Origin of the sequence: Priestia sp. FSL W8-0001 (assembly GCF_038050335.1) — a bacterium.
GTDB lineage: Bacteria > Bacillota > Bacilli > Bacillales > Bacillaceae_H > Priestia > Priestia flexa.
This window is the reverse complement of sequence record NZ_JBBPAL010000001.1, coordinates 1,453,561-1,914,933: the sequence shown is the minus strand read 5'-3', so window position 1 is coordinate 1,914,933 and position 461,373 is coordinate 1,453,561. Positions and strand designations below refer to the sequence as shown.

General features: G+C 37.7%; 459 protein-coding genes, 2 other RNA genes, 27 pseudogenes, 5 riboswitches and 1 other annotated feature (2 of these 494 cut by a window edge). Of the genes and pseudogenes, 131 read left to right on the top strand and 357 right to left on the bottom strand.

The window, feature by feature from the left end; genetic code table 11:
- Positions 1-1,596: pseudogene (locus MKZ18_RS10090) on the top strand (SulP family inorganic anion transporter); it begins 41 nt to the left of the window's first position.
- 332 nt (positions 1,597-1,928) lie between these two features.
- Here MKZ18_RS10090 and MKZ18_RS10085 read toward each other — a convergent pair.
- Genes MKZ18_RS10085 through MKZ18_RS10075 form a run of 3 tightly spaced genes read right to left on the bottom strand, consistent with a single transcriptional unit; the run spans position 1,929 to position 4,489 of the window.
- On the bottom strand, positions 1,929-2,309 hold the full coding sequence (locus MKZ18_RS10085) for a GNAT family N-acetyltransferase (RefSeq protein ID WP_260864981.1): 381 nt from the start codon (positions 2,307-2,309) through the stop codon (positions 1,929-1,931).
- Positions 2,310-2,321: 12 nt separating this feature from the next.
- Positions 2,322-3,008: a response regulator transcription factor gene (locus MKZ18_RS10080; protein ID WP_035321211.1), complete on the bottom strand. Its 687-nt coding sequence runs from the start codon at positions 3,006-3,008 to the stop codon at positions 2,322-2,324.
- A gap of 14 nt (positions 3,009-3,022) precedes the next feature.
- A complete protein-coding gene (locus tag MKZ18_RS10075) occupies positions 3,023-4,489 on the bottom strand; it encodes a sensor histidine kinase (RefSeq protein WP_078989784.1) in 1,467 nt (488 codons plus the stop codon).
- A gap of 175 nt (positions 4,490-4,664) precedes the next feature.
- On the opposite strand from MKZ18_RS10075, the gene MKZ18_RS10070 reads away from it, so the two are divergent.
- The gene (locus MKZ18_RS10070) at positions 4,665-5,174 is read left to right on the top strand and encodes a GNAT family N-acetyltransferase (RefSeq protein WP_224840202.1); all 510 of its coding nucleotides are present in this window, start codon (positions 4,665-4,667) and stop codon (positions 5,172-5,174) included.
- A gap of 12 nt (positions 5,175-5,186) precedes the next feature.
- Here MKZ18_RS10070 and MKZ18_RS10065 read toward each other — a convergent pair whose 3' ends face one another.
- Positions 5,187-5,702: an SMI1/KNR4 family protein gene (locus MKZ18_RS10065; RefSeq protein ID WP_025911166.1), complete on the bottom strand. Its 516-nt coding sequence runs from the start codon at positions 5,700-5,702 to the stop codon at positions 5,187-5,189.
- Positions 5,703-5,917: 215 nt separating this feature from the next.
- On the opposite strand from MKZ18_RS10065, the gene MKZ18_RS10060 reads away from it, so the two are divergent.
- From MKZ18_RS10060 to spoIIP, 3 genes are all read left to right on the top strand, one after another.
- Positions 5,918-6,304, top strand: coding sequence for a hypothetical protein (locus MKZ18_RS10060; RefSeq protein WP_225002472.1), 387 nt, complete (start codon positions 5,918-5,920; stop codon positions 6,302-6,304).
- A 41-nt stretch (positions 6,305-6,345) separates the two neighbouring features.
- A complete protein-coding gene (locus MKZ18_RS10055; RefSeq protein WP_340842537.1) occupies positions 6,346-6,720 on the top strand; it encodes an RQC domain-containing protein in 375 nt (124 codons plus the stop codon).
- Between the two features lie 130 nt (positions 6,721-6,850).
- Positions 6,851-8,038 carry a stage II sporulation protein P gene (gene spoIIP / locus MKZ18_RS10050; RefSeq protein ID WP_025911171.1) on the top strand — a complete coding sequence of 396 codons (1,188 nt, stop codon included), beginning with the start codon at positions 6,851-6,853 and terminating at the stop codon, positions 8,036-8,038.
- Positions 8,039-8,066: 28 nt separating this feature from the next.
- On the opposite strand, the gene MKZ18_RS10045 is transcribed toward spoIIP, so the two are convergent.
- The 6 genes from MKZ18_RS10045 to MKZ18_RS10020 all read right to left on the bottom strand — a co-directional run bounded on the left by MKZ18_RS10045 (position 8,067) and on the right by MKZ18_RS10020 (position 12,798).
- On the bottom strand, positions 8,067-9,194 hold the full coding sequence (locus MKZ18_RS10045) for a GAF domain-containing sensor histidine kinase (RefSeq protein ID WP_025911173.1): 1,128 nt from the start codon (positions 9,192-9,194) through the stop codon (positions 8,067-8,069).
- Positions 9,195-9,331: 137 nt separating this feature from the next.
- Positions 9,332-10,078: a uroporphyrinogen-III C-methyltransferase gene (gene cobA / locus MKZ18_RS10040; protein ID WP_035321217.1), complete on the bottom strand. Its 747-nt coding sequence runs from the start codon at positions 10,076-10,078 to the stop codon at positions 9,332-9,334.
- Positions 10,075-11,457 (bottom strand): cobyrinate a,c-diamide synthase, encoded by a 1,383-nt coding sequence (locus tag MKZ18_RS10035; protein WP_144594091.1) that lies wholly within the window; start codon positions 11,455-11,457, stop codon positions 10,075-10,077. Before MKZ18_RS10035 ends, cobA begins: the two co-directional genes overlap by 4 nt.
- Positions 11,458-11,747: 290 nt before the next feature.
- Positions 11,748-11,945: an IDEAL domain-containing protein gene (locus MKZ18_RS10030; RefSeq protein ID WP_025911177.1), complete on the bottom strand. Its 198-nt coding sequence runs from the start codon at positions 11,943-11,945 to the stop codon at positions 11,748-11,750.
- A 320-nt stretch (positions 11,946-12,265) separates the two neighbouring features.
- Complete coding sequence (locus tag MKZ18_RS10025) at positions 12,266-12,577, bottom strand: ammonium transporter (RefSeq protein WP_100347723.1); 312 nt, start codon at positions 12,575-12,577, stop codon at positions 12,266-12,268.
- A complete protein-coding gene (locus MKZ18_RS10020) occupies positions 12,577-12,798 on the bottom strand; it encodes a hypothetical protein (RefSeq protein ID WP_340842538.1) in 222 nt (73 codons plus the stop codon). The genes MKZ18_RS10025 and MKZ18_RS10020 overlap by 1 nt, the downstream gene beginning before the upstream one ends.
- Positions 12,799-13,081: 283 nt before the next feature.
- Between MKZ18_RS10020 and MKZ18_RS10015 the strand changes: the two genes are divergently transcribed.
- Complete coding sequence (locus MKZ18_RS10015; RefSeq protein WP_025911182.1) at positions 13,082-13,516, top strand: DUF1641 domain-containing protein; 435 nt, start codon at positions 13,082-13,084, stop codon at positions 13,514-13,516.
- Between the two features lie 46 nt (positions 13,517-13,562).
- On the top strand, positions 13,563-14,741 hold the full coding sequence (locus MKZ18_RS10010) for an NAD(P)/FAD-dependent oxidoreductase (RefSeq protein WP_144594090.1): 1,179 nt from the start codon (positions 13,563-13,565) through the stop codon (positions 14,739-14,741).
- 35 nt (positions 14,742-14,776) lie between these two features.
- Here MKZ18_RS10010 and MKZ18_RS10005 read toward each other — a convergent pair whose 3' ends face one another.
- From MKZ18_RS10005 to MKZ18_RS09980, 6 genes are all read right to left on the bottom strand, one after another.
- Positions 14,777-16,021 (bottom strand): amidohydrolase family protein, encoded by a 1,245-nt coding sequence (locus MKZ18_RS10005; protein WP_253347910.1) that lies wholly within the window; start codon positions 16,019-16,021, stop codon positions 14,777-14,779.
- Between the two features lie 73 nt (positions 16,022-16,094).
- Positions 16,095-17,096 carry an ABC transporter substrate-binding protein gene (locus MKZ18_RS10000; protein WP_062686294.1) on the bottom strand — a complete coding sequence of 334 codons (1,002 nt, stop codon included), beginning with the start codon at positions 17,094-17,096 and terminating at the stop codon, positions 16,095-16,097.
- A 17-nt stretch (positions 17,097-17,113) separates the two neighbouring features.
- Entirely contained in the window at positions 17,114-17,962 is an 849-nt protein-coding gene (locus tag MKZ18_RS09995) for an ABC transporter permease (protein ID WP_025908039.1), read from the bottom strand.
- Positions 17,963-17,974: 12 nt separating this feature from the next.
- Positions 17,975-19,321, bottom strand: coding sequence for an FAD-binding oxidoreductase (locus MKZ18_RS09990; RefSeq protein ID WP_061785425.1), 1,347 nt, complete (start codon positions 19,319-19,321; stop codon positions 17,975-17,977).
- A gap of 12 nt (positions 19,322-19,333) precedes the next feature.
- Positions 19,334-20,131, bottom strand: coding sequence for an ABC transporter ATP-binding protein (locus MKZ18_RS09985; protein ID WP_373688711.1), 798 nt, complete (start codon positions 20,129-20,131; stop codon positions 19,334-19,336).
- A gap of 25 nt (positions 20,132-20,156) precedes the next feature.
- Complete coding sequence (locus MKZ18_RS09980) at positions 20,157-20,972, bottom strand: creatininase family protein (RefSeq protein ID WP_025908042.1); 816 nt, start codon at positions 20,970-20,972, stop codon at positions 20,157-20,159.
- 351 nt (positions 20,973-21,323) lie between these two features.
- Here MKZ18_RS09980 and MKZ18_RS09975 point away from each other — a divergent pair, with 351 nt between their 5' ends.
- On the top strand, positions 21,324-22,352 hold the full coding sequence (locus MKZ18_RS09975; protein WP_078989793.1) for an LLM class flavin-dependent oxidoreductase: 1,029 nt from the start codon (positions 21,324-21,326) through the stop codon (positions 22,350-22,352).
- Between the two features lie 17 nt (positions 22,353-22,369).
- Here the strand turns inward: MKZ18_RS09975 and MKZ18_RS09970 are convergent, their stop codons facing one another.
- Positions 22,370-22,690: a GRAM domain-containing protein gene (locus tag MKZ18_RS09970; protein WP_144594088.1), complete on the bottom strand. Its 321-nt coding sequence runs from the start codon at positions 22,688-22,690 to the stop codon at positions 22,370-22,372.
- Positions 22,691-22,856: 166 nt separating this feature from the next.
- On the opposite strand from MKZ18_RS09970, the gene MKZ18_RS09965 reads away from it, so the two are divergent.
- The 9 genes from MKZ18_RS09965 (at position 22,857) to MKZ18_RS09925 (ending at position 31,195) form a co-directional block, all read left to right on the top strand.
- Positions 22,857-23,411 carry a kinase gene (locus MKZ18_RS09965; RefSeq protein ID WP_025908044.1) on the top strand — a complete coding sequence of 185 codons (555 nt, stop codon included), beginning with the start codon at positions 22,857-22,859 and terminating at the stop codon, positions 23,409-23,411.
- A gap of 131 nt (positions 23,412-23,542) precedes the next feature.
- Positions 23,543-24,199 (top strand): PIG-L deacetylase family protein, encoded by a 657-nt coding sequence (locus MKZ18_RS09960; RefSeq protein ID WP_025908045.1) that lies wholly within the window; start codon positions 23,543-23,545, stop codon positions 24,197-24,199.
- On the top strand, positions 24,196-25,521 hold the full coding sequence (locus MKZ18_RS09955; RefSeq protein ID WP_035320038.1) for a glycosyltransferase family 4 protein: 1,326 nt from the start codon (positions 24,196-24,198) through the stop codon (positions 25,519-25,521). The genes MKZ18_RS09960 and MKZ18_RS09955 overlap by 4 nt, the downstream gene beginning before the upstream one ends.
- A complete protein-coding gene (locus MKZ18_RS09950) occupies positions 25,518-26,696 on the top strand; it encodes a carboxylate--amine ligase (RefSeq protein WP_144594087.1) in 1,179 nt (392 codons plus the stop codon). Before MKZ18_RS09955 ends, MKZ18_RS09950 begins: the two co-directional genes overlap by 4 nt.
- A 3-nt stretch (positions 26,697-26,699) precedes the next feature.
- On the top strand, positions 26,700-27,761 hold the full coding sequence (locus tag MKZ18_RS09945) for an ecdysteroid 22-kinase family protein (protein WP_225001595.1): 1,062 nt from the start codon (positions 26,700-26,702) through the stop codon (positions 27,759-27,761).
- Positions 27,762-27,788: 27 nt separating this feature from the next.
- The gene (locus MKZ18_RS09940; RefSeq protein ID WP_144594085.1) at positions 27,789-29,120 is read left to right on the top strand and encodes a glycosyltransferase family 4 protein; all 1,332 of its coding nucleotides are present in this window, start codon (positions 27,789-27,791) and stop codon (positions 29,118-29,120) included.
- Positions 29,121-29,138: 18 nt separating this feature from the next.
- Positions 29,139-30,056, top strand: a complete 918-nt coding sequence (locus MKZ18_RS09935) for an NAD-dependent epimerase/dehydratase family protein (protein WP_144594084.1) — start codon at positions 29,139-29,141, stop codon at positions 30,054-30,056.
- A 117-nt stretch (positions 30,057-30,173) separates the two neighbouring features.
- Positions 30,174-30,455, top strand: a complete 282-nt coding sequence (locus tag MKZ18_RS09930) for a hypothetical protein (RefSeq protein ID WP_025908051.1) — start codon at positions 30,174-30,176, stop codon at positions 30,453-30,455.
- Between the two features lie 128 nt (positions 30,456-30,583).
- Complete coding sequence (locus tag MKZ18_RS09925) at positions 30,584-31,195, top strand: DUF998 domain-containing protein (protein ID WP_175406285.1); 612 nt, start codon at positions 30,584-30,586, stop codon at positions 31,193-31,195.
- A 55-nt stretch (positions 31,196-31,250) separates the two neighbouring features.
- On the opposite strand, the gene MKZ18_RS09920 is transcribed toward MKZ18_RS09925, so the two are convergent.
- Positions 31,251-31,661: an MBL fold metallo-hydrolase gene (locus MKZ18_RS09920; protein WP_260864979.1), complete on the bottom strand. Its 411-nt coding sequence runs from the start codon at positions 31,659-31,661 to the stop codon at positions 31,251-31,253.
- Positions 31,662-31,795: 134 nt separating this feature from the next.
- On the opposite strand from MKZ18_RS09920, the gene MKZ18_RS09915 reads away from it, so the two are divergent.
- A complete protein-coding gene (locus tag MKZ18_RS09915) occupies positions 31,796-32,203 on the top strand; it encodes a VOC family protein (RefSeq protein WP_025908054.1) in 408 nt (135 codons plus the stop codon).
- Between the two features lie 191 nt (positions 32,204-32,394).
- On the opposite strand, the gene MKZ18_RS09910 is transcribed toward MKZ18_RS09915, so the two are convergent.
- Positions 32,395-33,624, bottom strand: coding sequence for a Zn-dependent hydrolase (locus MKZ18_RS09910; protein WP_025908055.1), 1,230 nt, complete (start codon positions 33,622-33,624; stop codon positions 32,395-32,397).
- Between the two features lie 762 nt (positions 33,625-34,386).
- On the opposite strand from MKZ18_RS09910, the gene MKZ18_RS09905 reads away from it, so the two are divergent.
- Positions 34,387-34,917 carry an IseA DL-endopeptidase inhibitor family protein gene (locus MKZ18_RS09905; RefSeq protein ID WP_025908056.1) on the top strand — a complete coding sequence of 177 codons (531 nt, stop codon included), beginning with the start codon at positions 34,387-34,389 and terminating at the stop codon, positions 34,915-34,917.
- A gap of 30 nt (positions 34,918-34,947) precedes the next feature.
- Here MKZ18_RS09905 and MKZ18_RS09900 read toward each other — a convergent pair whose 3' ends face one another.
- The 10 genes and pseudogenes from MKZ18_RS09900 to MKZ18_RS09855 all read right to left on the bottom strand — a co-directional run bounded on the left by MKZ18_RS09900 (position 34,948) and on the right by MKZ18_RS09855 (position 47,708).
- Positions 34,948-35,082, bottom strand: coding sequence for a hypothetical protein (locus tag MKZ18_RS09900; protein WP_277717578.1), 135 nt, complete (start codon positions 35,080-35,082; stop codon positions 34,948-34,950).
- Between the two features lie 20 nt (positions 35,083-35,102).
- Complete coding sequence (locus MKZ18_RS09895) at positions 35,103-35,360, bottom strand: hypothetical protein (RefSeq protein ID WP_277716583.1); 258 nt, start codon at positions 35,358-35,360, stop codon at positions 35,103-35,105.
- 461 nt (positions 35,361-35,821) lie between these two features.
- A complete protein-coding gene (locus tag MKZ18_RS09890) occupies positions 35,822-36,832 on the bottom strand; it encodes an LLM class flavin-dependent oxidoreductase (protein ID WP_100347709.1) in 1,011 nt (336 codons plus the stop codon).
- Positions 36,829-37,116, bottom strand: a complete 288-nt coding sequence (locus MKZ18_RS09885; protein ID WP_025909566.1) for a DUF3219 family protein — start codon at positions 37,114-37,116, stop codon at positions 36,829-36,831. The genes MKZ18_RS09890 and MKZ18_RS09885 overlap by 4 nt, the downstream gene beginning before the upstream one ends.
- A gap of 65 nt (positions 37,117-37,181) precedes the next feature.
- The gene (locus MKZ18_RS09880) at positions 37,182-37,775 is read right to left on the bottom strand and encodes a DedA family protein (RefSeq protein ID WP_025909565.1); all 594 of its coding nucleotides are present in this window, start codon (positions 37,773-37,775) and stop codon (positions 37,182-37,184) included.
- Between the two features lie 408 nt (positions 37,776-38,183).
- On the bottom strand, positions 38,184-39,566 hold the full coding sequence (locus MKZ18_RS09875) for an MATE family efflux transporter (RefSeq protein WP_025909564.1): 1,383 nt from the start codon (positions 39,564-39,566) through the stop codon (positions 38,184-38,186).
- Positions 39,567-40,005: 439 nt separating this feature from the next.
- Positions 40,006-41,790: an oligoendopeptidase F gene (gene pepF / locus MKZ18_RS09870; protein WP_144594278.1), complete on the bottom strand. Its 1,785-nt coding sequence runs from the start codon at positions 41,788-41,790 to the stop codon at positions 40,006-40,008.
- A gap of 12 nt (positions 41,791-41,802) precedes the next feature.
- Positions 41,803-42,552, bottom strand: coding sequence for an exodeoxyribonuclease III (locus MKZ18_RS09865; protein WP_061786689.1), 750 nt, complete (start codon positions 42,550-42,552; stop codon positions 41,803-41,805).
- A gap of 136 nt (positions 42,553-42,688) precedes the next feature.
- Positions 42,689-46,332: pseudogene (locus MKZ18_RS09860) on the bottom strand (bifunctional 2',3'-cyclic-nucleotide 2'-phosphodiesterase/3'-nucleotidase).
- 488 nt (positions 46,333-46,820) lie between these two features.
- Positions 46,821-47,708 carry a helix-turn-helix domain-containing protein gene (locus MKZ18_RS09855; RefSeq protein WP_061786626.1) on the bottom strand — a complete coding sequence of 296 codons (888 nt, stop codon included), beginning with the start codon at positions 47,706-47,708 and terminating at the stop codon, positions 46,821-46,823.
- A gap of 238 nt (positions 47,709-47,946) precedes the next feature.
- Between MKZ18_RS09855 and MKZ18_RS09850 the strand changes: the two genes are divergently transcribed.
- The gene (locus MKZ18_RS09850) at positions 47,947-48,228 is read left to right on the top strand and encodes a hypothetical protein (RefSeq protein WP_062686287.1); all 282 of its coding nucleotides are present in this window, start codon (positions 47,947-47,949) and stop codon (positions 48,226-48,228) included.
- 303 nt (positions 48,229-48,531) lie between these two features.
- Here MKZ18_RS09850 and MKZ18_RS09845 read toward each other — a convergent pair whose 3' ends face one another.
- Positions 48,532-49,383: a YihY/virulence factor BrkB family protein gene (locus MKZ18_RS09845; RefSeq protein ID WP_061786096.1), complete on the bottom strand. Its 852-nt coding sequence runs from the start codon at positions 49,381-49,383 to the stop codon at positions 48,532-48,534.
- A 67-nt stretch (positions 49,384-49,450) separates the two neighbouring features.
- Positions 49,451-50,296, bottom strand: a complete 846-nt coding sequence (locus tag MKZ18_RS09840) for a dimethylarginine dimethylaminohydrolase family protein (protein WP_035320542.1) — start codon at positions 50,294-50,296, stop codon at positions 49,451-49,453.
- A gap of 177 nt (positions 50,297-50,473) precedes the next feature.
- Here MKZ18_RS09840 and MKZ18_RS09835 point away from each other — a divergent pair, with 177 nt between their 5' ends.
- Positions 50,474-52,642: an MMPL family transporter gene (locus MKZ18_RS09835; protein ID WP_061786097.1), complete on the top strand. Its 2,169-nt coding sequence runs from the start codon at positions 50,474-50,476 to the stop codon at positions 52,640-52,642.
- Positions 52,643-52,744: 102 nt separating this feature from the next.
- On the opposite strand, the gene MKZ18_RS09830 is transcribed toward MKZ18_RS09835, so the two are convergent.
- The 8 genes from MKZ18_RS09830 to proC (MKZ18_RS09795) all read right to left on the bottom strand — a co-directional run bounded on the left by MKZ18_RS09830 (position 52,745) and on the right by proC (MKZ18_RS09795) (position 59,624).
- Positions 52,745-54,322, bottom strand: a complete 1,578-nt coding sequence (locus tag MKZ18_RS09830) for an IS1182 family transposase (protein ID WP_138116520.1) — start codon at positions 54,320-54,322, stop codon at positions 52,745-52,747.
- Positions 54,323-54,476: 154 nt separating this feature from the next.
- Entirely contained in the window at positions 54,477-54,692 is a 216-nt protein-coding gene (locus MKZ18_RS09825) for a DUF2164 domain-containing protein (protein ID WP_224840170.1), read from the bottom strand.
- Between the two features lie 8 nt (positions 54,693-54,700).
- Complete coding sequence (locus MKZ18_RS09820) at positions 54,701-55,003, bottom strand: YxcD family protein (protein WP_025908439.1); 303 nt, start codon at positions 55,001-55,003, stop codon at positions 54,701-54,703.
- Positions 54,991-55,458, bottom strand: coding sequence for a hypothetical protein (locus MKZ18_RS09815; RefSeq protein ID WP_061786098.1), 468 nt, complete (start codon positions 55,456-55,458; stop codon positions 54,991-54,993). Before MKZ18_RS09815 ends, MKZ18_RS09820 begins: the two co-directional genes overlap by 13 nt.
- A gap of 216 nt (positions 55,459-55,674) precedes the next feature.
- On the bottom strand, positions 55,675-55,872 hold the full coding sequence (locus MKZ18_RS09810; protein WP_025908441.1) for a cold-shock protein: 198 nt from the start codon (positions 55,870-55,872) through the stop codon (positions 55,675-55,677).
- A 357-nt stretch (positions 55,873-56,229) separates the two neighbouring features.
- The gene (locus MKZ18_RS09805; RefSeq protein WP_144594337.1) at positions 56,230-57,492 is read right to left on the bottom strand and encodes a glutamate-5-semialdehyde dehydrogenase; all 1,263 of its coding nucleotides are present in this window, start codon (positions 57,490-57,492) and stop codon (positions 56,230-56,232) included.
- 99 nt (positions 57,493-57,591) lie between these two features.
- The gene (gene proB, locus MKZ18_RS09800; protein WP_025908443.1) at positions 57,592-58,698 is read right to left on the bottom strand and encodes a glutamate 5-kinase; all 1,107 of its coding nucleotides are present in this window, start codon (positions 58,696-58,698) and stop codon (positions 57,592-57,594) included.
- An 83-nt stretch (positions 58,699-58,781) separates the two neighbouring features.
- Positions 58,782-59,624: a pyrroline-5-carboxylate reductase gene (proC, locus tag MKZ18_RS09795; RefSeq protein WP_035320203.1), complete on the bottom strand. Its 843-nt coding sequence runs from the start codon at positions 59,622-59,624 to the stop codon at positions 58,782-58,784.
- A gap of 534 nt (positions 59,625-60,158) precedes the next feature.
- Between proC (MKZ18_RS09795) and MKZ18_RS09790 the strand changes: the two genes are divergently transcribed.
- Together MKZ18_RS09790 and MKZ18_RS09785 are read left to right on the top strand one after the other, a co-directional pair.
- Positions 60,159-60,773: a chemotaxis protein CheB gene (locus MKZ18_RS09790; RefSeq protein WP_144594339.1), complete on the top strand. Its 615-nt coding sequence runs from the start codon at positions 60,159-60,161 to the stop codon at positions 60,771-60,773.
- On the top strand, positions 60,770-60,907 hold the full coding sequence (locus MKZ18_RS09785; RefSeq protein ID WP_260864996.1) for a hypothetical protein: 138 nt from the start codon (positions 60,770-60,772) through the stop codon (positions 60,905-60,907). The genes MKZ18_RS09790 and MKZ18_RS09785 overlap by 4 nt, the downstream gene beginning before the upstream one ends.
- On the opposite strand, the gene MKZ18_RS09780 is transcribed toward MKZ18_RS09785, so the two are convergent.
- From MKZ18_RS09780 to MKZ18_RS09770, 3 genes are all read right to left on the bottom strand, one after another.
- Entirely contained in the window at positions 60,895-61,188 is a 294-nt protein-coding gene (locus MKZ18_RS09780; RefSeq protein ID WP_340842540.1) for a hypothetical protein, read from the bottom strand. The genes MKZ18_RS09785 and MKZ18_RS09780 overlap by 13 nt on opposite strands.
- The gene (locus tag MKZ18_RS09775; RefSeq protein ID WP_445677366.1) at positions 61,175-61,615 is read right to left on the bottom strand and encodes a cobalamin B12-binding domain-containing protein; all 441 of its coding nucleotides are present in this window, start codon (positions 61,613-61,615) and stop codon (positions 61,175-61,177) included. The genes MKZ18_RS09780 and MKZ18_RS09775 overlap by 14 nt, the downstream gene beginning before the upstream one ends.
- A 127-nt stretch (positions 61,616-61,742) precedes the next feature.
- Complete coding sequence (locus tag MKZ18_RS09770) at positions 61,743-64,271, bottom strand: AAA domain-containing protein (protein WP_078989806.1); 2,529 nt, start codon at positions 64,269-64,271, stop codon at positions 61,743-61,745.
- A 314-nt stretch (positions 64,272-64,585) separates the two neighbouring features.
- Here MKZ18_RS09770 and MKZ18_RS09765 point away from each other — a divergent pair, with 314 nt between their 5' ends.
- Together MKZ18_RS09765 and MKZ18_RS21085 are read left to right on the top strand one after the other, a co-directional pair.
- Positions 64,586-65,566, top strand: a complete 981-nt coding sequence (locus MKZ18_RS09765; protein WP_083686486.1) for a LysM peptidoglycan-binding and 3D domain-containing protein — start codon at positions 64,586-64,588, stop codon at positions 65,564-65,566.
- A 123-nt stretch (positions 65,567-65,689) separates the two neighbouring features.
- Positions 65,690-65,800 carry an LPXTG cell wall anchor domain-containing protein gene (locus MKZ18_RS21085; protein WP_224840172.1) on the top strand — a complete coding sequence of 37 codons (111 nt, stop codon included), beginning with the start codon at positions 65,690-65,692 and terminating at the stop codon, positions 65,798-65,800.
- 39 nt (positions 65,801-65,839) lie between these two features.
- On the opposite strand, the gene MKZ18_RS09760 is transcribed toward MKZ18_RS21085, so the two are convergent.
- Positions 65,840-66,049: a cold-inducible protein YdjO-related protein gene (locus MKZ18_RS09760; protein WP_025908450.1), complete on the bottom strand. Its 210-nt coding sequence runs from the start codon at positions 66,047-66,049 to the stop codon at positions 65,840-65,842.
- 157 nt (positions 66,050-66,206) lie between these two features.
- Here MKZ18_RS09760 and MKZ18_RS09755 point away from each other — a divergent pair, with 157 nt between their 5' ends.
- Positions 66,207-66,662 carry a MarR family winged helix-turn-helix transcriptional regulator gene (locus MKZ18_RS09755; RefSeq protein WP_025908451.1) on the top strand — a complete coding sequence of 152 codons (456 nt, stop codon included), beginning with the start codon at positions 66,207-66,209 and terminating at the stop codon, positions 66,660-66,662.
- 30 nt (positions 66,663-66,692) lie between these two features.
- Here MKZ18_RS09755 and MKZ18_RS09750 read toward each other — a convergent pair whose 3' ends face one another.
- Together MKZ18_RS09750 and MKZ18_RS09745 are read right to left on the bottom strand one after the other, a co-directional pair.
- Positions 66,693-67,112 (bottom strand): organic hydroperoxide resistance protein, encoded by a 420-nt coding sequence (locus MKZ18_RS09750; protein ID WP_025908452.1) that lies wholly within the window; start codon positions 67,110-67,112, stop codon positions 66,693-66,695.
- Between the two features lie 118 nt (positions 67,113-67,230).
- Positions 67,231-68,412, bottom strand: coding sequence for a DNA polymerase IV (locus tag MKZ18_RS09745; RefSeq protein WP_231882774.1), 1,182 nt, complete (start codon positions 68,410-68,412; stop codon positions 67,231-67,233).
- Between the two features lie 204 nt (positions 68,413-68,616).
- Between MKZ18_RS09745 and MKZ18_RS09740 the strand changes: the two genes are divergently transcribed.
- The 3 genes from MKZ18_RS09740 to MKZ18_RS09730 all read left to right on the top strand — a co-directional run bounded on the left by MKZ18_RS09740 (position 68,617) and on the right by MKZ18_RS09730 (position 70,420).
- Positions 68,617-69,192, top strand: coding sequence for a DedA family protein (locus MKZ18_RS09740; protein WP_025908453.1), 576 nt, complete (start codon positions 68,617-68,619; stop codon positions 69,190-69,192).
- Positions 69,193-69,350: 158 nt separating this feature from the next.
- Positions 69,351-69,896, top strand: a complete 546-nt coding sequence (locus tag MKZ18_RS09735; protein ID WP_239422052.1) for a helix-turn-helix domain-containing protein — start codon at positions 69,351-69,353, stop codon at positions 69,894-69,896.
- The gene (locus MKZ18_RS09730) at positions 69,893-70,420 is read left to right on the top strand and encodes an IS630 family transposase (protein ID WP_100346442.1); all 528 of its coding nucleotides are present in this window, start codon (positions 69,893-69,895) and stop codon (positions 70,418-70,420) included. Before MKZ18_RS09735 ends, MKZ18_RS09730 begins: the two co-directional genes overlap by 4 nt.
- On the opposite strand, the gene MKZ18_RS09725 is transcribed toward MKZ18_RS09730, so the two are convergent.
- From MKZ18_RS09725 to MKZ18_RS09710, 4 genes are read right to left on the bottom strand one after another with little or no spacing between them, the layout of a single operon-like run.
- Positions 70,382-70,882: an RNA polymerase sigma factor gene (locus MKZ18_RS09725; RefSeq protein ID WP_340842542.1), complete on the bottom strand. Its 501-nt coding sequence runs from the start codon at positions 70,880-70,882 to the stop codon at positions 70,382-70,384. The genes MKZ18_RS09730 and MKZ18_RS09725 overlap by 39 nt on opposite strands.
- Positions 70,883-70,895: 13 nt before the next feature.
- A complete protein-coding gene (locus tag MKZ18_RS09720; protein WP_340842543.1) occupies positions 70,896-72,902 on the bottom strand; it encodes a DUF6449 domain-containing protein in 2,007 nt (668 codons plus the stop codon).
- Positions 72,877-73,776 (bottom strand): ABC transporter ATP-binding protein, encoded by a 900-nt coding sequence (locus MKZ18_RS09715; RefSeq protein ID WP_025910217.1) that lies wholly within the window; start codon positions 73,774-73,776, stop codon positions 72,877-72,879. The genes MKZ18_RS09720 and MKZ18_RS09715 overlap by 26 nt, the downstream gene beginning before the upstream one ends.
- A complete protein-coding gene (locus tag MKZ18_RS09710; RefSeq protein ID WP_025910218.1) occupies positions 73,769-74,158 on the bottom strand; it encodes a GntR family transcriptional regulator in 390 nt (129 codons plus the stop codon). Before MKZ18_RS09710 ends, MKZ18_RS09715 begins: the two co-directional genes overlap by 8 nt.
- A 312-nt stretch (positions 74,159-74,470) precedes the next feature.
- Here MKZ18_RS09710 and MKZ18_RS09705 point away from each other — a divergent pair, with 312 nt between their 5' ends.
- The gene (locus tag MKZ18_RS09705; RefSeq protein WP_025910220.1) at positions 74,471-75,349 is read left to right on the top strand and encodes a LysR family transcriptional regulator; all 879 of its coding nucleotides are present in this window, start codon (positions 74,471-74,473) and stop codon (positions 75,347-75,349) included.
- Between the two features lie 326 nt (positions 75,350-75,675).
- Here MKZ18_RS09705 and MKZ18_RS09700 read toward each other — a convergent pair.
- Both MKZ18_RS09700 and MKZ18_RS09695 read right to left on the bottom strand, forming a co-directional pair.
- A pseudogene (locus MKZ18_RS09700) lies at positions 75,676-76,176 on the bottom strand (ABC transporter ATP-binding protein); the annotation flags it as partial.
- 14 nt (positions 76,177-76,190) lie between these two features.
- Positions 76,191-76,565 carry a PH domain-containing protein gene (locus MKZ18_RS09695; RefSeq protein ID WP_025910221.1) on the bottom strand — a complete coding sequence of 125 codons (375 nt, stop codon included), beginning with the start codon at positions 76,563-76,565 and terminating at the stop codon, positions 76,191-76,193.
- Positions 76,566-76,716: 151 nt separating this feature from the next.
- On the opposite strand from MKZ18_RS09695, the gene MKZ18_RS09690 reads away from it, so the two are divergent.
- Together MKZ18_RS09690 and MKZ18_RS09685 are read left to right on the top strand one after the other, a co-directional pair.
- On the top strand, positions 76,717-77,577 hold the full coding sequence (locus tag MKZ18_RS09690; protein ID WP_025910223.1) for a manganese catalase family protein: 861 nt from the start codon (positions 76,717-76,719) through the stop codon (positions 77,575-77,577).
- 109 nt (positions 77,578-77,686) lie between these two features.
- Positions 77,687-78,865, top strand: a complete 1,179-nt coding sequence (locus MKZ18_RS09685) for an alanyl-tRNA editing protein (RefSeq protein ID WP_340842544.1) — start codon at positions 77,687-77,689, stop codon at positions 78,863-78,865.
- Between the two features lie 27 nt (positions 78,866-78,892).
- Here the strand turns inward: MKZ18_RS09685 and MKZ18_RS09680 are convergent, their stop codons facing one another.
- Positions 78,893-79,813, bottom strand: a complete 921-nt coding sequence (locus MKZ18_RS09680; RefSeq protein ID WP_035320879.1) for a 1,4-dihydroxy-2-naphthoate polyprenyltransferase — start codon at positions 79,811-79,813, stop codon at positions 78,893-78,895.
- Between the two features lie 461 nt (positions 79,814-80,274).
- The gene (recQ, locus tag MKZ18_RS09675; protein WP_340842545.1) at positions 80,275-82,428 is read right to left on the bottom strand and encodes a DNA helicase RecQ; all 2,154 of its coding nucleotides are present in this window, start codon (positions 82,426-82,428) and stop codon (positions 80,275-80,277) included.
- Between the two features lie 179 nt (positions 82,429-82,607).
- Between recQ and MKZ18_RS09670 the strand changes: the two genes are divergently transcribed.
- From MKZ18_RS09670 to MKZ18_RS09660, 3 genes are read left to right on the top strand one after another with little or no spacing between them, the layout of a single operon-like run.
- Positions 82,608-82,838, top strand: a complete 231-nt coding sequence (locus tag MKZ18_RS09670) for a hypothetical protein (protein WP_340842546.1) — start codon at positions 82,608-82,610, stop codon at positions 82,836-82,838.
- Positions 82,839-82,851: 13 nt separating this feature from the next.
- Positions 82,852-83,253 carry a DUF3231 family protein gene (locus MKZ18_RS09665; protein ID WP_240046374.1) on the top strand — a complete coding sequence of 134 codons (402 nt, stop codon included), beginning with the start codon at positions 82,852-82,854 and terminating at the stop codon, positions 83,251-83,253.
- A 48-nt stretch (positions 83,254-83,301) separates the two neighbouring features.
- Positions 83,302-83,628, top strand: coding sequence for a general stress protein (locus MKZ18_RS09660; RefSeq protein WP_025910230.1), 327 nt, complete (start codon positions 83,302-83,304; stop codon positions 83,626-83,628).
- A 14-nt stretch (positions 83,629-83,642) separates the two neighbouring features.
- On the opposite strand, the gene MKZ18_RS09655 is transcribed toward MKZ18_RS09660, so the two are convergent.
- The 3 genes from MKZ18_RS09655 to MKZ18_RS09645 all read right to left on the bottom strand — a co-directional run bounded on the left by MKZ18_RS09655 (position 83,643) and on the right by MKZ18_RS09645 (position 87,067).
- Positions 83,643-84,335, bottom strand: a complete 693-nt coding sequence (locus MKZ18_RS09655) for a metallophosphoesterase (RefSeq protein WP_025910231.1) — start codon at positions 84,333-84,335, stop codon at positions 83,643-83,645.
- Between the two features lie 107 nt (positions 84,336-84,442).
- On the bottom strand, positions 84,443-84,904 hold the full coding sequence (locus MKZ18_RS09650; protein WP_025910232.1) for a YrvL family regulatory protein: 462 nt from the start codon (positions 84,902-84,904) through the stop codon (positions 84,443-84,445).
- Between the two features lie 87 nt (positions 84,905-84,991).
- A complete protein-coding gene (locus tag MKZ18_RS09645; RefSeq protein WP_025910233.1) occupies positions 84,992-87,067 on the bottom strand; it encodes a DNA topoisomerase III in 2,076 nt (691 codons plus the stop codon).
- Positions 87,068-87,501: 434 nt separating this feature from the next.
- On the opposite strand from MKZ18_RS09645, the gene MKZ18_RS09640 reads away from it, so the two are divergent.
- Positions 87,502-87,720 (top strand): UPF0715 family protein, encoded by a 219-nt coding sequence (locus tag MKZ18_RS09640; RefSeq protein WP_231882772.1) that lies wholly within the window; start codon positions 87,502-87,504, stop codon positions 87,718-87,720.
- Between the two features lie 513 nt (positions 87,721-88,233).
- Here the strand turns inward: MKZ18_RS09640 and MKZ18_RS09635 are convergent.
- The 3 genes from MKZ18_RS09635 to MKZ18_RS09625 are packed head-to-tail and all read right to left on the bottom strand — an operon-like array spanning position 88,234 to position 91,979.
- Positions 88,234-89,580, bottom strand: a complete 1,347-nt coding sequence (locus MKZ18_RS09635; RefSeq protein ID WP_025910235.1) for an MFS transporter — start codon at positions 89,578-89,580, stop codon at positions 88,234-88,236.
- An 18-nt stretch (positions 89,581-89,598) separates the two neighbouring features.
- Positions 89,599-91,161, bottom strand: a complete 1,563-nt coding sequence (locus MKZ18_RS09630; RefSeq protein WP_061786286.1) for an FGGY-family carbohydrate kinase — start codon at positions 91,159-91,161, stop codon at positions 89,599-89,601.
- 41 nt (positions 91,162-91,202) lie between these two features.
- Positions 91,203-91,979 carry an SDR family oxidoreductase gene (locus MKZ18_RS09625; protein WP_025910238.1) on the bottom strand — a complete coding sequence of 259 codons (777 nt, stop codon included), beginning with the start codon at positions 91,977-91,979 and terminating at the stop codon, positions 91,203-91,205.
- Positions 91,980-92,207: 228 nt separating this feature from the next.
- Between MKZ18_RS09625 and MKZ18_RS09620 the strand changes: the two genes are divergently transcribed.
- The 3 genes and pseudogenes from MKZ18_RS09620 to MKZ18_RS21080 all read left to right on the top strand — a co-directional run.
- Positions 92,208-93,332 (top strand): ROK family transcriptional regulator, encoded by a 1,125-nt coding sequence (locus MKZ18_RS09620; RefSeq protein ID WP_025910239.1) that lies wholly within the window; start codon positions 92,208-92,210, stop codon positions 93,330-93,332.
- Between the two features lie 137 nt (positions 93,333-93,469).
- Positions 93,470-94,594: an IS4-like element IS4Bsu1 family transposase gene (locus MKZ18_RS09615; protein WP_340842986.1), complete on the top strand. Its 1,125-nt coding sequence runs from the start codon at positions 93,470-93,472 to the stop codon at positions 94,592-94,594.
- Between the two features lie 236 nt (positions 94,595-94,830).
- Positions 94,831-94,935, top strand: a pseudogene (locus MKZ18_RS21080) (transposase); the annotation flags it as partial.
- A gap of 117 nt (positions 94,936-95,052) precedes the next feature.
- Here MKZ18_RS21080 and MKZ18_RS09605 read toward each other — a convergent pair.
- The 8 genes from MKZ18_RS09605 to MKZ18_RS09570 form a co-directional block, all read right to left on the bottom strand.
- The gene (locus MKZ18_RS09605) at positions 95,053-95,871 is read right to left on the bottom strand and encodes a class I SAM-dependent methyltransferase (protein ID WP_061785963.1); all 819 of its coding nucleotides are present in this window, start codon (positions 95,869-95,871) and stop codon (positions 95,053-95,055) included.
- A gap of 23 nt (positions 95,872-95,894) precedes the next feature.
- Complete coding sequence (locus tag MKZ18_RS09600) at positions 95,895-96,491, bottom strand: CPBP family intramembrane glutamic endopeptidase (protein WP_235859233.1); 597 nt, start codon at positions 96,489-96,491, stop codon at positions 95,895-95,897.
- Between the two features lie 82 nt (positions 96,492-96,573).
- Positions 96,574-97,383, bottom strand: a complete 810-nt coding sequence (locus MKZ18_RS09595) for a SagB/ThcOx family dehydrogenase (RefSeq protein ID WP_341344536.1) — start codon at positions 97,381-97,383, stop codon at positions 96,574-96,576.
- Between the two features lie 28 nt (positions 97,384-97,411).
- Complete coding sequence (locus tag MKZ18_RS09590; protein WP_061785966.1) at positions 97,412-98,758, bottom strand: YcaO-like family protein; 1,347 nt, start codon at positions 98,756-98,758, stop codon at positions 97,412-97,414.
- Between the two features lie 2 nt (positions 98,759-98,760).
- Positions 98,761-99,750, bottom strand: a complete 990-nt coding sequence (locus tag MKZ18_RS09585; RefSeq protein ID WP_061785967.1) for a TOMM precursor leader peptide-binding protein — start codon at positions 99,748-99,750, stop codon at positions 98,761-98,763.
- A 22-nt stretch (positions 99,751-99,772) separates the two neighbouring features.
- The gene (locus MKZ18_RS09580; protein ID WP_061785968.1) at positions 99,773-100,477 is read right to left on the bottom strand and encodes a hypothetical protein; all 705 of its coding nucleotides are present in this window, start codon (positions 100,475-100,477) and stop codon (positions 99,773-99,775) included.
- A 20-nt stretch (positions 100,478-100,497) separates the two neighbouring features.
- On the bottom strand, positions 100,498-101,253 hold the full coding sequence (locus tag MKZ18_RS09575; RefSeq protein ID WP_061785969.1) for an ABC transporter permease: 756 nt from the start codon (positions 101,251-101,253) through the stop codon (positions 100,498-100,500).
- A complete protein-coding gene (locus tag MKZ18_RS09570; protein ID WP_061785970.1) occupies positions 101,250-102,152 on the bottom strand; it encodes an ABC transporter ATP-binding protein in 903 nt (300 codons plus the stop codon). Before MKZ18_RS09570 ends, MKZ18_RS09575 begins: the two co-directional genes overlap by 4 nt.
- Positions 102,153-102,558: 406 nt before the next feature.
- Between MKZ18_RS09570 and MKZ18_RS09565 the strand changes: the two genes are divergently transcribed.
- Together MKZ18_RS09565 and MKZ18_RS09560 are read left to right on the top strand one after the other, a co-directional pair.
- Positions 102,559-102,687, top strand: coding sequence for a plantazolicin family TOMM peptide (locus MKZ18_RS09565; protein ID WP_098374944.1), 129 nt, complete (start codon positions 102,559-102,561; stop codon positions 102,685-102,687).
- Between the two features lie 12 nt (positions 102,688-102,699).
- Positions 102,700-102,825, top strand: a complete 126-nt coding sequence (locus MKZ18_RS09560; RefSeq protein WP_098092590.1) for a plantazolicin family TOMM peptide — start codon at positions 102,700-102,702, stop codon at positions 102,823-102,825.
- Between the two features lie 69 nt (positions 102,826-102,894).
- Here MKZ18_RS09560 and MKZ18_RS09555 read toward each other — a convergent pair whose 3' ends face one another.
- The 9 genes and pseudogenes from MKZ18_RS09555 to MKZ18_RS09515 all read right to left on the bottom strand — a co-directional run.
- On the bottom strand, positions 102,895-103,608 hold the full coding sequence (locus MKZ18_RS09555) for a pentapeptide repeat-containing protein (protein ID WP_061785971.1): 714 nt from the start codon (positions 103,606-103,608) through the stop codon (positions 102,895-102,897).
- Between the two features lie 145 nt (positions 103,609-103,753).
- Complete coding sequence (locus MKZ18_RS09550; RefSeq protein ID WP_061785972.1) at positions 103,754-104,494, bottom strand: ABC transporter permease; 741 nt, start codon at positions 104,492-104,494, stop codon at positions 103,754-103,756.
- 18 nt (positions 104,495-104,512) lie between these two features.
- On the bottom strand, positions 104,513-105,400 hold the full coding sequence (locus MKZ18_RS09545) for an ABC transporter ATP-binding protein (RefSeq protein ID WP_061785973.1): 888 nt from the start codon (positions 105,398-105,400) through the stop codon (positions 104,513-104,515).
- Between the two features lie 23 nt (positions 105,401-105,423).
- The gene (locus MKZ18_RS09540) at positions 105,424-105,714 is read right to left on the bottom strand and encodes a winged helix-turn-helix domain-containing protein (RefSeq protein WP_061785974.1); all 291 of its coding nucleotides are present in this window, start codon (positions 105,712-105,714) and stop codon (positions 105,424-105,426) included.
- Entirely contained in the window at positions 105,707-106,300 is a 594-nt protein-coding gene (locus MKZ18_RS09535; protein ID WP_061785975.1) for a hypothetical protein, read from the bottom strand. Before MKZ18_RS09535 ends, MKZ18_RS09540 begins: the two co-directional genes overlap by 8 nt.
- A gap of 279 nt (positions 106,301-106,579) precedes the next feature.
- Positions 106,580-108,010, bottom strand: coding sequence for an IS4 family transposase (locus tag MKZ18_RS09530; protein WP_047933940.1), 1,431 nt, complete (start codon positions 108,008-108,010; stop codon positions 106,580-106,582).
- 220 nt (positions 108,011-108,230) lie between these two features.
- Positions 108,231-109,661, bottom strand: coding sequence for an IS4 family transposase (locus MKZ18_RS09525; RefSeq protein WP_047933940.1), 1,431 nt, complete (start codon positions 109,659-109,661; stop codon positions 108,231-108,233).
- A gap of 1,074 nt (positions 109,662-110,735) precedes the next feature.
- A pseudogene (locus MKZ18_RS09520) lies at positions 110,736-110,828 on the bottom strand (IS6 family transposase); the annotation flags it as partial.
- Between the two features lie 215 nt (positions 110,829-111,043).
- Positions 111,044-111,145 (bottom strand): annotated as a pseudogene (locus MKZ18_RS09515) (IS6 family transposase); the annotation flags it as partial.
- Between the two features lie 92 nt (positions 111,146-111,237).
- On the opposite strand from MKZ18_RS09515, the gene MKZ18_RS09510 reads away from it, so the two are divergent.
- A complete protein-coding gene (locus MKZ18_RS09510; RefSeq protein ID WP_025911933.1) occupies positions 111,238-111,945 on the top strand; it encodes an IS6 family transposase in 708 nt (235 codons plus the stop codon).
- Between the two features lie 164 nt (positions 111,946-112,109).
- Here the strand turns inward: MKZ18_RS09510 and MKZ18_RS09505 are convergent, their stop codons facing one another.
- From MKZ18_RS09505 to MKZ18_RS09490, 4 genes are all read right to left on the bottom strand, one after another.
- On the bottom strand, positions 112,110-112,379 hold the full coding sequence (locus MKZ18_RS09505; RefSeq protein ID WP_061785976.1) for a DUF3986 family protein: 270 nt from the start codon (positions 112,377-112,379) through the stop codon (positions 112,110-112,112).
- 14 nt (positions 112,380-112,393) lie between these two features.
- The gene (locus MKZ18_RS09500) at positions 112,394-112,981 is read right to left on the bottom strand and encodes a hypothetical protein (RefSeq protein WP_061785977.1); all 588 of its coding nucleotides are present in this window, start codon (positions 112,979-112,981) and stop codon (positions 112,394-112,396) included.
- A 9-nt stretch (positions 112,982-112,990) separates the two neighbouring features.
- Complete coding sequence (locus MKZ18_RS09495; protein WP_061785978.1) at positions 112,991-113,893, bottom strand: S8 family serine peptidase; 903 nt, start codon at positions 113,891-113,893, stop codon at positions 112,991-112,993.
- A gap of 781 nt (positions 113,894-114,674) precedes the next feature.
- Positions 114,675-115,043 (bottom strand): hypothetical protein, encoded by a 369-nt coding sequence (locus MKZ18_RS09490; protein ID WP_061785979.1) that lies wholly within the window; start codon positions 115,041-115,043, stop codon positions 114,675-114,677.
- A 585-nt stretch (positions 115,044-115,628) separates the two neighbouring features.
- On the opposite strand from MKZ18_RS09490, the gene MKZ18_RS09485 reads away from it, so the two are divergent.
- Positions 115,629-116,336, top strand: a complete 708-nt coding sequence (locus tag MKZ18_RS09485; protein WP_144594424.1) for an IS6 family transposase — start codon at positions 115,629-115,631, stop codon at positions 116,334-116,336.
- Between the two features lie 132 nt (positions 116,337-116,468).
- Here MKZ18_RS09485 and hepT read toward each other — a convergent pair whose 3' ends face one another.
- From hepT to MKZ18_RS09450, 7 genes and pseudogenes are all read right to left on the bottom strand, one after another.
- A complete protein-coding gene (gene hepT, locus MKZ18_RS09480) occupies positions 116,469-116,873 on the bottom strand; it encodes a type VII toxin-antitoxin system HepT family RNase toxin (protein WP_061786716.1) in 405 nt (134 codons plus the stop codon).
- Positions 116,863-117,270: a type VII toxin-antitoxin system MntA family adenylyltransferase antitoxin gene (gene mntA, locus MKZ18_RS09475; RefSeq protein ID WP_061786715.1), complete on the bottom strand. Its 408-nt coding sequence runs from the start codon at positions 117,268-117,270 to the stop codon at positions 116,863-116,865. The genes hepT and mntA overlap by 11 nt, the downstream gene beginning before the upstream one ends.
- A 318-nt stretch (positions 117,271-117,588) precedes the next feature.
- Positions 117,589-118,714: pseudogene (locus MKZ18_RS09470) on the bottom strand (IS4-like element IS4Bsu1 family transposase).
- A 150-nt stretch (positions 118,715-118,864) separates the two neighbouring features.
- The gene (locus MKZ18_RS09465; protein WP_061785253.1) at positions 118,865-120,517 is read right to left on the bottom strand and encodes a DUF2339 domain-containing protein; all 1,653 of its coding nucleotides are present in this window, start codon (positions 120,515-120,517) and stop codon (positions 118,865-118,867) included.
- A 117-nt stretch (positions 120,518-120,634) separates the two neighbouring features.
- Positions 120,635-121,417 (bottom strand): annotated as a pseudogene (splB, locus tag MKZ18_RS09460) (spore photoproduct lyase); the annotation flags it as partial.
- Positions 121,418-121,466: 49 nt separating this feature from the next.
- Positions 121,467-121,709 carry a transcriptional regulator SplA domain-containing protein gene (locus MKZ18_RS09455; protein WP_025910468.1) on the bottom strand — a complete coding sequence of 81 codons (243 nt, stop codon included), beginning with the start codon at positions 121,707-121,709 and terminating at the stop codon, positions 121,467-121,469.
- Between the two features lie 70 nt (positions 121,710-121,779).
- A complete protein-coding gene (locus tag MKZ18_RS09450; RefSeq protein ID WP_025910469.1) occupies positions 121,780-122,739 on the bottom strand; it encodes a LacI family DNA-binding transcriptional regulator in 960 nt (319 codons plus the stop codon).
- Positions 122,740-122,817: 78 nt separating this feature from the next.
- On the opposite strand from MKZ18_RS09450, the gene MKZ18_RS09445 reads away from it, so the two are divergent.
- A complete protein-coding gene (locus tag MKZ18_RS09445) occupies positions 122,818-122,961 on the top strand; it encodes a hypothetical protein (protein ID WP_176031374.1) in 144 nt (47 codons plus the stop codon).
- 220 nt (positions 122,962-123,181) lie between these two features.
- Here MKZ18_RS09445 and MKZ18_RS09440 read toward each other — a convergent pair whose 3' ends face one another.
- From MKZ18_RS09440 to MKZ18_RS09425, 4 genes and pseudogenes are all read right to left on the bottom strand, one after another.
- The gene (locus MKZ18_RS09440) at positions 123,182-123,328 is read right to left on the bottom strand and encodes a hypothetical protein (RefSeq protein ID WP_340842548.1); all 147 of its coding nucleotides are present in this window, start codon (positions 123,326-123,328) and stop codon (positions 123,182-123,184) included.
- Positions 123,329-123,417: 89 nt separating this feature from the next.
- Positions 123,418-124,729: pseudogene (locus MKZ18_RS09435) on the bottom strand (Na+/H+ antiporter NhaC family protein).
- Positions 124,730-124,807: 78 nt separating this feature from the next.
- Positions 124,808-124,911: riboswitch (SAM riboswitch) on the bottom strand.
- 113 nt (positions 124,912-125,024) lie between these two features.
- Entirely contained in the window at positions 125,025-125,786 is a 762-nt protein-coding gene (locus MKZ18_RS09430) for an ABC transporter permease (protein WP_061785252.1), read from the bottom strand.
- Positions 125,779-126,690 (bottom strand): ABC transporter ATP-binding protein, encoded by a 912-nt coding sequence (locus MKZ18_RS09425; protein ID WP_061785251.1) that lies wholly within the window; start codon positions 126,688-126,690, stop codon positions 125,779-125,781. Before MKZ18_RS09425 ends, MKZ18_RS09430 begins: the two co-directional genes overlap by 8 nt.
- Before the next feature lie 146 nt (positions 126,691-126,836).
- Here MKZ18_RS09425 and MKZ18_RS09420 point away from each other — a divergent pair, with 146 nt between their 5' ends.
- Together MKZ18_RS09420 and MKZ18_RS09415 are read left to right on the top strand one after the other, a co-directional pair.
- Positions 126,837-127,277 carry a YtoQ family protein gene (locus MKZ18_RS09420; protein WP_025910476.1) on the top strand — a complete coding sequence of 147 codons (441 nt, stop codon included), beginning with the start codon at positions 126,837-126,839 and terminating at the stop codon, positions 127,275-127,277.
- A 279-nt stretch (positions 127,278-127,556) separates the two neighbouring features.
- Complete coding sequence (locus MKZ18_RS09415; RefSeq protein WP_025910477.1) at positions 127,557-129,176, top strand: ABC-F family ATP-binding cassette domain-containing protein; 1,620 nt, start codon at positions 127,557-127,559, stop codon at positions 129,174-129,176.
- 35 nt (positions 129,177-129,211) lie between these two features.
- Here MKZ18_RS09415 and MKZ18_RS09410 read toward each other — a convergent pair.
- The 3 genes and pseudogenes from MKZ18_RS09410 to MKZ18_RS09400 form a co-directional block, all read right to left on the bottom strand.
- Positions 129,212-129,942: pseudogene (locus tag MKZ18_RS09410) on the bottom strand (polyphosphate kinase 2 family protein).
- A gap of 59 nt (positions 129,943-130,001) precedes the next feature.
- Positions 130,002-130,997, bottom strand: a complete 996-nt coding sequence (locus tag MKZ18_RS09405) for an LLM class flavin-dependent oxidoreductase (RefSeq protein WP_340842990.1) — start codon at positions 130,995-130,997, stop codon at positions 130,002-130,004.
- Positions 130,998-131,065: 68 nt separating this feature from the next.
- Positions 131,066-131,998 (bottom strand): helix-turn-helix transcriptional regulator, encoded by a 933-nt coding sequence (locus MKZ18_RS09400; protein WP_340842549.1) that lies wholly within the window; start codon positions 131,996-131,998, stop codon positions 131,066-131,068.
- Positions 131,999-132,098: 100 nt separating this feature from the next.
- Here MKZ18_RS09400 and MKZ18_RS09395 point away from each other — a divergent pair, with 100 nt between their 5' ends.
- Entirely contained in the window at positions 132,099-132,638 is a 540-nt protein-coding gene (locus tag MKZ18_RS09395) for a dihydrofolate reductase family protein (protein ID WP_061785249.1), read from the top strand.
- Between the two features lie 12 nt (positions 132,639-132,650).
- Here MKZ18_RS09395 and MKZ18_RS09390 read toward each other — a convergent pair whose 3' ends face one another.
- Positions 132,651-133,868 (bottom strand): MFS transporter, encoded by a 1,218-nt coding sequence (locus MKZ18_RS09390; protein ID WP_062686459.1) that lies wholly within the window; start codon positions 133,866-133,868, stop codon positions 132,651-132,653.
- Positions 133,869-134,046: 178 nt separating this feature from the next.
- Here MKZ18_RS09390 and MKZ18_RS09385 point away from each other — a divergent pair, with 178 nt between their 5' ends.
- The 4 genes from MKZ18_RS09385 to MKZ18_RS09370 all read left to right on the top strand — a co-directional run bounded on the left by MKZ18_RS09385 (position 134,047) and on the right by MKZ18_RS09370 (position 138,939).
- A complete protein-coding gene (locus MKZ18_RS09385; RefSeq protein ID WP_025910483.1) occupies positions 134,047-134,823 on the top strand; it encodes a 3-hydroxybutyrate dehydrogenase in 777 nt (258 codons plus the stop codon).
- Between the two features lie 182 nt (positions 134,824-135,005).
- Positions 135,006-136,094 (top strand): CdaR family transcriptional regulator, encoded by a 1,089-nt coding sequence (locus MKZ18_RS09380; protein ID WP_025910484.1) that lies wholly within the window; start codon positions 135,006-135,008, stop codon positions 136,092-136,094.
- 113 nt (positions 136,095-136,207) lie between these two features.
- On the top strand, positions 136,208-137,620 hold the full coding sequence (gene glcD / locus MKZ18_RS09375) for a glycolate oxidase subunit GlcD (protein WP_340842550.1): 1,413 nt from the start codon (positions 136,208-136,210) through the stop codon (positions 137,618-137,620).
- The gene (locus tag MKZ18_RS09370; protein WP_340842551.1) at positions 137,617-138,939 is read left to right on the top strand and encodes a (Fe-S)-binding protein; all 1,323 of its coding nucleotides are present in this window, start codon (positions 137,617-137,619) and stop codon (positions 138,937-138,939) included. Before glcD ends, MKZ18_RS09370 begins: the two co-directional genes overlap by 4 nt.
- A 46-nt stretch (positions 138,940-138,985) precedes the next feature.
- On the opposite strand, the gene nadE is transcribed toward MKZ18_RS09370, so the two are convergent.
- The 35 genes from nadE to MKZ18_RS09195 form a co-directional block, all read right to left on the bottom strand.
- Positions 138,986-139,804: an ammonia-dependent NAD(+) synthetase gene (nadE, locus tag MKZ18_RS09365; protein ID WP_025910489.1), complete on the bottom strand. Its 819-nt coding sequence runs from the start codon at positions 139,802-139,804 to the stop codon at positions 138,986-138,988.
- Positions 139,805-139,829: 25 nt separating this feature from the next.
- Positions 139,830-140,516, bottom strand: coding sequence for a nicotinate (nicotinamide) nucleotide adenylyltransferase (nadD, locus tag MKZ18_RS09360; protein ID WP_340842552.1), 687 nt, complete (start codon positions 140,514-140,516; stop codon positions 139,830-139,832).
- A gap of 15 nt (positions 140,517-140,531) precedes the next feature.
- The gene (locus tag MKZ18_RS09355; protein ID WP_062686461.1) at positions 140,532-142,001 is read right to left on the bottom strand and encodes a nicotinate phosphoribosyltransferase; all 1,470 of its coding nucleotides are present in this window, start codon (positions 141,999-142,001) and stop codon (positions 140,532-140,534) included.
- Between the two features lie 31 nt (positions 142,002-142,032).
- On the bottom strand, positions 142,033-142,581 hold the full coding sequence (locus MKZ18_RS09350; RefSeq protein WP_251385678.1) for a cysteine hydrolase family protein: 549 nt from the start codon (positions 142,579-142,581) through the stop codon (positions 142,033-142,035).
- Positions 142,582-142,629: 48 nt separating this feature from the next.
- Positions 142,630-143,400: an NUDIX hydrolase gene (locus tag MKZ18_RS09345; protein ID WP_061785243.1), complete on the bottom strand. Its 771-nt coding sequence runs from the start codon at positions 143,398-143,400 to the stop codon at positions 142,630-142,632.
- A 149-nt stretch (positions 143,401-143,549) separates the two neighbouring features.
- A complete protein-coding gene (locus MKZ18_RS09340) occupies positions 143,550-143,942 on the bottom strand; it encodes a CDI toxin immunity protein (protein ID WP_025910496.1) in 393 nt (130 codons plus the stop codon).
- 201 nt (positions 143,943-144,143) lie between these two features.
- Positions 144,144-145,937 (bottom strand): ABC transporter ATP-binding protein, encoded by a 1,794-nt coding sequence (locus MKZ18_RS09335; RefSeq protein ID WP_076513182.1) that lies wholly within the window; start codon positions 145,935-145,937, stop codon positions 144,144-144,146.
- 16 nt (positions 145,938-145,953) lie between these two features.
- The gene (locus MKZ18_RS09330) at positions 145,954-147,135 is read right to left on the bottom strand and encodes a nucleotidyltransferase domain-containing protein (protein ID WP_340842553.1); all 1,182 of its coding nucleotides are present in this window, start codon (positions 147,133-147,135) and stop codon (positions 145,954-145,956) included.
- On the bottom strand, positions 147,132-147,599 hold the full coding sequence (locus tag MKZ18_RS09325; protein ID WP_062686464.1) for a lasso peptide biosynthesis B2 protein: 468 nt from the start codon (positions 147,597-147,599) through the stop codon (positions 147,132-147,134). Before MKZ18_RS09325 ends, MKZ18_RS09330 begins: the two co-directional genes overlap by 4 nt.
- Before the next feature lie 16 nt (positions 147,600-147,615).
- Positions 147,616-147,921, bottom strand: coding sequence for a lasso peptide biosynthesis PqqD family chaperone (locus tag MKZ18_RS09320; protein ID WP_062686465.1), 306 nt, complete (start codon positions 147,919-147,921; stop codon positions 147,616-147,618).
- Positions 147,911-148,849, bottom strand: coding sequence for an aldolase (locus MKZ18_RS09315; RefSeq protein ID WP_374699984.1), 939 nt, complete (start codon positions 148,847-148,849; stop codon positions 147,911-147,913). The genes MKZ18_RS09320 and MKZ18_RS09315 overlap by 11 nt, the downstream gene beginning before the upstream one ends.
- A gap of 138 nt (positions 148,850-148,987) precedes the next feature.
- Positions 148,988-149,113, bottom strand: a complete 126-nt coding sequence (locus MKZ18_RS09310) for a paeninodin family lasso peptide (RefSeq protein ID WP_062686466.1) — start codon at positions 149,111-149,113, stop codon at positions 148,988-148,990.
- A gap of 14 nt (positions 149,114-149,127) precedes the next feature.
- Positions 149,128-151,062 carry an asparagine synthase-related protein gene (locus tag MKZ18_RS09305; RefSeq protein WP_062686467.1) on the bottom strand — a complete coding sequence of 645 codons (1,935 nt, stop codon included), beginning with the start codon at positions 151,060-151,062 and terminating at the stop codon, positions 149,128-149,130.
- A 135-nt stretch (positions 151,063-151,197) separates the two neighbouring features.
- Positions 151,198-152,754: a lipopolysaccharide biosynthesis protein gene (locus MKZ18_RS09300; RefSeq protein ID WP_225001619.1), complete on the bottom strand. Its 1,557-nt coding sequence runs from the start codon at positions 152,752-152,754 to the stop codon at positions 151,198-151,200.
- Positions 152,755-152,768: 14 nt separating this feature from the next.
- Entirely contained in the window at positions 152,769-153,959 is a 1,191-nt protein-coding gene (locus MKZ18_RS09295) for a glycosyltransferase (protein ID WP_062686469.1), read from the bottom strand.
- 48 nt (positions 153,960-154,007) lie between these two features.
- Positions 154,008-155,189 (bottom strand): glycosyltransferase, encoded by a 1,182-nt coding sequence (locus MKZ18_RS09290; protein ID WP_340842554.1) that lies wholly within the window; start codon positions 155,187-155,189, stop codon positions 154,008-154,010.
- A gap of 4 nt (positions 155,190-155,193) precedes the next feature.
- Positions 155,194-155,940, bottom strand: a complete 747-nt coding sequence (locus MKZ18_RS09285; RefSeq protein WP_340842555.1) for a glycosyltransferase family 32 protein — start codon at positions 155,938-155,940, stop codon at positions 155,194-155,196.
- Between the two features lie 19 nt (positions 155,941-155,959).
- Positions 155,960-156,307: a helix-turn-helix domain-containing protein gene (locus MKZ18_RS09280; RefSeq protein WP_062686472.1), complete on the bottom strand. Its 348-nt coding sequence runs from the start codon at positions 156,305-156,307 to the stop codon at positions 155,960-155,962.
- A gap of 31 nt (positions 156,308-156,338) precedes the next feature.
- The gene (locus MKZ18_RS09275) at positions 156,339-157,496 is read right to left on the bottom strand and encodes an aminotransferase class I/II-fold pyridoxal phosphate-dependent enzyme (protein WP_062686473.1); all 1,158 of its coding nucleotides are present in this window, start codon (positions 157,494-157,496) and stop codon (positions 156,339-156,341) included.
- A gap of 9 nt (positions 157,497-157,505) precedes the next feature.
- Entirely contained in the window at positions 157,506-158,150 is a 645-nt protein-coding gene (locus MKZ18_RS09270; RefSeq protein ID WP_340842556.1) for an acetyltransferase, read from the bottom strand.
- A 1-nt stretch (position 158,151) separates the two neighbouring features.
- On the bottom strand, positions 158,152-158,751 hold the full coding sequence (locus tag MKZ18_RS09265) for a sugar transferase (protein WP_062686475.1): 600 nt from the start codon (positions 158,749-158,751) through the stop codon (positions 158,152-158,154).
- 8 nt (positions 158,752-158,759) lie between these two features.
- Positions 158,760-158,945, bottom strand: coding sequence for a hypothetical protein (locus MKZ18_RS09260; RefSeq protein ID WP_062686476.1), 186 nt, complete (start codon positions 158,943-158,945; stop codon positions 158,760-158,762).
- A 10-nt stretch (positions 158,946-158,955) separates the two neighbouring features.
- The gene (gene galE / locus MKZ18_RS09255) at positions 158,956-159,999 is read right to left on the bottom strand and encodes a UDP-glucose 4-epimerase GalE (protein WP_138117070.1); all 1,044 of its coding nucleotides are present in this window, start codon (positions 159,997-159,999) and stop codon (positions 158,956-158,958) included.
- Between the two features lie 35 nt (positions 160,000-160,034).
- Positions 160,035-161,111 carry an EpsG family protein gene (locus MKZ18_RS09250; protein WP_062686478.1) on the bottom strand — a complete coding sequence of 359 codons (1,077 nt, stop codon included), beginning with the start codon at positions 161,109-161,111 and terminating at the stop codon, positions 160,035-160,037.
- A 30-nt stretch (positions 161,112-161,141) separates the two neighbouring features.
- Entirely contained in the window at positions 161,142-162,032 is an 891-nt protein-coding gene (locus MKZ18_RS09245; RefSeq protein ID WP_062686479.1) for a glycosyltransferase family 2 protein, read from the bottom strand.
- The gene (locus tag MKZ18_RS09240) at positions 161,998-163,146 is read right to left on the bottom strand and encodes a glycosyltransferase family 1 protein (protein ID WP_144593865.1); all 1,149 of its coding nucleotides are present in this window, start codon (positions 163,144-163,146) and stop codon (positions 161,998-162,000) included. The genes MKZ18_RS09245 and MKZ18_RS09240 overlap by 35 nt, the downstream gene beginning before the upstream one ends.
- Positions 163,131-164,261 (bottom strand): glycosyltransferase family 4 protein, encoded by a 1,131-nt coding sequence (locus tag MKZ18_RS09235; RefSeq protein ID WP_340842557.1) that lies wholly within the window; start codon positions 164,259-164,261, stop codon positions 163,131-163,133. The genes MKZ18_RS09240 and MKZ18_RS09235 overlap by 16 nt, the downstream gene beginning before the upstream one ends.
- Before the next feature lie 30 nt (positions 164,262-164,291).
- On the bottom strand, positions 164,292-166,112 hold the full coding sequence (locus MKZ18_RS09230; protein ID WP_340842558.1) for a polysaccharide biosynthesis protein: 1,821 nt from the start codon (positions 166,110-166,112) through the stop codon (positions 164,292-164,294).
- Between the two features lie 232 nt (positions 166,113-166,344).
- The gene (locus MKZ18_RS09225; protein WP_064484033.1) at positions 166,345-166,998 is read right to left on the bottom strand and encodes a CpsD/CapB family tyrosine-protein kinase; all 654 of its coding nucleotides are present in this window, start codon (positions 166,996-166,998) and stop codon (positions 166,345-166,347) included.
- Positions 166,988-167,722 (bottom strand): YveK family protein, encoded by a 735-nt coding sequence (locus MKZ18_RS09220; protein ID WP_340842559.1) that lies wholly within the window; start codon positions 167,720-167,722, stop codon positions 166,988-166,990. The genes MKZ18_RS09225 and MKZ18_RS09220 overlap by 11 nt, the downstream gene beginning before the upstream one ends.
- 92 nt (positions 167,723-167,814) lie before the next feature.
- On the bottom strand, positions 167,815-167,967 hold the full coding sequence (locus MKZ18_RS09215; RefSeq protein ID WP_156413438.1) for a hypothetical protein: 153 nt from the start codon (positions 167,965-167,967) through the stop codon (positions 167,815-167,817).
- A gap of 218 nt (positions 167,968-168,185) precedes the next feature.
- A complete protein-coding gene (locus MKZ18_RS09210) occupies positions 168,186-168,299 on the bottom strand; it encodes a paeninodin family lasso peptide (protein ID WP_119543706.1) in 114 nt (37 codons plus the stop codon).
- Positions 168,300-168,488: 189 nt separating this feature from the next.
- The gene (locus MKZ18_RS09205; RefSeq protein WP_062954471.1) at positions 168,489-168,818 is read right to left on the bottom strand and encodes a helix-turn-helix domain-containing protein; all 330 of its coding nucleotides are present in this window, start codon (positions 168,816-168,818) and stop codon (positions 168,489-168,491) included.
- Positions 168,819-168,935: 117 nt separating this feature from the next.
- Positions 168,936-169,121, bottom strand: a complete 186-nt coding sequence (locus MKZ18_RS09200; protein ID WP_062954473.1) for a hypothetical protein — start codon at positions 169,119-169,121, stop codon at positions 168,936-168,938.
- Between the two features lie 143 nt (positions 169,122-169,264).
- On the bottom strand, positions 169,265-170,098 hold the full coding sequence (locus MKZ18_RS09195) for a hypothetical protein (protein WP_076513168.1): 834 nt from the start codon (positions 170,096-170,098) through the stop codon (positions 169,265-169,267).
- 149 nt (positions 170,099-170,247) lie between these two features.
- On the opposite strand from MKZ18_RS09195, the gene MKZ18_RS09190 reads away from it, so the two are divergent.
- Positions 170,248-171,156 carry a VanW family protein gene (locus tag MKZ18_RS09190; RefSeq protein ID WP_076513166.1) on the top strand — a complete coding sequence of 303 codons (909 nt, stop codon included), beginning with the start codon at positions 170,248-170,250 and terminating at the stop codon, positions 171,154-171,156.
- Positions 171,157-171,344: 188 nt separating this feature from the next.
- Here MKZ18_RS09190 and MKZ18_RS09185 read toward each other — a convergent pair whose 3' ends face one another.
- Both MKZ18_RS09185 and MKZ18_RS09180 read right to left on the bottom strand, forming a co-directional pair.
- A complete protein-coding gene (locus tag MKZ18_RS09185; protein ID WP_025910509.1) occupies positions 171,345-172,478 on the bottom strand; it encodes an NAD(P)/FAD-dependent oxidoreductase in 1,134 nt (377 codons plus the stop codon).
- A 60-nt stretch (positions 172,479-172,538) separates the two neighbouring features.
- Positions 172,539-172,823 (bottom strand): hypothetical protein, encoded by a 285-nt coding sequence (locus MKZ18_RS09180; protein WP_139109149.1) that lies wholly within the window; start codon positions 172,821-172,823, stop codon positions 172,539-172,541.
- A gap of 215 nt (positions 172,824-173,038) precedes the next feature.
- Here MKZ18_RS09180 and MKZ18_RS09175 point away from each other — a divergent pair, with 215 nt between their 5' ends.
- Complete coding sequence (locus MKZ18_RS09175; protein ID WP_163070635.1) at positions 173,039-173,917, top strand: PhzF family phenazine biosynthesis protein; 879 nt, start codon at positions 173,039-173,041, stop codon at positions 173,915-173,917.
- 301 nt (positions 173,918-174,218) lie between these two features.
- Here MKZ18_RS09175 and MKZ18_RS09170 read toward each other — a convergent pair whose 3' ends face one another.
- Together MKZ18_RS09170 and MKZ18_RS09165 are read right to left on the bottom strand one after the other, a co-directional pair.
- Positions 174,219-174,497: a hypothetical protein gene (locus tag MKZ18_RS09170; RefSeq protein ID WP_224840177.1), complete on the bottom strand. Its 279-nt coding sequence runs from the start codon at positions 174,495-174,497 to the stop codon at positions 174,219-174,221.
- Between the two features lie 110 nt (positions 174,498-174,607).
- Positions 174,608-175,660: a C45 family autoproteolytic acyltransferase/hydolase gene (locus MKZ18_RS09165; protein WP_163070636.1), complete on the bottom strand. Its 1,053-nt coding sequence runs from the start codon at positions 175,658-175,660 to the stop codon at positions 174,608-174,610.
- A 147-nt stretch (positions 175,661-175,807) separates the two neighbouring features.
- Here MKZ18_RS09165 and MKZ18_RS09160 point away from each other — a divergent pair, with 147 nt between their 5' ends.
- Positions 175,808-177,664, top strand: a complete 1,857-nt coding sequence (locus MKZ18_RS09160) for a terpene cyclase/mutase family protein (RefSeq protein WP_062686487.1) — start codon at positions 175,808-175,810, stop codon at positions 177,662-177,664.
- 51 nt (positions 177,665-177,715) lie between these two features.
- On the opposite strand, the gene MKZ18_RS09155 is transcribed toward MKZ18_RS09160, so the two are convergent.
- From MKZ18_RS09155 to MKZ18_RS09145, 3 genes are read right to left on the bottom strand one after another with little or no spacing between them, the layout of a single operon-like run.
- Entirely contained in the window at positions 177,716-178,501 is a 786-nt protein-coding gene (locus MKZ18_RS09155; RefSeq protein ID WP_163070652.1) for an ABC transporter ATP-binding protein, read from the bottom strand.
- A 1-nt stretch (position 178,502) separates the two neighbouring features.
- Positions 178,503-179,027, bottom strand: a complete 525-nt coding sequence (locus MKZ18_RS09150) for a GNAT family N-acetyltransferase (RefSeq protein ID WP_025910518.1) — start codon at positions 179,025-179,027, stop codon at positions 178,503-178,505.
- A 20-nt stretch (positions 179,028-179,047) separates the two neighbouring features.
- Positions 179,048-179,878, bottom strand: a complete 831-nt coding sequence (locus tag MKZ18_RS09145; protein ID WP_225001625.1) for an AraC family transcriptional regulator — start codon at positions 179,876-179,878, stop codon at positions 179,048-179,050.
- A gap of 133 nt (positions 179,879-180,011) precedes the next feature.
- On the opposite strand from MKZ18_RS09145, the gene MKZ18_RS09140 reads away from it, so the two are divergent.
- Both MKZ18_RS09140 and MKZ18_RS09135 read left to right on the top strand, forming a co-directional pair.
- Positions 180,012-183,119: a glycoside hydrolase family 2 TIM barrel-domain containing protein gene (locus tag MKZ18_RS09140; RefSeq protein ID WP_340842560.1), complete on the top strand. Its 3,108-nt coding sequence runs from the start codon at positions 180,012-180,014 to the stop codon at positions 183,117-183,119.
- A gap of 346 nt (positions 183,120-183,465) precedes the next feature.
- Positions 183,466-183,849 (top strand): SET domain-containing protein, encoded by a 384-nt coding sequence (locus MKZ18_RS09135; protein WP_025910521.1) that lies wholly within the window; start codon positions 183,466-183,468, stop codon positions 183,847-183,849.
- Positions 183,850-184,062: 213 nt separating this feature from the next.
- On the opposite strand, the gene MKZ18_RS09130 is transcribed toward MKZ18_RS09135, so the two are convergent.
- The 3 genes from MKZ18_RS09130 to MKZ18_RS09120 form a co-directional block, all read right to left on the bottom strand.
- Positions 184,063-185,979: a vWA domain-containing protein gene (locus tag MKZ18_RS09130; RefSeq protein ID WP_076513156.1), complete on the bottom strand. Its 1,917-nt coding sequence runs from the start codon at positions 185,977-185,979 to the stop codon at positions 184,063-184,065.
- 11 nt (positions 185,980-185,990) lie between these two features.
- Complete coding sequence (locus MKZ18_RS09125; protein WP_025910524.1) at positions 185,991-186,878, bottom strand: ATP-binding protein; 888 nt, start codon at positions 186,876-186,878, stop codon at positions 185,991-185,993.
- A gap of 96 nt (positions 186,879-186,974) precedes the next feature.
- Positions 186,975-187,205, bottom strand: a complete 231-nt coding sequence (locus MKZ18_RS09120; RefSeq protein ID WP_025910525.1) for a DUF2187 family protein — start codon at positions 187,203-187,205, stop codon at positions 186,975-186,977.
- Positions 187,206-187,632: 427 nt separating this feature from the next.
- Between MKZ18_RS09120 and MKZ18_RS09115 the strand changes: the two genes are divergently transcribed.
- From MKZ18_RS09115 to MKZ18_RS09095, 5 genes are all read left to right on the top strand, one after another.
- Positions 187,633-188,127, top strand: coding sequence for an RNA polymerase sigma factor (locus tag MKZ18_RS09115; RefSeq protein ID WP_061785801.1), 495 nt, complete (start codon positions 187,633-187,635; stop codon positions 188,125-188,127).
- Complete coding sequence (locus tag MKZ18_RS09110; RefSeq protein ID WP_025910529.1) at positions 188,124-189,284, top strand: anti-sigma factor; 1,161 nt, start codon at positions 188,124-188,126, stop codon at positions 189,282-189,284. Before MKZ18_RS09115 ends, MKZ18_RS09110 begins: the two co-directional genes overlap by 4 nt.
- Positions 189,285-189,431: 147 nt before the next feature.
- A complete protein-coding gene (locus MKZ18_RS09105) occupies positions 189,432-189,836 on the top strand; it encodes a hypothetical protein (RefSeq protein WP_239428717.1) in 405 nt (134 codons plus the stop codon).
- A 240-nt stretch (positions 189,837-190,076) separates the two neighbouring features.
- Positions 190,077-190,254, top strand: a non-coding RNA gene (gene ssrS, locus MKZ18_RS09100) — 6S RNA.
- 123 nt (positions 190,255-190,377) lie between these two features.
- Complete coding sequence (locus MKZ18_RS09095; protein WP_061785803.1) at positions 190,378-190,806, top strand: pyridoxamine 5'-phosphate oxidase family protein; 429 nt, start codon at positions 190,378-190,380, stop codon at positions 190,804-190,806.
- 36 nt (positions 190,807-190,842) lie between these two features.
- Here MKZ18_RS09095 and thiE read toward each other — a convergent pair whose 3' ends face one another.
- Positions 190,843-191,475 (bottom strand): thiamine phosphate synthase, encoded by a 633-nt coding sequence (gene thiE / locus MKZ18_RS09090; RefSeq protein ID WP_061785804.1) that lies wholly within the window; start codon positions 191,473-191,475, stop codon positions 190,843-190,845.
- A 17-nt stretch (positions 191,476-191,492) separates the two neighbouring features.
- Positions 191,493-192,305: a hydroxyethylthiazole kinase gene (gene thiM / locus MKZ18_RS09085; protein WP_025910534.1), complete on the bottom strand. Its 813-nt coding sequence runs from the start codon at positions 192,303-192,305 to the stop codon at positions 191,493-191,495.
- Positions 192,306-192,612: 307 nt separating this feature from the next.
- On the opposite strand from thiM, the gene MKZ18_RS09080 reads away from it, so the two are divergent.
- From MKZ18_RS09080 to MKZ18_RS09070, 3 genes are all read left to right on the top strand, one after another.
- On the top strand, positions 192,613-193,107 hold the full coding sequence (locus MKZ18_RS09080) for a hypothetical protein (protein WP_061785805.1): 495 nt from the start codon (positions 192,613-192,615) through the stop codon (positions 193,105-193,107).
- A gap of 166 nt (positions 193,108-193,273) precedes the next feature.
- Positions 193,274-194,653 (top strand): MFS transporter, encoded by a 1,380-nt coding sequence (locus MKZ18_RS09075; protein ID WP_076513150.1) that lies wholly within the window; start codon positions 193,274-193,276, stop codon positions 194,651-194,653.
- Positions 194,654-194,680: 27 nt separating this feature from the next.
- Positions 194,681-195,277, top strand: coding sequence for a DNA-3-methyladenine glycosylase (locus tag MKZ18_RS09070; RefSeq protein ID WP_025910538.1), 597 nt, complete (start codon positions 194,681-194,683; stop codon positions 195,275-195,277).
- A 319-nt stretch (positions 195,278-195,596) separates the two neighbouring features.
- Here MKZ18_RS09070 and MKZ18_RS09065 read toward each other — a convergent pair whose 3' ends face one another.
- Genes MKZ18_RS09065 through MKZ18_RS09045 form a run of 5 tightly spaced genes read right to left on the bottom strand, consistent with a single transcriptional unit; the run spans position 195,597 to position 200,463 of the window.
- Complete coding sequence (locus tag MKZ18_RS09065) at positions 195,597-196,565, bottom strand: sugar phosphate isomerase/epimerase family protein (RefSeq protein WP_025910540.1); 969 nt, start codon at positions 196,563-196,565, stop codon at positions 195,597-195,599.
- An 18-nt stretch (positions 196,566-196,583) separates the two neighbouring features.
- A complete protein-coding gene (locus tag MKZ18_RS09060) occupies positions 196,584-197,588 on the bottom strand; it encodes a Gfo/Idh/MocA family protein (RefSeq protein ID WP_144594019.1) in 1,005 nt (334 codons plus the stop codon).
- 13 nt (positions 197,589-197,601) lie between these two features.
- Complete coding sequence (locus MKZ18_RS09055) at positions 197,602-198,627, bottom strand: Gfo/Idh/MocA family protein (RefSeq protein ID WP_144594018.1); 1,026 nt, start codon at positions 198,625-198,627, stop codon at positions 197,602-197,604.
- Positions 198,628-198,649: 22 nt separating this feature from the next.
- Entirely contained in the window at positions 198,650-199,375 is a 726-nt protein-coding gene (locus MKZ18_RS09050; protein WP_025910546.1) for a ThuA domain-containing protein, read from the bottom strand.
- 53 nt (positions 199,376-199,428) lie between these two features.
- Complete coding sequence (locus MKZ18_RS09045; protein WP_061786620.1) at positions 199,429-200,463, bottom strand: LacI family DNA-binding transcriptional regulator; 1,035 nt, start codon at positions 200,461-200,463, stop codon at positions 199,429-199,431.
- A gap of 324 nt (positions 200,464-200,787) precedes the next feature.
- On the opposite strand from MKZ18_RS09045, the gene MKZ18_RS09040 reads away from it, so the two are divergent.
- Entirely contained in the window at positions 200,788-201,363 is a 576-nt protein-coding gene (locus MKZ18_RS09040) for a cell wall hydrolase (protein WP_251385377.1), read from the top strand.
- Positions 201,364-201,401: 38 nt separating this feature from the next.
- On the opposite strand, the gene MKZ18_RS09035 is transcribed toward MKZ18_RS09040, so the two are convergent.
- From MKZ18_RS09035 to MKZ18_RS09020, 4 genes are all read right to left on the bottom strand, one after another.
- Positions 201,402-202,736, bottom strand: coding sequence for a sodium-dependent transporter (locus MKZ18_RS09035; RefSeq protein ID WP_025908855.1), 1,335 nt, complete (start codon positions 202,734-202,736; stop codon positions 201,402-201,404).
- A gap of 137 nt (positions 202,737-202,873) precedes the next feature.
- Positions 202,874-203,053, bottom strand: coding sequence for a hypothetical protein (locus MKZ18_RS09030; RefSeq protein WP_025908856.1), 180 nt, complete (start codon positions 203,051-203,053; stop codon positions 202,874-202,876).
- A 261-nt stretch (positions 203,054-203,314) separates the two neighbouring features.
- A complete protein-coding gene (locus MKZ18_RS09025) occupies positions 203,315-204,058 on the bottom strand; it encodes a TspO/MBR family protein (RefSeq protein WP_061785514.1) in 744 nt (247 codons plus the stop codon).
- A 175-nt stretch (positions 204,059-204,233) separates the two neighbouring features.
- Entirely contained in the window at positions 204,234-205,610 is a 1,377-nt protein-coding gene (locus MKZ18_RS09020) for a sodium/glutamate symporter (RefSeq protein WP_025910620.1), read from the bottom strand.
- A 395-nt stretch (positions 205,611-206,005) separates the two neighbouring features.
- Positions 206,006-206,104, top strand: a riboswitch (TPP riboswitch).
- 112 nt (positions 206,105-206,216) lie between these two features.
- On the opposite strand from MKZ18_RS09020, the gene tenA reads away from it, so the two are divergent.
- Positions 206,217-206,906, top strand: coding sequence for a thiaminase II (tenA, locus tag MKZ18_RS09015; RefSeq protein WP_340842561.1), 690 nt, complete (start codon positions 206,217-206,219; stop codon positions 206,904-206,906).
- Positions 206,907-207,238: 332 nt separating this feature from the next.
- Here the strand turns inward: tenA and MKZ18_RS09010 are convergent.
- The 4 genes and pseudogenes from MKZ18_RS09010 to MKZ18_RS08995 all read right to left on the bottom strand — a co-directional run.
- A pseudogene (locus tag MKZ18_RS09010) lies at positions 207,239-207,781 on the bottom strand (aldehyde dehydrogenase family protein); the annotation flags it as partial.
- A 111-nt stretch (positions 207,782-207,892) separates the two neighbouring features.
- Positions 207,893-208,195 (bottom strand): ArsR/SmtB family transcription factor, encoded by a 303-nt coding sequence (locus MKZ18_RS09005; RefSeq protein ID WP_025910749.1) that lies wholly within the window; start codon positions 208,193-208,195, stop codon positions 207,893-207,895.
- Between the two features lie 15 nt (positions 208,196-208,210).
- A complete protein-coding gene (locus tag MKZ18_RS09000; RefSeq protein ID WP_340842562.1) occupies positions 208,211-208,537 on the bottom strand; it encodes an SDR family NAD(P)-dependent oxidoreductase in 327 nt (108 codons plus the stop codon).
- Positions 208,538-208,560: 23 nt separating this feature from the next.
- The gene (locus MKZ18_RS08995) at positions 208,561-208,983 is read right to left on the bottom strand and encodes an SDR family NAD(P)-dependent oxidoreductase (RefSeq protein ID WP_251385380.1); all 423 of its coding nucleotides are present in this window, start codon (positions 208,981-208,983) and stop codon (positions 208,561-208,563) included.
- Between the two features lie 267 nt (positions 208,984-209,250).
- On the opposite strand from MKZ18_RS08995, the gene MKZ18_RS08990 reads away from it, so the two are divergent.
- On the top strand, positions 209,251-210,453 hold the full coding sequence (locus MKZ18_RS08990; protein WP_144594015.1) for a MerR family transcriptional regulator: 1,203 nt from the start codon (positions 209,251-209,253) through the stop codon (positions 210,451-210,453).
- Between the two features lie 33 nt (positions 210,454-210,486).
- Here the strand turns inward: MKZ18_RS08990 and MKZ18_RS08985 are convergent, their stop codons facing one another.
- From MKZ18_RS08985 to MKZ18_RS08935, 11 genes are all read right to left on the bottom strand, one after another.
- Positions 210,487-211,455: a nucleoside hydrolase gene (locus MKZ18_RS08985; RefSeq protein WP_144594014.1), complete on the bottom strand. Its 969-nt coding sequence runs from the start codon at positions 211,453-211,455 to the stop codon at positions 210,487-210,489.
- A gap of 189 nt (positions 211,456-211,644) precedes the next feature.
- Complete coding sequence (locus MKZ18_RS08980) at positions 211,645-211,770, bottom strand: hypothetical protein (protein ID WP_260864975.1); 126 nt, start codon at positions 211,768-211,770, stop codon at positions 211,645-211,647.
- Positions 211,767-212,378, bottom strand: coding sequence for an FAD-dependent oxidoreductase (locus MKZ18_RS08975; protein WP_186317472.1), 612 nt, complete (start codon positions 212,376-212,378; stop codon positions 211,767-211,769). Before MKZ18_RS08975 ends, MKZ18_RS08980 begins: the two co-directional genes overlap by 4 nt.
- Positions 212,311-212,892: a superoxide dismutase family protein gene (locus MKZ18_RS08970; RefSeq protein WP_144594013.1), complete on the bottom strand. Its 582-nt coding sequence runs from the start codon at positions 212,890-212,892 to the stop codon at positions 212,311-212,313. Before MKZ18_RS08970 ends, MKZ18_RS08975 begins: the two co-directional genes overlap by 68 nt.
- A 286-nt stretch (positions 212,893-213,178) precedes the next feature.
- On the bottom strand, positions 213,179-213,655 hold the full coding sequence (locus tag MKZ18_RS08965; protein WP_144594012.1) for a YusW family protein: 477 nt from the start codon (positions 213,653-213,655) through the stop codon (positions 213,179-213,181).
- Positions 213,656-213,730: 75 nt separating this feature from the next.
- A complete protein-coding gene (locus MKZ18_RS08960) occupies positions 213,731-215,113 on the bottom strand; it encodes an aspartate kinase (protein ID WP_078989848.1) in 1,383 nt (460 codons plus the stop codon).
- A 184-nt stretch (positions 215,114-215,297) separates the two neighbouring features.
- The gene (locus MKZ18_RS08955) at positions 215,298-217,169 is read right to left on the bottom strand and encodes a PTS fructose transporter subunit IIABC (RefSeq protein WP_144594011.1); all 1,872 of its coding nucleotides are present in this window, start codon (positions 217,167-217,169) and stop codon (positions 215,298-215,300) included.
- 12 nt (positions 217,170-217,181) lie between these two features.
- The gene (gene pfkB / locus MKZ18_RS08950; RefSeq protein ID WP_025910761.1) at positions 217,182-218,096 is read right to left on the bottom strand and encodes a 1-phosphofructokinase; all 915 of its coding nucleotides are present in this window, start codon (positions 218,094-218,096) and stop codon (positions 217,182-217,184) included.
- A complete protein-coding gene (locus MKZ18_RS08945; protein ID WP_144594010.1) occupies positions 218,093-218,845 on the bottom strand; it encodes a DeoR/GlpR family DNA-binding transcription regulator in 753 nt (250 codons plus the stop codon). Before MKZ18_RS08945 ends, pfkB begins: the two co-directional genes overlap by 4 nt.
- 342 nt (positions 218,846-219,187) lie before the next feature.
- The gene (locus MKZ18_RS08940) at positions 219,188-219,328 is read right to left on the bottom strand and encodes a hypothetical protein (RefSeq protein WP_165932490.1); all 141 of its coding nucleotides are present in this window, start codon (positions 219,326-219,328) and stop codon (positions 219,188-219,190) included.
- Between the two features lie 152 nt (positions 219,329-219,480).
- A complete protein-coding gene (locus MKZ18_RS08935) occupies positions 219,481-219,813 on the bottom strand; it encodes a YolD-like family protein (protein WP_157803591.1) in 333 nt (110 codons plus the stop codon).
- Positions 219,814-220,072: 259 nt separating this feature from the next.
- On the opposite strand from MKZ18_RS08935, the gene MKZ18_RS08930 reads away from it, so the two are divergent.
- Together MKZ18_RS08930 and MKZ18_RS08925 are read left to right on the top strand one after the other, a co-directional pair.
- Positions 220,073-220,912, top strand: a complete 840-nt coding sequence (locus MKZ18_RS08930; RefSeq protein ID WP_061785509.1) for a YitT family protein — start codon at positions 220,073-220,075, stop codon at positions 220,910-220,912.
- Between the two features lie 138 nt (positions 220,913-221,050).
- Entirely contained in the window at positions 221,051-221,242 is a 192-nt protein-coding gene (locus tag MKZ18_RS08925) for a hypothetical protein (RefSeq protein WP_025910766.1), read from the top strand.
- 12 nt (positions 221,243-221,254) lie between these two features.
- Here the strand turns inward: MKZ18_RS08925 and MKZ18_RS08920 are convergent.
- From MKZ18_RS08920 to MKZ18_RS08910, 3 genes and pseudogenes are all read right to left on the bottom strand, one after another.
- Positions 221,255-221,413 (bottom strand): annotated as a pseudogene (locus MKZ18_RS08920) (tyrosine-type recombinase/integrase); the annotation flags it as partial.
- A 265-nt stretch (positions 221,414-221,678) separates the two neighbouring features.
- Positions 221,679-222,362, bottom strand: coding sequence for a DUF421 domain-containing protein (locus MKZ18_RS08915; protein WP_076513128.1), 684 nt, complete (start codon positions 222,360-222,362; stop codon positions 221,679-221,681).
- 365 nt (positions 222,363-222,727) lie between these two features.
- Positions 222,728-224,245: a phospholipase D-like domain-containing protein gene (locus tag MKZ18_RS08910; RefSeq protein ID WP_341344535.1), complete on the bottom strand. Its 1,518-nt coding sequence runs from the start codon at positions 224,243-224,245 to the stop codon at positions 222,728-222,730.
- 339 nt (positions 224,246-224,584) lie between these two features.
- Between MKZ18_RS08910 and MKZ18_RS08905 the strand changes: the two are divergent.
- A pseudogene (locus MKZ18_RS08905) lies at positions 224,585-224,770 on the top strand (transposase); the annotation flags it as partial.
- A 51-nt stretch (positions 224,771-224,821) separates the two neighbouring features.
- Here MKZ18_RS08905 and MKZ18_RS08900 read toward each other — a convergent pair.
- From MKZ18_RS08900 to MKZ18_RS08865, 8 genes are all read right to left on the bottom strand, one after another.
- Positions 224,822-225,682, bottom strand: coding sequence for a DUF421 domain-containing protein (locus MKZ18_RS08900; RefSeq protein ID WP_144594009.1), 861 nt, complete (start codon positions 225,680-225,682; stop codon positions 224,822-224,824).
- Between the two features lie 39 nt (positions 225,683-225,721).
- Positions 225,722-225,928 carry a DUF1657 domain-containing protein gene (locus MKZ18_RS08895; protein WP_144594008.1) on the bottom strand — a complete coding sequence of 69 codons (207 nt, stop codon included), beginning with the start codon at positions 225,926-225,928 and terminating at the stop codon, positions 225,722-225,724.
- Between the two features lie 12 nt (positions 225,929-225,940).
- Positions 225,941-226,291 carry a stage V sporulation protein AE gene (gene spoVAE / locus MKZ18_RS08890; protein ID WP_025910774.1) on the bottom strand — a complete coding sequence of 117 codons (351 nt, stop codon included), beginning with the start codon at positions 226,289-226,291 and terminating at the stop codon, positions 225,941-225,943.
- A 5-nt stretch (positions 226,292-226,296) separates the two neighbouring features.
- Complete coding sequence (gene spoVAD / locus MKZ18_RS08885; RefSeq protein WP_076513125.1) at positions 226,297-227,307, bottom strand: stage V sporulation protein AD; 1,011 nt, start codon at positions 227,305-227,307, stop codon at positions 226,297-226,299.
- Positions 227,307-227,786 (bottom strand): stage V sporulation protein AC, encoded by a 480-nt coding sequence (spoVAC, locus tag MKZ18_RS08880; RefSeq protein ID WP_076513124.1) that lies wholly within the window; start codon positions 227,784-227,786, stop codon positions 227,307-227,309. The genes spoVAD and spoVAC overlap by 1 nt, the downstream gene beginning before the upstream one ends.
- 16 nt (positions 227,787-227,802) lie before the next feature.
- On the bottom strand, positions 227,803-228,276 hold the full coding sequence (locus MKZ18_RS08875; protein ID WP_163070649.1) for a YhcN/YlaJ family sporulation lipoprotein: 474 nt from the start codon (positions 228,274-228,276) through the stop codon (positions 227,803-227,805).
- A 78-nt stretch (positions 228,277-228,354) separates the two neighbouring features.
- On the bottom strand, positions 228,355-228,558 hold the full coding sequence (locus MKZ18_RS08870) for a DUF1657 domain-containing protein (RefSeq protein WP_061785506.1): 204 nt from the start codon (positions 228,556-228,558) through the stop codon (positions 228,355-228,357).
- 181 nt (positions 228,559-228,739) lie between these two features.
- A complete protein-coding gene (locus MKZ18_RS08865) occupies positions 228,740-228,871 on the bottom strand; it encodes a hypothetical protein (protein ID WP_260864974.1) in 132 nt (43 codons plus the stop codon).
- Positions 228,872-229,072: 201 nt separating this feature from the next.
- Between MKZ18_RS08865 and MKZ18_RS08860 the strand changes: the two genes are divergently transcribed.
- From MKZ18_RS08860 to MKZ18_RS08850, 3 genes are all read left to right on the top strand, one after another.
- Positions 229,073-230,197 (top strand): IS4 family transposase, encoded by a 1,125-nt coding sequence (locus MKZ18_RS08860; RefSeq protein ID WP_340842564.1) that lies wholly within the window; start codon positions 229,073-229,075, stop codon positions 230,195-230,197.
- A gap of 241 nt (positions 230,198-230,438) precedes the next feature.
- Positions 230,439-230,987: a YhcN/YlaJ family sporulation lipoprotein gene (locus MKZ18_RS08855; RefSeq protein ID WP_025908868.1), complete on the top strand. Its 549-nt coding sequence runs from the start codon at positions 230,439-230,441 to the stop codon at positions 230,985-230,987.
- A gap of 299 nt (positions 230,988-231,286) precedes the next feature.
- Complete coding sequence (locus MKZ18_RS08850) at positions 231,287-231,691, top strand: GNAT family N-acetyltransferase (protein WP_025908869.1); 405 nt, start codon at positions 231,287-231,289, stop codon at positions 231,689-231,691.
- Positions 231,692-231,717: 26 nt separating this feature from the next.
- Here the strand turns inward: MKZ18_RS08850 and MKZ18_RS08845 are convergent, their stop codons facing one another.
- From MKZ18_RS08845 to MKZ18_RS08810, 8 genes and pseudogenes are all read right to left on the bottom strand, one after another.
- Complete coding sequence (locus MKZ18_RS08845; RefSeq protein ID WP_025908870.1) at positions 231,718-233,082, bottom strand: sensor histidine kinase; 1,365 nt, start codon at positions 233,080-233,082, stop codon at positions 231,718-231,720.
- A 1-nt stretch (position 233,083) separates the two neighbouring features.
- Positions 233,084-233,761 (bottom strand): response regulator transcription factor, encoded by a 678-nt coding sequence (locus MKZ18_RS08840; protein WP_025908871.1) that lies wholly within the window; start codon positions 233,759-233,761, stop codon positions 233,084-233,086.
- An 84-nt stretch (positions 233,762-233,845) separates the two neighbouring features.
- A pseudogene (gene galU, locus MKZ18_RS08835) lies at positions 233,846-234,731 on the bottom strand (UTP--glucose-1-phosphate uridylyltransferase GalU).
- Positions 234,721-235,134, bottom strand: coding sequence for a GtrA family protein (locus MKZ18_RS08830; protein WP_239428712.1), 414 nt, complete (start codon positions 235,132-235,134; stop codon positions 234,721-234,723). The pseudogene galU and the gene MKZ18_RS08830 overlap by 11 nt, the downstream one beginning before the upstream one ends.
- Complete coding sequence (locus MKZ18_RS08825; protein ID WP_025908874.1) at positions 235,127-236,089, bottom strand: glycosyltransferase family 2 protein; 963 nt, start codon at positions 236,087-236,089, stop codon at positions 235,127-235,129. The genes MKZ18_RS08830 and MKZ18_RS08825 overlap by 8 nt, the downstream gene beginning before the upstream one ends.
- Positions 236,090-238,294, bottom strand: a complete 2,205-nt coding sequence (locus MKZ18_RS08820; protein WP_340842565.1) for a glycosyltransferase family 39 protein — start codon at positions 238,292-238,294, stop codon at positions 236,090-236,092. It abuts the gene before it with no gap.
- A gap of 124 nt (positions 238,295-238,418) precedes the next feature.
- Entirely contained in the window at positions 238,419-239,315 is an 897-nt protein-coding gene (locus MKZ18_RS08815) for a manganese catalase family protein (RefSeq protein WP_144594003.1), read from the bottom strand.
- Positions 239,316-239,465: 150 nt separating this feature from the next.
- Entirely contained in the window at positions 239,466-239,702 is a 237-nt protein-coding gene (locus MKZ18_RS08810) for a YuzF family protein (RefSeq protein ID WP_025908877.1), read from the bottom strand.
- Between the two features lie 148 nt (positions 239,703-239,850).
- On the opposite strand from MKZ18_RS08810, the gene MKZ18_RS08805 reads away from it, so the two are divergent.
- Complete coding sequence (locus tag MKZ18_RS08805) at positions 239,851-240,117, top strand: diaminopimelate epimerase (RefSeq protein ID WP_340842566.1); 267 nt, start codon at positions 239,851-239,853, stop codon at positions 240,115-240,117.
- A 2-nt stretch (positions 240,118-240,119) separates the two neighbouring features.
- On the opposite strand, the gene MKZ18_RS08800 is transcribed toward MKZ18_RS08805, so the two are convergent.
- The 5 genes from MKZ18_RS08800 to MKZ18_RS08780 form a co-directional block, all read right to left on the bottom strand.
- A complete protein-coding gene (locus MKZ18_RS08800; protein WP_235932317.1) occupies positions 240,120-240,731 on the bottom strand; it encodes a DUF3298 and DUF4163 domain-containing protein in 612 nt (203 codons plus the stop codon).
- A 398-nt stretch (positions 240,732-241,129) separates the two neighbouring features.
- Positions 241,130-241,984, bottom strand: coding sequence for a bifunctional methylenetetrahydrofolate dehydrogenase/methenyltetrahydrofolate cyclohydrolase FolD (gene folD / locus MKZ18_RS08795; protein WP_025908880.1), 855 nt, complete (start codon positions 241,982-241,984; stop codon positions 241,130-241,132).
- 177 nt (positions 241,985-242,161) lie between these two features.
- Positions 242,162-243,238 (bottom strand): AI-2E family transporter, encoded by a 1,077-nt coding sequence (locus tag MKZ18_RS08790; protein WP_025908881.1) that lies wholly within the window; start codon positions 243,236-243,238, stop codon positions 242,162-242,164.
- 373 nt (positions 243,239-243,611) lie between these two features.
- Complete coding sequence (gene aldA / locus MKZ18_RS08785) at positions 243,612-245,063, bottom strand: aldehyde dehydrogenase (protein ID WP_061786582.1); 1,452 nt, start codon at positions 245,061-245,063, stop codon at positions 243,612-243,614.
- Between the two features lie 105 nt (positions 245,064-245,168).
- Positions 245,169-246,527: an alpha/beta hydrolase gene (locus tag MKZ18_RS08780; RefSeq protein ID WP_082802785.1), complete on the bottom strand. Its 1,359-nt coding sequence runs from the start codon at positions 246,525-246,527 to the stop codon at positions 245,169-245,171.
- Between the two features lie 121 nt (positions 246,528-246,648).
- Here MKZ18_RS08780 and MKZ18_RS08775 point away from each other — a divergent pair, with 121 nt between their 5' ends.
- Positions 246,649-247,026, top strand: a complete 378-nt coding sequence (locus MKZ18_RS08775; RefSeq protein ID WP_341344534.1) for a hypothetical protein — start codon at positions 246,649-246,651, stop codon at positions 247,024-247,026.
- A gap of 48 nt (positions 247,027-247,074) precedes the next feature.
- A complete protein-coding gene (locus MKZ18_RS08770) occupies positions 247,075-247,581 on the top strand; it encodes a hypothetical protein (RefSeq protein ID WP_224840366.1) in 507 nt (168 codons plus the stop codon).
- A 34-nt stretch (positions 247,582-247,615) separates the two neighbouring features.
- Here MKZ18_RS08770 and gltD read toward each other — a convergent pair whose 3' ends face one another.
- Positions 247,616-249,097: a glutamate synthase small subunit gene (gltD, locus tag MKZ18_RS08765; RefSeq protein WP_025908886.1), complete on the bottom strand. Its 1,482-nt coding sequence runs from the start codon at positions 249,095-249,097 to the stop codon at positions 247,616-247,618.
- Positions 249,098-249,113: 16 nt separating this feature from the next.
- The gene (gene gltB / locus MKZ18_RS08760) at positions 249,114-253,667 is read right to left on the bottom strand and encodes a glutamate synthase large subunit (protein WP_061786197.1); all 4,554 of its coding nucleotides are present in this window, start codon (positions 253,665-253,667) and stop codon (positions 249,114-249,116) included.
- A 137-nt stretch (positions 253,668-253,804) separates the two neighbouring features.
- On the opposite strand from gltB, the gene MKZ18_RS08755 reads away from it, so the two are divergent.
- Positions 253,805-254,707 (top strand): LysR family transcriptional regulator, encoded by a 903-nt coding sequence (locus MKZ18_RS08755; protein WP_025908888.1) that lies wholly within the window; start codon positions 253,805-253,807, stop codon positions 254,705-254,707.
- A gap of 38 nt (positions 254,708-254,745) precedes the next feature.
- Here MKZ18_RS08755 and MKZ18_RS08750 read toward each other — a convergent pair whose 3' ends face one another.
- A complete protein-coding gene (locus MKZ18_RS08750) occupies positions 254,746-256,002 on the bottom strand; it encodes an Nramp family divalent metal transporter (RefSeq protein WP_061786198.1) in 1,257 nt (418 codons plus the stop codon).
- Between the two features lie 170 nt (positions 256,003-256,172).
- Between MKZ18_RS08750 and MKZ18_RS08745 the strand changes: the two genes are divergently transcribed.
- The 5 genes and pseudogenes from MKZ18_RS08745 (at position 256,173) to MKZ18_RS08725 (ending at position 260,254) form a co-directional block, all read left to right on the top strand.
- The gene (locus MKZ18_RS08745) at positions 256,173-257,243 is read left to right on the top strand and encodes a DUF3900 domain-containing protein (RefSeq protein ID WP_025908890.1); all 1,071 of its coding nucleotides are present in this window, start codon (positions 256,173-256,175) and stop codon (positions 257,241-257,243) included.
- A gap of 181 nt (positions 257,244-257,424) precedes the next feature.
- Positions 257,425-257,625 carry a cold-shock protein gene (locus MKZ18_RS08740; protein ID WP_025908891.1) on the top strand — a complete coding sequence of 67 codons (201 nt, stop codon included), beginning with the start codon at positions 257,425-257,427 and terminating at the stop codon, positions 257,623-257,625.
- Between the two features lie 358 nt (positions 257,626-257,983).
- Positions 257,984-258,115 (top strand): annotated as a pseudogene (locus tag MKZ18_RS08735) (carboxypeptidase); the annotation flags it as partial.
- Positions 258,116-258,439: 324 nt separating this feature from the next.
- Positions 258,440-258,515: riboswitch (glycine riboswitch) on the top strand.
- A gap of 90 nt (positions 258,516-258,605) precedes the next feature.
- On the top strand, positions 258,606-258,878 hold the full coding sequence (locus MKZ18_RS08730) for an ACT domain-containing protein (RefSeq protein ID WP_025908892.1): 273 nt from the start codon (positions 258,606-258,608) through the stop codon (positions 258,876-258,878).
- Between the two features lie 14 nt (positions 258,879-258,892).
- A complete protein-coding gene (locus MKZ18_RS08725; RefSeq protein WP_025908893.1) occupies positions 258,893-260,254 on the top strand; it encodes a PFL family protein in 1,362 nt (453 codons plus the stop codon).
- A gap of 22 nt (positions 260,255-260,276) precedes the next feature.
- Here MKZ18_RS08725 and MKZ18_RS08720 read toward each other — a convergent pair whose 3' ends face one another.
- The 5 genes from MKZ18_RS08720 to aspA form a co-directional block, all read right to left on the bottom strand.
- Positions 260,277-260,462: a cysteine-rich CWC family protein gene (locus MKZ18_RS08720; RefSeq protein WP_061786199.1), complete on the bottom strand. Its 186-nt coding sequence runs from the start codon at positions 260,460-260,462 to the stop codon at positions 260,277-260,279.
- Between the two features lie 3 nt (positions 260,463-260,465).
- The gene (locus MKZ18_RS08715) at positions 260,466-261,866 is read right to left on the bottom strand and encodes a PH domain-containing protein (RefSeq protein ID WP_025908895.1); all 1,401 of its coding nucleotides are present in this window, start codon (positions 261,864-261,866) and stop codon (positions 260,466-260,468) included.
- A complete protein-coding gene (locus MKZ18_RS08710; RefSeq protein ID WP_076513115.1) occupies positions 261,859-262,341 on the bottom strand; it encodes a PH domain-containing protein in 483 nt (160 codons plus the stop codon). The genes MKZ18_RS08715 and MKZ18_RS08710 overlap by 8 nt, the downstream gene beginning before the upstream one ends.
- 433 nt (positions 262,342-262,774) lie before the next feature.
- Positions 262,775-264,103, bottom strand: a complete 1,329-nt coding sequence (locus MKZ18_RS08705) for an NAD-dependent malic enzyme (protein WP_025908897.1) — start codon at positions 264,101-264,103, stop codon at positions 262,775-262,777.
- Positions 264,104-264,164: 61 nt separating this feature from the next.
- Entirely contained in the window at positions 264,165-265,595 is a 1,431-nt protein-coding gene (gene aspA / locus MKZ18_RS08700) for an aspartate ammonia-lyase (RefSeq protein ID WP_061786483.1), read from the bottom strand.
- 303 nt (positions 265,596-265,898) lie between these two features.
- Between aspA and MKZ18_RS08695 the strand changes: the two genes are divergently transcribed.
- The 5 genes from MKZ18_RS08695 (at position 265,899) to MKZ18_RS08675 (ending at position 270,686) form a co-directional block, all read left to right on the top strand.
- Positions 265,899-266,483, top strand: a complete 585-nt coding sequence (locus MKZ18_RS08695; protein WP_025908899.1) for an LOG family protein — start codon at positions 265,899-265,901, stop codon at positions 266,481-266,483.
- A 121-nt stretch (positions 266,484-266,604) separates the two neighbouring features.
- Positions 266,605-267,963 carry an IS1182 family transposase gene (locus MKZ18_RS08690; protein WP_144594447.1) on the top strand — a complete coding sequence of 453 codons (1,359 nt, stop codon included), beginning with the start codon at positions 266,605-266,607 and terminating at the stop codon, positions 267,961-267,963.
- A gap of 210 nt (positions 267,964-268,173) precedes the next feature.
- The gene (locus MKZ18_RS08685; protein WP_144594131.1) at positions 268,174-268,869 is read left to right on the top strand and encodes a YetF domain-containing protein; all 696 of its coding nucleotides are present in this window, start codon (positions 268,174-268,176) and stop codon (positions 268,867-268,869) included.
- Between the two features lie 270 nt (positions 268,870-269,139).
- On the top strand, positions 269,140-269,700 hold the full coding sequence (locus MKZ18_RS08680; RefSeq protein ID WP_025908902.1) for a DUF4825 domain-containing protein: 561 nt from the start codon (positions 269,140-269,142) through the stop codon (positions 269,698-269,700).
- Positions 269,701-269,864: 164 nt separating this feature from the next.
- Positions 269,865-270,686: a Cof-type HAD-IIB family hydrolase gene (locus MKZ18_RS08675; RefSeq protein ID WP_061786485.1), complete on the top strand. Its 822-nt coding sequence runs from the start codon at positions 269,865-269,867 to the stop codon at positions 270,684-270,686.
- A gap of 33 nt (positions 270,687-270,719) precedes the next feature.
- On the opposite strand, the gene MKZ18_RS08670 is transcribed toward MKZ18_RS08675, so the two are convergent.
- Positions 270,720-272,042: a 2-hydroxycarboxylate transporter family protein gene (locus MKZ18_RS08670; RefSeq protein WP_260864987.1), complete on the bottom strand. Its 1,323-nt coding sequence runs from the start codon at positions 272,040-272,042 to the stop codon at positions 270,720-270,722.
- 237 nt (positions 272,043-272,279) lie between these two features.
- Between MKZ18_RS08670 and MKZ18_RS08665 the strand changes: the two genes are divergently transcribed.
- Positions 272,280-272,687: a hypothetical protein gene (locus MKZ18_RS08665; protein ID WP_076513110.1), complete on the top strand. Its 408-nt coding sequence runs from the start codon at positions 272,280-272,282 to the stop codon at positions 272,685-272,687.
- Positions 272,688-273,009: 322 nt separating this feature from the next.
- On the opposite strand, the gene MKZ18_RS08660 is transcribed toward MKZ18_RS08665, so the two are convergent.
- The 6 genes from MKZ18_RS08660 to MKZ18_RS08635 all read right to left on the bottom strand — a co-directional run bounded on the left by MKZ18_RS08660 (position 273,010) and on the right by MKZ18_RS08635 (position 279,650).
- Positions 273,010-274,500, bottom strand: coding sequence for a peptide MFS transporter (locus tag MKZ18_RS08660; protein WP_061786706.1), 1,491 nt, complete (start codon positions 274,498-274,500; stop codon positions 273,010-273,012).
- Positions 274,501-274,893: 393 nt separating this feature from the next.
- The gene (locus MKZ18_RS08655; protein ID WP_035320329.1) at positions 274,894-276,273 is read right to left on the bottom strand and encodes an allantoinase; all 1,380 of its coding nucleotides are present in this window, start codon (positions 276,271-276,273) and stop codon (positions 274,894-274,896) included.
- A 147-nt stretch (positions 276,274-276,420) separates the two neighbouring features.
- Positions 276,421-277,800 (bottom strand): sensor histidine kinase, encoded by a 1,380-nt coding sequence (locus MKZ18_RS08650; protein WP_138117120.1) that lies wholly within the window; start codon positions 277,798-277,800, stop codon positions 276,421-276,423.
- Positions 277,793-278,464 carry a response regulator transcription factor gene (locus tag MKZ18_RS08645; RefSeq protein ID WP_025908909.1) on the bottom strand — a complete coding sequence of 224 codons (672 nt, stop codon included), beginning with the start codon at positions 278,462-278,464 and terminating at the stop codon, positions 277,793-277,795. The genes MKZ18_RS08650 and MKZ18_RS08645 overlap by 8 nt, the downstream gene beginning before the upstream one ends.
- Positions 278,465-278,575: 111 nt before the next feature.
- Positions 278,576-278,731, bottom strand: coding sequence for a hypothetical protein (locus MKZ18_RS08640; protein WP_153301180.1), 156 nt, complete (start codon positions 278,729-278,731; stop codon positions 278,576-278,578).
- Between the two features lie 31 nt (positions 278,732-278,762).
- Complete coding sequence (locus MKZ18_RS08635; RefSeq protein WP_100347625.1) at positions 278,763-279,650, bottom strand: peptidylprolyl isomerase; 888 nt, start codon at positions 279,648-279,650, stop codon at positions 278,763-278,765.
- 214 nt (positions 279,651-279,864) lie between these two features.
- On the opposite strand from MKZ18_RS08635, the gene MKZ18_RS08630 reads away from it, so the two are divergent.
- Positions 279,865-280,167: an antibiotic biosynthesis monooxygenase family protein gene (locus MKZ18_RS08630; RefSeq protein ID WP_144594412.1), complete on the top strand. Its 303-nt coding sequence runs from the start codon at positions 279,865-279,867 to the stop codon at positions 280,165-280,167.
- Positions 280,168-280,665: 498 nt separating this feature from the next.
- Here the strand turns inward: MKZ18_RS08630 and MKZ18_RS08625 are convergent, their stop codons facing one another.
- The 3 genes and pseudogenes from MKZ18_RS08625 to MKZ18_RS21075 form a co-directional block, all read right to left on the bottom strand.
- Entirely contained in the window at positions 280,666-281,022 is a 357-nt protein-coding gene (locus tag MKZ18_RS08625; RefSeq protein WP_390894710.1) for an amino acid permease, read from the bottom strand.
- Between the two features lie 186 nt (positions 281,023-281,208).
- Positions 281,209-282,606: a Na+/H+ antiporter NhaC gene (nhaC, locus tag MKZ18_RS08620; RefSeq protein WP_144593790.1), complete on the bottom strand. Its 1,398-nt coding sequence runs from the start codon at positions 282,604-282,606 to the stop codon at positions 281,209-281,211.
- Positions 282,607-282,915: 309 nt separating this feature from the next.
- Positions 282,916-283,206 (bottom strand): annotated as a pseudogene (locus MKZ18_RS21075) (DUF2071 domain-containing protein); the annotation flags it as partial.
- Between the two features lie 145 nt (positions 283,207-283,351).
- On the opposite strand from MKZ18_RS21075, the gene MKZ18_RS08615 reads away from it, so the two are divergent.
- Entirely contained in the window at positions 283,352-283,681 is a 330-nt protein-coding gene (locus tag MKZ18_RS08615) for a hypothetical protein (protein WP_025908915.1), read from the top strand.
- Positions 283,682-283,714: 33 nt separating this feature from the next.
- Here the strand turns inward: MKZ18_RS08615 and motB are convergent, their stop codons facing one another.
- The 7 genes from motB to MKZ18_RS08580 all read right to left on the bottom strand — a co-directional run bounded on the left by motB (position 283,715) and on the right by MKZ18_RS08580 (position 291,481).
- Entirely contained in the window at positions 283,715-284,548 is an 834-nt protein-coding gene (motB, locus tag MKZ18_RS08610; RefSeq protein WP_144593789.1) for a flagellar motor protein MotB, read from the bottom strand.
- Complete coding sequence (motA, locus tag MKZ18_RS08605) at positions 284,541-285,335, bottom strand: flagellar motor stator protein MotA (protein WP_025909154.1); 795 nt, start codon at positions 285,333-285,335, stop codon at positions 284,541-284,543. Before motA ends, motB begins: the two co-directional genes overlap by 8 nt.
- Positions 285,336-285,555: 220 nt before the next feature.
- The gene (locus MKZ18_RS08600; protein ID WP_025909155.1) at positions 285,556-286,221 is read right to left on the bottom strand and encodes a serine/threonine protein kinase; all 666 of its coding nucleotides are present in this window, start codon (positions 286,219-286,221) and stop codon (positions 285,556-285,558) included.
- 99 nt (positions 286,222-286,320) lie between these two features.
- Positions 286,321-287,571 carry a cytochrome P450 gene (locus MKZ18_RS08595; protein WP_025909156.1) on the bottom strand — a complete coding sequence of 417 codons (1,251 nt, stop codon included), beginning with the start codon at positions 287,569-287,571 and terminating at the stop codon, positions 286,321-286,323.
- A 147-nt stretch (positions 287,572-287,718) separates the two neighbouring features.
- Entirely contained in the window at positions 287,719-289,215 is a 1,497-nt protein-coding gene (locus MKZ18_RS08590; protein ID WP_025909157.1) for an aldehyde dehydrogenase family protein, read from the bottom strand.
- A 307-nt stretch (positions 289,216-289,522) separates the two neighbouring features.
- The gene (locus tag MKZ18_RS08585) at positions 289,523-290,917 is read right to left on the bottom strand and encodes an L-cystine transporter (RefSeq protein WP_025909158.1); all 1,395 of its coding nucleotides are present in this window, start codon (positions 290,915-290,917) and stop codon (positions 289,523-289,525) included.
- 195 nt (positions 290,918-291,112) lie between these two features.
- Complete coding sequence (locus MKZ18_RS08580) at positions 291,113-291,481, bottom strand: hypothetical protein (protein WP_025909159.1); 369 nt, start codon at positions 291,479-291,481, stop codon at positions 291,113-291,115.
- A 248-nt stretch (positions 291,482-291,729) separates the two neighbouring features.
- Between MKZ18_RS08580 and MKZ18_RS08575 the strand changes: the two genes are divergently transcribed.
- Together MKZ18_RS08575 and MKZ18_RS08570 are read left to right on the top strand one after the other, a co-directional pair.
- Positions 291,730-293,127: a M28 family peptidase gene (locus MKZ18_RS08575; protein ID WP_025909160.1), complete on the top strand. Its 1,398-nt coding sequence runs from the start codon at positions 291,730-291,732 to the stop codon at positions 293,125-293,127.
- Positions 293,128-293,363: 236 nt separating this feature from the next.
- Entirely contained in the window at positions 293,364-294,839 is a 1,476-nt protein-coding gene (locus MKZ18_RS08570) for a potassium/proton antiporter (protein ID WP_144593788.1), read from the top strand.
- A 16-nt stretch (positions 294,840-294,855) separates the two neighbouring features.
- On the opposite strand, the gene MKZ18_RS08565 is transcribed toward MKZ18_RS08570, so the two are convergent.
- Positions 294,856-295,632 carry a polysaccharide deacetylase family protein gene (locus MKZ18_RS08565; protein WP_076513699.1) on the bottom strand — a complete coding sequence of 259 codons (777 nt, stop codon included), beginning with the start codon at positions 295,630-295,632 and terminating at the stop codon, positions 294,856-294,858.
- Between the two features lie 328 nt (positions 295,633-295,960).
- Here MKZ18_RS08565 and MKZ18_RS08560 point away from each other — a divergent pair, with 328 nt between their 5' ends.
- Together MKZ18_RS08560 and MKZ18_RS08555 are read left to right on the top strand one after the other, a co-directional pair.
- Positions 295,961-296,479 carry a hypothetical protein gene (locus tag MKZ18_RS08560; RefSeq protein ID WP_025909163.1) on the top strand — a complete coding sequence of 173 codons (519 nt, stop codon included), beginning with the start codon at positions 295,961-295,963 and terminating at the stop codon, positions 296,477-296,479.
- Between the two features lies 1 nt (position 296,480).
- Positions 296,481-297,119, top strand: coding sequence for a hypothetical protein (locus MKZ18_RS08555; protein WP_119543551.1), 639 nt, complete (start codon positions 296,481-296,483; stop codon positions 297,117-297,119).
- A gap of 142 nt (positions 297,120-297,261) precedes the next feature.
- Here MKZ18_RS08555 and MKZ18_RS08550 read toward each other — a convergent pair whose 3' ends face one another.
- The 4 genes from MKZ18_RS08550 to MKZ18_RS08535 all read right to left on the bottom strand — a co-directional run bounded on the left by MKZ18_RS08550 (position 297,262) and on the right by MKZ18_RS08535 (position 302,660).
- Entirely contained in the window at positions 297,262-298,620 is a 1,359-nt protein-coding gene (locus MKZ18_RS08550) for an IS1182 family transposase (protein WP_144594447.1), read from the bottom strand.
- A 121-nt stretch (positions 298,621-298,741) separates the two neighbouring features.
- Positions 298,742-299,887: a toxic anion resistance protein gene (locus tag MKZ18_RS08545; protein ID WP_025909165.1), complete on the bottom strand. Its 1,146-nt coding sequence runs from the start codon at positions 299,885-299,887 to the stop codon at positions 298,742-298,744.
- 13 nt (positions 299,888-299,900) lie between these two features.
- Entirely contained in the window at positions 299,901-300,539 is a 639-nt protein-coding gene (locus tag MKZ18_RS08540; protein ID WP_144593786.1) for a 5-bromo-4-chloroindolyl phosphate hydrolysis family protein, read from the bottom strand.
- A gap of 189 nt (positions 300,540-300,728) precedes the next feature.
- On the bottom strand, positions 300,729-302,660 hold the full coding sequence (locus tag MKZ18_RS08535; RefSeq protein ID WP_035320382.1) for an LTA synthase family protein: 1,932 nt from the start codon (positions 302,658-302,660) through the stop codon (positions 300,729-300,731).
- Positions 302,661-303,308: 648 nt separating this feature from the next.
- Between MKZ18_RS08535 and MKZ18_RS08530 the strand changes: the two are divergent.
- A pseudogene (locus MKZ18_RS08530) lies at positions 303,309-303,875 on the top strand (phytoene desaturase family protein); the annotation flags it as partial.
- Positions 303,876-303,936: 61 nt separating this feature from the next.
- On the opposite strand, the gene MKZ18_RS08525 reads toward MKZ18_RS08530, so the two are convergent.
- On the bottom strand, positions 303,937-304,695 hold the full coding sequence (locus MKZ18_RS08525; RefSeq protein WP_025909168.1) for an SDR family NAD(P)-dependent oxidoreductase: 759 nt from the start codon (positions 304,693-304,695) through the stop codon (positions 303,937-303,939).
- A gap of 114 nt (positions 304,696-304,809) precedes the next feature.
- On the opposite strand from MKZ18_RS08525, the gene MKZ18_RS08520 reads away from it, so the two are divergent.
- Positions 304,810-306,180: an MATE family efflux transporter gene (locus tag MKZ18_RS08520; protein ID WP_062687177.1), complete on the top strand. Its 1,371-nt coding sequence runs from the start codon at positions 304,810-304,812 to the stop codon at positions 306,178-306,180.
- Positions 306,181-306,209: 29 nt separating this feature from the next.
- Here the strand turns inward: MKZ18_RS08520 and MKZ18_RS08515 are convergent, their stop codons facing one another.
- Both MKZ18_RS08515 and MKZ18_RS08510 read right to left on the bottom strand, forming a co-directional pair.
- Complete coding sequence (locus MKZ18_RS08515; RefSeq protein ID WP_186317458.1) at positions 306,210-306,488, bottom strand: AbrB/MazE/SpoVT family DNA-binding domain-containing protein; 279 nt, start codon at positions 306,486-306,488, stop codon at positions 306,210-306,212.
- 362 nt (positions 306,489-306,850) lie between these two features.
- The gene (locus MKZ18_RS08510; protein ID WP_025912109.1) at positions 306,851-307,249 is read right to left on the bottom strand and encodes a helix-turn-helix transcriptional regulator; all 399 of its coding nucleotides are present in this window, start codon (positions 307,247-307,249) and stop codon (positions 306,851-306,853) included.
- A gap of 334 nt (positions 307,250-307,583) precedes the next feature.
- On the opposite strand from MKZ18_RS08510, the gene MKZ18_RS08505 reads away from it, so the two are divergent.
- Together MKZ18_RS08505 and MKZ18_RS08500 are read left to right on the top strand one after the other, a co-directional pair.
- Positions 307,584-308,018, top strand: coding sequence for an Hsp20/alpha crystallin family protein (locus tag MKZ18_RS08505; protein ID WP_025912110.1), 435 nt, complete (start codon positions 307,584-307,586; stop codon positions 308,016-308,018).
- Positions 308,019-308,272: 254 nt separating this feature from the next.
- The gene (locus tag MKZ18_RS08500) at positions 308,273-309,649 is read left to right on the top strand and encodes a YjiH family protein (RefSeq protein ID WP_374700379.1); all 1,377 of its coding nucleotides are present in this window, start codon (positions 308,273-308,275) and stop codon (positions 309,647-309,649) included.
- Positions 309,650-309,697: 48 nt separating this feature from the next.
- On the opposite strand, the gene MKZ18_RS08495 is transcribed toward MKZ18_RS08500, so the two are convergent.
- Both MKZ18_RS08495 and MKZ18_RS08490 read right to left on the bottom strand, forming a co-directional pair.
- On the bottom strand, positions 309,698-310,405 hold the full coding sequence (locus tag MKZ18_RS08495) for an anti-sigma factor (RefSeq protein WP_340842567.1): 708 nt from the start codon (positions 310,403-310,405) through the stop codon (positions 309,698-309,700).
- Positions 310,320-310,739: an RNA polymerase sigma factor gene (locus MKZ18_RS08490; protein ID WP_340842568.1), complete on the bottom strand. Its 420-nt coding sequence runs from the start codon at positions 310,737-310,739 to the stop codon at positions 310,320-310,322. The genes MKZ18_RS08495 and MKZ18_RS08490 overlap by 86 nt, the downstream gene beginning before the upstream one ends.
- A 156-nt stretch (positions 310,740-310,895) precedes the next feature.
- Between MKZ18_RS08490 and MKZ18_RS08485 the strand changes: the two genes are divergently transcribed.
- On the top strand, positions 310,896-311,291 hold the full coding sequence (locus tag MKZ18_RS08485; protein WP_025907716.1) for a thiol-disulfide oxidoreductase DCC family protein: 396 nt from the start codon (positions 310,896-310,898) through the stop codon (positions 311,289-311,291).
- A 312-nt stretch (positions 311,292-311,603) separates the two neighbouring features.
- Here MKZ18_RS08485 and proC (MKZ18_RS08480) read toward each other — a convergent pair whose 3' ends face one another.
- Genes proC (MKZ18_RS08480) through MKZ18_RS08465 form a run of 4 tightly spaced genes read right to left on the bottom strand, consistent with a single transcriptional unit; the run spans position 311,604 to position 314,404 of the window.
- Positions 311,604-312,440 (bottom strand): pyrroline-5-carboxylate reductase, encoded by an 837-nt coding sequence (gene proC, locus MKZ18_RS08480; protein ID WP_283880779.1) that lies wholly within the window; start codon positions 312,438-312,440, stop codon positions 311,604-311,606.
- A gap of 1 nt (position 312,441) precedes the next feature.
- The gene (gene bshB2, locus MKZ18_RS08475) at positions 312,442-313,107 is read right to left on the bottom strand and encodes a bacillithiol biosynthesis deacetylase BshB2 (protein ID WP_025907714.1); all 666 of its coding nucleotides are present in this window, start codon (positions 313,105-313,107) and stop codon (positions 312,442-312,444) included.
- Between the two features lie 15 nt (positions 313,108-313,122).
- Complete coding sequence (locus MKZ18_RS08470; RefSeq protein ID WP_340842569.1) at positions 313,123-313,470, bottom strand: YojF family protein; 348 nt, start codon at positions 313,468-313,470, stop codon at positions 313,123-313,125.
- A gap of 46 nt (positions 313,471-313,516) precedes the next feature.
- A complete protein-coding gene (locus MKZ18_RS08465) occupies positions 313,517-314,404 on the bottom strand; it encodes a 5'-3' exonuclease (RefSeq protein WP_076513688.1) in 888 nt (295 codons plus the stop codon).
- A 251-nt stretch (positions 314,405-314,655) separates the two neighbouring features.
- Here MKZ18_RS08465 and MKZ18_RS08460 point away from each other — a divergent pair, with 251 nt between their 5' ends.
- Positions 314,656-314,955 carry a hypothetical protein gene (locus MKZ18_RS08460; protein ID WP_090752859.1) on the top strand — a complete coding sequence of 100 codons (300 nt, stop codon included), beginning with the start codon at positions 314,656-314,658 and terminating at the stop codon, positions 314,953-314,955.
- A 44-nt stretch (positions 314,956-314,999) separates the two neighbouring features.
- Here the strand turns inward: MKZ18_RS08460 and MKZ18_RS08455 are convergent, their stop codons facing one another.
- Together MKZ18_RS08455 and panE are read right to left on the bottom strand one after the other, a co-directional pair.
- A complete protein-coding gene (locus MKZ18_RS08455) occupies positions 315,000-315,767 on the bottom strand; it encodes a GIY-YIG nuclease family protein (protein WP_100347606.1) in 768 nt (255 codons plus the stop codon).
- Positions 315,764-316,699: a 2-dehydropantoate 2-reductase gene (gene panE / locus MKZ18_RS08450; protein ID WP_025907709.1), complete on the bottom strand. Its 936-nt coding sequence runs from the start codon at positions 316,697-316,699 to the stop codon at positions 315,764-315,766. Before panE ends, MKZ18_RS08455 begins: the two co-directional genes overlap by 4 nt.
- A gap of 254 nt (positions 316,700-316,953) precedes the next feature.
- Between panE and MKZ18_RS08445 the strand changes: the two genes are divergently transcribed.
- Positions 316,954-317,874, top strand: coding sequence for a CobW family GTP-binding protein (locus MKZ18_RS08445; RefSeq protein ID WP_035319869.1), 921 nt, complete (start codon positions 316,954-316,956; stop codon positions 317,872-317,874).
- Between the two features lie 58 nt (positions 317,875-317,932).
- Here MKZ18_RS08445 and MKZ18_RS08440 read toward each other — a convergent pair whose 3' ends face one another.
- Positions 317,933-318,085 (bottom strand): hypothetical protein, encoded by a 153-nt coding sequence (locus MKZ18_RS08440; RefSeq protein ID WP_167556146.1) that lies wholly within the window; start codon positions 318,083-318,085, stop codon positions 317,933-317,935.
- A 208-nt stretch (positions 318,086-318,293) separates the two neighbouring features.
- On the opposite strand from MKZ18_RS08440, the gene MKZ18_RS08435 reads away from it, so the two are divergent.
- Positions 318,294-318,620 carry a MerR family transcriptional regulator gene (locus MKZ18_RS08435; RefSeq protein ID WP_025907707.1) on the top strand — a complete coding sequence of 109 codons (327 nt, stop codon included), beginning with the start codon at positions 318,294-318,296 and terminating at the stop codon, positions 318,618-318,620.
- Between the two features lie 97 nt (positions 318,621-318,717).
- On the opposite strand, the gene rarD is transcribed toward MKZ18_RS08435, so the two are convergent.
- The 16 genes and pseudogenes from rarD to MKZ18_RS08355 form a co-directional block, all read right to left on the bottom strand.
- Positions 318,718-319,662, bottom strand: a complete 945-nt coding sequence (gene rarD / locus MKZ18_RS08430) for an EamA family transporter RarD (protein WP_025907706.1) — start codon at positions 319,660-319,662, stop codon at positions 318,718-318,720.
- Positions 319,663-319,799: 137 nt separating this feature from the next.
- The gene (locus MKZ18_RS08425) at positions 319,800-320,372 is read right to left on the bottom strand and encodes a cob(I)yrinic acid a,c-diamide adenosyltransferase (RefSeq protein ID WP_025907705.1); all 573 of its coding nucleotides are present in this window, start codon (positions 320,370-320,372) and stop codon (positions 319,800-319,802) included.
- Between the two features lie 4 nt (positions 320,373-320,376).
- Complete coding sequence (locus tag MKZ18_RS08420) at positions 320,377-320,805, bottom strand: bifunctional adenosylcobinamide kinase/adenosylcobinamide-phosphate guanylyltransferase (protein ID WP_025907704.1); 429 nt, start codon at positions 320,803-320,805, stop codon at positions 320,377-320,379.
- Positions 320,757-321,371, bottom strand: a complete 615-nt coding sequence (locus MKZ18_RS08415) for a histidine phosphatase family protein (protein WP_076513708.1) — start codon at positions 321,369-321,371, stop codon at positions 320,757-320,759. The genes MKZ18_RS08420 and MKZ18_RS08415 overlap by 49 nt, the downstream gene beginning before the upstream one ends.
- Positions 321,329-322,108, bottom strand: a complete 780-nt coding sequence (locus tag MKZ18_RS08410; RefSeq protein WP_340842570.1) for an adenosylcobinamide-GDP ribazoletransferase — start codon at positions 322,106-322,108, stop codon at positions 321,329-321,331. Before MKZ18_RS08410 ends, MKZ18_RS08415 begins: the two co-directional genes overlap by 43 nt.
- On the bottom strand, positions 322,099-322,659 hold the full coding sequence (locus MKZ18_RS08405; protein WP_025907702.1) for a bifunctional adenosylcobinamide kinase/adenosylcobinamide-phosphate guanylyltransferase: 561 nt from the start codon (positions 322,657-322,659) through the stop codon (positions 322,099-322,101). The genes MKZ18_RS08410 and MKZ18_RS08405 overlap by 10 nt, the downstream gene beginning before the upstream one ends.
- Complete coding sequence (gene cobD, locus MKZ18_RS08400) at positions 322,653-323,735, bottom strand: threonine-phosphate decarboxylase CobD (protein ID WP_061785035.1); 1,083 nt, start codon at positions 323,733-323,735, stop codon at positions 322,653-322,655. Before cobD ends, MKZ18_RS08405 begins: the two co-directional genes overlap by 7 nt.
- Positions 323,710-324,693, bottom strand: coding sequence for an adenosylcobinamide-phosphate synthase CbiB (cbiB, locus tag MKZ18_RS08395; RefSeq protein WP_100347603.1), 984 nt, complete (start codon positions 324,691-324,693; stop codon positions 323,710-323,712). Before cbiB ends, cobD begins: the two co-directional genes overlap by 26 nt.
- 5 nt (positions 324,694-324,698) lie before the next feature.
- Positions 324,699-325,304, bottom strand: coding sequence for an adenosylcobinamide amidohydrolase (locus MKZ18_RS08390; RefSeq protein ID WP_076513682.1), 606 nt, complete (start codon positions 325,302-325,304; stop codon positions 324,699-324,701).
- Between the two features lie 85 nt (positions 325,305-325,389).
- The gene (locus tag MKZ18_RS08385; RefSeq protein WP_076513680.1) at positions 325,390-326,331 is read right to left on the bottom strand and encodes an ABC transporter substrate-binding protein; all 942 of its coding nucleotides are present in this window, start codon (positions 326,329-326,331) and stop codon (positions 325,390-325,392) included.
- A 162-nt stretch (positions 326,332-326,493) separates the two neighbouring features.
- Positions 326,494-326,675, bottom strand: a riboswitch (cobalamin riboswitch).
- A gap of 202 nt (positions 326,676-326,877) precedes the next feature.
- Positions 326,878-327,381: pseudogene (locus MKZ18_RS08380) on the bottom strand (DinB family protein).
- A gap of 190 nt (positions 327,382-327,571) precedes the next feature.
- Entirely contained in the window at positions 327,572-327,886 is a 315-nt protein-coding gene (locus MKZ18_RS08375) for a thioredoxin family protein (RefSeq protein WP_025907697.1), read from the bottom strand.
- Positions 327,887-328,006: 120 nt separating this feature from the next.
- A complete protein-coding gene (locus tag MKZ18_RS08370; protein WP_025907696.1) occupies positions 328,007-328,723 on the bottom strand; it encodes an anthrax toxin lethal factor-related metalloendopeptidase in 717 nt (238 codons plus the stop codon).
- A gap of 150 nt (positions 328,724-328,873) precedes the next feature.
- Positions 328,874-329,476 carry a YpjP family protein gene (locus tag MKZ18_RS08365; protein WP_025907695.1) on the bottom strand — a complete coding sequence of 201 codons (603 nt, stop codon included), beginning with the start codon at positions 329,474-329,476 and terminating at the stop codon, positions 328,874-328,876.
- A gap of 192 nt (positions 329,477-329,668) precedes the next feature.
- On the bottom strand, positions 329,669-330,454 hold the full coding sequence (locus MKZ18_RS08360; protein ID WP_078989903.1) for a class I SAM-dependent methyltransferase: 786 nt from the start codon (positions 330,452-330,454) through the stop codon (positions 329,669-329,671).
- A gap of 112 nt (positions 330,455-330,566) precedes the next feature.
- The gene (locus MKZ18_RS08355; RefSeq protein WP_061785039.1) at positions 330,567-331,001 is read right to left on the bottom strand and encodes a BrxA/BrxB family bacilliredoxin; all 435 of its coding nucleotides are present in this window, start codon (positions 330,999-331,001) and stop codon (positions 330,567-330,569) included.
- A 210-nt stretch (positions 331,002-331,211) separates the two neighbouring features.
- Between MKZ18_RS08355 and MKZ18_RS08350 the strand changes: the two genes are divergently transcribed.
- Complete coding sequence (locus tag MKZ18_RS08350) at positions 331,212-332,069, top strand: polysaccharide deacetylase family protein (protein WP_341344533.1); 858 nt, start codon at positions 331,212-331,214, stop codon at positions 332,067-332,069.
- A gap of 34 nt (positions 332,070-332,103) precedes the next feature.
- On the opposite strand, the gene MKZ18_RS08345 is transcribed toward MKZ18_RS08350, so the two are convergent.
- The 6 genes from MKZ18_RS08345 to MKZ18_RS08320 all read right to left on the bottom strand — a co-directional run bounded on the left by MKZ18_RS08345 (position 332,104) and on the right by MKZ18_RS08320 (position 338,841).
- On the bottom strand, positions 332,104-333,228 hold the full coding sequence (locus tag MKZ18_RS08345; RefSeq protein ID WP_025907692.1) for a conserved virulence factor C family protein: 1,125 nt from the start codon (positions 333,226-333,228) through the stop codon (positions 332,104-332,106).
- A 74-nt stretch (positions 333,229-333,302) separates the two neighbouring features.
- A complete protein-coding gene (locus MKZ18_RS08340) occupies positions 333,303-335,201 on the bottom strand; it encodes an ABC-F family ATP-binding cassette domain-containing protein (protein ID WP_341344532.1) in 1,899 nt (632 codons plus the stop codon).
- Positions 335,182-335,838 (bottom strand): HD domain-containing protein, encoded by a 657-nt coding sequence (locus tag MKZ18_RS08335; RefSeq protein ID WP_061785040.1) that lies wholly within the window; start codon positions 335,836-335,838, stop codon positions 335,182-335,184. Before MKZ18_RS08335 ends, MKZ18_RS08340 begins: the two co-directional genes overlap by 20 nt.
- A 107-nt stretch (positions 335,839-335,945) precedes the next feature.
- On the bottom strand, positions 335,946-336,422 hold the full coding sequence (locus MKZ18_RS08330) for a glutathione peroxidase (RefSeq protein ID WP_025907689.1): 477 nt from the start codon (positions 336,420-336,422) through the stop codon (positions 335,946-335,948).
- 71 nt (positions 336,423-336,493) lie between these two features.
- Positions 336,494-337,030: a hypothetical protein gene (locus tag MKZ18_RS08325; protein ID WP_341344531.1), complete on the bottom strand. Its 537-nt coding sequence runs from the start codon at positions 337,028-337,030 to the stop codon at positions 336,494-336,496.
- A 122-nt stretch (positions 337,031-337,152) separates the two neighbouring features.
- On the bottom strand, positions 337,153-338,841 hold the full coding sequence (locus tag MKZ18_RS08320) for a formate--tetrahydrofolate ligase (protein WP_062687392.1): 1,689 nt from the start codon (positions 338,839-338,841) through the stop codon (positions 337,153-337,155).
- Between the two features lie 325 nt (positions 338,842-339,166).
- On the opposite strand from MKZ18_RS08320, the gene metA reads away from it, so the two are divergent.
- Positions 339,167-340,075: a homoserine O-acetyltransferase MetA gene (metA, locus tag MKZ18_RS08315; protein WP_061785042.1), complete on the top strand. Its 909-nt coding sequence runs from the start codon at positions 339,167-339,169 to the stop codon at positions 340,073-340,075.
- Between the two features lie 51 nt (positions 340,076-340,126).
- Here the strand turns inward: metA and MKZ18_RS08310 are convergent, their stop codons facing one another.
- Entirely contained in the window at positions 340,127-341,182 is a 1,056-nt protein-coding gene (locus tag MKZ18_RS08310; protein ID WP_163071005.1) for an N-acetylmuramoyl-L-alanine amidase, read from the bottom strand.
- 258 nt (positions 341,183-341,440) lie between these two features.
- Between MKZ18_RS08310 and MKZ18_RS08305 the strand changes: the two genes are divergently transcribed.
- Positions 341,441-341,602, top strand: coding sequence for a hypothetical protein (locus MKZ18_RS08305; protein ID WP_167556147.1), 162 nt, complete (start codon positions 341,441-341,443; stop codon positions 341,600-341,602).
- A gap of 93 nt (positions 341,603-341,695) precedes the next feature.
- Here MKZ18_RS08305 and MKZ18_RS21070 read toward each other — a convergent pair.
- Positions 341,696-341,953 (bottom strand): annotated as a pseudogene (locus MKZ18_RS21070) (DUF4183 domain-containing protein); the annotation flags it as partial.
- A 119-nt stretch (positions 341,954-342,072) separates the two neighbouring features.
- Complete coding sequence (locus tag MKZ18_RS08300) at positions 342,073-342,750, bottom strand: class I SAM-dependent methyltransferase (RefSeq protein ID WP_144593780.1); 678 nt, start codon at positions 342,748-342,750, stop codon at positions 342,073-342,075.
- 142 nt (positions 342,751-342,892) lie between these two features.
- Between MKZ18_RS08300 and MKZ18_RS08295 the strand changes: the two genes are divergently transcribed.
- Together MKZ18_RS08295 and MKZ18_RS08290 are read left to right on the top strand one after the other, a co-directional pair.
- Entirely contained in the window at positions 342,893-343,114 is a 222-nt protein-coding gene (locus MKZ18_RS08295) for a DUF3892 domain-containing protein (RefSeq protein ID WP_061785045.1), read from the top strand.
- Between the two features lie 16 nt (positions 343,115-343,130).
- Positions 343,131-343,277 (top strand): hypothetical protein, encoded by a 147-nt coding sequence (locus tag MKZ18_RS08290; RefSeq protein ID WP_167556148.1) that lies wholly within the window; start codon positions 343,131-343,133, stop codon positions 343,275-343,277.
- A 122-nt stretch (positions 343,278-343,399) separates the two neighbouring features.
- Here MKZ18_RS08290 and MKZ18_RS08285 read toward each other — a convergent pair whose 3' ends face one another.
- The 3 genes from MKZ18_RS08285 to MKZ18_RS08275 all read right to left on the bottom strand — a co-directional run bounded on the left by MKZ18_RS08285 (position 343,400) and on the right by MKZ18_RS08275 (position 345,879).
- Entirely contained in the window at positions 343,400-344,053 is a 654-nt protein-coding gene (locus MKZ18_RS08285) for an alpha/beta hydrolase-fold protein (protein WP_251385314.1), read from the bottom strand.
- A gap of 73 nt (positions 344,054-344,126) precedes the next feature.
- Positions 344,127-345,281: an ROK family transcriptional regulator gene (locus tag MKZ18_RS08280; RefSeq protein ID WP_025907679.1), complete on the bottom strand. Its 1,155-nt coding sequence runs from the start codon at positions 345,279-345,281 to the stop codon at positions 344,127-344,129.
- Between the two features lie 46 nt (positions 345,282-345,327).
- Positions 345,328-345,879 carry an extracellular solute-binding protein gene (locus MKZ18_RS08275; protein ID WP_144593778.1) on the bottom strand — a complete coding sequence of 184 codons (552 nt, stop codon included), beginning with the start codon at positions 345,877-345,879 and terminating at the stop codon, positions 345,328-345,330.
- A 221-nt stretch (positions 345,880-346,100) separates the two neighbouring features.
- Between MKZ18_RS08275 and MKZ18_RS08270 the strand changes: the two genes are divergently transcribed.
- A complete protein-coding gene (locus tag MKZ18_RS08270) occupies positions 346,101-347,831 on the top strand; it encodes a glycoside hydrolase family 13 protein (protein WP_061785048.1) in 1,731 nt (576 codons plus the stop codon).
- Positions 347,832-348,314: 483 nt separating this feature from the next.
- On the opposite strand, the gene MKZ18_RS08265 is transcribed toward MKZ18_RS08270, so the two are convergent.
- From MKZ18_RS08265 to MKZ18_RS08230, 8 genes and pseudogenes are all read right to left on the bottom strand, one after another.
- A complete protein-coding gene (locus tag MKZ18_RS08265) occupies positions 348,315-349,190 on the bottom strand; it encodes a helix-turn-helix domain-containing protein (RefSeq protein WP_025907676.1) in 876 nt (291 codons plus the stop codon).
- A 261-nt stretch (positions 349,191-349,451) separates the two neighbouring features.
- Positions 349,452-350,543, bottom strand: coding sequence for a bifunctional diaminohydroxyphosphoribosylaminopyrimidine deaminase/5-amino-6-(5-phosphoribosylamino)uracil reductase RibD (gene ribD, locus MKZ18_RS08260; protein WP_062686833.1), 1,092 nt, complete (start codon positions 350,541-350,543; stop codon positions 349,452-349,454).
- Positions 350,540-351,283, bottom strand: coding sequence for a GTP cyclohydrolase II (locus MKZ18_RS08255; protein ID WP_025907674.1), 744 nt, complete (start codon positions 351,281-351,283; stop codon positions 350,540-350,542). Before MKZ18_RS08255 ends, ribD begins: the two co-directional genes overlap by 4 nt.
- A 283-nt stretch (positions 351,284-351,566) precedes the next feature.
- Positions 351,567-352,775, bottom strand: coding sequence for an MFS transporter (locus MKZ18_RS08250; protein ID WP_144593777.1), 1,209 nt, complete (start codon positions 352,773-352,775; stop codon positions 351,567-351,569).
- Between the two features lie 200 nt (positions 352,776-352,975).
- On the bottom strand, positions 352,976-353,341 hold the full coding sequence (locus tag MKZ18_RS08245) for a DUF3221 domain-containing protein (RefSeq protein ID WP_025907672.1): 366 nt from the start codon (positions 353,339-353,341) through the stop codon (positions 352,976-352,978).
- A gap of 406 nt (positions 353,342-353,747) precedes the next feature.
- A complete protein-coding gene (locus MKZ18_RS08240) occupies positions 353,748-354,539 on the bottom strand; it encodes a SurA N-terminal domain-containing protein (protein WP_144594311.1) in 792 nt (263 codons plus the stop codon).
- A gap of 226 nt (positions 354,540-354,765) precedes the next feature.
- Positions 354,766-354,969 (bottom strand): annotated as a pseudogene (locus MKZ18_RS08235) (staphylopine family metallophore export MFS transporter CntE); the annotation flags it as partial.
- 415 nt (positions 354,970-355,384) lie between these two features.
- Entirely contained in the window at positions 355,385-356,833 is a 1,449-nt protein-coding gene (locus MKZ18_RS08230; protein WP_341344530.1) for a DHA2 family efflux MFS transporter permease subunit, read from the bottom strand.
- Positions 356,834-357,291: 458 nt separating this feature from the next.
- Between MKZ18_RS08230 and MKZ18_RS08225 the strand changes: the two are divergent.
- Positions 357,292-357,960, top strand: a pseudogene (locus tag MKZ18_RS08225) (nucleotide disphospho-sugar-binding domain-containing protein); the annotation flags it as partial.
- Positions 357,961-358,194: 234 nt separating this feature from the next.
- Positions 358,195-358,578, top strand: a complete 384-nt coding sequence (locus MKZ18_RS08220; protein ID WP_025907667.1) for a hypothetical protein — start codon at positions 358,195-358,197, stop codon at positions 358,576-358,578.
- Positions 358,579-358,754: 176 nt separating this feature from the next.
- Here the strand turns inward: MKZ18_RS08220 and MKZ18_RS08215 are convergent, their stop codons facing one another.
- The 7 genes and pseudogenes from MKZ18_RS08215 to MKZ18_RS08185 form a co-directional block, all read right to left on the bottom strand.
- Positions 358,755-360,929, bottom strand: coding sequence for a DNA topoisomerase III (locus tag MKZ18_RS08215; protein ID WP_144594305.1), 2,175 nt, complete (start codon positions 360,927-360,929; stop codon positions 358,755-358,757).
- Positions 360,930-361,088: 159 nt separating this feature from the next.
- Positions 361,089-362,093 carry an aldo/keto reductase gene (locus MKZ18_RS08210; protein WP_061785756.1) on the bottom strand — a complete coding sequence of 335 codons (1,005 nt, stop codon included), beginning with the start codon at positions 362,091-362,093 and terminating at the stop codon, positions 361,089-361,091.
- Positions 362,094-362,309: 216 nt separating this feature from the next.
- Positions 362,310-362,732, bottom strand: a complete 423-nt coding sequence (locus MKZ18_RS08205; RefSeq protein ID WP_341344529.1) for a cytidine deaminase — start codon at positions 362,730-362,732, stop codon at positions 362,310-362,312.
- Entirely contained in the window at positions 362,729-363,583 is an 855-nt protein-coding gene (locus MKZ18_RS08200; protein ID WP_062686828.1) for an MBL fold metallo-hydrolase, read from the bottom strand. The genes MKZ18_RS08205 and MKZ18_RS08200 overlap by 4 nt, the downstream gene beginning before the upstream one ends.
- Before the next feature lie 111 nt (positions 363,584-363,694).
- Positions 363,695-364,166, bottom strand: a pseudogene (locus MKZ18_RS08195) (nucleoside deaminase).
- Positions 364,167-364,251: 85 nt separating this feature from the next.
- Positions 364,252-365,568 (bottom strand): MATE family efflux transporter, encoded by a 1,317-nt coding sequence (locus MKZ18_RS08190; protein WP_144594300.1) that lies wholly within the window; start codon positions 365,566-365,568, stop codon positions 364,252-364,254.
- A gap of 110 nt (positions 365,569-365,678) precedes the next feature.
- On the bottom strand, positions 365,679-366,173 hold the full coding sequence (locus MKZ18_RS08185; protein ID WP_061785753.1) for a GNAT family N-acetyltransferase: 495 nt from the start codon (positions 366,171-366,173) through the stop codon (positions 365,679-365,681).
- A 196-nt stretch (positions 366,174-366,369) separates the two neighbouring features.
- On the opposite strand from MKZ18_RS08185, the gene MKZ18_RS08180 reads away from it, so the two are divergent.
- The 5 genes from MKZ18_RS08180 to MKZ18_RS08160 all read left to right on the top strand — a co-directional run bounded on the left by MKZ18_RS08180 (position 366,370) and on the right by MKZ18_RS08160 (position 371,468).
- The gene (locus tag MKZ18_RS08180) at positions 366,370-366,873 is read left to right on the top strand and encodes a peroxiredoxin family protein (RefSeq protein WP_061785752.1); all 504 of its coding nucleotides are present in this window, start codon (positions 366,370-366,372) and stop codon (positions 366,871-366,873) included.
- 432 nt (positions 366,874-367,305) lie between these two features.
- Positions 367,306-367,665, top strand: coding sequence for an ArsR/SmtB family transcription factor (locus MKZ18_RS08175; RefSeq protein ID WP_144594313.1), 360 nt, complete (start codon positions 367,306-367,308; stop codon positions 367,663-367,665).
- A gap of 31 nt (positions 367,666-367,696) precedes the next feature.
- Positions 367,697-370,165 (top strand): heavy metal translocating P-type ATPase, encoded by a 2,469-nt coding sequence (locus tag MKZ18_RS08170; RefSeq protein ID WP_340842572.1) that lies wholly within the window; start codon positions 367,697-367,699, stop codon positions 370,163-370,165.
- A gap of 142 nt (positions 370,166-370,307) precedes the next feature.
- Positions 370,308-371,285, top strand: coding sequence for an SDR family oxidoreductase (locus tag MKZ18_RS08165; protein WP_144594318.1), 978 nt, complete (start codon positions 370,308-370,310; stop codon positions 371,283-371,285).
- Positions 371,286-371,303: 18 nt separating this feature from the next.
- A complete protein-coding gene (locus tag MKZ18_RS08160; protein ID WP_175384198.1) occupies positions 371,304-371,468 on the top strand; it encodes a hypothetical protein in 165 nt (54 codons plus the stop codon).
- 39 nt (positions 371,469-371,507) lie between these two features.
- Here MKZ18_RS08160 and MKZ18_RS08155 read toward each other — a convergent pair.
- From MKZ18_RS08155 to MKZ18_RS08130, 6 genes and pseudogenes are all read right to left on the bottom strand, one after another.
- A pseudogene (locus MKZ18_RS08155) lies at positions 371,508-371,702 on the bottom strand (aspartate:proton symporter); the annotation flags it as partial.
- A 78-nt stretch (positions 371,703-371,780) separates the two neighbouring features.
- Positions 371,781-372,662, bottom strand: a complete 882-nt coding sequence (locus tag MKZ18_RS08150; protein ID WP_076513914.1) for a Cof-type HAD-IIB family hydrolase — start codon at positions 372,660-372,662, stop codon at positions 371,781-371,783.
- Between the two features lie 135 nt (positions 372,663-372,797).
- Positions 372,798-373,226, bottom strand: a complete 429-nt coding sequence (locus tag MKZ18_RS08145) for a protein-tyrosine phosphatase family protein (protein ID WP_144594319.1) — start codon at positions 373,224-373,226, stop codon at positions 372,798-372,800.
- A gap of 124 nt (positions 373,227-373,350) precedes the next feature.
- Positions 373,351-373,770 carry an arsenate reductase (thioredoxin) gene (gene arsC, locus MKZ18_RS08140; protein ID WP_100347582.1) on the bottom strand — a complete coding sequence of 140 codons (420 nt, stop codon included), beginning with the start codon at positions 373,768-373,770 and terminating at the stop codon, positions 373,351-373,353.
- A gap of 24 nt (positions 373,771-373,794) precedes the next feature.
- Positions 373,795-375,093, bottom strand: coding sequence for an arsenic transporter (locus MKZ18_RS08135; protein ID WP_076513922.1), 1,299 nt, complete (start codon positions 375,091-375,093; stop codon positions 373,795-373,797).
- A gap of 15 nt (positions 375,094-375,108) precedes the next feature.
- Positions 375,109-375,459, bottom strand: coding sequence for an ArsR/SmtB family transcription factor (locus tag MKZ18_RS08130; RefSeq protein WP_025907647.1), 351 nt, complete (start codon positions 375,457-375,459; stop codon positions 375,109-375,111).
- A 256-nt stretch (positions 375,460-375,715) separates the two neighbouring features.
- On the opposite strand from MKZ18_RS08130, the gene MKZ18_RS08125 reads away from it, so the two are divergent.
- From MKZ18_RS08125 to MKZ18_RS08115, 3 genes are read left to right on the top strand one after another with little or no spacing between them, the layout of a single operon-like run.
- Complete coding sequence (locus tag MKZ18_RS08125) at positions 375,716-375,913, top strand: hypothetical protein (RefSeq protein ID WP_025907646.1); 198 nt, start codon at positions 375,716-375,718, stop codon at positions 375,911-375,913.
- 30 nt (positions 375,914-375,943) lie between these two features.
- A complete protein-coding gene (locus MKZ18_RS08120; RefSeq protein ID WP_076513924.1) occupies positions 375,944-376,246 on the top strand; it encodes an ArsR/SmtB family transcription factor in 303 nt (100 codons plus the stop codon).
- 49 nt (positions 376,247-376,295) lie between these two features.
- Positions 376,296-376,709: an ArsI/CadI family heavy metal resistance metalloenzyme gene (locus MKZ18_RS08115; RefSeq protein WP_138117156.1), complete on the top strand. Its 414-nt coding sequence runs from the start codon at positions 376,296-376,298 to the stop codon at positions 376,707-376,709.
- 37 nt (positions 376,710-376,746) lie between these two features.
- Here MKZ18_RS08115 and MKZ18_RS08110 read toward each other — a convergent pair whose 3' ends face one another.
- The 6 genes from MKZ18_RS08110 to MKZ18_RS08085 all read right to left on the bottom strand — a co-directional run bounded on the left by MKZ18_RS08110 (position 376,747) and on the right by MKZ18_RS08085 (position 380,693).
- Positions 376,747-377,244: a GNAT family N-acetyltransferase gene (locus MKZ18_RS08110; protein WP_340842573.1), complete on the bottom strand. Its 498-nt coding sequence runs from the start codon at positions 377,242-377,244 to the stop codon at positions 376,747-376,749.
- A gap of 140 nt (positions 377,245-377,384) precedes the next feature.
- Positions 377,385-378,650: an FtsW/RodA/SpoVE family cell cycle protein gene (locus MKZ18_RS08105; protein ID WP_061786295.1), complete on the bottom strand. Its 1,266-nt coding sequence runs from the start codon at positions 378,648-378,650 to the stop codon at positions 377,385-377,387.
- 4 nt (positions 378,651-378,654) lie between these two features.
- Positions 378,655-379,062, bottom strand: coding sequence for a PadR family transcriptional regulator (locus MKZ18_RS08100; protein ID WP_061786296.1), 408 nt, complete (start codon positions 379,060-379,062; stop codon positions 378,655-378,657).
- Positions 379,047-379,598, bottom strand: coding sequence for a sigma-70 family RNA polymerase sigma factor (locus MKZ18_RS08095; RefSeq protein WP_061786297.1), 552 nt, complete (start codon positions 379,596-379,598; stop codon positions 379,047-379,049). Before MKZ18_RS08095 ends, MKZ18_RS08100 begins: the two co-directional genes overlap by 16 nt.
- Positions 379,599-379,743: 145 nt before the next feature.
- Complete coding sequence (locus MKZ18_RS08090) at positions 379,744-380,211, bottom strand: hypothetical protein (RefSeq protein ID WP_025910331.1); 468 nt, start codon at positions 380,209-380,211, stop codon at positions 379,744-379,746.
- 68 nt (positions 380,212-380,279) lie between these two features.
- Positions 380,280-380,693 (bottom strand): Lrp/AsnC family transcriptional regulator, encoded by a 414-nt coding sequence (locus tag MKZ18_RS08085; protein WP_061784837.1) that lies wholly within the window; start codon positions 380,691-380,693, stop codon positions 380,280-380,282.
- A 117-nt stretch (positions 380,694-380,810) separates the two neighbouring features.
- On the opposite strand from MKZ18_RS08085, the gene MKZ18_RS08080 reads away from it, so the two are divergent.
- A complete protein-coding gene (locus MKZ18_RS08080; protein ID WP_340842574.1) occupies positions 380,811-381,569 on the top strand; it encodes an MBL fold metallo-hydrolase in 759 nt (252 codons plus the stop codon).
- A gap of 162 nt (positions 381,570-381,731) precedes the next feature.
- Positions 381,732-382,760, top strand: a complete 1,029-nt coding sequence (locus MKZ18_RS08075; RefSeq protein ID WP_239428760.1) for a serine hydrolase domain-containing protein — start codon at positions 381,732-381,734, stop codon at positions 382,758-382,760.
- Between the two features lie 55 nt (positions 382,761-382,815).
- On the opposite strand, the gene wrbA is transcribed toward MKZ18_RS08075, so the two are convergent.
- The 15 genes and pseudogenes from wrbA to MKZ18_RS08000 all read right to left on the bottom strand — a co-directional run bounded on the left by wrbA (position 382,816) and on the right by MKZ18_RS08000 (position 395,524).
- On the bottom strand, positions 382,816-383,427 hold the full coding sequence (gene wrbA, locus MKZ18_RS08070) for an NAD(P)H:quinone oxidoreductase (protein ID WP_025910328.1): 612 nt from the start codon (positions 383,425-383,427) through the stop codon (positions 382,816-382,818).
- A 169-nt stretch (positions 383,428-383,596) separates the two neighbouring features.
- Positions 383,597-384,205: a flavin reductase family protein gene (locus MKZ18_RS08065; protein ID WP_340842575.1), complete on the bottom strand. Its 609-nt coding sequence runs from the start codon at positions 384,203-384,205 to the stop codon at positions 383,597-383,599.
- Between the two features lie 265 nt (positions 384,206-384,470).
- Positions 384,471-384,716: a hypothetical protein gene (locus MKZ18_RS08060; RefSeq protein WP_340842576.1), complete on the bottom strand. Its 246-nt coding sequence runs from the start codon at positions 384,714-384,716 to the stop codon at positions 384,471-384,473.
- 44 nt (positions 384,717-384,760) lie between these two features.
- Positions 384,761-385,207, bottom strand: a pseudogene (locus tag MKZ18_RS08055) (MFS transporter); the annotation flags it as partial.
- 178 nt (positions 385,208-385,385) lie between these two features.
- Positions 385,386-385,958: a YdhK family protein gene (locus MKZ18_RS08050; protein ID WP_025910321.1), complete on the bottom strand. Its 573-nt coding sequence runs from the start codon at positions 385,956-385,958 to the stop codon at positions 385,386-385,388.
- Positions 385,959-386,085: 127 nt separating this feature from the next.
- Positions 386,086-386,763, bottom strand: a complete 678-nt coding sequence (locus tag MKZ18_RS08045; protein ID WP_025910320.1) for a response regulator transcription factor — start codon at positions 386,761-386,763, stop codon at positions 386,086-386,088.
- A 1-nt stretch (position 386,764) separates the two neighbouring features.
- Positions 386,765-388,138, bottom strand: a complete 1,374-nt coding sequence (locus MKZ18_RS08040; protein ID WP_283880761.1) for a sensor histidine kinase — start codon at positions 388,136-388,138, stop codon at positions 386,765-386,767.
- Between the two features lie 154 nt (positions 388,139-388,292).
- Positions 388,293-389,015 carry an alpha/beta fold hydrolase gene (locus MKZ18_RS08035; protein WP_340842577.1) on the bottom strand — a complete coding sequence of 241 codons (723 nt, stop codon included), beginning with the start codon at positions 389,013-389,015 and terminating at the stop codon, positions 388,293-388,295.
- Positions 389,005-389,235 carry a hypothetical protein gene (locus MKZ18_RS08030; RefSeq protein ID WP_240046381.1) on the bottom strand — a complete coding sequence of 77 codons (231 nt, stop codon included), beginning with the start codon at positions 389,233-389,235 and terminating at the stop codon, positions 389,005-389,007. The genes MKZ18_RS08035 and MKZ18_RS08030 overlap by 11 nt, the downstream gene beginning before the upstream one ends.
- Positions 389,236-389,295: 60 nt before the next feature.
- Positions 389,296-390,528: an MFS transporter gene (locus MKZ18_RS08025; RefSeq protein ID WP_340842578.1), complete on the bottom strand. Its 1,233-nt coding sequence runs from the start codon at positions 390,526-390,528 to the stop codon at positions 389,296-389,298.
- A gap of 56 nt (positions 390,529-390,584) precedes the next feature.
- Positions 390,585-390,820: a binding site (T-box leader), on the bottom strand.
- A 72-nt stretch (positions 390,821-390,892) separates the two neighbouring features.
- The gene (locus MKZ18_RS08020) at positions 390,893-392,056 is read right to left on the bottom strand and encodes an MFS transporter (RefSeq protein ID WP_251385301.1); all 1,164 of its coding nucleotides are present in this window, start codon (positions 392,054-392,056) and stop codon (positions 390,893-390,895) included.
- A gap of 244 nt (positions 392,057-392,300) precedes the next feature.
- A complete protein-coding gene (locus MKZ18_RS08015; protein ID WP_257788887.1) occupies positions 392,301-392,432 on the bottom strand; it encodes a hypothetical protein in 132 nt (43 codons plus the stop codon).
- 221 nt (positions 392,433-392,653) lie between these two features.
- The gene (locus MKZ18_RS08010) at positions 392,654-393,253 is read right to left on the bottom strand and encodes a response regulator transcription factor (protein WP_025910316.1); all 600 of its coding nucleotides are present in this window, start codon (positions 393,251-393,253) and stop codon (positions 392,654-392,656) included.
- Complete coding sequence (locus MKZ18_RS08005; RefSeq protein ID WP_025910315.1) at positions 393,250-394,395, bottom strand: sensor histidine kinase; 1,146 nt, start codon at positions 394,393-394,395, stop codon at positions 393,250-393,252. Before MKZ18_RS08005 ends, MKZ18_RS08010 begins: the two co-directional genes overlap by 4 nt.
- Before the next feature lie 76 nt (positions 394,396-394,471).
- On the bottom strand, positions 394,472-395,524 hold the full coding sequence (locus tag MKZ18_RS08000) for a fatty acid desaturase (RefSeq protein WP_025910314.1): 1,053 nt from the start codon (positions 395,522-395,524) through the stop codon (positions 394,472-394,474).
- A gap of 436 nt (positions 395,525-395,960) precedes the next feature.
- Between MKZ18_RS08000 and MKZ18_RS07995 the strand changes: the two are divergent.
- Positions 395,961-396,104, top strand: a pseudogene (locus MKZ18_RS07995) (DUF3231 family protein); the annotation flags it as partial.
- 86 nt (positions 396,105-396,190) lie between these two features.
- Here the strand turns inward: MKZ18_RS07995 and MKZ18_RS07990 are convergent.
- Positions 396,191-396,982, bottom strand: coding sequence for a histidinol-phosphatase HisJ family protein (locus tag MKZ18_RS07990; RefSeq protein ID WP_076513218.1), 792 nt, complete (start codon positions 396,980-396,982; stop codon positions 396,191-396,193).
- Positions 396,983-397,185: 203 nt separating this feature from the next.
- Between MKZ18_RS07990 and MKZ18_RS07985 the strand changes: the two are divergent.
- Positions 397,186-397,844: pseudogene (locus MKZ18_RS07985) on the top strand (permease); the annotation flags it as partial.
- 191 nt (positions 397,845-398,035) lie between these two features.
- Here MKZ18_RS07985 and MKZ18_RS07980 read toward each other — a convergent pair.
- The 11 genes from MKZ18_RS07980 to MKZ18_RS07930 all read right to left on the bottom strand — a co-directional run bounded on the left by MKZ18_RS07980 (position 398,036) and on the right by MKZ18_RS07930 (position 409,202).
- On the bottom strand, positions 398,036-398,584 hold the full coding sequence (locus tag MKZ18_RS07980; protein WP_025910306.1) for a hypothetical protein: 549 nt from the start codon (positions 398,582-398,584) through the stop codon (positions 398,036-398,038).
- Between the two features lie 122 nt (positions 398,585-398,706).
- Positions 398,707-399,426: a serine hydrolase gene (locus MKZ18_RS07975; RefSeq protein ID WP_340842580.1), complete on the bottom strand. Its 720-nt coding sequence runs from the start codon at positions 399,424-399,426 to the stop codon at positions 398,707-398,709.
- A 62-nt stretch (positions 399,427-399,488) separates the two neighbouring features.
- Entirely contained in the window at positions 399,489-400,499 is a 1,011-nt protein-coding gene (locus tag MKZ18_RS07970; RefSeq protein ID WP_025908189.1) for an ABC transporter ATP-binding protein, read from the bottom strand.
- A gap of 12 nt (positions 400,500-400,511) precedes the next feature.
- On the bottom strand, positions 400,512-401,420 hold the full coding sequence (locus MKZ18_RS07965) for a C40 family peptidase (protein WP_061784824.1): 909 nt from the start codon (positions 401,418-401,420) through the stop codon (positions 400,512-400,514).
- Positions 401,421-401,437: 17 nt separating this feature from the next.
- The gene (locus MKZ18_RS07960; RefSeq protein WP_062954732.1) at positions 401,438-402,364 is read right to left on the bottom strand and encodes a S66 peptidase family protein; all 927 of its coding nucleotides are present in this window, start codon (positions 402,362-402,364) and stop codon (positions 401,438-401,440) included.
- A gap of 102 nt (positions 402,365-402,466) precedes the next feature.
- A complete protein-coding gene (locus MKZ18_RS07955) occupies positions 402,467-404,086 on the bottom strand; it encodes a peptide ABC transporter substrate-binding protein (protein ID WP_283880756.1) in 1,620 nt (539 codons plus the stop codon).
- Positions 404,087-404,129: 43 nt separating this feature from the next.
- Positions 404,130-405,128 (bottom strand): ABC transporter ATP-binding protein, encoded by a 999-nt coding sequence (locus MKZ18_RS07950; RefSeq protein ID WP_076513229.1) that lies wholly within the window; start codon positions 405,126-405,128, stop codon positions 404,130-404,132.
- 7 nt (positions 405,129-405,135) lie between these two features.
- Complete coding sequence (locus tag MKZ18_RS07945; RefSeq protein WP_035320101.1) at positions 405,136-406,080, bottom strand: ABC transporter permease; 945 nt, start codon at positions 406,078-406,080, stop codon at positions 405,136-405,138.
- Between the two features lie 2 nt (positions 406,081-406,082).
- Entirely contained in the window at positions 406,083-407,012 is a 930-nt protein-coding gene (locus tag MKZ18_RS07940; RefSeq protein WP_076513231.1) for an ABC transporter permease, read from the bottom strand.
- Between the two features lie 15 nt (positions 407,013-407,027).
- Positions 407,028-407,852 carry a M55 family metallopeptidase gene (locus tag MKZ18_RS07935; RefSeq protein ID WP_340842583.1) on the bottom strand — a complete coding sequence of 275 codons (825 nt, stop codon included), beginning with the start codon at positions 407,850-407,852 and terminating at the stop codon, positions 407,028-407,030.
- A 225-nt stretch (positions 407,853-408,077) separates the two neighbouring features.
- Positions 408,078-409,202, bottom strand: coding sequence for an IS4-like element IS4Bsu1 family transposase (locus MKZ18_RS07930; protein ID WP_100347207.1), 1,125 nt, complete (start codon positions 409,200-409,202; stop codon positions 408,078-408,080).
- 385 nt (positions 409,203-409,587) lie between these two features.
- Here MKZ18_RS07930 and MKZ18_RS07925 point away from each other — a divergent pair, with 385 nt between their 5' ends.
- Positions 409,588-410,883, top strand: a complete 1,296-nt coding sequence (locus MKZ18_RS07925) for a purine/pyrimidine permease (RefSeq protein ID WP_239428839.1) — start codon at positions 409,588-409,590, stop codon at positions 410,881-410,883.
- 41 nt (positions 410,884-410,924) lie between these two features.
- On the opposite strand, the gene MKZ18_RS07920 is transcribed toward MKZ18_RS07925, so the two are convergent.
- The gene (locus MKZ18_RS07920; protein WP_340842585.1) at positions 410,925-415,100 is read right to left on the bottom strand and encodes a C39 family peptidase; all 4,176 of its coding nucleotides are present in this window, start codon (positions 415,098-415,100) and stop codon (positions 410,925-410,927) included.
- A 219-nt stretch (positions 415,101-415,319) separates the two neighbouring features.
- Between MKZ18_RS07920 and MKZ18_RS07915 the strand changes: the two genes are divergently transcribed.
- Positions 415,320-415,694, top strand: a complete 375-nt coding sequence (locus MKZ18_RS07915; RefSeq protein WP_061784820.1) for a DUF4183 domain-containing protein — start codon at positions 415,320-415,322, stop codon at positions 415,692-415,694.
- A 54-nt stretch (positions 415,695-415,748) separates the two neighbouring features.
- Here the strand turns inward: MKZ18_RS07915 and MKZ18_RS07910 are convergent, their stop codons facing one another.
- Together MKZ18_RS07910 and MKZ18_RS07905 are read right to left on the bottom strand one after the other, a co-directional pair.
- Positions 415,749-416,129, bottom strand: a complete 381-nt coding sequence (locus tag MKZ18_RS07910) for a DUF4183 domain-containing protein (protein WP_061784819.1) — start codon at positions 416,127-416,129, stop codon at positions 415,749-415,751.
- Positions 416,130-416,227: 98 nt separating this feature from the next.
- The gene (locus tag MKZ18_RS07905) at positions 416,228-417,439 is read right to left on the bottom strand and encodes an MFS transporter (protein ID WP_341344528.1); all 1,212 of its coding nucleotides are present in this window, start codon (positions 417,437-417,439) and stop codon (positions 416,228-416,230) included.
- A 338-nt stretch (positions 417,440-417,777) separates the two neighbouring features.
- Between MKZ18_RS07905 and MKZ18_RS07900 the strand changes: the two genes are divergently transcribed.
- Positions 417,778-418,995: a NupC/NupG family nucleoside CNT transporter gene (locus MKZ18_RS07900; RefSeq protein WP_025908202.1), complete on the top strand. Its 1,218-nt coding sequence runs from the start codon at positions 417,778-417,780 to the stop codon at positions 418,993-418,995.
- A 141-nt stretch (positions 418,996-419,136) separates the two neighbouring features.
- Here MKZ18_RS07900 and MKZ18_RS07895 read toward each other — a convergent pair whose 3' ends face one another.
- From MKZ18_RS07895 to MKZ18_RS07875, 5 genes are all read right to left on the bottom strand, one after another.
- Complete coding sequence (locus tag MKZ18_RS07895; RefSeq protein ID WP_144594447.1) at positions 419,137-420,495, bottom strand: IS1182 family transposase; 1,359 nt, start codon at positions 420,493-420,495, stop codon at positions 419,137-419,139.
- A gap of 115 nt (positions 420,496-420,610) precedes the next feature.
- Positions 420,611-420,883: a hypothetical protein gene (locus tag MKZ18_RS07890; protein WP_035320105.1), complete on the bottom strand. Its 273-nt coding sequence runs from the start codon at positions 420,881-420,883 to the stop codon at positions 420,611-420,613.
- A 202-nt stretch (positions 420,884-421,085) separates the two neighbouring features.
- The gene (locus MKZ18_RS07885) at positions 421,086-421,358 is read right to left on the bottom strand and encodes a DUF2564 family protein (protein ID WP_025908203.1); all 273 of its coding nucleotides are present in this window, start codon (positions 421,356-421,358) and stop codon (positions 421,086-421,088) included.
- A 55-nt stretch (positions 421,359-421,413) separates the two neighbouring features.
- Positions 421,414-421,596 (bottom strand): zinc-finger domain-containing protein, encoded by a 183-nt coding sequence (locus tag MKZ18_RS07880; RefSeq protein ID WP_025908204.1) that lies wholly within the window; start codon positions 421,594-421,596, stop codon positions 421,414-421,416.
- Between the two features lie 27 nt (positions 421,597-421,623).
- On the bottom strand, positions 421,624-422,277 hold the full coding sequence (locus tag MKZ18_RS07875; RefSeq protein WP_061784817.1) for a ribonuclease H family protein: 654 nt from the start codon (positions 422,275-422,277) through the stop codon (positions 421,624-421,626).
- A gap of 203 nt (positions 422,278-422,480) precedes the next feature.
- Here MKZ18_RS07875 and MKZ18_RS07870 point away from each other — a divergent pair, with 203 nt between their 5' ends.
- A complete protein-coding gene (locus MKZ18_RS07870; RefSeq protein ID WP_025909386.1) occupies positions 422,481-422,879 on the top strand; it encodes an RNase H family protein in 399 nt (132 codons plus the stop codon).
- Positions 422,880-422,888: 9 nt separating this feature from the next.
- Here the strand turns inward: MKZ18_RS07870 and MKZ18_RS07865 are convergent, their stop codons facing one another.
- From MKZ18_RS07865 to MKZ18_RS07730, 28 genes are all read right to left on the bottom strand, one after another.
- A complete protein-coding gene (locus MKZ18_RS07865; RefSeq protein WP_242529579.1) occupies positions 422,889-423,155 on the bottom strand; it encodes a DUF6123 family protein in 267 nt (88 codons plus the stop codon).
- A 73-nt stretch (positions 423,156-423,228) separates the two neighbouring features.
- Entirely contained in the window at positions 423,229-423,687 is a 459-nt protein-coding gene (locus MKZ18_RS07860; protein ID WP_061784838.1) for a divergent PAP2 family protein, read from the bottom strand.
- A gap of 96 nt (positions 423,688-423,783) precedes the next feature.
- The gene (locus tag MKZ18_RS07855; RefSeq protein WP_061784815.1) at positions 423,784-424,113 is read right to left on the bottom strand and encodes a hypothetical protein; all 330 of its coding nucleotides are present in this window, start codon (positions 424,111-424,113) and stop codon (positions 423,784-423,786) included.
- A 172-nt stretch (positions 424,114-424,285) separates the two neighbouring features.
- Complete coding sequence (locus tag MKZ18_RS07850) at positions 424,286-424,549, bottom strand: YpbS family protein (protein ID WP_025909382.1); 264 nt, start codon at positions 424,547-424,549, stop codon at positions 424,286-424,288.
- A 13-nt stretch (positions 424,550-424,562) separates the two neighbouring features.
- Entirely contained in the window at positions 424,563-425,315 is a 753-nt protein-coding gene (locus MKZ18_RS07845; RefSeq protein WP_061784814.1) for a DNA polymerase beta superfamily protein, read from the bottom strand.
- A 1-nt stretch (position 425,316) separates the two neighbouring features.
- Positions 425,317-428,943 carry a dynamin family protein gene (locus MKZ18_RS07840; RefSeq protein WP_061784813.1) on the bottom strand — a complete coding sequence of 1,209 codons (3,627 nt, stop codon included), beginning with the start codon at positions 428,941-428,943 and terminating at the stop codon, positions 425,317-425,319.
- Positions 428,944-429,316: 373 nt separating this feature from the next.
- Positions 429,317-429,883 carry an isoprenylcysteine carboxyl methyltransferase family protein gene (locus MKZ18_RS07835; protein ID WP_061784812.1) on the bottom strand — a complete coding sequence of 189 codons (567 nt, stop codon included), beginning with the start codon at positions 429,881-429,883 and terminating at the stop codon, positions 429,317-429,319.
- 1 nt (position 429,884) lies between these two features.
- Positions 429,885-430,973 (bottom strand): type III polyketide synthase, encoded by a 1,089-nt coding sequence (locus MKZ18_RS07830; protein WP_061784811.1) that lies wholly within the window; start codon positions 430,971-430,973, stop codon positions 429,885-429,887.
- Between the two features lie 488 nt (positions 430,974-431,461).
- On the bottom strand, positions 431,462-432,001 hold the full coding sequence (locus MKZ18_RS07825) for a GNAT family N-acetyltransferase (protein WP_025909377.1): 540 nt from the start codon (positions 431,999-432,001) through the stop codon (positions 431,462-431,464).
- Between the two features lie 293 nt (positions 432,002-432,294).
- Entirely contained in the window at positions 432,295-433,605 is a 1,311-nt protein-coding gene (locus MKZ18_RS07820) for a nucleobase:cation symporter-2 family protein (protein WP_025909376.1), read from the bottom strand.
- A gap of 1 nt (position 433,606) precedes the next feature.
- Positions 433,607-434,200 carry a xanthine phosphoribosyltransferase gene (locus tag MKZ18_RS07815; RefSeq protein WP_061785349.1) on the bottom strand — a complete coding sequence of 198 codons (594 nt, stop codon included), beginning with the start codon at positions 434,198-434,200 and terminating at the stop codon, positions 433,607-433,609.
- A 107-nt stretch (positions 434,201-434,307) separates the two neighbouring features.
- A riboswitch (purine riboswitch) is annotated at positions 434,308-434,409 on the bottom strand.
- Positions 434,410-434,534: 125 nt separating this feature from the next.
- Complete coding sequence (locus MKZ18_RS07810; RefSeq protein ID WP_061785350.1) at positions 434,535-436,052, bottom strand: carboxypeptidase M32; 1,518 nt, start codon at positions 436,050-436,052, stop codon at positions 434,535-434,537.
- 143 nt (positions 436,053-436,195) lie between these two features.
- Complete coding sequence (locus MKZ18_RS07805) at positions 436,196-438,133, bottom strand: ATP-dependent DNA helicase (protein ID WP_061785351.1); 1,938 nt, start codon at positions 438,131-438,133, stop codon at positions 436,196-436,198.
- Positions 438,134-438,340: 207 nt separating this feature from the next.
- On the bottom strand, positions 438,341-438,526 hold the full coding sequence (locus tag MKZ18_RS07800) for a hypothetical protein (protein ID WP_025909372.1): 186 nt from the start codon (positions 438,524-438,526) through the stop codon (positions 438,341-438,343).
- 287 nt (positions 438,527-438,813) lie between these two features.
- Positions 438,814-438,963: a hypothetical protein gene (locus tag MKZ18_RS07795; RefSeq protein ID WP_225001664.1), complete on the bottom strand. Its 150-nt coding sequence runs from the start codon at positions 438,961-438,963 to the stop codon at positions 438,814-438,816.
- A 90-nt stretch (positions 438,964-439,053) separates the two neighbouring features.
- Positions 439,054-440,199, bottom strand: a complete 1,146-nt coding sequence (locus tag MKZ18_RS07790) for a THUMP domain-containing class I SAM-dependent RNA methyltransferase (RefSeq protein ID WP_061785354.1) — start codon at positions 440,197-440,199, stop codon at positions 439,054-439,056.
- A gap of 165 nt (positions 440,200-440,364) precedes the next feature.
- On the bottom strand, positions 440,365-442,029 hold the full coding sequence (locus MKZ18_RS07785; protein WP_025909370.1) for a glycoside hydrolase family 13 protein: 1,665 nt from the start codon (positions 442,027-442,029) through the stop codon (positions 440,365-440,367).
- A gap of 137 nt (positions 442,030-442,166) precedes the next feature.
- Positions 442,167-442,793: a response regulator gene (locus MKZ18_RS07780; protein WP_025909369.1), complete on the bottom strand. Its 627-nt coding sequence runs from the start codon at positions 442,791-442,793 to the stop codon at positions 442,167-442,169.
- A gap of 22 nt (positions 442,794-442,815) precedes the next feature.
- Positions 442,816-443,844: a sensor histidine kinase gene (locus MKZ18_RS07775; protein ID WP_340842591.1), complete on the bottom strand. Its 1,029-nt coding sequence runs from the start codon at positions 443,842-443,844 to the stop codon at positions 442,816-442,818.
- Complete coding sequence (gene liaF, locus MKZ18_RS07770) at positions 443,841-444,557, bottom strand: cell wall-active antibiotics response protein LiaF (protein ID WP_061785356.1); 717 nt, start codon at positions 444,555-444,557, stop codon at positions 443,841-443,843. The genes MKZ18_RS07775 and liaF overlap by 4 nt, the downstream gene beginning before the upstream one ends.
- A 123-nt stretch (positions 444,558-444,680) precedes the next feature.
- Positions 444,681-445,304 (bottom strand): PspA/IM30 family protein, encoded by a 624-nt coding sequence (locus MKZ18_RS07765; RefSeq protein WP_061785357.1) that lies wholly within the window; start codon positions 445,302-445,304, stop codon positions 444,681-444,683.
- 12 nt (positions 445,305-445,316) lie between these two features.
- Positions 445,317-445,670: a lmo0954 family membrane protein gene (locus MKZ18_RS07760; protein WP_224840119.1), complete on the bottom strand. Its 354-nt coding sequence runs from the start codon at positions 445,668-445,670 to the stop codon at positions 445,317-445,319.
- Between the two features lie 191 nt (positions 445,671-445,861).
- Positions 445,862-446,244, bottom strand: an RNA gene (gene rnpB / locus MKZ18_RS07755) — RNase P RNA component class B.
- Between the two features lie 68 nt (positions 446,245-446,312).
- Entirely contained in the window at positions 446,313-446,648 is a 336-nt protein-coding gene (gene gpsB, locus MKZ18_RS07750; protein WP_025909364.1) for a cell division regulator GpsB, read from the bottom strand.
- Positions 446,649-446,751: 103 nt separating this feature from the next.
- On the bottom strand, positions 446,752-447,303 hold the full coding sequence (locus MKZ18_RS07745) for a DUF1273 domain-containing protein (protein WP_025909363.1): 552 nt from the start codon (positions 447,301-447,303) through the stop codon (positions 446,752-446,754).
- Positions 447,304-447,375: 72 nt separating this feature from the next.
- Positions 447,376-447,762 (bottom strand): spore coat protein, encoded by a 387-nt coding sequence (locus MKZ18_RS07740; protein ID WP_061785359.1) that lies wholly within the window; start codon positions 447,760-447,762, stop codon positions 447,376-447,378.
- 351 nt (positions 447,763-448,113) lie between these two features.
- Positions 448,114-449,370 (bottom strand): ribonuclease H-like domain-containing protein, encoded by a 1,257-nt coding sequence (locus tag MKZ18_RS07735; RefSeq protein WP_025909361.1) that lies wholly within the window; start codon positions 449,368-449,370, stop codon positions 448,114-448,116.
- 9 nt (positions 449,371-449,379) lie between these two features.
- A complete protein-coding gene (locus MKZ18_RS07730; RefSeq protein ID WP_025909360.1) occupies positions 449,380-451,650 on the bottom strand; it encodes a DEAD/DEAH box helicase in 2,271 nt (756 codons plus the stop codon).
- Between the two features lie 107 nt (positions 451,651-451,757).
- Between MKZ18_RS07730 and MKZ18_RS07725 the strand changes: the two genes are divergently transcribed.
- Positions 451,758-452,009 carry a hypothetical protein gene (locus MKZ18_RS07725; RefSeq protein WP_025909359.1) on the top strand — a complete coding sequence of 84 codons (252 nt, stop codon included), beginning with the start codon at positions 451,758-451,760 and terminating at the stop codon, positions 452,007-452,009.
- A 39-nt stretch (positions 452,010-452,048) separates the two neighbouring features.
- Here the strand turns inward: MKZ18_RS07725 and MKZ18_RS07720 are convergent, their stop codons facing one another.
- Complete coding sequence (locus tag MKZ18_RS07720; protein ID WP_061785361.1) at positions 452,049-454,085, bottom strand: thioredoxin domain-containing protein; 2,037 nt, start codon at positions 454,083-454,085, stop codon at positions 452,049-452,051.
- Between the two features lie 15 nt (positions 454,086-454,100).
- On the bottom strand, positions 454,101-454,571 hold the full coding sequence (locus tag MKZ18_RS07715; RefSeq protein ID WP_163070724.1) for a GNAT family N-acetyltransferase: 471 nt from the start codon (positions 454,569-454,571) through the stop codon (positions 454,101-454,103).
- 160 nt (positions 454,572-454,731) lie between these two features.
- Between MKZ18_RS07715 and MKZ18_RS07710 the strand changes: the two genes are divergently transcribed.
- Positions 454,732-455,007 (top strand): DUF4282 domain-containing protein, encoded by a 276-nt coding sequence (locus MKZ18_RS07710; RefSeq protein WP_025907150.1) that lies wholly within the window; start codon positions 454,732-454,734, stop codon positions 455,005-455,007.
- A gap of 37 nt (positions 455,008-455,044) precedes the next feature.
- Here MKZ18_RS07710 and MKZ18_RS07705 read toward each other — a convergent pair whose 3' ends face one another.
- The 5 genes and pseudogenes from MKZ18_RS07705 to MKZ18_RS07685 all read right to left on the bottom strand — a co-directional run bounded on the left by MKZ18_RS07705 (position 455,045) and on the right by MKZ18_RS07685 (position 459,485).
- Positions 455,045-455,998 (bottom strand): siderophore ABC transporter substrate-binding protein, encoded by a 954-nt coding sequence (locus MKZ18_RS07705; RefSeq protein ID WP_328101773.1) that lies wholly within the window; start codon positions 455,996-455,998, stop codon positions 455,045-455,047.
- A gap of 134 nt (positions 455,999-456,132) precedes the next feature.
- A complete protein-coding gene (locus tag MKZ18_RS07700) occupies positions 456,133-456,894 on the bottom strand; it encodes an iron ABC transporter ATP-binding protein (RefSeq protein ID WP_061785364.1) in 762 nt (253 codons plus the stop codon).
- Positions 456,891-457,841, bottom strand: coding sequence for an iron chelate uptake ABC transporter family permease subunit (locus MKZ18_RS07695; protein ID WP_061785365.1), 951 nt, complete (start codon positions 457,839-457,841; stop codon positions 456,891-456,893). The genes MKZ18_RS07700 and MKZ18_RS07695 overlap by 4 nt, the downstream gene beginning before the upstream one ends.
- A pseudogene (locus MKZ18_RS07690) lies at positions 457,834-458,785 on the bottom strand (ABC transporter permease). The gene MKZ18_RS07695 and the pseudogene MKZ18_RS07690 overlap by 8 nt, the downstream one beginning before the upstream one ends.
- A gap of 259 nt (positions 458,786-459,044) precedes the next feature.
- On the bottom strand, positions 459,045-459,485 hold the full coding sequence (locus MKZ18_RS07685) for a MarR family winged helix-turn-helix transcriptional regulator (protein WP_061785367.1): 441 nt from the start codon (positions 459,483-459,485) through the stop codon (positions 459,045-459,047).
- A 135-nt stretch (positions 459,486-459,620) separates the two neighbouring features.
- Here MKZ18_RS07685 and MKZ18_RS07680 point away from each other — a divergent pair, with 135 nt between their 5' ends.
- From MKZ18_RS07680 to MKZ18_RS07665, 3 genes are all read left to right on the top strand, one after another.
- Positions 459,621-459,914 carry a putative quinol monooxygenase gene (locus MKZ18_RS07680; protein ID WP_061785368.1) on the top strand — a complete coding sequence of 98 codons (294 nt, stop codon included), beginning with the start codon at positions 459,621-459,623 and terminating at the stop codon, positions 459,912-459,914.
- 125 nt (positions 459,915-460,039) lie between these two features.
- On the top strand, positions 460,040-460,342 hold the full coding sequence (locus MKZ18_RS07675) for a DUF6509 family protein (RefSeq protein ID WP_061785369.1): 303 nt from the start codon (positions 460,040-460,042) through the stop codon (positions 460,340-460,342).
- Positions 460,343-460,858: 516 nt separating this feature from the next.
- Positions 460,859-461,373 carry the 5' portion of an AEC family transporter gene (locus MKZ18_RS07665; RefSeq protein ID WP_144593691.1) on the top strand. Its footprint extends 388 nt past the window's final position, so the window shows 515 of its 903 coding nt (coding positions 1-515); its start codon is at positions 460,859-460,861; its stop codon lies off the right edge, out of view.

Below are 461,373 nucleotides of genomic sequence, written 5' to 3'. Positions count from 1 at the left end.
CTTTCAAAAAGATTTGATTGCTGGACTCGTGGTAGGTATTGTAGCAATTCCTTTAGCTATGGCATTTGCCATTGCTTCTGGCGTTCGACCGGAATATGGTATTTATACAACGATTATTGCCGGGATCTTGGTCTCCTTATTCGGAGGATCCAGATTCCAAATCGCAGGTCCGACAGGTGCTTTTGTTCCTATTTTATTAGGAGTTGTCATGCAATATGGTTATGAGAATTTAATTATAGCTGGCTTTATGGCAGGAATTATCTTAGTTACCGTTGGACTTCTTAGGCTTGGAAAGTTTATCAAGTTCATTCCAAAACCAGTGACAATTGGTTTTACTGCCGGCATTGCAATTATTATCTTCTCAGGACAAATTGCAAACTTTTTAGGATTACACAATATAGAAAAACACGAAGCTTTTCACCTTAACATGTGGGAAATTATCACAAACCTATCTGCTGTCAATATTTATAGCATACTAATAGCTATTATTTGTTTAGTAATTGTCCTTATTGCACCGAAATTTATTCCAAAGGTTCCTGGTGCGTTGTTAGGCATTCTATTTTCCACTTTGATTGCCGTTCTTTTTTTCAAGACAAGGTTGCCACCATTGGATCAACCTATGGTCCAATCCCAAATGAACTCCCTACTTTTCAGTGGCCTGAATTAACAATTGATACCATTGTTATGCTATTACCAGCAGCACTTGTAATCGCTATGCTCGGTGGAATTGAATCGCTTCTATCAGCTATGGTAGCTGACAGTATGACAAAGACAAAACACAACAGCAACAAAGAGCTTGTGGGACAAGGAATTGCCAACATGACCACTTCCTTATTTGGAGGTATTCCTGCAACAGGAGCAATCGCTCGAACAGCAACAAATATTCGTAACGGAGGAACTTCGCCTATTTCAGGAGTTGTACACGGCCTTGTTGTACTCATCGTTTTGTTGGTATTAGCACCTTATGCATCTCATATTCCACTAGCAAGCATGGCACCTGTATTAATGGTCGTTGCTTTTAATATGAGCGAACGAAAAGAATTTGCTCATATTTTCAAAACAAAAACTGCAGACTCTGCAGTTTTAGCAATTACGTTCTTACTAACCGTATTCTTCGATTTAACAACAGGTGTTGGGGTAGGATTGCTCTTTGCCATTATTATGTTTGTTAAGCGTATGAGCCAATCGCTTCACGTTTCAAAAACAAACCATGATGAAAAATCCCAGCTTCAAATGTACACGCTAGAAGGCTCGCTCTTTTTCGGCTCGGCTGAACGATTAGAAGAAGCAACGGATAGTATCATTCAATCGAATGCAGACGTTGTTATTTTAAAAATGGAGCAGGTTTCATTTATTGACACCTCAGGCGAAAATCTACTATCAAACGTTCATCAAAGGCTTAATGAAGATAACCGAGCATTATTAATTACAGGGCTAGATGCTCAGCCAAAAGAGATGCTTCTAAAAACTGGACTGTATGATCGAATTGGACGGCAACACTTTTTCTCTCAGGCAGGTAAAGCACTTGATTACGCACAATCTTTTGTTCATACAAAACGTAAGCGAAAAGCTAATCAACCCGCATTTTCTTCTTAAATACAAAAGAGACTGAGACATAAGTAGTTCAGCCTCTACTATACCTGAACGATTGAGAGTTCATAACTTTTAATCGTTCAGGTTTTTTGGTTGATTGTGAAAACAATGTTGGAAACAGGGTGGAATGGAGCGTAGGACACTCGACTCCTGCGGGAAAGAGAGGGAAAACGGAGATCCCGCAGCGCAGCGAGGAAGCTCAGGTTCCTCCCCGCGGAAAGCGAGTGACCGTAGCGCAATGGAACGAATGTGTTGAGACAAACCAAAGAGATGGGAACAGCTAGTGTTCGTCTTTTAGAAGCAATCATTTTGTTATGTCCCAAACTCTTTTTTACTTATTGATATTCCATTAACCAATAGCGTTCAGATACAGGGCCTTCTTCAACCACTTGCACCCACCCCTTCTTCTTATAAAACAGCAGCGCTTTGTCATTTTTTGATACGCACTTCAGACGCAGTGGCGGATTCATTTTTTGAATGGTTGCATCTACTAACGCTGTTCCAACACCTTTTCTTGAATAATCGGGATGCACAAATAAGCAGTGAATAAAATTATCAGGAAGATACAAAGATACAAACCCCACAACTTTATCATCAAGCTCAGCAACTAGTAGATGTTCACCTACCATATCCCTATCAAAATCCTCAAGCTGAAAGGCTTCAGCTTTCATCCAATGAAAGTGGTGACTGCGAGGTTCCAAATAAATAAATCGCAATTTCCTTCCCCCTTAAATATTAAAGCGATATCCCGCTCCCCAAATTGTCTCTAAGTACTGAGGCTGGGCAGGGTTTTGTTCAATTTTCTCACGCACTTTTCGTACATGCACCGTAACAGTTGAAATATCTCCAGTCGAATCAAACCCCCATAAGTTTTCAAACAGTTGTTCTTTGCTAAGCACTTGGTTTGGATGAGTAATAAGAAATAATAATAAATCGAACTCTTTTGTGGTAAATGTTACTTCCTGATTATAAACGAAGACGCGACGGGCTAGCTTATCCAATTCAATATGATGAACTTTAATTAGTTTTTTTGTGTGATTGCGCTCGCTCAAGCGCTCATAGCGAGATAAATGCGCTTTTACTCTTGCTACAAGCTCTCCAGGGCTAAATGGCTTTGTGATATAATCATCCGCACCCAGCCCAAGACCTCTAATCTTATCGATTTCTTCTTTTTTAGCTGATACAAGTAGAATAGGTATATCTTTTACCGCTCGAACTCGTTTGCACACTTCAAATCCGTTTAGCTTTGGGAGCATAATATCTAAAATGATTAGGTCAAACTCTTCGTTTAAAGCTCTTTCTAAACCTTCTTCTCCGCTATGCTGCACATGTGCTTCAAACTGGTTAATTTCTAAATAATCACGCTGTAACTCTGCAATACTTGGCTCATCCTCAATTAGTAATATACGCTTCACTCTTGCTATCACCTCTATTTAGTTATTTTTCGCAAAGAAAAATAGATGCTTGTTTCTTTATGTAATGTACTTGTTGCCCAAATTGATCCACCGTGCGAGTCAATGATTTGTTTGGCAATTGCTAGCCCTAGACCACTTCCACCCGTCTGCGTATTTCTCGATTCTTCAGCTCGATAAAACTTGTTAAATATGTAAGGAAGCGCTCTCGGCTCGATACCGCACCCATTGTCTACTATTCTTACAATTACTTCACTTTCATTTTCACTGAGCACCAGTTCAATACGCTTATCCTCTTTATCCATAAATTTGATGCTATTTGTAATTAAGTTCATTATTACTCGCCGCAGCTTATCTGTATCTGCTTTTACATAAGCTCTTTTAAAAAGCGTTGTATAAAAGCGTAATAGCACTCCTTTTTCTTCTAACTCAAATTGCAGCTCCTGGTTGAGGTTCTCCATAAAATCATTAATATTCACGGTTTCAAAATGAAACGGTACTTCATGCAAATCTAGTTTAGAAAATAAAAAGAGCTCGTCAATTAAGCTATTCATATCCTTTGCTTTTGTAGAAATTGTTGATAAGTATTTTTCAAGCTTTTCAGGTGTGTTGGCTACGCCATCTTGTATCCCTTCAACATAACCAATGATTGAGGTAATCGGCGTCTTTAGGTCATGTGAGATGCTTGACAGCAGCTGCTTACGATTTTCTTCATAATGAACCTGAAGGTCAATAGATGATTGCAGCTTTTTTCTCATTTCTTCAAAAGAATTGGTTAACTCGTTTATTTCATCTTTGGAATTGTGCTTATACGGTATTGAGAAATGAACGTCTCCTTGACGAATGCGTTCAGCTGCTCGCTTTAATCTATAAATTGGCTTAATAACGCTTCTGGACACAACATAGTTAACAAAACCAATGATCACCACAAATAAAAGCAAGAGAAAAATAAATAAAAACGGAAAAACTTTATGAACAATTCCAACGTAAGGGCTAATGCTTCGTAAAACAAAAACAGTTCCTTCATCCCGATTTGGAAAGAAAAAATCTAATTTGATGTATGAATAAAACTTATTTTTAATTCGAATAATGTCTTGTTCATATGTAGCTGATTTTGTACTTTTTTCATTAAAATGCGGCAGCTCTTTGTCCACTGTTCGCTGATCTATAGAGAACGATGAGTACGTCACTTCTTCATTCTTTCTGACAATTACATCAATGCCTTCTTGCTCATAACTTTTAATTATTTGCTGATTTAAAAGTTGATTTGGGTCCTCTTGACTCAGCAGCTTTACATTTAAAAATGTCGTTTCTTCTTCCGGTGTTAAGAGCTTATATACATATGCATTGGAGTATGTTTTTTGCAGAAAGTTAGCATCCCCTGTAATTGAAAAAAACACTAAGAAGCCAAAAAGCAAAAGCAGAAGCACAAAAACTAAAACCATGCTAAGATAGGTTAATAAAAAGCGAAGTTTTAATGACATGTCCACATCCTTTCTTCTTGCCGAAAAAGAAATTATTATTAAACTATTTTGATAATTAAACCATATCACAAAAAAAATTAAGAATCTCTTAATATGGTCCTACATTACAATTATTTACATTTCATTCATGTTATTCATTCATTTTTGTATACGGAGGGTTCACACATTGCAGTTCATGAAAGCAAATTTCAGCCATATAAGCAGTATTTCAACATTATATATTGATAGTTGGAAAACCACTTATCGCGATCTAGTTCCAGACTCTTATTTAGAAAAGCTCTCCTATCAAGAAAGCGAAGAAAAGTGGAGCAATTTTTTACAGAAGGACGGGGCTTCTATTGTAGCAGCCTTCAGCGATCAGCAAACTATCGTTGCTTTTGGTGCGTATGAACAATACAGCCACTCATCACATAAAGGTGAATTGGTTGCATTATACATTTCAGAAGGCACACAAGGCCAAGGACTTGGAACCTTGTTAATGGACTTTATTAAAAGGGACCTTTATTCCTTAGGCGTCCAGTCAATCGATATTTGGGCCTTAGGAAAGAATAAGCGTGCAGTCAACTTTTACAAACGTCAAGGAGCACGGTTCGTAAAAAACCAGCCCCACGAATTTGACGGGGTATTTTTAGACGACGTTTTATACACCTATGATCTTACAAACAACAAGACGTGCCGCTCATAGCAGCACGTCTTGTTATTGAAATCGTTTAATTCGTACAAGAACTGGCTGAACGGACCACGTCCAAAATAAATTACCTTGGCTCATTATTAGTCGATCAAACCACTGTTCAAAAGTCATATGTAAGTTCACCGCTTGCTCAACCGGCTCATATTTGCTTTTAATTATGACTGAGTGCTCGCTTGCTTCTACTCTTCGGAGTAAAATCTCATTCTGATTGACAGCTCCAATAGTTATATAGTCTTCACTACATTGACTCTCCGTATCTTCCAAACGGTATAAGACAACGCTGTTTTCTACTAGATTTGACTCAAATAAGCGACAGCCGTTCGTTTCCCTTAAAAATTCTCGGTAGTCTTTTGGCATAACGCACCTATGCTTTTGTTCAAATTGATGAATTATTTCTTCTACTAAACCCTCGTAAAATGTGCACGTGGTGAAATTAACTTCTCCATTCCCTTTATACACTTCAATTACATCGTTATTTTCCCATAGCCTTTGTTTTAGTGCGTTTATTGTTTTTTTGACCATAAGATCCTCCTATTTTTGGATTGAACAAAAAAACATACATACACTAATTACACAAATGGGTTCTTAATTCCTTCTTTCACTTATAAATACAGCTACCATTAAATACTTTCTCCCTTATTTTAAAAGTAAAAATTTATTCAGAATTCAACACATCAAAACTTTTTCTTTTATGAAAATGTAGCTACAATACAACCTACAGGAAAGGAGTTACGATAATGGCAGTATCTGAAAACTTATCGATTCAGTTTGAAGATTATCCGCAGCTAACTTTTATACCGCTCGGTCGCAAAAACAAAACGGTGCGCTCATTGAGTACAAAAAAAACAAAAGCATTACTCACTCGTTTGAACGAAGCTGTTTTATTAGCTCTTCAAACATATTCCATAGATGAGCAATTGCTTCTTAATTCGTTTTTATATAATAATGCAGCTGACGGTTTTCCTATTCCAATTGACCGAATGGAAACAATTTATCCACACCTTTGGAAACCACAGTCGCTTCTAATGAAGAAATTGAGCTGTCACTACCCTACTTTTCTAAATGGAACGTTGAATCACATACTGCACTGTTTCAAACAATGGAAGCTTATGTTGCCTTATTAAATGAAAGTGGCATACATCAGCAGCTTGATGGATTTTCATCTATGTACAAACAGGAATTAAATCAGATTCAAAAAGAACCAGTAGAAGTACCGATAATGGTCCAAAAGAAACCACTTTCTTCTCTGTCTTTTTATAAGCTTCTAGAATTGATAGAGCTACTACAGGATTCTCAAACACAAGAAGTTTATTTCCAAGTAGTTGAAGGTCAATCAACAAACAGTATGCGCCAAAAAGGCTTAACAAACTTACACGCACACGGCCTCTTGAACAACGTGAAGCGAAAGCATATTATAACGGTATTTGACCAACTTCAACATTTAAATCTTATGCCAAAGAATAGCCGAGGCTTTACGCTGACTCCTAAAGGTCGTCGAATTTATCAACTGTTAACAGCTAAACATGCTTCTGCTAGCTAACCGATTCGGTTCAGCTAGCATTTTTTCTAGCAATTACTCTATTATGTTCGAAAATGTCCTCATATTTCCTTTCCATTCCTCATAAACTAGTTACTAGATTCAGAAGCGGTCTTGAAGGGAGTAAGCGATATTGAAATCTAGTAACGATAACCGTGCTAACTTTTTTGTTCTCACATATAGAATGATTATGGTCATTATATGCGTTGTTGTCCTCATTTCTTCAGCAGTCTTTGTAGTAAGCTACTCCGCATTCAAAGAGCAGTTTCATTCATCGATTGTGTATCAGACGTTATCAAAACATAAAGCAGAAACTCTATATTATTTAATGAGCCAAGAAAATCAGCATTTTAAGAAAGCGTTTGACGATAATTTTTCTACGCCTTCTTTATCTTCCACTCTACTAGAACTTTCCACTAGCATACGAACACAAGATGCGAGAAGCTTATTTGGATCTGAAATTCCAGGTTTTAGCATTTTCGACTCGAATTTAATTATTGCGGGTGAAGGAACTAATTTTACAAACTTTCCAAAAGAATCAGCTCCTCCAATCGAAGAAGTGTTAAAGGAAAGAGAAGTAGATAAGGAAGAAGTTGAACAACCTTCTACGGAAAAGGAAAAAGAGCAAGAAGAAAAGCCTCCAGCTAACACAACAAATGGACGAAAAGTCGTCTATATCTACCATACGCACAGCTGGGAGTCCTATTTGCCTTTACTAGGTTTAGAAGGCGATGGTAATGCTGATAAAGCAGCTGATAGTAAAACTAATATTAGCATGGTCGGAGAAATGCTCGGGAGAGAATTAGAATCACAAGGTATTGGTGCTGAAGTCGACACAACAAATATTGGCGCAAAGCTAAATGAAAAGGGTTGGAAAACACCGCGCTCTTATGCGATGTCTCGTACTATCGTACAAGAAGCCATGGCACAGAATAAAGATTTAACCTACCTTATTGACCTGCATCGAGATTCCCTTCGTAAAAAAGATACAACGATTCAAATTAATGACAAGTCGTATGCACGCGTCATGTTTGTATTGGGAAAAGAAAATCAAAACTTTGAGCAAAACTTAAAGCTTTCAAAAGCGCTTCATGAAGGGTTAGAAAAGAAGTATCCTGGATTAAGTCGTGGTGTACTCGGTAAAAGCAAAGCGAGCGGAAATGGAGTTTACAACCAAGATTTATCCACTAATGCTATTCTCATTGAAATGGGTGGCGTTGATAACAATATGGAAGAATTAACGAATACCGTAAAAGCGCTAGCAGATGTTCTCAGTGAATTTTACTGGGATGCTGAAAAGGTTAACGGAAATGAATCATAAGAAAAAGCTGCCAAGAGGCAGCTTTTTCTTATGATGTAGCGGGTAGTTGAATACTAACAACGGTCCCTTCATAATCATTTGCAATACTCATAAAGCCTTGATGCTCTTTAATAATGCTTTGACAAATAGAAAGACCTAACCCTACCCCTTCATCTTTCGTTGAAAAAAAGGGATCTCCAATTTTATTAATAATCGACAACGGAATACCAGGACCGCTATCTTTTATAAACAAACAGACCGTATCCTCTTTGTTTTGAACGTAAACTGCTATTTTCCCATTATGACCAATCGCTTCAATAGCATTTTTTATAATATTTAAAAACACCTGCTTTATCTGTGAAGCATCAAGCCATAACTTCGGCACGTAGTCGTCCGTTTCCAAGCAGATAGAAATATTATGTAGGTTCGCTTCGCTTTGCAATACGCCAATTGTTGCTTGCATAACGTCAGTAATGGAAGTTAGTGTTTTTTTAGGCGCAGTGGGCTGCGTGACTAGTAAAAAGTCACTGATAAGCTCATTCATTCTATTTAATTCTGTTAACACAAGATCTTTAATATGACTACTGGTTTGGTTGTGCTCTTCAAACAGAAATTGGATAAAGCCTTTTACTGACTGCATAGGATTTCTAATTTCATGAGCTAAACCAGCGGCAAGTTGACCTACAAGCGCTAACTTATCTAAATGCTGTATTTTCTCTTCAAACTCTGGAATAATTACCTGCTGCTGTTGAGAAATGATGGTACCTAATACGTTTGCTAAGCGCTTAATTGATGAAACTTCTTGTTCTGTAAAAGTCTGTGGATTGGGATCTACTACGCATAGAGTTCCAAAGAGTTTACCATTTTCTAATACAATTGGTGCACCTAAGTAAGAGCCAACATCCGCATCATAAATAGCCTGCAGATGTTTTGTTCGAACATCGCACTTCGTATCAGAAATGACAAGTGACTCTTCACACGTTACCAAATTACAAATCGAAAGCTCAATTGGTAACGTTAATCCCTCATGGAGTAGACTTCCACCTTCGCTATTTACAATTTTCATAATTGAAAACACGTCATCAAGCGTGCCGATAAAAACCGTGCGACTTTTAATGAGGTCAATGGCTATTTGAAGTATATCTGTCAGCGCATCTTTATTGAAAACTTTATTCACTGTAATCACCCGTAGCTTTGGATTCTTTTACATTTATTATAAGGTTTTTACTGCTTCAGGTACACTATCTTTAGTCGCTTTTTTCAGAAAAACCCTTCAAAGTCACATGGGCATAGTAGCCAACTTACTTAATCTTCTTATTCAAACCAGCGGATAGCTTCTCTTACCCCAACCACATCTCCTATAAGGACAATTGCAGGATGCGCTACTTTCGCTGTCTCTGCAATCGTTACGATATCTTCTAACGTTCCTGTTACCGTTCGCTGCTTTTCTGTTGTGCCCCATTCAATAAGCGCTACCTGCGTATGTGGATTACGTCCATGCTTAATGAGCTGCTCACAAATATACGGCAGATTACCAACCCCCATATAAAACGCAATCGTATCAATACCCGTTGCAAGCGCTGGCCAGTTTAGGAAGTCTTGTCCTTTTTCTTCTCGACCGTGTCCTGTTACAATTGCAAACGATGTAGCATGATCGCGATGAGTCACAGGAATTCCAGCATAAGCAGGTGCTGCAATTCCTGATGTAATCCCAGGTACTACTTCAAAAGGAATACCATGCTGAACAAGAAACTGTGCTTCTTCTGCTCCGCGTCCAAATACAAACGGATCTCCTCCTTTTAAACGAGTGACCGTTTTTCCAGCAAGGGCATGTTCTACTAATAAGCTATGAATTTTATCTTGAATAACCCCATGCTTTCCCGGCAGCTTCCCACAAAAAATTAGCTCTGCATCCGCTTTTGCATATTCTAATAATTTTTCGTTAGCCAGTCGATCATATAAAATAACATCTGATTGTTGAATGCATTCAACGCCATAAACCGTAATTAATTTCGGGTCTCCAGGTCCCGCTCCCACAAGAAATACTTTCCCAGCTGTCATAGTGAATCGCTTCTTTCTCTTTTAAATTTTTCACATTTGTTTATCCAGTTTTCAACAAGCTCCGTTGATGATCCGAAATGAAAGTGCGTATAGCCTGCAACAAGATTCTCTTTTAAATAGCCTTCATCTTTTACCCCTACCATACTTGTTGTCTGATAAGCGTGTGGAAGCTTTTGGGCTGAATGAAAAGTTGAGTAATGAAACTCATGCCCTCTTGCTTTTACGCCGCCTTCTAATAAAAAGTTGCCTTTAGCACCTTCAATTTCTCTGTAACCAAGCGCAGCAAGCTGCGTTTGCATATGTGCCTCTCCAGGAATGATGCCAACCATTTCAAACTTTTCTTTATCTGTCGTGACGATTGCTTCGGTTAAATACATAAACCCTCCGCACTCTGCTAACGTCGGTGTTCCACGATGAATTGCTTGCTTAATAGACTCTTTCACTTCGTTTTTATCAGCTAACTCTGCTGCAAACTCTTCAGGAAACCCTCCTCCAATATAAAGACCATCTATATTACTAGGAACCTCTTCACCTTGCAATGGTGAAAAATAAACAAGTTCCGCACCTTTTGCTTTTAATAACTGTAGATTTTCTTCATAATAAAAATTGAAGGCTGCATCTCTTGCAACAGCAATTTTCACTTTAAAAGGTATTTGAGGCGAAAAGATAGCAGTATAACCTTTAAGAGTGGGCGCCTTAGAAAGCTCATAAATTTTTTCTACATCAATCGTTTTTAAAATGGCTTGACTTAACTCATGAAAAAAGGGTTGCAAGTCACCACGTTCTATTGAAGGGATAAGGCCCAAATGTCGTTCCGGCATAGAGAACTGTTTGTATCTTGGCAAGTAGCCTACAACTGGAATTCCGCACTCCTTCTGAACCGCTGCTTGAATTAGTTGAAAATGCCCTTGACTGCCGACTCGATTTGCAATAACGCCTACGATGTTGACTTCTTCTGAAAGAAGCTGAAAGCCTTTCACAATTGCAGCAGCACTTCTTGCCATTCCAGAGCAGTCAACAACTAAAATGACGGGGCTGTTTGTTAAAATACTAAGCTCAGCGGTGCTTCCATGATTGCTGGTGGGTGCTTTTCCATCATAAAAGCCCATCACTCCTTCTATAACTGATATATCAGCTCCATCCCTCGCATGATTCATAATTGCTGCTATCATCTTTTCCTCAAGCATCCAGCTATCAATGTTCCTTGAAACCCTTCCCGTAACAGCTGTATGATACGTTGGATCTATGTAGTCTGGTCCGCACTTGAAGCCCTGTACAACATAGCCTTCTTGACGGAGTGCTCCCATCAATCCAATTGTAAGAGTCGTTTTGCCTACTCCGCTTTCAATTCCTGCAATGACTATTCTTCGATTAGACATGCAATCTCCTTTCTTCTTGCTTATGTAATGTGCAATATCCTACTATACCTATCGTGATAATCCTTCACATAGTAGCTTATATTACTGAATTTTTCAACTCCTTTTAACGGAATATAAAAAGCTGCAGGCGCTTAGAATGTCTAAACGACTGCAGCTTTTTTACCTTTATTATCCTTATACTGCTGACAACCTTAGTCTAGCATCATTAAAATAAACAACTTCCGAGTTTGATGCATTAAAATCGTTCCTGTATAGTAGAGGCTGAACTACTTATGTCTCAGCCTCATCTATTAAGAAATACTCTTTAGCTGATCAGTTAGTTTAAAGAAATCTTCTTTGCTTTTCTTTTCTAATGACTGGTCGATTTCTTTTTTCAATTTCGCTTTTTGAAAGTCTGCAATAACTTTATCTAAGAACATTTCGGCAATTAGGGAATCTAACACTTTCACATTCGATTTCGGCGACGAATTCAGCAAATTTTTCTTCATAAGAAATCAACTCCTTATCTTTTTTATACTATAACATAAATTTTCTGACTTTTCAATCATTTTTCGAGAATTAGAAAAATTCTTCTTTTTTTACACATAAAAAGAAGCTGGGACATACCAAAATAATTTCTTCTCACAGACGAATGATAACTGTTCTACCATCGTTAGGTTGGAAGAATAAGTTTACTCCATTACGCTACAGAAATTCGCTTTTTTTAATTGTCTTTGGAACCAACAAAAAATATCCGAACTATCAAAAGTAGTTAACTCGCAATAGTTCGGATAGATTATTGACTGAAATACTTATGTCTCAGCCTCTTTTATTTTTGTTCTGTTTGTTCGTACTGGTTATAGTATTCAATAAATTCATGAGACTGATTGGCAGCTATAATACCGTGGTAGCTAATATCTAACCCTACTTCTTCCTCTTCCTCTGTGGAGCGAAGCGGTACAAGTAGCGCAATTGCTTTTAAACCAAACCACGTTGCTATAAAGCCCCGCGCGGACAATGCTACTAAGCCAATGAACTGAATCCCTAGTAGCTCAAAGCCGACTTCCATTAATAGAATCATAGCAGCCGTTAGTACCACCCACGTTGTATTGACGCCCAAGCTAAGTTCTTCAATCCCCATTATCTTTCCTCCATTCGCGATAAACCTTCTACAATCGCTGATGTTAAAACGATTGCCTCGATGACAACCTCTTGTGTTAGCAGTTCAAGCACACGTTCAACTTCACGAATTTTCCCTTTAAACTGCTCAATTTTACGAAGCCTGTCCTTTACATGGACCATATACTTTTCACGATTAATTTCAAATATAGCTGTTTGGTATAGTTCATTCATGACCTTCACGTCATATCTTCTCACATCAAATGTTATGTTTTAGATTGTATGTGGGAATCGATAAAATCGTCAATCTAAAAATCGGAATTTATTCTTATTTTCTGAATAAACAGAGTTCATTTCCAATAAATGCATCGTTCGACTCTTTCTTAGGTTTTTCCACCAAACCGGTTGCTTTTATAAGGCAATAAATTTACAATAGATAAATGTGCAGGACTTCACAACAAAACTAGAAGTCTAGCAGCTAAAGTGTCTACATATGCAACAATATACAGCAAAGGAGGACGTTCTTATGTCTCAATCAACTATCCAAAAGCCGGCTGAAGAAGCGGTTCAAGCTAAAGGTGCAACTCAATCAGATGTACTTGATCAATTGCTAAAACCAGAAGTTCAAGAATCATTAACAGTTCTTGTTGACAACTTACCAAAGCTAACTGAAATGGTAACTGTATTAACAAAAACGTACGACTTAACACAGTCTCTATTAACAGATAACGTGTTAAAAGAAGATTTACTTGCTGGTGCTAAAGAATTTATCGAACCAATTGAAGGAAAAGTGAAAGATCTTGCTGCTTCAGCAATCGAAGCAAGTGATCGTGCGGAAGCTAACCAATCAACAACTATCGGTTTGTTTGGTTTATTACGTATGCTCAAAGATCCACAAGTTCAAAAACTATTCCGCTTTGCGCAGGCTTACTTAGAAGTAACAGGCGAAAAACAAAAATAATAACAATCTATCATTTTATAAAGCACGAACGGAGGATCGATCTACTATGTCAAAACATATTTTAATTTTAGGTGGCGGCTATGGTGGTCTACTAACAGCCCTAACAGCTCGTCAACACTTAAGTGCATCTGAAGCAAAAATTACAGTAGTAAACCGTTTTTCTACTCACCAAATCATTACTGAACTGCACCGTTTAGCAGTAGGTGGACTATCTGAACAAGCAGTAGCTCTTCCATTAGAAAAGTTACTAAAAGGTAAAGATGTAGAATTAAAGATTGCTACAGTAAAAGAAATTTCACCAGACCAACGTGAAGTGGCATTAGAAGACGGAACAAAATTAAGCTATGACTACTTAGTAACTGCATTAGGTAGTGAAACTGCTTACTTCGGCATTCCAGGACTAGAAGAAAACAGCTTTGTGTTGAAATCAGTAAATGATGCAAACCGCCTACGTGCACACGTAGAAGAGCGCATTGTTGAATTTAGCAAAACAAAAAATAAAGCTGACGGAACAATCGTTGTCGGTGGTGGTGGTTTAACAGGTATCGAGCTTGTAGGTGAATATGCTGACCTTATGCCAAGCCTTTGCCTAAAACACGGTATTGATCCAAAAGATGTTTCTCTATACTGTGTAGAAGCTGCTCCAACTGTTCTTCCTGGTTTCCCAACTGAACTAGTAGAACGCGCTCAATCAAGCTTGGAAAAACGTGGCGTAACATTTGTAACAGGAACTCCTGTTACAAAAATGGATGCTACAACAGTTGAGCTTAAAGACGGTAGCAAAATCGAAACAAAAACAATGGTATGGACTGGCGGAGTTCAAGGTAACTCAGTAGTTGCTAACTCTGGTATCGAAGTAAACCGCGGTCGTGCTCTTGTGAATGAATTCTTACAATCTACTTCTCACGAAGACATTTTCGTAGCTGGTGATAGCGCGGTTGTTATGGGGCCTGAAGGACGCCCTTACCCACCAACTGCACAGCTAGCTTGGCAAATGGGAGAAGTTATTGGCGTGAACTTAGCAGTAGCTATTAAAGGTGGCGCAATGCACGGGTTCTCTCCAGTATTCTCTGGTACATTAGGAAGCCTTGGACGTAAAGATGCAATTGGTACAATCGGCGGAAATAAAACGCAATTAAAAGGTTTGCCAGCGGCTCTAATGAAAGAAGCAAGTAACGTTCGTTACTTGTCACACATCAAAGGTTTATTTGCTCTAGCATATTAATACAGAAAAGCCAACGCAGACACGCGTTGGCTTTTTTACATAAGTTGCAAAGAACACCCCCACTTCGTATAAGCCGGAATCGTTTCAGCTATAACTTTCCCTCTTCTGATTACATATCTAGGCACCGACTGGTTAAGCATAAGCTCACGAATCGTCCGCTCCTCAAAAAGTAAAAAATTAGCTTCACTTCTTTCTTGAATTCCATACGCTTTGCCTTTTCCAAAAGCAGCGGCTGGTCGTTCTGTAATCATGGATAAAACCCTTTTCACTGGTTCTTCTCCTGTCATATGAGCTAAATGCGCTCCCATAAAAGCGGCTCTTAGCATATTTCCGTCTCCGAAGGGATAAAAAGGAGTCTGAATATCGTCATGAGCAATACAAATATTAATATTTTTAGTATCTAATTCTTTCACCCTGGTAATTCCTGTCGCTTTAGGATATGCATCATTTCTTCCTAGCATCGAACTGTTAATAAGTGGACAACTAACAACGGTTAAACGAGCTTTCTTTATAGCCTCCATTACTGATTCAGCATATTTACTTTCATAATAAGCCAGCGCATTTACGTGGCTGACTACAACCCTACCTTCAAACCCATTTTCAATGGTTAAATTCGCTACTTCTTGTACAAATGTTGAGCTCACTTCGTCTACTTCGTCACAAAAAATATGAATATAGCTTCCATACTCTTTGGCGAGACTAAAACAGTATTCCAAAGAGCGCACCCCTTCTTCTCGACTACTTTCTAAATGTGGCACAGCACTTACTGCGTCAGCTCCCATTTCAAGTGCTTTCCGCATTCTCCCCTGATTTTCAAAGCACTTCCACAACCCATCTTGCGGAAAAGCAATAATTTGTAAATCGATAATTTGTTCATACACTTTTTTTATTTGCAGAATAGCTTTTAAAGCCGTTAAATCATCATCAGATATGTCCACTGCTGCTCGAACACTTAACACCCCATGCTTGATGTACATCTTTAATGCTTGTTCAGCCCTCTCGTTCACGTCCTTGATGGTAAGACTTTTTTTTCGTTTGTTCCATATTGAAATTCCTTCTTGTAACGTACCGGTTCGATTAAAGCTTGGCCAACCTGCAGTCAAAGCGGTATCAAAATGAGTATGCAATTCTACGAAAGGAGGAATAACTATCCCCCCTTTGGCATCTATCACTTTCTTTCCATCTACTAGATCTTTTGTTATATGCATAAACCTTCCATTCGATACTCCAATATTTACAACTTCCACTGCGTGTAACAACCGAGCATTTTTAATGGCCATATCATACAATAGAATCTTCCTTTCTACTAAAAAAGAGAAGATCTACTCTTCTCTTTTTCTCTACATTTACAGTTTATTTCTTTAAAAATTCTGTTGTAAAAATCCCCTTAATATCTTCTTTATTTTTAATAATCCCTAAGTCAAGAAGCTGCATTTGAAGTTTATCCCAGCGCTCCGCTGACATATAACCGAAACCTCTTTCAGCAGCATCTCCTCCGAAGATCAATTCTTCTTGTGCTTTTGCACCATATTCCATCGCTTCCATCTTCAAGTCTGGATTTCTCTCTTGAAGGAACGGATTGATTTCATCTGAACTTTCTCGGTAATACTCCCAGCCTTTTACCGTAGCATTCATAAATGATTGAACCACTTCAGGGTTTTCTTTAATCATCTTTTCAGTTGTAAAAATCACGTTTGCATACGTTTCAAATCCAGCATCATGAATGAATAAATAATCGTTTTCTATTCCTTCTTGTTCAAGAGAAAACGGCTCTGACGTCACGTACCCTTGTGTGACCGCATTTTCATCCTCAATAAAGGTTGCTAATGAGCCCGTATACGCACGATCTTTTACCCTATCTAAGTTATAGGCTTTTTTAATATATTCCCAATAACCACTCCCTGGTGCTGTATACACTGTCTTTTCGTTCAGTTCCTTAAAATCTCCTACCGTTCCTTTATGGGTAATTAATACCTGCGGGCTTTTTTGAAAAATTGCTCCAATCGCAACAAGAGGTATTCCCTTATCTCTTGCAATTAAAATATCTTCCGCTTGCGTATAACCAAATTCAGCCTTTCCAGAAGCAACGACTTGGGTTGATGAAATTTGAGGTCCTCCCGGTTCAATTATCATGTCGAGACCTTGTTCTTTATAAAAACCTTTTTTTAATGCCGCGTAGTTACCGCCATGTTCAGGTTGTGCAAACCAGTTTGTAATAAGGGTTGCCGTTTCTAATTTTTTCTCAGTATTATCACTCCCAGACGTCTCTTCACTTCCACATCCTGCCAGAAATAATGACAGTGATACAGCACCAATTAAACCGATTTTTTTTAAAACCCCTTGTTTCACACTCATTTCCCCCTTTTAGAAAATTAGTTCTCTCTCTTCATTTCCGACTCATGCCATGAACCTAACAAAAGCTTAGAAAATAAATTGACCAGCAAGAAAAAGCCAATACCTAAAACAGATGCGGAAATACCACAAGCGAATAGGTATGCCGTTTCCATCCGAGAGGAAGCTACCGTAATGGCATAGCCTAAACCACCGTCGCCCCCACCAATACCGGCTATGTATTCTCCTACGATTGCTCCTACAACTGCTAAGGTACAGGAAATTTTCAATCCTGCCATGATATAAGGAAGAGCAGCTGGAATTCGCACTTTCCACATAATTTGCCAAGGTGACGCTTGGTACAGCTTTAACAAATTAATCATGCCACGATCCGTTGCGTTTAAGCCAATGAGCGTGTTGGATAGCATAGGGAAAAAGCCAATTGTAAACGCAATGATCACAATAGCATTCATACCTGAACCAAACCAAATCACGATGATAGGTGCAATGGCCACAATCGGAATAGTCTGTAATAAAATGGCGTAGGGGTATAAGCTGCGTTCTAGAAGCTTAGAGCTAGACATCAATAGCGCGCCAACCACTCCACCTATTACACTAAACATAAACCCGAGCATCGACTCTGTGATTGTTCGAATAACAGCACCGCTTAGGTTACTCCAATTCATTACGGCAGCTTCTACAATATCCATTGGTTTTGGCAATAAGTAAGGTGGAATTTGAAGCAGCTGGGTACCAAACTGCCAAAATAGCATAAAAAGCATAAATACGATAACTGGTGGAAGATACGTATTCAATATTGGCCACGTGTTTTTCTTATAGGTGACGTTTACTTCTTGAACTCGATTTAACTCCTGATGCGAATGTTCCATGTTTTCCCCCTCCTATAACTGAAATTCTTGGACTTCTTTAGCCGTCGGCAACTTACCAGGATTCAATAAGTTATAAGGGTCGTTTAGCTCTTTTCGTTTTAATAACTCTTTCATTCTCATGTTGTATCCACCAAACCCGAGTATATATGTGTGCGGATCATTAATTTCTACTTCAATCGTTTTACAAAACTGGATGATTTCATATAACCTCTCTTTTGACTGATATTTCACCACCGGTAGTGAAGCGGGTACAATTTCTCCTTGAATTTTAATGTATTCAAAGTGAAACTGAATTTCATCACCAAATTTACTTCGAAGATCTGCCATCTGCTCAAATATTCGATCAGTTTGAAAGCGAGCCTGCAAGTAGGTTAAATTGTCTCCATGCTTATGAGCCCATAATGTCGCATGATTCCATGTAAAATCAGAAAGCTTTAGTCCTTTTTGATAGTTTTCAGCAGGAATTGTGTATCCTATGTCTCCATCATATTTATCTGCCAAACAATCTAATAGATGAACTGATTTTTCGTCAATTTCAAGCATGACAATTGACTGACCTTCCCGTAATACTTTCTTCAAGGGGTGAAAGTGAGCTGGAATTGGCCATTCACACACGGAAACCAAACGCTTAAGGATTTCTTCACTATGGGCTAGTTCATCGCTAAACTTAATAGCTTCACGAAAATCATGAAAGAAAACGATATGTTGTGACCATGACACCTTTGGTTCTATCGGCAGCTTCACTTCAACAATAAGACCGGTTGTGCCATAATTGTGAATGTACTGCTGCATGTCATCACCTGAAACAGTTAACAGCTGGGGCATTTCCTCAACGGTCATAACCGTAACGCTACTTACATTATCGTCCCATAAATTTCCCCAACGAATCGATCCGATTCCACCGGAGCCTCCGCATAAGAATCCCCCCACCGTTGCCTTCATATAAGTGCTCGGAAAAATACGAAGTTCCCGATTGTTTTGACGCAGCGTCTTTTCCAATACACCTAAGCGAACGCCAGCCTGCACGGAAACTAAGCGATCTCCTTGCATGTCAATACGATCAAGTTTTGTTAAATCAATAACGATTCCACCTTGTAATGGAATTGCTTGGCCGTAGTTTCCTGTTCCCGCTCCTCTTGGCGTAATAGCTACTTTATTTTTAACGGCAAACGAAACGATACGCTGTAGTTCATCGATTGATGTAGGCGCAATTGCACAATCGGCGATTTTATTTTTAAGCTGCTCATACAGTACTGGAGAATACCAATAGTAGTCTTTTGATAGCTTTTCTCTTAAGACCTCGTTTACAATAACAGCATCAGTTCCAAACTCATTTATGAATTCTTGTAACCACACCATAAATCACCTCATTTAAAATTTTAAATCGTGAGATACGTTAGCAACGATACTACTAAACTGTGGATCTGTCCGAATTTCTGCTTTACGAGGGAAGGGTAGATTCACTTCTACCATGGATTCAATTTTACCCGGACTAGGCGTCATTACCGCAATTTTGGTCGATAGATACACGGCTTCAAATACATTGTGTGTAATAAAAAGCACCGTCATCTTTTCGTTTTCCCAAATTCGCAATAACTCACTTTGTAAATTTTGCCTTGTAATTTCATCAAGAGCACCAAACGGCTCGTCCATCAACAAAAGCTTCGGCTTTGCAATTAATGCTCTGGCAATAGAAACACGCATTTTCATTCCACCTGATAATTCTCGAGGTAGCGCTTTTGTATACTCTTTCAGCCCTACCATTTCTAGTACTTTATAAGCGCGCTCCTTCTTTTCAGAATGGGCTATATTACGAAACTCTAGAGGAAGCATTACATTATCAATAACTGACCTCCATGGTAGTAACGTAGCATCTTGAAACACAAAAGCCACATCCGTACTTTCTTTTTGAGCGTCACGAGGTGTCTTTCCAAGAATGTCAACGTGACCACTTGTTTGATCAATCAGTCCTGAAATCATTTTAAAAATAGTTGATTTTCCACAACCTGAGGGGCCGACAAATGAAACGAATTCTCCTTGTTGAATCGTCAAATTAACATCTTTGACAGCGACTTTACCGTTTGCATACATTTTATTAACTCGGTTCATTTGTACAATTGTGGGGCTACTCTCGTGCTTTACCTCATTTACTTGATTCACCTGCTGAATGCTCACGATATTCGACCACCTCGCTTCATTTATTTACATAGTCTTTCTTTAAATCACCTAATGAAAAATGCTTCATTTCTTTTAATGTTTTAACAAGCTCACTCACGATGAGTTCTTTCATCATTTTCCCTTTTTCTTTCGTTGCCTGTCTGGCATCTCCAGCTATACCCGTGTTTGAAATATCGTTCATTACCCAGGCAAAGTAGCTATTTCCTTTCAAATGTAAATGATGGTTATTGGATAAATTAACAAACTCTGTTGGACTTTTATCAAATTGCACCCAATCCCCCTTCAACTCCATTATTAATGATGTTTCCACTTCACCTCCATGTATCCCAAAGCGCTGTTCTTGTTGTGAAATTAAGCGGTTGACTGCTTCAAATCCAGGATTTAACCGAAATACCATCAAGCCAGTTTCTATGCGTATTTCTCTCGCCATCATATTGAGCAGGTCATGATTTCCGCCGTGTGTGTTGAAAAGCAAAAGCTTTTTAAAGCCACTTTTACAGACGCTGATAGCTAAATCCATTACAACTGCTTGTAATGTAGAAGCTGATAAGCTCATTGTTCCCGATAGACCTAGATGCTCATTGCTTTTACCATAAGGAATGGCTGGAAGAACCCAAATATTTTCGTGCTGAAGCTGAAGCATTGCTTCTTCTAAAAGCCCTTCTGCAATTAAAGTATCGGTATAAACAGGAAGATGCGGACCATGTTGTTCAACTGCACCGATTGGTAAAATGACTAGTGCGTCCTCTTTAGAGAGGTGCTCAATATCTACACTCGATAATCTTGGTAAGAAATTTTCTTCAAATGCGAAACCACTATACCGTTTGTTCATCACACTTTCACCTCTTCGGAAGATTATTTATTTTCTGAAAATTTAACATATAATGTAATAAGATATAACATTTTGTGTAATAAGTTTATTTTATTACATTAATTTTCAAGAATCATTAACATAAATGATAATTTTAAAATTTCTAATTAGCCATAATCACCAAATATTTTATTCTTTTTATTATTTTTTGTAAGAAAACCTAACATAATATAACTAAATTATCGAATTATTTTCTGTTTAAACACAGGCATTTTATTTTTCTCTCTTTCACATTCTTGTTACAATGAAACCTGCAGATAGTTCGATGATTATCGAATAATTAAATTATTATTACGGAAAGAGGATGAGTATATGTCGATGGACCAACATCCAAACAGTCAAAAAAACATTCCAATTTCAGTGCTTGATTTGTCACCTGTTTTGGAAGGCAGCACGGTGGCTGATGCACTTAGAAATACGCTAGACTTAGCACAACACGTCGAAAAATGGGGATACAATCGCTACTGGTTAGCCGAGCATCATAATATGTCAGGAATTGCAAGCTCCGCTACTTCTGTCGTAATTGGCCATGTCGCTGCTGGTACATCTACCATTCGAGTGGGTTCAGGCGGCATTATGTTACCTAATCACTCACCGCTTGTTATTGCAGAACATTTCGGAACATTAGAATCCCTTTTTCCCGGTCGAATTGACTTAGGCTTAGGTCGCGCTCCTGGCACGGATCAATTAACCGCCCAAGCTTTAAGAAGAGGACGCATGAGTGATGGTCAAGATTTTCCAGATTTGTTAGATGAACTGAGAGCATATCTTGCCGTTCCATCTGATGAGCAACCACTACCAGTGAGAGCTGTTCCTGGAGAAGGTCTTGAAGTGCCAATTTGGTTACTTGGCTCAAGTGGATTTAGTGCACAGTTAGCGGCTCAGCTTGGCTTACCATTTTCATTTGCAAGCCACTTTTCACCGAACAATACGCTTGGAGCTCTTCAAATGTACCGCCGCTACTTCCAACCGTCTGAAGTATTGGATAAACCATATGCAATGTTAGGCGTTAACGTAATTGCAGCGGATACAGATAGAGAAGCGGAACGATTAGCAACGTCGCTTCAACAGCAGTTCTTAAACTTAATTCGCAACAAGCCAGGCAAACTTAAAGCACCTGTTGACAATATGGACAAGATTTGGAGTGAATTTGAAAAGGCAACTCTACAGCAACAGTTAGGTTCATCCATCATCGGCGGACCAGAAACTGTAAAGAGAAAGCTTGAAAGCTTTATTGCTGAAACAAATGCTGATGAATTGATGATCAACGCACAAATATACGACCACAAAGCGCGATTACGCTCATATGAAATTGTTTCTGAAGTAATGAATAGTAAATAACGAAAAGCCGAACGTTGTCACAAAACGTTCGGCTTTTCGTTATTTATTGCTTGTTCGATATCTTCCCCCCGCTGGCTTGCTTTGTTCACAACATACCGAAGCTCTTCTCCATCGTTTGTAGTTATTTTTAGACCGTTTTTTAACAAAGGCACTCCTAATAATTTGTTACGGACTCTCTCTACCGTTTCAATATCTGCCAAGTCCAATGTTACAGTACCTCGTTGAACATTAATCGCATGTGATTTATGTATAAGCTCCGTTGAAGTTAGGTATAGTTTACCTCCTACCCCTTTCATTAAATTGGCAAGTCCTGTTCGAATATATGATTCCTCAGACATATTTTTTGTTCTTCTCCTTTCTTTCCTTTTTATAGAAATTTTTATTATCTTCTCATATTTTTAATCAATATGCACAGAAATTAACGGTTCCATTTCCATAACCCGTCTCATAAACTATTAAGAAAAAGTAAATTAAGTAACATTTAAGAAAAGAGGCTTAATCAATATGAAATATCCCCTTATTAGGCAACGAAGAATTTCCTTTAGTAGCCTACGCGACCATAATCTAATCGGTAGCGGAAAAGATGGCCAAGTATATCATCTTAAAAATGGAAAATGTATCAAAATTTACTACAATGAAGCAACACAACAAAAAGAGCTACAAGCATTAAAGCTAGGTCAAAGTTCTTCCGTCATCCCAAGGATTTATGAAGCTGGCTATAATTACATTATTTTAGAATATATTGAATCTATTTCTCTAGCTAGATATATAAAAAGAACGAACAGCCTACCCTTTTCCTTAGTTAAGGAAATTATTTTACTTCTTGATGAACTTCAAAGGGTTGGTTTTACTAGATGGGATGCAGAGGTTCGACATATTTTAATTACAAAAGATGGACATTTGAAGGTTATTGATTTAAAACGAGCATTAACTTCTGATACAAAAGTTCCTACTAAGCTTTTTCAAGGTTTAGAAAAATTAGGGGTTTTAGACTTATTCTTTAAGCATTTACGTGATCTACGTCCAGACCTTCATTTGAAATGGAGCTCTTATCAGTAATTTGCTTTCAAAGTAGAAAAATTCTATTGGTAATTATCAACTTTTTTCCGCTAATGCCGGTTGCTTTTCAACCATACGTTTGCATATATTAACCGTAATAGAGACAGAAGGCTATAAGGAGTGACATCGGAATGAAAGATTATATATTAGTTATCGGAGCTCACCCTGATGACGAACTATTAGGATCTGCAGGAACTCTCAAACGATTGATCGATCAAGGATATACGGTCGTATCTGTTGTTACAGCGTTAGGGCGTAAAGAAGAAGCTCATCATATTCAAGCGTTTGGCCGTCTCGCTAACAAAAAGCTCGGCATTGAAGAAGTTATTTTTCTCGGTCATAAAAATTTAGAGTTAGAAATGATGCCTCGTCACAAGTTGACAAAAGACATTGAAGCATTAATTACAAAATATAATCCAAGTAAAATTTTCACTCACCACTACGGTGATATGAACATCGATCACCGTATTACATTTGAAGCGGTGTTAACCGCGACTCGCCCGCTTCCTAATAAAAAACCAATCGAGCTCATTACATTTGAAACAGTATCTTCTACCGAATGGAATACCTATACACACGATCAAGTATTTAAACCAAATTATTTTGTAAATGTTACCGATACAATGGATTTAAAAGTGGAAGCGCTAAAAGAATATGACGTGGAAATGCGTGATTTCCCACACCCAAGATCATATGAGGGAGTAAAAGCATTAGCAAAGGTTCGGGGAATGACCGTTGGTGTACCGTATGCTGAAGCGTTTGAAATTATAAGGAGGGTTTGGTTGTGAAATACAGTGGCAACATCCCATATCCATATATAATTGATACGTTGGATACATTTTATGGGATTAATAATAAAAGTGATGTGGAAGAATACAGTTCAACTCAACCTAGCAAAAAGTTAAAATCTATGAAAAAACAAAATTCACAAAAGCGCAGGCTTTCGATTTTAATTACAACATTTTGGGATTATCCTCACACAGGTGGTTTATCTAACTATATCTCAGAGCTAAGCGCTACTTTACGGAGCCAAGGTCATTATGTGGATGTCATTTCTCCTCGTAAGTTTCCATCTTTAAAAAAAGAAGAAATGCGCAATGAAATTGTTCCTGAGCTTGAAGACTTTTTTTCAACCCGTTATGGCGAAGTAAACAAACTTATTTTAAAAAACCAACGTTTACTTTATATCTATGAACAAATGTTAAAGACCGTAGATTTAGAAAAATATGATATCCTCCATGCTCAAGATTTATTCACCGCAAATATTTTAGGGAAATTTAACAAGTCTCTTCAGAAACCTCTCTTCTATACTCCTCACGGCATGTATACTTTTAACCGCTTAAAATTCAATATTTTTGATAAAGGATCGGTTGAAGAAGCGTATTACCTACGCATGGAGCAGCAAGCTGTTTCATTTGCCAGCCATATTATCATTTTACATGATGGATTTCGCCCACCACTTGAAAGTATTGGTGCCAAACAAGAACATATGACAACAGTTTACACCGGGATTGAAAATAAGATGTACCCTAAAAAGCATAAAGCAAAAGATGACAAGATTACCATTGCATCAATTGCTAGACTAGGCCCTAGAAAAGGCCATAGAGATTTATTAAGTGCCCTGTCTACTATTAATCATCTAGATAACGTAGAAGTGCTTATTGTAGGTGACGGAGAAATGCGCGAAGAGTTGGAAGAACAAAAGGAAAAATTCCATTTGGACATGGTTCATTTTCTTGGAACTCGAACCGATATTCCAGAAATCTTACACGAAACCGACATTTTTGTTCTCGCAACGCTAAACGATAGCTTGCCTCTATCTATTATTGAAGCAATGCATGCTCAAACGGCAATCATTTCAACAGAATGCGGAGGCATCCCAGAGATTATTAAGCATAATAAAACTGGAATTATTATTGAACCAGGAGACACCGAAACGTTAGCTAGAGCACTTTCCTTTTTCATCGCTAATACAAAGGCGCGTGCTCGAATGGCCGCCAATGCAAAGCGTTTCGCAAACGCCAACCTGACAAACGTGAAAATGGTGTCTTTTATAAGCAACCTTTATTCTCAAGCGCTTGCCGCTTTTAAAGTAGGTGAAAAAATATGAATGACAAGCATGCTGCCGTAGTACTCGACCTTAGCGCAAACGGCTTAGGAATTATTAAAAGGTTAGCAGAACGGAACATTGAAATATATGCTTTTGATACAGAAAAGTCTTACCGAATTGGAAAAACAAAATTAGCTACCTGTAGCCCTTGTCCAAGTCCTCTTACCGAAGAAAAAGAGCTGCTAGATGTGCTCATTACACTTGGAAAGAAACAGAAACATAAACCTGTATTATATACGGGTGCTGATGATTATGTCATATTTATTTCCAAATACCGTGAGGAACTTTCCAATTATTTTTTATTCTTATTTCCTGATCATGATGTAATTGAGCAAGTGCTAGATAAACAGCGAGCTTATAATCTTGCTTTGAAACATAACATCCCCTGCCCTAAAACGTTTATTATTAAAAGTGAAGATGATATGAAGACAGCGATAGAGACGTTAGAGTTTCCATGCATTTTAAAGCCTGTGCTTGGCCATGAATTTCGAAAGATTATTAATAAAAAAGCAATCTTAATCCAAACTGCTGAACAACTCCAAGCAGAATACCCTACCTATCAACAAGCTGGAGATTTAATTGTACAAGAAATTATTCCAGGCGATAACAGCTGTTTTTATAAGGTAGCCACTTTTTTTGATGAAAATATGAATTTACTTGCTCAGTTTTCACTCCAAAAAAATCATCAGTTTCCAGCTCAGTTTGGCACTGGAGCGCATATTGTCAGTAAGACCGTTCCTGAATTATTTGATATTTGCCTCCCATTCTTTAAAGCCATTCACTTAAAGGGCGTTGCGATGGCTGAGTTTAAAAAAGACCCGAGAGATGGTGTTTATAAATTCATTGAAATAAACCCTCGTTTTTGGCTCACCCACAGCTTAACAGGTGCAGCTGGAATCGACTTTGTTTACCTCTACTATTTATCAATGACAGAACAACAACCGATTCCCCATCTCGTTCAAAAAGATGGAGTGAAGTGGATTTATCTCGTGCGCTATTACTTAACTTACCTAACGAAGCGAAAACAAGAAGGCATGACGTTACGAGATTTCCTATCAGGTTTTAAAGGCGAAAAAGAATGGGCATTGTTCAGCTTACGAGATCCAATGCCCTTTGTTCGAAGTGCTTATTCACATTTAGTCAACGCATGGAAAAACAAGCGAAAGGAGAAATAAGAAATGTATCAACCAAAAGAATTATATTCAACGTTTCAGCTCTTAAAAATCGAAGAAAAGCTATCAGCATCTATCGGGGAAAAAATCACGATTGATTCCACCGACTTGAAATGCTTAAAATCTACAACGCGAAGTAGTATTTATAAACTGGTTGTGAGCACAAAACATGATTCTTTTCCACTTATCTTTAAAACGTATAGTAAGAATAATTATAAAAACGACATTGAAATCAATATGTATACAAAAGGTTATTCCAAGTTAAAGTCTTTTTTTCCAACTATTTACTTAGTGGAAGAATATAAAGAAGAAACGTGGATATTCATGGAATTTGTGCAACAAGTTCGAGGTCAACTAGTGTTCACACCAAAGCATTTTCAATCCATTATTCCATCGGTAGCAAAACTGCATGCTAATACGTTTGACAGTCATTTTAATGAACAGGCAATGGAATGGAGCTCTTGGCTACCTATTTATGATTCATTCACTATGCGAAAAGAACGCTCAAAAGCGATTGCTAACACGATGAATTTCCTTCAAGAATCCTCAAAAAACCGAGAACTCAAATCCATTCTTTCACCTCATAAAAGTTCTTTATATAAAATATACGAAAAGGGTCCTGATTTTTTTCCAGAGTTATTAGAAAGTGGTTCTGCCCTAACTCATGGCGATTTGCACATGCAAAACATATGTAGCCATGAAACGGTAAAAAACGGCCCTTGGCCAATTCAATTTATCGATTGGGAGTCTGCTAAATACGCTCCTTCTTGGCTAGATTTAATCGTATTAGTTGAGCTGTTAATTGCTTTTCGAAAAGACTGGCAAAAAGACGGCAATTCTATTCGAACAGAGTGCATTAAAGCCTACCTTCAAGAGATGAAAAAACACGGCATTTCCTTTAAAGAAAATCCGACCCACCTTTATAAAATGGCATATTTGCAGCGAACTCTTGAAAAGGGATTACAAACACAACTGCGAAGAATTTATGAAAATCGTGGTGGTGAGCTATTACCTTATCACCTTCATAAACTTGAAACCTGGGGTAAAGACCTTGGAATTTATAAATAGTAAGCGAACGAATCGAGGTGTTATGTTATGAACGATTCTTTTTCGACAAATCTACCTCCGTTTTTCCCTGATTTACTCCACACCATGGATCAGTTTTATGCTATTTCATCAAATAATCCAGCTTTCATTTCCAAACCAGGATTCCAAGCTGCAAAAGCACTCATCAGAAAGCCAAAGCTTCGTATTTTGTATGTCACCTTTTTACGCTACCCTAATACAGGAGGTTTAGCTCACTATATCAACCATGTTAAAGATGGTTTTTCAGAGCTGGACTATCACGTTGATGTACTCTCACCTCTTAGCATGTCGAAAGAAGAGCTTGAGACCCATATTCCAGTTCAAGCTTCAAAAGCAAAAGAGTTTATGAGTAAACGCTACGGGTTGGTTAGCGAGAAAATTGTTAAAAACACAAGCTTCCTCACTGTTTTTAACGCTTTTTTAGAAAAACAAAATCTTAAAAATTATGATATTATTCATGCTCAAGATCTCTTCGCAGCATACCTTCTCGCTCACCTCAACCAAAAACTTCACAAACCCATTTTCTTTACTCCGCACGGTCATTTTACCAAAAGTCGCATCGATTTTTACAAGATGCAACAAGGATCCCTTGAAGAAGCCTATTTTACAGCGATTGAGAGAGCTGGCATACGAGGGGCTTTCCGAATTATCACAATCAGCGATTCATTTCATCCACGACTAAAGGAGCTTGGAGCATCAAATCAACAATTAAGGACCGTTCATACCGGCGTGAAAGTTCCTTCACTGCGTACTTCTTATAGCAAAGCAACAAATAAACTAGTTATTACATGCATCGCACGATTAGGACCTAGAAAAGGACATGAATTCTTTCTTCAAGCTCTTTCTCATCTAAAACAGTTCGAAGATTATATTGAAGTATGGATTGTGGGTGATGGTGTTATGAGAAAACATCTTGAAAAAATCCGTAGCGATTTAGACTTATCATTCGTTACGTTTTTCGGCAAACGTCATGATGTCTTTGACATTCTGCAACAATCCGATATCTACGTTCTGCCAACACTAAATGATAACCTCCCTTTATCAATCATTGAAGCAATGCATGCAAAACAAGCCATTATAACATGTGATTGTGGAGGTATACCTGAGATTGTTACAAACAGACATTCAGGACTCGTTTGTAAACCCGGAAACGTTGCTGAACTAAAGCAAGCTCTTGAAGAACTCATTTGCAATGCCGAATATCGTAAAACAATAGCGAACCAAGCCTTTGAGTTTGCAACCACTCATTTAACCGCGGATGTAATGATTGCTAAAATACAAGCAGTCTACGAAGAGTGGTGGAAGACCAATACAAAAAAGGAGAATGAATGTGATGAATAAATCAAATTGTGATAAATTATGAAGGTACTAGTGACAGGCGGAACAGGCTTTATTGGCTCTCATGTTGTTGAATGTTTATTAGAAAATGGGTATACTCCTGTTGTCCTTGATAATCTATCAAGCGGGATTAGAAGCAACCTTGCTGATAACGTTTCTTTCTACAACATGTCAATTTTGTCAAAAGAGATTGAGCAGGTATTTAAAATTGAAAAACCAGAAGTTGTTATCCACTTAGCGGCACAAGTCAATGTTTCGACTTCTTTAAAAGCCCCCGTTGAAGATGCAGCAACTAATATCTTGGGAACTATTAACTTGCTAGATATGTGTAAAAAACATGCGGTCAAAAAATTTATTTTTTCTTCTTCTAGCGCTGTATACGGTGATGCCGACACAGTGATTGATGAAGAAACACCCACATCTCCTCTTTCCTTTTACGGAACTTCAAAACTTGTATCGGAGTCTTACATTCAATTATTTCAACGGCTACACGGCCTCTCTTTTACAATTTTCCGCTATGCTAACGTATTTGGGCCACGTCAAAAATCAGACGGAGAAGGTGGCGTTATCAGCATTTTTATTAACCAATTACTAAATGGTAAAACCCCTTCTATTTTTGGGACCGGTAATCAAACTAGAGACTTTGTGTTTGTTGAAGATGTAGCGAAAGCAAATGTTCTTGCTATTAAAAGTGGTGAGAATGAAATTATTAATATTAGCTGCAATCATCAAATTAGCATTAATGAACTGTTTAAACTGTTAGCTGCGGAGATTTCTTCATCTGCTACTCCTAATTATCTACCTGGACAAAGCGGAGAGATTTTACACAGTCAATTAAACAATCAAAAAGCACTTCAAACCCTTGGATGGAAACCTTCTAGCGACATTCATACGCACTTGCTCAAAACAATTGAACACTTTCAATCCTATAGGAGCTAACACAAGAAGCTACCAGAAATTCCTGGTGGCTTTTCTAAATAAAAAGGCACAAATTGGAGACTCTAATTTTATTACTATAGAGTTATTTTTATTCCTTTCATTTGAAGGTGGGATTACATGGTCTTTCCAACAATTCACACAAACTTTTGGGATGCAATAATCGCTGTTCCATGCGTGATGATTATAACCCAACTTTTAAAAATCTTCTTCAAAATCAATAAGAAATATGTACCAACAATCGCTTTATTAATAGGGTTAACAGTTTCTATCTTTATCAGCCACCCAAAGGATTTAATCGCTGGCCTTTTTATGGGATGGTTTTATGGATATGGCGCCATTGGTTCCTATGCTTCCTTACAAACAACCCTACAAGCTTTTCGTACAGAAACAAAACAATAAAAGAGTACGTTTGAAGAACTTTATTTATCAGACCTAAGCCTTACAATAAACTCCCCTTATAGCTCTATTCTAATTAGCATTTTTTGGATATATAATAGCTGTATAACACTTTAAAAAGGGTGATTACACTGTATATACCAAAAAAAATTGGCGTTTTGAGCTGGTTTGCTACTTGCTGCTATTTTTTGATTGAACCATTCTTTATTTATACTTCTCTTGTTCCCTATAGCTTTTTATACCAAGCTATGAGTGATCTTGGTGTTACTTCATGTGGTGAATATACGTATTCACTGGCACCTTACACGATCTGTTCTCCTTTTCATCTTTGGATGAACGTCTTGTTTATTATAAACGGTTTAACTCTCGCTATTGGGATTTTGTATTTAGCACAAAACCTTGCAAAAACAAAAGTGAGACATCTAGCAACGATCTTCCTTTTACTATTGGCATTAGGAAATATCGTTTCTGGATTCATACCAGCTGATATAAATCTATTTTGGCACTCCATTGTTGCTCAGGTGGGGATGATCACTACTTTAGCCGGACTTTGGATATACGCGAAGCTTTTACCTACAGGACGCAAATGGACGCTTATTTGTTTAACCATTCTATTTATGATTCTATTATTTATAATGTTTGTTTTCTTTTTTCCAATGCCTGTCGGTTTATTACAGCGCTTATTTTATTTCGTTATTTTCATATGGGGAACCGTTCTTGCCTTCTGGGACATAAAACAATGATAAAAAGCTCCCCATAAACCAATGGCTTCAGTAGGAAATAGAGGGGATAATTTTGCTACAAGCCCCCCTCTACTGTACTATCCGGTAGTGAATAATTTTTTTGACTTGTCAAATAAGGCATTTCCAACTCATGAGCATAGACAGGAACGTTCCACTTATCAACTAGGTCAATAATAGAACCAATATGATCAAAATGAGCATGGGTCGAAACGATTGCTTTAGGCTGAGCACCCACACCGAATCGGTCTTCAATTTCCTTTAAAATCATTGGAGCCGACTCTGGCATTCCTGCATTCACTAACACAAATTCATTCTCATGTTGGGGATTACCTAAAAAGCAAATGTTTACAATCTGAATGGTATAACTATAAATATCAAGAGCTACCTCTACTCCTTTATCATTAGCTACAGGTGTTACTGGAATAAACCGTTCAGTAGATGAGCTACCTTGCATTTCCATATCCATTTTATACACTCCCTTTTTTTGTACCTTTTCATTGTGCACTAGTTTATACTCAGTATACATTCGTACTTGTGGTCATCTATTTGTTTTTATGATATCGTTTTACATAATAACTCTTGAGAAATGAGGAATTTATCATGATTACATACGAAGCCTTACATCACGTAAGCATAGCCGTAACAAATATTGAAAAAGCCAAACATTTTTATGGAGATGTTTTAGGATTACAAGAAATTAAGCGTCCAGATTTTGATTTCGAAGGAGCTTGGTACGGAGTTGGGAATCAACAAATCCACTTAATCGTTTTTCCTACTGCTCAAACCCTTCGTGGAACAACGGAACTAAGCAGTCGTGAAGGTCACTTTGCTCTTCGTGTAGCTGACTTTGAAGAGACGCTCCGTCATTTAACCTCTAAAGGAATTGAGACCCTTGAAAAACGAAAGAGTAAAAGCGGCTTTGCCCAAATCTTTTGTGCAGACCCTGATGGGAATTTAATTGAGCTAAATGTTGAACAGTCTTCATTAAAAAAAGAGTGTGGGACATAACAAAATGATTGCTTCTAAAAGACGAACACTAGCTGTTCCCATCTTTTTAGTTTGTCTGAACACGTTCGTTCCACCCTGTTTCCAACACTGTTTTCACAATCAACCAAAAAACCTGAACGATTAAAAGTTATGAACTCTCAATCGTTCAGGTATAGTAGAGGCTGAACTACTTATATCTCAGTCTCTTTTTTCTATTCAAGCAGCTGCATCACCGCTTCTAATAATACATTTACGCCTTGTTCACACTGCTTCCACTCAGTAAATTCCTCCTCGCAATGACTTTTACCATTCAAGCTTGGTACAAAAATCATCGCCGTCGGTACATAGCTAGCAATAAACTGCGCATCGTGACCCGCTCCGCTTACCATTCGCTTATAAGAATACGTGAGGTTTTGCGTTGCTTTCTCAATAACTCCACACACTCTTTCATTAAACCATACGGTATCTCGTCCCCATTGTTTCGTTGCTTTCATCGCACAGCCTTCCGCTGCTGCTAAAGAGGATAGGTTTTTAATTATTTCTTCTACTTCTGCAATAACATTCATATCCTTGTGTCTAGCTTCAATGGTAAAAATAACTTGATTTGGGATGACGGTATGAATATTTGGCAAGACGTTCATGCGCCCCATCGTAAAAACTAGTTCTTCATCAATTGCGCTCAGTTTTTCACGCGCTTTTTGGATAATTGTATTAGTAGCGAACAGGGCATCTTTTCTCATCTTCATTGGTGTGGTGCCTGCGTGATCGGATTCACCTGTAATTTCAATTTCATAGCAAACCATCCCAAGCACACACTCCACTACTCCAATTGATAGATTTTCACTTTCCAATACAGGGCCTTGTTCAATATGTAGCTCCAAAAATGCAGCAGCTTCTGTTAAGCGGTTTGTAATATCTCCCTCATAACCACTTGCTGCTAAAGCTTGCTCAAAAGTTGTGCCTTCCACATCTTGTTTCTTTAACATTGTCTGCTTATCAAATTTCCCAGACAACACTCCTGAAGCCATCATTGAAGGTTCAAATCTAGCTCCCTCCTCGTTTGTAAAGTTCACAATCATAATGGGAACTTTCGGCTTAATGTTGTTCTCTACAAGAGTTCTTACAAGCTCTAACCCTGCCACAACTCCTAGTACGCCATCGAAGCGACCACCTTTTTTTACCGTATCGAGATGAGAACCCATGACAATAGGTGGCTTATCTTCAACTCCCGGTAAAGTTGCATAGATACATCCCATATCATCAATTTTAACTGTCATGCCTAGCTGCTCGCAGCATTCGCAGAAATAATCGCGTACCAGTCGATCTTCCTTAGATAGAGATAGCCTTGTAACACCGTTATTAATTGTTTTTCCATAGTCAGCAAATGCTTCAAGCTCTTGTTTTAACCGTTCACCGTTTACTACTAATTTTTGTCTTTGCAAAGCAACCACTCCTTCGTTTCTTCTTAAATGAATGATGTGGAAAATACTTGATGTCGAAAAATGAATATTCATTATTATGACATAAGCAACGATGCAAATCCCCTTTTATGTTAGGACTCCTAGCAAACTCTTACTTTATAACAAATTATACAAAAACACTGCTTTTCCTCTTCTTAATTTATAATTTATGATTTCTAGCCTTACTTATAACAAATGTTCATAAATAAGTGCTTTCCTTTATACTACGGTTCAGTAAACACTTCTCTTTGAAATTCCGATAAAACGACATAAAGGTGACAAAACTAGTTCTTTTTTTACAAAGGGGTGTGAGGCAAGAGAGTCGTATTTATATGTACATAAAAAAAACAAAAGTCACTTCAAAATGACTTTTGCTTTTATTTAGATCCTTCATTTTTATTTCGTCTTGCAATACTCACAACCGTTACTAGAAACCCAACAACAACAGCAATAATTAAAAAGATAGTTGCTGCAAACAAATAACCCATTATGTTCTCTCCTTCAGTGTAATCTAGACATACCTATCTTACCACAGCCATATCATTTAACAAACCACATTCAAAATATGTCGCAGTCATTTCATAACTTCAGGTTTGTTTTAAAATTTAAAGGGAAAAATAAACATAAATTCGGAAAACCCCTTTTCTTTTTCTGAATTATGTTGTAATATAAATGTAACATAAATGTAACAAAAGCAACATGAATGTTACATAAAAGATGATTCATTTAGGAGGGAGAATCACAATGAAAAAATTTAAACTAGTTCTAATGACAATGGCTCTTTTCTTTACAATGACTGCAGGTGCTACGGCCGCAACAACGTCAGCAACCCTATCAAATAACCAAGCTATTAAAATTGCGGCGGACGCAAACACTCGCTATTGGAATACATTACACGGTTACAAACAAAAAGCGTGTACACAAAAAGCATTTACTTATAAAGGCACTTATTATTCTTATGTTTGCAGCGAATTTGATACAAAACAAAAAGTTACTTCTTACTTAAGTGGAGTTTATACAAATAGCGCAATTAATGCAGGACTAACAAAATACGGTTTTATCACACATAACGGCAAGCTAGCTCGTCCAGTTGGAGATGGTGGAAACATGTTAGAGTGGAATAAAGCCAAAGTTAAATTAACATATCAACGTTCTGATGTACGCTCTTACGAATTCACTGTTCCTGACGTAGAAGGTGGCACTGTAAAACGCACGGTCACATTCTATAAATCAGGAGCTACATGGAAAGTAAATAAATTTGATGCTGTACAATAATAAAAAGGTAGGCTTTCGCCTACCTTTTTATTATTGTACTAACGACATGCCAGGTGCTTCTGAATCCCGCTCTTGAAACCCGAGCTTCTTATAAAACTGCTGTTTTCCTTTTACAGCAAAAAGTTGAATGGACTCAATTCCTCGTTCGTTACATTTATTGACGATTCCTTCAATAACTTGCTTTCCTAGCCCTTTTTTTGATAAGTTGGAGCTACCATCACATCACAAATTAAAGCTTGGTAAATACCATCTGAAATCATTCGTCCGAACGCAATTAACTGATGATTATCATAAATAGAAAACGTATAAAAGCTATTGCATACCGCTTCATAAAGCTGCTCTTTCGTATAGCTTGCTTTTTTACTTTTCTTTAAGCCACTCTCTTCATGAAGATATGCAAATTGATGAAACGCAGGTAACTGCTCTGTTGTTATGTAACCCATTATTCTGTCCCTTCCTTTCTTTCCACTAGATTTATCTATTTTACTTTCATTAAGTTTGAATAAATAAACACCGATATAAATATTTATACAATAAAAATTATAAAAATTCAATAGTAATCCATCACTTTAAACAAACGGCTAATTTTTGTCACAAAAAGAGTTTGGGACATAACAAAATGATTGCTTCTAAGAGACGAACAATAGCTGTTCCAATCTTACGCTCCATTCCACCCTGTTTCCAACATTGTTTTCACAATCAACCAAAAAGCGGCCACTCGCTTTCCGCGGGGAGGAACCTGAGCTTCCTCGCTGCGCTGCGGACCAGTTTTTCCTCTTCCCGCAGGAGTCGAGTGTCCTACGCTCCATTCCACCCTGTTTCCAACATTGTTTTCACAATCAACCAAAAATGAACGATTAAAGTGAGAAACTCTCAATCGTTCCAGGTTTTATCATTGGCTGAATTACTTATGTCCCAGCCTCTCTTCAGTAAATATTTCATGTGCTAAAAGTTCGTAGGATTGAAGGCGCTCTTCAAACGATGGAATGAACGAAACGAGCATAAACTCATCCACTTGATAAGCGTCCTGCATAGATTTAAGCTTATGTTTGATTGTCGTTGGTGAACCAATCAGCATTTTCTTTTCAATATCAGCTTTAACCTGATCATCTGGCAATTCGTCAATATATTGCTTTGCTTCATCAACTGGAAGGAGACCTACTTTGCCGTCTCCTCTTTCACTTTGAATACTCCATGCTAACGCACTGTGAGCAAGTTCTTTTGCTTTTTCATCTGTTTCTGCACAAATAACCGATACCGTTAATAAAGCTTCTGGATGTTGCTGTCCTCGATGAGATTGAAAGCTTGTACGATACTCGTGCAAAATCTCTTCTGGGTCTTTGTTACTCATAAATTGTCCAAATGCATACGGCAAGCCGTACTTAGCAGCTAGTAAAGCGCTTTTTTTGCTTGTTCCAAGAATCCACGGTACTGGAGAAACCGCGGGCAATGGAGCAGCCTTCAGGCCAGTAACAGCGCTTTTTTTATAGTTTAGAAAATGAAGCAACTCTTCTACTAAAGCAGGCATCTTAAATGCTTGCTGCAGAAAGTTATCCGAAAGAGTTGTCATGACGTCTGTTCCGCCTCCTGGTGCTCTACCTAGCCCAATATCAACGCGATCAGGAAGCAGCGCTGCAAGTGTATTGTACACTTCCGCTACTTTATAAGGCTTGTAATAAGGTAATAAAACGGCTCCAGGACCAAGCCGAATTTTCTTCGTTTGTGCACCAATATAGCTAAGCATGACTTCTGGTGCGGAGCTTGCTAATCCCTTTAAATCATGGTGCTCAGACATCCAATAGCGCGTGTATCCCAGTTTATCTGCTAGTTTTGCAAGCTCAACAGACTCAACTAATGCTTGTTGAGGTTCTTGACCCATTCTTATTGGTGATTGATCAAGTATGCTAAGTTTCATTTAGGTTGCTCCTCAACAAGAGTTAAGGTAAACGTTCCTATTTGATTTTCCTGATATAAGTTTGTAACGGATGTAAAGTATGTTTGAATGACAGCAAAAAAAGACTCATTCTTTGCCGGAATACGAACATGAAACTTATTTTTATATAACAAGGTGGTAACATCATGATATGCTTCGCTTGTCACGTCAAATTCAAACGTAATGTAGCGCTTTTCTTGTTCTTGCTTTTCTTCAAAATGTCGAACTATAAGCTTTGTGTCGTTTAGCCATACTTCATTTATCATTGTATCACTCCTTACGTATAAGCATCATAGCACTACCTTATACATAAGAACAACTAATTGGATTCTCACTTTTGAGAAGAAGCAGGCTTTTTAAACACAAAATACAAAACGACGCCCACAAATGCAAAGACAATAAAAGGAATGGTATAGCTAGTCGCAATTTCCTCAATATTAATCCAGTTTTCTTTTAGCTGAATCCCTAAATAGACAAATAGTATGGACCAAGGAACCATTGCTAAAATGGTTAAGAACGTGAATTTCCAAAACGACATTTTTGCAATGCCAGCTGGAATAGAAATAGCATGCCTAACCACCGGTACAAATCGAGCGGTAAATACAATTCCTGTTCCATATTCCTTAAACCATTTTTCTGAAACATCTAGGTGTTTTTCACGAATAAATAAATACTTTCCATACTTTTGTAAGAATGGACGTCCACCGTAAGCTCCGATCCAATATAAAAACCATTGAGCAATCGTTCCACCAATTATTCCAGCGATAACTGCTCCCCAAAACGTAATAATTCCTTTCGTTACCATGTAGCCACCGTATGCTAGTACAATCTCACTCGGGATTATTTCAACCATCAACCCCAATGCAATGCCAATGTACCCAAAGCTTGTCAGCAGCTCTAAAAGATCTGTTAAAAACGCTCCCATGCCTCCACCTACTTCCTTATTGTGGTCAAGCTCTATGACACTATCATATTAACGTTTTTACTTATGTATAACTTTTCTCCACACGAAAAAGAGTTTGGGACATAACAAAATGATTGCTTCTAAGAGACGAACAATAGCTGTTCCAATCTTTTTGGTTTGTCTGAACACGTTCGTTCCATTGCGCTACGGCCACTCGCTTTCCGCGGGGAGGAACCTGAGCTTCCTCGCTGCGCTGCGGGATCTCAGTTTTCCCTCTCTTTCCCGCAGGAGTCGAGTGTCCTACGCTCCATTCCACCCTGTTTCCAACATTGTTTTCACAATCAACCAAAAAACCTGAACGATTAAAAGTGAGAAACTCTCAATCGTTCAGGTTTATCATTGGCTGAATTACTTATGTCCCAGCCTCTTCTAAGCTTGCACAGGTTCTGTTTTTTCATGATTAACAAGCGCATGATTTTCCCATGCTCTGCTTTTCCAGCGAAAGAACATAATAACGGCTCGCGTCCACTCATCTGCAGCAATTGCTAACCAAATGCCCGCAAGCCCCATATCTAAATGGAACACAAAGAAATAGCCAAGCGGTAAGCTCATGAGCACCATTGAAAACAAGCCAATAAATAATGGATATTTAGCATCACCAGCTGCGCGCAGAGAATTAATTAGGACAATATTCATTGTTCGCCCTGTTTCTAGCACAATACTTAGCACTAAAACCGTAGCACCTAGCGTAATGATTTGTTCATTATCTGTAAATAAACTCATTAGTTTTGTTCGAAACGAAATAACAAGCACTACCATTCCAAGCGTAACCCCTACAGCCCACTTTACACTGTGCCAAACGCGCGTATAGGCTTCATCTTTTTCGTTCCCACCTACTAATCGGCCTACAATAATGGATGTTCCAATTCCAATAGCGATGGCAAACAAGTAAATAAACATTGAAATATTGGTAGCGTACTGCCTAGCTGCTAACGATTCTGAGCCAAGATACGTTGCATAATATAAAAAGACAATTTGACAACCTTGATACATGACTTGCTCAAATGCTGATGGAAGGCCAATCTTTAAGATTTTCCCCATATATTCTTTTGATAACGATAAATAGTACTGAACCTTAACTTTGTATTCCATCACTTGATATAGCAACCAGAAGAAAACCATCAATGCAAGCAAGCGGCTGACAACTGTTGAGATAGCAGCCCCCTGAACACCCATTTCTGGAAAACCAAACTTCCCAAAGATTAATAGATAGTTTCCAACAATATGGAATAAATTCATACCAAGAGATACAAACATAGCTTGTTTTGTAAAGCCATGAACACGGATGATAGCAGCTAACGAGTTAATAATCGCTTGTAAAAAAATAGCACCACCAACAATCGCTAAATAACTTTGCGCGTAAGCCAAAACTTCGCCTTGCAAGTTCATAGCAGCCATCATGCTGCGTGCAAACAATAAAAAGAACACGCTAATGACTATGCCAACAATTAAATTCATAGTAACTGCCAAAGCTGATATTCTAGCGGCTTCCATGTAGCGCTTTGAACCGATGTACTGAGCAACCACAATCGCCGCACCGTTCCCAATTACTTCTAAGATTAAAATCGCAATATGTAGGTATTGGTTTGCTGCTCCTACTCCTGATACCGCGTCATCGGAAAGCGCGCTTAGCATAAACGTATCGGCAATTCCCATCAGCATAAAAAGAAAAACTTCTAAAAAAATAGGCCATGTTAAAAAGAATAGATTTAGCTTTTCTCCAGAGCCCTTTTTGACCTCAACAGCGGTCATACCCTCACCCTCTTTACCGATATCCTTTTTCAACCAAATCGTATCTTAACACACTTTCTCACTACATGCACTACCCTTTTCACCTATTTTTTTCGACATTCGAAAGTTTTTCAAATAAAGAGAAAGAGGATGGGACATAACAAAACAAATTTTCAAAAATATCAACACTCCCTTTTCTCACCTCTTTAGTTACCTGAACAAGTTCGTTCCACTGCTCTACGGCCACTCGCTTTCCGCGGGGAGGAACCTGAGCTGCGCTGCGGAACTCAGTTTGCCCTCTCTTTCCCGCGGGAGTCGAGTGTCCTACGCTCCATTCCACCCTGTTTCCAACATTGTTTTCACAATCAAGAAAAAACCTGAACGATTAAAAGTGAGGAACTCTCAACCGTTCAGGTTTATCATTGGCTGAATTACTTAGGTCCCAGCCTCTTTTTATCAATTATTTCGTTAACTGCTTAACTAACTCTGCAAAGACGGACATCGCATTAGCAATAGCATCTGGTTTTAAGAGATCAACGTTGGTAGCTTTTAATAGTTCAAGCGGATAATCCGAGCTCCCGCTTCGCAAAAATTGTAAATACGCTTCTTTTGTTCCTTTTTCCTTTTTAATAAGTCGATCAGCAATATCAATGGCTGACACAAAGCCTGTCGCATACTTATAGACATAAAATGGACGGTAAAAGTGAGGGATTCTAGCCCATCCATATTTGGTTTCTTCATCTGCTACAAGACTTGGTCCATAATATTGCTTCATTAAATCGGCATACACTTCATTAAATACCTCAGCATTTAACGCCTCTTGTTTCTGTGCTTTTTCATGCGTAATTTGTTCAAACTCGGCAAACATCACCTGCGTGAAGAAGGTTCCTTTAAACTGATCAATAAAGTGATTTAATAAGTACTTTTTCTCTTCTTCTGTTTTAGCCCGCTCAATTAAATAACGAATTAAAAGAACTTCATTGACCGTCGATGCCACTTCCGCTACAAAGATTGAATACCCAGCTTTAATTTGAGGCTGATACTGGTTTGAATAATAGCTATGCATCGCATGGCCCATTTCATGAGTAAGAGTAAACAAGCTTGATAAATCATCTTGATGATTCAATAAAACGAATGGATGAACGCCGTATAAACCTAAGTTATATGCTCCTGAGCGTTTCCCTGGTGTTTCTCTTACATCAATATATCGCTTTTCTTTAAAGCTCTTTAACGTATTGACATATTCTTCACCGAGTGGATACAAGCTCTCCAACATTGTTTCATATGCTTTATCATAGGGAATCGTTAGCTTATGATTTTTCACTAACGGGACACTTAAATCATATTGACGAAGCTCTGATAACCCAAGCTCTTTTTTTCGAATGTCCATATAATCATACAACGGCTGAATATGTGCTTTTGTTGTTTGGATTAAATTCTCATATACCTCTTTTGGAACATTATCTGAAAATAGCGCTCTTTCTAAAGTAGATGGATACTGCCTAATTTCAGACGTTGTTTTTGTATTTTTAATCGCTGAGCTTAACGTTGAAGCAATTGTATGTTGCAAATGCATGTACGGCTTGTAGTAAGCTTGGAATGCTTCTTTTCGCTTCTCTCGGTTTTTATCCTCAATTAACTTGCTATACATCCCTCTTGTTAATGTCACCTTTTCACCAGAATCAGTCGTTACTTCACCAAAACGAATGTCCGCATTATTAATCATCCCAAATGTCTGACGAGGAGAACCTAGCGCATCCCCCATTTTCGATAAAATTTCTTCTTGTTCCTTGCTTAACACGTGCTTTTTATACCGATACGACTCAAATAACGAATCCTCAAAATAAGCTAATTCTTTTACTTCGTTTATGTATGATTTAAGCGTAGATTCATCTAGTGATAATAAAAATGGCATAAAAAATGAAGTGGCGCTGCTTATTTTTTGACCTAAGTGGCTAGCTTTATCTAAAAGTGCCTGAGAAGCTGAAACTCGTGTATCTAAGTCATGTTGTAAAAACGCATATACATATAGTTTGCTATATTCATAGGTCATTTCTTCCTTTAAGTTTAAAAATTGATACAACTCTTCAGCACTTGAAATGTTTCCGTTAAAGCTATTTAATTCAGCCACCTTTTCTTCAATAAGTGCATACTGTACATGCCATTCCTCTATATTTGGATAAATGTCAGCTAAATTCCAAGTTTCTTGAACTGGTACATTCGTTCGATTTCGATAGGTTTTCATTCTTATTCCTCCCTAAATAAGTTCAATTACAACGGGACAATGATCACTTCCCAAAATGTTTGAGTGAATATCCGCACGCTTTAATCGACTTTTCAGCTGCTCTGAAATTAAAAAATAATCAATGCGCCATCCAATGTTTCGCTCTCTCACCGTACTCATATACGACCACCATGTATACATACCTTCTTGGTTTGGGTGAAGATAACGAAACGCATCAACAAATCCTTCCGCTAACAGTTGCGTCATTTTTTCTCGTTCTTCTGTTGTAAAACCTGAATTTCCTTTGTTGCTCTTGGCATTTCGTAGGTCTAGTGGTGTGTGAGCAACATTTAAGTCACCGCAAAAAACAACCGGCTTCTGCTGGTTTAGCTCTATTAAATAGCTTCTGACTGCGTCTTCCCACTCCAGTCGATAAGCAAGTCGAGTTAAGTCTCTTTTCGCATTTGGCGTGTACATTGTGACTACAAACAGCTCTTCAAATTCAAGCGTAATGACTCTTCCCTCTAAATCTTCAAAATCACGTATGCCATACGTGACGCCTAAAGGCTTTTTCTTTGTAAAAATGGCCGTTCCAGAATACCCTTTTTTTTCAGCATAGTTCCAATATTGATGATATCCTTCTGTTACTAAATCGATTTGGCCTTCTTGAAGCTTTGTTTCTTGAATACAAAATAGATCTGCGTCCACTTCGTGAAAATAGTCCATAAAGCCTTTTTTCACACATGCTCGTAACCCGTTTACATTCCATGATACTAATTTCATTTTATCAGTTGTTCTCCTTTAACTTATTCATCAGTACCTATCATTATGGCATATTCACGAAACGTAGAGAACAGATTTGCCTATATAACAAAAGGAACGTTCACAATTGAACGTTCCTTTTACATAAAACATGTTATTATTGAGCTTTCTTTAATTCCGTTGGCTGACTGTTCGCACCCACAACTGCTTGCTGAATGCGACCTTCTACCTTGTAATCAAATGGTTGCTGAAGCGTCTTTACATAAGCAATCGTAGCTTCTAAATCTTCAGGACCAACTTCCATATCTTTTGATAGTTCGCCGATTCCATATTTTGTATTGCCATACATATAGTTATTGACAACAACCGTATACTCTCTAGATGGATCTAAAGGCGTTCCATCAGGTAAAGTTAAATCAACTACTTTTAGCGTAGCTGGATCCCATGTGTAATGGAAGCCCGCAACATGAAAATCAAGTCCAGAAGCTGCAATTTGATTATTTAATACCGTTTCAAGATCAGCGCCTGAAAGGGTCACTTTGTTTAAGACATTTCCAAACGGTTGAATGGAGAACAAGTCACCAAACGTCACTTCACCGGCATCAAGCTGAGCACGCACACCGCCACCGTTCATTAAAGCAAAGTCAGAATTCATTGCGTACTTCATTCCATCAGCTAGTAAATTGCCTAACGCAACGTCTCCCACTTCACCGTTTGTCGGGTATCCTTTAGGTAATGTTGTTAATGATTCACCAACAACTTCTGCTTTGATTGGAGCCGTTTTTTCTTCATACTTGTTTAAGATAGCGGAAACCGCAGGGTCTGGTGTATAGTCCTTTTGGTATACAGTCACAACTTCTGCTTGTTTCTTACTAATGTCTCCTGTTGCAGGGTCGATTTCAATGTCTACATCCGAAAACGCAGAGCCGTATGAATACGCTTGAACGATTAATTTATTGTCAACGACTTGATTGACTTTTGCATGGTTATGAGCAGCAAAAATTACGTCTACTTCGTCATCTACCTTTTCTGCAATATCAGCAGCATCAAAAGCATCTGTTCTTCCATTTTGTACAGAAGGGTTATGAGCTAGCACAGCGATTGCTTTCACACCTTGGTCTTTGAGCTCTTTTGTATACTTGTTAATCGCCTCTGCTTCATCAGTAATTTTTAACGTTTCGTTTCCTTTTTGAACAATCATTGAAGGAGTTTCTTGCGTCACAACTCCGATAAAGCCAATCTTTTGGCCACCTACTTCTTTAACTGCGTACGGATCGGTAATTAGTTTATTTGTTGACGTATCATATGCGTTAGCTGCCACAACAGGAAAATTCATACCATCGTATCCTGGATTGCCTTTTGGATGATCTCCACCTTTGATCATGCGGTGTAGCTCAGAAATCCCTTCATCAAACTCATGGTTACCAAGCGTACCTACATCAAAGCCCATCGCTTCCATTACTTCAACCGTTGGCTCATCTTGGAATAAAGCTGAAATAAGTGGGCTTCCACCAATCATATCTCCTGAATGAACTAAAAGCGTGTTTTCATTTTCTTTTTCACGCTGTTTCATTGCCGCTGCCGTGTACTCCATGCTACCAGCAAGAACACTTTGTCCATTTAGGGTTAATTTTGTATCCGTATCTAACTGACCGTGAAGATCGTTCATGCCTAATAGCTGAACCTTAACCGGATCTGTTGAAGTTCCACCGCTTAAGTTCAGTTTAAAGATTCCAAACCCTTGGTCATTTGTTTTATTTGTGTAAGAAATGTTGCTACCTTCTTTTACATAGCTTTCTCCTTTTGGAGATGATGTAAAGGTAACATTTGCTTCTCCTTTAATCGGTGCGATAGACCAATTGTTGTCAGCAGTTGGCGTAATTTCTTTTTGTTCTGTAATATAATCCATTAAGATTTGACGATTTTCATCCGCTGAATCTACCACTAGCTCGCTACCTTTAAGACCTGGGAAGTTTCCTCCTCCACTTGCACGGTAGTTGTTCGTTACAACGATAAACTCTTGGTTTAAATCGATTGGCTTGCCATTATAGGTTAAGTTCGTAACACGGCTTGAATTTGCGTTAATAACATTACCATTCCCATCGTATTTAGCTGGCTTTGTTACATCAATTTGATACTGAACCCCATCAATTACGTCGAAGTTGTATACAGGGAAGGAAGGATTTAAAAGTTCTTGCTCTTCCGATTTCCCTGGCGTAATTTGATTAAACTTTCCAGCTGACATTTCAATCCATTCTTTCACAACTGAACCTTTTACTTTGACTGCTTTCAACGTGTTGTCATACAAATACAAATCGCCCGCACTGCGAATAGTTAAGTCGCCTTTTTTAATCTCTGTAAATTCATTTACGCCATTTCGACCCGCTTTAAACGGAGCACCAACTGATAGAATTGGAAGGTCTTTGTATTCCGGCTTATTGTCCGCAATATATTTTTCTGCGTACCACTTTTGAGCATTTGTTACAACTTGAATAGATGGGTCATCTTGAACCAGCGCAAAGTAGCTGTGAATATCATCCGTTGTTTTACCGATTGGCGTATTTACGTAGTTCACTGTGTTCATATGATCTTTTTGAATCGCTTTTAAAATCTTTTTATCAGATTCCACCGTGCTTTGCGTTACTGTTTTTCCTGTTTGTGGATCTTTTACATCTTTATAAATCTCTCTTGTTGAAGACTGTGAGTTTATAACAGACCACTTGCCCTTTTTCTTTTCTAAAGACAGGTCAATTAAGCCGAGAGAACCTCCGCCGTACCCTGCTTGTACAGCTGGCACACCGTTAATTGTTCCTTTTGCATTATCTACGCCTGGAAGCGGCTTTTTATTTACGTCTAAGAATAGACCATCAAGCGCTGCTTCTGTTTTTGCCGGGAACACTTTATGCGTATGAGAGAACGTAATCGCATCGATGCCTTTTACTTCACTTAGGGCATAAATCGTATCTTCGGAGTTATCTTTGTTGCTGCTAAATCCAGAATGAGCAAGGGCAATGACAACATCCGCTCCCTTTTTCTTCATTTCTGGTACAAACTTGTTCGCTGTGTCTACAATATCTTTCGTAATGACTTTACCATCTAGCTTTGCTTTATCCCACTCATTAATTTGTGGAGGGACAAAGCCGATAAAACCTACTTTAATAACGTGCTTCTTTCCGTTCTCATCCACAACTTTTTTATTCACAATTTTGTAAGGAGTAAATTTATTTTTATCATTTTTAGGATTGTTATCGTGATCGTCAATATATACGTTGGCGTTAATATAAGGAAAGTCAGCGTCATTATAAGCTTCTTCCAAATAATCTAAGCCGTAGTTAAATTCATGATTTCCTAGAGTCGCAACATCATAGTCCATTTCGTTCATTGCTTTAAAGACAGGATGAACTTCACCTTTTTTAAGTGGTTTTACCGTCGCTTTATATGTACCTAACGGTGTCCCTTGAATTAAATCACCATTATCAACTAATAAACTGTTTTTCACTTCGCTGCGCGCTTGCTTAACAAGCGAAGCCGTCTTCACTAATCCTACTTTTTCATAAGGAGCATCTTTGTAATAATCATAGTTTAATAGATTCGTATGAATATCAGTTGTTTCCATTAAGCGCATTTTGACAATTGAATCTTTCTTTCCTGGATGCTTCTCTTTTTTTCAGATGAATTCTGGTGGTTCTCATGATTACTAGAAGCAGATACAGTTGTTGTTACAAGAGGCATTGATAATAACGATAACGCCAAAGAGGTTGATAATATTTTTTTCGCTTTGTTGTGTTTACCCTTTTTCATGTATCATTCACCTTTCAAGTAGATTAGTAGACTGTTCAAAAATAGTATAGCAGAAAAGATTTTAAATAAGTTGTAAATTTTTTGACTTGTTCGTAAATAATCTTTTACACGTCGTTAACATACCTACATTTTGGAAATAAAAGGGGAAATGATAGGTATTTTAAATCATTTTATTTTTCGGATTTTTTGTTAGAAAACCTATCCATATACCCTTAACTCTGTCATACTCTCTGACAAACTACAGAAAAATCTAAAATCCTACAAAAATATTAGCTTCTTCGACAAACCAAAAAATTTTATGGTCTATTGGGGTTTTATATTCCAAAAAGAATAACAAAACTCTTAAATAACTATATTAAAAAAGCAACAACTTAAAATCTATCTGGTTAGATTGCCTTCCATCAACTAGTTATTTTTACTTATTTTTCATTATGCAGATAAAAAAGAGAACCTAATGTTTTATTTTAGGTCCTCTTTTTCATTTATAGCTATTTAAAATCTGCTTGTAAAAGCTGTATTTCTTGCTCTACTAACGAAACAAATCGTTCGTTTTCTTCAATTTCAAATATGTGAATCGATTTTTGGAGACAGGATAGCCCTTCTTCACTTTTGCCAATTTTATATAAGGACTCACCTACCTGATAATGTAGCTCTCCCAATAAATATAGAGTTTCATGCTTTACACAGAGCTCTAGACCAAGTCTTCCGTACTTAATTGACTTTTCATAACGCTCCATATCACACAGCGCTTTTGAAAGTCCATAGAGAATGCGAATTTTTACAAGCGGATCTTTTAATTTAGGAAGAAGCGTAATATGTTGTAGAGCTTCCATATACGCACTAAATGCTTTTTTCAAATCTCCTTCTTCCTCATAAATGATGGCAATGCTGTTCAAGATTGCAATTTCTTTTTCAGAATAAAAATGTTCACTTGTGCGAGTAAACGAAATAGCTCGCTCTAATTTTTCTAGAGCTGTTGGAAAAGAGTGATGAATATAATAATCACAAATCGCTTCGTGCCATAAAAAGAACTGAGCATGAAACGGATCTTGAAACATCGGGTTTTTCTTTTCTTTGTTTACTACATGCAACACCATTTCATAATTTCTCTTGCGAATATAATAGCGAATGGTCTCTTTAATTTCTTTGGAATAGTCATTAGGAGTTAACTCTCCTACTTCAAAAAAATAATTCATAGATACGCCTAGACGCTTTGATATTTTATATAAAATGTCACCCTGAATTGCTTTTGCTCCTGTTTCATACAAATCAAGTTCTTCTTTGGAACATATCCCGTCAGAAAGTTCTTCTTGAGATAACTTGGCTATATTTCTTAGATTTTGAATAAGTTTTCCTACATGCTGTCTGTCGTTCAAGAAATCACCTTATTTATTATCAATAAAACCTGTTTAAACAACGTTCTATCATATTTTATAAGTCTATTGTACCATTTTATTCATTTTTGAATCAACAGAAACAAGAAAATAATTCCAAACAAAAAGCAATATTCATAGCTTTACACTGAGATTAAGCATGATATATACTCCTCGTTTAAAAACAAAAAATGAGGGTATTTTATTCATAAAACAACTGTTACTTAAGGAGTTGAAAATTTTGATTATTATTTACTTAAGCCTTGCACTTATAATTGTCTCTGCTTGCTTTTTCATTTATCGCGTAATTTCCTTTAAAAAAGAAATTACGCCAACTATGGATCAAATGACGACAGCAAATGAAACGATTCAACAGGGCATCTCTTCTATACAATACCAATCAAATCAGTTATCAGAAACTCAGGCTGTCATAATAAATGATATTGCTTATAAACAAGCAGCATTCTTATATACAATCGATACGTGTAAAAAAGTAGTTAAAAAGAGACTGAGACATAAGTAGTTCAGCCTCTACTATACCTGAACGATTGAGAGTTCATAACTTTTAATCGTTCAGGTTTTTTGGTTGATTGGGAAAAACTAGTTTGGAAACAGGGCGGAATGGAGCGTAGGACACTCGACTCCTGCGGGAAAGAGAGGGAAAACGGAGATCCCGCAGCGCAGCGAGGAAGCTCAGGTTCCTCCCCGCGGAAAGCGAGTGGCCGTAGCGCAATGGAACGAACGTGTTGAGACAAATCAAAGAGATGGGAACAGCTAGTGTTCGTCTTTTAGAAGCCATCATTTTGTTATGTCCCAAACTCTTTTCCTAATTAACCGTTATTTCGTCATTTTTTGTAACAGGAGAAATCGTTCGATCTTGATGATATATAGCGTTAATCTCACCGCCAATTACCAGAATTAATCCCGTTAAGAATAACCATAGCATTAGCACAATGACGCCTCCTAAGCTTCCATAAGTAGCTGAATAGTTACCAAAATTACTGACATAAAATGAAAAGCCAAGAGACGTGAGCTGCCACAGAAGCGTTGCTGCCACAGCACCAGGCCATACGTGTGCAAAAGGAAACTTTTTATTCGGCGCTAATCGGTATAACATAGATAACACAGCAATCATAATTGTGATCGCTACAATCCATCTTAAAACGCTTAAAAATGTCCCAAAGCTAGTTGGCAGCCCCCAGCTTACTAAAGCTTTTAAAATAACACCGCCAAATACAGGTAAAATAAGTGCAATTACAAGTGTTAAAATCAATCCAATTGTTAGCAGTATCGATAAGCCACGCACTTTTATAAACGAGCGAGTTTCTTTTACATTATACGCTTCATTCATCGCTCGCATAAATGCGTTCATTCCATTTGATGCTGACCAAATTGTTCCTAAAATACCGATTGTTAATAAGCCACCATTTGGGTTATTAATAAACTGAACAACATTTTCTTTAAATATATCTGCTGTTTCAGCTGGCATAGCACTTTCTAACACCTTTATCGCATCGTTTGCATCAAGGGATAAATAAGGTATGATGGATAACAGTAAAATTAGCATCGGAAACAGCGAAAGCATGTAATAATACGCTTGTTCTGCCGCAAGCCCAGTTGCATTATCTTCTTTAATTTCAGTTATTAGTTTTTTTACAAAACCTACGATTCCTTGCATTGAATCCCCCATTCCTTCACTTACTCAACTCTTTAATTCCCGATTTTCCTCTTCTTTAATCCTTTTTCTATTCTTCTCTTTGAAGAGGTAGCGTACAACATCGAAACGATCCTCCTGATTTAATAATCTCAGAAATATCAATTTCAACCACTTCAAACCCTCTCATACGAAGGGTTTCATTTACTTGATTATTTACAGGTAAACTAATAAGCGTTTTATTCCCAATTGAAAATACGTTCGTCCCCAATGTAAACTGCTCTTTTTCGGTTACTTCAATTAAGTCAAATCGTTCTTTTAATAATGCTATTTCCCTTTTATCAAGAGCCTCGGGATAAATTAACGCTTCTGTTTTAGAAATAATATTGAAAACGCAATCCAAGTGCAAATAACCGTCTTTAATAGGAATGGGTATAACATTCATATGCGGAAGTTGTTCTTGGACCTGCTTAATAGCCTCCGTGGTCGTTCTCCCACTCACGCCAATGTAAATGTCTTTTCCATCGATAATTACATCGCCGCCTTCAATTGAGTCACCCTTTACTTGATAATAAGATAGGTTATGATTGTTCAACCATTCTGTCAAATAAGCTTCTTCACCTTCACGAATATCGCTTCCCATTTTGGAAACAAGAACCGCGTGGCCAAGTACATATCCAATGTCTCGTGTAAACACTTGTTCTGGAAACCTTTTGTCTGCTTTTAGCTCAATGACGTTAATTCCTTGTGTACGAAGGTACTCTACAAATGTTTTATGCTGCTTACTAGCTTTGGTTTCATCAATATTTTCTCCAGCATAATGCTTTTGTGTTTCATTAATTATTTCTTTAATTTCCATATATGTAGGAGGACAAACAATTACTTCTTTTAAAATGCCGTATTCCGTTTGACAAACGGAGGATTTTTCTAGATTCATCAAAACACCTACCCAAATAATTGTATAGTGTAGTGTTCCTTTTTTATGAAGAAAATAAACAAGTTTTTATTTCTTACAACCAGCAATTAATTTGCTACTAAAAGTGCCAAATAACTTCTATTTGTATCATTGTTTGTTATAAAATAGGCTAGTAGTTATATAGAAACGGAGGTTATTATGGAAAAGCTATCTACAATTTTATATCGATATCGTAAACTTTTTCTAGCTATGTGGCTTGTTTTGATTGTTACATTTGGTTATTTTGCTCTGAAACTCCCATCTGTTTTGGGAGGTAACGGCTTTGAGATGGAGGGTGAATTTAAACAAACCCAACAGCTTCTTGTTGATGAATTTGACGTCAGCGAATCTCAAGCGATTGTTTTGTTTGAAAAGAAAGATGACGTCTCATATGAAGAGCTTATTAAGAGCGCAAGCAATTACTTAGAGAAAATTAATACAAAGGACTATGTGTTAAAGATTGACGCTCCTTCTCTAGATAGTAGTACAATTGATGGCAACTTTGCGTATGGCATTATTCACTTCAACAAAGCAGCTGTCGATTTAGATAATGAAATTAATGAGCTTCAAGATATTCCAATTGAAAATGATGAAATTAGAGTGAAGCTAACAGGCGAACCTGTTATTGTTCAGGATATGAATACAGCTAGCCAAAAAGATTTAGCAAAAGCTGAAGCAATTGGAATCCCTGTAGCACTCATTGTTTTATTACTTGCTTTTGGTGGCGTTATTGCAGCTGGCATTCCTTTAATTATTGGTATCGTGACGGTTATTACCACAATGGGAATTGTCTATTTCTTTCATCATGTGACACCATTGTCAATCTTTATCTTAAATGTTGTACCGATGATTGGATTAGCTTTAAGTATTGATTTTGCCCTTCTATTTATTAATCGTTTTAAAGAAGAGCTCGTACATAACAGCGTAGAAAACGCTGTGAAAAAGACCATTCAAACTGCTGGGCGCTCGGTCATTTTCTCCGGATTTTGCGTATTTATTGGGCTTGCTGGAATGTTATTCATACAAGTAGACATTTTCCAAAACGTAGCGTTAGGAGGTATGGCGGTTGTATTTGTAGCTGTCTTATCAGCGGTTACATTACTGCCAGCTATTTTAGCAATGCTTGGCGAAAAAGTAAATCGCTTGCGTATCCTGCGCACAAATGATCAATCGGGTCAATCAAAATGGCGTTCTTTTGCTCATTTTGTAATGAAACGACCGGTCATTATGACGCTCGTCTCCCTTGTTATTTTGTTAACAGCACTTCTTCCTATTAAAGATATGCAGCTGGAAATCCCATCTTCTGAAGCCCTGCCAGATAACTATGATTCAAAAAAGGCTTTAGAAGTTTACAATGAGCGTTTTACGGACGAAACAACCACCGATGTCTTCTTTGTGTTAAAAAGCAATGGTGATATGTTAGCACAAGGTTCTCTAAATGATGCCGTACCGTTTATTCATCAAATAGAAGATGATAATTTGGTCAGTAAGGTTGACTCTTTACCTACTGCATTAAAAGTAGATTCAGGGAAAGAACTTAGCCAACTATTGAACAACCAACAGTTAGAGACTCAAACTAAGCCAGCGGTTGAGTCATTTGTAAATAATGATTATATGCTTGTAAAAGTAACATTGGATACAAAACAAAGTTCCAACGAAGCAAAAGAATTTGTAAAGACGTGGGCTGCTAAAACACCAGGTGATCTTGAACTGTATGTAGGAGGATATCCAAAGTTTGAGCAAGAAATTTTTGATGAAATATATGAAAAAGCTCCTTACGGCTTATTGTTAGTTCTGGTATCTACGTATTTAATCCTTATGATTGCCTTTCGTTCTGTCTTAATTCCACTGAAAGCAATTATTATGAACATTTTAAGCTTAACAGCTACTTTCGGATTGCTTGTTTGGCTTTTCCAAGGGGGACATTTCGGCTTAACAGAGTCTAATATTGCCTTAGTCCTTCCCGTATTTGTGTTTGGACTAGTATTTGGATTAAGTATGGATTATGAGGTATTCTTAATTTCACGCATTCATGAAGTGTATGAACAAACAGGCGATAATAACTTAGCAACTGTTGAAGGGTTAGCTTCAACTAGTAAAATTATTACAAGTGCCGCTCTCATTATGATTGTGATTACAGGTGCATTTGCGTTTACTGGCATTACACCTGTCAAACAAATGGGCGTTGGTATCGCGCTTGCTATCTTTATTGATGCTACGGTTGTTCGGATGCTGCTTGTCCCTTCTCTTATGAAGTTATTAGGCAATGCAAACTGGTGGTTTTTTGGTAAAAAAACTACCAAAGCAAACACACAGCTAAATAAATAAAAAAATGAGGCTGGGACATAACTAGCCAAAAATAATGAAAAAGGGTTCTCATCATCGCATTTTGATGATGAGAACCCTTTTTTGTTGATCTGTTTGATTGGTCTATGCACATTTTACGCTGGAGGCGATGTACTTTCGTACATTCACCGCCATGAACGCAAACCCTAATTCGTTTTTCACGTTCTCTTTGCCTCTTACGGACATTCGAGTGAAACGCAAATTAGCCTTCAGATATCCAAAAACTGGTTCTACGTCAATCTTACGTTTTCCGTAGATTTTACCCGTTTTTTCTTCTGAAAGCAGCTGTTGAATGCTTTTCTTTTGTTGTTCCCACTTTTCGTTATAATGGATTCTTCGGTTCTTTCCTTCCTTCGCCTTCGTACATTGTGAACGAAAAGGACAACCTGAACAGTCTTCACATTCGTACACATTGAATAACCTTGTAAATCCGTAACGGTCTGTGCGATGCGATTTGTAACGAAACGTCAACTTATTCCCGTTGGGACAAGTAAAGGAATCATCTTCTTCATGATAATCCCAATTCGCTGTCTGAAATGGGTCATTCTTAACGCGTTTTTTCTTCTCTTTTCGATACATACTATATGTGATAAGAGGCGTACGCTTTCTGTTCTGCACATCGAGGTAATTCTCTTCACTTCCATATCCCGCATCTGCGACAATATAGTCTGGGAGTTCGAAGTAGTGATGTTCAATTGCGTCAAGAAACGGACAAAGTGTTCGTGTGTCCGTTGGATTTGAAAAGACATCGTAAGCAAGTGTATATTGACCTTCTGTCGCAATTTGCACATTATACCCCGCCTTCAGTTGGCCATTCTTCATGTAGTCATCCTTCATACGCATAAACGTGGCATCATGATCTGTTTTTGAATAACTATTCCGTTCGTTAAAAATCTCCATGTCTTTTTCATACTTTAACTTACGTTTCACAAAGTCTTGAAATTGCTTATACGCTTTCTTCGGTTCTTTTCTGCTTGATCGCAGTTGTTTTCGTTCATCGGCATCTTCACTTGCTTCAATTTCTTTTGTCAACTCTTCAACCTTTTCTTCTAATTTTTTAGTGATTAGAGATAATTCTTCAACAGAAAGTTCGTCCGAACTTTCTCGTTCGATCTGTGGAATAATTTCTCTTTCTACTAGTTCGTCATACAGCTGGGTTGATTTCTCCAAGAGGCTCGCACTATACTTTTCGATTGATTTGCGCCAGACAAATGTGAACTTATTGGCATTTGCTTCAATCTTCGTTCCATCAATGAAGATTGCTTCATTATCAATCTCGTTCTCTTGAATAAGCTGACATCGAAACTGGACAAAGCACTCACGAAGAAGCACTTGAACTTCTGGGTGAACACGAAATCGATTGATTGTCCGATAGCTCGGTTCGTAACCTTGAGCTAGCCACATCATACGTATACTATCTTTGAGAAGCGCTTCAATTTTTCTTCCTGAAAAAACTGACTGTGTGTAGGCACATAAAATGATTTTCATCATCATGCGTGGATGGTAAGCAGGACACCCCGTTTTCTGTAAGAAGCCGGCAAAGGCTTCATCTGGAATATGTTCAACGAGATGGTGAACGGCGAAGGCAATATCATTTTCTTGTAATTTTATTTCTAAATCTAAAGGCAAAACCACTTGATTCATGTTATAATCTTTAAACATAAGGACCCTTCTTTCCGATAAGATTTTGTATGGTAACTTTATTTTATCAGAAGTGGTCCTTATTTTAATGTAAAAATAAACAAAGCCGGTGAAATTTTACTCGTCGTAAAATTTCACCGGCTTTTTCGGTTCAGAGGAGGGTTTTGTCCCAGCCTCATTTTTGGATAGCAAACAAATCCTCTAAGCGATCACTCATATAACGATATGAATCTTCAACGCCTAAGTTATAGAACTCGACAGCTATTTTATCAATGAAGAAATCAAGCAGTAAGCCCGCTGCTAACTCTCCAATTTCTTCATCACGTTCATTTAAAAAATACGTTTGAATTTCTTCAATTAATACTTTCTTTTTTTCTTTTGATATTGTCAAAGACTTGCTCATCCTTGTCTTACCGTTGCGTAAGCAATGATGCCTTCTTCGTCATCTAACTCTAATTCTAAACCTGTTGAGAATGGATCAATGTTCATCTGCGTATCTAACCACAAGCGCAGTGCCTCAATGATATTTAACGTAATATGGACCTGCTTTCGATCATTTACGTATGACTCAGCTGAAAAGCCATAGTCGTCATCATACATCAATTCGACCTCAACTTCCTGAGGCTGCACCTGCTTTTTATCAGCAATATACAGACACATTGCATTGATAATGTCCTGTTCCGAGATTTTTAGTTTCTCCAAGAGTTCACTTCCTGTTCTTTACGCTTGTTACGTTTAATGCTTTGAAATAGTCGAATGACGATTAAAATAAGAGCTACAATTGCTAATGCATTAATTAAGAAGCCGATTACTGGACCTAATGCACCTAAATTTCCTAACATACTACCAAATAGTAATCCTGCAAGTCCACCGAATAATAGTCCTTTCATTAAACCACCACGGTTAGTACTTGCTGTGTTCGTTGATTTTGAGTTATTTGTTGTGTTGTTCTTTTGATTTACAGAAGAATTGCTGTTTGTATTATTGTTGTTCTTAAACATGCTTGGTTGATTGCTGTTTCCGCTATCAAAAGAACGCTTTCCTGATTTATAACCTTTTGCACTTACAATGGTTGAGCTATCTTGAACCAATGCTCCACCTATTGGTGAAAACATAATCGTAAGCGTTACACAAGCTGCTAATACTTTTTTTAACATGAATTTTTGCCCCCTACTATTAGTTACATACGTAAAATTTTCTACGTAACTTGTACTACGTTTCATCGTATCAAAAGGTTTCATTTTTTTATATAAAAATGAAGTAATTGCCCAAAAACGTTCACAATCTTATGATTGGTTACCTACTTAATCAAAAAAGCTGCTTATATCCATGTTGCAAAGAATATGAGCAGCTTCTACAAACCTCGTATTTTATTAGTCAATTACTTTTGGATTGTGAATAACCTGTAACTCTTTCGTTGCTTGTTGCATTTCACTTTTACAAAGCGGGCACGTTGGTTGGTCACCGCTCTTAAAGTTATCGCGAACCCAACACTTACAACTATCTGACGTACATTCCCATACTTTAGTTTCTTCAATTACAGCTGGTTCAACATTTTTTCGGTTATACATAGACATAATCTCCTTTTAAAGTAATCTATTATCCGTCTTCATATGGGTATCATCATGAGTTTATTAAAATGGAGCATATCGGTAAATGACCTATCTTGAAGAATTTAATATTATCATGAGAGAAACGAATCAAAGATGGAGTTTTATTATAAGATTATAAGCGTATGTTTAACATAAAGCATATACGCTTAAATGAGGATACAATAGTAAAAAAATTACGTGTTTTTATTATAGCAGAGTTTAGAAAAAAATTCAATAATACTATATTTTTAGGAATTTGACAACTATATTTTATTCATTGCACAAAAGAAACTCAGCATCTCTGCTGAGTTTCTTTACATAATTATTTTTATGATATTAGCGTACTTGACCATTTCCGCTCATTACATATTTAATTGTTGTTAGTGCCGGCAAGCCCATTGGTCCTCTTGCATGAAGTTTTTGAGTTGAAATTCCAATTTCCGCTCCAAAACCAAGCGCTCCACCGTCTGTAAAGCGAGTCGAAGCATTATGATAAAGAGCTGCTGCATCTACTAACGCCATAAACTTTTTCACAACATTTTCATCTTCTGTAATCACAGCCTCTGAATGCTTCGTGCCATATACTTCAATGTGTTCAATTGCTTCATCTACGTTTGAAACAACCTTCATCGCAATTGCAAGGCGTAAATATTCCTCTGCCCAATCTGCTTCTTTTGCTTCTTTGGCACCAGGAATTGTAGCAAGTGTGCGCTCGTCACCAAACACTTCAATATTAAAGTCTTTAAACGCTTGAATTAAACGGTCGCTGTTTTGCTCAAGCCACTTTTCATGAACTAATACCGTTTCAGCTGCGTTACATACTGCTGGGCGATCCGTTTTAGCATTGATTAGAATCGAAATAGCTTTTTCAACATCTGCGTGTTCATCAATATAAAGATGACAATTCCCTACTCCTGTTTCTAATACAGGAACCGTCGCATTATTTACAACAGCCTGAATCAATGATGCACCGCCGCGTGGAATTAATACGTCAATATGCTCTTTCATCGTGAAGAGCTGCTGCGTTGCTTCACGATTTGTACTCGCAATAAATTGGACAGCTTCTTTAGGAATTTCTGTTTTATCTAATGCTTTATGCATGACTTCGACAATCGCTTTGTTGGAATGAATTGCAGAAGAACCACCTTTTAACACAATCGCATTACCTGATTTTAACGCAAGACCTGTAGCATCAACCGTTACGTTTGGTCTCGCTTCGTAAATCATTCCAATTACTCCAAGTGGAACGCGAACTTGTTTAACATTTAAACCATTTTCAAGCGTCCACTCTGTTAAAATATCTCCTGTTGGATCATCAAGCTTCGATACCTGCCTTAGTCCATCTGCAAAATCTTTTACACGTTCAACAGATAATGCTAAACGATCCATTAGCGCATCATCAAAGCCTTTTTCTTTTCCATTTTCTAAATCTTTTTCATTTGCTTTTAAAATGTTATCCGTGTGCTCTTCAAGTACATCTGCAATTGTTAAAAGCGCTTTGTTTTTTTGTTCTGTTGTTAATAGACTAAGCTGCTTTGCACCTTTTTTAGCTAACACCGCTTGTTGCTTAACCGAAATATCTTCCTTTACCTGTACCACAAAATCACTCCTGGATAAGATTTACAATATTTTTTTTAATATTATGATTATTTTTGTTACATCATTATACCATAGATTTGTCGTTCTTCGATTGTTTAATTAAAGGCCTACCGGAATCGGAATTTCGACGTGACAAACCATTCCTTCACTGTCAACAACGGGTTCATTCATTTCTTGGTTTTGAGCTAATTCTTCTGAAGAATAATTCGAAACACCTAATGCAAGCTCTTGCTCATCAACATCTAAGATTCGAACAACGGAGTCTTCTTCAAAGTGACCTTTTATAAACTTAATGTGTTCTCGTAGCAGCGGCTTCTTTTCTTCCACAATCGCCGTTTTTGCTTCGTCTTTAATTACTATTTCCCCTTCAGGCCCTGAGTTAAACGCAATCCACTGTTCTTTTTGACTTAAGTTAACAGCGTCTTCTCCTGCTTCGAAATACGTTCCAAATGCTTCACCCAACACCGCTTCTGTTAAAATGTTTGGAACGCCTGCTTTTCCTAGGAATGAAGGAATTCCTGAAGCCATTGAAATTTTAAACGCATCAATTTTTGAGCGCATACCACCTGTGCCAACTGAGCTTCCAGAGTCTCCAGCACCTTCTTCAATTTCTGGCGTAATTTCAGATACGTGTGATAATAGCTCCGCATCTGGATTTTCACGAGGATCTGCGCTATATAATCCGTCAATATCAGATAGGATGATAAGTAAATCTGAATCAACTAACCCTGCAACTTTAGCAGATAGCGTATCATTATCTCCAAACTTTAGACGATTAATAGTCACCGTATCATTTTCATTGACAATCGGTACAATTCCTCGTTCTAACAGTACGTTAATGGTATTACGTGCATTGTTATATCTGCTTTCGTCAGAGAAATCATCTCGTGTAATTAAAATTTGTGACGCGACGTAGCCATGAGATAAGAACAGCTCGGAGTATGCTTCCATTAAAAGTCCTTGGCCAATGGATGCGGCCGCTTGTTTTTCAGGTAATGAGCTAGGTCTTTCTAAACAACCAAGCTTTCTGTAACCTGCCGCTACTGCACCGGATGAAACAAGCAGTACCTCATGACCTTGATCTTTCAACTCGACTACTTGGTCAACAAGCCTCTCCAATTTCTTTCGGCTAATCTCACCGTGTGAACTTGTTAAAGAACTGCTGCCAATCTTAATTACAACCCGCTTCTTGCCATCGGGACTCATCAAATCACTCCTAGTTAATTCATTTCTTTTGTTTTATTGATTTATAAATATGAGGATAGTAACGAAGAATATGAAGTTATGGTTTATGCTTCGTTGGATACCTTTTCAAGCTGTTCACTCATTTCTTTTGAACGGTCTGATGCTCCTTTTACCGCGCGCATAATTGCCGTTCCGCCACCATGTTCTTCAAGGGCTTTCAAGCCTGCTGCCGTTGTGCCATTTGGAGACGTTACGTTTTCACGAAGCTCTGTTGGCGTTTCGTCACGCTCCATCATCATTCTTGCCGCACCGTATATGGTTTGGGCTCCAATTGCTCTGGCTACTTCTGGATCTAATCCTTCTTCTTTGGCTGCTTTTTCAATATGCTCCATTAAGAAATAAAAGTACGCTGGTCCACTACCGGCAATGCCCGTGAAAATATCCATTTGTTTTTCATCAATAACGTAAACTTGACCAATTGACGATAGCAGCTCTTTTGTTAAAATGACTGAATCCATTGCTGTATATTGTCCTGGAGATATTGCTGTAGCAGATTGTTGAATCATACTTGAGGTATTTGGCATCACTCGAACAACTTGTTGTTCTTCATGCAATAGATCTTCCATAAAGGCTGTTGAAATACCAGCTAGCACTGATAAAACAACTTGATCTTTAGTTATATTGGGTTTTAAAGAGGATAATGCTTGCTCAGCATCTTTTGGTTTCATTGCTAAGATGAACACGTCAATATCTGTTGTGTCTAAATCAACTCTTTTACTAGTTTGAACACCGTATTTGTTTTCCAATTCTAAAAGGCGTTCTTTATTGCTGCGATTTGTTACCACAATATTTTTCGCTGGAACAATATTAGAATGAATCATACCAGAAATCATTGCTTCTGCCATTGATCCTGCACCTAGAAAAGCAATCTTTTTTGTTTTGATCATCAAATCTCCCCTGTCAAATGTTCGTATTTTTGTTCGCGTTCTCTCAACGGTAACTATCGTAACATGCTCAAAATGGCTGTCAACCTGTCGACAAGGTAAAAATAACGCTGTCAGCACATAGTACAAAAGAAATGAAACCGGATACAAAAATATTTTTCAACAAATTTCTCTATTAGAAAATCCCCAAAAAATCGACTCTTTTCGCTGTATTAATGTTTATAGTTTTTATTTTAAGGAAAATGTTTTATTTGGATGTTACATACTATTTATAAAGAATTTTACGAAACGGGATGGGAACAGCTTGTGAGATTTGTTAAAATACGTATATGGATATTTTAGAATTTTTTTCTTTATTTACCGTATTTAAGAATTTTCAAGTGGAATTTCAGTTTGTAAATAATGATTGATTTTCTACTCAGTGACAGATGAAGAAAACTTTCGCTGACCATTAATTAATATATTTAAACTATCATCGGTAAAATTCACTCCTTACATATAGAAAGCAGAATCTCACCGGAACTTGGAGATCACAATATGAAGAACAAAACGCTTTCTACCATCTCATTATCTGAAATACACAACCCAAAAGCCATACATGTCGTAGGGATTGGGGCTTCGGCTGGTGGCCTAGAAGCAATTGAACAGTTCTTTGCGAATATGCCTTCTTCAAACGGCATGGCTTTCATTGTTATTCAACACTTATCGTCAAAATATAAAAGTTTTATGCCCGAGCTTTTAGCAAAAAAAACCAATATGAATATTGTTCAAATCGAAAACGGTATGACATTACAAGAAAATACCGTTTACTTAGCTGCTCCTCACTACTTTGTCACCTTGAAAGGCTCTGTAATAGAGACTCCATGTGAGACGTTGGAAGATTACCGAGATTATTTAAATGATCATCCTGTTGAAATTGTTGATCTTCAGCGTGATTTATTAATTGTCGTAACACAATTCTTGCGAGATAAAGAAGCTTTTTCATTAATTGAAGAACAAATCAATCAGTACTTTGAACCAACAAAGTACAATTCTTACCAAGTGAAAAAAAACATTCGTAAAATGAAGAGCTCGCAATTACTTCATTTGCTGTTGCCCATAGCCCAACAAGTATCTTTATTACGGACCATAAAGGTCAAATTAAATACATGAATCAAAAATTCACAGAATATAAAGTTGATTTTAAAGAAATGTTTGGTATGCACGTATACGATTTTTATACAAAGCAGCTGGGTTTAAATCGAAGTACTCAGCTTTTTCAGCTTCAATTACATCAGGATGAATAATCGTTAGTAAATCCAATACTGTCTTTATCAATTATGTCGGCTATATCGCTAACTGGTAAAAACATTTTGGTCACGCTTGGTGTAAAATCAATGATTTGTCCACTTTTATCCACAATAAATAACGGAACGGGAATAGCTTCAAGCGATAATGACGTCATATTCCCCCCCGATACAAGAGACTGCTTCAGTGCGTTTTCAAACAGCCACTGCTCAAATTGTTCAATCTCGTTAATAAATACGGTTTGTGTTGAACCGTATCCAGTTAAATCATAATGTTGCAATAACCTCCCCCCCTACTAACGCAGTAGGTGAATAGGTTAAACTTTCTATTTCGTTAATGTATTGCTTTAAGCTTGGCAACAAATGTACCTGTGAAATAGATATTCCAACAACTTCTGGCTTCCACTTTTCAATGCTGTTAATAGCGTATGGTAAAGGAAGATTAGCTCCTAAATTTTTCACTTCCCACCTATATTCTTCAAGCAAAGACGCCAACATTTTCAGGCCAATATAGTGTCCTTCTCCTTCGACACAAAAAAGCAAAGCACGCTTGCTTGGCAGCTTTTCTTTATTCACGGTAAACTGTAGTCGAGCAATTATATAATCACATGTTGCCGTAGCCAAATGTTCATCAGCAACTGAAATTTTATTCTCTTGCCACCATTGCCCAATCTGATACATGGTACTGATTAGACGATAAGTATCCACTAGGGACGAACCATTTTCTATATATGAACCCACAATCAACCAACTTTTTTTGTATCTTCCCTTCAACAAGTGATTTTGCTAATACTACGGGGGCGTGGTTGTCCAAAATGAACACATCCTTTCTCTTCTAGATAGAGAGCAAATCTTTTGGTAAAGCCTCTTTTTCACATGACGGACAGTAAGCGTAGACACCTTCTCGAAACGCAACTTCAACCTTTTTCTTACAGGCTTTACATTCAGCATTTACATGTCTTAAATAATCTTGGAAAATTTTTCTCGTTATACCCCCCGTATTCCCGCAGTGATGACAAACAAACCGAATTTTTCCTTTTACTGTCACTTCAGCGTCTCGAACGCTATAACATTCCGAACATCGATCCCATATATTTAAGTAGTCTGCCAATGAATATCCTGCCTTATTTACCTGTAGCCATTCCTGCTTTAAATGACTGGAAACGGGCGTCATATCAACATAACTTAAAAACATTTGGACAAAGTCTGAGTGCTCAATGCGAACGGTTAAAGAAATAGAATTCCCCTCATTAATTTCGTTACTACACCACAAACTTTTCTCATCCATCGCAAAGATAAAAAAAGGAAAGTGAGAAGGTATAATTTCAACTCCTTCTTTGACCTTAAGCCTTCTTGGTTCTTTTGTCAAAATTGTAACCGTTCCCCGAAACTCATTAATCGCTTCCCAAAGCCTATTCGGCCATTCTTTTGTAGTAGGCAACACGATAAATAATTTATTTTTCGCACGTTTAATATCCATTACTATCTTGTGGACATCGATTCCTTTATGCCAAATTAACTGCTTATCTTGAATCATTTCTTTTAAATATTCATTCGGTTGATAGATAGCATTTCGTTCCTTCATATATTGAAGTAGCTTAAAAAGCAATCTCTCGTTAGGCAAACGTTTAGTTAAGTAAGGCAGGTCACCTATCATAATAAATTTTCCTTTTGCTCTTGTAATTGCTACGTTTATGAGACGGTCCGCTAATTCATTTATAAGAAGTATACCTGGCTTTGAAAAAGGATGACTATCAACTGTATCAAAAATCATAAGATCTTTTTCAGAACCTTGAAACTTATGAACTGTTGCAGCAAGAATATGCTCCTCAGGAATCACTCCTTTTACTAGATCTCTTACAAGCTGCGCTTGTGCTCGGTATGGGGTAACATAGCCTAATGATGTAATTCCACTTTTAAATGCGCGAATAAGCAAGCTACTTGAAATAAAAGCAGATACTAAATTATACCGAGATCCCCCATTTTTTTCTTTTTGAGCAAATGTCTTAATACCGCTTGTATTCATCAGCACAAGGGCTTTGTCTACAAACGGTTTTAGTTGAGCAATCGCTTCTCTTTGTACTACAGATGCATGGTCGCTTACTTTACCACCATATACATGAGCGTTTGTAAACGCTGAAATATTTGGGTGCATACGACGCTGTTGCTTTAATATCACTAAATGTGGATGCCAGTTTCCTTCATGGATTTGTGCAGCAATTCCTGATTGCTCAAATACATCACGCCCTAACGCTTCTTGCACATACGCATGCTTTGATTGAGAAACGGCTGGAAGCTGCTTAAAATCTCCACAAACAACAATGTGTTTACCTAACGAAGCAGCTAAAGCCACTTGTGGCGTATAAGCCATGCTCACTTCATCTACAATTACTACATCATATTCTTTTTCATAAACGGATGCATCCGTTGCCACTTTAGTTAATGTTGTGCCAATAATGACTGCTTTTTGCACTAGCTCTTTTTCAAGCTCAGCCATCTCTTGTTTCACGCTATTGAGCTTCTTTTTAACTTGTTGAATCTCACGCTCTTTAGAAGGATATCTCGTTAAACGTACATATTGTTCTTGTAAATCCTTCTCTTTTCTCGCAAGATCTGGATGCTCGTGTTCAACTAATAGAGTCGTAGAAAGTTTTGTTTGAAGCTCCTCATTTGCCATAGTCCCGTAGCGTACAACCTCTCCTTTTTTCCACTTGTGCTTAGCTTCAATACGTACTAACGCCTCGTTCATTAATACGTCAACAGCTGCATTGCTATGCGACACTACCAATACGCGCTTTTTCTTCCGGTACATGCTATTAATAATGCGTGATAGCGTGTATGTTTTTCCTGTTCCCGGAGGTCCCCATAAATACGTTGTTTGATTATGATGAGCTCTCAGTAAGATTTCATGAAGATCGTTTTTCATTTTGTATTCTTCATGATTCACCTTCGCCGTACCCGTCATTAAGCGTTTAACTCTAGCACGCTTTTTCTTATAGTCTTTCAGTTCTTCTAACCGGTCAATCAATGCTTGTAAAAGTTCCCATGGTTCGTTAAATAAGTATAAAATAGGAACATCAGAACCTAAATAAACCCCTACCTTTACATATACCTCGTGTTTTTCATGAGCTAAAATCTCGCCATCAAGCTCTGCATCCTGAACCTTTACGCGCATGCTAGTTCCATCGATTACGTTAAAAAAGCGTACCATCTGAAAACGGTACACAAAAGCTTCTCCATATCGTCCTACGTATTCCCCGTTAACTAGCTGCTCTTTTTTTCCCCCTTCTTTCTTCAAGTGGCTAATTTCAATTGATAAAGCCCGAACCCACTCTTTTAAATACTGTGAAACTGTTTTTTTCAATTGAGTTAAGCACTGTCACAACCTTTTTTCTAACAGTGCCTTTCACCTCCAACTCATTTATTCCGTTCTCTACAACTTTTCTATTCTAGCATGTTCCAACACTTTATGCAGGCATAAAATCCGACACAACTTTCATAGTTTTTTCTACCATTAAGTATGAATAGGACTATTTATCTACAAATAACGACAAAAATCACACAAGTATTCTTCTTTATTTTCCTTTTTGTAACAAACTATCTATACTATTGAAACATTCCTGTTACATAAGGTTGATAGAATGGTAATAAATTCATAGTCACAAAGGAGAAAAAAGAATGAAAAAGCATATTTTTTCACTTGGTGCAACGGCACTTGTTTCAATGGGAATTGCAGGCATGGCATCAGCAGACGCGGAAACTTATAAAGTTCAATCGGGCGACACGCTTTATAGCATTTCAAAAAAATATAATGTATCGGTGAAAGACTTACAAGCATGGAATAACTTATCATCCACTATTATTTATACAAATCAAACCTTACATATTAGTAGTTCAGCTGATACGCATACAGCATCACCAACATCTTCTACATCCCAAAATACATATAAAGTTCAATCAGGTGATACGCTTTATCGCATTGCAAAATCTCATGGTTTATCAGTTGAGCAACTAAAACAGTATAATAACTTATCATCCAATATTATTTACGTTAACCAAGTGCTAACTGTAAATGGGGCCAGCGCTGTAACAGCACCACCCGATGAAAAAATAGAGCAACCCCAACAACAGGCTCCTACTAGTACATATAAAGTGAAGCCAGGAGATACGTTGTGGAGCATTGCCCAAAGGCATGGTATTTCAGTTTCAACATTACAGCAGCTAAACGGCTTATCAGCAAACACAATTTACATTAATCAAACGCTTAAAGTAAATGGATCTGTTGCTCCAGCACCAGCTGCCCCTGAGGTATCGAATCCCGTATCTTCTAAGCCACAAACACCAAACCCTTCTGAAAATCAAGAAGTAAAAAAAGAATTTCAGGTTGTTGCTACGGCTTACACAGCTTTTTGTACTGGCTGTAGTGGTATTACAAAGACAGGAATTGACCTACGTGCAAATCCAAATCAAAAAGTAATTGCTGTTGATCCATCTATTATTCCTCTTGGGTCACGCGTATACGTAGATGGATACGGAGAAGCAATTGCAGGCGATACGGGTGGTGCTATTAAAGGGAATCGTATTGACGTTTTTATTCCATCTCAAAGCGACGCGATGAAGTGGGGCCGTAAAACAGTTACAGTTAAAGTATTAAACTAAAAGAAGCCTACGGGGCTTCTTTTTTATTTTAGTGTTTAATCCTCACCTTAAAGGGAATAGGAATTCTAAGACAACAACGTAGACGTTTCAACCATTTAGATTGCTATACTGGAGGTTATCACTATGAATATTGGCACCTTATATTTTCCAACGAGCGTATTATTATTAGTTGTTTTATTATTAGGAGGCCTTTACTTTTATTTTAAAAGACGCCGCAAACATAATAAAAAGTAAAAAGAAGCTATTGTAGCTTCTTTTTTAAACGCTCTTTGTTTAACGATTATAAAATTGAAAATCCTTCTTGATTTTAGGTAGCTCTCTTACTTCTTGAGACATTTCATTTCCACACATTGGGCAATTATAATCTGACGTCACAAAATCTTCTCTCATCCATCCGTTACACGAGTCAGACTGGCATGCATAAACATTTGTATCCATCATCTGAGTAACCTGTTCTTCCATACCTTTTTTCGCAAAATACATGAGCACAGCTCCCTTTTTTTCTTAGTATATGGAAAAAGCGCTTTTTTATTTAAGGTATTTTGACAAACTATGTCAAAATTTACATTTGTTTGTTTTGAATCTCTTTGATAAATTGTATATAATTACATAGTGAACAATTATATTGAAGGAGTTTAAAATGACCGATTTATTTTCAAGATTAAAGTTAGAAAATCAGCTTTGTTTTTCTATTTATGCTACGTCACGTGAAATTACAAAAGTGTATAAGCCTCTTTTAGATAAAATTGGCGTTACGTACCCACAGTACTTAGCTCTTCTTGTCCTATGGGAGCATGGAAGAGTCAGCGTAAAGAAAATGGGAGAACTCTTATACCTAGATTCTGGTACGCTAACTCCGATGCTGAAACGTATGCAAGAGCAAGGGCTTGTAATCCGTGAACGCTCTCAGGAAGATGAGCGCGTTGTGTTAGTAAGCTTAACAGAAAAAGGCGCTTCACTTCGAGATAAAGCTTGTCAAATTCCAGATGAAGTATTTAATATGACAGATTACTCTCCTGAAGAGCTAGCAAATTTAAAACAAATGCTTCACCAGCTGTTAAACGCTATCCATAGTCACAATGGAAAAAGCCAATAAAAAAGCAGTGCACTTTTGTGCACTGCTTTTTTATTCAGCCGTCGTATTTAACGTTACGTCAATGTTCCCTCTAGTTGCTTTTGAATATGGACAAAATTCATGTGCTGCCTTCACTAGCTTTTCAGCCTCTTCTTGAGATACCCCTTTTAAATGAGCGTTTAACGTTACTGCTAACTTAAACCCATCATCAGCTGGGTCTTTCATTAAGCTAACTTCAGCCGTAATTGATGATTCGATGGAATATTTTTGCTTTTTAGCAATTAGATTTAAAGCCCCGTCAAAGCAAGAAGCATATCCTGCTGCAAAAAGCTGCTCCGGATTCGTTCCTTCTTTTGTATTGTTTGGTGAAGGCATTACTAAATCTAGATTAATTAGGCCATCATCTGATTTGACGTGCCCTTCACGCCCACCTACTGCTGTTGCTTTTGAAGTAAATAAAACTGACATCAAAATCACCTCATATACGTAATTGTAAAGTCCATGCTCATGCAAAAAAGCTCTTGCACGCTCTATGGATATATTACCCTTTTAGAGTGGATTGAAACATGTCGTTCTATACTCTCTTCCATTATTTTTTTAACCCCTTTCGTATAATTTCATCACCATATTTACTTTGAAGCTGCTGAACTGCTTTATAGAGCGGTTCATCTTTTACGTGCCGTTCATATGTAAATAAACTAAGCTGCTCTTGATTTCGATCGTTCATTCGTTCTACTTGTAGAGCTGCTACCCCTAACAAGCGAACTGGTTCACCGTTCCAATGCTTTTGAAGCAACTTGTTTACCCAATGAAGCAACACTTTTGACTGATTGGTCCACTGATCAATGGTTTGGGTTCTTGTAATTGTTTTGAAATTACTATAGCGAATGGTTAACTGAATCGTTTTGCTGACTACTTTTTTGGCATGCATTCGCTTACTAACAGACTCAGCGAGATCATTTAAAATCGGTACCATCTCCCGATCATCCGTCATATTTTTCGCTAATGTTTTTGAATGTCCAATCGACTTAAATTCCGACCTGCGATTTGGATTTACAGGTCGATCGTCAATCCCATTAGCTCTTTGCTTCATTTCTACTCCTCTTACTCCAACTGTGGCCTTTAGCTTATGATCATCTGCGTGCGCTAGCTCTTCAATCGTATGGATATGAACGGCATTCAACTTCTCAGCGGTTTTATTACCTATACCATGCATATAAACCACTGGGTGTGGCCAAAGTTTCTGATGAATATCGCGCTTTCTTAAAATTGTAATTCCAAGCGGTTTTTTCATGTTGCTTGCCGTTTTAGCTAAAAACTTATTTGGTGCAATGCCGATTGAGACCGGTATTTGTAACTCATTCAAAAGATCGTTCTGTATTCGCTGTGCAATCTCGAGTGGCGTACCTTGATGAAAGCAATCCGTTATATCTAGATATCCTTCGTCAATAGAAGCAGGCTCAAGAATAGAAGAGATCGTTGATAAATAAGAAAACATTTGCGCTGATACTTTGCGATAAAGAGTAAAATCTGGTTTTAACACAATTAGCTGAGGAAAAATTTTTTTAGCTTCCCATAATGGCATCGGTGCATATATTCCTTTATTGCGAGCCGCATAGTTGCACGTTACCACAATCCCTCTACGCTCTTTTGGGTTACCCGCAATGGCCATAGGTTTTCCTTTCAGTGCCGGATTACGCGCTTCTTCCACCGATGCATAAAAAGCATTAACATCAATATGCAATATGACTCTTCCCTTTTTTGGATACATGCCTTTCAACACACTCACCTTCTTTCTATCCGAACCAACAGAATATATGTTCTTATTTTAAACCAAAAAACAATTAATGTGAATAATTCTATAGCGGTTTGTAATATGATGGACAAAGAGTAAAAAACGGGCGGATTGTTTGATGAACATCCCTTTGAAGCATTCGTATACTATAATAACTTTGACAAAAATGGGGGAAACGCCGTGGTGGATCAGATTATCACAGTAATTCAACAGTTTGGATATGGATATTTCTTTTTATTAATCATCATTGGTGCTAATTTCACACCTATTCCAGATCCTCTCTTTATTATGCTTGCAGGTAACCATGCCACTCTTTCTACTTTTCACCCTCTTATTGCTTTTCTCTTGACTTACAGTGCCATGATGCTTAGCTTATATGTTAAATTCTTATTTGCTAGATGGTTTCGCAAGCAAACAATAAAGGCGCTCTCTCAATCACGCTTTCAAAAAAAGCGATATGAAATTGAAAACCTCATTACCTCATACGGTTCCTTCGGCATTATGCTCAGCTTCTTCTTGCCGGGAATGCGACACGTTATGCCATTATTTTTAGGAACAACGAAAATGCCTCACCTTAATTATATAACAACAACATTTTCATTTGGATTGGTTTGGACGTTTGCGTTTTTTTTATGGGGGTTTAAAGTTGATGATGCCGCTTCATTTGAAACCATTTCTCAATTCACTATTTTGTTTATTGCCATCAGTGTTGGAAGCTTAGCCTATAAAAAGCGAAAAATGCGTAGTAAAGAATGAAAAAAGCCAATCCTCTAAGTAGAAGATTGGCTTCTTTCACATAAGCTGATATGCATAATGCTTCATGAATATATAAGTTTGATTTTAATTTCCGACGTGCTTATTTTTAAAAAAATGCGTCCATACTGTTCCTAAGATAATCATAAGGGAGTAGATGGATGATGAAAGTTCTACGTATTACAAATGACCATGGATGGACACCTGCTGACTTACGTCAATACGAAAAAACCATTCAAAACGTGAAAATGAGACAACGCGTCATGACGATTCGGCTCATCATGGAACGCTATACAGGAAAAGAAGTATCTCAGCTTTTGAATCTTCACCGTGAAACCGTGTCTATCTATGTCAAAACCTTTAATCAATATGGGATGGATGGTTTAGTCACCCGTCAGTATTCTACCGGTAAACCTGCTTATTTAACCCAAGAAGAAAAAGAAGAACTTCGACGCATGATCTTAGAAAGTACACCGGAAAAAGAAGGATTTGGGATTGACGCTAACTGGGATACACGTGTGATTCAACATGTCATCTACGAAAAATTTTCAGTCACCATGAGTCGAAGTGGCATTTATCGAATGTTGACGGGCATGGGATTGAGTTACACTAGACCTACTTATACCTTAGCAAAGGCGGATCAAAACGAACAAAAGCAATTCCTGCAAGACATGGAGATGGTAAAAAAAACCTCTCGGGCGATATGATTTTACTTTATGAAGATGAAAGTCGAATCCACGCCTATCAAGCTTTACGATCCACATGGTTTCAAAAAGGGAAACAAAAACAAGTCCCTACTTTTGGGCACCATGCAGCTGTTAGTCTATTTGGAGCTGTCAATGTCTTAAATGGCGACTTTCTCTGCCAAGTAGCTGACAATTGTAAAGCCCCAGCTTTTCATTCCTTTATGAAGTATGTGCTCGACTATTACCCAAATAAAGTCATTATTATGGTGTTGGATCGTGCTCGTATTCATGATGCAAAAGAGTTACAGCCCTTTTTTGAACAGCATGAGGATCGACTCATTCGTTTCTTTCTGCCGAAGTACTCGCCCAATTTGAACCCCGTTGAACGGATTTGGAAATGGCTGAAAGAAACCGTCATCCAAAATCGATTCCATCCTAACAAAGCAGCTATTCAAGAGTCTGTTTCTTCTTTTCTAGCTTTTTTGGAGGGGGCATCTGAGCAAATTTTAAAAAGAATAGCCGGTGTTCATATGCCGGATTATTAAGTAAAAATTATATAGCTTTCGTGCTCGATAAAGTGCAGACTTAATAGTCGTGACTTTCATGTTAAATTGTTCAGAAAGCTCTTCATATTTTAAACCATACTCATATTTTAAGATCAATAGGTTTTTATATTGAGGCTTTAATTTATTTAAAGCTTTTACATATTGCTCAAATTGCTCTTTGGATAATACAAAATCCATCGGTGCATTTTTTAGCTCTGTTGGTCCCTGTGTTAGCACATAGCGAGTATGAACGGAATTTTTTCTGATTAAATCACAGCGCTTATTTAAAGCAACTCGAAACAACCAAGCTCTTTCTTTCCCCTGTTCAACTTTATGTTGATTTTCTAAGTATTTCATCGCTACATCTTGCGTGATATCTTCAGCATCTTGCTTGCTGACACCTCGCTTTTGCAAATAAGCTAGCACCTGTCGCAAATATGGTTCAATATTGCTAGCACTCATATTTCTTCTCCCTTTATTTTAGTAATTTTTCTTTAATAAAGTCTGGAACTGTCTCCTCAGTAAATTCCTGGATTTCAGGAGTACTAGGATCTTCTTTATAATAGATACCGACTAAATAAGCTCCGTTGCTTGCCCAAGATACGGTTTCTAAAATTTCTTCTTTTTGATCGTTATTCTTCACTTCAATCGTTTTCTCAGATTCTACTAATGAAGGAAATTCTTCGTCTGCATAAAAGTCTATTTCATGCTGATGTGGATTTTTTAGCACAACTATTTTTTCAATATCTTCTGGTAATACACGCACTTTGTTATATAGGCCTTTTTTCTTTAGCCAATCGCTCACTTCATCATACGATTTTTCCCAGGTTACGTGTTGCTTATTTTTGCCTTGGCCCGTATTGAAATCAATATAAGCCCATGGTCCGCGCTCGCTGTACATTTCTTCAAATGTTTCGTTTTTCATCGACGTTTTTAGTATTTCAGCAAGCGCTTTAATATCTTCTGGGTTGCGAATGCTAGCTTGCTTACTAATTTGTCCATCCGAGGTAATTTGTACATTTGTAACATCACTCATATCTCCACTTCGTAAAAATGGATTAAAGTTTTCTTTAAACTCTTTTGTTTCAGCGATTTTCTTATACAGTGGATGATACGCTTTAAAGTTCAACTCATACTCACGCACAAGCGTCTTGCCGTTTTTAAGCTTATAGGCAATTGCTGCTGTGCGCCCTTCATCTCCTTGAATATCCTTACTTGTCATTGAGACTGGATTCTTTGCTAATTGTTCATGTAGCCGATGAATTGCTTCAACTGCTTCTTGACTCGTATAGTAATAGGGAGGAACATACTCGTTTCCATATTCTGTGTACTGTTCACTGGTTGGATCTTCAGTAATTAAATAGGTTCCTTCTTCGAAATAAACACTTTCTACTTCATTTAGTGCAGGAACCTTTGATTCATAGCCAAACGCATCAATATGAACAAATGCACCAATAGCAAAGAAAATAGCTAATGAAATCACATATCCTTTCCAATACTTAGCGATTCGCCACGTTTTGTGTAAAATGACCTGAGCAACAATATACCCAATAAGAGCACCTAACACATAGCCAAAGACCATCCATCCAAATGTTCCTTGCATGGACCCAAAATAAACACCGCCAACAAGTAGCGCACATGTAGTCACACCGTAAACAAAAATTGGTTTCACCCATTTAAATGAAATGGACTGAGTGGCCGCTTCGATATGACGCTTTTTATACGCGATGTATCCAATCGCATAAAAGATAATGATAAGTATGACGTAAATCCATGGACTAATTGTTAAATTCTTTTTCGTCATTAGCTCCGTCGCATGTAAAAACGGTATTAATTTTTCAGCACTTTTATTTAAATAATAATCAATTGGGAATCCATACCAATAGAATTTTAAATTTGATAAAAGAAGCATAACGAAGCCACCAGGTAAAAGAAACAGAACGTATAGGAAAATAGCTTGTAAGATTGAGATACCTGTGAACATTCCAAATGCTACTGTTCCAAAGAACACAACAAGGTTAAAAATAATTGTGTAACCTGCCCATACCATAATGTCTTTTGCTGTATAGAGATCTGTAACGTTTAACATCCCTTTTACAAGGCCGATTATACCTGCTGTAATTACCACCGGCACGACAAGAATTGCGATACCCACAATGATGTTTTGGTGATATAAAGCTTCTCTTCGAACTGGCAAACTATGAAAATAGTCTGCTGCTGCTTTGGTTTGAATATAACGGAATAAAAAAACCGCGAGTAACACCGGTACTGTAAACATAAAGACAAGCTGTAAGCCATCGAATAGCTCAAATAATGTCTTAATCTTTTCTGGCTTAAATTCTGGATTGCCCGTATACTTCATTAGAAGCTGGAGAGGAAGAGCAAACAAAAGAAGGAATGAGTAAACTAATCCGATCCACCCTACGCTTCTAAATGACTGTGTGAACAGCCCTCGATTAAACGATGATATTTTCGATGGCATAACCAACATCCCCCATTTCGTAAATAAAGATTTCTTCGAGCGTAAGCGGTAAAATATCAAATACAAGCGGCTTGTATGATTGAATGCGAGACGCTAGCTTATTTTCTTTACCACGTACAATACAAAGAAGTACGCTTCCTCGCTTCTCTTCGTATAAGATTTCCAAGTCTTCATGAAACGCAAGCGGTACGTCGCCTTTAAAAGCTACTTGAATCTTGTGAATATCTGATTTCAAATCGTCAAGGTCTTTTTCAATTAACAGCTGTCCTTGATGCAAAATGCCCACATGATCACATAAATCCTCCACTTCACGAAGGTTATGAGAGGAAATTAAAATGGTCATCTCGCGTTCCGCTACGTCTTGCACTAGTAAATTCTTGATTTTTTGACGCATAACAGCATCCAGCCCATCTAGAGGCTCATCTAATATTAAAATATCCGGCATCGTGGATAAAGCGAGCCAAAATGCTACTTGTCGCTGCATCCCTTTCGACATACGGTGTACCTTTTTCTTCAAGTCAATTGGAAATGCCTGCTTTAACTGCTGAAAACGTTCTTCGTTCCACGTTGGGTACATATTCTTGTAAAATTGCGCAAGCTGCTTAATCGTGGATTGTGCAAAAAAGTACGGAATGTCTGGAAGAAAAATGATGCTTTGCTTAAGAGCCACATTTTCAAATACTTCTTCATTGTCAATATGTATGCTCCCTGAATTTTGACGATAAATGCCCGCAATTGTTTTTAATAATGTTGTTTTACCTGCACCGTTGGACCCAAGCAAACCATAAATAGATCCTTTTTTAACAGTTAGAGAAACATTGTTTAATACTTTTATATCTTCAAAGGATTTTTTTACTTCGGTTAATTCAATCATCACTTTCTCCCCCTTTGACGGTTTGTTCAGCTTGTGAAATAAGTGATAAGATTTCTTCTTTTCCCATTCCTAAATACATCGCTTCAGCAATAAGCTTTACTAAATCCTCTTTCATTTTTTTCACCTTTTCATTGTTTAATAGTTCCGATTGCGCCGTCACAAAACTTCCTTTTCCAGGAATTGAATAAATATAATTTTGATGTTCTAGCTCTCGATATGCTTTTTGAATTGTATTAGGGTTAATTGTTAGTTCTTTCGCTAGCAAGCGTACAGACGGCAGTTTCTCGTCTGCTTTAAAAACTTCATGGATAATTAGCTCTTTTAACTTATCAACTAATTGTTCATAAATAGGCTTACGACTACGAATATCTAAATCAAACATACTTTCCCTCCTCTCCATCACATTTATCATTTATCATTCATCATTCATCATTCATCATGATCGTATGTTCAAATGTACTAACCGTACTAACTGTACTACATGTGTTACTACAGTTAGTATTATACAACGTTATCTGGAAAAAACAAGTACTTTTGTGACTTTTATTACAAAAAGGTAACAAACAGATTATCTAACGTAATTCAATTCGATAACTTATAAATCTGATAAGGAAAATAGGTATTAAGCTATCTATTAACAAAAACTTACTATATAATGAACTCATAAGATGTTTTATGTAAGGAGCGATTTACCATGTATTACGACGCATTGCGAACCTTTGTGACGGTTGTAGAAGAAAAAAGCTTTACAAAAGCTGCTGAAAAATTGTTAATTTCGCAACCAAGCGTAAGCGTACATATAAAAAATTTAGAAAAAGAGTTTCAAACCTCATTGTTTTTACGTTCGCCTAAATTATTAAAAATTACGCCAAGCGGCGAGATCCTTTATACTCGTGCGAAGCAAATGATTCAAATATACGAGCACACGAAGCGAGATATTTATGAACATCACCACTTAGTTAAAGGCACTTTAACAATTGGAGCTAGCTTCACAATTGGTGAATACGTTCTTCCTTCGTTTCTCGCTAAGCTTCAAGCACAGTATCCCGATATCAACGTAAACGTAACGATTGGCAACACAAAGGAAATTGCGCAGCTGGTTCGACACTTTAAGTTAGATGTAGGATTAATTGAAGGACAAACCGATGACCATGAGCTCCATATTGAACCGTTTATGGAAGATGAGCTCGTGGTTGTAGCGGGTACGGCTCATCCATTAGCAGCACAGCAGCACGTTGCAATAAGCGAGCTTCAAAACGAAGGTTGGGTTGCGCGCGAAACAGGGTCTGGTACAAGAGCCTATCTTGATCTGATGATGAGTTCAAATGGACTAAAAATGAAGAGCATGTTAACCATCAGCAGCAATCAAGGAGTTAAGGAAGCAGTTATGCAGAACTTAGGATTATCGGTCCTTTCAAAATCCGCTATAAAACAAGATGTGGCACAAGGGAATTTAGCTATCTTAAACCTTGACACTGAACCATTTAAACGGAAATTTTCGTATATTTATCCGACCACGAATGGACAAAATAAAATCGTTGAACTGTTTTTACATCTGTTAACGTCTAACTAACAAAAAGAGTTTGGGACATAACAAAATGATTGCTTCTAAAAGACGAACACTAGCTGTTCCCATCTCTTTAGTTTGTCTCAACACATTCGTTCCATTGCGCTACGGCCACTCGCTTTCCACGGGGAGGAACCTGAGCTTCCTCGCTACGCTGCGGGATCTCACGTTTTCCTCTCTTTCCCGTAGGAGTCGAGTGTCCTACGCTCCATTCCACCCTGTTTCCAACATTGTTTTCACAATCAACCAAAAAACCTGAACGATTAAAAGTTATGAACTCTCAATCGTTCAGGTATAGTAAGGACTGAACTACTTATGTCTCAGTCTCTTTTTCACCTAATCACGCCTGTTGGAATACAAATTGGAGATTGATCCACCGGGTTTTTAATAATCGTTGAAGATAAACGAAAAACGTCTTCAATCATTTTCTCTGTAAAGACCTCTTCAGGTGGACCTTCCTTATAAATAGTTCCTTCAGAGATACTAATTAAGTAATCACCATAGCGAGCAGCTTGATTTAGGTCATGCAGAACCATCAAAATTGTTCGCTTATGTTGTTGATTCAACGAACGCAGTAGTTCTAACACTTCGATTTGGTGAGCCAAATCAAGATACGTCGTTGGCTCATCGAGCAGCAAAAGGTCCGTTCCTTGAGCAAGAGCCATCGTAATCCATGCTCGCTGACGTTATCCACCTGAAAGAGCATCAAGCGTACGTTCACTGAAAGCATCCATGCGCGTTGCACGCAAAGCTTCGTCAACAATTTGGTAGATAGTCTTAGTAAACAAATAGTATTTCGACAAAAACAAACCGCTTCTTTCACGTCGAAAGAAGCGGTTTGTTTTTGTCATAATACATACGTAGCAAGTGCTTTTTGCACCTCATAAATATTTTTGTCTTTACGAAACTCTTTTACGATTGGAGCCGTTGAGCTTGAAACCCAGATAACAAGTTCTGCGTCTAAATCAAATGTTCCAGCCGTTTCGACGCTAAAGTGCGTAATATTTCTATATGGAATGGAATGATAGCTGGTTTTCTTGCCAGTTACACCTTGCTTATCAATTAAAATTAATCGCTTGTTTGAAAAAACAAAGATATCTCGGATCAGTTTAAACGCATGCTCTACCTGTTCTCCCTGTACCAAAATGTCTCGCAAATCTTTTTCTACTGAGGACACGCTTACTTCAGATGCATTGCCCATTAAACCATCTAATAAACCCATATGATTCACTCCTTTACTGTTCCTACTGCTTTTACCCTATATTATAGGTTCATAAACAGCTGGTACTATTACATACGTTTCAAATGTAGTTATGTTTCAGTTTTTTTTTACATAGATTGTAAAGTGAATTCAAAAAGAAAGGATGTTGTCATTGTTTTTTCATAAAAAAGAACTCCAATATCTTTCTAAACCCGACCGTCCTGATCCCGTTTTTGCCAGACAGCTGCAAGAAGTTTTAGGTGGACAGTTTGGCGAGATTTCAGTTGCCATGCAGTATCTGTTTCAAGGTTGGAACGTTCGAGGAAACGGTAAATACAAAGATTTGTTAATGGATACTGGAACAGAGGAGTTAGCTCACATTGAAATGCTCGCCACTATGATTGCTAGGCTGCTAGAAGGCGCACCAGTAGGAGATCTTGAAAAAGCTGCACAAGACCCTGTTATTGGAGCTATCCTTGGAGGTATGAACGTTCAGCATACGATTGTTTCAGGGCTTGGTGCGATGCCAGTTGACAGCATGGGTAACAAATGGAATGCAGGTTATATTGCAGCAAGTGGAAATCTATTAGCAGACTTCAGAGCCAACTTAAACGCTGAGTCTCAAGGACGCTTACAAGTTGTTAGATTGTACGAATCAACAAACGATCGCGGTGTAAAAGATATGCTTTCATGGCTCATCGCCCGTGATACTATGCATCAAAATCAGTGGATTGCCGCCATTAAAGAACTAGAAGCAAAAGAAAACGTTGTTGTGCCTAGTACCTTCCCGAAAGAATTAGAAAAGCAAGAAGTTTCGTATGTGCTGTTTAATTTTTCTGAGGGTGAAAAAAGCGCGACAGGACGGTGGGCTAGCGGTACGAGTATGGATGGCCTTGGAACGTTTCAATACGTGCAGCAGCCTGAAGCATATGGTGGTAAACCTAACTTAAACCCTGCTCCTTTTTATATTCATAATACACTTCCAAAAAACTTACGCCCTTCTTCTCATACACTTCCTCCTTCACATATGTAAACAAATCTTTTCTCCATCACAGGTTGATGGAGATTTTTTTATCATTGCTCTTTACTTTCTGTTAGGATAAGAGTTAGATACTGAATTTTTCTTTACAGGAGATGACAAAATGATTGAAAGAATTTATTATACGTCCCCTTATACAACAAAGTGGACTGCTTCTATTTTATCTGCATTTGAAAGCAACAATCATTATTACGTTGAGCTAAACAAAACTGCTTTTTATCCTGAAGGTGGTGGTCAACCATCTGATACTGGTACTATCGCAGGTCATAAAGTATTAGATGTCGTGGAAAAAGATCATTCCGTCTTCCACGAAATTGACACATTATTAGAAGTAAATACTCAAGTAGAGTGTGAGATTAATTGGAACCGTCGCTTTGATCATATGCAGCAACATACAGGGCAACATTTGCTCTCAGCAATCTTAAGCGATGTGTTTAACATACATACTGTAAGTTTTCATTTAGGCAAAGATATCGCTTCAATTGATGTAAATGTTTCTTCCATTGATGAAGATACGTTAATAGAAATTGAACAAACAGTAAATAAAGCCATTTATGCGAATAAACCGTTAAGCACATATTATGTATCACAAAATCAGTTATCAACTCTTTCTCTTCGTAAAATGCCTGATTTAGAGGATGAGCAAATTCGAATCGTCGAGATTGATACGCTAGATATTTCAGCGTGCTGCGGAACCCACGTAAGAAGCACGGGAGAGCTAGGTATTATTAAGCTATTGAAAACTGAAAAACAGCGAGGACAAATTCGATTATTTTTCAAATGCGGCATGAGAGCGCTAAAAGATTATGAACAAACTCACCGCATTCTTTCTCACGTCAGCCACCATTTTAGTACAAAAAGTGAGCTTATCTTAGAGAGATTACAAAAACTAGAAGCTGATTTCAAAATACTTAGCAAACAAAACGAAATACTAAAATCTGAAAATGCTCATTATTTAGCTCAATCTCTTCTTGATAAAAAGCAAGGTATTGTTTTAGTTCATGAATTTGAAGATAAAACGTTAAAGGATGGACAAGCTATTATTAAGCAGCTGCTTCAAACTGAGAATATGATTGGTATTTTCTCCTCCTCTTTAGAACCAAAAGTTATATTAGCACATAGTACCGATAGAATTCACAGCGGAAAACTCTTTAAAGAGCATCTTAATCGATTTAATGGAAAAGGTGGCGGAGGTATAAACCAAGCGCAGGCGCAGTTTTCAACGATGGAAGATCGTAACCACTTTATCTCCTATCTCCAAGAATACTTACAAAAAGTATAAAAAAACCACGCGTTAAGCGTGGTTTTTTTATAAGTAATAGCTAATAAACAATCCAACTGACAACAATAGTCCGAAGAATGTATTTGTTTGCGCAGTAGATTTCATTGCAACAATCATATTCATCGGTGGCGTACCCGACACAAATCCTTTAATAGCTCTAATTGGTTTTGGGATACTTAAGAAAACTAACAGCGCAAATGCACCAACCACTCCTGTTATGACAAGAACAACAATCCAAATATATGAAATAACAAATAAAAATCCAAGAAAATAAACTGCTTTCTTTTCGCCTAGTAAAATGGCTAGCGTTTTACGTCCGCCTTTTGTGTCTTCTTCGATATCACGAATATTATTTGATAAGTTAATTGCCCCAACTAAAAAAGCAATAGGAATTGAAACAAGAATACTTTCTGTCGTTATGAAGTCCGTTTGAATATAAAAAGAAATTAAAATAAACAGAGCCCCCATACATACACCCGCAAACAGCTCTCCAAAAGGTGTATAAGCAATCGGCAGTGGTCCTCCTGTATATAAATACCCAATTGCCATACCGAATAGTCCGACAAGCGCTAACCACCATGTACTGCTCATACAGATGTAAACACCTAATAATAAAGAAAGTCCATAGCAAGCTAAGGCAAGCTGCAACACGGTTTTCGGCTTCATTCCATCGCGCACAATGGCACCGCCAATCCCTACTGAGTCTTCCGTATCTAGCCCTCTTTTAAAATCATAGTATTCATTAAATAAGTTCGTCGCGATTTGAATAAACAAACACGCAAAAAGCATGGCTAAAAATAACCATACATCAACTTGTCCAACATACATTGCCATCACTGTTCCAATTAACACCGGTACAAACGAAGCTGTTAATGTATGGGGACGAGTTAACTGCCACAGTACTGTTTTTAGCGGTCTTTTAGGTTGAGCGTAACTCGTTTGACTCATCATCCTCTTCCTTTCATTTTAAAAGTGAACATGTCACCTTTCTCTTTCTAGTTGATAATTGTAGAAAGCGACCATACACAGCTTACATATTTCTAAAAAACAAGTAAACGTTTTTATTTTAATACTACTTTTTATTATCTGGTACAGCTTTTCCTATTCAACGCCTATCCATTATAACAAAAAGTTCACACATTCGACATAGAATTATATCAAAAAAATAACGATTGGAAGTTGGTCAACGTCTGTGGCAAAGCACTACATGTAAAAGAGTTTGGGACATAACAAAATGATTGCTTCTAAAAGACGAACACTAGCTGTTCCCATCTCTTTAGTTTGTCTGAACACGTTCGTTCCATTGCGCTACGGCCACTCGCTTTCCAAACGGTTTTTCCCAATCAACAAAAAGCCCGAACGATTAAAAGTTGTGAACTCTCAATCGTTCAGGTATAGTAGGGGCTGAACTACTTATGTCTCAGTCTCTCTTCTTTGTTCATACGACGCAAAAATAAAGCGACCTTGATCATAAAATACGTAACCTCTTCAGGTACGGCTTCTTTAATTGGCTTTAGCTTATCATCTCCGACCAATTCAACCGCTTCGTTGACAAGCTCTTGCTGTTTAGTTGTTAAAATGGTATGCCAATCTATTTCGTAACCTTCTTCGGCACATTTAAATAAATGATTTTCAACTGTTTGCGTACTTAATTCTCGCTTTGCTGCAATCTCTTGAATGGAGGAACCCTCTCTCCACATTTGATAAGACTCTAGATGAGACCCTTGCTTAGATGCACTTTTTGCTTTTTTTTCCCTCTGTACTTCAATGATCTGCCTCTCCCGGTCAGGGTGTTCAGCGCAAAAGCTCACAATCGCTTTAATAAAGCGCTCTCCATACTTATCGAGCTTTTGGGAACCTACTCCTTTTACATTCTCAAACTCAGATACCGTCTCAGGAAGCTTTGCACACATATCCCGAAGCGTATCGTCTGAAAAAATAACAAAAGGAGGAACGTTTTCAAGCTCGGCTATTTCTTTTCGTAAAGCGCGCAGGTGCATAAACAGCTCATCATCCTGCACAAGCTGATTCACTTGAATTTGTTCTTTTCTCATTACTTTTTCTTCACCAAGAAGTACCCCTTTTCCCTTAGCTGCGACAGAAAGAGTTGGAAAAGACCCTTGTCCAACCAAAATATACTGCTCTGAAATAAGAAATTCGATAAACTCACTTACTTCTTTTAACGACTGCTTGCTCATTACTCCATAGGTAGAGAGTTGGTCAAAGCGAAAGTCTAGAATCTTTTTGTTTTTAGAACCCGTTAATACTTGAGCAATCATTGTCTTACCAAAACGCTCTCCCATTCGAATCATACAAGATAAAACCTTTTGTGTATCAACCGTTACATCAACAGCTGTACGAGTATCTGTACAGTTGCTACAGCGACCGCAAGCATGAGCTTCCTCTTCACCAAAGTAGTGTAAAATGTATGCCTGCAAACATTCTTCTGTGTGACAATAATTTACCATTTGCTGTAGCTTCTCCAGATCTTGAACAAGCTTTCCTGAATGGTTAGTTGACTGCTCAATTAAAAAGCGCTGAACGCGAATATCCTGAGCCGAATATAAAACTATACACTCACTCGGCAAACCATCTCGCCCTGCGCGACCCGCTTCTTGATAATAGCTTTCCATGTTTTTTGGAAGCTGATAGTGAATGACGAAACGAATATTGGACTTGTCAATTCCCATTCCGAAAGCAGAGGTAGCAACCATAAGGGTTACGTCATCCTGTAAAAAGCGGTTTTGCTCATGATCTCGACTTGATGCACTCATTCCAGCGTGATATTTCCCCACTTGTATACCTAAGCTTTGCAAATGTTCATGTAAACTGTCCACTTCTTGGCGCGTTGCGGCATAGATAATACCAGCTTCTTGCTCATTTTTCTTTACATACTCATCGATATAAGATAGACGGTCTTGCCCTTTAACAACGGTAAACGACAGATTAGAACGTTCAAACCCTGTCATGACCGTATTTTGTTCCTGAATTTGTAAAGCTGTACAAATATCTTCTCGAACCTGAGGCGTAGCAGTAGCCGTCAGCCCAACCACTATTGGCTTGCTCGGTAGCTCGGAAATTAAGCTGCTAATGCGTAGATAGCTAGGCCTAAAATCATGGCCCCACTGTGAAATACAGTGTGCTTCATCAACCGCGATTAAAGGGATAGGTAACGATTTAAGTTGCTCAAAGAAAAACGGTGACTCTAGGCGTTCCGGTGCTATGTATAAAAGTTTATACACACCAAGAGAAACTTCTTCTAATCTCTCTTCCACTTCTGACGATGTGAGTGAGCTGTTAATATACGTTGCTGATATTCCAGCTTCATTCAGCGCGTCCACCTGATCCTTCATTAGGGAAATCAGTGGCGAAATAACGATTGTTGTTCCTTCTAATAAAAGTGATGGGATTTGATAACAAATGGACTTCCCTCCACCTGTAGGCATGATACAAGCGGTATTATGACCTTCTAAAATATGACGTATCGTCTGCTCTTGCCCTTGGCGGAAGCTGTCGTAGCCAAAATAAGTTTTCAACTGTGATAACGCTTTTTCAAATAACAAAGAAACTCCTCCTTACAAAATACATATCGGGGAATAAGCGAAGAAATTATCTTGTGGGTAATGGATTCATTTTATCAAAAAGTACTAGGAGTTCCTAGAAAATCTTTTGTTTCTTTAGACAAAGTGAGTATTATTTCTTAAAAAGGAAATAATTTAAATATACAAAAAATGCAAAATAATTGATTGCATTGATTCACACTATTGAAGCATTAACAACGTATTTAAAAACAATTAACACCAACAAGCACGAACCATTACATATAGGAGAAGCTATGGGATGCTGGCTTTATTTTACTACGCTTACCGAAGAAATACCGGCCGTTGAAACGTCTTTACATACAACAACAGATAAAACGCTATTAGAACTTGCTCATGAATCAAAACTGTTAGCTTTGACTCAGCGGATATAAGCTCAAGGAATTCATGCTACAAGAAGGGATACCACTTTCTGATATTCCAGCTCCAAAACCAAAATCTGATCCTCACCAAATACCTCTGGTTGTACGCGCAACAGATTCTGAAATTGCTAATTTAATGTCAGAATCTGTTGCTTCGAACATCATTATGTGCAGTACAAACATTAGTCAATCCATCCGTAATGATGTTGGTATGCTCTGGCTAAAGTTTCATAGTGAAAAGGTTGCCTTTGGCTTTAAGGTAAAAGAAACACAGCGGGAAAAAGGCTGGTTAAAAAACCGCCAAGCTACACTCCTCCAGGTTCTTAAATTCACATGTGTAAATTTTTTCGACATTTTTGGTTTAACTTTCTCCAAAACGTCTATATACATAGCAAGGAGATTGATATTCTCCTTAAAGAACGAATGAACTTAACCATTAGCACGTTGCACGTACTAAAACTAGGAGGTTTTACAAATGACAAACGTAAAAGTAGTCGAAAATGGTGTTCAGGCAAAAGAAACGATTGATCAATTCTTACGAAGTGGATATACGAAAGATGAAGTTTATTTGCTCGCACATCACAAAGAACGCTCCAAGCATTTAACAGACGCAACGGATGTAAACAACATTGGATTATCAGAACAAGGACTAACTGATTCAGTCGCAAACATTTTCCGTTCACGAGGAGATGAGCTTCGTTCAAAAATGGAATCGCTTGGGTTATCTCAAGTAGAGGCTGAAAAGTATGAAGAAGAATTGGACAAGGGTCGCGTTTTAGTCGTGGCCAGTAAAAGTGCATAATTAAAAAGACGCGACTAGTAGTCGCGTCTTTTTACCTGTTTTTCCTTAATCGTTTTCAATGTGAAATCATATTCCCAAACGCTTGAAGTTGTTAATTCTACACATGCTAATCTCCCTTTGCTCACAACCTGAGCTCCGAGGTCGATTCCAATTCTCGCCCCGTCAAACGCTACGTTCGGTGCCGGCGTATGTCCGTGGACAACAGGTTTACCGTTTGTTTCTTGCAGGAGGCGATTAATTGGCGTTTGATAAAACTCTTTGCGGGGTAGCCACAAGTTGCTTCTATTAATAAAAGCAGTTTTATAAGGTAGTTGAAAGCCAGCATGCGCATAAACGTATTCATTATCTTCAAAAATAAGAGGTAGGTCTTTTACCCACTGAATGGCTTCATCAATACCCTGTTTCCCAAATGCTTCAATAATGGTGCTCGAAGAACGTTGCCCACCAAACTGCGACCACATCGGATTTTTACCTTCAATATACCAAAGCATCATTTCTTCATGATTTCCGATTGTGACGTGAACGTGTTCATACGCTTCATTTAATCTTTTTATTTCTTTTAAAACTTCACCGCTATAGGGACCACGATTAATCATATCTCCTACGATTACGAGCTGATCTATGTTTGGGTTAAATTTCACCGCCTCTAATAAACGCATCATTTCATAATAACTGCCGTGAATATCACTTATTGCAAATTTTCTCACGCTGCCCTCTCCTTTTTACTTCATGAATCTATTATACGCATAGGCCAGTTGGTTTTGAACTCGCTAAAAAAGCCGCTAATGCTAGCGACTTTTTTAATCACAAGATTTTATGTATTGTTTTCAATCTTTACTTTTACGCTCCCAACCTTGAGGTCGAGCCCATAATCAATGATAAATAAAATGGAAGCTAAGATAAATTCAGCACCAAAGGATAGCGTAATTCCTTTAACGAATGTATCCGCTGTGTAAACAGCAAACCAAGAGAACCAAATGTCGATAGTGGCAATTAAAATGAAGCGGCTTAAAGCTGATGTAGCGAAGGGTTTAAATAGTGAAATCAGTGCTCTAGAAAGTAAATCTACTATGCTTCCAACAATCAGTACAAGCAAAACAAACCATAAAAAAGCACCTGTTGTTGTATACGTAACTCCCACAAATTTAAATATGCCTAAGAGACCAAAAAAGTATACTCCTGCGATAACAACAAGCGCTACGATGATAATTAGCGTAACGAATGAAATCGCAATTACCTTGGACATCATATCTTCTTTTTTCTTTTGTTTTCTCATTCTATCTCCTTTACTGTTAGGGTTAAGTTAAATTATACCAAAAACCAACAAAAAAAGGGCTAGAAAAATCTAGCTCCTTCTTTCTTGTCACTCTTTTTTCTTCAGCGCTTGCTTTAATGCATCCCCTAAGCTTGAGCCAAAGTCACTGTCGTCACTGTATTTATTAAGCAGTTTTCTTTCTTCTCGCTTCGTCATTTTTTTCTTTTTGTCTTCTGCTTTTTCAACAACTTGACACTGACGACATTGGAAATACTTACCTGCTTTTCCGTCGTGAATTTCCATCTTTTTATGGCACTGTGGACAGCGACGATTGGATAACTTTGGATCTTTAGAACGTCGGTAGCTACATTCAAGGCTAGAGCAAACAAGTACTCTCCCTTGCTTTGTCTTTTTCTCTTTTAAGAATGAGCCACATTCTGGACATTTTGATCCTGTTAAGTTATGAGGCTTATACGTTTCTTCACTCGTTTTTACCTGCTGCACAAGCTTTGCTGTTTGCTTACGAATGTTAGCTAAAAATTCTTTTGCGTTTCCTTTTCCTTTTGCAATTGCTTCTAGCTCTCGTTCCCATTTGGCTGTTAAATCAGGTGATTTTAGTTCATCTGCTACAAGCGAAATAAGCTGCTTTCCTTTTGGCGTCGGATGCAGACGGTTATTTTGTCGATCAATGGACTCATTTTGTAATAGCTTCTCAATAATATCAGCACGAGTTGCTGGCGTTCCAAGATTATGCTTTTCCATTTGAGCAAGTAAATCCGCTTCTGAATGACGAAGAGGTGGTTCTGTTAAAGCATGCTTCATTTCAACCGATTTAATGGATAAAGCAGCGCCTTCTTGTAAATGAGGTAACGATGCCTCTTCTAAATCACTATTAGTTACTTGTTTAAATCCAAGGTTTATCACTCGTTTTCCTTGTGCTACAAGTTGCTCTCCGTTCGCTTCAAGCTCTACTTTTACCGTTTCAAATTCGTACGCAGGGTAAAATAGTGCCATGAAGCGCTTAGCAATTAAATCATACAGTTTGCGCTCATCCGAAGATAAATCCTGCAAGAAGACAGGCTGGTCGGTTACGATAATCGCATGGTGATCGCTGACTTTTTCATTGTTCACTACGCGTTTTGGCAGCTGTGCATTTTTAGCAATCAGCGGCCTCACTTCTTCTTTATAGGCACCTGATACGGCTTCTAATCGCTCTTTCATCGTTCCAACCATATCCGTTGTGAGGTAGCGAGAATCTGTTCGTGGGTAGGTTACGAGCTTGTGTTGCTCATATAATTTTTGTAACACGTTTAACGTCTTTTTAGCTGAAAATCCGAAGCGCTTGTTAGCATCTCGCTGCAGTTCATTTAAATCGTATGGAAGAGGCTGTGCTTCTTTCATTACTTTCTTTTTGACATGCTTAATTATGGCTTCACCCGCAAGTTTATCACGAAGTTCTTTTGCTTTTTCTTCATTAAAAATGCGCTTTTCTTGGCCGCCTTGCCACTTTGCTTCAAACCCAGGTAAAACTGCGGTTAACGTCCAGTACGGCTGCGGCTTGAATGCTTGAATTTGCTGTTCCTTTTCGATAATCATGGCTAGAGTTGGAGTTTGTACCCTTCCTGCTGATAAAGGCTCTTCATACTTTGTTGTTAGCGCACGGGTAACGTTGAGGCCAATTAGCCAATCTGCTTCTGAGCGACAAACAGCTGAATCATACAGGCGATTAAACTCTTTTCCAGGCTTTAGTTCTCGAAACCCTTGCTTAATCGCTTTATCTGTTTGAGATGAAATCCACAAGCGTCTAAATGGCTTGTTCCATCTTACTTTTTCCATGATCCATCTCGCAACAAGCTCTCCTTCGCGCCCTGCATCTGTTGCAATAATTAACTCTTTGATGTCGCTACGTTTAGCCAGTTGAGAAACTGTTCGAAACTGTGGGCTTGTTTTTTTAATCACCTTCAGTTTCATTTTCTCTGGCATAATCGGTAAATCTTCCATTCGCCACGTTTTATATTGATTATCATAATCTTCTGGTGTTTGCAATTCAACCAAATGACCTAATGCCCATGTTACGACATATTCAGGTCCTTCAATATAGCCTTTTTTCGTTTGAGTGCAGCCAAGTACACGTGCTAAATCTCGCGCAACGCTTGGCTTTTCTGCTAATACAAGTGATTTCATTTTATGTATACCTCCAATTCACTTGTTCCATTATACATGTATTATGATTGTTTGTGTATGGTTAGATAAGTTTACATAATAATTTTATAGTCTATTATAAATAAAAAAACCATAGTAAAAGCCATCCGTCAAAAGACGAATGGCTAACTGTATATAAAATCTCATTCTATCTCTTTTTTATTTATAGTGTCCATACTATTTCTTCTCTTTACTTCCTACAATCACCTTCTTAACTTGCCTCAAGACTGATCTATGATTTTATGTCGGGTTTAACATTATTTACTGTAAGCAGTGTTTACTTATCGCTCATATATTATAGTAACAGTAAATTCTTTATTGTAGACAAAAAGGAGATGCTCAATCGGTGACATTTAAGGAGACTTTCACTTATCACGCTAATTCCTTATTCTCTAATAGCAGTACCACTACAAGTATTGTTAAATAAATGGCCTAAGAAATTTAATATCCTCTACTTGTTAATTTACTGTTTGATAGCTACTCTATTTCTTTATGTTTCCTATAAGCTTAAAGGAAATTGGTCTACTCCAATTAACAATCATGGTGTCATCTTGGCATTTGCAGTAAGCGCAGCAGTTATATACTGGTTTTGGGATTCTATTATTATGAACAGGGATGAGTATCCTTATTATTAAAATTAAGACTAATTCCTTAACTAATTTATATAGAACTGATTATTGATGGATTTTCATTAAATTCAAGTCACCATAATTCATGTTATCGAAAGTAAAGAAGCTCACTTATAAAAAGTGAGCTCTAAAATGAATACTAAGCCTATTCAATCAATAGCGCAATATTCCTCCCGAATGGTTCTTCTCTTTTTCCTCATAAAAATCCCCTCGGTAGTATACAGAATAGATTGCTTTCTTTTACTTGTCTACCCTAAGAGAAACATACCATATTTCGCAAAGCTTTTTATATAAAAACTCTTTTTAAATCCGGTTCAAGAAAGCTATTAAATAATTTTTAAAACGCTTTCAATTATTTGTTTATATTTCGGAAAATAAGAGACCCTGATTAAGTTCTATATAGCTCTCTATTGAATTAAATCTTATTTTGTTAAATTAATCCCAATTAACGTAGGTTGATCGCTACTTCTATAAAATTTTTTCAGCCCTGTTTATCCTGATTTCAATGAATGTGTTCTATTAAAGATTTATAACTTTTTCGTTAGTTAATGAGCGTCGACGCTCAAGTTCAACATCCATTGCTGCACGCTTAGCATCGAGGTTATAAAACCACATTGTTATTCCGATAAGTAAACAAATAGCCAAGGGTACCCATATAAAAACAAGTTCAATATAGGTTAAAGTGGTTGAACTTTGTATAGCATTTGGCACATAACCACCCATTTTTAGAATAACTCCTACGAACGCACTTCCCAGTCCGAGACTTACTTTTACAAAAAAACCTTGAAAAGCAGCAATCATACCCGCAATACTTCTATGATTTTTGTACTCTGAATAATCGATAATGTCTGGTTGAATCGCAAATGTGATGCCAAAGATACCATAAATTCCGAGTCCGGTTATCGCTAGTCCTGCTATGAGTAAAAAAGGGGAAGATTTTCCGAGATATATTACTAAATCTCCGATAATATAAATGGCAGTACTCATAAGCAATACATTCTTCTTTGTCATCTTTTTTTGAAGCCAAGGTAAAATAATTAACATGGGTAGCCCTGATAGAATTCCGAATAGACCAACGAAAGTTAACCAGCCTTCATGTCCAAGATTATACGTAAAGTAATAGATTACAGTCGTATTTCTTATGACAAAAAGGGCGAAATAGAGAAAATTCACAATAAAAAAAATAAATGCTTGGTCCGTTAACCCTTTAAAATCTTGTTTAAAAGAGGATTTCCCTGGTTGAGTCGACGGTGGAACAACCTCTTTCGTATTCATAAAAGTGAACACAAATATTAACATTGCTGCAATGGCATAAATGCTCATCGTAATTAAAAATCCTTTTTGTGGATCTCCATGTCCGAAAAATTTTACTAGTGGCGTTGTAATGGACATTACTAAAGCAGTTCCAATCAATGCACAAATCATTCTTGTCGACACTAACCAATTTCGTTCATGGTTATCTGAAGTTAACCTTGGTACAATTGTATTCAGTGGTATATTTACCACTGTATAAGCAATGTTCAACAAACAATAAGTGGCATAGGCCCAAATAATTTTCCCCATCATATTGAAATCAGGAACAATAAAAGTCACTATAGTAAATAGAGCAAAAGGAATAGCTCCTATCAGGAAATAGGGTCTTCCTTGACCCCATTTCGTATGCGTTCTATCAACCAACACCCCCATCCCAATATCTGCAAAAGCATCAATTATTTTTGTTACTAACATTAAAGTACCGGCCACTGCGGCTGTTATTCCAAAAACATCGGTATAAAAAAACAAAAGGTAAGATGCCATTGTGCTAAATACCAAATTGCATCCTAAATCGCCAACACCATATCCAATTCTCTTTTTCCATTTATCCATGTGTATTACCCCACAATTTTAAATTGTTTTTTGTAGTATAGGATCTTCATAGTTTTCGAATGAAAGCCTTGTTAGCGTTCTCATATCATTTTTTAAATTATTGTATATAGATTTGTAAACCTTGTAATAGTCATTATACTTCTCATGACTCTTCTTATTTGGCATGATTTTTTCATCTAACACTTGCCATTGTTTCACATCTTCATAAGATAACAGCCCTGTTCCAATTCCAGCTAGCATGACATCTCCCATATTTGCCTCTACATCATGTATTGGACAAACAATCGGATAGCCAGTTACATCAGCAAAGATTTGTCTCCACAATTTTGATTTTGTTACTCCCCCAGCAAGCAGGATAGATTTACCCAAATTTTCTCCAGTCGCTTCCATTGCATCTCGCAAAGAAAATGCGACCGCTTCCAAAAATGCACGGTAAATATGAGCTTTTGTATGGGCTAATGAAAGTCCCACAATCGTCCCCTTTGCATCTGAATCCCAAACAGGACTTCTTTCTCCCATAAAGTAAGGAAGTACAATTAGGCCTTCACTACCAACAGGAATGGTTCCTGCTTGTTCATTTAACGCATCATAGGCATTCTTCCCCCCGGATTTTTCCACTTCAACTTCAAATTGACACATTGTTTGACGAAACCATTTTACAATCGCTCCTGCGGTAGCACCACCAGCAAAATAATAAGAAAGCCTTTTTGCGTCGTATAGATATGGCCAAACAATCAGATCTTTTCCTTTCACTGGTTTGTCTGAAACCAATGCTGCACACATTGAAGTTCCAATTGCTGCTGCATAAACACCTGGTTCAAATACACCAAGCCCAATATTTGCTGCACCACAATCAATACCACTTGCTATCACAGGCATTCCTTTGGAAAGCCCCAATTCAACTGCAGATTCTTTCGTTAATCTACCGACAATGTCTGTTGATTCTACAATTTTCTTTGGCATCATTGACAGAGGAATACCCATCTCTTCCATCAGTTCTTTAGACCAGCTTCTATTGTTCATATCAAAAATACCGCCGATATTTCCTGCAGAAGAATAATCAATCGCAATTTTCCCTGTTAGTTTATAAATAACGTAATCATTTGGGGGCAAAAACAGCTTTGTCTTTTTCCAGTTTTCTGGTTCATGCTTTTTCATCCATAAGATTTTGGTATAACCATAATAGGGATCAGCTCCATTGTGAGTAATTTCTAAAAGTCTTTTTTCTCCAATATTATCTAAAACCCATTTTGTTTCTTCTTCTGCTCTACGATCCATCCAAATCATACAAGGTCTCACCGGTTCCATATTTTCATCCAAAGGAATACCAGAACCACCATACAAACCACTGATAGCAATTCCTTGTATTTTTTCCGCAGCAATCCCTGATTTCTGCACTGTATTTCTAATAGAAGTTTTGGTAGCCTGAAGCCATACTTCAGGCCATTGTTCAGCCCATAATGGCTTTGGGGTTAATACATCATATTCCTGTAAGTCTTGGGCAATTAGATTACCTTCTGTATCCATTAAAATTGTCTTGGTACCGGATGTTCCAATATCTGTACCGAGTAAATAATGCATATATAGCCCTCCAATCTTGAAAATTAGAATCTGTTAGTCTATTAAATACAAGTAAAAGCACCATCTACTACAAAGTCTGCTCCTGTGGTGAAGCTGCTAGTATCTCCAGCAAGATAGACACATATAGATTGAAGTTCTTCTGGTCTTCCCATTCTCTTAAGGGGAGCCATTTGATTCCATTGCTCGATTAATGGCAGCAAACTTGGAGAATTTAATGTAAGTTCTGTACCCATATAGCCTGGGCTAATACAATTTACACGTACATTTCTTGTAGCCCATTCTACTGCCAGAGATTTTGTCAACTGAATTACTCCTGCTTTAGAAGCATTATAAGAACACTGGGGCTGAGGTACGTTCACAATGTGGCCTGACATAGAAGCCGTATTAATAATAGAACCGCCACCTTGCTTTAACATTATTTTTCCAGCTGCTTGAGCTGTTAAAAACACACCAGTTAGATTAATATCAATGACCTTTTTCCACTGATTAAAAGTCATTTCTTCTGCAGGTACATTCATACAGATTCCAGCATTACAGAAGGCAACATCTATACGACCAAAAACGTTAAGTATTTTTTCAATCATGTTATCTACATCTTCTGGTTTTGTGACATCGGCTTCAATTGCAATCGTTTCAACCTCATGATGTTCTTTTAACTCAGCTGCGGTTTTTTGAGCTGCTTCAAAATCCAGATCCACAATTGCTACATCGGCTCCTGCTTCAGCAAAAGCGATTGCAACACTCTTTCCAATACCTCTTGCTCCACCTGTGACAAAAATTTTCTTTTCATCTAATCTCATTTTTTCAATGATCCCCATATTTAATTCCCCCACTTTAAATAAAGTAGTTTTATAAAATAAATTTATAAAACTACTTTATATAATATATCCTTTTTATGTATGAGTCAATATAAAGAAATAGAAAAAGGTAAATATACCCTTCACTTACTTTGCGAAAGTTGTTATTGCATCAGCTTCTGTGATATATTTTAATTGAAGTTAAAAGAAGAAATTTTATAAAATTTTTTTATATAATGAGGTTCTTTCATGGATAATAACATTACATTTAAAGATATAAAGAAAAGTAATTACTCGGCGATCTACCACCTTATTTATCAAAACGAGAGACTCTCCAAACAAGAAATTGCGAACCAACTTCATCTGAGTTTACCAACTGTAACCCAGAATTTAGTTCGTTTGGAAAAGGAAAAATTAATTGAAAAGAGTGGACAGTTTGAATCCTCTGTTGGTAGACGTGCAGTTGCTTATGCAATATGCCCACAGGCTCGTATTAGTATTGGTGTTGAAATTCTCAAAAAGACAGTTTGCATTTTAGCAATTGATTTGCTTGGTATTACATTTAAAAAAACGAAACTATCAATCAAATATTCAAATACAGACCGTTATTTCAAAGAAGTTAGCGATGCTGTAGATGATTTTATCTCGTCTCTTAATGTGGAAAAAGAGCAAGTTCTTGGTATTGGTTTTGCAGTACAAGCTTTAACATCAACTGATGGTAAGAGTATTACATATGGAAAAATATTAAACTGTACAGGTTTAGATATTCAGGTATTTTCACAGCATCTAGATTATCCTTGTGTGTTTTTCCATGATGCAAAGTGTGCAGCTACTACAGAACTGTGGATTAGAAATGATATTGGAGACATTATCTATTTGTCAATAGGTACCCATCTTGGGGGGGCTCTTATTATAAATAATCAAATTTATATGGGAAGAGAAGGGCATAGCGGTACGGTAGAACATATGACGATCGACCCTCATGGAGACCCATGTTACTGTGGAAAAAAAGGGTGTATGGAAACATTTTGTTCTGTTAGTGCCCTGTTAGAAGAAGATGAATCACTAGAATTCTTCTTTAAAGAATTACGATCTGGGAACACTTCCTATCAAGAGAGGTGGACTTCATTTTTAGATGTTTTAGCATTTTCAATCAATAATATTCATCTTGTTATTAACAGAGAGTTTATTCTAGGTGGACATATATCTCCTTACTTAAAAGAAAAAGACATTGAATTTCTTCACAAAAAAATTTATGATAAAACCCCATTTCCAAGTAATGAGGCCTTTATTCATATTAGCCGTTCGCCTGAAAATGGAGTTCCTATAGGTGCTGCTATACCATTCGTTCAATCTTTTTTAAATACAATTTAATTCACTAGTGTCGCATTAAAATAATTCAGCGCTTTATAAAAATCTAAATTTTCAGTAATTTTATCTTTGCATAAAAAAGCCTTTATAATGGTTGGGAGGTACTAAACCATCCAAATCCAAAATAAAGGACAATAAGCATAGATAAGTTTACACGAAAAACATCATTTGAACAATGGTTTTCACCGATTTTCTCCACAAAACTCGAGGAATTGGTTGAAAGCTATCAATTAAATTACTATACAAAGAAGCTACACATTGCGTCATTCTTGAAATTGTTCGTATTCGCTCAGCTCAATGAAACCGAGAGTCTGCGTGCAGTCAGTGAGACATTATTTTCTGACGACCTTCAAAAAGCGACGCATTTAGAAGCGATTAGCTTTTCGCAGCTCGGACGCCGATTAAATCAAGTGCCGACTGAAGTGTTCCAACAGGTATTTTTGGATTTAGTTGCCCAAATTCACGAGAAATCACATTATGAGCAGCGCCGAGAAACGACAACACCACTGAAAATTATCGACTCGAGTACGTTGCCATTGAACTTGAAAAACCATAAGTGGGCTGAATTCCGTAAAACAAAGTCGGGCATCAAGCTTCATTTACGTCTTGTTTACGCAGAAAAAGGCTGTTCCTATCCAGATAAAGCGGTGCTGACAAACGCGAAAGAACATGATCGTGGTCAGCTGGAAGTACTCGTTGACGACAAAGAATGCATGTACGTCTTTGACCGGGGTTACTTGGATTATGAACGATTTGACCGCATGACAGACGATGGGTATTTCTTTGTGTCACGCTTACGAAAAAACGCTGTCATTCGTGTAATCGAGCCATTTAAACTGCCTGAAGACTCGCTTGTGTTTTCAGATGAAATGGTTTTGATTGGTACACCACAAAACCGTGCAGAAAACGCTTTTCGCTTCATCAAAGTGCTCGATTCAAAAGGAAACGAACTGCATCTGATCACGAATCGATTTGATTTAAGCGCTGACGAAATCGCTGAGTTATATAAGTCGCGCTGGGCAATCGAGCTATTTTTTAAATGGCTGAAGCAGCACTTGACTATTAAAAAGTTCTACGCACAAAGCGAACAAGGCGTGCATAATCAGGTGTACATCGCGATGATTGTCTATTGCCTGCATGTACTGGCACAACTGAACACGAATAGTTCGAGAACGTACTTACAAATTAGTCGTTTACTGAAGGCAGCTCCATGGAAATCCGCTCACTTATGGCTACGAAAAATCGCAGGAAAAGCGGTCCCATAAAGGGTTTCCCGCCTCTGTCACACTCGTCAACAGTTATAGTAAAAAAATGGATGTTTACTACCTCTGTTCAAGAGTATTCGTTTTTCTTTATAAAAGGAAAAATAAGAAAACAGAAAATTCGGTTAAAATTTATGCGACGCTAGTGGTATTTTTTACATAATTAAAATCAATCAGGATTCTATTTGTCGGTGTTTGTTCTTACAATTCTTCGCCAAAATTCACTAAATATAAAACATATTCATGACCTGTATTCATTACGCTGGCAAATTGAAATTTTGTTGAAAACATGGAAAACTTTCTTTCAAATTCACAAGTGTAAAAAAATCAAGAAAGAACGCTTACCTGGCTCCTTTAATTGGATTGAATACCGGTGAGGTCTTATAATAATGAAACAAAATAGTGTCGTAATAAAGACTGTTTTAATTCAATTTTAATTACGACACTCTTGATCAATTCCTTTAAACAGAATTTTTATTTTTAATAAGCCATGCATGTAAAAGTTCTGGCATTGAGTGTTTCTGAGCATTTTCTTCTTTAGAAATCATCCTTAAAGCTTTTTGCAAGCTTTGATTTCCAATTAATGATAAAAAATCCGCGCTAAATTGATTAAACCCCCCAATGGCAGAGGTTCCAATTTTAAAAGACAATTCATTTCTTTGTTCAGTAATATACATTAATAAATGTTTGAACTCGGATAATGTAAACGAAGCATTATACTGATCACAAAGATAAAGTTCTTCATCTTTCGACTGCGAAGAACTAATTCCTTCTTCTACACTGTCTCTATTTAAATCTACTATATAAATAAGGGATTCATTTGACATATAAGGAACTAAACACTCTAACACCTCTAAAGGATATTTAAACAATCCAAAACATAAGTGAATAAAAATTACATCATACGTTTTTCCTGAAATATCCAATGGTTGGCTCTCGATTTCTGTGCATATAAAATCAGCATCTATATTAAGTTGATTTGCAGAATTAATCGCATCTTTTGATGAATCGATACCCATCAATACTGCACGAGGTAATTTTTCGGATAAATATTTTAGTACCTGCCCTTGCCCACAACCTATATCTAAGATAGAATCGGGTTTCCTATTAAACGTTGCTTCATAAAAAGCAATAAAAGTTTCTACAGATAGGATTCTGATAGTTGAAGTCTCTCTATTGTCGTAATTTGAACTTATTTTTCTTTTCCCTGGCTCAACAAACCAGGACTGGGCTTGAGCTCTTTTTTCTTCAAGCTCTTTTATTTTTTTTTGTATTTGCATACAGTAGACCACCTTTAAAAACTTTACCACTCAGTTTGAGACAAAGTGGGGGTTTTCGTTTTGAATGTTTTTTTCCTTACTGGACGGAAAAATTGAATTGCTAAATTATGAGTAATGTGAAAAGCTATAGAAGCTAAAATACCGAAAGCTAGAAATGATAGGACGACAAGAATCGTAAAAAGTGACATATAAGCAATTGATTTAAATCCGCCTAACGGTAAATGTAGTATGATAAAACCAATTGAACTAATAAGAATAGCTAATGGAAGAGAATCGAATAAGTACGTTAGTAGCAAAAAAGGGAGGCAAAAACGCCAAATTACTTCCTCAGATAAAGCAGCTAATGGAAGAAACACCAATGAATCAATGTTAATTGAGTGCTTCCCTTTAAATACAACTACCTTTTTTTTTATTTTCCATATTACCAATGGAAAAAGAGCTCCCAATAACCCAAAAAACAAAATACCATAGATATTATTATCATTTGAAATATCTGAAATAAGCTCTCGAAAAATGACACTACAGCAAATCAGAGCTGCAATAATCGTTGTAATATCATAACTTCGTTGGGGTGTAATATATTTAAAGATTTTTCGATGGACAGATGGTTTATCATTCATGATTTTGACTATCATTTTAGAATTAAAGGGACCCAAAAAATGAATTAGGATCCCTAAGGCTGATACAATTAATATCATTCATTTAAATACCAGCAACTAATGTGTAGATTGGAGCATCATCTACGCCATTATAGCCACCGATCATTTTCATTAACTCATCATCGATAAATCCACCGTAAGGTCGACTGTTAATCTTTTGTGCCGTAGATAACAAAATCATGTTTTGCATTACATGTCCTGCCTCCATAAAAACAAACCGATAAGACCGATGCCCGTACTTAAACCGCGAACGCCAAAAATTTGCAGAAACCACTACAGCAAATGCAAAATCTTGAACAGCCTCTTCTTGCAACATGATTTTCATAAATTCTTCTTCCGAATATTCCCCTAACTTTACCAAACCTCTTCGATAAGGGTCAAAATGATAAATACCTTTTTCTAAACTATCCACTTTATTAACTACAACAAACAGATCTAGAGGATAGAGCGCGCCACCAGATGGTATTGGACGTCTAGGACCTTCTGGACGTTCTACCAGTCCATAACTTTTTTGTAAAACAGTTGATAGTTTTTCTAATGAAACACTTCTACCTTTAAAATTTTCCACACTTCTCCACTCATTAATTGCATCATCTAGTGATACGTTGGTGTTTAACGGAGTTGGTAGTGGAATCAATGGTAAGTCATCAAATCTTTTACCTGCATGTCTAGCAATCTTTTGCAAAGTTTCAGATCGACTTAAACCCGCCACTCCGGGTGCATCCCAAGCCATTGAGCTTCGATAAACTTTTGTTGCTTCAAACCAATTTTCAGATGGGTCATCAAATTGCAATCTTTCGTTACCATATACAACATCTACCAAGTTGGTGGCGTGTCTCTCAATATTTTCCATATATATCAATCACCTTTCTACTACTTTTTTATGGGAATGGATGAGGGATCGGGTTAAGGTCTTCTAAATTAAATGGTTTATCAACCAAACCTAGGTTATAAGAATGTTTTAAAATTCGTTCTCCACCTAACATTCTACCTCTGTAAAGAACATCAATTGGCTTATAACCTGGAATAATTGATTTAACTACATATGCTCCAGCATCTTTAATATCAGGGCTAGTTAAATCAAAAGTTGCAACCTTAAATCCCTGTTTTGATAAATGACTCACGAGACTATTCCATAAGACTTCGGGAGAACTATCATCAAATGGCCTATACTCATTAACATCAACTAAATTTTCATTTTCGGTTAGAAAATCTGCTTCTTTAATTAGTTCTGTTCCAGCGTAAAGTTTAATATGATCTTCAAAGCTATTTATGTCTTTATTAAAATCAACATCTACTAAAGCGTTCCCTAATCGTTGCTCCGTTTTCGCCCAAGTTCTCGTATACATCCCCTCTATTGCAGCTTTCTCACAAGCTCTTTCAATTGAATGAGCGGAAGCTGCTCCTATTGCAAACGGTGCTAAATCTGTATATGGATTTCTAATTACTGCTAGAATAGAAGGGATGCCTGAAAATACTGTCATGTCGATTAAATGCAAATCAAGTGACGTTGGCTTAATATATCTTTCATAAAAACGCTTTAATCTAGGAGAAGAATTGATATCAATTTTCGGTAAACTTAATTTATTGTACCAAGTTAACATAAATGCATCTCGTTCAACTGTTTCAAACAGTCCTGAAATCGCTGCTTCTTGATAAGTTATACCACAAGCTAATCCATTACTAGTTGCATGGCCAATATTTGAATCTCCTGGCCATTCAGTATAGTTTGCAATATGAGTTAATTGTGCAGGCGTCCAAACTTCTTCATTATTATCAGCATATTGTCCTTGTCGCCACCATAACTCTGTATCTTCATCCCAAACATTATGAGGAAAAGCAGGATCCTCATATTGTTTCTGAGAGTAAAGTTCCCATTTATCAAAACCAATTACTTTTTTACCTTCATTGATTAGTTGCTTTTGAGAGCCGAAATGTACTACATTAGAGTTTAACGGTAAATAAGCTGCACTATATCTTTCTACGGTTTCCCCTATAGCAGCCAATCTCGCTGCAGCTGGATTATCAGAGCCTCCACCATTATAAGAATTGGATGGTATTCCAAATAAAATTTTACTATCTGTACCATGGGCTCCATATGAGTGCCCCCATACATCATCTACATCTCTGAGCTTTCTATATTCCCTCCGGACAATTCCAACATATGGATCTGCTAAACCATCTAATACTTTCCAAGATTCTTCTAACGTTGTCCATTTGTTTGCCATGATTATTTAATCACCTCTCCGTGATACCAAACTTGAGGAAAACCTGTATCTGCTGCAGGAGAACATTTTTGACATCTAGGTACTCTATAAACACGATGATTATTAAATGAGATACCTCTATCATCTAAATTAATTGTTGTGAATCCACCAGGTATCGCACTTGAAGCGTAATCCCTTAATGCAACCCATTCTGTAATTAAGTTACTAGCAATTCCATTTTGAACTAAATTAATAGGCTGATTGTAAACAGGTTGCTTGTCCGACTTTACAGGCTTGATTTTCATTAGTTCTGAACGGAATACATCATCAGCAAAATTCGCTGATTTTCTTAAGTTATAGCAATGTAAACAAGCCGACTGATGAGGAATAAAGAATGGCCCAACCCATGCCGTCTGACCATCATAAGGTACAACACTTAACCAAGGAATATTATCTTCTAAGGCAATATCATTTACTTCTTCTAAAAGTGGATCTAAATGTGATGTACCGACCGCTATTCTAATGCTTGGCTTCTCATCTGATTCACCTTTAAGTACAACGTTCAATCTAAATTCCCGCAAATTAGCAATTAATTCCTTAGCTACTCCATTATTTTCACGAGCAATGACTTCCACTATACCCGTCTGGATTCTATGTAGAATATCTTCTACTGATACTTGACCGCCAGCTCTTTCATAAGCTAATAAAGCAGTTAAATTAAAGTCAAAGTCAGACTTAACACACATTCCATTGGTAACTAAAAATTCTAAGACATTTTTTAACTGAGCACTCTCAATATCAAAATTCTGCTCTAATTCTTCGATTGAAACCCCATTATCTCTAATAAGATATTCTGAGATTCCCTCGATAAACTCAACTACTCCTTCACCATCAATTTTTGTTATTGATTGTCCTTTAAAGCCAACCAGACTGCCCTGTAAATTACCTAACGTAATATGAGGAGCTAATTTGTACCTTGCAGTTTTTTGAGAAATTTGTTCTTGTATAGGCATACTTGTTTCCTCCTTTTAATAACTAAACTAACTTTTTATTTTTAAATAACTGAGCTGCACTTGGTGGATGCCCAATTATTTGTTCAAGTGTTTTTGTAGTAGACTGTAGTCGATTATCTGAAGATTGATCCTGAAACTCAACTAACCATTCCACTAAATCTAAAGGCATTTTATTTTGCATAAGAATATTAATAACTTCTTTTTTACTTTTGCACTGTAAATCAATTTCCATCTCTAAATCTTCTTCAAAGATATCTCTAAGTCTGCTCATACTAATTAATTCAGGACCCGTTAACTCAAAAGCTTTTCCAGCCCGCGCCCTTACATCTTGTTTAGAAATTAAACATGCATGAGCGATATCTTTTGTATTCACCCAATTGACACCTTTAGGAGAAAATGCGGTTAATAATATCCCTGTCGCACCTGCCCATCCCCTATAAAGCTCAATATTTATATCAAGTGGCGAAGTTCTATAAAGAATACTACTTTTATATACTTGTAATAATTCAGTTTCCAAGGAACCAAGCTCATCATCAACATTATGCCTTCTATTAGATAACAAGATAGTTTCCGTTTCCAAATCGGTAGCATTTGTAAAAAAATCAATGTTATAATTAACTGCACCACCGAGATCAATAATTTGCGTAGGGTGATCTTGATGTCCTATCACAATTTCATCTAAAATTTTTTTTAACGGCTCTCGAATACCAATATAATGAATACTCATATAAAGAAGTGCCTCCTTATTTAATACTCCCGATCTACTTCATTCTTTATTTTTAGAATAATGATAACTAACAGCAAAAAGGTCCAAGTTATCCAGCCAATCAATCCTTTAAGAGGAAAATCATTATTAATCCCAGTTCCCCACGACACAATTTCCAACGAAGAACGTGATGGGAGCATGTAAGATAAATTATTGAAAAGCTCATTAAAAGTGTCAGGTGGTATAAACAACCCTCCACCAAAAGCCAAAATCAGCATCAATACTTGTACGATGGCTACTGCAGCCTTTGGAACAGAAAAGTAACCAATAGCAATTCCAAGTAGCATAAATGGTATACAAGTCATAACGAGTGAAATGACACCAATAATCAGATTTATCACACCCATACTTGCATCTGTTAAGATAATTGCCATTAGTAACAAAGGTATTACTGAAATCAGAGATAAAACACCAGAAGAAAATAAATAAGATAGAAGTATCGCTCCCTGTCCTACGGGTAAAGATCGTGTATAAGATCCCCATGGTCTTTCTCTTGCTTGAGAGATTTCTACAGCAAAGTGAAACAATGAGTTGACCATTACGCCAAAAATCACAAGTGCAATAACCGATTTAGTAATAGCATCTGAAGAGGCCCCTGCAGATTGTTGAGGTAATACGAAAAACAGCAAACCGATAGTAGGGGATATCAGACTCATGACAATACTGATAGGTATGCGAAAAGCTTCTAACAACTGAAACTTGGCATGTAGTGAAGCTAAATATACTATACTTTTCACTGAGTTACCTTCCTTACTTCTTCGGCGCTAGACATAAGATAGTGATCCAAACGATCTTCAAAAACACGTAGATCCTCAAAATGCTCCATCGTCATAACAATCTCCTTAATCAATTCTTCAGAGCTTAAGGTTCTTAAAATGATATATTCACCTTGGATTTTGTAAGACTCGACACTTGGTAAACAAATGAAAGCACTTATTTTATCTGTTTTCAACGCCACATTTTTTCTTTGAATATTACTTTTTATTCGGCTTAACTCATCATCAATATGTATATGACCCTTATCAATCTTCACAATCCTTTGAGTTAAATTTTCTATGTCTTCTAAGTAATGGCTTGTCACGATAATTGTGGTCCCCTTAGAATTTCTGTTTTTGATGACACTCCATAGCAAATCTCGTGTATGTACATCTAACCCTGCTGTAGGTTCATCCAATAAAACGAGTTCTGGATTACCTGAAAAAGCCAAACATGTCGATAACAATCTTTTTTGTCCACCTGATAACCCTCCCACTTTGTAATTCACTATATTTGTCAAGTGGAATTCCTCAATCAAACTTTTAAATTCTGCTTTGTTAGGATAGTGATTCCGGACGAACTCTATTAATTCTCCTGCCTTAAAAGTATCTGGTAAGCTGATCGACTGCGGTGAAATCCCCAACTTTACTCGTTGAATTGGCTTATTTGGGATATCCCCAAAAATCTCCACTACACCAGAATCGGGTTTTTTTATCCCCAGTATAATCGACAAGAGAGTTGTTTTTCCAGCTCCGTTAGGCCCGACTAATCCAATTGACTCCCCCCTTTTAACGGTTAGATTAATACTAGATAAAACTATTTTATCGCCAAAACTCTTACTTAAATTTCTCAATTTTACAATTTTATTATTTTTTTCCATACCTGTATTAAAACATACAAATATTATCTTATCAATGTCTATTTTTTAGAATTTTTATATTTTTTGAATATTATAGATTCAAAAAATATACAGCTACAGGGCAAGGCTTAACTAATCAAGTTATTATAAAAGAATATTCGGATAGTACGTGAAGGATATAGTGAAAAATGTCGTAAAGAATTCAAGCGTAAACCAAACAAAAGGTTCGTTGGTTGTTTAAATTATTAATTATACGTTTCTTAAAACTTTAAAGTTTAGATTCAGAGGATTAAATCTCCTAATCAAACATTTTGATTACACCACGAATTATTTTCCAAAAAAAGGTTGACATTTTTGGATACTTATTTCAGAATATGTGACATATCGACTAAATATTCTGTCGATAAAATCTACATAGGGGGGAAAAATGATGACTAAAATCAAAGTACCAACTGCTTTAACTGTTAGCGTACACGGAGAAGGGCAACATCTATTCGAACCGATGGCTGCTCGTTGTACTTGTACAACAATTATTTCAAGTTCTTCTACATTATAGGGGGGAAAAATGATGACTAAAATCAAAGTGCCAACTGCTTTAACTGTTAGCGTACACGGAGAAGGGCAACATCTATTCGAGCCGATGGCTGCTCGTTGTACTTGTACAACAATTATTTCAAGTTCTTCTACATTCTAATCACTAAGAAGTAGACCAATTAGAATACTTTCTAATTGGTCTACTTCTTTACCAATCAATGAATAATAATTAAATTATCTCCACATCAGTTAAATTGGCCCTTTCTTCTTGTAAAAAGCGATAGGTTATCCGATCCATAGTCGCTCCCGTAAAATCTAACTTTGAAAGAGTACATGATTCAAATTGTACATTAATTAATTTAGAATTCACAAAAGATACTTTTTTTAGATAGCAATTTTTAAATGAAATATTTAATAAAAAGGAACCATCAAAGCTTACCTTTGGAAAATGAGAGTCATAAAAAGAGGAATTGGTGATTTTACAATTTTCAAAAATAGCCTGGTTAAAATCACTCTTCTTAAAATCAGATTCAGATACAGTGGAATCAATGACATTTAATCTTTTGAAATAACAATCTTTAAATTCCGAATAATTAATTTCTCGGTTTTTGGCCATTGAACCTTTAAAATCACATAACCTGTAATTGGCATTAATTAGCGCAAGATTTTCTAGATTTTCATCGGTGAATATTTTTTTAAAATAATTTAATTTGTTATTTTCATCAACAGATAATTCACTTACATCAATTTTCACATCTCCAGATTCAAGCTTTTTAAAAAGAGCATTATAAACCTCCCTATCTTCCAATCCTTCATTATTAAGTTGAAACATTATAATCTCAAGTTTATGCATTAATTCTTTTTTCTTTTCTTGAAATATTTGATCTTTTTTATATGGTCGGAAATACCTTTCGATATGTAGTTCTAACTTTTCACTTGACATTCGCTCACTCCTAACATTTATTTGAATGCGATTTCATAGATAGTTTCCTCATTTCAATTCAAAAAGAAAGATTGCGATTAATGTATTTTAATTGCAATCTTATTTATATTTCAAAATAACTCATAAGGGAGAATTCTTTCTAGTCTTAGCTTCTAGCCATTTTAATGTAATTCCTATAGCCTATCAGTGAAACAATAAAACCTAATGCAGAGTATCCAATAAGTACAAGTGCAACCAAAGTCAAACTTTCTCCCCCTGGTAGTGTAGATACCGAATTCACTAAACCTTGGTGTGCCCAATATTGAGGAAATATCATGCCAATAGTCTTCAAATAACTAGGTAATTGTTCAAAAGGAGTCCATAAACCACAAGCAACCGCTGTTCCTAAAGCAATAATATTAGTCATCACCAACCCTGTATTTTCCGTCTTAGCAAAAACAGCAATAGCCACTCCCCATGAAGTAACTAACATTGACAACAAGAGAATTACAACCAGATAAGATCCATATTGTGTTATTTTAATATCATACAAGTAAACTCCCAAAATCGTTAATAAAAGAACTTGCATTACAATAATAAAAAAGAATGGAATACATTTACCAAGAAAAAAGCTGTAGGACTTTAAAGGCGTACTTGCCAATCTAGCTACCATCCCCTTTTCACGATCCTTTACAAAACTTATAACGATAGAAATAATAACAAATGTAGAAAAGAATACGCTCATTCCTGTGATTGATTGAGAAGCTACTAATGTTTTTTTTGAAATATCTGGGGTAAATAACTCAATCAAAAGGATAATTGATCCAATCGGCAATAAAATTGTCCAAAACAACAAAGACCGATCTTTTATTTGTTTTTTTGTTTCAATTCGGGCTAAAGGCCACATAAAATCACTCTCCTTTTATTATTGATCTCGCAAATCCGTGCCAGTCAATTGAAAAAATACATCTTCTAGCCTTGGTTTGAATAAAGATAATTGATTTGGAACAAAATGATTTTCCTTGCTCAATCTAACTAAACCTCCGAAAGTATCTAACGGATCTTTTGTTTTAATTAATACACCTGATTGATATGGTTTAAAATCAAATCCACGGTCAATCAACGTTTTATTAGGAATAGATGAATCTAAGTAAACAGATGTTTCTGTGTAACGGTTTAGAAGTTCATTAATTTCCCCTTCTTCAACGATTTTCCCTTTATCGATGAAAAAAACATAGTCACACAAACTCTCAATTTCTTCCATATAATGACTAACGTAGATGATGGTCTTTCCTTCTCCTTTCAATTTATTTATGAGCTTAAAGATATAACGTCTTGACTGAGGATCAACCCCTACCGTCGGTTCATCTAAAAAAATTAATTCCGGGTCATGCATAAGAGCACAACCAATATTCAAGCGACGCTTCATTCCTCCTGAAAAGTTCTCGATTACATCATTCGCTCTTTCAAATAATCCTATATCCTTCAATAACCTTTCTACTTTTTGCTTTAACTCTTTACCTTTTATTCCATGTATTTGGCCAAAAAACTCCATATTTGTTTTAGCTGTCAGCTTTTCCTCTAGACTAATATCCTGCGGAACATAACCCAGTGTACCTTTAGATCCTCCTTTGTATTCAACCTTGCCTTCATAAGATCTAATAATATGAGAGATAATTTTCATCAGGGTTGACTTCCCGGATCCGTTTGGACCGATTAACCCGTAGCATACTCCTTTCGAAATTGTTAATGTTACATTATTTAATGCTTGAGATGTCCCATACTTCTTACTTACATTCTCTACCTGTAGCATCCACACTCATCCTTTCTTAACTTTTATTTTTTAAAAATGGCTTCAATGGTACTGATATACTCTTTGTAAGCATCTGCGCCTAAATTGGTTATTTTTACAATTGTTTTTGGTTTTTTAGATATAAACGTCTTTGTAATTACTACATATTCTGCATCTTCTAATTTTTTCAAATGCGAGCCTAAATTCCCATCCGTAACAGACAAAGATTTTTTTAAGTAGGTGAAATCACATTCTTCATAAATCATTAATAAACTCATAATCCCTAAGCGAATTTTTGCATGAATTAAATCATTTAAATTATTAACATTACTCATTTCCTTGCCCTTTTCTTTTCAGAATAAATCCCGTTAATAACAAACTACCTCCGCCGATAAATGCAAAAATAATGTTCAGTAAATCAGGGAAAACAGAAAACGTGATCATTCCAAGAATGCTTAACCAGAACCCCATAAAAAAAATCTCTCTCGTCAAAACAATACCGAGAAGTATATACATAATTGACACCAATAAAACGATATAAAAAGAGAAATTATCAAATGTATATGGTAGTAAACCTGAGTAAATCAAAAAAACAAAAATACTTAAAATCATAATGAGACCTAGCCAGGTATATTTCAATTGATTTCTTAGAAACAAAGGCATTGGATTCATTTTTTTTTGCTTAAAATATATAGCCAAAGTGATAATCCAACCAATAACCCCTAGCAAAAACCATGCAACCCCAATAGTAAATGGATCAAAGTTCAGTAAGGTAATCGTATAAGCAACAATCCAGATAAATCCCCAAATAATGAAGTATGTGCTAGTTTGTTTACAATATTCGGTTTTATAACGTGTAATTGTTTTAATATGCGATAAATTTTCAAGTATTTCTGAAGTGGTATATTTTTGATTTGGCATGAAAAACCCCCTTATATTCTAGTTGCTCTGTTTTACAGAGTATAATGTATTATTCAAGTTACTCTGTAAAACAGAGTATAATGCATTATTCATCGTTCGTAAAGTATTTTTTCAATATTTCTGAATTTAACAACCAATATAAACATATTTGGGGTAGCGCCACATACCCATCAAGCTAACGACAGAAACGATTAAAAATGTAATGATCCTTGTCCTAACATCGGTGAGTATCAGAAAAATCGGCATGACAAAGAAGCCTATGAAACCATCATTTTTTCGTTAGGCAACTTGTTGTTGTTTTACTGCTGTCTCATACACAATACCAAGAATGTCAAAAACGGTTTTTTTCTGATACCGATGACACTTACGCCCATTCTTTTTCAACAGGTGATACAGTCGTTGGAGAATCGTTACGAGTTCAGTCAGATCACCTGCCATTGCTGGAAATAGTAACGGAAAATAGTCCTTAATCATATAAATTGATTTGTATTCACTCAGCTCTTGTTTTCTCTTTTTCAACAGGATCTGCCGCATTTGAAACATGGTGGAAGAACAGAGAAGAATCCCGATGAGTTGCCCATATAAATGGCACTCTAGCCGTTCCTTTTTGATGGTTTTACATTCATCTATTTCGAAGAAGGACTTCCATGTTTTAAATAAAATTTCAATCTGCCAACGTAACGAATACAATGAATGCACATCGTTTGTCGGTACTTCTTTTGGTGGTGTGTTCGTAATATAAACGTTCATTCCCATCAGCTGTTTACTTTTATCCTTCATGACAATGCCTTTCTTTTTCTCACGTACAGCTTGGTTGTTTAAACGGGTTTTAGTTTGTTCGTTCGTTAGTCGGTGAATGATGACACGTGTCGGTAATTTTTGAATTTGACCAACATAAGCTTCTGAAAGTTCAATGGTCTCACCCGGTTCCAGTTCGTTCAAGATGTGTGCCATATTAAGCTGAATATATTCGCTCTGCTTTTTCAGTGTGCCGTTTTTGAAGTATTCTGGTTCAGGGTTTTTTACATAAATACGGGTATTTAGCTTTAATCGAGAGAGATAAAAGGCGCCTAATTCATGAATCGTTTGTAAATCTCGTAAATCAAAATAACCTAAATCACGTAAACAGAAATCGCCTGCTTTCACACTTTCAAGACAAGTTGTGCCATACGTTTTATCATTATCTTTTCCCGGTCCTAGCTGTACGTGTAAAAATTGCCCACTCAATAAGTCATATTCAAGCTGAATCTTTACACCTGCCGTATTACTGCTTCCTCCAGACCCTTGATAATCACTTACGAAGGCATCGGGTAGCTGAAACACTGTGGCATCTAAAATCCGAATACGGTTAAAAATCAAGAAGAGCGTTGACGATAGCGATTGTGTTGCACAAAGTTTCTGTGTGAGAAGTAAAGCAAACACCTCACGAAGAAACTGGACGGCTGCTGGATTAAACCGTTGATTCAATCCTTCCTGACTCATCAGGACACCTGTTGAAGCTTCTAGTCGACTACACAGTTGTGCAAGCGATGTGCGAGCGACTTCCTGGCTAAGCCACACGCAAAGAGCCATCAGTTCATTTGCTTGATACTTACTCGATCGTTTCACAAATCCCACTTTCTTAGCGATTTCTTGTAAGGCAATGGGAGACAAAGAGCGTTGTAATTCTTGTGCAAATAGGTGTAATTCTTCGGAAAACTGAACATCCATAAAAAAACGCCATCCTTTTCGAGTAGTTTACTAAAAAGAATAACGTTTTTTTCGTTTTGGGGAAAATCCATTGCGTTAGCTTGATGGGTATGGGGTAGCGCCACATACCCATCAAGCTAACGACAGAAACGATTAAAAATGTAATGATCCTTGTCCTAACATCGGTGAGTATCAGAAAAATCGGCATGACAAAGAAGCCTATGAAACTATCATTTTTTCGTTAGGCAACTTGTTGTTGTTTTACTGCTGTCTCATACACAATACCAAGAATGTCAAAAACGGTTTTTTTCTGATACCGATGACACTTACGCCCATTCTTTTTCAACAGGTGATACAGTCGTTGGAGAATCGTTACGAGTTCAGTCAGATCACCTGCCATTGCTGGAAATAGTAACGGAAAATAGTCCTTAATCATATAAATTGATTTGTATTCACTCAGCTCTTGTTTTCTCTTTTTCAACAGGATCTGCCGCATTTGAAACATGGTGGAAGAACAGAGAAGAATCCCGATGAGTTGCCCATATAAATGGCACTCTAGCCGTTCCTTTTTGATGGTTTTACATTCATCTATTTCGAAGAAGGACTTCCATGTTTTAAATAAAATTTCAATCTGCCAACGTAACGAATACAATGAATGCACATCGTTTGTCGGTACTTCTTTTGGTGGTGTGTTCGTAATATAAACGTTCATTCCCATCAGCTGTTTACTTTTATCCTTCATGACAATGCCTTTCTTTTTCTCACGTACAGCTTGGTTGTTTAAACGGGTTTTAGTTTGTTCGTTCGTTAGTCGGTGAATGATGACACGTGTCGGTAATTTTTGAATTTGACCAACATAAGCTTCTGAAAGTTCAATGGTCTCACCCGGTTCCAGTTCGTTCAAGATGTGTGCCATATTAAGCTGAATATATTCGCTCTGCTTTTTCAGTGTGCCGTTTTTGAAGTATTCTGGTTCAGGGTTTTTTACATAAATACGGGTATTTAGCTTTAATCGAGAGAGATAAAAGGCGCCTAATTCATGAATCGTTTGTAAATCTCGTAAATCAAAATAACCTAAATCACGTAAACAGAAATCGCCTGCTTTCACACTTTCAAGACAAGTTGTGCCATACGTTTTATCATTATCTTTTCCCGGTCCTAGCTGTACGTGTAAAAATTGCCCACTCAATAAGTCATATTCAAGCTGAATCTTTACACCTGCCGTATTACTGCTTCCTCCAGACCCTTGATAATCACTTACGAAGGCATCGGGTAGCTGAAACACTGTGGCATCTAAAATCCGAATACGGTTAAAAATCAAGAAGAGCGTTGACGATAGCGATTGTGTTGCACAAAGTTTCTGTGTGAGAAGTAAAGCAAACACCTCACGAAGAAACTGGACGGCTGCTGGATTAAACCGTTGATTCAATCCTTCCTGACTCATCAGGACACCTGTTGAAGCTTCTAGTCGACTACACAGTTGTGCAAGCGATGTGCGAGCGACTTCCTGGCTAAGCCACACGCAAAGAGCCATCAGTTCATTTGCTTGATACTTACTCGATCGTTTCACAAATCCCACTTTCTTAGCGATTTCTTGTAAGGCAATGGGAGACAAAGAGCGTTGTAATTCTTGTGCAAATAGGTGTAATTCTTCGGAAAACTGAACATCCATAAAAAAACGCCATCCTTTTCGAGTAGTTTACTAAAAAGAATAACGTTTTTTTCGTTTTGGGGAAAATCCATTGCGTTAGCTTGATGGGTATGGGGTAGCGCCAGTAAAAGCTATTTAATTGTGATGACTCCATTTCAACCATTAAAAAATAAGAGAACTGTATTATAACAAAGGAAAATAATCCGATAATGTTAACGAACTTCTAAGGACGATGAATATGTCAGTAACCATAACCGTGGCTGATAATGAAAAGAGCGACTGTAAGCGCTAGTGAATTATTGATACGACTGCAAAAAGAGACGGAAATCCCCCCCTTATAAGTCTGTATTCCATTCTTTTTGTTATCTACCATTCTCTTTACATGACTATGAAATTGTGGGTGCGTGTAGTGGATACCCTAATCAGAATGCAAAAGTGTTTCAGAATGAACGTTATCTCCTAATCTATCTTTTAATTTGTCTAATGTTTGATAGACGATATCCACTTGTAAAGAAGGAAAAATACTTTTACATATTTGCCCATTTCTGAAATAATAATGTCATACTAGAGGTATCCCCCCTTACTAAAGAAAATAAGAGCGGTGAGGTGAAATGAAATGTATGAAATGATTAGTCCAGTAAGCATAGTTATATTTGTTTGGATAGTGTCTTATACTTTATATGATTTTCTAAAAGCAATTTATCCTCAAAACTAAGTGGGAAACCAAAATAAAAAAATTAAAAAGAAATATGAATTTAGTAAAACAAAGAGGATTTATCATATGACGGATCCCCTTTGCTTTATTGCGAATAAGTGGGGTTATGCCAACAAGAGATTAAGCTTTTAACTGTATATAGACGTTTTTTCAATATTCGTGTGTGTCAGAAAAAAACTCATTAACTTGCTAATTTTTAATCTCTAATACGATTACCATAATATACATGCCAATGCAGGTTCTGGTGCAAAGTTTCTTAACACATAAAAAGGTGAAGGAATTACTGTTGAATTTTACTAACCTATTAATAATTTTTGTAATTCGTTATACGTCGAAAAGACGAATTCTGATTGAAGACTTCGCCTATGTTTATATAGGGCATGAACCGAGATATCACGTTCCTTCAGAATTTCAAATACGTCACGATGACTTAAAGAAAAACGACAATAGTAACCAACAGTTACCAATATAATATCTTTCTCGAATTGTTTTCCTTTATACTATCTCATCTGTTATGCTCCTCCTTTTCTTTTTTTAGATTTTATCCTAGTTTAGAAATTTTTGTAACAGAACCCTTTTTGGAGTAGTTTATATCCTTAAGTTGATGGGCATGGGACGTTCTCCGGTTCTGGTGCAAATACTGAAGAAAGATGTAAAGAGGTGAAAAGCTCCCTAGTAGAATCTAGTCTTAAGTAGCAATTTCAAATAGTTCATGGATGAACTCCACTTGATTTTGGGCAGACTTGTCTCGTGAAATAAGTTGTCCTTTTTTTATCATATGCATCGCTTGGTTCTGGTGCAAAAACTTCAGGGCAATTGCAAGTAATCTCTAAATTTTGGACATACTGATACTATTACTCTAAAAAAAGGGGCATGATCAGTATGGAAAACCAAAATGTATTCAAATGGAAACATTATCAGCCTGACATTATTTTGTTAACAGTGAGATGGTACCTACGGTACAACTTAAGTTTTCGTGATTTGGTGGAAATGATGGAGGAGCGTGGCTTATCCATGGCTCATACAACGATTATGCGTTGGGTTCATCAATATGGACCGGAATTAGATGAAAGAGTACGACGTCATCTTAAGCCAACAAATGATTCCTGGAGAGTCGATGAAACGTATATTAAAGTAAAAGGTCAATGGATGTACTTATATCGTGCAGTTGATTCAGAAGGGAATACCATTGATTTTTATCTAAGTGAATTAAGAGATAAACAAGCAGCCAAGCGCTTTTTCAAGAAAGCCTTGGCTACTTCTCATGTTTGTAAACCTCGCGTCATAACAGTGGATAAAAACCCAGCTTATCCTGTAGCAATTCAAGAGTTAAAAGAAGAGAAACGTATGCCTGAAGGCATCCAAATGAGACAAGTGAAATATCTCAATAATATCGTAGAACAGGATCATCGTTTTATAAAAAAGCGAGTTAGTTCGATGTTAGGATTGAAATCATTTCGTACAGCTACTTACATACTGAGTGGCATAGAAGCCATGCATATGATGAAAAAGAAGCAGGTTCATCAGGGGGTGAAGTCTGCCCAAAATCAAAAAGAATTCATCCATAAGTTGTTTGGATTAGCTTCATAAGTTAGCAATTTAAAGGAAACTCACACTCTATGTTTCTAACGAGTGATTTTTGCACCAGAACCAGAAAAAGACTGTCACCTTTATATAGGTGTCAGTCTTTTCAGTTAGGATCTATTCTACAGTAAATGTACTTAATACTCATTTCCGAGATGCAGTTAAAGATTTTATATGATGTTTTCCTCTATTAAAAAATCCTTAAGTAGTTGTGAACCTTTTTCAAAAGTCAAATCATCATTAATATGATACTCTCTTACGAGTAGACCAAAGCCCTCATAAAACTTATAATCCTTATTATTAAGAATTTTTTTATAATAATCATTATCGAAAAACAGGCACCATTTCTCTCCGTTTTTCTCTTTCATAAAAATACCTTCTATATCATGTCCATCTTCATAATAACCTACATGTAAATGGTATCTGTCATCAAAAATCATATTATCCCTACCCTTTAGAATTTAATTACATGATGATCTTTTAAATTAGGTGGTACATGGTAGTGAAGTACAGGATCTCTGCCATGTTTTATTGGGGCATAATCAAGTCTGAATAAAGTAGTTGAGCCTTTCTTCCTTAGCTGAATAATTCTTCCCCCACTACCAGGACCATCCAAGTCATACTTTGATGGTGCATCTACAAACTTCTTTACATACGGTCTTGCTAATGCCCACCCCTTTTCCATACCTTTTTTACCAACTTTTGATGTAAGAAGTCGAATTGCAGCAGCTGCAACAGGAATCCACTGACCGCTTACACTGTTATCTTCAATAGAAACATCTTGATCAGTAAGGATAAAATGTTCTTCCATCTCCATAAAAATAGGGTCGTTTACTAGAAAGTCAAAATCTTCTTCATATGTAGTTAAATCTTGCCCTGATACATCAATTCCTGTAGTTTCAGTTATTTCTTCTACTACAGTATCTTCTAATACTAATCCCTCATCAACAATAACTTCTGATGTCTCTGCTCCTGAAATAGTAGGGGACAGGATAGATAAAAGCATAACAAATGTCAATACAATGGTAACAAATTTTTTCATTACAATCTCCTATTCTTCTTTTAATAGCATGTCGGGCTTGAGAATTAAGTACTCTTCAACTCTATCATTTTCTTTCATGAATTTCCATATTTTTTCATTCATTTTACTTTCATTTTTAGATTTATTGGCTTGTACATATAAAGAGGCTAACCCAGCCATATAAGCTGAAGCCATTGAAGTACCACTACTAACTAAGTTTTCACCAGTAGTTGAATAACTATTAATAAATTGGCCTGGGAGTAAAACATCTAGACCATCACCTTGAGTGGTTCCTTTCCATATCTCACCTTTTTTATTAATTGCTCCAACACCTATAACGTTTGAGTATTTTGCAGGAAATAAAACATCAACATCTTTTTGAACTCCGAAATTACCTACTGAAGAAATTACCAAGATATCTTTCTCTACAGCTTTATCAATCATTTGTTTTAGATCCTGGTTATCTTTTGGCGTTCCAAATGGCATTAAAATCACATCAACATTCTTATCGATGGACCATTCTATTGCATTTATAATATTGTTAATATCACCTTTTAAGTTTGAATCCAATGCCTTTGCTACGTAAAGGTCAATTTCAGGTGCCACTCCAAACTCTTCAGATGATAGAATCCCAGCTATATGAGTTCCGTGCCCATGATCATCATCATAATCTTTTGAATCATTAATAGTATTGATACCGTCAACTGTACTGGTAATTTCTTTAGAAACACCGGTATCTATTAGAGAAACCTTGACCCCATTACCTTTTAATTCATATTTTTGGTGTAATGAATCTATATCAAGATAATCGTAAGCCCAGTTTCTCTCATAAAATTCGGAATCTTTTTCTTTTGCGCCTGTTAAAATAGAAAATAGATAGATACTTGTTATTGCTATACCTACAATTAAAATGATAAATATTAACCTCTTCATTCTACCACCTAACAATATATTTTAGGACAATTATACCATGTTTACTATATATATATCCATATATTGTTACTTTAATTTTCAAAAACCTGCCTCGTTGGTTTAATAAGATATCAGTGTTTTAGATATATTGAATTTAGAACGTTTGTTTGTACATAATTAAATTAAAAAGGAAGTCACTAAATTAGTAATTGAAACAATTCTCAATATTGAAAGCATTAGAGGTTCAAGCCGGGGAGAATTTTTCTTTCGAGACCGAGATTTTAAGGATGCTCCAAACTTTGCAGTTGCAATTGTTGCTTATGAATGGATCCAGCAGCAATGGACGGAATCTGGCTGCAGGGAAATGGTCATAGAAAAAGTAACCTAGAATGAGAAAAATGATATTACCTAGATAGTCAGGGAGATTGAGAAGGTTATGCCGGAAGATGACTTACCTTCTAAACAGAGAAAAAGCCAATAATTAAATCGACTTTTTCATTCCACAATTGCTACACTATCTAAGAAATTCACCATTGCCAACCTTTGATTTAAAATGTGAGTTTCCACAGTTGTCGCAGCGTCCAGCTTGTTTATCAGGTAAATCATTATATGTGTAGAATTTATCTAGATCAATATTGTCGTAATCGTATTCCATGTAGTCACCTCAGAAGTTCAATATATCAAACATTACGGAATAAATGAAGGCTGTATATTTTTCACAAATTATTCACAAGGACTTCCAGCCTATTTGCTTAATTTTTAGGTGAAATGGTGTGAGGAAATGAAGGTTCGTGACAAATTTTCAGCTGTTTATGTGCCAAGATTGGATTTTGTAAAGGCAGGGATAGGTTGCTTCAGAATTTTTTATATAACTAGAAAAGTTACGTAATGCATCGGCCATTAATGCAAAACAAGCAAAGAGAATATGCCCTATTTCTGAGTTAGATTTATCAATGCCATAATATAACTCTCTCTGAACTTGAAAATAATTATGCAAATGATCTTGGCATTCAAGTATAACCTCTTCGTTGGATTTCTCTTGAATAAGTACATTTAATTCATTATATAAATTTGATGAAGAAGCATTATAATAGGGTTGTTGTACTTGCTCAATAAATGTAGTTAAGTGTGGCTCATTATTTTTAGCTTTTATTATTTGTTTCTCTAACATTTGTTATTACACCCTTTCTCTAAAGCTTGTAAAACTTATCCTTCACTAGCTTATATTCTTTATAACCTTCGAGGTTATTGTCGATATACTTAAGTAGCATGGCTTTTAAAAACCAGAATTTCGGAAGTTCTGCTCTTAAAGATTCAAAATCAAGATTGAGTATGTGATCAGTGAAGTTATGAAGTGCATCAGCTATTAATGCACACATGGCAAAAAGAACGTTGCCTATTGTATTATTAATTTGAAAATATAATTCTCTTTGAAGTTGAAAAAAATTACATAATTATTATTGTGAGATCTAATAGCATACTTTATCATTTAATATCCTCCCTCTAAGTTAAAGGTTCCATATAATACAAAAACATCTTCTTCTAAAGATTTGGGTAACAGTGTCACCTTATTGGTATCAATTTCAGTTTTTATGAAGTAATGATTTTGATTTTCTCTTAAAATTTCATATTGTTTATCACTATAAAACTTTTCCCCATCTATTGGTTCTGGTGCAAAAACTTCAATTCACTTGTAAGCAATCTCTAAAACTTGGACATACTGATACTAGTACTCTAAAAGAAGGACGTGATCAGTATGGAAAAGCAGAATCTATTTAAGTGGAAACATTATCAGCCGGACATTATTTTACTAACCGTTAGATGGTACCTGCGGTACAACCTTAGCTTTCGTGATGTAGTCGAAATGATGGAAGAGCGAGGTCTATCTATTGCCCACACAACCATTATGCGTTGGGTTCATCAATATGGACCAGAATTAGATGAACGCATACGGCGTCATCTTAAACCAACCAATGATTCTTGGCGAGTCGATGAGACGTATGTGAAAGTCAAAGGTCAATGGATGTACCTCTATCGTGCCGTTGATTCAGAAGGAAATACGATTGATTTTTATTTAAGTCAAACAAGAGGTCATAAGGCTGCAAAGCGCTTTTTCAAGAAAGCTTTGCGGTCTTTTCATGTTTCCAAGCCTCGTGTGATCACAGTAGACAAGAACCCAGCCTATCCTATGGCGATTGAAGAGTTAAAGAAAGAGAAAAAGATGCCCGTAGGCATCCAAATACGGCAGGTAAAATATCTGAATAACATTGTGGAACAAGATCATCGATTTATTAAAAAACGAGTGCGCTCTATGTTAGGGTTGAAATCTTTTCGTACAGCTACATCTATTCTTTCGGGAATAAAAGCGATGCATATGATTAAAAAAGGACAACTTGTTTTACGGGACAAGTCTGTCCAAAATCAAGTGAAGTTCATTCATCAACTGTTTGGGTTGATTACTTAAGGCGAACAGTCACTAGGAATCTGTGGCTTTTTTAGATTTTCTTCAAATATTTGCACCAGAACCTAAGCAAAGTATACCAGTGCCACCTAAAATAGCCGTTATCAAATAAACAAAAAGTTTAAGGTTTTTTAATCAATAATTAAGAATTTGCTTTGTATAAGTAGTAAAGTCATCTAAATGTTTATCTAAGATCTTTTGTAAGATGTCTTGATTGATTGCTTGATAATCATGCACTGCAATATTACGAAAACCTACCATTGCTTTCATCCTGTAAGAAATTTCACTTGTTATAATAGATTGTGACTCTAACATATCAAAAGCTTCTCTGCTCGTTTGAGGTAGGCCTAAACGTTCTTCAGCAACAATGTGCATGGCTAGATCAATACAAGCTTCACATGCACGTTGAATATTTAAAATAATGGAGTCTTGTTTTGTATAATCCAGTAAGTTTTTAGGGTCCTGTTGGTATACTTCCAGAATACGCTTGTTACATCTTTCAATTACACTAATTTTGTTTAAAATAACATCATTTCTCATAAATACTCCCACTTTCATCTACTTTCTTTAATATATCTTTTCGTTCCTCATTTAATTTTGCGTACATTTTTAAGGCTTTCATTTGTTCACTCATACGCAACCTATCATCATTTGAATAAATAACTGTTCCAGTCATATAAATTTGAGCTTGAAAAACCGTAGAAGCTTCTGCGATATTCACTAAATCAACTTCTCTTTTTAATATAGTTGCTAACTCTTGAGCTAACATAAAAATTTCGTATTTCTCTAATTTTTTATGCTTTACATAAAAACCAATATCAATATCACTTTCTTGATGGGTTGTTCCTTTTGCAAACGACCCAAATACGATGATAAAGGAAGGGTCTATGTGGGTATGTAAAAAGTCAGTAATAGATTGAACAATCTGGCGATCCATGAAATCACTCCCTTAGTTACCTATATCTATTGTAGCAAATTTTATTTCAATGACTGAGAGTAGATGCTACTTTTTAATTTAATCTGTGGCAACTCATTAAATATGTTGTATGAAAGGTTTTTTATCTTACTTCTCTCTCATTATAATCGACTTGTGAATTTCCTATTCTTTATCACTAGCGTCGCATAAATTTTAACCGAATTTTCTGTTTTCTTATTTTTCCTTTTATAAAGAAAAACGAATACTCTTGAACAGAGGTAGTAAACATCCATTTTTTTACTATAACTGTTGACGAGTGTGACAGAGGCGGGAAACCCTTTATGGGACCGCTTTTCCTGCGATTTTTCGTAGCCATAAGTGAGCGGATTTCCATGGAGCTGCCTTCAGTAAACGACTAATTTGTAAGTACGTTCTCGAACTATTCGTGTTCAGTTGTGCCAGTACATGCAGGCAATAGACAATCATCGCGATGTACACCTGATTATGCACGCCTTGTTCGCTTTGTGCGTAGAACTTTTTAATAGTCAAGTGCTGCTTCAGCCATTTAAAAAATAGCTCGATTGCCCAGCGCGACTTATATAACTCAGCGATTTCGTCAGCGCTTAAATCAAATCGATTCGTGATCAGATGCAGTTCGTTTCCTTTTGAATCGAGCACTTTGATGAGGCGAAAAGCGTTTTCTGCACGGTTTTGTGGTGTACCAATCAAAACCATTTCATCTGAAAACACAAGCGAGTCTTCAGGCAGTTTAAATGGCTCGATTACACGCATGACAGCGTTTTTTTCGTAAGCGTGACACAAAGACATACCCATCGTCTGTCATGCGGTCAAATCGTTCATAATCCAAGTAACCCCGGTCAAAGACGTACATGCATTCTTTGTCGTCAACGAGTACTTCCAGCTGACCACGATCATGTTCTTTCGCGTTTGTCAGCACCGCTTTATCTGGATAGGAACAGCCTTTTTCTGCGTAAACAAGACGTAAATGAAGCTTGATGCCCGACTTTGTTTTACGGAATTCAGCCCACTTATGGTTTTTCAAGTTCAATGGCAACGTACTCGAGTCGATAATTTTCAGTGGTGTTGTCGTTTCTCGGCGCTGCTCATAATGTGATTTCTCGTGAATTTGGGCAACTAAATCCAAAAATACCTGTTGGAACACTTCAGTCGGCACTTGATTTAATCGGCGTCCGAGCTGCGAAAAGCTAATCGCTTCTAAATGCGTCGCTTTTTGAAGGTCGTCAGAAAATAATGTCTCACTGACTGCACGCAGACTCTCGGTTTCATTGAGCTGAGCGAATACGAACAATTTCAAGAATGACGCAATGTGTAGCTTCTTTGTATAGTAATTTAATTGATAGCTTTCAACCAATTCCTCGAGTTTTGTGGAGAAAATCGGTGAAAACCATTGTTCAAATGATGTTTTTCGTGTAAACTTATCCATGCTTATTGTCCTTTATTTTGGATTTGGATGGTTTAGTACCGCCCAACCATTATAAAGGCTTTTTTATGCAAAGATAAAATTACTGAAAATTTAGATTTTTATAAAGCGTTGAATTATTTTAATGCGACACTAGTGATATCAAATATAAAGTTAAGTCTTTTTTTTATGCAAAATTCTGGATACGATAAGACCAATTCCACCTAACGCAATGAATAAAACAGCTCGGATGGCTAAAGGAATGAACGGTAAATCATAAAGAACAAGCTTAATTAAAGTAAGAAACAATAAGCTAATTCCAATATAAGTACCCGCTTTGAATGATTTTACTATACCAATAGATAAACCAATGATAGCTAGTAAAATCCACGAAAATGTCAGAGCTAATGTTTGAGTATTGGTCGATAACGCTTCTGTGAAAAGTTGAACTTCCTGCGTGACAAAACTTAAGGTTAAAATGGTAAATAAAATACTGGTACTTGCTACAAACAAGGTTGATTTTTTCATTGAATTATTTTGAATAAACACTAAAAAAAGCATTGTGCCTAAAAAACCAAGCCAATTTAATGTCGGTTGTGAAAATACCGCCTCAATTGGTATCGCCATAACAGCAACTGCGCTGATTGTGTAAATTGCATATCCCACAAATTTCTGAATTGGATTGTTATATTTATGTGCTAAATAACAAGTAACAGCTCCTTGAATAATATAAAGCAACAGTGCATCTTCTTTATTAAGAAGCTGATTAATCAAAAACGCAATGCCAATGACTAAATAGCTCATAAAAAAGTCAAATTTCACCTTTTCTTTTTTATATACCTTAATACATAGGGCATATACTACAATAAGTACAGCAATTATAATGGTAACAGTTGTTTTTTCCATCGTACTACTTATCCAGCCATAAACGATAAATAAGCTTGCCAAAGTAGTTGAGGCATAAATAAACTCATTCCCCTTGCGAACGGCTGACAGTAAAAGTAAACAGACATGTTGAATAAGAAGAGCTGCTCCTAGAAGGGATGTAAACTCTACAAACCAACCATATACTAACAACACTACATTCAAGAGTATTGCCGCTAACCCATATAACACATGATAATTCAATCTCCACGCAATGAACGCAAAAGCGAGGTATAAGAGCGTTTCGTAGCTAATAAACACAAGTTGATTGGGTGAGTTACTTTCTATTAAGAACGGTACAAGCACCCCGCCAATTATGCTAATGATCCCAAGCGCTTGTGAACGATAATAAACAGTCATGCCAAGCCCTGCTACAACCCACAGCGCGTTTAACATAAATGCAAACGAAGGCCCAATCATTCCATATAAACTATGCGCTGCAAACGTTGTTAGCATTAGGATTGGAACGGACCCACCAAGGAGCACTTGCCCTAATACAGAGCGTTTTTTTACAATTTGCAAATGGCCAACACCTACAAATGCGGCGCTTACAATATATCCTAGCGTAACCTTGACACCTTCACTCATTACCCCGTAGTCAGAAGCAGCTTTAAATCCCCAAAGAACACCAATTATAAAAACAAAAATAAAAATGCGGGGCAACCATATTTGAAAAAGCTGTTCTTCCCAATTCGTTGATTTTTTCACTTGTTGTTCATAAACTTCAGTTGGCTTCATCGGCTGATGAGAAACCGCTTCTTCATGATTTGAAGGTTTCTTTGCCTGCACTGTAAATTCTGTTTTGCTCCCATATTGATTAGTAAGTAGTTGCTTTAACTCCTTTACTTCCTCCTCTAATACCGTAATCTTTTTTTCTAGGTTCTCTATTCTTTTATGATCCATAACATCTCTCCCTATAGCTTTATCAATTACCAAATTATATCATTTTAGTGTTTTTTAGGATATCTCTTTTCAATTTAACAATAAAAAGTGCAGGCTAAAAATGCCTGCACTTTCTGCTCATGTAAAGTATTCAATTTTTGCATTTGGAAAGAATTGACCAATATAGTATTCAAGCGTTTCACGCAGCTCATGCTCTTCGTCCTTTGTATACACATACTTTCCAATCCCATAGCGTCCCCACTTATAGCGACGCTCTTCTTCATTCATTTGTAGCTTAGACTTTGGATAGTTCTTTTCAATGACACGTTTGGCTGGTTTTGTAAATCGATGCTGAATCATTTCAAATGTAATATCATCACGCGATTCCTGTGGAATGGAAGCATCCAGCTTTTCAAATAGCTTGCGATACCCATCTCTCCATCCCTCATGGATATAGATAGGTGCTACGATAAACCCCAGAGGATACCCCGCTTTTGCCACTTTGTTCGCTGCTTCAATTCGGTAATCTAACGGTGACGTTCCAGGTTCAAAATATTTAATAACATAATCAGCATTCACGCTGAAACGAAAGCGCGTTTTACCGTTATGTTTAGCATCAAGAAGGTGATCTACATGATGAAACTTTGTCACAAAGCGAAGTTGTCCTAAATCGCTTTCTCCAAAATATTCAATGGCATGCTTGAGCGTATGAGTTAAGTGATCAATACCTACAATGTCAGACGTACACGCGGCCTCAAAACGCGTAATTTGTGGTGCTCGTTCTTTCATGTATTGCTCAGCTCTATCTAGAATTTCTTCTACATTTACATACGTTCTGATGTACGGCTTACTTCCCATCGTCGTTTGTAAATAACAATAGTGACAGTGTCCCATACACCCTGTTGCAAAAGGAATGGCATATGCTTGTTAAATGTAGGCTAAAAAAGACGCTGTTTAAACAGCGCCTTTTTTAGCCTTCGTACGGTCCGTAATCAAATAGTTCGTTATATGCTCGTTCTGCTTCTTCATAGCTTGTGTATATCGCATCATCATCTGATAATAAGTGATACGACTCATGTAAAAGCAGCGCAACGTCGCTGTTATTTTCAGGATGCTGAACTACTTCTCCCTGCGTAATATTGGCTACGTTTGCCGTATGAGGGTTTCGATAGATCACAAAAACTTGGTCCCCAACATGATATTCTTTTTTCATTATGTCACCTTCTCTATTTCAGCTTTATTTCTATAGTGTCCGCACATAGTGATTTTATAATGGTGCTTTTTTACACTGTCTGACGTTCAATAAGCTGAAAAGGAAGTTCAATGTATTGAAGACTTTTATCAAGCACAAGTTTAAATAAATGCTCCCCCATTTCAAAAAGTGGTAGCTGAATAGTAGTAATGTCTAAATAAGCTGTTAACGGATGATTATCAAACCCAATAATCGCAATGTCTTTGGGCACTGATAAACCTTCTTTCTTACAGCGAGTTATAACTCCTACTGCAAGCTGATCATTGGTAACAAGCAATCCTGTTGGCCGGTCGTCCATTGCAAGCAAACGATCTACAATCATATCTCCATCTGTTATGTATAAGCAATCTGTGAATACCCACTCTTCTCGTATCGGTTCTTGCAACCTCTTCATAAAATCACCGTAAGCATTAGCTCGCTGTTCACTGTTTGTACCACTCATCCTGCCTACGCAGTAACCAATTTTCTGATGTCCGTGCTCATGCAGGTAAGATAGGGCTTTTTCAAAAGCTGCGTAATGATTAACGTACACGGACGACACCTTTTTAGCTGTTCCGTCTTCGCATACAACAACAGGGCCATACGATTGATACTCGCTAAGAACACTCCAATCATTTGCTCTAGAGCAAATGATGACACCATCTACCTGCTTGGTTTTCAACATATGAAGTGCTTCAATTTCCTTCTTTACATCGTAAGCTGTTTGGCACAATACAAGCTGACAGTGAGCGCTAAGTGCTTGCTTTGAAACCCCTTCAAGTATGACGCTAAAGTATGGGTGATTAATAAATGGAAGAACAACTGCAATCCGATTAGTCTTTCCTTTTGATAAAGTAACTGCATTGCTATTTTGCTCATAGTTGAGCTCATCCACGACTGCTTGTACACGCTCTCGCTTCTCTTCGCTTACATAAGGGTGATTGTTCAAAACTCGCGATACGGTAGAAACGGATACCCCAGCTTTCTTTGCAATATCTCGAATATTTACCATTTTTCTCTCCTTTTGCTCTTGTTCTGAAACGCGTTTCATCATTTATGCTGTTTTTATTATAACGAAAGGTGGTCATAAATGATGCTTGGATTGGTTATTTTATTTGTTTTATGCGGAGTTGAAATTTTACTAGCTATGGTAGCTTTAAAGCAAAAACCAGATTTATGGAAGGAGGTTGAATTCGAAGATTTTTATGATTTTTACGATTCAAAAAAGCGATAGAAACCTATCGCTTTTTCTAATTATTTATGTACAACCTCTTCAGTGATTGATCGACCTTTTGTCTGATCTATATCTAACCATTGCCACTCTTCATGTAGGCGAATCCTTCCGTCTGGCAAAACCTCCGGTGTAGAAAAGCATGTGCCTCCGCGAATTTCATAAGCTATGTTAACATGCTGATAGCGGAATGTAAGACAGCTCTTTTCGTCTATAGTCCCAACTAACGTCCCGATAAAACGTCTCCACCTTCATACGTTGCGTGAATAATTCTGCCTTCTTGCTCATAGCGAAAGGTCGTATGAGAAGATACTTCACCGTTATCCGTATTCTGTACAGAGCGAAACACTCGATTCCTAAAACAAATCATCCTTTCACCTCTTTTTCAATATTCTAACATTTTAACTCTAAAAAAAGATGACATCAACCCTTCTTTCCGGTTGATGTCATCTGATGAAATTAAGCTATTTGTTTTTTAGCAGGTTGTTTATGAGTAAGCTTTGGATAATTAAAGACAATCGCTAAAATTCCAAATATCGCTGTTAAGATTGGATAAAATGCGAATGGCATTAGTTCAACTGAGGATACTTTTGCAAATTCTGATGCAATTAGCATTTGCGCTCCATATGGAACAAGTCCCTGCACGCTACATGAAAATAAGTCAAGTATACTTGCTGACTTACGGTTATCGATTTCGTATTCATCTGCAATCTCTTTTGCTAAAGACCCGACCGTAATAATTGAAATTGTGTTATTAGCTGTCGAAAGATTTGTCGCGCTTACTAATCCAGCAATACTAAACTCTGCGCCTTTTCTTGTTTTAATATTACGTGTTAATAGCCCAAGCAAGAAATGGATCCCTCCATTATACTTAATAAGTTCAACGACTCCACCAATTAAGATGCTGAGAATAATGAGTTCAGCCATACCGCCAATTCCTGTTGTAATAGCTTTTGCAAAGGTTGCTAGCGTATAGCTTCCGTCTGCCAATCCAATAATTCCAGCTACAACAATACCCCCCTGTTAAAATTGCTAACACATTTAATCCAAGCAATGCTGCAACCAGCACTCCTATATAAGGAAGCATTTTTACAAAGCTAAAACTTTCAACATCTACATTAGAATTATTTCCAAGCGTCATTACTAATAAAAGAACCATTGTAATAATTGCTGCTGGTAATACAATTAGAAAATTCACTTTAAATTTATCGTTCATTTTTGTTTTTTGCGTACGAACCGCAGCAATTGTTGTATCAGAAATAATGGATAAATTATCTCCAAACATTGCACCGCCGATAACGGCTGCTACGGCTAGTGCTGCAGAAATATCCGTTTCAGCACTTACTCCAACTGCAATTGGTGCTAGAGCCGCAATGGTACCAGTAGAAGTACCCATCGCAAGTGAGATAAAAGCACCGATAAAGAATAATCCAACAACAAGCAAGCTTTGTGGCAAAACAGATAAAGCAAGGTTAACCGTTGAATCAACCGCTCCCATGCCGCTTGCTACTTCTGAAAAAGCGCCCGCCAGAATAAAGATAAAGACCATAATCATCAAGTCCGGATGACCTGCGCCTTTAGCAAAACGCTCAACCTTCGCATTTAGCGTTTCTTTCCGGTTCATCGCTAAGGCAACGATAGCCGCTACGATAATTGCTACAAGTACAGGAAGCTTATAAAAATCACCTGTAATAATCCCCGAGCCTACAAACAAAGCTAGAAATACTCCTAGCGGCAGCAGTGCCCAACCGTTTTCTTTTTGTTTTCCCATGTTTACACCTCTTTGCATAAATAAAAGACCTCTTCATCAAGAAGAGGCCCTCTTATAATTCTTTATAAGAATACGCTCTTCTCATCTTTCAAACAAAATTGTTTGCTGGATTTGGCACCGCACTCTGTGAGTCAGTTGCCGAGACATCATCGGGCCAGTCCCTCCGTCTCTCTTGATAAGAAGTATAATATTTTTTAAATTTATTATTCAAAATTAACTCTTAACTACTTTAATATCTTTTACTTTCCTTGTCAAACACTATTGTAGAAAAACAAAAAGAAAGAAAATTCAAATATCAATTCGCTACGTCTCGCTTTAAGAAAAACAGCCAAGCCGTTCCAACAAAGAAGATTAGATGAGCTATAATAATAAATAGAGAAAACGGTAGGGTCATCCCAGGGAAATACGTTTGATTTCCATCCATATATTGACTAAGGTTGGTGTTAGCAAACAGTAAAATAATTCCCCACTGTACTTGAAACTCAGATAAAATTCCAGCAAGCATTTTTGCTCCTACTCCAACAACAATGCCAAGACCAACTGCTAATGCACTATTTCTGAATACCGACGATAGCATAAACGCAAAAGCAACCATCATAAAGGTTTCAAGATATGAAACACCATATGCAATCCAGATACCTTGTCCTTCTTGACCATTAAAAGCTCCTCCTGAAAAGAAAATAATACCCCAAATGATTGAAAATAAAAAGAAGGCAGCCAAATAGTACAAGCTAATAAAAATGCTAGTCAGGTATTTGGATAAAAGAATAGTTGAGCGACTCTTAGGACGAATTAATAGAAGTTTAATCGTTCCTTTTTCAAATTCAGATGCAACAATCGATCCAGCAGCGGCTACAGCAAAAAATTGGACAATAATTAAAAAGTTTGAAGTGAAAGCAACAAAGCCTGGCAACGTTTCTGCAATTCCAGCATTCGTTGTAATAGTTCTCATTATAAGAGCCATTCCAAGCGTTAAGACAGCAATTGCCAGAAATACGACTTTTGTGCTTTTTTTCATAAACCACTTCATATGTTCATTTTGTATTAAATTAAGCATTGAAATCTCCTCCCGTAACAGACATAAACGATTGTTCTAGCGATTCATAAATTGGAGTAATTTGGTATACTTCAATGCCTTCTTCCACTAGAAGTTTATTAATAGCAGCAGCCTCTTTCGGTTGAGCTTGTACAGAAAGCTGCTTTTCTTTTATTGCACAAGTGTAGCCTTGATTTGATAGCAGATTTTCCGCTTTTTCTACAGCATCAACTGCAAATACAATCGTTAGGTTCTCTTCTATATTACGCTTAGCTAATTCTTGAACAGATAGCAGTCTGCCGTCTTGAATAATCCCTACGCGATCACACAAGGCTTCCACTTCTTTCAACAAATGGCTAGCAATAAGAATTGAAATTCCTTCTTCTTTGCACAACCGCTTTAAATATGTTTTAAATTCAATCATTCCTGCTGGATCCAAGCCGTTAGTAGGCTCATCTAGTAGCAGTAGTGACGGTTTATGTAGAATAGCTTGTGCAACTCCGAGGCGCTGACGCATTCCGAGTGAATAAGTCTTTACCGGTTGGTGAATGCTTTTTTCTAACCTTGTTAGCTCGACCACTTCATCGATTCGATTTGCAGACACACCGTGCATTCGTGCAAAATGCTTTAAATTTTGATAACCTGTCAAATATCCATAAAACTCCGGGTTTTCAATGATTGCACCAATTGATTTGACAGCTTCATTAAATTGTTTGCGCTGGTCATGATTGTTAATGGTAACGTCTCCTGTTGAACTTACTAAACCTACAACTGCTCGAATAAGCGTAGTTTTACCCGAACCGTTTGGACCTAGTAACCCAAAGATTTCTCCTTTTCGCACAGACAATGATACGTTATCCAAAATAATTTTATTGCCAATCTTTTTCGTGACGTTATGAACCTGTAGTACCTCTCTCTCTGACATAATGTTCATCCTCTCTTCTATGTAATCCGTCTTTTATTTTTCCTTGTTTTGAGGTATTTGTCTAGATTAAAACAAACCATTCGTTTATTTTTCATTTTTTTGGTAAGCTATACGTATATATATTTTTTTATAAAGGGGATGCCGTTATGGAATTAGTCGTTTATTTAGCAGGACAAATTCATGATAATTGGAGAGACGATATCAAAAAGCAAGCGGAGGACTTAAAGCTTCCAATTACGTTTGTAGGACCGATGACGGACCATGATCGCTCGGATAATATCGGCGAAGTCATTTTAGGTAAACAAGACTCAGCTATTTTAAAAGATGAAGCCGCTTCAGCTTTTAACAACTTGCGCACAGAAGTACTGCTTAAGAAATCCGACGTAGTCATTGCGCTTTTCGGTGAAAAATACAAACAGTGGAATAGCGCAATGGACGCGGCTACAGCCGTTGCATTTAACAAGCCCCTTATCCTTGTACGTCCAGAAAAACTGCACCATCCTTTAAAAGAGCTTTCAAACAAAGCACAAGTTGTCGTTGAAACACCAGACCAAGCAATTCGTGCACTGGCTTATATCTTTGAATAAGGCTGATTCATAAGTATTTTAGTTAATGAGATATCCGAACGATCGCTAACCTGCAATCGTTCGGATATTTTTTGTTCGTTCCCAAAACAAGTTAAAAAACTTGTGGAATGGAGCGTAAGACATTCGGCTCCTGCCAGAAATAGAGTAAAAGCTGAGCCTCCTTGACGTTATTCCTTGGTTCATGTACACTTTATGTTCAATTTATTGCTATTGATATCGCTCTTGTAAAGAAAGAATGATATAATTTGATAGATATTGAATTTGGAGGATTGCTCATACATGATTACAGTTAGTAATGTAAGCCTACGTTTTGCAGACCGTAAGTTATTTGAAGATGTAAACATTAAGTTTACGCCTGGTAACTGCTACGGATTGATTGGAGCGAACGGTGCTGGAAAGTCAACATTTTTGAAAATCTTATCTGGTGAACTTGAGTCACAAACTGGTGATGTACATATGGGACCTGGCGAACGCCTAGCGTTCTTAAAACAAAACCATTTCGAATACGAAGAATATGAAGTATTAAAAACCGTTATTATGGGTCACGCTCGCTTATATGAAGTGATGCAAGAGAAGGATGCTATTTATATGAAAGCTGACTTCACTGATGAAGATGGAATGAAAGCAGCTGAGCTTGAAGGTGAATTTGCTGAACTTAACGGTTGGGAAGCTGAATCTGAAGCAGCGATTCTTTTAAAAGGTTTAGGCGTTTCTGAAGATCTTCACGATAAAAAAATGGCTGAGCTGACAGGTAGTGAAAAAGTAAAAGTATTACTTGCTCAAGCTTTATTTGGCAAACCTGACGTTTTACTACTAGATGAGCCGACCAATAACTTAGATATTCAGGCAATTCAGTGGTTAGAAGAGTTTTTAATTAACTTTGAAAACACAGTAATCGTTGTATCCCATGACCGTCACTTCTTGAACAAAGTGTGTACGCACATTGCGGATTTAGATTTTGGTAAAATTCAAGTTTACGTTGGTAACTACGACTTCTGGTATGAATCTAGCCAGCTTGCTCAAAAAATGGCATCTGATGCTAATAAGAAAAAAGAAGAAAAAATTAAAGAACTTCAGGCGTTTGTCGCTCGTTTTAGCGCCAATGCATCAAAATCAAAGCAGGCAACATCTCGTAAAAAATTACTTGATAAAATTACGTTAGATGATATCCGTCCATCTTCTCGTCGTTACCCATACGTAAACTTTACGCCAGAGCGTGAAATTGGAAACGACGTACTGCGAGTTGAAGGTTTAACAAAAATCATTGATGGTGTTAAGGTACTAGATAACGTAAGTTTTACAATGAATCGAGAAGATAAAATTGCGTTAGTTGGCCGTAACGAAATTGCAAACTCAACGCTTATGAAGATTCTAATGGGTGAAATGGAAGCAGATAGCGGTACATTTAAATGGGGTGTAACAACATCTCAATCGTTCTTCCCGAAAGATAACTCTGAGTACTTTGAGAATAGCGACTTAAACTTAGTTGAGTGGTTACGCCAATACTCACCACAAGATGAAAGCGAAAGCTTCCTTCGTGGATTCCTAGGAAGAATGTTATTCTCTGGTGAAGAAGTACTAAAGAAAGCCAATGTATTATCTGGAGGCGAAAAGGTTCGCTGTATGCTTTCTAAAATGATGCTAAGTGGTTCAAACGTTCTTCTTTTAGACGATCCTACCAACCACTTAGACTTAGAATCGATTACGGCATTAAATAACGGATTAATGAGCTATAAAGGTGCAATGATTTTCACATCTCATGACCATCAGTTCGTTGAAACAATTGCGAATCGCATTATTGAAATCACGCCAAACGGAGTGGTTGATAAGCAAACAACATATGATGAATACCTAACAAACACAGACTTACAAAAACAAGTTAAAGGTATGTACGCTTAATCATAAAAAGGTGACGAATATTCGTCACCTTTTTACTATACTTGAATTCCACGCTCCATCAATTTTTGTTCAAAGTAAGAAATCATCACGCTTAAGGTTTTGACTCGCGCATATTGCTTATCGTTACCTGCAATAACAAACCACGGAGCTTGATTCGTATTCGTATATTTAAACATATGCTCTACCGCTTCTTCATACTCGTCCCACTTTTTTCGATTACGCCAATCTTCTTCTGTTAACTTCCAGCGTTTAAAAGGATCCGCTTCCCTTTCTTTAAAGCGCTTGAGCTGCTCATCCTTACTAATGTGGAACCAAAACTTTGCTACAATATAGCCGTTATCCGTTAACGTACGCTCAAACTGATTAATCTCTTCGTACGCCCTTCCCCACTCACTTGTTGAAATTAAATTTTCAACGCGCTCGACGAGTACGCGTCCATACCAAGAACGATCAAATAAAGCTATTTGCCCAGCGTGCGGCAATCTTGTCCAAAAGCGATGAAGATAGTGATACCTACGTTCATCATCAGTTGGTGCACTAATCGGATACACGTGAAAGCCTCGGGGGTCCAACTTTTGTGTAATACGCTTAATAGCTCCCCCTTTCCCTGCCGCATCCCACCCTTCAAACGCAAATATAATAGGTACCTTTTCCATATAGATAATGTGTTCTAACCGCAATAAGCGTAGCTGCAAAGATTTTAGCTTTTTTTATATTCTTTTTTAGATGAAATCTTTTTAGACAGATCAATATCTTCTAAATTCATATAATCACTCCTACCTACTAGTCAGTAGTATAGTATGAACGTTCTAGGCTGTAATTATGTTATTGAAACATCTTGCTAATGAGCTCATAAGAATGTAGCTTCGCCTGGAAATCGTGAATGTTAGTAATGATTAAGAATTCATCGTTATTATATTCATTTTGTAAGCGTAACAATTTAGCATGAACAGTTTCTGTAGATCCTACAATCATTCGACTCCTATTTTTCTTTATTTTTTGTTTCTCATATTCAGAATACACGCGCTGGTTGACTTCATTAATAGAAGAAACCTTTGTATCTTTTCCTTTTTCTACTTTGAGCAACCAATCATCAAGCGTTTTGGCATGTTGCTCCGCTTCTTCGTCTGTATCAGCACACACCACAAATACGCAAACGTTCGTGTGAGGCACTTGCTGATAGTCTGATGGAACGTATTCTTGTCGATAGTGTTTCAGGGCTTCTTTTCCTCCAATAGGAGAAATAAAGTGACCAAACGTAAAGGAAACGCCAAGTTCCCCAGCTGCTCGCGCACCTCGTTTGTTAATGCCTAGCTGCCACATCTCAGGCTTAGTATCACTTTTGGGATAAGCTGTTACCCCGTAATAAGGGTGAGTTTCAGGAAGGTTTTGCAGCAAATGTCCCTGTAGCGCTTGAATTTGACGTGGAAATTCATTCAGACTTTTTCGTACTCCGTCTGTTAATGCTAACCTCGTTAGTGCATCGCCTCCTGGAGATCGACCTAATCCCAAATCAATTCGCCCTGGAAACAAATTCTCTAATAACTGTACGTCTTCAGCCACTTTATATGGGCTGTATTGAGGGAGAAGCACGCCTCCAGAGCCAATTCGAATCGAACTTGTTTGAGATGCCAAATGAGTCATTAATAAAAGTGGCGAAGAGCCTGCTAACCCATTTGTATTATGATGTTCAGCTACCCAAAAGCGATGATATCCTAGTCTTTCTGTCCACTTTGCTAGCTGTACCGTCTGAGCAAGCGCATCTTTTGCTGTTTGGCCGCTTGATATTGGAGACTGATCTAATACGCTTAAAATCATAATTGATATCACTTCCTTTGCTTTTATTTTAAAAGAAAGAGGCTTGCTCGTCCGTTATTTTGCTTAGTCATTTATGTATACATATTTACAATTTCAGTTGCTTTCTTTTTTAATGACTCCCGTAATTCTTTTGGTTCAATTACTTCTGCATAACGTCCTAAATTCAGCAATATATTTGCCTTAAAATCAAGGTCATCTCGACCAATTACTGATTTTATTGTTCCCGTTCCATCGTTATTTATGGTTATATGAGGTCCTAAGCTAGGATTTGCACTTGCTAACCGCACGCCTTCTTTTGTTATTTCAATATGCAACAATAGAGCCTTTGTGGGAACATAGTCTTGAGCTAACCATTTCTTTAACGTTAGCGATTCCGTAAAATCTTCACCTAAGTTCTCTATTTTTTTTACCCTATCTGCACGAAAAAGCAGGATTTTTTCTTTTTTATAGCTATATGCCGGAAAGTACCATAGACCTTCATGCGCATAAATACCAATTGGTTTAACAATATGCCCCTTTATCCCTGTTTTACTTTCATACTGAATCACTACTTTTTTATGCTTCATTGCTGATAGCAATAAGTCTTTTAAAAGGGGGGCCTCCTCTGAACGATTTGGCGTTAAAAATACAACAAAATCTTTTATCTGTTCTAGCTGATTTCTTACATCTGCAGGTAAATGAGTATAAAACTTTGTTTTTACCCTCTGAGTATCTACTTGAAACGGGATTGTAGGATAATGAGTGATCATTTCAAGTAAAAAATACATCATTTTTCCTTCTTCCTCAGAAAAGAATAAAGGAGGCAATACGCGATTGTTCAAAACACGATAGCCGCCATATTTTCCTTTTTCAGCATATAAAGGAACCCCTAGCTCCTGTAAATCCAATAAGTAGCGCTGAACAGTACGCACAGACATATCAAACTCTTCTGCAACTTCTCTAGCAGTAAAATAGCGCTTCGCATTAATATAAAACATCAGTTCAAATAACTTTTTTGTTTTCATAATATTCACCTATCTATGACAGTTTTTGACGCATTTAAATGTTATTATCATACACGAAGCGGGTAAAATATAATAGCGATTTGCTAAGGAGGAACATGGCATGACAAGAAAAGTAATTTTATATATTGCAACTACAATTGATGGATTTATTGCGCGTGAAAACGGAAAAATTGATTGGCTAGTGGAGAATGAAACAAACGAAGATTATGGATATAATGAATTTGATGAAAGCATTGATACCGTATTTATGGGTCGCCACACGTACGAACAAGTATTAACGTTCGGCGAGTTTCCTTATAAGGGAAAGGAAGTATTTGTAGTGACAACAAAAAAGGGCGGCAAATCTGAAGATGTAACGTTCATCTCACCTACAGAAGTTCACGACAAAGTCACCGAATTAAAGAAGCTGGAAGGGAAAAACATCTTTCTTGTAGGGGGCGGGTCACTAAATGCACTGTTTTTAAATGAAAACTTAATTGATGAGTATTGGATCTTTCAAAAGCCTATATTGCTAGGAAGTGGCATTCCTCTCTTTCAAGGAAACGTAGCTGACACGCCACTTTCGTTAATTGATTCAAAAATTTATCCTTCTGGATTTGTTTTTCTTAAATTTGTGAATGATAAGAAGCCGACAGCATAATGCTGACGGCTTTTATAATTCGTTATTCATCTCTTTTACTTGCTTGTCACTTGGCAATAACCACGTTAGAATTCCAATTAGAGGAAGGATACTACAAAACAGCATAATAAATTTTAGGCTATATATATCCGCTAACTTTCCAAATATAACGGCTCCCAGCGCTCCCATCCCGAACGCCAAGCCCACGATAAGCCCTGAAACAAGGCCGATTTTTCCAGGTAATAATTCTTGAGCGTAAACTACCGTAACGCTGAAACTAGATTGAAGAATAAAACCAATAAGCACTAACAACAGGGCTGCTGCACCAAGCATTACGTGCGGTAGCATAAGTGCAAATGGTGCTGACCCAAGCATGGATACCAACAAAACGTTTCGTTTTCCGAAACGATCTGCTAAAGGTCCCCCAAAAAAAGTGCCAAAGACTCCTGCAATCATAAATAAAAAGACATAGATTTGTGCATGTTTTATTGTGACTCCGTATGCTTCAATTAAATAAAATTGGAAGTAATTCAAAATCCCAGCTCCATACCACGAACGAGCAAAAACTAAAAAAATTAATAAAGCAACAGCGAATACTAATTTGCTTGTCACTTTCATTTCATTTACTGATCGCTTTTTTTGCAACTGTTTTCGAACAATCAGCTCTTGCTTGTACCACGTTGATACATAGTAAAGAGTTACAATACCAACCGCTGCCAAGAGTGTAAACCACATTGCACCAAACTGACCTAAGCTAATAAAGATAAAAGCAGTGAATAAAGGCGCCATCGACTGCCCCGTATTACCTCCTACTTGATAGATTGACTGAGCTAACCCCCTTTTCTGTCCAGCAGCCATATAGGCAACACGTGACCCTTCCGGATGAAAAATGGCTGATCCTAATCCAATAAACAGCACGGACGCTAGAACAAAATAAAAGTTAGGTGCTAGCGCTAAGCCAATAATGCCGACTAAACTTAAACACATTGCAATTGGTAATAAAAATGGGAGTGGCCGCTTATCTGCGAAGATACCAAATACCGGCTGCATGATAGAGGATGTCATATTCAGCGCAAATGCAATCCAACCAATTTGCGTATAATTTAAATTCATTGATTGCTCTAGAATGGGAAAAAGCGCTGGAACAACTGATTGCATGCAGTCGTTTAAAAAGTGACCTAAGCTGATAGCAAATAAAATACGATAAATAGTTTGTTCTTGTTTCGTTTGTAACTTTACTGCTGCTTGCATATAAAACCTTCTTTCTATTACCTTCTCGTTCCTGTATAAACTTTCTATGAACTTGTATTATATTCTTCAACCAAAGAAAATTTCCTTTTTTGAAAAGCAATTATATTTATATCAACCTACTATTTTGATAAAATGGAAAAGTAAGCGTTTTATATAAAGCGTGTGGGAGGAATGAACAATGGTTAAAAATAAAGTTGTATTAATTACAGGGGCTGCTCAAGGAATTGGCTTTCAAATCGGCGAGCGTTTTGCTGAACATGATGCAAAGGTTGTCTTGACTGATTTAAATGAAGAAGGTGTTAAAAAAGCAGAGCAAGAACTCTCTTCAAAGGGATATGACGTCTACGGTGTAAAAGCAGACGTCACAAATGAAGATGATATTAAATCGATGATTAACGCTGCTTCTGCAAAATACGGAAAAGTTGACGTATTAATTAACAATGCGGGCATGCAGTTTGTCTCCCCACTCGAAGAGTTTCCAACTGAAAAATTTGAACTTTTATTAAAGATTATGCTGACTGCACCTTTTGTTGCTACAAAGCACGTCTTTCCTCTTATGAAGCAGCAAAAATTTGGTCGCATTATCAATATGGCATCCATAAATGGCTTGATTGGCTTTGCAGGAAAAGCAGCTTATAACAGTGCAAAACACGGAGTCATCGGCTTAACAAAAGTAGCGGCGCTAGAAGGTGCTGAACATGGAGTAACCGTTAACGCTATTTGCCCTGGCTACGTAGATACGCCTCTTGTCCGTAACCAATTACAAGACTTAGCTCGTACGAGAAACGTTGAGCTCGAGAAAGTACTTGAAGAAGTAATTTATCCACTCGTCCCTCAGAAACGTTTATTAGATGTAAGTGAAATTGCCGATTACGCCCTCTTTCTAGCAAGTGATGCAGCAAAAGGCGTGACCGGTCAAGCTGTCGTTATTGACGGGGGATATACGGCTCAATGAAAACAAGAGAGGGCTCTTTTAGCCCCCTCTTGTTTTCAAGATTATGAGAAAGGTGAAGTATTCTTGTTAGAATCCAGACGACTTACTTCCTTATCTTTCTATTTAAAGCCTATGCTTTTCACTACTAGCTCTTCACTCCCACTATGCTACACTAGTGATAGAAACAGAACGGGGGAACATGTATGATGATAGCATCTTTAGCAGATAGCATCATTTCAGAAATCAATCATCTAATTCATGAAGATTTAATTGTAGCCGATACGTCTGGCATGATCATCGCCAGCACGGATAAAAACCGAGTAAATACATTTCATGAAGGAGCTCTCATTTGCACGCAAAAAAAGCAAAAGTTCATTATTACTCAAGAAAATCAAGCTCCTTTAAAAGGCGTCAAAGCGGGAATTAATCTTCCAATCCTTTTTCAAAATCAAATTGCTGGTGTAATTGGTATTACCGGTAACCCAGAACGCGTATCCGCTTATGCCGAAATTTTAAAAAGAATGACTGAACTAATGATGAATGAACGCTACTATTCCGAGCAGCTTGAATGGCAAGCGCGAGCACTTGAAGCGTTTGTATTCGATTGGGTCCAAAAATCCGATTGGAGTGAAGAATTTATCCACCAAGCGGAATTGATTGGTATCGATCTTTCAATTGAACGACAAGTTTTAATCGGTCATTGTTCAGACGTAATGAATAACAAAATGTTAAAAGATCTTATGGAGAACTTTAGTCAGGACAACAAAGATGTGTTTGTTCGCTGGGGAAACGACCGCTTTATTATTTTACAAGCTGACCAAAAGACAAAGGAACGTACGCTTCACTTTGCTAAGCAAATTAGCCGCCATTTCAAAACTCGATATCAAGTAAACGCTTCAATTGGAATTGGACAACCTGCTTCTCCTAGAATGGTTCATCAATCTTTTCACGAAGCGGAACGAGCTTTGAGTACTGCAAAAAAATCCGGAGCTATTATATTTGATGATGACCTTCGTCTTGAAATGTTGTTAAAAGATATAAAAAAAGAAACAAAGGTTGAATTTATTCGCAGAACCATTTCCCAGGTTATGAATGATCAAGAATTAATAAAAACTGTTAAAACGTTTTTAAGGCAAAATCAATCCTTCAAAGCTACGGCAGATGCACTGCACATTCATATCAACACGCTACACTATCGAATAAAGCGAGTCGAAGAATTAACTGGACTAAACCTTCGCCATACCGAGGACTTGCTCATTTTTCACCTCGCTTTTTTGTTTTTAGATGAATAACCAACGATACCGCATAAATAACTGCTACACTTTAGAGGATTAACCATAGTTAATCCTTCTTCTATTTCTTATTATAAAAGTAAGAATTCGTTTACTTAAAAGGAGCTATAACCATGATACCTATTGAACTCAAGAAATCCTTTGAAGACATTGTCGGCGCCCATAATTATGATGACTCAAAAGCCGGTCGACTCGTTTACTCCTACGATGCTACACCTCAATTCCAATCACTGCCTGATGCCGTTATTGCGCCCAATAACACTGAAGAAGTAGCAGCTATTGTAAAACTATGTAATGAATATAAAATTCCGATTGTACCTAGAGGGTCGGGCACAAACTTATGCGCAGGAACCTGTCCAACTGAAGGTGGTATCGTTCTTTTGTTTAAACATCTAAATCAAGTGTTAGAAATTGATGAAGAAAACCTAACTGCTACAGTTGAACCAGGCGTCATTACCTTAGATTTCATCCACCAAGTAGAAGAAAGAGGTCTGTTTTATCCTCCAGATCCGAGCTCGATGAAAATTTCTACAATCGGGGGAAATATCAACGAAAACTCAGGGGGGCTTCGCGGTCTTAAATATGGCGTTACGCGCGACTATGTGTTAGGGCTTGAGATTGTACTCGCAAATGGAGACGTTATTAAGACGGGAGGAAAGCTCGCAAAAGACGTAGCTGGCTACGATTTAACACGCTTGTTTGTCGGTTCTGAAGGAACTCTTGGAATCATTACAAAAGCAATCTTAAAACTAATACCAATGCCTGAATCAAAAATGACGATGCTTGCTCTTTATCAAGACCTTGAAGCCGCAGCAAAATCGGTGTCAACGATTATTGCGAATAAAATTATTCCGACTACGCTTGAATTTTTAGATCAACCAACATTAAAAGTCGTAGAGGATTTTGCTAAAATTGGGCTTCCTACAGATGTAAAAGCTGTTTTATTAATTGAACAAGATGGACCAATTGACATTGTGAAGCGAGACATGCTGAAGATGGCTGCCATTTGTGAAAGAGAGCATGCTGTATCGGTAAAGGTAGCTGATTCAGAAAAAGAAGCTGATGATCTTCGCACAGCAAGAAGGTCTGCCCTATCAGCTTTAGCGCGTTTAAAGCCAACGACTATTTTAGAAGACGCAACGGTTCCAAGATCTGAAATTGCAAAGATGGTTGTGGCCACTAATGAAATTGCTAAAAAATATAACTTAACAGTTTGTACATTCGGTCATGCTGGAGACGGTAACCTTCATCCAACATGTTTAACAGATGTACGAAACCATGAAGAAATTGAGCGTGTTGAAAAGGCCTTTGAAGAGATATTTATTAAAGCGATTGAGCTCGGAGGCACAATTACAGGTGAACACGGAGTTGGCGTCATGAAAGCTCCTTATCTTGAGCTTAAAGTGGGCAAAGAAGGAATTGCTGCAATGCAAGCCATTAAGAGTTCCCTAGATCCAAATAACATTCTCAACCCAGGGAAAGTTTTTGCTAAAGATTCCCGAAAACGAGTGGTGATTACAACATGACAACAGTTAAAGAACGTGAGAAAATCCAAAAGCAATTTAAAGAACAAATGAATGAAGATGAACTATTAAACTGCATGCGCTGTGGTTTTTGCTTACCAACCTGCCCTACTTATATTGAATCAGGCTTTCAAGAATCGCATTCTCCAAGAGGAAGAATTGCGCTCATGAAAGCCGTAGTTGACGGTGTTATTGAGCCTGATGAAGAGGTAGAAAAATCGTTAAACATGTGCCTTGGCTGTAGAGCCTGTGAGCCTGTATGTCCTTCTGGAGTCAACTATGGACATTTACTTGAAGAAGCAAGAGATATTATCAATCAAAATAAAAAGCACTCTATTCCTGTAAAAACGATTCGAAAAGTGGTATTTGAAGGCCTGTTTCCTCATCAAAACCGCATGCAAAACGCGACAGGGTTACTTAGCTTTTATCAGCGTTCTGGCCTTCAACGCATTGTTCGCTCTACCGGAATACTAAAGCTTCTTCCAGACAACCTAGCGTTAATGGAAACAGTATTACCAACTGTTCCTCCTTTAAAGGAAATGAAAAATCGACCTACCCATTTGCTTTCAAAAGTTGAAACAAAAAAACGAGTGGCCTTTTTTTCTGGTTGCTTGATGGATACCATGTTTATGAAAACAAATGATGCTACAATGAAGCTACTTCAGCTTGCGGGTTGTGAAATTGTGATTCCTAAAAATCAAGCTTGCTGCGGGGCTTTACATGGTCACAGTGGTGAAAAAGACGGAGCGAAACAGCTTGCGAAGCGCAATATTCAAGCCTTTGAAGATTTAAAAATAGATTATATTATCACAAATGCAGGAGGCTGTGGTGCTTTTTTAATCGATTATGATCACCTGTTAAAAGATGATGTTAACTGGGCTGAGCGCGCTCAAGCGTTCTCTAAAAAGCTGAAGGATATAAGCAGTATTCTTGTCGATCTTGAATTTTTCAACATGAAACTTTCACTGCCTCAACAAGTGATTACGTATCAAGATTCTTGTCACTTGCGCAACGTCATGAAAACATCAAGTGAACCTAGAAAGCTTTTAAAAGCCATTGCTAACGTAGAATATAGGGAAATGAAAAATGCAGATAGCTGCTGCGGATCAGCTGGTATCTATAACATCGTTGAATCTGAAATGTCCATGCAAATCCTCGATACAAAAATGAAAAATGCTGTGGCTATACAAGCTACAACGATTGTGACAGCTAATCCAGGCTGCCTTCTTCAAATGAAGTTAGGAATTGAAAGGGAAGGATTATCCTCGAAAGTAAGAGCTGTTCATCTCGTGGATTTATTACTTGAAGCCGTGCAAGAATAACCCTAAAAAAGGAGCTCTACAACCAGAGCTCCTTTTGCTATTTCTGTTATTTCCACCACGTATCAAACATAGTTGCCGGAAGCTGGCGCTTATGCTCAGTCATTCGATAGCGCTTCTCAATCTTTTCAGCTACTTCTGGCGCCACTTCTTTTCCTTCTAAATAATCATCCAGCTCATCATATTTAATGCCTAATTCCGTTTCGTCTGCTTGGCCTGGCTTGTTATCCAATAAGTCTGCAGTTGGAACTTTTTCATATAAGCGCTTATCTGCACCTAGTTCTTTTAGTAATTCTTTTCCTTGGCGCTTTGTTAATCCAGATAACGGTAGGACGTCTGCTCCACCGTCTCCATACTTCGTGAAAAATCCTGTGACTGCTTCAGCAGCATGATCTGTACCTATTACCAATAGTCCATGTTCCCCGCCAATTGCGTACTGCGCAATCATACGAACACGTGCTTTCACATTTCCTTTATGAAAGTCTCCCAATTCATGACCAGCTGCTTCATTAAAAGTTTGAGAAAAAGACGTAACTGTTTTTTCAATGTTAAATGTAATCGTTTCATCAGGCTTAATAAAATCCAATGACGCTTGCGCATCGTCTTCGTCTTTTTGAACTCCATACGGCAAACGAACCGCGATGAATTTTGCTTCATAACCTTCTTTACGAAGTTCTTCAACTGCAAGCTGAGCAAGCCTTCCTGCTAAGCTTGAGTCTTGACCTCCACTAATCCCTAACACAAGCCCCTTCGCGTGAGCTGTTTTTACATATGTTTTTAAAAAATCAACGCGTTTACGAACCTCTTCTGATGAAGTGATTGTTGGAGAAACGTTTAACTCTTTCATAATTTGCTGTTGAATTGTCATAATAAGCTCCTTTCAATTTCTCACTTTATCTTTTATATAAATGATGATTCTTAATATAGTCATAGCATGCGTCTGGTAGTAAATAGCGAGGTTCTCCACCTCTGGCGAATTCCTCTCTGATATAAGTAGAGCTAATTTCCATAGCTAATCCTTTATCTAAGAGCTGAAAGCGACCATCATCATAATTTCGTAAAAGCGGTGAGCGGCTAATTGCTTGTAACATGTCAATGCCATTTCGAGCCATGACAATAAACTGATTTTCGCTGACAAGTTCTTCTGACATTTTCCATTTACCATCCGCAATATCAACCAGTAAGTCTGCACCCATGATGAAATAGAGATTTGCTTTTGGCAAAAGCTTTTTGAAATAATCCATTGTGTAGTATGTGTAATGATAACCTGGCAATACATTTAATTCATGAGTATCTAATAAAAATTTAGGATTAGTTGAAATAGCTTTTTGAATCATGGCAACGCGATGTTCATCGGTTATTTGCAAGCGTTTATCTGTACGTTTATTAGAAGATGGAAGAAAGATAATATAATCTAGCTTTTTACGATGAGCTACGGTTGATGCGGTCCACAAGTGCACATTAGTAATTGGATCAAAGGATGAACCGTATATTCCAATCTTTACTCCCGGTGAAGTAAGCTGATTGAGTTGCTTCGTATCATTTAACTGTTTCAGTTCGTTCCACTTATTTCCTTCCATCTTCAGTATCCCCTTTTACGCTTGATTTAATTTGGATGAGACTTTTTTACGCACTTCATTTATTTGACGTGCTTTGTTTTCCCAGCATTTCTCACTTAAATCAACTGGGTATTCCTCTGGATTTCGCGTTCGTTTATACTCATCCCAAAGCAACCCTAAGTTATCTTCTGCATACTGTTGGATCGTCTGTAAGTTTGGCGTTTGATACACAAGCTCTCCACTTTTGTATATATCTTGATGAAGTTCTTTTGCTTCAAAGTTTGTCACAAATTTACTAATAAATGTATGCACTGGGTGGAACATTTTTAATCGTTCTTCACTTTGTGGATCTTCACCTTCAAGGGTAATGTAGTCACCTTCTGATTTGCCGTTCAGCTTATTGATGATACGATATACGCGCTTTAAGCCTGGTGTACTTACTTTTTCAGGGTTAGCGCTAATTTTAATTGTATCAACCATCTCACCGTTTTCTCCTTCAATAGATACGAGCTTGTATACAGCACCTAATGCAGGTTGGTCATATGCCGTAATAAGCTTTGTGCCAACACCCCACATATCGATTTGAGCACCTTGAGACTTCAAGTGCATAATAGTGTCTTCATCGAGATCATTTGAAGCCACAATTTTTGTATCAACAAATCCCGCTTCATCTAAAAGCTGACGTGCTTTTTTAGAAAGATATGTTAAATCTCCGCTATCTAATCGAATCGCTCGAAAGTTTATTTTATCTCCTAATTCTTTTGCAACTTTAATAGCATTTGGCACGCCTGATTTTAAGGTATCATACGTATCAACTAAGAATACGCAGTCTTTATGGCGGCGCGCGTATTTGTGAAACGCTACGTACTCATCTTTATAAGCTTGAACCATTGAGTGAGCATGGGTTCCTGCTACTGGGATACCAAATTTTTTCCCAGCTCTCACGTTTGATGTTGCCTGAAACCCACCGATGTATGCCGCTCTTGTTCCCCAGATTGCTGCATCCATTTCCTGAGCGCGGCGAGTACCGAATTCCATTGCTACTTGATCTCCAACTACATGCTTAATGCGAGAAGCTTTTGTAGCAATTAGCGTTTGGTAATTAACAATGTTTAAAATAGCCGTTTCAACAAGCTGGGCTTCAATTAACGGGGCTTCAATTCGTAAAATGGGCTCATTTTGAAACACAAGCTCCCCTTCTACCATTGAACGAATATTTCCTGTAAAGCGTAGCTCTTTTAAAAAGTCTAAGTAGTCTTCTTTAAACCCTACTTCTTCACGTAAATACGTAATGTCTGATTCTGAAAAACGAAAGCTTTCAATATAGTTTATAATGCGTTCTAATCCCGCAAATACTGCATAGCCGTTTCCAAATGGAAGCTTGCGAAAGAACACCTCAAACACTGATTTTTTGTTATGAATACCATCTTCCCAATACGTTTCACCCATATTAATTTGATACAAATCCGTATGCAGCATAACGCTATCATCTTTATACACAGTCATTCTATTTTCCTCCAAATAATCAATCCACAACTTATTTAATAACCGTTGCGTTTAATGAATTCTTAAAATGAGTTAACGCCCATTCATGCCCTACTTGGTTAAAACTTGCAACCGCTTTTTCATACACGGTGATACTAAATCCTTTATTATACGCGTCTACAGCAGTATGCAAAACGCAAATATCGGTGCATACGCCTACTAGATGTACCTCAGTAATTCCTCTTTCCCGAAGCTTCATTTCCAAATTTGTGCCTGCAAAAGCACTGTATCTTGTTTTATCCATCCAGTAAGTGTTTTGGTTTTCTTTGTACGTATCATATACCTCTTGTAACGTACCGTATAAACTTCTTCCCTTTGTACCTTTAATATTATGTGGCGGATATAGTTTGGTTTCAGGATGGTATTGATCCTTTTCTTCGTGCAAATCAATTGCAAATACCACATAGTCACCGTTATCGATAAATTGCTTAGTTAAGTTAACTATTTCTGATTCAATTTGCTGTCCAGGCTCTCCACAAGTTAAAGCTCCTTTATCGTCTACAAAATCATTCGTGTAATCGATGTTTAAAAGTGCTTTCATTACTTTTCCCCCTTATCATTAATTAACAATAAACAAATTGTTTATTAATTAATATCTAGCTGTGTAGATAGATGTAGCAAAATCTGCATCAATAAACCGATATAGCTTTGTTGGCTTTTTAGATGTTCTAGTCGTTGTTTGTCCTTCTACTTCTTCAATAAAAGGCAGCATTCGAATCTTACGCGCAAATGCTTGATCACTCCTAATTGCCGGATTATCCGTAATTGTAAGCAATACAGCCTGAAGCTCGGAATACGTAAACATTTTAGGTAAAAATTTTTGTGCAACCGTCGTCTGAAGGAGATCTTTTTTAATTTCAGCAATTCCATCTTGAATAATTTGAGCATGATCAAATGCCAGTGGTAGTGAAAAAACTTCTTCTAAATCAAAAAGTTCAACGTTTGCTGCATCATCATTTGCTTGTCTTTTAGCTAACATTTCTTCTGGTACAATGGCATAGTGAGCATTTGAAATAACCCATCCCCGTGCGTCTCTCCCAGGTTTATCATAGACTCCATACTGCTTCATATGAATACCAGCTACACCTGTTTCTTCTTCTAGTTCACGCTTAGCTGCTTCATAAGCGGATTCAGCAGGGTGCACAAATCCACCTGGAAGCGCCCATTTGCCTGCTTCTATATTTTGTTCACCTTCAGCATTTAAAATTGCTCGTTGAATCAACATTAGTTTTAGCACCATTTTTGGTGGCTTATATGCTTCTTTTTCAGTAGCTACAATCGTAAACACAGCAATATCTGCCGTATATCCGTATGGCTTTGGATATTCTTTTTTTACATTTTTTTGATCATGATTTAACATTGCTCTATCTCCTGATTAGTTTTATAATTAACAATTTGATTAATGTTAATTATACGTACTTTTTTTATAATGTCAACAAAAAGAAGTGAATTTATGCTTGGATAATAAAAAAAGCACCGTCGTATAGGACGACGATGCTTCTTTATTCGTTATCTTGCAGCTAATCCGACAGTAAAGCATTTGTCTTTCACCCACTCAATGACATACTCAATTGTTGGGCAATAGATAAACAAATGACAATCTTGCAGTTTTGTCACCACTGTTAAAGCTTCTTTCAAATTCACTCGCACAGCCGGAATACGATAATCTTTTGAAAATAAAATAACGTGTTCATCATAAATTTTCATTGTTTGTAGCCATTGAATAACCTGCTGAACCTGCTGACATTTTTCTTTAATTAGCACTCGTTTCCAATCAATGGTATTCGTTTTTGTAAAGGGGAATTGCCCCACTAATTTTTCAAAATAAATGCTCGACTGTTTACTTGTCAAAACATCGACTCTATTTCCTAATTCTTCAATTAATTTTTTAAATGGTTTCATTGTATACCTCCATCCACTCATCTTACTCTGTCTGAAAACCGACATTTTCAGAAAATATCTAAATTTAACTGTACCATAAATTCCACAGATTCACTTTGATGAGATAGAATGATATTTATGGAATTTTTTTATTTAAAGTAGATATATGGACCTAAAACAAAACCATTTAAAAAGAAACCTTCTCTACACCATTAAAGTTCGCTATTCCATTACTTTCATTTGCTTTTCCAACAGTCTGTTAAACAACAACCCTTTGTCAGCCGCTAGACTTTTAAACTCTCCCTGCTGAATAACTTGTCCTTCTTGAAGTACAAGTACTTGATCGGCGTTGCGAATTGTAGATAATCGATGAGCAATTACAACAATAGTCATTCTGCCTTTTAAACTATCTAAAGCCCGCTGAATTTTATACTCATTTTCCGTATCTAACGCACTGGTGGCCTCATCTAACACAAGAATTTTTGGTTTTTTTAAAATAGCTCTTGCTAGCACTAAACGCTGTCGTTCACCACCAGACAGCTTTATTCCTCTGTCTCCTATTAACGTATCTAAACCGCTTGGTAGATTTTCTACGAAATCAGCAGCTAAGGAAAACTGAAGAGCTTCCCACATTCTTTCTTCTGTAGCGTTAGGATCTACTAATAATAAGTTCTCTCTAATGCTCGCATTAAATAAAACTGGATCTTGCGGCACATAGCTAATCAACTGTCGAAATGCCATTATGTTAGTAGCACTTAAAGGAACACCATCTATAAATACGGCTCCTTTTTGAGGTTGATTTAACCCCATTATAATATCAATCAATGTACTTTTCCCAGCACCCGAGCTTCCTACTAGCGCCGTCATTTGATGAACTGGAATGACAAGATTGATATTTTGTAATGCGTAGGCTTCTCCGTCTTCGTTGTAACGAAAATGGATATTTCGACAAGCGATTTCTCGTTTAAATACGAGCTGAGTACTTTGCGACTGTCTATTACCGTACTCTTGCGCTTCTCTACATTCCTCCTGTAAAAGTTTAATCGCTTCAAAAGATGGAAACGACTTCGCAATTTGTTCTAACTCCCCTTGTATACCCGCTACCTTTGGCCAAAGCCTTGAAAAAATTAAAATAATGAGCATTAGCTGGCTTGCTTGGGCCTGGAACAACTTAATCGCAACAAAGATAAAGAGAGCAATAAAAATGGAGGAAGCTACTTTATAGTAAAATTGAGACGTCATCTTCATCTTTGTATATTCCAGCTGCTCACTTTGCATTTGTTTCGTAATAGATGAGTGCCATTCTACCCTCGAAGCTTCTAATGTATTGCTCTTGATATCTTTAATACCATTAATTTGATCAGTCAACCCTGCTACGTAGTCTCTGCCCAATGTGAAATTTCGCTTTCCTAATGACAATGACTTTCTCAAAAAGGTTCGATTAAAAAAGAGCAAAATCGCACCGCATAATAATACAAATAGCGTAATAACAGGTGAGAGCAATAAAGCTAACATAATTTGAATACACGTAAACACTAAAGAAGTCATAAACTGCAAAAGTGCGTGAGTGCCTCCACTGACTCTAGCCACTTCCGTTTGTAATAAATGAATAAGATCTGATTTTCTTTTTCTTAAAAAAAAGCTCCAATTAGCATGTAGAACGCTCTCATATGTTTGCAGGCGCATCTGTCGAAAAAAACCCTGCTGTATCATCGCATTTTTAATAGAGACATGCCTGTACAAAAAGTACTGAACAAAAGCAATCAATACGAATACTACTAAAATAAGCGAAAGACTAAGCTGATTCGGTACATATGTAAACAACTCAAAGAATTTCATCCCCGATTCATTTACCTTACTAAAATCAACGATTCCACTCATAGTAAGCATTGGAACTAACAATAAAATAGCTACTCCTTCAAGTAAACTAATGGCTACCATAGCCAATAAATTTAAATAAAGAGCCTTTCCAGCATATGAGTGAATTTGTTTCAAGAAATAAAAAACATAATTCATAAATCGACTACACCTCCTAGGAAAATACTTGCTTCCTAGTTTTGCGCCATGCCCATAATACAGGTCGCAAAGGAAAATAGAAAAAATGTAAATAGCTTGGTAAAGGGAGCGTTTCAGCATCCTCTGGATAAGGATATAAAAAGCTAAGCAAGAACCATGCTTTTTGTTGAGTTGACATCAGCGAAAACAAATGACGAGAGTGATAAGCGGAAATGTCTTCGGCTAAAGGCTCCGTATGAAGATTAATCATTTGTTCTAAATAATAAAAGGCTCCTTGTGCTAAGCGTTTTGCCTTTTTTGTTATAAAAAACTTGTGTGCTCCTTCGGGGATGGACGACTGAAAACATGCTTTTACTAGCAAAAGCGCCTGCCCACCGACATGGTAATTAGAATGTTTTTTAAACAGATTATATACCAGCTTCCATTCTATATCCTGATTTAAAATTTGATGAATATCTGCTAACCAGCGCAGTCTTGACCAGCCGTGCCGAGCTCCATGAGAGATTAAAAACACAGTTAGATCTTCTTGTCCTAAAAAATACACAGGCGAACTTGTTACGGTGCTTAGCCTTTTGCGACTCCATAATTCTTTAAACTGTGGCTCACTGCTTGGGCCTGGATTTAACCGCCAATGAATCTCAAGCTTAATGCGCTTTATAGGATGAAAGTAGGTTACGTGATGATGTCTCCACTTCCAGTCACCCAAGACCGTTTGGATATAATCATCTTTTTCATATCCAAGACTAACAAGCAGCTCTTCAGCTTTCTGTAGATGCTCTATTGAAATTAAAAAATCTAAGTCACTCGATGTCCGAAGCGATAAATTCTGATAAAGATGTTCTGCGATAACAGGACCTTTTAAGAACAAAGTTGGAATATTCTCACCTAAGAATAAGGTACTGACTGCTTCCATTTCACCACTTAAATAAAGCATTTTAATCGTATTATGCTCATATTGTGCTTTTAGTTTTTCTGAAACTGCTTTTGGGATTTTTAATTTCTTATTTTCATTGAGCTTTACATGCAGCAAAGGGTATACCCGATGATGCATTGCTAACTTAAAAAAATGATCCCAATCGATTGACCGTGTATAATTAACCCAAGATTCTTCACTTTGATCGTCGTGCTGGTTCCTTAACAACTCTAAAATAAGCTTAAGTTCCTGCGGAATATTTGTTAATGGTAACGTCTGGTTCATCCTGTTCTCCTTTTCGTGGGATGCTTTGCAAACTTTGCAATGACGGTATAGCGCTCTTTTCCTTCAACACCTGATACATAAAAGCTCCCACTTCGTAACCACGCGTGAGCTACTAGCTGGTGATCCTCATCTTTAGCCGTTCCTAAATAAAGTGTGCTTTCAATATTTCTTTTTTCCAGCATCTTCATCCCAGCTAGCGCTTTAACCAAGCATTGACTTTCCCAAAAAGTGTAGCCGCTCATTGCGTAAAGCGCGTCTGAAACGTTTTGAAGCGTTTGTTTATGAGCTGCCTCTGTTTCAAAAGAAGTTTCATTCATCTGTAAATGAAGCGATGATGCCACTTTTTCAAATGACTTTTCTTTCATCAAGCGTGCCCATGCTAAATACACAAAAGCTTCAATAAATAAACGCTTTTTTTGACGCTCCAATTCTATAAATCGCCTGCACCTACTCCAAATTTTCATGATGGCCCCCTGCTAGTTATTTATTAGGTGCGTCTTGGATTAAAAGTAAGCCTTCAGCTTTTAGAGAGGTTAAAAAGTGCATGACCTGCTGCTCACAAACGTCTTTTTCGACTTCATACTTTTCTGTTAAGCGTAAGATTAGGTTGCTCACTGTCATCGGTTGCTTTAATTCTTCCCAAATATCACCACCAACTTCACCTAGATTGTAATATTTGCTGTTTTGAATGCTTAGCATAACTTTCTCTCCACCCATATCACTTACAATCTGTCCTTTTGCTTGTGCAACAAGTTGGCTTTTTTCAATCACTTGGCTATTTATCATTTTTCTTCTCTCCTTCATGAATTTTATGTAGAATACTTTCTACTAACTCACTTGCTGTAAAGCGATTAATAGGTCGTTTTAGCTGATACATACCGATTTGGTTAGCGACGGATACTGTGGTTTGAAAATGCCAATCATACAGATTAAACGATTCCATTAAAAAACGACGATACGTATGATTAAACAGCATTTGGAGCTTTTCTATACCCGCTACTTCGTTTATTTCTATTTCCTCTTGATTGCTTTTTACCAACTCTACTACGCCTGCTAGCGGAACTGGACAATTAGCAAACTGAGAAGTAACTGGAATCGAAAACTTTGTTTCACGCTGGACAATCGGGCGATATATGGTAGCGTTCATACCAAAATGACTTAAGCTTTCTTGCCATAGCTTTTGCTGTGGATAAGCAGGAATCACAACTGGCTGGTTATTCTGCAAAGGCAGGGCAATCACATCATCTGTTAGCAGCTCGTATCCTTTTTGTAAAAAAGCTGACGCTAGCGTAGATTTACCCGCGCCTGATTTCCCAACAATTCCGTACGCTTTTCCATTAATAACAACTGCACTTCCGTGTAAAGGCAGGATTTTTCGCTGCAATAATAGTGCACCCATGCAAGAACCAAGCACATACAGCCTGATTTGATCTTCATTTGAGTTTTTCATAGGACATATGCTAATCTCATTGCCATTTTTTACATCAAAAATGGCTACATCAGGGACTTTAAAAAAGAATCGATTTGCTTCAACATGAAAATATTGATCTTCACGGCATGTTTGATTCCATAAAAGCTCCAACTCTTTTATTTGCACGGTTACTTCCTCTTCGCTTTTTCCTAAATCGACCGCTATCAGTTCCGGGATCTTCATTTCACTAGCAATTAATAATCCAAACGCTTGATACCTTACTTTTGTTTGAATATCTAACAATCATCACGCCTCCTCTATTTAAAAACACTTTTGTTCATTATAAAGAACAACCAGTGAAAAAGATACGTTCATTAGTTGAAAGATACCCTTATACTGATAAAGTGCGTACAAGGGCAGTCCATCAATTAAATCATCTATTTAGCTATGGTGAATCACTTCATCAACATCAGGCTGCACTGCATCCGGTGTTTTAATTCCAGGCCCTGCCATCGTCATTTTAACTTCTACTACCTCTAATACTGGTAATTCCCACTGTTTTTTCATTCGTTCACCCCCTTTCAATTCATTTTTTTCATAAACCGATAAAAAATTAGGCTACGCATAAGCAATCGAAAGCGAAGGTCGAAAATCAATTCAGGCTTCGGGATAGTACCAATCGTCTTTTTAGCTTCTTTTAAAGAAGCCATATCAAGATAACAAGCCATTTGTTCATCAGAAATTAAAGCTTCAACTTCCTGTAGAAAACTTGGCCATGCTTGAACCATGCGTAAAGTCCCGTCAGCGCCTTGCACACCTTTCACCTTTTGATTCATACGAATGTTATCCGGAAGCATCCCTTTTGTAGCTCTTCTAATCAGCGATCTGTCAACTCCATCTTGTACGTATTGAGATTCTGGGACGGATAAGCAAAAACGAATCACGCGCAAATCGTTGGTCGGGTCTCGATCCCACACACCATACCGTACAGATAGTTTAGAGCCATATGTACCAGTAATATTCCAATAATAAGGGTGTTCAAATTGTTTCTCTTTCACTTCATATACGCTGGTTATAGCATTTCCTGTTAAATCAATTTGGTGCTTCTTCAGCTTTTTATATACGTCTTGCTTTCGAGCAAAGTTGGGATTAACCATTTGTGGAAATTGACTTTCTTGCTTTCGGTACGACGACAAATGTAGTAGTGGAAAAGCTTTTCTACGGACAAAATGAAAAACCCTTGAGCGAGTAACGCCGATGTTTTGACTATACAGTTTCATCTCGTGAGACAGCTTTTTCAAAGATAACTTCTTCAAAAGAGATGCCTGGTAGTCAAGCGCATGCCCCCAGGAAATTGTCCAGTTTCCTCTTTGACCATTTAACAAAATACCTATATTCTGTCGCGCAGCTTCCTCATAAATTCCTTTAAGCCAAAACGTGTTCTCAAAAAATTTGTAGGGCATTTCTAATAAGTTAATCCAATCATCGATTTCCGTAAATGGATTTCGCTCTTTAAAATCTAGATAAGTATCTTCTATATTCCCTAAATATTGGACAGTTGATTTTATAAATTTTTTCTCATTAGCTATTCTATATTTTGGCGTCCAATCAACGAAATCTTGAATAGGTACATAGCTAAAGGTGCGAAGTTTTTCCTCTCGATTTCGTAAAGCTTTCGCAGCGAAGCTAACAACTGACCCTGAATCCAATCCCCCGCTTAAATGTGCACCAATTGCTTTATGCGTACGAATTCTTGAGCTAATCGCTACTTGAAAAACTTCTTTAAATGCTTCTTCATATTCCTCGTTTGTTTTCAATAGCAAGTCTTGTTGCTGAATAAATGCATAGCGTGTTAGCGTTACGCGTCCGCTTTTGACGATGATTTGATAACCAGGAGACAGCTGCTTGATCTGTTCGTATACCGTTGAAGATGTATCAACTGACTCAAAGTTCCACGGAATTGTTAAGAATTCTGCTATCCACTCTTCATTTCTTTTTGACCTCACGAATGGCAGATGTAACAGCGGGCGAACAAGGGTAGAAAATGCGAATGTTTCGTAACCATGATGATAATAAAGTGTACGAGCTCCTGAGAAGTCTCTTGCCCCAAACAACTGGTTTTCGCTTTCATCCCAAATCATAAAAGCAAAGTCACCAATTAAATAACTTGGACAGCTACTATTCCAGCGCTCATATGCAAGTAAGATTAGCTCCGTATCAGAAATGTCTCCCCAAGCGTTTTTATCAACACCTAGCTTTAAAAAAAGCTCTTCACGATTGTCAATGATAGCATCCGCTGTGATAACAAGCTTTTTCTCTAAATTATAAAATGGGATAGGTTGAGAAATAGATTCAGGCGTAATCCATTGATTATGACAACCCAAAAACAAACCTTTTTGACGCCAAACCTGAATATCATCGGCTGGGTATGATTGAAATGAACGCATTACCCGGTTTATTTCTTCGGTTGATACTTCTCTTGAATTAAAATGGTATATACCAGCAATTGCACTCACTTCTCTACTCCCCACTTTTCTATTCTTAATAAAGAACACATAATTAAAAAATATATCTCATTTTTGTTCTTTATAAAGAACTTTACTATACTTCTTTCTTCATTGCAATACTGTTTCTTCCAGTTTTGTCGTCAATTATTGACCTCTACTAAAACCTTTTTGGAAAGAAAAACGAGAACGACTAGCCGCTAAGCTGTTTACTACTAACTTCTTAAAATAAGAAAACTCCGGTGTACGATGAAAAAGTGCCCAATAGAAACCATTAATAATAACTAAATTAAGCACACAATTGGATAAAAATAACAGAGTACTATCTGAACCTTTAAGACTAGACGTCACCAAATGCGTTACGAACAAAGGAATTAAAGCAAATAGTAAATACTTAAAATAGAGCTGGAAGTATTGGCGTAAAGGCTTATGAAATACATATTTATATACCATTTTTGGTTTAACCCAAAAGATAACCGCTATGTTGCTGATGAGCGTTCCTAAAAAAATACCTGATAAACCCATCACTTTTACCAGCACAAGTGACGCAACGATATTCACAGCACCTTCAATTAAAGGAGCATATCGATCTTGATAAAATATTCCACCCGCTTCTTTAAATCGATCTACCGACCCTCGCATTAAAAAAATATACAAATTTACTAATATGAGGCCAATCGTTAGTGAGTCTAATAGCTGTTCTTCATTAAGCCATATCAAAATAAACGAATTAATCGTATTCCACAGTGAAATAACCATACATGACACCAACCAAAAGCTTATAAAAAATAAACGTTGATGAACGACAAACGCATTTTCTCGATTATTTTCTGTGAGCAGCTGGCCAATGCTTGCTGTTATACCTGATAAGCCGTTTAGTATGGTAGCTTGAAACGCACTAATAATCATATAGTAATTATTAAACACTCCTACTACTCCTAGGTTAATATAGTAAGCCATGATGATATTATCTGTACTAAACACCAAGATACCGCCAATTTTATGAAAGAACATGGCTTTCATATTCTTCGTTAACTCTCTTTTTTCTGAAGGTTCTATTTCTCCCTTTACCTCAAATACCCAAGCAAACTTTTTATGAATTAAGCGATTTAATATATAATAAAAGAGAAGGTTAATAACGAGCTGAATAATCAAGAAAGCATATAAGCTTGGATATAGTTTTAATAACACAAACTGTAAAGCAAAGGTCCCCAGCTTAGCTAAGGTCATGCTCACAGCTATTCGATATTCTTCTTGTGCTACAATGAGCAAACTAAATTTATATGAAAAAAAATAGGTGATAACGCTATTCGCTAAAAATAAAAGAAAGTATATTCTTGCGTCCATTATATTCAAATTTCCTTTTATAAACAGCGGTAAAAACGGCAGCATACATATACCTACGCCCAATATAATTGCACCAATTATTTTATAAAATTTAGCATAATAATTAAGGTATCCTTTAATCTTGATTGTATTTCTTTCAGCAAATGGTTGATATAAAGCATATACAATTGCACTACCAATACCTAATTCTAGAATTGATAGCATCCCAATCATGCTAGTATATAGCGCAGTAAGCCCTAGTAGTTCGTTACCTAAAGCATCAATAAAAGCTTTTCTCACTATAAAGGCGGGAAATAATAGTAGAATAAAAGATAATACGTTCATCACCGCATTTAAGGTTGCTTTTTGTACTCTCATTTCATCTTCCACCTTTATTTTGCGGCCTCAAGTAAGGAATACACCTTGAAGATTTCAGCTTCTGTCCCTACTTGTTCATGGCTCAGCTTTTCACAGACAGACTTTTTTAATTCACTATCACAAATCATTTCTTGAATACCTTTAGCCAAACTGACAGCGTTCATTTTTACAATTAATCCATTCTCTCGATCTCTAAGCTGATTATAGACAATCGGAAAATTAGTAGCGACAATCGGCTTTTTCAATAGCCTCGCTTCCGCCATAGCTAAACCATAGCCTTCTAATTTAGAAGGTTGCACGTAGATATCCGCCTGATGTAAAAAAGGATAGGGATTTTGATATGTGCCTAAAAAAACAAATACACCTTCTAAGTGGTAGGCGGCTACTTTTTGCTTTAGGTTCTGTTCTAGTGAGCCTTCACCAATTGCGTACCACTTTATATTGAAGCCTTGCTTTTTTAATCTATAGCACGCTTCAATGGCAAGATCATAGCCCTTTTGCTCAACAAGTCGCCCTATTGTCAATATTCTTATGCCATCGAACAAATCAGTAAACCCTCCTTTTTTTATTGCCATCTCATAAATGAGCGCAGGAGAGATAATATCATAAATGACTTCCACTTTTTTTGCTATGCTTGGTAGCTCAGTCGTCAACACTTCTTTACATGAATCCGAAACAGCAATAATATGGTGAAATTGATTATAGTAATACACATCAAATTTTTTATGATGACGAATTAATTTGTAGTCAGTATTTACCCAGGCAAGTTTTTTAGCTGCCTGTACTTTCTCTGCTACAAAATAAGTTGGCATTCCTTGACTATATGCAATCGCTACGTCATATCTTTGTTCTAGCGGTTCCATTCCTCTATTCGCCCATGTCCATAAAATTTGAGAGGAGTGCATTGTTTTCTTTTTTAAAGGGTTACGCAAAGCAAGCGATGCGAACGTTCTAAAATAGAGTGATTTAAACTCTTTTTCTTTTACTAAATCTACTCGCTTTTTAGCTTGCTTTTTCATATACGCAGGCTGCGGTAAAATAGTAACTTCCTTTGGAAGCATATTTAAATAGAGCCCCTCAATTGAAAATAATAGTAAATCTACTTTATATTTTTGATAATTAAAACAAGCTAATAGTGAGATTAGGCTTTTTTCGGCCCCTCCACTATTTAAAGAGTCTATTACAATTAGGATCCGTTTTTTCATTTAGTTTGCCTCACTTTTCACACGTCTTCTATTTAAGAATACGGCAACCTAGTTCATTAACTCATAAAGCTTCTCTAATTCTTTCTCATTGTGATAGTTTATACTTTTACACTTAGAAGTTAGCTGACTCCTCAAACCCGAGTTATGTAGCATTTCTTCAATTCCACTTGCTATTCCTTCTATAGAAGCTTCACATATAACGCCGTCTTCATAGCTCTTCACCTGACTCACAGCCGTTGGGTAGTTCGTAATAAGCACCGGCTTTGCAAGGATTTGCGCCTCACATATCGTTACTGCTTTCCCTTCGTACCTGGAAGGCTGCACGTATAGATCGGCTGCTTTTATATACGGATATGGATTCATTTTTTTTCCTACCAGTAGGAAATCATTCTCTAAATTATTTTCTTGGATTAACGATTGAAGCATCTCCTCATCCCCACCATATCCAACCACGTACCAGGCGATATTGCTATGTCCTTTTGCTTTCAAGTATTTGAATGCTTGCACAGCTCGATCAATCCCTTTAGCATGAGAAAGCCTAGCTACCGTGACAATTTTAAATCGATTATCTTTCGCCATTCGAGATTCTAAAGGCTCATTAGCTTGATTTTCAATAAGCTTAGGGGAGCGAATGTTTTCAACCACTGTTGTTTTATCAGCTAAAGAAGGATACTTTCTTAAGAATGCTTGTTTACACTCTTCTGACACCGCTACGATGTGGTTAAACTGTTTCCATACTTTAAGGTCGAGTACCTTATCCGTTTCGATCGTAGAAAAATCAGTATGTATCCACGCAATTTTAATTTTAGCCTGTACTTTTTCTGCTACAAAATCATGTGGCCATAGATAGCTAATTGCTACATCATACTCTTGCTTCAGAGCAGGTAAGAAAGGCAGAGTATACCTCCACATATACTGCATTTGCTTATAGCCACTTTCAGTACTTTTACAGTAAGCTACTCGATACTTAGCTAAAAGTCGAGCTAGCACAATGGGGAACTGCTTATCTTTTATATTTTGAACAATTGATTTACGAAACGTTTTATATGCTTTTAATTCTGGTAACAGTTTAGCTTTTGATGGTAAGTCCGCAAATAAATCTCCTGTATGACTATGAAGATGAAGATCTACTTCATATGCTTCATAATCAAAATGACCGAGCATACTTAATAAGCTACGCTCCACACCTCCTACTTCCATGTCAAACGAAGAGATTAACATTTTCTTCATGGCTTCACGATCCCTTCGTTATAATGCTACGAATATATGCTAAGTTGTTACCACCAATAAGCTTGACAACTGCTTGCTTTGCCATTCCTTTCGCTTTTTGCCGTGGGGAAAGCCAGCTTTTATAAAAATGGTGGACCGCGTACGTTTCTTCCGTTTGAAGTAGACGACAGTTTATATAATCGTACGGTGAAAAATAACTTTGCGGATAAATAACTGCCATTTCTTCAATATACTGTTGCTCTCCTGTTCTTTTCATTCCCATTTTTTCAAACATTTTTGTCATAACAGCGACGTTTGTCAGCTGGTTGTAGGATCCATCTTTTTGAATAAAGCTTTGCCCATCATAATAATCAAGCATGTTCTTTAAAATAGGATGTTCTTTCATAGCACCAAATGTACTTGTCGCGACAAAACTTTTTTCTTCAAAGCCAAAGAAAGACTGATTGATTAACAAATTATCAAAAGATTTAAACACTTCTACATCTGTGTCTAAATAAATTCCGCCCATGTTATACAACGCTTGCATTCGAACATAATCACTGACAAATGCATACTGCTCTTGTTTATACGCTTCTTTCACGTATTGGTTAGACTCTAACGATGTATTTGATTCATTCCACTCAATGATTTCGTAATCTTTCAAACAATCTCGCCAGCTTTGAATACACTTTTGAACTAATGGAGGCTTTTCTTTATTACCAAACCAGCAGTAATGAATAATCTTAGGGATTGTCTCTTTGGATTTAGCCACCTCTCATAACTCCTTCCTACTATTCTACCAACGTATTTTTCGTTTCCTGCTGCCATTTAATAAACGCAAAAACCCTTTTATACTCTTCTAACTGTTCTTTTTTCACACCTATCTTCTTTAGTTCATCAATAAAATCTAGCCATTCTTGTTCCGGGAGAGAGTCATGTTGAGGTTGTAATTCTAATAACCAATTAAATTCGACGCCCAATACTGCTGCAATCTTCTCAACAACTTGTATAGATGGGTTTTGGTTTACATTTCGTTCAATATTGCTTAAATATGACTTTGAGACATTTGATCTTTCTGCAAGCTCTGACAAAGTTAAGCCTCTTGATTTACGAATCCTATATATATTATCTCCTATCATTATATACATACCTCATACTTTCTCTTATTGACTACACGATTGAATGACTGCTGGTCATCATACTAGTTTGCAATAGCTTAATAACAGCTGTTTGTTCGCCTACGGAGAGGTTGGAACCAGATGGTAAACACACTCCTGTATAAAAAAGCGTTTCAGCAATATGCTCGACTTCAGAATGGCTATAGTAAAGGCAGCCTTTAAATAGTGACTGTAAGTGCAAAGGTTTCCATACAGGTCTTGCTTCAATTTTGTTTTTCTTTAAGACATTTATAATTTCTTTAGGCTTTATGTTTAGCTTGTCACAATCAATTGTAAGGGCTGTCAGCCATCGATTGGTGATAGTCTCTCGTAGCTCAGGCATGAACGCAACGCCGTTAATATGAGATAAACGTTTATAATAGCGCTGAAATACTGCTCTCCTAGCTTCAATTCGTTTCTGTAAAACATTTAATTGAGCCAAACCAATTCCAGCCAATATGTTGCTCATCCGGTAATTGTATCCCATCGTGCTATGCTCATAGTGAATCGCTGGATCCCTTGCTTGTGTTGCTAAAAACTTCGCTTTGTTCAATGCTTCTTCATTATTTGAAACAAGCATTCCACCACCTGATGTCGTAATAATTTTGTTGCCGTTAAATGAATAAATACCAAAATCACCGAACGTTCCTGTATACTGGCCTCTATAAGTGGAGCCTAGAGATTCAGCAGCATCTTCAATTACAGGTACCTTATATTTCTGACAAAGTTCCATAATTTCGTTCATCCTTGCACTTTGTCCATACAAATGAACGACAATTACAGCTTTAGGTAACTGATTTATTTGAACAGCTTCTTTCAATGCTCTTTCTAGTGCACGTGGAGACATATTCCATGTATCTGGCTCTGAGTCAATAAAAACCGGTTCTGCTCCTTGATAAAGAATGGGATTAGCACTTGCCACAAATGTTAGAGTTGAGCAAAATACCCGATCTCCTTTTTTAACTTCTAGCAAAGAAAGAGCTAAATGAATGGCAGCAGTACCTGAACTTACTGCTACAGCTCCTTTAGCTCTTACGTATAAGGCTACTTCTTGCTCGAACCGGTCAATATTAGGGCCTACTGGTGCAATCCAATTCGTTTGAAATGCTTGTTGAATATACCTTTGCTCTTCTCCACTCATATGAGGAGGCGATAAATAAATTTGGTACATGGAACTTACTCACCTTCTTTCTGCTTTTATGGAGTTATTATTTTTCACTATTGCTGGCGAGCCCACTGCTATACAATAACTTGGTAAATCTGATGTAACCGTTGAGCCAGCACCAATTATTGACCATGCTCCAATTTTTTTTTGAGGGATAACGGTAGCTCCTGCTCCAATAAATACGCCTTCACCTATTGTTACTTCACCTGTAATCGTAGCTCGAGGAGCAGCATGTACATAATCTTCTAGTAAACTATCGTGTTCAATGATTGCACCTGAGTTGATAATGCAATGTTTTTTTATCACTGCACCAGCATTAACAACCGCATATGGCATAATAACGGTTCCATTACCAATCTCTGCTGTTTGACTGATAACAGCCGTTGGATGAATAACAGATAAATACTGACTGGATGAAAGATTTAACAGCTCCATTAACTGTCTTCTTATTGAATTATCTCCAATAGCAATACTAATTTGAAATACATACGCACTCTCCAATTTTTCTATATACGATATAGGTGCATAAATCACTTCATCCTCAAAGAAATTGGTCTGATATTGATCATCTAACACCGCGATAATGATATGGCCGTTTAAGCGAATTATCTCTTGAATAACTTTACTGTGACCTCCGTTACCTATAACAACAACATTCATCCTATATCACATCTTTCGAACCCGTAAATTTATCCGTCGTGACGTGCCCTTGCTTTGAAACCCCTTCTTTTTTTACAACTTTTAAAGCCGTCAGTAGTAATATTTTCAAATCCAAGCCCATCGTTTGGTTTCGAACATACCAAGTATCTAACGCAAGCTTTTCTTCCCAAGAAAGATTGTTCCGACCGTTCACCTGTGCCCATCCTGTTATTCCCGGTCTAACTGAATGACGAGTTTCTTGTTCTTTTGTATAGAGGGTTAAGTATTCCATTAAAAGTGGTCTAGGTCCCACTAAGCTCATGTCCCCTTTTAAAACATTAACTAATTGGGGAAGTTCATCTAAGCTATATTTCCTTAAAAATAATCCCATTTTGGTTAATCTTATATGGTCAGCTAATAGTTCACCCTCTTCATCTACCGTCGAGTTCATTGTACGAAGTTTGTATACATAAAAAGGTTTCTGCTCTAAGCCAGGACGCTGTTGCTTAAAGAAAATTGGTGAACCTAAGCTAAATTTCACAATCATACAACAAATTAGTAGTATAGGAAATAGCAGAATTAATAAGATAAATGTAACAACAATATCAAGTAAACGCTTCATGTGAACACTTACTCCTTATCTTGTTTACTTTTTGACGTAGCATCTGCTGTCACATTCACGGCTAGTAAACTCTGCTTTAAATCATCGAGTACTTCCGAAAGCGTTAAGTGTGTGGCTACCTGTGCTTTTTTCTCCAATTCAGCTAAAATCCGCCGTAATGTCTGTTCATTTAGTTGCTTAATGTTAGAAGCCATTAAATTCATCCTATTCTGATAAAATTATTTTCTGCACTGATTGAGTGGTGTACCCATTTGGGTTTAATTTCTGCCAATTCCACGTATCTTTACAAATCTCATCAATACCACGAAGCGCAGACCAATTTAATTCTTTTTCCGCTTTTGTTACGTCAGCAAAGCAAATGGCCGTGTCACCACTTCGACGATTCGTTGTACGAAACGGAATATTTTTCTTTGAAGCAAGCTGGAATGCAGCCACTAGTTCCAATACACTATAGCCTTTTCCTGTTCCTAAGTTATACGTATGAATTCCTGTTTGATTCCTCATCTTTTCCATTGCTTTTATATGTCCTATAGCCAAATCTACGACATGAATATAGTCTCGAACTCCCGTACCATCAACCGTCGGATAGTCGTTTCCATAAACATCAAGGTGAGAAAGCTCACCTATTGCTACTTGTGAAAGATATGGCATTAGGTTGCTTGGAATCCCTCGAGGGTCTTCACCGATTAACCCACTCTCATGAGCACCAACAGGGTTAAAATATCTTAGTATTGCAATGCTCCATGAAGCATCTGAGCCATACAAGTCACCTAAAACTTGTTCGATGATCTCCTTCGTTTTTCCATAGGGATTAATCGCTCCTAAGGGGGTTTTTTCTGTAATGGGAACCTGCTTGCTCTTCCCATAAACAGTTGCTGACGAGCTAAATACCATCTTTTTCACCCCGTATTGCTTCATTACATTACATAGTACAAATGTTGAAGTTAAATTGTGCTGATAGTACATCAAAGGTTCCTTTACAGACTCTTCAACAGCTTTGAGACCTGCTAAATGTATAACTGCTTCGATAGGATGTTTTGCAAAGATTTGTTTAAGCTTTTGCTCATCCAGTAGGCTGATACTATATGTAGCGAAAGACTTCTCTGTTAGCTTAGAAACCCTTTTTAATGCTTCAGGATGACTATTTGAAAAATTATCAACTACAATCAGCTCATAGCCTGCATTTAATAGCTCTACGCAGAGGTGACTGCCAATATAACCAGCTCCTCCTGTGACTAAAATAGCCATCTTTTTCCTCCTCCATTCACTTTACTCTTAAACTTTTAAAACCAGTTTAAGAAGTCACTTTTATATATAATATTTAACGTCACCACGTGCTCGTAATAAAAATAAACAAAGTAAAAAGCTAAGATTCCGTAGTAAACGACTTTCTGATCTTTCTCTCGAAATAGCTTGACTAGCCAGGAAATTAAAATTAGCTGATAAAGACCAAAGTAAATGGTAAAGCGAGCAAAGATCCAGTTTTGTGTTGAAACAATCATGAATACAAAGCCAAGAAGCGTCATATTGACGATATAATCACTTTCTGGAAATAATTCTCGCAGCCGCTCTCTCCCTAAATAGGCAATGACTAAAGGTATGGCATTAATCAAAACTCGTAGAAAATTTGCTCCTCCTTCATCAAAGTTTTTGTACTCTGCATACTGGGTATCTTCAATAGCTGAAAACAAGATGTTTATAAATTGGTCAAAGCCAATCACTGCAGTTACAGCTAACAAAACGAGAGCGACTGTAGATTTAGACCATGCTTTTGTCCGAACAACAAAATATAAAGGAAGTAAAATAAATGCGCTTTGATGAAAAAACGAAGCGCATATAACAACTAGAAAATATCCTTTCCATCTACCTTCAATTAGCAGTTTTGTGGCTGTGAAGATAATAGCTGCTGCTAACATTTGCCTAATACCATTCATTGATACTAAAAATAAACCTCCCGTAATGTATACATAAAGGCTTAAATCTAGCATTCTCGAATATTTATAGAGGACGGTTACAACCAAAACATTTGTTATTAAAGCTGTTGAAAAGATGAGAAGCTGTGGATCTTGTGAAAGGTTCTTTAGCTGCATTTGAAACAACCCAAACCCGATGTCTTTTTGACTCATCACATATTGCCACGTAAAATCATTGGATGTGTAAATATCTATATAAGCCAATGTATCGCCGATATTTGATCTCAAACCTGAAATACAAACAAGCGCCATCAGCGCTCCTGTAACAAGAAGCTTATTAGGGCGAATTTCAACAGGTGAACCTGATTCCATTAAAGGTGTAGCTGCATACCGTGAAAAAAAAGACAACAAAAAGACAATAATTAGGTTTAACCATAAAAGAGCCATTTGAAAAGATCCTTTCATTTAAACCAAGTTTTAGGATATAAACATTCTCGTTTTTAACGTAATATAGCCATATAGCGTAATACCAAGTGGGACAGCTAACAGAGTTATTGTTTTAAGAGGTGTCTCCTTTAAAAACTGACCGTTCCGGCTGATGAGGCTGCTTGATACATAATGAACAGCTTGGCGAAATTTAAACAGAGGGCTGGCAAAAGGAAGTTTCATCAACTCTTTTCTGTAAAATGCAAACCCCTGTGGATTCTTTAGATACTGTGATAACATATTTTGAGATGATCCATCGGGAAGATATTCTACACAGCACAAAACTTCGTTCATTAAAAGCAGCTCATAGTCTTTATCAAGCATGTGATACTTATAAGCAAGCCCGACATATTTTTCACCTTCAAACAGTGGATATGGATATCTTTTAGTTAGTTCTGTTCGATATACAAGCTTTTTATCTCCTGTAACGCCGTGCTTATGATAAAGATGAAACAGCGTTGACTGCTTTAATTCTTCAGGAAAAGCCGTTCCGATGATAGTGCCGTTACGGTTTGAATCTAACCCCATAATTCCGCTTACGCTGCTATTTCCGTATCGCTTCCAATGCTGTATAATCTTCTCTACCGCGTCTCTTGGCATGTAATCGTCTGAGTCGATACAGACATTCAGTTCTGTATCTATTAATTCATACGCCTTATTGTGTGCAGCGTGCATGCCTTTATTTTCTTGGAAACAATAGGAGATATCTACATCTCCTTCTTCTTTCCAAACAGCCACTTTTTGACGAGTATCATCCGTGGAGCCATCATCGATAATTAACCAAATAAAGTCTTTGCACGTTTGGACTTTTAAACTTTCATAACAATCGTTCAAACAATATGCCCGATTATATGTTGGCGTAAAAATGGTTATGGTTTTCATCATGGCCCTCCTTCATGCACACCCGATAAAACTGCTCAATTTTTTCAGCTTGATGCTTAATGTTATAGCCTTTTCTATCTAATAAATAAGCCACTTCTTTTCGAGGCAAGGAAGGGTCTATAAAAGATAGAACCCTTTCCCACTCCTTCGCCTTATCTAGTGATAATCGCTGAATAAGACCACATTCCATGTCAACTTCTTCACTGATGTCATCAGAGATGATACAGGGTAGACCACATGCTTGTGCTTCAATCAAGGTTAAGGGTAACCCTTCATGTACTGAAGGAAAAACAAAGCAATCAAACCCTTGCAAGATCTCATGAACATCTGAGCGAACGCCTAATAATCTAACGCTTTGTGCGAGCTCCAGTTCTTTAATTTGCTTTTCAATCTCGCTTTTTAATACTCCCTCTCCAACGAGGACCAGCACGGTATTTTGATTTTTTTGATGAACTTTATGAAATAATTCAAGTAAAAAGCGATGGTTTTTCTGATGGTTAAAGCGACCAACATGTCCCCATACAAGTGTACGTTCATTAACGCCCCACTCTGCACGAGCTTTCTGCCTTGCTTGCTGACAATAGCGGAATCGATCCACGTCAACTCCGTTGTTCAACAGAATGACTTTCCTGTCATGCTTCTGAAATAACCAGCTAGCAGCTGCTTTTGAACAAGCATATAAGTGTGTAGCAGATGGGACAATTCGAGTTCCTGCATACCATTTATAAGTGCGCGCCACTAAACCACCTTCACTTCTCGTGTTATGACTATGGGCAATTCGAATTGGAATTTTAGCTTTTTTAGCTGTTTGCAGTACAAAACCACTCATTTTATCTAAATGAGCGTGTACAATTTGATAAGTGTGATGTTGTTGAAAAAATAAGTAGAGTTGCTTTAAATACAAGCGGTGACCAACTTCAGTTACATATGGAATACGGTAGACCTTTCCACCCAGTTCTTTTATTTCTGAATCAAAAACCCCTTCTTTGCATGTTAAAAAATCAAACTGAACTTTAGAACGGTCGATGTTGCGGTACAAATTCATGAGCAACGTTTCTGCTCCACCTCTGTTCATATTAACGACAACATGAAGTACTCTTAATTTGCAATCCACCGTTTCTCTTCCTTTCTCATACATGCTTCGTAGATTGCTCTTTTTCTATCCATTACTTTCTCTAAACTGTAATGATTCATAATTGCGTTTCTCCCTTTCATGCCCATTCTATATTTTAATTCTTGGTTTGTTGCTAGCTCTTCAATATAAGAAGCAAATTCTTGCAGAGTATGAGCAATGAAGCCGTTTTGTCGCTGCTGAATTAGTTCTCTATGTCCTCTATTATCTGTACCTACGATCGGTAACCCACATGCCATGGCTTCCATTACATTGACGGGTAGACCTTCTCTAAAACTTGAAGCAACAGCAACATCGCAAAGCGGCAGTAATTCATTTAAGTCCTTATGGTACCCTAAAAACTCAACGCTTTCTCTTACACCTAATTGTTCAGCTAATAACCTGCAATTTCCTTGTAAAGGTCCCTCTCCTGCAAGCAACAATTTAGCATGTGGTATTCGTATTTTTAACTCTTTCATTAAATGAATAAGGTACTGTTGATTTTTATTGTGATTAAACTCTCCGGCGTAGATTAGTAAAAAATCCTGAGAATGGTAGCCTAGTATTGTTTTATTAAGATTTTTGGACCTTGGCTTGAATTTATCAGTATTAACCCCTACACCTTTTACATGCACTGTTTTATGCGCTTTTAGTTTTGCTTTAGCCAGATGATAATCTTCACTATTAATTGTAATTAAAACATCAGTGTAAGACGAAATTGCTCGCTCAATTGGATAATATACAAGCCAATTTAATAAAGGTGCCCCTTTATAGAAATGAAAGCCGTGCGCTGTATAAAGGACACACGCTTCATGCTTTCGAATTTGTAAAGCCGCTAAGCGCCCTAATATGCCACCCATTGGCGTGTGGCAGTGAATAACTTCATATTGATGCTTTTTCATTAGTTTCTTTAACTCTTTATATGCAAGCAGATTCTTCATATGAAAAGGTGAACGCTGAATAGATAACGCATGCTGGTGAGTGACATATGGTAAATCCATTGTTTTAGCCGCTGCAACATGGACTTCCCACCCTTGTTCTTTAAACCACTTTAAATATGGAAGGTGAAACGCATTGAAGTGAAAATCAACTGTCGCACAAAACAATATTTTAGGCATAGACGAGCGTTCCTTTCTACTACAGTAATATTAACTTGATACAGATAATGTCTTATCTACCTTCTTATTTGCTAAATAAATTAACTCGCTGCGCAGTTCATGCTTATTTAATTCATGAGATGTTGCAAGTAATCTCTCAATCTCTTGAAAATAAGGCGAAGATGTTTTGCCTACGTAAATTTTTGGATAAACCTGTTCCTCATGAACTTCTTCTTTTGTCAATAATTCTTCAAATAGTTTTTCTCCTGGACGAATTCCCGTGTATGCAATGTCAATATCATCCAAACTATAACCAGATAAGGTAATTAAATTTTTAGCTAAATCAACAATTCTCACAGGCTTTCCCATATCTAAAACAAATACTTCGCCACCTTTTGCTAATGCTCCAGCTTGAATAACAAGTCGAGACGCTTCTGGAATCGTCATAAAATAGCGAACCATTTCTGGATCTGTAACGGTCACAGGTCCTCCTGCTTCAATTTGCTTCTTAAAAAGAGGAATAACACTCCCTCTGCTTCCAAGCACGTTTCCAAAGCGGACGGCTACAAATGTTGTTGCACTCTGTTCATTCATATATTGAACAATGGATTCAGCTAGTTTTTTTGTTGCTCCCATAACGCTTGTCGGATTTACGGCTTTATCTGATGAAATCATGACAAATGTGTTCACGTGATTATCACTGGCAGCTCTTGCTACGTTTATCGTGCCAATAACATTGTTTTTTACAGCTTCCTCTGGATTATGTTCCATAAGTGGAACATGTTTATGAGCGGCGGCATGATACACGACGTCAGGAGCATAGTGTTTCATCACACGCATCATTTTTTCAGCATCTTGAATATCTGCAATTTCTGTTATAAAAAGCGTTTTCGTAGTGGAGAATTGTTCTTTTAGCTCTACGCTAATCGAATAAATACTGTTTTCTCCGTGTCCCAATAAGATTAATTGCTTAGGCGCAAACCCTGTAATTTGTCTAGCGATTTCAGAACCAATGGATCCACCAGCTCCCGTAATGAGAACCGTTTTATTTGTTACGTACTTGGCCACGCTTTGCATGTCCATATCTACAGGCTCTCTTCCCAACAAGCTCTCTATCTTCACATCTTGAAATTGATTGACTGATACTTTCCCAGTTACCAAATCTTCAAGCATTGGAAGTGTCTGAGTTTTCACTCGTGTTTTAACACAAGCTTTTGATATGCGATGTAACTGCTTTTTTGTTAAAGAAGGAATTGCAATTATGATATTGTCAATTTTTAAATCACTAACGACCCAATCAATGCTGTCCAAGCCTCCTACAACTCTTACACCTAAAATATCAAGGTGTTGCTTGCTTACGTTATCATCAATAAACGCAACAGGATAAAGCTCACTTTGTTTGTTTTTTACTAGCTGTCGCACAACCATGGTGCCGGCAGAGCCTGCGCCTACAATTAGTGTTCGTTTTTTCTTTTGCTTTTCTTTATTTAAAGAATCTAAATAAACACGCCACACAAATCGTGACCCCCCAATAAGCAAAAGATGCAAAAGCCACGTTATTAATAAAAGTCGAACATGAACGGTCTGTATAATCACTTGTTGAAACACACCGGCCAGCATAACTGAGTAAGAAACAGCTTTTAAAATGATAACGAGCTCCCCTACGCTTGCATACTCCCATGATTTATAATATAAGCCCAATTTAATAGCGAACAGATGGTGCCCAAGCAGCAATACTAGTGAACTCATCCATATTTCAGCAGTTACTATATGAAAGTCACTATTAACAAGAAATCTACTAATGAAGATTGTCATGAAAACAATACATGAATCGATGACGATAAATAGTGATAATCTCTGTCTGTGCGTCATGAATTGATCCCTTTCTTTCTGGAATTAATATAATAAAGTTCTTATGTATAAAGTTCACACTATACTTCATACATAAAAACTTTATTTAAACTAAATAGGCATCTAACCTATCCTCACACCACACTTTTGACGACTAGCGTCTAAGGTTTTGTAACCCACAGCACGGTCGAGTGTCTCCATTGATACAGGTAAGTAGACATCACCTCGTTCTTTATAAAGAACATTTGTATACTTATTTTTCATTAATAATCGTTCCTACTAGCTTTGCATGCGCTAAATCTAAAATATTTTTCGCTTCAATCAATTGCTGAGGTTTGATCTTTCCCTGCTTAAGTACAAGTACAACCCCATGACACCGGTTAGCCATTAACCTTGTTTCCGTAAAATCTAATACGGACGGTGAGTCAATAATCACTACATCGTAGCGATTAACAATAATTTGCATAAGTCGAATCATTGTGTCGCTTCCCAAAAGCTCTGCTGGATTATAAGATGGTTTACCGCTCGTTAAAATTTCAAGCTGACCGATGGCGGGCTGATATATAGCCTCTACTAAATCAGCGGTTCTTTCTAGTACATCTGTAAGCCCAACTTTATTAGACAGCTTAAAAATTGTATGGATGAACGGAGAGCGGAGATTGGCATCAATTAATAACACTCTTTGCTTTTGAGCAATAGAAGTCGCTAGATTCGCTGCAATCATTGATTTTCCAGTTCCTTGCTCTGCAGATGTAATTAACAGCAAGTAGTTCTTTTTCTCTTTCATTAAAAATTGAATATTGGTTCTAATTGTTCGAAACTGATCTGAAATTAAAGAGTTTGGATTTGAGTAAGCAATTAGACTTTGTTTTTTAAAAGCGGATGATTGACTTTTTTTACTTAGCATCAGCAGCTTCTCTCCTTACTTCCATTTCTTTCGCTCGTTTTTTATTAATAGATAAATTTTTCTTATTCATACTTGAGATTACGCCGAGAACTGGAACACCGAGAATATCTTCAATCTCACTATGCTTTCGTAGCGTTACATCTAAAGAGTCCAATAAGAATGCCAAACCCACACCAACTACTAATCCAAACAAAAAGGTAAAAATAATTGTACGACTTTGGGATTCATTGATGGGATAAGGGTTTTCTTTTGCACCGGATAATAGCTGTACATCTTTAAATTTTAAGATGGAAGCAATTTCATTTTTAAAAACGCGAGCCGTTGTATCCGCAATACTTACTGCCCTTTGTGGAGTCGAGTCAACAACTGAGATGCTCACAACTTGAGATTCGTCAATCCTTGTAACTTGTATTTGATTCGCAATCGACTCTGGAGATTTTTGTAGCCTTAACTCTTCTTTTACTTTTTGCATCATGATAGGATCTTTAATCATGACCATTAACGTTTTCATGTATTCACTATCTGTATTAATAATAATTCGTGTTGATGTTTGATAAAGAGGGGAGCTATTTAAGCCGCTGTAGATAACGCCAATCATTGTAGTAATAGCCGTAATGATTAGAATGACCCAGACTCTTTTCTTTAACACATCATAATATTCCTTTAAATTAATTTCTTTGTCACTTTTACCTCTTTGAAAGGTTTGTATATTCTCACTCTTCATGCTAACCACCCTTATTATGCATGTTCAACAAGAATATTGTTCTTTATAAAGAACATGTCAATATAATGTTTTTTATTTTTTATCATTTATGCTTAGTGGGTGTTCGGTTCTTTCATAATTGACAACAGGATTCCTTCTTGCATCATTTTTTCAATATGAATGATAACTGGAATTAGAGATGTTGTAGGCCCAACCAACTCAGGACCTGTTTGTTCAACCCACGAGTGATATGAAAAGCGAAGCATACGGTACAGCTTCTTTTCAACGAGGGCTATGTAGTACTTAGGCTGATAGATCTTTGCATGATGGTTAAAAATAGAAAAGAAATGACTGAAGTAACCTTGACGCTGATAGTTTAGATGTAAACAAAGTTTATCTATTTCCCAGGATCACTACATGCTGTGGTTTATAAAAAACCAGAAGATGACCTTGCGAACAACGTAACAAGGCCATCTAGCTGTTATTAGCTGTCTAGGTCATTGTTGGAAGAATCTTTTGATGGCTTGTCTTCCCAACCTTTTAATGTCATTTTGACTTCTAACACTTCAACCGTTGGCGTATTCCATTCTTTTTTCATTTTAATCCTCCTTTATATGCTTTTGTTTCATAACTGCTCATGTACCTCATAAACAAGTAAATAAGAGCAAAAAACACATGTGTTCTTTATAAAGAACACATGTGAATCTTATCACTTTAACATTTTATTGTCAATAATCTTTCGTTATTTTCTGAATTTAAACACCATCTCATTTATTTTTTAAGCAGCTTATTGATTAGTGCGCTGCCACTTTTGAAACTCTAAAAACTGCTTAAATTGTTCTTTACTAACTCCGGAATGTGCCGCTTCTTTTGCAAGCTCTACCCATTCTGCGTCTAACTGTGATTCATCTTTATCACTGGTACCATTGATAAGCGTCTCAACATTAACATTTAATACATTCGACACTTTTGTTAAAAACTGAATTGAAGGATTAAGCTGAATGCCACGCTCTACCGATGAAATATAAGATTTAGCTACCCCAGCTCGTGTAGCAAGTTCGGTTAAAGACATTCCTTTTTTTCCTCTTAACTCTCTAATACGCTGACCAATTTCCATTGTCATCACCCTTAACTGTTACTGTTAAGAGCATTATAACATATTTTCTTTTCCATTACTTATTTTCAAAATACCGATTGTGACAACTGCTACAATTCAGTTTATGTTGACGATTTTTTATTTTACAGGCGTTTTCCACCACCGATATAAATCGACGCAGCTACCCACTAACAACCCACTGAATAGACCGAGCGGTAAAACTGCCATTTCTTCGTATACAACCCCTTCAATAAAGAGCCCAGAAATACAGCCAAATAAAACTCCTACAAAGGTATAATGTCCAAATAAACCCGCTTTCACCACGATAAAAACCTCTTTCTAATTTTTAAAAATAAGTCGATAAACTCACTATTAGTATAAATTACTCATTATCGCGTGTATAGCATTTTAAACAGTGATCCTGTTATTTTATAAAAAACTGCCTCATACAAGCAGCTTTTTGTTAGCTAGTTAAAACTTACCTCTTTAATCTTCCAAGTACCACTGGTTGAAGGTTTTTCTAATTTAAAGCTCACTGTTAAGCTTCTTTGACCTTCACCTCTCTCAACTGCAATAGTTGAAACATTTACTGCTCCCTTTACGATTAAGGGCTGTGTTTCTATCACTGATTGAATTTCTTCTTGTTTGTAATGTAATGCTTCAATCTTTTCCACTTTTGAATAGACTTTTTCTAGCTGTTTTTTACCTACCGCTGCTTTCAACAGTATATCATCTCTTTGTTTAACTCCAATTAAGAAAAGCTGAATGAGTTGTTCTGGTGTAGCTGTAGAAACAAATTTCTCAAGATTATCTCCGGCTTTTAACACCATCATTTGATGATCTGGGTCAGCATGATTTCGTTTATGAGTAGTGCTGCCTAAAAAATGAATGCAAAAATGTCCTGGAAATCCGTTATCTAGCGCCCCGGCCCCGTGTGGCATACCATTCATCGATGCAGCTATAAGCTGTCCTTTTACAGGAATCAGAACTGCTTTTCTATTCCAGCTCCAATGATTGTCATAGATGTATTTCATAACGGCTGTATCGGTTCTTGTTAACGGTTGTACATCTGCATGCTTGTTTCCCGCTCGCCGCTGCACGTTAAAGGATAAACCTGTATCCATATCAATTACCGTAAATTTCTTGCCTTTAAGAAGTAAATGTTGGGCTTCTTTCCATGGTATAATTTTACCTTTTTGTACTGCGCCATAATAAGTTAAAGGATGATTTTTTGCTTTTGCACTTGCTTGAGTCGGCGTAATAAGACTTATAAACAATAAAATAATGAAATATTTGTTCATACATAAACCTCTTTCATGTACATTTTAGCTTTATTAATATACGACAGTTTATTTATTTTATAATTGGCACTTAATAACTAAAAGAAACCTTTATTCGGTTACATGAAATTGTTATGCTTCCTTATACTAACATCGGGAGGGAAATGCGTATGAAACTAACTTGGATGTTAGGTCTTATGTTGGTTGCTCATCCAACTGCGGTATCAGACCATTTGTTATTAACCGATGACAATAAACCAATTACAACCATTAATCGTGCAGATATTCAAAGTGATATTCCAGGCGTTCCACTTATTGATGATGATAAATACGACATGCTATTGAAAAAAATTCAGCCTATTGTGTATAAACCACCTGTTAATGCAAAGCTTGATCGTGCGGGCAACATCATTTCTGAGCAGCCTGGCTCACAGCTTAACAGCGTATTATTTAAAGAAGAGTTTTACAGAACCTTTTATAATCATTCACAACCATCCATTAAGATTCCAAAGGTGGCTATTTATCCTAAAGTGGACAGCGAACTGTTAGCATCCGTACGGTCCAAGCAAATTAGTCATTATTATACTTATTTTAATACGCATAATAAAAACCGCTCACACAACATTTCTTTAGCTACAGAAGCCATTAATAATCAAGTTATTTTTCCTGGAGAAACGTTTTCGTTTAATCGTACTGTGGGGCAACGAACAAAAGAAAAAGGCTATCTTCCTGCTAAAATTATCGTGCGTGGTGAATTTTCAGAAGGAATTGGGGGTGGCATTTGTCAAGTTTCCTCAACCTTGTTTAACGCCGTTGATCGTGCGGGATTGGAAGTAACTCAGCGATTTTCACATAGCAAAACGGTTCACTATGTTCCACCGGGAAGAGATGCCACTGTAAGCTGGTACGGTCCTGACTTCAATTTTCGAAACAACTATGACCAACCGCTCCTTATTCGCGCTTATGCAAAGGGAAGTACAGTAAGCATTATGCTATTTTCAACAAATGATCTTCGCTACGAACCAAAAAGTGTACCAAGTATTCAAAAAGAAGATCTCGTCCCATCAGCAGTTGACTAAGTAAAAAGATGTGTTCTGCATGCTATATTGAACACATCTTTTTAGTAAAGAGAGAGCTGTACGCAAACAGCAATCCATTCTTCACCACTCCATTATCTTTTCTTATTTTTTTAGGATAAGAGATAAAAATGGAGAGTTTTTATCACTGTATTACGTCTAATCCGCTGATGTATCATCTTAATGATTATTTAGAACATATATTTATTGGCTTGAATTGCATCTTCTACAGAATAGTCTTCAAGAGGTAGCTCAATTTCTTGTCCGAGCGCAAGCTTAGCAAGCTGTGATCCTAAATAAGGTCCTACTGTTAAACCTGATGCTCCAAGTCCATTTGCTAAAAAGACGTTTGAATGTGACGGAACCGCCCCGATAATTGGTAAGAACCCTGGCGTAAACGGTCTGAATCCTACGCGAATTTCATCTATTGCTCCGTCGGCTAATCCAGGTGCTATCTCTAATGCTTTATTAAGCACTTCATAAACCCCACCAGCTGTTACCCGGTAATCAAAGCCCGTGTCGTTTTCATGTGTTGCCCCAATTACAATCTTACCTTGTTCAAAAGCGAGAATATATTGGTCATTGGGTGGCATCACAACAGGTAAAGAACCGGTGTCTTCTTCGTCAAGCTGCAAATGCATAATTTGGGCTTTTTGATACGTAACTTGTAAATCAATCCCAATCGGTTCAAATAGCTCTCTTGCCCAAGCTCCCGCCGTAACGATAACATAATCTGCTTCAATAGTAGCTGAACTTGTAAGAACTCCTCTTATTTTTTTACCTTTATATAGAAGTTTAGCTTCATCATGAATGAGTTTTGCTCCATGTTTTTTGGCCCCTGCAAGCAGAGCTTCACACAATGCTCTTCCATTAACGCGAGCAGCTCCGCTAATGTGAACAGATTGAAAGCCATTTTGTAAAAAGGGAAACTCCCGTTGAGTTTTATCTTCTAGCAAGCGACTGATATCACCAATTTCAGGCGCATCTTCACGTCGCTTGTAAGCCCGCTCTTGCATTTTATCAAGTTTATTTTCATCTGTATGAATACTGATCGCTCCAACCTTTTTATAGCCTGTATTTGTTTCTCCATCCGCTTCTAAGCTTGCAATTAAGTCTTGATAATATTTTGCACCGTACTTAGCTAAACGGTACCAAGCTTTATTACGACGCTGTGACAGCCATGGGCATACAATTCCTGCAGCTGCATCTGTTGCTTGTCCATCATGCTTTTTGTCTACAACCGTTACATCCGCTCCTGATTTGGCTAAATGATAAGCAGTTGATGCTCCTAATATTCCTGCTCCGATAACGATATATGTACTCATTTATTAACATTCCTTTATTCTCTATTAGTCATTAGTTGATGAAGATGGTGCTTCACCACTTTATTCTTTAATTCGTTTATCGATTGCTTCCTTTGTTTGCTTACGAACCTGATCTTTTCGCTCATACTCGTTTTGGTAATAATCTTTAACCGTTTGATAGCGCTCTTTAATGAGGTCACGATAAACTTCGGCTTCTTTTTTATTTTTAAACTTATTTTCTTGTTCTAAAAAGCGACCAGCCTTTTGCATCCTTAAATCTGTATATAATAACCTTGTTGATACACCATTGACCGCAAACAGGGCTTGACTAAAGATTTTATTGCTTGTAAACATGGCTTGCTGCAAATTTCCCGACTCCCACTGAGCCCATTCCCATGCTAAGCGCAGCTACTACGTTTTTCATGCTTTCGCGTCCCCCTTCATACTATATCATCCATATGGTAACATAAAACAGCTCTCCGAAATCCATTTTTTGTATAATGAAAATTCGAGCTACTGCTTTATCTACTGCCTTCGAAGTCAATTAAACTATGATATGCTAGAGAAAGGAAGGTGACTATATGAAACAAATTAAAGTTAATCAATACGATGCGTTTAGTAGAAAACCACATAAGGGAAACCCTGCAGGAGTTGTTTTTAAAGCTGACTCACTAACAGATCATGAGATGCAGCTCATTGCAACAAAAGCAAAATTTAGTGAAACAGCTTTTATTTTACCATCTTCATCCGCAGAATTACATATCCGCTACTTTACTCCTGGACAGGAAGTTGATTTATGTGGACATGCCACCATTGCGTCGCTTTATGCACTCTATACGAATAACATGCTCTCAAAAAAACTAACGATTGAAACCAAAGCTGGCATTTTACCAATTAAAATAGAAGATAACGACCAGGTACTCATTACAATGAATCAAGCAAAGCCTAGCTTTCACCCTTTTAATGGCTCAAAAGATGAATTAGCAAGTGCTCTTGGAATTACAGTACATGACTTTTCTTCAGATTTACCCATTGTTTACGGAAGCACGGGAAGTTGGACTTTAATTGTGCCATTAAAATCGCTGACTGCTTGTCAAAAAATACAGCCTTTATCGGAAAGATTCCCGCAACTACTAACAGATTTTCCGAGAGCTTCTATTCATCCTTTTTGCTTTGAAACCGTTCATAAAGATGCACATATGCACGGGCGCCACTTCTCTTCTCCTTATTCAGGGATAGTAGAAGACCCGGTAACAGGAACTGCTTCAGGCGTGATGGGCGCTTACTACGCAACCTATGTTCACGACTCAGCCTTCAGCAGCATGAATCTACTTGTTGAACAAGGGTTGGAAATAGAGAAGGATGGATTGGTGTATGTTAAAGTGGAAAACTCTCGTGATTTGTGCATTTCAATTGCTGGTGAAGCTGTCTATGCAGAAACAAAAACTATTTTAATTTAATAAAACAATAAAAAGAGTTTGGGACATAACAAAATGAGTGCTTCTAAAAGACGAACACTAGCTGAGCTGTTCCCATCTCTTTGGTTTGTCTCAACACGTTCGTTCCATTGCGCTGCGGGATCTCAGTTTTCCCTCTCTTTCCCGCAGGAGTCGAGTGTCCTACGCTCCATTCCACCCTGTTTCCAACATTGTTTTCACAATCAGCAAAAAACCTGAACGATTAAAAGTTATGAACTCTCAATCGTTCAGGTATAGTAGAGGCTGAACTACTTATGTCTCAGTCTCTTTCCTATGTAAAAACTTATGAGAAAACAGCTTGAACGCTCATCACCGTTACAGTTAACACAAGCACTAAATTTCCAAGAATTAACCAGGGCTTCACGCTCCCACGCTTTCCTTTAATCGCTGTAATAAGTCCAGCTACTGGGAGTAACGCCATTAGGATGACCCAAATTTTTCGAATAATTCCTGATTCTAAATAAAATCCTACTTGCACCATTGTAAATAAAACAATTGTCAGTACAAACAGTAGGCCCGGAATAAATAAGTGTACGCCTCTTGGCCTTGATGAATAGTACAAAACATCACTTTCTTTCTATATATAATTTTAGCTAACAACAACGTTATCATTTACCAAAGTTTTTGACAACTTGTCAGACAAAGTTGTTAACAAAATTTAATAAAAAATCATTAGTGCTTGGTTTCTTCAAATGGAAATTCCTCTGTTGTATGAATAATCCCTTTCAAATATGATTTATCCAAAGGTTTACCTTCTATCCATTCTTTAAATGAAAAGGTGAAAGGCTCAGCTGACCGACCAATTCCAACTGCTACTTGCAGCGTATGAGGTTCATATGCAACCGTATGCAACGTTCCAGCTGAATTTTTATAGTCTTCTTTAAAGACTCCGTAGGCTGGATCATTAAAAACTTGATACGAATCTCGTATGGATAGCGCTTGGTCAATCTGGTTCCGAATATTCTCTAAACGCTCTGTTGATTCAACGAGGTAATGACGATTCTCTTCGACTAATTCATGAAAATGATTTGTACAAGCCATCGTAGCTCCTCTCAATACGCGCACTCCTCTACCTGATGCCTCCACAACAGCTGCATTCCCACTTCGATCATAAAGTGAATAGTTAAATGCATGCCTGTGGGGTGCTCTCTCTAAAACAGCTATCGCTTCTTCCGTTGTTTCGCATGATTCCAAAATAAAACGAGCTAACGTGCAGCAAATGAAGCCACCTGTCTGCCTGCGACGATTGACAAAATGGTAGCCGACTACAAGGCCTTTTTCGTTCATACCATCCATACGACCAATCATTCTAGTTCCAAATCCTACGCTAGCAAAGCCTTGGTCGGGTTGAAAGAGTAAAAACCTTCCTTCATATGTTTTAGGGTGATAGTCATAGTTACGCACATACACTCCGTTTTGCATAAGAGCAGAACACCCTGTTTTATCCCAGTTTTGTTGATAGCCACTGTATTCATGAACAATATCTTCAAGCGACCATTCTAGCCCTTCACTCAATCCTTCTAACTCACTCCACAAGCCTGGTGCAAACAAATCATAATACGTTTTAGCCTGACGTTGATTAGCCTCATAGCTTCGAATCGATCGCTTTCTTCTTTTCAAATGATTCTCTTCAAGCTTTGTGCCCTTATGCAGTAACCCTTGTAGCATACCAAGGTTATAATAAGATCCTCTTCCCTGGATAATCTCTACCTTTATTTCTTTCATTCCTTTTCACCTCATTTAATCTACTATTATTTTGCAGGAAATGAACATTGCTTTGCAACTTTCAACCCTCATACAAGACGTCCAAATGGAATAAGGTTAAATAGTGAGGGTTTGGAATTAGTAAATATTAATTTGAGGTGATGACTCATGCTACAAGAAAAAACAGCAAAAGAAATCCATTATTATATACAAAAAATTCAAGGCAGACAGTCAGCTGATGGTTCATTTCAGTATTGCTTTGAAGGTGGCGTTATGACTGATTCTTTCCTAATCATGCTATTGCGAAGCATCGAACACCCAAACCAGAAGCTTGTTGAAAAGCTTACAAAACGAATTGTTTCAAAACAAAACAAAGATGGCGTTTGGACTTTACACGATGATGAAAAGCCAAACCCCTCTGCGACTCTTCAAGCCTACGCAGCCCTTTTATATTCTGGCTTCTATACGCGCGAAGATCGCGTTCTTCGAAAAGCAGAAGCTTACCTCATTGAAACCAATGCGCTATCAAAGGCTCATTTTATGACAAAATGGATGCTCGCAGCAAACGGATTGTACGACTGGCCTTCGTTATTTTATTTACCGCTTTCGTTTCTAGTCGTTCCGCCTAACGCTCCACTTAGCTTTTATAATTTAAGCGCTTATGCACGCATTCATTTTATTCCAATGATGATCGTTGCCAATAAAAAATTTTCAGTGACATCTAAGCATACCCCTTCTCTCAGCCATTTACTCACAAGGTCAGAGGAACTGGATATGCAACGAAATGTTCGAGCATCACCATTTCTTAAGCAAGTGAAACATTTGACATCCCTTCCATCTTATATTCATCGACTTGGGTATCAAGCTGCTGAGCGCTACATGCTCGATCGATTAGAAGATGATGGGACGCTATACAGTTACGCTAGTGCTACATTTTTTATGATTTACGCTCTTTTAGCGCTTGGATATAAGCGTAATTCTCCAATTGTTCAACGGGCCGTTGAGGGAATTTGCGGATTAGCTAGTGAATGCTCCACTTATACACATATTGAAAATTCTACGTCAACCGTATGGGATACAGCTCTTTTAACTTATGCACTTCAAGAAGCTGGCCTATCTTGGAAAGACCCCATGATAAGAAAAGCGACTTCCTATTTACAGCAAAAACAACATTCTCGCTTTGGAGATTGGCGTGTTCACAACCCAGGTATTCAACCAGGTGGATGGGGATTTTCACATAACAACACCATCAACCCTGATTTAGATGATACTTCAGCTGCAATTCGTGCACTAACAAGTCGAGCCTCAGACGATCCTTCCTATTTCCATTCGTGGCAAAAAGGAATCAACTGGCTGTTATCGATGCAAAATCGAGACGGTGGGTTCGCTGCCTTTGAAAAAAACACTGATAGCACATTGTTTACGTATCTCCCCCTTGAAAATGCGGAAGATGCGGCTACAGATCCCGCAACTGCGGATTTAACGGGCCGAGTACTAGAATGCCTTGGGTCATTTGGAGGCATGAACAAAAATCACCCAAAAATTCAAGCAGCCGTTGATTGGTTATTTGACAATCAAGAAGAGAATGGCAGCTGGTATGGTCGATGGGGAGTTTGCTATATATACGGTACATGGGCAGCCGTTACGGGCCTTTTAGCAGTAGGTGTTTCAAAACACGATAAGCAGATTGTAAAAGCAATTAACTGGCTTAAGAGCATCCAGCGTTCAGATGGCGGCTGGGGAGAATCATGCTCTAGTGCGAAATACAAGCGCTATATACCATTATCGTTTAGTACACCTTCTCAAACCGCTTGGGCTATAGATGCACTACTAAGCGTCTGTCCAAAAACAAACCAAGAAATAATAGATGGTGTTTCCTTTTTACTTAATCGCTCAGAACAAACTATACAGCAACGGAACTATCCGACCGGTATAGGACTTCCCGGGCAATTTTATATTAACTATCACAGCTATAATGACCTTTTTCCATTATTAGCTCTTTCTCATTATCAAGCAAAGGCTTAAAAAAACTTCTCCAACTAATGGAGAAGTTTTTCATTTGAAAATTCCATATTTTCAATAGGTAACTTTTTCTTTTAGCGATAGCCATGTACGGTCTTTTATTTTTTGAACTAATACTTCCTGTTCAAAGAACGCAGAAAGCCGACCCTCCGTTAACAAATCAGCTGTTTTGCCAGCCGAAAACACTCGTCCTTCTTTCATTAGCATAGTATGGGTAAAGCAGGATAAGATTTCCTCTACATGATGCGTCACATAAATAAGAGTTGGACCATCTGGTTCTATCGCAATCTGCTGGATTAACAATAGTAATTGCTCTTTAGCTAAAAGGTCTAAACCTGTACACGGCTCATCTAGAATAAGAAGCTTTGGAGACGCCATCAATGCGCGTGCAATTAACACTCGTTGACGCTCACCTTGAGATAAGGTGCGATATAGTTGATTTGCAAAGTGCTGGCACTTAAGCTGCTTGAGCAGTTGGTTTGCACGTTTTATCTCTTCTTGAGTTACGCTTTCATACAATCCAATTGAAGCAAACTTACCGCTTAAAACAATCGTGATTGCCGTTTCATCCTCAGGAAATCGCTGTTGTAACGACGAACTGACCCAGCCAATTTCTTTGCGCATTTCTGGCAAATTAGTTGCACCAAACGTATGATTTAAAATCGTTGCTTCTCCTTTAGTTGGCCATATGTATCCATTTATAACGTTTAAGAGCGTTGTTTTGCCACAGCCATTTAAGCCTAGTAAACACCAATGCTCGTTTTGATTGATTTCCCACGATATATCGTTTAGCAGCAATTTGTTTTCGCGTATAAGTGAAATATTTGTTAATTCTACAATATTAGTCAACTGACACCCCTCCAGCTTGAATTGAATAAACATCAATAGGTTTATCCCACTTTATAATCTGCTTTTCTTTTTTCATTCCTATTTTTACCACTACTTTTCGCGATGCGTGATGCTCTGGATCAATTAAAGCTGTAATCCTCGTTAACCCAAGGTTTTGAAACCCGTGGTTAATACAACTTTGAGCCGCTTCGGTTGCATAGCCTTTCCCCCAAAAATCTTGAAGAAATAAATACCCTAACTCTACTTCTATGGTGCCATCAACCTTTTGCAACAACAAGCCACACTGCCCGATAATTTGTTTTCCCCCTTTTTTTTCTACGGTCCACAAACTAAAGCCGTAGGACATATCGTGATTTTGGACAGATTGAATCCACAGCTTGGTTTCATCCATGCTTTTTGTATGAAGATAGAATTTCATCGCTTTTGGATCATTAAATATTTGAAACAGCGCTTGATCATCAGACGCTTTCATCTTTCTTAAAATTAACCGCTCTGTTTCTATTATAGCAAGATTCATCGCTCGACTCCTTTTTAAGTTTATGATGATAAATACAGTTTACGAAATGCCTTAGGGGTTAATTTTTCATATTTCTTAAACTGCTTAATAAAATAGCTGACATTTTCATATCCAACAAATGCTGCAACTTCTGAGACAGACATTTGGCTATGTTTAATTAAGAGCTCCTTCGCTTTTTGAATGCGCACTCGCGTAACGTATTCGATTGGTCTTAAACCAAAAGCTTGCTGAAATAAAAGGCACGTATACTGAGGCGTTACGTTTAAAGAGTGAGCAATAGCATCTAGGGTTACAACACTAGCATACGAACCTTCAATATAATCAATGGCAGGCTGAAGCTGCGCGTGGTGCTCATGTCTCGTTTTTCTTTCAGACAGCAAGCAGTCATTTTGTAAATGAAGTAAAAAGCTATAAATTAACTCAGAAGCCTTTAAGCTACTTGATGATCCTTTGCTTTCGAACGCTGTAATCATATCATTTAGCTTTTGCAAAAGCGTTTCAGCATACGTTACCTTAACCTTTGTTGAGTTTAGCAAGCCAAATGTTCGAAGAGTTTCATTGATTTGTGCTCCATTAAACGAAACCCAACATACTTCCCACTGTTCACTTAAAGGATAATATTCATGCGGAACATGAGGAGTTAGAAAAAAACCTTCATTCTGTTCAATTGTATACGCTTCGTTATTCACACAAAGCTTCCCCTTCCCACTCATACACTGAATCCACTGAAAGTCTGGAAACTCGTGTTCACGTGCGATATGAACTTGATGTTTCCAGTACCCTACGCTTGAGATATAAAAGGGTAGGCTAATATCTAACTCTGTTAGTGTTGGAAAAATTGCTTTATCCATTTAACTTCCTCTCCTGCTCATCATTCTTCATATGAATTTTGTTATATTTTTTTAAAATTGTCTGATTGATTCGCTTTTTAGTAAGCGTTATCATATTCATATACCATTATAAATGAATAAGGGATGGATGAACATGTTAAAAACAATTAAAAAATTCAGCTATACTCCACCAGCAAACGGGTTTCCTGAATGGAATAACAATCCTGAAATTTTCCAATTAAATCGCTTACCAGCTCATGCAAATACGACAATTTATCAAACGCCAGAACAAGCCTTACACTCTAATACCTCATCTTCTTACTATCAGTCTTTGAATGGAGATTGGAAATTTCAGTGGGTACCGCGCCCTGATGAACGCATTATGGATTTCTATCGCAAAGATTTTGATCATAGCGCGTGGGAATCCATTTCGGTCCCTTCCCACTGGCAGCTTCAAGGAGACGATTACCCACAATATACAAACGTGACGTATCCTTGGATACATCATGATGATATTAAAGCACCTTTTGCACCAACTAACTATAATCCTGTAGGACAATACACGCGCACTTTTACAGTAGATAAAAGTTGGAACAATCAGCCTATCTATCTTAGTTTTCAAGGAGTAGAATCCGCTTTTTATGTATGGGTAAACGGTGAACTAGTCGGATACAGTGAAGATAGCTTTACGCCTGCTGAGTTTGATTTAACTCCTTATATTCAAGAAAGTGAAAATAAACTAGCTGTAGAGGTATATCGTTGGAGCGATGCTAGTTGGCTTGAAGATCAAGATTTTTGGCGAATGAGCGGAATTTTTAGAGACGTTTATCTATACTCTACTCCTCCAGTTCATATTTTTGACTTTACCGTCCGCGCACAGCTAGACGACAAATATGTGAACGGAAAGCTAACGATTTCTGCTGATATTACGAATTATATCGAACAAATTGCTGAACACGTAACGCTTGAAGCCATGCTTTATGATGCTGAGCTTAAAGAAGTGCTGAATCAGCCGTTGCAAACATCTCTTTCAATACATGAACAAGAGACTGCTTTGCTTGAAGCAGGCATTGCCTCACCAAACAAATGGAGTGCAGAAAGCCCTTATCTCTATACGCTTGTGCTAACCTTGAAAGGTGGAGACGGAAACGTAATTGAAGCACAAAGCTGCAAGGTTGGATTTCGTACATTTGAATTAAAAGATGGATTAATGAAGATTAACGGCGAAACAATTGTTTTCAGAGGCGTAAACCGCCATGAGTTTTCTGCGACGAAAGGTAGAGCCGGCATTACAAAAGAAGATATGCTCCATGATATTTTATTAATGAAGCAGTTTAATATTAACGCAGTGCGCACCTCTCACTACCCTAATGCTTCAGGCTGGTACGAACTTTGCGATGAGTATGGCCTTTATGTAATTGACGAGACAAATCTGGAGACTCACGGGACATGGAGCTACCTGCAAGAAGGGGAACAAGATGCAATCCCGGGAAGTAAGCCTGAATGGAAAGAAAATGTTTTAGATCGCTGTCGCTCTATGTACGAACGTGACAAAAACCACTCTTCTATTGTCATTTGGTCACTTGGAAACGAATCGTTTGGTGGGGAAAATTTCAAGCATATGTATGATTTCTTCAAGCAAAAAGATGATACGCGCCTCGTACATTATGAAGGAATATTCCATCACCGAGATTACGATGCATCTGATATCGAAAGCACGATGTACATTAAGCCGGCCGACATTGAAAAATATGCGCTGATGAACCCTAAAAAGCCTTATCTTCTCTGTGAATATAGCCATGCAATGGGGAATTCGTGCGGTAACTTAGCCGATTATTGGAATATTATTAATCAATACCCTATCTTACAAGGCGGCTTCATTTGGGATTGGCGAGACCAAGCTCTTGAAACAACAACAAAAGAAGGAATTACTTATTTAGCATACGGTGGTGACTTTGGAGAAAGTCCACATGATGGCAATTTTAGCGGTAACGGACTTTTATTTGCTAATGGTGACGTGACGCCAAAGCTGTATGAAGTTAAAAAATGCTATGAAGCTGTATCATGGAAGGCTACTGATCTTAGACAAAAAACCTTTACTGTCCAAAATGATTACTTGTTTACAAATTTAAAAGATTATGAGTTTACGCTTACAGTGACAAAAAATGGTGAAGACATTTATAACTATTCGTTTATAGTAGATGTAAAACCTCAAACAACAAAAGAGATTCAATTACCGTTGGATGATTATAAAAAATCCCAAAACGATGATGAATTTATTGCTACTCTATCAATGAAATTAAAAAGCCAGACCAAGTGGGCTGACAAAGGTCATGAAGTAGCATTTGAACAGTTTATTCTACCGGCACAAGTTGCTTCACAACCTGCAGCTGAGACAAAAGCGCCACGTGCTATAAAAGATACATGCCAAGAAATTACGATTAAAGCTGACTCTGCTACCCTTACATTTAACAAAGAATCTGGGTTGTTAACTTCTTATTTATGTAAAGATACCGAATTATTGCTAGATGGATTGCAGCCAAACTTTTGGAGAGCAGTAACGGATAACGATCTGGGTAACAAACTTCAAGAGCGCTGCCAAGTTTGGAGAGAAGCAAGCCTTAACAGAGAGTTGGAATCGTTCAGTGTACAAGAACAGCAAAACCATATAGCTATTACCACACGCTTTTGCTTTCATGCGCTTGAAAATACAACCTGTGAAATTGTGTATAAAGTAGATAACAGCGGACAGGTTGCCATTCGTCAAACTCTCGTTCCGAGCAAGACGCTGCCTGAAATTCCTGAATTCGGCTTACGCTTTACTATGCCAAAAGAATTTAACCAGCTCTCTTGGTACGGAAGAGGACCTCATGAAAATCATTGGGATCGCAACACAGGAGCAAAGGTTGGTTATTATACAAGTGATGTAAAGTCACAGGTAACACCTTATTTACGTCCACAGGAATGCGGGAATAAAACGGACGTTCGTTCAGCACGCGTTCTCAATGAAAACAGCGTTGGTTTCTCAATTAAGGGTACACCAACCATTGAATTAAGTGCATTACCGCACACTCCGTTTGAACTTGAAAGCTATGATCATCATTACAAGCTGCCTGTTAGTGATAAAACGTCCATTCGCATTAACTATAAGCAAATGGGTGTAGGCGGTGACGATAGCTGGGGAGCAAAAACGCATCCACAGTATACGCTATACGCTAACCGTTCATATGTGCATGAATTTATGCTGAAACCAATGGTTTAATTACCTAAAAGGTCTGGGCCATACGTATGTTAGCTAACGAGATATCCAAACTGTTGAAAGTTAAACACTTTTGATCGTTTGGATGTCTTTTATTAGTTCCAAAAACAAGTTAAAAACTATTGGAATGAAGCACTAGCAGAAAGCCTGAGACCTCGCAACGCAAGCGAGAAGGCTCAGGTTCCTCCCTGCGGAAAGCGAGTATCTGCAGCGCAATGGAACAAACCATACTTAACTCCTGCTTCTATTCATGACAACTTATTTTTAAAATATGGTTGATTTCTACTTGATTACCTGGCAAGCTTAAGGAGGAACTAAAATTTAGAAGAAAGAATAAATAGGTGAACACATGATCGAAATTAAGGCCTCAACATTAAGTGATGGTGAATTTAATCGCGGGGTATTTGCAACGCAAGATATTAAAAAAGGTGATTTAATCCACGAAGCACCTGTTATTGCTTACCCTAACGAAGAACATGAACATATTGAAAAAACGCTTTTAGCAGATTATTCATTTGAATATGGCATTAATCATTCTGCTATTTTATTAGGCTATGGGATGCTGTTTAATCACTCTTATACCCCTAATGCTACTTATGAAATTAACTTTGATAAACACGTATTCGAGTTTTATGCCTATACAGACATTAAAGCTGGGGATGAAGTGTTAATTAACTATAACGGAGACGTTGACGACCAAGAACTGCTTTGGTTTGATAAGGAAGAAGAATAAAAGAACAGCCTGAGCTTTTTCTCAGGCTGTTTTCTTATTCCGTAATGGTAATCTGATCTTGGTCCTTACTTTCTACTCCTTCACTAAAAGTTAACCTTGTTTTAAACCTATACGATCGTTTATCGTTAGAAGGTAAAAGCTACTCCCCTCTAGGAGAACATTTTTCATTTATAAGCTTATATTAGTGGATAATCTGCATTTCTGTCAATATCCTTAAATACTTTTATGAAGTAATTTTTTCAGAAGCGGAAATAAAACATCTGGCAACTCTTTAATATCTGGTACTAGGATGCTATATTTCCCATACATATTTTGAATTGTTTTTCGCTGTCCCTCATCAATTTCACCGTTTGATAAAAAGACATTAATTACTTCCATTCCATGCTTTCTTGCTTCAAGCACTGCTTCATGCGTATCAACGATACCGTTTTGTTCATATCCCATCGCTGCAGGCTCTCCATCTGAAAATACGAGTAAAAATTTTTGTCTTTCCGTTCGCTTTAGCAAGCGTCTTGTCATGTGACGAATAGCAAATCCGTCGCGATTATCTTCCTCTGGCTCTAACTGCATAATTTCAGGACCGCTTTTTGGTTTAAGAGAAGATTGAAAGTCCATCACTGTTTTTAAATAGTTAGGCTGGCTTGTTTCAGTTGCATCGTTTGTATCTTCCCAAAACCCAACGATTTGATGTGGAACCCTCACTGATTTTAGCGCTTCGTGGAATAAGATAATTCCTAGCTTCGTTTCATCCATTTTGTCATACATTGATGCTGAGCAATCAACGAGTAGAGAGAAAACCGCGTCAATCTGCGGAGATTCTTGGTCTTTTTTATAAAACAAGCGAGGATTATCATCTGTCCATAGCTTTAATAACCTTTTATTTAAACGACCAAACTGAAGTTCACTTCTCGGTAACGTTTTTTTATGCTCTAACGTCTTCTCAATCATTTGCTTTAGCTTCTTTTGAAAAGATGAAATAAGCTGTTTATTTTCACCATACAAAGCAACTTCTTCGTCTGTGGGAATGGTTGGATCCACGAACACTGGAAACGCGTACTTATTATCTTTTCCATATTCATAGTCAGCTGCTCCGTCTTTTTCTGGATGCGTTTGATCCATTGCTTCCATCTGTGAGTAATCGTTTCGTGACGTTTTTTGTGAAGCACCTTGAACAATACCGAGCGCTTGATCACCATCGTCTCCTTCACGTACACCATCGCCTAGCATATCCGTTTTAGAGCCTTGATCCATATCAAATTGCAAAAAGCTTTGCGTTGCTTTACTTGTTTCACGGTGCCACATTTCCATTTTCTCTTCATGAATATCTTCATCGCCGTCTTGTTCATGCTCTAAAATATCATCATTTGCAAGTTTGGATTCACGTTTTAAATCGTCAAAAGTTAAGCCTGTCTCTAACTCTTCATAATCCAGCTCTGCCAAAAAGAAATACGTATTAAGCATGTCTTTGTCTAAAATATCATCAAACAAATCAACAAGCTCTAAGCAAATACGCGCAATATCTTTAGTAGTTTTCGCTTCATACACCTTCACTAGCTGGCTTCGAATAAATGGCATTGCCATATCAACCTCATTTGTAATGAACGGAATTTCTTCAAACGGGTTTTCCGCCGTTAATAAGAGATAGATGCCATTAAAGAGTGCATCGGTATGAACGCTTTTTATTAAATTTGCATTGAGCTGGGTAGCAAAATACTTACGGTATACGTTTCTGCGTGTGGCGAAAGCTTTCTTCGTACCAGGTCTTTCTTTCGTACATACATCTTCTAAACGTAAGTCTTCAAAAAGCATAAAGAGCTGTTTTGCAAGACTTGAGACAGATGAACGCTTCACTTTTTTCAAATACGCATTTACCTCTTGGAAATCACAGTGATAATAGCTTCCAATCGCTCTTAAAAACACGTCGCTTTTAAGGCCATACACTTTATCACTATCGGGTCGATTATCCCAGAAGTGACTTAGATAAATAATTTTCTGTAGCGGATCATAGTAAGAGGACACCCGATACTCAACTTCAATATCATCGTTTTTTGTAAGCGTTTTTGTTAAATCGGCAAGCTCCATATATAAAAATGAATCAACGTTTTTATCGTTAAATTTAATAAATCTCATAGCGCCACCCCTTATTCAAATAACGTTTCTGCAATATTTTGAATGGCTGCCTTTTCCCTTTCATCTTCTAACTTTTCAATAATCCCTCTTTTAATAGCACGCAGTGGAGGCATATATAACGCTAAATCGCATGTATCTAATAACGCGCGAATCGATGCTGCTTCTTCTGAAATATGACCGTTGCTAACCTGCGTGATTAAATCTCCTGAAAGCTGTACAAACTGGTTAATTAACTTTTCATCTTGAAGCTGTGATTGTGTTTTTAATACTTGTCGCAAGCTTTCTCCTTGAATATATGGTACATCGATAACAACAAATCGATTTTTTAATGCTTCGTTTAACGGAACCGTCCCAACATAGCCTTCATTAATTGCCGCGATTACACCAAAGGTTTCTTTTCCTTTTACGACTTCACCTGTAAATGGATTTGTAATCATTTTACGGTAGTCAAGAACACCATTTAAAATTGGTAGTGTTTCAGGCTTTGCCATATTAATTTCGTCTATATAAAGAAGCTGACCTTTCTTCATTGCGTTGATAACTGGTCCAGAAACAAACTCAATACCTTGCTTTCCATTTTTCTCAGCGATTGTTTTAAAACCTAATAACGCTTCAGCATCTAAATCAACTGAGCAGTTAACGCTGTGCATCGGTTGTGAAAACAAATAAGATAATGTTTCTGCAAGCTTTGTTTTACCAGAGCCTGTCGGACCTTTTAAAAGTACGTTTTTTCCAAGTGCTAAAGCAATAAGAGCATCTTCTAAGATGTCAGCTTCTTCTGCAGTATAGCCCCCTTTCCCAATTAAAAATTCATCTTCTGCTGTTAGCTTTTGTTTTCTTTCTTGAATACGAGTAAGTACCTCGCTTGGTAGTGCTAAATCTGTTAATTCAATTGCCATAATTCATATCCTTTCTCTCGGTTTGCTGTCTTCATTCTACAAGATTTTATTTGGGTTCTCAAAGGTTTTATGTCACGAAAAAAAGTAGGTGGATACCTACTTTTTCACAATTTTATAGTTTTTGTGATTAACGACTGTTTTCATTGATTCGCCTGTTTCAGCGTCTTTTCCAAAATCGACGATGACCGAGTTATCACGAACCACCATGACGATACCTTTGTATCCTTTAAAATCACCTTTTTTTGGCTGAATTGTGTCACCGACTTTTGCTGCTTTTACCTTCGGTGCTTGCTCTTCTGTTCCTTGTGTATTTTCTACATCCATGATGATCCCACCTTTGTATTTTATTAACTATATACACCTTTTATCTACAAAGCTTGATTTTCACCACTCGTTTGAGCTATCTTGTGACTTTTCCCGAAACTACTTTATTTCAAACGTTTAAATAAAATTTTATGAGAGAAGTTTCAACGAGCGTCATTTTTAAAAATGCTATGTACGCCATCAATATGACAATGTATACCTTCTGAGTCTTATCATACCATTTTCTTGCCATTCCGAACACCAATTAAACCTTAGTTTTTTTAAAAAATGACATTTTTCATGGAATTTTGTCGAATTTCATCGCATTTTCTCTTCCATATGGTATGCTAACATTTATGTTTTATGCGCTTAGAAAACAGTTATATTTTCCTACATTATAATTAGAAACTTTTGACGAACATTTCCGTTAGTTAAAGGAAAGGGGGAGAAAATGGCACCTAAGCATCATTTCGAAGAAATTTATGAACAGCATATGCACGATCTTTTCCGCTATCTTCTCTCTCTTACGCGGCGGAAAGAAGCTGCAGAAGACCTTATGCAAGAAACGTTTTATCGCGTACTGCTACATTTAGAAACATATAGCGGTGAAGAAGTAAAGCCTTGGCTGTTCAAAATTGCCTATCACGCATTTATTGATTGGTATCGAAAAGAAAAAAAGCGACCAACTGTCGAACTAGAGGAATGGCATTTTTCACCACAACCAAGTGCTGAAGAGAAGGTGTTTGTGCAAGATGAAATTAACACGTGGCTTTCAGAAGTATCCTCTCTTCCAGAGCCAAAAAGAAATATTGTACTACTTCGTGATTATCACGGTTTTACATATGAAGAAATTGCTGGGATGACTGGCTTTACTCTAGCAAAAGTGAAAATGGCTCTTTATAGAGGACGTCAGCAATTAAAGAAGAGAAAGGAAGAGAACGTATGAGCTGTCAAAATATGCAGCACCAATGGACAAAATACAAAGACGGAACTTTGACAGATGCAGAAGTAGAAGAGCTCGAACGCCACACTGAAGAGTGTGATGAATGTATGAATTATCTTCAAAACCTGCTTGATGAAGAAGAAATACAGCCAGTCACTGCTTCCTCTACGTTTGACCAGGAAAAAGCAAAGCGCTCAATGATAAGGGCGAAATGGAGACAACGCTTTACTAATGTATTGACTGTGCTAAGCGCTTTTATCTTACTTTGGTTAGGAGGCAGCTTTTTATCGGCTATTTACTATTCTTTCACTCCTAAAGGTGAATATTTACGAACTGTGGATAAAGCGGCGATTGAATCTGCTTTACCAAACATATATGTACAAAATTCAAGAACCGAAACGAAGCCTTTCTTCCGCTTACAAAATGAGTACACGCTGTATAAAGAGATTGGACAAGCGCAAAAAAGTGTCGGACAATATACGTTTCACCACCTGTTTGAACGGGTCACAAACGTCGACAAAAACTTTTTAAACGACCATTATAATATGAAGTTATCATTTGCTTATCCAGAGCGAGTAAAAAAAGAAAAAGACGCTTCTTTCTATCAAAAATGGTCGAATGAAACATGGGGAGCACTTGATCAACTCCCTGAAGGCACAGTTAGTGAAATTGCGCTTTCTTTTGATCAAGCCTATACTATGGAAGAAATTGAAGAGAAACTTAGCTCTACACTTTCAAGCGACATTTCACCCGTCTGGTATGCTTTAGACACTGGGTATGAAGCAAAAGGAAGTGATACAAGCAATCCGCTTGTAGATTTAACCTCATCTTTTGGGTTCCCATCAATGCTAGAGCTACCGTTTTATGAAGAAAAAGAAACCTTTACGGATGAAGAGCGCGTGGTGCAGCTACTGAAGCTGCTTGCTGATAACGAACGGACGGTTCAACAAATTAGATGGATGAACCCAGATGAACTTCAGTTAACTAACCGATACAAATTTGTAAAAAAGAACGGTGTTAAAATATACGGCATTGTCTTAACAGGACCAACAAAAGAACTGCTAAAACTAAAGAACGAACCGTCGATTACCTATTCTTCTTTAGGAGAAGTAGAGTTATGGAATTGGTTTACTCGTCCCACTCAAGGTACCTTGCATTAAAGCATGAGAACATTACGTTTTCATGCTTTTCTTTTTACATGCTATGATAAAACGAAAAGGAGTGAGGATTTTGAAGTATCTATCCATGTGGACTTTCCTTATTATTTATGCATGGCTATTAGCAGCAAAGGAAAAAACGACCTCGTCATGATGAAGTTGATCTCTGGGCAATTCGCAACAGTGGAGCCACTCGTCGTTATGATTTTTTCTTGTTTAGGACTATTCCCTCTTTTATTTGCATCACTAATTATGCCAAACGACTCATTTAAACTTCCAGGCTGGCCTTTTTCACTGCTCTCTTTTGGATTAGGAGCCTTCGCGCTTTTACCTTACTTTGTACTAAAGGGCGAGAAATCAACTAAGAGTCGCGGATTTAACCTTCTAAACAAATGGTTAACCTCACCCACTTTCTTACTGTCTTTGTTGACAATCACTCTCATTCTTTATTTGTATGGTTTTGCAGCAGGCTCATTTTCAGGTTATATAGAAGCTTTCAAGCATTCTGAATTAGTTAGCGTTATGACCGTTGATTTTTTGTCCTTACTTGGTTAACCTATATTCTTTTTAGGAGTCATCGCTACTGATTCATATGTGTTCTACCTATCTTAGGGCCCCTCGTTTTACTTTTAACTATAAATCAAAAAACAACACATCTTTAAATACATTTTTTAGCATTAAATAATTATGTTGCATTTCCACAAATATTGCTTTATAATCATCTCTTGTACACATGATTGCGATTGTGTAAAATTCCTAACACACACCATGTATACCTTTTTAAAAGGTATACCTACATACCTGCGCTGTGCGTATACTCATGTTGTCTTAAACCTTTGAGTGTTAAAAGGGAGTTCAAAATTCAGTTGCGGATAGCATGCCCTTCTTGGGACGCTAAAACCGACTGTGCGAACACCCACCTAGTTGATCTGGGTATTTAAGACACTTCGAGTTACGGCAGTGCGGGCTTTTTATTGTATTTAAGTTTACATAATTATATTATTGTCTATTTAAAAGTAAATAGATACACGATGTTTAGTTTTTTCCAACGGTGGTATATCTTAAGTAAGACGATAAACTTAAGGAGCTGATTCAAATGAATAAGCAAGAAATGATGGACAAGTTATCGAACTTACTAGATGAAAACCGAGTGGGTACATTAGCGACCGTTGTGAATCAAAAACCTAATTCTCGCTACATGACGTTTTTTAAAAAAGATGGTGACATTACCTTGTACACGCCAACAAGCATAGCTACGCATAAAGCTGATGAAATTGATGAAAACGGCAACGTGCATATTTTGCTTGGCTATAGCGGCGAAGGATACGGAGATAATTATGTAGAGGTGTCTGGAATTGCTAAAATTAATGATAATCAAGAGTTAAAGAACCGCTTTTGGAATGATCATATGTCACAGTGGTTTAATGGACCTGATGACGTTAACTACGTTTTACTTGAAATTACGCCTACTCATATCAAGTTGATGAATGAAGGGAAAGATACACCAACTTCTATAAGCTTATAGTGAAATGAAAAAATGCCTCCCGCAGGAGGCATTTTTTCATTTCACTGCTTGAAGCAACTGTTCTGCTGCTTGCTTAGGTGACCTTGCTAAGCTAATCGCTGTAATAATAGATATACCGTCAGCACCACCTTGAATGACTTTCTCAGCATTTTCGGCTGTGATGCCTCCAATCCCTACAATTGGGAAATCAATCTTCTGTTGACGAGCTTGCTGAATTAAATTTGTGCCTTGAACAGCTTTTGTATCTGTTTTTGTAGTGGTTGGAAATACAGGCCCCATTCCCACATAATCCGCTTTATCTTTAATTGCTTGCTGTAGTTCTTCAATCGAATGAACCGACACACCGATTAGTTGATGAGGAGCCTTTTCTTTCACAATATACGCTTTCTCGTCTTCTTGACCAATATGAATACCATCAGCACCTAATTTGATTGCCAAGTCAACATCATCATTTACAATAAAAGGTACCTCATGCTGTTTACAAATTTGTTGAAGATCATAAGCAAGCTGATACTTCTCTTTTCCTTGCAGAGCTCCCTCTCCTTTTTCACGAAACTGGAACATCGTAATTCCACCCGCAATCGCTTCTTTTAATACGACTCGCGGATCTCCCTTACAATTATTGCTTCCCATAATAAAATAAACTTTTAGATACTCTTTAATATTCATCTTCTGTTAGCTCCCTTCTACTGCTGTTCAACTCTTGCTCCGCTTTTCACTTGTTCTGGATGAATATGGTGTAAAGCATCCAAAAAAGCGGTTTGAAAACTTCCTGGCCCTTCACCTGCTGCTTTATCAGCTGCCAGTTCAGCTGCGACTTCATATGCGCATAACGCCTCAAGAACTGCTTCAACAATTCTTTTCTTTTCAACTGCAACAAAGGCACCAATAACGGATGTTAATAAACAACCGGTCCCTGTTACATTGGCAAGCATTGAATGCCCGTTTGTGATAATATAAGCTGAATCTCCATCACTAACAACATCTTGTACACCCGTTACAACAACTACTGTTTTCAGCTGCTTTGCAGCCATTTTAGCTAACGTAACGACATCCCCTTCTTCAGGTGCTGCATCTACACCTTTTATCGCCCAGTTTTCTCCTACAACATTGGCAATTTCAGCAGCATTTCCTCGAATAACTGCTATGTTTACTTTATTTAATAACTCTCTTGCTGTAGCTGTACGAAATGGTGTTGCACCTGCTCCGACTGGATCAAATATAACCGGAACGCCTGCCTCATTCGCTGCTTTTCCTGCAATTATCATCGCTTCAACTTCAGTACTTGTTAACGTTCCCATATTAAGCACGAGTGCTCCAGCGATTTTAGCCATATCCGCAACTTCTTCTTTTGCATAAGCCATTACGGGCGATGCGCCTAAAGCCAATAAACCGTTCGCTGTAAAATTTGTTACAACAACGTTCGTCATATTATGTACTAGTGGCTTTTCTTGTCTTACTTGAGATAATAAATGACCTATTTCCTTTTGGGCCGTCATTTTTCCATCCTCCTACCTTTCGATATAAAAAAGCACCCTGCATGAACGCAAGGTGCTTTTACAATCTACTCACATTCCCTACGCTGGCATTATCCAACAGGTTCAAATGGTCTATGATGGTTTCCTAATCATACTCTCAGCCTGCATCCGCAAGCTCCCCATTCTATTAAACTATAGTAAAAGTCTACTATATAAGTACGCTTCATGGCAATATTGAGGCTATCTTGATTTTGTTTTTTCACTTTCAGATTCCCGAGACTGTGTCAAGCAGTTCGTTCATAAACTGAACAATGGAGGTGAGAGTTAAATGAAGAAAAAACTTTTGCTGCTATTTGTTCCACTGCTGTTGCTTTTATCCGCCTGCCTCAACGACCCCGTTCAAGACGATTTATTAAACTATTCAAATACTGAAATCCCCAAGGTCAGTGAACTAGAAATACAGGCGGTTGAAGCATATGACAGCGTATCCGGAGCTAACTACACAGATGATTTTACGATGTATGATACGCTTGTGGATGAAGTCATTCCACAATATCGTGAATTTATTGAAGAACTTGAAAAAATCGAAGTAGAAACAGATGAGCTACGGGCGCTCCATGAAGATTATATTAAAGCTGCCAATACTCAGTATAACGCTTTTGCAAAAATTGTTAGCGCTCTTGAAAAACAGGACCCTGAATTAATTGTCGAAGCTAATGTGATGTTAGATGAAGCGAGAAAAGGAATGCGTAAATATGCAAGTGATATTAAAAAACTTGCCAAAGAGCATAAGGTTACGTTTGAGAAGGGTGAAGAGCTATAAAAGTGAAATTAAAATCAGGTGCACGCACCTGATTTTATTTCGCAACCCGAAAAAGATTGACAAACGTATCATAAAATTCTATATTTATATACCTGTAGACAGGTTTGAGAATTAATGATATACCATTCAATCTTGATTAAATATGCTATTTTGTAAGGAGATAAAGATGACTACCACTACTATTACTACAAATGAAGAACATTCAATCTTAGAGCCAAAACCATTTAAAGAATCTGTCGTCATTCCTTTTTGGAGCTTGACAATCATGCTTGTAGTAATGAACACTACAATGTTTAACGTTGCTCTTCCTAAAGTATCCACAGAATTTGCTTTAACATCTTCAACCTCTGCTTGGATTATTACTGGCTATTCTGTTGTTTTTGCAATTGCAACAATTACATATAGTCGACTATCCGACTTCATTCCGATTAGACAGCTGCTAACGACTGGCTTAACGCTGCTAGGGATTGCTTCAATTATTGGCTTTGTGTCGAACAACTTTACAATGCTGTTATTTGCCCGCGTTCTTCAAGCTGCAGGAGCAGCAGCAGTACCTGGACTAGCAATGATTTTAATCACGCGCTATATCCCGAAATCCAGACGTGGTAAATCAATGTCTATGATTTCTTCTGCTGCGTCACTTGGATTTGGTCTTGGTCCTGTTATTGGAGGAGCAGTAACGCAGTATATGGGTTGGAACTTTCTATTCATCGTAACAGGGTTAGTTTTAATTTTCATCCCATTATTTCATAAGGTTTTACCTGCTGAAGATAAAAAGAAAGTTTATTTTGACATTCTAGGTGGTATCCTAACAGCAGCGGGTGTGACCGGCTTTTTACTATTTCTAACTTCCTATTCTTTATTATTACTAGCGGTCGGTATTGTAGCCATTATTTTATTAAGCATTCGTATCCGCAAGCATAACCATCCATTTATTGAGCCCAAGCTTTTTCAAAGTAAAGGCTATTTACTATTAAATGGTATCGGTTTTGCAGCATACATGACTCACTTTGCCACTCTTTTTATTATGCCGTTATTATTGGTACAAGTTTTCCAAAAAAGCTCTGCTGAAATTGGATTACTCATTTTCCCAGGTGCAATTCTATCAGCCATTGCTTCTCGTTTTATTGGTAAAATTATTGATCAGTTCGGAAACAAAGTATTAATTCGATTTGGCCACTTATTTTTAGCTATTGCAGCTTTACTTTTTACCTTTTTCAGCACTGTATCACCTACAGCCATTTTATTTATGTATATGTTTATGAGCATTGGTTTCACATCCCTTACGTCTAGCGTAGCAAACGAAATCTCACGCATGCTACCTTCAGATAGTGTTGGCACAGGAATGGGCTTTTCACAACTTTCTCAGTTCGTTGGTGGAGCTACCGGCGTAGCTTTAACAGGAGTAGCAATCGTTTGGCAAAAAAGCTTACCAATCGAATCAATGTTTCAAAATTTATTTATTGGCATGACCGTATTAATTGTCGTATCATTTATGTTATTTTTAGGATATAAACGCTTTGAAGCAGAAACGTCTGAAGACTAACTTAACATACAAAGGAAGGGATTATCCGTGAACGGTACATTATCACTCCAGCCTCTCGAAGCTTCGTTTTATAATCAACCAACGTTATCTTTAGCACAATCCCTTCTCGGTTGCCTGCTTATTCACGAAACAAGCGAAGGTACTACTTCTGGGTTTATCGTTGAAACAGAAGCCTATATGGGACCTGAAGATCGTGCTGCACATAGTTTTAATAACCGACGAACAAAACGAACCGAAGTGATGTTTGGCGCTCCTGGCAATGTGTATACCTATGTAATGCACACCCACTGCCTTGTTAATATTGTCAGCGGCCCAGTTAATAAGCCAGAAGCCGTGTTAATTCGAGCAATCGAACCTTTTAGTGGAATTGATCTTATTCAAAAGCGTCGAAAACAAGCTCTGCCTAAAAATTGGACAAACGGACCAGGTAAGTTAACAAAAGCACTTGCGATTACAATGAAGGCTTATGGACATGACATTACTAATTCTCCTCTGTATATCTCAAAAGGATTTACGCCTACAGCTATTTCATCAGGGCCAAGGATTGGCATCGATAACTCTGGTGAAGCAAAGGATTATCCTTGGCGATTTTGGATTACGAATCATCCATATGTATCAAAATAAAGAGTTTGGGACATAACAAAATGATTGCTTCTAAATGACGAACACTAGCTGTTCCCATCTCTTTAGTTTGTCTCAACACGTTCGTTCCATTGCGCTACGGCCACTCGCTTTCCGCGGGGAGGAACCTGAGCTTCCTCGCTGCGCTGCGGAATCTCCGTTTTCCCTCTCTTTCCCGCAGGAGTCGAGTGTCCTACGCTCCATTCCACCCTGTTTCCAACATTGTTTTCACAACCAAAAAACCCTGAACGATTAAAAGTTATGAACTCTCAATCGTTCAGGTATAGTAAGGACTGAACTACTTATGTCTCAGTCTCTTTATTTATACCCACCACATTTGTGAAGGCTGCTCTTCAATTAAAATACTTTGAAGGTTTGTTACGGCACGCTTAAACCCTTCATTAATTGACATAATCGGGTCTTCATGCTCTATGCTTACAACATAATCATATCCATACGTACGTAAAGCGCTCATCATATCCGACCATTCTGTTAAGCTATGTCCACATCCTACTGAACGGAACGTCCATGCACGAGAGCGAACTTCACCATAAGGCTGCATATCTGTTAATCCATACATATTAATGTTTTCTTGATCCAAATACGTATCTTTTGCATGGAAGTGATGAATCGCATTTTCTTTAGCCAGAATTTTAATGGCTGCAACAGGATCAATTCCTTGCCACCACAAATGACTTGGGTCTAAGTTTGCACCGATTGCATCGCATGTTTCTTCACGTAGCTTTAATAATGTATACGGTGTATGTACTAAAAATCCACCGTGAAGCTCCAAACCAATTTTCACATTGTTCTCTTGTGCATAAGCGCCTACTTCTTTCCAATAAGGAATTAATTTTTCTTCCCACTGCCACTTTAAAACATCACCATACTCATTTGGCCAAGGCGTAACGGGCCAGTTTGGATATTTCGCCCCCTCATGATCACCTGCTGTCCCTGAAAAACAATTTACAACTGGGACATCCAGTAGCGAAGCTAGTTTAATCGTTTTTAATAGCGTTTCATGAGATTCTTTTGCAAAATTAACCTCTGGTGAGATTGGGTTTCCATGACAACTAAATGCGCTAATCGTTAATCCACGATTTGTAATTTGATTTTTATATGCTGTTCGTGCGGCTTCATCTTCTAACAGCTCATCTAATGGACAATGATTGTTTCCAGGATAGCCTCCTGTTCCAATTTCCACTGCATGAAGCCCAGCTGCTTTGACAGTATCAAGCATTTCTTCAAATGATTTATCTGCAAATAATACGGTAAATACCCCTAGTTTCACCTTGTTTTCCCCCTTTTTTTACTTCTTACTACTATTATAAATAGCATCGATGATTGCTGATGTTTGAAGCGCTTCTTCCGGCTTTACAACGAGATCCTCTTTACCTTTACAAGCATTAATAAAATTGTTCGCTTGTAATAAGCTAAAGTTTTCTTCCCCATCTATCCAAGCTGCTTGGCTATTTAACAACATGCCATTTTTGGATGTATATAATTCAAACGGGAATACATTGATGCCTCCATTAACACCAGAGATGCTTACATGCTCTTCGTCATCTGCTATGTTAGCTGACCAAGATGTTTCAAGTAACAAAGATGCACCGTTATCAAATTTGACATAGGCTGTGACGTGGTCATCTACTTCAAACGTTTCGTGATTAAACGTACCCCACTGATTTAGCTGGTTGGGTGAACGGCTTAAGTCGTTATACGTAGATCCCACTACTTCTGTATGGCTTGGATTCCCAATTAGCCATACAGCTAAGTCAAGAAGATGACAGCCGTAGTCGATTAAGCTCCCTCCACCTTGCAGCTCTTTATTAGTAAACACGCCCCATCCTGGTACCTTTCGGCGTCTCATTGCTCGTACTCGCGCAACAAGTGGTTTCCCCACTTCGTCCATGCTTTTTTTAGCCGCCTGTGCTTCCTGCATGAATCGATAATGATAGGCAATTGCTAACACTTTATCTGCTTTCTTCGCTTCTTGAATCATCTGCTCACATTCAGCTTTCGATAAGGCCATTGGCTTTTCACATAACACATGAACGCCAGCTTTTAACGCTTCTACTGCGTATTCAGCATGGAATTTATTCGGTGTACAAATGCAAACAGCATCGACTTCTGCAAACATGTCTTTGTAATCAATAAATACATGTGGAATATTATGCTCATTTGCTACTTCCGTTGCACGCTCAGCGTTAATATCACTTACAGCCACAATCTCACACTCATCCTGTAGCTGTTTAAATGCGGGAATGTGGCGGCCTACTGCAATGCCGCCCACTCCAATAATTCCTACTTTCACAGCTGTCACCTCATTACACTTGCTTAATTTGTTTTGTTTCACTTGACTCAAGAGCAGCCAAAATAACAGCTAATGACTTAAATCCTTCTTCGCCGGAAACCGGTGTTTCTGTATCGTTAATGATTGCATCCACAAATTTTTCAACAACGTGAGAGTTGCTTTGACCACCATCATCATTTGATTGAATTTTTCCTAACTCGTACTTCACAACTTCCCCAGTTGTGTATTGAACTACTAATGAATAGTTTGGATCATCTTCTAGGCGAAGAATTGCTTTTTCGCCATAAATGATTGTTGAATTATCTTCTTTGCTTGTGTACGCCCAGCTTGCTGCTAGCGTACCCACAATGCCGCTTTCTGTTTTTAGTACGCACACAGCATTATCATCTACGTCGCCAAAGTCTTTTGCAGTTGTTTCAACAAATGCACCAACTTCAACGATTTCTTCTCCTAAAATGTAGCGAAGCAAGTCAGTTTTGTGAACACCTAAATCTCCCATCGCTCCAATAAATGCTTCTTCTTTTCTAAAGAACCAGCTGTCTTTACCATCTGCGCTCCAACCTTCTGGACCACCGTGTCCGAAAGCTGTACGGAAGCTATAGATCCTTCCAACTTCGCCGTTTTCAATTAATTGGCGTGCTTTTTGATGAGATGCTACAAAGCGTTGATTATGAGCAATCATAAGCTTTTTGTTGTTGGCTTTAGCCGCTTCAATCATTGCTTCAGCTGATTCTTTTGACGTTGCCATTGGCTTTTCGCACAAAACATGTACTCCGCTGTTTAATGCTACAACCGAGATAGGAGCATGCAGGTAGTTCGGTGTACAAACGCTAACTGCATCTACCGTTCCACTTGCTAACAGCTCTTCATAACTTGTATAAGCCTTTACGCCGTATTCACTTGCTACTTTATTGACACGCTCTTCGTTAATATCGCAAACTGCTACTAACTCTACATCTTTGTTCATTTTATATTCTGGTAGATGGCGATACTGAGCAATACTTCCACAACCGATAACCGCTACTTTTAATTTCTCCATTATTCTTCTCCCCTTTAATTCTTTAGTTTTTCACCGTAATTTTTTCAAGTGGCTGAGCGTTTCCGTATACTGGACGCTTGCGATCAACAGGCTTCGCCCAATTTACAGCGTTTACAATTACACGTTGGATATCTTTATGGTGGTAAGTTGGGTATGTTTCATGTCCTGGTCGGAAGTAAAATACCTTCCCATTTCCACGCTTATACGTGCAGCCACTGCGGAAGACTTCTCCGCCTTCAAACCAACTTGTGAAAACAAGTTCATCTGGAGCTGGGATATCAAAGTGCTCTCCATACATTTCTTCACGCTCAAGTTCAATAAATTCTGAAATACCTTCTGCAATTGGGTGAGAAGGATCTATAACCCATAAACGCTCTTTTTCATCTGCTTCACGCCATTTTAAATCACAGCTTGTTCCCATTAATGTTTTAAAGATTTTTGAAAAATGCCCCGAATGTAAGACGATTAGTCCCATACCATCCAACACGCGTTGCTGTACTTTTTGGACAATCTCATCAGATACTTCTTCATGAGCTAAATGTCCCCACCATACAAGCACATCAGTATTTTCAAGAACTTCATCAGTTAATCCATGCTCAGGCTCATCCAGCGTAGCTGTTGCAGTTGCATAGCCAGCTTCTTGTAAAAATGAAGCGATGGCGCCGTGAATTCCTTCCGGATAAACTTCTCTTACAACTGGATTTTTTTGTTCGTGACGATTCTCATTCCATACCGTTACTTTTGTCATTTTTATATCCCCTTTGTCATCATTAACTTTTAGTGAACCGATTAACTTACCACTTACCCTTTCTTTTTAGCCGTGGACTCTCGATGAATAAGCTCCGTCGACAGTCGAATATGCTGAAGTGCAGTAGTGTCATTTTCAATTGCTTGAATGATTGCTGTGGCAGCCACCGATCCTTTATTAAATACATCTTGACGTACCGTAGTTAAGCTAGGTGTAGCATAACTACTAAACGTTAAATCATCAAATCCCACAATTGAATAGTCTTCTGGTATGCGCTTACCTTCCTCTTGTAGCGCTTTCATTATTCCTAATGCTAGCGTATCAGATGAAGCAAAGAATGCAGACATAGAATGTGGACGTGATAATAACTCTTTTCCCATCCTGTATCCATTTTCAAATGAACTATCTAACGCTTCGAATACATGTGATTTGCACGGCTTGATTCCCGCTGCTTTGAGCGCTTTTTCGTAGCCAATAAACCGCTTATAGTCGATGGGGCTATTTGTCATTCGATGCGCAATGAAACCAATCGCACTGTGCCCTAGATCAATTAAATGTTTCGTAGCCTGGTAGCCACCTTCCTCGTCGTTCATCGTAATATGATTGAAATAACGCTCGTACTTATCGTATGTATCCACTAACACGATAGGCTTGGATAACGCTTTCATCTCTTCGTATAAACGATTTGGAAATACCCCTAAAAATAAGAGGCCATCTACGTTTCGCTTCCGAATCCATTTCATACATTCACTTGGGCTTTGCACACCTGAAATGAGTAAATCATATCCATTTTTACGAAGTACGTATTCGATTCCACTAATCATTTCACTTTGATAGTGATTATCTTTAAACATCGTAACAAGGGAATCGTTCACTAACGGAAACATAACCGCAATGACATTTGATTTCCGCTTTGATAAGCTTACTGCGGTTAGATTTGGTTCATATTCAAGCTCTTTAACCGCTTTCAAAATTCGCTGCTTTGTTTCATCTGATACTTTGTTAATACCATTTAACACATAAGATACAGCTGCGGGAGAAACTCCTGCGTGCTTTGCAACATCTCGAATCGTTATTTTCCCATTCATATACCCACTCCAGTTAAACGGTTAACTAGTTACACGCTCATTATAAGTCACCTTAAATTTCAAGTCAATCCTCTTTTTTAAAAATAAGAATGGTTCTTTACACTTAGCAGACCTTTACGTACAGTTACTCTTCTTCTTTATCTCACTCTATTAAAGTGAAAAGCTGACTGTTCGTTAAGGATGTGTACATTTATTACGATTATTGTTAAATTTATTTAATATCTTCCTAGACTGGTATGTTTTCATTAATGACAAGACACCTCATATGCTGTTACTCTTTAGAACGTGCACGCTAAGACACTACACATCGGAGGTTATAAAACTATGTGGAAAAAGTTAGCTATTATTGGTGCTTTAACAGTATCTATGCTCGGATTAGGGCATTCAGCAAGCGCAGCGGAAACAACGCATCGCGTAGACAGCGGCGATTCCCTTTATAAAATTGGGATGGAATATGGTGTCTCTATTAAAGATTTAAAAGCTGAAAACAACAAAGAAACTGACGCACTTGCAATCAATGAAACACTAAAAATCCCAAGCTCAATTAGCAGTACAGACAAAGATCTATTAGCTCGCATTATACATGCAGAAGCAAAAGGAGAGCCTTACGCTGGAAAGGTTGCCGTTGCGACTGTTATCTTAAACCGTGTCGATGATGATGCGTTCCCAAATTCTATTCGTGAAGTCATTTACCAAAAAGGCCAGTTTGAACCTGTAAGCAATGGTGAAATTAACAAGCCAGCTGATGCTGAAGCGAAAAAAGCAGTAAACGAAGCGTTAGCATTACATGGGGGAGGTAGCGGTTCTCTCTTCTTCTTTAACCCTTCAAAAACAGATAATCAATGGTTACGTCAAAAAGAAGTCACTACTACAATCGGTGATCATGTTTTTGCAAAATAACAAATGAAAAAAGCACTCCTTTTGGAGTGCTTTTTTACCTAGTAGGCACTAGCTAAATTAAATAAAACCACAATAATAATGAATGGCAAAATATATTTAACTAGGATAAACCACGTTGAAAATAACCTTTCAGATTTTGGGCTTCCCGTTTTAAATTCTTCAAACACGTGCTCTTTTTTCATTTTCCATGTAATAAAAATAGCAATTAAAAGACTTCCAATGGGAAGCATTAAGTTACTTACAAAGAAATCTGCTGTGTCAAAGATGTTTCTACCAAACACCGTGATGTGCTTTAAGACACCAAATGACAGCGCTGAAGGCAACCCAACAAGAAAGACAATAGCTCCTGCTAACACTGCAGATTTTGGACGCTTCTCCTGCTTTTCTTTTGTAAGAGCCGCCACAATAATTTCTAAAAGTGAAAAAGATGAAGTTAACGTTGCAAATAAAAATAACAGCAAAAATAGTGCTAAAAATACAGGGCCGAATGGTACTTGCTCAAACACTTGTGGCAATACAACAAAAAGCAATCCTGGCCCTTCTGTTGGTTCCATGCCTAATGCAAATACGGCAGGAAAAATAGCTAACCCAGCGAGAAGTGATACAACCAGATTTAAAACAGAGATGGAACCGGCAGATTTTGTTAAGCTTATATCTTTTCCTAAATAAGAACTATAAGTAACCATGCAAGATAAACCTACGCATAGAGAAAAGAAAGACTGCCCTAATGCGTACAAAACAGATGTACCTGTAATGGCACTAAAATCAGGCTTCAAAAAGAACTCTATACCTTCCATTGCCCCATCTAGCGTTAACGAGCGAACAACGATAATTAAAAAACAAATAAATAACAAAGGCATCATATATTTGTTTGTACGCTCAATCCCTTTTTGAACTCCTCTTGATACAACATATACATTAATAATCAAAAATAAAGCCTGAGCTCCAATTACTAGATAAGGCTCTGCAATAACCGTATTAAAAAGTGCACCATACTCTTTTCCAGTAAGTAGTCCACTAAGACTCATAATGGTATAAAGAATAATCCATCCGCCTACAACGCTGTAAAAAGACAACAAGACCAGACAGCTGATAACGCCTACTCGTCCAATCCAAACCCAAGCTGTGTTGGGGGCAATTGCTTTATATGCACTAATCGCTTCTTTTCCAGTATGCCTACCAATAATAAATTCCGCTAACAACAACGGTAACCCGATAAAGAGCGTAAACAGTACAAACAATAAAAAGAATGCTCCTCCACCGCTTGTCCCAGTCACATAGGGAAATTTCCAAATGGCACCAAGACCGATCGCAGCACCTGCAGATGCTAATACGAATCCTAAACGTGAAGACCACTGATTTGCTTTACTCATATAACCAAATTCTCTCCTCTTCTATACTCATCTGAATAGTACTTTATCATATATTGAAGAGAAAATCATTCTCTATTGCATTTTTTCAAGAAAAACACTGCTTGTTTCGTTTTCTTACAATAACTTTTTTGTTCTAGCTATTCGCGAAAAGAAGACTCGTCACCGTCATATGCTTCTTGATTCGAAATAATTTCAATATGCAAGTGTCCTGCTTTTTCTAATCGAAGGACCTCTCTTTCCGCTTCTGCATAATCTTTACATGTAATTTGACTGTACTCCATATTTTCTTTATCTGTATAAGCTACTAAATACGTCATTTTTAAGCTCCTCTTTTACTTTATTACTTATGATATAGCCTTGAATGAATCCCTTTAAACATCCAAGACTATTTTTTTCTTCTTCACATATTTATATATAAAATCCGTTTGGTGTAAAGGAGGGTACAGAATGGCCTTTATTTTATCTTTTATTCCCATTGTTGTCCCTTTTGGCATATTGATTTGCTTAATCGGTTTCACATCTTCTTTATTAGAGGATCGTAACGAAAAAAAGAAACCCTAGCAATCGCTAGGATTTCTTCACTTTCGATAATTACGAATGAGCTGAACAATGATATTAAGTGCCAATATTACGACTACAACCCAAACTGTTGTTACAATCCCTGAGTATGCGCTTTGCTTAACAGAAATTGCAATAAAAGCCCATATGAATACGAGTGAGTATGCGATATCTCTGTTTTTTCTTGTAAACAAAACGCCTAATATTCCGCCCACTACAAGCATAATGATTGCCCACGTCTGTTCACCTAAACCAAACAGCGTTTCGATTCCATTAGCTTGGAATACAACAAAGACATTAACAATTGTTGCTACGGATACCCAGCCAATATAAATAGAAATCGGCAGCCTCATAAACCATGTTGTCATTCTGGAATTTTGAATGATGGAGTAAATAATCATTAGCGTTACTAAGAATAGAACGATGACGAGTAAAGCAAGAGTAAAGTAACGATATTGAAAGATAAAAATCCATGCACTATTTAGTAAACAACTAATGAAGAACCAAATACCAATTTTCGCATAGATTTCTTTTTGATCTTCTCTCGCAATAAATTGACGAATAATCCAGATAATTAGAAGCGTATAAATTAGGCCCCATATCGCAAACGCATAGCCTGCTGGCGTAAACAGTGTTGGTACGCTATCAGATACTTCACCTGTAGTTTGACCACCTATTGGTAAAGCGTTCGCTAAATAGTTTACGATTAACACAAGAACTAAACCAATCGCATTTAAGATACTATAAAAACGAAAATTTGCCATACTATTTCTCCTTTCCTGTAGATGTAAATATAGTTGTTCTAGCTAAAAAGATAAAATAGTAGCTTCTCTTCATTAATACCTCGTCTGACTTAAATTTATGCACTCGTTAACAATTTTTCTTAGAATAGGCCTTTTGACTCCTAAAAAAATAACAACTCAGCCTTAGGCTGAGTTGTTATTTTGAGTTTGCTTCTATACTTCTTGATTGACTGGATGATTTCTTTTCGTTTTTAACCCATCCTCTTAACATGGCAAATAAATAAATAGCTATGCTTGCTCCAATTGTAATAAGCACAAACAACCAATGCTGGCTCGTTGCAATCATTAATGGAGCAAATGTAATAAGGAGAATCTCTACCGGCGCAATCGGTATATATGCCAACGCGTAATCATCGAGTGTTTTACTTTTGCTTTCAGGATCCGCGATACGCAATAGTGCGATTCCCATTGCCGTTGTTCCTGTAATCCATCCCCAAGTGAAAATTCCTCGTTCAAACCAAATTGGACCAAAGAACTTGCCAGAAAGAACTCGGAATACAAACCATGCAAACAACAGACCGAATAATAATAACAGTGCAAAAGGTACAATATAGCTTGCTACCGCTGATAAACTAATAGAAGCAATACCAAACGCAACTAAGAAGTCTGTTGCACTTCCACTAATTCTGTTCATTACATCTGCATTAATATACTGATCGCTATTCGTTTTCTTCATAATACCTTTAATAGCTAAACCTACAAGAAAAGCTAGTGAAAAAGCCGGTATTGTTACTGAAGGCAACAACGTTTGACCTAGCTCACTTAAATAGTAGCCACCTAATGCGATAATTGTCACTAAAGCCACATGTAAGACAAGTGGATCAACAGCAATCGATGATACCGTATCCATTTTTGTAGAAGTGCGCTTTTCAGGGGGGATTAATCCTGTTCTTAATTCTCGTGGTAAGTCTTCAAATCTTGCAAGATAATTTGTTTCACCTTTTTTCGAATAATATTTAATGAACGCCAACCCTACTACGATTGAGCAAATAACACCAATTGTTGCTGATGTCATCGCTAGCGATAATCCTTCTTCCCATCCTTGCTTTGCAAACGCATCTCCGACAGCAGCCGCTGTTCCATGTCCACCGATAAATCCTGCTGCTAATAACAAGCCAAATCCTAAGTTTAAATCTCCCCAAACGTTATTTAATAGCAGCAATGAAAATAGTAAACCGACGCCCCACATTGCTAGCATAATCATTTGAGAATACGACCACATACTACCTACGCGACCCGCTATTTCTTTAAACTTTACACTTTGAGTTGCAATTGGAATTGCACCAAAAATAACCGCGATTAGAATACCTGGATAAGTTCCAATTTGATCAGTGAATGGAATGAGGCCAATACCGTTTGGCCCTAATGCTAAACCCAATATTCCGGCAATAATACTCGCAGGTAAAAATAAGTTTTGTACCCACCTGACCTTTGCTCGAATAATGGTACCAGCCACTAATAACAGTGAGATGAAACCAAGATCCACAAATAAATCCCATGCTGATAGATTCATTAAACAACCTCCTTAAAAAATATAATTCCTACTAAATCGACAGGACTAATTTATATTAAACTAGGCAAACTGAAAAGGCCATTTAGCTTCAGCTAAATACCTCTTCAATTTGTAGCTTAATTCTTTAATTGAGCTTGTTTAAACGTAACGAGCTTACAATTATTATAGCATGATAGCACAGCCTTTGCACATTCCGACAAGATTCGTGACAATTTTCTCATTTTTTCATTAACTACTTCAATCGTTTAGTTACTAGTTTCATATGTAATTTATCTCGTTTATTTTTTTAAAAAATATCACTATTCAAACTACTACTTCCGTTACTTTTGAACCATTCTTTCTAAACTTTTGTATAATTCTTTTTTTTATGTTAAATTGAATAAGAATAAAATGAAAGAATCCACTAGGGGTGCCGTTTGGCTGAGACAAGGAATCTTGATCCCTTTGAACCTGATCTGGCTTATACCAGCGTAGGAAAGTGGTACGGCGTTGTCGTGTAATACACCAACAACTGTCTTTACCACTCCATATAATGGGGTGTTTTTTTTGTTATTGCCTACATTTATAAGCGCGTTCCTTGTGGATTCAATTAGGGAGGAATATCAATTGTCATTTTCAGCTCAATTACGCAAAGAAGCAGCTTACATTTACGATGCCATCTTTCAACATCCATTTGTTGCAGGTATTAAGGAAGGAAAAGTTCCAAAAGAAGCTTTAATTCATTATGTGTCACAGGATTATGAATATTTAACTGCTTTTGTTCGCATATACGGTGCGGCGTTAACAAAATGTAGTACCCGTGATGAAATGGAAGTGTTTAATAACGGTATTTCAATTGTTTTACATAGTGAAGTCCATCCTCATAATAATTTTTGTAAAGTAGCTGGCATTCGTTATGAAGATATGAAGCATCAGCCCTTAGCACCAACAGCAAATCATTATATTAGCCATATGATGACGGTCGCACATACAGGGACACTAGGTGAAATTATTGCTGTGCTACTGCCATGTCCATGGACATACGTTGAAATTGGCAAGCGCATTGCAGGCGAAGTGAACTTAACACCGGATCACCCTTTTTACGAATGGATTTCCTTTTATACCAATGGAGAAATGAAAGAAACGACAAAATGGTTTTGTGACAAATTAGATGAGTTAGCAGAAAAAGCTTCAGCTGAGGAACGTAGACGTATGAAAGAGCATTTTATCAAAAGTTGCGAACTTGAGTATCTATTTTGGGACATGGCCTACAAACAAGAGCAATGGCCTCTATCTCAAACCATCGTGCACTCATAACAAACGAGTTTGGGACATAACAAAATGATTGCTTCTAAGAGACGAACAATAGCTGTTCCAATCTTTTTGGTTTGTCTGAACACGTTCGTTCCATTGCGCTACGGCCACTCGCTTTCCGCGGGGAGGAACCTGAGCTTCCTCGCTGCGCTGCGGGATCTCAGTCTTCCCTCTCTTTCCCGCAGGAGTCGAGTGTCCTACGCTCCATTCCACCCTGTTTCCAACATTGTTTTCACAATGAACCAAAAAACCTGAACGATTAAAAGCGAGAAACTCTCAATCGTTCAGGTTTATCATTGGCTGAATTACTTATGTCCCAGCCTCTTCGTTTGACGTTATTTCAAAAACTTTTTAATCGTTTTTAGACTTTGGTTATCAGACGGATACTTAAAGGCAAAATCAAACTTTGTTGTTTGCTTCAGCACGCTTTTAAAGTGTGAAAACGTTTTAAAGCTTGCCTCACCGTGATATTGACCGATTCCACTCTCTCCAACTCCTCCAAATGGCAGGTGCGGCGTTGCCAGGTGCATAATCGTATCGTTAATGCACCCTCCCCCAAATGAAACCGTGTTAATAATTTGCTGCTGAACCTCTTCACTTTCTGAAAACAAATATAGAGCTAGCGGCGTTGCTTTTTGATGAACTGCACTTACGACCTCATCTACACTTTCATATTCAATAAGAGGTAAAATTGGACCGAAAATTTCGTCTTGCATAACGCTTGAATCCCATTTTACTTCGTCTAAGACGGTTGGAGCAATCTGGAGCGTTTCTTCATTATAATTACCGCCAATTACAACTTTTCCATCTTGTAAAAACTCAATTAAACGATCGAAGTGTCTCTCACTGACAATTCTGCCATAACGCCCGCTTGTGAGTACATCTTCGCCATAAAACTGCGTTACCGCTTTTGCTTTTCGACAATATTGCTGATAATGTTCTCATCTGTAACGTAATACTCACTATGCTTCATTTCTTCACCTCTTTGATCATAAACATTCTTTTTCAATTGTTGAAATTAATTCCTTTAATAGCCCTACCGCATCTTCTAATGCGAGTGAATAATAACGCTGCGTTCCTTTTTGCTCAATACTTACAAGCTTTTGGTCACGTAATATTTTTAAATGATGAGAAACTGCTGGTCGAGAGAGGGTTGATTCTTTTGCGATTTCATTGACCGTTAGTGGTTCCTTTTCTGCTAATAATAAAATAATGTCCTGTCTCGCTGAATCGCTTAGTGCTTGAAAAACAGGAATACTTGATCGAAATAATTCCACTGCGCGTGTACTCATGCTACCTATCCTCTCTTACTTAACTTCTTGCATACTTCTTACAACTTTTGTAATAAGCTTACGTGGGAAAAACCTCGGCAGCATAGTTGCTACTTTAGCTCCAAGTATAATAATCGTTTTCCCTCTCATGAATTGTTCATAACCTACTTTCGCTACATCTTCCACATGGAGAGCCCCTGATTCAAATAATTTTGAGCTACTTAAATTAGCTCGGTCACTAAAGCCCGTCTTAGTAGGCCCCGGGCAAAGCGCACTAATGGTTATATTAGTATCTTTCAACTCATTCTCCAACGCTTCAGTAAACGATAAAACATAGGCCTTTGTTGCATAGTAAACAGCCATCAATGGTCCAGGTAAAAAAGAAGCTACTGATCAATGTTAAGAATTCGCCCTTGGTTACGCTCCACCATTTCTGGTAAGAATAGCTTCGTTAAATACGTGAGCGTTTTTATATTTAAGTCAATCATATCTGCTTCTTCAGCCCAAGATGTCTCGATAAATGTACCATATAAACCGAAGCCAGCATTGTTGACTAGAAACTGAACCGTAATACGTTGTTGCTTTATTTCATCGTAAAGCTTTAACGCCTCTTTTTGTTTAGAAAGATCTTTTATACTAATTAAAACAGAAATTGAATAGTTATTTTCAAGCTCTTTCTTTAACTCTTCCAGCTTTTCTTTACTACGTGCTACTAATACGAGTGAATAGCCATCTTCCGCAAAATGATATGCCAATTGTCTTCCAATTCCACCTGACGCACCTGTAATCAAAGCATATCCTTTTTCCATTTAAAACAGCCCTTGCGTTTATATGTTTAAAAACTTAAACATTTGAACATATCTTATCGAACTTAGTTTATACTGTCAACTTTTTATACATACGAGCATTTTACAAATTTCTCTTTTTGTTTACATAAAAGGCTAATGTCGTCTAGTTTTGACAACCTTTGTCACCTAGCAGGAAAAATTAGTTAGATATGGTGAATACAACATACAACGAAAATCAAGCTAGTACATACTTTTTATTATTAGGAAAGAATTAGAGGAGGAAAAAAAATGACTGAAATTTATACAATTAAAGCTGTATGTGACCGCCTAGATATAGATCGTCGCACATTAAAAGGGTGGGAAAGTTCCTTACAGGGTTATTTATATATTGAGAGAAGAGATGGAGCACGTGTATATACTGAGGACAAAATTGAGTTGCTCAGTGATATTAACCAGCTATTTGCGGAAAACTGCACCTTAGATGAAGTGAAAGAATACATACAGCTAGTGAGCCAAGAAACGCAGACGGTCTATGAAGAAGCTGCTCCTACAGTTGACGAAGTGTCGTCTGCAGAGACGAACGAAGATGTAGAGTCAAAATCCCTTGAGAAACCTGAAGACAGAATTGAGGAAATAGATGAAAAGGAAACTCACCCGCCTATTGAAGAACCAATTACTGAAGAGAAAGCGAACGTGTCTAATGAAGAGCTACTAAACAAACAAAGTCATCTTCATGCTAATGAATCAGAACCCGTCTCTTCTAATGACGTTATCGTACAAGAACGAGAAATATTGCAAGGAGAACTTGTAGAAGCGGTGCGACGCTACGAGGATGTTTTTGAAGTATTAAATTCATTTAAAGATGATTTATTAAAAGAAATGCGTGAAGGAATGCGTAACGAAGTACGTGAAGAAATTGTTGGTGAAGTAAAAAAAGAGCTTGAAAAAAGCGCTAATCAAACGTACGAAATGGTTGAAACGGTGGGAGCTGTTATCTCTGAGTCTTCAGAACGTAACGCTAAAGAAGTCGAGAATATGTCTAAGAAAATTATCCGTGCCAATGAAAGAGCATTGGATGAAATCTCGTCCATTATGGATGAACAGTCTCATACCGCAGAGCAAAGCGCTGAAGAAATGAAATTGTATATGAAAGATATCGTAGCGAATGCCGATGAATCATCAAAAGAGATGCAATATTTACTTGATCGCTTTTCTAGCAATTCTACCGTTGCAATGAATCAAGTTAAATTTATGGTCGAAAAGCTCTCTAATTCTTCTAGCCATACGACAGAAGAACTGCGAGATTTAATTGATTCCATGAATGAAGAGCGCGTTTACTATTTGAAAGAAATGGAAAAGGAAAGAAAGCTTCACCGCCAAAATGTGTCTGAGCGAGAAGAAATGTTCAATGATTTTGTTCAAACATTTCGCCAAACAGCTGCTGCTGATATGAAAAGAAAGCGAAAGTGGTGGAAGCTCTTTTTATCATAATAAGTAAAGTCCCCAGTATCATGGGGACTTTACTTATTTTACGGGTCTTACTAAAATTGTCGTAAGCTCTTTTAGGAATGCCTGTTCATTAATACCCCAAGCTATATATGATGGTTCTTTTTGTTCTTCAACTAATGTTTTAGGTCGAAAATCTGCGATACTTTCTCCTTTTGCTTCTCCACTTAAATCTACACTTACTTTACGTTGAACATATTGAATAAGCTCATCGTTAACTAAAACCATTAACGGAACGATATCATGTATAGGCGTTCCTTGTATACCAGGCCATTGCTTTTTATAGGCTTCAAAATAATAAGTATAAATTGGTAATATTAGAGGTTGAAATGGGTTTTGACTGGTTGATGATATTTTTTGAATCGTTTCCGGCTTTACAATAACCTTATGAGTAACGTTTAATGGATACACTCGCACCTTTTCTGCTCGTTCCATAACTACATTAGCCGCAATAGAATCGCCATGAAAGTTAGCTTCTGCAACAGGCGTAACATTTCCTGGCACCATAAAAGCGCCACCCATTATAAAAAATTCATTTACATATTCATTTAATACATCCCCATGAAGTACAAATAACATAGCTAATTCCGTTAGACGTCCCGTAGCAATCACCGTAATATTCCCTTTATACGTTTCAATTAACTCGAATGATTTACTAAATGGCTCCACCGGTAACGCAAAGGATGGAGGAACATTAATTGGCCCTAAAGTTTCTCCATGTATCTCAGGATAAAAAACAGAGATTTCACCTGTGATTGGTCCTTTAGCCCCTTCTATAATTGGAATATCTTTACGATTTGCTAACGTTAAAACATAAGAAGTATTTAAAATCGCATCTTCTTTTGATACATTTCCATATCCGCTCACAATCCCTACTACGTTAATATTAGGATGTAAAAGAGCATACATAAGCGCCAAGGCATCATCAATACCTGGGTCCATAAACAACAAGACGTTAATCTCTTCTCGCAAAGCACCACCTCCCATTTTTTAACACACACCTTATATAGTATATTTATGTTCAGTGATGCTTTGAAATACATGATACCCGCTTACAGATGCTCCGATCGTTCCTGCACCAGGGAAAATCGTATCTCCACAGAGCCATGCCCTTAACACCCGAGCGATGGGAAAGACTGTTAAACAGAGCATTCTCTAACGTTTGAGGAAATCCTCCTACGTCCCTTGAGCTCTGGATGTGAAACGTTCCCACGCCACCGGTCCACCTAAAATTTGATGAATGGCAGATTCAATATGTGGAATGACTGTTTTTATTCCTTCAATCATTTTTGTTTCCATCACTGTTTTTTAGCATCGTAAGCTTCTTTTGTTTGCCACTTGTTTAGCTCAATATGAGTTGAAGCTGTAATCGTTCGATAGCCTTTTGGTGCACGCTTTTCATCATTTGGATGGGAGATGGAAACAAAAATGTGTTCACCTTCTGTCATATCTCCTTGCTCTGATAGAAGAATTTGCTGAAATAAAGAAAGATTATTCGGTAAATCTTCTTCTTTGACAGCCAAATACATCGTATATGTACCCCACTGCGGTAATTTCGCTTTTGCTCTCAGCTTTGGGGTTAGCTTCATATATACGTCTTCATCTAGTATTGTGCCTAAGTTTTGAACCGGCACATTGCACACAACATGAAAAGCATCATAGGAATTATCACGATGGTCATGGATAATCCACCGATTGTCCTTTCTTTCTATTCGTACTGCTTCTCTTCCTTTTATTGCTTTTCCTCCATGATTTTCAATGTACGTCTGAAGTCTTTCTGCAACTTGATACAGTCCTCCCTTTACATAAAACGCTCCTTCGCGACTTTTACTTTTTAACGTTTTATTTCGTAATGACGCCGCAAATAACGCGGTCGCCAGAGTTCCCTGCAGGGTCCGTTTCATAATCATCTGGCTCTGCATGAATAACGAGGGATGAACCGTCAACATCTAGTAATGAATTAGGCTTTCCTTCCGCTAGCGTTACAAGTGAAGCGAAAGTCTCTGCGTTAATTTTCCCGCGCTTATCTGCTTCTAAATTAGGAAGATCACCACCGTGAGGACCTTTCGGGTTTTTAAATCCATGCTTACGATCATAGGGATTAAAGTGTCCACCTGCGGTTTTGAAATCTGGAACTTCACATTTACCAATTTCGTGAATATGAAAACCATGTCTACCTGGAATTAGCCCTTCTGCTTCGACTTTAATACGAACTCCATTTTTCTCTTCTGTAAAGGTTGCTTTCCCTACTTTTGCCCCTTTTGTATCCATTAATTCTACCGTTAATGGCGCAACTGATTCCTTATTTACTTCTGCAGCTGGTTGGTACTCATCCTGGGAATGTTGTTGACCTTGTCCTAACCCACAGGCAGCTAATAGTAAGAAAACTGCGCTGACACAGCATTTCATTAAGATTGTTTTCATTATTAATTCCTCCTTTAGCTTTCATATCATCATCCTTTCACATTTCATAGGTTTTTAGACGTCAAAAAAAGAGCGCGGGACAGGACGAAATAATTCCTTTTCAAACCAAAGAAGAACCATTACTTTTTTATAATAGTTGGGTTGTAGGAACAAGTTCGTTCCATTGCGCCCCACTCTTTTTTTAAATTGTTTTCTGAACCAACAAAAAATCCGAACGATTGAGAGTTAACTCTCAATCGTTCGGATAGATCACTAACTGAGATATTTATGTCTCAGCATCTTTTTTCTATTTGTTAATATTGTATTCTTTTTCAGTTCCATCAGCAAAGCGCACTTCTAATTCAAATGATTCATAATCACCATTTAAATTAAATACTTTTACTACTTCTTTGACAACATCTTCTTCAGATGTATTCTGGTCAAACGTTAATTTTTCAAACTTAGATGATAGCTCTTCAAAAGCCTCATTGCCTTTTAAATGCTTATCATTTGCTTCATCGTCAATTTTTGCTTCCATATCATCTTTTTCATTTTCGTATTCTACTTCATAGTCATTGTTTAAACCTTTATACTCTACATCCAAATCGAACTTCGAGAAGTTAAACGCCATATTTTGATCATTTTCGCTGTTTGTTGATTGTTGCTCTACGTTGTCTTCAACCGGAGCTTCTGGTGGTGGAGATTCCACTTCATCATTATTACATGCAGCTAAACCTAATAGAGCAGCGAACGATACAGAAAGAACAGATACTTTTTTCAACATAAAAAACGCCTCCTTAAATATACGACTACTATTCGTATACCCAACGGAGACGTTTATTATACGCATACTAGTAAATTACTTTACGCTTGAATATGAAATGCTGTACATTTTATTAAAATAAGTGTTGTACAATGCCTGTACTGCTTTTTCAAGTGCATCAGCCTTTACTCCAAACATCATGCTTACTTCTGAAGAGCCTTGGTTAATCATTTCTAAATTCACGCCTGCTTTGGCAAATGCTTCTGTAGCCTTAGCCGCAATTCCAACAGAACTGTTCATTCCTTCTCCTACTACCATTACTAGCGCTAAATTTCGTTCAATTGAAATGTTATCTACTTCCAACTCTGTTTGAATACGATCAAGTACCCGCTCTTCTACTTCCGGCGTTAGCTGATGTTCACGCATAACGACTGAAATGTTATCGATTCCGGACGGCGTATGCTCGTATGAAATCCCTTCATCTTCTAAAATTTGCAGAAGCCGTCTGCCAAATCCGATTTCACGATTTAACAAATATTTATCGACATGAATATTGCAGAAGCCTTTATCACCTGCAATGCCTACGACAGGTTGGTCACCAACTTTTCGCTTAGAGACAATAAATGTTCCCTTTGCCTTGGGATTGTTTGTATTCTTGACGCATACCGGAATCCCGGATTTAAAGACAGGTTCAAGCGCTTCGTCATGGAAAACAGAAAAGCCTGCATAAGACAATTCGCGCATTTCTCGGTACGTCACTTCTTTCATTTCACAAGGTTTTTCAACAAGTCTTGGATCTACGCTATAAATTGCATCTACATCTGTGAAGTTTTCATATAAGTCTGCTTTAACACCAGCAGCAACAATAGAACCTGTAATATCAGAACCACCTCTTGAAAACGTCACAATATTGCCTTGTTCAGAGTAACCAAAGAAGCCCGGGATAACTAAAATGCCTTCACGCTCTTTCAACTTTGGTAACTCTTCATAAGAAAGCTCTAAAATTCTTGCTCGACCTGGCTCATCTGATACAAAAATACCCGCTTCTTTAGGATTTACATACGAAGCTTCTTCTCCTAAATGCTGTAGATATGCAGCCATTAATCTTGCATTATTATCTTCACCACTTGCTTTCAAACAATCTAATAAGCGGAATGGGTCATTTTTATGTAAAGAAATTAATGAGTCAATGTTATCAATGATTTCCGTGATAATCTCTTCAGACATTTCTAACTCAGTCACAATTTCTCGATAACGATCAATGACTTTGCCAAACTCTTCTACGTAATCTTCACCTAGCTGAATTTTCCCAGCCAACGCAATTAATAAGTCTGTCATTTTTGTGTCATCAGCATATCGCTTTCCTGGTGCAGATACAACAATCATTTTTCTCTCTTTGTCTGCTTGAATGATTTGTGCAACTTGTTTAAATTTCGCTGCGCTTGCAACTGAACTCCCGCCGAATTTCGAAACCTTCATGTTTGAGACACTTCCTTACCTGTTTTTAATATTCAACTATTGTAACATAATCTGTCTGACAAAAAAGCTTTCTGTCTAATTTTTCTAACAATTCTTCGAATATTAAATCTATTGTACTTCCAAAAAGAACAAATGTCTATAATATAAATACAAACCTCCTGCTTTTTACAGGAGGTTTTAACTTTTAAACTACTTTTTTCTTTTTCAATACTCCAACAAGTAGAGCTGTTACAACTGCACCGATAATGATAGCTAGTGCGTATAAGAATGGGTTACCCTCTACTACACCAATTACGAAAATACCACCGTGAGGAGCTGGTAAACCAATACCAAATACCATTGTTAAGGCACCTGCTACTGCTGCACCAATAACCGCTGCTGGAATTACGCGACCTGGATCTGCTGCTGCGAATGGAATAGCTCCTTCTGTAATAAATGAAGCTCCCAGCGCGTAACATGTTTTTCCTGCTTCACGTTCTTGCTGTGTAAATCTATTTTTGAAGATTGTTGTTGCTAACGCTAAGCCTAATGGAGGTACCATACCACCAGCCATAATTGCAGCGTGTGGACCAAAGTTTCCTGCATCAATCATTGCAATACCAAACGTAAATGCTGCTTTGTTGATTGGGCCACCCATATCAATGGCCATCATACCAGCTAAAATAATTCCTAATAATACTAAGTTACCTGTTTCAAACCCACTCAACCACTGTGTTAATCCATCATTGATTGCTTTAACTGGATCGATAATGACATAAAGCATAATCATTCCGGTAATGAATATCCCGAATAATGGGTACAAAAGAACTGGCTTAATACCATCTAATGCCTGTGGTAAACGACTGAACAATTTTTTCAATCCAAGTATGATATAACCTGCTAAGAAACCTGCGATTAGCCCACCTAAGAAACCGGCTTGACCAGTAGAAGCCATTAAACCTCCGACCATACCTGGTGCTAAACCTGGACGATCGGCAATACTCATCGCGATGAAACCAGCTAATACTGGAATCATTAAACCAAATGCGTTACCGCCACCAATTGTATTTAATGCTGCTGCAAACGCATTATAGGTTGGATCATCGGGTTTGACTGCATCAATACCAAACATGAATGAGATGGCAATTAAAATCCCGCCTCCTACTACGAATGGAAGCATTGCAGATACACCGCTCATTAAGTGTTTATAAAACCCTTTACGTTCTGAACTTCCAGAAGAACCGCTCTCAGATTTACCACCGTCACCGCTATAAACAGGTGCATCTCCTTTAAGCGCTCGATTAATTAACTCTTCTGGTTTACGAATCCCTTGTGCTACTGGTACTTGTATGACCTTTTTACCAGCAAAGCGAGCCATTTCAACCTGTTTGTCAGCCGCTACGATAATTGCTGTTGCTTTTTCGATTTCTTCAGCTGTTAATGCGTTCTTAATACCACTTGAACCGTTTGTTTCAACTTTAATCGTAACGTTCATTTCTTTTGCTTTTGCTTTTAAACTATCTGCTGCCATATAAGTATGAGCGATACCTGTTGGGCACGCCGTAACTGCTAAAACTAGCTCATCGTCCGACTTTGTATCAACTTCTTCTGGCTGTTCATTCTCTGTTTCTTTATCATCAATTAACTGGATAACTTCATCAATTGACGCAGCATTTAATAATGACTGACGAAAATCTATATCCATTAATAACGTTGATAAGCGTGATAGCGTTTCTAAGTGAGCATTATTTGCTCCTTCACTTGCCGCAATCATAAAGAATAAGTGTGCCGGCTGACCATCAAGCGATTCATAGTCAAGCCCTTCTTTTGAACGCCCAAATGCAATTGCTGGCATCTTTACCGAGCTTGTCTTTGCATGTGGAATGGCAATCCCTTCACCAATTCCCGTTGTGCTTTGTGATTCACGGTTTAAAATTGCTTGCTTATATCCTTCACGATCGTTTAAACGACCTGCTTCATCCAATTTGCCAACTAGCTCATCAATAACATCTGATTTTGATGAACTTTGTAGATCAAGAATGATTGTGTCTTTTTTCAATAGCTCTGTAATTCTCATTCTCGGCTCCCCCTACTTTATCTTTGTAATTGAAACTTGTTCTAATAATTCTTCTACATAGCTTTTTTCACATAGTTCAAGCGAGAAAGCTGTAGCACTACCCGATGCCACTCCTGTACGGAATGCCTCAAGTAAGTCATTTTCTTTTGTGTAAGCAGCTAGAAAACCCGCTACTAGTGAATCGCCTGCTCCAACTGAGTTTTTAACATTCCCTTTTGGCGCAGTTGCTCGGTACACTGCATCTTTTGTAATCAACAGTGCCCCGTCCCCAGCCATGGAAACTCCTACGTTTTTTGCTCCCATTTCGACTAGTTTTTGACCGTATTGAATTGCATCTTCTACACCGCTTACCTCAACATTAAATAATTCGCCAAGCTCGTGATGATTTGGCTTAATAAAAAATGGATTATGCTTCACTACATCTAGAAGTGTTTTCCCACTTGCATCTACGACAACTTTCACACCTTTAGCAGTAGCTTGTTGCGTAATCGTTTCATAAATATCTTTTGGAAGCGTTTTCGGAATACTGCCTGCTAACACAAGCACATCATGCTCTTTCATCTGAGAGATTTGCTGTAAAAGCTGCTGAAGAGCTTCTTCCGAAATAGTAGGCCCTTGTCCATTTACTTCTGTTTCAGCTTTTGTTTTTAGTTTTACATTAATGCGAGTATCTTCATTAACTCTTGTAAAAGCGGTTTTGATTTCTTCCGTTTTCAAGTAATCTTCAATATATGTTCCAGTAAACCCACCGATAAAACCAAGCGCTTTGTTTTCGACGCCCAATCGTTTCAACACGCGAGATACGTTAATTCCTTTTCCACCCGGAAACTTTACTTCGCTTGTTGTTCTGTTTAATTCGCCTTCTTTAAAGTCTGTTACATGTACAATGTAATCAACTGAAGGGTTTAACGTACATGTATAGATCATAATTTCACAACCTTTATGTCTGTTTTGTTTGCATATTGTATAAGCACCTCTTGCGGTAGCTCATTTGTAATAACAGTTGCTGCATGTAGGTCTGCTATTTTTGCAAAGCTGGTTTCAAAAAATTTTGTTGAGTCTGCCAGGATATAAGACTCATGAGATAGCTTCATCGCTGTTTGTTTAATAAGGGCTTCCTCAGGATCCGGTGTGGTGTATCCGTATTGATGATGAATTCCGTTTGCTCCCATGAAGCATTTATCAAAGCGATACTGCTCTAAACTTAAGAGCGCACCATTTCCAATTAAAGCACCTGTCTTATACTTAAGAGCACCACCTGTTAAATAAAGGGTAATACCTTCTTTAAGCATTAAATTTAAATGCATAAGCCCATTTGTCACAACAACTACATCTTTTTGTTTTAAAAATGGAATCATTTCATACGTTGTCGTTCCTGCATCTAAAAAGATGCAATCGCCTTCATGGATAAGAGAAGCTGCGTATTCAGCAATTCTTTGTTTGTCTTCTACATTTTTATCAGCTTTTTCTATAACGCTTAGTTCAATTCGCTTTTTCTGAATTAGTGAAGCACCACCGTGAACACGTTTAAGTAGTTGTTCTTCTTCCAACTGACTTAAGTCACGACGTATTGTGGACTCAGAGGCACCCGTCACTTCAATAAACTCTTGCACTTTAACAAGCTCTTTTTCTTTTAAAAGCTTTAACATTAGCTGATGCCTTTCAGGTGTTAGCATAACGTGACTCCTTTTCCAAAAAAGCGTTTTCATTTATCTTTCATGATTTTACTTTAACACGCAAATCTTTCAAAATCAATCATAAAAAATCAGTTTCATTCACTTTTTTTATTTTTTTTTAATAAAAACTTACGGTTAACGGAAGCGCTCTAATATGTAGGTTTCAACACATTTACACTAAAATCAAACGTTATAACCAAATGTTATAATGCGGTCATATTAATTGTTCAACCTGTCATCATTGAACGTTTATGATTGTTTTATAACAAATAAAGCTTGTTCACTTAAATTTGCCCACACCAAAAAGTTGTCCATTTTTTTGGACAACCATTGGGAAGTTCGTTATTTAAATAGAAACAACAGCATGTATAAAATGGATGCTAACGCCGATGAAATAGCTAAACTAGATGCAAAGCGAACGAGCCTTCTTTTGATGAACTGCGTTAACTCAATTTCTCTCACTTGACTTTTTTCATTTTGCATAGCTTTCCCCTTCTTTTTTATATCGCTACGGCACACTTTACACTCAATACTACCTCGTGCTGCCGCGAGCTTTTTTATCAGTATATGCAGACTCCACAAAAAAGATACAAAGCCAATGAATACAATAAAAGCTACTTCAAAATTGAAGCAGCTTAATCCATGCACAGCATTGCGTTAACAACAAAGCTTTCCCGAATAGAATATGTATAATAAGGACCCGTTGCTAAAAGGCGGTTTGATTGCTGATCAATACAATCAATCGTGACTCGATCATACTTTCGAACGCTACCTCCTTCATAAACATGTAGATTAACTAGTCGATGTTGTTCGCACGCTGTATGAAGGATTTGACTAATTTTTTCTCTACCTTGCATTCGTACTGGTGGTGTCTCTAATTTTAGATGAGAACGATAAATTTCTTTCATCTGCTCCACATGTTCGGGCATCAAAAGCTTGGCATATTCTTTTAGTTCTTCTTGATACAACTCCCTCTCCCCTTTCATTATCCATATTAACGAACATACGTTCTTTTTGTAAAGCGGAAATTATTTTTATTTATCATAAAATGCTTTATTCATTGCATAACTTTTTCATTTTTCCATATGAAGTTCAGCGTGTCAAAAAATTTACCTCTCGTTTTTAAAAACTAGTCTTTCATTCCAGTAGTCTCCTTGATATAATACATTTTCATGGAGATAGTTTCGCCAGAATGAAAATTAACACACTAGAAAGAAGATGTATATGATGGTAAAACGAATAAAAGAAATTATACTAATTTTACTTGGTAGCTTAATTTTTGCGCTTGGTATCAACTATTTTGCTATTCCAAACGAGCTTGCAGAAGGTGGCGTAACTGGGGTTACTATGATTACATACTACCTGTTCCAGTGGTCTCCAAGTATAACAAACTTTATTATTAACGGCCTGCTCGTTTTGGTTGGATATAAGTTTTTACATAGACGCGTCATTGTCTATACGGTCCTTTCTATTGTGGCTACTTCGGTTTTTTTACATCTAACTGAAGAAGCAGGAGCACCGCTAGACGATACGCTTTTAGGCGCCATCTTCGCTGGTCTATTCGTTGGAATCGGTCTTGGCCTCGTGTTTAGAGGCGGGGGGACCTCAGGTGGATCTGCGGTTATTGCTCGAATGACTAATGAATACTTTGATTGGAATATTAGCAGAACCATGCTTGCGATTGATTTAGTCGTTGTAGGAAGTGCCTATTTTGTAATTGGAGGCGAAAAAACGATGTACACCGTTATCGCACTCTACATTGGTACAAAGGTACTTGATTATATTATTGAAGGATTAAACCCTCGCAAAGCCGTAACGATTATTTCAACTCGTTCAAACGAAGTGGCTGAACAAGTTAATAATAAGATGGAGCGTGGCGTAACGGTTTTTACAGCGCACGGCAGCTATACAAAAGAAGCCAAACAAGTACTCTATATTGTAATTAACAAGCAAGAGCTTTTAGAGTTAAAGCGAATTATTCATAAAGTGGACGATCAAGCGTTTGTTGTAGTGCATGATGTGCGAGATGTATTTGGTCTCGGTTTTACTTTACCGAAAGCAGGCTAACCCTTCTATTATATAATAGAAGGGTTTTTTCACCATTTAGATAGCTTTATGTTTAAAATAAGTTAAACCACTGACGAAAAAGAAAGCAAAGCTCGCTAAAACAGTAATGAGTAATGTTCCTGGTGTAAAGAATAAAAATTGAAAAATACCAGCATTGATATTTTAATACCAATTGTTATCGTTTTATTATTTTCATCCACTCAGTTTATGACACCAGTTACAATTAAGGAAATTAGTTTAATGATTATTGGATCAATTGCTTTAGGAAGTTTCATAGGAGCAGTTTTATATGGCTTAAACAAATTTTTTCAAAAGTTGACAACAAACTAAATAAAAGCCCTTTGACTCAAAGGCTTTTCTTTTGGTATCATCTAATAGTTTTGCATATCTTAGTGTCATTTCTGGAGAAGCATGAGCCAATAACTCTTGTACTGTTAAAATATCTGCACCACCGTTTAACATTTTGACAGCATATGTATGGCGAAATTGATGGCTTTTAAAATAAATGCAATCTTTGCACTAGAACCTTTTGATTGGTGACAAAAACCAGCTAATATCCGGTCAAGATATTAGCTGGTTTTTTGTAATGAACACTTAGAGCGAAAAGAGCGCAATCCTTACTCTAGAAAAGCGCCCGATTGTGGAAAACCAAAGAGTAACAATCACCCTATCAGATAAATTCATAAAACGGATTCTCTGGTTCATCTTTTTTTAAATCCACATTATATTCACCAAGAAAATTGATGTACTCCTATTCTAACAAATTTTATTTAGGACTTACATGTATGCCTTCACTCTCTCGCCAATCTGCGTAAAGTATACGCTTTACATTATCATATCCATTGGTAGTTAATTGGTTATCTAACCACTGTTGATCAAATCCGAGTTCATGTAAATTATCCCATAAAATTTCCCCATCTATAATTAACGATGTTGGGAGGTCTACTTGACTTTCTGGAAGATTGAGATCTTGCTTGTCTGGTTTTTGATACTTAGATTTTAATAATAAACTTATTTGCCCATTAGCTTCCAATATACCGTATTTGACTTCGCGAACTGAAAAAACATTATTTTGTCGAAGTATACTCAAAACTTGATTTACATCCAATTTGTTCTTTTTAAGTAACTTTCGATCCATGACACCATCCCGAATGATGATGTTAGGATCGCCTAATAAGAGAGAACGTATCGATTTATTTTTTAGAGTCATAAACTCTATCACCAACATGAGAAGCGTCCACAATCCGATGGCATATAAAAAGTGAAAAGTCCTTACCTTATCTTCATAAATGGTATTTCCTAAAAAATCTCCAAGTACTAACACAAAAACTAAGTGAAACGGGGTTAACTGAGAGATGGATGTTCTGCCTGTTATGATAATGATAAAAAATAAAGTGGCAAAACCAACGATGACTTTGATCGTCAGGAAACCAATATTAACTTCTTCCAAAATTTTTTCCTCCAATTTAAATTTTACTTAGTTGTAAGATCTTGAAGTGTAGATAAAAATGATACAGCTTATCTTCTAATAAACTTATTTCCTTAAGATTTTCAAATATATTATCTATTGATATCACCCCTATATTTAAATTAAAAGCTAACAGCTATTTTTGAATTCAAACTCTTTGAGCTGCCTTTTTAGTATGTCTATTTTTTAGTAATGAAATTCCATCGTAAATAAGAAAAGAACCCATGTTGAAAGTTCTTCTAACACGGGTTTTCGACTTTTTTCAAATGAATCAGAAATATTTTAAAAACAATGAAATTTTTAAAATATAGATTTAAGATAGAACAATAAAAACAGGATACATCATCTTATAATAATGGAGAAAGCAGGCGAGAACCCTGTTCAACAATGCGATCGGTCAGGGATCGTTGCAGCAAGTCTTCAATTCTTAATGGTACAGAATCAGTAAGATCCCTCTCGAACTGCTCTGTGAGTTCCCCTGCCACATCAGCACTGTACACGACTTGACACACTTCATAATTCAGGCGAAAACTTCTCATATCATAGTTTGCTGCGCCTACTTCTGCAATTTCCTCATCAATGATCATCAGTTTCGCATGTAACATTCCTTTATCGTACTGGTAGATTTGGACCCCAGCTTCTATAAGTTCCCCGTAATAGGTACGACTTGCAAAGCCCACGATTTTTTGATCAATATGGCGAGGAACAAGTAATCTTACGCGTACACCACGAGCCACAGCTGTCTTTAATGCCATAATAATATCTGTTTCTGGTATAAAGTAGGGCGTTGTTATATCAATGGTTTTGGTCGCTTGTGTTATAAATATAAAGTAAGCTTGACGAATAACTGATGTAGGAATTCCAGGGTTTCCTTCCAACGTATGGATGTATGCTTTTTGCAATTCTCCTGTCTTTGTTTGAGTATTGTCTATTTTACCTTCTATAGCCCATAACTCAGAGCCTAATTCGGCAGACCATCTTGAAAGATCTATGCTGCCGGTTGGATTGATTTCCTTTGATTTATATTTTGGGATTTTAGTGGGCTTTTTCGTTGCCTCAGATTTTGTTTTTGACTTTATCCGTTCTGGTACAGCGATATTCCAATGAGCGTCGAAGATAGTCTGCAAGTCGCCTGTTGCTTCCCCTATAATTTTCAAATGAGTGTCCCTCCAAAATCCTACGTCTGACTTTAATCCTGTATATTCATACCCAACATTCATACCGCCAGTAAAGGATTCCTTTCTGTCAATCGTGACAATCTTACAATGATCCCGATAATTCCAATTGGACAAAATCCAGGGAAAGCGTAAAGGAAATATTGTCCGACATTCTATCCCTGCTTCCACCATCTGAAGAATTTTTTGACGCGGGAATTTTTTACTCCCCCAACCATCTCTAATAAAACGAACCCGCACTCCATTTACTGCTTTTTCAATCAGCAGTTCTGTGATGCGATTACCAATTTGGTCGTTCCGATAGATGAAATATTCCAGATCAATGGTTTTTTGGGCTTTTTGTAGGGATTCGATAAGTTGTTCATATTTTGCTATTCCATTGTTTAGTACTTGGACTTTGCCGACTCGAAGCCCGCCTACAGTAAAATACCTTAAAGCATCGGCGATTATCGATGCTGAATCACTACATGTATCAGGTAACTTATCAGACTCATTATGAAAAGAGGTCAATCTTTTACGATGAATAAGCTTGGGATTTGATATGCTAAGATATAGTAAGAAACCAATGACAAGCAGAACAAGGACGATTACTATCCAATTCAAAGCTTTGGCTGGCCGACGAACTTCCCAAATTGCTATGAATAAGATAAAGAACGTATTTAACGGGTATAGAAAAAAAATCCACTCCAACTAAAATTCCTCCTTAGTTTTTCCCTTAACATGTACAAACTATGTAGCAAGTATACGTTTGGAATACGAGAATTGTTTAGATTGAGCTTTTCTCATGAGACACCTCAAATAGTTTTGTAATTAGTTTGTTTTGTCATAGCAAATTTAATGTTGAAGATGTATCGAAAAACAAAAAGGAGGTTCATTTTACATTTATTTCATTTAAACCTAAAATATTACATTGTTCTCCCGTAGCTGACTAAGTATATTCGATGTTAAAAAGACTCCAACAGAAGGCAAGGTACCACTAATTACGGGATATCCGGTAAGAGCTCTATCGGTTGTAGTAACCCATGTTCCGTATTCGCTGCGGGTATCATAGCTGAAATTGGCCAAATAGACCGGTTTGATGATGAAACTAAAGTAGCGAAATACGCAGGTCTATACTGGCGAAAGCATCAGTCCGGGCGCTTTACTGCCGAAGACACGTCCCTATCACGTAACGGTAACTACTACTTGCGATATTACTTAGTTGAAGCCGCCAACTGCTAAATTGTTACTTCTGACTTTATAGCTTGAAACCCGTCATAACCTTATTTAACCTCTTAAAAGAGGGGTCACTTTATCAATGGCTTCTTGTAACTTTTGACTGTTTTGGCTATACATATGTTTCGCTTTTTCTACTTCTGTCCCAAGCGCAAATAATTCTAAGTCCGCCTGACATTTTTTCATAGTTGAAAGTAATAAAGGCTTTTCTTGAGGAGAAGGAACTTGAAGTTTATCATCAAAAAGGTCAACGGTTAATTGCCCATAAGAATCTACCTGCCCAAGAAAGACATTTTCAATGGTAACTCCTAGTTTTTCTAGTTCAGTGTGTAACCACCTTCTGCTTTGGCCAATTGTCGATAATGGTTCATCTAATATTTCACCATCCATAATAACTGTTTGAGGTTCCTTACTTGGAGCAACAGCTATCCCTAAATCTTTTGCGGTTAACGGTTGATTTTCTTTCTTTAACAAGACGTTGAGATCGCCGGTTGGCTCTAATACCGCAAATTCCACATCAGCTGCCTGATAGACACTTTTCTTTCGAAGTAACGCTAACAATTCATCGATTGTGTATTTTTCCTTTTTCAAATTATCTTCCATAATTTTTCCATCTTTGATAAAAACCGTCCCTTTCCCCTCCATAAAGTCGCGAAAATGTTTATTTTTCAAGGAAATGATGCCTGCTAAGAAGGGTACTACCGCAAAGGTTACGATACTAAGTATCCCATGAGCAATGCTTTTCTCAATTCCCGTGGCCATTTCTGCTCCTATATTACCGATGGTAATACCGGTGACATATTCAAAGAAGGAAAGCTCAGATATTTGTTTTTTACCTAACCATTTTGTAATAGCAAAAAGAACAACTAAAAACAATAAAGACCGCAAAACTACAATTAACCAATCTGGCATCTTTTACACCTCCTATAAAATTAGAAAAAGCTGTTCGTCTTAAAAACCTTTATATTGGGCTTCTTCTCTCTCCAATTCTCCCACTCGATTTTTTAAATCTGTTACGATTTCATTCATGACATTCATCGTTTCGTGCAAAGTCTGCTTTGATTGATCATCTTGAGTTCGTAATGCTAAATTGGATAAACCAGCTTCTGCTCCTTTAAGACTGACAAGACATTGTTTCACATCTGATGCAATCGTCATTTTACATCCTCCTTATCCTTTTGGTTTAAAAAATATAGCGCCAATCATTCCAAAAATAATGGCGGCTGAAATTCCGGCACTTGTTACTTCAAACATTCCTGAAATAACACCTACTAACCCATGTTTTTCGGCTTCAGCCATTGCCCCATGTACAAGAGAATTTCCGAAACTTGTAATAGGAATGGTCGCTCCTGCTCCTGCAAAATCGATAAAAGGTTCGTATAAACCAAACCCATCTAGAAGAGCGCCAATCACTACAAATGTACTTAAGGTATGTGCTGGTGTAAGCTTAAATACATCAAACATAATTTGCCCAATAACGCAGATCAAACCTCCTACAACAAAAGCCCAAAAGAAAATCATAGCTCTTATTCACCTCCATATTCAATTGATACCGCATGAGCGATACAAGGAATAGTTTCACTCTGCTGAAAGCTTAATGGCGATAATAAAGCACCTGTTGCTACGACTAATATTCGTTTAAATTCGCCTTTTTTCATTCGGTTTAATAGATGACCATATACAACGGTTGCTGAACATCCTGGCCCACTAGCGCCAGATAGAACTGGCTGTCCTTCTCGATAAATCATAAGGCCACAATCTTGATATTGTTCTTCACGTATTGGTGTTCCATGTTTTTTAAATAAATCAAGCGAGACTTCTCGTCCAATGTGGCCAAGATCTCCCGTTACAATCAAATCATAATAAGATGGATCAAGATTTCGCTCAGTAAGATGTGCTTCAATGGTATCAACAGCCGCCGGAGCCATTGCTCCTCCCATATTAAATGGATCCGTCATTCCCATATCGATCACACGTCCAATCGTTGCAGAGGTCACACGAGGTCCCTCTCCAGAATCACTTAACAAAGCAACGCCAGCACCTGTCACTGTCCATTGAGCAGTAGGTGGTTTTTGTCCACCGTATTCGGTTGGATAACGAAATTGTTTTTCGACGGCGGTATTGTGACTCGAAGCACCAGTTAACAAATAGTTAGCTCCTTTTGTGTTAACTAAGTAAGCACCAAGAGCCAGTCCTTCCATGGATGTAGAACAAGCACCAAATAATCCAAGGTACGGTGTGCCAAGTGTTCGGCAAGCAAAACTAGTGGGCGTAATTTGATTAATCAGATCTCCTCCAAGGAAAAACTGAACCTGTTCCTTTTGAAGACCTGCTTTTTCGATAGCTTTTTGACTCGCTTCTTCTAACAAAACCTTGTGCGCTTTTTCATAAGAATCCTGTTCTAACCATAAATCAGAATGAAGTAAATCAAAATCATTAGCAAGTGCTCCTTTTGCTTCAAAAGGACCTCCGACCGTTCCAGTGGAGATAATGACAGGTTTTTGATCAAAGACCCATGTACGATGTCCCGTAAGCATTACAAGCCACCCCACTGTATGAGAATCGTTTTAATGGCCGCAATAACAAATGCCGAAAAGGTACCAAATAAAATGACGGAGCCAGCTAACTTAAACATATTACCACCAACACCTAGGACAAATCCTTCCGTTCGATGTTCAATACATGCTGATATGACGGCATTTCCAAAGCCGGTAACGGGAACCGCGGAACCGGCGCCTCCAAATTGAGCAATTCGATCGTAAACACCGAAGCCTGTTAGAAGCATAGCAATAAAAATCATGGTCCCCACTGTTGGGTTTCCAGCCGTTTGATCTGTAAAATTAAAATAATAAATATAAAACAGTTGAATGGCTTGGCCAATAAGACAAATGATCCCACCCGTAAAAAAAGCTTTGATACAATTTTTAACTACTGGTCTCTTGGTTTCTTTCTGTTTTTCAAGATCTTGATATTCCTGTTGGACAGGTGTTAATTGTTTCTTTTGATTATTTGACATGTGTATACCTCTTTCATCACGCTTTTTCTTTCATAAGGTTTTTAATATTGTTAAATTCTCTTTTTAATGTTTTTTTCTTTGTCTTGTCTTTTTGCAATTTTTCTTCTAATTGTTCCAACTCCCAATAGATTTTTTGATCAGTTGAAACTAAGACTTTATAATCCGGATAAGCTTTTTCTAAGTCTGTTTTCACGTTCTTTTTGATTTTTTTTAATTGAAAGCGATGAAATTGATCTACTTTTATCGCCATTAACAGCTCTTTATCGGTATTTACTGCTTTAACAGCCGAAACTTCTTCCTCTTTTATGATCTTTTCTTTTGCTTGATTGGCAACTGTTTGATTAATGGGTTGGCTTGTATGTACTTTGACGATCGTTGTATCATTATTGCCATTAGTCGAATGATTCTGTTGCCCCGTACATCCGGATATATATACAATAATCATGGCTAAAAAAAGAAAATGATTTAATCTTCTTATCTTTCTTTTCATACAATCACCTGTCCGTTTCTACTCAAGAATTGAAGTGTAAAAAGGTTGGTTAATTGAACCAACCTTTTTATCCTATTCTTATTGCTTGTATTGAGGTTCTTCTTGTTCGATTTGTTGAACACGTGGTTCAATGCTGTCTACAACGGATTGGGTTTGCTTAGCTGCATCTTGGTAAAGTTGCTTAGCTTGTTGATTATCTGTACTAAGAGCAAATGTTTCAAAACTTGCTTGAGCACTTTTCAATCCTGCTAGAGCTGTTTTAACGTCATTTATTACTGTCATGATAATTTCCTCCTTGAATTTTTTTTACTCTTTTATATTGCTCTATGGAGAATTTTTTATTCAATGATTTTTGGGAAATTTAAATCTAAATTATTTTTGACATATAGCTCCATTTTTCCGATAATAACCCCTTTTCCATATCCCCATCATTTCTTCTATTTCTCGTTGACAGCAATAGCTCTTATAACTTTTCATTTTTTCTCTTCTCAACTTCAATTTCTTTTACACCCCTACCTTTATAAAATAAGATGATTGTATTTCCTGAAAGGACTAATGTTTTTCCCGTTTTTTGGATATTATCCCAAAGTTTCAAGAGTTTTTCCCTCTTAATCATCCTATTTATTTATGGGTATTTAACATTGAAAATGTAATAACAAAGCACTAGCGTCGCATTAAAATAATTCAAAGCCCTTTATAAATCTGAATTTTCTGCAATATTATTCATGCACAAAAAAATCCTTTATAATGGTTGGGTGGTAGTAAACCATCCAAATCCAAAATAAAGGACATACACATGGATAAGTTTACACGAAAAACATCATTTGAACAATGGCTTTCACCGATTTCCTCCACAAAACTAGAGGAACTTGTGGAAGCCTATCAATTAAATTCCTATACAAAGAAGCTGTACATTGCTTCATTCTTGAAATTACTCGTATTCGCACAACTCAACGAAACCGAAAGTCTACGTGCGGTTAGTGATACGTTATTCTCGGATGACCTGCAAAAAGCAACCGAACTAGAATCAATTAGCTTTTCGCAACTGGGACGCCGGCTAAATCAAGTGCCGACAGAGGTGTTCCAGCAGGTGTTTCTAGATTTAGTCGCGCAAATTCATAAGAAAACGCATTTTGAAAAGCGACGGAAAATGACAACACCACTGAAAATCATCGACTCAAGTACGTTACTATTGAACCTGAACAATCATAAATGGGCTGAATTCCGCAAAACAAAATCAGGCATTAAGCTCCATTTACGTCTTGTTTACGCAGAAAAAGGCTGTTCATACCCGGATAAAGCGGTGTTAACGAATGCGATTGAACATGATCGAGGTCAGCTAGAAGTACTTGTTGACGACAAAGAGTGCATGTATGTTTTTGACCGTGGTTACTTGGATTACAAGCAATTTGACCGTATGACAGACGACGGGTATTTCTTTGTCTCACGCTTACGAAAAAACGCCGTTACACATCAAATCGAGAAATTTCACCTTTCAAAAAATTCAACTGTTTTATCAGATGAAATGATTTCTTTGGGCACAGCACAAAGTCGGGCTGGTAATGAGTTTCGACTACTGAAAGTGATGGATTCAAAAGGGAATGAGCTGCACCTCATCACGAATCGTTTCGACTTAAATGCGGATGAACTCGCTGAACTGTACAAATCACGCTGGGCAATCGAGCTGTTTTTCAAGTGGATGAAACAACACTTGAACATCAAAAAGTTCTACGGACAAAGCGAACAAGCTGTCCATAATCAAGTGTACATCGCGATGATTGTCTACTGTTTAAACGTACTGACTCAGTTGGGTACAAACAGTTCACGGACGTACTTACAAATTAGTCGGTTGTTAAAAGCAGCACCGTGGAAATCCGCACACATTTGGATTCGAAAAATAGCAGGAAGAGCTGTCCCGTAAAGGTTTAACCGTCTCTGTCGCCCTCGCCAAAGGTTATAGTGAAAAAATGGATGATTACTACCTCTGTTCACGTGTCTTCATTTTTCTTCTCAAACGGAAAAATAATAAAACAGAAAATTCAGTCAATATTTATGCGACGTTAGTGAGTTAAACAGTATATAAAAAAGCTAGTATACTCTCCTTTCTTTAAACGGATAATAACGAAAGAAATGTTATGTTAAAATGAAAGGAGTAAGACAAGATGAAAAAAAGAAAATATTTATTTGGCCTTCTATCCACCATTTTATCTGTAGGATTCCTTTTCGGTTGTAATGATAAAAAGGATGAAGCCGAGCCCGATCCAACTGAAGAACCTTCTGAACAAAAGGCAGAAAATGATCGCAACAATGGACCACGAGATGTGGGATTCCAACCCGATGGAACCGAGAATAATAATGTAGATGATAATAATCAGACACGATTAGAGGTAGCTGATAAGGCTGCAGATCGCATTGCTAAATTAGACGAAGTAGACAGTGCAATTGTGATTGTTACAAACCGAAATGCCTATGTGGCAGTTGTTTTACGTGATGGAACAAAAGGAGAAGTAACAGATCGTTTAGAAAAGAAGATTGCCGATCAAGTAAGAGCGACAGATCCAGATATTCGAGACGTATTTGTATCATCTAATCCTGACTTTGTAGAGCGTATGAGGGATTATGGAAACAGAATTAATGAAGGCGCTCCAGTAAAAGGATTATTTGAAGAGTTTACTGAAACCATTCGAAGAGTATTTCCTAACGCTCGTTAAATTAGAGTGATTGAGTGTAACAAGTCCATTCGCTATGTGCTAAAAAAGAGAAACCCTTGTTTCAACGGGTTTCTTTTTTAGTTACTATGATAGTAGGGTTTATCAAAAAACTCATACTTTGTGGACAAAGTATAAGCCTTTGGTTGACCGATCAGCAAATTAACTATCTCATTTTTCCAAATAATCTATAGTATTATATCATTTACACTTTACCTATATGTCAAGTAGGAATTAAAAATTTGAATATTCTTTTTAGTTAAAATATGGTATTATTTTATGTAACAAAAGGAGGTTCTATTGTGACAACTACCATTACCTATAAACGAAATTGTCCTATTAATGCGCAACAACTAATCAGCGTCTTTGCATCTTCTGGTATCAAGCGTCCTATCCAAGACGTGGCTCGAATCCAGAAAATGATTGACCATGCGAATTTACTGATTACGGCTTGGGATGGTGAAAAGCTAATTGGCATCGCTCGCTGCGTAACTGATTTTAGCTATTGCTGCTACGTATCAGATCTTGCCGTGTGTAAAGAATACCAGCAAAAAGGAATTGGAAAAACACTTCTCAATAAAATAAAAGAAGAAGCAACTGATCAATCAGCCATTATTTTATTATCTGCACCAAGCGCAGTTGAATACTATCCTCATATTGGTTTTGAACAAGTGGACGTCGCTTTTCGTATTCCTCGTTCCAATTAAAAAAGTCTCAAAGCACTTGTATAAACTCAGGTGCTTTGAGACTTTTTATCGGGAAGAAATACCGTGAACGTACTTCCTTTATTTATGCGACTTTCAACAGAAATCGAGCCTTCATGTAAGTTAACAATTTTTTTAGAAATCGCAAGCCCCAGCCCATTACTTTTTAGCGACCTTGATTTATCTACTGTGTAAAAGCTTTCGAAAATGTACTTTTGATCTTCTTCATCTATACCAATTCCCGTATCTTTCACTGAAACGGTTACACCTTCTTTCATAGAAGCCATTGAAACTTCAATCGTGCCGCTTTGATGCGTATATTTAATACTGTTTGAAAGCAAGTTAAGCCATACTTGCTCCAGTAGCTCTTCATCTCCTTCAATCCTAACTCTTTCTAAATCGAGCTCAATCTCAAGTTCCTTCTCTGTCCACTGTGGCTCTAACGCCAGAATGACATGACGAATTTGTTCATCCAAATCGTACGTTTTGTGATGAAACGGATGATGCTCAGCATCTAATGAAGCTAGCTTTAAAAGATTCGAGCTTAATTGTGAAAGCCTTGTACTTTCTTTTTCAATAATCGTTAAATATTGCTGCTTTTTATCTTCACTCACAATATTATCTTTTAAGGCTTTTGAAAAACCTTTAATAGAAGTTAACGGTGATTGAATTTCATGGGAGACGCTCGCAATAAACTCTTGTCTCATCGTTTCAATTTTGTTGAGTTCTTTTGCCATTTGGTTGAAATTTTTGGTTAATAAACCAATCTCATCGCTAGATGCATGCTCAACTTGAACCGAGTAATCCCCCTTACCTACTTTTTTCATCGCTCCACTTAATCGCTGAATTGGTTTGATAAGAATCGTAGAAACGTATGCAAATAAAATAATTCCAATAAACAACACGCTTATGAGCTGAATAAGCTGTACGTCTTGAATAACAGAAATTTGCCTTTGAGGATGCGACTGAACAAATAAAGCATATTTCTGATTATTTTCAATAAAGGGTATTCCCACAATGTTTGGTTTTGGCTTATTGGATGGTTCACTTTCAACCGTTGAAAACCGATCTCCCCGCAAAACATTATCTACAACGCTTTTGTCAATGGGCAAAGTCGGTCCTCGATCGCCTAATACTCTCCTATTATACTCGGAATCAACAATAATAAATGAAAAGTGAATAAATGATGTATTCGATAAAAAACGAGCGGCTTCATCGGAACCATTTGCACCGTATAATTGAATGAACTCCTCACCCATCCGAAACATATCCGGCTCTAGCTTATCACCTAGCCTGTCTTTACTTAAAAGTGTTGTAATAGTAATTGTAATAATAACGCTTAACACAATCGTTATTATAAACGAAAGCACCAGTTTCAAATAAATTGACTTCACATTAACACCCTTCTAGTTTATACCCTAGCCCTCGAACAGTTTTAATTTCAATATTTGCCTTAAGACCACTTTGATTTAAGCGCTCACGAATCCTTTTGATGTGGACATCAATAGTTCGTTCATCTCCTTCGTAATCGAAACCCCAAATACTTTGGATAAGCTGGTCTCTTGTGAAGATTTTCCCAGGTGAACTCGCCAATTTAAACAAAAGATCAAATTCTTTTAGAGGAAGGCTTTCAACATAGTCACCAACATGCACTTCAAGTTTCGTACGATCTAATCGTATATTTTCAATATGAACAATATTACTTGCTTCAATTCGATACCTTCTCAAAAGTGCCTTCACTCTAGCAACTAATTCTTCAGGGTTAAATGGCTTGACAACATAGTCATCCGTTCCAATATCAAAGCCTTTTAGCTTATCGTGAGCTTCACCTCTAGCCGTTACCATTAGTACGGGTATATCAAAATACTCTTTAATCTCTCTTGTTAATTCCCATCCATCTTTATAAGGCATCATAATATCTACCACGGCCAAGTCTACTCTAAATTCTTCTAACTTTTGCCACGCTTCTTCTCCATCTCCTGCTTCAATCACTTTAAATCCTTGTGTTTCTAGATAAACTGAAATCAGCTCTCGAATATGCTGATCATCGTCTGCTACTAAAATTTGAATCACGCTGTATTTCCCCCGTCCATTATCATCCTTTATCATGTGACTTTATTATATAAATTAAATATGAATTGAATATGAACAATGCTCTTACTTTGTTTTCAATCGCTCTTGTTGAACAATTTGCTGCAAGTAAGATAAAAATATATTCCGTAAATCTTCTCTTTTTAAAGCCATTTCAACCATTGCCTGTAAGTAACCAACCTTATCACCAATGTCGAAACGACTTCCTTTTAGCCGCACACTAAAAATCTGTTCATACTGAGATAAATCTTTTATCGCATCTGTTAATTGTAATTCATTTCCTACTCCTTTTTCAATTTTTTTTTAGCGACTGAAAAATAGAAGGCGTTAAGATATATCTTCCCATAATGGCTACATTCGATGGCGCTTGCTCAGGTTTTGGCTTTTCCACCACGTCTTCAACTGAATATACATCCCCAACCACAGACCCAGCTTTAATAATTCCATACTTTGATACATCTTCTTTCTTTACTTCTTTAACACCAATAACCGATTGATTTAGTTCTTCATACACCTTTATAAGCTGCTTCAAAGCCGGCGTTTCACCTACCATTACATCGTCACCAAGCAAGACTGCAAAAGGTTCATCTCCAATAAACTTCTCTGCACACAAGATTGCATGCCCGAGCCCTTGAGGCTCCTGCTGCCTGGTATAGTGTACGCTTGCCATCTTCGAAATACGCTGTACATTTTCTAATAGTTCATACTTTCCTTTTTCTACTAGCAGATGTTCTAATTCAACTGACTTATCAAAATGATCTTCGATTGCTTTTTTATGCTTACCTGTAATAAAAATAATGCTTTCAATGCCCGCTTCTACTGCTTCCTCCACAATATACTGCACGGCAGGCTTATCAACGATTGGGAGCATTTCTTTTGGAAGAGCTTTTGTGGCTGGTAGAAACCTAGTACCTAACCCTCCAACCGGAATGACTGCTTTTCTAACGTTCATAGTGTTCCCTTCCTTCCATTGTTTTTGTAAACACATAGCGATTTGTTAGCACAAAATTAATTCCTAAACTACCTATACTTGCAGCCCCTTTACTTACAAAAAGGTTGAAAGAGGCATATTCATGACATAACAGCAAAATAAGCGAACTACAAATGAATGTAACCAAATTGACAACTAAAAATTTAGTAACTTCCTTAACCGTTAAGGGCTCTTTTCGTTGAAACGTCCATTTTCTGTTTAGCGTATAGCTATTTGCAACTCCAGCTCCATAAGATATCCACTGAGCAATTAAATAATACATGCCAAATGACACGAGCACCATGTAGACGCTTAAATCAATTACCGTGTTTAAGACACCAACTGATGAAAACTTTGAAAATGCAAGTAAGCCTTTTTTATTCACGATGAGCAAACTTTCTTATCGGCTGTTGCTTGTATGTTTTTCTCACAATATAAAGCGGACGATTTTTGGCTTCGTCATAAATCCGACCAATATATTCACCAATCATTCCTAAAATCACCAAAGTAAAGCCACTAAACAACAGTTGAATAACAATAAGAGATGACCACCCTGCAATTGTGTTATCCGTAAATAGCTTTAAATATAAAACGATAATAAGATAGACAAAGCCGATAAAAGATAATGCTACGCCAGTATAGGTTGCTAGTTTTAAAGGCTTATATGAAAAGGAAGTAAGGCCATCAAGCGATAATTTCAGCATCTTTTTCAGCGGATATTTTGATTCCCCAGCTGCTCGTTCATCTCGTTCATACTCCAAGGCAATTTGCTTAAACCCAACCCAACTGACAAGACCTCTGACAAATCGATTCTTTTCTTGCAATAGCTTCATTTGATCGCATACTTTACGATCTAGCAAGCGAAAATCTCCCGTGTCTAGAGGGATTTCAATATCAGTCATTGAGCGCAGTAATCGGTAAAACATGGCAGCGGTATGCTTTTTAAAATACGATTCTCCTTTTCTCTTTGTACGCTTCGCATAGACTACGTCGTAACCTTGCTTCCATTTATCAATCATTTGGAGAATCAATTCAGGTGGATCTTGTAAATCTGCATCAATGACTACCACCGCATCTCCCTTGGCATAATCCATGCCAGCAGTAATTGCAATTTGATGACCAAAGTTACGTGCAAAATCTAACAGCATAACTGACGAGTCTTGTTGACTATATTGAATTAAAATATCTGCTGTTTTATCGCGGCTACCGTCGTTCACGAAGAGAAGCTCATACGCTTCTCCTGTGGACTTCATCACTTCTGTTAAACGATGGTAAGTTGTATGAATAACCTCTTCTTCGTTATAAACAGGAATGACAATGGAATATTTAATTGCACTCATTTATTCTTCTCCTTTCACATCAACATAATAGAGTTGTGAAGCCCCTCCACCAGGTCCATCTTGTTGGCTATTCTCATTTTCTTTCCATTCTTCGGAAAGAATCTCTGTGCCGTTCTCCTGAATCCAGCTAATAATGTCAGAGTTTCCACCCATTCCTCGATTTCCAATTAAGAAGTAGTGAACATCTCCACTTGCAACAAGCTTTTCAAGTTCTGTAACTGTTAAAATGGAATCAGCCCCTGAAAAACCTCCCATCGTCATTACGGCTTCGCCCGTTTCAATGATATACGGTGCTGCCGCTGTGGAATCGAGCGTAGCAAATAGGTACTTTGTTCCGTTGCGATTCTTTTCAAGGAACGTAAGAAGAGATTGGTTAATCTGTCCATTCATTCCACGACCGTCATTCCTCTTCTCTCTATTGGTAGAACTCTTTTCATCATTAGGTGCTTCATTCGTATCTACTTGATTGTTATTGTTTATTGAGACGTCTTGTTCATCACCTGGAAATGCCATATCATCCATTTGAGGTAGCTGTTCATCTTGCGAAGACGTTGGACCCGCTTCTGGAAGCATGCTGTTTCCACCATAAAGAATTGGTGTCATTGCCCAGTAAAGTGGACCAATCACAAGCACAATAAGTGCTGCTGTCATCATATACGTATTGATTGCTGATCGCTGTTTCATACTCCCAAGTGCTAAAGCCAATGTAATTCCGATAATCCCCACAGCCAAGATAGATGCAAGACCGATTGTTTCACGATCCGGTAGCATAATGCTAACCTGCAACCCAGCTGTTAATGCAATACCTACCGGTAACAGCCATGACTTCCACCCTTCGAGGCCACGATATGCCTTCCATAAAACGGGGAGTCCTGCTCCTATTACTGCTGCTAACGGCGGTGCTAGCATGATGAGGTAATACTGATGGAAAAATCCTGCAATGCTAAAGAACACAGCTACTGGTACTAACCACGCTAACCAAAATACAGTATGAAGAACTTTCGTGCTTAGGGTTTCTTTTACTCTTGCCCCTCCCAACAAACTGATAATGCTCACAATCGCTAATGGTAAAAACCAGCTAATCTGATCTGCAAGTCCATCTTGAATTAATCGAAACATGCCAGGCGTTCCTGTATTAAATCTTCCAGCGTTTCCTCCACCAGGGTCATTGTTATCTCCGTCCATCTGTGGAGGGGATTGTCCGCCTGGTGCATTTCTAAAATTTGAGTCTTGTCCACTATCTAAGTTTGAGTTTTGCTGATTTTCATTGTCACTTGAATCAGTTGTATTTCCTCCACCTTGCATCCCTTCATTTTCTAATGCTAATTCATCTTGCTTATCACCGCTTGGAGGTATCAGATGCTCACCTTGTTCTTCATTTTGTCCACGGCTTCCTTGGGGGCTACCCCCACCAGACATCTCTCCTGTCAAACGCGAAATACCGTTGTAACCGAGCGCTAGCTCTAATACTGAGTTTGTTTCACTACTTCCAATATAAGGCCTTTTATCTTCTGGAATTAAGTCAACAATTGTTGCCCATGAAAGCGATACAACAATTAGTAGTACTGTCGCTCCAGATAATAAGCTGATTTTTTTCTTCCAGTCAATCTTTGCTGATAGCCAGTAAAATAAATAAAATGCTGGTAAAACCATATAAGCTTGCATCATTTTCATATTAAATCCAACACCAATGAGCACAAACGCTAGAAACAGCCAGCGATGTTTTTTTATGGTTATCGCTTTAAACAGCATCCACGTTGCTAATAATAAGGTAAAAACAAGTAAACTATCGATGTTGTTGGTTCGACTAACGGCTGGAACAATTGGCGTTATAGCCATGGTTAGCGCAGCTATTCGCCCCGCAGCTACACCAAATACTTTTTTTATCATGACGTACAGCAGAATAACTGACCCTACTCCTGCTAACGCTTGAGGCAAAATCACACTCCAACCGTGAAATCCAAAAATCTTAGCACTAATCGTTTGAATCCAAAACGCAACGGGCGGCTTATCCACCGTTACGAACCCCGCTGGGTCAAACGATGCAAAAAAGAAGTTATGCAAATTTTGCATCATGCTTTTGACAGCTGAGGTGTAATACTGGTTGACATATTCATCTTCCCATATATTCGTAAAGTTTAAGGCTACAGCTAGTGTTAAAATCCACACTAACCATTTATCAATTTTTTTCTTTTTTCTATTCATTCTTTCACTCCCTTATTGATTGTAAGGCTAGTGTAATAAACGAATATGAACTGATTATGAACATTCTTCTTAGATTAACTATTTAGGTACAAAAAAAGCAGGTGTAATCTACACCTGCTTACCACTATAACCCTGCGTTACGCTGCAATCGTTTGGCAATCTCTGCGAACTCATCTGGACCGATTCCAGGAGCAAACTCTTCAGTTACCTCTTCTAAGTCTGGAATTTTCCCACCTTTAGGCGTTCCTTCAATGACTTCTAGCTTCCCACCATCTTCTGGGTGCGTACCTTTCCAAATCTTCGCAATTCCCATATAATCAGCATCACTAAATGTATAGAGACGGCGATGAACACCTTGGTCTTCATATTTTCTAGCAGCATCGAACGATTTGTTACTCAAATTTGGAATTGGCACTAGTTTTGTAACATCCACACCGGTTGCGATTTCTAACGCTTTAGCATATGCCACAACGTGAACCCCACCACGAACTAATAAATATCCAATCATTTCACGAGCAACTGGGTTATCTGTCATTTGGTATACCCTCATTTTATGGGTTCTTGCCCCACACTCCAAAAAGAAATTGTGCAATAAATCCAGAATTAAATTTCCACTATTAAAGACATTTTCTCCTGTCCAAGCTTTTCCCATAGAGTCGAATGGATAAGCTGTTTGCGCAGTGGCAATAAAATGCTGGGTATTGCGCACATCCTTTGCATCCTGCATTGGCGTAATGTCTGGATCACCCGGAAACGTAGATCCTTCTAACATAAGATTAATTGTATTGGATACGAGCTCTACATGCCCAAACTCTTCTGCTGTAATGCTCGCAACTAAATCATAAAATGGGCGCAGCTTTTTCTTTGCACGAAAATTAAATGACTGATACATATAGTTGTTTAGCGTAGACATCTCTCCAAACTTACCACCTAATAGCTCTTGTACAGCAGCAGCTGCGTTCGGATCTGGATTTTTCGACTCTGGTAAATCAATTAATAATTTATCAATCCGCTTAAACATAGCGCATTCCTCCACTCTCTCTGAAAAATTCCATCCATTAAGATGTATGAAGTGACAAGGTTGTCTCATTCGCCAAATGAACTTTTACACAAAAACAGTGCACCTCAACCGTTAAACCATCTAACAATTGAGGCGCATTTTTTCTGCTTATTATTCAGGCATAATCCACACAATTTGTTGAATACGTACAAAGAAGCTAGAATCTTTTGATTGAATGACAACGTGATCAATTTTAACATCCTTAACTTTTCCACGTATGTTTCCACGTACGGTTTCAATAACTACTTCTTTCCCCTTGACTGATTCAAGAGTCGCAAATACATAAGGATCGACTTGAGTTACCATATAAGGCGCTTCATAATTACGCTCGTCTTGTTCATAAGTCATCCGTTTATCGTCTCCTTTTTTCTATTGTCGTTTTAATGTATGCATCATTCTTTCAAACATGAACATTTATTAACGTACACACTTATGCTTTACATGGCTTGGTTCTAGTGAATATAATAAAACAAAAATGAAAAAAGGCAGGCTATTTATGAGCGAAGATTATGCATTTCGATTTCATATTAAAGACTCTTATCCAATAGACAAACCTGAGACAAAAGAAGCTTTTGTTTTCACAAAGATTAAAACAAAAGCGGGGGACATACTTTTTGAAGGAGATGTACGCGTGCACGTTACTTCCATTGGGGTATTTCCTGTAGTAAAAGATATTGCAAGTGCCGTATCAAATAAATCGCTTCGTCAGCTGTTAACTGCAGAAGTAAAGCGCTATGTTCGTCCTCACCGAAATTTTTTATAACTTTATCCAAACATTTGACCAAGAGGCCCTTCGTCTGCGATTATATCTTGAATATCATAAATAGAAATAGGAAAGTAAGGAATCCCATATGCATACGGTGCTAAATCATAGAGCTGATAAAATAACATAAGCGACTTATCGGCAATATAAAAGTCTTGATTTGGGTTAATTCCCGTATATTCTCCGAGAACCATAATGTCTCGTTCTTTAATCTGATTCTCCACGAGCTCAGATAAGCGTTTAACATAATTGCTGTCAGGCTTAAATAAATCCTTTAGTTTATATACCTTTCCATTCTTTGTATTAAAGGTGATAGGTACGACAACGGTTAATCCATGTGCACCACCTGAAAAAGCATAGTTTATGAGCGTTAAGCTCAGCACATCACGCTGATTGTTTTTCAATTCATAGTATCCTGTTTCGGTCGTATCAGGGTTTTCCCCGTACCCTTGTTGAACAATTAATTCGTTTGTTCGCTTTAAGAGCTTAGCGTTCATTTTATACTGAACTGCTTGATTAGCCATTCCATGAATGACCGGGTAAACCACGTCTAATTTTGGTTTCACGATGCGCTGAGAATATACAAGAAGCGGCAGCGTAATCAATTTTCTCATCTCCCTTTACACTTGGTTACATCTTAATGTATTCTCCTCACCATCATTATACGACAACAAGAAAGAGTTTGGGACATAACAAAATGATTGCTTCTAAAAGACGAACACTAGCTGTTCCCATCTCTTTGATTTGTCTCAACACGTTCGTTCCATTGCGCTACGGCCACTCGCTTTCCGCGGGGAGGAACCTGAGCTTCCTCGCTGCGCTGCGGGATCTCCGTTTTCCCTCTCTTTCCCGCAGGAGTCGAGTGTCCTACGCTCCATTCCACCCTGTTTCCAACATTGTTTTCACAATCAACCAAAAAACCTGAACGATTAAAAGTTATGAACTCTCAATCGTTCAGGTATAGTAGAGGCTGAACTACTTATGTCTCAGTCTCTTTCTTGTGTCTAGGGTTTCACTTTAAATTGTTAATTGTTTTCGCTGCATCAACTGTATTTTTCAATAGCATCGTAATCGTCATTGGACCAACACCTCCTGGTACTGGTGTAATATACCCTGCTACTTCTTTTGCTGGTTCATAATCAATATCACCAACAAGCTTTCCATTTTCCATCGTGTTCCCAACGTCAATAACGATAGCACCTGGCTTTAAGTCTTCTGCTTTCACTAAGCGTGGTCGACCAACAGCAGACACTAAAATATCAGCTTGCTTGATCATTGCTGATAGGTCTTTTGTGCGTGAATGAGCAATCGTTACCGTTGCATTTTCTTGAAGAAGAAGCATAGCAACCGGCTTTCCAACAATGTTACTGCGACCAATTACAACTGCATGTTTACCTGAAATCTCTTCACCTGAACGCTTGATCAGCTCAATGATTCCGTGTGGTGTACATGGGAGATAGCACTCGTCTCCAATCACCATATTTCCAACACTTACAGGGTGAAAACCGTCTACATCTTTTTTAGGAGAAATCGCGTTTAACACAGCTTTTTCATCAATATGATTTGGTAATGGCAGCTGTACTAAAATTCCATGTACAGCTTCACTTTCATTCAGCTGTTGAATTTCTTGTAATAATTCTTCTTGTGTAATGTTAACATCACGCTTAATTACTTCTGATGCCACGCCAATTTCTTCACATGCTTTTGCCTTAGCTTTCACATAAGAGTGTGAAGCTGGATTATCACCTACTAAGATAACTGTAAGTCCTGGTACAACACCTTGCTCTTTTAATTGTGCGACTTCTTCTTTTAAATCGGCACGTAATTCTGCTGCTACTTCCTTACCTTTAATAATCGTTGCTGTCATGTAAAACGGCTCCTTCCAAATCTTTATCTACGAATTATATTAAATAATCTAACACAAAAGTTCGTATTTTTTCAACATTTTTATAAAAAACTATTATTTTTTTATATATAATTCAAAAATAAACGGATAATATCTACAAAAAAACGTGTATGATATAAATCACACACGTCGCTTGCTCTATTCGTCATCTTCCATTAATCTTCCATAGATATGACTAACAATTACTTTTAACACTGTATAAGTTGGCAGTGCTAATAACAATCCTAAAAATCCAGCTACGCTACCCGCTATTAATAAAAGCAAAATCACGGTTACAGGATGAACGTCAAGCTTTCTTCCCATTACTTGAGGAGAAATTAAGTTACTTTCAATTTGTTGAATAATTAGTACGCCTAAAATAACGTAAAGCGCCATATACGGATCTTGAATTAATCCCATAATGACACCAGGAAGAGTCCCAATAAACGGTCCAATAAACGGAATAAGATTCGTAAATAATGCAATTAACGCTAACACAAGTGCATTATCTAACCCAATTAATAAATACCAAATATAAACGCAAACCCCAACGAACATACTGACAATAATTTGCCCTTGGATAAATGCACTCAATCCTGTATTTATCTTACTTAAAATTCCGTCGATATCATGACGATAGCGCTTTGGTGTCAAACGAACGATGCGCTTAGGTAAGTTTTCTCCATCTTTTAACATATAGAATAGTACAAACGGAACGGTAATAATGACAATAATTGTGCTTGTCAAAACGTCAAAAATCTTTAACGTACTTGTACCAATCGTCGTTGCCATATCCCCCACGTTCCCAAGTATATCAGTCAAGCGCTGCTCTAAATCAAACTTTGTTGCTTCTTCCGCAAAGCGAGCGGTGAACGGTGAATGTTGGAGATCTTTAATTAAATTCATCACGTCTTTCGCGAGCGTTGGTAGATAATTTGCTAAGGACAACAGCTGTTCTTGAATAATAGGATATAAAAATACGATTCCACCGGTTAGAAAACCAATGAATGAAAGAAAAACAAATAGAATCGCTAATGTTTTGGGGACCTTTGCTCTCATAATCAGTCGAACAATAGGGCTAAGTAAGTAATACAAAACCCCTGCGATTAAAATCGGAGCTAATATAGTTGTAATCATAACGCCAATCGGCTGTAAGATATACTGCACTTTTGACAGCATAAATAGAATTAATAATAATAATAAAATTCCTAATCCACTTTTAAAGAAACGCGGCATTTTCACACAATCTACTCCCTAATTTTATCTTAATTTATTTGTTAGCTTTACTAGTTTAAAGATTCACTCCTCCTTACACATGTATAAATATATGTATTTCGTATATACGTAAATACGAACTATATTTCATCTAGTTTCATATTTTTTTAAAATTTTCACATTGTACTTTATCATACCAAATTAACAGGAAAATTCAAGAAATTCGGTCTCATCATACACAAAAAAAGAGCTGGGACATAACCAAATGGTCCTTTTAACTTGTTTCCGGAATGAACAAAAAGATATCCGATCTATCAAAAGTCGTTAACTTCTAATAGTTCGGATATCTCGTTAGCTAAAATATTTATACCCCAGCATAAAATTTGTATAGAGGTTATGAAAAATCTTTATTATATTCCATATAAACTACTTGCGTAACCAGAAAATCTTCTACGCCGTGCTTACCATCCGCTCCTCCTAATCCAGATTGTCTCATACCAGCATGATAACCTTGCATGGCTTCAAAATTTTCTCTATTTACAAATGTCTCACCAAACTTTAATTCGTTTGCTGCTTTCATTGCCTCATGAATATTATCTGTATAGATTGATGAAGAAAGACCATATTTAGAGTCGTTCCCAAGCTCTATGGCTTTATCTAGGTCGTTATAAGTCATAATTGGCAGAACTGGCCCAAACACTTCTTCCTGCATGATTTCCATATCCTGCGTCACGTTCAATAAAACGGTAGGTTCGTAAAAATAACCTTTTTCTTTCTCTAAACGTTTGCCACCTGCTTGAATTTCCGCACCTTGCTTTACTGCATTTTCCACCATCTTTTCTACTGTTTCAAGGCGCTCTTTACTAACAAGCGGTCCCATTTCAACATTTTCATCTGTTAAAGGATTTCCAATTTTCACATTGGACATTTCCTGCGTCATCTTTTTAATAAATTCCTCCGCAACGTCTTCATGAACATAGACACGTTCAGCATTTGTACAAGCTTGACCTGCGTTTGTAAGACGAGATGTTTTAATGCTTTTAACCGCAACGTCTAGATTTGCATGCTTTGTTACGATGGCTGGCGCTTTCCCACCGAGCTCTAGGTTGACTTTGGTAATGTTTTTCGCTGCTGCTTCCATCACTTTTGTACCCGCCGGAACACTTCCAGTCATTGTGACAATGCCTACTTTCGGATTACTGGCCATCGCTGTACCAATTGTAGATCCTGTTCCTGTAATAAAATTATAAACTCCTGCGGGGAGCTCTTTCATGTGTGCAATAATTTTTGTAAATTCAGCAGCTGTGTTTGGTGTTTGTTGACTTGGTTTTAAAACGATGCTACAGCCGGTAATCAATGCTGTCGCTACTTTTCGCGCTAGAATAAACATCGGAAAATTCCACGGCACTATTCCTGCTACAACACCAATCGGACGCTTGTACAAAAAGATGTTTTCATTGCGTTGATCACTTGGAATAATTTCACCTTCAATGCGACGAGCCCATTCTGACATGTAGTAAAAGTACTCAATAGCAGTATCAATTTCTCCTTCAGCTTGATCTTTACTTTTCCCTTGTTCTTCCATAAGCAGCTCCACAAAACGTTCACGCTTTTCTTTTATTTGATTTCCAAGCTTTCGAACCACTTTCCCTCTCTCTGCAGAAGGAACCTTCTCCCACTTTTTTTGTGCTTCGTATGCCGCATCGATTGCTTTGTTTGCATCTTCTTCTGTACCCTTATAAATTTTCGAAATAACTTCTTCTGTAGAAGGGTTTACTACTTCAATCAATTCACTCGATGTTGAGTCTGTATACTGTCCGTTAATATACAATTTATGCGTCATCATTTCAGGCCCACTCCTCGTTATTCATTAAATAGTTAGTATGTTCTTATTGTGTATCTTCCACTCTTTCTGAATTTTAAACATAAAAAAGCAGGGAAGGTATTAAACCTATCCCTGCGTTGTTAATGGATTCATAAATTGCTTTGTTTTTAAATTCGTTATTTTATAAGGTTCAGTAGGTGCGTGAACAAAGTGACTTTCAGGCGGTTCGACCTTTTCCTCTACCCATTGAATAAGCAGCTCGAACGCCTGATATACGTATGGAAGCATGGGTTGAAGCTTACGATTGGGATCCACATGCTCATTCCAAACAAGCCCATCAATATGATTTCCATTTTCAATTACGTAATGACGGTGCCATTTAGCTTTACCTGTTTTTTTTACTAGCTGTTCATAAGGATAAGCATGTACGCGCGGGAAAATAAGGGTATCATATGCTGCCGTTACGCTAATTAAAGGCGCGGTAAGGTCTCCTGTGTTTTCAATTTCTTTCACTTTTTCTTTAACCTTCTTTGGGCGCTTTGCATAACTATACTGTTCAAAGATATCATCACGGGAACGGTCGCGGATACCTTGCTCATTCAAAGCTAAATATTCAGGCCACTGCAGTCTTTTAGGCGCATGAGAATCAAAATGATCTCGGTAAATATTAAGCGTTAAAAACCAATAATATTGATCGTGGTAAGGCCACAAAAATTCGGTTCCTTTAGGTAATCCAGCTTCATATAAAGAATTGACTGCTGCCAAGTTCCCACCATATAGAGCAGCCTTTGCTGACTGAACAACAGTTGTAAGAGATGTAATCAAGTTAGGCTCTTCTGCTCTCCAGAGTACACCTTCCCACTCTACAGCTCCGTTAAAAAGCTTAGGCTCACCGTTTTTCCCGTCGTTTTCTATCGCATACCGAATAACGTAGCCACCATTTGAAATGCCAAGACCATATGTCGGAATCTCAGATGCTACTTGATCCGTCTTACGGTGCGTAAATAAGTATTCTTGAGCATAGCGTACCGTCGCACGAAATTGCCTATTCCATTTAGCAATAGAGGCACATTCTACTGATAGGGCATTTTTTGCTTTTGCAAACGGATCACCTTCTTGCTCCTCTCCAGGTGTCCCTTTATCAGAAGCTACAAACGCATATCCTTTAGCTAGTACGTAGTCACTAAACAATAAATCGGTTGACGTTTCGCCTCGCGTAGCCGGAATACCAGCAGCCACTAGCTTTCCATTCCAATTATCAGGAATTCGCAGAACGATATTCCCATCTTCTACTCTATCTTTGACCTGAACTCCCGTAATCCCTTGAGGTTGATACATATGATACCATCCTGTTTTTTCTTGTTCGCTCCCCCAGGAAACAGGTGCTAAACCGCTATTTCCATCAACGGTTGCCGCTGCAAGCTGAGCGGGGTTTTTCGTTGTCAACCAGTTGTCATTTTTTCCATCAAATACTTGGACATTCACACTATCAATCTCCCGTCATATTTATATGTTATGGATGATTATCTAGGTGAAAACACTATAGTTAAATTTTACCTCTTCCATCATAAAAAGTATAGGTAAAGATTATAGAGGTGGGATAAAGATGATAAACGCTTGGGAACTAAGACTTACTTTTATAAACCCCGCTGCTCAGTCGTATGAAACATGGATAGTATCTGAGTTTGACCTTATTAAAAAACAAAACGTTATATCATACAAAAATCAATGTGCTTCTATACTCGGCTCGTTCACTGTTCCTTCCAATGAGATAACGCCGCTAAAAACTGCAATTGAAGTTGACTTACTAAAAATATTTGATTGCTATTATAGTAGCTTACCCGCTAAAGAAACCTTTCTTGATACACCTATTTATATTAACGTTTTAACAAAAGATTCAGCTTATAGTACATGGAAGTACTTTAAAACACCTCGATATTACTTAGAAAAACTTCACCAGTACACCAACCATCCCGTTTACTAATTGATAAACAATCATTTAATTTATACTAATTGAAAGCGAGTGAAATGGATGTATTATTACCATTGGAGCTACCCAGACTATACTCCAAACTATCATACAATGCCTCAATACACCTACGCTGTACCAACAATCAATACGTCTTACGAAGAACCATATCGATATGACGAGAGTCAGTATGCATACTTGCCTCATCAAGCTGAATTCATACGCGCTACTAAAGACGTAGACCGCGTGATGAAAATCTTAAAAAGGCAATATCGAAGTATCTATCGCGAAGCACAGCGTGGAGGCATGGACGATAAACTAACAGAATATTTGTTTCGTTCAATTGTAAGATTTGTAGATGATAACTATAGTAGCTTTACAGGAACGATTAATCAAAAAGTTGAAAAAGCGTACCGACAGCTTCAACGAAAAGAGCCGTGGATTTTTGAGCTTATGACGTTATACAGCGTGTCCCCTGCTTCACAAGCTCGCATCACCACAACTGTTTTAACCGTCGCTTTCGAGCATCTCCGCAAGAATCCTGGACCTGGCGCACCTAACCCACGCTAAAAAGAGGACTACAGTGTAGTCCTCTTTTTAAACGTTATGGCAGTACAGTAGCTCCCATTAAGTAATGATCTACTTGTTTTGCTACTTCGCGCCCTTCATGAATAGCCCATACAATCAGGCTCTGACCACGACGTGCGTCTCCAGCAGCAAATACCCCTTCAACATTTGTTGTATATTTACCGTACGCTGCAGCCACTTTGTTATTTTTCGTTTCAACACCTAACTGCTCAAGCACAGGTTGCTCAGGCCCCTCAAAGCCAATTGCGATAAAGACAAGCTGAGCTGGCCAAACTTTTTCTGTTCCTGGAATTTCGTTAAATGTATAACGACCGCTTTCATCAACAAGCTTCTCCATTTGAATTGTATGAAGCTCCTTTAAGTTGCCATTTTCATCAGCCACGATTTTTTTTGTTTGAATTGAATACTCTCTCGGATCATCTCCGAACTTTGCTTGAGCTTCTTCATATGCATATTCAAGGTTAAATACTTGAGGGTACTCTGGCCACATGTTATCAGATGTACGTTCTGTTGGAAGCTGAGGATGCTTACCAAATTGAACGACGCTACGACACCCCTGACGTAATGCTGTTGCTACACAGTCTGCTCCTGTGTCCCCTCCTCCAATAACAATTACATCTTTACCTTTAGCATCAATGTACTGACCATCTTTGAAATTGGAATCTAACATACTTTTTGTTGTCGTTGTTAAATAGTTCATCGCAAAATGAATGCCTTTTGCTTCTCTACCCTCAATGACTAAATTACGCTGCTTTTGAGCACCTGTACAAAGGATAACCGCATCGTATTGCTCTTGAAGTTCCTCGCGCGTCACATCTTTACCAACTTCTGTATTTGTGACAAAATCAATACCTTCTTGCGTTAGTAAGCGAATTCTTCTTGCGACTACCTCTTTATCAAGCTTCATATTCGGAATACCATAAGTTAACAAACCGCCAGGACGATCTGCACGTTCATATACAGTGACTGAGTGTCCAGCTTGGTTTAACTGATCTGCACTCGCTAAACCTGCTGGCCCTGAACCGATAATTGCTATCTTTTTACCTGTGCGCTTCTCTGGGATACGTGGTGTAATCCAACCGTTTTCAAACCCTTTATCAATAATTGCTCGTTCAATATTTTTAATTGAAACCGCAGGATCTGAAATAGCTAATGTACAAGACCCCTCACAAGGCGCTGGACAAACGCGCCCTGTGAATTCAGGAAAGTTATTTGTTTTCATTAAACGATCAAGCGCTTCTTTCCACTGACCTCTATATACTAAATCGTTCCATTCTGGAATCAAATTATAAATTGGACAGCCCGATGTAAAAGCGTTAATATCCATCCCCATATGACAAAATGGAGTTGCACAATCCATACATCGTGCTCCTTGTCGACTCAGTGCTTCATCAGATAAAGGAGCAGCATATTCGTTCCAGTCACTTAAACGTTTTAAAGGATCTCTTTCTTTGCCTTTTTCACGTTTAATTTCCATAAATCCTGTTGGTTTTCCCATTTTACTCTCCCCTTTCTTACTGAGCTACTGCTTCTTGTTGTTTTGAAATTGACTTTTTTTCTTGCTGTGCATTTTCTTCAAACGCGCTCATGATTGCTTCCTCTTCAGAAAGCCCCGCTTCTTTTTGTTCTTCAATTCGAGTAATCATACGCTTATAGTCATTTGGAATAACTTTTACAAACTTACTGCTCATTTGTGACCAGTTTTCTAAAATAAACGCTGCTTTTTGGCTATCTGTATATTCAAGGTGACGCTCAATCATCGCTTTTACTTCGTCAGCTTCTTGAGCTTCTAAACCTTCAAAACCAATCATTTCTTGGTTACATAGTTTCTTAAATTCTGCTTTATCATCTGCTAGTACGTATGCAATACCACCTGACATACCTGCACCGAAGTTTTTACCAACAGTTCCCAGAACAACAACTCGACCGCCTGTCATATACTCACAGCCGTGATCACCGATACCTTCTACCACAACATGCGCACCGCTGTTACGAACTGCAAATCGCTCACCTGCTCTGCCACTTACATACGCTTCACCACTTGTCGCACCGATAAACGCAACATTTCCAACAATAACATTATCACCTGAAACGATAGTGGATTGCTTTGGCGCAGATACTGTAATCTTTCCACCTGACAAGCCTTTACCGATATAATCGTTGGCATCTCCTGTTAAATGAAGCGTCATACCAGTTGGAATAAATGCTCCAAAACTTTGACCAGCTGAACCTGAGAAGCGAAGCGTAATCGTATCCTCAGCCAATCCTTTCTCACCATAACGCTTGGTGATTTCACTACCAACAACGGTACCTACCACTCGGTTTGTATTGTGAATATCTAACGAAAGATCCACTTGATATTGCTCTTCAATCGCTTGCTGTACAGCAGGTAAGATTTTTTGCACATCTAGAGACTGGTCAATTTTATGATTTTGCGGCGTCTTAAACGTACGAACACCCTCTACCTGATGTAAAAGTGTTGTCAAATCTAAATGCTGCGCTTTCCAATGTGACTGTGCACGTTCACTAACATGCAGCACATCTGTACGTCCAACCATCTCTTCTACCGTTCTGAATCCTAACTCTGCCATAATTTCACGAACTTCTTGTGCAACAAAGCGCATATAGTTTACGATATGATCTGGCTCACCTAAGAACTTTTTACGAAGCTCTGGATTTTGTGTTGCTACGCCAACAGGACATGTATCTAAATGACAAGCACGCATCATGATGCAACCTAATACAATTAGCGGAGCCGTAGCAAATCCGTACTCTTCTGCACCTAAAAGTGCTGCCATAACAACATCTTTTCCTGTCATTAGCTTTCCGTCTGTTTCTAGCACTACTTTCTCGCGAAGACCGTTTAACATTAACGTTTGGTGAGCTTCTGCTAAACCTAGCTCCCAAGGTAGGCCCGTATGTTTAATACTGGTTTTTGGTGATGCACCTGTTCCACCGTCGTATCCACTAATAACAATTACATCTGCCACACCTTTTGCAACACCAGCTGCAATCGTCCCAACACCTGCTTTTGATACAAGCTTAACGCTAATACGAGCGTTACGGTTGGCATTTTTCAAGTCATGAATAAGCTGAGCTAAGTCTTCAATTGAATAAATATCATGATGTGGCGGAGGAGAGATTAAGCCTACTCCCGGAGTAGATCCACGTACATCTGCAACCCATGGGTATACTTTGTTCCCAGGCAGCTGTCCACCTTCTCCTGGCTTAGCGCCTTGAGCCATTTTAATTTGCAACTCATCAGCATTCACTAAATAGTGACTTTTCACACCAAATCGCCCTGATGCAATTTGTTTAATGGCACTGCGACGGTTATCACCGTTTTCATCAAGCTCATAACGTCTTGGATTTTCTCCACCTTCACCACTATTGCTTCTAGCACCTAATTTATTCATCGCAATTGCTAATGCTTCGTGTGCTTCTTCACTCAAAGAACCAAACGACATAGCACCTGATTTAAATCGCTTGACAATAGAATCCACAGATTCTACTTCATCGATTGAAAGAGCTGGGCGTTCTTGTTTAAAGGCAAAAAGGTTACGTAAGAACCCGATACGCTCTTCGTTTGCAGCTTCTGAAAACTGCTTAAATAAATCATAGTCACCTTTTCGACAAGCCCATTGTAAGGTATGAATCGTTTTCGGGTTAAACGCATGATGCTCACCTGTTTTTCGCCATTGGAAGTCACTTCCTGACTCTAAAGTCTGTTCGTACGCTTCAGCATAAGCTGCTTCGTGTCGTGTGCGCGCTTCTTTTCCAATGACATCTAAGCCAATTCCTCCTAACTGAGATGCTGTACCTGTAAAGTAAGCTGCAATAACTTCTTCACCGATTCCAACTGCTTCAAAAATTTGAGCTCCTCGGTAACTTTGCACAGTAGAAATCCCCATTTTAGACATTACTTTTACAACGCCTTCGGTAACTGCTTTTACATATTTCGTTACTGCTACTTGATAAGAAGTTTTTAAATTGCCAGCTGCAATTTCATAATCATACGTTGCAAACGCTAAATAAGGATTAATTGCATCTGCTCCATAACCAATTAAAGCTGCAAAATGATGAACTTCACGAACTTCTCCAGATTCAATAACTAAGCTGACTTTTGTACGACTACCACGACGAATTAAATGCTGGTGAAGAGCACTTGCAACTAATAAAATTGGCATTGGTGCACGGTTTGCATTAATCTCTCGATCACTTAAGATTAAAATACTAGCACCCTCTACGATTGCTTTTTCTGCATCGTTAAATAAATCTTCTAAAGATGCTTTCAAATCATCCTTAAATACCGTTGAAAGAACAGCACTCTTGAAACCTTTAATGCTATCTTCTTTTAATGTTTGAAGCTGTCCATTCGTTAACACTGGTGTTTCTAGCTGGATGCGACGACTATTTTCTTTTGTTGGGTGTAGCAAATTGCCCTCTGCACCTAGCAGCGTCATTGTTGACGTCACCAGCTGCTCACGAATTGCATCAATCGGTGGGTTCGTTACTTGTGCAAACAACTGTTTAAAATAGTTGAATAAGGACTGAGGACGATCTGAAAGAACTGCAAGTGGCGTATCATTCCCCATTGAACCTAACGGATCTTTTCCTTCGTTCACAACCGGCAGTAAATATTTATGAATATCTTCATACGTATAGCCAAACGCTTTTTGACGAACAACTAAGTCATCAAAAGATTCTGGCTTTTCATCAGCTGAAGCAGCTAACTTTACCATCTGCTCATCTAACCACTGCTGATACGGTTCCGCTTGCGCCATTTCAGCTTTAATTTCTTCATCTGAAATGATGCGTCCTTCTTCTAAATCAATTAACAACATTTTCCCTGGGCTTAAACGCTCTTTATAAAGAACATTGTCCTCTTCTACTGGAATAACCCCTACTTCAGAAGAAAGGATAATATAGTCATCTTTTGTCACATAATAACGCGCTGGACGCAATCCATTTCTATCTAAAATTGCACCAATTTGTTTTCCATCAGTGAATGAAATAGCAGTCGGTCCATCCCACGGCTCCATAAGAGCACTATGGTATTCATAAAATGCGCGCTTCTCATCAGACATATGAGGATTTTCAGTCCAAGGTTCTGGAATCATCATCATTGCAGCATGCGCTGGCTTTCTACCTGCTAACACAAAGAATTCAAGCGCATTATCTAGAATGGACGAATCGCTACCTTCACTATCTAAAATTGGCAGTATTTTATGAAGATCTGAACCAAAAGCTTCTGATACGAACTGCTGCTCACGTGCTTTCATCCAATTTTGATTTCCACGAAGCGTATTAATTTCTCCATTGTGAATTAAATAACGGTTTGGATGCGCGCGCTCCCAGCTTGGAAACGTATTTGTACTAAAGCGTGAGTGTACTAAAGCAAAAGGAGATGTAAAGTTTTCATCTTGTAGGTCAAGATAAAATGCATCTACTTGCTCTGGTGTTAATAAACCTTTATAAACAATCGTTCTGCTAGATAAGCTTGAGAAGTAAACGCGATTTTTACGCTCTGCTGCCCAATATTCAGCTTGTTTACGAATAATATATAGTTTGCGTTCAAACGCTAAATCATCTGTAATACTTTCATCTGCACCAATAAATACTTGGCGCACGTGCGGACAGCTTTCCTTTGCTACTTTTCCGATTTTTCCGACATTTGTTGGTACAGTTCTCCAGCCTACAAGCGTTTGTCCTTCTTGTTCAATTAAAGCATTGATATACCCTTCAATTTCTTTTTGTTCTTGCTCATTATTTGAGAAAAAGATCATACCTACACCGTAGCGACCTTTTTGAGGTAATGAAAAATCAGTACATGCTTTTGTGAAAAAGTCATGTGGAATTTGAACCATTAGTCCCGCTCCATCACCCGTTAGCGGATCACTTCCTTGACCACCGCGATGATCGAGTTGACAAAGCATATTTAGTCCTTTTTTTACGATGTCGTGCGATGCCACTCCTTTTAAGTGTGCATATAATCCGATTCCGCATGCATCGTGCTCAAACTCAGGACGGTAGAGACCTTGAGCTTTCGGCATTTGATTGTATGTCATATTTTTCTCCCCCGTTCGTTTTCTTTATCTATTTATTAAGACCACTTGTTTATATTTTAAGTTTTCAAATTAATATAAACAATATATAATTTAGATGAAACCAATCTCATTTTGATATATAGAAAAGGAGTAAGCCGATGGAACTTAGACAATTACGCTATTTTATGGAAGTTGCCAGACGTGAGCACGTATCTGAAGCAGCTGAACATTTACATGTTGCGCAGTCTGCTATCAGTCGACAAATTGCCAACTTAGAAGATGAACTGGGCGTGGAGTTATTTCAAAGAGAAGGAAGAAATGTAAAGTTAACGTCGATTGGAAAGCTGTTTCTAGAACATACAGAAACGGCCATGAAAGCAATTGATTACGCAAAGGAACAAGTGGATGAATATTTAGATCCTGAGCGAGGAACGATTAAAATTGGATTTCCTACCAGTCTATCAAGTCATCTATTGCCTACGATTATATCTGCGTTTAAAGAGAATCACCCAAACGTCGCTTTTCATTTAAGACAAGGGTCTTATAAATTTCTAATTGAATCCGTTAAGAAGCGGGATATTAATATTGCGTTTTTAGGCCCTGTACCAGTAGACGATGAAGATATTGAAGGGCACATTTTATTTACAGAAAAGATACTGGCACTTGTTCCTTCAAGTCATCCTTTAGCAACACAGGAAAATTTACGCCTCCGCGATTTACGTAACGAAGATTTCGTTTTATTCCCAAATGGATTTGTGCTTCGTAAGATTGCCGTAGATGCTTGTAAGCAAGCTGGGTTTATGCCAAATATCTCATCTGAAGGTGAAGATTTAGACGCAATTAAAGGGCTAGTCTCTGCAGGTATGGGAATTACACTTTTACCTGAAAGCACCGTTTCTGAAACAACGCCCAGGTTTACAACAAAGATTCCTATTCACACACCTGAAGTAAAACGAACAGTCGGAATGATTATTCCAAGAAACCGAAATTTAGCACCTTCTGATCAAATTTTTTATGAGTTTGTTAAATCCTTTTTCGCTATGTTAGAACAGTATAAATGAAGAAACTCTTCATTTATACTGTTCTATTTTATATATGCTTAAAAAATATTAAGTAGTTCGTTTACCATTAAGACAATAAACAATAAAATACAGACAGCTAGCATGATGTTATTCCATAACGGATTACGATACTGTTTTTCTACTCGCTTTGAATTTAAAAGCCAAAGTAGCGACAGAGCTAAAAATGGCATAAATAACGCTCCTAACGCCCCGTATGCCATAATAAGGCCAACAGGCTTTCCAATAAACAATAAAAGCATGGAAGGAAATGTTAACCAGATTAAATACGCACGGTATGGTTTGGTTTTCTCCACGACGACCCCTGGATTTTTCGCCTCTTTTTTCATAATGCGAACAAAATCAGCAAATAGATATGGTACACCGTTCCATACCCCTAACAATGACGTAAAGGAAGCTGCCCAAAAACCGATTAAAAACAGCCAGCGCATCGGTTCATTAAAGCGCTCGCCTAGCATACTCGATAACTGAATAAGACCTTGTTCACCACTCAACGTTATGCCTGTCCCAAATAAAAACTCCGCTCCTACTACGAGAAGAGACAGCGTAAAGATAGCGGTTACAATATAAGCAACAGCTGAATCAAGGCGCATAATTGAAATCCACGAACGATGGTTCCAGCCTTTTTCACGAATCCAGTATCCGTAAGAAGCCATTGTAATAGAACCACCTACTCCTCCAATTAAAGCTAGAGCGTTCATCAGCGATCCTTCAGGTACTTTTGGTACCATGCCTCCAGCAAGTGCTGTTAAATTTGGAGATAGTAATATGGCAGTGCCTACAACCGTAACAAACATGATGCCAACAAAAACAGTCATTAGCTTTTCAACCAATGCATATCTCCCATTCCAAACTAATAAAAAACCAATAAGTGCATGAATAATAGCCCAAGCCCAAAGCGGGAGCTGAGGAAATAACGCATGCATGGCTAAGGCACATGATGATGAAACAGCAGCTCCAAATACAAACCCCCAAAGGACTGAATACACTCCAAAATAGCTGGTAGCCCATTTCCCCATTGAATTCCAGCCTTCTAAAATAGTTTGTCCAGTTGACAATTGCCATCTTCCTACGCCTTCATTTAAGTAGTACTTTAAAATGGCCCCTACTACAATAGCCCATGCGAACGTCATCCCAAGCGTCGCCCCCGCTACTAATGCGGCTACTAAATCCCCTGCTCCTACACCCGTTGCAGCCGTAATCAATCCCGGACCTACTTTTGAAAGTCGACTCCTCAGCCGAGTAGGTGCTTCATTCGTATGTAATTCTACAGTCATACAATTCCCTCCTTTGTTTTACTAGACTCTCGTTATCTATTATACTATTTTTTGTAAATTTTAGAAAGTTTAGATTTTTCAACCCTTTCGATACTTTATTTATCATTGACGCTTTTTTCTTTTTTCTACTATACTGAAATGATGAACTCTTAATGAAACAAGGTGAATCTATGGACTTTAAAATTAATTTCTTATCATTTTACGTCATCCAAGTAGATGGTAAAGACGAGCAAGCAGACAAACGCTACAAGCATTTTCAAACGCTGAATACAGAAGAATACGAAGAAAGCTCAATTAAAGACTTCTTAGACGGTGAGTTTAAAAAAATTGTTAAACGTAAGGTTGAACGCCATCCAAAAGCTGAACAAGTTCCTACAAAGCTTGGTTACTTTGTCACGGAACCTGGGCACGCATTAGATTCTAATCCTAACTATAATTTATTTCATCGCACGCGCTTTGCAACGGCAAAGGAGGAATTTGAGGAAAATAGCGAACAGTTTATTCACGCATATTTAGATACCGCAGCTGTACGAGGCGGTGCTTTTTTAGTTATATCCGCTGTACCGCGCAAATATTTCGATCAGGCGTTTGTATTTATTTTAAAATGTGATTTTGAGCCCAAAGTTGCCTCAATCACCGATGAATCAACGCTCATTCGCCATGTCGAAATGGCCATTACAACCAAGAACATGAAGTCTATTCAATACCCATACATGCCTGAAGAAGGCATGGTCGAAGAAAGCGAACTTGTCATCCACCAAGCGTCTCACGCTCGTTACTTTGAAGACTTCTTGAAATTTATTGACTACAACGAGCCGATGCCTGAGATTATGAAAACACAAGTGATGGATATGGTGCGTGAACACGTCAGCGAAACGTTTGAAGCAGAAAGCGTAGAACTTGAACAGTTTGAGTCGGACATGGAACTGTGGGCAACAAGTGAAAAGCGTGAGCTTCAAGAACGTTTGGATACCCATCAAGTTATGGAAGCTGCTGCTCATATCGTCGAGCATACGCCTGATGCCGAGCTTAAAATGAAGCTTGGCGAAACGGAGATTAAAGGACTGTTAGCGGATTTCGGGGAAAATATTCACTTAGCGAAAGTGAACGGACGCTACGTGGCGTTAATTGAAGCAGAATCGATTTTGTTTGAAAAAGGCGCGTCTCCGATTGAGTTTCATAAGCCTGGGGATTTGCACGGGATTATTGAGAAAATCAGCAGTAAGCGCTGGGAAGAATGAGCCAAAAATAATAAACGGACGCATCTATTTTTTACTTTACTTGCAATACTGAACTGTTTCTGTTATTCTTAAGAAGAATTATTTTTGTTCGGTAAGGATTGACAAGTTAACAACTTTCGTCTGAAGATTTGAGCAAGAATAGTAACACAATGTGTGCAAAGCACACGAGGAGGCAACAACAATGGAACAAGGTAAAGTAAAATGGTTTAACGCAGAAAAAGGTTTTGGATTCATCGAGCGCGAAAACGGAGACGATGTATTCGTACATTTCTCAGCAATCCAAAGCGAAGGTTTCAAATCTTTAGATGAAGGTCAAGCTGTAACTTTTGAAGTAGAGCAAGGTCAACGTGGACCTCAAGCTACTAACGTTCAAAAAGCGTAATTAATACGGACATCTATGTACAGACTCTACTTGTAGAGTCTGTTTTTAATTTACATTGAAATTTGGACATAATAAAAACCCTACTCACGAATGAATAGGGAACATCAAAACACAGATAGTAACTGGTAAAGAAAATGGTAAACTTAGTATAGCATAGTATTCTTATAATACCTAATTTTTTATTACACATCTCATGATAATCAGTAACTAGCCATCCACTGCGATATCCGCCCTCTCCCTCTTTCTCCTCGTCTTAACTTTCACTTATTTGTACAGTTACAATAATTTGTTTACATTCTACTTTAAATATTCTCAAAATACAGTATTTTAAGCTCATGCCTTTTTTAACTAATGGCACATTAAACAAACAATCACTACTTTAGACTCAACTGTAAGAGCTATTTCAGATGGCTCAATAGAAAATGCAGATACAAGCTTTTGGGACACGCTTGCCTCCCAAACAACTCGCCCTTCTGGAAAAGACGAGTAATAAAAATTATCACAGGAAAGCGACTGATAGGCTCTTTCCTTTTTTTCTATTTATAACAATTGTACCCTTTTCCCTTTGCTGAACTATTGATGAAAAGCCTTAGCTCCTACCTCTCCTCTCACCTTTTGCTTCCATTGCTCTATTTTTAAGTGTGATATAGCACAAAACACTCTCCCATTCTAAGTAAACATGATGAAACAATAGAAATGTTCAAAAAACATTGACTATCTTTTCTTTTGTTGATATGATTTTTCTATTGGTTTTTGAGCCAATGTTAAATTGAATATTCCCCAAGCAATGATTGTTGTGGATAACACTACAACAGGAGCAGCTTCTGGAGAGACCGCTTAGGCGGCGCCGAAGGATTCACAATCTCAGGCAAAAGGACAGAAGAGTAACGATACATACGTATGTTATTCGATGACCTATTCGAGATTGGATTCTTCCAATCTCTTTTTTTATTTTCTATATTATTTTTGAGGTGATTATTATGCAACAAAAGCGCGCTGTGGTTAGCGTAATTGGACAAGATCAAGTAGGGATTATTTCAAGCGTCACAACTGTCTTATCAAATCAAGGTGTTAACATCCTCGATATTAGTCAGACAATATTACAAGATTTCTTTACGATGATGATGATTGTCGATGTATCAGCTATTGAACTAAACTCGCTACAACATTCTTTAAATAACGTTAGCGAAGAGCTTGGTTTAAAAATTCACGTGCAGCTTGAAGAAACGTTTCAAGCTATGCATCGCGTATAAAAGGAGGAATAAATATGAGTATTGCTTTAACAGAAATGATGGAAACCATCCGAATGGTTCAAATGGAGAACCTCGATATCCGTACAGTAACAATGGGTATCAGTTTAAGAGACTGTGCTGATTCTAACTTTGAAACAATGAATCAAAATGTCTACAACAAAATTGTTTCATATGCAGGTGAATTAAAAGAAACTGCTGAACAGGTTGAAAAAGAATATGGAATTCCAATTGTAAATAAGCGTATTTCAATTACTCCTATCGCAGAGATTTTAGGTCATGCAACGGTTGAACAAACAATCACGCTCGCTAAAACATTAGACCGTGCTGCACAACAGGTTGGTGTCGATTTTATCGGAGGCTTCTCAGCTCTTATTCATAAAGGAATTTCAAAGAGTGATCAAACGTTGCTAGACGCGTTACCTGAAGCTCTTAGCGTAACAGAACGCGTTTGTTCTTCAATCTCAGTAGCCACCACTCGTACCGGTATTAATATGGATGCTGTAAAACAGCTCGGCGTTATTATTAAAGAAGCGGCTAACCGTACAAAAGATCGTGATGGCATTGCTTGCGCCAAGCTGGTTGTGTTCTGTAACCCTGTTGAAGATAATCCATTTATGGCCGGGGCTTTTCACGGCTCAGGTGAAGGTGAAGTGGTCTTAAACGTAGGTGTTAGTGGCCCTGGTGTTGTTTTAAATGCACTAAAACGTCATCCTAATGCTGATTTAGGTGAGGTATCTGAAGTAATTAAAAAGACGGTATTTAAAATTACGCGCGCTGGTGAGTTAATTGGACGCGTAGTGGCTGAACGACTAAACGTTCCCTTTGGCATCATGGATTTATCACTGGCTCCTACTAATGCTATTAACGACAGCGTTGCTGAAATTTTAGAAGAAATTGGGTTAGAACGTGTGGGTACTCATGGTACAATTGCTGCGTTAGCACTTATGAACGATGCTGTGAAAAAAGGAGGCGCAATGGCTAGCTCTTACGTTGGTGGTCTAAGTGGGGCTTTTATTCCGGTCAGTGAAGATAACGGGATGATTAAAGGTATTACCGACGGTTCTCTAAATCTATCAAAACTTGAAGCGATGACCTGCGTATGTTCTGTTGGTTTAGATATGATTGCTTTAACAGGAGATGTTAGTCCTGCTACGCTTTCAGGAATGATTGCTGATGAAGCGGCAATTGGAATGATTAACAAAAAAACAACCGCAGTACGCGTTATCCCTGTTCCCGGTAAAAGTGAAGGTGAAATGGTAGAATTCGGTGGTCTTCTAGGACGAGCTCCAGTCATGGGTGTTAACCCTTATAGCTCTGAGCGATTAGTAAATCGCGGTGGACGAATTCCTGCTCCCCTACAAGCATTGATTAATTAAGTAAAAAGAGTCAGCGTAATCATTACTCTTCACGCTGACTCTCTTTATACACTTGCAGACAAGATTTGCAAATGCAAGAATGACTAGATTTTGCTTTTAACGCATCTGGAAACTCTTCTTCTGCGCACCAGCAAGTAAACTCTTCTTCTTTTAAAACATGCTGACATCCATTCTTTTTTCCACACAGTGGACAGGTTATGTTAATCATAACTCACTCTTTCTTTACATCCCAATGTGTAGCTTTATCAAAGATCGGCTTCCATATGCGCTCCGGTAAATAGCCAACTCCGTAGGAAGAACCAAGACCCATTGTTGATACAATAAGATGACGACATCCTTTTTCCCAAAACCTGCTGCTTGCTTTCACCTTTACATCCTGAATCTTTCTGCGCTGCATAACCGTTGTTTTTCGAGTAATAAACTGCGATCGAATACTTAAAAATTCATGGGTCATCGCTACGCCTCCTTGGTGATATCCAAACCATGTTAACAACGAAGTAGCTAACAAAATGACAACCACTCCCCACACAAGCTGAACTTTCCAAAAGCTGATTGCTACTGCTGCAATGCAAGCTGTAATGAAGACATATGATAGCTTATACCATACATAATTGCGCACTACGTTTGGCTTAAACTCAAGGTAACGATAAGTAGGAAGATACTCTGAAAAAACCTCCGTTATTTCCTTTTGTTTTAAAAATGGGTGTAAATACACTTTTTGCTCTAAATCAGAAGTTACGACTTTTAACGAAATGGCTCCCCAACCAAATAAACGCTGAAGCAAACCTTCTTCAACTGTAACCGCCTTAATTTTTTCAAAAGGAATCGTAAGCGAGCTTTTGTTTAATAGCCCGTATTGAACTTGAAGGTGCTTTTCATAGCGCTCCACCATAAAATTACCAAAGCGGATTACGTACAAGATAATAGAAAGTATATATGCTATGCATAAAATAAAAAATACTAATATGATAATAGCTAATATAGACTGCGTAACAATCTGTTCATAAGCATCTTGAATCCACGGGTTGATTAAGTCATCCACGTATTCGTATAGTACACCCAGTCCAGCAAAGATATAGCCAAAGTTCGCCGATAGCGCAGCAGCAATCACTAAGCGACTGGTGGGCACCTTTAATGTTTTAATGATTTGTTTTCTTTCAGGACTCTCTTCTACTGAAAAAGACTCCCCTGCTTGCAGCATTGTTTTTAACTCATGGGCGTCTTTCATTAAAACACCTGGTAAATCGACTTCTGCACCCATTCCTGTTCCACCTGCTGTTTCAATACGAAGCCGTGCCAGTTTAACTAGGCGAAACAGAAAAGGCTGATCAATTTGAATCGATTGAATACGCGTTCGTTGGATAAAACTATTTTCTTTTTTAAAGACTCCTTTTTTAATTCGAATTTCTTTTTCTGTAACTTCGTAGCGAAATGTTTGCCATTTAACAAATGCAAAAAACAAGCTGATACCTATAATAATTAAACCAACCCACCAGTATGTCAGTACTTTATCTCGCTGAAGAATGATTAAAAATGCAAATGGTAAAATATTGTCTTTTATGTACTTTGCAGCTTGAACAATAACGGCAAGTGGGTGCAGCTTTTTATTCATATTCGTCCTTCACCTCTGCCATCTTTGCGATTGTTTCGCGTAAATTATTTGCGTCTTCTGATTGTAGTGCCGGAAATTCAAGAAATCCTGCAGCTGTTACAACATTAATTGAAGCCAGACCGTATTTACGCAAAATTGGCCCCGTTGATGTTTCCACATGTTGAACCTTCACAATCGGCACTTTTGTATGATTCCAGATAAACAAACCTTTTTGTACTTCGATATGCGTCTCTGTTAGTTGATACGAATACACTTTCATGTAAATGCTCGGAGCGATGACAACATAAACAATAAAGCTAACGATTAGCAGAGCTCCAGAAACCCAAAAAATCCAGATCCACCAATTAAAAAAATAGACAAGAACATAATAACCAATCGTTCCTGCTAACCACAATATATGTGGCAATAATGCTTGAATTCTCATTGCGGTTTTTGCTTCGGAAGGTAGCTTCCCCTGTAAATGTGTAATTTCCATATGTATATCCTCTCAATTCATGTATTCTTTCTTCTTAAACGCTTGAGCTGCCCAAAAAGTTTCAATAATATGTATTTTTTCATATTTTTTCTAATTTGTATACAAAAAGAGAGTAGGACATACCAAAACAAATTTTCAACAAGACGAACACTCCCTTTTCTCACCTCCTTACATTGTCACAACATGTTCGTTTTATTGCGCTACGGCCACTCGCTTTCCGCGGGGAGGAACCTGAGCTTCCTCGCTATGCTGCGGAATCTCCGTTTTCCCTCTCTTTCCCGCAGGAGTCGAGTGCCCTACGCTCCATTCCACCCTGTTTCCAAACTAGTTTTTCCCAATCAACAAAAAACCTGAACGATTAAAAGTGAGGAACTCTCAATCGTTCAGGTTTATCATTGACTGAATTACTTGTGTCCCAGCCTCTTTTTATTCATTAGCGATAAACGTTCTTTTTTACGTCACTTTGTACTGCTACACGCTCTACTGCTTCAGCAACAGCTTCATGTACATTAACATTTAGCGGATGAGGCACTAGATCCCCTGGCTTTGTTGAATTTGCAATCGCTTCTGCAGCTGCAACTAGCATTTTGTGAGTAATATCACGAACACCAGCGTTTAGTACGCCACGGAAAATACCTGGGAATCCTAATACATTGTTTACAGAGCGTCCATCTGTTGCATAAATTGCACCAGCTTCTAACGCATCTTCTTGTTCGATTTCAGGTTTTGGATTTGATAGAGCCAAAATAATTTGTCCCTTTTGTACCCATTCTTTTTTAATAAGTCCTGGTACACCAGTTGTTGCAATAACAATATCACTTTGCTCCATTAGCTCTTCTAAGCTATCAACTGTTTCGCCTCCATAAGAGCGAAGACGATCTTTTGCTTCTTCAGATTTATCAGCGCCAACTACGCTTTCGACACCATATGCCATTAGCATGCGGCATATGGCAATACCAGCTGCCCCAAGGCCAATTTGACCAACGCGAGCTTGTTTTAAGTTAACACCTGCACTGCGACAAGCTGAGATAGCTGCAGCTAACGTAACTACGGCCGTTCCATGCTGATCGTCATGCATAACAGGAATGTCTAGTTCTTTCTTTAAGCGCTCTTCCACTTCAAAACAGTGTGGAGAACCAATATCTTCAAGCAAGATACCACCAAATCCTGGTGAAATATTTTTAACTGTTTGAATAATTTCTTCGGGACTATTTACATCTAATAAGATAGGAATAGCATTAATATTAGTAAGCTGATCAAAAAGAGCTGCTTTACCTTCCATAACAGGCATACCAGCTACTGGTCCAATATTACCTAAACCTAAGATTGCTGTTCCATCTGTTACAACAGCTACAGTGTTGCTAATGCTTGTATAAATTTTTGCTTTTTCCGGCTGTTCTTTAATCGCCATACATACGTTAGCTACACCTGGTGTATACACGCGTCGTAAATCCGCTAACGTTTCAATTTTCATTTTACTTTTCATTTGAATTTTCCCGCCTTCGTGAGCGTGTAAAACTTCATCTGAAACTGTGTGTAGCGTAATTCCGTCCAAGCTACGAACTGCATCTAATAATTCTTCTAGCTGCTCTTCGCTCTCAACCTGTACAGTAATACTTCTTCGCGTATAGTTATGGCCTACCTTAACTGTTTCAACCTCGCCAATATCGCCACCTACGCGACCAATTGCCGTAGCTACTCGTCCTAGATTTCCTGGTACGCTTGGTGTTTGAATCATTAAAGTACGGATAATATTGCTCATGTTGACTCCTCCATTTTTATCATTTTAGTGTTAATTATCAGTCTGTCTACTTGTCTAACGATTATTGACGATCAAAAAGTGAGTTACCTGCAATACCTGGATTTGTCATTTCATAAGGATTTAAGATTAAATCTAGCTCTTCTTCTGTCAATACGTCATATTGTAAGCAAAGTTCCCGTACAGATTTCCCTGTCATAATGGCTTCTCTGGCAATACGAGAAACAACTTCATAACCTAAATGTGGGTTAACTGCAGTAATGACGCCTACGCTTTTCTCTACATATTCTTTCAACCGTTCTTCGTTTGCTTCAATACCTTCTAAGCAATATTTTGTAAACGCGTCAAAACCGTTGTTCATAATGCTAATAGACTGCAGTAGGTTAAAGACAAGCACAGGCTCCATTACGTTTAACTCAAGCTGTCCTGCTTCTGAAGCTAAGCAAATGGTATTATCATTTCCAATAACTTGGAATGCTACTTGGTTAATCAGCTCTGGCATTACTGGATTTACTTTTCCAGGCATAATAGAAGATCCCGGCTGACGAGCAGGAAGGCTAATTTCTGCTAAGCCTGCCCGTGGACCTGAAGCCATTAAGCGTAAGTCGTTTGCAATTTTAGACATATTCATCATACACACTTTTAAAGCAGCAGATACTTCGGTATAAGCGTCTGTATTTTGCGTTGCATCCACAAGGTGCTCAGCGCCATATAATGGTAGTCCACTAATTTCTGCTAGATATTTCACAACGTTCTCGATATATTTCGGATCAGCATTTAAACCTGTTCCTACCGCTGTTGCTCCCATATTCACTTCATATAAGTGTTGGCGAGACTGGCTTATACGTTTAATATCTCGCTCTAAAACACGGCTATATGCAGCAAATTCTTGTCCTAAACGAATGGGTACTGCATCTTGAAGATGTGTTCTTCCCATTTTAATAATTGGATCAAACTGCTTCGCTTTCTTTTTAAATACTTCAACCATCTTGTCCATTGTTGCTAATAAATCATCTAATAGGCGCAATGTTGATAAATGAATAGCCGTCGGGAACACGTCATTCGTAGATTGTGACATGTTTACATGACTGTTCGGACTAAGCTTTACATAATCACCTTTTTCATACCCCATTAGTTCTAGCGCTCGGTTTGCGATAATTTCGTTCATATTCATATTCATTGACGTACCCGCTCCACCTTGAATCGGATCTACAATGAAATATTCATGCCATTGACCTGCAATCACTTCGTCAGCCGCCTGTACGATAGCGCTTCCAATACCATCGTATAATCGTTTTGTATCCATATTCGCCATAGCAGCTGCTTTTTTGATCATCGCAAGAGCACGAATCATCTCTTTGTTCACTTTGTATCCAGTGATTGGAAAGTTTTCAACTGCGCGCATTGTTTGGACACCGTAATATACGTCTTTTGGAAGTTCTTTTTCGCCAAGAAAATCTTTTTCAATACGACTTTGCTGTTCCTTTTTCGCCATACTGCGACCTACTTTCTATTAGTTAATCTTTATGTGAGCGTGCTTAATTCTCAGCTTTTTTGTTTTAACTAGCGTACTACGCTGTATGACACCTTCTATTAAACACTTAATATACGCTTTGATTATAAAGAAAATTATACTAATAATCAAGGTAACTCCAAAAGAGGTTTTACTTTTTTTAGTATTAAAACAAAAACACCTGTTCTCATTTCTATTAATCGATTATTTTTTATCATAAAAAAGGGTTTTATTATAAATAAACGAAATGTTATGACTATACGCTGTGAAAAGGAGGACCTGTATATGAAAGCCATTTGTGTATTTGCTGGATCTAATTCTGGTGTTCATCCTCACTATAGAAACGTTGCCGTAGAACTTGGAGCGTATATGGCTCAACACGATTATAAATTAATTTACGGGGGCTCAAAAATGGGCCTGATGGGTGAAGTAGCCAATGAAATGTTAAAGCATGGTGGTCACGTAGTTGGCATTATGCCAAAAGGGCTATTTAGCGGTGAAATTGTTCATACCGCCCTCACGGAATTAATTGAAGTAAGCAGCATGCATGAGAGAAAAGCCACCATGCACGATTTATCTGACGGCTACATCGCTCTTCCAGGAGGGTTCGGTACGTTTGAAGAATTGTTTGAAGCACTTTGTTGGGCACAGATTGGAATTCATAAAAAACCAGTTGGATTACTCAATGTTAATGGATATTATAATGCGTTAATGAGTATGGTTGAACATGCTGTAACAGAGGGCTTTTCACAAGAATCAGCCATTCAGCTTATCAATATTTCAAGCAGCCCGCAATCGTTAATTTCATCAATGATGAACTTCACTTCTCCTTCCACTCGTTACACAAAATGGAACAACACTTCTTCTTAAATCAAAAAAAGAGTACGCTACTGTACTCTTTTCAGACTGTAGACAAACTGGAAGAAATCCAGTTTGCCTACAGTCTTTTTTATTTTACAATGGAAGTACTACATAACTTGAGGTGATTGACATGCTTTCGAAACATAATCCCATTCAACGAGATCAATTAGAAATGATTACGTTAAATCAATTGGTACCGGCCAGCCACTTGGTTCGTAAAATAGAGGCAGCACTTGATTTTTCGTTCATCTATGACTTGGTGAAGGACATGTATTCAGAAATCGGTCGTCCCAGTATTGATCCTGTCATCTTAATTAAATTGACCTTCCTTCAATACACGTTTGGAATCCGGTCCATGCGCCAAACGATTGAACAAGTGGAAACCAATATGGCCTATCGCTGGTTCCTTGGGTATGGTTTCCACGATAAAGTGCCTCATTTCTCTACGTTCGGAAAAAACTATGAACGCCGTTTTAAAGATACCGATCTGTTTGAACAGATTTTCTATCGCATCTTAAAGGAAGCTGCCGAGAAAAAGCTAATCAGTGCCGAGCACGTTTTCGTGGATTCGACCCATGTTAAAGCGAGTGCGAACAAACGCAAATTTGAAAAGAAAGTCGTTCGCAAAGAGACACGCGCGTATCAGGAACGCCTTCAAGAAGAGATTAACCAGGACCGGGAAGATCACGGAAAAAAACCATTTCCTCCGGACAAGTTTGAGAAGGAAGAGAAGAAAGAAATCAAAGAAAGCACCACCGATCCAGAGAGTGGTTACTATGTGAAGGATGAACGGACGAAGCAGTTCGCCTATTCTTTTCACGCAGCCGCGGATCGTAACGGTTTTGTGCTTGGCACCATGGTCACACCTGGCAACACACATGATAGTCAGATTTTAGAGCCATTGGTCGGAAAGGTCATCGAGAGAGTCGGAAAGCCTGAAGCGGTCGCCGCAGATGCCGCGTACAAAACTCCTGCGATTACCCGTTACTTATTGGAACAGGGGATGACCCCTGCCTTGCCATACACACGACCACGTACGAAAAAAGGTTTTTTCCGAAAACATGACTATGTGTATGACGAATACTTTGACTGTTATCTTTGCCCGGCAGGTGAGATCTTGGCCTACTCGACAACGAATAAAGAAGGATATCGGGAGTACAAATCGCCAAAACAGATTTGTGCGACATGCCCATTTTTAGCCAGATGTACGGAGAGTAAAGACCACCAGAAAGTGGTGACGCGTCATATTTGGCAGGAATACGTAGAAGAGGCAGACCATCTTCGCTATCACGCAGAGGTGAAAGAGATTTATGCCAAACGTAAAGAAACCATTGAGCGTGTATTCGCAGATGGAAAAGAAAAGCATGGCATGCGTTGGACAACGTTAAGGGGACTTAAAAAATTGTCGATGCAGGCGATGCTTACTTTCGCTGCCATGAACCTGAAGAAGATGGCCAACTGGACGTGGCAAGGTCCAAAAATGGCCTAAATGATGAACTCGAAGAGGTCTGTCTTTTTATTAAATAGCTTCAAATCCCATAAAAAGCTAAAAAGGGGTTCGGAATGAGACCATTCCGAATCCCTTTTGTCGACAAACTGAAAAGAGTACGCTACTGTACTCTTTTTTTATTTGTCTTCTACATATTTTCTATCCACTTTGGACATTCTCTAAAAAAAGAGAGAATAGGGAGATGGTGTCATGGAGCACATTTTTGATTTGCTGTTACGAGGAATATTAGCTTATTTTTCTCTGCTTATCTTAACTAGAATTATGGGAAAAAGAGAGCTATCCAATATGAACTTCAGTGACTTTGTTGTGGGAATCACCATTGGATCCATTGCTGCTACGGGCGCGGTTGACCATAACCAACCTTTTACTAACTATATACCAGCTTTGGTCATCATTCTCGTCCTTGAAATTTTATTTTCTTACCTTTCAATGAAATTTGATAAATTTCGGCTATTAAACAATGGTGAACCCATTATCTTAATGGAAAACGGGCGAATTCTTGAACAAAATTTAAGAAAGGCACGCTTAAATGTCGAAGAGCTTGCTAGTCAGCTTAGGCTTCAAAGTATCTTTTCTTTTCAAGATGTAGAAACGGTCCTTATTGAACAAAACGGTGGCTTTAGCGTGCAGTTAAAACCAAGCCACCAAGCTGTCACCATGGAAGCAATGAGCATTGTTAAAAGCCGCAGCGGACTACCTCGGCTTCTCATTAAAGATGGAAAGCTAGTTGAAAAAGAATTAACTGCGTCCTCTTTTACACTCGACTGGGTGCACCAACAGCTCTCTATTCGTAATATCGCCAGCATTTCTGATGTTATGCTTGGTCAAATTGACCGTAGTGGCTTTATCTATCTTGATTTGTATGAAAAAGAACAAACGACGTAACAATTTCTGCTGCTTCCTGTGAATTTTTGCGAGAGTCTATCAATAAAAGCGGTATTTTCTCGACTGCTCTGGGATTTATTGCTGGAGCAGGAACTTTTACAGTATTCGATGTATTGTTAGCTAGAAAAGGTGGTCATAATCCCAAGCGCTCTACTTCCCAATGTAAACAAAGTTCTGGTTTAGATTATTTTTCTTATCAGCTATTGTAAAATTATCCTTATGATGTATATAATTACAATGTTATTTTCAAGCAAAGAATGGAGACTTATCATGCGCTACTCTGCTTTTTTATGTTGTTTTTTTGTTTTTATCACGCTATTAGTTGGATGCCAAGCTATAAATAATGCTTCTCAAAAGAATGATTCGATTGAAGCTGAAAAATTAAAGGCTAACCACTATTCATATAATGAAGATCAACGTGATGCTATTTCTGTTATTAATGAGCTTCCTGGACATGAAAATGTTCATAACGTAACGTTGCAAACCCAAAAATCTCCTTCCTATATTTCAGTTGATTATACACAAGCATCGACCGAAACGAGCAGGCAGTTTGAACACAATTGGTCGGCGGATTTTACTAAAAAACGCGTATTCAACAACGCTACCATACTGCTTGGGTTGATTGACCATGCTGATTCTGTCCACTTTAACGTTCATACCGTTGTTCCTCAAAGCATTACGATTACACGTGCAGAACTAGAAGCATTCTATCGACATCCGCTTACACCAAATGCTTCAAAGGGTATTCAAAACGTTAACGTTGAAAACAATAACAATGAGTATAAAATAAATGAGTTTTTTCGTCGTCACCCAATTACAGAACTAGACTAATCACTCTGTGCGAAGCATCTTTTAGCTGCTTCGCTTTTATATGCCTTTTCGCCCTTACGTGTGTGATCTAGGAAACTTCCTTTCACGTAACTTGAACAAAAATTGAACTACCTGTTCTTTTGTAGTACGATATGAACATATTGTCATAGAAAGGAATTATTAAAATGGCCTATAAAATGATTGTACTAGATTTAGATGATACTCTTTTACGAGATGACCATACAATCTCTCCCCGTACAAAGCAAGCTTTAATGGATGCGCAAGAAGCCGGAGTAAAAGTTGTGCTAGCTTCCGGTAGACCAACCTATGGCATGATTCATATTGCTGAAGAGCTTCGACTAGCTGATTACGGAAGCTTTATCCTCTCCTTTAACGGAGCAAAAATTATTGATTGGCGTACTAAGGAAGAATTGTTTAGTAGTACATTATCACCTGAAACCGTTCATCAATTAGATGCATTGAGTAAACAAGAAAACGTATTGATTCATACCTATGTAGGAGATGAAATTATTACGGAAGTAGAAAACGAATTTACGGATATCGAAAGTAATATTACTGGCTTACCTATTAAACTAGTACCTAGCTTCGTTGACGCTGTGAAAGATCCTGTTGTAAAAGTCTTGATGCTTGCACCAAGTGAAGAGCTGGTTCATGTTGAAGAAAAGCTACAAAAACAGCTTGATGGACAGCTAAGCGTTATGCGCTCAAAACCATATTTCTTAGAGTTCACAGAAGTTGGAGTAACAAAAGGTACAAGCCTTGATTTTCTTATTCAGAAGCTAGGGATTACGCGAGACGAAGTAATTGCCATGGGCGACAGCTATAATGATGTAGCCATGATTGAATTTGCGGGTTTAGGCGTTGCGATGGGAAATGCACCTGAAGATATTAAAAAGTTGGCAAATCACGTAACAGATACAAATATGAACGATGGTGTTGCGAAGGTAGTAGAAGAATTTGTTTTAAATCGTTTAGCCGTTAAATAAAGAAAAGCCAGCTGGCGCTGGCTTTTTTATGTGTCATTTTGTTGTAACAAGCTCTGGAACTTCATTTGTTTGAAGCATTTTATTGCGTAAACCTTCCACATCGATTGGTTTCCTTGCCACCCCTGAATCCATTGCCGCTTTCGCTACGGCAGCTGCAACATGAGCTGCGACTCTCTTATCGAATGGATTTGGAATTACATAGTCAGCATGGATATCTGTTTCATCAATTAATCCAGCAATTGCATACACTGCAGCTACTAATGCATCCGCTAAGGTACCTTCTTGTTGATTTTTGTTCGTCATGCGTGCCATTTCTTCTTTAAATGAATTCATACCAACAGGACGTCCTTCATAAATAATTCCTTTTGTATCACATAATATAACGTCTTGCACACCCATGTTTAAAAGAAGTTTTACAATGGCAACACCTGCAGCACCAGCACCATTTGCTACAACTTTAATATCTTCAAGCTTTTTATTTGCTAAGCGTAGCGCATTTAACAAACCTGCAGCCGTAACAATTGCCGTTCCGTGCTGATCATCATGAAAGATTGGGATATTACAAGCTTGTTTTAAGCGTTCTTCAATTTCAAAACAGTAAGGTGCTGCAATATCCTCTAAGTTAATACCGCCAAACGTAGGTTCAAGAAGTTTAACCGTTTCAACTACCTTGTCTGGGTCCTCAGTATTTAAACAAATAGGAAATGCATCGACGTTTGCAAATGACTTGAATAGCAATGCCTTCCCTTCCATAACTGGCATTGAAGCACCTGCACCAATATTACCTAATCCAAGAACGGCTGTCCCATTTGAAACAACGCCAACCAAATTCCCTTTCATCGTATAATCATAGATTTTCTCAGCATCTTCTGCAATTTCAAGACATGGCTCTGCTACTCCTGGTGAATAAGCAAGGCTTAAATCTTTTGCGCTTTGAACTTCTACTTTGGAATGTACTCCAAGCTTTCCTTGTTTTTCTTTATGCGTTTTAAGTGCTTCTTCTAGTGGCCATGTTAAGCTTGATGAAATAAATTTGTATAAATGATAAGATCCTTGTTCCATCTTTTTCGGCATAAGCTGTAAAGATTTGACTAGTGTTGCTGCTACAATCATTAACACCGGACCTGGGATTCCTAAAAATTTATGAGCTAAGCTACCGAAGATAAAGAACGAACAAGCAATTAATACGCCTGCACCCATTAAAGAGAAATCGACAGGTTTATCAATGTTTGTCTCCTCGTTCATTTTATCTCCGCCTGCTGCTTTAACTAATACACCGTTACCCGTAAGTTCCGGTTTGCTTTCTCCTAAGCGCTTCATCATACCCTCACAGATAACGGCTACAACGTTTCCAATTTACGAGCTGTACCCATTACCTTAACCTCCTGTCTTTCTACAAAGTCTATGATACTTAATGTTCAGACAACTTGATACGTTTTGTAACTTTTAAAGCATTTTTGTAACTAAAAAAATTAAATGAGTAAAATGTATAGAGCTAGCCATGTTCGGCTAGCCTTAAAAGTGTAGTGAATATTTTAACAATGTTTCCATACATATATAATAATGACGAATTGAGAGTAGGAGGAAATAGCTATGCTCAAACCTGATACAGCTATCATTTTAGGTCTAATGATTGAAGAGCCGTTTACACGATTAGAAGATGAAGCGATTAGGCATATTGCCGTAAATGAGCTTGAAAATGGATTGGCAGTATTTAATGAAGCATCCAATCTTTATTACGAAAAATTTCTTTATTTTGACGAGCACACGAAGTTACAGCTTCGTAAAGAAGTTTTCTCGCTTCATTTAACGCTGAACCAAATAAAAAATGCATATGCTAATGGTTATACATCCGAAGCCGTTCATATCCATCAAATTATTGCTGAAACTGAAAACTCAACGAATACGATGAACGCTCTCTTTCAATTTCCCACTTATAACGGTGAAGAAGATGATCAAAGCTACAGGTCATTTATGAATATCTTTGGATCAAAAAAATAAAAGAGTTTGGGACATAACAAAATGATTGCTTCTAAGAGACGAACAATAGCTGTTCCAATCTTTTTGGTTTGTCTGAACACGTTCGTTCCATTGCGCTACGGCCACTCGCTTTCCGCGGGGAGGAACCTGAGCTTCCTCGCTGCGCTGCGGGATCTCAGTTTTCCCTCTCTTTCCCGCAGGAGTCGAGTGTCCTACGCTCCATTCCACCCTGTTTCCAACATTGTTTTCACAATCAACAAAAAACCTGAACGATTAAAAGTGAGAAACTCTCAATCGTTCAGGTTTATCATTGGCTGAATTACTTATGTCCCAGCCTCTTTTATTAATTAATCCCCTTCATTAATTGCTTAATTTTTGAAGAAGAAAGGAAGATGATGATACCTAGAACAACAGAAATTCCACCTAATAATCCGAAATATGAGGATTGTGAAATTCCCTCATAGAATCGAACGATTTGTGCGTTGATTGCCTGTGCAGCTGCGCTTGCTAAGAACCATACGCTCATCGTTTGTGCTGAGAATGCTTTTGGCGCTAGTTTTGTTGTTGTCGATAATCCAACTGGGGATAAGCAAAGCTCACCAATTACAACTAAGAAGAAGCTTAAAACAAGCCATAATGGACTTGTTAAATGATTCGCATCACCTGTTACTGACGGGATAACCATTACTAGGAATGAAAAACCGGCAAATAACAATCCTAAAGAAAATTTTTGCGGTGTAGACGGTTGGCGATCTCCAAGCGTTACCCACAGCTTAGCAAATACAGGTGCTAATAAAATAATAAATAACGGGTTAAGCGACTGGAACCACCCTACTGGAATTGTAAAACTTCCATAAGTTAACTGCGTTGATGTTTCAGCATAAATGGCTAAGATTGTTGAACCTTGCTCTTGAATTGCCCAGAACATGACAGCAGAAATAAATAATGGAATATAAGCAAGTAATCGAGAGCGTTCAACATCAGTTGTTTTGGAACTACGATACATAACGGTGAAATAAATAATTGGAATAATAACAGCTAAGAAACTAATGAATGCAATAACATTCGTTATAGTTAAGAAGCCTGCTACTCCTGCTACAATTAAAAAGATTACGAGAACAGCAACGATTAAACCAATAATTCCAAACGTTTTTTTACGCTCACCAGGCTTTAACGGATTTGGAACTTCCGTACCTGCTAAACCTAGGTTTTTCTTTTTTGTCATAGAAAAAACAATTAATCCACCTAACATTCCAACTGCTGCGGCACCGAAACCTAAATGGAATCCATAGTTTTCTCCAAGTGTAGATACGATTAATGGAGCGATAAAAGCACCTAAGTTAATTCCCATATAGAAAATACTAAATGCGGCATCGCGTCGGTTGTCGTTCTCTCTATATAAGTCTCCCACAACACTTGAAACGTTTGGCTTTAATAAGCCTGTCCCTAAAATAATAAACAGCATGGCTACTAAAACACCGTTAAATCCGGCTGGAATAGCTAAAACGATATGACCAATCATGATCAACACGCCGCCCCAGAACACTGTTCTTGAGGTTCCTAATATCCTATCAGCAATCCATCCGCCAATAATTCCTGACATATAAACAAGCGCTCCATAAATGGACATAATGGATGCTGCTGTTCCATTATCAATACCTAGTCCACCTTTAGACACTTCCGTGTATAAATACACGATTAGAAGTGCTTTCATTCCATAATAGGAAAAGCGCTCCCAGAACTCAGTGAAAAATAGCGTAAATAATCCTTTTGGATGGCCAAAAAATCCTTTTTGAGGAACACTTTGGACAATTTTCTCTTTATCAAGCGACATATTTTACATCCTTTCTCTCTATCTTTCTCCCTTTTTCCCCTGTTTACTAATTTTTAAAATATCAAAAAATTATGATGATATAAAATTAGAAACAATAAAATTTTATTCTTATAAAATGATTCTGTCAATATAAAAAAATGTAAATAAACATATTTTTTATACATCTTTTTTCTTATCCGTGCTTTAAGAACAGCTATATAACCAGCTTATTCTAAATAAAAAATCCTTTATATTTTTTATTTTAATTATTCATCCCCCTGATTTTTTATAATACCAAGCTAATATTTTCTATTTCTTTTTACCCTACTATTCTTTTAAAACTGTGTCTTTTACCCTATATAGTTTTTCGATATAATAAAAGGTATAAAATAAAAAGGATGACTGCTGTCATCCTCAACGTACGTTTGTATTTTCGATTTGTTGTACAAACCTTGACTTATTAATAGGTTGCTGAAACGTGTTAGTGTCAAACTCGTATACTATTTCACCTTCACAAATCGTATAGCGAATTGTACAGCTGAATTCATAGCCTTCATAAATGCTGTGCTTGTGTTTAAAAAACATGCGGTTTTGCTTTACGATGTAGGAATTCTTTAAATCAACGATTGTTAGATCTGCATCTCCGCCCACTTGAATACTACCTTTTTGAGGATACAACCCAAAACGCTTGGCAGGAGCCGTTGAAGTTAACTGTGCAATTTTAGTAAGAGGGATGCTTCTTTTTTGATACCCTTCTGTGATCATTGCTTGAAGCGTATATTGCCCTCCCGATATTCCTCCCCACACCTCAAACATATTATTTGATTTCTTCAAGTCCATAGGACACGGCGAGTGGTCGGAAGATATCATATCAATTTCACCTTTTTCCATCGATAACCACAGTTTCTCTTGTTCTGCTTTTGACCTGAGCGGTGGTGCACATTTAGCCAGTGCTCCAATTTGTACAAAGTCTTTTTCTCCAAACAATAAGTAGTGTGGGCAAGTTTCTAAAGTAACATCTTCCCCTCTTTTTTTAGCATCTACGATTAAGTCAACAGCTTCTTTACTACTGATATGTACAAAATGGAGTGAACATCCAGTTTGCTCAGCATACTCTAATGCTTCTTTAACTGCTTCTACTTCCACTTCAATTGGCCTTGTTTCTAAATAGCTTCTAATCGATGTAAGCCCCTGTTCCTCTTTTTGTTTTTGAAGCTCTTTAATCGTTTTGTCTTTCTCTGCATGCAAAGCGAGAACCTTACCCAACTTCGCGATTTCTTTCATCCCTTCATAGAGCGTAAGTCCATCTGAAAATTCGAACTCTGATCCTGCTTCTGACATAAATGCTTTAAAACCAATAGCCCCTTGCCTTGCCATCTTTTTAAGTTCATCTTTATTACCAGGTACTAATCCTCCCCATAAACCAAAGTTTACAAATGACTTCTCATTTCCAAGCTTCTTTTTATTTAAAAAAGCTTCTTTCGTTATGGTAGGCGGAACACCATTTAGAGGCATGTCAAAATAGGTTGTACACCCTCCTGCTGCCATCGCTTTTGAACCATTATCAAATCCCTCCCAATGCTCTCTTGCAGGCTCATCAAAATGAACATGTATATCAATAGCTCCAGGTAATACATGCATTCCTTCTGCTCTTAGTACCTCTTTCGCTAGGCTGGTATCAATAGTAGACTTTAAAGCAATAATCTTACCCTCATATATACCAATATCTATTACGCATACCTCGTTTTCTAACACAACCGTTCCACTTTTGATAAGTAAGTCATACTTTTTCATCCATAAACCCCTTCCACTTGCATTAGATTATTTTAAATATAACTGAATTTTCTAATTTTTTCATCGTGTATTTTGCCTTTTTTTAAAAGATGTTTTGTGCAAACTAGACAAAAAATGTACCTAGATACACGAGTATCCGGCACATTTTCATTGAGGTAAACTGATTCGAAAAGTGGTTCCTTTCTCAGGTTCACTTTCCACTTTAATTGTTCCTTTATGCATATCAACAATCCATTTCGCAATTGCTAAACCAAGACCATGTCCGCCCATTTGTCTAGACCTAGATTTGTCCGCTCTGTAAAAGCGATCAAAAATTCTTTTTTGTTCATCTTTATGGATACCAACACCCGTATCAGCCACTCGAATTTCAACTGCATTCGGTCTTTGCTTAATCAATACTTTTACGTGTCCTTGTGGAGTGGTGTATTTAATTCCGTTATCCAATAATATATACATGAGCTGCGTAAGCTTTTCTTCATCTCCCGAAAGCTCTATCTGGTCAGGTGCTTCTAGATGTAAGCTAATATTTTTAGAGTGAGCAAGTGGCTCAACGGACTGCATTACTTTTTCAACCATTTTTTTAATATCAAATTTATTAAAGGCTTGCTGGTTTTTGCTAGCATCAGACCGAGCCAGCGTAAGCAAATCACTTACAAGCTTAGTCATCCGCTTTACTTCTGCTTTCATATTACCGACAAGCTTTTTAGAAAAAGGATCTTCATTTACTTCATCCTGCATTTCGAGCGCATTAATAGATGATAGCATCACGCTTAATGGCGTTCTCAATTCATGAGAAGCATCGGCTACAAACTCTTTTTGCTTTAAAAATGCGGTTTCAATGGGAATCATTGCACGCTTTGACATTAAACGACTCATGTAAATGGCTACGCCTACAAATAAAACTGTTAACGATAACATGATGACCAAAAGCCACTTTAGCAACTGGTATAGAAACGAAACGTTTTTACCAATGTAAAGCATCCCTAAAAACTCACCTTTATAAAAAATTGGCTGTCCAGTCATAAGCAAATCAATACTTACCTTAAATTCATCTTCAGCATGACCATTCCGCTCAAACTTTTCCACATTTGGACGAATTGTTTCAATGCGTTCTTTACGCACTTCATTTTCAATCGGAATCCAGCCGTTAATTAAGTTTAGCAATTTCGGTCTTAGTCCTTCACTTGCTTCGCTGCCCATTAGTAACTGACCTTCTGGACTAACGACATAATAAAAGAACGCATCTTCCCTTGCCACAACAATATCTTGGTATTCATCTTCTACTTGGTCATTTTGCTCGACCAAAAGACTTTTCACAAATTTTGTTTCTTGCTTGAGCAACATATTTAAGCTTTGCTGCTGGTTACTGCTAATCACAACGTAAACAAGTGAATAGACAATAAACACAAATAAAAGCAGAAATATCATTAACAGCGCACTGTAGCGAAAGGTAAGACGATTTTGCGTTTTGCTAAATAAATCTTGCTTCATCCGGTTACGAGCTCTTCTTATTAACTTTTTAGTCAATTTTATAACCTACTCCACGTATACTTTGGATGAGCTCTTGTTTCCCAAAATGATCTAGCTTTTTTCGCAGGAGTTTGACCGTTGCATCGATTGTTTTAATGGATACATCCGATTCATAGCCCCAAACGCGATCTAATATAATATCTCTTGATAAGACCTGTCCCTTATTTTTCAGTAAAAAGTCCAACAGCTGAAATTCTCTTGGGCTGAGCTGGATTGATTTGTCTCCACTATTCATCATTTGACTCGAACGGTTTAAGGTGATTTGATCGATTTTAACAGTTTCTTCAACAATTGGAGCATAGTTGCGGCGAGACAAAGCTCTCAGCCTGGCCAACAGTTCATCAATTTCAAACGGCTTCACCATATAATCGTCCGCACCAGCATCTAATCCATGCACGCGATCTTGAACAGCATCTTTTGCTGTTAACATTAAAATTGCGCCATTATAGCCTTCCTTTCGAAGCTGTTGGCAAATTTCTACTCCATCTCCGTTTGGCATCATCCAATCCAAAATGAGAATATCATAATGCGCATCAACAGCATAAAAGTAAGCATCACGCCCCTCCGTCACCCATTCGACGTTAAAGCCGGCTTTTTTCTTTAACATATAACTTACTAGCTCTCCTAGTTGCAAATCATCTTCTGCTAATAAAACATTCATATTTTCTCAGCTCCATTCATTTATAAATATACTACTTTATCGCTAGGACATAAACAATCAGCAGGTAGGTTTACCTGCTGATTGTTTATGTTATTATTTATTTTATTTATGTCAACGGTTAAAAGCATGTTGAGAATGAGAATTTGATTGGTTGTTTACACTTTCTGTTACTTGTACCACGCGGCGACATATTTCAGCTCGTACTCCGCGCTCTTTTAATTTTTCTACAATTTGTTCTAACTTATTGTAAGGCTTTTGCGTTTTCATTTTCATTCCTCACTTTATTTAGAATAATGGATTACGAAAAATTCTCAATGTCATACTTTTTCTTTGTTTCTTCTAACCAAGTTGGATATTCAGACTGAAATTTATTCTCTAACAAGAGTTGTTTAATTTCCTCTTTGCTATTTTCATAGTTCGCATCTTGAGCTGCTTTTTTATCAATTACTTTAATAACGTGATAACCATACTCTGTTTTAACCGGCTCACTAATTTCATTAACATTTAAGTCGAATGCAGCATCACTAAACTCTTGAACCATATCTTCTTTACTAAAGTATCCCAAATCTCCTCCATCTTCCTTAGAGGCTGTATCCGTCGAATATTCTTTTGCTAACTCAGCAAATTTCTCACCATCGCTCAGTTTTTTCTTAACTTCATTAGCCGTTTTTTCATCTTTTACAAGAATATGACTTGCTTTTACCTGCTCTGGCTGATCAAATGAATCTTTGTTTTCATCAAAATATGATTTCATCTCGTCTTCAGAGATGTCAATTGTATCTTCTACCAGCTTTTTAGCTTTTAAGTTTGTTTCTAAATCCTTTTTTACTTCGCTTTCTTTAATACCATTTGCTTCTAAAGCTTGATTAAACGTATCTTCTCCACCGTATGATGTAATTAACGCATCAAGCTCTTTGTCGAGTTCTTTTTCACTAATTGTTACACTTTTCTTTTCCGCTTCTTTATTAATGACTTTTTGTTCAATCATTGAATCTAAAACGTCAGTTCCACCTTGAGACATTAACACTTCATATAATTGGTCTTTTGTGATTTTGTCTCCATCAACACTTGCTACTGCATCAACGCGATTGACTTGGTACACGACACCCGCAATGATAGCACCAGCAGCAATGATACCAAGAAAAGAAAAAAGCTTTTTCTTTTTTTTCTTTTTCTTCTTATCCATTTTCTTACCTCTCCTAACTTCCATCCATGACTTACGCTATGTATGTAAGCGCAAGAATTATGAGCTTTTTGAACAGTTTTCTTTCTACGCTTCTAACTATACAAAAACAAAATGAAAAGTTGGTGAAAGCGTAAAAAGAGTTTGCTCTGTTTACGAACCATGTGAGGTAATCTTTGAAGTTGTTTATCTTATATAGAGAAATTTGGAGGACATTATGATTAAAGAAGTTGCTTTTTTCCGTATTAAAAAAGAGCTACTAGCAGAGTTTGAAGAAGCATTTGATCAAGCCGCTCACGTTATCGCATCTGTACCAGGATATATTAATCATTCCATTCATCGATGCATTGAAACAGATACTAAATATATGATTATTGTTGAATGGGAAAATGTTGAAAGTCATATGGTGAATTTTGTCCAATCTTCATTATTCGAAGAATGGGACAAACAAATGGGACGTTTCTTCGAGCCAAACGTTACAATGGACCATTATGTCAATGTTCATCCCTCTAAACATTGACATTCGTATGAAAAAAGCTTATTCTTAGCTTAGCACCCTATCCATCACCATTTCGCTTGTTGCGGGACACTTAACCAGTTCGGAATGGATAGGGTGTTTTTGTCTGTTTCAAATATAAAAAATACATAGAATAATAAAGAGACTGAGACATAAGTAGTTCAGTCCTTACTATACCTGAACGATTGAGAGTTCATAACTTTTAATCGTTCAGGTTTTTTGTTGATTGTGAAAACAATGTTGGAAACAGGGTGGAATGGAGCGTAGGACACTCGACTCCTGCGGGAAAGAGAGGGAAAACGGAGATCCCGCAGCGCAGCGAGGAAGCTCAGGTTCCTCCCCGCGGAAAGCGAGTGGCCGTAGCGCAATGGAACGAACGAGTTGAGACAAACTAAAGAGATGGGAACAGCTAGTGTTCGTCTTTTAGAAGCACTCATTTTGTTATGTCCCAAACTCTTTTCTTACTTTGCCTCACTTTGATCTGTATATACGTTTAATCCTTTACGTCGTCTCCAATAATAAACTGCATAACATAGCAGTGGTAACAACCCAAGTTAACCAATATAACCACCCTACAGCAAATCCTGTTTCAGGTCCAATAAACTTTGTCGCATAGACCTGAAATGAACCCGCATGTGGCATAGCTACGCTCAGCTCACCTAAACACAGCATCACCAAATACATAATAAAACCACCGACCAAGTAAGCGAGCATCGCTCCTCCCGGCCCTGCTTGTCCGATTGTATAACCAGAACTTAAAAATAACCCTGTTCCAATTACACCTCCGAGTGAGACCATAAATAAGTGACGACTTTTCATCGTCCGCTTCAGATCATTTTGTCCTTCATGTTGTGCCATTAACTTCACTTCTTTCCTTCTATCTTTCCCAACATTCTTTTACTCGCTTTTCGTTCTAGTTGTTTGACTAAAAGCAAGTATTACTATCAGAATCATTGTTTGATTATAAAATTTTTCTGGTTTTTTACAACATTTCATGAATACAAAATAGAAAGCTAACGTTTTCAAATAAAAAACGCTAGCTTTTCAGCTAACGTTCTTATTTTCATCTGTTGTATACCAAATAAATTTTCCAGTATAACCATAAATAATAGCAATAATAATAGAAACAAAGCTTAACCACATAAACGGTAGATAAGCAAACGTTGATACACCTAGGATCGTTGTTAAGAAAATACCATTATCGGTCCATGGAACCATACCTGAGGTTAACGTTCCACCTACTTCAGAGTTACGCGCTAATACAAGTCGATTGATTTTTAAACGATCATAGCTATCTTGCATAATCTTTGGCGTTAAGATAAGCGATACGTACATAGCGCAACCGAAGATATTTCCTAGTAGACCTGTAAAAATCGTAGCTGTCGTGACGTTCCCGGCATTTATTAAAAATTGTTCAAATTTAGAGAGAAGTACTTTTAGTACACCTAACTCTTCCAGCAAGCCACCAAAGCCTAATCCAAAAATAATAACAATAATTGAACCAACCATACTCTCAATTCCACCGCGGTTTAGCAATTCTGTTATAAAGGTGATGTCTGACTCGATGGAAAATCCGCTGTAAGCTGTATGAAAAGCAGTTGATACGCTTAAATCTTGAAAAAGGACTCCCCATACTACACCAAGTAAAGAACCCACTGCAATTGATGGTAGTGACGGCTTTTTTAATGCTAATAAAACAATAACAACAACCATTGGAACAAGCATCCACACATTAATTTGGAACACATCGTGTAAAGATGATTTTAAAAACTCTACTCGCTCACTATCAAAGTTGTTATCACCGTACATAAATCCAGCAATGGTAAACAAAATAGATGTAACAATATAAGCTGGAATATCTAAGTAAAGCATTGCTCGCACATGAGCAATTACATCCACTTTTGCCATGGAAGCAGACAAGATTGTACTATCAGATAGTGGAGATAGCTTGTCTCCGAAATATGCTCCAGAAATAACTGCCCCAGCTACGAGCGGTAGAGGCATTCCCATTCCTTCCCCTATCGCCATCATTGCAATACCTGCTGTTCCTACTGTGCCCCATGATGTACCCGTTGCAACAGAAGTGATTGAACAAATAACTAAAGTAGCTAATAAAAAGAACGTAGGGTTAATAAACTCTAAGCCGTAGTAAATTAATGATGGAACAATCCCTCCAGAGATCCATGTTCCAATTAAAGCTCCTACTGCCAATAAAATCAGAATCGCTTCTAACCCGTTCCCAATCCCTTTTGTAATCGCTTTCTGTAAAAAATCATATTTATACCCTAAGCGAATACCTAACGCAATAACAATAAACCATGAAATAAAGAGCGCTAGCTGGATGGGAAGTTCGAAAATGAGTGCGAATGAAACAACAACCGCTAGAAATAAAAGTAACACGATCATAATTTCACCAATTGAAGGTAATCTTGGTGTTTTCAAAATCAAATCCCCCTAAACTTATGACTTGAATACTAGATGGCTGCAGGATGTAAAAGCGCACACATCTTTTGATAAAAATGTATAATTCGAACAAATTTATGTAAATATACTTTCAATTCATTTACCTTTTCACATCTAAAAAGGCCATTTTTATCCCATGTAATATTCACTATTTTCACAAGGCAAATAGTACCACAACCTCACAGGCTCGTTCAAGCCTTTATTTATATCGATTTCTTCACATTTTTTGAAAAGAATAAAAATACGTAACAAGATGTTGTGCATAATGCACAATTGTTTCATCTTTATTTATTGGTAGATAGGCTGTCGTAATCGTATTTTTTTCATAGAATAGTGTCCATCTTGTAAAATCCAGGGTTGATGAAAAAGCTTTCCTCGAAAAACTTTCTGTTTGTGCACCGTAAAGAGACGATCTCTATCCCTTAACCACTCATCAACGGTTCCTTCTTTTGTATAATAAGGAGGAGATATAGGCTTATACGTCAGCAAAATTTCTTTATGTTGAAATCCTTTATGCTTTCTTCTGCATTGAAATTCAGTCAACTCCCCACGTTTGTTAACCATTATGTCGGCATGTAGATAAGGTAAATGATTTCAAACAGTCTTTCTTTAGTATACACTCGCATTATTTTTAAAATTACGAAGGCTTGTCCATTTACTACTTCTAAATTCTATTCCCTTGCATACTACTAATTAATAACGAGTAAAAAGGAGTGACTTAGGTATGATGCTATATGACTTGCACAATAAGCTTTATTATCAAGTGTTCAATTCAGCTCAACCTAAAATGACCGATTCACACCAAGGAAGAAGCTGGGGGTACGTAAAGAAGCTTGTGAACGGCAAACCAATTAAGTTTTGGCTAGACTATACGTGGGGACGCTTTATGTATTTTAGCTATAATGAGAAATGGTATCGAGTTGAATACCTGCAAGCAAATGATAAAAAGCAGGTGTCTGATTTATTTAATGGTGCCTTAATTGACTTAATTTTAGAGGGAGAAGAGCTTAATTTAGTACGCGGAACTTATGAAAATCGACGTCTTTTATTATAATAAAAAAATAAAAACACGGATTAAACCGTGTTTTTACTCATTTTCTGCTGTTGTTGTCCGAGGTGTGATTAAAATTTCTACCCGGCGGTTTTTCTTTTTGCCTTCCTCAGTGTCATTGGAGGCTACCGGCTTAAATTCACCAAAGCCCTTTGCACTGAACATACTTGGGTTTAAGCGATTGTTTTCTAGAATAACCTTCATAAAGTTAATCGCTCTCATAACGCTAAGCTCCCAATTTGATTGAAAGCCGGCGTTGCGTATCGGTACATTATCAGTATGACCACTAATGATAATACTACGAGGAGGGTCCATTACAAGCAAATTTGAAATTTCTTTTGCTAGACGTATATCTTCCGGTCGAACATCAGCTCTTCCAGATGCAAAAAAGACGTTATCCCGAATCGAGATTAGTAACCCTTCATCTGTTAATGAGGTTTGCAACTTGTCTTTAATTCCATTCTCTTCCATATATGCATTTACTTTTTGTTGAACAGTTAACAGCTCTTGCTGGTCGGCATCGTGAGCAATTTTCTGCTTTTGCTCTTCCGTTAACGGCTTTTCTCCTTCTTTTTCACTAGGATCCATTCCGCTATCTCTTGCTACATTTTTTTCCGTTGGGTCTTCAGCCGGGAGGTTTTCTTCTTTTGGAGTAGGTGGTGTTTGAAACTCTAACACACCTGTTCCCCCTTCAAACGTTGCATTAAACGCTTTTGATAAGGCTTGAAACTTTTGAGCATCAACAGAACTTATGGCAAACAAAACGATAAATAACGCAAGTAATAGCGTTAATAAATCCGCATACGGTAATAGCCAGCTCTCGTCAACATGAGCGTCCTCTTTTTGTTTCTTTGAACGCTTTTTACTCATTTTCAGCCACTTCGCTTTCCTGCAATAGCTTCTTACGCTCAGCTGTTGGTAAATAAGATGCCAGCTTTTGTTCAATCACTTTTGGTGTTTCACCTTCTAGTAAAGACAGAACACCTTCGATCATCATATATTTAACTTTTGCTTCTTGCTTAGATTTACGTTTTAATTTGTTAGCAAATGGATGCCAAAAAACGTACCCCGTAAAAATACCTAGTAGTGTTGCAACGAAAGCAGCGCTGATAGCATGCCCTAAACTAGTTGTGTCAGCCATGTTTCCTAAAGCAGCAATTAACCCAATGACTGCTCCAAGTACCCCTAAACTCGGTGCATATGTACCTGCTTGTGAAAAAATAGCTGCGCCAGCCTGATGGCGGTCTTCCATTGCTTCAATCTCTTCAGATAACACGTCTCTAATGTAATCTGCGCTTTGCCCATCAATTGCTAAATTTAATCCATTTTGCAAGAAAGGGTCTTCCACATCAGCTGTTTTTGCTTCTAATGATAATAACCCTTCTTTTCGAACAACTTGTGCCCATTCAGAAAACATAAACACAAGATCTTTTGGTGTAGCCATCTTTGGCTCTTTAAAAAGAACGCCAAATAACTTAGGTACCCTTTTTATTTCACTTGTTGGAAACGCAATGACTACCGCTCCGATTGTTCCTAGAACAATGATTAAAATGGCCGCAGGGTTCATTAAAACAGCTGGGCTAACGCCTTTAAGAAACATTCCTATCATTAGTGCAACCAATGCTAAAATCAAACCAAAAAAAGATGTTTTATCCATTTCTATGTCTCCTATCTTTGTCCGCTCAGTGCATCGTGATTTTAGTGTATCTGCTTTTTATTTCGACATTTAAAACGAATTTTTGAATGTTTTTTTGTTTTTCTTAAAATAAATATCAATGTCAGGATGTTTTCATAAGGATTTAAAGACCTGCATAAGATAGCAATTTCATTATAAAAAGACTTTCTGCTTTTAGTGATCAACCAAGAGCAGAAAGCCTTCATACATATTTTTTATATTTATTTTTCACTTTGCGATACAAACGATAGACGTGTCTTGTTAGATTCAATAAAGATGGTGAAATAGCAAGATGGTACTTTTTTATAATAGGCACATAGATTTTGTGATAAGCTTTCACCAAATCCGTCCACTTTTTATCAATGCCTTTTTTATAGAAATCAGAAATATCAACTACGTATCCGCGCCCTTCCTTCATCATTACGTTTTTCCCATGAACATCAAAGGGATTGAGCCCTCTTGATTTAGCATAAGCTAATGCGTCATTTACATCATCTATAACCGTTAACGGAATTATAACGCGCTTTTGAACAGCTTCATATAGTGTAATGCCTTGCAGCCTCTTTAGAATTAAGTAGTGATCTGTATAATAATAAAGCTGAGAATAAGCAGGATGTTTTCCTAATTTCTTATAGACATTTGCTTCTTTTTTTACCTCTTCAAATGACCGACCGTATACCTTCACTACTAGACCTTCATATAAAGGGTGATAAAAAACGGCTGCATAGTTGCCTTTTCCAATTAAAATCCATTCACCAGGTACATATTCGACTATAACAGGGTCATGTTCATTTTCACTTTTAATAATTAAGTTAGGCAATAAGGATGTTTCAACAAGTTCAATAAATTGATTGGGTAGTTTATCCATAAGCTCCTCTATCTGTACCTTTCATAATAGATGCACTTAATGATAGATTTCAATGAGTTTAATGTCAATACGTTCATATATCAATAATGAAAAAGTATCTTATAACGAGGTTACTATCGGTGATTTGTCTTTTGTCACAACAATAGAAAAAGGCTCTTTCATCTCCAATAAAATCTCTCCTTTTGGATGAATAATGGACCGCACTTTTTTTATATTAAATGATGTTACTAACGGGAGGGTAATAGCTTTTACCATGGTCATAACATATTCCACTTGAGCTTCGGTTTCTGCAATCATGCCAAACGGTAAGTAAAGGTGTTGTGGTATATCGACGTTTAAATCTAAACAAAAACGCTCAGGTAAAAACTCATTAGGCTCTAAGAAATAAGCTTCATTACGATGGAGGCTATAAGGACTAATAAAAATCGTTTCATTTTTTTTAAAGAGATAGTTATCCACCTGAACAGCTTCTACCGCTTGTTTACCAAATAACCAAATCGGAGGATAGAGCCTCAGCGACTCTAAAATAACCATACGCATATATTCATCTTGCTCCTGACCTTTTAGCAACTGGATATGTCGTAGAATATCCTGATGCTCACAAAACGTATACATCAGCCAACTACATGCATTGCGAATTAAGTCGTACGTAATAAAGAATCGCTGAAGAATGTCACCTTCACTTTCATTATCAAGTACATTGTAAACATTATTTTGTTCACAAGTTGACCTGTGATTGTAAAGAGATTGAAGGCATGAAAAAACACCCGCTATAGCGTGTGCCTCTATTGGATTTCGCTTTCCAAGCTTTGGGATCGGCACCTTTATCATCGAAGGTTGATGTCTCTTAGTCCGCAACTCAGCCAGTTTTCGTAAGTGTCCTGTCAAATCATGCTTGTTGGCTACGCCAAAAAAGCTGTGTGCTAATAAACAGAGCGCCAAATCTTGCACTTCTTCATTGAAGACTTTTAAATCTCCACTTTCCCATAAAGATATATGGGATTGCACGATCGTACGATGCTCAATTCGAAAGGTAGAAAAATGTTTTTTCACAAAGGAACCCTTGACTTTTGGCACCCCCGTTGAAAAATTAAATTCATATAAGTCGTGAACCTGTAGTGTTCGAACAACATTTTTAATCCCTACATCCACAAAACTATTGGCATTTGTGAAAACAATATCTTTTACCATTTGCGGATTCGTTGTTAAGTAACATCGTCGATGACCTAGCCGAAAGCTTGTTGCCTCGCCGTATTCACTAAGATGTCGTAAAAACAAAAGCGGATTTTCTTGAAAATCTTTCAAATGGCCTGTCATACGATAAGTCGACGGACCCTGTATTCCTTTCATACGCATCACTTCTTTCTATGGAATTAGTAGTTACTAATTACTTCCGCAAAATACTAGATGGTTTATGCAACGTATAATAAAAAAGAGTAGTCCACTAAAGACTACTCTTTTTCACAAATAGATATGCTAATGTTTCTGAAATTGTTTTTAAGATTCCATATTAACCCATACACTTTTTACTTCTGTATAGTTATCAAGCGCATAGCTACCCATTTCCCTTCCAATTCCAGACTGTTTATATCCACCAAACGGACTAGCTGCATCAAATACATTGTAGCAGTTCACCCAGATTGTTCCGGCTTTGATACCGTGAGCTACATAGTGAGCTTTCTTCAAATCTTGCGTCCAAACGCCCGCTGCCAATCCATATGTCGTATCGTTTGCCTTGGCAATTAAATCATCTAAATCATCAAAAGGCATCGCTGCAACAACAGGGCCAAAGATTTCTTCTCGTGCAATTGTCATGGAATGATCAACATCAGCAAAGATTGTTGGTTCCACAAAATATCCTTTTTCAAACGGCAGCGAACCTCCTGTTAAGATTTCAGCTCCTTCTTCTACACCTTTATCAATATATGATTTGACTCGCTTCTGCTGCTGTGCAGACACAAGCGGGCCCATCGTTGTATCTTCTATTAATCCATTACCCTGTTTAATCACCTTAGACTGTGCCACTAAGTCTGCTATTACATTATCATATAATTTTTTTTGTACGTATAACCGACTTCCCGCACAACAAACTTGTCCTTGGTTGAACATTACACCCGCCAATGCTCCTGGAACAGCTTTTGATAAATCTGCATCAGGTAAAATGATATTTGGAGATTTACCTCCAAGCTCTAACGTAACTTTCTTTAAAGTTTCACTCGCTTGCTTCATAATCGACTTTCCAACCGCAGTTGATCCCGTAAAGGCAATCTTATCTACAAGCAAATGATTAACAAGTGGTTCACCTGCTGTTTTACCGAAACCTGGAACGACATTTAGCACTCCTTTAGGAAAGCCCGCTTCCTCAGCAAGACCTGCTAGATAAAGAGCTGATAAAGGCGTTTGTTCTGCTGGTTTTAGTACAATTGTACAACCGCTAGCTAACGCAGCACCCAGCTTCCATGCTGCCATGAGCAGCGGGAAATTCCAAGGGATAATTTGCCCAACCACTCCTAGTGGTTCATGACGCGTATAGTTAAAGTATGCTCCTTGTACAGGAATAGTTTGTCCAACAATTTTTGTTGTCCAACCAGCATAGTATCTAAAATGTTCAATAGCTAAAGGAATATCTGCATTTGATGTTTCACGAATTGGTTTCCCATTATCGAGCGTTTCTAATTGAGCAAGTTCAAGTTTGTGTTCTTCCATGAGGTCAGCAAGCTTATAAATCAAACGACTTCTTTCCGCTGCAGACATTTTTGTCCACGGTCCTTTATCAAAAGCTTCACGAGCTGCTAACACAGCACGGTCAATATCTTCAGCATTTGCTTCAGCTACATCTGCTAACTTTTCACCAGTTGCAGGGTTTACTGTTTCAAACGTCTTTCCAGATGCCGACTCCACCCACTCACCGTTAATATAAAGCTTCTTTACACCTTGTAAAAATTGCTTCAGTTTTGGACTTACTTCAACTTGTTTTGCTCCAATATTTTGCATCAAATCCATACCTCCTTCAATTTTAGAAAGCGTTACCAATAATTAGTTTACACTACCCTTTTCAAAAAAAATCAACCGATATGTCATATTATTTAGAAATTTTAATCTTCTCACAAAGAAAGAGAGTGAGACATAATTAAATGTTTCCTTCTCAAAGACCGATCATGACGTTTCTACAATCGTTAAGCTGTAAGAACAAGTTCGTTCAAAATGTTTTCCAAACAAAAAAATATCCGAGCTATCGAAAGTAGTTAACTCACGATAGTTCGGATAAATCATTGACCGAAATACTTATGTCCCAGCTTTTTTATGCTTCTGCCGTTTCAGGCGAAATTGTTTTATCATTATAAACTGTTGTATCTAATTCTTTTGTTACTTTACTTGTTATAACACCTGCTGTCATACTTCCGCTGACGTTCAATGCTGTACGCCCCATGTCGATCAGAGGTTCTACTGAAATAAGAAGTCCTGCAAGTGCAACTGGTAAGTCTAGTGCAGATAAAACAAGAAGTGCCGCGAATGTTGCACCTCCACCAACACCTGCTACTCCAAATGAGCTAATAGCTACAATAGCAATTAGTGTGGCAATAAACGATGGTGATAAAGGATTAATACCAACTGTTGGTGCAATCATAACGGCTAGCATTGCTGGATAAATACCCGCGCATCCATTTTGACCAATTGATAAACCAAATGACCCTGCGAAGTTTGCAATTCCTTCTGGAACGCCAAGCTGTCTCGTTTGTGTGTTCACATTTAGCGGTAAAGCCCCTGCACTTGTACGAGATGTGAAAGCAAATGTTAAAACTGGAAATGCTTTTTTTACATACATAATCGGGTTAACACCGACAAGCGTTAGTAAAAGTAAGTGAACAGCAAACATTGCTCCTAACGCTACATAAGACGCAATAACAAATTTACCAAGCTTCACGATAGCATCAATATCGCTCGTAGCGATTGTCTTTGTCATGATGGCTAATACACCATATGGCGTTAAGCGTAAAATTAATGTAACAACGCGCATTACAATTGCATAAATCATATCAATAACCTTTGAAAAAAGAGCTGCTTCTTCTGGCTTTTTACGCTTTACGCCTAAATAAGCAATTCCGATAAATGCAGCAAAAATAACCACTGCGATTGTTGAAGTTGGTCGTGCTCCTGTTAAATCTAAAAATGGATTCGCAGGCAACAATTCAATGATTTGTTGTGGAATTGTTTGGGCTTGCATTCCTGACAAATTCTCCTCTAATGCTGCTCCACGCTCGGTTTCAGCTGCTCCTTGTTCAATCTGAACAGCTTCTAAGTTAAATCCCGTTGTTGTCACAATCCCAATTGCTGCTGCAATGGCTGTTGTTCCAACTAAAATCCCAATAATTAAACCGCTGATTTTCCCAATGTTACTCGTTAATTTTAAGCGAGTGAATGCGGCCACAATCGAAACTAACACAAGTGGCATAACGATCATCTGAAGAAATTTCACATAACCGCTACCAACAATACTAAACCAATCTGATGTTTGAGCTGTCACTTCTGAAGTTGGTCCATATACCAATTGAAGAGCAAACCCAAATACAATTCCAAGTCCTAGAGCAGTGAATACACGCTTTGAAAATGAAACGTATTTTTTTTGCATCATATATAAACCAGCGATTAATGCCAGCATGATAATGATGTTAAGAATAACTAATAATAAAGTCAAAATAATTCCTCCTACAACACTTTCCAAATATAAGTCTCCTTTATTTATATTATAAGAATTCCAATAAGTCAACTCGGTTTTTGTGTTTTTTACGATTTTTCACTCTAATTGCTCGCCAATTTTTATATTTATCATCGTTAAAGCTTTAGCATACAAAAAAACATCCCTTTGTAACGGGATGTTTCGCATATGTATTTACATTTCATACAGTTCGTTTAGCCATCTAACAAATAAATGCTTTGGGAGCTCTAAGTAGTGTAAATCTGTATACTGTATATCAGACAGCGTTGTCCCCCTTGACATATAATAATACCACTGCCAACCAATATCTTTTGCAATGGCATACGACCTTGCCAAGTCTTGGCGCGCATCAGGTTGTTGCATATCACTCATCCACTGCTTTTCATCTGCATCGTATTCATAATAATGTAACGTAAATTTATCACACCAATAAGCGAGCTCTTGATGCGAAAACATATTTTCATCATCACAAACTTGTAACAGTAACATTCTTAGATTCTCAGGCGTATATGGCAATATAATCTTTTGACATGCATCTCTCATTCTTTTACCCTTCCTGCTTCACTTATTTCTTTTATTACATCATGTCCATGAAACTTTATCAATAAGAATTCGATAACGGTTTGATTACTTTTCTTTTACAACCTCTTCTCAATTTTATAATTTCAGACATAAAAAATAGCATTTTACCTTAAAACAATCAAACTAAATAGGAATATTTACCCTTTTTTTATTTTTGGGAATATTATAAATTTTAAGTTGTATCTATAATTTCCCAAAGGAGGAACACAATGAAAAGAACAAAAAAGACAATTGTATCCGTTGCTCTAGCAACAAGCTTAGCCCTTTCAATATCTAGTACATATACTGCAGCTGCTCCTGCTACTCAAGCTTCAGCGAGTCAAGCTTACAATGCGGTAGATAAAAAGGTGCTCAACAAAATTAATGTAGATAACATCTACAATGATATTGAATATTTAGCAAAAACGCCTCGCGTAGCTGGAACTGCAGCTGAACATAAAGCAGCTTGGTATATTCAAAAGAAATTAAAATCATTTGGTTATAAAGCAAACGTCGAGCCATTTACATTCGTTGGCTATACAGAAGCATCTAAAGTTGAACTTTCAGCTGATGGGACAAGCTATTCACCTAGCGCTTTCACATATAGCATAAACGGTAATGTAAGCGCTGAAGTTGTTGATGCTGGCCTTGGAACAAAAGAAGAGTTAACGAATCAAGACTTGACAGGCAAAATTGCACTGATTCAACGTGGCTCTATTAGCTTTGGTGAAAAAGTATTAAATGCAGCTGAAAAAGGAGCCAAAGCCGTTATTATTTATAATAATGCTGACGGTGAGTTAAACGGGACGCTTGGTGGAGCTAATGATGGTTATGTACCAGCTGTAGCTTTACCAAAAGCGGAGGGTGAACAGCTTCTTGAAAAAATAAAAGCAGGCAATCTAACAGCTACTGTAAATATTGAAGGTGCTGAAGTTAGTGAGCGTATTTCATATAACGTAACCGCAACAAAATCACCAACTGAAAAAAAACGCAACACGGATGATATCATCGTAATTGGGGCTCATCATGACTCAGTTGAGGGTGCGCCTGGTGCAAACGACGACGCATCTGGAACAGCAATGGTCATTGAATTAGCTCGCGTATTAAAATCTCTACCAACAGATACGGAGCTACGCTTTGTAACGTTTGGAGCTGAAGAACTTGGCTTAATTGGTTCTCAAGAGTACGTGGATGGTTTATCTCACGATGAGAAAGATCGTATCGTTGGTATGTTTAACTTAGATATGGTTGGGAGCCGCGATGCTGGTGATTTAGTATTAAAAACAGCAGATGGAAAAGCTAACTTTGTAACAAAATTAGCTCAGGCGTCAAGCTTGCGCCTAAATGGTGCGGCTACTCCATATTCAGAGGGTGGACGCAGTGATCATGTTCCGTTTGCAGAAGCAGGCATTCCTGCTGCACTATTTATCCATGATCCAGCTGAACCATGGTACCATACACCAGAAGATAGCATTGACAAAATTAGTAAAGAAAAACTTCAAGATGTCGCTGAAATTGTGGGAACTGCCGTGTATGATCGCGCTCGACCAGATCATAAAGGACCAAAAACACAAAAAGGAAAACCATTTAAAGCACCTGAGCTTTATTACCAGCAAGATCTTAAATAATAATGAGAGAACTCGGTTATATAACCGGGTTCTTTTTTATTAAAAAATACTGAAGCATAATAATCTCTTCTATTCTGACGATTATGGTATACTTTTATTGATACAGCTTCTTTTTTGCTGTAGATTTGGTTATTATAAGGAGGAATATAATGAATTTGACGTTTATTAGCAGCTTTTCATCTGTTATCCATTCAAAAGTAAATTCAACTTAATTATGAAAAAGAGGTGAACAATCATTGAGTTTTACGATTGACAATTTAATTTTCCTTTTATCCATTCTTCTAGTTACGGGAGTCTTAACAGCAAAATTCTCTTCGCGTTTAGGTCTACCTTCCCTCGTACTGTTTATTATTGTTGGTATGATACTCAGTCATTACGTCTACTTTGACAACGCTCTTTTAGCACAAGGTGTCGGAGTAATTGCTCTCATTATCATTCTATTTGATGGTGGTATTCAAACAAAGTGGACCGACGTCAAAAGCGTCGTTCGCCCTTCTATTTCTCTTGCTACATTAGGAGTTTTAATTACAACTGTTGTAACCGGTGTATTAGCAAAGTACATTTTGGATGTTACTTGGCTAGAAGGCTTATTATTTGGAGCAATCGTTGGATCTACTGACGCTGCAGCCGTCTTTTCTGTTTTAGGATCTAAAAACATTCGTCAAAAGCTCACGTCAACTCTAGAAGCAGAGTCAGGTTCAAATGACCCAATGGCGATTTTCTTAACTGTTTCAATTATTGAACTAATCCAAGCACCTGAATCACCTATCTTTACTCTTTTCTTCGACTTTTTCTGGCAAATGGGAATGGGGTTACTAATGGGATTAGTGCTCGGAAAAGCTTCCGTATGGATTATCAATCGCATTAATTTAGATTCATCCGGTCTTTACCCAGTATTATCTCTTGCTTTAGCAGCTTTAACATATGGCGTCACTGCTTTTATTGGAGCAAGTGGATTGCTAGCTGTCTACATAATGGCTGTTATTATCGGAAACTCCCATTTAACATATCGTCATGCAATTGTACGCTTTAATGAAGGTTTTGCATGGATGATGCAAATTCTTATGTTTATTATTTTAGGTCTACTCGTCTTTCCAAAAGAGCTTATTGAGGTTACATGGCAAGGTATCTTATTGTCGTTTTTATTAATGCTCGTTGCTCGACCATTAGGTGTTTTCATCAGCATGCTTTTCACTAAATATACAATGAAAGAGCAGCTATTCATTTCGTGGGGAGGACTAAAAGGAGCCGTTCCAATTGTTCTAGCTACATATCCAATGATGGCTGGCCTTGAAAATAGCACACTTATCTTTAACGTGGTATTCTTCGTTGTTCTTACTTCTGCGTTATTACAAGGAGCAACCATTTCTCCGTTAGCCAATTACTTGAATTTCTCAGATGGTGAAAAAGAAGTGGTTCCACACAGTTTAGAACTTGTTTCGATGGGCAAAACCAATAATGAAATGATTGAGCTAAAGCTGGTTCCAGATGCCGCAATCTCTGGAAAATCACTTGAAGAACTTCCCTTGCCAGAAGATGTTTTAATTACGGCTGTTATCCGTGAAGAAAAGCTAATTACACCTCGCGGAAATACTAAAATCTTTTCTGGCGATACTCTGTACGTTCTTGTTTCTAAAAAGAAACGCGAGCGCGTTACGGAATATTTCCAAAAGAAAAAAACCTCTCTCGAAGAGGATGTATCTACCCCTTAAAAAACAAAGGCATCTCCTATTTTAAAGGAGTGCCTTTGTTTTTGTTTTCCTTTTGCATTAAATAAAGCGATTCGTAGTTTGGATGATGCTTCAAAAGCTCTGAAATTGTGACAAAACGATATCCTTTTTCCTTTAGCTCAGGCAGTATTTGTTTCAGTGCTTGAACCGTTTGCGTGCGATCCCCCCCTGTATCGTGAAACAAAACGATGTCGCCAGAGCTTGCATTTTTCAGAACTTGATGAACAATTTTGTCTACACCAGGGTTTCTCCAATCAAATGTGTCTTGATGCCATGACCATAATACAACAGTATACTGCTGATTTTTAGCTGCTTTCACCACTTTATCATCATAGTAACCAGTTGGTGGCCTAAAAAGATAGGGTTTAATACCCGTTATCTGCTGAATTTTGTCATCAGCCTTTTCAATCTCACCTTCTATTTTTACAGTATCTTTACCACGAACTTCTAAGTGACTATACGTATGATTTGCAAGTTCATGCCCTTCTTTAACCTCTCTTTTAGCAATTGTAGGATATTGAGTAACTCGGTCACCTAAAACAAAGAATGTAGCTTTTGCATTGTATTCTTTTAATAAATCTAGAATGAGTGGCGTATACGTTGGATCAGGTCCATCATCAAACGTTAATGCAATAATCTTTTCTTCACTTGTTGGAATTTCCCAAACAATATCACCTTTTTTCTCATAGTAAAAGCGGCTTTTCTTTGCTGCTTGTCCGTTCGATGCACCTGTGAAAAAGAGAAGTGCGCAAAGAAGCAAACAACCTTTTTTCATACGCTTACCTTCTTTCTTGTTTCTCTATTTGATCTTGCTCTAGTTGTGATATGACAATGGCTCGTAAGTCATTCTCAAAAAATGATTCACTGCATACATACGAATGCTTTGACAACTCCTCTTGTTTCGACTTTTGATTCACTCGACATCCACTCTCTTTCTTTTTAGAATGTTCTTTTAGGTTCTCCCAAATAAATGAAAACAAATCGATAAAAACAACCGTATTGCGTTTACTTTTAATGGAATGGGGAAAAATGTAAGAAATTGAACACTATACTCATTGAAGGGTTGATTTTGACAATTTCACTATAGATAAAGGAGACTGTATATGATCTATCGAATAGTAATAGTAGCTCTGTTTATCTTTACGCTTAGTGCGCTTCAAACAAAAACGAACATATTGCCTTTAGCAAGTGAGCAAGAAAACGCTAGAAAAGGTACGTCCAGTCATCAAGGCTTTTCAATAAATGTATTACCTGACTATGAATTACAAAAAGAAGAAGAAGGAAAAGACATTATTTTCTCTACGCATTCACCTCATACTTGGATGAGAATTCAAGTCTTAGAAGTCGATACAGCAAATAAACTTACGTCGGTTAATACGGCTACATCTACTTTTGAAGAACAATTCGGAAAAGCTAAAATGATTGCCGATCAGCACCATATTAAGAAGCCACTCATTACTGCTTTTGAAGCCTACACTGATCAAGAAAAAGCGGCCTTATATATCGTAAAGGCTCCTAGCAAAGCACAAATACTAGTTATTATAACTAATATAAAAAAACATTCACCTGATGAACAAGAATTGTTTACTATGATTAATAGCATTCAATTAAAGGAGAGATAGTGTGCAAAAATATTTGTTAGTTCTGTTTACAGCAATTATGCTGACGGCTTGTGGAACAACACAAGAAAACTCTAAGTCCCATAATTCTTCTCATAGTACAAGTGATCAATCTCCAAAAGAAAAAACATCGAAAGAATCCTCAGACACTTCATCTGATGAACAAACCATTCGTCTTCCTGAACAGATGATGGCGTATGAAAACGAAGGTATGCAAGAAGAAAAAATGGGGTTTTTAAAAACTAGTGAAAACCAAAAATATTCTTTATATGTCTTAGAAGGATATACGTTTACAGAAGAAGAACCACGAAAAGATGTTATTTACTACGATGCTAACGATAAGCTGTGGATGCGTATTGAAGTTCTTCCTGATAACGTAGATTGGGACAAGGTAGAACAAGAAGCTCTAAAAGGATTAGAAGCTGTATCAACTGACGTTCAAAAAAGCTCTGTCACGTCTTATAATGAGACTTTTTCATTCCACAGTGTACATTCAGCCAGCAACGACAAGAACCGAACTACTTCATATTTAGTGAAGGCATCTGATAAGCGTCCAGCTATGCGGCTCACCATCTTCACTCCGGTTGAAACAGAAAATGTTAATGCCTTTTTAGAAATGGCTAATTCGATTGAAAATTTATAAACTCAAAAAGCCGAACACAAAGGTGTTCGGCTCAGTTTGTCGACAAAAGGGATTCGGAATGGTCTCATTCCGAACCCCTTTTTAGCTTTTTATGGGATTTGAAGCTATTTAATAAAAAGACAGACCTCTTCGAGTTCATCATTTAGGCCATTTTTGGACCTTGCCACGTCCAGTTGGCCATCTTCTTCAGGTTCATGGCAGCGAAAGTAAGCATCGCCTGCATCGACAATTTTTTAAGTCCCCTTAACGTTGTCCAACGCATGCCATGCTTTTCTTTTCCATCTGCGAATACACGCTCAATGGTTTCTTTACGTTTGGCATAAATCTCTTTCACCTCTGCGTGATAGCGAAGATGGTCTGCCTCTTCTACGTATTCCTGCCAAATATGACGCGTCACCACTTTCTGGTGGTCTTTACTCTCCGTACATCTGGCTAAAAATGGGCATGTCGCACAAATCTGTTTTGGCGATTTGTACTCCCGATATCCTTCTTTATTCGTTGTCGAGTAGGCCAAGATCTCACCTGCCGGGCAAAGATAACAGTCAAAGTATTCGTCATACACATAGTCATGTTTTCGGAAAAAACCTTTTTTCGTACGTGGTCGTGTGTATGGCAAGGCAGGGGTCATCCCCTGTTCCAATAAGTAACGGGTAATCGCAGGAGTTTTGTACGCGGCATCTGCGGCGACCGCTTCAGGCTTTCCGACTCTCTCGATGACCTTTCCGACCAATGGCTCTAAAATCTGACTATCATGTGTGTTGCCAGGTGTGACCATGGTGCCAAGCACAAAACCGTTACGATCCGCGGCTGCGTGAAAAGAATAGGCGAACTGCTTCGTCCGTTCATCCTTCACATAGTAACCACTCTCTGGATCGGTGGTGCTTTCTTTGATTTCTTTCTTCTCTTCCTTCTCAAACTTGTCCGGAGGAAATGGTTTTTTTCCGTGATCTTCCCGGTCCTGGTTAATCTCTTCTTGAAGGCGTTCCTGATACGCGCGTGTCTCTTTGCGAACGACTTTCTTTTCAAATTTGCGTTTGTTCGCACTCGCTTTAACATGGGTCGAATCCACGAAAACGTGCTCGGCACTGATTAGCTTTTTCTCGGCAGCTTCCTTTAAGATGCGATAGAAAATCTGTTCAAACAGATCGGTATCTTTAAAACGGCGTTCATAGTTTTTTCCGAACGTAGAGAAATGAGGCACTTTATCGTGGAAACCATACCCAAGGAACCAGCGATAGGCCATATTGGTTTCCACTTGTTCAATCGTTTGGCGCATGGACCGGATTCCAAACGTGTATTGAAGGAAGGTCAATTTAATTAAGATGACAGGATCAATACTGGGACGACCGATTTCTGAATACATGTCCTTCACCAAGTCATAGATGAACGAAAAATCAAGTGCTGCCTCTATTTTACGAACCAAGTGGCTGGCCGGTACCAATTGATTTAACGTAATCATTTCTAATTGATCTCGTTGAATGGGATTATGTTTCGAAAGCATGTCAATCACCTCAAGTTATGTAGTACTTCCATTGTAAAATAAAAAAGACTGTAGGCAAACTGGATTTCTTCCAGTTTGTCTACAGTCTGAGCCGAACACAAAGGTGTTCGGCTTTTTGAGTCTATTTTAAATCCATTAGCTTTGTTTTCAAGTCAGCTTCCATTTGATACAGCTCTGCTTCTGCTTCTGTTCTTTTTGTACGGCCTTCTTCTTGAATTTTTAATACTTCTTCAAGCGTAGTAATTAAATCTGATTGTGTTTGTCTAAGCGTTTCAATATTTACTATTCCTCGCTCGTTTTCTTTTGCTACTTCAATTGTATTTTGCTTTAACATTTCTGAATTACGTGTTAATAAATCATTTGTTGTTTTAGATACTTGTTTCTGAGCTTCCATTGCAGCTTTTTGTCGCAGCAGTGTAGTCGCAATTACAATTTGATTTTTCCAAAGGGGAATTGCGGTCAAAATAGAACTTTGAATCTTTTCTACAAGCGTTTGATTTACTTCTTGAATCAAGCGAATCTGCGGTGCACTTTGAACAGCAATTTGTCTACTTAACTTTAAATCATGAACGCGCTTTTCTAAACGATTAATGAATTGGCTTAAATCATTTACTTCCTGAGCCATCAAGTAATCATTTTTTGCTTTTGCTTCCTGCTGAAGTGCCGGCAACGCTTCATTTCTAAGCGTTTCTAATCGATACTCTGCAGCTCCGATATAAATATTTAACGCATCATAAAACTGTTTATTTTTATCATACAAACTATCTAACATTGTAATATCACGATAAAGCATTTGCTTTGAACGTTCTAATTTATCCGCAATCTTATCAATTTCAACGTTAATACTTTGATATTTTGTTAATAAATTTTGAATTGGCTTTGACAAACCAGAAAATACTCTGCTGATAAATCCTTTTTTCTTCGTTGTGAAATCATCTGGATTCACCTGACGTATTTTAGACATTAAGTCAGCAATCACATCTCCAACAGGACCTGTATCTTTCGTTTGCACATGCTGTAAAACAGACTGAGAGAACTGCGAAAGCTCCGACTGTGCGGCTACTCCATATTGAAGAATAGCCTGCTGGTTTTTATAATCGATTTGCTCGGCGATTTTCTGTGCTTTTTCTTGGTATTCAGGGGCTAAGTTATTGTATGTTGAAAGCTGCTTAGCTACCGGTTGGTCAAGCTGAGTAGCCAAAGTTGGTGATGCAAACGGATCATTTAAAAGTTCATCTAGCGATTGTTTTTTTTCCACTTCTTTCATATAAACCCCACCCTTATTTCATTCGATTTATTGGCGCATATTCTTCTTCATTTTGAAAATGTTGTTTTAAAACCTTCATTTCTACATCTAAACTTAGCACATCTTGAGAAAGTGCAGAATTTAAAAGCTGGTCATACTGTGTTGACAGTTCATGTATCACATTTTCAGCCTCATGAATACTTTCTTTTACATCAATACTTTTTGTAGGTTTAGATAATAAAAATACGTAGCGTTCAATAACCGTCACCGTTGCTTGCAAATAGTTCGTAAAAAATGGCTGAACACTTTTATAGCGCGCAGGCTCTTTTTCAACCATATCAACGATACTTTTCCCTACTCTATATAGCTTAGAAAGCTCTGTCCACATGTGAATTGATTTTAGCTTAAAGCGAGAACTGCTAATAACTTTTAATTGCTTACGTGCTTCACGAGCCTGATGCTTGATATAAGCAAGTTCTTCTCTATAAGGGTCTTTATATGCAATTCTAGCGCTTTTAAAAACGAAGAATATTGCTGTTAGTGCAGCCGTACCAAAGCTTAATAAAATGCTATCACCAATCCCTACACCAAACCCTAAATAACTAATTGGAATCGTAGCTGTACCAACAGCCCATACGATAAACAATCGTTTTAAAAATGTCACCACTTTCATGTCCGCTCACTCCTTATCGTCTCTATTTATGTTTAAAATCGTTACGTTTCACTTATTATGATAAGAATATTATACCATTTAACTCCTAGTTCTAAAATAAATTACCTTTATACGTTATATACGAACGAAGAGCAAATAAGTTTCAGTTCCCATAAAAAAAGCGAAGGCATGTTTGCCTTCGCTTTTTTCTTAGTCACGCTTATTGTAATCATATTGAGAACGATCTACTGGTTTAAAGCCTTCTGGGGTATGGAAACGTAATAAGTCACCATATACAAGCTTATCGGACAGCTCAAGCTTTTGTTTTACCAGTTCGTCGTATTTATCATATTTTTTTGCTTCTTCTTCTGGTAATTGCTCACCAGTTTCGTTATTGAATACTTTTTGGTCCACTTTTGTAATCTCAGGAGTTACAAAGTCACCGTTTCTAAACGGAACAATTTCCTGGTGGTCTTTTGAAAGTAAGTCTGTACCAAAGTCAATATAGTCTTTCGTATCAATACCTAATAGGTGCATAACTGTTGGGCGAATATCAACTTGACCACCGTACGTATGCTTCACGCCACCCTCTAGACCAGGAGCATGAATGAATAGTGGTACTCGCTGTAATTGCGCTTGTTCAAAGTCACCTACATCTTTACCAAGAACCTCAGACATTGCACGCTTATGGTTTTCAGAAATACCATAGTGGTCACCATACATAACAACCATCGTGTTATCGTATAAGCCAGAAGCTTTTAAATCATCAAAGAACTGCTTTAATGCCTCATCCAAATAGCGAGACGTTTGGAAGTATTGGTCAACTGATTTATCGCCTGTAGTATGCGGCTCAATTGTTTGATCTTCCTCATCTAATGGATAAGGGAAATGGTTAGATAGCGTAATAAATTTTGCGCTAAATGGTTGCTTTAATTCTTTTAAATAAGGCATAGAATCTTTAAAGAATGGCTTATCTTCTAAACCATAGTTTAGCGTATCTTCCTCATTCATATCGTAATATGCTGAGTCGAAGAATTTATCAACACCAAATGACTTGTACATTTCATCACGGTTCCAGAATGTCTTACCATTACCATGGAATACTGCATTTGTATAACCGTTTTGGCCTAAAATAGCAGATCCAGCTTGATACGTGTTATTTGCCTTTGTTGTGAAAACTGATCCTTGAGGTAATGGGAATATTGAGTTTTCTACCATAAACTCAGCATCCGATGTTTTACCTTGACCTGTTTGATGGAACACGTTATCAAAATAAAGCGTATTTTTATCATTTCTAAGTGAGTTCATAAATGGCGTAACTTCTTCACCATTTAATTCATATCCCATCATAAATGTTTGTAATGATTCAAGTGAGATATAAATTACGTTCATATCCTTAGCTTTACCAAAGTATTCTTCATTTGGCTCAGCGTAAGTTGCTTTTGCGTAGTTTTCAACCTCTGTTACGTCACTGCTGTCAGCTAGAGCTCGTTGAGCTGACGATTTCGAGCTTTGAATAATGTCATAAACTGTATAGTTATATGCACCTAAATATTTAACTAAATAGTTACGGTCAAACGTACGTGTTAAAAGCTGTGGACGATCTGTTTCTGCAATGGCAATATTTGCACTTACAACTAGAACCCCAACTAAAAATACGCTTGTTACCGTACGTTTACTAATTGTTGTAGGTAAATCAAACTTCTTCCACATTATAAGTGCAATTAAAACAAAGAAGTCAATGAAATACAGAATATCTGTTGGCTGAATTAAAGCCATTGCACTTCCACCTAATTGACCAAAGTTATTTGATTGAGTTAAAACAGGTACTGTAATGAAGTCATTAAAGAATCGATAGTACACAACGTTTGCGTACAAAATAAATGATAATAAGAAGTTAATACCTAGTAATGCTCGTACCTTTCCTCTCCCTTTAAATAGTAAGGCAAAAGCAAAAAAGATAATTGCTGAACCGAGTGGGTTCATAAATAGTAAAAACTTTTGGATAAAATTCTCAAGACTTAAATTAAATTCAATTTGATAAACGGCATAAGTTTTAATCCAAAATAACAATACTGCAACTAAAAACAACGGTAATTGCTTAACAAAAATGTTTTTTCCGTTTGTCATGAGCTGTTTCATATTCCCACCTCTATATCTATTTGAAATTTGAGCTCATTTATTTTAGACGTAAATCTGGATGGATGTTAGTCTAAATTCGTAAAAAGAAATCTCCCTTACAAAAACTGTAAGAGAGCTAAACTGTTCTTTCACATTTTAACTCTTTAAAAAAAATTGTCAACACTCTTGCTGTATATTTTATTGAAAACATGAAAAAATAACTAGTTCATTGCTTCTTCTATTTATATGCCCAGCCTGTACAAACATCTACTTAAAAATAAATTTATCCTTATGTTCAATTTATATTTTTCTCAAGCTTTTTATCACCATTATGTTAAGTTTGCCATTCCTACACACTGACAATACGCTGGACACCATGAATTCTATATCTTATGCCATTCCATTTTTTTCTTAAGAAAAAGGACTTCTTGTTCTTTCATTGAAATACTATTCTAAATGTCGTTGTTATGACTGGTACATCATCTATAACTTAGAGGATCGAGAAGAAGAAAACAACCGAGTAGTTTTACTTCCGGTTTCTTTACCCAAATAGAATTGAAACGAAACAGTTGTAAATCATTTTGTTTCACGCCATATGCTTACACAAAATTACGTTTAAGTATATATAGAAAGTAAGATGATGGTCCATAACGAAATGATTTCAAAACCAACAAAAAATACGAGCAGCTTGCTCACCATAACTTCTTTTTCTCAAAAAATCAAAAGCAAGAATTTGATACGATTTTTAATGAAGGTGAAATTGCTTCAGATCCAACGATTTATATTGGTGTTTCATCTAAATCTGACGTGACACAAGCGCCCGAAAGAAAAGAAAACTTATTCATTTTAACGCACGTTCCTTCATTAAAAGAAGGTGAAGACTGGAACGTTATTGAAGAACAATACCGAGATGTCGTTCTTACCAAACTTGAAGCGATGGGTCTTGAAGGCCTACGTGATAGCATTGAATTTGAAGAAAGGTTCACACCAAACACCATCCAGCAGCTATACGGCGCAAATGGAGGCTCTATATACGGCGTAGCAACCGATCGTAAAAAGAACGGTGGTTTTAAAATCCCTGCTCGTAGTCAAATTCTATCAAATTTATACTTTGTTGGTGGTTCTACTCACCCTGGCGGTGGCGTTCCGATGGTCACTCTATCGGGGCAGCTAACTGCTGATGCAATTAATGAAGATTTTCAGTTACCTTCTATTAATAAAAAGCATATCGGATAATAATGATGAAAAGCCCACACACCTGCTCAGATTAAAGAGCTGGAATGCAGGCTTTTTGCTATTAAAAATTCATTTTTGACTGCCCGCCATCTACATTTAAGCTTGCTCCAACAATCCACGAAGCTTTTTCAGATGCTAGAAAAACCACAGCGTTAGCTACTTCTTCCACGGTTCCAAAACGACCTGCTGGAATTTCATTTTTTACAAACTGATTAATTTTTTCAGGATTTTCTTCTAACCGTTTCTTCCAATTACCCGTTTCATGTAGAATACTTCCAGGCGCAATGCTGTTAACGCGTATGCCATAGGAAATCATTTCATCCGCAAATGACTTAGTAAAGCTAATTAAAGCAGACTTGGCGTTATTATACGTTACTTTACCTCCGCTTTCTCGGCCAAAAATAGATGTAATGTTTACAATGGAACCTGTTTTTCGTTCTTTCATATACTCTGCTGCAAGCTTGCTTAAATGAACCGCAGAAAAGTAATTAAGCTCCATCGCTTCATAAAACAATGATAAATCTGTTTCTAGCGCTTGCCCTCCATTGCTTCCGCCTGCATTGTTAATTAAAATGTCGATACCTTGAAAATCTTTTACGACATTTTCAATCAATTGAATGCGCTCGTCTTGTTTCGTCACATCTACTTTATATGTACGGATGTTGGTAAATTTCTGACTTAAACGCTCTAAGTCATCTTCACCTCGAGCTGCAACCGCAACATCTGCTCCTTCTTCTGCAAAGAGCACAGCAATTGCTTGACCAATCCCTTTCGTTCCACCTGTTATGAGCACCTTTTTACCTTTTAAATTTAAATCCATTATAATGCCTCCTTGTTTTTATTTAATAGTAATATATTAACTATTCTTTCGCAAAAACAAGCCTCATCGTGATATAATTTTTCTCGTGTGAACTTGACGGATAGGAGTACAAACATGAATCAAACATTCTCTAAAACGGAAAAAATGAAGCAGTTTTTATTTATCTTATTACCTATTTTGATGACGCAGTTCGGTATGTTTTCAATGAGCTTCTTTGATACGATGATGTCGGGTCGTGTAGGAGCAGATGATTTAGCAGGAGTTGCTATTGGCTCAAGCCTTTGGATGCCTGTATTTACTGGACTAAGTGGTATTTTAATGTCCATAACTCCTATTGTAGCTCAGCTGATTGGGGCTGATAAAAAGAAAAATGTCGCTTTTACAGTTGTTCAGGGACTATATGTTTCAATTATCATGGCCTTAATTGTTATTGTTATTGGATTCTTTGTCGTAAACCCCGTTTTAAACGCTATGAATCTAGATCCAAACGTAGCTCGGATTGCGTTAGATTACTTAGTGGCGTTATCAATTGGTATTTTTCCTCTATTCATTTATACCGTGTTACGTAACTTTATTGATGCACTGGGTCAAACAAGAACATCGATGTTTATTACCCTTCTTGGCTTGCCTATTAACGTTGCGTTAAACTACTTATTGATTTTCGGAAAATTTGGTTTCCCTAAGCTTGGAGGCGTTGGAGCTGGATATGCTACGGCTATTACTTATTGGTGCATTTTGCTCGTGGCAATTTGGATTATCACCAGAAAAGATCCTTTTCAATCATTTCAGGTATTTCGTACATTTTATAAACCCGCTTGGCCTTCATTTAAAGAAATACTTGGGATCGGCATTCCAATTGGATTTGCTATCTTTTTTGAAACAAGTATCTTCTCAGCCGTTACATTGTTTATGAGCGCATATGATACGGTGACAATTGCTTCTCACCAAGCAGCAATAAACTTTGCATCGTTTCTGTATATGATTCCGCTCAGCATTTCAATGGCCTTAACAATTGTTGTAGGATTTGAAGCTGGTGCTAAGCGTTTTGAAGATGCAAAGATGTACAGTCGTATCGGTATTTTACTTGCCGTTTGCTTAGCTCTTTTAGGTGCAGTCTTTTTATTTTTATTTAAAGAAAAAGTAGCTGCTTTATACACAACAGATCCCAAAGTGTTGGCATTAACAACTCATTTTTTAATTTATGCGGTCTTTTTTCAATTATCGGATGCAATTCAAGCACCGATTCAAGGGGCTCTGAGAGGATATAAAGATGTGAACATTACCTTTTTTATGGCGTTGATTTCATATTGGGTAATTGGTTTACCACTAGGATATATATTGGCAAATTATACAGGACTTGCAGCTTTTGGATATTGGATTGGACTGATTAGTGGTTTGGCTGTAGGTGCAATTGGATTAAGCTATCGGCTTAAGACGATTCAAAAGCGCTTTATTTCATCAGCCCAGGCTTCGAAAACTGCATAATAAAAAAGAACGTCCAATGACGTTCTTTTTTATTTGTTTAAAGTACGTTGAAGTTCGTTCAGAAGTTGTTCCGCTCCTTTTTTACTTAGCACGACATTTCCATTAGCGAACGTAAGGTTATCACTCTTAATTTCACCAGTTACGGCACAAGCACCATATGGGCTATATTTCTGTAGAATAATAATGTCTTCATCAACGTATATTTCGACTGGATCACCTGTATTAATATTTAGAATTCGTCGCAATTCGATTGGAATTACAACTCGACCCAATTCATCTACTTTTCTTACAATACCTGTAGACTTCATAATCTCCATTCCTTTCGTACGATGTAAAATGTTCACCTTATGCAATAAACTCTTGTACATCCTCAGTTCTAAAATGCTCTTATTTGGTCCTCATACATGGATTTTGAATCTCAAAATAAGGCATTTCTGTTTTTAAAATTTATGTACAACTTGTATCATATCAATTCAACCTTTATTTATGAATAGTACATAGTCTTTAAAAAATAATCTATCCATATATGTTAAAAGTGTGTATTTAAACCATTTTATACCTATAAATCCATCTTTTTCACTACTGCTGACCCATAATATAACTTTTCCTAACGTGAATTGGACGAAATTCCCTCTTTACAAATATCTTTTTTTCAGTTAAAAAGAGGTATTCATGATTGAATACCTCTTGAAACAACGCTAAAGTTATCGCGAATGGCTTTTTGAATCATTGCCTCACATCTTTCTAGTTCTACCTTTAGCTGCTTTTTATATAGTTTTGCTTTTTCCTCTCCGCCCGCTGCAAACTTGTAATATACTACTTCCTGCAGCTTCATTCCTTCTTTCTTCTTTTTTACTTGTTTTAATACACCATCTTCAATTAAATCATGTAATGCTTTATATACTTCCGAATGATTAGGTTTAAAACCAAACGGTCGAAATTCTTCACGCAGGACATCTAAAAGCCTGAGTCCATATAAGCGTTCTTGCTCGGTCATTGTAATCATATATAACTTTAAAAAAGCACGCTGCTTTAATAGGAACCCACTAGACGTTCGTTTTTCTCTCATAGGTATACCTCCGCTTCAAGTTTACTTGACAATCGCTATATAATAATTATACTTTCTTATTCTCTCATAATCCTGCTTTTCATAACATAAGTCTAAATATTTAACTCCGTTTGAAACTTTTTTACAGCTAAAACAAGAACTTATGTTCCTTATTTTATAATATATACCATCATAGGGGATTTCTTCAACTATCTCGCCTCGTTAAAGATGACATACCACCAATGAACAACATTCAAAAATCATGTCAAAAAAGAAATGATTCCTTCATATATATAAAATGAACCCATAACATTCTATAAATAATCACTTATTACTGACTAAGGAGGCAAATATCATGTCAAAACACTTTGATGATTTAGATTGGAGTTCTCTACATGACAAAGTCGAAGAAATGTTAGGGACTCACTTTTGGAACGACTTTACCACACTTCTCCCTAAAAAATTCCCAGCAGTTGATTTATATGAAACTGAGAAAGAAGGAATTATTGTGGCTGAACTTCCAGGTCTTCAGTCAGCTAAGGATGTAGAAATTAAAGTAGAGCTCAACACGCTTACAATTCAAGGTCAGCTCCCCTACTCCTATGAAGTTGCAAAACCACATTTGAAAATCAATGAACGCCATACAGGTGTATTTATGCGTACGATTAAACTTCCTTTTCAATTTGTAGAAAATGAAATTAAAGCTAAGTATCGCAATGGGTTATTAGAAATTAAACTCTTAAAGCAAGAAGTAAACCAGCAAATTGCAATCGAGTTTAACGAAGAATAAGCAGCCGTAAAACAGCTGCTTATTTTTATTTCATCCCAATACAGCTAGCGATCAAAAAATGCTTTTTATTCCGAAAATTTAAATTAAATTAATAACTTTTACTCTCTTATAAAGTATGTTATTTTTATAACGTTGCTGTTTTAAACATACAATCAATTTATAGATTTATGCATTTAAACACAGCCAGGTTCCGCTCTAATTTCTTCGGAATTTGAGCATACTTCTTTTGAATAACTATGTATGTGCATAATGAGGTGAAAGTATTGAAACAACCCCTTACTGAAAAAAAGTTTGCTTTATCAACTTTATTGATATTCTTACTCCCTTCTCTACTAGGGATTTTCTTGTTTATTGTTCCTTTTTCTTATAAGGGAGAACTAACCATCCCTATTGCTATTTTAGCAAATGCTGTACAAGCAATGCTTGAGAGTCAGCTTCCATTAATAATGACAATCATCGTTGTTGCAACAGCTGTTTTTACAATCTTATTTAAATTAACAAAGCCGGATTTTATAAAGAATAGTCCTTTTCTATCTTCTCTTTTTCTTGTTAGTTGGGTGTGGACTATTACGCGCTTGGTTGGTGCTGTATATGTCATCTTAACTTATTTTAAGATTGGACCTGAGGCTGTTTGGTCGGAAAACACAGGTGGGACGCTTTTATATGATTTAATTCCCGTATTGTTCTCTGTATTTTTATTTGCTGGTCTTTTACTACCTCTTCTTTTAAATTTCGGTTTATTGGAGCTATGTGGTGCTCTATTTACAAAATTTATGCGTCCAATTTTTACGTTGCCAGGGCGTTCATCCATTGACTGTCTTGCATCATGGTTAGGTGATGGAACAATTGGTGTATTATTAACGAGTAAACAGTATGAAGAAGGTTACTATACAAAGCGTGAAGCAGCGGTAATTGGTACCACTTTTTCAGTCGTATCCATTACGTTCACAATTGTTATTCTTTCATATTTAAAGCTAGAAGCATATATTATTCCTTACTACTTAACGGTATTGCTTATTGGGTTGGTTTCAGCCATTATTATGCCGCGTATCCCCCCGTTATCAAAAAAACCGGATACGTATCATGAAAATGCTAAAGATCATACCGTGGCAGACGAAACAATTCCAAAAGAGCATACGTCCTTTTCATGGGGAATGAAAAAAGCGTTGGATCGAGCAGAGAATAATACAGGCGTTAAGGCATTCTTTAAAGATGGAATTCAAAACATCCTTGATATGTGGATGGGCGTTGTACCTGTCGTAATGGCAATTGGTACAACTGCGTTAATCATCGCAGAATATACGCCGCTATTTAAGTGGATTGGCTTACCTTTTGAGCCATTATTAGCTTTATTGCAAGTACCAGAAGCAGCCGAGGCAGCTCAAACTATGGTTGTTGGGTTTGCTGATATGTTCCTACCAGCTGTTATTGGATCAAGCATTGAAAGTGAGCTTACTCGTTTTGTTATCGCGTGTGTGTCTGTCACACAGCTCATTTATATGTCAGAAGTTGGTGGCTTACTACTAGGGTCAAAGATTCCAATTAAATTTATGGACCTTGTAATCATCTTCATTCTTCGTACGCTTATTACGCTTCCAATTGCTGTTATCGTAGCAAACTTACTGTTCTAGTATGTAAAAAAGGTATCATCAAAATTTGATGATATCTTTTTTTATTAATTATAATGCGGAGCTAAGCACAATATCACCTTGTGGTAATTTATTATTAGCACTAGGCTCCAAAGTAATTGCCATCGTATCCCACTTTTGTTTCCGCTGCTCTTCTGTCATTTTATAAATCACTGTTCCGTTTCCTTGTTCATCCGCTACAAACGCACCTGCAGGAACCGGCTTGTCATCTTTAATAAGCCAGACTTGATAGACTTCATCTTTTTGAAGTTGTTGAAGGCCACTTGCTTGAATGACCACGTTTGCTTTTCCATTGTCGTCCACAATAGAAGCTGTTGTCTTTCCTTTTTCAGGGTTTGTCGGCTGTAAAGTAACCGTTTGAATAGAAGTCGCAGGCTCAGAAAGTTTCGGAGACTCACTTACCTCCTGCTCACTGTCTGACTTTAACAGTAGATACCCATTTCCGACTAATGAGAAAAGTAAGCCCGCTGCTAATAACGGGATCCACCTGCTAGTAGACCTTATCTTATTCTTCTGCTTAATTTCTTCTTTATGATGCGATAGTTCACTCACTCGTTCATCTTCATGAAATACATTTGCTAATACGCGTTCTTTCATACCTGGAGGAAGCGCTTGCTCTGCTGCTAAAAATGTTAAGTCACCAAGTACTATTTCAAGTTCTTGGAGCTCTTCTTGACAGCTTGAACATGTTTGAAGGTGTGACTGGAAGCTTTTCCTCTTGCCACTCTGCTTCTTCATCTGACTTTGCCTGCTCATCCTCTATATAATCAAACACTTCATCTGAAAAAATAGGATCTGATTTTCGCTTTCGAATTAAATCAATCGCTGTGTTTCGCGCAATTGTAAAGAGCCACGAAGAAAATTTCCCTTTTCCTTCATGATAAATACCTTTCCCTCGCCATATTTTAACAAATACTTCCTGTACAACTTCTTCAGCCAAATGAGGCTGGTTTGTTAATCGATACACAAAAGAGTATAAAACTCGTTCATACTTGTCATATAACAATTCAAGAGCAGCTTGATCTTTTTGCTTTATTCGGTTGTATAAAATAACATCATTTTGTTCTTTCATACCTTTCTCCTTTAACTCATCTGAGTCCTTATTATATAATCGTAATAACGTATCTTTTTGGATCATTTTACTTACATCTTTTAAACGTACCTTTCTTTTTGCTAAAACACAAGTATAAATAGGTTAAATGATACCTGAGCAGGAGGCTTTTTAGACGTGAGAAAAATTATTTTATTTGATGGTGTGTGCAACCTTTGTAACCACAGCGTTCAATTCATTATTAAGCACGATCAGCATGCTTTATTTTCATTTGCATCCCTACAATCAGAAGCTGCCGCTCATTTATTAGGGGAGTTTAACTTATCAAGCAATCAGCTTGATAGCGTCGTTTATATTGACGGCAATAAGCTTTACACTGAATCCACTGCTGCTTTAAAAATTGCTAACCATCTAAAAGCACCTTGGAAATTTGCTTCTATTTTCATTATCATTCCAAAACCTCTTCGCAACTTTTTTTATAAAATCATTGCTAAAAACCGCTATAAATGGTTTGGAAAACAGAGTGAGTGCATGATTCCAACACCAGATATGAAAAAGCGATTTATTGATTAATTCTTCGCAAAAAAAAGAGTCTGGGACATAACAAAATGAGTGCTTCTAAAAGACGAACACTAGCTGTTCCCATCTCTTTGATTTGTCTCAACACGTTCGTTCCATTGCGCTACGGCCACTCGCTTTCCGCGGGGAGGAACCTGAGCTTCCTCGCTGCGCTGCGGGATCTCAGTTTTCCCTCTCTTTCCCGCAGGAGTCGAGTGTCCTACGCTCCATTTCACTCTGTTTCCAACATTGTTTTCACAATCAACAAAAAACCTGAACGATTAAAAGTTATGAACTCTCAATGGTTCAGGTATAGTAAGGACTGAACTACTTATGTCTCAGTTTCTCTCTCTTTACACCTTTAATGCTTCCATTAGCCTTTGAATTGGTAGCGTCTACAGCTCGATGAATCATTTCTTTAAAACGATGCTGCTCCATCACTTTTAAACCCTCTGCTGTCGCACCTCCAGGCGTTGTTACCTGCTTCCTTACAGCTGATGGGTTTGCTGCATGTTTAATCAAATTAGCCGAACCTGACATCATCTGCACAACAAGCTTTTGGGCAAGTTCTTTAGACACTCCGTAGCTCATAGCTGAATCAATTAATGCTTCTGAGAAATAAGCGACAAACGCAGGAGCACTCCCTGTAATAGCGGTAAGATATCTCACTTCATCTTCTGTGCAAAGCTGAGAGGATCCTATGCTATTTAAAATAACTGTTAACGCTTGTTTATGACTTTCACTCAGTGAGCTTCCAACGGCATACAGCGATATTGACTCACCTATTGTAGCGGCTGTATTTGGCATGATCCAAGCAACCGCTGTATGAGCTGGCAACCTCTCTTCTAAATAACTAGGCCCAATTCCCGCTGCTACTGTAATGACAAACTGATTGGTTACAAGCTTAGAGAGTTTTTCAAGAACTTCGTCATGTACCTCAGGAGGCATTGCTAAAACAATAGTTGTAGCATTTTTAACTTCTGCTTCCCAATCTTGCGTCACGTCCACAACATACTTTTCTTTAAGCTCTGCTAAACGTTTTTTATCGCGTTGATTTGTCATCACGATACGTTCATTCATAGAAGCATTCGTATGAATTAACCCAGCCGCAATAGCTTCTGCCATTCGCCCTGCTCCAATAAATAATACCTTTTGATTTGTCATCTTAGTCGTCCCATTTATACGTCCAGAATTCTTCTCGTAGAAGCATTCTTTCAAGCTGCGGGTTGGATAACAAAGCATCAACCTCCACGCCGTCAAACATCGCTTCTGTTTGTGAACGGTGCGCCTTTAATGCCTCAATCTTCTTTGCTTTTACACTCGATACATCGATAACAACGTCGGGATTACCAATATGCTCGATGCGATCATGTGAGAAGGCATGACACCAAACGATCGGGCGCTCTTCTTTTGGCATTCTCTTTACCGCATGAAGCGTAGCTGCTCCAGTTGCGTTATGGTCAGGGTGAACCGCAAAGCCTGGATAGTGAGTAATGATATGAGTTGGCTTTACCTCTTGAATAATAGATTCAAGACGATCGGCAAAATCTTCAATATCTAAAAACTCCAATGTTTTATCACGTAAACCCATCATACGTAAGTCTTGAATATCAAGGACTTCAGCTAAATCCTGAAGTTCTTTTTTACGAATCTTAGGAAGCGTTTCTCTGTTAGCAAACAACGGTCTTCCCATATTTCGTCCCATTTCACCTAACGTAATGCAAGCATATGTAACCGGTGTTTCTTTTTGCCTTGCTAGCGTAATCACTCCAGCTGCTCCAAACGCTTCATCGTCTGGGTGTGGAAATACAATTAATAATCGTTCTTGCACAATAATTCTCCTTTCTTACTCAAACGGTTTTTCACTTAATTGAAACGCAACGGCTAGACGACCATCCGAATCATGGCCCGCTAATAGTAATCTGTTATGGTCATCAACTTCCCAATCTGTTAAGCCTTCCGCATAGATCCAGCCTAAATCAATTTGAAGTCCTACTCGATATGGCCCTCCACCTGTAATTTTGCCGCCTGATACGTTCACTTTCCCATTGCGGATAAATGCTCCTACGTTCATTGCCTTTGCATTTACATGAGACGCATATGCTCCATTTGTTGTTTCAAGATGAACATATATATCTTTATGAAAAAAAGTTTCTAATTTTGCTTGTACGCTTTCTTTATCAATTGGTTGCAACGTTTTTACTCCTTTCAAGCTTTCCTCTTTTTTATTTTACTAAAAATTACGTTTGAAGCATAATGTTTAGTTCTAGCCGGTTTATTTCTACTTCCCACAGTGATAAATTTCGCTCAAATTTTAGTTGAGGCCACTCGGTCAGATTAACCGCTTCAATATCCGTATCAATCTTTACAAGCTCTAGGCTCAATTCAGCTAATTCTTGGCCGCTCTTTAGTTTTTTCTTATATCGATTAAAAGTTACATCTAAATCGTCAACCTGTGCATAAATTCCTTCAATTGAACCATATTGTTGTATAAGAGGTAATGCAGCTTTTTCACCCACACCAGGAACACCTGGAATATTATCTGACTTATCACCTAACAAAGCTTTTACATCTACCCACTGAGTGGGAGATATGCCATATTCAGCTTTAAAGTCCGTAGCTGTATACAAAACATCACCAATTTTTGGCTTCGCCACAATTTGCGATACATGCTCATTTAACAGCTGAAACAAATCGCGATCATTGCTGTAAATATATGCTGGAGACTGTTTTTGTTTTGTCCATTTTAACGAAAAGGCACCAATAACATCATCTGCTTCATATAGTTCAACTGAGAGCTGAGGAATTCCTACAGTTTGAAAGAAAGTACGCAGCGTTTCATACTGTTGAATTAATGATACTGGTAAATCATTTCTCGTTTCTTTATAAAAACTATATGCTTGTTTGCGTTTTGTCTCGTTACGCTTTACATCCCATGCGACAACGATGTGCGTTGGCTCATATTGCTTAATTAAATTATTCATCTTTTGAACAACTACACGCAGCGCATTTGTAAATAAACCTTTGCTATTGCGAGGTAAATCAGCTTCTTCTCGCCCATATGATGTAGCAAAGTAGCATCGGCTCAGCAAATTAAAGCCGTCAATTAATAATAATTTTTCGCTCAAACAAACACGTCCTTTTTACTTATTTAACAACGTTCCACATTGCTGGATTAGCTGGATTTTTTGAAAACATACTATAGCATTATGCTTGTTAATCGTCAATTTAACAGCCTAAGAGCTAGTTTTAGAAGACAACTTTTTGTAAATACATTATAAAGATGTTAAATTGTTGTTATACTTATGGTGTTTGACTTTCCGATTTATTGACTATGCTATAAAATAAAAACACAGATCACTTTGTATTGAAGGTGAAAATGATGATAAAATTGTTAAAAACAACGGCCGTTTTATTACTTATTACACTATTGCTTATTAGTGCTTATAACCATACGATGTCAAGTACGGTCATCATAGTATGCAGTTCGCTTATTTTTTTCTTATTCGTGTTAAGTGACTTCTTTCTTGCGCAAAGATCGTGGGGATTAAAGGGATTGCAGCTATACATGTCCATTATGTTTTTCATTATTGCTATCTTTGAAATGCATCACGTAGTTAGCTCTTTATGTATACTTTCCATTATTGCCCTCCCACGGGTTATTGACGAAATTGCTTAAGTATTAAAACCAAGCTGTAATAGAATACAGCTTGGTTTTGTCGTCTACATATTTACTTTCGTAATTAAGCGCTCAGAAATTCTAAGCGCTTCAATCAATCCAAATTTTTGGACTAAACGAATAGCCTCTTTCATTTCTCTCTTCTTCACGACGTGGTGCTGAGTAATATTTAATAAAACCTGCATGACAACCAAATCTTTTAGCGTAAATATAAGATTCTTTTTCATGTCACGTTGAAAGAAATATTGTTCCGTCAACAGTCTCTCACTTAAAGTGATAATCTCAGCGTCTGATAAATGCAGTATTGCCCGAGCCTCACTCCGAGACCATAACCTCTTCGCTTCATCTCCATTTGCTATTTCTTTTACACTAGCCGAAGTAAAGCGCTTATTTCCAACAACTTTTTTCACTTTGGATGTAGCAGGCTCTACAGCTTTTTTAACCTCTACCTGACAATTAGTATGCTCAGCTCTTAGAGGCCGCTTATGCTTATACTTAATGCCATATTGATTATAGATAGGGAAATACGCATTAATGAGCATCGTTTTAAGCGCTTCGATCGTTTCTTTTGAACCTTCTATCTCCAACCAGCCAATAAACGCAATAGGCTGGTTTTCTTGAAAATCACCGCTTTTAAGATGTGCAAACACCCTTTGTTTTAATGAATTCATTGTACTACCAATATAGACAAGTTCCTTTTCCGTATCAAAGAGAAAATATAGACCCTTTTTTGAGGAAAGGCTTTGTACCTGCTGAACTGGAACAAGAGACTTTATCACATCTAATTTTGCAAAATCAATTGTCAAGCTCACTGGTTATCAGTCCCTTTTTGAACTTTCTCATATACCTTTAAATGTTGATAGACAATATGTAAAATGTCTGATTTCACATCATATTTTTGTGCTAACCGTAGGAGGTACCCTTGAAGATGTTCCGCTTCAGTCATATACCCCTTCTCAATGTCTCGTTGCATGGATGATTTCATAGTATAAGTCATCGATTCCATTGTTTTCATATGCTGCTGTACAATTCCATCGCTAACCGGAGCACCTTCTCTTACCATGATTTCATACACTTCTTGAAGAAGAGATTGAATAAACGTTCTACCTCCTTCTACATCACGAATAGGCCCAATTGGTGAACGCATCAAGGTAGTAACTCCAGAAAGGGTTGTAATAAATAGATACTTATGCCACATCTCTTGTTCAATACAATCGCTTAGCACAAATGAAGTTTTTGTATAGCTAAATGCAGTTTCTAAGCGCTCGATTCGATTTGTTTTTTCACCATTAAATTCTCCATAAACGACTCGATGTGCAGGGCTTGTTTGAATAATCTCCCCATCTGCGTTCAATGTCGTTTCGATAAAACAAAGACCACCTATTACATTATCCTCTCCGAAAGCTCTTTGCAACGTAGACAGATGATCAATTCCATTTAACAGTGGAATGACAGTAGTATCACTTCCTACAAACGGTTTTACATCAGCTATTGCTTGATCCAGATGATATGCTTTTGTCGAAAATAAAACGCAGTCAAAGGGATGTACTCCCTCACTGGTTGCTGTGATTAACTTTGGAGAAAATGAATAATCACCATGTATGCTTTTAATGACTAATCCACTTTTTTCAAGCTGTTTTTTTCTTTGACTTCGAACTAAAAATGTAACATCTTCTCCTTTTTCAGCAAGGCGCCCACCGAAATAGCCCCCTACTCCACCAGCTCCTAATACTAAAATTCGCATGAAAGCATCTCCCTTTCCCTCTATACACTTGCTATCTATTATTCTATTTTAGCATAATAGCGTTTTAAAATTGAGAATATTCATTTTATCTTTTCGCTTTTTCCAATTTATTTTCGTTTGTGATACCATTTATATAGTAGAGTAAGCATGCTTTTAATGTATTACCTAGATAGATATATACAAAAATGCAAACATAGTGTATGGTATATAATCATAAATCATAATCATTTCGATTTTATACAGGAGTTAGAAAAATGATAAACAAAACTGAAATTTATATCTTATCCGGCTTTTTAGGAAGCGGAAAAACATCATTGTTAAAAAATGCATTAAAGCAAGAAAAAGAAAACGGCCGTCAAATCGCCGTTATTATGAATGAACTTGGCAAAGTCTCTATCGACTCCGATGAAGTAGAAGAAGACACGCCGCTTAAAGAATTACTAAACGGATGCGTTTGCTGCACCATTCAAGGACAGTTTGAAACGCAGCTCCATTCGCTTCTACAAGAAAATAAGTTAGATGCCATTTACATTGAAACGACAGGTGTAGCACATCCAATTGAAGTACTAGACGCCTGCATGTCTCCCCTCTTTGCTAACGATGTCGTTGTAAAGTGTATCGTGACAACGGTAGACGTTCACAGATGGCAAGACAGAGGCAGCTTAAGTATTCAATTGCAAAAGCTACTCCAAGAACAAATTCGACATGCAGATGTCATACTATTGAACAAAGCTGACACATTATCTGAATCAGCTAAAGCAGCGCTACTGTATGAAGTTCAATCAATTAACCCACAAGCAGCTTGCGTATTCACAAGTTATTCTTCTATTCAGTTGAAACTTTTAACAAGTGCGAAGCTTTCAGAGAAACAAGCGCACCAGCAAGCTCATGTTGAAAAACAGTTACACTTAAAAACATTTGTTTATGAATTTAAAAATTCAGTTGACCTTGAAAAATTTGAAGATTGGCTACGTCATACGCCAGATACAATTTATCGAATGAAAGGTTATTTACGCTTTACTCACTCTACTGATACGTATTCATTTCAGTACTCGTATGGAATGCCTTTATATATGAAAGAGCTGTTGAAAATGCCAACTAATCTTGTCATCATCGGAGAAAATCTTCGTCATGAACAGTTAAAAAAAGAGCTTACAACTTTAGATCAAGTCTAAACACAAAACTCCCGCCAAAGCGGGAGTTTTTTTATCGTACGGGGATTACTACCCCTTACTATCCATTTTGGACTCTCCTGAGAATTTCATAAGCATGGTTACCTGCTAAAACGGTTAATTCTTCAAACTTTTCATCTCTTTTTAAATCCAGCTCAATAATTTCTGTAGCAAGTTTTATAACTTGTTTCTTTATCACTTCGTTGTCGCTCATCTTTTTTATTCCTTTCTTAGTAACTTTTTCTGTTCTATTTTATAAGAATCATTTCCTAATTTCATCATCTTTGTTATTTTTCCTCACATTTATCTAAAAAATATCACATAATTATGTTAGAATATATAACATGTTATAACTTTTTTGTATTTTTTTCCTTTATAATAAGGATATAACATAATTATCATACACTCAGGGGTGAGGGAGATTGTCCACAAATGAAGCATCTTATCGTGACAAAAAGGTTATGTCAATTGGCATCGTGAAGGAATTGACGGGACTATCTGAAAGACAGATTCGCTATTACGAAAAGCGCAGCTTATTGTTTCCAGAGCGTACAAATACAGGAATTCGAAAGTATTCCTTTTCAGACGTAGAACGGTTAATGGAAATCGCAGATCGCATTGAAGAAGGGGTACAAACAAGCGAAATTCGAACTGAGCTAGCAAAAAAAGATGAAGAACGAAAAATGAAAGAAGTTAAAAATCAAATGCTACGTGGGCAGTTAAACGCTCACTTTCAACGCAAGCTATAATATACATACGGTGGTGTTCATTCCTAATACTACCGTCTCCTTTCATTTTTCTCACAAAAAAAGTTCAACATCCAGCATACAGATGTTGAACTTTATATTACAAACCTACCGAACGGCTCTTGCGAATCTTGGGTTGATGAGCGACCATGAACTTTGTTTTTGATAATGCAAAGATAACCGATCCGCCCCAAATAAATAAAAAGGCAATCATATGAACACTAGAGAATGCTTCATGATAAACAAAAACACCTAAAAGTAAGGTCATCGTCGGTGCAATATACTGTAAAAATCCAACCATAGATAGAGGGATTAAAGGTGCACCTTTTGCAAAATATAAAAGCGGCATGGCCGTCGCAACGCCTCCTCCAATCAGCAGTAAGCTTGTTGTCGGATTGCCAACTACAAAGCTAGAATCCCCTTTGGCATATAGCACAATAAAGTACACAAGTGCAATTGGTGTGACCATAAATGTTTCGAGAGTCAAACCAACTTTAGCTTCTAGCTGAATGGTCTTTTTCACAAGCCCGTATATACCGAAGCTAAAAGCAAGCCCTAACGATACCCAAGGAAACTCTCCATAGTGAAGTGTTAAAAACAGCACGCCAATAGCGGCTAAACCTACTGAGATAACCTGCCAGAAATTCAGCTTTTCTTTTAAAACAACAATACCTAACAGCACGCTCACAAGAGGATTGATATAATAACCAAGGCTGGTTTCAATAATCCTTTCATTATTGACAGCCCAAATATAAATAAACCAATTAAGACTAATTAATAAGGACGCCGAAAATAAAATAAGCGTTTTTTTTGGATGACGAAATAAATACCCAATGGTTTCTTTAAGACTACCAAGCTGCCGTGTTATGCACAGCAATAGTAGCATAAATAAAAACGACCAAATCACGCGATGGGCTAAAATTTCGTCTGCAGGAACGTTATCTACCAGCTTCCAATATAAAGGAAACACTCCCCACATCACATACGCACTAGCCGTATATACTAGGCCGGCTTGATAAGGTTGTTTCAATGTACCTTTATTCATTCTCCTAACCTCTTTTCTCTTTCTTTACACTGCTTTTATTATAGAGGCAACCGCTGATTTTTTACAGACATTTATTTCAGGTTTCGAATATTTCACAAATAAAAAAGTGTGGATAAAAAATATCCACACTTTTTTATTTATTTTTTCTTTCCTTTTTTAAATACTTTCGCACTGCGAATATACTCAACATCTTGTACATTTTCTCGTGAGTTGGCGATGCGCGCAGCTGCAAAGAAGTAATCGGATAAACGATTTAAATATTGAAGGACCGCATCGTTAATTTTAAACTCTCGCTGAACCCCAACAACCAATCTTTCGGCTCTTCTTGTCACGGTGCGGCACACATGAAGTGTTGCTGCTGCTTGCGTACCTCCTGGCAAAATAAACCGCTCAAGCTCAGGTGCTTCTTTCATATATTCATCAATTCTTCGTTCTAATACTTCAATCATACTTGCTTCAACTTTATAAGGGTGATCATCTCTCGCAAAAGCTAAATCACTTCCACAATCAAATAGCTCGTGCTGAATTGTCACAAGCTCTTCTTTTAATTCATTAAATACCCTATCATTTAACTGAGTAATTGCTTGACCTACATAGCTATTTAACTCATCAATTGTCCCGTAAGCTTCCACTCGAATGTCGTCTTTATTTACACGACCTCCTATTAAACTTGTTTGCCCTTTGTCTCCTGTTTTTGTATAGATATTCATTCCCTTATTCCTCCTTTATCCGATTCGAAATTCCATACCAGATGCGGTCAACTGTTTCCGCTTCTGCTACAAGCATTTGATAGACATAGCCACATGCATCACGCCAACTGCGATCATTTTGGCTCATTGGAACAATCCCTTTTCCAATTTCTGTTCCAATAACAATTACATTTTCTAGCAGGTTCTCAGCTCGCCATGCTTGTAATTGTTCTTTGAAATAGCAACACACTTCTTCAACAGTTTTACCGCTATCAATTAATTCTTTAATGTATAGCTCCATTCCTTCTATAACTATGTATTGATCTCCTTTTACGAGTGTAGGCATTTTTATAAAGTCTTCATAAGCACTATGCCACTCTGTAATTTGGTTCTCATACTGTTTCTTTACCCATTTTCGCTTCCCATTGAACGCACCACCGAATACGAAATGCATGGCTTTCTCTCCTTTATATCATCCTTTTTGAAACGCAGTCGTATTCCTTCTCCATACGAAAAAGAATGATCCCAAAATGAAGACTGTTCTAGAAAATAAGAGGTAATGAAGCGAAGAGGTCCACCGTGAGTGACAACCGCTGTTAAACTAGCCTTTTGCTGCAGCATCAAATCAACGGTTCGATCCCAAGCTTTCCAAATTCGACTAGAGAAGGCTTCAAAACTTTCCCCGTTGGGCGGTTGCTCTTCAAAAGGCGCATCAATCCACTTTCGATATGCGGAATCATTTTTTAACTGCTCATATGTACGCTCTTCCCAATCGCCAAATGAAAGTTCGCGCCAATCTTCAAAGACAGTATATGGCTGATTGGGAAATAATATTGCGCTCGTTTCTCTTGTACGATTCAAATCACTTCCAACAACTAAGTCCGGTACCGCATCCGACGCTTTTAACATTGCAATTCCTTCACTACTTAACGACGGATTGCTCCATCCGATGTACTGGCGCAGCTTATTAGATTCTGTTAAACCGTGCCGAATAAATAGCATATCCACATACTCAACCATACAAGGGTTTCCCCTCCTTCAATCGTTGCTCCAATGACATCTCCCGTAATGCCTCCAAACTGAGCGCGATAAAATTTAATCCATATAAAAACAGTGATAGCACCAATTAAAACTACAGCTTTATTTTCCATTAAATAGACAAGACCTGCAATCATTAGTATGCTCATTGCAGCATAGATCCACTTTTGTCTTTCAGTTGAGCCTTTTTGAAAATAAGAAGCTAACCCTGTTTCTTTAGCAGGCTGATCCCAAAGCAAAATCCACCCTGCTACAATACGAGGCAATACAAATACGCTCATGAACATAACTAAATTAATTGATTCAATGTTAATCAGCTCATTTATTCCGCTAAAACGCAGAGCTAATAGAGCTAGAATTGACAGAACTGCAAATGCACCTACGTTAGGATCACTTAAAATCACAAGCTTTTTTTCTCTTGGTTGATGTGAAAAATAAGCATCGCTCACATCTATCCATCCATCTAAGTGTAAGCCTCCTGTGAGTATCCCACCAGCTAGCATAAGCAAAATAGCCGTCGTGACAGTGCTAACCCCTAACCATTCTAGACCTAAAAATAGCCCATAGCTAACTGCTCCTATACAAGCGCCAATCCATGGTAGAAAATAAAGTGCTTTGGCCGTGCGCTTTTCCGTCCATTGAATTGTTTTTGCTGTTGGCAAGATTGTAAAAAACTGCAGCGCTAAGCGCGCGATGACCATCCACTCTTTTACTGCCATGCTGTTTCATCTCCCTTATAGTAGCAGGAAATACCCGCTTCTACACAAATCGCTAAGTCTGCTTGATTCACAATCTCCTGATGAATTCGCCCCAATAACTTCATATATGTAAACGTAGGTCCCTTTAGGACGCTCTCTTCAAACAACTCGTTTGATACAATGATAAGATGCTGACATCGCTCATTCAATTGATGAATTACTCCTACCATTTTGTTGAATAGTTCGTTTGCTTTCAAATGAGATTGCCACTTTTCTTCCTTGGTAAAAAGCTCGTTTGCCAGCCAATTTGTAGCACAATCTAGCAAAATGACATCCGTTTCTTGAATCGATGAATAGATACCAGATAGATCTTTTGGAACTTCAAGAGTAGACCATGACAAGTTAGAATCATTTCGTTGCTGTTGGTGCAACGAAATTCGCTCTTGCATTTCATGATCAGTGACGCGGCTAGTCGCTAGATAGACGGCACGATTGGTCATTAGCTTTTGAACAAATGCCTCTGCCGCTGCTGACTTTCCGCTGCGAACACCTCCGGTTACAAATACTAACATGACAACCCGACCCCTTTTTTCAATACGCTAATAAGCTGATCATTCTCTGCTTGTGTTTTGACTGCTAATCGAACATAACGACCGTTTAAGCCTAGGAAATTCTCCGTGTGTCTTGCTACAATTCCTTCTTGTGCTAAAAATGACAGCCATCCAGCTGAAGTGTAACTCTCTGGAATACTGCATAAATAGTAGTTAGTTGCCGACTGAGATATGGTAAACCCTAGCTTTTGTAACTCGTTTGTCACTCGCTTTCTTTCTGTATCAATATACTCGACCGTCTTATTCACGAACTCCGCTTCAGATAAGCACCACCGGCCAATTTGCTGCGCCATACCATTCACACTCCAAGGTGGCTGCTTTTGCATCAACTTAGTAATGATGCCTTGATGAGCTAAAACATACCCTAACCTTACCCCTGCAATATTGAACATTTTTGTCATAGACCGAACAATGATTAGATATGGATACTTTTGAATCCATCGATCAAACGAGAAAGCTCCCTTTACAAAATCAATAAACGCTTCATCAACAACTAGATAAGTCTTCTCACGATGAGCTAAGTCAATTAGCTCTTCCCACTCATTTATGTCATACATTCGTCCGGTAGGGTTGTTGGGATGACAAATCCATATGACTTTTAAGATTGGAAGCTTTTGTTTTATTTCCGACATATTCCAATTCCAATTATCTGTTTCTTCCAGAGAAATATGAATGATTTCACAGCCATGAGCTAAACTCGCCTGTTCATATTCAATAAAAGTAGGCTGTAAAATCCCTACCTTTTCGTTTGAAAATATGGAAGCAAGCAAAAAGAAGGCTTCTGCTGCACCGTTTGTTACTAAGACTTCATTAGAAGTAAGCTTATGGTAAGTAGCAATGAGGCCCGTTAGCTTTTTCACATCAGGATCAGGATAAGAAAAAGCGATTTCTCTAAGTTCATCCCAATTTTCATTAATGATATTCGGTGCTCCTAAAGGGTTTGTATTCACGCTAAAATCAATGAATGAACGTTCTGCATTTTGGCCTATCGCCTCTAGAAAAATTGCGGGGTTAGCTCCATGTGTAGGTAATGCCAATCAGTATCCCTCCTATCAGATAAAAAAACCAAGTACACCAAACGGTCCGCTTCATCACTTGGACTGTTTTAAAAATATGACTAACATTTAAAGAATAAAGAGGATCTCCCATTTTCGCACGATTTGAAACAATTCCTTTGTATGTGTTGCGACCTCCTAGCTGAATGCCAAGCAAAGCGGCAACAGCACTTTCACCATAGCCGCTGTTTGGGCTCGGGTGTTTAGGTGCATCCCTTTTAATTATGCTAAACACATGCTTTGCTGTAAATTCACTGTGCATTACGTTACTAATAACCATAATAAACGCTGTCAGCCGACTAGGGATAAAATTCAACCAGTCATCTAATTTCGCACTAAAGTATCCAAACTTTTCATACATAGGATTTTTATAGCCCACCATTGAATCACACGTATTAATACTTCGATAAAAAAAAGCGCCTGCTCCGCCTAATACAAAAGCAAAAAATAAAGGAGCTGTAATGCCATCACTTGTGTTTTCCGCCACTGTTTCAACTGTCGCTCTGGCAATTTCGCTTTCGTCAAGATGATCGGTATCTCTTCCCACAATCATGCCCACTTGAAAGCGCGCTTCCTGTAAGTCACCTTTTTGTAAAGGCAGCGCTACTTTATAGGCAGCTTCCCCCAAAGATTTTGTTGAAATTGTGGTAGCAATCATTATGCCTTCGACTATAATTCCAATCCAGTAGGAAATTTCATATAGAGCGATTAGAAGAGCTAGAGGTAGTACAAAACACCATACTACCATGCTTAATACAAGGAACAGACCGTTCATTCGTTGAAACTTACCTTGGTTTAAACGCTTATCAATGAAAGAAATCCAGCGTCCAAACCACCTGACGGGATGTGGCCAATTTACAGGATCTCCGATAATAGCATCTAATACAAGCGCCATTGAGATAGCTAGCAAATGCGCTACAATTAATTGTTGAAAGTCCATACACATCACCTTTTTTGAATGGTTTCAAGTAAACTTAGCTTAACGAGCTTTCCTACCGCTTGTCCCAGAGCCGTCATGGACCCACCGTACTCATACATGCTACCGGTTTGGCTTGCGGCAATACAAATGCTATCAGTAGATGTTCCTGTCGCAAGCGTCTCTGTGTTCGAATCTTGCACTCCCAGCTCGTAAAGCATTCGCGTTTTCACTTCCGTTGCTGCGATAAACAGCTGTAAAAACGCAGCATCCGTTAATTTCCCGTCAATAAATATGAACATATTAATCGTTCCAGGCCCTGAAGAAAATGGAGTAATATCATCAGACGTCAAATCAACGGCATTACCAACTCCGGCAGTAATAATAGATGAGACTGTAAGACCATCTTTACAATATGTATAAACCGATTTGTTCCGTAAATAAACAGCCGTCATCAACCCTACTACTTTATCATAAACGAAGCCTTTTTCTTTTAAAAATACTCTATATTCTTCAGCAGGTGAATCAGCACGGTAGTATTTGTGTACAAAACGATTATAAAAAACGTTAGTCTCAAGCATACCATCTCCTAGTACGCCTGAACTGTACGCTTTAAACGGTATACTTGTTTTCATCGTTAATAATTCATCATCCTGCTCAAGACGTAACGATAAAAAAGGACCAATTCCTTTTTGAATTGGAATATGGTCCTTTTCTCGATTAATTATACACCTCAGGATATACGGCTTTCGCGAACTCTTCTAACCCTTCTACAATTCGTGGTCCAGGTCGATTTGTTTTATTAGAATCAACGTTTACGATTTGATTTTCTTTTACAGCTGTAATATCGCTCCATGCTGGACGATTTTTGATTTCGTTGGCGTCACCATCATATGTTGTAACGATTGTATCTGGATTTAGCTCAACCACTTTCTCTTCCGAAAGTTTTACCCATCCCTCTTCATTTCCAGCTACGTTTTCTGCTCCGATTATTTTAATCATTTCATCCATAAACGTACCTTTACCAGTTGTATAAATCTCAGGCGCAGGTGAAACCTCTACCCATACTTTCTTACGATCTTCGTCTTTAATTTCTTTCGCTTTTTCTTCAATTTCTGAAACAGCAGCTTTCATTTCTTTTACTGTTTTATTTGCTTCATCTGTTTTGTTCGTTAGTTTTCCGATGTTCCCAATCGTTTCATACACAGTATTGAAATCAGTTGCATCATTTACAACAAATAATGGAATACCAGCACTTTCAATTTGCTTAAAAACTTCATCCGACATTCCCATGCTTGAACCATGAGCTAACACAAGGTCTGGATTTAATGCAATAACTTTTTCTGCGTTGATATTCATATCTCCTACCTGCTCTTTTTCTTTCACGCTTGCAGGATAATCATCGTTGCTTGTTACTCCGATTAATTCTTTTTCAAGACCTAACTCATAGACGATTTCCGTGTTACTTGGCATAAGAGAAACAATTTTCTTGGGTGCTTGTTCAACCGTTACTTCTTCTCCTCTTGCATCTTTAACCGTAACAGCTTGCTCTTCTGATTGCTTTGTTTGCTCTGTTTGTTTGCTTCCTTCATCAGTTGCCCCACACGCTGCAAGAACAACAAGGAACATCGCAACAATAACAGATGATAACCACTTTTTCATTTTGATAACCCCTCCTAATTATGTATCGGTTATGAAGTCGCTCAGCACACATAAAAAAACTTTACTTTCAATCGAAAGTAAAGCAGGTAACGTTAAATGATGCGAATGACTTTCGCATTGTTTATGTACGTCAAATACCCTGCTTCCCCTCTCCTCGAAGGTTTCACAGTTGACAATAAGGCAGGTCTCCTGACTTACGTATATGATGTACTAAGCCTTCCCATTTTTCAAACAGTGGCATCTTTAGACATCTAACGTTTACAGTGGCGGGACCGCGTTGGACTTGCACCAAACTTCCCTTTTCACTCAATGTTAAATTTGAGACCTTATTGCTTCACGATTATTCACCTGTCTTAGTATAACGCACTCCATTCAAAATGGAAATAGAAAATCGACATAACTTTCATACATTTTAGGTCAGAAGTTCTAGCAAAGTAATAGTAAGATATAAACATTTTTGCTATTGTATCATTATGATAGGCTGAAAATTTAGGGGTAAGTCTTTGGAGTCTGTGAAAAGACTCTTTTTTTATAGCCTAATTACTTTTAAACAGGAGGGTTTTCCACGCCTACACCAACCCATCCTTCTTTGGTGGGACCGTATACACCAAAAGGTTCAATTCCAGCTTGACGCATAAGTACCGTAACTTGTCCACGGTGATGAATAATATGTTTGATTAATCCCATTAAAATTTGAGCATTCGTCTCTTGTCGACCAAAGGCTGTTTGAACTTCTTTTAACGCTTCATCTGTCCACTGCTGGTTAATAGCTTTCGCTGCTTGTAAGCTAATTCTATTGAAAACTCCAGCAATCTCTTTAGCGGAAGAGGGTACATGTTCAGCATTTGCTAGCTAATCTATCTCCAACCCAAAATGAGCCAAATAGTCTGGAATATTTGTTGTAAAGTGCCACACAATTCTTCCTAGAGTACGACCTTCTGTATAAACTTTTTGAGTTAACGCCTGATCAGTTAGGCCTTCTAAAACTTTTTGAGTTAGCATGGCTTCGCGGTTCCACTCTTTAATAAAATCTTCTACTGTTATGTACATTCAAAACCCCTCCATATTACCATGTATTCCCACATTTAAATTATAAAACGTACGTTCGTGTTCTACAAGCTTGTTTTTATCTAATAAAGTGTTTAAAGACAAGAAAGACTCTTAAAAAATAAGAGCGGGACGTTTAGCAAAACTCTATACAAAAAAGCTACTTGCTTATGTAAACAAGTAGCTAATCAACTTAGATTGAACTTAAAAACTCACGCACTGCTTCAGGTGTTTTTGCATTTGCACTATGAAGATGTGCAATTTTCTCACCATTTTTATAAACAAGAAGAGACGGAATTCCCATTACATTGTTTGCTGCAGAAAGTTCTTCAAACTCATCTTTATCCACTTCAAACCAAGCTTTATCTTGGTTTTCTTCAATAATTTCACCAATAAACATATCAAGGCGTTTACAGTCTGGACACCATGTTGTTGTGAAGATACCAACGCTTAGCTCTTCTCTTTTGATTTGTTCATGAAACTGCTTTTCCTCTGTAATCTTTTTCATTACTAAATCCTCCAATACCAAACTTCATACAATTATGTTCGTGTTTAACAATCTTTGTCAAATCACTCATTTCTATTATAACGAATTCATTTCGATTTATCATATTACTTGCTTGGCACCTTAAAAATTCCGTCCACCAATCACTTCTTCTAAGTAACGAGCTGTTTTCGGGGCATTTTCTTTCAAATAAGTACGCGTAAACGAATTTGCATAATACATTGCAAATACTTCAGCAAAGTATTCTTCTGGGTAGTTTAAAAAGTAATGTTGATTTGGAAATAATATTTGTTTCTCTTCGTTCCAAACCGTTAAAAATTTCTCTTTATGACGGAGGTTGTGTAAAATATGACGATCAACCGTGTGAGCAATCTCGTGAAGCTCTAGATTGACCGAACCGTGCCCTTGCCCTTTTTTGCTGTGACCAATTTTTACGTAAACCGTTTTTGAACCTCCCGCCCCAGGGACGTCGTCCCACACTTTACTCGAAAGCTCATAGCCTCTTGGTACTTTTCCTTTTAAAAATAAAAAACCTGGCTCATCGGTTAGCTGGCCATTAAACAACTTTATATTAATTTCTTTTTGAGCCATTTCTTTTAAGAGCGGGGACGGTATGCGACTAATATAGTGCAAGCTAGTCATTACTTCTTGTTCGTTATAGTTGTCTTTTGGGATGTAAACTATTTCATTTAGATAGCGAGAAATGTATGATTGGTTGCTTGTTTCCATTCCAATATCCACATTTTTTAATAGCGTATAATTTCTTTCAAACGAAGAATACGTTATTGCTGGACCCATGCCAAGCAATAACATGCAAACAAATAAGATTCTCTTTTTCACCTGCTGTTCCTCCCCTAGCTTTATGCTATCACATAAAGCTAGGGAGACTCCCAAGCAAATCTTGGCATCTACTCTTCTCATACAACCTATCAGCAGAGATAAATAAAAAAACTAGATTTATCAAAATCTAGTTTTAGTCACTGAACCTGATTACGACATCCATTTTGGAGGCATATTACGGTTCCAATAAATTTTCCCTAACGTATAGTGTTTTTGAAAATTATCTTCTGCTTTATGATAATGGAAGTTAAACCAATACCCATCTTTTGGAGGGTTCTCTCGCCGCACATGAAAGCGAATTAAATCTTGCCCAGACTGCAGGTCATAAACGTGAAAAATTTTCTCTCCGTAACCCGAAGCTGGATGCTCACTTATCTCTAGGTTTGTAATATCTTGTTCTCTTTCTGTGCCAATATCAGTAAGGACTTTTTCAATCTCTGGTAGGACAGCCCCTCGAAACTCCTCTTCAATAACAGGGCCAATTTTCGTTCCAAACTTTTCAACGGACTGTTTCTCTGCTTGGTCCATTGCATATGCAACAAATGAATCAACATCTTCAAACTTAAAGTGGATAGAGGGAAGCTCAGCATCTTCAAACGTGGTTGTGGAAGGCACAACATCACGTATATAGCCTGATTTATGCTGCTTGTCGGCTTTCGCGTCATCAACGTATAAATACTCAGGTGGCGTGACAAGCCCAAATGTAAATACCGTAATTAATACAACGAGCATTCTTTTCAACCATCTAGGCATCTTTATCGATCCTTTCAATTCTTCTTTCATTCAACTATTTTTAATATAGTGTGTATTGTATCATATTTCAATTTTTTTCACCTTTTTTTAAAAACTTTTTTCTTACTTAAAAAATATAGTTAAAAAATTTTTTTATACTGCTTTTAGTTTCCCTCTACCTCTTTTATAGTGAATATAAACCATATTTTTATTTTATCTACCTTCCTTTATCTCAATAACACCGTAATGAAAAGCGGCGGTTTTACGCTTATACACATGAAATTGATGCTCATGAAAACGCGTGCTTTTGTAATGATCTTTAAGCACAACACGCTTCCTTGCAACTCGCTTTGCCTGCGTCATAACTTGCTCCGTTAGCGGTGTGTATAAAGCAAGTTGCTTTAACCCTTGAATTCCGTTAGAGTCAGCAAGGTTTGCTTCAAACATGGGATCAAAATAGACAATATCAAATGAATTATCTTCACAGCAATGAAGATATGTTTCGAATGTTTGGTGCACGACAGAGATTCTGTTCATCGCTTCATCTATTTCACGAATACCACTTTTCCACGTTTTTAAGCCTTGCTTTAATAAATACGCCATAAAACGATTTCCTTCTAATCCCTTTACTAGCCCTCTTTCTCCGACGGCAAGGCTGGCAATAATACTATCGGAAGCAAGTCCTAGCGTGCAGTCTAATACGCTCATACCAGTTGTTAATTTTGCGGCTTGAATAAACGGGTCTTGTTCACCTTTTAATAACCGCTTTGCCCGAAACATCGCTGAGTTTGGATGAAAGAAAAATGGTTCTTCTGCTTCTTGGATATGTAGTTCCATTCTCTCTTTTCCAACAACTAAAAGATCTGATTTTTCTTTTTTCTGCAACGTTTTCACAGATGTTTTTGCTCGAGCAACGTATGGAATGTGCAAATCATTTGCTACGCTTTTAGCAAATCTAATCATCTCTTCATCCGTTCTCCCAGCTGTCGTTACAATCATTGATTTTACTCCTTTCCACCTAAGCTACATTATTTGCGCAGAAGAAAAAGGATGCCTGAAGACATCCTTTTCGCGTCTTACATTATTCATCTACTTCGTAGCACGCTATAAATTAGCAGTGCTTGTTAAAACCGTCTAAAACATTTTCAAAAATGGCTTCTAATGATTGACCTTCAATTTCGTGACGTGGAATGAAGTGAACAACTTCTTTTCCTTTTAATAGAGCCATTGATGGAGAAGATGGTTCAATATCACCAAAATATTCTCTCATCTTTGCTGTTGCTTCTTTGTCTTGGCCAGCAAATACAGTAACCGCTTGATTCGGTTTATTTTCAGCATGTAAAAATGCTTGTGTTGCCGCAGGGCGAGCTAACCCAGCAGCGCATCCGCATACGGAATTCACAACAACAAACGTTGTACCCTCTGCATTTTCCATAAATTCTGTTACCGCTTCTTCTGTTGTAAGCTCTTTATACCCAGCACGAGTTAACTCTTCACGCATCGGCTTAACAAGCTGACGCATATATTCTTCATATGCCATTGACATCGTAATCTTCCTCCTTACAATAATTCATCCACACATCATACTACAAATGCCAGGAAAAATCTAGCTAGAGCTCGGTTCAGTACCACATAAATTGAGAAGAAACAGCAATTACTAAAATTCGTTCAATTTTTGCCGTATTTTACTATTATTCTTCCATTTTTTATACTATAGTTATAGGTAGAAGTTTATACATAGAAAGGATTTTTTCAATTGAAACCGGCTTTACAGAAATCAAAACAATTTTACATTGGAATTAGCTTAGTACTACTCATTTTTCTTTTATTGGTGGCAATTGGCAAGTATACGAATGCACAAACAATGAGTGCAGCAGCAAAAGAACCCTTGGCTTACACACCAATGCCACAAAAAGAAAACGGTGTAAACTATGCAGGCAAGACGTTAAACACATTACATCACAGCGCGTATTTAGCAAATACGCTAAACGATCGCAACGAACCGCTTACTAAACCAATTTTTATTACGTTTGATGACGGACCTAACAATGATACTCCAAAAATCTTAGATACTCTAAGAGACTACAACGTCAAAGCAACGTTCTTTTTATTAAAGAATCAAATTGACCGATATCCTGACATCGCTAAGCGCATTGTTGCTGAAGGGCATAGCGTCGGATGTCATGGAGTTTCACATGATATTCATCAGATGTACGGGCAAGATGGCGCTGCTTTAAACGAAATGACAACGTGCTTAAAAGCTCTTAAGGACGTGACTGGCGTTGATAGCAAGCTCATCCGCGTACCTTTTGGTAGCGTGCCGTACTTAAAGGAACCGCATAGAACACAGCTGACTTCTCGTTACCAGCTGTGGGACTGGAATATTGACAGTGAGGATTGGGCGCTACGCTCTGCGCCAAAAATCATTCAATCCATTGAGCCACACATTGAACACGTGAATGCAAGCGAACAAACACCGGTTATCTTATTTCACGATAAGCCTTTTACGGCACAGTCTTTGCCGACTATATTAACCTATTTACATTCTAATCATTATCAATCTATGACGATTAATAATACAATGAAACCATTGCAGTTTCCTTTTCGCACATAAAAAAAGAGCATTCATCTGAATGCTCTTTTTTCTCTTACCCTTTACGACTTTCCGTCATTTGTTTCCAAACGGATCCTTTTGCTTCTTCTCCGCCTGCAATTCGTTCAATTGCTAGTTTAATTTGTAAATCAACCTCAAACTCTGGATCGTTTTCCGCTGCTTTTAAGGCTGACAAAGCTGTTTCGTCTCCTACTTCGTATAAAAACATTGCTGCTCTCCAGCGCACAAGCTTACTTTTATCTTGTAGCGCTTCACACATCGCCGCAATCCCTTCTTCAAACCCTAAATCTGACATACAGTCTCCTGCAGTACGACGAACCGTTACAGATTTATCTTTTAAAGCTTTATATAAGAATGGAAGGACTTCTTTCGATTCAATCATTCCAAGATAGACCGTTGCTAAGCGGCGGATGGATGCTTTTTCATCATCAAGCGCTTTGTTCAAAACGGGTAAATCCTCTTCTGTTGGATTCATTTGCTCTAAATGAGCATAACGAACTGTCCAATCTTCCTCATCTAACATTTCTTCTGTTACTTTATATGCTTCGCGTGGCTTTACAACTTGCTCTCCACTTTCCTCTTGCTTTGCAAGTTGGACAAGTCGATTCAAACGCTCCTCAGGATAAGCTGCTGATAATTCCTCTACAACATCTTCTCCAATTGCTTCTAGTTCACCGTAGCGAACTCCTTGCTCTTTCCATTTACGCTCCAATACAACGTTTGATGCAAATTGCTGAACTTCAGCAACCGCTTTTGCAAAACGATCTGGAAGCCCAAATCGCTTCTCTTCTGTTCCATCCGTTAACTTTACTTGCATAGGGACATTTTTAAACAGTTGAACAGCTACGCTCACTTCCCCGTAGTGCTCATTAATCTGCTGGTTTTCAGTCTCATCCTGTATGTCTTCTCCAAAAGCTGCGCGAACCTGAGGTAAAATTTGTTTCCAATCATATTTTGCATTACGCTCAACTGCCAAAAAATCAGCGACGTGATATACGCCTTTTACGCCTTCAACCTTCATGATTTCTTGAATAACCGCTGGGGCTTCATGACTATTATCTTTATGGTAGTTGTTGCTTTTTCCTCCAGGCAACACTTCATTTAAATTGATCTTCATTGTATTCGGACTTGGTGTGGGTTCAATAGATTTAATCTTCATACACTCATACTCCTCAATTTCATTTTTTTACATTGTAACATGCTCAAAAACAGAGGGTCTAATCACCTGCTTTTTTACGCATTTTCAATTTCTTCAATTAGTTCCGAAAGCTCCGTCCAGCGTTCTAGCAGCTCATTTAAATCATCGTTTGCTTGCTCTTGTTCCATCGATAAGGTATAGGCTTTGGAGTAATCACTTCCAGCTCGTTCAATTTCAGCTGTTAAGCGTTCAATCTCCTCTTCTTTGGCTGCAATTTTATCTTCAATTTCATCCCATTCTTTTTGCTCTTTATATGATAAGCGACGCTTTTTCTGCTTTTCTTGTACTCTAGGCTTTTCTTCTTTCACTTTGGTCTCTTGCACTTGTTTTTGCTTTTGACGTCTTGCTTCTTCCAGCTGATCCGTATAAGCACCGTAATAGGTTGAAATGACGCCGTCTCCTTCAAAGACCAACAAGTAGTCAGCGACTTTATCTAAGAAATAGCGATCATGTGAAACAGTAATAACAACGCCTGGAAATTCCTCTAGATAATCTTCTAGAACCGTTAACGTTTGTGTATCTAAATCATTGGTTGGCTCATCTAACAGCAACACGTTCGGTGAGGTCATTAAAAGCTTCAATAAATAAAGGCGACGACGTTCTCCACCTGAAAGCTTTCGAATAGGCGTTCCGTGTGTATGAGAAGGAAATAAAAAACGTTCAAGCATTTGCGAAGCTGAAATTACTTTTCCATCCGTCGTTTGGACGATTTCAGCTGACTCTTTGATATAATCTAGCATTCGTTTATTTAAGTCCATATCGTCACTTTCTTGCGTATAGTACGCAATTTTAACAGTTTGCCCACGATCAACCTCTCCGCTATCAGGTCCAATACGACCAGCAAGCATGTTTAAAAGCGTTGACTTCCCGCTTCCATTTTTACCGACAATCCCAATCCGATCTCCTTTTTTCACAATGTGAGTGAAATCGTTCAAGAGCATCTTACCTTCAAATGCTTTTGACACTTCTTTTAGTTCAACAACTTTTTTCCCTAAACGACTGCCTGCTAAACTTATATCCAGTCCCTCTTTTTCAGTACTTCCTACTTTTCCTTCAAGTTCTTCAAATCGTTGAATGCGCGCCTTTTGCTTCGTTGTTCGCGCCTTGGCACCACGTCGAATCCAAGCTAATTCATTACGGTATAAATTACTTAACTTGGATTGCGTTGCTTTTTCTTGCTCTTCACGAAGTGCTTTCCCTTCCAAAAACGCTCCATAATTTCCTTTGTAGCTGTATAAATTCCCACCATCTAATTCAAAGATGCGATTCGTAACGGCGTCTAAGAAGTAACGATCATGCGTTACGAGTAAAACAGCACCTTGATACTTCGCTAAATATTCTTCTAGCCATTTTACCGTTTCATAGTCCAAGTGGTTTGTCGGTTCATCTAAAATTAAAAGATCCGGCGTTTGAATTAAGCTTTGAGCAATGGAAACACGTTTTTTCTGACCACCAGATAATGCCCCAATTTTCTCTTGCATATTGGTAATACCAAGCTTCGTTAGAACGGCTTGGGCACTAGAGTTCGCTTCCCATGCGTTCATTGCATCCATCTTTTGCTGAAGATCATATAAATTCTGCTGCGCTTTTTCACTCGAAGCATCTTGCTGGAGCTCGTACAGCGCAAGCTCATATTGCTTTAATAACTGAAGAAGCGGCGTATCACCGCTGAAGACCTGCTCTAGCACCGTAAGTTCAGGATTAAAATCCGGGTGTTGAGGCATATACGTAATGCGGTAATCCTTCGCGTGCATGACTTCGCCACCATCGGCTATTTCCAGTCCTGCAATAATTTTTAGCAACGTTGACTTTCCTGTACCGTTGACACCAATTAAGCCAATTCGTTCATTTTCAGTAATGGTAAAGGTTAAATGATTAAATAAGTTCTTTTCCCCATACGTTTTTGTTAATTCTTCAATCGTAATCATTTTCATTGTTATAATTCCACTCTTTCTTAAATTGTGCTAAAAAGCCAAGCATATAGTCATGACGTTCCTTTGCAATTGCTTTAGCTGTGTATGTATTCATTCCTTCGTACAACTTCAGTAGCTTTTCATAAAAATGGGCAACAGCCGTTGACTTTCCATTTCGATATTCTTGTTCCGACATCACGTCTCGAATCTCAATTGAAGGATTGTATAAAGGTGTTCCTTTAGCTCCTGCATACATAAATGTTCGCGCGATACCCACTGCTCCAATTGCATCCAAGCGATCCGCATCTTGCACAACTTCTCCTTCTAACGTCGTCATGTCCGGACGGTTTCCACCTTTAAAAGACACTGTTTTTAAAATATGTATAATATGATGACAATCCTTTTCGCTAATCCCGTGAACAATCAGCCACTCTTCTACTTCTTTGTAAGCTTTATTAACATCAACCACTAGTTTATCATCTACAACATCATGAAATAAAGCAGCCAGTTCGACTACCTGTTTATTTCCACCTTCTTTTTCACATAGAATCATAGCTAAATTGCGCACGCGATTAATATGCTGCCAGTCGTGGCCCGTAGTGTCATGTGCGAGCTTCTCTTTCACAAATGCTTCTGCTTCTTTTATCGTTCGCTTCATCTTAGCCTCCTTATGAAACGCATTTATTCAATTCATTTTACCACAAAGAAGCTCAGGGTGTTTGAGTAACAAAAAAGCAGATGAACACTACGCTCACCTGCTTTGCCTTATATTAATTCTTCAATGTCTTTCTTTATATCTTTTGGTGAAGTTTGTGGCGCATAGCGCTTAATTACTTCTCCTTGACGGTTCACAAGAAATTTAGTGAAGTTCCATTTAATTGTTTTAGATCCAAACACACCGGGCGCCTCTTCAGCTAAGTATGTAAATAGAGGGTGTGCATGTTCGCCTTTCACGTCCACTTTATCAAACATCGGAAAAGATACTCCGTAATTAAGTTCACAAAACTGTTCAATATCACCTGCGCTACCCGGCTCTTGACCACCAAACTGGTTACAAGGGAATCCAAGAATCTCTACACCTTGGTCCTTCATCTCTTCATAAAGTGCTTGAAGCTCTTTATATTGCGGAGTAAATCCACACTTACTTGCTGTATTAACAATGACCAAAACTTTATCTTCGTATTGGGAAAGCGACACTTGTTCACCTTTAATCGTTTTTGCAGAATACTTATAAACTGACATACATTCGACCTCCATTTAGTAAAGTATCGTTCATACCTTTATTGTAATGTATGAGATGTCGTTTCAACAATTTATAAGCGCTTATCATGTGATTGCTGGTCATAATAATTTTTCAACTGGTCCATTGTTTGGAGCATATAGTCAATCATCTCAATTAAATCGGCCACTTGGTCTTCATAAACAAAGCGGTTAAACATCACTTTTACTTCATTTTCATATTCGTCAGTGTCAACTTCATGAATCACTCGTTGTTCAATTACTCGATTCTCTCCCCAAACTCTTTCACACAGCGTGCGAATTTCATTGCAGTCTTCAATCGTATAAGCAACGGCTTGCTTAATATAAAAAGCAATAAATACCGTACAGCCTGGCTTTTCCTGACGAGACGGAGTTAACTCAGCATGGATGCTATCTAAATCCGTTGAAAGAGCCAAGGTTGCCGTACAGCACGAATGCTGCTGAAATGAAATACGATACGTCCTCGTAAACCGAGCTAAGTCCATTAAGTCTTCACGATTTACAACCGATACTTGCCCCGATAAATCTAAATCGTATATTTCCCCTTCCACAACCACTTTTAAATTATCAAATACAATTGGATCAAACATCGTTCCACTACTTTCTTTACAATAAAATAATTTATCCTTTACTTGTTCTAACCATTTCCTATGATAACATACGCTCTTTGGAAAAAATAAGAAAAAGACGATGCACCCATCGCCTTTTCCTATTAAAAGATTCCTACTGCTTGTCCGTTCTCGTCGACGTCCATATTTAGCGCTGCTGGTTTTTTCGGGAGGCCAGGCATCGTCATAATTGAACCTGTTAAAGCAACTAGAAAACCCGCACCGATCGATGGCTTAAACTCACGAATTGTGATGCGGAAGTTTTCAGGTCTTCCTAATAGTTCTTGATCATCACTTAGTGAATACTGTGTTTTCGCCATACAAATCGGTAAGTACGACCATCCGTATTGTTCAAACTGGGCGATTTGCTTGTGGGCTTTTGGAGAGAAATCTACGCCACTCGCTCCGTACACTACTTTTGCAATCGTTTCTACTTTTTCTTCAACTGTCGCTGATAAATCATAAATCGGTGCAAAGTTTGACTCTTCTGTTTTCATGATTTGGAGAAGTTCTTTTGCTAAATCAATACCGCCAGCTCCACCTTTTTCCCACACTTCTGTGAGGGCTACTTTTACGCTGTTTTCTTCACACCAGCTCATAATCGTTTCAATTTCTCCTGTACTATCCGTAACGAAACGATTCACTGCCACGACGCACGGAACTCCAAATGCGCGAATTGTTTCAATATGCTTTTCTAAATTCTTCATGCCTTCTTGTAGCGCTTCAATATTTTCCTTACTTAACTCAGTTTTTGGAACGCCTCCGTGCATTTTCAATGCGCGGACGGTTGCAACAAGCACAACGGCTTCAGGCTTAATATCTGCCATTCGTGCTTTAATATTTAAGAACTTTTCTGCTCCTAAATCAGCTCCAAATCCTGCTTCTGTCACAACATAGTCACCTAATTTAGCCGCCATCTTCGTTGCAATCACGCTGTTGCACCCATGGGCAATATTAGCAAATGGACCGCCATGAATAAGAGCTGGCGTATGCTCTAACGTCTGGACGAGATTAGGCTTAATCGCATCTTTTAACAGAAGGGTCAGTGCTCCTTCCGAGTTTAAATCAGCGACCGTTACTGGCTCATTTTGATATGTATAACCAACTACAATGCGAGCTAATCGTTTTTTCAAATCTTGAACGCTTGTTGCCAAACAAAAAATGGCCATAATTTCTGATGCTACTGTAATATCGAAGCCATCTTCTCTTGGTACACCTTGAACTGGACCACCAAGCCCGACTACTACTTGACGAAGTGCACGATCATTTAAATCAACGACGCGCTTCCATGTTACTTTACGCGTATCAATTCCTAGCTCGTTACCTTGGTGAATATGATTGTCAATAATAGCTGATAGCGCATTGTTTGCTGTTGTAATGGCATGAAGGTCTCCCGTAAAATGAAGGTTGATGTCCTCCATCGGCACAACCTGAGCATAGCCACCTCCAGCTGCTCCTCCTTTAATTCCCATGACTGGACCTAAAGAAGGCTCACGCATGGCGATAATTGCTTTTTCATTCAGCTGTTGAAGGGCTTGTGCCAGTCCTACAGTTACCGTAGACTTCCCTTCACCCGCAGGGGTCGGATTAATGGCCGTCACCAAAATAACCTTGCCATCCTTTTGGTCTTTTAAGCGTTCCATAATGTCCAATGAAAGCTTTCCTTTATAATGGCCGTATGGCTCGAGCTCCTCTTCTAAAACACTTAGCTGAGCTGCAATATCCTTAATCGGTTTCATCTTTGCTTCTTGAGCGATTTGTAAATCACTTTTCACTTGTTTCTTGGTTGTCATGTTATCCTTCTCCTTTTTCATACAAATGAATGCACGCTCTTTTTACCATTAAAAGAACCTTATTTATGTATATTAGTCTTATCTAAGTATTATCTAGCACTTACTGTTGATATTGTATCATTTTTGGCTTAAATTACGAATAAGAAACTCTACTTTTTCGAAAATTCAGTTGATTAATATTCTGTATATTCATATAATAGTGTATTGTATATAGAAATGAAAATCGTCTTTGAAAAAACCATTCAAGAGATAAAAAAATCTGTGCGCTCACTATATATAGTGATTGATTGCACGTTATATTACGAAAAAACAGGAGGAAGTTTTATTGCCTATTAACATCCCGCGTGATCTACCAGCAAAAGAAATTTTAGAAAAAGAACGTATTTTTATCATGGATGATGTCCGGGCATTTAATCAAGAAATTCGCCCTTTAAATATTGCGATTTTAAATTTAATGCCTGAAAAAGAAAAAACTGAAACACAGCTGCTTCGTCTGCTGGGTAACTCACCGTTACAGGTACATATTACGCTTCTGCACCCAGCAACCCATGAAGCGAAGACAACGAGTAAAAATCATTTGGAGCAGTTTTACAAAACCTTTAAGCAAATTAAACACCAAAAGTTTGATGGCATGATCATCACCGGTGCACCAATTGAACATATTCCATTTGAAGATGTGAATTACTGGTCGGAGCTCACTGAGATTATGGATTGGTGTAAAACAAACGTTACGTCAACGATGCATATCTGTTGGGGAGCTCAAGCTGGGTTATATCATCATTTTAACATTGATAAAAGACCGCTTGACGAAAAATGTACAGGTGTGTTCACACATACTTCTCTTCAAGAGCCTATTAAGCTTCTGCGAGGGTTTGATGATCTCTTTTTCTCCCCTCATTCACGCAATACAGATGTGGACTTAAATGAAGTGAAAACTCACCCCGATCTAACGTTGCTATCACACTCAGAAGAAGCAGGTGTCTACTTAGTCATGTCAAAGGATGAAAAGTTCATTTTCGTAACAGGTCATCCTGAATATGATGTTCAGACGCTACAAGATGAGTTTATGCGGGACAAAACAAAAGGAATGGATGCAAAGTTGCCTGAGCACTATTTTCCAAATGATGATCCAACCCGTGCTCCGCTCAAAACGTGGCGCTCGCACGCAAATCTATTATTCATGAACTGGTTAAACTATTATGTTTACCAAGAAACGCCTTATGAGTGGAAATGAAAGAACCTGGTCACAAACAAAGCGGACTCTCTCTAGAGTCCGCTTATTTCTTTAAAATAATGCACGCCACGTATTTATACCAATGATTCCATCTACGGAAAGGCCTTTGCTACGCTGAAATGCTTTTACTGCACTTAACGTGTTGGTGCCAAAAATGCCGTCAATAGTGCCTGGATTATGGCCAGAAATATAAAGAGCGGCTTGTGCAATCCATGTTAAATTTCCACGAGCCCCTTGTACAATATTTACAACGGCATTCCTTGTATTACTCCCATAAATACCATCTACGGCTAAGCGAGCATTAAACTGCGTGTTCAGCTCAGACTGTAGACCTTTAATAAGCGCTGCTTTTGTATTAGGTCCATAAATGCCGTCTACAGCAATGCCTGTTTTATAGCGAGAATTTAACGTTTGTTGAATGGTACGAATAACAGTATCTCCCGAAGTTGAAGCTGGCGGAGCTGAAGGCTTTGGTGGTGTTGGCTGTGGTTTTGCAGGTGCTTTTGGCGGCGTTGAAACTGGTGTTGGTGTTGGCGTAGGTGCAGGTGTAGCCCCTGATTTTGCAGGCAACCTTAAAAAAGTTGCCATTCCTTTTGCATAGGCATAGGCTATATTCTGTAAAAACGATTCGTTTTTAAGCAAAGTCGCATCTGCAGCTCGGTCAATAAAAGCAATTTCAGTTAGAACAGCCGGCATATTTGTACGACGAAGCACGGCATAAGAGGCTGTTTTTTTCCCTCGGTTTGGATGGTTGTAACCGCCTATTACTTTCTTTACTTCATCATGTACTGCATTTCGCAACGAAACAGAGCTAACTCTTCGACCCGTATAAATATAATCTTCGTATCCTGTTCCACCTCCAGCGTTCACGTGAATAGACATAAATGCGTCTGCTCCCCATGCGTTTGCCCGACTTGCTCTTTCACTTAGTGACAAAAACACATCCGTTGTACGCGTAGTGCGAATGGTAAACCCCGTATATTGATCATTAAAAAATTGAATCATGTATTGCTGAAGTTTTAATACTAAATTTTTTTCAAGCAGCCCACTTGACACGGCCCCTGAATCGTGACCACCATGTCCTGCATCAAGATAAATTTTTTTCATATCGCTTGTCTCCTCCCTATATTTAAATTATGCTGCATTCGCTTATAGCGACACGTACAGAAACCCACTTCAACTATTTTCTAAAAAAAGGAACGTAACCCGAGGTTTAATTTATGTAAATACAGAGTAAATACTATATAAAGAGACTTTTAACAGAATGATGTTAAATGAATCTGTTAATGATAAGCTGTATAGCTGTTTTATCAGCTCCTCATTCTACCTCAGAAGTCTTTACTGAAACGTTAGGGAGTTTTTAAAATGATTACAAAAAAAGAAGCGTTTCTATTTCATCATGAGTTAAATCGGCTGCTGGCAGATTATCGTAATTGTTCAAATTCAAACATTCGAGATGAGATTTACAAAGATATTCTGTTAATAACGAACGTCATCCACGAGTTTAAAGAAAAAAGCTTGCATTAGATACAGAGATTGATTCTTTCCTTTTATATAGTTGAACACACATCAAAAAGGGAGTAACATTTGTTACTCCCTTTTTGATGTACTGCATATTCCTTACGTACTAATGGTTGTATCAACATCTAAGTTTGTGATGGAAGTAGACGTTGAGGTCACGTCTGCGAAATCATCAAGCTCTAATACCACTGGAACACCAACGGGTACAGGTGCACTGATTGTTACCTGCGCAGGAGTAATAACGCTTAATCCTGCTTGTTGGAGTACTCCGTTGATATAAACGTTATATACATTATCTGCTGCGGGTGTAGGTAGTGCTGCAACGGGATCTCCATTATCATCTAAAAAGGAAGCAACGGGAAATGAGGTCGACTTTCTTTCGTGAGTTCATGTCTTTTTTGCTCCACGTTCATCCCTCTTTAATCTGACAGTCTTACTTCATTGGTATGTTGAGCTACATTTGGTTTATGTGTTTTTTACATTTTTTTCAATATAAACAACCATAAAAAGCTTAATGACTGCTTCAACTCAGAAGACAATGTTACAAGTGTTTCTTGGTTTACTCCTTTTTTATATACGCCTTCACCATCTATAATCTCCCAACCATTTTCAGAAGCAAGCTGTTGAAACTCCCACGGCATCATCGTATTACAAATGACGTTCTCTCCGTACAGACGACGATAGCTATTGGTTCTTGGTTGTGCTGTTGGTCCTAATATTCCTACACATGCATGACCTCCAGACTTCACCACTCGTTTGATTTCATTTAATGCTACTAACGGCTGTTCTGTCCATTCAAGGACATTAATGACGACTACAGCATCTGCTAAATCATCATCAAAAGGAAGATCCATAACGTCTGCTGCTTTAAATGTCGCAACGTGCTCATGCAATTCTTTTGCTTTTTCAACCATCTCTGTTGATAAATCGACTCCAAGTGCTTTGTACCCTGCTTGTGCTAACAGCCTCGTTCCGTACCCATCTCCACATCCAATATCTATGACGGTACCATCTTTCTTAACATGCTGTTGAACTAAAGGGATAACTCCTTTTCTACTCCCGTTTTTCCACATATTTTCACTTTTTTGATTCCAGAATGAAACTTTTTGATTCCACTGTGAATGTGCTTCCTGATGCCAGTTAAATGTTGTCATGTATGTACCTCCTACTTTAATTTATTGTTATGTTATTCGTGACAAAAGCTTCTTTACCTTTTAAAAGGAATAAAACTCTACAGTTTAGCCATGATAAAAATGTGTAGGTTTCTTCATAATCATAACTAAGAAGGTGAAAAACATGGATCAATTTGTTGCCGTTCGCAAAGATGATAAAGGAAACTTAACTGAATTTAAAACACAAAGTGGTCAGATACTGAACTACGAGGAAGCCATGAAGCGTGTCGCCTCCGGTGAAATTGAACACGTTACGACGTTTATTGGAAAAGACGGCGATACATATATTCGCAGCGTACCTGACCATGATAAAACAAACAACTTAGATTCGTTACCAACTTTTTAAAAGGAGAATGATGATTATGACAAAGAAAAACAATAAAGGTAGTGCAAATCAAAGCAACCCAAAAACTCAGCATCAAATGGTTGAAATGGGCGAAGAAATTACAAGCGGAGATAATTCAAAAGGAAATAAGCGTAACAAAGATCAAAATAGCAAAACAAATTAATAGGACATAAAAAGCAAGGATCCAAACGGACCCTTGCTTTTTACAACCACCTTTTTACCTTGAACTTTTTATGAAGTGGATGTGTAATTATTATACGATGATGAATCGGAGCACCATAATCGTCAACTTTCTCCTTTGCCATCATCTAAGTAAAGACGAAAACCCAATCCAGTATCAATAGGTAGTATAAACCGATTATAGAAATGGTGAGAATCCACCTTCTTAAGAGGTAAATCGGCGTAAACCCTTAATGCATCTAACAATGCATCTTTGCTGTTCACTTGAATGGAAACGGGCACTCTATCAGATAGGTAATCTACGATTTCAATTTCTTTTGAGCTTACTATTCCTTCACTCTGAAACTGAACAACGGTTTTGCCCACAGACTTAGGGATAATCGTTCCATCTTTCGCAATTGAAACGATGCGTTCATTCTCAACTTGATATTCTCCTTTCGGTTGAATGCAAGCAAGAGCTGGAGGGACTTGCACACTATATTCATTCGCTCGCTCTTCTTTCATATTTTCAATTCCAACAATAATAATTTCTTGCATTTTCCCCTGCTCAACAAGTCTATTTACCACATGATGAACGTTCCATAATTGGCCGTTGAAGGCTGGATGAAAAATATTTTGACCATCATGCATATAGAGCACAGGATACGTGGTATTTTGTGCTTGTTTATAGCTAGGTGGTAAATAAACATACAAATTACGTTCGTTCTGCAAATGAATAGATTTAAAATTTGAAATTTCAACAATTGAATGATCACTCAAACTAATTCACTCTTTATATTAATTCATTAAATTAAATAATATATTTAAAAGAAAAGAGCGCTTTTCACACCCTTTATACTTGTTTTTGATACACGCTATACCATAACGCTAAGCTACCGGCACCAATAATCTCGACATATTCTCCAAGTTCGGATGAAATAACTTCTACTTCCTCCTTACGAGCTAAGAAAGATCGCTCATTCACTTCCTGTTTAATAATTGACGTTAGATCAACGCCAGCAAGGGTTAATGGACCAGACACAACAATTTTTTTAAGGTGAACCATATTCACAAACGAAGCCAGAACGACCGCTATTCGCTCAGCTGCTTTTTCAACAACGCGCCTAGCTTTACCTTCTTGATTGGCTACTCGCTGTAGCACTTCTTGGATATCTTGTGCCTGTAGTTCTTCTACAATGGCTTGCTCTGATGCATATTGATTGAGACAGCCGCTGCTTCCGCACCAACATGGCTTTCCATCTGGCAGGTATGTCATATGGCCGAACTCACCTGCTCCTGTTAACCCACTGCGATATAATTCGCTTTTCAACACTAAGCTTGCTCCGATACGATATCCAAGGTACAAACACATAAAATCAGCAACTTGCTTTCCTTGTCCAAACATCTTTTCTGCTAAAGTTAAGGCACTTACGTTATTATCAAAATAAATAGGAAGCTTTAACTTCTGCTTTAGATATTGCACAATGGGCACATCAGGCCAACCAATTATATCGTTTCCTAAAAGCTTACCTTCTTTCAAATCAACTGCTCCCAATGAGCCGATCCCGATGCTCGCTACGTCTACTTCTTGCGCATTAATATACTCACTAATTCTACGTGCCACAAACTCTAAATACTCTTCCAGGTTAAAATCTGCTGGAACAGGAACCACTTGAATATTACGCGTCTCTCCTTTTAGGTTTACCAACCCCACTCGGATTGTCTCCATACTAATGTGAACTCCAACTGCCCAATAAGCATCGCCTTGTAAATCCAACGCGATGGATTTTCGCCCTACTCGCTTTGTTCCTTCTTGAACATCTCCGCGCTCAATGATAAAGCCTTCCTGGATCAATTCAGCTGTAATATAAGTAATTGTTGCTGGTGTTAGCTGTGTAATCTCAGCAATTTTCTGTCTCGACATCGGTCCGTTTTGCAGCAAAACTCTGAGTACCAATGACTGATTTAACTGTTTTGTTCGCGCTGTATTTTGACCTTTTAATACCATATCTCTCTATCTCCTATTACATCTTTGTATTTACTGGTATTTTTTATTATACCATGCACGCATTGAAATAATAGCGCCACTTTCCCTTCTGAAAAAGCGCTTCTAAGGTAGAGCCACCATTTTCACCAATAATAGCTTTTGGAAACAAGTTTTCGTTGTACCATTTTGAGATATAGCTGACCCCATCTATCGCCCCATCACTATGTAGTCCAATATCAGTTGGATCTAGCGATTGCTTCTCTTGTTTAAACACATAGCTTCCCATACCGCTCAATACAGCATTGGCAAAATAAAAATTATCCCATGGAGCCAAGAAACCGTATTGCCCTGCGTTTTGATTAGATTTTGAAATTTCGTAAAGTTCATTCATCGTTTTGGGCGCCTTCTTCATAAGGTCTTTATTATATAGAAAAATAGGCGTTTCAATAGCTTTTGGTAGTCCGTAAAGTTTCCCAGCATAAGATTCTGCTCGGATTGATTGTTCTGTAAATGCCGATACAATTGATGACTCTATTGTCACGGGTGCAATGACACCTTCTAGTGCTAGCTGACCAATTTGATCATGAGGTAAAGCTGCAATGATTTTCTTTATCTTCATAATAAAACCCCCTACCCAACAATTAATTAATTATTTCAATTAATTTATTTATGGTTCATCATTATAATTCGGTTTTCTATTCTTGCAAGCACTTACACCATCTTTTTTAAAATAAAACTCTTATGTTTTTCTATTGACACATTATTAAAATACTCATAATATAAGATTCAATCAATATTAATTAAGTAAATTAATAAATTAAATTTGAAAGGATGTTTCTAATGCTTCGTTCTTCTATTTATCATCGACCGAAAAATAATTTCGCGTATGCGTACGATGAAGAAACTCTACATATCCGATTGCAGGCTCAAAAAGGAGATCTCCAAGATGTGACTCTTATTCATGGTGACCCTTACATATGGGAAAACGGTGAATGGATTTATTCAACAAGTTCTATGAAGCTTGTAGGTTCTGATGACTTGTTCGATTATTGGCAGGCTATCATTCGTCCTCCACATGCTCGCTTACGATACGGATTTATTTGCAACGATGGAAAAGAATCTTTAACGTATACGGAAAGAGGATTTTTTGAAGATGTTCCTACCCATTGTCACTACTATTTTGCTTTTCCATTTTTAAATAAAATAGATGTTTTTTCCCCTCCTTCATGGGTAAAAGACACGGTTTGGTATCAAATTTTTCCTGAGCGTTTTGGGAATGGAAATCCAAAGTTAAACCCAACGAACACCTTATCATGGGGAGAAACACCTACTCAAAGCAGCTTTTTTGGTGGCGATTTTGAAGGGGTCATTAATCATCTCGATCACCTTATTGAACTAGGAATTAACGGCATTTATTTCACACCTATTTTTAAAGCAATGACCAACCATAAATACGATACAATTGATTATTTTGAAATTGATCCACATTTTGGAGACAAAGAGACTTTTAAGCGACTTGTAGACGAATGTCACAAACGCGATATTAAAATCATGCTTGACGCCGTCTTCAATCATAGCGGCTACTATTTTGAACCGTTTCAAGACGTTATTAAATACGGTGAAAGCTCGAAATACAAGGATTGGTTTCACATTGCCAAATTCCCGCTTAATCCAGGAAACCAGCTATCTTATCGTACGTTTTCCTTTGAGCCAACCATGCCAAAGTTAAATACAGAAAATAAAGATGTGCAAAATTATTTACTAGAAGTAGCAGAGTATTGGATTCGAGAATTTGATATTGACGGATGGAGATTAGATGTAGCGAATGAAGTAGATCACCATTTTTGGCGATTGTTCCGCAACCGAGTAAAAGCAATTAAACCGGACGCATATATCCTAGGTGAAATTTGGCATGATGCAATGCCTTGGCTGCAGGGAGATCAATTTGATGCTGTGATGAATTACCGCTTTACAAACGCAGCGATTGACTTTTTTGCAAAAAAACAAACTACCGTAGAGCAATTCCAAAACGAACTGGTTCACGTGTTGCAATCTTATCCGCAGCACGTAAACGAGGTTGCTTTTAACCTGTTAGGTAGCCACGATACAGCGCGAATTTTAACCGTATGTGAAGAAGATACAAATCGTTTAAAGCTGCTTTATTTGTTCCAACTTTCCTTCACTGGAACACCTTGTATTTATTACGGTGACGAAATTGGCATGACAGGTGGAGATGACCCCTTATGCCGTAAGTGTATGGAATGGGATGAAAACAAACAGGACCTTGAATTATTTCATTTTGTTCAAAAACTTATTTCACTTCGTCAACAAAGCCCAGCTTTCTCCAAGGGAGAATTCTCGTTCCATGCTATAAATGAGTCTCTTGTAAGCTATCGCAAAACGCTTGGTGATGAAGAGCTACTCATTATCATTAATCCAACAAACCGTTCATTAAAGGTTAAATTTCCTACTTCATTTGCTGACAGCATTGATTTATGGACAAATAAGCACGTATCAAACGATTTGATGTTAAACGAAAATGAATTTGTGATTATGCGTAAAATGAAATAACCGAAATGGCCATGATGATAGTCATGGCTTTTCGGTTATTTCATTTTAACTTTTATAGACTTCACCTTAATTAACGAGAACAACAAAAAACAAGCCCAACCAAGAACAGGTTGGGCTTAATTCATACATTTATTTCATAGAGGGGGTCTACTGAAAAAAGCTCTACAGCGGACTTATTATTGTGATATTGAGAAAATCGTTATAATCAATGTTGGTTCGGTAACCCTAAAGTTGTTACTTGACTTTCCTGAGTTACTGCACCAACTGATGCTACACCTGCCACCAATGTAAATGCTAATGTTAATCCTACTAATAATTTTTTCATAGATATTTCCTCCCCTTATTGTGATTAATGTTAGTGTAGCATAAGATTTTTTTTCGTGAATTTGATGATATGGGCGAATATACCTGTTTAAACGGGCTTATTCTTCTAATTCGCCTTATTTTCTCAATAATTATAATAATAGGAATATTTTTGTTTTTTCATACGAAAAGTTCATTAATTTCACTTTTCACTAACTCCGTGAACTTTTCATTCCTTTGTAACTGGAAGATATGGACGGATTTCTCTAAGTATTCTTTCCCTTGCTTAACTCTTCCAAGCTTTATTAAGTTTTCACCAGTTTGGTAGTGAAGTTCACCAAATAAATACATGGACTCATTGGTTATGCAAAGATCGATCCCTCTACTGCTGTAGGTAATCGACTCTTCGTACTGTTTCATATCAGCTAATGTTTTCGATAATCCATATAAAATACGAACCTTCAGCATCTCTTGACGAATTTGTGGAAGTGCCGTTATATGCTTTAGCGCTTGTCTATATAGTTCTTCTGCATTTTCATATTCTTTTTCTTCATGATAAATGATAGCTACGCTGTTTAAAATCTCAATTTCTTTTTCTTTATAAAACGTCTTCGACTGCTTGGTATAGTCAATCGCTTCGTATAAAAGATTGAATGCTTTCTCTTTTTGCTTATGCAAGTAATACGTACAAATTCCTTCATGCCACGTTAAAAACTGCTTATTTAGCGTTGGTTGAAACAATGGACTTTCTTTTTCCTTCTTTATAATATGGTCAATCGCCTCATAGTCTCTTTGGCGAATATATTGACGGATAAGTGATTTTACTGCATCCACATAATCTAATCGGGGAGACTCAACTGTATCAAAAAAATAGTTTACATCTACGCCCAAACGCTTTGATAGCTTATACAGCGTAATGCTAGAAGGATACTCTTCACCATTTTCAATTTTGCTAATCTGCGCTTGGGTACAAATATCTTTTGCTAATTCTTGTTGAGTTAGCTCCGCCATTTTTCGAAGTTCTCTCATGACACGCCCAATTCTGTACTCTCTCATCTCATTCCTCACCCTTATATAAAATTTCAACCAATAGTATGTGTTTCTCTTTTTCTTAAGCAAATTCCTTTATCTAAAGACATAAAATCCGCTTTCCAAGACGTTTATAGGTTCTTGTATCAAAACAAACGATAAAACACAATATAAGTTTCGCAAATTTCACAAAATAAGCTACTGACTGTCGAAACCATACATAAAAAACCTGCATCTTGCTGTTAGAATACGCCTAACAGCTAAGATGCAGGTTATAAGAGCCAGCTTTTATTCATAGATTGGATACGCGCTAAATTTATAATCTCTGCCCAGTCGTGTTACGGTAACATGCTCAAACTCTAGTGCGTCTGACATTTTCTCAGCACCCTTTCCTTCCACAAAAGTAGGAGCATCTTCACCTCCAGCAATCTTTGGTGCCACGTAAAGCTCGAGCTTATTAATTAGCTGTTGTTCAATAAAGGATGCGTTCACTTGTCCTCCACCTTCAATTAAAAGAGAAGAAACCGAATGCTCACCCACTATTTCAAGCATTTGAGATAAGTTCACATGCTTTTCACCGCTTGTGACAAAGACTTTTACACCTTGTTCTTCAAGAGATTTTCTTTTTCTATCATCATAATTACTCGTTGTAAAAATCCACGTTGGCGCTTGTTTATCCGTCACTACTTTTGCATCCAGCGGCGTTCTTAGCTTTGAATCCAACACGATGCGAATTGGATTGCGACCACCTTCAAGACGAGTTGTTAATGATGGATTATCTTCAATAACTGTTTGAACCCCGACTAGAATTGCACCTGTTTCGTGACGAAGTTGATGAACATCTTTTCTAGCATCTTCTGACGTAATCCATTTGCTGTGAGAAGACGCCGTTGCAATTTTGCCATCTAGCGTAATGGCAGATTTTAAAATAACAAACGGCTTTTTTACCGTAATGAAGTGATTAAACACCTCGTTCATTTGACGAGATGCTTCTTCACATATCCCCACTTCAACTTCAATGCCCGCATTCTTTAAAATACTTACTCCTCGTCCTGCCACAAGTGGGTTTGGGTCAAGCGTAGCAATGACGACTTTTGACACTTCTGCTCGAACAAGCGCTTCTGCGCAAGGACCGGTGCGACCATGGTGGGAACACGGTTCTAACGTAACATATGCCGTGCTTCCCTTTGCTAACTCACCGGCCATATTTAAAGCATGAATTTCAGCATGAGGACCCCCCGCTTTTAAATGCGTACCAATTCCTACAATGCGGTTATCATTTACAATCACGCATCCAACAAGTGGATTAGGGTCCGTTTGCCCTTTTGTAGCCTTTGCATTTTGAATTGCAATGTTCATGTAAAATTCGTGACTAATCAAACCAGTACCTCCTCACCTAAGTGACCGGAGCGCTGCACTTTTGTTTGAAGATATTTTTCATTAAACTCTGATACGTCTCCCCAAAGTGGAATACGGCCAGATAATGAAGCACCGTTCTCTTCTAATGCCGTAAGCTTTTTTGGGTTATTTGTAATTAAAATAACCGGCTTTCTACGAATCTGCTTTAGCACGCTGATTGCTTCTTTATATTGACGAGTATCATCAGCGAACCCTAACTCTTCGTTCGCTTCAACCGTATCAAACCCATTTTCTTGAAGCACGTAAGCCATCGCTTTACTAAATAAGCCAATTCCTCTTCCTTCATGATTTGCTAAATAAAATAAGGCACCCGCTCCGTTTTCTGTAATCATCTTCATGGATTGTTTCAACTGGAATCCGCAGTCGCAACGCTTGCTTCCAAAAATATCACCTGTATGACAAATACTGTGCATGCGAATTAATGCTTGATCCGCTTCTTTAAAGTCTCCATATACAAGTACGCTAGACTGCTGTAAATCAGCTAAATTAGCAGAATTCACCTGTTCAACTAGCTCTTCTAAGCTAAGTTCTCCTTGTTCCACATCATCCGAACGTAACCAAGAATACCATTGAAAGATTTTAGTTTCTCCTTCTAAGTTAACCGGTAAACGAATTGGTCCTACAACGTATATATAATGATCTTGATTATTAATGACATTTACTTTATCTTTTAGTGCATCTATCACTTTTTCATTTAACATATTGGTTCCTCCTGACAATCACATTACATTCTTATTTTAAACTAATTAATGTCATCCTTCCAATTTGGATGCTTTACATTCCATTTAGTTACTTTTTGTAAGTTAATTTAATTATAAAAGTTACATTTATATTTGTAAATCATTTTATCTCAAAGTAAATAATTTGAACACTATTTATTACGCGTCAATGTGCTATATATAATTTTACAAGGGTAAGGAAACGAAAGAAAAGCACAGCGAATAATTTCTTCACTGTGCTTTTTTAAGCTTTTTCACCAATTTTTTATTTATTTACTATCTGTTTTTCCAACGCTACCCTAGAGGTAACTTTCGAATAGCGACCGTGCAGAGCATAATAAACTACAAGTGCCATCACACCAATAATAGCACACACACCGTACATTCCTTGATAACCAATTGAACCAGAGACAACCGCTAATACAGAGGATCCCACTCCCAATCCTGAATCAAATAAAACAAAGAACGTAGCTGTGGCAACTCCACGACGCTGCGGTGGTGATACTTTTATTGCAATAGATTGTAAGCTTGATGTTAACGTTCCAAACCCAATTCCAATCAAGCCACCAGCTAGTAGGAAAGTCGTCCCTGAAGACGCTTGACTGATAAGAAATACACCGATTGTAAACAGTAGAATGGCTGGATAAACAACGAAGTTCTCACCATAGCGGTCAAACCATTTTCCTGTAAATGGACGAGACAATAATAAACAAACCGCATACACAACAAAGAAATAGCTTGCTACGCTTGTGAAGTTCATCTCTTTAGCAAAGACAGACACAAACGAAATAATGCTTGCGTACGCAAATGAAAGCACAAAGCCAGCTAATGCAATCGGAAGTGCTTTGAATTCAAATAGGCTTGCTAGGAAAGATGCCTTCACTTCTGTAGAGTTTTTCACTATTTTTAGCGTTGGAACTTTTAGTACCAAGCTGCATAATAACCCTAACACTGATGCTACAATTGCTACTGTAAAAACGGCTGAATGCCCAGATACTTCGATTAGTGTTAATCCCATAAACGGTCCAATTACCATCGCTAGGTTCATAAATGTAGCAAAGTAGCCCATTCCTTCTCCACGACGATCATCAGGAATAACGTTTGCTACAATTCCCCCAGTAGCTGTTGTTGCCATTCCAAACCCAATTCCGTGCAATACGCGAAGCAGCAGCAAACTTGAAAGTGAATTGATTTGACTATATAAAACCGAACCAATTAAAAAAAGCACCGCTCCAATGACTAGAATTCTCTTTTGACCAAAGGTAATCATCCATTTTCCAGAGAGCGGGCGAAAAATAATAGCTGAAATTAAAAACACTGTAACAATAAGTCCTAAACTGCCTTTATCTGCTTGTAAAATGTCTGTAGCATATAAAGGAAGCGTAACTGTCATCATATAAAAAACAACAAAAATAAAAAAGCTCGTCATCGAGACGGCTACAAAATCTTTCGTCCATAGCTTTGACTTACTCATTTCATTCCTTCCTTTCCTTTAAACAATTAGCATGTTAATTTCCATAAAAATAATTAGTATACAAATTATATGAACTAAAACTATTATAGTGATAATTTCCTTTTATGTCAATTCACTTTTTGGTATCCTCACTTCTGTTTCCAGCTTCTCACAAAACAGCCAGGCAAAGCGGATCACGTGCTTTCCACTTTACCTGGCTGTTAATTACCTTCTTTAATCACTTGAATTTCTTCCGCATTCCCTTTTGCTGGGACTGTGTACTTGACGCTTTCACCTTTCTTTAACCATGCTTTCACTAGTTGACCTTTTTTGTAGGTAACAGATGAATCAGGCACCTTTAAGTAAATAGGCTGAATGGTATCATCACCTAATACTTCGTTTGTCGTATAATTAAGCGCTACGTCCCTAGGAATGACGTTCGCAACTAAAATTTCATCCTCTTTCACTTCCATGATGCGACCTTGGATTACGTACCCTTTGTTATCTTCACTTTGCTGACTTGAGCACCCTATTAAAATCATAATAAAGCTTATTAACCCTATGAATGCAAGAACCTGTTTTTTCATCGTTTTTATCTACTCCTATTTTAAGGCTCTTTTTATTATAACGTGTTTTTTACCCTTTTTTCCAATTAATCAAAGAGTTTAGGACATAACAAAATGATTGCTTCTAAAAGACGAACAATAGATGTTCCCATCTCTTTAGTTTGTCTCAACACGTTCGTTCCATTGCGCTACGGCCACTCGCTTTCCGCGGGGAGGAACCTGAGCTTCCTCGCTGCGCTGCGGGATCTCCGTTTTCCCTCGCTTTCCCGCAGGAGTCGAGTGTCCTACGCTCCATTCCACCTTGTTTCCAACATTGTTTTCACAATCAACCAAAAAACCTGAACGATTAAAAGCTATGAACTCTCAATCGTTCAGGTATAGTAGAGGCTGAACTACTTATGTCTCAGTCTCTTTGCATTACTTTAGGTTAAATTTTCACATCAACTTTTGCTTCTTTTTTCAGCTTTTCAACTTGTTCGCCTACTTTTTCTTGCTTCTTCTGTTGTTCAAGCTGGCCTTTGATTTGATCTTTTATTTCTTCATATTTTGGAAGTTGCTGCTGTTGCTCTGACCCTGCACTTTCTGCTTGCTTCGCATATTGGTCATAGTACTCTTTCACTTCTTTATCTGTTACTTCTTCAGCCTTAATTTCTTTTTCTACATATTTATTGTACTGAATGCTTTCACCCAGCTGTTCTTTTAATTGATCCATATTAAGACCTGCTTGCTTTAATACATTGTTAAATTCTTTTTCAGAATCATACTGCTTCTTAGCATCTTCAATTTGCTTATTAATTTCGTCTTCTGATGCTTTATAACCCTTTTCCGTTGCATCTTGAATGAGCAGCGTTTGTCCTACTAAGCTATCGATTGTTTGATCTTTAACCTGCTTAGCTGCATCTTTTGTTGTTGGGTCTTGCCCCATTTGCTGCATTTGCATTTGAGATGTTTGAAGCACTTGGTTATATTCAGATCCTAAAATCTTTTCGTCATTTACAAGCGCTACGGTTTTCTTTTCATCTACCTGCTGCTTTTCTAATTTCTCCTGCATTTCTTTCATTTGCTTTTCTTGTTCTTTTGTTTGTTTCTGCTGCTCTTCCGTTTGAGCTGTTTTCGAATCTTCTTTTTTATCAGCACTGTCGCTAGCATCGTTTGAGCCACATGCTGCAAGGGCTACGGAAAGTAGTCCAATGATGAAAGGGTATTTCAATTTCTTCATAGCTAATAGAGCTCCTTTCGTCTTTTCAAAGAATTGCTTTCGTTTAGAAAACATCTTGAGGGCATTGTATCGAACATGCTTCTAAAAAGAAAGTAATTCGATCAATTTTACATATCTGTAACAGTATTGAAAAGATTCGTCATTTTATACACCTTTGCTGAAAAAGATGGTAAAAACTTACCAAATCAATATGTATAACATATCACACTCTATGGAATAAGCGTATTTAATTAACAAATTGGTTACGCTTGTCATAAGAAAATAGAATCATTAAAGCACCTAATCCTGCACAAACCGTGTACATGACCGGATAGGATAAAGCATCCGCAACGGGTCCCATAACCACACTGCCCAATGAAACACCTAAATCTGCTGTAGCGATAAATAACCCAAGAAGAACGTTTCGATTAGTAGCTGGCAATACAAAACTTCATTTTCTTTTCACAAATAAAGGAAGCTAGGCCATTAAACCCAGCTCCCTTTTCATTTCTTATCTAAATTCTCTTGTTCTTGCCTCTTTCAAACCTTCTTGTAAATAATAAAAAAATCTTAATTTCATTTTGTTTTCTATTTTTAAACCTTTAACTCTTCCTTGACTTTTTCTTCTTTCGAAACAATTGTAGTGACTTTTACCTCTTCTTCAGCTTTACCTGTTTCGTTCACTGGACTTTCTTTTGGAGAATTAGATGTAGTAGTGAGTAAGCTGATATGGAAACCAGCAGTATTATATTGATTATTTTTTGGACATGTAACCCCGCCTTTACATATACTTGAATTTTATTTATTTTTTACTTTTATACAAATAAAAAAGAGCAGTTCGATTTTGAACTACTCTTTTCATCATGTTAATGTGCTTGCTCTTGATTATCTACAATAATTCGCTTAATAAAGAACGAAATAATCAAGCCAACAACAGCGACGATCGCACCAAAGATAAAAGCGTTTTGAACACCATTGGTAAACGCAAGCACTACATTTAATGGATCTGTTGGGTCTGATACAGATTCCATAAAACTTCTAGAACCTGACGATAAAATTGAAATTGCAACCGCTGTTCCTACTGCACCTGCTACTTGCTGCAGCGTATTCATAATTGCTGTACCGTGTGGATAAAGCTCTGGTGGCAGTTCGTTTAAACCATTTGTTTGAGCCGGCATCATAATCATGGAAACGCCAATCATAAGGGCAATATGCGAAGCAACAATAAGCGCTGTTGACGTTTCAAGTGAAATCGTTGAAAAGCCAAACATTGTCGCTACTACAATAATAAGACCAGGAATAACTAACCACTTAGGGCCAAAACGGTCGAATAGCCCACCCATTACAGGTGAAAGAAGTCCGTTCACAATTCCTCCTGGAAGAAGCATTAATCCGGCTGCAAATGTTGATAGAGCTAATGATGTTTGTAAGTATAACGGTAAAATCATCATGGATGACAAAATAACCATCATCGAAACTAAAATTAAGAGAAGCCCAATAACAAACATTGGGTACTTAAATGCTGTTAAATCAAGCATTGGTTCTTTCATTTTCACTTGACGAATTGAAAAGACTATCAAACCTAAAATCCCAACTACAAGGGCAATAATTACTTCGGTACTTCCCCAGCCACCGCCTTCTCCAGCGCTGCTAAAGCCGTACACAATGCCACCAAAGCCAATTGTTGAAAGAATAATGGACAAGATATCAATTTTTGGCTTTGTTGGTGTTGTAATGTTTTGCATAAAAAATGATCCAAACACCAAAGCCACAAGTAGTAATGGCAGCGAAATCCAGAAAATCCAGTGCCACGTAAGTGTTTTTAAAATCAGACCTGATACTGTTGGACCAACCGCTGGTGCAAACATAATCACAAGACCGATAATCCCCATCGCTCTTCCGCGTTTATGAGGCGGAATAATGACCAAAATGGTATTAAACATTAGAGGTAAAAGAAGAGCTGTTCCAATGGCTTGTACCACGCGAGCAATCATTAATACACTAAATGTTGGTGCGATTGCCGCGATAAACGTTCCAATAATGGAAAAGATAAGCGACGCAATAAATAGCTGTCTTGTTGTAAACCATTGAAGAATGAAGCCTGAAATTGGTACTAAAATACCAAGCGTTAATAAGTATCCTGTTGTAAGCCACTGTGCTGTTGTCTCATGAATACCAAAGCCAATAATTAAGTCACGAAGAGCCATATTTAAAGCTGTTTCACTGAATAGTCCGATGAACCCAGCGATTAGAAACGAAGCAATAATCGGCAAAGCTTTTACGTTAGGAGTTTGTGCAGCCTGCTGGTTACTCATAGTTAATTCCTCCCTCTTACTATCTTTTTATAAGTACATAACAGTATATAAGTAATGTCCTCAGCCTAAAGAAATATACCATTTATAGGATTATCATACAAGTTTAATGTTTGTAATTTCTTAAACTTTACTTTTTCTTTATTATACCCACTTCTTTCACTTAAACTATTACTATTGACTCATTTTTCCTATGCCAAACAAATCATTTATACTGGATACCGTTACCATAACAACCATATTTATTGCACCCTTTCAAAAAGTATGATAAAAATGTTTCCATTGCCTACCATTTATTTATGAATGGGGAGCTTATTACATTTGCTTAAAATCATCATCTAATAGATTTTAAGTATATAGATAAGGAGCCGTGGTTTAAGTGGCAAACATTTTAATGGTTAATTTCCCTGCAGAAGGACATGTCAATCCTACTATTGGTATTGTAAAAGCTTTTACAGAAAGAGTTTATGAACAATTCTGCTGATTTAACATTTGTGTTTACGAGCTCATATTTCCAGCCTAACAATGAGCAATTTGATGAATCGAAGGTCTTCATCGGTCCGACTTTTCCTAATCGTGCTGATAAGGATAACTTTCCTATTGACATGTTAAAGAACGAACAAGTTCTGTTTATCTCAATGGGAACCGTACTTGATCACACTGAAGAGTTTTTTAACATGTGCATTGATGCCTTTGCAAACTTCGATGGTAAAGTTGTCATCGCTGCAGGTGAACGAGCTGACATGAATCAAATTAAAGAAGCACCTGAAAACTTTATCATTTCCGCTTACGTGCCTCAGCTCAAGGTCCTTGAGCACGCAGATGTGTTTATTACGCACGGAGGCATGAACAGCGTAAATGAAGCTATTCATTTTAACGTTCCGATGGTGGTCATCCCGCATGATAAAGACCAGCCGATGGTCGCCCAGCGCTTAACAGAACTAGAAGCGGGATACAGATTGCAAAAAGAGCACGTCAATTCAAACACGCTCAAAAAAGCGGTAAACGAAGTGCTTGCTAATGAGCAATACAAAGAAGGTATTCAAACCATTAACCGAAGCTTTCAAGAGTGTGGCGGTGCTAGAGAAGCGGTCCATATCATTGATCGATTTATTGCGCGTGAATTGTAATGAAAGCCTGCACCCTTAGCGTTGGATGCAGGCTTTTTTGAGTAATTCATTCATCTTTCCATACATGTTTTATCTGTTGAGAATCATGTTTTGCTAAGCTAACTACTTAAGTAGATTCGTAGTACTGCTTCCAATGAAGCAATCTATAAATAAATAATTTATTGCTGTACACCAATATACCTTTTTTATACAATTAAGTAAATAACAACAAACTATATTAAAGGTGATTAAAGAATGAAGAAATTAATCAGCTCGGTAGTTGTAGTAGGTTTATCTATTTTAGGGATTATTCTTACCTTAGGTGCAATTGGTACTACTCTGCTCGTTATTAGTGCTGCTGTTGGCTTAGGAAGAGATGATGTCGTAGGTTTTGCTGATAATAAATACATAATTGGAAGGCCTCCAACCTCTTATAATCTTTATGAAAAGAACAGCGGTACAACCATTTTAGATAATATAATAGGCTACAAGACAGAAAACGGTAAAACGTATGTGTTTAGTACAGACTCGAGCTATATTGTAATTGATGAAGAAAAGGAATCTTATCTGAAGAAAGAAGTGGAAGAAAGAGATGCCCGGTATGACAGACTTCTAAAAGAAATGGAAAGATTAGAATAAACGTCATAAAAAGGAGAACTTAAAATGGAGCTAGAAACTAGCAGGTTAAAACTCATACATGTACTTCAGAAACAGTTAAGGTTGCAGTTGAGCAAGGCTATGAGAATGGATCTCAAATCTTATATTAATTAAAGTAGCTACACAACAAGTCTAGTGACTGATTGTGTAGCTACTCTTTATTTTTCAAACAAAAACTGAGTCTTATCTCCTTTTAACTCAAGCTTCGCGTCAAAGATCTTGTCTCCTTTTTTAAAGCCTTTTATGAGGTTCGTTTGCCCGTCTTTTAACAGCTTTTTCGCATTGGCTTGCGAGATCGTTTTCCCAAGAATTTTTTTTGAAAATGTAAAATTGCACTGATTACTTTGGTAATTAGAACAGCCATAAAACGTTCCTTTGTCAACGATGTCACCATCACATTTTTTGCAGCTTCCTACTTTTGTTCCAGTCGTCTTACCTTTTCCACCTTTTTTACCTCTTGTTTGCTTGAACTCACTGAGATCAAATCCGTCAAATGACCAATGGTTGCTTTGTTCCTTTGCATCTTCAATTAACTTAAGAGAAAGCTTCTTCGCTTGTTCCATAAACTCTTGAGAAGATGCTTTTCCTTGACCAATTTCATGAAGACGCTGCTCCCACTTGGCCGTCATTTCAGGTGATGCAAGAATACTTGGTCCAATTGATTGAATTAGTACTTTTCCTTTATTCGTGGCAAACACCTGATTCTTCTTCACTTCGATATACTTGCGATCGCGAAGAACGCTAATAATTCCTGCACGTGTGGCTTCTGTCCCTAGCCCCTGCGTTTTGGTTAACACCTTCACAAGCTCGTTGTCATCTAAATGCTTTCCAGCTGTTTTCATTAGCGTGATAAGCTGACCTTCCGTGTAGCGCTTTGGAGGCTGTGTTTTTCCGTTTTTCACCTTTACATCCTGAACAATTCCTTCTTCTTTTTCCTCTAGTGAAGGAAGGTCTTGCTCATCCTCATCTGCGTCTTTTTCTTTTTGCTTCCCATAAATAACTTTGCGCCAGCCTTCTTGGATTTGCTCTTTTCCTTTTGAAATAAACGTTGCCCGTCCTTCGACGAGCGTGTGAATGGTCGTATAGTCGAAAATGGATTGCTTATAGTGTGCTGCAATTAATCTTTTGACAATGAGCGTATAAATGTTGGATTCTTCCCCTGACATTTTAGCTGGATCTGTCACCTGCTCTGTCGGAATAATGGCATAGTGATCCGTTACTTTCTTTTCGTTTACATACCGTTTATTATTCATAATGGACTCAATAGGAAGAGGGAAAAATTCCTTAAATGCACCAAGCTCACTAATCTTTGCAAGCGTATCTGGAAACATTCCCGCTTCTTCTTTTGTCACATAGCTCGAATCAGATCTTGGATAAGAGATAATCCCTTTCACATAAAGCTTTTGCGCAATTTCAAGCGTTTTTTGCGGTGAGTATTTGAACATTTTATTAGCTGTTGCTTGTAATGAGGAAAGGTTGAATAAAAACGGTGCTTGAAACTCTTTGCGCTCCTTTTCAATGGAATCAATAACCGCATTTTTCCCTTTACAAAACTGCATAATTTTATGGGCCATCTGCTCATCAGTTAAGCGAGAATCACCGTCTTTATGCCACTTACCGTGATATATTTTGTTGTCCATATTAAACGTAGCCAGCACTTCCCAAAACGGTTCAGACTTAAAATTTTCAATTTCATGCTCGCGCTTAACGATCAAAGCAAGCGTGGGCGTCTGCACTCGTCCTGTCGAAAAAACGTCTGAAATTCCTTTTTTCTGAAGCAAGAGCGTGTATGCTCTAGAAGCGTTCATTCCGATTAACCAATCCGCACACGCTCGGCTTAACGCTTCGTAATAAATATCTCTTGTTTCTTGTTCTTCTAACAGGTTTTCAAAACCGTTTATCACTGCTTTTGGCGTTAGCGAAGAAATCCAAAGGCGCTTCATCGGCTTGCTGTTTTTACAAAGCGTTAGGATGATTCGAATGATTGCCTCCCCTTCACGCTCAGCATCACCTGCGATAATAACTTCATTCACTTCTTGTCTATGTAGTAAACCTTTAATAATTGAAAACTGCTTCCACTTTGACTTCGTTACGCGATGTTGAAACTGCGTGGGCACAATCGGGAGCGTATCAAGCGACCATTTTTTCCACTTTTGATCGTACTCTTCGGGTGGTACAAGCTCACATAAATGTCCAATTGCCCACGTTAAATATGCTCCTTCTGGAAACAACTGATTCGGGGCAATCTCCACATAGCCGTCCCGCTTTTTAAACGAAAAAGGCGACGCTAGCTTTAGCCCTTGATCTGGTTTTTCTGCAATAATTACCTTCATTTAGTTAATCACCTTATATCTTTGATTCATTAAAATAGCGTTGCTCAATTGTATTATTTTATCATATAAATGCTTTTAAGAGTATGTTGGAGTGATTAGCACCCTATCAAATAAAAAAACCTCATCTCTACACAAGTAGAAAAATGAGGTTTTTTTCACTTAGTTAGCCGGTAGTGGTACATGTGGTGCCACAAGATTTTCTTTACGCATTTCTTCCCAGAAAGCGGCTGGAATTGCTGTATTTAATGCTTCTTTATCTTCTAAAATACGCTCAGGTCGGCTAGCTCCTGGGATAACAGCCGACACTGCAGGGTTTGCAAGTGCAAACTGTAAAGCAGCAGACTTAATGGTAATATGATGACGCTCAGCAATTGCTTTCATCTTTTCAACTTTGGCTATAATCTCCGGTGATGCTGGTTGGTATTCAAAATGTGTGCCACCTGCAAGAACTCCGGAACTATATGGCCCCCCTACTACAATAGCCATGTTGTGTTTTACTGCTGATGGCATTACCCGTTCTAGTGCACGTTCGTGGTCTAAAAGCGTGTAGCGCCCAGCTAAAAGCGATACGTCTGGTTTTGCTTCTTCTAATTCAAGCATTATTTCAATCGGCTCGACACGGTTGACACCAAGCCCCCAACCTTTAATAACCCCTTCTTCACGAAGCTGAGTCAGCACTCGAAAAGCCCCTGTTCTTGCTGATTCAAATTGAGCTAGCCATTCGTCTCCGTAAAAATCTTGCGCTACGTCGTGAATATAAACAAAGTCGATACGATCAGTCTTTAAACGTTCTAGACTTTGTTCAATGGAACGGAGCGTTGCATCTGCACTATAGTCGTTAATAATTTTATTTTTCCTTCCAAATTCAAACAGGCCACCCTTTTCACCAAAATCACGAGCTGAAGGATCTTCTAACTCGTCTAAGATGACTCGTCCAACTTTTGTACTTAAGACATACTCATCTCGATTTCGATGTGATAGTGCTTTTCCCAGTAGAATTTCTGCTAATCCTGCTCCGTAAAAAGGTGCTGAATCAAAATAGCGAATTCCATTTTCCCATGCAGCATCTACTGTAGCTATGGCTTCTTCTTCTGGAATGTTTCTGTACATGTTCCCAAGTGGAGCTGTACCGAATCCAAGCTTACCTTTTAGTATTTCTTTCATTGTTTGCATCTCCTTTTACGATTATATTCTGTAAATTAACCATTTATAAGCTTTTATAAACAATCACATTCATTAGATATGTATTCATTATGACGCGTATAAAGAGATAAAAAAAGTACGTACTTCCAAGTAATATAGTCACTAAAAAGTAACCTCTTCATTAAAAAAAGCCTACTTTTCCTTAGCAGACTTTCCGAGCATTAATCATTACTTCTTTTATCTTCTTGTATACTTAAGAGGAAGTAACTCTCCAATTGTCGTTTTCACTAATCTACCGTCTACTTCCAATATCACGTAGCAGTTTGGTGCATAGTCTGAAATAAGCTCGCGACACATTCCACATGGGCTCACCACTCGAATGGTTCGATCTTCTTCATCACTATAAGGGTGCCTTACAGCTACAATCGTATCAAAGCTTTTATACCCATTTGAAACGGCACTTCCAATAGCGATGGCCTCTGCACAAACGGCCACTCTGCCAATGTACGCTTCAATATGAACAGTAGAGATAATCTCACCTGTTGCTAAGCGAATAGCTGCTCCTACATGATGCTTATCATCTTCATACAGTGCCGTAATCTTTTGCTTAGCCGCTTCAATTAATTCCAAATCATGTTGATTAAGTTCTAATACTTTCATTGCTTTTCCTTCTTTCGGTTACCTTGTAGAAAATAGTCCAGTAGCTCTTTTTCTTCTTCATTAGGACTTCTATGTACCTCTTCCTTAAACTTAGTAAGCATTTCTTGTTCAGACAGATAATCTTCAGCAATTTTGGATAGCTGCTGTAGCTGGTCGAGATATTTAAAGAGCTCAGCTTTTGTTTCTACATGATCATGAGATGTTGCATACCAGTTTGCATTGTAAGAGCGTACTTGTTCGATAACCTTTTCTAACTTACTAGAATCATAGCTCCAGCTTCCGCTATAAAAGTCAGGGCTTAAACAATCGCCTAAAAACACCATTTTTTCTTCTGGAATGTAGATGACTGAGGAGTCTTCTGCATGGTCGCCTCCAATATGCTCGATTCGGCAGCTTATGCCCCCTAAATCAACTTCTAAGCTTTTATCAAATGTAATAACAGGTGTTTGAATATGTAAATTAGAGCGGTCAGGCAGCTCTTTTTTTATCATCTCCTGACAAAATTCAATTTCAATTCCATCTCTCACTCGTTGATCTAGCGCCTCGTTATCCCATGCAAACGACTGATATTCTTTTAATCTAGCTTTTGTTAAATCATGTGCAACGCTTACAGCATCAATAGCTTGTAGTCCAAACGTATGGTCCCAGTGCCAATGAGTAAGCGCGACAATATCAATCTTTTTTTCCGTAACGTTTTGAAGCTCCACTTGGAACAGTTCAGCATGAGCAGGTGAATTACCGCTATCAATCATTAGACAGTGCTTCTCCCCAACAACAGCTGCTAGCAAAGGTCGGTCCGTATCAGGCTGATGATCTAAATAATAAATGTGTTTACCAATAGGTTTTAACATAACCTTCTCCTTTTTTATCTTACTATTTTTTATTGTACGAAAATTTAAGATTAATTGAAACAGCATATACAATAAAAAAGCTGCTGATCATCTTCAGCAGGTTTACTCTCATTATTTCTTATGAAGCCTCACATGCAACTTCCGAACTTCCTCAGCTAATTCAGGGACAGGTCCTTCTACTTCAATACCCTTCACCACTTCTTCAATCGATAGGTTACGCACAGGTGACGGAGCAACGTTTAGCTCGTGCAGCCACTGGGCTAGCTGGTTCGATGAACTTGCATAGATAATTTTCCCTAACCCAACCGTGCGCAGCTGAGCACATGGGACAGTGTTCACCTGATGTATAAACAATTGCACGCGCTCGCTCTTCTTTTGATAAGTGCTCGGCTGCATAGCGCGCGATTGAGAATTCAGGGTGCTGCGTATCGTCACCGCTTGAAATACGGTTATAGTCTTCAAAAAGCACGTTGCCATCTTCTGAAACTAGAATAGAACCAAATGGCTGGTTTCCTTCTTCAAGCGCGCTTTCAGCCAATTCCACACAGCGCTTAAGGTGCTTTATATCCTGTTCTGTAATCATCTATATTGCCTCCTATCAGTTATTCTATTTACAGAATAACTGATGCACGTATTTCTTTCCAATTTTCTACCCTTTGAAACATTTATTAAGCTGCGTTCTGTTGACTTAAAAATCGTCTATTTAAGCTAGGAAGATACATAACTAAAAATACCGACCTTCCAACCGTATATAAAGTAAATGCTAGCCAAAGCCCGTGATTATGCCATATCGGCGTCGCTACTACCTGTGCAACGATGTATAAAAGCATCGTATAAAGCATTGAGTTTCGAATCGGTGCAATATAGGTTGCTCCGGTGAATGCGCCGTACATGACAAGCCCTAAACAAGCTACAAACGGATATAAAATGAGCCACACTCCATACTCAGTAGCAAGCGTAATAACGCTAGGTAACGTTGTAAAAAGCTTAATGATTGGTTCTAAGAAAGCTGTGTATACCCCGGCTATTACAAAAGCTACAATGACGGCCCACTTCCTCGATAGAGATAAAGTTTGGATATACAAACTTCGATCCTGAGACCCCACTGCTTTTCCAACAAGAATACTTGAAGCATTCGCAAAGCCATCAAAGAAGTAAGCCATAATATAGTGAATTTGAAATAGCACCGCGTTAGCTGCTAAAAATTCTGTGCCGAACGAAGCTCCTTTAGCTGTAAATAGGTTAATAACAACTAACAAGCAAATCGTACGTATGAATAAATCTTTATTCACGTTAAACATTTTTTTAACGGATGCTGTATCGAATAGAACACCTATTGAAGGTGTTTTCCACTTAAACGGAGATGCTTTAGAAACAATGAATAATCCTAAAATAAATGCTGTGACTTCCGCTATTAATGTAGAAGCTGCGACGCCTTTTACTCCAAAAGAAAAGACCTCTACGAATAGAATGGCAAGCGTCATGTTTAATACGTTCGTTATAATTTGCAATGAGAGAGATTGCTTAATCTTAGCCATTCCCATCAGCCAGCCTAAAATCACATAATTCATTAATGTAAAGGGTGCTCCCCATATGCGAATTGTAAAATATTCAACAGCCAATCGACTTACGGCTGCATCTGGAGACACAATTGCCAAAGCTGCACGCTGAATCGGTACCTGTAGCAGAATAAAAATAAGTCCAACCGCTAGAGCGATTAAAAATGGACGGGACAACGCAAGGATTCCTTGCTCAGAACTGTTGGCTCCATTAGCTTGTGCTGCAAAAGCAGATGTGCTAACGCGCAAAAAACCAAACAGCCAATATAATGTATTAAAAATAAGTGCTCCAACTGCTACACCACCAATATACGCAGGGTCTGAAAGTCGCCCAACCACAGCCGTATCGACAGCTCCTAATAAAGGCGTCGTCATCGTTGAAATCGTTAGTGGAATTGCAAGAGCAAGATATGTACGATAATTCAATAGGTCACGCTCCTTTTTCAAAGATAATAGCCTTGATTATAAAAACCAAGGCTATCTACGCTTGAACTACTTGTTTAGAAAACGACCTGAACTTCCAACCAGCTCTATTTTCATAACAATTCTTTTACGAGATTAAACCAAACCTCACCTGCATGTGTTGAGTTTGATTTCCCTTCATTACGATAACCGTTTTCTTCATAAAAAGGAACGAGTGCTTCTAAACAAGTAAGCGTAACCCCTTCTCTTTTTTTCTTTACGCACACAGCTTCTAACTCTTTTAATAGTTTACGAGCTATCCCTTTCCCCCGATAATCAGGATGAACAACTAAGCTAAGTACGCTTTGGAAGCCTCCCTCCTTTGGATTTAGATTCGTTTTTTCAAACAAATCATCCGTTAAATAACGTGTAGGAATGACTGGGCCTACGACGTATCCAGTAATTTTCCCTTCTTTATCTTTCGCAATGATAAACGAATCAGCTATAACTTGGATTCTTTCTTTCATTGCGCTTTCAGTTGCCGCTTCTTCAGGAGTGAAGCCCAGTCTTTCAATGACCATTAACTCGCTTAAATCTTGTTCTTCTGGTGTATGATACGTTATGTACATCGTGGGTTCTCCTTTCACTATTAGTTTGAATTCTATGTATTCCTCCGTTTATATCCTAACTCAACCTTACTAAAGTTTCATCTCTTTCTATAAAAAGGAATATCTATTTTTTTAGATTACAACCTTAGGATTCCGGGTACTATACATATAGCTTACAAAGTAGTTACTCAAATTTGTATTAAAGGAGAGATTCATAATGGCAAAGTTTCAATTAGGAGATACAATTCCTACCTTCACACTACCAACAATTACAGGTGAAACATTTTCGTTTGATCAGCATCAACAGGAACATAAAAGCTGGCATTTAATCGTATTTTTCCGCGGAGCATGGTGTCCAGTTTGTGAAAGTGAATTAAAAGATTTTCAAGAGCATAAAGGTTTCTTTGATGAACAAAACGTGCATTTATTAGCAATTTCAACCGACCAACAAGAAAGCTTGCAAGAACTAGCAGAAAAAAATGATTTGGCGTTCCCAATATTACAAGACAAGGATTTAACAGCATTAAAAGCGTTCGACGTATACTATCATAGTGAGGATTCTCCATACGAAGATCACGGAACGCACGGTGAACCTGCTTATTTCCTTGTTGACGAAAATGGCAAGCTTTTATACCAACAGCAGCAAACCAGCCCATTTGGCCGCCCGGCAGTAACAGAGCTTCGCAAGATTGTAAAGTACATTAAAAAGAACCTAAAATGATAAGAGTGAAAGAGACTGAGACATAAGTAGTTCAGCCTCTACTATACCTGAACGATTGAGAGTTCATAACTTTTAATCGTTCAGTTTTTTTTGTTGATTGTGAAAACAATGTTGGAAACAGGGTGGAATGGAGCGTAGGACACTCGACTCCTGCGGGAAAGAGAGGGAAAACGGAGATCCCGCAGCGCAGCGAGGAAGCTCAGGTTCCTCCCCGCGGAAAGCGAGTGGCCGTAGCGCAATGGAACGAACGAGTTGAGATAAATCAAAGAGATGGGAACAGCTAGTGTTCATCTTTTAGAAGCAATCATTTTGTTATGTCCCAAACTCTTTTTTGTGTACTTATCTTATTTACATTCAAATATTTGTTTGAACGTTTTATTATCTTTGTAATATACTATATTCAAACGATTATTTGAATGAAGGGAGATTTCTATGGCAAAGGATCGCTGTGATATTTATTGTTGTAACGAAGAAAAAGTCAATCGAATTAAGCCATCGATTCATACTGAAAGCATTCAAGCAGTCACAAAAACACTCAAGGCATTAGCTGATGAAACACGATTAAAAATTGTACTTGCTCTTTGTCAAAGTGATGAACTATGCGTATGTGACGTGGCAAATATTGTGGAATGTACGGTTGCTACTGCTTCTCATCACCTAAGACTATTACGCAATTTAGATATTGCGAGCTATCGAAAAGATGGCAAGCTTGCTTTTTATTCGTTAACTGATGAGCACATTAAGCAATTGGTTGTAACGATGTTTAAGAACGATTCATCCGTAACGAGCTAAGCTTTTTGTATACTATGAGGAGTTGAAAGAAATGGCACATTCCGATCGAGAAAGTTATAAAGGAGAAAAAAGCTGTTGCCAAGAACAGCATGAAACACAAACAGCATCCCGCTGCGGTTCAAGCAGCGCCAGTTTACAAAAGCATCATACGCATTCATCTTGTTGTACTAGTGAGCCCTCTGAGTCTATTAATCTAGAAAACCCTGGACAAATTGAAACGTATCGCGTCTATGGAATGGACTGTCCATCGTGTGCTGCTACCATTGAAAAGAGCTTGCGAAATCTACATGACATTCATGAAATAAACCTAAATTACAGCACGGGAAAATTACAGGTTTCCGCTGCTCATTCATCTGCATTCTCTCCAATTATACGTCAGGTAGAAAAGCTTGGTTTTGACATTGAACCTCTTCATCACCAAAACTCAAAGACATACCTAATTGAAGGAATGGACTGTACAGCATGCGCAAATACCATTGTGAATCACTTAAAAAATATATCTGGCGTTCAAGATGTTCGCGTCAACTTTTCAACTGGAAAAGCGCAGGTAGAGCACGACACCCCTACAGAAGAGATTATTCGTGAAATATCAAAAGCCGGCTATACGGCTACCTTGATTACGAGTAGCAGAACAGTTTCTTCTTCTCAAAAAACAAATACGCTTCCGGTAATTACTTCTGGTGTACTTATTGCATTGGGATTCACCGGCTCTTTCTTTGGAATTCCATTATTAATAAGTAACGTTTTATATGCCATCGCGATGATTATTAGCGGCTACAAGCCCGCAAAAAGTGCATACTACGGGATTAAAAGCCGTTCACTCGATATGAATGTCTTAATGACCGTTGCTGCACTCGGAGCAGCAATTATTGGAGAATGGCTAGAAGGTGCTACTGTTGTTTGGCTCTTTGCTTTAGGCGTCATGCTTCAAACAAGATCAATTGAACAAACAAGAAACTCCATTCGTAACTTGATGAATTTAGCCCCTCCTGATGCTTGGGTAAAAACCGGCAATACCTTAATCAAAAAAGCGGTTGAAGACGTCGCCCTTGGTGATGTTCTAGTCGTAAAACCAGGAGACCGTATTCCTTTAGATGGAGAGATTATCCAAGGTGATTCTAGCATTAATCAAGCTCCTATTACAGGAGAGTCTATTCCCGTTGATAAAGCGGTTGGTGATACCGTATATGCTGGCACAATTAATGAAAACGGCTCTCTTGAAATTAAAGTAACAAAGCTAGTGAAAGATACAACGATTTCAAAAATCATTCATCTAGTTGAGGAAGCTCAGGAGAAAAAAGCCCCTACTCAGGCGTTTATTGATAAGTTTGCCGCTATTTATACGCCTATTGTCTTTATTTTAGCGCTATTCGTTATGGTTCTCCCTCCCGTTTTTGACGGACTATGGAGTGAGTGGTTTTATAAAGGACTTGAGCTTTTAGTCGTAGCGTGCCCTTGTGCTTTAGTTATTTCCACACCAGTCGCGATTGTATCAGCTATTGGCAACGCCGCAAAAAATGGTGTGTTAATTAAAGGCGGAACCTTTCTAGAAAAAGCTGGCGCTATAAACGCTATTGCGTTTGATAAAACCGGCACACTAACAGAAGGAAAACCAGCTGTTTCAGATGTAATTGCATTGAAATCTGAACAAGACTTACTTGCTGTTATAAAAACCCTTGAAGCTTATTCTAATCACCCCATTGCAAAAGCGATTGTGGCATACGCGGATGAAAGAAACGTTGATACGTTAGACGGAGCTAACTTTAGAAGCATTACCGGAAAAGGTGTTCAGGCAACCATCAACGGAACTAATTATTACGCTGGAAATAAAAAGCTGTTCATTGAACTAGGAACTACTTTTGAGAATTTGCAGACTCACGTTGAGCGTTTTGAAGAAAGCGGGAAAACGATTATTATTGTAGGAACAGAAAAAGAGCTTTTAGGTGTGATTAGCGTAGCAGATACCATTCGTAGCACAACTGTATCCGCTTTACAAAACTTTAAAAACACAAGTATTAAACAAACTGTCATGCTAACAGGTGATCATGAAGGAACTGCTAAAACTATTGCTAAAGAAGCTGGCGTAGAGAGATATTTTGCTAACCTCTTGCCAGAAGACAAAGTCAAAGCAATTCAAAAGCTGCAGGCTGAAGGTTATAAAACCGCAATGGTGGGTGATGGAATTAATGATGCTCCTGCTCTTGCTACCGCTGACCTCGGCATCGCAATGGGTGGAGCTGGCACCGATACAGCAATGGAAACAGCAGATATCGTTCTCATGGCTGATAATCTAGAGAAGCTTCCGCACACCATAAAACTTAGCCGCAAAGCTTTAAAGATTATCAAGCAAAACATTTGGTTTTCTATTATCATTAAAGCTATTGCGTTAATCTTTATCTTCCCTGGTTGGCTGACGCTTTGGATTGCCGTATTAAGTGATACAGGCGCAGCTTTACTCGTTATTTTAAATAGTTTACGGTTATTAAAAATGAAAGAATAACTTTATCACGTAGGAACATAACACGCGTTATGTTCCTACTTTTTTTATGAATACTCCCCTTTTACAAAATATTCTCTTCATTTGTTTATCAAAGTGAACATAGAGATGCTATAGAAGTAAATTTGTTCTATAGGAGGTTTATATGAACGAGAGAGATCAAGAACAGCTGCGTCAAATTAAAGAATTGCAAGAAAAATTCAAGAGCGAAATGCAAAATGATCCTTATCCTCTTTACCCAAACTATGGGAACATTACCCAGTTTAAAGAAATTCCCATCAATGTTCCCGAACAGCGTCAGCTTAGTCAACCGGGTGTAGAAAAATTAATGGTTCCCCTTCCTATTATTGAAAACCCAAACTATCAAGGAAGCGGGAAACTTAAAGGAAAAGTTGCGCTAATTACGGGAGGCGATAGCGGAATTGGTGCAGCCGCTGCCATTGCATTTGCAAAGGAAGGCGCTGATGTAGCCATTGCCTATCTAAACGAACACGAAGATGCAAATCGAACGAAATCTCGAGTTGAAGAACTCGGTCAGCGCTGTTTGTTGTTGCCTGGTGATTTGAGAGAAAAAAAGCAGTGCGTTGCCATTGTTGACCAAACAATTGAAACGTTTGGTGAGCTTGATATCCTTTGCAATCATGTGGGCATTCAATTTCAGCAGCTAGACCTTGTAGATATTACGGATGAACAGTTTGATGAAACGTTTAAAGTCAACATCTATTCTCATTTCTATACGACGCGAGCAGCTCTTCCACATCTAAAAGAAGGAAGCTCAATTATTAATACAGCTTCGGTTGTTGCTTATGCAGGTGAAAAACAGCTTATTGACTACACTGCAACGAAAGCTGCAAACGTTGGCTTTACGCGCGCTTTAGCTAAAAGCGTAGCAAAAAAAGGAATTCGCGTGAACGCCGTAGCTCCTGGTCGAACGTGGACACCTCTTATTCCAGCTAGCTTTTCTTCAGACCAAGTGGCCGTATTTGGTTCTTTTAATCCACTCGAACGTGCAGCCCAACCGTTTGAACTTGCTCCAACATATGTATATTTAGCATCTGATGATTCGAGATTCGTTACAGGGCAAGTTTTGCACGTAGACGGAGGGGAATCAACAAGTTCTTAGTACGAGGAGATGAACAGAGTGAAATATGAGTTTAATAAAGAAGTACAGCTGCTTTTAGTAAATCAATCAGATGATAAAGTAAAAATGGTGTACATTAATAATTCGTGGTCCATGCCAAAAATTGGTCCTAGACCGCCTTATTACTGCTATCCAACTTATAAAATGAACAAACCAATTATTTAAATAAGCACCCTGATACGTAACGTATCAGGGTGCTTATTGTTAATCATCTTCACCAATAATGGCTTTTGGCAAGCCAGAATGTTTTGCCCAGTAGTAAATTATTAAGGAAATAACAGCAATTAAAAATAGATTTAAAGGGTTTCCTAACACTCCAAGCTCTCCGCCAAATGAACCTAAATAAGAAATAATAATCATAACTACATAGTAAACGACTAGCCACCACGTTGACTTTATTAATATTAGGTTTCGATTCTATAACTTTTTTCATACATAAAAAAGCTAACGAGCAAAGAGTCTCGTTAGCTTTTTAGATTATGCGTTTGGCATAATCGGATTGGTTTTTTCCACTTTAAATCTAGAAAGATAATGATAAACGCCGTTTTCATCACAGCTATACTCTGTCACGTCATCTACAATATCTTTAATATGGTCACCGGCATTTTTCATGGCTACTGCATATCCAACGTACTTAAACATTGGCAGGTCATTATTACTGTCTCCGATACCTAAAATATCTTCATGCGGTAAGTTAAAGTGTTTGAGCATCTGTTGAATTCCAGTTGCTTTATTAACATTCGCAACCATCACCTCTACGTTATGAGGCGATGAAATGGACATTGTAAAATCCATCTCTTGCTTTAACTCTTCAAGCTCCGCTTTCCATTTATTAATATGCTCATAGGTTCTAGCAAAGAAATAAAACTTGGAGAATTCACTGCCTTCAATTTTCTCTTGCCACTGAATTTCTTCTCCGATAGCTTTTTTTCTTGAAAGCCATTCATTAATTTCAACGCTTTCTGGCTTTGGCTCACGAACTTCATGTTCAACATATTCTCTGTCTTGTTGAAGCGTCATTCGCGGTGCTCCATATGGGAATAATTCGTAATAAACTTGGTTTTCCCGTGCTTTTTCAATGACTCTTTCAACCAATTCGCGTGACAGTGAATGCTTAAAGACCATTTCGCCTCCTACATGTCCTGCCATACCATTGGATGTAATGAATCCATCTACTTCAAAGCCTTCAGGCACTAGCTCTGCTATTTCATCAAAAGCTCTTCCTGTTGCAATAAAGACGAAGATTCCTTGTGCACGTAGGTCATCAATAATTTCTTTTGTCTCAATTGTTACTCGATTCGAGCGGTTTAAAATCGTACCGTCCATATCTAAGAAAATAGCTTTAGGCATAAAACTCATAACAGTGATTCCCCCTGACTTAAAAATCTTCACTTCGTCAAGTATATCGTTTTCTGCTATTAAACTCAAAGAATGTAGCTTTTAACACTTTATACACGGAAAAACGACGTCTGACCTAACATTTTATCAACGCCTTTAAGCATTAGGAAATAAGCGTTGAAGAGAAGCTTTCATTTCAGGTTTTATATTAACTTTTGATCTAGTAGCTTTCACTTTTTTCTCTGCTTCTTCTATGCTACCTGCTTCTCCAAGGGCCAGTAATACACCCATCGCTACTGTACCCGTACGATTACTCCCACCTGCACAGTGGAAATAGGTTTTCTTACCTTCTTTATATGATGAAACAACTGCACGGATAGCTCTTTCAATTGATTCGTCTTGTCGTTCTTTATCATCTACTATAGGCATGTGTACACGCAGTGTTGGTTCATCATGTTCGAGATCCTCTGTTCGCAAATCATAGATTATATCTACTGGATTTGCCAGTATCATTTCTTTTACATCTAACGTACCACCAATTAAAATGCGATTATAAATAAGGGATTGATAGTTTTCACTGTTCATCCTCTACACCTTAAAAATATATGATTTGTATCACTATTTATATGAATCTTGGACCAAAAACTTAGTTTCCTCCTGTCCAATAAATATAAAAAGTCGAGAGGCTAGCTCTCGACTTATCTATTTTTCACTCACCAGTTTCAGCAAAACGTTGGATGCGAGCTCCAATTTCATCACGTACTCGTTGGAAAAACGCCCATTTTTCGTCTTCTGTTCCTTCTGCTTTTGCTGGATCATCAAAGCCCCAGTGCACGCGCTTTACGTGTGGTGGCGTCACTGGACAGTGATCAGCTGCGTGACCACATAACGTCACTACTAAATCTGCAGAATTTAAAATCTCAGGGTCAATTACATCAGATGTTTGGTTTGTAATATCAATACCTGCCTCTTTCATTGCTTTTACAGCATTTGGATTTAACCCATGTGCTTCAAGACCTGCACTGTATACATTCCATTCATCACTTAAATACTTTTTTGCCCAACCTTCTGCCATTTGGCTACGGCAAGAGTTACCTGTGCATAGGAAGTAAATTATTTTTTTTGTCATGTGTAGCATCTCCTTTTTTGTCTGTTATGAAAGTATGAGTAACCAAATATATAAACCAACAAGCGTAATAAACAATGTTGGGATGGTTAAGATAATACCTGTTTTAAAATACGTGCCCCATGAAATTTTCACTCCTTTTGTTGAAAGAACGTGAAGCCATAATAAAGTAGCTAAAGAACCAATTGGGGTAATCTTTGGACCTAAATCAGATCCAATAACATTGGCATAAATAAGTGCTTCTCGAATGGTTCCAGATGTCGCAGTGGCATCAATAGCTAATGCGTCAATCATGACAGTCGGCATATTATTCATAATGGATGATAGAATCGCTGCAATAAAGCCCATACCGATTGTTGCCGCGAACAATCCTTGGTCGGCAACTGCTTGAATAACGTTTGCTAACACTTCAGTAAGCCCTGCATTACGAAGACCGTACACAACTACGTACATACCAATTGAGAAAAAGACAATTGCCCAAGGTGCACCTTTTAATACAGTTTTTGTTTGAACTGCAGGACTTGTTCTTGCCATAAGCAAGAAGAATACGGCAATGATACCTGCAATAATAGAAACAGGCACGCCTATAAACTCTCCTACAAAGTAACCGACTAGAAGCAGCGCTAAGACAAACCAAGATAAACGAAACATTTTTTGGTCTTTAATCGCTGCTACTGGCTCCTGTAAATGGGTTACATCATAGCGCTTTGGAATGCTTTTTCGGAAATATAAATACAGTACTAAAATACTCGCAAACAGTGCAAAGAAATTTGGAATAATCATGCGAGACGCATATTCTGAGAACGTAATACCAAAAAAGTCAGCAGACACGATGTTTACTAAGTTACTTACCACAAGCGGTAACGATGTTGTGTCAGCTATAAATCCACTTGCAATAATAAACGGAAATACCATCTTTTCATCGAGCTTCAATGCTCGAACCATTGCAAGTACAATCGGCGTTAAAATAAGGGCCGCACCGTCATTTGCAAAAAATGCAGCAACTAACGCTCCAAGTAAGGAAACGTACACAAACATACGAATACCATTTCCACCAGCAGCACGCGCCATGTGAAGCGCTGCCCATTCAAAAAAGCCAATTTCATCTAAAATTAATGAGATAATAATAATAGCAATAAACGTTAACGTAGCGTTCCAAACAATTTGCGTTACGTCCCAAACGTCACCGAAGTTAACAACGCCAACTAGAAGAGCAATAACTGCTCCCCCCATCGCCGACCAGCCAATCGATAAATTCTTTGGCTGCCAGATAACAAACACTAAAGTCACCAAAAAGATCAGTGATGCTAAAACAACTGATGTCAAATTTTAACCCTCCAATTACTCACAACAATTAATACGAAGCCCTTTTTCTTCTAACTCTTTTAAGCGTTGATCTTGGCTTGGTATCGACGCGAGTATACTAAGTATAAAATGATAATTCTCGCTTTCTTTATTAAGCGAATAGAAAATCCATTGTCCTTTTCGTCTTTCTCTTACTAGCCCTACATCTCTTAGCTTGCGGAGATGCTGGCTGATTGCAGGCTGACTTGCACCATAAATATCAACGAATTCACATACACAGCACTCACTATGTTCCATCAGCTTCATCATAGATAATCTCGTTTTATCACCGAGCAGCTTTAAAATTTGAGCCGCTTTTTCGATTTCAACGACCGTTTTAGTTTCCATCGTGACACCTCCCATACAAAAACGAATTAATATATAATAATTTGCTTATATGTTTATGTAAACTATAATATTGTTTGAAGTAATTTTCAAGACTTTTTTAGTATAAGCGGTAAAGAAAAAAGTATGAACGTCTTGAGGCATAAGCCAATTTTAATAAATCAAAAAAATTTGATTAAATAACTTGATTTATCTGAAATTTCCATTTACGCTTAATTCATCAAGAAAATTTGATGAAGAAAGTAAAGGTGATGAACAAGTGAGAGTAAACAATTCTGGAAACCTTTCAGTAGAGTACTTTATTTCGTATTTTCAACTAGTTATGAACACTCAAACGATGAAAGCACATGAAGCTAAAGAGCTTATATTTAAACGATTCTTCAACTATGATCCACTTCTTAGAGGCAAAACAACTTATTCTAACTTTGAAAAAGCCTACCTTGCATTTACACAATAAATCAAAAAAATTTGATTAAGGAGCGTTATTATGACACATTCATTCAAACAATATGAACAAAAATTTAAGGCACTTGCTGATGAACGACGATTAGAAATTATGCATGAGCTGTGTCAGCGCGGTCAAACCTGCGTATGTGATTTAACGGATTTTTTTGGTATACCTCAGTCTAAGCTGTCTTATCACTTAAAGATTCTTCTAGACGCTAATCTAATTACGAAAGAAACAAAAGGCACATGGAGCTATTACGCATTAAACGATGAAGAAGTAAATCACCTTTTATCGGATGAGCTCTGCTGTTTATTTCGTAAAGAAAGCTCGTGCTCATCTTAACCTATTAGTTCTGCTAAAAACTCAAAAAAATTCTTAGGGGGAATATTTTATGAAATATGTTCACGTAGGGGTAAACGTCACAAATCTAGAAAAATCAGTCATTTTTTATGAAAAGCTTTTTGGAGTTAAGCCTGTGAAAGTAAAAGTAGATTATGCGAAGTTTTTATTAAATCAACCTGGGCTAAATTTCACGCTAAACGTACGGGATGAAGTAAATGGAAACCAAATAAATCACTTTGGATTTCAAGTAGAAGCTGCTAGCGAAATCCATGAACATAAAGTCCGCTTAGAAAAAGAAGGTTTTTTTGCTCGTGAGGAAATGGATACAAACTGCTGCTATGCCCTACAGGATAAGTTTTGGGTAACAGACCCTGATGGCAACGAATGGGAGTTTTTCTATACAAAAGATAATCAAGCCACTTTGCCTGCTGCAGACTCTAATGGCTGCGCTTGTAGCTCTTAAACAGCTAAGCAGCAAGGAGCTACACACTCCTTGCTGCTTACTTATTTATCTTCCCCTCACTCTCATGAAAAAACAACTCCATTTCACTACCCTTAGACTGGAAGCCTATGCTTTTATACAGCGGCTCTCCCGCTTGTGAAGCATGTAGCCACACTCTTTTCACTTCGCGTTTTTGACACTCTTTCATGCATTCTTGAAGGATTCTTCGCGCCAATCCTTGCTTCCGATGAGAAGGGAGCGTATACATGTTTAAGAGATAAGCTTCCTTGCCTTTTAAGTTTTCTAAATAAGGTGGTCTCGTAAAAAAAGATAAGCCACTTACGCTAACAATCTCTTCTCCATCTTTGGCAACAAACGAGACAAACTCCCCTTTTTCCATCGCTTCTTTTAGGTATCTTTCCGTTGCTTCCACCACTGTCTTTTCTTCTTCCTGTGTTTTAATCTCGTTCACTTCTTTTAACAGTTCAACTCTCAGTGAAATGATCCCCTTTACATCACTTAGCACTGCTTTTTCAATTTTATATGTATGTGCCATATCTATTCCCCTTGTAACTAGATTTGCTGGTGTTAATTTTAATTTAGAGCTCTCACTATGTCCATATATTGGATAACCGTTATAGTTGCGTATAGTCTTATTATGTAAAGTAGAAAAACGAAAAGAGAAGCTCTTTGTCTTTAGTTCATTGCTATATCTTTTCGTCTATATACGCTCAACACCATTCCAATAAAAAAGGAATTAAGAGCAATGGGCATCAAACCATAGCTAATAAAAGGCATTGGCATGCTTGTTAATGGGAAAAAGCCAACCAGCATTCCAACGTTTGCAATCAGTTGCGTTGCATATACACTTACAGCTCCAACTAATAGCAGTTTACTATACGAATTGTTTATTTTACCCGTTACTTGTACAATCCGAATCACCAAGAGACTAAGAATTCCTAACAGAATAAGAGCTAATAGCCAGCCGTAATGATAAATAAAACTAAGAAAAACAAAATTCGTGTGAGCTTCTGGAATAAACGCAGTTGTTTCTTTTGTTCCAAACCAACCAGAGCTTTTTATCATTTCATGAACCTGTGGGATTTGAAACCTTAGAGAATTTCCGGTAACGAATTCATAAGGATTAAGAAATGCTAATAGGCTTTCGATTTGATAAGCCTTCATTTGCTGTAGAGAAACTCCTATATAAATAAAAATCATCATAAAAAAGCTACCTAATACTAACATGATTTTTATTTTATTAAACTTGCTCCACCAAATCATAGAAAAGGTCATCACACCATAAATAAAGAATGCGGTTGCGCTCGCCGTCATGCTAAACAAAATAGCGCTTATAGTGAATAAAATCATAAATTGCCAAATTTTAAATTGCCGACTTTGAAAAAAAGACGCCCAAGTTAAATAGAAAAACGGCAGAGCCATTAGGCTTTCAATTGTGAGCGGTCCTACTTTTACAGTAAGAGAAAATACCCCTGAGTCAGATCTATAAATAATATATAAAAGTAAAAAACAGCCCACTAAATAAAATCCCAGCCCCTTATTCATCAACTTTCTATAATCAATAAGCATCAAAAGTATGGCAAGCGCTATGCCAAAGACCATAAACAATAACTTATGCACTAAAAAGTAATTGACTTGAGCGTAGCCTATCGCAACTAGTGGTAGAAAACCTAATAGAAGGCTCGTAATTAATAAACTAATTGTAATCCAGTCAATTTTAGGTCGATGAATCTGATTTAGCTTTTGACCTAATACAATAGGGTTGCCCATATGTAAGATGGCCTTTTGCTCTGCCTCATCTGAATCTACGCCTTTTTGTTTCCAATAATCTTTTGCCTCGTTTAAATGATGTTGAAGTTCTTTTGTTACGTATTCTTGAGCCTCTTTTGATTTAATTTGTTCTTTTATCGTTTGTAAAAATGTATTTCTCTGATTAATCATAGCGTTACCCCTCTAAAATTTCATGAAAGCTCAACTTTTTGGATTGCATTCGCTTCTCTGCTTTTTTCAACGCTTTCTTCCCTTGTTGATTTAAGTAATAATACTTAATTTCTTCTGTAGACCATCTTGTATCAATTAATCGTCGACTTTCTAATTCGTGTAATAAGACGTATAGAGCCCCTTCATTATTTTCAAAGTGAAAAATTCCTCTGCTGCGTATTAAACTGCAAAGCTCATACCCATTTTGTTCACTTACTAGCAATTGCATAATTGCTACGAGAATTTCACCTTCACTATGCTGATGGCGTAAGATGGCTTCTTTCACTTTCCTCTTATGAAAAGAGGTAAACTTTAAGCTATTAAACGCTTGTTTATTTACTTTTTGTTTTAATTGTTTTAAACGCTTATCCATTTTTTCTCCTCCAGTGCATTTTTTAAAAGTGCTTTCGCACGTCTAAGCCTTGTTTTAACGGTATTAGTACCGGTTTCAGTCACCAGTGCAATTTCTTTAATTGAGTTCTCTTCAAAATAATATAGGTAAATAACCTCTCGGTACTTAACCGGAAGCAGCATGATTGCTGAAATTAATTGTTGGTCTTCCTGCTTCTGAATAACCTTTTCTTCTATCCCTGATCTATTTATGTAAGAAGTGGGATATTGATTTTCAGTCATAATGACTTTGTTGTTATACCAACTTTTCAAAAAATCTTTACAATGATTGATAGCAATGCGCCAAAGCCATGTTTTAAACTTTGATTTACCATTGTATGTGTGAAGATTTTTATAACACTTAATAAAAATATCTTGAGCTAAATCCTCCGCAATCTCTTTACTATGTACATAAGAATACGCCAGCTTTAATATATCATCTCCATAACAATCCATAATTTCATCTATGACAAAGTCATAATCATTTACTTTAATCCATTCTGCAGTCCATTCTTTCACTTCTTTCTCTCCTTTCACATTATTAGACGACGCTACAAAAAAAAGGTTTTAAATTTCTATTATTTTATTAAACTGGCATCTGCAGAAAAACAGTCTACATTAATAAAAAACCTCACTTGGAAGTGAGGTTTTTGCATTCAACATATTATTTAACAAGTATACTTCCTACGTATTGAGCAGTACCACTTGAGGTTGTAAAGGTAACTTCCAACACATATCTACCTGTACTTTTAGGCATTTCAAATTCTCGATTTTCATTCATTTTAAGTTCAACCTTTTGCTCTTCCTTCCAAAGATTAGCTGCTATAGTTGGGTTCGTCCAAATATCTCCACCGTTTTCTTTGTTTTCTTCAAAATCTAGAAATACTTTTTCATTTCTAGAAGCGTTAATGTCCTTTTGTGATAAGGCGAACTCCCAAATATCATCTACCGTTTTACTTACATCTCCGCTTGATGAAGCCCAGCTAATATTCGCTTCTGTTAACCTTACAGACGAAGCATTTTCTGCGTAGAGATGCGCCGTAGGTGGACCCACATCATAATCTTCAGCTATACACGCAGTGACGATAAAGATTAAAAACACTCCTATGCTTAACCAAGAAACTTTTCTCATCGTATCCCCCTGCTGCATTATTTGAGTTTTACATTCTGTATTAAACTATTCAGCGCAATTTTTTTTAGTCAGCTTTTGTTAATAATTATAGACAGCTTATAGTTAGCATGACCGTTTAAAGATTCTAAAAATTGGTCCAGCTCTTGATTGGAAGGAAAATTACATTCTAATAGATAACAGCCGTCTCCGCTAATTTTATAGTTGTGAACGACGTAGTCACGCTGCGTGTTAATAAACGATAAATAAGGCTCATGATAAGGACTGGTTGTATAAATAGTGATCATTGCATGAACATGATAGCCAAGCTTTTGCTGATTTACTTTAATCGTATACTGCTCAATAATACCAGCGTCCTCTAACTTTAAGACTCTCGATGCAGCTGCTTGTCCAGTTAAATGTACCTTTTCACCCAGCTCTTTCATCGTAATCCGACTGTTTTTGGATAGCTCTTTTAGTATGGACAAGTCGGTTTGGTCTAACATAATTTCAAATCCTTTCATTAATCAAGTAAAACGGTGAAAACACTTGATTTTCACTATGTAATATTGGGTTACTTTTACTATAAACTATACGTAAATTAAAGAAAAGGAGCTAAAAACATGAAGATCCAACAAATTCGAAATGCAACTCTTGTTCTTACCTATGCGAATAAAACCTTTTTAATTGATCCTATGTTAGCGGATCAAAGTACGTACCCTCCATTTCCAAACTCTGTACGACAAGATCAACGTAATCCACTTGTGCCGCTACCAGTACCTGTAACACAATTATTAAATGTAGATGCAGTGATTCTCACTCACCTGCACTTAGATCATTTTGATGAGACTGCTAAAGAACTATTAGACAAAGATATAAAGTTATTCGTACAAAATGAAGCGGATAAAGCTGAAGTAAAAAAAGCTGGTTTTACAAACATTGAAGTGTTAACTGAACAGACAAAATTTGCAGGCGTACAGCTAATTAAAACAAAAGGTGAACATGGCCGCGGTGAGATTCTTAAGCTAACTGGGGAAGTGTGTGGAATTGTCTTTAAGCATGAAGATGAAAAAACGCTGTACGTTGCAGGTGATACAGTTTGGTATGAAGGAGTAAAAGAGAATCTCTCAGCCCACCAGCCAGACGTTATTGTTGTAAATGGTGGAGATAATCAATTCCTTGAAGGCGGTTCACTTGTAATGGGGAAAGAAGACATCCTGCATGTTCATCAGTTTGCTCCTAAAGCAACTATCATTTCCGTTCATATGGAAGCCGTAAATCATTGGACGCTATCAAGAGCTGAATTAAAGCTTTTTGCTACTGAAAAACAATTCAGTAGTCATCTTCTCGTTCCAGAAGACGGTGAAGCTTACTCCTTTTAATAGATTAATGAGCCAGGTTCTTTAAAAGAACCTGGCTCATTTACACTTTTATCTAATGTCCTTCTCACATCATTTAGAAGGAAATCTCAGTTGCAATATGTAACTACATAGAGAAAGCATTAGATAATTCAAAAGATCTGAACGATGGCGGAGGGAACTACATTGAATACGAATATTTTAAGCGTTATTAGCGATATCCAAAAGAAAGTTAACTTTTCTGGAAGTATTCTTATTAAAGATGAACATCATATACTAGCTGAAAGTAGCTACGGCTATGCCAATCGAGCTGACCAAATAAAAAATAGCCTTGCTACGCGATACGGTATTGCATCTGGCTGTAAGCTCTTTACAGCTATTGCGATTTGTCAGCTTGTAGAAGCAGGCGTCCTTTCGTTTGAAACAAGATTAAAAGATTGCCTTGATATTAATTTTCCTCGTTTTGATGAAACCATTACTGTTCATCACCTTTTAACGCATACAGCTGGAATACCTGACTATTTTGATGAAGAAGTAATGGATGATTTTGAAGAGTTGTGGACAAAAACCCCAATGTACAAAATAAGAAACTTAGAAGAATTTCTTCCTTTTTTCCAATATGAACCGATGAAGTATAAAGTTGAAGAGCAGTTTCATTATAATAATGCCGGTTATATCCTACTCGGCTTAATTATAGAGCAAACAACTCAGCTTTCATTTCATACATACGTAGAAAAAGAGATCCTACATAAAGCACATATGACAAGCTCTGGCTATTTTGAACTCGATGCTTTGCCAAATCATACAGCACTTGGCTACATTGACTTTCCTGACGACAAGTGGAAAACAAACATTTACTCCCTTCCTGTTAAAGGAGGTGCAGATGGCGGGGCGTTTGTAACGGTTTATGACATGAACCGCTTGTGGAACTCTCTTTTGAATCATCAGCTACTCAGTAAGAAATATACTACGCGTTTGCTTACCCCTCATACTGAAACCAATAATGAAAATAGTTTTTATGGCTATGGGGTGTGGATAGAGAAAAGAGAAAGAGCTATTTTCAAATATCATATTATGGGTTATGACCCAGGGGTTAGCTTTCACTCTGCTTTTTATCCAAAGTGCTCTGTCACTGCAGTTATTTGCTCAAACAAATCACATGGGGCCTTTCCTATCATGAAAGCTGTTGAAGAAGAATTTTTTAACTCTTATTAAATGCTTATGTAAATAAAAAAGCTCAACGTCTAATTAACGTTGAGCTTTTACGCTATTATTGATTGCCTTGCTTTACCCATCCAGCTACTGTTACTGTACGCTTTGCTTGATGCTTCACTGTTGCTTCCACATCTTCAACCATTTTCCCATTTTGATCAACCGTTACGCTTGTTCCGTAAGGGTTCCCACCTGAACTGAAAATGACTGGATCTGTGTATCCTGGTGATGCAACAAGCGCGCCCCAGTGATGCATTGTTGTGTATAGAGATAAAAGAGTTTGTTCTTGACCACCGTGTGCGTTTTGTGCAGATGTCATCGCACTAACAACTTTGTTTGCTAATTTACCGTTAAACCACAGTCCACCCGTTGTATCTAAGAACTGCTTAACTTGTCCTGGTACATTTCCGAAACGAGTTGGAATGCTAAAGATAATTGCATCAGCCCACTCTAAATCAGCAAGCGTTACTTCTGGTACAGCAGCTGTTTCTTCTACGTGTGCTTTCCATGCTGGGTTTGAATCAATTGCTGCTTGTGGAGCTGTTTCAGGTACTTTTAATACTTTTACATCTGCACCTGCTTCTTTTGCACCGTCTGCTGCCCACTGCGCCATTTGGTAGTTTGTACCTGTTGAACTATAGTAGATAACCGCTAATTTTACATTTTCCATTTTTTCTTCCTCCTTAGTCGATGTTCCAAATAATTTATCTAAAAATCCCATTTTTCTTCACCTCTATATGCGTATTCATACCGCTGTTTCATCTGGATGAGTAAAATCACCCCCTTAAGTCGGTATTCTGTTTTATTTCTAAGATGTATTGTTTCTCATTGAACTGTTATTATTCTGGTCGTGCAATTGTAAAAGTCTTACCAAGCTTAGCGTAATCATTGCCGGCTAAGCGGCTAACAGCTTTAAGACCGTGTGGATCAATTCGCCCTTTATCATATAGCTGATCTTCAATGTGATACTGAACAACTTTTCCAATAAGCAAGTCGGTACTTGTTTCTTCACCTTCTCCTAATGAAATTGCCTGTTCAAGTATGCATTCAAAGCGAATTTTTGCTTCTTTTACCCCAGGTACCGAAATTTTTTCACTTTCGGTCAACATTAATTTAGCTACTTCAATCTCACTTTCGTCAGCCGGCAGGTTAGCTGCCGTCATATTCACCTGCTCGACATTGTCTTCATCGACGATGTGAATCACAAACTCTTTTTTCTCCATAATGTTTCTTGCCGTATCTTTCATTTCGCCGCTTTTACGCTGGACTGAAATCGAGATCATCGGCGGGTTTGCAGAGACAATATTGAAATAGCTAAAAGGTGCTGCGTTAATTATTCCGTTTGTTGACTGCGTTGTCACAAAAGCAATCGGTCTTGGAATAATGCTTCCCGTTAGAAGCTTATAGTTTTCTCTTTCCGTTTGTGCAGATGGATCAATTGATAGCAATGAACTCACTCCTACTTCGTTTTACTATTTAATTCCACGGTAATAAAATGCATAAACGCCAATCTCTATATCATAATTCTCGAATTCGAGATATTTGTCGAAAAAAATATGCATTTAACTTTTGTAAGCTGTAAAAAGAAGTTGTTATTATCTTGAATTCGAGATAATTATAAAACGAATGGTTATCTTCTGTCAACATTAATTTAGCAGATATTTCTTAAAAAAGCGATAAATAAGTAGCAAACACTTATGTTTACTACTTATTTTATCGAACTACTATCACTCTTTCTTTCCAAAAGAAAAAGTACTCACCTCGTAAAAGTAGCCTCTTCATTGCTTTTGGTAATAAGATACTTCCTAAAATTCCTGTTAATTCATATATCAGTTGTTGATCATACTTTCCAATGAAATAACCAATTGTCCCAATACAACAATCATACAATAAGACATTTGTAATCTGCTTTTTAGAAACCGAAGTAATCAATATTTTAGAAGGCGTCACAATACGCATTGGTGTCCCTCACTTCTTGTTGTTATGATGACTTCTTATCAGCAATAGTACCACCAGAAGAAAATTGTAAATAATACGTTAATAATACCGATTGCTAGAAACGCTGCGCGCCAATCGAAATGCGTAATTAACACCGCAACCAGCGGTGCACCGAGTACATTCGAAAACTTGGCAGCAGAATCAAATAATGAATTTGGTAAGCCTCTTTCATTTGGTGGAAACCATATAGATGTTGCTTTAGAAGCTGCTGGAAATGCTGAGGCGCTCGTAATTCCAATTAGAAATCTTACAAGATATAAAAGCAGCTTTCCTTGTAAAAAAGCCATCGAAATAGTAAGGAGACTCCAAATAATCATCCCGATTTTGGTTACCCATGCTACCCCGTACCTGTCTAGCAAGCTACCTACAGGGATTTGCATAATTGTATATGAATATGTATAAATAGAAAAAACAATTCCTAGTTCGGTTGCCGTTAAGTGAAACGATTCCTTCTATTAGTAATAGGCCCGTGATGATTTTCTTTTTGTGCTTCATATTGTCTTCCTCCTTGCTTACTCCTTAATTAGTATAAGCAGGTGCCAACACTTTTTCCAAAGTCATAGGTTTGAAATTATACTCAGACCTAAGACGTAGAAAAAAGCATAGGCTTCAACCTATGCTTTGTTATTTTTATTCTTTTGTAAGCTCGCTTTCTGTGACCCACTTATGATTTTTCACTTCTTGACTGTCAGTGGTAGACGTGTAATCTACCATGTATACCGTTGTTTTCTCAGCAGAATCAATCGTTGCTTCTGCACCTTCCATGCCTTCCATATGATTTGCTTCAAGAACCACTTTTGTTCCTGCTGGTATCTCTTCTTCACCCGCGTCTTTTATTTCTTCCTGAATGACCCACTTATGACCAGTTACTTTCTCTCCGCCGTTTGTAGGCGTGTAAGATACCACATATGCTGTTGTATCATATGCACCGACAATGGTTGCTTCTGCACCTTTCATCCCTGGCATATGATCAGTTGTCAGCGTTGCTTTACTTCCCAATTCATACGTTGGGCTTTTAGCTTCTTGTAAACCTTCTGGTACTTCACCTGAGCTAGAATGATTCATATGTGCATGATCTTCTTCTTTTTGCTCTTGTTTTTGATTATCTTCTGAGTTCATCTCTTTGCTCTCATCGTTGTTTCCTGCACATCCGGCTAAACCAAGCATTGTCGCTAGCCCAATCAGAAATAGTGATTTTTTCATCTTCATCCCTCTTTTACAAATTTCTCATTCGCTATCTAGATTTTTACGAATGGTTTAACGATATACGTTTAGTGTAAAAAAGAAGTGTGCAGATTTTATGAAGAAACACAATTTATTGTGTGATTATTTATGAAGCGCCCCATTTATATCCTACTCCCCACACAGTTTGAAGATGTTGCTCGATTGGGAAACCAGCGCTTCTGAGCTTTTCTCTGACGTTACGCATATGGGAATCAACTGTTCGCCCTTCAATTTCCGTATCATAGCCCCAAATGAGCATAACTAAATCTTCGCGAGGAAAAACGCGATTGGGATGCTTTAAAAATAAGCAGAGTAGCTCAAATTCTGTTTTTGTCATTGAAATGCTTTCACCAACATAAATAACTTCCCTGCTTTCTTCATTTACGTAAAGCTCCTTATAGGAAATACCTTTCTTTTCTACACCTGTTCTTCTCAATACAGCCTGTATTCGAGCCAGTAGCTCTTCTTCGCTAAAAGGCTTTGTAATATAATCATCCGCTCCACTATTTAAACCTTTTACAACATCCTCAGTTTGGTCTCTAGCAGTCAGCATGATGATAGGGACTTTAAACTTGGCTCTGATTTCTTGACAAACTGTCCATCCGTCTTTTTTGGGCATCATCAAGTCGAGCAGCACTAGCTGAATCATTGGGTTCTTTTCTAGGTACTTTTCTACTTCTGTAGAATCTTCACACTTCATGCATGAAAAACCATGTGGAGCTAGATACAGCTCTAATAAATCCAGCATTCTCACTTCATCGTCTACTAATAAAATCGTAGGCATATTAACGCTCCTTTGGCAACGAAATGCTCACGGTTGTTCCTTTTTCTGCTATGCTTGTCATCTCCACTTTTCCACCGTGCGCTTCCACAATATCTTTTACAATCGATAACCCTAAACCGTAGCCTCCATTCTTCCGAGACCTTGATTTATCTACGCGATACAATTTATCAAACACATATGGTACATCTTCACTCGGAATTCCCACTCCGTAGTCTTGAATGGACAGCTTGACGCGCCAATTATCCTCTTCAACGCTTATTAAAATCTTTTTTGTTTCAGAATATCTTAAGGCATTATCTATAACGTTTATAATGACTTGCATAAAGCGCTCTTCATCAATTAGTACATTTACATACTTTGGACAGTTCACCTCAATATGAACATTCTTTTCGCTTAGAGCTAATTGAAATGCTTCACAAATTTTAGATAAATAGGACTGAAGCTCAACTTCTTGCTTTTCAATGAGAAACGTATTTTTATCTAAACGAGCAAGCTGAAATAAATCTTTTACAAGCTTTGAAATTCTCTCAGCCTCTTCCTCAATGACCCCTAAATATTTTGTGCGGTTTTCTTCACTTGTTTCATGGCGCTTTGCAATGTCTGCATAGCCTTTTACATACATCAGCGGCGTTTGCAATTCGTGCGAAATACTGCTCAAAAACTCGTTTCTCTCTTTTTTCAAGCGCTGCAGTTCATTCGCAAGCGCTTGAATGGATGTTCCTAACTGTCCAACCTCATCCCGAGAATGCGCCCCCAGTTTTACCGTCAAATGCCCTTGGCTAATCTTTTCTGTCGCTTGCTTCATTTGTACTAAAGGTGCCGTGATTAGTTTTGATAAAGCAAAAGTTGTAACAACTGCAAATACAATTGAAATAATACCAGCTATGTAAAAGTGATGCTGGAGACGATCAATCATTCCTTTGATATCTTTCGTATCTTTAAACATATACACTGTGCCAACTTGATTATCATTTACTTCAATTGGAGAAGCTGTTGCAATATAGGGGAAAATTTCCCAATCTCTTTGCAAAATTTTCCCCTCATAAGGGAGCTTCTTATCTCTCCACTCATTCACAGCCGCTTTTGCTCCTGTAATAAGAGGTGTTGAAGCACTCAAAACTTCCCCGTTTATATTGGTAATGACAACATCCGTATCGGTTTCTGACTCCATTAACGCGACGTGACTAAGCGTTATGGAATCACGGTGCTGCTCTAATACTTCTCGGTGGCTATTCCCTCTTACTCTTAAACTCTCTAACTCTTCTGAGATGCGAGTGTTCGCTAACCCCGTATATAAATAGAAAAATAAACCTGCTTCAATAATTAAGATAAAAACTAAAAACAATAGTCCTAATTTAATGGATACTTTATTCATTTCTTTCACTTCCCCTGTAAATGTACATCTATTATAAAGGATAGATATGGAGAAAGTGTGCAGACTTAAGTTGAATTAAATACGAAATTAAGATTCACACCTATACTTGATGTACCCTATTAATTTGTCTTAAAAGTAAATACTGCTCTGAATTTTAATTTGGTGTCGTTCCCTTTAAAAAAAGCTTTAGCTCGTCAACTATTTCACGAGAACGTGTCCAATGAAGGTAGTGATGTCCGTTCAACATCACCACTTTATTATGATGCTGCTTTGCAATTTCCTGCTCATAAAATGATAGTGTTGATTTACCGTTTGTTTCTTTCTGAAAGTTCTTAGCAAAAATTACGACTGGTACTTTATTTGGAATCGTTAAGGATTCTGTTTTATTCACGTTTCTTTCTATCTCATTCATTTCCATAATGATGTTTTTGTTGTATCCTTTTATGCTGGTCTTTGCCTTTATCATTTTTAACTCTCGGCTGGAATACATCCCTGGTTCAGCGATAGGTAAATAAGACTCATCATCAAGCTCAACTGCTAGACGAGCAATCCCTGTTGGAGCGACAAATCGAAAAATACTTGGCATCGTTGAGGGAGCTTCACCAAAACACCTCAGCATCTTTGGTAACGTTGGATCAATGCCAACAATGGCTTCCACTTCATCAGGATAGTGATTGGCATAATACATTGCATAAATGCCTGACACCGAATGAGGCATAAGAATATATGGACCTTGTACGTCTGCTTTTTTCAATGGATTTCTTACTTCTTCAACAATACTTTCAACCGATCGTTCGCTCTCTGTAAAATCACTCCGACCATAACCAAAAGGCTCCACAACTACGACTTTGTACGTATGTGATAACTCAAAAATCAACAGCTGGAGCAGGTGTTCCAAAGCCAGCTAATAATACAATTGTTTGTTTCCCTTTACCTTTTTGATAGATATGCATCTGCTTTCCCTTTACTTCTACAAGCTCTCCTAATGGTGGATATCGTTTGTCTTCCACAACAGTCAACACTTGATGCAAGGTTATCCATGTTACACACGCTACAGCTAAAGATATACTTACTCTTTTTATTATTTTTTTAAACATATAAGCCCTCCTACGATTTAACTATTAATAAAACGTTTGAAGACTCATTTAATTGCTTATTCATGTACTCACTTTTTCTACACTAACGTTTTTTCTTTGAACAAGTACCCGTAAGCTACAAGTCCATACTGCCAAAGCTACAATAATCATTAAAGCAGCTCCTATTATAACGACCAAGCGTATGGAGATCACTTCTACTAAAATGCCAAACAATGCGGTTACAATAATAATACATAGACTTTCTACTAATCCATATAGGCTTCCAACTCGCCCCATTATTTCAACTGGAATATACGTTTGATAAAACGTATAAAATGCCGCGTTCGCAAATGCCATTGCAAACGATATCAAGGCGCATCCGCAGGCAGCTATAAAAAATGTAGTTGAATTTGTAAATAACATATACCCTCCAGCTGTTAGCATGCTCCCCATACCAAGGAGCCAAGATGTAGGAATTTTTTCAACTATTATGGTATTAAGAAGCGCACCGATAAGTACACCTCCACCAGCTATGCTAACCAATAGTCCATACTCTCCCTCTGTTAAACCTAGTTCCTTTACTGAAAAAACAGCTTCAAGTGAATCAGTTGCGGTCATCAACACCGTCATGAAACTAAAGAGTAAATAAATAAGCATAACTCCCACTGCGTGCCGGCTAAAAGAAAATACAAGATGCCAATCCTGTTTAATCATGTAAAATGATAACCTTTGAACCTTTTGTGTAGTAAACCCCTTTGGCTCTATATTTGGCACAAACCAAAGCAGCAGCGCCGAAAGCACTAATGCGATACTGTTAATGCAAATAGCAGTTGCTGGTGTACTGACCATCACTAATAAACCCGCAACGGCTGGTCCTGTAAAAAATGCTCCTGCATCAAGAAGACTTCTAAGTGAATTGAATCTTTTACGCTTCTCTTCTGGTAAAAACTTTGTTATATACGCCATAGATGTTGGTTCATACGCTGCGCCTACAGCGGTTGTAATTCCAACCAGTACATAGATTACGAGAAGTGAATTTGAAAAAGCCAACCATAAAATAACAGCGGCTTGGATCAGGTTTAATCCAATCATTACGTGCTTTTTGTTTAAACGATCAATGAGACTCCCAGCCCATAGGTTCGTTAACATCGCAGCTGCTGCTCTAACAATATAAAGAGTTGAAACGGCTAGGGCTGAACCAGTGATTTGTAACACAACTAAGTTCAAAGCAATAAAGTAAATCCAACTCCCGATTCCTGAAATGCCAATACTTGCTAGAAGTAATAATCGTCCGCGCAATTCTGTCTTCTTCATTAATTCTCTCCTCCTTTAATCCATAAAAAAACTCGCCCCCAAGACAAAAATACTGTCTTGGGGGCGAGTTTTTATCGCGCTGCCACCCCAGTTTATTGACATGTCACCACATCAATCTCATCAGGTACAATCATACCTTAGCTCTGTAACAGGAGCACCCGTCATATCATCCCTTAAATGTTCCGATATGCCTCTCTGAGACTTGGTTCAACAAATTCACTTTGACCCGTTTTCAGCTACCGGGCTCTCTGTGCAAAGCTTATTTATTTACTCTTCTCTTCACCGCGTTTAATTTTTCTATATATTACCACAAACTATTAAAATATGTAAATAAAAAGAAAGAGAGAGACTTCGCTCTTTCTTTTTATTTATTCACAAGGGCGCTATGTTTTAGTGTACGCTTTTGCCACACTATCGTAATACCGAGCGTTACAAGTAATAAAACAAGACCTAGTACAAACGGATACATAATTTGCACATCAAATAAAACGCCAGCAAGAGTTGGACCTAATACATTTCCGATACTCATATAAGCGTTGTTCATTCCCATAGCAAATCCTTGTTCATTTCCGGCCATTTTTGAAATAAGCGTGTTTAAGACTGGACGAAGAATAGATGTTGCAAGGAAAATAATCAGCGAAATGACAAAGAATAAGCTATAACTCCTTGTGAACAATGATAATAAAAACCCAAGTGCTGCCACACCGATAAAAATGTTTAATACCGCAACTTCACCAAATGTGCGAACAATACGATCTACTAGAAACAGCTGTACAATCACGCTAACAATCCCTGTTGCTGTAACCATTAAAGCAATTTGCTGTGGCGTAGCCCCATACTGTTTATCTAAAAATAGACCAAGAACTGACTCATACGCCATTAGCCCAAAGCTCATCACAAGAGTAATAACCAGCGGTATAAAATAAGGCATCTTAACAGAACGTGCTAGTTTCGAAACCATAGATTCATTATCTTGAATAGCTGCTCGTGCTGCTGTAGCTTCTTCTGTTTCACTATTTTCTAATAGCATCATTGAAAATAAAACAGCTACAAGAGATACAAGTGCTGAGACTAAAAATGGAATCTTCAAGCCAAAATCAGCTAAAAAGCCACCAAGTCCAGGCCCAATTACAATTCCTAGAGACATAGCCGCTGATACAAGACTGTTTCCTTTTGCACGCTGCCCCATCGTTGTAATATCCGCAACATATGCAAAGATAGCAGGAATAAGTAAAGCTGCACCCACTCCACCAATGACGCGAGATGCATAAAGTAACCAAATGGAATTGACTGCGTAAAAGATAAACATAGACAGCGTTAAGCCAGCAAGTCCATATATAATCATTTTTCGTCGTCCGTATTGATCGGACCACTTTCCTGCAATTGGTGAAAAAATAAGCTGAGCACCTGCAAAAATAGCAATCATTAGCCCCGCTGCAGTTCCCCCCTGATTAATTGACTGTAAATAAGCAGGTAAGATTGGAATAATGATTCCAAAACTTCCAACCGCAATAAACATATTAATCATTAAGATAATGATTTTTTTCTTTGTTCTCCCGACATTCGAGCTGTCTCTCCTCCTATTAGAACACAAAAATAGCATGCTACAGCAGTATACTTCATGTTCATTTTTTTCTACACGTAGTATAACTTATACTGATAGACATGCTGTTGTCAATCAGTTAATTTATTCTTTTTTTCATATAATAAGCGGTAGCGCCGTTAAGAAACGAAGCGCTACCGCTTATGTATGACGGGATGCTGAACATGTATCAATTTGCTTCTCGTTTAATATGTCTAATCTTTCTTTGAGACTGCTGAAACAAATAAACAAGGTAAGAATGTAATTCGAAGCGATCACCTTGAATGAAGTCACCAAACATTAACTTTTCCTGTTTTACCATTTCTGTTTCATCTCCTCTACTGTTCAATTAACCACAAATATTTCCTATCCATTATGTTTATTTTATTAGCCATTCTTTTTCAATTAAATAATGTTGTGAGAGCAATCAGCTCTTCTGCTTTCATTATAAACGAAATCGCTTACAATGTAAAATACTAATATCAGAAAATTTAGAATAAACACAAAAAAAGAGAGCATAGTAATATGTCCCCTTTTTTCCTTTTATTTAAACCAACCTTTTTCTTTAAAACGCGTAATAGCTTCAATGCGATTTTTCACTTCAAGCTTATCCAAGATGGTGGAGATATAGTTTCTTACGGTACCGGTTTTCAAAGACAGCTCTTCTGCAATCTCTTTTGTATTTTTCCCATCAGCTACAAGCTGCAGTACTTCTTTTTCGCGCTCCGTTAGCGGATTTTCTTCCGCATATACATCATCCACAAGCTCAGGAGCATAAATTCGTCTTCCTTGCATTATACTTCGAATGGAACTCGCTAGCTCTTCACTTGGGCTATCCTTCAGCAAGTAACCGCTAACTTTTGCTTTTAACGCTCGTTGAAAATAACCAGAGCGTGCAAAAGTCGTTAAAATAATCACTTTGCAATCGAGTTCTTCCAGCTCTTCTGCTGCTTCTAGCCCTGTTTTAAGAGGCATTTCGATATCCATGATGCAAACATCGGGATGATGCTGACGCGCAAGAGCTACTGCTTCTTCTCCATTCGATGCTTTCCCAACGACTTCCATATCATCTTCTAAGCTTAGCAAAGAGCCTAAAGCACCTAACAGCATCCGCTGATCTTCCGCTATAACGATTCGAATCATTTCTCTTCCTCCTTTTCCACTTGCTTACGCACGCTCGGAACTTTCACAATAATCTTTGTTCCTTCATCTGATTGAATATCTAGCGTTCCGTTTACAAACTCTAATCTTTCTCTCATACCAATAAGTCCATTTCCGTGTTGAAAAGCATCTTTACTTGCAATGCCTTGTCCATTATCTTGAATGGTAATCATAATTTCATCTGTAGATTGTACAATATTCACTTCACAGCAAGAGGCTTTACTATGCTTTACAACGTTTGTTACCGCTTCTTTTAAACACATGCTTAAAATATTCTCTGTCAGAGGAGAAACGTTTGATAAAGTCAATTCGTTATGAATAAACTCTATTTCAGCTACGCTAAGTATTTGTTCTACGCGTACGAGTTCCTCTTTTAATCGAATCCCCCTCATCTGAGACACTAGTTTACGAACTTCATTTAACGCAGTTCGTGCGGTTTGCTGAACGTCTTTTAACTCTGCTCTTGCCTGCTCTGGATCTTTATTGATCAGCTTACGTGCCAAGTCACTTTTTAATCCAATTAGGGATAGCTTTTGCCCAAGCGTATCGTGAAGGTCACGAGCAATTCGCTGTCTTTCCTCTTGTTTGACCAGCTCTGAAATTCGCTTATTTGCGTCTTCTAACTGCTCCTCTAAGCGCTCTCTTTTCTTACGGTTATAGATTGTAAATGGAAAGATGATTACGCTCATATAAATGATAATCATAACCGGAAGTTGGCGAACAAACAGCTCTTCTTGAGCAACCATATTATAGTTTAGTGAAATGGCTGTGCTGACTAAATGAATAATATAAAGCGTAATAAATGTAAGCCATTTTTGAACATTTCCTATGAAATAAGCGAGAAAAAAAGCAAAGTAAAAGGAAAAATAAACGTAGCTAAAAAGCGTCGTCATCGCGATGGATATACTAATGAGGAGAATTGTCCATACATAAATAGGCCAGCCTTTTGATATAAAAGCAATGCGATAAAAAATAAAGAAGAGAATCGTTAACAAAATACCTAACACAATCTCATTCATTGAAGAAGACTGAAAAACAAAGTAAAAAGGCAGTAAACTAAAAACTGTCCATATGTAAGGAGACATTCCCGTTATCTTTTGAAAAATTGTATCCTTTTTCTTCATGACGCAAACCCTCTTTTACTTTCATAATTAATGCCATATATGATTATCGTATCATAATCACATATGGCATTGAGTATTATTTTACATTTGCTCTAGAATATACCGCTACTCTTTTTTGTCGTTCTTCACGGCTAAATGTTTTTAGATGGTTAAAACCAACAAATTTCTTTTGATCTTCGTCCCATAAATGAAAGCGTAAAGACTCTAAGCTGGTGCGAAGTGTAATTGTCGGTACATTTTGAAGCGGCTCGGTATTATTATGAGCAGCTTCTAAGTGATAATTCGGAACCCGAGGGCTCAAGTGGTGAACATGATGGTAGCCAATGTTACCCGTTAACCACTGTAACACTTTCGGAAGTTTGTAAAAAGAGCTCCCTTCAACTGCTGCCTGCACGTACTCCCACTCTTCATCTGCCTCAAAGTACGAATCTTCAAACTGATGCTGTACGTAAAATAACCAAACGCCCAGTGAACCTGAGATTAAGAAAATCGGACCTTGAACCATTAAAAATGACTGCCATCCTAGTGTTAAACATCCAACTGTCACAATAAGCGCAATCGCAACGTTTGTAATATACGTATTGATACGCTCAGCTCGCTTAGCTCCTTTACGATTAAAGCGATTTGTAATCAAGAACACATAGATAGGACCTATCACAAACATCACAAATGGATTGCGGTATAAACGATAAGCAATGCGACGTGAGCGAGGTGCTTCCAAGTATTCGTCTACTGTTAAAATCCACAGGTCACCGATTCCACGCTTATCTAAATTTCCGCTCGTAGCATGGTGGATGGAATGACTGTGTGCCCATTGGTTGTATGGAAACAAAGTTAAAACCCCTGTAATGGTACCAAGAACTTTGTTGTAGCGTCGATTTTTAAAGAAAGAGTTGTGGCAGCAATCATGGAAAATGATAAAAATTCGAACTAAAAAGCCAGCGGCAACCACTCCAATTGCTAAAGTTAATACATATGAAATCGCTAAGCTTTGATAAGCAAGAAACCATAAAGCAAAAAACGGAACAATAGTATTAATCAGTTGAACGACACTGCTTTTCTCATTTGGCTTTTCATAAGGTGCCATTGATTGTCTCAACATTTTTTGTTTTTGTTTTTGTTTAATCATTTGGATTTCCCTTTCACATTCATAATTTATTTAAAATTATAAATATAAAAAGAAACCATGTGTAGTAGTATATGTCACATGACAAATATGACAAATGTCATATTGGCACTCGAAAACCCTTTCATATCCTTAGCATCCATTGTGTTGGTACCTTCGTTTATGTACTTTTATTAATTATTTGTAAACACATCAACCTCTCTAGAAGCCTGTTGTTTCCTGTGTTTTATCCTTAACATCTTTTAATGATGTGAACATTTTGTGACCGTTTGATTAAGCTTGCATGATTCTTTTCATCCACCGTCATAGCTTCAAGTTGCTCGTGTTTAGTACACCTCCACCTACTTCTATTATTCTTTTGTGTAAGATAGAATGATTCACACATTTAGCAACTAAAGTTATCGAAATCATCTTATGCAATACTAGTAACAAGAACATTCACGGAATAGAGACAAATAATATTGGAATGCAGTTAATTACTGGTTTTGCGCAATGTGCAGAGAATAAAGAAGTAAAGCAGTATTTTGTAAGAGGAAAAGAACTTGCTAAGCTCAATAAAACCAAAACCGCATTCACAAAATAGTAATCAAAAAAGCCCGTAAGCCTTCTACATAAAGACTTCTGCGGACTCTTATTGACAAATATTCTCTTCTACATTCAACTGGTCTTTTAAATCGAAATGGCACTTGGCTGGCGCTTGTCATACGTAAAGACGTAGCGGAATCCGCATTCCTTCGCAAGCGCTATTGCTTCAGAAATATGGTCGCCAACCGTTTCAACTTTATGAGAGTCAGAACCTACCGTTAGCAGTTCTCCTCCAAGCTCTTTATATAATTTTAATACAGCTTGAGAAGGTAGGGGCTCCGCTAAGCTGCTTCGCATTCCCGAAGTGTTAATTTCAATTCCAATATTGCGTTCAATCGCTTTTGTTAAAATGTCCTTTAGCTGTGGCTTAAATTGGTCAAAGTCATAATTCCCGTGCACTTTTATTGCATAGCGCTTCATTAAATCAATATGAGCAAGCACATCGATATCAGCATGCTTCACTAGATTGTAGAGTTCTTCAAAATAACCACCGTATACTTCTTCTACTGTTTTATGTTGTAAATATAAGCGGAGCTTTTTGTCATTGATGTTATGAACAGATCCTAAGATAAAATCTAGCTGAAGCGGCTCTAATACCTTTTGATACTCACTTTTTAATAAATGCGGCTCACAAATTTCAATTCCTGCTTTTATAACTAGCTTTCCTTCAAACTGCGCACGACACTGTTCAATGTCTTTTATATAACGTTTTAAATTAATATGTCCATATGTAGGAGCAAGTGGATTAAGTGAATAATGTTCTGTAAAGCAAATTTCGTTAATATTACGATGGATAGCTTCTGTGCATACCTCGTTCATAACCGCTTTTGAATCGAATGAATGATTCGTATGATGATGATAGTCCATAATGTACATGTTTCGTTCCTCCTATTCTTCTCCTGAAATCGTATCTTAGCAAAGCTTCCCGCTCTTTACAATACTACCCGTTATAGGACTAACTCAACTATTCAAACTAGACAATTAGGTGGATATTCACAAATCCTTTTATATTAAACTATTTTCTGTAAAAGTTGAGTGCTTGCAAATTTATTTTCTTAAGACAAAATTGGAGTGGTACTATGAGTTCATCCTTGTTGCAGCTAAACACAATTTTTATCAGTATCCTAATTGAAGCCCTTCCTTTTGTGTTATTGGGTGTATTTATTTCTGGAATTATTCAAGTGTTTATTACAGAAGAAATGATGGCAAAAGCCATACCAAAAAATAAAGTAGGCGCTGTTTTTTAGCAACTTTTATAGGCGCTTTATTTCCAGCTAGTGAATGTGGAATTGTACCTATTACAAGGCGATTAATGGCAAAAGGCGTACCACTATACGCTGCGATTCCGTTTATGTTTACAGGTCCTATCATTAACCCAGTTGTTTTGTTTTCTACATATGTAGCGTTTGGAAATGACTGGGCCGTTGTATGGGAACGTAGCTCTGTAGCGCTCGTCGTAGCAATTGTAGTCGGCATGCTGCTGACGTTTCAATTTAAAACAGATCAAACGAAGCATAGCGTATGCGTTGACGTTCAGAAAAAGACATTTGGCCAAAAGTTAGTAGGCACCATCCAGCATTCCATTGATGAGTTTTTTTCAGTCGGTAAATATTTAATCATTGGAGCGCTTATTGCGGCTAGTATGCAAACGTTTATGAAAACATCCATCCTGTTAGACCTTGGGCAACAGGATTGGTCGGCTCATTTCGTAATGATGGGACTAGCATACCTTTTATCACCGCTTTATTTTTACCAATTTCCAAGCTAGATTCTAAGATTGTTGAAGCGCAGGGATTTAATTTTCCAATCTATGAAAAAAACAGCCCTTACGATCAGCATCAATTCCTGGAACCTGATGACCCTTACGTTTATCGAAACAATCAATGATAAAAAAATCACGTAACGTTTTCCATGTTACGTGATTTTTTCTTATCGACTTTTTTGCTGAGCCTCGAGTAGCTGCGTGTATAAATGCTGTACTGCCGTTGAAATCGAGTCATCATATCCCACATGATCATAATAGACAGCAATATTTTTTAACATCTCGTACGTTTGCGGGTCTAAGCTCACTTCAAGCGTAACCTTCTTTGAATCAAAAGGATTTGGCACTTCTGGCTCTTCTGCATCTAAGGACGCATGTTCCGCAATTTGAATTGCTTGTTCGACATTTTCAATTTTCCCGTACTGCTGCACCCACTTGCGCCCCATAAAAACAGTATCCTGAATAAATTGCCGATTAGTAGGCGTATCCTTAATATTAAACTGATGATTATGCACATATACAGATTGATATAAGATGACGCTAATAACTTCATCTTTTAATTTTAACTTTCTCAATTCATCAATTAAGTCCGCCACATACTTTGGAAGCGGACAAAACGTTCCCCTTACTTCTTTTATTAAATCCATTGCAATTGACTCTGTTGAATTGCGCTTAAACGCTTTTATAATATCAACCATTGCCGACTCGTTTGTCATACCTACACCACCATTATGGTTAAATACTGTCGTTAGTAAATTCAACCAAAAATTAATTATACAAATCTATTATATAAAAAATATGTGAAAGTTTGTATAGGATGAATGATTGATTATACAATTTATTGAGTAAGCACTTCGCTAATAATCCGACCGAGATCTGCAATTAGCCTCCGTCCATACTCGTTATGTTCAAGTCCATCAATTAATACCACAGCATAGCACCTTTTATGATGCGTAAACAGCACACCGCAATCGTGCGTTATTCCGCGCAAATGTCCAGGTTTATTTAAAATAAAACACTCTTCATTCAGCATAGAAGGTAGTTTATCCCGCATTCGCTGGTTAAGTAAGCTTTCTTTTAAAAAGTCACGCGAATCTTTAGAAAGAACGTCCTCTCTATAGAGTACTTTCAGACATGTAAGTAAGTCCGCTGCTGTTATGACGTTATCTCTTCCTTCCACAGCCGCTTGAGCATCCATCATCTGACGATTGAGCTGGGTGTTTTCTAACCCTAAATCATTAATACAAGCTTGTATGCGGTCTTGTCCCAAAAGGGCAATTAACATATTTGTAGCTGTATTATCAGAAAGAATGAGCATCAACAAAACTAGCTCTTTCACTGTAACGGTCGATAAGTAGGGATACACATGTAAGATTCCATCTCCTCCTACAAGATCCGATTGTTTAACAGCGATGGTCTGCTGAACTAAAATAACGCCGGAATCAATTTGGCGACACGCTTCAACTGCAATGAGCAGCTTAATAGTACTAGCAGACGGATACACGTTTGTCGCTCCTTGCTCGATCCTTTCTTCAGGAGTTTCAAAGAGATAGCTCACTCTCCCCCTATACATGGACGACCATTGCCGAACGGTAAAACGAATTTTTTCTTCCACTAGACTCATAGTTTGCTTGCTGCAATTTCAGAGGTTAAATCTACAATCCCTTCGTTATAAAGGTGACACGCCACAAAATGATTCTCTCCAACCTCCTGCCACTCCGGTTTCATATTTGCACACGCATCCATCGCAAACTGACATCGCGTTCGAAATACGCATCCGGATGGCGGATCAATTGGGCTTGGTAGCTCTCCTTGTAGTACAATGCGTTCGCGCGCATCTTCAATATCAGGGTCTGGTATTGGAATGGCGGATAAAAGGGCTTTTGTATAAGGGTGTAATGGTTTGTTATATAATGAATTACTTGTTGTCAGTTCAACGAGATGACCTAAATACATAACGCCAATACGGTTGCTAATATGCTTAACCATTGACAAGTCATGAGCAATAAATAAATACGTAAGCCCTTTTTCTTCCTGCAATTTCTTCAGTAAATTAACAACCTGAGCCTGAACCGATACGTCCAAAGCGGAAATGGGCTCATCTGCAATAATACATTCGGGGTTTAGAGCTAAAGCCCGTGCAATGCCAATTCTTTGACGTTGCCCCCCACTAAATTCATGAGGATAGCGATTGGCATGATCACGATTCAAACCAACATCTTCTAAAAGTTCATAAACGCGCTCTAAGCGCTCTTTTTTATTAGAATATAACCCATGAACCTCCATGGGCTCTGAAATGATTTCCCTTACTGTAGACCTTGGGTTTAAGGACGCATACGGATCTTGAAAAATCATTTGCATATTTCGCTGAAACGTAAATTTCTCTTTTTCAGATAGTTTATGCACATCTTTCCCTTTATAAAGTACTTCACCGCTCGTTTTCTGATAAAGACCAATAATCGTCCGTCCTGTCGTTGACTTTCCGCATCCAGACTCTCCTACTAATCCAAACGTTTCACCTTTTTGAATGGAAAACGAAACATTATCTACAGCCTTTAATTCTTTATTTTTAGCAACAGGAAAGTACTTTGTCATATTTTTCACTTCGAGAATAGGCTGTTTCTTTGTCATTTCATTTCCTCCTTATGTCCAGTAGCGACGTATTGCGCAAATTTCATCTTCGTATTCCATTCCTTTAATAGGAATAACCTCAACAGTTTTACCCGTTTTCGGCGAATGAATGATTTGACCATTTCCATAGTACATAGCCACATGATGTACAAAACCCTTTCCTTGTTCGTAAGCAAAGAATAATAAATCTCCTGGCTTCATTTCTTCATATGCAACCCCTTTGCCACTTGTAGCCTGGTCGCTTGCATCGCGAGGAATCGTATATCCATTCGCTTTATGAAGGGAGTAGGTAAAGCCTGAACAGTCAAAGCCATATGAGCTCATTCCTCCCCATAAGTAGGGAAGGTCTAGAAATCGCTTTCCCTCCAACACGAGATGCTCTCCCGATTTTGTTGGATGCTGTTCTGTATCAGCTTGAACTACATTAACATCCTTAGTCAGGAGGAGACCTTTTCCAAGCGGCGTCTCTACTTCAACATGTTCGTTTAGGTGTTGAAGCACAGGTAAAGTCGTTCGATAGCTAAGCATCAGCTCTGTTTGATTATTAATTACTAAAAGCGTTTTTTTGGCCACTACCTGAGCATATGAGTCTTGTTTTTGTACCTCTACTGACTTTAATTGACTTGCGGGAACCCAACCAGGATACCCTGCATCATTCTTTTTAGAAGGCTGACTTGGAATAAGGACGTAGCACCAATCTCCCTCCTGCTTAATAACCTCGACCTTTTCACCAAATAAAAGCTGCGTTTGGACAAGGTTTTCGTTGCATAAAGCGAGACGTTTTTCATACGTTAAACGATATAACCACTCTTCTATATCAACAGGTGCTTCTAGTGCGACCTTATCAAGGCTGCGAGGTGATTCTGTAGATGTCCACACCGTTGCAACTGACACTGTGACAACGTATCTCTTAGCATCCATTGTATCCTCTCCCTTTATTAATCTACTTTCACGCCGGCTTCTAACTCTACCATTCGTTCATAGGTTGACATTGTTGCATACGCCCCAACAGGCACCGCAATTTGTGGCGAGCAGTGTCCGATTAAGAACCCTTTCATAATCGGCTTTTTCAAACCTTTTAACGGCTGTAATAAAGCTTCTTCTAATGATAAAGAGTTTTCTTTTTTTAACGGTTCACACTTATGAAAATCGCAAAGCATAATGCCTGCTGCGTCTTCAAATTTCCCAGCAAGCTTTAACTGCGTCATCATCCTGTCAATGCTGTACGGCTCTTCTTCAATATCTTCAATAAATAAAATCTTGCCCTTTGTATCCACTTCAAACTCTGTACCGAGTGAACTTGCTAATAACGTCAGGTTGCCACCAATTAACTGGCCGCTTACCTCCCCCTGTTCGATAATCTGGAGCGGGGTAATTTGGTCAGTATAATATGTTGGCTGCGGGGTAAAAAGCTGTTGAAAAGACTGCTTTGTTTGTTCTTTTACATCATCTTTTCCGATATCAGATGACAGCATTGGCCCGTGAAACGTAATAAGTCCTGTTTTTTGAGAAATAGCCGTATGTAAAAATGTAATATCGCTATAGCCCCAGAATATCTTTGGATTGTCTTTAATGAGCTCATAATCTAGTAAATCTGCCATTCTAGCCGTTCCGTAACCACCGCAAGCACAAATAATCCCCTTGACGTTTGGAGTAGCAAAAAAAGCATTAATATCCCCTGCACGCTGTTCATCTGTTCCTGCAAGGTAGCCATTTTTTTCATAAACTGATTTTCCAACTTGAACCTGAAGTCCTAAGCTTTCTAGGTACGCAATTCCCTTTTTTAACTGCTGTTCTTTTGGTGGGCTAGCTGGTGATACAACGCCGACGATATCTCCTTTTTTTAAAGCAGAAGGTTTCATCATTTAAAAGCACCCTTTCCCTTTATGTAATGAAGAGGCTGTGCGAAATAGAGAAATTGCTCCCATTTTGCACAGCCTGCTTATTCACTACTTTATGAACGATGTTTATTTTTTATCCGCCCATTTTAACTCTAAGTAACCAACTGGATGACGAACAATTCCAGATACGTTTTCGTTTGTCAAAAATACGTAGTTATAGAAGTGAATTGGGATAATTGGCATTTCATCAAATAATAGTTTTTCAGCTTCATACATTAGCTCAAATCGTTTCTTTTCATCAGCTTCATTCTTTGCTTGTTGAATTAATTGATCATATTTTTCATTACTCCAAGCCGTACGGTTCATTGAATGGCCTGTTTGGAAGTTTTCTAAGAAATTGATTGGATCTGCGTAGTCAGCTAAAAACGAACTACGAGATAATTGGAATTTCAGTGCTTTTTGCTCTTCTTGGAATACGTTCCACTCCATGTTCGCAAGCTTCACATCAACACCTAAATTTTCTTTAAACATTTGTTGCAGTGCTTCAGCAATTTTCTTATGCGTATCATCTGTGCTATAAGTTAGCGTGACTTGAGGTAGCTTATCGTATCCTTCTTCTTTCATTCCTTTTTCTAAAAGCTCTTTTGCTTGTTTCACATCTGTTTTGACAAGATCACCGCTTGTTTCACGGAAATCAGAGCCGTTAGCATCATTAAACCCTTTTGATACAAAGCCATAAGCCGGCTCTTCTTTGTTTTTCGTTACATAGTTAACAATTTGGTCTTGATCCACAGCTAAAGCAAACGCCTTACGAATATTGACATTTTGGAACGGCTCTTGATCTAGATTAAGACGATAGAAATAAACACCTGCTTGATCTTTAATGTCTAGACTATCATCTTTTAACAACTGATCACTTAAATCCGCTGGAATTTCAGATACATCAAGCTCACCGTTTTGGTACATTTGATATTCTGTATTTGTATTTTCCACCATTGCCCAGTTAACTTTATCTAACTTCACACTTTTCGCATCCCAATACTGATCGTTTCGCTCCATAACGATATTGCTGTTATGCTTCCACTCTGTCAGCTTAAATGGACCATTTCCAACGAAACTTTTCGCTTCAGCAAACCACTTAGGGTTTTCCGTTGCTACTTTTTCATTGATTGGGAAAAATGCAGGATTTGCAATGACGCTTAAAAAGTACGCTTGTGGACTCTTTAACGTTACTTCAAACGTCTTATCATCTACTGCTTTTACTTTTACGTCCTCAGCTTTTCCTTTTCCTGTATTAAACTCTTCTCCACCTTCAATAAAATAGCCTAGGAAAGCAGCTGGAGAGCCTGTTTCAGGGTTTAATAATCGTTTCCATGCAAATTCAAAGTCTCCTGCCGTTACGTCATCACCATTCGACCACTTTGCATCTTCACGAATATGAAATGTATAAACTTTACCATCTTCTGATACATCCCATTTCTCAGCGATTGCTGCTTCTGGTTCATGCTCTTGCCCTAATCTTGTTAAGCCTTCCATTAAGTTGTTTAACATTTGCCAAGAGTACGAGTCAAAACCAATTGGTGGATCAAAAGAAGTTGGTTCTGCACCGTTATTCATATACAATACTTTACCATCTTCCTTCTTATTACCACCTTCAAGCTCGGCACCTGAATCGCTTGTTGCCGTACAGGCAGCAAGCGCAAATACTAAAATAGACATCATCACGACAGACATAATTCGTTTCATCTTGTTCCCCCTGTTCTCTTTACCTATTTATGTATCTATAAGGCTAGCTTATAGTAGATACTAGTTTTTTGGCTCTTTCATCTTGCAGCCAACAGCTGACTGAATGCTCATTCCGAAACAAAATTTCACCAGGATACACGCGATCACACACTTCCATTGCGTAAGGACACCTAGCAGCAAATGAGCATCCAATAGGAGGTGCAAATAAGTCTGGCGGCGAACCCGCAATTGGCACGAGGTCTCCACCACTCAAATCGAGGCGTGGCACAGACTGTAAGAGACCTTTTGTATAAGGATGCTGCGGTTGATAAAAAATATCTCTCCGCTTTCCTGCTTCAACGATTTTACCTGCATACATGACGGCTATTCGGTCTGCGACTTGGGCCACAACTCCTAAATCATGCGTAATCAAAATAATGGATACACCTGTTTTTGCTTGAATCTCTTTAAAAAGCTCTAAAATTTGAGCTTGAATCGTTACGTCTAAAGCCGTTGTCGGTTCATCGGCAATGAGTACTTCCGGTTCACATACAAGAGCCATGGCAATGACAATCCGCTGTCTCATACCTCCGCTAAATTCATGAGGATATTGTTTCAAGCGCTCTTTTGGATTTGGAATTCCAACTAAATTAAGCATGTCTAGTGCTTTTTTATTCGCTGCTTCTTTTGTAATATTTTCATGCTGCATCATGCTTTCTGCAATTTGTTGCCCTACCGTAATTGTTGGGTTCAATGCAGTCATTGGATCTTGGAAAATCATTGAGATATCCGCGCCGCGTATCTTTCTCATTGCCTTTTCAGAAAGCTTTGCTAAATCCCTTCCCTTAAATAAGATTGATCCTCTTGTAATCTTTCCTGGAGGATTTGGAATCAACCTCATAATGCTTTGAGAAGTTACGCTTTTCCCACATCCTGACTCGCCTACAATCGCGAGCGTTTCGCCTTTATATAAATCAAACGACACGCCTCTAACCGCTTGGACCTCACCGCCATATGTAGCGAATTTCACAGTTAAATCTTGAACTTCTAAAACTTTTTCCACTGCGCTTCTACCTCCTTAACTTTGGATCAAGGGCATCTTGTAAACCGTCCCCTAGCACGTTAAATGCAAACATGGTGATGGAAATAAAGAAAGCCGGGAAAAATAAGCGCCACCAATAGCCAGATAAAATAGAAGATAAACCGTCGTTTGCCATTACCCCCCAGCTGGCAAAAGGCGCTTGAACACCTAATCCTAAAAAGCTTAAAAACGCTTCGGCAAAGATAGCTGTTGGAACCGTTAATGTCATTTGAACAATAATGGGTCCCATTGTATTAGGTAACAAATTTTTCTTAATAATTCTGGCTGTTTTTGTGCCAAATGTTTTGGAAGCAAGCACAAATTCATAGTTTTTTATTTGAAGAACCTGCCCTCGGACAATTCGGGCCATTCCAATCCACCCTGTCACGGAAAGTGCAAGGATGATGGTTGATAAACCAGGTCCCATCACCACCATTAGCAAGATGACGACTAGCAAGTAAGGAAGACCATATAGGACTTCAACAATACGCATCATCACGTTATCTGTGCGACCTCCTTTGTAGCCAGCAACTCCTCCATAAATAACGCCGATTATAAAATCAATTAAAGCAGCCATTACTCCAACGAATAATGAAATTCTTGCTCCATACCACGTTCGAGTAAAGACATCCCGTCCTAAATCATCTGTTCCAAACCAGTGTTCTTTTGAAGGTGGCTGATTTTGATTCGCAAATGCCGTTTGCGTGACGCTGTGGGGAGAAATCATCGGTCCCATAATGGCCATGATGACTAATAAAACTAAAAAGATTAAACCTAGCATTGCTAGCTTGTTTTTCACTAATCGTAGCCATGCATCATGCCAATAAGACAAGCTAGGACGCACAACAGCTTCAGCCTCGGTGCGATCTTTTTGCTTTGGTACAAACCATTCATCAGGAATGTTTACTGGCTCTTGTGCTTTCAAATCACTCATGCTCATCCTTCCTTTCGATGTAGTTTAATTCTTGGATCTAAAATGCCATAGGCAATGTCTACTAAAAACAGCATAAAAATTAAAATGGCGCTATAAAACACTGTCGTTCCCATAATGACCGGATAATCACGCGTGTTTATACTGTCAACAAAGTATTTTCCCATACCAGGTATAGCAAAAATCTGTTCAATAACAAACGTCCCTGTCAGTACGCTAGCAGCAATTGTTCCCAACACCGTTACAACAGGAAGCAACGCGTTTCGCAAAGCATGCTTAAATACAATCTTATAGGGGGAAAGCCCTTTAGCTCTTGCTGTTCGGATATAGTCTTGTGTTAACACTTCAATCATACTTGCACGGGTCAAGCGCGCGATAATAGCCATTGGCCCCGTCGCAAGAGCAAGCGTTGGTAAAATCATATGCTTCGGGCTCGTCCATGTAGCAGCCGGCAAAATCGCCCAATCAACGGCTAGCTTTTGAATAAGCAGCGTTGCCATAACGAAGTTGGGAATCGAGATTCCGATAACAGCAATCGTCATAGCTAAATAATCGACAATTCCATTGCGGCGTAGTGCAGCTACAATTCCAAGCGCAATACCTGAAAATACAGCTACAAGTAAAGTGACCATTCCAAGTTCAAAAGAAACGGGAAACCCGCGCCCCAGCAAATCATTTACTGTTTGAGACGGCTGCTTAATTGATGGTCCAAAATCAAACGTAACAATGGATTTTATGTACATAAAATACTGGACAATTAATGGCTCATTTAAGTGATAGTACGACTCTAGATTTTCTTGTACAGCTTCACTCGTAGCTCGCTCTTCGTTAAAAGGTGAACCTGGTATAGCATTCATTAAAAAGAAGGTTAATGTTACAATGACCCACAATGTGATAATCATTGAAATAAACCGCTTCACTATGTATGTCTTCATTTTTAATCACACTTTCTAACAAAATGTAGTTCGCATCGCAAGTTCTGTCATAACAAGCATCGCTTGATATGCTTCTAAAATATCTTTCGCTTGAAAGCTAACGATTGTTGAATTAGGCTCAATTTTTGTACCTGGCATTAAATTGGCCCATTCCGCTTGACCATAATTATTAAATTCGATTCTCAAGGTTGGTTGGGTTGGTGGTAATAAAGGGTTGACTAAGTGTTTATTTTGAATGGCAATTTCAACTTTTTCTTGAAGTAATTGTTCTGCTTTCTTAGGAGTAAGTGTTTGTGCTGCAGAACGAGAAATGGCTTTTTTAACAATTGCTGTCGTAATGTTTGGAATGAGCGATGTCGCTTCGGTGGTTGTATAATCATCTCCTGCTACAAGTAAGATGGGCACTTCATAATATCCTGCGACGTAAGCATTAAATCCGAGCTCACCAACGGCTACGTCGTTTATATACATATTTCGCACTCCGAAAGTCATAGCATGTGACATAACACCAGGCATTCCAGCGCGTGAATGGTATCCAATAAACATAGCTCCAGCAAATGAATCATCAAGACCTTGAACCATTGAATATGGCTTAACGCTTCCTGAAATTAAAACGGCTTCAGGATGTAGGTCTTCAACTAACAGGTTATTCATACTTGAATGGCTATCGTTTACAACCACTTCTGTACATCGGCTTTTTAAAGCAGCTGTGATGACAGCATTGGCTTCTTGCGTCATAATGCGCCTACTGCGCTCATAGTTTGCTTCTTGTAAAAAGACGTTGCTTTGATCCACGAGACCAGTAATTCCTTCCATATCAATAGATACGTATAGCTTCATCTTTACACTCCCTTCTTTGTTTAAAAGAGTTAATTGTAGTAAATATTAAGAAAATTATAAAATATTTATTCAATTTTTTCCACTAGCGTCGCATAAATTTTAACTGAATTTTCTGTTTTCTTATTTTTCCTTTTATAAAGAAAAACGAATACTCTTGAACAGAGGTAGTAAACATCCATTTTTTTACTATAACTGTTGACGAGTGTGACAGAGGCGGGAAACCCTTTATGGGACCGCTTTTCCTGCGATTTTTCGTAGCCATAAGTGAGCGGATTTCCATGGAGCTGCCTTCAGTAAACGACTAATTTGTAAGTACGTTCTCGAACTATTCGTGTTCAGTTGTGCCAGTACATGCAGGCAATAGACAATCATCGCGATGTACACCTGATTATGCACGCCTTGTTCGCTTTGTGCGTAGAACTTTTTAATAGTCAAGTGCTGCTTCAGCCATTTAAAAAATAGCTCGATTGCCCAGCGCGACTTATATAACTCAGCGATTTCGTCAGCGCTTAAATCAAATCGATTCGTGATCAGATGCAGTTCGTTTCCTTTTGAATCGAGCACTTTGATGAGGCGAAAAGCGTTTTCTGCACGGTTTTGTGGTGTACCAATCAAAACCATTTCATCTGAAAACACAAGCGAGTCTTCAGGCAGTTTAAATGGCTCGATTACACGAATGACAGCGTTTTTTCGTAAGCGTGACACAAAGAAATACCCATCGTCTGTCATGCGGTCAAATCGTTCATAATCCAAGTAACCCCGGTCAAAGACGTACATGCATTCTTTGTCGTCAACGAGTACTTCCAGCTGACCACGATCATGTTCTTTCGCGTTTGTCAGCACCGCTTTATCTGGATAGGAACAGCCTTTTTCTGCGTAAACAAGACGTAAATGAAGCTTGATGCCCGACTTTGTTTTACGGAATTCAGCCCACTTATGGTTTTTCAAGTTCAATGGCAACGTACTCGAGTCGATAATTTTCAGTGGTGTTGTCGTTTCTCGGCGCTGCTCATAATGTGATTTCTCGTGAATTTGGGCAACTAAATCCAAAAATACCTGTTGGAACACTTCAGTCGGCACTTGATTTAATCGGCGTCCGAGCTGCGAAAAGCTAATCGCTTCTAAATGCGTCGCTTTTTGAAGGTCGTCAGAAAATAATGTCTCACTGACTGCACGCAGACTCTCGGTTTCATTGAGCTGAGCGAATACGAACAATTTCAAGAATGACGCAATGTGTAGCTTCTTTGTATAGTAATTTAATTGATAGCTTTCAACCAATTCCTCGAGTTTTGTGGAGAAAATCGGTGAAAACCATTGTTCAAATGATGTTTTTCGTGTAAACTTATCCATGCTTATTGTCCTTTATTTTGGATTTGGATGGTTTATTACCGCCCAACCATTATAAAGGCTTTTTTTATGCAAAGATAAAATTACTGAAAATTTAGATTTTTATAAAGCGCTGAATTATTTTAATGCGACACTAGTGAATTTTTTCAATATAATATTTATTGTTTTTGGAATAAATTGTTTATTTCTGTCTATCTCTCTATTCACCCTACATATTTCGTCAATTTTTGCACCGTTTCTTTACCTGCGTCGATATACCTACAGCATTTGTTTTCTAGATTAATATAGAGATATCGCTTTCAAAACAACGATTTCGTGGTAAAATGTAAAAAGTTACTAGCTAAAACAAACTAGATTTAGACAGATTAAACATGAGGTGCATACTATGATTCGTACGTCCATTGCTTCTTTACAATGGTTTTTATTTATGATTTCTAATAGCATTATCGTTCCAATTGTCATCGCTTCTCAATTCAACCTTTCACCAACAGAATCCATTGAATTTTTACAGCGGACGCTTTTCATTCTTGGAGCATCAGGCTTACTTCAAATCTTCATCGGACATCGATTACCGATTATGGAAGGCCCAGCTGGCGTTTGGTGGGGCGTATTTTCCCTTTATGCCGGCTTAGGAACAGTTTTATTTGGTTCGGGAACGGAAACGCTTCAGGTTTTACAATTCACGATGATTACAAGCGGGATTATTGCTTTATTAATGAGTGCTTTTGGCCTTATTGATAAGCTAGCAAAATATTTTACCCCAACCGTAACGGGTACTTATTTAATTTTACTAGTAGCACAGCTAAGCGGTTCATTTTTAAAAGGGATGCTTGGCGTAACAAGCGATAACCCTACTATTAAACTTCCAGTCGCGTTAGCTTCAGCTGCTATTTTACTATTGGCTTTTTATATGCTGTCACATCCGCTATTTAACAAGTTTAGTATTATTGCAAGCATCGGCATTGGTTGGGGACTGTTCGCTCTTTTAAACTTAACGGATCAAATTACGTTTCAACCCAACCTCTTTTATATCCCTGAACCGTTTGCTTTTGGCCCCCCAAAAATAGCATGGAGCATGGTAACAACTGCTTTCTTTGTTACGCTTATCTTAATTACAAACATGCTCGCTTCCATACGCGTCGTTGAATCTGTTTATGAACGTAACGGGACAAAAACAAAAGGAAGCTATATCAAACAATCAGGCATTGCTTCAGGCATTAGTCAATTACTTGGAGGCGTTTTCTCTGGTGTCGGGGCAGTTCCAATTTCGGGGTCTGGAGGCTTTATTTCAGCAACTGGTATATACAGTCGTTTACCGTTTATCGTAGCGTCGTTCTTATTATTATTTGTGAGCATTTTTACTCCGCTCACTTCCATTATGTCTAGCTTACCAACAGCCGTGGGCTATGCTGCTATTTTCCCTGTCTTTGCGAGCATGATTGCATTAGGCATGCATGAGTTTTCCAATACATCTGCTCCTTATCAAGCCATGAAAAAAGCTGGAATTCCTCTATTCGCAGGAATTGGAGTTATGTTCTTACCTTCGGAAGCTTTTTCTACACTGCCTCCACTGGTAACGACATTCTTGAGCAACGGTTTGGTGTTAGGTACGCTCATTATTCTTGTTATCGAAGTGTACTCATCTTTTCAAGAACGCCGCCTTTCTAAGAAAAGCAGCCAATAAAAAAGTGCTTTGCATATGTAGCTGCAAAGCACTTTTTTCATTTACTTAACACGTAGCAAACGAAGATCTTCGTCTCTTTTTGCCATCTCATAAAACTGGCCGCTTTCATCTTGTTCCAATACAAGGTGAAGCTCTTGTTCCGCTTGTTTTATATCTCCTATACTCGCTAGGTAACAAGCTAAATTGTAGCGAATAAACAGGTCATCTTCTTCCTCTAATCGCTTTGCCATAAGCTCCGCTGCAACTTGTGTCTGCCCCGTTAAATGATAGGCAATACCAAGCTCTACATACAGCAAGGTGTTCGTTTGGCCATTTTCAATTCCTTCATTGAAAATGCCAATGGCTTCATCATAACGTTCTATTCGATTATATAGCTTTCCTAATCCAGCATAAACGTTGGGATCATATTTTTGCTGCTTTAAAAGTTGTTTAAACTTTTCCTCCGCTTCTACTTCACTTCCTTGCTCACCGAGTAGAATCGCTTGATATAATAAGAAATCAAAGTTGTAAGGCTCTATATCTAATAAAAATCCGAGAAAAGATAAACCTTTTTTTACGCTCTCATCATCATGATCGAGATTGATGATAATATGCATTAAATGATATCCAATACTAAGGTCTTCCGTTTCTTTTAACTTTCTCTCTAACAAAGCAATAGCTTCGTCTTCCATCTGCCTTTCTTCATAAAAGCTTGCTAGCGCATGCACGGCTTGTACATTTGTACGATCTAGCTTTATAGCCGTTTCATGTAATTCAATGATCATACCGAAAAGTGCAATCATTGTTGCTTTTTCTTTAAATTTTTTAATCGTACGCTTTAGAAATGCGCTTTCCTCTTCTACATCATTAAATTCTTCGACTACTGCTTGCAGCGCGACCGCTGTATTCATATAGATAAATGCCTTTTCTTCCTTTGGGACATTTAGTTTCTTTAAATGAGTAGACAGTGTCAAAAGTTCTTTTCGGGATGGGAAGCATTCCAGCCACGTTGCATAAAACAGCTCTTCTTCCACGTTTTCTTTAATGAGGGTTAGCATAACCAACTTCGCTTCTTTAAGATTTCCTTGTTGAATACACCAATTTGCATAGTGGTGCTGTACGGCTTGTTGATTTGGACTCATCTCTAGCGCTTTTAACAAGCACTTTTCCTCTTGGTCTTTATCACCTTTCGCACCATATACATAAGCTAAACTATCCATAACCCATCCTTGAAGTGAAGGTGTGTCAACGGTTTCTAAATAGTTAATGAGCTCTGCATAGTCGGATTCTGTCTTACACAAATGTGATAAACGCTCCATATTCACATCTAATGGATCGAATTGCAGTACGGTATATAGGTAATCTCTTTCTGCTGCTTCATCTTCTTCCATTCGAGCAATTAGTATTAAGTTCTCATACGCACCGCTGTTTCGACGATCATAATACACGCTTAGCTCATACGCTTCTTTAGCTTTTCCAACTAAATCCATCTCTTTGTAAACTTCACCTAATCGATAGTATGAAAAGCCATTTGGTTCAACTCTCAGCGTCTCTTCATAAAGAGCTATCGCTTCATCATATCGCTTCTCTTCTTCTAACAGTACGCCAGCATAGCATCCATAAAGAATTTCTTTTGGATTCATTTTCCATTCTTGTTTTAAGAAGGTAACTCCTCGTTCTAATTGATCAAAATCATTCATAAATCCAACATACGATTCTAAAGCTTGATCTAAATCCGTCTCTAGGCCAGCAAGACCTTTTTCAATGAGAGAGATTCCAACCTCTATCCCCTCTTGAAGGCCCTTTTCTTTGCAAAAATGTACCAACGCATTCCCAGCGTCTAAATAAGCATCTTGATCGTACTCTTCAGCTATTAAAGCTTGTTCATACAGCTTTAAAGCTCCCGATAAACGGCCAGCTTGCAGATAAGCATAAGCAAGGCCATTTTGAAGCATTGGCGTATCAGCATTTGCAAAGAGCTGAATTGCTTTTTCATATTCTTTGTTTTCAATATAGAGATCTCCAAGAAGACGTGAGAGCGTTTCGTTGCTTTCGACTTGCTTAATTCCTTCACATAAAATAGTCTCAGCTTTTAACGAATCGTCTTTTTCATGTTGATACCAATCTGCTAACGAAATGTACGGGTAAAGCATATCAGGCTGCAGATGCTTTGCTACCATAAAGCCTCGATAAGCTTTTTGTCCTTTTTCTAAGCGCTGATCACACTTAGCGCGTTCATACCATAGAAATGCGTCTGTGCGATCATGACGCAATAACTCATCGAAAATAGTTCGAGCTTCTTGAGTCTTTCCGAGGTCATTTAAAATCAGTGCATGATTAACTTTTGAAAATGGCTCTTCATCATAAAAGCTTAGTGAAGTATGAGACAGTTCAAAAGCGTAATCAACATCGTCTTTATAGAAATATGCAAGAGCTAAATAGCTCAGTACAAGATGCTGCTCAATATCTAGCTGCAATGATCGCTGAAAATACGTAATTGCCTGCGTATACTGATCATCTTCAAAATGAATCCTACCTTTTAAGTAATAATAAAATGAACTCGTTCGTTTTTCTTTAACTTGTTGCAAGAGCTCACCTGCTTTTTGTTTTTCACCCGTTCGGAAAAACGCATAAGCTGTGTGTAGCCTAATATAGTCATTGTTTGGATACGTAGTAAGCAGTTTGTGTAACCACTCGAACGTAACTTGACGACTATCCTCTCGAAAAATGTGCTTAATGCCAAACAAAGGAGAAAAAGGAATATCTCCATGTGACTCTAGAAGCGCTATTAGCTGTTGAATATAACGCTCTTCATCCTGCTCAACTAGCTCTGTTATGCGATATAATTCTTTAAAAAAATAGTGATCACGCTCTGAAAGAAACGCAAGTCCTGCTTCTTCTTTACAAATAGCAATTGATAAATAGCCTGAGTTTACGTAAGCTCGTTCGAACTCACTATACTCAACCAGCTGAGGATTTAAAAAATTAGGATCCTGCACATAGAAAGCCTGTAGCTGATCATTATAACCATATACCACTTGAACATGTGAAGCATGCTCAAATTCTACGCTAACAAGTATTGGTGTACCGTTATGAAGCAGTTGCTTATACGTCTCTATAGTCCCTGTGAAAAAACGACAGCTATAGCCTAGACTTTCCGTATACTCCACCGCGGTTGAAAGTTTTGAACCAAGTTGGCTATAAATATGTTCAGCAATTTCATCTTGTGTCTTGGGTTGGTTAAATAAGCTAAGAATCATGCTTAAGCTTGCCGGAACGCAGTAGTTATCTTTTTGAATAATAGGTTTAATGGGTAACTTCACAGCTTGTCCATCATTCATTAATTTTGCGTACGGCGTATTTTTCAAACTCTCTTCTTGCTCTACTAATACCTGTAGCTTGCTTGCATTTTTTAAATAAAAATAGGCTTCTGCTTTGAGCTGTGTAAAATAAGAATGATACTCTTTTGTAATGAGTATTTGTTCCAAGTCATTAACAGCCTCAAGAAGCTCCTCATAGCACTGTAAATCTTTTAGTTTTCTAACTTTCTCCATATATAATGCAGGTAGCTGAGGATACATGCCCAAAGCTTCATTAATCGTATGTAAAGCTTTATCATGCTCACCTTTTGCAGCGTATAGGTCCGCCAAAAATAAAAAACACATATCAGATTTTTTATTTTCACCGATACCCTCGCTTAAATAATATTCTGCTTTTTCCCATTCGCCCGTTTGAATATAAAAATAGCCCCATTTATCAAACATTTCGGTTTCGTTGTATTGCTCGACTTTTTGCATCCATTCTTTCGCTTCATCAAACCGCTTAATTTCTAACAGAATACGTACCATTAGGAAGTAAGCCATTTCAATTTGTTTTGGTGTAACTGTATTTAAATCTGTAGTTTTTAATAATAAATCCAATTCTCGCTTTGCTTGTAGCGTCTTTCCTTCACGAACAAATTCATCATATAAAAAGACAGCCATTTGAAATGTGCCAAAATGGCGATAAGCGTATCGAGTAACCACGCTACTATATCGATACATTAACCCGTCATCTAATAGACGAATGAGCTCGTATAAATCATCGCTCGATTGAAACTCAGCAAGCTTTTTCCTTAGAGTAAGGTGTGAGGGTGCCTTTTCAAGCTGTTCTAATTCTAAGCGCACAGATTGAAGTCCATCAACAATCCGATGCTCTTCTACATAATTTTTCAATTCTTTTACTGTAATCTTCATCATTCTAGCCACCTCATCTATTCCGCAACCACATCTTTTAACAGCTCTAATGGTCACTTAACTCTTATCATATCAACGTTTCTACTGTTAGACAATTATTTATTAACAAGGTAATTAACACCATAAACTATCTAATATTAGGGACTTTTTATCAGAAAATTAATATTGTATAAAAAGCAGATTTAATATAAGAAGAACGCGTAAAAAGCGAGGTGTATAACTATGAAAAAAAACAATAAAAATTCTCATTCAATAAGAGCTAAACAAGTTACTGACTGGACGACACGTTCGATAAAGCTTTCAACCAAGTTCTCTTTGCCACCTTTAAAAATCGCCAAAACAAATATAGGTTATTATTATGCCAGAGCAGATGGACAACAGCGCATCTTTACAAATAAAGACCAATTGCCAGGCTACGGAAACAGCGGCATATTGAGCCCTGATTCGGTTTCCTATACTAATTTATTTGTAAACGGAATGCTTCAACCTCCTGCAATTTACAAAGTGGATGAAGGTATACTTGAACTTTTGTCGACAGATGTCCCTTCCGAGAACACATTAATTTTACTCCAGTTTATTACAATTTATTTAGCTTAAATTCCATAATAAAAAGAAGCAAAAATGTAGCTTTGCTTCTTTCGTATCGCTTCATTATGTTGTAACGGTTGTTGAGGAAGCCGGTGTAAAGTTAACAACCTCTACAATAACAGGAGTTCCTGTTAAAATTGATCCGCCTATTGGTACATCAACTGCTACTGAGCCTACGCCCGTAGCACCAGGTGTGTAAGTCAATAACCCTTCCATCTGTAATAAACCATTGATGTACACTTGATAATAGCTATTGTTGCTTTCTAGTGCAGGAAGTGTCGTTGCTGCTGAGCCATCATCTAAAAAAAAGTCAGCAGCATCGATTGTTAGCGTGCCTCCTCCATCCGTTTGTGCAGTCGTAACGTAGAATAACTTTGTATTAACGGGGCTTACGGTTGCAACTGTTGTAGCAGAAGCTAAAATTTTCATAATTTGCAATGCCATCTTCTTTGTCCCTCATTTCACTGATTCATCTTTTCATTCATAGTATATGGCACAGTAATACAAGTTGTGAGGGACAAACATCTATCTCTAAAATAAAATTAAACCTCAGCTTTTTTAACCTTCACGGCTTCATCTGTTGGTTTGATTGCCTTAAGGACAATGATAGCCCCAATTGCACTAACAAATAAAGACATTTGGAAAACAGCCATATCTGACCATTTCATTAACAATGTATACAATGGGGGTCCGGCAGCAACTCCAACAAAGCGCATGGAACTGTATATTGACGTAATTGTACCTCGCTCTTCTTTCTCAATACCTTCCGTAATTAAAGCATCTAGACTTGGGAGAGCAACACCTATTCCGATACCGCCAATTACAAGCGTTATGATAATCATGACGATCGAGGTATTAAAGAATAAGATGGGAAAAGAGCAAGTTAATAGAAGAAATCCAAAGAATGAACACCATTTCATCACAACTTTATTCTGACCAATTTTCTTTCCAGCAACATAAGAGGCAATGGATAGTGCAAGCAATGGAATGGCCATAACAAAGCCTTTTTTTGTATTGATAATGTCGTATCTCTCTTCTAGAATTGTTGATAAATAAAAGAGCATTCCAAATAAAACAAGCATGATAATAGCACCTAAAATAAAAATAGCTAACAGCCAGCGAATATTCTTATGAAGAGTACCCTTCACATTTTTAATGAAATCTTTAATGTTTTGTTTCTTTGTATCAGATGATCCTGACTTAGGAGTTTTCACCAAAAAGAGAACAAGTAAGATGGACAATAAACAAAGAATAGGAATAAACCAAAACGGTAAAAACCAAATAAAAGAGGCTAAGAATGAACCTAAAATGGGGCTTAATACTTTACCAAACGTGTTAGCCGTTTCAATTAACCCTAACCCTTTCGTTACTTCCTGTTCGTCCTCAAACATATCCCCTACACAAGGAATCACTACTGGCATGGCACCGGCTGAACCAATCCCCTGAACGGCTCGCCCAATTAGAATAATCCAAAACGGGCTATCCATTTGCCATGAAGCCCACCCCGTAATTGCTCCACCTATCCCTGCTAAAATTAGACTGGGAATGATGACTTTTTTTCGTCCAAAGCGATCTGATAAATAGCCAGCAATTGGAATCAAAAAAATAGCAAATATTGAGTACACGGTAATAATCATTGAGACCTGCATAGAACTGATTTTCAACTGCTTTTCAATGACTGGCAAAACAGGTATGAGCATGGAGTTCCCCAGTGTCATAATAAGCGGAACCGATGCAAGCGCAAGCAAGTCCATTTTTTTCTACTTTCCATAGCAGCCTCCAGGTAGCGTGATGCTAAACAATTTTAAGCATTTGCCAAACAATGCATATCTATATTTTTTTGCTATTTTATCATTTCCTATTCATGCATAAATCACAATCCTATGATTTAACCATCCCTTGTGTATCAAACCTTTTTAAAAGATTAATCACTCATTTTTTATTCATAAATTATCAAAGTTCGGACAAGATAAAAGAGGAAAAACTCAAAAACCTCTTTCATTTTTCGATAAAAACTATTATATTTAAGTTGTCGTAAGACGTTAGAAGTCTGACGACAACTTGCTAAAAACATAAAGAAAAGGTGGAGAATATGAATTTCCTTTGGGGTCTATTAGGTATTGCATTTATCTTTTTGGTAGCGTTTTTATTATCCAGTAATAAAAACGCAATCAAACCTCGTACGATATTAGTCGGCTTAGCCATTCAAGTTCTATTTGGATTTATCGTCTTAAAATGGAACGTTGGCCGAGCAGCTTTAGAAAAAGTAACAACTGCTGTCCAAAACGTTGTAAACTATGCAAATGAAGGGATTTCCTTCTTGTTTGGTACACTGTCGGATGCAAGTCAGCCTACTGGGTTTATCTTTGCATTTAATGTATTAACGTTAATTATCTTCTTCTCTTCTTTAATTGCGGTTCTATATCATCTAGGAATCATGCAGATTATTATTAAGTTCCTTGGTGGCGGATTAGCCAAACTACTAGGAACAAGCCAAACGGAATCTTTATCTGCCGCAGCGAATATTTTCGTTGGTCAAACGGAAGCACCGTTAGTTATTCGACCATACTTGCCAAAAATGACAAGATCAGAGCTTTTTGCCGTTATGACGGGTGGTCTAGCATCAGTTGCTGGTTCAGTATTATTTGGATATGCAGCTTTAGGTGTACCAATCGAATATTTATTAGCAGCAAGCTTTATGGCTGCTCCAGCCGGATTAATTATGGCCAAAATGATCATTCCAGAAACAGAAAAGACGTCAACAGCTGAAGGCATTGCAATGGAAAAAGATAAAGATACGGTTAATGTGATTGATGCAGCTGCTCGCGGAGCATCTGACGGGTTAAAGCTTGCATTAAACGTAGGAGCAATGCTACTTGCATTCATCGCACTGATTGCATTGTTAAATGGACTTTTGTCTGGAATTGGAAGCCTTTTCAATCTTGAAAACTTTACGCTTGACACCATTTTAGGGTTTGTGTTTGCACCGATTGCGTTTGTTATTGGTGTCCCTTGGAGTGAGGCCGTACAAGCTGCTGGTTTCATCGGACAAAAGTTTGTGTTGAATGAATTTGTAGCGTACTCTTCTTTTGCTCCACAGATTGATCAGCTTTCTGATAAAACGGTCGCTGTTGTCAGCTTTGCACTATGTGGGTTTGCTAACCTATCTTCACTTGCTATTTTATTAGGTGGTTTAGGAAACATGGCTCCAAGCCGTCGCCCAGAAATCGCACGTTTAGGATTCCGTGCTATTCTTGCTGGTACATTAGCTAACTTATTAAGCGCAGCAATCGCAGGTATGTTTATTTAATAGCAAAAGGTGAGACGAATTCGTCTCACCTCAGTTTGTCGACAAAAGGGATTCGGAATGGTCTCATTCCGAACCCCTTTTTAGCTTTTTATGGGATTTGAAGCTATTTAATAAAAAGACAGACCTCTTCGAGTTCATCATTTAGGCCATTTTTGGACCTTGCCACGTCCAGTTGGCCATCTTCTTCAGGTTCATGGCAGCGAAAGTAAGCATCGCCTGCATCGACAATTTTTTAAGTCCCCTTAACGTTGTCCAACGCATGCCATGCTTTTCTTTTCCATCTGCGAATACACGCTCAATGGTTTCTTTACGTTTGGCATAAATCTCTTTCACCTCTGCGTGATAGCGAAGATGGTCTGCCTCTTCTACGTATTCCTGCCAAATATGACGCGTCACCACTTTCTGGTGGTCTTTACTCTCCGTACATCTGGCTAAAAATGGGCATGTCGCACAAATCTGTTTTGGCGATTTGTACTCCCGATATCCTTCTTTATTCGTTGTCGAGTAGGCCAAGATCTCACCTGCCGGGCAAAGATAACAGTCAAAGTATTCGTCATACACATAGTCATGTTTTCGGAAAAAACCTTTTTTCGTACGTGGTCGTGTGTATGGCAAGGCAGGGGTCATCCCCTGTTCCAATAAGTAACGGGTAATCGCAGGAGTTTTGTACGCGGCATCTGCGGCGACCGCTTCAGGCTTTCCGACTCTCTCGATGACCTTTCCGACCAATGGCTCTAAAATCTGACTATCATGTGTGTTGCCAGGTGTGACCATGGTGCCAAGCACAAAACCGTTACGATCCGCGGCTGCGTGAAAAGAATAGGCGAACTGCTTCGTCCGTTCATCCTTCACATAGTAACCACTCTCTGGATCGGTGGTGCTTTCTTTGATTTCTTTCTTCTCTTCCTTCTCAAACTTGTCCGGAGGAAATGGTTTTTTTCCGTGATCTTCCCGGTCCTGGTTAATCTCTTCTTGAAGGCGTTCCTGATACGCGCGTGTCTCTTTGCGAACGACTTTCTTTTCAAATTTGCGTTTGTTCGCACTCGCTTTAACATGGGTCGAATCCACGAAAACGTGCTCGGCACTGATTAGCTTTTTCTCGGCAGCTTCCTTTAAGATGCGATAGAAAATCTGTTCAAACAGATCGGTATCTTTAAAACGGCGTTCATAGTTTTTTCCGAACGTAGAGAAATGAGGCACTTTATCGTGGAAACCATACCCAAGGAACCAGCGATAGGCCATATTGGTTTCCACTTGTTCAATCGTTTGGCGCATGGACCGGATTCCAAACGTGTATTGAAGGAAGGTCAATTTAATTAAGATGACAGGATCAATACTGGGACGACCGATTTCTGAATACATGTCCTTCACCAAGTCATAGATGAACGAAAAATCAAGTGCTGCCTCTATTTTACGAACCAAGTGGCTGGCCGGTACCAATTGATTTAACGTAATCATTTCTAATTGATCTCGTTGAATGGGATTATGTTTCGAAAGCATGTCAATCACCTCAAGTTATGTAGTACTTCCATTGTAAAATAAAAAAGACTGTAGGCAAACTGGATTTCTTCCAGTTTGTCTACAGTCTGAGGTGAGACGAATTCGTCTCACCTTTTTAAATCACATCATCATGATACATAAATTGTTTATCAATAATATGTTCAATGTAAATTGTCGTTAACTCACTCTTCTTAACATGAGCGACAATCAAACCTAGCGGATCTCCAATTGTAAAGCTCGTACCATTATGAAATGTAAGCAGTTTTTCATCCAAATGAAGAACGCGCTTATAGATTTTTTCTCTTTCAATATCAGTCCTTTTTTTGGATGCTTCTGTCGTTGAAAACAAAACGATAATTTCATTTCCTTTCACTTGTGTACGGTACACAGCTCTCACTCCTTATCGACAATTAACCTGATAATAAACAGAATTTTTCGATATCTATTTTCATTATACCTCTAAAACAAAGATTAGTAAATACATCCATAATATTACAGATATTTAAATCATTATGTATATCAGTGAAAAAAGCACTCTTTTTATCGCGGTCACTTTACGATGAAAAGAGTGCTCTTCCTCTGTTACAACCTTATTGCTTTGCCTCAGTTAACTGCTGCTCACAAGCTTTTAAATCCGCCATGCACTTTTGAAGAAACTCTTCGTCTACGCCCGTTGCGTTTGCCTGTGCCGCTTCTAATTCTGTGCGCGCGTTTGCTAGAGCTTCTGTTGCTTCACTAAGCTGCTGTGGACTCATGCTCATCGTTGCAGTTCCAATCATTTTTTGCGCCGATTGAATAGAGACTTGAGCTTGTTGCAAATCATTATAACCTGTTGTTACGTCTTGCTTTGAAAAGTTATCCATTCGGAAAACACCTCCTGTAGATAGGATAAAGCAAGACGAAAAAAATTATACAGAACTACTTTTTAGTTAATAGCTCTCCGTAATTTTTAATTTTCTCCCCTACCGTACACTCATTAATACAAAACGATTGGGCATACGTTTTTCCGCGCTCTTTATTAAACGTTTTTTTAACAAAGCAGTCATTGCAATAGTAATCTAAAAGCTCTGTTACCTCTTCTAATACTTGCTTTCTTTCCATGCTGCATCTCTCCATTTCAATTAGTACCTATATTCGTTTTCGGCTAGCTATCGTAACTCCTTGTAAGGCTTGTGTTGCAAGCTGATCTGCTTCTTCATTATCTTTGCGTGAAATCGGTTCATAAATTGGTTTAATTCCTAATTCTTGTAGCTTATCTTCAATGCGATCTAAATATTTATTAAAGGTTTCTTCAAAGCAAGGCCATTCACCTGCTAGCTGATTTAATACAACTTGCGAATCTCCTTTAAACGTCACTTGGATGTGATGAACTCCCATTTCTTCTAGCTGCTGTACCGCAAAATAAAAAGCCGCGTATTCCGATTCATTATTCGATTCAATCTGTTCAAGCTGCGTGTTAACTCGAATCCGCTGAGGAAATCCATTTTGTGTAAAGTAAATAACAGCACCGAGACCTGCGACCTGCATGTCGTGGTGAAAGCCCCCATCAAAATATACCGTGATGTCATGAGGTTCCGTTTGAATTTCTTCAAATAATTTTTTGGCTTCTTTTACAGTCCAACGTTGTCCATCTTCACTAATCAAATAAATTTCCTTTGCGCGTCCAGTTCGTTCCAAATCCCCTATAATGATAAACGCTTCGTTTGCATCTGTGAAATCAGAGTAAAACGTCAGTTGCTTTTGTTTGGATGATTTATAGTGCCATTCAATTTGAAATTTCATCTTTCCAGTTCCTTTCATCGGCAATTTTTAAATACCGCACGTAAACTTTTCTACTTTTTTGTATTTTATCACTCATCCTGTCTTTTCATGACAATTATTATCGTGATTTTACTGTAGTTAGCACTAAATTTTTTTATGGTACAATAGAGTTAATTTAATTGCAACTTATCTGACTGACTACGCTATATAATGGAGTGATAACAATGATAGAAGTATATATCGACGGCGCCTCTGCAGGAAATCCTGGGCCATCTGGTGCTGGAATTATTATAAAAGGTAACGGGGAGCACCACCGCTACTCTATTCCCTTACAAGTGATGAGTAATCATGAAGCTGAATTCTACGCCTTAATAAAAGCTTTAGAACTTTGTTTAGAAAAACAGTATACGATGGTTTCTTTTCGAACAGATTCGCAAATTGTAGATGCGGCTATGAACAGAGAATATGTAAAAAATAAAGCTTTTCTTCCTCTCCTCGAAAAAGCCCTAACGCTCTCCAAACAAATAGATTTATTTTTTATTAAGTGGGTTCCAAGCAGCGAGAATAGCGGAGCTGATCAACTTGCTAGAGAAGCTATTCATCAAAAAGAAGCAGGACTATAAGCTCCTGCTTCAAATCATTCCGGTCTGTTTTAATACTTGCATTGCCTGTTTTCTCGTCTTCACCTTTTGTGCGGCAAGTTGCTCTAGCAGCGCAACAAAAAAGCTACCATCGAATTCCTTTTGCATTTTTAAGGTCCATTCAATGGAGAAAATAACCATTTCATCCGGCATTTTTGTATATTGCTGACCAAATGCAATAAAGCCCTTTGCATCTTCTTTTAAAGAAAAGCCTTTTTCCTCAAGATAAAGAAGGTATTCTTCTAAGGAGTTTACCATTTTTGTCACGATCCGATCCCATCCTTTATAAAGGTTCCTTCTTTATCTTAGCGTATTTATAAAAATTTGACCATTATTTTTCACCAAACAAATAGCCAACTAATCCTATGGTTACACCTAGGAGAGCACCTGCAAGTACTTCTGCCGGCTGATGCCCTAGCATCTCTTTTAGCTTTTGTTCAGTTAAGTCATGAAAGCCTTTATCAGGAAGCCCGGCTAACTTTTCAATTTCTTCATCTAACGTATTTACCTTAATGGTAATTTCACCAGTTTGTCTACGAATCCCTTGTGCATCATACATAACAATAATTCCAAACACGGTTGCAATCCCAAATTCAATGCTAGAAACGCCTTTGGTTAAACCTACATAGGTAGCCAAAGAAGAGACCCCGGCAGAGTGAGAGCTAGGCATTCCTCCCGATGCTCCAATCATTGATACGTCCCATACACCTGTTTGATATTTTTTAATGGGAATTTTTAATGCTTGTGCCAACAATATTGAAGAAAGTGACAAGCCAATACCTTTGTTCAACATGCTCACCTCTTTTACTATTGTGTAAAAAAGAAAATGCCGGAAACATTCACTCGCATCATGAATGTTTCTGGCATTTTCGACGCTCACTATGACTTAGTGATTGTTTTTCTTAGAAGCTTTCTTTTGTGCTTTATTATTCATCTTTGCTGATTCTACTTCAGCATAAGAACCAAATTCTTGGTTATATTGGTTTTTTTTAGAAATTTTAGAAACTTTAAGCTTTTGGTTAGAAGAATTGTTTTGATTTTGTTGTACATTAAATTCAGATGCAAATTCTTCAGCATGTGCACCGTTTGCTTTTTTAGCAGCTTTCGCTTTTTGAGCTTGGTTAGCTTTGAACTCAGAAGCAAACTCTGTGTTATGTTTTTGTTTTGCATTGTTATTACGTTGTGCATTTGCATTACCTGATTTTGTACGTCCCATTACAATCTCCTCCTTTGTTTGTACCTCGTTGGTACATTCATTAGTATGGATTTGTTTTGAAATCAAACACTGCGAAAAATAAGGTAACACCGGGAGCTAATGGGCAATTTCCCTCTTGTTTTCAATTCAATAAACAAGCGAAAGCCGCCATTAGAAGGCGGCTTTCATTTGTTTAATTATTTAAGCGTTGAACGTATTCTTCGACCATTTCTTTCGTTACAAATTGACGTGTTGGTACAATTCCATTATTTTTTGCAAGCTCATTAATTTGAGCCGTCACAGCGTTAATCGTATCCGTTGAAAATTCTTGGCCTTCTTTACATAAAAGCACCGTTGCTTCAATTGCTTGCTCACGCATTGTATCTAGTCTGACAAATGCTTTAACAAGTTCATGCTGTTTCTTTGAATGTTCTGATATTGCTTTGTGTACGCTCATTTTTGTTCCTCCATTATGTAAGCTGTTGTGCTAAGAATAGGTTAATGTCTTCGAGGCTAGCGTCTTTATCCGGCAAATTAACAAGTTCGTTTTTAAAATGAGGGAGCTTTTTTTCAAGCAAAGCTTTTATTTCCTTTATCTCACTACTTGTTATGTGTACGACTTGTTTTTTAGCACCGCTAAGCTTTGTAATCACCTGCGCTAAAGGATCAGCTTTAAAGCCGTTAACAAGCTTAAAAAACGACGTAGGCGGTAATTCCCTACCCTGAATTAAAACGGTTAATGCCATGTATGCCCTAGCCATATGAAGAACAACTTTTATATCCTCTATTGTAACAGAAGATGTCAGATTTCTTTTACTATTTTGATGCAAAAGTTTAAAATAATGAAACCCTAGCGCTTTTAGCGAATACTGTTCCTTCATCATAAAACAAATCTTTTCACGAAACCCTTTCACATTACGATAGCAAACCGATGAGTGTATCCATTCATAAAGAGAAGGATTCGATTTTGTAAAGAGATGCAGTGCTTTATAAACGTCCCACCCTTGAAGATCATAGTTTTTATCTATGCTTGTAATAACGTCTTTAGGTCGATGTAACTCAAGGTAGCGTGCGGACTCATATTTATAAATAAATCGTACATCATAATCACTAGAAGGCGTATGTAATTCATACGCCCGGCTTCCTGCTTCACACGCAAACAAAATCGTGATATCATGCTTTTTCTCAATTGAATCCAACAGTTCTTCGATATTATCGTTCATCTTATGTCCTTTCATTTTGATGAGCTACGACGATGACATTTAGCGTATCAATTGTATGATTTAGCGCTTCAATTGGAAAATCTGCATTAACCGCTGTTTGAAGCTGCTTATAATAATCATACCATTCTTCTAAAAGCGTCGGTTTATACGTTAAAACAAACATGTGAATTTGTTCATTGTAATGATTTTGTAGCTTTATTTGCTCACTGCACACATAATCATCAAGCAGCGGCTCAATTTTAGCTTTTAATCCTTCATGCATTTTAGCTTTTTCATTTTTCTCAAAAAAGCTTTTGCTGTTTTTATAAAGAGCCAAATCCTTCTGGAATAGTTCAAGGTTTTCAAACGAACAGCGACTAACCAGAGTGCTGCCGCTTTCCACATTAATATCCGGAAGAGCAGGGTGGAATGTTGGTTCGTAGCGCTGCAGCTGCCTCATATTCGTTTGATTCCACTCTTTTGTTAAGCGTTGAATAAATGTTTCTAAACGCAGCGTTGTGGCTTGAATTTCTTGGGTGACATCAAATGCAACTGCTTGTAAAAGCTGGTCAAGACATGCAGCCAACTGTTCTTTCTTATTTCCTTTATCATCTCTAAGCGTTGCCGGGTTAAACGATTCCTTAAAGAAATCATCATAGCGTTGCAAGACACGCTTTTTCACATAGAAGAGAAGCTCATTGCTTTCCCTTTCGAGCTGCTGCTCTTCATACGTAAATGTCATTTCTGAAACCTTAGCAGAAATTTGTTGATCCTTAATATGAAGAGATTGCAAATAGCGCTGCTTTTCAACCGCAGACTTTGTTTGAACATCTTTAATTTCATTCGTGACGGCAAGTGCTTGATTAAGCTCTTCGTATACAGACGCAACTGCTAGCTGAGTTAGCTCATCTGTAATGAAGTGATAAAATGGTTTTTGGAAAGCCTTAAACATTTTATCTTCTCGATTTGCTAGCGCCTGCAAGCTTGAAATTGGATAGAGGCGTGGAAAGCGAATACCATACTCTTCAAGCTGTGTTTTTACATAATTTTGTACAAGACCTAGCTCTTCATCAGATTGAGCTAAATCAGCTGCATTCAGTAAAAAGAACATTTTGTCTAGTGTAAATACATCTTTTACACGACCAAGCTGAATTAAAAATTCACGATCTGCTTTTGAAAACGCATGATTATAGTACGTAACAAACAAGATAGCATCAGCATTTTTAATATATTCAAACGCAACGCCCGTATGGCGAGCATTGATAGAGTCGGCCCCTGGCGTATCGACAAGCGTAATTCCTAGCTGAGTCAACTCACAGTCATAATATAGGTTAATATGCTGGACAAAGCAGGCCTTCTCTTCCTTAGCTACGTACGCTTCAAATTCTTTAATCGTAACGTTTACTTCAGACCCCATTACGTCCTTAACATCCTCATAGCCTTTTATCACTGCCTGTAGAAATGAGAAATGCAGCTGGTTTTCTTCTTTTACAGTTAATTTTGGCAATAATTCGTTTAGCTCTTCTACGTTTGCAATAGTATATTTAAACAGTTCCAAGGAACTGTTAATATCAGCTAATAGCTGATCCATCGTTTTCATCAGAACTACGACTGTTCGATGAGGGTAGTCCTTTGTAGGAGGCATAATTTTGTTAATCGTCGCCGTTGTAGGATTCGGTGAAACAGGCAGTACTTTTTCACCAATTAACGCATTGGCAAAAGACGACTTTCCAGCGCTAAAAGCTCCAAATAGTGCCACTGTGAACGTTTGGTTTGCAAGCTTATGACGCTTTTCCTTTAAGCGACCAACAACCTTTTCAAGCTGTTTGAATGTAGAAAGCACCTTTGTCGACTCATCAATATCTCGAATAACCGCATCGACCTTTGTTTTTGACTGAACTTCTTCCTCTACAGCAACATTTTGTTCTGATGTGACTGTAATAGGAGCTGCTTTTACCTCAACCATTGTTCCCACTTCGATTTCTTCTTGTAATAAGTCTAACAGCTTCACCATTTCCAAAGGTTCAAGAGGCCTTAAGATATTTAGCTTTTGTTTTAAATCTTGCCGCAAGGTTTGAAGATGCTGAGTAGATTTTTGAACTCGTTCGTAGCCCTCAATAATTCGTTGCTCCGTAGCTAACGACTGTTCAATGTTTTGGAGTATTCGTTCTTCTTCTTCTTTCTTTACTTGTTCAATTTGAGTATACAGTTCGGAAAGAATACGATTGGTATTTTTCTTAATTGCATCTACTACATCCTTTGTATAGGTAAGGACATATTCACCATTAATGGTTGCTCCTGTTTTCACAGCATCCACTAAGTCATGTGGCTCAAACGGTACTTCAAACTGCTGAACGCTAGCCAACAGAGAAGAATCTACGAGCTCTTCATCTTGAATGAGCTGCTGCATGTACTGCTGCAAGTGCCACTGTAGCTCTGTTTGAACACGCTCTTTCAAATCTTCATAAAAAACCGTTAGCCGCTCTTTTTTTTCTTCTTCTGTTTTCTTTTTTGTAAACCATACGCCCACTTTAAAATCTGGCTTGGTTGTTTCTAAGAATGCCTTTGCTTTCTCTCGCATCTCATAGGGAGCTAAATTCGCATTGTTCATAATTTTAGCTGTTTCGTTTTGATACGTCGTATAAAACGCTGTGCGTTTATGTAAAATCATTTCTCGCTTCGCTATAAGCTCAGCCGCTTCTTCTTTTGCATTTTGATATTCATTTGGACGAAGCTGTGAACGAATATCATCATATTCAAGAAGGCTCTCTTCTTCAGTGCTTTCTGCAAACTGCATGTGATCTTCTACTACCATTTTCATGGAATCCATAATATGTTGACCGCGATTTTCTTTTTTCTCCATCATCGTGTGCAAATGCTTCTTTAAAACAGCCAATTCGTTATAAGGATATTGCTTATCTTTTAAAGATGTATAAAAAATCCCTTTTGGTCGTACATTCCATTTTAAAAACGCCTCTTCTACAGATTCCTTAAACTCTTGGAAAGTAAGCTGATCATCTCGATGCTTATCAACTTGGTTAATAATTAAGAACAGCTCTTTATTGGCATCCTGTAGCTCTTTTGTAAAATGAAAATTAAGCTCTGCCTGTACATGATTGTAATCCATCACGTAAAAAATAACGTCCGCAAGATGAAGAGCAGACTCTGTTGACACACGGTGAGCATCATCTGTTGAATCAATTCCAGGCGTATCCATTACAACAATTCCTTGTGGAATTGCTTCCGTTTCAATCGAGAGATGAATGGACTCTACTTCATCACCATCAACACAAAACGATTTAATTTGTTCATACTCATATGGTGCTTCATAACGTACTGGCTTTTCTTTTCGATAATAAACGGTTGCATGCTCCTCGCCAGCCTTAACAGACACCAAATTAGCACTTGTCGGAATTGGACTTGCGGGCAAAATTGTTTGGCCCATGAGTTCATTAATCATACTTGATTTCCCTGCTGAAAAATGACCACAAAACGCAATAACAAACTCTTCTTTTTCTTGTTTTCTTAATAACTGAATAATTTTTTCCGCTTGCTTTTCATCTCCAGCATTTATAAAAGCCTCATGTAAATGATAAAGAGAGGATTGTAAAGTTTTATACCTTTGATGCTGAACGCTTACTTGAGACATCACTTTCGACTCCTTTTGTTAGGCACTTACAATCGTGCACTTACTCCATTTCTGCTACTTATTCCTCTTTTTATTTTACTTGATTTTAAAGCGTTTTCCTATAAAAAACTGAATTTTCCACTTCCGTTTACTTATGCAAAAAAGCAAAAAAACTGCCAAACCATTGGCAGTTTTACGTTTATTTATATTCAAAAAATTATACACGCTGCGCTTTTTCAATGTTTTTCATGACATACGTTGCCATACCCGTACACGTTACGAACGCTCCAATTACAAAAAGACTAACCATTATGTCCACCACCGTTTCTTATTGATGAAATTGATAATCTTTATCAGCTACTTACAGTCTATCACGAAAGATAATCATTTTCAATTAGTTTTCTGATTTTTTTAACTGTGGCATAAAACGTAGCTTTCCATCCATGGCTACCTCATAGTCTGTATGTAACTTCAGCGCTTCTTCTTCTTTTACAATCCGAACTGATAGCATCCACATGTTTAATAAACTGAACACTATAAGCGTTAGATACGCTTGAAATAAAAACGGAATTAGAAGAAACTCTAGCGTGACAACCGTATAGTTTGGGTGCTTAATGTATTTGTAAGGGCCCTTTAATACAACGGGAGCTTTTGGCATTACAATAATTTTAGTATTCCAATACTTCCCTAATGAGGTGATAGCCCATACTCTTCCCAGCTGCACCATTAAAAATAAAGCCGCAAATACCCAAAAAGGCGATGAAAATGGATAGTCTATAAGCTGGATTTCTACAAACAACGCCACAAAAAAAGCAACATGCATGGCTACCATCCATTTGTAATGATCTTTTCCCGCTTCATATCCACCGTTTTGTTTCATCCAGGCTTCATTGCGCTTCGCAATTACAAGTTCTCCTAAACGTTGTAAAATAATCAATGCAAAAATGACATCAATAAGCATGTTATTCCCTCCATTGAAGTAAGACGAGCTCTGAGCTAAATCCTGGCCCAAGCGCAGTTAACACGCCGTATTCTCCACTTGGAATTTTCTCTTTCATAAACCGATCCAATACGTATAAGACAGTTGCTGATGACATGTTTCCATGATGCTTTAACACATGAAGTGAATGGTCAATCATTGAGCTTTCAAGCGAAAGCGTAGATAGATAAGCTTCTAACACCTTCTTCCCCCCAGGATGCGCCACAAAATGTCGCAAGTCTTGCGTAGTTAGACCATGACTCGCCAGGAATGTCTGAACTTGATCTCCTAACCAAGAATCAATAATTGTAGGAATGTCTTTTGAAAAAATAACATATAAACCGTTGTTTCGAATATCCCAACCCATAACATCCTTAGAGTCTGGCATTAAAGTAGACTGAGTATGTAACGTTGATGGCAGCGTGTCCAATTGTGAAGCGCTTATGTCTGCTTCATCTCCTGCAATTAAAGCAGCTGCTACTCCGTCAGCAAATAAAGATGTACCAATTAAATTGCTTTTTGAACGATCATTACGCTGAAACGTCAGGCTACAAAGTTCAATGGAAAGCACAAGTACCTTTGCTTTCGGAAACGCTAAGCAATACTCATGTGCTCTTGACACACCTGAAGCTCCTCCTGCACAGCCTAGACCCCAAATTGGAATACGCTTCGTGTGAGGGGAAAAGGGAAGCTCGTTCATAATTCTTGCTTCAATGCTCGGTGTTGCAAGCCCACTAGTGGAGATGTAAAAGATTGTATCAATTTCTTCATAGGGAATATTGTCTGAGAGATAAGCTGAATTTGTTAAGCAATTTTCAACAGCTTTTACGCCAAGTTCAATTGCAGACTCAATAAATGCATTATTTTTCTCTTCAAACGTGTGGTCTTCTTGAAACCAATCCATTCCTTTGGCAAAATGCCTTGTTTCAATCTGACCATTTTCAAATACCGTTAACAAACGATTAATATCTCGAAATGACTCGGCAAATAGATCCTTTGCAAACTGTGCTGTATCCGATTGCTTTAGCTCATATGGAGGTATACAAAATCCAGTTGACATAATTTTAGGCACCGTTCTCACCTCTTTAGTTCGTTATGTATACCTTCTGTAATTTTTTAGAAATTTATTCTTTATGAAAAATAAAAAAAGAGTTTGGGACATAACAAAATGATTGCTTCTAAGAGACGAACAATAGCTGTTCCAATCTTTTTGGTTTGTCTGAACACGTTCGTTCCATTGCGCTACGGCCACTCGCTTTCCGCGGGGAGGAACCTGAGCTTCCTCGCTGCGCTGCGGGATCTCAGTTTTCCCTCTCTTTCCCGCAGGAGTCGAGTGTCCTACGCTCCATTCCACCCTGTTTCCAACATTGTTTTCACAATCAACCAAAAAACCTGAACGATTAAAAGTGAGAAACTCTCAATCGTTCAGGTTTATCATTGGCTGAATTACTTATGTCCCAGCCTCTTCGTTTTGAAGAAGTTCTATTTGTTGCGCACACGTTTAGTATAACGTATTTTCCCTGGTATTGAACATGAAATTTTTGGGCTTTCTTTATTTATTTAAAAGAATACAGACATATATACTTCGTCCACGTATTTCCCATTAATATAAGCTTGTTCTTTCATAACGCCTTCTGTCTTAAAGCCAACTTTTTCATATAATTTATACGCCACTTCATTTGAAGTAAACACCGTTAGCGACAATTTATGCATGTCGTTTTCTTTGCACCATTTTAGCGTATAGTCCATTAACTGCTTCCCAATTCCCATACCTTGTACTTTTGAAATTAGCCACGTACGGAAAAGCCCGCTATGACGCTTCATTCGAATTTCACCGCGAAGAACACGTGCAATTCCAACAACTTCTCCTTCGACTTCTGCAACAACATACATATGCCCTTGCTTTGATACACTTTCAATAAACTTCTGTTCTTCTTCAACGGTTTTTGGCGCGTCTTTTTGAATAAACTCCCCCGCTTTAATAATCTCTTCTACAGCTGTTGTAATCTCTCTTGCATCACGGGGCTCTGCTGGACGTATTGTTACTTCACGTCCATCCTTTGCTACAAATGTTACCGTATCTTTTTCTGCTGTAATCATCTATATCAACTCCTCTAACCATTCAATAATCACTTGTTGTTAGTGTTCGTTTAATTCTCTACTTTATCATTGGAAATGTTTCTTTTTGCATGTTGTCAGGTAAACTGATAACTGCACTTTAGATATACCCAAAGCCTTTATATTTGTAAACCTTTTTGGGAAAATTTATTTTTGCATATCCTTGTGCACATTGCAAATGGTTTGCATAAAGTAAAATAAATAGCAATATTCAAATTATTCAATAAAAAAGCTCTCAACGCTTGCCTAACACAAGCATTAAGAGCTTTTTACTTTTATTTTGTTACCATTTCTTTTTGTACAGATGTTTCTGGAGTTCTTACTTTTGAAACCGCCAGTACGTTGAATACAATATTTAAAATAATCGCTGTAAAGCTACCTGCTACAATTCCATTTCCAGTTAGGATTTGAATTCCTTCTGGAAGCTGAGCAAATAAATCTGGTACTACCGTTACGCCAAGCCCCATTCCAATAGAGCATGCGATAATTAACAGATTCTCTTGCTTTTGTAAATCCACTTCGCTTAAAATTTTAATTCCAGATGAGATAACCATCCCGAACATCGCAACCATTGCCCCCCCTAATACAGGGCTTGGAATCACGGTTGTAATCGCAGCAATTTTGGGAATAAGCCCCAGAACAATTAGGATACCGCTCGCTGCAAACACTACGCTTTTGGTGCGAACACCCGAAAGCTGAAGCAGCCCTACGTTTTGTGAATACGCCGTATAGGGAAATGCATTAAACAATCCACCCAGGGTAATAGCTAACCCTTCTGCGCGATATCCACCAGCTAAATCTTTTTCCGTTACTTCTTCTTTACAAATATCACTAACTGCAAAATATACACCTGTTGATTCAACAATCCCTACTAATAACACCAAAAACATCGTTAAAATAGCCGTTAAATCAAAGGTTGGCATTCCAAAGTAAAAGAAGTGTGGAACGTGGACCCAAGCTTCATCACGAACGCCTGAAAAATCTACTTTTCCCATAAATGATGCGGCAATGGTTCCAACGATTAGACCTGCCAACACAGACACTGATCTCATAAACCCTGTTGTAAAACGATATAATAAAATAATAAGTACTAATACACCAAACCCAAGCGCTAAGTTACTTAAGCTCCCGAAATCAGCGCTTCCTTCTCCACCAGCCAAGTCTTTCATTGCTACGGGAATAAGCGTAATTCCAATAATCGTCACCACAGACCCGGTGACAAGTGGAGGGAAAAAGCGAACAAGCTTACCAAGGTATTTTGATAAAATAACAATCATAAGCCCTGCCACAATTATGGAGCCATATATGCTCGATACGCCATATGAACTTCCGATTTGAATCATTGGACCTACAGCAGTAAACGTACATCCTAGTACAACCGGTAAGCCGATACCAAAGAAACGATTTTTCCACACCTGTAATAGCGTAGCAATTCCACACATAAACAAGTCAATTGCGACCAAATAAGTTAGCTGCTGCTGCGTTAATCCAATTGCTCCACCCACAATTAATGGCACAACAATAGCTCCGCCATACATGGCTAAAACATGCTGTAATCCTAGTGATAGCACTTTTCCATTATTCATCTTAAGATGTCACTCCTTGCTTCGTAGGAACAAACGTAACCTGTCCATCTTTTAGTGATTCGATACGTGCAAGCGATTCAACTTTCACACCCGTTTCACGAACTAGGCGACCGCCATCTTGAAAAGCTTTTTCAATGACAATTCCTACGCCCCCAACATCAGCACCAGCTTTTTTAACAATATCCATTAATCCCAGTGCAGCTTGTCCGTTTGCCAGGAAGTCGTCAATAATTAATACGCGATCAATTGGCAAAATAAACTTTTCAGCAACCGAAATTTCATTTTCTTCTTTTTTAGTAAAGGAATATACTTTTGATGTAATTAATCCGTCTTGTAAAGTTAATGATTTACGCTTGCGAGCAAACACCATTTCCACATTGAGCTTCAGTGCCGCCATAATTGCTGGAGCAATACCAGATGATTCAATTGTTAAAATCTTTGTAATACCTTCTTTTTCAAATCGTTTGCCAAACTCTTCTCCAATTTCTTTCATGAGAACTGGATCCATTTGGTGATTTAAAAACGTATCAACTTTTAAAACCGTATCTGATAGTACAATACCGTCTGTTAAAATCTTTTCTTGTAATGCTTTCATCTTATAATTCCTCCAACTTCTTTTTCACAATAAAAAGCTCAAAAACATAGCTACACCCACGTATGAGTAGAGCAATGTTTTTGAGCTAACCTATAAGACGAAAGCTAAAAGTGTCACCGCTCACTCATAGTCAAACCATTTACGGTGGTTTGGTAGAAACTTACGAGCCATATTCTCGTCATTATATGAGTGCGTTATTGAGTTGTGTTTAGTATACCAATATTCTACATGTTTGAAAACCTTTTTATCGAACATTTTATATTAAAGATTCTAAAAATGTTCGTGAAAACGACAAAAGAAGATAAGGTTATTCTTATCTTCTTCGTCTTTTCTATTAAAGAGAGTATACTTCCGTGTATTTTTTTTCTAAATAATCAATTAAATAATTGACGTTTAACCCTTCTCCCGTCACGTCATGCAAGATTTCAAGCGGCTTTTTCGTTTTGCCATACTGATGAATATGGTATGTTAACCAATTTGTAATTGCTTTTACGTCACCAATTTCCAACAGCTCATCATAATCTGGTAAGTCTTTTACCATCGCATTTTTAAACTGAGCTGCGTACATATAACCAAGCGCATAGGAAGGGAAATACCCAAAGCTTCCACCTGCCCAGTGTACATCTTGAAGTACGCCTTCTCCATCATGATTTGGGCGAATGCCTAAATACTCTTCATATTTATCATTCCAGATCCCAGGAAGATCCTTCACTTCAATGTCACCATTTATTAATCCTTTTTCAATTTCATAGCGAATCATAATGTGAAGTGGGTACGTTAACTCGTCCGCTTCGATACGAATCAATGAGGGCTGTGACTGATTAATTGCCCGATAGAAGTCTTCTAATGATACGTTCTCAAACTGACCGCTTGAATAGCGTTTAATCACGTCATAGTTACGCTTCCAAAATGAAAAGTTTTTACCCACAAATTTTTCATAAAAAAGGGATTGTGACTCATGAATGCCCATTGATGTGCCTTCACAAAGCACCGTACCAACTAGATCTTCTGAAATATTTTGTTCGTATAGAGCATGACCACATTCGTGAATGGTACCAAAGATTGCCGTTCGAAAATCCTTTTCATCATATTTAGTTGTAATTCTTACATCTCCTGGATTTAAGCCTGTTGCAAACGGATGAACCGTTTCGTCTAAGCGACCAGCTTCAAAATCGTAGCCGAGCTCTTTTAAGATGGCTAAACTAAATTCACGCTGCTTATTTTTTGGAAAAGTTTCAAATAAGAAACCTGTTTCTGGCTTATTAGGTGAAGCAGCAATCTTTTGTACAAGCGGCACAATTCGATTGCGGAGCTGCCCAAACACATTGTCTAAGATTTCTACCGTCATTCCAGGTTCAAAAAGATCTAGTAAGCGGTTATATTTATTACCTTCGTATCCCCAGTACTCTACAAATTTTTGGTTGAACGCTACGATTTTCTCTAAATACGGTTGAAACATCTGAAAATCTGCTTTACCTTTCGCTTCTTCCCACACAGATTCAGCTTTAGAGGTTAAAATAACGTATTCTTTATATTCGTCAGCCGGAATTTTTTTATTAAGCTCATATTCCTTTTGACATTCTTTTACCGCTTTCTTTGTCGTATGGGATATGTAATTTTGAGCGGTATCAGTAGTCAACTGCTGAATGAATGAAGCCATTTCATTAGAAACAGATAGTTTAAACGCTTCAGAGGACAGCATGCCAATTACTTCTGAGCGCTGCTCCACTCCTTTTTTCGGTGCACCTGTGCGCAAATCCCAGTACATAACACCCATCGCTTCATGATAACTTTTGATTTTCTTCATCAATTCATGAAAATCCCGCTCTACAAGCTGAATATTTTCCTTCATAAAAAAACCTCCCCTTTTTACTTACTAGCTTACTATGCACTTATGTCATATAGTAGAGAATCGTTACATTCTCTGCTTTTAGTTTAAAGGTTTTAAACAAAAAAGGATAGCCGTCTGCATAAGACGAGCTATCCTCATATTGTTTAAACGCGAGCTTTTATCGCTGTAGGTAAATTCTTTTCAATAATGGCTTGAACCTTCTCATCCGTATTTTCCGGCATAAAAATAGTAATTAGGCCTTCATCTTCATGCGAACGAATCAATCGTCCCACGCCTTGCTTTAAACGAAGCAGCATGTAAGGCATATCCGCATCCCAAAATGCATCTGCAACCTGCTTTCGTTTTGCTTCAAAGACCGGATCATTTGGCGGATATGGAAGTGACCATAAAATAACATTTGAAAGTGATGGACCTGGGATATCAAGACCTTCCCAAAGGTGAACCGCACATAAAATCGTTTCTTCTTCACGTTGAAATTGAGAAACTAGCTTGCTAATTTCTTGATCTCCTTCAAATAAAAACGTGTATTCACTTAGCTCTTTAGATGCTTCTTTAAATAAAGCTAGCTCTTCACGTGTATTAAATAGTAGCAGGGCTCGTCCATTTGTTCTTTCAAGCTGTTTCAGCGTATAACCATATTTTTCAGCAAATGCTTCACTGCCAGCTGCTACCATTTTACAGGTAATGTCCATCTTTTCATCATAATCAAACGGAGACTCTACTGAAAATGATAAAGGTTTTCCAATCCCTAAACTGTATGCTAAATAATCAAATGATGAATTATCTGAAAGCGTCGCTGAGGTAAAAATATATGGAATCTTCTTAGAGAATACGCGCTCTTTTAATACATCTTTAACAGCTTGTGGCATAATAACGAGCGTTAGCTGCCAATCTTTTTCTTCAAGCCAGTAAATTGCATTTTCATTCTCCATAAATAGACGCATTGAATAGTCAATTTGATCTAAATACTCATCGACAATGCGAAGCGTGTATTCATCTACCGTATAGGTTTCACTTTCAAAAACAAGTTCGTTTCCAATATGCTCCAAAAGACCAAGCAGTTCTTTTCCAACCTTTTGCACACGGCTTGTACGCTCAATTTGCTTTCGATTAGATCCAACGATATCTTGACTTGCCTCACTAAGCGCATCAAAAAATAGCGAATAAACATCGATTGTATGCTCAATTTTTAATGCTAGTTCTTCACGCACATCATTTTCTAATAAACGTGTTAATAAGTTCTCAAGCGTATCTTCTTTAATACGGTACGTCAATGCCTTTTGCGCTGCAAATTCAAGCAGATGTCCCTCATCAAACACTACGCAGCTACTTTCTGGTAAGAGCGGTAGCTGACCCTCACGTTTACGAGCTTCAACAGTCCAAATATGCTCCATATAAAAGTCATGAGAGCAAATAATTAAGTCTGTCGCTTTGCGGTAGTGTTCACGTGATAGAGTTAAACCACATCGGTGGCGCTGATCACAAGAAGAACAATCTTGGAAAGAATCCCAGTTAATCTGCTGCCACTCTTCATCGGTTAGATGTGAATACTCTTTACGATCTCCATAATGATAAAACGACTGCATACCGCTATGATCATGTACAAAATCAGGTAATGTTTCGTAAATTTCTTCAATGTTTTCATTATCCGTTCGGCTTGTAACTGCATCTAGTTTCTTTAAGCAAAGGTACTGATCTTGCGATTTTGCAAGGCGAACATCCATGTTGATATCTAGGATTTTTGATAACTTTGCGATATCTCCCTCAGCCTTTACGAGCTGCTCAATCAATGTTTCATCCGCACAGGCAATAATAGCAGGCTTGCCAACATAGCGTGCGTAGCAAATCGCATACAATAGATAAACAATGGTCTTACCCGTACCTACTCCTGCTTCTGCAAAAATAACGTTTTTTTCTTTAAACGCGCGCTCAATTTGAAAGGCCATAAAGATTTGCTCGTCTCGAAGCTCCAACCCTGCATCCGGAAGGTGATCGTAAAAAACGTCCCCAATCCATTCATTTAACTTATCAAAAAAATTCTCATCTCGTCCAATTGTAAAAGGCAATCGCTCTCTCATCATTGATTAATGACTCCTTTAACTATGTAAATATAAACCTTTCAAAAGGTAAATTCATTTATTTTTTTCTGTAAATAACTAACTGAAGCAAAACTTAATTATCTAGTATTGAGAAAGGATTGTCAATATCTATTCTAGTGTCGTAAACAATAAAAAGCTCTGCAAAAGCAGAGCATAAGGTATTAGTATCATATATAAGAGCTATTCGCATTAAGAAAGTGGGCGAAAACAAGAGTCCGTGGATGAAATAAAATTTAAAGCAGCCTCATATTCAGCTTTAGCTTGCTCAAACTGATTCAAAAGATCTGGAGAAAGTTCTCCTCCTTGCTGTATATGATGATAGCTATTTTCTAACGCTTGACGAATTATTAAGAAATGCTCGTTTGGTCGGACCATTTCCAACACTCTCCTTCTCTCTATAAAAATAGTTATAAGCTTATTGTATACAGAAACCGTTTCATTTATTCATAGAAAAAATGTCAGATAGAGATGAACTTTCTTTACTGAATATGACATCTGGCGCAGTAAAATAAAGAAGATCCATCACGGTGATGGATCTTCCTTATTAGCTTTTTCAACGATAAAATACTGAAATCCATACATCAGTACAGCTTTGAAAAGAAAAATGCTGAGAAGTTGCGGCTTTTTAATCGTTCCAAATCGAAACATCTTCAGCTTCTTTGTCATAAAACAAAAAGCCAATCGGTAATTAAATTCAACAGCATATATAGGCCAAAGCGTCCGTATGTAAGCCTCATAATCCAAAAAGAGCCTGGAATGAAAGGGCCCAAAACAAGTGCCACTTCTCCTGTAAGATAGCGTAAAGGAGGCATTGGAAAGGACCACCATTTGAATTTTTTAGCTACAAAGCTTTCCATAAAAAATACACATGCTAAAACTTGAGCATGTGTATTTTAATTAGATTAATTTGTTTTGCGAGGTGGACGTGGTCCCCAATATTGATAATAGTCGGTTTTGATAAATCCGTTAAAGAGTTTACGCTTTTTAGTCGCGGGCTTGCCGTAATACTGTTCAAACTGCTCATGGGATGTAAGCATGAAAACAGACCACGTATCAAGCTTAGCAAATGCATCGCCCATTTCTGCATACATTGCTTCAACAGAAGGTCGATCACTTAAACGCTCTCCATACGGTGGGTTTCCAACAATAATCCCGTATTCCTTTGGAGTCGTGAAGTCACGCACCTGCATTTGTTTAAATTGGATCAAGTCTCCGAGACCAGCTTCAAATGCGTTTTGCTGCGCTACTTTTATCATACGGTGATCGATATCATGGCCAGCGATATCTAAATCTTGATCATAGTTTGCTAATTCCTCTGCCTCATCACGTGCTTTATCCCAAATCTCTTGAGACATCCAAGGCCACTCTTCTGAAATAAAGTCACGATTGAAGCCAGGTGCAATATTTTGACCAATTAGAGCTGCTTCAATCGCAATCGTTCCTGAACCACAAAATGCATCAACAAACGGTCGATCAGGATTCCAAGGCGTCAGCATAACCAGTGCTGCAGCTAACGTTTCTTTTAACGGTGCCTCACCTTGTCCAACGCGGTAACCGCGCTTGTGCAAACCTGCTCCACTCGTATCGATTGTGATTGTTGCAATATCTTTTAACAGCGCTACTTCAATTTTAAACGTCGCGCCTTTTTCTTCAAGCCAGCCTGTTGTGATATTATGATGCTTTTTCATTTTATCAACAATGGCTTTTTTCACGATACTTTGGCAATCAGATACGCTAAACAGCTTCGATTTCACTGATTTACCCGACACAGGGAACTGAGCATCTACGGGTAAATAGCGTCCCCAATCAAGCGCTTTTGTTTTTTCAAATAATTCATCAAATGTACGCGCTTTAAATTGACCAACTTCAATTTTCACGCGGTCTGCTGTGCGCAGCCATAGATTTGCTCTCGCAATTGCTAGCTCATCGCCTTCGAAGATTACTTTTCCATTATCTACTTCACATTCATAGCCTAATGCACGAACCTCTTTTGCTACAAGTGATTCAATTCCCATTGCAGCGGTTGCAATAATTTTATATTTTGTCATTTTTCAACCTCATTTTACTGTCTAATAATGAATACTACGTGTAAAAGTACCATATCCACTTGCGGTAGTCAAAAGCTTTCAAAAAGAAAATGCTTAAACTCACTAAAAAAGGCTCACATATGTGAGCCTCAAAATAAGCGCAATCGTTTGCACTAACCTTTGTTATCAAACAAAATAAACACGCGTTTCATATGGCCGTAATGTAAACTCTTGAACCGTCTCTTCTGTTGCTACTTGATAATTGTGAATAAGCAGCTCTTCTTCATTAGTTTTTACTTCTTTTGGCAACTTAAACTCTTGCTCTTTAGAAGATACGTTGCAAATAATAATTGCTTTTTTATCATCTAGCGTACGCGTATATGCATAAATTGCTGGATGATTTTCTAGCAACAAGTCATACGTTCCGTAGACAAATACTTCATGCTGTTTACGTAACGTTATAAGCTTCTTGTAAAAATTTAAAATCGATTCCTCGTCTGACAGCTGCTGCTCCACGTTAATGTCAACATAGTTTGGATTCACTTTCATCCAAGGTGTTCCTGTTGAAAAACCAGCATTTTTCGTACGATCCCACTGCATCGGTGTACGTGAATTATCACGACCTGTTTCCCAAATCACTTTCATGATTTCTTCATGACTCTGACCTTTTTCACGTTGAATACGATAGTAATTCACCATACCGACATCATTATAATCTTCAATGCTGTTAAACTTTACGTTTGTCATTCCTAACTCTTGGCCCTGATAGATAAAAGGTGTGCCCTGCATTAAGAAATAAAGTGCAGCTAAGCATTTTGCGCTTTCTTCACGGTATTTCATACTACCGAATTTATTAATAGAACGAATATGGTCGTGGTTCTCAAGATAAAGTGCATTCCAACCACCAATTTGAGCTAAGCCTTTTTGCCAATTCGTTAAAATTGTTTTGAACTCAACTAAATCCAGAGGTTCACTTTCCCCTTTGTCCCACAGTCCCATATGTTCAAATTGAAAAATCATATCGAATTTACCGTTTTTAGCGCCTACCCATTCGTCAGCATCGTCCCACGTAACGCCATTTGCTTCACCAACTGTCATAATATCGTATTTAGCAAATGTCTCTTCTTTTAATTCTGATAAATGCTCTTGAATACCAGGACGATTCATATGGCCCTCAAACGAAGGTACATAATCTAACCCTTCTGGATTTGGTAGGTCTGGAAAACCAGGCACTTTTTTAATATGTGAAATAGCATCTACTCGGAATCCATCAATTCCTTTATCCAACCACCAATTCACCATATTATATAGCTCTTGTCGAACCGCTTTGTTTTCCCAATTTAGGTCGGGCTGTTTCTTTGAAAACACGTGCAAATAATATTCTTTCGTCTCGTCATCAAACTCCCAAGCAGAACCATTGAAAATGGACTCCCAATTGTTTGGTTCATTGCCATCATTACCTTCATGCCAAATGTAATAGTCACGATACGGATTATCTTTTGAAGAACGCGCTTCAACAAACCAAGGATGCTCATCAGATGTATGATTAATAACTAAGTCCATAATTAATTTCATATCTCGTTTATGAACTTCCTCTAACAGTTCATCAAAATCTGCCATGGTACCAAAATCACTCATAATATCTTGATAGTCACTAATATCATAACCATTATCGTCATTTGGTGATTGATAAATTGGACAAATCCAAATAACATCAATCCCGAGATCTTTTAAATAATCAAGCTTTGAAATGACGCCCTGAATATCACCAATTCCATCTCCGTTTGAATCTTTAAAGCTACGTGGATAGATTTGATACGCTACGGCTTCCTTCCACCATTTCTTTTCCATTTGTTCAACTCCTCACAACATTCCCTACAAGTAAGCGCTAGCATATAAAGCGCTACCATCATTTTATACTGAAATGCAATAAAAAAACAGCTATTTTATAAAAAAAAGAAGCGAAGGTTTCAAGAAGACCTTCGCTTTTATTTAATTAACTTATGTTGAAAAGCATAGATAACCGCTTGCGTACGATCTTGCACATCGAGCTTGCTTAGTAAATTGCTCACATGAGTTTTAACCGTTTTTAAAGCAATGAATAGCTCATCGGCAATTTCTTGATTTGTTTTACCCTGTGCCATAAGCAAAAGGATTTCCATTTCACGTCCTGTCAACAGCTCGTGCGGAGAAGATGGGCGACGCATTCTCGTCATCATTTTCCCGGTGACCTCCGGCTCAAGCACAGCTTCTCCTGCATATGTAGCGCGAATAGCTTCCGCAATTTTGCTTGCTTTAGACGTTTTTAACAGGTAGCTGGATGCTCCTGCCTCAAGTGCTGGATACACTTTTTCATCATCTAAAAAGCTCGTCACAATAATGATTTTGGCTTCACTCCAATGGTCAACAATGTGTTTTGTTGCTTCAATACCATCCATACCATCCATGACCAAATCCATTAAAATGATATCCGGACGGTGCTTTAGCGCTTTTTCTACCGCTTGCTGACCGTTAGCAGCTTCGTCGACGACGTGAATATCTGCCTGAGCAGATAAATACGCTGAAACGCCTATTCGTACCATTTCATGATCATCAACTAACAATACGTTAATCATGAGCAACTCTCCTTTCTTCAGTCTATTCGTTATGAATGAGCGGGACCTTTACTTCTAACTTCGTCCCGTGATTTGGCAAACTAACAATTTTTAAGGTAGCTCCTACTTCAACAGCTCGCTCATGCATATTTTGCAATCCATAAGAGCCTAATTTTTCCATTTCCACATCAAAACCGATACCATCGTCTTCAATACGTAGAATAACTAAGCTGTCACGCTGAACGAGCAGTACCTTCAGCATGGATGCTTTAGAATGCCTCAGTGCATTGGAAACAGATTCTTGAGCAATTCGAAATAGATGGTCTTCTACTCCTTTATCTAGTAAAAACTCTTCTACATTCCACTTAAGCTCCATCGGAACTTTTTGAGCAAGTTCTAATAAAAGTTCTGTAATGCCCTCTTGCAACGATTTTCCTTTTAATGCAGCTGGTCGCAAATGTAGTAGCAGTGCCCTCATTTCTAACTGCGATTGATTAATCATTTCTTCTACCATTTTTAACTGCTGGCTTTTCGGAGAATCTTCATCCGTTGATTCTGTTAAAGCTGACATGAGCATGGATGCGGCAAACAGTTGCTGACTCACAGAATCATGAAGCTCACGAGCTAATCGATTTCGCTCTTGCACAATGACTTCTTGAACTCGCTTTTGCTGATCTTCCACTTTTTCATTAACCATTTTTTGCGATTGTTCAACCTGCTGGCTCATTAAGCGTTGAACTTCTTTTACATTAGATAAAATACCTTCTACTTCTTGAACCGTTGTTTTATCATTTCGATCTTGATATTGACGGTTTTTCATCTCACGCAATCGATTCTCAATCACTTCAAGCTGTTGCCTCCAAAGCAATCCAGAAACGCCTCCAAAAATTGCTCCTATCGTTAGACTACTCGTGATGGAGAAAAGAATAAAAGGAACGTCAAACACTTCTCGTTCCCATAGCTCTGTAAACCGTTGGATAGGAAACGCCATAAACACGCTAATTATCATTGTAATAAACGTTGTAAAGGCTATCGTGATTCCCCATAGTAACTGGCGCTGAATAACGCTCATATTCGCTTCACCTCTAAACTTCCAACGCCCATTGAAATCATTACTTTTATTTTTTGTGATGCCTCATCAAATTCTGGCGTTTTCATATACACGTTTTGAAGTGGCGCAAAAGATTGCGCATGATCAAAGATTGTAACTGCTCCAGCCATAGAAGAATGATTAACCGAAATTTCTGTTTCGTATGGAATAAAAATGGTCACGTTACCCGCTAGTTGTCGAATAAAAATAACCGATTCACCCTTTGGAAGCACGGTGTAGCTAAGATCAATTACCACATCGCTCCACACATTTTGAATATTAATGTCACTCCATTCGTAAACGGTTTCGTCTGTTCGCTGTCGCGATATAAATGAATTTTTCAACAGCTGCCTTTGCGCTCGCAGGGATTCTCGACTTTCTGTTAAAGGCGTAATATATACCGGTTCTTTTTTAGACTTAACAAAATGAAATAAATAATAGAAAAAAATTGCAATGACCAAAAACTGAAATGCGACTGTATTAACTAAATTTAAAATCGCACCAATGATTCCTATCCAAAATAAGATTTTACCTGAGCGCCTTGGTAGACGTTTTCGCCCTATATAGATAAAAGCACCAGCAACGAGGAGTGCAAAAATAAACCCGCTATGAAAAAAGACAACTTCAACAAATAAAATAAATAGAGCTGTAATGATTATTAGATTGAAGTATCCATTGTCTACAATTCTTTTCATGCCGTTCTCCTCCTTTCGCTTTGCAGGCATTTCCTCTTGATGAAAAAGGCGTAGCTACTACTACGCCCTTTTTAGAATATCACGTTTTGTCTATGAAATTACATTTTTTCATCCTAATTAACCTTATTTTGCTTCTTTTTGTAAAGCTGCAATTTTGCTGTCAATTGTTTGACGATAATAATCGGTATTAATTTGATTTTCTAATTGATCAATATAGTTTTCGATATCCGAAAACTTAGAATATTCACTTGATGCTAGTTCATCATTGTTTAAAACAGTGTTCATTCGATGATTTGCTCGCGCAACGTTTTCACGCCCCATCAGTTCCATTCGGCGAATATGCATATCCTTCAGCTTGTGCTTCATTTCTTCATATTTACGCTCTAATTCATCAAGCTGCTTGGTGACGTGCTGAACCGATATGTTCAAGCGTTCTGTACGCTCTTCATATTGAGCATGCTCTTTTTGAACAAATTCATACAGCTCATTTTCTTGAGCTTGCAGAGCTACTTCCGCTTGCTGCTGGCGCTTTTCTTTCATTGCCGATGCTAGCTTATATTCACGCACAAGCTGTTCTTTTAATAGGTGCTGACGTTCCACCAACTTTCGAACTCGTTCTGTTTCTTCTTCGCATTGGCGCAAATAGTAATTCAAAGCTGCAATTGGGTTTTTTTGTTGCTTTTGGTCAAGCATATTGTGCAAGTCCGATGAGATTGATTCTTTCATACGTGTAAAAATATTTTTCATAACGTTCACTCCTTAATAAGATTGTTTATTTAATTCTGTCCATTGGTTTTCAAAGTTTTGAAATGGATCCTCTGTTTTAATTTCTTTCACGTCATTATCGTTCCACTTGGTGTATACAAAGTAAAGCGCAATGGCTGCTAAGATACCGAAAAATGCTGGTACGTTAGCAATCATGCTCAAGATAACAATCACACCAAGTACTGCAAAAGCTGCTTTCTTAAATGAAGATGTTGCTTTTACTACCTGCTTCCATACACCATATAAAATGACAAGCCCTAGTAGCATTAGCATCATCGGTCCTAAATTAGCAATAAGCACAACCGCTGCTATTAGGCCCAGAATAAATAGTCCAAATTTTTTCATCATGTTGCCTCCTTTCTTTTTCTATTCTCATCTTACCTACAATTCTTTCTTTCCAAAACGAGCTTAAGCTTGATTTCCATCTAAGACCTGAGGCTTAGTACAGAAAAAAGCACACAAAAAAAGCTCTTCATGATATGAAGAGCTGGTGCGAATATATTTGGTTAACAACTAATGTCGACTGCTGTTCAATAGCGTTCTGTAAGCCATGTTTTGTTCCTTTGTACTACAAGCGGCTAGCTACCTCGTACTCCGGTGGTAATTATCTATCTACAAAATGCGTGCATTTTGTCCTTCCCTCTGTTCAATTCCTTTGGGAAAGTTCCCCTACCATTATTTGGGTTTCTCGCTCGTGGGGTTTACCTCGTTCCACTCTCATTATTTCTAATGAGACTTCGTCACTGTGGCACTTTCAGAGTATTCAAACCATATCCTAAGACTTAGGCTTTTTCCCCGCCGTTAGCAGTTACGCTACCCTAGCTTATGACTTCACTAGGCACGAACACTACAAGCATCTCAGCCTGTGCGAGCATGGACTTTCCTCTACATCTTCAAAGAGATGCAGCAATTACCCAAACGCTATTGATTACGACCTTTCTAATTATAATAAAAATAGGAGTTAATTGCAACTCCTATTTTTATTCTTCATCATTCGTATAGCTTGCTACCAAATACATGCTTTTCAAGATTAGACAAACGTTTTAAAATATCAAAGTTTGTCGTACCAGCCTGCTGCTGTGCTGGTGGCGGCGTATAAGACGGTGCCGTTGTAGATTGTGGACGTTTTGATAACTCTTCCACTTGCTTTTTTAAGCGTAAATTTTCTGCCTGTAGTAACTCGATTTCTTCATGAAACGCTTCATAATCTTTAATAATGGAGTCTAAATATTTATCGACTTCCTCTTGATTATAGCCTCTCATTCCTGTTTTGAACTCTTTTTCCAAAATTTCTTTTGCTGTTAAACGAATTTTATCAGCTAACATTTCAATCACCTCGAATACAATAAACCTCTTGTTTATTATAAACCATTTTTTCAGAAATAGCTCAACTTGTCAATTTATCTTGCAAAATGTTTTTCAATATTGTTTAAAAAGATGAAAACTTCTCCTCTTCAACTATATCTTGTAAATCATAGGATGTAATGGTGATAATCGGGTATTCACTCTTTTCAGCCTTATCTTGGGCTACTTTTAGCATAAATTTTGGGCTACCCTCATGCTCTTCATCATATACAAGGCAAATCCCATCGCTTTTTTCAATTAAAAATTGATTTTTCAAGCGGAACTGATTAGGACTTTCATACTTCTTTTTTGTAATGCTATCCACAAAATCAGCTTGGCTCACGATAAATTCATAAAGTTCTTTATTCGCTTCGTTCCACTTCTCTTCCTGATCTAAAAAAGGGGTTAATACACCAAGCTGTAGCTGGGGGTATTCCAGCTGCAGGTCAAATATCACTTCAGCAGCCCACAATTCTACACCGAGCTGGCCACTGATTAGGACCCATTCAAGCCCTTCTTCAATGAGCGGTACTAAACGCTTCATTACTGCTTTTTTTATGTATGAAATACCAGGGTGCTGATCATTAAAAATCCCTAATTCAAATGGTTTATACCCTGAAATTGTCAGCACTTTCATCGTGTAAGCACTCCTTTAAATATAAGAATAGGAACTGAAATATTCAGCTCCTATCAATTGATTTATTTCTTATTAAAATCTTCTTTTTGCACCTGGATATCCTGGCATCATGCCGTTTTCCATCGCTCCTGCTACTTGATTGCCTTGACCTGGCATCATACCTGGCATCATACCTGGCATTTGAGCACCAGCCACTTGGTTGGGCATTCCTGGAGACATTGCCCCACCTACTTGTGTAGGAAATTGTTGTGCACCACCAAAGAACTGTTGGCTTGTTTGTTGATTTACAACAGATTGTGTTTGTGGAAAATAGTGTACATGTTTAAAATTCGTTTGATTCACTAGCGTGTTATGGCTTGGGTGAATATGAGGTACAACTACCTCCTGATTGTTAAACTGTGTACAACATTTTGTTGGGTGCACGATTGGTGGCATGCACTTTACTGGTCTTGGATACATGATGTTTTCCCCTTTCACTGTTTAGTTATTACATTACTACAGTATGTGATAAGGGGTGTACATGTACTAATGTAAACACCTATTTTCTAAAACTACATCAAAGAAAAGTACGTGTTTTTCATGCTACTAAAAATAATTACCGTCAAACAAATAATTGCGAAAAATGATACCAAAATGACATTTTTCATATTACTTCTCTCCATCTCACCAAAGTTCTATATTTTTGATATAAATTGCTAAAACAGCAATACAATGTCTTATTTTATCAACGACTGAAAAATAGAACAATATTTAAAATAGAGAAAACTAAAATTTAACAATTTTGAATTTTCAGTAATGAATTAACAATCATTATAAGTGAGATGTATACATTTTATCTTTATATCTAACCCGATTAATCCGCTTGTATAGAGCTTCTAGTTTATCATTTTCAATGAACGTTTGACTTTCTTCCGTCAGCTGTAAGGCTTTTTCTGCATAAAATACCCCACGCTCATAGTTTTTAAACTTATGTTCATATAATTTAGCAAGCTCAACGGCTGCTTCAGTTTGAAGAAGTATTGGCGCGTTGGAAACAACATATAAAAACAGCTCTTCTGCCTTTTTAAATTGCTTGTTACGCTTATGCTCAAAAGCAATAGCTCGGATCGCTTGATACTCTTCATCACTTTTTGCATTAGCCACATCTTCATACAATGCTAACGCCTCTTGTTTTTCACCGAGCTGTTCGTACCAACGAGCGACTTCAAATTTCTCTTTCAACGTAGCTTTATGCTCAGAGAGAAGTTGCTTTGACAGGTGAATATAGAGCGTAATTAAAGAGAGGATATCTGATTCATTATGATCCATTACTTCAAATAACCCTTGAGGATTTTTGCTTTCTATGAAATCAAAATAAATCATTGGTGCTAAAAACCCTGGGACATCATTAACACGTTCAACCCCCAGCACCTCTTTTTCAACATTTGCAAGCTTAACAGAATCCATTTTATGTTTCCAAAGCCTTCTTGAAGCGTGTAGTAAATCAAAATGCCCAAACTTAGGAAGTTTCGGTAAATGGTCTCTTAATAACGTGTGTCTTGTTTTTACATGAGGCCAATCAAAAGACTTTCCGTTATAAGTGACGAGCGTTGTATAATCAACGGCTTTTAAAAAGCTTTCGTAAAACGCAACTTCACCGCTTGGCTCGGTTAACACATGCTGCCTAAATATCACTTCATCTTCTATCACCTGTGCATAGCCCAGTAAAAAGATAGTCGTTCCTGTTCCCGTACTCAACCCCGTCGTTTCTGTATCGAAGAAAAACAAATCCGACATTTTATGCCCTTTTGCAGAAAGTGGATGTGATAGGGGAGACTTATTCCATGCTTCTATCACTTTCTGTAGTTCTGAAAATGCATAATGTCCGTGACGATAGCCAATTGGATAGCGCACTTCACGAATCATGCAGTAGTTATCCTCGCTAAAATAAGGCTTAGCAAATTTTTCATTCCACTGCTGTTCATAGGCTATTCGTTGATGATTAACCGGTTCACTTTTTAAAACAGGCACTTTCTCTTCCACATGCAAATGCTTTTTCATTCGATTAAGCTTATTTTTCAACGACATTTCTTGCACCTACCTTGCTAATAATAGCTGAAGCAGTGAGAGCGCATCCTGTTTAGCATGTTCACCTTGCCCCTCTAATCCAATACAGGATGGACAGCCGCTTTCACAATGACAAGTAGCAATAAGCTGCTGCGCTTCTTCTAACACTTCTTTCATTTGTTCGTATACTTTATCACTCAGTCCAATTCCACCAGGGTATCGATCATATAAAAAGATGGTTGGCTCTTCATTATGAACGGCTTTCACTTGCGGAACAACATGTAAATCAGAAGGGTCACACATCACCATTAACGGTGCAATTGACTGAATGGTAGTAGCAACTGATAATAGAGCCTGTTCTAATCGTTCTTCTGACTCTTGGAATACTTCTTTTGAAAAACTAAGCCAAACTGCATTGGTATGCAGCTCTTCCTCAGGCAAATGAATTGGACCTGACCCAATGTTTTCATGCGTCTCAAATTTAATCTTCTTAAAAATAGTAGCCATCGCGCTTACCATTACATCTCCGTATCCCATCGTATAAGAAGGTGCTTTCGTTTCTTTATCGGCTTCCAACACTTTTAAGTTAACGGCTAAATTGGCGTCTGTAAAATAATCAGCGGTGACTTCACGTACGTATGCTTTTTTTTCATCCCAATCTAAATACTCAACTTGATATTGAATACCTTGATGTAAATAAATAGCTTCATCATGTAAAAGCGTCATGGCACTGAAACGGTCCATCTCTCCGATGACCTTTACGTTGGCGACGTCTGACTGATCAATAATAACGACATTTTCTTGTGAAGCAGATCTCAAACTGATATTGTGAGCTGGAAATGAATCGTTCATCCAATACCACTTATCACCGCTTAGGTGAATCACGCGCTCTTCTCCTAAAAACTCCAATACATCTTCAATATCCACACCGTCAAACGTTTCTCCTTGCTTAAAGGGCAGTTCATAGGAGGCACACTTTAAATGATCCACTAAGATCACTAAGTTATCAGGATTAATGCGTGCCCTTTCAGGGTTACGACTGAAGAAATATTCAGGGTTTTGAATCATATATTGATCCAGCGGGCTCGAACTAGCAACCATCACAATAACGGCTTCTCCGTGTCTGCGCCCTGCACGTCCAGCTTGTTGCCAAGCACTTGCAACTGTTCCAGGATAACCTGTCATCACACATACTTGCAGCTGCCCAATATCTACTCCAAGCTCTAGTGCATTTGTGCTGACGACCCCATAAATTTCTCCTCTACGCAGTCCCTTTTCAATTTCACGTCTCTGCTTAGGTAAGTATCCCCCCCGGTACCCTTGAATCGATTTACCTTTCAGCTGATTTTTTACAAGCTCTTGTAAATACGTTAAGATAATTTCAACCCGAACGCGACTTCGAGCAAAAACGATTGTTTGGATTTTATTCTTCAAAAACTCTCCTGCGATGTTACGAACCTCCAGCGTAGCGCTTCTCCTAATATTTAGTGGCTTATTTACGACGGGTGGGTTGTAAAAGATAAAATGTTTTTTTCCACTCGGTGCTCCGTTATTATCGACAAGCTCCACCTGCTCTCCTAAAAGATGCTCTGCAAGCTCTTTTGGATTGGCAATTGTAGCGGACGTACATATAAACACTGGGTTACTGCCATAATAGCGGCATATTCGCTTCAAGCGTCGAATAACGTTTGCTACGTGGCTTCCGAATACGCCTCGATACGTATGAAGCTCATCAATAACGATATACTTTAAATTCTCAAACAACGATACCCATTTTGTATGATGAGGCAAAATAGCAGAGTGAAGCATATCAGGATTTGTAATGACAACATGACCCGCTTTGCGCACCTTTTGACGAATATTAGCTGGCGTGTCTCCATCGTATGTGTAGCTGTTAATTGAAACGTCCATTTCTTCAATCAGTTCATTTAGCTCCGTCTTTTGGTCTTGTGCAAGAGCTTTTGTTGGAAACAAATATAGCGCACGGGACTGCTCATTTTCCATGATACTTTGAAGGACAGGAAGGTTGTAACAAAGCGTCTTTCCTGAAGCAGTAGGCGTAACGGCAACTACATTTTTCTTCTCATACGCATATGTAAAAGCTGTAGCTTGATGCGTATAAAGCGATAGAATTCCTCTCTTCTCTAATCCCGCACGTATTTTCTCATGAATTTGTGAAGGAAAAGGACTTGTTTTTGCTTCTTTTTCTTCAATTGTATGCCAATGAACGATGTTGGATTTAAACTGTTCATTCGTTTGCAACACGTTCATTACTTCTTGTAAATTTTTACGTATTTTCATCTTCATCACCTAGCTTTATTTTAACGAATTTAAGGCTTGTTTCAAATCATTAGTTTTTGTATGTTTTTTCAAAAAAGGGACATCGTAACAACTAGGAGGTGGACAACATGGGAAATCCTTATTTATGTCCAAGCTGTAAAACAAACCGAACGCGCTTTAATATCATTGAGCAAAAAGCTACGGCAGTCAAATTAGATCCTCGCTCTGGTGACGTTGTAACAGAATATACCAATGATTCACTAGATGCTTTCCATGCGCCATACCGTGGCCCAGAACGCCGCATTCAGTGCGCAGCATGTGGTTTAATTGAAGATGAATATACATTTGTAAAACACGCTGAAAGCAAGCAACTATCATAAAAAATACCGCCATAGAGGAATGGCGGTATTTTATTACTTTTATAAAACTGCTTCAATAGCCTTTTTTATTTCCATAGACGGACGCTCGCACGCAAAATCTTTACATACATAAATGGTCGACTCACCTCTTTGGTCATAGCTCTCTAGGAAATCAGCATGTGGCATCAGTTCGTTTTTATTCCCAACCAACCATACAACTTCTGGTATAAATGACGTCTTCAAAAGCTGTATTTCTTCTACTTTACCTTTAGTTAACACAACCATTTCTTTTATCCCGATTGCTTGTTCAAGCCGCGCTTGTAAAAACTGCGTATGGCTACTGGCTTGCATTCGAATAAGTGAATAAAACGTTCGCTCCATCTTTTCAACCATTTGTAATAACTTTTCGTTTCCTGTTCGGTGACCTAAACGTAAAAGCTGGCAAACGGCGACGCTATTACCGGATGGGAGAGCACCATCGTACACTTCTTTTTCACGCACAAGCAGTTGCTCTGCATCACTTCCAGTAAAGAAAAACCCGCCTTTGTCTTCATCCCAAAATAATGAAGTCATATTCTCTGCAAGTGCTTTCGCCTTCGTAAGATAATCTACTTTGAGTGTCGCATCGTAAAGATCGTTATAAGCCCATAATAAAAACGCATAGTCATCAATTAAACCTTTTTCCTTTACTTCTCCTTCACGATAGCGAACCATTAAGCGCTCCGTCTCGTACATATTTTCGTGGATAAAAAGCGCAGCCTGCTCAGCTAGCTCTGTAAATGTTTCATTTTGCAATGTCCGACCCGCTTTTGCTAATGCGCTTATAATCAAGCCATTCCAAGATGTTAAAATCTTATCATCAACGTGAGGGTATATGCGTTTTTGACGCTCTTTTAACAGTTTTTCATTGCATTTTTTTAGCTTAGTTTCCGTTTCTTCAACGGATTGTTTACTGCGCTTGGCTAGCTCTTCTATTTCCGTTGGAATTAAATGAAGGTGGTTCTTGCCTTCAAAGTTCCCTTCTTCCGTAATGCTATATGCACTGCAGACAAACTCGGCTTCCTCTTCAGTGAAAAGGTTTGTTATTTCTTCTTTTGACCATACGTAATAGGTTCCTTCTGCTCCTTCTGAGTCAGCGTCAATCGCTGAATAGAATGCACCCGTTTGACTATCTCTCATTTCACGAATTAAAAATGTGATACTCTCTTCAATTATTTCACGATAGCGCTGTTTCTTCGTCATTTGATATGCTTCAATATAAGCATGTAGCAACAGCCCTTGGTCATAGAGCATTTTTTCAAAGTGCGGAATCATCCATTGTTGATCTGTTGAATACCTCGCAAATCCACCACCAATTTGATCATAGAGACCGCTTGAGGCTAACGAATCAAGCGTTTTTTCAACCATTAACAGCGCCGTATCATTATTGGTTAATCGATGATATCGAAGCAAAAATGTCAGCGTATGCGGCATTGGAAATTTCGGTGATTGCCCAAATCCTCCATACACTGGATCAAATTGACCAACGAGCTGCTGAAATGCTTGATGAAGGGTGGCTTCATCAAGTGTGCTGTCTGAAGGAATATGTACAGAAGCTTTTAAACCTTTTACAACCTGCTCTCCTACCTTTTCAACAAAGGACCGCTCATGCAGAAACTTTTCAGCGAGCTGTGGTAGCGCATCCATCATACCTGGTCTATTATAAGCGCTATTCTTTGGGAAATAGGTACCCGCATAAAACGGTTTTTGGTCAGGTGTTAAAAAGACGTTTAAAGGCCAACCTCCGTGATTGGTCATCATTTGGCATACGCGCATGTAAATGGAATCGATATCTGGTCGCTCTTCACGGTCTACTTTAATTGCAATAAAGTGTCTATTTAATAAATCTGCGACTTCTTCATCTTCAAAGCTTTCTTTTTCCATCACGTGGCACCAATGACAAGTGCTATATCCAATTGATACAAATACAGGCTTATTTTCACGCCTGGCTTTTTCAAAGGCTTCTTCTCCCCACGGATACCAATTAACTGGGTTATGTGCGTGCTGTAGCAGATAAGGAGATTTCTCATGAATCAGTGCGTTAGTATATTTTTGCATCTTTACACCTTCTTTCTATAGTGATAGTTTACCGCCTTCTATTACTTTCTCCAAATGAACTAGGGTTAGCTCATCATTTATTTTTGTAGTTCTTATCACGACAAAGCCTTTCTTTTGATAAAGACAAATAGCTGGCATATTCTTTGAAGCCGTTGAAACAGATATCTTAGTAGCTGAATAGTTTTTTTCTACAAAGGCTAGTAATTTTTGAGCAATTCCTTGTTTAAAATGCGCAGGATCAATAAACAACCGGTAAATATCTAACTCTTTCCCCAGCACTTTAAACGAAATAACGCCGGCTAACGTGTCTTCTATGTAGTATCCCAAAAATATCTCTTTAGATTGTTGTAGGTGGAGGAGCGTTTCTTGCAAAGGTGGAATCTGACGACTATGAATAATTGATGCTTCAACTTCGTATGATCGTTTTTGTAAAGCTAAAATGGCTTTTGCTTGCTGATTATTTAGCACACTATTTTCTTTAATCATTTATTCCTCCATCTGTTTGTCTTCTTTACTTTTCTATCATTATAACTTATCTGGTTCTTAACGTTAAAAAAATAAAGTGATTCTGTTCTAAATAGCCGTGCTTGTTGATATGTATAAAAGGACAAAACAACTAGTCTACACACCAAAGGAGAGAAATTAAATGAATAGTAGCTTTTTCAACTTCGACAAGATGTTAACACCTTCTATCATTAAAATTGTCTTCATTATTGTCTCTGTCTTAACCATTCTATTAGGTTTTGGATTTATTGTAAGTGGAATTAATAGCATGTATGGTGGTGGTTCCCTTGTCTTTTTAGGCCTAGCATTAATTGTGGTGGGGCCACTATTTACGCGCATTTACTGTGAAACCCTAATTGTTGTATTTAAAATGCATGAAGCTCTTCATAAAATGGCAGAAATAAAGAATCAAGAATAAAAAAAAGCGATGCGGTTTAAACCGCATCGCTTTTTCATCATTGTACTGCTTTTTCAATTTCTTTCGCCATCTCAGCTACTGAAAGTAGTCCCCCACCTGATAAGTACCAGTAGTTCGGATCTAAATAAACAATGTTTCCTTCTTTATAAGCTTTTGTTTTTTTGATTAGCTCGTTTTCTAGCGCTTGCTTAGCAGATGATTCCCCACCTACAACTGCGCTACGATCCACTACAAACAAGTAATCAGGATTCTTCTCTACAATGTATTCAAACGACACGCCTTGACCATGCGTGGAAGCTTCGATACCAGCATCAACTGGCGTAATTCCTAGTTCATCATGAATGATACCAAAGCGTGAGCCTGGTCCATATGCGCTTACTTTTCCTTCGTTAACAAGAACAATTAAACCATTTTTCTTTGAAGCTTGAGCTTCTTCTTTCACAGTTGCCATTGTTTTTTCAACAGCCGCTACCTCTTTTTCTACCTCTGCTTCTTTGCCAAAGATTTCGCCTAACGTTTGTGCATTTTTCTTAAATGAAGTCATATAGTTCTCTGTGTCTAAACCCATATGAATTGTCGGTGCAATCTTTGTAAACTCGTCGTATTGATCAGCTTGACGCCCTGAAATAATGATTAAATCTGGATTGATTTCGCTGATTTTTTCAAAGTCAGATTCTTTTAATCCTCCTACATTTTCATACTTCTTATCTTCATATTTTGATAGATAAGAAGGCATGCTATCCTGCGGAACACCGGTTACGTTGATTCCTAATTTGTCCATAGAATCTAATGTACCAAAATCAAAGACTACTACCTTATCTGGATTTTTATCTACTTTTGTTTCTCCTAATTCATGCTGAACCGTGATTGTTTCTTCCTTTTTCGTTTCTTTCTTTTCATTGTCTGCAGTCGTGCTACCTTCATTTGATCCGCAAGCTGCAACTATAACTGCAAGCAACGCTGCTAGAAATACCATATATAACTTCTTCATCTAACTTCCATCCTTTTCGCTGTATTTAAAATATATGTGAATTACTCTAATCATAAGCTGCTATTTTCGCACTTCATGTAAAGGGCCCCGCGCTAAACAACCTCTTAATGGATTAAAATAACAATCACCTTGATCTAAGCTGAAAAATAAACGCCTATCTTGTTTCCATCAATTGTTTGAATAGGAATATGCATATCATAGACGTCTAAAAGAACATCTTCTTTAATAATTTCAGAAGTTGCTCCATGCTTAATGAGTTGTCCATTCTTTAAAGCAACAATATAATCTGAATAGCATGAGGCAAAATTAATGTCGTGAATGACAATAATAATCGTTTTCCCTAGCTCATCCACAAGCCTTCTTAAAACCTTCATGATTTGAACAGAATGCTTCATATCTAAATTATTTAAAGGTTCATCAAGTAAGATATAATCCGTATTTTGAGCTAAGACCATTGCAATATATGCTCGTTGCCTCTGCCCACCGCTTAGCTCATCAATATACTTATGCTGCATATCTTCAAGCTCCATATATGCAATCGCTTCATCTATATAAGCTATATCTTCTTTCTTTAACTTTCCTTGTGAATAAGGAAACCTACCAAATGATACGAGTTCTCGAATCGTAAGTCGCATCGTTAAATGGTTTGTTTGTTTTAAGATTGAAATTTTCTTTGCTAATTCGTTGCTTTTTGAGTTCATCACATCGTGACCTTCTAATAGAATCTCACCTTCATCTCTCTTTAAGATGCGACTAATCATAGATAGCAGCGTACTTTTTCCTGCTCCATTCGGTCCGATGAATGACGTAATCTTTCCCTTTTGAATTTGAACAGATACATCATCTATTACTTTTTTGTTTCCGTACTTTTTTGTCACGCCGTTAACAGTAATCATGTTCTACTCCCCTTCAATAAAAGATAAAGAAAATACACGCCACCAATAAAGTTAATAATGACGCTGAGCGTTGTTGAAAACGTGAAGACGCGTTCAACTACTAGTAAGCCACCTACTAAAGAGAAAATACTAATGATAATAGAGCCACTTAGAAGATACGTGTGGCGATACGTTTTAAATACTTCGTGCGCTACGTTAACAACCAGCAAGCCTAAGAAAGTAATGGGTCCAACCAATGCTGTTGCAATAGAAATAAAGATAGCAATTAACACAAGAAGCTTTTTTGTCACTGCATCATAGTCAATTCCAAGGTTAATGGCTTCTTCTCTCCCAAGTGATAAAACGTCTAAATATTTAACATACCGAGACCCATATACGCTTAGTATGATAATTAATAAGAAAGATAGAAAAAGCAGTTCTGTCTGAACATTATTAAAGCTCGCAAACATTCGATCTTGTACCATTAGAAATTCATTCGGATCAATTAATACTTGCATGAAGGAAGAGACACTTTGGAAAAACGTTCCAAAAATCAACCCGACTAACAGTAAAAAATAAATGTTACTTTTTCCTTCTTTTTTAAACAACATTTGATAGAGAAGCATGGCAAACAAAACCATCCCTACAATGGAAATTGCAAAGTTTATATTTTTATTCACCGTCACAATATTCATTGAACCGAATAGAAAAATAAGAATGGTCTGAATAAGCATATACAAAGAGTCTAATCCAATAATACTAGGCGTTAAAATCCGATTGTTAGTGATTGTTTGAAACACCACGGTGGAAACTGCAATGGAAAATCCCGTTAGGATAATTGCTGCTAATTTCTCTAGACGCCTTGGCAGAATATAGTCCCAATTACCATTTGATTGATAAAATAAAAATAATAAAGTTACGCCAACTGCCACGGTTGCTAAAACTATTAATTTTAATCGATTACTCATAAGCCTTTCTCCTAATCAACATGTACAAGAATATCCCACTACCAATGACGCCAACCATCATACCAATGGAAATCTCGTATGGATAAATGATAACTCGTCCTAAAATATCACAAGTCAATACAAAAACCGCTCCAAGCAAAGCTGTTTGCGGAAGACTGTTTTTCAAATGATCTCCAGCATATATTGACACAATATTCGGAATGATTAATCCTAAAAAAGGAATCATTCCAACCGTTAATAGTACGATAGATGACACAAGTGCTACGATGACTAACCCAATGTTCACAACCTGCTTAAATGGTAACCCTAGATTGGTAGCAAAGTCCTCTCCCATTCCTGCAATCGTAAATTTATTAGCATACAAGTAGGCAATAATCATCAGTGGAACACTTAAATAGATTAACTCATATTGTCCTGAAATAATGGTAGAGAAATCACCTTGCAACCAAGAGCCAATGCTTTGAATCAAATCATTTTTATAAGCAAAAAATGTCGTTATGGAACCAATGACATTACCAAACATCAAACCAACAAGAGGAATAAAAATTCGATCTTTTACTTTGATAGAATCTAAAATCTTCATAAAGATGAAGGTTCCAATTAAAGCGAAAACAAATGCAACCAACATTTTTTTGAATTGGACTAGCTGATGTGAATAACATCAATGCTACCAAAACACCTAAGCGTGCAGAATCCATGGTTCCAGCGGTCGTTGGAGAAACAAATTTATTTCTCGTCAGCTGCTGCATAATCAATCCACATATACTTAAGCTTACTCCAGCAATAATGATGCTAATCAATCGTGGAAAACGACTAATTAGTAGCACTTGAATTTGCTCTTGATCAAAGGATAAGACCCCATAAATATTTACTGGTGATACGCCGATAAATAACGAAATAAGCGATAATAAAAATAGTAAAATAATAAGATACCTAATTTTCACGCTGCTACTCTTCCTTACTATGTATAATTTAAAAATATCAATAACGATAATCATTATCAGTTCATGGTAAAAAATAAAATGATGTCTCCATCACTGGTCTTGTTATCCTCTCACTTATTATATGATAGTGAAAATCATTATCATATGTCAATAGGATCCCCCTATTTTTTTCTTTATTTCCACTTAAAAACTTGTTTAAACAAGTTTTTAAGTGGAAATAACCTCCATTTGTACTTACATGACAAACGGAGAATACTTATTACAGTAAATTACATCGAATTTTATTTAACGTTGACAAGCAGGTTGCTAACTCTTCTTCTGTTAACCCCTCTGACGCATCATTAATTGTTTGCTGTGCTAGTTTTTCTAATTCCAACTGGATGTTTTTCCCATATTCTGTTAGATAAATTAAATTAATTCGACGATCCGTTATATGTGGAACTCGCTTTACTAACTCACGCTTAATCATGTTATCAATTAGACGTGATACGCTTGCTTGATCGCGTTCATTTTGAATAGCTAGCTGATTTTGAGTTTGGCCATCTTTTTCATATAGTCGACTCATAATCTGCCACTGCTCATATGTAAGTGGATAATTGTTATTTTTAAAATGATGATTTAAACGGTTCATCATTAAGCGTGAGGCGTGAAACAATCGATATCCTAGTGAATCATCTAATTTATAGCTTTCCTTGTTCATGCTTCCGTGCACCCCTTTTGGTTTAGTTTATCGTACCTTCGTATAAATGTCTATGTAGAATCTACGTAAATGCATATTAACTCTTTATATTCGGAATACTACTAATACAATTTCAGTGGCCAAAGGAGATTTGTTATGTCAGTTGTAATAGTAACAGCAATCCTCGAAGTAAAGCCAGGTTCTGAGGAAAAACTATATGATGTCTTGCTAAACGTATTGGCACCCTCAAAAAGCGAAAATGGCTACATTCGATATGACCTGCATCGATCTATTGACAATCCCTCCACCTTTGTTTTCTACGAACAATGGCGAGACAAGCATGCTTTAGATGAACATTTATCGAGTGCTCGCTACAAAAACTATCAGAAACAAACAGAAGTTCTCACTTTAAATCGTACGGTTCATTTATTAAAGCTTGTAAATCCTTAAAATAAAAAATCACCCTTTGTTCTCTTTTACTATTTACGCTATAATGAAGAAGCTCTTTAGTTGCTTTTCTCTTACATATTATTAAGCTAAGAGCAATTTTTGTTTCAAACAGAAAGGATAAACATATGTTTTCAATTCGTGAATACACCGTAGAAAAATTGCAAGATCCATTTGGAATGTTATCAGGTGAACGCTATGAGTTTCACCTTTATATCGACGTAGATGAAGAAGATGAACTATATACAGGCAGTGACTTAGGTCTCCGAACACTTTATATTATTAATGATGGCAAATCTTCTATTTCTCAACCTTATTTCTATGAAATCTCTACTAATAAGGTGTTAGATTTTGAACTAGAAGATGATGAAGCTGTTGAAGTTCAAGCATTTTGTAGCAAGCATCTAGAAGCTGAAAATACAGGAGAATAAACAAAAAGAGGCTGGGACATAAGTAATTCAGCCAATGATAAATCTGAACGATTGAGAGCTCCTCACTTTTAATCGTTCAGGTTATTTTGATTGTGAAAACAATTTTGGAGACAAGGTGGAATGGAACGAACTTATTCTGACAACGTAAAGAGGTGAGAAAAGGTTTTGTTATGTTCCATCCTCTTTTTGTTTCTTTTTTTCTTCATGTTCCATTAGTTTTTTTACTATTTCTGTAGGCTTCCAGCAGTTAAACTGGTAGGATGGTTTCGTATCATACCCCAGCCTGGAACAAAAATACTTCATTCCATTTTCAAGCTTTATACTTCTAAAATGCTGACAGGTTGCACAACAGTGAAAATCCCGCACGGTTCTTCCCCCTTCTTCTTATCTTTTCTTGTATAATAAGTATATTATATTATCACTTTGCGTGTACTTAACATATGCTTCTAAGAACGCGAGTGCAAAACAGCTCTCACCTTATACGTAGATTACCTTTTTTATAGAAAGGAGGATTCGATGGAGTTTCTACAAGTACTACTTCCTATTTTCGGCATTTTCGCTCTTGGATTTATCGGCCAAAAGACCATTGGTTTTGATGCAAAAAACATTTCAAAAATGTCATTGTATCTAATGTCTCCTGTACTTGTCTTTCAAACGTTTTATACGAATCTAATATCTGTTACATATTTGTACCTAGGCGCTTTTTTACTCATTCTTTGCTTATCAATCATTGCGGTTGTCAGGCTAATTGGGTTTATCCGGAGTTATTCAACAACGGAAACATGTGGAATGATTCTCGCTTCTGCATTTATGAATAACGGTAACTACGGAACTCCTGTAGTCTTATTAGTATTCGGAGCGATGGGATTAGATATTGCAATTGTACTAATGGTTCTTCAACAGCTCATCATGTGTACCGTTGGGGTTTACTATGCTGCAAAAGGCAGTCCCGAGGCGAACGGAATCAAATCTGCTTTGCGTGCTGTTGCAACAATGCCAATTGTATACGGAGCCATCTTAGGGCTGACTTT

Bases quoted from the DNA above. Each gene is read 5' to 3' on its own strand.
- MKZ18_RS09020 (WP_025910620.1), bottom strand. From the start codon at position 205,610: ATGAATCTATCAGCATGGGATTTATTTGTGGATCTTGGTTTCATCTCA.
- MKZ18_RS09725 (WP_340842542.1), bottom strand. From the start codon at position 70,882: ATGAGTGCTAGCAATATTGAACCATATTTGCGACAGGTGCTAGCTTAT.
- MKZ18_RS09260 (WP_062686476.1), bottom strand. From the start codon at position 158,945: ATGGCTTCTAACATTAAGCAACTAAATGAACAGACATTACGGCGGATT.
- gltB (WP_061786197.1), bottom strand. From the start codon at position 253,667: ATGACATACAATCAAATGCCGAAAGCTCAAGGTCTCTACCGTCCTGAG.
- aldA (WP_061786582.1), bottom strand. From the start codon at position 245,063: ATGATGACGCATAAATTGTATATTAACGGACAGTATACAGACTCAACA.
- MKZ18_RS09785 (WP_260864996.1), top strand. From the start codon at position 60,770: ATGAATCAAAAATTCACAGAATATAAAGTTGATTTTAAAGAAATGTTT.
- MKZ18_RS08615 (WP_025908915.1), top strand. From the start codon at position 283,352: ATGATGCTATATGACTTGCACAATAAGCTTTATTATCAAGTGTTCAAT.
- MKZ18_RS09915 (WP_025908054.1), top strand. From the start codon at position 31,796: ATGATTACATACGAAGCCTTACATCACGTAAGCATAGCCGTAACAAAT.
- MKZ18_RS09990 (WP_061785425.1), bottom strand. From the start codon at position 19,321: ATGGTGTGGTTACAAGAATTCATAAATGAGTTTGGAACTGATGCTGTT.
- MKZ18_RS09220 (WP_340842559.1), bottom strand. From the start codon at position 167,722: ATGAAGAGTGAGAATATACAAACCTTTCAAAGAGGTAAAAGTGACAAA.
- MKZ18_RS08825 (WP_025908874.1), bottom strand. From the start codon at position 236,089: ATGAGTGCAATTAAATATTCCATTGTCATTCCTGTTTATAACGAAGAA.
- MKZ18_RS08540 (WP_144593786.1), bottom strand. From the start codon at position 300,539: ATGAAAGTGGTGACATTTTTAAAACGATTGTTTATCGTATGGGCTGTT.
- MKZ18_RS08170 (WP_340842572.1), top strand. From the start codon at position 367,697: ATGGCACATTCCGATCGAGAAAGTTATAAAGGAGAAAAAAGCTGTTGC.
- MKZ18_RS08005 (WP_025910315.1), bottom strand. From the start codon at position 394,395: ATGAAGAAAAAGGATACAATTTTTCAAAAGATAACGGGAATGTCTCCT.
- MKZ18_RS08415 (WP_076513708.1), bottom strand. From the start codon at position 321,371: ATGGTTGAGTATGTGGATATGCTATTTATTCGGCACGGTTTAACAGAA.
- mntA (WP_061786715.1), bottom strand. From the start codon at position 117,270: ATGGATCGCCAGATTGTTCAATCTATTACTGACTTTTTACATACCCAC.
- MKZ18_RS07675 (WP_061785369.1), top strand. From the start codon at position 460,040: ATGTTTTCAATTCGTGAATACACCGTAGAAAAATTGCAAGATCCATTT.
- MKZ18_RS08565 (WP_076513699.1), bottom strand. From the start codon at position 295,632: ATGAAAAAAGGTTGTTTGCTTCTTTGCGCACTTCTCTTTTTCACAGGT.
- MKZ18_RS09445 (WP_176031374.1), top strand. From the start codon at position 122,818: ATGATGCTTGGATTGGTTATTTTATTTGTTTTATGCGGAGTTGAAATT.
- MKZ18_RS08930 (WP_061785509.1), top strand. From the start codon at position 220,073: ATGGTAAAACGAATAAAAGAAATTATACTAATTTTACTTGGTAGCTTA.
- MKZ18_RS08145 (WP_144594319.1), bottom strand. From the start codon at position 373,226: ATGAACAGTGAAAACTATCAATCCCTTATTTATAATCGCATTTTAATT.
- MKZ18_RS07900 (WP_025908202.1), top strand. From the start codon at position 417,778: ATGAATTTCCTTTGGGGTCTATTAGGTATTGCATTTATCTTTTTGGTA.
- gpsB (WP_025909364.1), bottom strand. From the start codon at position 446,648: ATGTTAGCTGATAAAATTCGTTTAACAGCAAAAGAAATTTTGGAAAAA.
- MKZ18_RS07870 (WP_025909386.1), top strand. From the start codon at position 422,481: ATGATAGAAGTATATATCGACGGCGCCTCTGCAGGAAATCCTGGGCCA.
- MKZ18_RS08985 (WP_144594014.1), bottom strand. From the start codon at position 211,455: ATGGGAGGTGGTGCTTTGCGAGAAGAGATTAACGTCTTGTTGTTTATG.
- MKZ18_RS09590 (WP_061785966.1), bottom strand. From the start codon at position 98,758: ATGGCAAACAAATGGACAACGTTAGAAGAATCTTGGAAAGTATTAGAT.
- MKZ18_RS08575 (WP_025909160.1), top strand. From the start codon at position 291,730: ATGAAAAGAACAAAAAAGACAATTGTATCCGTTGCTCTAGCAACAAGC.
- thiE (WP_061785804.1), bottom strand. From the start codon at position 191,475: ATGAATATTAAAGAGTATCTAAAAGTTTATTTTATTATGGGAAGCAAT.
- MKZ18_RS07930 (WP_100347207.1), bottom strand. From the start codon at position 409,202: ATGGATAAGTTTACACGAAAAACATCATTTGAACAATGGTTTTCACCG.
- MKZ18_RS07845 (WP_061784814.1), bottom strand. From the start codon at position 425,315: ATGAACGATAATATCGAAGAACTGTTGGATTCAATTGAGAAAAAGCAT.
- MKZ18_RS08020 (WP_251385301.1), bottom strand. From the start codon at position 392,056: ATGATTAATATGTTTATTGCGGTTGGAAGTTTTGGAATCATTATTCCA.
- MKZ18_RS09310 (WP_062686466.1), bottom strand. From the start codon at position 149,113: ATGAAAAAACAGTGGGAATTACCAGTATTAGAGGTAGTAGAAGTTAAA.
- MKZ18_RS08550 (WP_144594447.1), bottom strand. From the start codon at position 298,620: ATGCTTTCGAAACATAATCCCATTCAACGAGATCAATTAGAAATGATT.
- MKZ18_RS08515 (WP_186317458.1), bottom strand. From the start codon at position 306,488: ATGAAGTCTACAGGTATTGTAAGAAAAGTAGATGAATTGGGTCGAGTT.
- MKZ18_RS07865 (WP_242529579.1), bottom strand. From the start codon at position 423,155: ATGGTAAACTCCTTAGAAGAATACCTTCTTTATCTTGAGGAAAAAGGC.
- MKZ18_RS08040 (WP_283880761.1), bottom strand. From the start codon at position 388,138: ATGAATAAAGTATCCATTAAATTAGGACTATTGTTTTTAGTTTTTATC.
- MKZ18_RS09530 (WP_047933940.1), bottom strand. From the start codon at position 108,010: ATGGATGTTCAGTTTTCCGAAGAATTACACCTATTTGCACAAGAATTA.
- MKZ18_RS08290 (WP_167556148.1), top strand. From the start codon at position 343,131: ATGACAAAGAAAAACAATAAAGGTAGTGCAAATCAAAGCAACCCAAAA.
- MKZ18_RS08445 (WP_035319869.1), top strand. From the start codon at position 316,954: ATGATAAACAAAACTGAAATTTATATCTTATCCGGCTTTTTAGGAAGC.
- MKZ18_RS09095 (WP_061785803.1), top strand. From the start codon at position 190,378: ATGAATAAGCAAGAAATGATGGACAAGTTATCGAACTTACTAGATGAA.
- MKZ18_RS07905 (WP_341344528.1), bottom strand. From the start codon at position 417,439: ATGGACTTGCTTGCGCTTGCATCGGTTCCGCTTATTATGACACTGGGG.
- MKZ18_RS07795 (WP_225001664.1), bottom strand. From the start codon at position 438,963: ATGCCTCCTTTACGCTATCTTACAGGAGAAGTGGCACTTGTTTTGGGC.
- nadE (WP_025910489.1), bottom strand. From the start codon at position 139,804: ATGACAATTCAACAGCAAATTATGAAAGAGTTAAACGTTTCTCCAACA.
- MKZ18_RS09250 (WP_062686478.1), bottom strand. From the start codon at position 161,111: ATGGCTCTTTTATGGTTAAACCTAATTATTGTCTTTTTGTTGTCTTTT.
- pfkB (WP_025910761.1), bottom strand. From the start codon at position 218,096: ATGATCTATACATGTACGTTAAACCCTTCAGTTGATTACATTGTACAT.
- MKZ18_RS08085 (WP_061784837.1), bottom strand. From the start codon at position 380,693: ATGTTAGACCAAACCGACTTGTCCATACTAAAAGAGCTATCCAAAAAC.
- MKZ18_RS08675 (WP_061786485.1), top strand. From the start codon at position 269,865: ATGGCCTATAAAATGATTGTACTAGATTTAGATGATACTCTTTTACGA.
- nadD (WP_340842552.1), bottom strand. From the start codon at position 140,516: ATGGAAGGAAATAAGTGGAACGAACTGAAACAGTTAAATGATACGAAG.
- MKZ18_RS09290 (WP_340842554.1), bottom strand. From the start codon at position 155,189: ATGAAGAAAATGTTAATCTCTTCGTTTGACATGGAAGTAGGAGGTGTG.
- MKZ18_RS09975 (WP_078989793.1), top strand. From the start codon at position 21,324: ATGTCGATGGACCAACATCCAAACAGTCAAAAAAACATTCCAATTTCA.
- folD (WP_025908880.1), bottom strand. From the start codon at position 241,984: ATGACAGCAACGATTATTAAAGGTAAGGAAGTAGCAGCAGAATTACGT.
- MKZ18_RS09510 (WP_025911933.1), top strand. From the start codon at position 111,238: ATGGAAAACCAAAATGTATTCAAATGGAAACATTATCAGCCTGACATT.
- MKZ18_RS07990 (WP_076513218.1), bottom strand. From the start codon at position 396,982: ATGTACATTATGGACTATCATCATCATACGAATCATTCATTCGATTCA.
- MKZ18_RS10000 (WP_062686294.1), bottom strand. From the start codon at position 17,096: ATGAGTGTGAAACAAGGGGTTTTAAAAAAAATCGGTTTAATTGGTGCT.
- MKZ18_RS07715 (WP_163070724.1), bottom strand. From the start codon at position 454,571: ATGATTAAAGAAAATAGTGTGCTAAATAATCAGCAAGCAAAAGCCATT.
- MKZ18_RS08205 (WP_341344529.1), bottom strand. From the start codon at position 362,732: ATGAAAGTATTAGAACTTAATCAACATGATTTGGAATTAATTGAAGCG.
- MKZ18_RS08715 (WP_025908895.1), bottom strand. From the start codon at position 261,866: ATGAATAAAAAGCTGCACCCACTTGCCGTTATTGTTCAAGCTGCAAAG.
- MKZ18_RS08390 (WP_076513682.1), bottom strand. From the start codon at position 325,304: ATGAAAACAAGTATACCGTTTAAAGCGTACAGTTCAGGCGTACTAGGA.
- MKZ18_RS10065 (WP_025911166.1), bottom strand. From the start codon at position 5,702: ATGGTCAAAAAAACAATAAACGCACTAAAACAAAGGCTATGGGAAAAT.
- MKZ18_RS09665 (WP_240046374.1), top strand. From the start codon at position 82,852: ATGCTACAAGAAGGGATACCACTTTCTGATATTCCAGCTCCAAAACCA.
- MKZ18_RS10025 (WP_100347723.1), bottom strand. From the start codon at position 12,577: ATGGGGATTGAAGAACTTAGCTTGGGCGTCAATACAACGTGGGTGGTA.
- MKZ18_RS09810 (WP_025908441.1), bottom strand. From the start codon at position 55,872: ATGTATAACCGAAAAAATGTTGAACCAGCTGTAATTGAAGAAACTAAA.
- MKZ18_RS09450 (WP_025910469.1), bottom strand. From the start codon at position 122,739: ATGGTAAATATTCGAGATATTGCAAAGAAAGCTGGGGTATCCGTTTCT.
- MKZ18_RS09330 (WP_340842553.1), bottom strand. From the start codon at position 147,135: ATGAACCAGACGTTACCATTAACAAATATTCCGCAGGAACTTAAGCTT.
- MKZ18_RS09340 (WP_025910496.1), bottom strand. From the start codon at position 143,942: ATGAAACCATTTAAAAAATTAATTGAAGAATTAGGAAATAGAGTCGAT.
- MKZ18_RS09765 (WP_083686486.1), top strand. From the start codon at position 64,586: ATGAAAAAGCATATTTTTTCACTTGGTGCAACGGCACTTGTTTCAATG.
- MKZ18_RS09380 (WP_025910484.1), top strand. From the start codon at position 135,006: ATGATGATAGCATCTTTAGCAGATAGCATCATTTCAGAAATCAATCAT.
- MKZ18_RS09950 (WP_144594087.1), top strand. From the start codon at position 25,518: ATGAATGACAAGCATGCTGCCGTAGTACTCGACCTTAGCGCAAACGGC.
- MKZ18_RS07940 (WP_076513231.1), bottom strand. From the start codon at position 407,012: ATGAAGACATACATAGTGAAGCGGTTTATTTCAATGATTATCACATTG.
- MKZ18_RS08320 (WP_062687392.1), bottom strand. From the start codon at position 338,841: ATGACAACCAAGAAACAAGTGAAAAGTGATTTACAAATCGCTCAAGAA.
- MKZ18_RS08015 (WP_257788887.1), bottom strand. From the start codon at position 392,432: ATGGTAAAACAGGAAAAGTTAATGTTTGGTGACTTCATTCAAGGTGAT.
- MKZ18_RS09735 (WP_239422052.1), top strand. From the start codon at position 69,351: ATGATGAAAGTTCTACGTATTACAAATGACCATGGATGGACACCTGCT.
- MKZ18_RS09335 (WP_076513182.1), bottom strand. From the start codon at position 145,937: ATGAATTATGTTTTTTATTTCTTGAAACAAATTCACTCATATGCTGGA.
- MKZ18_RS08495 (WP_340842567.1), bottom strand. From the start codon at position 310,405: ATGAAGAAGCAGAGTGGCAAGAGGAAAAGCTTCCAGTCACACCTTCAA.
- MKZ18_RS08355 (WP_061785039.1), bottom strand. From the start codon at position 331,001: ATGTCAATGGCATATGAAGAATATATGCGTCAGCTTGTTAAGCCGATG.
- MKZ18_RS08645 (WP_025908909.1), bottom strand. From the start codon at position 278,464: ATGAATGTTTTATTAGCAGAAGATGATTTGCAACTAGGAGAGCTAGTA.
- MKZ18_RS08425 (WP_025907705.1), bottom strand. From the start codon at position 320,372: ATGAATATCTATACAAAAACAGGAGACAAAGGGCAAACAAGTTTAATA.
- spoVAD (WP_076513125.1), bottom strand. From the start codon at position 227,307: ATGCTTACGGGACATCGTACATGGGTCTTTGATCAAAAACCTGTCATT.
- MKZ18_RS08600 (WP_025909155.1), bottom strand. From the start codon at position 286,221: ATGGATAAACTACCCAATCAATTTATTGAACTTGTTGAAACATCCTTA.
- panE (WP_025907709.1), bottom strand. From the start codon at position 316,699: ATGCGAATTTTAGTATTAGGAGCTGGTGGAGTAGGGGGCTATTTCGGT.
- MKZ18_RS09920 (WP_260864979.1), bottom strand. From the start codon at position 31,661: ATGGATATGGAAATGCAAGGTAGCTCATCTACTGAACGGTTTATTCCA.
- MKZ18_RS09185 (WP_025910509.1), bottom strand. From the start codon at position 172,478: ATGAGTACATATATCGTTATCGGAGCAGGAATATTAGGAGCATCAACT.
- MKZ18_RS09190 (WP_076513166.1), top strand. From the start codon at position 170,248: ATGAAACTAACTTGGATGTTAGGTCTTATGTTGGTTGCTCATCCAACT.
- MKZ18_RS09370 (WP_340842551.1), top strand. From the start codon at position 137,617: ATGACAACAGTTAAAGAACGTGAGAAAATCCAAAAGCAATTTAAAGAA.
- MKZ18_RS08655 (WP_035320329.1), bottom strand. From the start codon at position 276,273: ATGAAAAAGTATGACTTACTTATCAAAAGTGGAACGGTTGTGTTAGAA.
- MKZ18_RS08330 (WP_025907689.1), bottom strand. From the start codon at position 336,422: ATGTCAGTTTATAAGTATTCTGCAAAAACGATTAAAGGTGAACAAGTG.
- MKZ18_RS07815 (WP_061785349.1), bottom strand. From the start codon at position 434,200: ATGAAAGCATTACAAGAAAAGATTTTAACAGACGGTATTGTACTATCA.
- MKZ18_RS07895 (WP_144594447.1), bottom strand. From the start codon at position 420,495: ATGCTTTCGAAACATAATCCCATTCAACGAGATCAATTAGAAATGATT.
- MKZ18_RS08965 (WP_144594012.1), bottom strand. From the start codon at position 213,655: ATGTTGAAAAAAGTATCTGTTCTTTCTGTATCGTTCGCTGCTCTATTA.
- proC (WP_035320203.1), bottom strand. From the start codon at position 59,624: ATGATCAAAACAAAAAAGATTGCTTTTCTAGGTGCAGGATCAATGGCA.
- MKZ18_RS08210 (WP_061785756.1), bottom strand. From the start codon at position 362,093: ATGAAAGAAATACTAAAAGGTAAGCTTGGATTCGGTACAGCTCCACTT.
- MKZ18_RS09525 (WP_047933940.1), bottom strand. From the start codon at position 109,661: ATGGATGTTCAGTTTTCCGAAGAATTACACCTATTTGCACAAGAATTA.
- MKZ18_RS07850 (WP_025909382.1), bottom strand. From the start codon at position 424,549: ATGAGCGTACACAAAGCAATATCAGAACATTCAAAGAAACAGCATGAA.
- rarD (WP_025907706.1), bottom strand. From the start codon at position 319,662: ATGAATAAAGGTACATTGAAACAACCTTATCAAGCCGGCCTAGTATAT.
- MKZ18_RS07825 (WP_025909377.1), bottom strand. From the start codon at position 432,001: ATGATTACAGCAGAAAAAGATACGGTAACATTTGTAGCAAAGGATGGA.
- MKZ18_RS09045 (WP_061786620.1), bottom strand. From the start codon at position 200,463: ATGAATGGGAAAATAACGATTCGAGATGTTGCAAAGCACGCAGGAGTT.
- MKZ18_RS09225 (WP_064484033.1), bottom strand. From the start codon at position 166,998: ATGCTAAGTAAAAAAAGTCAATCATCCGCTTTTAAAAAACAAAGTCTA.
- MKZ18_RS08025 (WP_340842578.1), bottom strand. From the start codon at position 390,528: ATGAAGAAGACAGAATTGCGCGGACGATTATTACTTCTAGCAAGTATT.
- MKZ18_RS08770 (WP_224840366.1), top strand. From the start codon at position 247,075: ATGTATTATTACCATTGGAGCTACCCAGACTATACTCCAAACTATCAT.
- MKZ18_RS08870 (WP_061785506.1), bottom strand. From the start codon at position 228,558: ATGACAGTAATAAATGACGTTAAAACAGCTCTAGCAGGATTGAAAAGT.
- MKZ18_RS09645 (WP_025910233.1), bottom strand. From the start codon at position 87,067: ATGAAATCACTTGTATTAGCAGAAAAGCCAAGCGTTGCGCGAGATTTA.
- MKZ18_RS09080 (WP_061785805.1), top strand. From the start codon at position 192,613: ATGAAGAAAAAACTTTTGCTGCTATTTGTTCCACTGCTGTTGCTTTTA.
- MKZ18_RS08410 (WP_340842570.1), bottom strand. From the start codon at position 322,108: ATGGCAGTAAAAGAGTGGATGGTCATCGCGCGCTTAGCGCTGCAGTTT.
- MKZ18_RS07700 (WP_061785364.1), bottom strand. From the start codon at position 456,894: ATGATTACTGTTAACGGCGTGACAAAAAAGTACGGAAACAAAAAAGTA.
- MKZ18_RS10005 (WP_253347910.1), bottom strand. From the start codon at position 16,021: ATGGCCATTAAAAATGCTCGGTTGTTACACGCAGTGGAAGTTGTAAAT.
- MKZ18_RS07685 (WP_061785367.1), bottom strand. From the start codon at position 459,485: ATGAACAAGGAAAGCTATAAATTAGATGATTCACTAGGATATCGATTG.
- MKZ18_RS07960 (WP_062954732.1), bottom strand. From the start codon at position 402,364: ATGATGAAACCTTCTGCTTTAAAAAAAGGAGATATCGTCGGCGTTGTA.
- MKZ18_RS08815 (WP_144594003.1), bottom strand. From the start codon at position 239,315: ATGTTTAAGCGGATTGATAAATTATTAATTGATTTACCAGAGTCGAAA.
- MKZ18_RS09830 (WP_138116520.1), bottom strand. From the start codon at position 54,322: ATGTTTAAAGATTATAACATGAATCAAGTGGTTTTGCCTTTAGATTTA.
- MKZ18_RS08060 (WP_340842576.1), bottom strand. From the start codon at position 384,716: ATGCGTATTGTGACGCCTTCTAAAATATTGATTACTTCGGTTTCTAAA.
- MKZ18_RS08265 (WP_025907676.1), bottom strand. From the start codon at position 349,190: ATGAGAGAGTACAGAATTGGGCGTGTCATGAGAGAACTTCGAAAAATG.
- MKZ18_RS09490 (WP_061785979.1), bottom strand. From the start codon at position 115,043: ATGTTAGAGAAACAAATAATAAAAGCTAAAAATAATGAGCCACACTTA.
- MKZ18_RS09150 (WP_025910518.1), bottom strand. From the start codon at position 179,027: ATGAATCTTGCTATAATAGAAACAGAGCGGTTAATTTTAAGAAAGATG.
- MKZ18_RS09965 (WP_025908044.1), top strand. From the start codon at position 22,857: ATGAAATATCCCCTTATTAGGCAACGAAGAATTTCCTTTAGTAGCCTA.
- MKZ18_RS08185 (WP_061785753.1), bottom strand. From the start codon at position 366,173: ATGTACATAACGTATCATACACCAGAAGAACAAGATTTAAGCGAGTTA.
- MKZ18_RS09930 (WP_025908051.1), top strand. From the start codon at position 30,174: ATGGTCTTTCCAACAATTCACACAAACTTTTGGGATGCAATAATCGCT.
- MKZ18_RS08420 (WP_025907704.1), bottom strand. From the start codon at position 320,805: ATGCATTTCGTATTCGGTGGTGCGTTCAATGGGAAGCGAAAATGGGTA.
- MKZ18_RS07970 (WP_025908189.1), bottom strand. From the start codon at position 400,499: ATGACAAAGAAACAGCCTATTCTCGAAGTGAAAAATATGACAAAGTAC.
- MKZ18_RS07800 (WP_025909372.1), bottom strand. From the start codon at position 438,526: ATGGTCCGACCAAACGAGCATTTCTTAATAATTCGTCAAGCGTTAGAA.
- MKZ18_RS09880 (WP_025909565.1), bottom strand. From the start codon at position 37,775: ATGGGAGCGTTTTTAACAGATCTTTTAGAGCTGCTGACAAGCTTTGGG.
- MKZ18_RS09420 (WP_025910476.1), top strand. From the start codon at position 126,837: ATGGAATTAGTCGTTTATTTAGCAGGACAAATTCATGATAATTGGAGA.
- MKZ18_RS07855 (WP_061784815.1), bottom strand. From the start codon at position 424,113: ATGGGACGTACAAAATCAGGTAATGCAAATGCACAACGTAATAACAAT.
- MKZ18_RS09270 (WP_340842556.1), bottom strand. From the start codon at position 158,150: ATGAATGTTGTTGTTATAGGTAACGGAGGTCACAGTAAAGTTATTCAA.
- MKZ18_RS08680 (WP_025908902.1), top strand. From the start codon at position 269,140: ATGCGCTACTCTGCTTTTTTATGTTGTTTTTTTGTTTTTATCACGCTA.
- MKZ18_RS09890 (WP_100347709.1), bottom strand. From the start codon at position 36,832: ATGAAACTTAGCATACTTGATCAATCACCAATAAGAATGGGTCAAGAA.
- MKZ18_RS09945 (WP_225001595.1), top strand. From the start codon at position 26,700: ATGTATCAACCAAAAGAATTATATTCAACGTTTCAGCTCTTAAAAATC.
- MKZ18_RS09215 (WP_156413438.1), bottom strand. From the start codon at position 167,967: ATGCTTCGCTTTTCATATCACTCGTGGGTTGAACAAACAGGTCCTGAG.
- aspA (WP_061786483.1), bottom strand. From the start codon at position 265,595: ATGGCGAAAAAGGAACAGCAAAGTCGTATTGAAAAAGATTTTCTTGGC.
- spoVAE (WP_025910774.1), bottom strand. From the start codon at position 226,291: ATGATTTTCTTTTGGGCTTTTGTTGTAGGAGGTTTGATCTGCGTTATT.
- MKZ18_RS07915 (WP_061784820.1), top strand. From the start codon at position 415,320: ATGAAAAAAAACAATAAAAATTCTCATTCAATAAGAGCTAAACAAGTT.
- MKZ18_RS09660 (WP_025910230.1), top strand. From the start codon at position 83,302: ATGACAAACGTAAAAGTAGTCGAAAATGGTGTTCAGGCAAAAGAAACG.
- MKZ18_RS08705 (WP_025908897.1), bottom strand. From the start codon at position 264,103: ATGAGCAATATTATCCGTACTTTAATGATTCAAACACCAAGCGTACCA.
- MKZ18_RS09580 (WP_061785968.1), bottom strand. From the start codon at position 100,477: ATGAGTATTCATTATATTGGTATTCGAGAGCCGTTAAAAAAAATTTTA.
- MKZ18_RS09865 (WP_061786689.1), bottom strand. From the start codon at position 42,552: ATGAAATTAGTATCATGGAATGTAAACGGGTTACGAGCATGTGTGAAA.
- MKZ18_RS08875 (WP_163070649.1), bottom strand. From the start codon at position 228,276: ATGAAAAGAAAGATAAGAAGATTAAATCATTTTCTTTTTTTAGCCATG.
- MKZ18_RS08300 (WP_144593780.1), bottom strand. From the start codon at position 342,750: ATGACAACATTTAACTGGCATCAGGAAGCACATTCACAGTGGAATCAA.
- MKZ18_RS09595 (WP_341344536.1), bottom strand. From the start codon at position 97,383: ATGGAAAATATTGAGAGACACGCCACCAACTTGGTAGATGTTGTATAT.
- MKZ18_RS08275 (WP_144593778.1), bottom strand. From the start codon at position 345,879: ATGAAGATAAAGAAAATCATTGCAGCTTTACCTCATGATCAAATTGGT.
- MKZ18_RS08090 (WP_025910331.1), bottom strand. From the start codon at position 380,211: ATGAGAAAAGTTTCTTGGTTAAGCATAGGAGTGTTTTTAATCTTTATC.
- MKZ18_RS08405 (WP_025907702.1), bottom strand. From the start codon at position 322,659: ATGTTAGTATTTGTAACCGGAGGTGTTCGCAGCGGAAAGTCAGCAGCG.
- MKZ18_RS08660 (WP_061786706.1), bottom strand. From the start codon at position 274,500: ATGTCGCTTGATAAAGAGAAAATTGTCCAAAGTGTTCCTCAAAAAGGA.
- MKZ18_RS09585 (WP_061785967.1), bottom strand. From the start codon at position 99,750: ATGCCTATACAAGAACAAATTTCTCAAAAAACTGCAAGGTACAAATTA.
- MKZ18_RS09720 (WP_340842543.1), bottom strand. From the start codon at position 72,902: ATGCCATCGAAAATATCATCGTTTAATCGAGGGCTGTTCACACAGTCA.
- MKZ18_RS09165 (WP_163070636.1), bottom strand. From the start codon at position 175,660: ATGAAAGAAATAAAGGTAGAGATTATCCAGGGAAGAGGATCTTATTAT.
- MKZ18_RS09840 (WP_035320542.1), bottom strand. From the start codon at position 50,296: ATGAATCTAGAAAAATCCTCCGTTTGTCAAACGGAATACGGCATTTTA.
- MKZ18_RS21085 (WP_224840172.1), top strand. From the start codon at position 65,690: ATGAATATTGGCACCTTATATTTTCCAACGAGCGTATTATTATTAGTT.
- MKZ18_RS08215 (WP_144594305.1), bottom strand. From the start codon at position 360,929: ATGAAGGTAATTATTGCAGAAAAACCAGATCAAGGGCTAAAGCTAGCG.
- MKZ18_RS08010 (WP_025910316.1), bottom strand. From the start codon at position 393,253: ATGATTCGAATCGTTATAGCGGAAGATCAGCGGATGCTGTTAGGTGCT.
- MKZ18_RS07810 (WP_061785350.1), bottom strand. From the start codon at position 436,052: ATGAAGGAAAATATTCAGCTTGTAGAGCGGGATTTTCATGAATTGATG.
- MKZ18_RS09005 (WP_025910749.1), bottom strand. From the start codon at position 208,195: ATGAGTACACGCGCAGTGGAATTATTTCGATCAAGTATTCCTGTTTTT.
- MKZ18_RS07680 (WP_061785368.1), top strand. From the start codon at position 459,621: ATGTCAGTTGTAATAGTAACAGCAATCCTCGAAGTAAAGCCAGGTTCT.
- MKZ18_RS09050 (WP_025910546.1), bottom strand. From the start codon at position 199,375: ATGACAAAAGTAACGGTATGGAATGAGAATCGTCACGAACAAAAAAAT.
- MKZ18_RS09940 (WP_144594085.1), top strand. From the start codon at position 27,789: ATGAACGATTCTTTTTCGACAAATCTACCTCCGTTTTTCCCTGATTTA.
- MKZ18_RS08775 (WP_341344534.1), top strand. From the start codon at position 246,649: ATGATAAACGCTTGGGAACTAAGACTTACTTTTATAAACCCCGCTGCT.
- liaF (WP_061785356.1), bottom strand. From the start codon at position 444,557: ATGAAAAGAATTGTAGACAATGGATACTTCAATCTAATAATCATTACA.
- MKZ18_RS08525 (WP_025909168.1), bottom strand. From the start codon at position 304,695: ATGGATTTAAATTTAAAAGGTAAAAAGGTGCTCATAACAGGTGGAACG.
- MKZ18_RS07740 (WP_061785359.1), bottom strand. From the start codon at position 447,762: ATGTATCCAAGACCAGTAAAGTGCATGCCACCAATCGTGCACCCAACA.
- MKZ18_RS08975 (WP_186317472.1), bottom strand. From the start codon at position 212,378: ATGATTATGAAACGGACCCTGCAGGGAACTCTGGCGACCGCGTTATTT.
- MKZ18_RS08745 (WP_025908890.1), top strand. From the start codon at position 256,173: ATGGACTTTAAAATTAATTTCTTATCATTTTACGTCATCCAAGTAGAT.
- MKZ18_RS08165 (WP_144594318.1), top strand. From the start codon at position 370,308: ATGAACGAGAGAGATCAAGAACAGCTGCGTCAAATTAAAGAATTGCAA.
- MKZ18_RS08030 (WP_240046381.1), bottom strand. From the start codon at position 389,235: ATGTTTAAAAAAATAATAAAAAGAGTAAGTATATCTTTAGCTGTAGCG.
- MKZ18_RS08175 (WP_144594313.1), top strand. From the start codon at position 367,306: ATGGCAAAGGATCGCTGTGATATTTATTGTTGTAACGAAGAAAAAGTC.
- MKZ18_RS09960 (WP_025908045.1), top strand. From the start codon at position 23,543: ATGAAAGATTATATATTAGTTATCGGAGCTCACCCTGATGACGAACTA.
- MKZ18_RS09440 (WP_340842548.1), bottom strand. From the start codon at position 123,328: ATGATTTGTTTTAGGAATCGAGTGTTTCGCTCTGTACAGAATACGGAT.
- MKZ18_RS08295 (WP_061785045.1), top strand. From the start codon at position 342,893: ATGGATCAATTTGTTGCCGTTCGCAAAGATGATAAAGGAAACTTAACT.
- MKZ18_RS08690 (WP_144594447.1), top strand. From the start codon at position 266,605: ATGCTTTCGAAACATAATCCCATTCAACGAGATCAATTAGAAATGATT.
- MKZ18_RS08335 (WP_061785040.1), bottom strand. From the start codon at position 335,838: ATGAAGCGAACGATAAAAGAAGCAGAAGCATTTGTGAAAGAGAAGCTC.
- MKZ18_RS09125 (WP_025910524.1), bottom strand. From the start codon at position 186,878: ATGGCAATTGAATTAACAGATTTAGCACTACCAAGCGAGGTACTTACT.
- MKZ18_RS08960 (WP_078989848.1), bottom strand. From the start codon at position 215,113: ATGAAGGTTTCGAAATTCGGCGGGAGTTCAGTTGCAAGCGCAGCGAAA.
- MKZ18_RS09110 (WP_025910529.1), top strand. From the start codon at position 188,124: ATGAGCTGTCAAAATATGCAGCACCAATGGACAAAATACAAAGACGGA.
- MKZ18_RS09425 (WP_061785251.1), bottom strand. From the start codon at position 126,690: ATGTCAGAGAGAGAGGTACTACAGGTTCATAACGTCACGAAAAAGATT.
- MKZ18_RS07695 (WP_061785365.1), bottom strand. From the start codon at position 457,841: ATGAGTAATCGATTAAAATTAATAGTTTTAGCAACCGTGGCAGTTGGC.
- MKZ18_RS07710 (WP_025907150.1), top strand. From the start codon at position 454,732: ATGAATAGTAGCTTTTTCAACTTCGACAAGATGTTAACACCTTCTATC.
- MKZ18_RS07910 (WP_061784819.1), bottom strand. From the start codon at position 416,129: ATGGCATTGCAAATTATGAAAATTTTAGCTTCTGCTACAACAGTTGCA.
- MKZ18_RS08000 (WP_025910314.1), bottom strand. From the start codon at position 395,524: ATGATTAAACAAAAACAAAAACAAAAAATGTTGAGACAATCAATGGCA.
- MKZ18_RS08325 (WP_341344531.1), bottom strand. From the start codon at position 337,030: ATGTTTGATCCAATTGTATTTGATAATTTAAAAGTGGTTGTGGAAGGG.
- MKZ18_RS09320 (WP_062686465.1), bottom strand. From the start codon at position 147,921: ATGATAAATAGCCAAGTGATTGAAAAAAGCCAACTTGTTGCACAAGCA.
- MKZ18_RS09695 (WP_025910221.1), bottom strand. From the start codon at position 76,565: ATGGGTTTATTAGATGGTTTAATGGGCAATGCATCTGAAGTAAGCGTG.
- MKZ18_RS08720 (WP_061786199.1), bottom strand. From the start codon at position 260,462: ATGATTAACATAACCTGTCCACTGTGTGGAAAAAAGAATGGATGTCAG.
- MKZ18_RS09535 (WP_061785975.1), bottom strand. From the start codon at position 106,300: ATGCCAAATCAAAAATATACCACTTCAGAAATACTTGAAAATTTATCG.
- MKZ18_RS08940 (WP_165932490.1), bottom strand. From the start codon at position 219,328: ATGCAAAATGAAAAAAGTCAAGTGAGAGAAATTGAGTTAACGCAGTTC.
- MKZ18_RS09905 (WP_025908056.1), top strand. From the start codon at position 34,387: ATGAAAAAATTTAAACTAGTTCTAATGACAATGGCTCTTTTCTTTACA.
- MKZ18_RS09465 (WP_061785253.1), bottom strand. From the start codon at position 120,517: ATGGATCATAAAAGAATAGAGAACCTAGAAAAAAAGATTACGGTATTA.
- MKZ18_RS07760 (WP_224840119.1), bottom strand. From the start codon at position 445,670: ATGATGAAAAAATTTGGACTATTTATTCTGGGCCTAATAGCAGCGGTT.
- MKZ18_RS10030 (WP_025911177.1), bottom strand. From the start codon at position 11,945: ATGAAGAAAAATTTGCTGAATTCGTCGCCGAAATCGAATGTGAAAGTG.
- MKZ18_RS09680 (WP_035320879.1), bottom strand. From the start codon at position 79,813: ATGAGTCAAACGAGTTACGCTCAACCTAAAAGACCGCTAAAAACAGTA.
- MKZ18_RS08800 (WP_235932317.1), bottom strand. From the start codon at position 240,731: ATGAGAAAATTGATTACGCTGCCGCTTCTTGTATATTCTCAGCGCATC.
- MKZ18_RS09175 (WP_163070635.1), top strand. From the start codon at position 173,039: ATGAAACAAATTAAAGTTAATCAATACGATGCGTTTAGTAGAAAACCA.
- MKZ18_RS07730 (WP_025909360.1), bottom strand. From the start codon at position 451,650: ATGAAAATACGTAAAAATTTACAAGAAGTAATGAACGTGTTGCAAACG.
- MKZ18_RS09295 (WP_062686469.1), bottom strand. From the start codon at position 153,959: ATGAAAAAACGGATCCTAATTGTAATAGACTCTTTAAATAGTGGAGGG.
- MKZ18_RS09385 (WP_025910483.1), top strand. From the start codon at position 134,047: ATGGTTAAAAATAAAGTTGTATTAATTACAGGGGCTGCTCAAGGAATT.
- MKZ18_RS07965 (WP_061784824.1), bottom strand. From the start codon at position 401,420: ATGGATGCTAAGAGATACGTTGTCACAGTGTCAGTTGCAACGGTGTGG.
- MKZ18_RS07885 (WP_025908203.1), bottom strand. From the start codon at position 421,358: ATGGATAACTTTTCAAAGCAAGACGTAACAACAGGTTATAATGATTTG.
- MKZ18_RS08270 (WP_061785048.1), top strand. From the start codon at position 346,101: ATGCTTCGTTCTTCTATTTATCATCGACCGAAAAATAATTTCGCGTAT.
- MKZ18_RS08970 (WP_144594013.1), bottom strand. From the start codon at position 212,892: ATGAAAACAATCTTAATGAAATGCTGTGTCAGCGCAGTTTTCTTACTA.
- wrbA (WP_025910328.1), bottom strand. From the start codon at position 383,427: ATGGAAAATGTAAAATTAGCGGTTATCTACTATAGTTCAACAGGTACA.
- MKZ18_RS08100 (WP_061786296.1), bottom strand. From the start codon at position 379,062: ATGGATAAGCGTTTAAAACAATTAAAACAAAAAGTAAATAAACAAGCG.
- MKZ18_RS08310 (WP_163071005.1), bottom strand. From the start codon at position 341,182: ATGAAAAAAATTTATCTTGATGCAGGACATGGTGGTCACGATTCAGGG.
- MKZ18_RS09140 (WP_340842560.1), top strand. From the start codon at position 180,012: ATGTTAAAAACAATTAAAAAATTCAGCTATACTCCACCAGCAAACGGG.
- MKZ18_RS09835 (WP_061786097.1), top strand. From the start codon at position 50,474: ATGGAAAAGCTATCTACAATTTTATATCGATATCGTAAACTTTTTCTA.
- MKZ18_RS09635 (WP_025910235.1), bottom strand. From the start codon at position 89,580: ATGGATAAATGGAAAAAGAGAATTGGATATGGTGTTGGCGATTTAGGA.
- MKZ18_RS08990 (WP_144594015.1), top strand. From the start codon at position 209,251: ATGACTGAAATTTATACAATTAAAGCTGTATGTGACCGCCTAGATATA.
- MKZ18_RS08120 (WP_076513924.1), top strand. From the start codon at position 375,944: ATGACACATTCATTCAAACAATATGAACAAAAATTTAAGGCACTTGCT.
- MKZ18_RS08820 (WP_340842565.1), bottom strand. From the start codon at position 238,294: ATGAATAGAAAAAAGAAAAAAATTGATAAATGGTTAGTGTGGATTTTA.
- MKZ18_RS08240 (WP_144594311.1), bottom strand. From the start codon at position 354,539: ATGAAGAAATTGAAATACCCTTTCATCATTGGACTACTTTCCGTAGCC.
- MKZ18_RS08105 (WP_061786295.1), bottom strand. From the start codon at position 378,650: ATGATTAATCAGAGAAATACATTTTTACAAACGATAAAAGAACAAATT.
- MKZ18_RS09995 (WP_025908039.1), bottom strand. From the start codon at position 17,962: ATGGAACATTCGCATCAGGAGTTAAATCGAGTTCAAGAAGTAAACGTC.
- proC (WP_283880779.1), bottom strand. From the start codon at position 312,440: ATGACAAATCAAAAGGTATTATTTATTGGAGCAGGGCGAATGGCAGAA.
- MKZ18_RS09550 (WP_061785972.1), bottom strand. From the start codon at position 104,494: ATGTGGCCTTTAGCCCGAATTGAAACAAAAAAACAAATAAAAGATCGG.
- MKZ18_RS09075 (WP_076513150.1), top strand. From the start codon at position 193,274: ATGACTACCACTACTATTACTACAAATGAAGAACATTCAATCTTAGAG.
- MKZ18_RS09000 (WP_340842562.1), bottom strand. From the start codon at position 208,537: ATGGCTGTTTACTATGCAACAAAGGCCTATGTTTTATCGTTTACTGAA.
- MKZ18_RS09970 (WP_144594088.1), bottom strand. From the start codon at position 22,690: ATGTCTGAGGAATCATATATTCGAACAGGACTTGCCAATTTAATGAAA.
- MKZ18_RS07735 (WP_025909361.1), bottom strand. From the start codon at position 449,370: ATGTCGTTGAAAAATAAGCTTAATCGAATGAAAAAGCATTTGCATGTG.
- MKZ18_RS07875 (WP_061784817.1), bottom strand. From the start codon at position 422,277: ATGAAATTTCAAATTGAATGGCACTATAAATCATCCAAACAAAAGCAA.
- MKZ18_RS09875 (WP_025909564.1), bottom strand. From the start codon at position 39,566: ATGACCGCTGTTGAGGTCAAAAAGGGCTCTGGAGAAAAGCTAAATCTA.
- MKZ18_RS09505 (WP_061785976.1), bottom strand. From the start codon at position 112,379: ATGATTTTTGATGACAGATACCATTTACATGTAGGTTATTATGAAGAT.
- MKZ18_RS08545 (WP_025909165.1), bottom strand. From the start codon at position 299,887: ATGAAAGAAGTGGAAAAAAAACAATCGCTAGATGAACTTTTAAATGAT.
- MKZ18_RS09730 (WP_100346442.1), top strand. From the start codon at position 69,893: ATGATTTTACTTTATGAAGATGAAAGTCGAATCCACGCCTATCAAGCT.
- MKZ18_RS09280 (WP_062686472.1), bottom strand. From the start codon at position 156,307: ATGATAGGAGATAATATATATAGGATTCGTAAATCAAGAGGCTTAACT.
- MKZ18_RS08640 (WP_153301180.1), bottom strand. From the start codon at position 278,731: ATGAAAACGCAAAAGCCTTACAATAAGTTAGAACAAATTGTAGAAAAA.
- pepF (WP_144594278.1), bottom strand. From the start codon at position 41,790: ATGAAAACCTATCGAAATCGAACGAATGTACCAGTTCAAGAAACTTGG.
- MKZ18_RS08560 (WP_025909163.1), top strand. From the start codon at position 295,961: ATGATCTATCGAATAGTAATAGTAGCTCTGTTTATCTTTACGCTTAGT.
- MKZ18_RS08490 (WP_340842568.1), bottom strand. From the start codon at position 310,739: ATGAAAGAACAAAATGATGTTATTTTATACAACCGAATAAAGCAAAAA.
- MKZ18_RS08180 (WP_061785752.1), top strand. From the start codon at position 366,370: ATGGCAAAGTTTCAATTAGGAGATACAATTCCTACCTTCACACTACCA.
- MKZ18_RS10010 (WP_144594090.1), top strand. From the start codon at position 13,563: ATGTCAAAACATATTTTAATTTTAGGTGGCGGCTATGGTGGTCTACTA.
- MKZ18_RS09025 (WP_061785514.1), bottom strand. From the start codon at position 204,058: ATGGCAAATTTTCGTTTTTATAGTATCTTAAATGCGATTGGTTTAGTT.
- MKZ18_RS09040 (WP_251385377.1), top strand. From the start codon at position 200,788: ATGTGGAAAAAGTTAGCTATTATTGGTGCTTTAACAGTATCTATGCTC.
- MKZ18_RS08115 (WP_138117156.1), top strand. From the start codon at position 376,296: ATGAAATATGTTCACGTAGGGGTAAACGTCACAAATCTAGAAAAATCA.
- MKZ18_RS10060 (WP_225002472.1), top strand. From the start codon at position 5,918: ATGGCAGTATCTGAAAACTTATCGATTCAGTTTGAAGATTATCCGCAG.
- MKZ18_RS08695 (WP_025908899.1), top strand. From the start codon at position 265,899: ATGAAAGCCATTTGTGTATTTGCTGGATCTAATTCTGGTGTTCATCCT.
- MKZ18_RS08630 (WP_144594412.1), top strand. From the start codon at position 279,865: ATGATTAAAGAAGTTGCTTTTTTCCGTATTAAAAAAGAGCTACTAGCA.
- MKZ18_RS08750 (WP_061786198.1), bottom strand. From the start codon at position 256,002: ATGACTGTAGAATTACATACGAATGAAGCACCTACTCGGCTGAGGAGT.
- MKZ18_RS08810 (WP_025908877.1), bottom strand. From the start codon at position 239,702: ATGACTTATGAACAAGACGAGCGTAATTATGAAGCGCCTTATATGGTA.
- MKZ18_RS07790 (WP_061785354.1), bottom strand. From the start codon at position 440,199: ATGACAAAATATAAAATTATTGCAACCGCTGCAATGGGAATTGAATCA.
- MKZ18_RS09600 (WP_235859233.1), bottom strand. From the start codon at position 96,491: ATGAATGATAAACCATCTGTCCATCGAAAAATCTTTAAATATATTACA.
- MKZ18_RS09345 (WP_061785243.1), bottom strand. From the start codon at position 143,400: ATGTTAAATCATGATCAAAAAAATGTAAAAAAAGAATATCCAAAGCCA.
- MKZ18_RS09895 (WP_277716583.1), bottom strand. From the start codon at position 35,360: ATGGGTTACATAACAACAGAGCAGTTACCTGCGTTTCATCAATTTGCA.
- MKZ18_RS08740 (WP_025908891.1), top strand. From the start codon at position 257,425: ATGGAACAAGGTAAAGTAAAATGGTTTAACGCAGAAAAAGGTTTTGGA.
- MKZ18_RS08245 (WP_025907672.1), bottom strand. From the start codon at position 353,341: ATGAAAAAACAGGTTCTTGCATTCATAGGGTTAATAAGCTTTATTATG.
- MKZ18_RS09705 (WP_025910220.1), top strand. From the start codon at position 74,471: ATGTATTACGACGCATTGCGAACCTTTGTGACGGTTGTAGAAGAAAAA.
- MKZ18_RS08590 (WP_025909157.1), bottom strand. From the start codon at position 289,215: ATGCAAAATATTGGAGCAAAACAAGTTGAAGTAAGTCCAAAACTGAAG.
- MKZ18_RS08130 (WP_025907647.1), bottom strand. From the start codon at position 375,459: ATGGAAACTAAAACGGTCGTTGAAATCGAAAAAGCGGCTCAAATTTTA.
- hepT (WP_061786716.1), bottom strand. From the start codon at position 116,873: ATGAGAAATGATGTTATTTTAAACAAAATTAGTGTAATTGAAAGATGT.
- MKZ18_RS09390 (WP_062686459.1), bottom strand. From the start codon at position 133,868: ATGCAAGCAGCAGTAAAGTTACAAACGAAACAAGAACAAACTATTTAT.
- MKZ18_RS08510 (WP_025912109.1), bottom strand. From the start codon at position 307,249: ATGAGAGAAAAACGAACGTCTAGTGGGTTCCTATTAAAGCAGCGTGCT.
- MKZ18_RS08955 (WP_144594011.1), bottom strand. From the start codon at position 217,169: ATGAGAATTACAGAGCTATTGAAAAAAGACACAATCATTCTTGATCTA.
- motA (WP_025909154.1), bottom strand. From the start codon at position 285,335: ATGGATAAAACATCTTTTTTTGGTTTGATTTTAGCATTGGTTGCACTA.
- MKZ18_RS08255 (WP_025907674.1), bottom strand. From the start codon at position 351,283: ATGTTAAATGAAAAAGTGATAGATGCACTAAAAGATAAAGTAAATGTC.
- MKZ18_RS07785 (WP_025909370.1), bottom strand. From the start codon at position 442,029: ATGGAAAAGAAATGGTGGAAGGAAGCCGTAGCGTATCAAATCTATCCA.
- MKZ18_RS09235 (WP_340842557.1), bottom strand. From the start codon at position 164,261: ATGCCTAAAATATTGTTTTGTGCGACAGTTGATTTTCACTTCAATGCG.
- MKZ18_RS08805 (WP_340842566.1), top strand. From the start codon at position 239,851: ATGAGCGAAGATTATGCATTTCGATTTCATATTAAAGACTCTTATCCA.
- MKZ18_RS09565 (WP_098374944.1), top strand. From the start codon at position 102,559: ATGATGACTAAAATCAAAGTACCAACTGCTTTAACTGTTAGCGTACAC.
- MKZ18_RS09570 (WP_061785970.1), bottom strand. From the start codon at position 102,152: ATGGAAAAAAATAATAAAATTGTAAAATTGAGAAATTTAAGTAAGAGT.
- MKZ18_RS10070 (WP_224840202.1), top strand. From the start codon at position 4,665: ATGAAAGCAAATTTCAGCCATATAAGCAGTATTTCAACATTATATATT.
- MKZ18_RS09605 (WP_061785963.1), bottom strand. From the start codon at position 95,871: ATGCAAATACAAAAAAAAATAAAAGAGCTTGAAGAAAAAAGAGCTCAA.
- gltD (WP_025908886.1), bottom strand. From the start codon at position 249,097: ATGGGAAAACCAACAGGATTTATGGAAATTAAACGTGAAAAAGGCAAA.
- MKZ18_RS09935 (WP_144594084.1), top strand. From the start codon at position 29,139: ATGAAGGTACTAGTGACAGGCGGAACAGGCTTTATTGGCTCTCATGTT.
- MKZ18_RS08685 (WP_144594131.1), top strand. From the start codon at position 268,174: ATGGAGCACATTTTTGATTTGCTGTTACGAGGAATATTAGCTTATTTT.
- arsC (WP_100347582.1), bottom strand. From the start codon at position 373,770: ATGACAAAAAAAATAATTTACTTCCTATGCACAGGTAACTCTTGCCGT.
- MKZ18_RS09055 (WP_144594018.1), bottom strand. From the start codon at position 198,627: ATGGAGAAATTAAAAGTAGCGGTTATCGGTTGTGGAAGTATTGCTCAG.
- MKZ18_RS07840 (WP_061784813.1), bottom strand. From the start codon at position 428,943: ATGTCTCAAGTAAGCGTTCAGCATCAAAGGTATAAAACTTTACAATCC.
- MKZ18_RS07705 (WP_328101773.1), bottom strand. From the start codon at position 455,998: ATGAAGAAGTTATATATGGTATTTCTAGCAGCGTTGCTTGCAGTTATA.
- MKZ18_RS08220 (WP_025907667.1), top strand. From the start codon at position 358,195: ATGAAGAAATTAATCAGCTCGGTAGTTGTAGTAGGTTTATCTATTTTA.
- MKZ18_RS09485 (WP_144594424.1), top strand. From the start codon at position 115,629: ATGGAAAAGCAGAATCTATTTAAGTGGAAACATTATCAGCCGGACATT.
- MKZ18_RS08790 (WP_025908881.1), bottom strand. From the start codon at position 243,238: ATGCCGCGTTTCTTTAAAAGTGGATTAGGAATTTTATTATTATTATTA.
- MKZ18_RS08360 (WP_078989903.1), bottom strand. From the start codon at position 330,454: ATGATTGTAACGACAGCTGGGAGAACGGATGAAGAGATGATTAGATTT.
- MKZ18_RS09300 (WP_225001619.1), bottom strand. From the start codon at position 152,754: ATGAGAGTACAAAAAGCAACCTTAAATGCGGTGATGAACGTATTATCT.
- MKZ18_RS09760 (WP_025908450.1), bottom strand. From the start codon at position 66,049: ATGTATTTTGCGAAAAAAGGTATGGAAGAACAGGTTACTCAGATGATG.
- MKZ18_RS09400 (WP_340842549.1), bottom strand. From the start codon at position 131,998: ATGAAAACAAAAAAGTTATTTGAACTGATGTTTTATATTAATGCGAAG.
- MKZ18_RS08200 (WP_062686828.1), bottom strand. From the start codon at position 363,583: ATGTTAAAACCTATTGGTAAACACATTTATTATTTAGATCATCAGCCT.
- MKZ18_RS07835 (WP_061784812.1), bottom strand. From the start codon at position 429,883: ATGCTTATTGATGTCATTTTTGCATTGATTATTTTACAACGTTTAGGA.
- MKZ18_RS09135 (WP_025910521.1), top strand. From the start codon at position 183,466: ATGATCGAAATTAAGGCCTCAACATTAAGTGATGGTGAATTTAATCGC.
- MKZ18_RS09745 (WP_231882774.1), bottom strand. From the start codon at position 68,412: ATGTATCCAAAAAAGGGAAGAGTCATATTGCATATTGATGTTAATGCT.
- MKZ18_RS09415 (WP_025910477.1), top strand. From the start codon at position 127,557: ATGATTACAGTTAGTAATGTAAGCCTACGTTTTGCAGACCGTAAGTTA.
- glcD (WP_340842550.1), top strand. From the start codon at position 136,208: ATGATACCTATTGAACTCAAGAAATCCTTTGAAGACATTGTCGGCGCC.
- MKZ18_RS08050 (WP_025910321.1), bottom strand. From the start codon at position 385,958: ATGAAAAAATCACTATTTCTGATTGGGCTAGCGACAATGCTTGGTTTA.
- MKZ18_RS08860 (WP_340842564.1), top strand. From the start codon at position 229,073: ATGGATAAGTTTACACGAAAAACATCATTTGAACAATGGCTTTCACCG.
- cbiB (WP_100347603.1), bottom strand. From the start codon at position 324,693: ATGGACTTTCAACAATTAATTGTAGCGCATTTGCTAGCTATCTCAATG.
- MKZ18_RS07720 (WP_061785361.1), bottom strand. From the start codon at position 454,085: ATGCAAAAATATACTAACGCACTGATTCATGAGAAATCTCCTTATCTG.
- MKZ18_RS09630 (WP_061786286.1), bottom strand. From the start codon at position 91,161: ATGCATTATTTACTCGGTACAGATATTGGAACATCCGGTACCAAGACA.
- MKZ18_RS09195 (WP_076513168.1), bottom strand. From the start codon at position 170,098: ATGAACAAATATTTCATTATTTTATTGTTTATAAGTCTTATTACGCCG.
- MKZ18_RS07820 (WP_025909376.1), bottom strand. From the start codon at position 433,605: ATGAATAATGGAAAAGTGCTATCACTAGGATTACAGCATGTTTTAGCC.
- MKZ18_RS10075 (WP_078989784.1), bottom strand. From the start codon at position 4,489: ATGTCATTAAAACTTCGCTTTTTATTAACCTATCTTAGCATGGTTTTA.
- MKZ18_RS08755 (WP_025908888.1), top strand. From the start codon at position 253,805: ATGGAACTTAGACAATTACGCTATTTTATGGAAGTTGCCAGACGTGAG.
- MKZ18_RS08250 (WP_144593777.1), bottom strand. From the start codon at position 352,775: ATGAGTAAGTCAAAGCTATGGACGAAAGATTTTGTAGCCGTCTCGATG.
- MKZ18_RS09710 (WP_025910218.1), bottom strand. From the start codon at position 74,158: ATGTTTGATTTAGATATTCGTAGTCGTAAGCCTATTTATGAACAATTA.
- MKZ18_RS07805 (WP_061785351.1), bottom strand. From the start codon at position 438,133: ATGATGAGAGAGCGATTGCCTTTTACAATTGGACGAGATGAGAATTTT.
- MKZ18_RS08665 (WP_076513110.1), top strand. From the start codon at position 272,280: ATGCTCAAACCTGATACAGCTATCATTTTAGGTCTAATGATTGAAGAG.
- MKZ18_RS09245 (WP_062686479.1), bottom strand. From the start codon at position 162,032: ATGAAAACCATAACCATTTTTACGCCAACATATAATCGGGCATATTGT.
- cobA (WP_035321217.1), bottom strand. From the start codon at position 10,078: ATGACAGCTGGGAAAGTATTTCTTGTGGGAGCGGGACCTGGAGACCCG.
- MKZ18_RS08855 (WP_025908868.1), top strand. From the start codon at position 230,439: ATGAAAAAAAGAAAATATTTATTTGGCCTTCTATCCACCATTTTATCT.
- MKZ18_RS08280 (WP_025907679.1), bottom strand. From the start codon at position 345,281: ATGGTATTAAAAGGTCAAAATACAGCGCGAACAAAACAGTTAAATCAG.
- MKZ18_RS08045 (WP_025910320.1), bottom strand. From the start codon at position 386,763: ATGCCTACGATTTTATTAGTAGACGATGAAGTGAGAATGCTGGATTTA.
- MKZ18_RS09265 (WP_062686475.1), bottom strand. From the start codon at position 158,751: ATGAAGCGTTTACTTGATATTGTTGTTACATTTATCTTATTAATTCTG.
- MKZ18_RS08080 (WP_340842574.1), top strand. From the start codon at position 380,811: ATGAAGATCCAACAAATTCGAAATGCAACTCTTGTTCTTACCTATGCG.
- MKZ18_RS09205 (WP_062954471.1), bottom strand. From the start codon at position 168,818: ATGGAAATTGGTCAGCGTATTAGAGAGTTAAGAGGAAAAAAAGGAATG.
- MKZ18_RS07880 (WP_025908204.1), bottom strand. From the start codon at position 421,596: ATGGAAAGAAAGCAAGTATTAGAAGAGGTAACAGAGCTTTTAGATTAC.
- MKZ18_RS09540 (WP_061785974.1), bottom strand. From the start codon at position 105,714: ATGAGTAATGTTAATAATTTAAATGATTTAATTCATGCAAAAATTCGC.
- MKZ18_RS08375 (WP_025907697.1), bottom strand. From the start codon at position 327,886: ATGAAAAAGATTACAGAGGAAAAGCAGTTTCATGAACAAATCAAAAGA.
- thiM (WP_025910534.1), bottom strand. From the start codon at position 192,305: ATGACGGCCCAAAAGGAAATAGGTCATTTATTATCTCAAGTAAGACAA.
- MKZ18_RS07745 (WP_025909363.1), bottom strand. From the start codon at position 447,303: ATGAAAGTGCTGACAATTTCAGGGTATAAACCATTTGAATTAGGGATT.
- MKZ18_RS09500 (WP_061785977.1), bottom strand. From the start codon at position 112,981: ATGAAAAAATTTGTTACCATTGTATTGACATTTGTTATGCTTTTATCT.
- MKZ18_RS10015 (WP_025911182.1), top strand. From the start codon at position 13,082: ATGTCTCAATCAACTATCCAAAAGCCGGCTGAAGAAGCGGTTCAAGCT.
- MKZ18_RS09455 (WP_025910468.1), bottom strand. From the start codon at position 121,709: ATGAAAAAAGAATATCATGTTGGGGACCAAGTTTTTGTGATCTATCGA.
- MKZ18_RS09160 (WP_062686487.1), top strand. From the start codon at position 175,808: ATGCTACAAGAAAAAACAGCAAAAGAAATCCATTATTATATACAAAAA.
- MKZ18_RS07725 (WP_025909359.1), top strand. From the start codon at position 451,758: ATGGGAAATCCTTATTTATGTCCAAGCTGTAAAACAAACCGAACGCGC.
- MKZ18_RS09685 (WP_340842544.1), top strand. From the start codon at position 77,687: ATGATTGAAAGAATTTATTATACGTCCCCTTATACAACAAAGTGGACT.
- MKZ18_RS08595 (WP_025909156.1), bottom strand. From the start codon at position 287,571: ATGAAAGGAATACAGGGTCCGTCGACTTATCGTATGACAGGCCATTTG.
- MKZ18_RS08505 (WP_025912110.1), top strand. From the start codon at position 307,584: ATGTCAAAACACTTTGATGATTTAGATTGGAGTTCTCTACATGACAAA.
- galE (WP_138117070.1), bottom strand. From the start codon at position 159,999: ATGGCTATTTTAGTCACAGGAGGAGCTGGTTATATTGGCAGTCACCTC.
- MKZ18_RS08230 (WP_341344530.1), bottom strand. From the start codon at position 356,833: ATGAGTAACCAGCAGGCTGCACAAACTCCTAACGTAAAAGCTTTGCCG.
- spoVAC (WP_076513124.1), bottom strand. From the start codon at position 227,786: ATGTCAAATAATCAAAAGAAACAATTAACACCTGTCCAACAGGAATAT.
- MKZ18_RS09625 (WP_025910238.1), bottom strand. From the start codon at position 91,979: ATGGGGATCATTGAAAAAATGAGATTAGATGAAAAGAAAATTTTTGTC.
- MKZ18_RS08625 (WP_390894710.1), bottom strand. From the start codon at position 281,022: ATGGCACAACATGAAGGACAAAATGATCTGAAGCGGACGATGAAAAGT.
- MKZ18_RS08730 (WP_025908892.1), top strand. From the start codon at position 258,606: ATGCAACAAAAGCGCGCTGTGGTTAGCGTAATTGGACAAGATCAAGTA.
- MKZ18_RS09650 (WP_025910232.1), bottom strand. From the start codon at position 84,904: ATGAGAAAACAAAAGAAAAAAGAAGATATGATGTCCAAGGTAATTGCG.
- MKZ18_RS08945 (WP_144594010.1), bottom strand. From the start codon at position 218,845: ATGCTAACACCTGAAAGGCATCAGCTAATGTTAAAGCTTTTAAAAGAA.
- MKZ18_RS08340 (WP_341344532.1), bottom strand. From the start codon at position 335,201: ATGAAAATGATTACGATTGAAGAATTAACAAAAACGTATGGGGAAAAG.
- proB (WP_025908443.1), bottom strand. From the start codon at position 58,698: ATGAGTCCCGATGGCAAGAAGCGGGTTGTAATTAAGATTGGCAGCAGT.
- MKZ18_RS09980 (WP_025908042.1), bottom strand. From the start codon at position 20,972: ATGAACAAACGGTATAGTGGTTTCGCATTTGAAGAAAATTTCTTACCA.
- MKZ18_RS07920 (WP_340842585.1), bottom strand. From the start codon at position 415,100: ATGATGAAGATTACAGTAAAAGAATTGAAAAATTATGTAGAAGAGCAT.
- MKZ18_RS08710 (WP_076513115.1), bottom strand. From the start codon at position 262,341: ATGGAAATTACACATTTACAGGGGAAGCTACCTTCCGAAGCAAAAACC.
- MKZ18_RS09030 (WP_025908856.1), bottom strand. From the start codon at position 203,053: ATGACGTATTTAGTAGCTTATACAGATAAAGAAAATATGGAGTACAGT.
- MKZ18_RS08150 (WP_076513914.1), bottom strand. From the start codon at position 372,662: ATGAGTTTTATGCCTAAAGCTATTTTCTTAGATATGGACGGTACGATT.
- MKZ18_RS09145 (WP_225001625.1), bottom strand. From the start codon at position 179,878: ATGGATAAAGCAATTTTTCCAACACTAACAGAGTTAGATATTAGCCTA.
- MKZ18_RS08580 (WP_025909159.1), bottom strand. From the start codon at position 291,481: ATGAGAGATGCATGTCAAAAGATTATATTGCCATATACGCCTGAGAAT.
- MKZ18_RS09130 (WP_076513156.1), bottom strand. From the start codon at position 185,979: ATGAGATTTATTAAATTTAACGATAAAAACGTTGATTCATTTTTATAT.
- MKZ18_RS09620 (WP_025910239.1), top strand. From the start codon at position 92,208: ATGGATAATAACATTACATTTAAAGATATAAAGAAAAGTAATTACTCG.
- MKZ18_RS08345 (WP_025907692.1), bottom strand. From the start codon at position 333,228: ATGAAGATTAAATCTATTGAACCCACACCAAGTCCGAATACAATGAAG.
- MKZ18_RS08520 (WP_062687177.1), top strand. From the start codon at position 304,810: ATGAATCAAACATTCTCTAAAACGGAAAAAATGAAGCAGTTTTTATTT.
- MKZ18_RS08995 (WP_251385380.1), bottom strand. From the start codon at position 208,983: ATGGAAAAAGGATATGCTTTGATTACAGGTGCGTCAGGTGGAATTGGA.
- MKZ18_RS09790 (WP_144594339.1), top strand. From the start codon at position 60,159: ATGAAGAACAAAACGCTTTCTACCATCTCATTATCTGAAATACACAAC.
- MKZ18_RS09715 (WP_025910217.1), bottom strand. From the start codon at position 73,776: ATGATTGAATTAACCGAAGTAAAAAAATCCTTTGAAGATATAAAAGTA.
- MKZ18_RS07780 (WP_025909369.1), bottom strand. From the start codon at position 442,793: ATGATTAACGTATTGTTAGTTGATGATCATGAAATGGTACGAATAGGC.
- MKZ18_RS08635 (WP_100347625.1), bottom strand. From the start codon at position 279,650: ATGGATAAGAAGAAAAAGAAAAAAAAGAAAAAGCTTTTTTCTTTTCTT.
- MKZ18_RS08440 (WP_167556146.1), bottom strand. From the start codon at position 318,085: ATGAGCGACAACGAAGTGATAAAGAAACAAGTTATAAAACTTGCTACA.
- MKZ18_RS07935 (WP_340842583.1), bottom strand. From the start codon at position 407,852: ATGAAGCTATACGTATCTATTGATATGGAAGGAATTACTGGTCTCGTG.
- MKZ18_RS09885 (WP_025909566.1), bottom strand. From the start codon at position 37,116: ATGATAAATGAAGTATGGCTAAACGACACAAAGCTTATAGTTCGACAT.
- MKZ18_RS09545 (WP_061785973.1), bottom strand. From the start codon at position 105,400: ATGCTACAGGTAGAGAATGTAAGTAAGAAGTATGGGACATCTCAAGCA.
- MKZ18_RS08305 (WP_167556147.1), top strand. From the start codon at position 341,441: ATGATTACAAAAAAAGAAGCGTTTCTATTTCATCATGAGTTAAATCGG.
- MKZ18_RS09035 (WP_025908855.1), bottom strand. From the start codon at position 202,736: ATGAGTAAAGCAAATCAGTGGTCTTCACGTTTAGGATTCGTATTAGCA.
- MKZ18_RS10055 (WP_340842537.1), top strand. From the start codon at position 6,346: ATGTACAAACAGGAATTAAATCAGATTCAAAAAGAACCAGTAGAAGTA.
- MKZ18_RS09350 (WP_251385678.1), bottom strand. From the start codon at position 142,581: ATGAAAGCACTTTTAAACATCGATTACACGAATGATTTTGTAGACGAT.
- MKZ18_RS08460 (WP_090752859.1), top strand. From the start codon at position 314,656: ATGATGATAAAATTGTTAAAAACAACGGCCGTTTTATTACTTATTACA.
- MKZ18_RS09115 (WP_061785801.1), top strand. From the start codon at position 187,633: ATGGCACCTAAGCATCATTTCGAAGAAATTTATGAACAGCATATGCAC.
- MKZ18_RS08110 (WP_340842573.1), bottom strand. From the start codon at position 377,244: ATGGCACATACATATAAAATTGAAAAAGCAGTGCTAAGTGATGTAAAG.
- MKZ18_RS08900 (WP_144594009.1), bottom strand. From the start codon at position 225,682: ATGCCAGATTGGTTAATTGTAGTTTTGCGGTCTTTATTGTTTTTAGTT.
- MKZ18_RS09495 (WP_061785978.1), bottom strand. From the start codon at position 113,893: ATGAAGAGGTTAATATTTATCATTTTAATTGTAGGTATAGCAATAACA.
- MKZ18_RS07980 (WP_025910306.1), bottom strand. From the start codon at position 398,584: ATGACAAACGAGTCGGCAATGGTTGATATTATAAAAGCGTTTAAGCGC.
- MKZ18_RS09210 (WP_119543706.1), bottom strand. From the start codon at position 168,299: ATGAAAAAAGAATGGAATACGCCAACGGTTGAAGTGTTAGAAGTCAAA.
- MKZ18_RS09105 (WP_239428717.1), top strand. From the start codon at position 189,432: ATGATGAAGTTGATCTCTGGGCAATTCGCAACAGTGGAGCCACTCGTC.
- MKZ18_RS09555 (WP_061785971.1), bottom strand. From the start codon at position 103,608: ATGTCAAGTGAAAAGTTAGAACTACATATCGAAAGGTATTTCCGACCA.
- MKZ18_RS08895 (WP_144594008.1), bottom strand. From the start codon at position 225,928: ATGACGATTGCATCAGATGTGAAACAATGTCTTGTCAGTCTTAAAGGA.
- MKZ18_RS09430 (WP_061785252.1), bottom strand. From the start codon at position 125,786: ATGCTTAATTTAATACAAAATGAACATATGAAGTGGTTTATGAAAAAA.
- MKZ18_RS08365 (WP_025907695.1), bottom strand. From the start codon at position 329,476: ATGCCTAGATGGTTGAAAAGAATGCTCGTTGTATTAATTACGGTATTT.
- MKZ18_RS09230 (WP_340842558.1), bottom strand. From the start codon at position 166,112: ATGACGCACAGACAGAGATTATCACTATTTATCGTCATCGATTCATGT.
- MKZ18_RS09275 (WP_062686473.1), bottom strand. From the start codon at position 157,496: ATGTACCAAATTTATTTATCGCCTCCTCATATGAGTGGAGAAGAGCAA.
- MKZ18_RS10035 (WP_144594091.1), bottom strand. From the start codon at position 11,457: ATGTCTAATCGAAGAATAGTCATTGCAGGAATTGAAAGCGGAGTAGGC.
- MKZ18_RS09325 (WP_062686464.1), bottom strand. From the start codon at position 147,599: ATGAAAATTTGGAGTAGGTGCAGGCGATTTATAGAATTGGAGCGTCAA.
- MKZ18_RS08385 (WP_076513680.1), bottom strand. From the start codon at position 326,331: ATGAAAAAGTGGTTATCATCTGTTATTGTTGCGATGTTCCTTGTTGTT.
- MKZ18_RS09395 (WP_061785249.1), top strand. From the start codon at position 132,099: ATGACAAGAAAAGTAATTTTATATATTGCAACTACAATTGATGGATTT.
- MKZ18_RS07775 (WP_340842591.1), bottom strand. From the start codon at position 443,844: ATGAGCGTTATTCAGCGCCAGTTACTATGGGGAATCACGATAGCCTTT.
- MKZ18_RS09755 (WP_025908451.1), top strand. From the start codon at position 66,207: ATGACCGATTTATTTTCAAGATTAAAGTTAGAAAATCAGCTTTGTTTT.
- MKZ18_RS07765 (WP_061785357.1), bottom strand. From the start codon at position 445,304: ATGAAAAATATTTTTACACGTATGAAAGAATCAATCTCATCGGACTTG.
- MKZ18_RS09355 (WP_062686461.1), bottom strand. From the start codon at position 142,001: ATGACTGTGTATAAAGATGATAGCGTTATGCTGCATACGGATTTGTAT.
- MKZ18_RS09815 (WP_061786098.1), bottom strand. From the start codon at position 55,458: ATGTTAAAAAAAGTATTAGCAGCTTGTGTAACGCTTACGATTATGTTT.
- MKZ18_RS09560 (WP_098092590.1), top strand. From the start codon at position 102,700: ATGACTAAAATCAAAGTGCCAACTGCTTTAACTGTTAGCGTACACGGA.
- MKZ18_RS09845 (WP_061786096.1), bottom strand. From the start codon at position 49,383: ATGCAAGGAATCGTAGGTTTTGTAAAAAAACTAATAACTGAAATTAAA.
- MKZ18_RS08725 (WP_025908893.1), top strand. From the start codon at position 258,893: ATGAGTATTGCTTTAACAGAAATGATGGAAACCATCCGAATGGTTCAA.
- motB (WP_144593789.1), bottom strand. From the start codon at position 284,548: ATGAGTAAAAAGCGTTCAAAGAAACAAAAAGAGGACGCTCATGTTGAC.
- MKZ18_RS07955 (WP_283880756.1), bottom strand. From the start codon at position 404,086: ATGAAACGAATTATGTCTGTCGTGATGATGTCTATTTTAGTATTTGCG.
- MKZ18_RS07945 (WP_035320101.1), bottom strand. From the start codon at position 406,080: ATGAGTGATTTGAAAGCACAAGAGCCAGTAAACATTCCTGATGAATGG.
- MKZ18_RS08535 (WP_035320382.1), bottom strand. From the start codon at position 302,660: ATGAAACAGCTCATGACAAACGGAAAAAACATTTTTGTTAAGCAATTA.